This is a genomic window from Enterobacter cloacae complex sp. 302F9 (assembly GCF_050030335.1).
Taxonomy (GTDB): domain Bacteria; phylum Pseudomonadota; class Gammaproteobacteria; order Enterobacterales; family Enterobacteriaceae; genus Enterobacter; species Enterobacter hormaechei_C.
In genome coordinates, this window is record NZ_JBLGUC010000001.1 from 683,698 (window position 1) to 1,145,070 (window position 461,373).

A 461,373-nucleotide genomic window follows, 5' to 3' on the forward strand; every position below is an offset into this window, starting at 1 on the left:
ACGCTGACGCGTCTGGCGGAGAAATATGCCATTCCGGTCGAGCAGACCGTCGCCATCGGCGATGGCGCGAACGATCTGCCGATGATCAAAGTTGCCGGGCTGGGTATTGCCTACCATGCCAAGCCGAAAGTGAATGAAAAGACGGAAGTCACTATCCGTCATGCTGATCTGATGGGGGTGTTCTGCATTCTCTCCGGCAGCATTAATCAAAAATAGCGGCTTGCTTTTGTAGGCCGGGTAAGCGTCAGCGCCACCCGGCGCGCAGACCGCACAGAAATAACGAGGTAAACCGTGGCGAAAGCTCCAAAACGCGCATTTGTCTGTAATGAATGTGGTGCGGATTATCCGCGCTGGCAGGGGCAATGCAGCGCCTGTCATGCCTGGAACACCATCACCGAAGTGCGTGGTGTGGCGGCTTCGCCGAGCGTGGCCCGCAATGAACGGCTGAGCGGCTATGCGGGCAATGCAGGCGTGTCGAAGGTACAAAAACTTTCGGATATCAGCCTGGAAGCGCTGCCGCGCTTTTCCACCGGATTCAAAGAATTTGACCGCGTGCTCGGCGGTGGCGTAGTGCCGGGCAGCGCCATTCTGATCGGCGGTAACCCGGGCGCGGGTAAATCGACCCTGCTGCTGCAAACGCTCTGCAAGCTAGCCGAACAGATGAAAACCCTGTACGTCACGGGGGAAGAATCACTTCAGCAGGTGGCGATGCGCGCGCACCGCCTCGGCCTGCCGACCGGCAATCTGAATATGCTTTCGGAAACCAGCATCGAGCAGATCTGCATGATTGCCGAAGAAGAGCAGCCGAAGCTGATGGTGATTGACTCCATTCAGGTGATGCATATGGCTGACATTCAGTCGTCACCAGGAAGCGTGGCGCAGGTGCGTGAAACCGCGGCCTACCTGACGCGCTTTGCCAAAACGCGCGGCGTGGCGATTGTGATGGTTGGTCATGTGACCAAAGACGGCTCGCTGGCGGGACCGAAAGTGCTTGAACACTGTATCGACTGCTCGGTGATGCTCGATGGCGATGCGGATTCCCGTTTTCGTACCCTGCGCAGCCATAAAAACCGCTTTGGCGCGGTGAATGAGCTGGGCGTGTTTGCCATGACCGAGCAGGGGCTTCGCGAAGTCAGCAACCCGTCGGCCATCTTCCTGAGCCGTGGCGACGAGATCACGTCCGGTAGTTCGGTGATGGTGCTGTGGGAGGGGACGCGTCCGCTGCTGGTTGAAATTCAGGCGCTGGTGGATCAATCGATGATGGGCAACCCGCGGCGCGTGGCGGTCGGTCTGGAACAGAACCGCCTGGCGATCCTGCTGGCGGTGCTGCACCGTCACGGCGGTCTGCAAATGGCGGATCAGGATGTGTTCGTCAACGTGGTTGGTGGGGTGAAGGTTACGGAAACCAGCGCGGACCTGGCGCTGCTGCTGGCAATGGTCTCCAGCCTGCGCGACAGACCGTTGCCGCAGGATCTGGTGGTATTTGGTGAGGTAGGGTTGGCCGGCGAGATCCGCCCGGTGCCGAGCGGTCAGGAGCGTATCTCCGAAGCGGCAAAACATGGCTTCCGCCGCGCGATTGTTCCGGCCGCCAACGTGCCGAAAAAAATTCCGGAAGGGATGCAGGTTTTTGGCGTTAAAAAACTTGCAGATGCGTTAAATGTCTTTGACGACTTATAATTACGTATTCGATTTTGCAGGAGGCACCGTAATTTATGTCATCATTTGACTACATCAAGACCGCTATCCGCCAGAAGGGCTGCACGTTGCAGCAGGTGGCGGACGCCAGCGGCATGACCAAGGGCTACCTGAGCCAACTGCTGAACGCCAAAATCAAAAGCCCCAGCGCGCAGAAGCTGGAAGCGCTGCACCGTTTTCTGGGGCTTGAATTTCCGCGGATGCAAAAGAACATTGGCGTGGTGTTCGGTAAGTTCTACCCGCTGCATACCGGGCATATCTATCTGATCCAGCGCGCCTGTAGCCAGGTCGACGAACTGCATATCATCATGGGTTATGATGAAACCCGCGATCGCCAGCTGTTTGAAGACAGCGCCATGTCGCAGCAGCCCACCGTGCCGGACCGCCTGCGCTGGCTGCTTCAGACCTTTAAATATCAGAAAAATATTCGTATTCATGCCTTTAACGAAGAGGGCATGGAGCCGTATCCGCACGGCTGGGACGTGTGGAGCAACGGCATCAAAGCGTTTATGGAAGAGAAGGGCATTGCGCCTAACTGGATCTACACCTCTGAAGAGTCCGACGCGCCGCAGTTCCGTGAGCATCTGGGCATTGAGACGGTGCTGATCGATCCTAAACGCACCTTCATGAACATCAGCGGGGCGCAGATCCGCGAGAACCCGTTCCGTTACTGGGACTACATCCCGACCGAGGTGAAGCCGTTCTTCGTGCGTACGGTGGCGATCCTCGGCGGCGAGTCGAGCGGGAAATCGACGCTGGTAAATAAGCTGGCTAACATCTTCAATACCACCAGTGCGTGGGAGTATGGCCGCGATTACGTCTTCTCACACCTTGGCGGCGACGAGATGGCGTTGCAGTATTCCGACTACGATAAAATCGCGCTCGGTCATGCCCAGTACATTGATTTCGCGGTGAAATACGCCAATAAAGTTGCCTTTATTGATACCGATTTCGTCACCACGCAGGCGTTCTGCAAAAAGTACGAAGGGCGCGAGCACCCGTTTGTGCAGGCGCTGATTGACGAATACCGCTTTGACCTGGTGATCCTGCTGGAAAACAACACCCCGTGGGTGGCCGACGGCATGCGCAGCCTGGGCAGCTCGGTGGACAGGAGGGAGTTCCAGACCATGCTGGTAGAGATGCTTAACGAGAACAACGTTGAGTTTGTACATGTGGAAGAGTCGGACTACGACTCCCGCTTCCTGCGCTGCGTCGAGCTGGTGAAGGAGATGATGGGGGAGCAGGGTTAATAACTTTCCCTCTCCCACCAGGAGAGGGGGCTTTAATCGCCCTCTCCCTTTGGGAGAGGGCCGGGGTGAGGGAATCAGTCCACTCAATACTCAACCACCACCTTCCCACGCATATGCCCCTCCAGCACCCTGCGGTGCGCTTCGGTAATGCTTTCCACGCTTAGCCCGTGCAGCGTTTCGCTGAGCGAGCTTTCCACCACGCCGTTATCCACCAGCTTCGCCACCTCATCTAAAATCTCACCCTGACGCGCCATATCCGCAGTCTGGTACATGCTGCGGGTGTACATAAACTCCCAGTGCAGGGCGGCAGATTTGGACTTCAGCTTGTCCTGGTTCAGCGGATGCGCGTTTTCAACGATGGAACAAATGTCTCCCTGAGGGGCAATCAGATCGCTGACCGCATCCCAGTGCCCGTCGGTATCGTTGAGGATAAAAATGTAATCCACAAAGGTGAGCCCCTGTTTCGCCAGTTCTCCCTTCAGGTCGCGGTAATTTACAACAATGTCAGCCCCGCGATCGCGACACCACCGGGCGGAATCTTCTCGTGAAGCGGTTGCGACGATCTTCACCTTGCTGTTGTGCTTCGCAAACGGGATCGCCAGCGATCCGACTCCACCCGCGCCGCCAATTATCAGCAGCGTTTTATCTGCGTCGGCATCCTGAATCTTCAGCCGTTCAAACAGGCCTTCCCACGCGGTGAGCGCCGTCAGCGGCAGTGCAGCCGCGGCGGCCCAGTCAAGGCTTGCAGGCTTGTGCCCGACAATGCGCGCATCGATCAGCTGATGCGTAGTATTGCTGCCCGGGCGGGTGATATCCCCCGCGTACCACACTTCGTCACCCGGTTTGAATCCGGTGACGCCAGCCCCAACGGCTTTTACGATCCCGCTGGCATCCCACCCGAGAATGCGCGGCTCCTTCAGTCCGCTTTTGGCAATGCCTGCATGTACCTTGGTGTCCACCGGGTTTACGGAGACGGCTTTTACCTCCACCAGCAGATCGTGTTCACCGGGCTGCGGCATCGGCGGAGTGATTTCAACGAAGGTGGACGGATTTTCCGGGTTAACGGCAATGGCTTTCACTGACATGGTGTGCTCCTCAATGGCATGCGTTTTGTTGAGGCTAGTCTATTAAGTGGTCAGCTGCATGATAAGATGGACAATCCAGAACTCAGCGTTCGTACAGGGTGAACAATCATGTTTAAACAGCTTCAGGATATGGCGCTGTTTGCGCTGGTGGCCGAGATGGGCAGCTTTACCGCGGCGGCGCAGAAGGCGGAACTGCCGAAATCCAGCGTCAGCCAGCGGATTAGCCAGCTGGAGCAACAGGTGGGGATCCGTCTGTTGAATCGCACCACGCGCAGAATAAGCCTGACGTTTGCGGGCGAACACTATCTGGTGCACTGTCGTGAAATGCTGGCGGCCAGCGAGCGCGCGGAGTATGCCATTCAGCGGCTGCGCGAAAACCCCAGCGGGCGGCTGCGGATCACCTGTCCGGCGGGAATTGGCGCGACGCTGCTGGCGCATATGAATGCGGAGTTCCAGCTTCGCTATCCGGACGTGTCGCTGGATGTGTCGATCTCAGACGACGTGGTGGATCTGGTCGAGTCTGGCTTTGACGTGGCGCTGCGCACCGGCAAACCGCAGGATTCTTCCCTGATTGGCCGCATGATTGGGCACTGTCCGCGCTACATGCTGGCCTCGCCCCACTATCTGGCGCGTCGGGCGCCGTTAATCCATCCCCGACAGCTGGTGGAGCACCGCTGCATTACGCACCGGGCATGGTCGGAGTGGCTTCTGCGAAGCGAGAGTGAGGATTATCGGTATCTGCCGGATAACGCCCATATGACCGATAACCTGGTGTACGCCCGGGAATGCGCCATTGCCGGGGCGGGGATCACGCTGTTACCCGCATTCTTGCTGGAAGATAAGATCGAAAAGGGCGCGCTGGTGAAGGTGCTGCCGGCGTGGAGCGTTGAGGGAAACGATCTCTGGCTGGCCTACCCGAGCCGTAAGCTCAATTCGCCTGCGCTGATGAGCTATATCGACTTTGCGATGCAGTTTGATGAGGTGAAGCGGTATTACGTGGGCAAATAAAAAAGCCGGGTGGCGGCTTCGCCTTACCCGGCCTACACACTGTGCGGCCTGATGCCCTCACCCTGGCCCTCTCCCACGGGGAGAGGTTACAAACATAAAAAACGGCAACCGAAGTTGCCGTTTTGCTTTTATTTCGCAATACGCTTGTACTTAATACGCTTCGGCTCCAGCGCGTCTGCGCCCAGCGTGCGTTTCTTGTACTCTTCGTATTCGGTGAAGTTACCTTCGAAGAACTCCACCTTACCTTCGTCCTGGTAGTCCAGGATGTGGGTTGCGATGCGGTCCAGGAACCAGCGGTCGTGCGAGATAACCATCGCGCAGCCCGGGAACTCCAGCAGGGCGTTTTCCAGCGCGCGCAGGGTTTCGATGTCCAGGTCGTTGGTAGGTTCATCAAGCAGCAGAACGTTGCCGCCAACCTGGAGCAGCTTCGCCAGGTGCAGACGACCGCGCTCACCGCCGGACAGCTCGCCCACGCGTTTGCCCTGGTCAGTGCCCTTAAAGTTAAAGCGGCCAACGTAAGCGCGGCTTGGCATCTCGGTGTTGCCGATACGCATGATATCCAGACCGCCGGAAACCTCTTCCCACACGGTTTTGCTGTTGTCCATTGCGTCGCGGAACTGGTCCACGGAAGCCAGCTTCACGGTTTCACCCAGGGTGATAGAGCCGCTGTCAGGCTGTTCCTGACCGGACATCATGCGGAACAGGGTTGATTTACCTGCGCCGTTCGGACCGATGATGCCAACGATAGCGCCTTTCGGCACGGAGAAGGTCAGGTCGTCGATCAGCAGACGGTCGCCGTAGGACTTACGCAGGTTGGTCACTTCAACCACTTTATCCCCCAGACGTGCGCCAGGTGGAATAAACAGTTCGTTGGTTTCGTTACGTTTCTGGTATTCAGTGTTGTTCAGCTCTTCGAAGCGTGCCAGACGGGCTTTGCCCTTGGACTGACGGCCTTTCGCGCCCTGACGCACCCACTCCAGCTCTTTCTCGATAGACTTACGACGCGCCGCTTCCTGAGATGCTTCCTGCGCCAGACGCTGATCTTTCTGCTCCAGCCAGGAGGAGTAATTGCCTTCCCACGGAATACCTTCGCCGCGGTCCAGCTCCAGGATCCAGCCTGCAACGTTGTCGAGGAAGTAACGGTCGTGAGTAATCGCCACCACGGTGCCTTCGAAGTCGTGCAGGAAGCGCTCCAGCCACGCCACGGATTCCGCATCCAGGTGGTTGGTAGGTTCGTCGAGCAGCAGCATGTCTGGTTTTTCCAGCAGCAGGCGGCACAGCGCCACGCGGCGGCGTTCACCACCGGACAGGTTAGCGATTTTCGCATCCCAGTCTGGCAGACGCAGGGCATCGGCCGCGCGCTCCAGCTGCACGTTCAGGTTATGACCGTCGTGCGCCTGGATAATCTCTTCATATTTGCCCTGCTGAGCGGCCAGTTTGTCGAAGTCCGCATCCGGCTCGGCGTATTTGGCATACACTTCATCCAGACCTTTCAGGGCGTTAACCACCTCGGATACCGCTTCTTCAACGGATTCACGCACGGTGTGTTCCGGGTTCAGCTGGGGTTCCTGCGGCAGGTAGCCGATCTTAATGCCAGGCTGCGGACGGGCTTCACCTTCGATGTCTGTATCGATGCCGGCCATGATGCGCAGCAGGGTGGACTTACCGGCACCGTTGAGACCCAGAACACCGATTTTTGCGCCCGGGAAGAAGCTCAGCGAGATATTTTTAAGAATATGACGTTTCGGCGGGACAACTTTGCCGACACGATGCATGGTATAAACGAATTGAGCCACGTTGGACTTCGCCTCTTTTATCGTGATGAGAATGAATTTCAGCCTCGAAGTGTAGCCTTTTTCACGCCCTAATCCCAGCCAGGAACGTCGGGAGTGTTAAAACGCGCAAGAAAGGTAAAAAAGTGTCCATGACGTGGCGCGTTGTGGGATGCCTGGTTAGCATAAGTTGATGTAACTTTGACGTGGCAAGACGCTGCAACTGACGAAAAACAATGAGGAAGAGCTTGTGGAAAAAGCCAAACGGGTGGTCTGGCGTCTGCTGGCTGCCAGCGTATGCGTAATGGCGGTAAGCCAGGCGGTGCATGCCGATTCACTGGATGAACAACGTAACCGCTATGCCCAGATTAAACAGGCATGGGACAACAAGCAGATGGATACCGTGCAGGCGCTGATGCCGACGCTGAAGGATTATCCGCTGTATCCATATCTTGAGTATCGTCAGATCACGGACGATCTCATGAATCAACCGACCGTCACCGTGAATAACTTCATTCAGGCGAACCCGACCCTGCCGCCTGCGCGCACCCTGAAGTCCCGGTTTGTGAACGAGCTGGCCCGTCGCGAAGACTGGCGCGGCCTGCTGGCTTTCAGCCCGGATAAACCGGGCGCGACGGAAGCGCAGTGTAATTACTACTATGCGAAATGGGCGACCGGTCAGCAGGAGGAAGCCTGGACCGGCGCGAAAGAGCTGTGGCTGACGGGCAAAAGCCAGCCAAACGCCTGTGACCCGCTGTTCAGCGCCTGGCGCGCCTCGGGCAAGCAGGATCCGCTCTCTTACCTGGAACGTATTCGCCTGGCGATGAAGGCCGGAAACACCCGGCTGGTCACCGTGCTGGCGGGCCAGATGCCCGCAGATTATCAGACCATTGCGTCTGCCGTTATCAGTCTTGCAAACGATCCCAATACCGTGCTGACGTTTGCGCGTACTACCGGCGCGACCGATTTTACCCGCCAGATGGCGGCGGTGGCCTTTGCCAGCGTGGCGCGTGATGATGTGGAAAACGCCCGGCTGATGATCCCGCAGCTGGTGCAGGCCCAGCAGCTTAATGACGATCAAACTCAGGAGCTGCGCGATATCGTGGCATGGCGACTGATGGGGACAGATGTCACCGACGAACAGGCGCGCTGGCGTGATGATGCGGTGATGCGTTCAAACTCTGTCTCGCTGGTGGAGCGTCGCGTGCGCATGGCGCTGGGAACGGGCGATCGTCGTGGCCTCAATACCTGGCTGGCGCGTCTGCCGATGGATGCCAAAGAGAAAGATGAATGGCGTTACTGGCAGGCGGACATGCTGCTCGAACGTGGTCGTGAAGATGAAGCCAAAGAGATCCTCCACTCCCTGATGCAGCAGCGCGGATTCTACCCGATGGCGGCGGCGCAGCGTCTGGGCGAGGAGTACACCCTGAAGATCGACAAAGCGCCAGCCAACGCGAACCCGGCGCTGACGCAGGGGCCGGAAATGGCGCGCGTGCGCGAGCTGATGTACTGGAATCTGGATAATACCGCGCGCAGCGAATGGGCGAATCTGGTCACCAGCCGTACCACCGATGAGAAAGCGCAGCTTGCCCGCTATGCATTTGATAATCGCTGGTGGGATCTGAGCGTGCAGGCGACGATCGCCGGCAAACTGTGGGATCATCTCGAAGAGCGTTTCCCGCTGGCTTATAAGGATCTGTTCGATCGCTACACCAGCGGCAAAGATATTCCGCAAAGCTACGCGATGGCCATTGCCCGTCAGGAGAGCGCCTGGAACCCGAAAGTGCGTTCTCCGGTGGGTGCCAGCGGCCTGATGCAGATTATGCCGGGTACCGCGACGCACACGGTGAAGATGTTTAATATTCCAGGCTACAGCAGCCCGTCCCAGCTGCTGGATCCGGAGACTAACATCAACATCGGTACCAGCTACTTGCAGTACGTCTATCAGCAGTTCGGTAATAACCGTATCTTCGCGTCAGCGGCGTACAACGCCGGGCCTGGCCGCGTGCGGACATGGCTTGGCAACAGCGCAGGGCGCATCGACGCCGTGGCGTTTGTCGAGAGCATTCCGTTCTCGGAAACGCGCGGCTATGTGAAGAATGTGCTGGCTTATGACGCCTACTATCGCTACTTCATGGGGCAGAAAGATACCCTGATGAGCGATGCCGAGTGGCAGAGACGTTACTGATCGGCGCGGGTTGTGTTATGCTGTACTCGCTAATGAGTACAAGAGGCAGCATAACATGACCCAGCATTCCCCGTATTCCTCGGCCATGGCCGAACAGCGTCATCAGGAGTGGCTTCGTTTTGTGGAGTTGCTCCGCCAGTCTTACGACAAAGATCTGCATTTACCGTTGCTACAGCTGATGCTGACGCCCGATGAACGCGAAGCGCTGGGCACGCGGGTACGCATTATTGAGGAACTGCTGCGCGGCGAAATGAGCCAGCGCGAGCTGAAAAACGAGCTGGGCGCGGGTATCGCGACCATCACCCGGGGTTCAAACAGCCTGAAGTCGGCGCCGGTTGAACTGCGTCAGTGGCTGGAAGCCGTATTGCTGAAAAACGCCGGATGACGGCTTCGGCTTATCCGGCCTGCAAACTTAACGATAAATCGCGTTATGAAACGGACTTAACGCCAGAATAACGGCCTGGTGGTAAACGCCTGAACGCGTAAGCTTGCCACCCGTAAAGACGCCAATCGCCCCCTCTTTACGACCAATTTCATCAATGCCGGTGTAGTGCGACATTACCGGCCCCAGCGCCTCACCCGCGCGGACTTTCTCCAGTATGACTTCCGGCAGCGGCAGCGTGGCAGAACGCGCTTCGCCGCGCTGCTCACGGCTTTCGATGACAACCCAGCTGAAGGTCGCCCCTTCGTCGATGCCTGCTTCAATCGCGACCCAGAAGTCAGCGTCTGGCGCGGCGGCTTTTGCATTCGCCACGCGATTTCGTGCGCCAGCGCGTGTTTCCTCGCTGCCAAACGGCTGTTCCGGCACACCGCTCTCGACGCCGACGGCGTCAATATGGCAGGATCCTTCGCCGAAGATCTCTTCAAATGCCCTTAGAATTGCCTGAATTTTGGCAGGATTGGTGGTAGCAGAGACAACATGGTGCATAATTAAGCTCGATTTAAAAAATTCATCGCAGTATAACGGAAAAAAAGCATGTTACAGGTATACCTTGTTCGCCACGGTGAAACGCAGTGGAACGCCGAGCGACGTATTCAAGGCCAGTCAGACAGTCCTCTCACCGACAAAGGTGTGCAGCAAGCGTGGCAGGTGGCGGAGCGCGCCAGAACGCTGGGTATCACTCACGTCATCTCCAGTGATTTAGGCCGCACGCAGCAGACGGCACGCATCATCGCCGATGCCTGTGGCTGCGACGTGACCCTCGAACCGCGTCTGCGCGAGCTGGATATGGGCGTGCTGGAAAAACGTCCTATCGATACGCTGACGGAAACCGAAGAAGGCTGGCGCCGCACGCTGGTGAACGGCACTGAAGATGGTCGCATCCCTGAAGGGGAATCCATGCAGGAGCTGAGCGTGCGCATGCATGCCGCGCTGGCCGAGTGCCTGAAACTCCCGGCAGGTAGCCGACCGCTGCTGGTAAGCCACGGTATCGCGCTGGGTTGCCTGGTGAGCACCATTCTGGGACTGCCGGCTTACGCCGAACGCCGTTTGCGTCTGCGCAACTGTTCCATTTCCCGTATCGACTATCAGGAAAGTGCCTGGCTGGCATCGGGGTGGGTAGTTGAGATGGCAGGGGACATTTCGCATCTTGATGCCCCTGCTCTGGACGAATTGCAGCGTTAACGACGTACCGGAATCAGGAATTCCATACGCAGATTGATAGGGCCTTCTTCCGGTTTAGCATCTTGCGCCGGATAGTAGCGCTCAATGTCCTGACCTTTACGGCGATTCAGATTCAGCATCGGCATGCAGGTCCCGTAAACGGTCAGGATGAACTCCTGAACGCCCGTTCCTAAACCTTCGTATGAGAACATCACATACTCGCCGCCTTCCAGCACGACAGGCTTCGAGCCATGAATGTAACCGTTCGCCATGTCAGGCGTCAGCGCCGTGGTATAGAACACCTCCTGCTCGTCGTCTTTTTCCTGGCTGGGATGCGTTTCGTTCAGGCCATACAGAATCGGCGGGAGCGCCGGAGCATGGCTTAAAAATTCGCGCCAGAACTGAACGCGCATCTGATGGCGGAACTCGGAGATCTGCTCCAGGGAACAGGAGTAGCTCTGCGTGGTGCCGACCAGGTGCGTTTCCGGCAGGGTGATGATTTCATATTTTGGCATCGCAAACTCGCCCAGACGCAGCGGCGGACGCATACCAAAGGAGCTCCAGTCCGGCGAGCGGCGATAAAGCGCTGGCGTTAACGAGAACTGTTTTTTAAAGGCGCGGGTGAAGGTTTGCTGTGAATCGAAGCGATATTGCAGGGCAATATCCAGGATTGGTCGCGCGGTCAGGCGCAACGCGACAGCAGACTTTGATAAACGACGTGCGCGAATATAGGCACCGATAGCATGACCGGTGACATCCTTGAACATCCTTTGCAGATGCCACTTGGAATAGCCTGCTTTTGCCGCCACATTATCCAGTGACAAAGGCTGGTCGAGATGACCTTCCAGCCAGGTGAGCAGGTCGCGAATAATTCCAGCCTGATCCATATACTATCCTCATCCTTAAAACTGCCGCAGGTACCTGTTTACAGGTTAGCGGATAATAGCATTTTTTGACGTTTTAGCATTCAGTGTTTTTTTTGCGCATAAATGCTTTTTGTAGTGATTTATGTGCGGATATATTCTAATCCTGTGATCTTGCTACATTTTTATCTAACCTGTTGAATAATCGCTCAGCGTAATTTTTATGAATGGTAACAATATGAAATACAAGGTTTTAGTCTTTACAGCACTGGCGCTGATGGCAGGGCGCGTGGCACAGGCGGAGCAAATTGGCTCCGTGGATACTGTGTTTAAAATGTTTGGGCCGGACCACAAAATTGTGGTGGAAGCCTTTGACGATCCGGACGTTAAAAACGTCACCTGCTATGTCAGCCGGGCAAAGACCGGCGGGATTAAAGGCGGCCTGGGGCTGGCTGAAGACACGTCTGACGCGGCCATCTCCTGCCAGCAGGTTGGCCCGGTGGAATTGAGTGACAAAATCAAAAACGGCAAAGCGCAGGGCGACGTCGTATTCCAGAAACGGACCTCGCTGGTGTTCAAAAAGCTACAGGTGGTCCGTTTTTATGACGCGAAGCGTAACACCTTGGCTTATCTGGCTTATTCCGACAAAGTCGTGGACGGCTCACCGAAAAACGCGATAAGCGCGGTACCGATTATGCCGTGGCATTGATAAAAAAAACGGCGCAAATGCGCCGTTTTTTACTGCGTGACGGGAGAATTACTCCTGGAGGTCACCGCAGAAACGATAGCCTTCACCATGGATCGTGGCGATGATTTCCGGCGTATCCGGCGTAGATTCGAAGTGCTTACGAATACGACGGATGGTTACGTCAACGGTACGATCGTGTGGCTTCAACTCACGACCGGTCATTTTCTTCAGCAGTTCTGCACGGGACTGAATCTTGCCCGGGTTCTCGCAGAAGTGCAGCATCGCGCGGAATTCACTGCGCGGCAGTTTGTACTGCTCACCGTTCGGGCTAATCAGCGAACGGCTATTGATATCAAGTTCCCAGCCGTTGAATTTGTAGCTGTCGACGCTACGACGCTCTTCACTTACCGTACCCAGATTCATGGTGCGGGACAGCAGGTTGCGTGCACGAATGGTTAACTCGCGAGGGTTGAACGGCTTGGTGATGTAGTCATCCGCGCCGATTTCCAGACCAAGAATTTTATCAACCTCGTTGTCACGGCCCGTCAGGAACATCAACGCGACGTTCGCCTGTTCACGCAGTTCGCGCGCCAGAAGAAGCCCGTTTTTGCCCGGCAGGTTGATATCCATAATCACCAGGTTGATATCATTTTCAGAAAGGATCTGATGCATCTCTGCGCCATCGGTCGCTTCAAAGACATCGTAGCCTTCTGCTTCGAAAATGCTCTTTAACGTGTTGCGTGTTACCAACTCGTCTTCAACGATAAGAATGTGCGGGGTCTGCATGTTTGCTACCTAAATTGCCAACTAAATCGAAACAGGAAGTACAAAAGTCCCTGACCTGCCTGATGCATGTCGCAAATTAACATGATCGGCTTAACGTGACTAAAGTACGTAATTGCGTTCTTGATGCACTTTCCATCAACGTCAACAACATCATTAGCTTGGTCGTGGGTACTTTCCCTTTGGACCCGACAGTGTCAAAAACGGCTGTCATCCTAACCATTTTAACAGCAACATAACAGGCTAAGTGACACCGGACACCCAATAAAACTACGCTTCGTTGACATATATCAAGTTCAATTGTAGCACGTTAACAGTTTGATGAAATCATCGTAGCTGAATGCTAGCCTTTGTCACAATTTTTCAATAAACCAACTAGTTGCGGACATTGATTGATAAACGGTACGAATCCAATCAGAAAAGAGTATTCATATGGTCATTATCATTGCAAAACATAAGGATAATGGACTTCTGTTAACATTCTAACTGATTGTTCAGCCACAAAATAGTTTAGCTTTTTTTAATTGTTATGAAACGCTATTTCGGTGATTTGTGTTGCAAAATTGTAAATTCGTGCTGCGTAATATGTTGAACTGAATCACATTTTTACCTGCTAACTGATTAAAAAGAGAGCGTAAATGCATCTGTCGATTGTGCTGGTGGCACCAGCAAGAGCTGAAAATATTGGCGCTGCGGCGCGTGCCATGAAGACTATGGGTTTTACCGATTTGCGTATTGTGGACAGCACGGCGCATCTGGAGCCTGCTGCACGCTGGGTGGCGCACGGTTCGGGTGATATTCTCGATAATATAACCACTTACGCTACGCTCGCCGACGCACTCCACGATATTTCGTTTACCGTCGCGACGACCGCGCGCAGCCGGGCGAAGTTTCACTATTACGCCACGCCTGCTGAACTGGTGCCGATGCTGGAAGAGAAAAGCCAGTGGCTGGAGAAAGCCGCGCTGGTGTTTGGGCGAGAAGATTCCGGGCTGACTAACGAAGAGCTGGAGCTGGCTGACGTGCTGACGGGCGCGCCGATGGTGGCGGATTATCCGTCACTCAATCTGGGGCAGGCGGTGATGGTCTATTGCTATCAATTAGCATCCTTAATACAAATTTCTCAGCCACCGGTGACAGTTTCGGATGAAAACCAGCTGGCGGCACTGCGTGTTCGTGCAAATAACCTTCTTGAGCAGTTGGGCGTCGCTGACGATCAGAAAATGGTGGACTGGTTACAGCAGCGCCTGGGGCGTCTTGAGCAGCGCGATACGGCAATGCTGCACCGATTGCTTCATGATATTGAAAAAAAATTAGCCGAGTAAAATAGTGTCATAGTTTTTTATTATGGCCGATCCTGCTGATGTCTGGGGTTGCATCTGGGTTATTCCGATGAAAATAAATCTGCCCGCAGCGGGACGTGAGAATGTCCCGAATTGTGATCGAATTAAAAATTCATTGACTTAAGGGGCTCGATCCTTTAACCCTAAAAGAATAGAGCACAGACAGATAATAATGACAGAGTACACAACATCCATGAAACGCATCAGCATCACCACCATTACTACAACCATCATCATTACCACAGGTAACGATGCGGGCTGACGCGTACAGGAAAAACAGAAAAAAGCCCGCACCTGAACAGTGCGGGCTTTTTTTTCGGCTAAAGGAAATGAGGTAGAACCATGCGAGTGTTGAAGTTCGGCGGTACGTCAGTGGCAAATGCAGAACGTTTTCTGCGTGTTGCCGATATCCTGGAAAGCAACGCCAGGCAGGGGCAGGTTGCCACCGTGCTCTCTGCCCCGGCCAAAATCACGAACCACCTGGTGGCGATGATTGAAAAAACCATCGGTGGTCAGGATGCACTACCGAACATCAGCGACGCCGAGCGTATCTTTGCCGATCTGCTTCAGGGGCTGGCCGACGCCCAGCCTGGTTTCCCGCTGGCGCAGCTGAAAAGCACCGTTGAACTTGAATTTGCCCAGATTAAACACGTTCTTCACGGTATCAGCCTGCTTGGTCAGTGTCCGGACAGCATCAACGCGGCGCTGATTTGCCGGGGTGAAAAACTCTCTATCGCCATCATGGCTGGCGTGCTGGAAGCGCGCGGTCACCACGTGACGGTCATCGATCCGGTTGAAAAACTGCTGGCTGTGGGCCACTACCTTGAATCCACCGTCGACATTGCCGAGTCGACACGCCGTATTGCGGCGAGCAAAATCCCGTCTGACCATATGATCCTGATGGCAGGCTTTACCGCCGGTAACGAGAAGGGCGAACTGGTGGTGCTGGGGCGTAACGGCTCTGACTACTCCGCCGCCGTGCTGGCCGCCTGTTTACGCGCAGACTGCTGTGAGATCTGGACTGACGTCGACGGCGTTTATACCTGCGATCCGCGCCAGGTGCCGGACGCCAGGCTGCTGAAGTCGATGTCGTACCAGGAAGCGATGGAGCTTTCCTACTTCGGCGCTAAAGTTCTTCACCCGCGTACCATCTCCCCGATTGCCCAGTTCCAAATCCCCTGCCTGATTAAGAATACCGGTAACCCTCAGGCGCCGGGCACGCTGATTGGCGCCAGCGCGGATGAAGATGACCTGCCGGTGAAAGGCATTTCTAACCTCAATAACATGGCGATGTTCAGCGTCTCCGGCCCGGGGATGAAGGGCATGGTCGGCATGGCGGCACGCGTCTTTGCCGCTATGTCCCGCAACGGGATCTCCGTGGTGCTGATCACGCAGTCTTCTTCCGAATACAGCATCAGCTTCTGCGTTCCGCAGGGTGATTGCCTGCGTGCCCGTCGCGCGCTGGAAGAAGAGTTCTATCTGGAGCTGAAAGAAGAGCTGCTGGAGCCGCTCTCGATTCAGGAGCGTCTGGCGATTATCTCGGTGGTCGGCGACGGCATGCGCACCCTGCGCGGTATCTCCGCCAAATTCTTTGCCGCGCTGGCGCGGGCTAATATCAATATCGTGGCGATTGCCCAGGGCTCATCAGAGCGTTCCATTTCCGTTGTCGTGGATAACGATGACGCCACTACCGGCGTGCGCGTGGTGCATCAGATGCTGTTCAACACCGACCAGGTGATTGAGCTGTTCCTGGTGGGCGTCGGTGGTGTCGGTGGCGCGCTGCTGGAGCAGGTGAAGCGCCAGCAGGAGTGGCTTAAGAAGAAACATATCGATTTGCGCGTTTGCGGCATTGCGAACTCGAAAGCGTTGCTGACTAACGTCCACGGTCTGAATCTGGAAAACTGGCAGGCGGAGCTGGAAGAGGCGAAAGAGCCATTTAACCTGGGCCGCCTGATCCGCCTGGTGAAAGAATATCACCTGCTTAACCCGGTGATTGTTGACTGTACCTCCAGCCAGGCGGTGGCCGATCAGTACGCCGACTTCCTGCGCGAAGGGTTCCACGTGGTGACGCCAAACAAAAAGGCCAACACCTCGTCGATGGATTACTATCACCAGCTGCGGCTGGCGGCGAGTAAGTCGCGCCGTAAGTTTCTGTATGACACCAACGTGGGCGCGGGCCTGCCGGTCATCGAGAACCTGCAAAACCTGCTGAACGCGGGCGACGAACTACAGCGTTTCTCCGGCATCCTCTCCGGCTCCCTGTCGTTTATCTTCGGCAAGCTGGACGAAGGGATGAGCTTGTCGGAAGCCACCCGCGCCGCGCGCGAGCTGGGCTACACCGAGCCGGATCCGCGCGACGACCTCTCCGGCATGGACGTGGCGCGTAAGCTGCTGATCCTGGCGCGCGAAACTGGCCGCGAGCTGGAGCTTTCGGATATCGTGATTGAGCCGGTGCTGCCAGCAGAATTTGATGACAGCGGTGACGTCAGCGCCTTTATGGCCAGGTTGCCGCAGCTTGACGACGCCTTTGCCGCACGCGTTGCGAAAGCCCGTGATGAAGGTAAGGTATTGCGCTATGTTGGCAACATTGAAGAAGACGGCGTCTGCCGGGTGAAGATTGCCGAAGTGGATGGCAACGATCCGCTGTACAAGGTGAAAAACGGCGAGAACGCCCTGGCGTTCTACAGCCATTATTATCAGCCACTGCCGCTGGTGCTTCGCGGCTATGGCGCAGGGAATGATGTGACGGCGGCAGGCGTGTTTGCCGATCTGCTGCGTACCCTGTCATGGAAGTTAGGAGTTTAAGATGGTTAAAGTATATGCCCCGGCTTCCAGCGCCAATATGAGCGTCGGATTTGACGTGCTGGGCGCGGCGGTCACGCCGGTGGACGGTTCGCTGCTGGGCGATACGGTTACGGTTGAGGCGGCAGAGCGCTTCAGTCTGAATAACATCGGCCGCTTCGCCAGTAAGCTGCCGTCTGAACCGCGCGAGAATATCGTTTATCAGTGCTGGGAACGCTTCTGTCAGGAGATCGGCAAAAACGTGCCGGTCGCCATGACGCTGGAAAAGAGCATGCCGATTGGTTCGGGGCTGGGCTCGAGCGCCTGCTCGGTGGTCGCCGCGCTGGTGGCGATGAATGAGCATTGCGGCAAGCCGCTGAACAACAGCCGTCTGCTGGCGCTGATGGGCGAGCTGGAAGGGCGCATCTCCGGCAGCATTCATTATGATAACGTGGCGCCGTGCTTCCTTGGCGGCATGCAGCTGATGATTGAAGAAAATGGCATCATCAGCCAGCAGGTGCCAGGGTTTGATGAGTGGCTGTGGGTGCTGGCCTATCCGGGCATTAAAGTGTCTACCGCCGAAGCGCGTGCGATCCTGCCAGCGCAGTATCGTCGTCAGGACTGTATCGCCCACGGGCGTCATCTGGCGGGCTTTATTCACGCCTGCTACACCCGTCAGCCGCAGCTGGCGGCGAAACTGATGAAAGACGTCATTGCCGAGCCGTATCGCACGAAGCTGCTGCCGGGCTTTAACGAAGCGCGACAGGCATCCATGGATATCGGCGCACAGGCGTGCGGCATCTCCGGCTCCGGCCCGACGCTGTTCGCCTTATGCGACAAGCCAGACACCGCGCAGCGCGTGGCGGACTGGCTCTCTAAACACTACCTGCAAAATCAGGAAGGCTTTGTTCATATTTGCCGTCTGGACACGGCTGGCGCACGAGTACTGGGATAACGAATGAAACTCTACAACCTTAAAGATCATAACGAGCAGGTCAGCTTCGCGCAGGCGGTAACGCAGGGGCTTGGCAAAAATCAGGGGCTTTTCTTCCCCCACGACCTGCCGGAATTTCAGCTGACCGAAATCGATGAGCTGCTGAAGCAGGACTTTGTCACCCGCAGCACCAAAATTCTGTCTGCCTTTATCGGCGACGAAATCCCGCAGGAGCTGCTCGAAGAACGCGTGCGTGCGGCGTTTGCTTTCCCGGCGCCGGTGAAGCAGGTGGAGCCTGACGTTGGATGTCTGGAGCTGTTCCACGGCCCGACGCTGGCGTTCAAAGATTTCGGCGGTCGCTTTATGGCGCAGATGCTGACCCACATCAGCGGCGACAAACCGGTGACCATTCTTACCGCGACTTCAGGCGATACCGGAGCGGCGGTGGCCCATGCGTTCTACGGCCTGAAAAACGTCCGCGTGGTGATCCTCTATCCGAAAGGCAAAATCAGCCCGCTTCAGGAAAAACTGTTCTGCACCCTTGGGGGCAACATTGAAACCGTGGCGATCGACGGCGATTTCGATGCCTGTCAGGCGCTGGTGAAGCAGGCCTTCGATGACGAAGAGCTGAAGGCGGCGCTGGGGCTGAACTCTGCCAACTCCATCAACATCAGCCGTCTGCTGGCGCAGATCTGCTACTACTTCGAAGCGGTGGCGCAGCTGCCGCAGGACGCGCGCAATCAGCTGGTGGTTTCCGTGCCAAGTGGGAACTTCGGCGACCTGACGGCAGGCCTGCTGGCGAAATCACTCGGCCTGCCGGTGAAGCGCTTTATCGCCGCCACCAACGCCAACGACACCGTGCCGCGTTTCCTGAAGGACGGAAAATGGGCGCCGAACGCGACTCAGGCCACGCTCTCCAATGCGATGGATGTGTCACAGCCTAACAACTGGCCGCGTGTGGAAGAGCTGTTCCGCCGTAAGGTCTGGCGTCTGGGCGATCTGGGTTACGCAGCGGTGACGGACGAAACCACTAAAGCCACCATGCGCGAGCTGAAAGCGGTGGGCTATACCTCTGAGCCGCACGCGGCGATTGCCTATCGTGCCCTGCGCGATCAGCTTCAACCGGGTGAGTATGGCCTGTTCCTCGGCACCGCCCATCCGGCCAAGTTCAAAGAGAGCGTGGAAGCGATCCTGGGGGAAACGCTGCCGCTGCCAAAAGAGCTGGCCGATCGCGCCGACCTGCCGCTGCTGTCTCATGAGCTGCCCGCAGACTTTGCCGCGCTGCGTAAGCTGATGATGACCCGAGCGTGATTGTGCTGCCCGGTGGCGGCTTCGCCTTACCGGGCCTACAACGGCGAACTCATCGTAGGCCGGGTAAGCGCAGCGCCACCCGGCTTTTTTGTGAAGAAATTAAGGAGAAAAACAGCAGGAAAAAAGCAGAAATTCCCAATAAATGCGGTCACTTAGCGTTTAGGATTGCAGAGAATAACATCCCCCGTCCCCATCACGTACTCTCCTTACATCGGCCCACGTTGGGCAAGAAGAATAAGGAGTCACCTATGTCTACACTGAAACCTGCACTTATCGCGCTTTCACTGATGCTGGTCGCTCCCATGGCGGTGCAGGCAGCTGAGATCACCCTCGTGCCAGCGGTAAAACTGCAAATTGGCGATCGGGATAATAACGGGCACTACTGGGATGGCGGCCGCTGGCGCGACCATGACTGGTGGAAAGCGCACTATGACTGGCGCGATAACCACTGGCGTCCGCACGATGAACATCGCGATCGTGACGATCACCACCGTCATGACGATCGTCGCCCGGGCCCGGACCGGAAGCACCATTAACACAAACCCCGCCAGCTGGCGGGGTTGTCTTTTTATTGCTCGTGACGCTTAAACACCAGCTCGTTTTTTCCTGACGATGCCTCGTCGAAAAAATACCCTTCACTGTTAAAGCCAGTGAGCTGCTCTGGCTTCGTCAGACGGTTTTGAATGATGAAGCGGCTCATCAGACCGCGCGCTTTTTTGGCGTAGAAGCTGATCACTTTAAATTTGCCGTTTTTCTCGTCGAGGAATACCGGCTTGATAATGTCCGCATCCAGCTTCTTCGGCTTCACCGATTTGAAGTACTCATCGGAGGCCAGGTTGATCACCACGTTGTCCCCCTGGGCTTGCAGCGCCGCGTTAAGCTTGTCGGTAATGACATCGCCCCAGAACTGGTACAGATCTTTACCTTTAGCGTTTTCCAGGCGGATACCCATCTCCAGACGATACGGTTGCATCAGATCCAGCGGTCGCAGCACCCCGTACAGGCCGGATAACATGCGCAGATGCAGCTGGGCAAAATCGAAATCGGCTTCGCTAAACGTTTCTGCTTGCAGGCCAGTGTAGACGTCACCTTTGAAGGCCAACAGCGCCTGGCGGGCGTTGGCGGGCGTGAAGTCAGGCTGCCACTCATGAAAACGGGTGGCATTCAGGTCGGCGAGTTTATCGCTGATGCTCATCAGCGAAGCGATTTGCGGAGCCGAAAGCTTACGCGCCTCGTGGATCAGCTGTTGCGAGTAGTCCAGCAATTCCGGCTGGGTATAACGCTCAGTGGCGAGCGGGCTCTGGTAGTCGAGCGTTTTGGCAGGTGAAATCAGAATCAGCATATCCAGTCCTTGCAGGAAATTTAGAGCGACTTTAGCAAAAAATCGCCCTGAATTGATCGATAGCTGTTATTGCCGCGGCAAATCATCCCAGGTGCCAGGGGCAATTTGTGACTCGATTTCGGGATAGCGTGAGGCGTCAAAGACGGGCTGTACGCCGAGCTTGCGCTGACGCAGATAATCGCGCGCGATCAGCGCCACAACCGGTGAAAGCAGCAAAATGGCCGTCAGGTTCGTGATGGCCATCAGCGCCATAATGACGTCCGCTATTTGCCAGATCATCGGCATGCTGAGCAGGCAACCTACAAACACCATCGCCAGCACGCCCGCGCGAAGGATGTTGCGGGCCAGACGCGAGTCAACTTTCAGGAAGATAAGGTTGTTTTCGGCATAGATATAGTTCACCGCAATGGAACTAAAGGCAAAAAGTCCCACGACAAGTGCGACAAGGCCCGCGCCCCAGCCGCCGACGAGGGAGACCAGCGCCTGTTGTACCCAATGAATGCCTGCCGTACTACCGGACGGTTGTTCAGCGGCACCGGCCAGCAGCATTATCATCGCGCTGGCGGAGCAGATAACAATGGTGTCTGTGAAGACGCCAATCATCTGTACAATGCCCTGCGCGGCGGGATGTGGGGGCCAGGATGCGGCCGCTGCGGCGGCATTCGGCGTGGAGCCCATTCCCGCTTCGTTGGAGAACATACCCCGCTGAAAACCCGCAGTGAGTGCCTGGCTAAGGGTGTAACCCAGCGCGCCGGAAGCCGCTTCGCGCCAGCCGAACGCGCTTTGGAAAATGGTGACGATGACGTTCGGCACCTCGTCGATATGTATCGCGCATACCATCAGGCTGGTGGACACCCACAGCAGCGCCATCAGCGGAACCAACCACTGCATCAGGCGGGCAACCCCTTTGAGCCCGGTCACAATGGTCAGCAGGGTGAGAAGGGCAAGCGCGCCGCCCGTCAGCCACTCCGGACAATTGAAGGCAAAGCGCAGCGCGTGGGCGACGGAATTTGCCTGAACGGTATTGAAAATAAGGCCATAGGCAATCAGCAAAAAGATCGAGAACAGAACGCCCATCCAGCGCATTCCCAGCCCGCGAGCCATATACCAGGCGGGACCGCCGCGAAACTGACCTTTGCCGTCTTTTTCTTTGTAGAGTTGCGCAAGCGAGCATTCAGCAAAGGAGGTGGCCATACCGATAATCGCCGTCACCCACATCCAGAATACCGCGCCCGGACCGCCCGCGCCGATCGCCAGCGCGACACCGGCCAGGTTACCGCTGCCGACGCGCGCGGCCAGGCTGGTACAGAGCGCCTGAAACGAGGTCAGGCCGCCCGGCTGTGGGGTGACGCTGTTTTTCAGACTTCTGCCAAATTTGCGGATATAGCGAAACTGAATCAGACCGCTGCGCCACGTAAACCAGATACCTGCTCCTGAAAGCAGGTATATCATGATCGAACCCCAGAGGACTTCGTTGATAAAGAAAAAGAAATCAGGCACTAACGTCCCTCTTGTTGATGCCAAAGTGAATATGTAAGCGCTACCACTGATTGTGCATGCTGTTACTTAGCAGCCTGTTAATATTCTGAGTTTATCATACTCTGCCTAAGCGCACTGTCTGCGGTTGCGCTGCCTCTCACTCGTGTTATCATCAGGGCAGACCGGTTACATCCCCCTAACAAGTAAACCTGTCATTTTTCCGCTGCTGGCAAGCTGTCGGTAGTGTGAATTATCCAGGGCACGTTAAAAGAGAAACACTATCATGACGGATAAATTGACCTCCCTTCGTCAGTTCACCACTGTCGTCGCTGACACCGGAGATATCGCGGCAATGAAGCTGTACCAGCCGCAGGATGCCACAACCAACCCTTCTCTGATCCTTAACGCCGCGCAGATCCCTGAGTATCGCAAACTGATCGACGAGGCGGTGACCTGGGCAAAAGCACAGAGCAATGACCGCGCGCAGCAGGTTGTGGATGCTACTGACAAACTGGCAGTGAACATCGGTCTGGAAATCCTGAAGCTCGTTCCTGGCCGTATCTCTACCGAAGTTGATGCTCGCCTGTCCTACGACACCGAAGCGTCTATCGCAAAAGCAAAACGCCTGATCAAACTGTACAACGATGCGGGCATCAGCAATGACCGTATCCTGATCAAACTGGCGTCTACCTGGCAGGGCATCCGCGCTGCTGAGCAGCTGGAAAAAGAAGGCATCAACTGTAACCTGACTCTGCTGTTCTCCTTCGCGCAGGCGCGTGCATGTGCCGAAGCTGGCGTATACCTGATTTCTCCGTTCGTGGGCCGTATTCTGGACTGGTACAAAGCCAACACCGACAAGAAAGAGTACGCGGCGTCTGAAGATCCAGGCGTGATTTCAGTGACTGAAATCTACGAATACTACAAACAGCACGGCTATGAGACCGTTGTTATGGGCGCAAGCTTCCGTAACGTCGGCGAAATCATCGAGCTGGCTGGCTGTGACCGCCTGACCATCGCTCCTGCGCTGCTGAAAGAGCTGGCAGAAAGCGAAGGTGCTATCGAGCGTAAACTGTCCTACACCGGCGAAGTGAAAGCACGCCCTGAGCGCATCACCGAGTCCGAGTTCCTGTGGCAGCACAACCAGGATCCAATGGCCGTAGATAAACTGGCGGACGGTATCCGTAAGTTTGCTATCGACCAGGAAAAACTGGAAAAAATGATCGGCGACCTGCTGTAATCATTCTGCGTGACCGGGTTCCCGGTCACGCGTCTTTCCCCCGCCTCTGTCTGAATTTTCTCTCTGCGTGTATCATTCCCTTTAATCAGTACTTTTTGAATGGAATGGATATGAATACCTTACGCATCGGCTTAGTGTCGATTTCTGACCGCGCCTCCAGCGGTGTTTATCAGGATAAAGGCATCCCTGCTCTGGAAGCGTGGCTGGGCAGCGCGCTCACTACCCCGTTTGAGATCCAGACTCGCCTGATCCCGGACGAGCAGCCGATCATCGAGCAAACCCTGTGTGAACTGGTGGATGAGATGAGCTGCCACCTGGTGCTGACGACGGGCGGAACCGGCCCCGCGCGCCGCGATGTAACGCCGGACGCGACGCTGGCTATCGCCGATCGTGAAATGCCGGGCTTCGGTGAGCAGATGCGCCAGATCAGTCTACACTTTGTCCCGACGGCCATTCTTTCCCGTCAGGTCGGGGTGATCCGCAAACAGGCGCTGATCCTGAACCTGCCGGGGCAGCCGAAGTCGATAAAAGAGACGTTGGAAGGGGTAAAAGCCGAGGACGGCAGCGTTATCGTCCACGGTATCTTTGCAAGTGTACCGTATTGTATACAACTGCTTGACGGTCCGTATGTGGAAACTGACGGCAACGTGGTAGCAGCATTTCGCCCTAAAAGCGCTCGCCGCGAAACAATCTCCTGAAATTCTTTAAAATGTGACATTAGCGCCAGCCGCGGTAGCGTGTAAATGGATTTACGATATAGTAATTTTTTCTTTACGATTGCTGTAAAAAATAATCCACAACACATGCACAATGGTTCGCTATGTCACATAACACCCGACCTCTGAATCGACAGGACTACAAAACCCTCACGCTCGCTGCCCTGGGCGGCGCGCTGGAGTTTTACGACTTCATTATCTTTGTCTTCTTCGCCGCCGTTGTGGGGGCGCTGTTTTTCCCGGCGGATATTCCGGAATGGCTGCGTCAGGTACAAACCTTCGGCATTTTCGCTGCCGGCTATCTGGCGCGTCCGCTGGGCGGCATTGTCATGGCGCACTTTGGCGATCTGGTCGGGCGCAAGAAGATGTTTACCCTCAGCATCCTGCTTATGGCCGTGCCGACGCTGGCGATTGGGCTTTTGCCTACCTATGAGTCGATGGGCATTATCGCCCCGTTATTGCTGCTGCTGATGCGTATTCTCCAGGGCGCGGCCATCGGCGGGGAAGTACCGGGCGCCTGGGTGTTTGTCGCTGAACACGTCCCGGTGCGCCGCATCGGCATTGCGTGCGGAACGCTGACCGCAGGGCTGACGATCGGGATCCTGCTTGGCTCCGTGGTTGCAACCATCATCAATACCAGCATGACGCAACAGGCCGTTCACGATTGGGGCTGGCGTATACCGTTCCTGCTGGGCGGGGCGTTTGGGCTGGTGGCAATGTACCTGCGACGCTGGTTGCAGGAGACGCCAATATTTCTGGAAATGCAGCAGCGGAAGGCGCTGGCGCAAGAACTGCCGGTGAAAACCGTAGTAGTGCGGCATAAAAAAGCGGTAGTGGTGTCGATGCTTCTGACCTGGCTGCTGTCTGCGGGGATCGTGGTGGTCATTTTGATGTCACCGGTCTGGCTGCAAAAACAGTACGGTTTTGCGCCTGCCGTGACGTTACAGGCGAACAGTATCGCGACAATTATGCTCTGCTTTGGTTGTCTGGCCGCCGGGCTGGCGGCGGATCGTTTCGGCGCAAGCGCGACCTTTATTGTCGGCAGTTTGCTTCTGGCCGCGTCGAGCTGGGCATTTTATCATCTTGCGGGCACCCATCCTGAACAGCTGTTCCTGCTGTACGGTGTCGTCGGGCTGTGCGTGGGCGTCGTTGGCGCCGTACCGTACGTAATGGTCCGCGCCTTCCCGCCGGAGGTACGCTTCACTGGGATCTCTTTCTCTTATAATGTCTCGTATGCCATTTTCGGTGGGCTGACCCCGATTGTGGTGACGGTGTTGATGGGGGTGTCACCCCTTGCACCTGCGTGGTACGTGCTGGCGTTATCGCTGATGGGACTGGTTTTGGGGGTGTGGCTTCGCCAGTCAGAAGGACGTGTGCCCGCGACGCGGGCACGACAGAGGGATCAGTGTTTTTCACCAATCGGTAGAATGGTGCGGTCGAACTGCTCGTTCAGCACTTCACCCATGGCCAGGTAGATTGCGCTTGCGCCGCAAACCAGACCTACCCAGCCGGCAACGTGAACGATGCCTTCGTTATCCGCCAGGTGACCGATGGCCAGCAGAGCGAACAGTACGGTCAGGCTCAGGAAGACGAATTGCAGTGCGCGGTTCGCCTTAAGGGTACCGAAGAACATGAACAGGGTGAACACGCCCCACAGTCCCAGGTACACGCCCAGGAAATGGGCGTTTGCCGCCTCTGCCAGGCCCATTTTAGGCATCAGCAGAATTGCGACCAGAGTCAGCCAGAAGGAACCGTAAGAGGTAAATGCGGTTAAGCCGAAGGTGTTGCCTTTCTTATATTCCAGCAGGCCCGCAAAGATCTGTGCGATACCGCCGTAAAAAATGCCCATCGCCAGGATAATGCCGTCCATCGGGAACATCCCGATATTGTGCAGGTTCAGCAGAATGGTGGTCATGCCAAAACCCATCAGGCCCAGCGGAGCCGGATTAGCCAACTTAGTGTTGCCCATAAGTCCTCAAAAAAATCATCATTAATATGGTGAAATGGTTAAACCCGCGCCAGTTCTACCTGACGGGGCGCGGCATCATAATGGGCGGCATCGACGCCGTCTATGATCTCACCGGGGTGAAATTAAAAAATTTTTTATCCTTCCCCCTTGATGGATGCTGTTGTGACCCCATCTTGTAAGCAACCGCAGTGTGTGGACCTGAAAAAAATCAAATCTGGGCAGTTGAAAAAGCACGTTCTGCCCTTATTACAGGTACACAACCACATGTTGACTGAATTTTTAGTGGAGACGTTTAGATGGGTAAAATTATTGGTATCGACCTGGGTACTACCAACTCTTGTGTAGCGATTATGGATGGCACTACTGCACGTGTGCTGGAGAACGCCGAGGGCGATCGCACCACGCCTTCTATCATTGCTTATACCCAGGATGGTGAAACTCTGGTTGGTCAGCCGGCTAAACGTCAGGCCGTGACAAACCCGCAAAACACCCTGTTTGCGATCAAACGCCTGATTGGCCGCCGCTTCCAGGACGAAGAAGTTCAGCGTGACGTTTCCATCATGCCTTACAAAATCATCGCAGCCGATAACGGCGATGCATGGCTTGATGTGAAAGGCACCAAAACGGCACCTCCGCAGATCTCTGCTGAAGTGCTGAAGAAAATGAAGAAAACCGCGGAAGATTACCTGGGTGAGCCGGTAACTGAAGCTGTTATCACCGTACCTGCTTACTTCAACGATGCTCAGCGTCAGGCAACCAAAGATGCTGGCCGTATCGCAGGTCTGGAAGTAAAACGTATCATCAACGAACCAACCGCAGCAGCACTGGCTTACGGTCTGGATAAAGAAGTTGGCAACCGTACTATCGCGGTTTACGACCTGGGTGGTGGTACCTTCGATATCTCTATTATCGAAATCGACGACGTTGACGGCGAAAAAACCTTCGAAGTTCTGGCAACCAATGGTGATACCCACCTGGGTGGTGAAGACTTCGATACCCGTCTGATCAACTACCTCGTTGACGAGTTCAAGAAAGATCAGGGCATTGACCTGCGTAACGACCCGCTGGCCATGCAGCGACTGAAAGAAGCCGCTGAGAAAGCGAAGATCGAGCTGTCTTCCGCTCAGCAGACCGACGTGAACCTGCCGTACATCACCGCAGACGCGACCGGTCCAAAACACATGAACATCAAAGTGACCCGTGCGAAACTGGAAAGCCTGGTAGAAGACCTGGTGAACCGTTCTATCGAGCCACTGAAAGTTGCATTGCAGGACGCTGGCCTGTCCGTGTCTGACATTCAGGACGTTATCCTGGTAGGTGGTCAGACTCGTATGCCAATGGTTCAGAAGAAAGTGGCTGAATTCTTTGGTAAAGAGCCACGTAAAGACGTGAACCCGGACGAAGCGGTTGCTATCGGTGCTGCGGTTCAGGGTGGTGTTCTGACGGGTGAAGTAAAAGACGTACTGCTGCTGGACGTTACCCCGCTGTCTCTGGGTATCGAAACCATGGGTGGCGTGATGACTCCGCTCATCAACAAAAACACCACTATCCCGACGAAACACAGCCAGGTGTTCTCTACCGCTGAAGACAACCAGTCTGCGGTAACCATCCATGTGATTCAGGGTGAGCGTAAGCGCGCGGCGGATAACAAATCTCTGGGTCAGTTCAACCTGGACGGTATTAACCCGGCACCACGCGGCATGCCACAGATCGAAGTCACCTTCGACATCGATGCTGACGGTATCCTGCATGTGTCTGCGAAAGACAAAAATAGCGGTAAAGAGCAGAAGATTACCATCAAGGCATCTTCTGGCCTGAACGAAGCGGAAATCGAAAAAATGGTTCGTGATGCCGAAGCTAACGCGGAATCCGACCGTAAGTTCGAAGAGCTGGTTCAGACCCGTAACCAGGGTGACCATCTGCTGCACAGCACCCGTAAGCAGGTTGAAGAAGCGGGCGATAAACTGCCAGCGGAAGACAAAACTGCGATCGAAACTGCACTGAGCGCGCTGGAAACGTCTCTGAAAGGCGAAGACAAAGCGGACATCGAAGCGAAGATGCAGGAGCTGGCACAGGTTTCTCAGAAGCTGATGGAAATCGCTCAGCAGCAGCACGCACAGCAGCAGGCGGGCGCTGATGCTTCCCAGAACAACGCGAAAGACGACGATGTTGTCGACGCTGAGTTCGAAGAAGTGAAAGACAAAAAATAATCGCCCTGATGCAGGGTAAGTAATCGGCACGGGCGTAGGAGAATTCTCCACGCCCGTGCTCGCATGTTAAGGGGCTTAAAAAAACCAATGGCAAAGCAAGACTATTACGAGATTTTAGGCGTTCCGAAAACTGCGGAAGAGCGTGAAATCAAAAAGGCGTATAAGCGCCTGGCCATGAAATTCCACCCTGACCGTAATCAGGGTGACAAAGAGGCTGAAGCCAAATTTAAAGAGATTAAAGAAGCCTACGAAGTCCTGACCGATGCACAAAAACGTGCGGCCTATGATCAGTACGGTCACGCGGCCTTTGAACAGGGCGGCATGGGCGGCGGTGGATTTGGTGGCGGCGGCTTCGGCGGCGGCGCTGATTTCAGCGATATCTTTGGTGATGTATTTGGCGATATCTTCGGCGGCGGACGTGGTCGTCAGCGCGCGGCGCGCGGCGCAGACCTGCGCTACAACATGGAGCTGACGCTTGAAGAAGCGGTTCGCGGCGTCACCAAAGAGATCCGTATTCCGACGCTGGAAGAGTGTGACGTTTGCCACGGCAGCGGCGCGAAAGCGGGGACTCAGCCACAGACCTGCCCAACCTGTCACGGTTCCGGTCAGGTGCAGATGCGCCAGGGCTTCTTCGCGGTGCAGCAGGCCTGTCCGCACTGTCATGGTCGCGGTACGCTGATTAAAGATCCGTGCACCAAATGCCACGGTCACGGTCGCGTGGAGAAAACCAAAACGCTGTCCGTTAAGATCCCGGCAGGCGTGGATACGGGCGACCGCATCCGTCTGGCAGGTGAGGGTGAAGCCGGCGAGCACGGCGCACCGGCAGGCGATCTGTACGTTCAGGTTCAGGTGAAGCAGCACGCCATCTTCGAGCGTGAAGGTAACAACCTGTACTGTGAAGTGCCGATCAACTTTGCGATGGCGGCGCTGGGTGGCGAAATCGAAGTGCCGACGCTGGACGGTCGCGTTAACCTGAAAATCCCTGGCGAAACCCAGACCGGGAAGCTGTTCCGCATGCGCGGCAAAGGCGTTAAATCCGTTCGCGGTGGCGCGCAGGGTGACCTGTTATGCCGCGTGGTCGTGGAAACGCCGGTCGGCCTGAACGATAAGCAGAAACAGCTGCTGAAAGAGCTTCAGGAAAGCTTTGGCGGCCCGACGGGTGAGAAAAACAGCCCGCGCTCCAAAAGCTTCTTCGATGGCGTCAAAAAATTCTTCGACGATTTAACCCGCTAACCCGCCAGCTGGTTACTATCCTTTAAAGCCCGGAAGCGATTCCGGGCTTTTTGTTTATAGCGTTATTCCTCGGTTAAACTGAATATATACCCAATATTAATCTGTTTTTACCGATCTGTTTGCGCTGATATTATGGTTTTACCGAGGTATTGTTGTAAAAGAGAGTTTAAACGTGAAATTACTACACCGTTTCTTTAGCAGTGAGGCATCCGGCGGCGTCATCCTGATTATTGCTGCTGCGGCCGCCATGCTGCTCGCCAATATGGGCATGACGCGCGATCTCTATCACGCATTTCTGGAAACGCCCGTCGAGCTGAAAGTCGGGGCGCTGGAAATTAACAAGAACATGCTGCTGTGGATCAACGATGCGCTGATGGCGGTGTTCTTCCTGCTGGTGGGTCTGGAGGTTAAACGTGAGCTGGTGATCGGTTCGCTTGCCAGCCGTCAGCGCGCGGCGTTTCCGGTGATCGCGGCGATTGGCGGGATGATCGCTCCGGCGTTGCTCTTTCTCGCGTTTGCGTGGCAGGATCCGGTTGCGCGTGACGGCTGGGCGATCCCGGCCGCAACGGATATCGCGTTTGCGCTCGGGGTCTTAGCCTTGCTCGGTAGCCGCGTCCCGGTAGCACTGAAAATTTTCCTGATGGCGCTGGCGATTATCGATGATCTGGGCGCTATCGTGATTATCGCGCTGTTCTACACCAGCGATCTGTCGGTTCTGTCGCTGAGCGTGGCGGCCGTGGCTATTGTGGTGCTGGCCTTGCTGAACGTCTTCAACGTCCGACGTACGGGTATTTATATTCTGGTGGGCATGGTGCTGTGGACGGCGGTGCTGAAGTCTGGCGTGCATGCCACGCTGGCGGGCGTCATCGTTGGCTTCTTTATTCCGCTGAAGGAGCAGGACGGCAAATCGCCAGCCAGACAGCTGGAGCATGTGCTTCATCCGTGGGTGGGCTTTATGATCCTGCCGCTGTTTGCGTTTGCCAACGCGGGAGTTTCCCTGGCCGGGGTTACCCTGGACGGACTCACCTCCGTGCTGCCGCTGGGTATCATCGCCGGTCTGTTTATCGGTAAGCCGCTGGGTATCAGCCTGTTCTGCTGGCTGGCGCTGAAGCTGAAGCTGGCGTCATTGCCAAACGGGACCACCTTTAGCCAGATTATGGCCGTCGGCGTGCTGTGCGGTATTGGATTCACCATGTCGATCTTTATCTCGACGCTGGCGTTTGGCGCAAACGCGCCTGAGCTTATCGTCTGGGCAAAACTCGGCATTCTCATCGGGTCATTACTGGCCGCAGTCATTGGTTATACCTTGTTGAAGGTGAAATTGTCCGGACAGGCTGTCCAGGCATAACGGAAAACCGGGAGGAGGGGGCTCCTTCTCCCGATACACACTCAGGGAGAGAACACGCGATGTCTCATTTGAATTACAACCATCTTTATTACTTCTGGCACGTTTATAAACAGGGCTCGGTCGTGGGGGCGGCAGAAGCGCTTTACCTGACGCCACAAACCATTACCGGGCAAATCAAAGCCCTGGAAGAGCGGTTACAGGGCAAGTTGTTCAAGCGCAAGGGCCGTGGGATTGAGCCCAGTGAGTTGGGCGAGCTGGTGTTCCGCTATGCGGATAAAATGTTCACCCTGAGTCAGGAGATGCTGGACATCGTCAACTACCGCAAAGAGTCGAACCTGCTTTTTGACGTGGGGGTGGCGGATGCGCTGTCCAAACGGCTGGTGAGTGGCGTGCTGGATGCGGCGGTGGTGGAAGATGAACAGATCCATTTACGCTGCTTTGAGTCCACTCACGAGATGCTGCTGGAACAGCTGAGCCAGCATAAGCTGGATATGATTATTTCGGATTGCCCTATCGATTCCACGCAGCAGGAAGGCTTGTTCTCGGTGAAAATTGGCGAATGCGGCGTCAGTTTCTGGTGCATCAATCCGCCACCGGAAAAACCGTTTCCTGCCTGCCTGGAAGAGCGCCGCTTGCTGGTGCCGGGTCGGAGGTCCATGCTCGGACGGAAGCTGCTGAACTGGTTTAACTCGCAGGGGCTGAACGTAGAAATTCTCGGTGAGTTCGACGATGCGGCGCTGATGAAAGCCTTTGGCGAAGCGCATAACGCTATCTTCGTTGCTCCGACGCTGTACGCGCACGATCTCTATTCAGACGACAAAATAACCGAGATCGGCAGGGTGGATAACGTGATGGAAGAGTATCACGCCATATTCGCCGAAAGGATGATTCAGCACCCGGCGGTACAGCGAATCTGCAATCGCGACTATTCGGCGCTTTTTACGCCGCCGGCAATCTGAAGACATAAAAAAACCCGCGTTAAGCGGGTTCTTTCAAACAAGCAACAACAAGTGGCGATTAAGCCAGTTTGTTGATCTGCGCGGTCAGGTTTGCTTTATGACGCGCTGCTTTGTTTTTGTGGATCAGACCTTTAGCAGCCTGACGATCCACGATTGGTTGCATTTCGTTAAATGCGTTCTGCGCTGCAGCTTTGTCGCCAGCTTCGATAGCTGCGTATACTTTCTTGATGAAAGTACGCATCATAGAGCGACGGCTTGCATTGTGCTTACGAGCCTTTTCAGACTGAACGGCACGTTTCTTAGCTGATTTGATATTAGCCAAGGTCCAACTCCCAAATATGATCTATGTGGACAATTCAAAGGCCGAGGAATATGCCCTCTATACCTTCTTTTGTCAATGGATTTGTGCAAATAAGCGCCGTTAATGTGGCGACGCTACGTTACGTAGTGATGGCGCAGGATTCTACCAGCTTGTCGTTCGTGAATACAGCTTTTCGGCGTAAAAATCGCAGTTCGCGGACAGATTTTTTTGCTGCGAAAGGTCAGCGTGATGAAATCATACGGCTTTCTGTTTAGCGTGAACAATCGCCGGTTAACCTTAACCGCTGTACAAGGTATACTTTGGCGATTTTCACTGTTTTGAGCCAGTCATGAAGCTGATACGCGGCATACATAATCTCAGTCAAGCCCCGCACGGGTGCGTGCTGACCATTGGTAATTTCGACGGCGTGCATCGTGGGCATCAGGCGCTGTTGCAGGGATTGCGTAAAGAAGGCGAGGCGCGAGGCCTGCCCGTCGTGGTGATGATTTTCGAGCCTCAGCCGCTGGAGCTGTTTGCAGGCGAGAAATCCCCCGCGCGGCTGACGCGTCTGCGTGAGAAGTTACGCTACCTGGCGGAGTCAGGGGTGGACTACGTCCTGTGCGTACGGTTCGACCGTCGTTTTGCCGCGCTGACCGCACAAAATTTTGTCAGCGACCTGTTGGTCAGGCAGCTTGGCGTGCAGTTTCTCGCCGTGGGCGATGATTTCCGCTTTGGCGCTGGTCGTCAGGGCGATTTCTTGTTATTACAGAAGGCTGGCCTGGAGTACGGGTTTGACGTCACCAGCACGATGACCTTCTGTGAGGGCGGCGTGCGCGTCAGCAGCACGGCGGTACGTCAGGCGCTGGCGAACGATGAACTGGACACGGCAGAAACGCTGCTGGGTCACCCGTTCACAATTTCAGGTCGCGTGGTCCATGGCGATGCGCTGGGCCGCACGATAGGTTTCCCGACGGCGAATATACCGCTGCGTCGTCAGGTCTCCCCGGTTAAAGGGGTCTATGCGGTGGAAGTGGCAGGACTGGGCGAGAAGCCTTTCTACGGCGTCGCCAACATTGGCACACGTCCAACGGTTGCCGGTGTGCGTCAACAGTTAGAAGTACACCTGCTGGACGTTGTAATGGACCTGTATGGTCGCCATATAGATGTGATACTGCGTAAAAAAATACGCAATGAACAGCGATTCGCTTCGCTGGATGAACTTAAAGCGCAAATCGCGCGAGATGAATTAACGGCCCGCGAGTTTTTTGGGCTTTAGAACCGGCTTAACTGCCTACGTGATAAATACGGAACCGAGAATCTGATGAGTGACTATAAATCAACCCTGAATTTGCCGGAAACAGGGTTCCCGATGCGCGGCGATCTCGCCAAGCGTGAACCGGGAATGCTGGCGCGTTGGACCGATGATGACCTGTACGGCATCATTCGTGCAGCCAAAAAAGGCAAAAAAACCTTCATTCTGCATGATGGCCCTCCATATGCGAATGGCAGCATTCATATTGGTCACTCTGTAAACAAGATTCTGAAAGACATTATCGTGAAGTCCAAAGGACTCGCGGGATATGACTCGCCTTACGTTCCGGGCTGGGACTGCCATGGTCTGCCAATCGAGCTGAAAGTTGAGCAAGAGTACGGTAAGCCGGGTGAGAAGTTCACCGCCGCAGAATTCCGCGCGAAATGCCGCGAATACGCTGCCACCCAGGTTGACGGTCAGCGCGCTGACTTCATCCGTCTGGGCGTGCTGGGTGACTGGTCGCATCCGTACCTGACCATGGACTTCAAAACCGAAGCCAACATCATCCGAGCGCTGGGTAAAATCATCGGCAACGGTCACCTGCACAAAGGCGCGAAGCCGGTGCACTGGTGCGTCGACTGCCGCTCTGCGCTGGCAGAAGCGGAAGTGGAGTATTACGACAAAACCTCGCCTTCTATCGACGTGGCCTTCGAAGCGGTCGATCAGGATGCGATCAAAGCTAAATTTGGTCTGCCTGGTGTAAGCGGCCCGATCTCTCTGGTGATCTGGACCACCACCCCGTGGACGCTGCCTGCTAACCGCGCGATCTCCCTCTCTGGCGAGTTTGAGTATGCGCTGGTGCAGATTGATGGCCGTGCGGTTATCCTGGCGAAAGACCTGGTCGAAAGCGTGCTGAAACGCGCGAACATCACCGATTACACCGTGCTGGGCACCGTAAAAGGTGACGCGCTGGAACTGATGCGCTTCAAACACCCGTTCCTGGACTTCGACGTTCCGGCGATCCTGGGCGACCACGTCACGCTGGACGCGGGTACCGGTGCGGTGCATACCGCCGGTGGCCACGGTCCTGACGACTACAACATCAGCCTGAAATATGGTCTGGAAATCGCTAACCCGGTTGGTCCGGACGGCTCTTACCTGCCAGGCACGTACCCGGCGTTGGACGGCATCAACGTCTTTAAAGCTAACGACATCATCGTTGACATGCTGCGCACCAGCGGCGCGCTGCTGCACGTTGAGAAAATGCAGCACAGCTATCCGTGCTGCTGGCGTCACAAGACCCCGATCATCTTCCGTGCGACCCCGCAGTGGTTCATCAGCATGGATCAGAAAGGCCTGCGCGCCCAGTCTCTGAAAGAGATCAAAGGCGTGCAGTGGATCCCTGACTGGGGCCAGGCGCGTATCGAATCCATGGTGGCTAACCGTCCTGACTGGTGTATCTCCCGTCAGCGCACCTGGGGCGTGCCGATGTCTCTGTTCGTACATAAAGAGACGCAGGAGCTGCACCCGAACACTCTGGAACTGATGGAAGAAGTGGCGAAGCGCGTCGAAGTTGACGGCATTCAGGCGTGGTGGGATCTCGACGCCCGCGACATCCTGGGCGCTGACGCAGACAGCTACGAGAAAGTGCCGGATACCCTGGACGTGTGGTTCGACTCCGGGTCTACCCACTCCTCCGTGGTTGACGTGCGTCCGGAGTTTGCTGGTCACGCTGCCGATATGTATCTGGAAGGGTCTGACCAACACCGCGGCTGGTTCATGTCATCGCTGATGATCTCCACCGCCATGAAGGGTAAAGCACCTTACCGCCAGGTATTGACCCACGGCTTCACCGTGGATGGTCAGGGCCGTAAGATGTCCAAATCTATCGGTAACACCGTTTCTCCGCAGGACGTGATGAACAAACTGGGCGCGGACATTCTGCGTCTGTGGGTGGCCTCTACCGACTACACCGGCGAAATGGCGGTCTCTGATGAGATCCTGAAACGTGCTGCTGACAGCTATCGTCGTATTCGTAACACCGCGCGCTTCCTGCTGGCGAACCTGAACGGGTTCGATCCGGTGAAAGACATGGTGAAGCCGGAAGAGATGGTTGTGCTCGATCGCTGGGCGGTAGGCTGCGCGAAAGCGGCGCAGGAAGATATTCTTAAAGCCTATGAGTCTTACGACTTCCACGAAGTGGTGCAGCGCCTGATGCGCTTCTGCTCCATCGAGATGGGCTCGTTCTACCTCGACATCATCAAAGACCGCCAGTACACCGCGAAAGCGGACAGCGTGGCGCGTCGTAGCTGCCAGACTGCGCTGTTCCACATCGCAGAGGCGCTGGTACGCTGGATGGCGCCGATCATGTCCTTCACCGCGGATGAAATCTGGGGTTACCTGCCGGGCGAACGCGAGAAGTATGTCTTCACCGGCGAGTGGTACGAAGGTCTGTTCGACCTCTCCAGCACTGAAGCAATGAACGATGCCTACTGGGACGAGCTGCTGAAAGTGCGTGGCGAAGTGAACAAGGTTATCGAGCAGGCGCGCGCTGACAAGAAAGTCGGTGGCTCTCTGGAAGCGACGGTGACCCTGTACGCAGAGCCTGAGCTGGCCGCGAAGCTGACCGCGCTGGGCGATGAATTACGATTTGTCCTGTTGACCTCCGGTGCGAAAGTTGCGGATTATGCCGAAGCTACTGCTGATGCTCAGCAGAGTGAACTGCTCAAAGGACTGAAGGTCGCACTGAGCAAAGCCGACGGTGAAAAATGCCCGCGCTGCTGGCATTACACCACTGATGTCGGTCAGGTGGCGGAACACGCAGACATCTGCGGACGCTGTGTAAGCAACGTCGCCGGTGACGGCGAAAAACGTAAGTTTGCCTGATGAGTAAAACTCTCTGTTCAACAGGACTGCGCTGGCTGTGGCTGGTGGTGGTGGTGCTGATTATTGATTTGGGCAGCAAGTTCCTGATCCTCCAGAATTTCGCTCTGGGGGATACGGTCCCGCTGTTTCCGTCGCTTAACCTGCACTATGCCCGCAACTATGGTGCGGCGTTTAGTTTCCTTGCCGACAGCGGTGGCTGGCAGCGCTGGTTCTTCGCGGGTATCGCTATCGGTATCTGCGTCGTGCTGGCGGTGCTGATGTACCGCTCAAAGGCCACGCAAAAGCTGAATAATATCGCCTACGCGCTGATCATTGGCGGCGCGCTGGGTAACCTGTTTGACCGCCTGTGGCACGGCTTTGTGGTCGATATGATCGACTTCTACGTTGGCGACTGGCACTTCGCGACCTTTAACCTCGCCGATAGCGCAATATGCGTTGGTGCGGCGTTAATCGTGCTGGAAGGCTTCTTGCCTAAACCGGCCGCGAAAGAGCAGGCGTAACAAAACCAGCCGGGTGACGCGTAGCGATCCCGGCCTACAGAATTTGTGGCCCCCGCAGGCCCGGTAAGCGTAGCGCCACCGGGCAACAGGTGACCCAAAACAAGCGAGCAATTTGCATGTCTAAATCCGTACAGAGCAACAGCGCGGTTCTCGTTCATTTCACGCTGAAGCTGGATGACGGCTCCACGGCCGAATCCACCCGCAACAATGGCAAACCGGCGCTGTTTCGTCTGGGTGACACCTCCCTGTCTGAAGGCCTTGAGCAGCAGCTTCTGGGTCTGAAAGAGGGCGAGAAAAAAGCGTTTTCGCTGGAGCCGGATGCGGCATTTGGCGTGCCAAGCCCGGACCTGATCCAGTATTTCTCGCGTCGTGAGTTTATGGATGCGGGTGAACCAGAAATCGGGGCGATTATGCTCTTTACCGCTATGGACGGCAGCGAAATGCCTGGCGTGATCCGAGAAATCAACGGCGATTCTATCACCGTCGATTTCAACCATCCGCTTGCCGGGCGTACCGTTCATTTTGATGTCGAAGTGCTGGAGATCGATCCGGCACTGGAGGAGTAAAATGCAGATCCTGTTGGCTAACCCGCGCGGCTTCTGCGCCGGTGTAGACCGCGCTATCAGCATTGTTGAAAACGCGCTGGAGATTTACGGCGCGCCGATTTACGTGCGTCACGAAGTGGTGCACAACCGTTACGTGGTCGACAGCCTGCGCGAGCGCGGTGCGATTTTTATCGAGCAGATCAGCGAAGTGCCGGACGGCGCAATCCTCATCTTCTCCGCGCACGGCGTCTCTCAGGCGGTACGCAACGAGGCGAAAAGCCGCGATCTGACCGTATTCGATGCCACCTGTCCGTTAGTGACAAAAGTGCATATGGAAGTGGCGCGCGCCAGCCGTCGTGGTGAAGAGTCAATTCTGATTGGTCACGCCGGTCACCCGGAAGTTGAAGGCACCATGGGCCAGTACAGCAACCCGGAAGGGGGCATGTATCTGGTTGAGTCACCGGAAGATGTCTTTACGCTGGACGTGAAAAACGAAGCCCGTCTGTCGTTTATGACCCAGACGACGCTTTCCGTAGACGACACCTCAGACGTGATTGACGCCCTGCGCCAGCGCTTCCCGAAAATCGTCGGGCCGCGCAAAGATGATATCTGCTATGCAACCACCAACCGTCAGGAAGCCGTACGCGCCCTGGCTGAACAGGCGGATGTGGTGCTGGTGGTCGGCTCGAAAAACTCCTCTAACTCCAACCGACTGGCCGAACTGGCGCAGCGTATGGGGAAAGCGGCGTTCCTGATCGACGACGCAACGGACATTCAGGAAGCGTGGGTGAAAAACGCGGCCTGCGTCGGTGTTACCGCAGGCGCTTCAGCGCCGGATATCCTGGTGCAAAACGTCATTGCCCGCCTGCAAGAGCTGGGCGGTGGCGAAGCGGTGCCGCTGGAAGGCCGTGAAGAGAACATTGTCTTCGAAGTGCCGAAAGAGCTGCGAATCGACGCCCGCGAAGTGGAATAATGTCCTCTCAATCTTCAAAATGCCGGTGGCGAAAGCCTCCGGCATTTTTGTTTCTGGTTAACTGTGATTCACCATCAATATTGACGCTTTTATCACTAGGTTAATCGTTTAATCTGCCATCATGATATTGCTGTTCTCCTCGGGCCGGAGAGCGATATGAATTCAGACATCTTTTTGCCACCTCAGTTGACGTGGGCTACCGGCGCGCTAGCCGGCGGGCCGCTTATCCGCAAAACGACTCGTCTTGCGGATCTTCCTGGGATCTTCGCAGACGGCGAGGCGTGGAAGTGCGGCAATCCTCAAAAAAGTGTGTATGACGTAGACGTACTGGGCTCGCCCGTAGGGGAAGGGGCACTCTTCGTTGGGGTAACTCACCTGCGTGCGGGTAACGTGGGCGATGAGTTCTTTATGACTCGCGGTCATTTTCATCAGCGCCGCGAACAGGGTGAGGTCTATTTTGGCCTGCGCGGATGTGGCTTGTTGCTGCTGCAAACGGAGGCGGGCGACGCGCGGCTTGAGCAGGTGACGGCTGGCTCCGTGCATATTATTCCTCCTTTTACAGCGCATCGTTTGATTAACACTGGCAACGAGACGCTATCCTCCCTTGCCGTCTGGCCGAGCATTGCGGGACACGACTATGCGGCGCTGGCAGAGGGCTTCACCCTGCGGATCTTTGCCTCCGGGGAAGGTTACGAGGTGCGCCATGGCTAACTATGGCCTTGATATGACCATCACCCGTCAGCCGCTCGGTTTTTGCTACGGAGAGGATGTTACCGGGCCGATGCCGGAGATCAGAACGCTGGATCAGATCCGCCCGTCGCTGCGCAATCCGGACTGCGAAGGGCCTGAACAGGTATATGCCATCGCGATGGACGTGGCGCGTCTGGCGGACAGGCCGGAGCTCGAAAAACGCATGCTGCTTTTTGGTGTGGTCACCTACGCGGCAGGCACGCTTGGCGATGAGCCGGTCCGCAGCCAGGGACATGTTCACCGTATTAGCCAGCACAGCGGATGGTCGCCCCCTGAGCTGTACGAAATCTGGCAGGGTAAAGCGATTATCTACATGCAGGAGTATGTGGACGACGATCCGGGACGTTGTTTTGCGGTACTCGCGGGGCCGGGTGAAAAGGTACTGGTCCCTCCCGGATGGGGCCATGCGACGATTTCGGCCTCGCCCAATGAGCCGCTGACGTTTGGTGCGTGGTGCGATCGGGAATATGGCTTTGAGTATGAGGCCGTTCGTGCGCGAAAAGGTCTGGCCTGGTATCCCTTAGTTCAGGGTAATCATATTGTCTGGCAGCATAACAGTCACTACAGACCAGGGCGCTTGCAGATGATTACGCCGAGAAGTTATCCGGAATTTGGCATTACTGATGCGCCTGTTTATCAGCAGTTTATTGATGACCCCGCACGGTTCCAGTTTATTTCGCGTCCGGATAAAGTCGCAGAACTGTGGAATAACTTCCATCCATAAAGAAGCCGGGGCATTGCCCCGGTTTTCTTATCCTGCAAACAAACCGGACGCCACGCCAAGCGCTGCCAGTATAAGCAGCAATATCATGGCTTTTACCGGCGACACGCCGCGTTTTGCCATCAGATACCAGGTCCCCAGCACCACCGCCAGCGGAAGCAGCTGCGGGAAAATACCGTCCAGCATCTGCTGAACGTGAATGTTTACCCCGTCCCGGGTGATGAACTCCAGCCCGGTGCCGAGCTTCACGTAGCTGGCCGCCACGCCGCCCATGACAAATACGCCCAGTAGCGAGAGCGCTTCCCGTAGCCGGGTAGATTTGCTGCTGACCAGCATCTCCACGGAGCCTGATCCCATCTGGTAGCCTTTGAGAAACAGGAACCAGGAGCCAGGGATAATGATGGCCAGCCAGGCAACGGTATAAAACAGTGGACCGAGGATATTTCCGCCTGCCGCCAGCGCCATCCCAATGCTAAGCAGGATCGGGATCAGCATGCCGGGGATCATCGAATCGCCGATCCCGGCAATTGGCCCCATCAGGCCTACCTTCAGGGTATTTATGGTTTCACCGTCAATCGGCTCGCCGTTGGCTTTTTTCTCCTCCAGCCCCAGCGCCATACCGTTAACGATCGCGCCAATCTGTGGCTCCGTGTTGTAGAACGACGCGTGACGGCGCAGCATCTCGGTACGTTGTACCGGGTCGGGATAGAGCTTTTTTGCGACCGGCAGCATGCTCAGGCAAAAGCCGAAGGATTCAAGGCGTTCAAAGCTCATTGAGGAGAGGTTGTGCATCATCCACGCTCGCCAGCAGCGGCGCAGATCCTTGCGGGTGAGTTTACGTTCTTCCATCAGAATTCATCCTCGTCGTCAGGGACAGGTGCTGAAGCCACGGCCTGCGGTGCCTCGGGTTTATAGTTGTAATGAATCAGTGCCAGCAGGGCGCCCACGATCACCAGCGCGACCATATTGAGTTTCAGGAAAACGATGCAAACGAAGCCCACCAGAAAGTAGATGAGCATGGTATAGCTTTTGATGATCTGCTTAAGCAGGATGGCAATACCGACGGCGGGCAAGATGCCGCCCAGCACATTCATGGTGGAGAGGACGATGTGCGGCAGGCTGTCCATAAACCCGCTAATGTACTGTGCGCCAAAAAAGACGGCGATAAAGGTAGGCACAAAGCGCAGCACAAAATTCATCGCCTGCGGCCAGATGGCGCTGTTGAGGTAGATCCCGCGCTCGTCGCCGTTCTCCAGCGCCACATCCGCACGATGGTTCCAGAAGGAGTTCAGCACCATCATCGCATTGAAGAGAATGGTTCCGGCGATCCCAATAGTCGCCGCCAGCGCGACGGCAACCTCAGGTCCTTTGCCGGAAAGTATTCCCAGTGCAATGGCCGGATAAGCCACAAAGTTTAAATCTGCTGGCATCGAGCCGCCGGGTGTCACCATTGCGATATACACCGCCTGCACCGCTACGCCAATCATAATCCCGGTTTTGATATCGCCCAGGATCAGGCCAACCAGCATCCCGGAAATGAGCGGTCGGGAGATGAGATACCAGCCGCCCGTCAGCCCTAAAAGCCACGGACTACTGAGTGCGCCCAGATAACACAGCAGGCCAATTAAAGCCGCTTCGATAATCATGATCTGCTCCTTATTTCAGCTTTTGTCTGGCATCCTGCCAGGTATAAAAACTGGCATCAGGAACCAGGCGGAATTCAATCGCGTGTCCCTGCCCGGTCAGCCACTCGAACGCCGCCGCTTCATCCTGGGTTACCGATTGATTCGGGCCGATGGTGATCGTGTTAGCCCGGGCGCTCATCGGGCCCACGTTAATTTTTCCGTTGCTGTTTTTCAGGCTAATGCCCGCCTGCTCAATGCGCTGTAGCGTGAGTGGAGATTTGCCAATCACGAAATAGCGCTTTTCGCTGGCAATCACTTTTGGCAGTTTTTCGATCGCGGTTGCCGTATCGAACAGCCACACTTTAGTATCTGATACGGCTCCTTTCATGACCGACGATAACAGCGGATCGGCCGCAACGGCATCGTCAATGGCAACGATGCCGTCGCAGGGCAGCTCCCTGGCCCAGCGTGTAATGAGCTGCCCGTGGATCACGCGATCGTCAATGCGTACAAAAGAAATACTCATATGCGGCTCCTTAAAAATCGTCTGTCTGTGCAGTATCTGCCGGTTTCGCCTGTACCAGCGTCGGCAGAGTAAGTTCGATAAGCTGCCCGGCAGCCTGATGAACATCGCGAGCCATCATCACCTCATCGGTTTGCAGCAGCATCGGGAAGTTGACTCCAGCCACCACGGCGACCGGCGGCTGCGTATGTGGGTTAAACGCGGCCTCACAGGCCACGTTCCACGGCGTGCCGCTTTGCATGTCGCACAGCACCAGCACGCCGTCAGCGTTGACGCTTGCCGCTTCCAGTGTGGAGATGAAATCCTGCCGGAAGCCCTCTATTCCCGCCTGTTCGGTCAGACAAATGGCGTGTACGCCGGGGAGCTCGCCGTATACCATCCGGCCGCTCTCCAGCAGCGCGGCGGCTAACGGCCCATGAGTGGCGACAATAAAATGAATCATCGTTAGCTCCTTACCCAGGCTTTGATAGTCGCGAGGGGGTGTCCGGAAGCACGGGCTGAAGGTGAAATGCGATAGTCACCTACGCTTGCCGGAATGATGAAGGTTTCGGCGTAATGGACGGTAAACGGCTCAAATGCACCGGTTGGGCTGTCGACAATTGCTTCGTCGCCCTCTACCAGATTCAGCACGTTCACGCCGCCGCCGGTGTGGTGCAAAACGGGTTCGCTAAACCAGTGGCGGCGGGTTTCGATAAATTCACGCTCGTGCAGGCCAGTACGCTCTTCACGCCAGCCGTTTCCTTCCGCGACAGGTTCGAACTGATTCACCAGATGCTGATGAACCCACTGTGCGTCGCGCTGCCAGTCGATCACCTTTTCACCGTGCTCCAGGTGTACCGGGCGCGGCAGCCCGTCCAGGCCCAGGCGGCCCCAGTCCCACAGTTTGAAGGTGAAAATATACGGCGTAGCGCTGATCTCCAGCACCATGGTTCCCGCGCCGGAGCAGTGCACCGTCCCAGCCGGGATCAGGAAATGATCGTGCTTTTTTGCCGGGATCTGATTAACGAAGCGGTCGTCATCAAACGGTTTTTCACCGCGACCCGCGCGCCTGAGATCGTCCATCATGGCCTCAGGGTCTGTGCCGGTTTTGGTCCCCAGATAGACGACGGCACCCGGCTCCGCTTCCAGAATGTAATAACTCTCATCCTGGGTATAGTGCATCCCAAACTGCTGCTGGATGTACTCGGTAATGGGGTGGACCTGGAAGCTCAGATTCTGGCCACCCATGGTGTCGAGGAAGTCAAAACGGATCGGGAATTCCGCGCCGAAACGTGCGTGAACTTTCTCGCCCAGCAGAGCACGGGGCTCAAGCAAAACCAGATCCTGAGAGGGGATCTCGATCCGCACTGCGCCAAAACGCAGTAACAGGCTGTTCTCCTCGGGCACGCAGTCAAAACACCACGCGTAATTGGGTGCAGAGGGATCGAGATCGAATTGCTGTTTCATCCACTGGCCGCCCCAGACGCCAGGATCGAAAAAGGGCGCCACGCGGAAAGGCTGGGTGGTAGTTTGCTTCAGCCCGGCTCGCAGGGCCTCGCCGCTGACCATCGCGGGCTGGTTCGTCTGGGTTGTATCCAGTAAAAAATCGGTGCGCCTGAGCAGCGGTGTTTTGTGGCGATCGAAGACGCGCCATTCGACAAAAAAGGCGCGCTTGTAGCGACGAAGCATATCTTCCTGCTGATTATCTGCGCCCCAGTTCCCAGTCTCACCCCGGCGCATACGCTGCTGGATCTCCCAGCGCGGCAGATCGGCATACACCAGCACATCACCCGGATGGACAAGCGTCGCACCGGGTCCGTAGATCACAATCAGCCCCCCGGAACACTGGTTCACCTGAACCTGCAACGCCTCCAGACGCGCGGGATCGAAAAACTCTCCAAGCTGGTGGCAGGAGAGAACGCCAAAGACGCGATCGTCTGTGAGGTTGCGCGCCAGCATCTCATGAATGGCACACTCATCCCGTCGCGCCTGTTCAGCATTGATCGCCAGCGTCGGGCGTAGACGCGGCAGCACGTTCTCTTCAAGCTCGGTCATGCGCACGCCCGGATAGCAGTCAATCACCAGCACCGTGCGGCTGCGCTGTTGGGTTTTTGACTCAAGAACGCGGGTTATTGCTTCCCAGCCTTGCCAGGCGCTGTCATCAAAACCCTGTATCGCCACCGTGGGGAATTTGTCGTAGGTTGTCATTGTATCCTCCGTAATCGTTATTTAAAGTTATTCGATTAACCGTATTTGAGAAGAGTGGTTAACGCGATTAACCCGCCATAAATGCGAATCGAATCCAGAACAACAGCGGTAATGTGAAGAGTCTCACAGGGAAAAATGCAAAAAACAGGTTATTCGATTAACCTGTAGTGATGATGAAGGAGACAACATGACGGGAATTACACTGGCCGATGTCGCGAAACGCGCCGGCGTGTCAACGGCGACGGTCTCAATGGTGCTCTGCAACAAAGGCCGCATTTCGCAAAGCACGCGCGAACGTGTGCTTAAGGCGCTGGATGAATCCGGCTATGTCTATAACCAGACGGCAGCCAATTTACGTAACCGCAGCAGTAACCAGGTCGGGCTGCTCTTGCACGATATCACCAACCCTTTTTATAGCGAGATGACGGCAGGGCTAAGTCATGAAATGGAGCGCCACGAGCTGATGCTTTTTCTGGCGAATAGCGAGGAATCTGCAGAGCGACAGCAAAAATTTGTTGATTCACTGATGCGTAATAACGTCGGCGGTATGGTGCTGTGTGCGGCTCGGGAAACGCCCCAGGCCTTTTTTGAGGGTCTGAAGCGGCGCAATATTCCGGCTATCATGGTTGTGCGCCCGCTGAACGATCCGGATTTTGATTTTGTCGGAACGGATAACTTCTTAGGCACGCAGATGGCGACGGAGCATCTGCTCAGAATGGGCCATCGGCATATTGCGTTCATTGGAGGGAGTCAGAATTCGGGCTCTCGGGCGCAGCGTATCGGGGGCTTTACCAGCAAGCTGCTGGAATACGGCGTGACGCCGAATCCTGCCTGGATCAGAACCTCACACGCCAGCCAAAGCGACGGCGCGCGCGTGGCAGAGGCTTTACTTCTCGAGCATCCACACATCAGTGCGGCAATTTGCTATCAGGATGTTGTGGCGCTGGGGGTGATGCAAAGCTTACGCAAGATGGGCCGTGAGCCGGGACGTGATTTTGCGCTGGTCGGTTTCGATGATATTACCGAAGCGGCTCTGGTGCAGCCCGCATTGACCACCGTATCGGTGGCGGCGAAAGAGATTGGTCGTAAGGCAGGGGAGTTACTTTACAGCCGCATACAGGGCAACGACGAACCCGCCAAACGAATCATTCTGCCGCCTGCGCTGGTGGTGCGGGAATCATGTGGTTTTCGCTGACGATCATGTCTTTCACTGATATCTCACCCTGTTTATCATTAAATTCTAATTATCGGCGTTTTCTGTGGCAGCCTGTGCAAAGGCTGGTTAATCTGAAAACGATTTACATCATTTTAACGTAAGAGAATAACTATGCATGATGCACAGATCCGCGTCGCCATTGCGGGCGCGGGTGGACGTATGGGCCGTCAGCTGATTCAGGCGGCACTACAGATGGATGGCGTGGCGCTTGGCGCGGCGCTGGAGCGTGAAGGTTCATCGCTTTTGGGAGCCGATGCAGGCGAGCTGGCAGGCGCAGGTCAGACGGGCGTTACCGTGCAGAGCAGCCTTGAGGCGGTGAAAGAAGACTTTGACGTGTTTATCGATTTTACCCGCCCTGAAGGCACGTTGGCTCACCTGGCGTTTTGCCGTCAGCACGGTAAAGGGATGGTGATTGGCACCACCGGTTTTGACGAGGCCGGTAAGCAAGCCATTCAGGATGCGTCCACTGAGATTGCGATTGTCTTTGCGGCAAACTTTAGCGTGGGGGTAAACGTCATGCTGAAACTGCTGGAGAAGGCGGCGAAGGTGATGGGCGACTACACCGACATTGAAATCGTCGAAGCGCACCATCGCCACAAAGTCGATGCTCCGTCAGGCACGGCGCTGGCAATGGGCGAAGCGATTGCGTGTGCAATGGATAAAGATTTGAAAGACATCGCGGTCTATTCTCGCGAAGGCCACACTGGCGAGCGCGTGCCTGGCACCATTGGGTTTGCCACCGTTCGCGCGGGTGATATCGTCGGTGAACATACCGCTATGTTCGCCGATATTGGCGAAAGGATCGAAATCACTCATAAAGCATCCAGCCGCATGACATTTGCAAACGGGGCGGTACGTTCGGCATTGTGGATGAAAGGTAAGCGTAATGGTCTTTTTGATATGCGAGATGTCCTCGAACTCAACAATTTGTAAGCATTATTACCCTTCGTGATGTGGTTATTGCAGTCGTAATTACTTGATTGCATAGGGCAATATTTTATTGCCCTTTTATTTTGTCTGTTTGGGGTGTTTATTGTGTCTAACTGATTTAAAGTAAGTGTTTTCTCGATAATTTCTGTTGCTGAACTGTAAATTTTGACCATTTGGTCCACTTTTTATTCCTGCAAGACGTTTCTTTCTATTAAACTGCATACGCAAGCGGTTTCCACAGTGATTTAGTTGATCTTTTTGCCGCTTAATCTGAGTTCAGACCTCCAGGCTTGCAAAAGAATATACAAAACTCCCGTTTTAAGTTGACTTTTACATGGCAAATCCCCAGAATGCCGCCGTTTGCCAAAAATCCGCTGGCAACACATTTGCATTGATCCATGACATGGTTATGAATTAATATGCAAATAAAGTGAGTGAATATTCTCTGGAGGGTGTTTTGATTAAGTCAGCGCTATTGGTTCTGGAAGACGGAACCCAGTTTATCGGTCGGGCCATAGGGGCAACGGGTTCGGCGGTTGGGGAAGTCGTTTTCAATACTTCAATGACCGGTTATCAAGAAATCCTCACTGATCCTTCCTATTCTCGCCAAATCGTTACTCTTACTTATCCTCATATCGGCAATGTCGGCACCAATGCGGCTGACGAAGAATCCTCTCAGGTACATGCGCAAGGCCTGGTCATTCGCGACCTGCCGCTGATTGCCAGCAACTTCCGCAACACCGAAGACCTCTCTTCTTACCTGAAGCGCCACAACATTGTGGCGATTGCCGATATCGATACCCGTAAGCTGACGCGTCTGCTGCGCGAGAAGGGTGCACAAAACGGTTGTATCATCGCAGGGGATAACCTCGATGCGACGCTGGCGCTGGAAAAAGCGAAAGCCTTCCCGGGACTGAACGGTATGGACCTGGCGAAAGAAGTGACCACCGCTGAAGCCTACAGCTGGACGCAGGGAAGCTGGACGCTGGAAGGCGACCTGCCGGAAGCGAAACCGGAAAGCGAGCTGCCGTTCCACGTGGTGGCCTATGATTTTGGCGCCAAGCGCAACATCCTGCGTATGCTGGTTGACCGTGGCTGCCGCCTGACGGTCGTCCCGGCACAAACGTCTGCGGAAGATGTTCTGAAGATGAACCCGGACGGCATCTTCCTCTCTAACGGTCCTGGCGACCCGGCGCCGTGCGACTACGCTATCGACGCCATCAAGTCCTTCCTTGAAACCGACATCCCGGTATTCGGCATCTGTCTCGGCCATCAGCTGCTGGCGCTGGCGAGCGGAGCGAACACCGTCAAGATGAAGTTTGGCCACCACGGTGGTAACCACCCGGTGAAAGATATCGACAACAACACGGTGATGATCACCGCGCAGAACCACGGCTTCGCTGTGGATGAAGCGACGATGCCGTCTAACCTGCGCGTGACGCATAAGTCACTGTTCGATGGTACCTTGCAGGGTATCCATCGCACCGATAAGCCTGCGTTCAGCTTCCAGGGCCACCCTGAAGCCAGCCCGGGCCCTCACGATGCCGCGCCGCTGTTCGATCACTTCATCGAACTTATCGAGCAATACCGTAAGACCGCTAAATAATCAGGAGCTGAGAAGACCATGCCAAAACGTACAGACATAAAAAGCATCCTGATCCTTGGCGCTGGCCCGATTGTCATCGGCCAGGCCTGCGAATTCGACTACTCCGGCGCGCAGGCGTGTAAAGCCCTGCGTGAAGAGGGTTACCGTGTCATCCTGGTAAACTCTAACCCGGCCACCATCATGACCGACCCGGAAATGGCGGATGCGACCTACATCGAGCCGATTCACTGGGAAGTGGTACGCAAAATTATCGAGAAAGAGCGTCCGGACGCGGTGCTGCCGACCATGGGCGGCCAGACGGCGCTGAACTGTGCGCTGGAGCTGGAGCGTCAGGGCGTGCTGGAAGAGTTCGGCGTGACCATGATCGGTGCGACCGCCGACGCGATTGATAAAGCAGAAGACCGTCGCCGCTTCGACGTGGCAATGAAAAAAATTGGCCTTGATACCGCACGTTCCGGTATCGCGCACAATATGGAAGAAGCGCTGGCCGTTGCGGCTGAAGTGGGTTATCCGTGCATCATCCGTCCTTCCTTCACCATGGGCGGCACCGGCGGCGGTATTGCCTACAACCGCGAAGAGTTTGAAGAAATTTGCGAGCGCGGCCTGGATCTCTCCCCAACCAAAGAGCTGCTGATTGATGAATCGCTGATTGGCTGGAAAGAGTACGAGATGGAAGTGGTGCGTGATAAAAACGACAACTGCATCATCGTCTGCTCCATCGAAAACTTCGACGCGATGGGGATCCACACCGGTGACTCCATCACCGTTGCGCCAGCTCAGACGCTGACCGACAAAGAGTACCAAATCATGCGTAACGCCTCGATGGCGGTACTGCGTGAAATCGGCGTGGAAACCGGCGGCTCTAACGTGCAGTTCTCGGTGAACCCGAAAACCGGCCGTCTGATTGTTATCGAAATGAACCCGCGCGTGTCCCGTTCCTCCGCGCTGGCCTCCAAAGCCACCGGTTTCCCGATTGCGAAAGTGGCGGCGAAACTGGCAGTGGGTTACACCCTTGACGAGCTGATGAACGATATCACCGGTGGCCGCACGCCAGCGTCCTTCGAACCGTCCATCGACTACGTTGTGACTAAAATTCCACGCTTTAACTTCGAGAAATTCGCTGGCGCCAACGACCGTCTGACTACCCAGATGAAATCCGTTGGTGAAGTCATGGCGATTGGCCGCACGCAGCAGGAATCCCTGCAAAAAGCGCTGCGCGGCCTGGAAGTGGGCGCGACCGGCTTTGACCCGAAAGTCAGCCTGGACGACCCGGAAGCACTGACCAAAATCCGCCGCGAGCTGAAAGACGCGGGCGCAGAGCGTATCTGGTACATTGCCGATGCCTTCCGCGCGGGCCTGTCCGTCGACGGCGTATTTAACCTGACTAACATTGACCGCTGGTTCCTGGTGCAGATTGAAGAGCTGGTGCGTCTGGAAGAGAAAGTGGCGGAGCTGGGCATCAACGGCCTGGACGCAGACTTCCTGCGCATGTTGAAGCGTAAAGGCTTCGCCGATGCGCGTCTGGCTAAGCTGGCGGGCGTGCGTGAAGCGGAAATCCGCAAGCTGCGCGACCAGTACGACCTGCACCCGGTCTACAAGCGCGTGGACACCTGTGCGGCTGAATTCTCGACCGATACCGCATACATGTACTCCACCTATGAAGAGGAGTGCGAAGCGAACCCGTCCGTCGACCGCGACAAGATTATGGTGCTGGGCGGCGGTCCAAACCGTATCGGCCAGGGCATCGAGTTTGACTACTGCTGCGTACACGCCTCACTGGCGCTGCGCGAAGACGGTTACGAGACCATTATGGTCAACTGTAACCCGGAAACCGTCTCGACCGACTACGACACTTCCGACCGCCTCTACTTCGAGCCGGTCACCCTGGAAGACGTGCTGGAAATCGTGCGCATCGAGAAGCCAAAAGGCGTGATCGTGCAGTACGGCGGCCAGACTCCGCTGAAGCTGGCGCGCGCGCTGGAAGCAGCAGGTGTGCCGGTTATCGGCACCAGCCCGGATGCGATTGACCGTGCGGAAGACCGCGAGCGTTTCCAGCAGGCGGTTGACCGTCTCAAACTGAAACAGCCGGCGAACGCCACCGTGACCGCAATTGAAATGGCCGTTGAGAAAGCGAAAGAGATCGGCTACCCGCTGGTGGTGCGTCCATCCTACGTACTGGGCGGCCGCGCGATGGAAATCGTCTACGACGAAGCGGACCTGCGTCGCTACTTCCAGACGGCGGTGAGCGTTTCCAACGATGCGCCTGTGCTGCTCGACCGCTTCCTCGACGACGCGGTTGAAGTCGACGTGGATGCTATCTGCGACGGCGAAAGGGTGCTGATTGGCGGCATCATGGAGCACATCGAGCAGGCGGGCGTGCACTCCGGTGACTCCGCCTGTTCTCTGCCAGCGTACACCCTGAGCCAGGAGATTCAGGACGTGATGCGCCAGCAGGTGCAGAAGCTGGCCTTCGAGCTCCAGGTCCGCGGCCTGATGAACGTTCAGTTCGCGGTAAAAGACAACGAAGTCTATCTGATTGAAGTCAACCCGCGTGCGGCGCGTACCGTACCGTTCGTCTCCAAAGCGACCGGTATTCCGCTGGCGAAAGTGGCGGCGCGCGTGATGGCTGGCCAGACGCTGGCTCAGCAGGGCGTCACGAAAGAAATTATCCCGCCTTACTACTCGGTGAAAGAGGTGGTACTGCCGTTCAACAAATTCCCGGGCGTTGACCCGCTGTTAGGGCCAGAGATGCGCTCTACCGGGGAAGTGATGGGCGTTGGCCGTACCTTCGCAGAAGCGTTTGCGAAAGCGCAGCTGGGCAGTAGCTCCACCATGAGAAAATCTGGCCGTGCGCTGCTCTCCGTTCGCGAAGGCGATAAAGAGCGCGTGGTTGACCTGGCTGCCAAGCTGCTGAAACAGGGCTTCGAGCTGGACGCCACTCACGGTACGGCGATTGTGTTGGGTGAAGCGGGTATCAACCCGCGTCTGGTGAACAAAGTGCATGAAGGTCGTCCGCACATTCAGGACCGCATTAAGAATGGCGAGTACACCTACATCATTAACACCACCGCAGGTCGCCAGGCGATTGAAGACTCCAAACTGATTCGCCGCAGCGCGCTCCAGTACAAAGTGCATTACGACACCACCCTGAACGGCGGTTTCGCGACGGCCATGGCGCTGAATGCGGATGCCACCGAGAAGGTGATTTCGGTGCAGGAAATGCACGCTCAGATTAGCAAGTAACACACATTGCCCGGTGCCATCCGGTTACCGGGCAATTTTCCCATCTTAAGAACCTTCTGGTTTTTCATCCGCTTTCAGTCAGTTAGCCTAAAATAGTTAGGTCGATAACGAAAATTCAACTGAGAGCAGGGGAATACACCATGCAAAATAAACTACTGATCGCTTCCGTTCTGGCTGCCACCGCAATGTTCACCGTGGCGGGCTGTTCGTCCAATCAGGCCGTAAAAACCACCGATGGCAAAACGATTGTTACTGACGGGAAACCGCAGGTGGATGACGATACCGGTCTGGTATCGTACAAAAACGCCGAAACCGGTCAAACTGAACAGATTAACCGTGACCAGGTTAAATCAATGGGCGAGCTGGATAACTAAAAAAAAGCAGTGGCACATGCCACTGCTTTTTTGCTTCAGGATGATCGATTACCAGCGATGGTTTAACAAAATATGACCGCCGTAGGCGGCATAGCTGTTTTCACCCCACTCGCCGCTGGCACGCAGGGAGATCGTCGTGGTTTCGTTCAGGTTGCCGGTTAAGCCCAACTCTAACTGACCACGATCTTCCGGCGTATCGTTGCTGACGGTCTCGTCGTTGAATGCCAGATCGTTTTGACCAGCACCTTTCAACCAGTTAACCGCAACGTACGGCTGCCAGGCCTTGACGTCCTTCTGCTGGAAGTAGCTTGCTTTAACGCCGAGACGACCAAAGACGCTGTCATTGTCCAGGGTAGTGACGCGTACGTCGTCGCGATCGGTATGATTTTCCTGATCGAGATAGCTGTAGATCACCTGCGCCTGCGGCTCGATCTTCCAGGTGCGTTCATTTTCAGACTGGATTATCCACGCGTGGCCGACTTCAACAGACGCGGCGAAACCTTCACTATCGTAGTCTTCATCGTTGCGATTGCTGGTGACGTTGTTGTTGTACCAGCTGTAAGCGGCCCAGGTATCAACGTAGCTGCCCAGACGTAATTTCTGATCTTCCTGCCAGGTGGCGTACAGCCCAACATTGAAGCCATCAACCTTACCCTGTGCGTCACGTACGTTGTGCTTCGCATCAGAGTGGGTCTTCGCCTGGCCTGCACCGAACATCCCGCCAGCACGCAGGATGCCGTTATCCATTGGCTTGCTCATGAAATCGCTGCCGACTTGCAGTACGGTGGTGGTGGTGTCGTAGCTGACTTTATCGCCACCCGCATCGTTCTCGTGATAGCGACCCTTAACGTACATCCAGGTGTTCAGGTCGTCTTCATTGCGGAAGGTGATCTGGTCGCGATCGTCACGCTTATGCAGGAACATGCCCTGTGCGGCAAGGTAGTTACCTAAGTAAGCACCCACTTCAGGTGCCATGACTTCCGGAGCATTGTTACCGCCGTTGTCAGTGTTGCCGCCGTTATCGGTGTTACCGCCGTTGTCGGTGTTACCGCCGTTGTCGGTGTTGCCGCCGTTGTCGGTGTTGCCGCCGTTGTCGGTGTTGCCACCGTTGTCGGTGTTGCCGCCGTTGTCGGTGCTGCCGCCGTTGTCGGTGTTGCCGCCGTTGTCGGTGTTATCGCCATCATCAGTATTGCCACCGTCATCGGTGTCGTCGGAAGGCTCATCAGAAGGCGTTGCCTTTGATTCCAGATACCAGTTGCCGTCACTGTGCTGGTAGAGGTTATATTCCCAGGCGCCTGCGACGACCGGTTTTGCCAGCGTCAGTTGGGCTTCGGAACTGCCGCCGATGCTGACAATTTCCATACCGTTAATGGTTTGCGCGCCTGCGCCGCCAATGTTGGTGATGCTGATGCCAGACTGACCGAAGCTGCTACCCGTAATAGTGAGGTGATCAGTTGGTGAATTATCTTCACCCAGGGTGCTGTTCATCACGATCTGGCTACCGTCAGAGCCGGTGTAGTCGCCATTAATCGTAAAATTATTGCCAACGCTATTATCAGCCGCACTGAGTAACAGCGTGCCGCCATTAGTTACGTTGCCGTTGATGGTATCGACGCCGGAAGCGCTGAGCGTGGAGTTACCCTGGACTGCATTCCATGCCGCCAGCGTACCGCCGCTAAGAACCGCGATGTTGTTGTTCACTTCGCCTGCGGTGGCAAAGGTCGCGCCATTTTCAACGGTAACGGTGGCGTTACTGCCCTTGACGCCGAGCGTTGCGTCGGTGGAGACCAGCGTGGTACCGCCGTGCAGAACCGTATCCCCTGTATAGCTATTTTTGCCCGTCAGGGTCAGGGTGTTGGAATCGACTTTTTCGACGTTACCGCTACCGGTCATGTCGGTGGCGAAAGTGAAATCGCTTCCCTGGTTAAAAATGACGGTACCGTTGTTGGTGAGCCCACCGCTGAGGGTCGCGGTTTTTTCGCCATCGCCCAGTTGCAACGAAGCATCTTTGGCCACCCGTGTATTACCGGTATTCGATACCGCGCCTGACAGGGTTAACGCGCCCGTGTCTATCAGCAAGGAATCGCCAGAGCCAATAATATCGAGATCGCCCGACAGCGCCCAATTTTCGCCCATCATTTTTATACTGGCAAAACCGTCGCCTTCGTTCAGACCCACAAAGTTACTGTCTTCCGTACCGGTGCCGATCAGGGTGAGAGTGTTTCCCGTGGAATTGGTGGAAATAACGTCACCGATAAGAGTGGAACCCGTATCAAGCACCAGGGTGTTATTTTTATTGCTGGCAAACATAACAGCGGCTGTATCACCACTAATCTTTCCGCTATTCGTGATATCTACTTTTGCATTATTCGTTACATTAAAACCGTATTGCGCACCCTGCACGTTACCAGTATTTATGACCTTAGTGTTACCCTCGCTCAGAGCGATTCCATCATTCGCTGTACCAGTGATCGTACCCGCATTATTAATGGCAACGCCTGCAAGTGCGTTCAGGCCAGTTTTACCTTTAATAACTCCGGTTGTGCTATTTGAAATACTTACAGCCGATGAGTTTTCACTAACGAATATACCATCCTCAAAAGCGGTTATATTCCCACGGTTGCTAATTTCACCTTGCATTGATTCAATACTAATAGCTGTAGCCGATTTCGATGTGATGGCGGCACCTTCCTCGTTATTCACCACAACACGTTGCGCGGCAGTATTTATATCCAGGCCAGTTTCCCTACCGGAAATATTCCCTTCGTTAGTGATATTATTGATAGTAAACCCAGTGACAGATACCGCCGCTTCACTATCTGCGGAAGATATCGTCACGTCTTTATTAATAACATATTCAGCATCGGCTGAAAAATCTTGAGGAACAGAAGTTGATTGGTCAATCGTTGCAGAAAACGCAACCGCAGGGGTGCATATCAACAAGGCAGGAAATATCTTTCCCAGGGTTTTGGTTGTATTATTTAATTGGGAGGGTTTGTTGCTCATGTACACATCCATTTGAGTGAGAAGGAATATTCGACACGTGTGTGAAACGTATATCGACCGCCTAAATAATGAGCTCAAAACAAAGAGCGTAAAATTATTATTTTTTCAATGGGTTATGTACAGACTGTTTTATTAAAGAATGACTTAAGGTCCTCTAAAAATATCTGTTGGCAATATGAGTTGTTACTATTATTTTGCGGCATGAATTTGTCGTACGCGTCGTTTTCTTTCTTTAGCGCCGTAATCGCTGTTAAGGTGGTGATGATTGCCAATACTTGCGATTTACTTTGAAGCGTAAGATGACCCCTTTAAGTCGGGGTGGTAACTGTCTACACTCATTGCACAAGAAAAGTAAAAGACGGGCATATACATGATTCTGATAATTTATGCGCACCCCTATCCGCAGCACTCGCATGCGAATAAGCGGATGCTTGAGCAGGCAAGGACGCTTGAAAACGTAGAGATACGTTCCCTCTATCAACTCTATCCAGATTTTAATATCGATGTCGCCGCCGAACAGGAGGCGCTATCCCGTGCCGATCTGATCGTCTGGCAGCATCCGATGCAGTGGTACAGCACGCCTCCGCTGCTGAAATTGTGGATCGACAAAGTTTTCTCCCACGGTTGGGCATATGGGCACAACGGCAACGCGCTTCAGGGCAAAAGCCTGATGTGGGCTGTTACCACCGGCGGGGGGGAAAGCCACTTTGAGATTGGCGCCTTCCCCGGATTTGACGTGCTGGCGCAGCCGCTCCAGGCTACTGCCCTTTACTGCGGTCTGAACTGGCTTCCGCCTTTTGCGATGCACTGTACCTTTGTCTGCGACGATGAAACCTTGCAGGCGCAGGCTCGTCACTACAAACAACGTTTACTTGAGTGGCAGGAGACGCACAATGGATAGCCATACGCTGATACAGGCGCTGATTTACCTCGGCGCGGCGGCATTAATTGTGCCCGTGGCGGTTCGTCTGGGGCTGGGCTCGGTGCTCGGCTATCTGATTGCCGGATGTGTGATTGGCCCCTGGGGCTTTCGGCTGGTGACGGATGCCGAGTCGATCCTGCATTTTGCGGAGATCGGCGTGGTGCTGATGCTGTTTGTGATTGGTCTGGAGCTGGATCCGCAGCGGCTGTGGAAACTGCGCGCCTCGGTGTTTGGCGGAGGCGCCCTGCAAATGCTGGCCTGCGGTCTGCTGTTGGGCGGGTTCTGCATTCTGCTGGGGATGGAGTGGAAAGTCGCAGAGCTGATCGGCATGACGCTGGCGCTCTCCTCGACGGCGATTGCCATGCAGGCAATGAACGAGCGTAATCTGACGGTGTCGCAAATGGGGCGCAGCACCTTCTCCGTACTGTTGTTCCAGGATATTGCCGCCATCCCGCTGGTGGCGATGATCCCGCTGCTGGCAACCAGCGGCGCATCAACGACGCTGGGGGCATTTGCCTTATCAGCGCTGAAGGTTGCCGGTGCGCTGGCGCTGGTTGTTCTGCTTGGTCGCTACGTAACGCGTCCGCTGCTGCGCTTTGTTGCTCGCTCTGGCCTGCGCGAAGTATTCAGCGCTGTTGCGTTATTCCTGGTGTTTGGTTTTGGATTGCTGCTGGAAGAGGCCGGGCTGTCGATGGCAATGGGCGCCTTCCTCGCGGGAGTCTTACTGGCAAGCTCCGAATACCGTCACGCGCTGGAAAGCGATATCGAGCCGTTTAAAGGATTGCTGCTGGGGCTGTTTTTCATCGGCGTCGGGATGTCTATCGACTTCGGGACGCTGGTAACCCATCCGCTGCGCATCATCATTCTGCTGGTGGGTTTCCTGGTCATTAAAATGGCGATGCTGTGGCTGATTGCCCGCCCGTTAAATGTGCCAAAACCGCAACGCCGCTGGTTTGCCGTGCTGCTGGGGCAGGGGAGTGAGTTTGCTTTCGTGGTCTTTGGCGCAGCGCAGATGGCAAATGTACTTGATCCGGAATGGGCAAAAGCGCTGACGCTGGCGGTTGCGCTGTCGATGGCCGCAACGCCGATCCTGCTGGTGCTGCTGACGCGTCTGGAGAAAACGGGAAGCGAACAGGAGCGAGAAGCCGATGAGATCGACGAGGAGCAGCCGCGGGTGATCATCGCCGGATTTGGCCGATTCGGGCAGATTACCGGCCGTTTACTGCTCTCCAGCGGAGTCAAAATGGTTATCCTCGATCACGATCCTGACCATGTCGATACGCTGCGTAAATTCGATATGAAAGTGTTTTACGGTGATGCGACCCGGGTTGATCTGCTGGAATCCGCCGGGGCGGCGAAAGCCGAGGTGTTGATTAATGCCATTGACGATCCTGAAACCAGTATGCAGATGGTTGAGCTGGTTAAAGAGCATTTTCCGCATCTGACCATTATTTCCCGTGCGCGCGATGTGGATCATTACATCCAGCTGCGTCAGGCGGGTGTGGCAGCCCCTGAACGTGAAACCTTCGAAGGGGCGCTTAAATCTGGCCGCATGGCGCTGGAAAGCCTGGGACTTGGTGCGTATGAAGCGCGTGAGCGTGCCGATCTGTTCCGCCGTTTTAATCATGAGATGGTGGAAGAGATGGTGGCGATGGCAAGCAGTACGGCAACCGAACGCGCTGCGGTGTTTAAACGCACCAGCACCATGCTGACGGAGATCATCAACGAGGATCGTAATCACCTGTCGCTGGTTCAGCGCCACGGCTGGCAAGGGACGGAAGAGGGCAAGCATACCGGTGATCCTGCGGATGAACCGGAGAGTAAACCCTCTGCGTGAAGTGGAGTTGCCAGCAATATTAAAAAATTTCTAATTCTTTACCCTGCCGCCAGTCGACGAAAGATTAAGCTTTCCGTATAGTGGCGGCAATTTTTTGCATCCGGGAAATTTTCAATGATCAGTCTGATTGCAGCGCTGGCGGTAGACCGCGTTATCGGCATGGAAAACGCCATGCCGTGGAACCTGCCTGCCGATCTCGCATGGTTTAAACGTACTACGTTAAACAAGCCGGTAGTGATGGGCCGCCTGACCTGGGAGTCGATTGGTCGTCCATTGCCGGGTCGTAAGAATATTGTGATCAGTAGCCAGCCGGGCACTGACGATCGCGTTCAGTGGGTTAAGTCCGTTGATGAAGCCATTGCCGCCTGCGGCGATGCCGAAGAGATCATGGTGATCGGCGGCGGGCGTGTGTATGAGCAGTTCCTGCCAAAAGCGCAGAAACTGTATCTGACGCACATTGATGCGGAAGTGGAAGGGGATACCCATTTCCCGGATTACGATCCGGACGAGTGGGAGTCTGTATTCAGTGAGTTTCACGATGCGGATGCGCAGAACTCGCACAGCTACTGCTTCGAAATTCTGGAACGTCGTTAACGGTTTTATCCTCTCCCCGAAGGGAGAGGATAAACCTCTTCAGGAGGCGACCGCCTCACCCTCGCCTAAGTCCAGCTGTCGGTTGGATGGCTGCACAAAGTAGGTCTTATCTTCCCAGCGTAAGCAGGTTAAATCCCCGCCCCAGCAGCATCCGGTATCCAGCGCGTAGATATTTTCCGGGGTGCCTTTTCCTTCCAGCGATGCCCAGTGCCCAAATACCACGCTGTATTCGTCAGTCACGGGCCCAGGAATGGCAAACCACGGCTTAAGCGGCGCAGGCGCATTTTCCGGCGTATCTTTGCAATACATATCCAGCTGCCCGTTCGGGAAGCAGTAGCGCATGCGCGTAAAGGCATTGGTGATAAAACGCAGTCGCGCCAGGCCGCTGAGGTCATCACTCCAGTTATTCGGCATGTCGCCATACATCGCATCCAGGAAGAACGGGTAGGAGTCGCTCGCCAGCACCGCTTCGGCGTCGCGCGCGCAGGTTTTTGCCGTCTCAAGATCCCACTGAGGCGTGATGCCGGCATGCGCCATCACCAGCTTTTTCTCTTCGTCAATCTGTAGCAGCGGCTGGCGACGCAGCCAGTTGAGCAACTCATCGGCATCCGGTGCTTCCAGCAGGGGGGTAATGCGATCTTTCGGCTTATTACGGCTGATCCCGGCGTATACGGCCAGCAGATGCAGATCGTGGTTGCCCAGCACCATGCGCACGTTGTCGCCTAGCGATTTGACATAGCGGAGGACGTCCAGGGAACCGGGACCGCGCGCCACTAAGTCGCCCGTCAGCCAGAGCGTGTCCTGCCCGGGGGTGAAGTCGACCTGTTTTAATAATGCGATCAGTTCATCGTAGCAACCGTGAACGTCGCCAATCAGATATGTAGACATTAGATTAATGAATAAGTGTAGGTACGGCGAGACGGAATACGGGAATAGCAATGCGGAAAGCATTACCGTCGGCATCGACCATTTCGTAATGGCCCTGCATGGTACCCAGCGGCGTTTCAATTACCGCGCCGCTGGTGTACTGATACTCTTCGCCAGGGGCGATATGGGGTTGTTCACCGACCACGCCTTCGCCCTGGACTTCAATTTCACGGCCATTGCCGTTGGTGATAAGCCAGTAGCGCCCGAGCAGTTGCACAGGCATCCGCCCCAGATTGCGAATGGTTACGGTATAAGCAAAGACAAAACGTTCTTCATCCGGTGTGGATTGGGACTCAATGTAGACGCTTTGAACCTGAACACAGACGCGGGGCGAATCAATCATGGCTTAGCTCTCCTTCGGCGGCGCATTGTCGCTGATGTAATTAGCCAGCTTGCAGTACTGCTCTACGGAAATATTTTCCGCACGCATTGCCGGGTCGATGCCCAACTCAGCTAATACGTCAACGGTAAACAGATTGCCAAGGCTGTTACGAATCGTTTTACGGCGCTGGTTAAAGGCTTCTGTCGTGATACGGCTCAGCACGCGCAGGTCTTTGACCGGGTACGGCATCGTTTTATGTGGCACCAGGCGCACAACCGCAGAATCTACCTTTGGCGGTGGCGTGAACGCGGAAGGCGGTACTTCTAATACCGGGATCACGTTGCAGTAATATTGCGCCATCACGCTTAAACGACCATACGCTTTACTGTTCGGCCCTGCAACCAGACGGTTAACGACCTCTTTTTGCAACATGAAGTGCATGTCGGCAATGGCATCAGTATAGCTAAACAGATGGAACATCAGCGGGGTGGAGATGTTGTACGGCAGGTTACCGAACACGCGCAGCGGCTGTCCCATTTTTTCTGACAGTTCGCCAAAGTTCATGGTCATCGCATCCTGCTGATAAATCGTCAGCTTCGGCCCGAGGAACGGGTGCGTTTGCAGACGCGCGGCCAGATCGCGGTCGAGTTCGATAACGGTCAGTTCGTCGAGGCGTTCGCCTACCGGCTCGGTCAGCGCGGCAAGACCCGGGCCGATTTCGACCATGGCCTGACCTTTCTGCGGATTAATGGCAGAAACGATACTGTCGATCACAAACTGATCGTTGAGGAAGTTTTGCCCGAAGCGTTTACGGGCTAAGTGGCCCTGATGGACTCGATTAGTCATTGAGTATTAACAATCATTTTGATGGCGAGATTAAGCGCCGTAATAAAACTGCCGACATCCGCTTTTCCCTGGCCTGCCAGATCCAGCGCAGTACCGTGGTCAACGGACGTTCGAATAAAGGGTAAACCGAGGGTGATATTCACCCCGCGGCCAAAGCCCTGGTATTTTAGCACGGGCAGACCCTGATCGTGGTACATCGCGAGTACGGCGTCGGCATTATCCAGGTATTTGGGCTGGAAAAGGGTGTCGGCAGGCAGAGGCCCGCTGAGGTTCATCCCCTTCGCCCGCATCTCCTCAAGCACCGGAATGATGGTGTCGATCTCTTCGGTGCCCATATGTCCGCCCTCACCCGCGTGCGGATTCAGGCCGCAAACCAGCACATGCGGCTGCGGAATGCCGAATTTGGTTTGCAGATCGTGATGCAAAATGCCAATGATCTCACGCAAGAGTTCAGGCGTAATGGCATCCGGAATGGCTTTGATCGGCAGGTGCGTTGTTACCAGCGCAACGCGCATTGCTTCGGTTGCCAGCATCATCACCACTTTCGGGCTGTGCGAACGCTCTTCGAAAAATTCGGTATGCCCGGTAAACGGAATGCCCGCGTCATTGATCACGCCTTTATGCACCGGACCGGTGATCAGGGCGGCAAATTCGCCCTGAAGGCAACCGTCACAGGCGCGCGCCAGCGTCTCGACGACGTAGTGGCCGTTTTCGGTGTGTAACTCACCGGGGACAACAGGCGCACGGAGCGGAACAGAAAGCAGGGTGAGAGTACCCGCCTGCTGCGGTGCGGGCTGTTGGCCTTCAACGTAAGGGAGGAGCGTTAAAGGCAGACCGAGCAAAGCTGCCCGGTCTTGTAACAGTGTTGCATCTGCGCAGACAACCAACTCTACCGGCCAGCTGCGCTGGGCGAGCTGAACCACAAGGTCAGGCCCAATCCCGGCGGGTTCGCCGGGGGTGATCACAACACGATGCGGTTTCATCAGTTGCTCAACACTTTCACGTAAGCGCTGGCGCGTTGTTCCTGCATCCAGGTTGCGGCTTCTTCAGAGAACTTACGGTTAAACAGCATGCGATACGCACGGTCTTTCTGCGCCGCGTCGGTTTTATCCACGTTGCGCGTGTCCATCAGCTGGATCAGATGCCAGCCGAAGGAGGAGTGTACCGGCGCGCTCATCTGGCCTTTATTCAGCTTCATTAACGCATCGCGGAAAGCCGGATCGTAAATATCCGCTGCCGCCCAACCCAGGTCACCGCCCTGGTTTGCAGAGCCAGGATCCTGAGAGAACTCTTTTGCCGCTTTATCGAAGGTGGTTTTACCGCTCTTGATGTCTGCGGCGATCTGTTCCAGCTTCGCACGAGCCTGATCGTCAGTCATGATCGGAGACGGCTTAAGCAGGATATGACGCGCATGCACTTCGGTAACCGAAATGTTCTGGCTCTGGCCGCGCAGGTCGTTCACTTTCAGAATGTGGAAGCCCACACCGGAACGGATTGGACCGACGATGTCGCCTTTCTTCGCCGTGCTCAGCGCCTGGGCAAACAGGGATGGCAGCTCCTGAATACGCCCCCAGCCCATCTGGCCGCCTTTCAGCGCCTGCTGGTCAGCGGAATAGGTGATCGCCAGCTTGCCGAAGTCATCGCCATTACGCGCCTGCTCAACGATAGCGCGCGCCTGGCTTTCCGCCTCAGCCGCCTGATCGGAGGTTGGGTTTTCCGGCAGTGGGATCAGGATGTGGCTCAGGTTAAGCTCAGTGCTGGCATCATTCTGATTCCCTACCTGTTTTGCCAGGGCATCCACTTCCTGAGGCAGGATGGTGACGCGGCGACGGACTTCATTGTTACGCACTTCTGAAATCAGCATCTCTTTACGGATCTGATTACGGTAGGTGGCATAGCTGATGCCGTCGTAGGCCAGGCGGCTACGCATCTGATCCGGGGTAATGTTGTTCTGCTTTGCAATGTTGGCGATCGCCTGATCGAGCTGCTCGTCAGAGATCGTCACGCCCATTTTCTGGCCCATCTGAAGAACAATCTGATCCATGATCAGACGCTCCAGGATCTGGTGGCGCAGCGTAGCGTCATCCGGAAGCTGTTGACCTGCTTCGCCCGAGTTGAGCTTTACAGATTTCATCAAACCGTCAACGTCACTTTCAAGCACGACGCCGTTGTTAACCACAGCCGCGACTTTATCGACAACCTGTGGGGCCGCGAAGCTGGTATTCGCAACCATAGCGACACCGAGTAGCAGCGTTTTCCAGTTCTTCATACTTTTTCCATTTCAATTAACCGCAAAGCGGATTACGTTGTAAATCAAGCACATTACAATGAACTACGATACGGCAGAATGTTCGAGCGCAGCATCTGCTGCGTGCCCAGACCGTAGTTAGAACTCAGGCCGCGCAACTCGATATTAAAGCCGATCACGTTATCATATTTGCCCTGACTGTTTTGCGTATCCCAGCCGTTAAGTTTGCGTTCGTAACCGACACGTATTGCGTAACAGCAGGAGTTGTATTGCAGACCCAGCATCTGGTCAGCAGGTTTTTGGGCATTCGTGTCATAGTAGTAGGCCCCGACGACTGACCAACGATCGGCGATCGGCCAGCTCGCGGCGGTACCCACCTGTGAAATACCGTCTTTGTATTGGTCTGTATTCGCATAGTTTGGCAGCGTCGCCTGGATATACTCCGGGCTGGCGTAACGGTACGTCAACTGCAACATGCGGTCTTCATCACGACGGTATTCGATGGCTGCGCTGCCCGTCGCGATATTGTCCAGTCGTGTATCGTACTGAACACCACCGCGCAGACCCCAACGATCCGTCATGCGCCAGTAGGTGTCGCCCGCCCATACCAGTGAGCCCGTTTTGTTGTCTTTCTCCCAGTTAATGTCGTCATCACCGGTACGAGACTCGGTGAAATAGTAGATTTGACCAACAGAAACGTTAAAACGTTCAACGGCAGCATCATCATATACGCGCGTTGTGACGCCAGTCGTTAACTGGTTAGCAGACGCAATACGGTCAAGCCCGCCGTAGGTACGGTCACGGAACAGGCCGCTGTAGTCTGATTGCAGGAAGGAAGAGTCGTAGTTTTGAATTTTGCTCTGATCGCGATAAGGCACATACAGATACTGCATACGCGGCTCAAGCGTCTGGGTGTATCCATCGGCGAGAAGGCCCATATCACGTTCGAAGATCAGCTTCCCGTCCATTTTGAATTGCGGAAGCGTACGGTTTACCGACTCTTCAAGATCGGTGCCATAGCGTTTGTTATACCAGTCCAGATTTTTCTGCTGGTAGTGGGTGGCCATCAGCTTAGCTTCGGTATTCAGGCTCGCCCAGTCGTTTGACCACGGCAGATTGATCGTCGGCTCGATATGCAGACGCGTTGATTCCGGCATATCCGAGTTGGTGTTGACGAAATGGACCGCCTGAGCATAAACGCGCGTGTCGAAAGGACCCACATCGTTCTGGTACCAGTTCACGTCCAGCTGCGGCTCGGCACCATAGGTACTACGCGATTGTGTATCAAATACCTGGAACTGTTTGGTCGACACCGTCGCGTCAAAGTTCTCAATGGCGTAGCCCACGCTGAATTTCTGCGTGGCGTAACCGTCGGTACTGGAGCCGTATTTAGAATCAAAGTCGTTGAAGTAATACGGATCGCTGACTTTGGTGTAGTCGATGTTGAAGCGCCACACCTGATCCAATACCCCGGCGTGCTTCCAGTAGTACATCCAGCGGTGCTTATCACCTTCGCTCGGATGCTCGTCCTGGAACACCTTATCTGATGGCAGATAATCAAATTCCATCAGACCCGCGCCCGCCTTGGTCAGATAGCGGAATTCGTTCTCCCACATGATGTTACCGCGCTTATGGATATAGTGCGGCGTGATCGTGGCGTCCATGTTGGGCGCAATGTTCCAGTAGTACGGCAGGTAGAACTCAAAGTAGTTCGACGTGCTGTACTTGGCGTTCGGGATCAGGAAACCTGAACGACGTTTGTCACCCACAGGCAGTTGCAGGTAAGGGCTATAGAAAATGGGCACCGGGCCGAGTTTAAAACGGGCGTTCCAGATCTCTGCAACCTGTTCTTCACGGTCGTGGATCACTTCACTGCCCACAACGCTCCAGGTATTTGACCCTGGCAAACAGGAGGTAAACGTGCCGTTTTCGAGAATGGTGTAGCGGTTTTCGCCGCGCTGCTTCATCAGGTCCGCGGTACCGCGCCCCTGACGACCGACCATCTGGTAATCACCTTCCCAGACGTTGGTGTCTTTGGTATTCAGATTCGACCAGGCTTTCGGACCTTTCAGGATGACCTGATTGTCGTCATAGTGCACATTACCCAGCGCATCCACCGTACGGACAGGCGCCTGAGCACCTTCCGGTTGCTTCTGGTGCAATTGCACTTCGTCAGCAAGCAGGCGACTGTTTCCCTGGTTAATATCGACATTGCCCGTAAAGGTCGCATTGTCAGGATAATTACCTTTTGCGCTGTCGGCATTAATGGTGACGGGTAAGTCATTCGTATCGCCTTTCACCAGTGGGCGATTGTAACTTGGGACGCCAAGCATACACTGCGAGGCGAGATCGGCTGCGAGCCCCTGTTGGCTATACAGGGCGGTGCCAATCATTGTGGCCAGAAGGGTGGGGATACGTTTTTTCATACGTTGTATTTTATTGTTCCGTCATCAGTGGCTACGGCTTACAAACGCTCAGAGACTATCTTACTCATCAGCGCAGTACCAGCGTTAATCCTGCCCGTTTGCGCGCCAGAGTGTTAGGCTCGCTATCGAATGACGAGTATGATAATGCAAATTATAGGCGATGTCCCTCAATTGACCGTGGCGCGACCACTGTAATGATGGCGTTGCGTCGGCCAGGAACATGACCATTCGGGGAGTATATGCAGTATTGGGGTAAAATAATCGGCGTTGCGTTCGCAATTATTATGGGTGCCGGATTCTGGGGTGTTGTTCTTGGCCTCATTATCGGCCATATGTTTGATAAAGCACGCAGCCGCAAAATGGCCTGGTTTGCCAACCAGCGCGAGCGCCAGTCACTCTTTTTCTCCACCACCTTCGAGGTGATGGGGCACTTAACCAAATCAAAAGGACGCGTAACGGAAGCCGATATTCAGGTGGCCAGCGTCTTTATGGATCGCATGAATCTGCACGGCGAATCCCGCATCGCGGCGCAGAATGCGTTTCGGATTGGTAAATCAGATCACTACCCGCTGCGTGAAAAAATGCGGCAGTTCCGTAGCATCTGTTTCGGGCGTTTTGATTTAATTCGGATGTTTCTGGAAATTCAAATCCAGGCCGCCTTCGCGGATGGCTCTCTGCATCCGAATGAACGGGACGTCCTGTATGTGATTGCTGAAGAGTTGGGCATTTCCCGCATGCAGTTCGATCAGTTCCTGCGCATGATGCAGGGCGGCGCGCACTTTGGCGGCGGTTATCAGCAGCAATCGTCCGGCGGCGGCTGGCAGCAGGCGCAGCGTGGCCCTACGCTTGAAGATGCCTGTAACGTCCTCGGCGTGAAGCCGTCTGACGATGTTACGACCATCAAACGCGCCTATCGTAAGCTGATGAGCGAGCACCATCCGGATAAGCTGGTGGCGAAAGGCCTGCCGCCAGAGATGATGGAGATGGCGAAACAAAAAGCGCAGGAAATCCAGAAAGCCTACGAGCTGATTAAAGAGCAGAAAGGTTTTAAATAAAAAAATGGCCCGACACAGTCGGGCCATTTTTTCAGAAGTCCACCGGGGCTTTGAACGTCATGGCGTTGCCGAAAGCAGGGTGGGTGATGGTGAGCGTCTGCGCATGCAGTTGCAGGCGCGGCGCTAACGCCAGCGCTTCCGGCGGCGCATAGAATCTGTCCCCCAGAATGGGGTGACCCATCGCAAGCATATGCACACGCAGCTGGTGGGAGCGCCCGGTAATCGGCTTCAGCAGGACGCGCGCGGTGTTATCCGGCGCGTACTCCAGCACTTCATACTCGGTTTGCGCGGCCTTGCCGGTTTCGTAACACACCTTCTGCTTTGGCCGGTTCGGCCAGTCGCAAATCAGCGGTAAATCCACCAGCCCTTCCGCCTGTGCCGGATGGCCCCAGACGCGCGCGACATACTGTTTCTTCGGCTCGCGCTCGCGGAACTGACGCTTCAGCTCGCGTTCTGCCGCTTTATTCAGAGCCACCACAATCACGCCGCTGGTCGCCATATCCAGACGATGGACAGACTCGGCCTGGGGATAATCACGCTGGATACGCGTCATCACGCTGTCTTTATGCTCTTCCAGACGCCCCGGCACGGATAACAAGCCGCTCGGCTTGTTAACCACCATAATGTGCTCGTCCTGATACAGAATGACCAGCCACGGATCCATCGGGGGATTGTAGGGCTCCATTACCATCTTGCGCTCCGCTTACTGATGCGTCACAACGATAAGACGCAGGGCGTCGAGACGCCATCCCGCCTGATTCAGGCTTTCCAGCACCTGCTGGCGGTTGCTCTCAATGGCGGCCAGCTCATCGTCACGAATGTTAGGGTTCACTGCTTTCAACGCTTCCAGACGCGACAGCTCGGCAGAAAGCTTCTCATCGGCTTCGCTACGCGCCGCATCGATCAGCACTCTGGCCGCTTTTTCGGCCTGGGCTTCACCCAGTTGCAGAATGGCATGCACGTCCTGCTGCACCGCATTCACCAGCTTACTGCCGGTATGGCGGTTCACCGCGCTCAGCTGACGGTTGAAGCTTTCAAACTCCACCTGGCCGGCCAGGTTCGTACCGTTTTTATCCAGCAGCAGACGCACCGGGGTTGGCGGCAGGAAGCGGTTAAGCTGAAGCTGTTTCGGCGCCTGCGCTTCCACAACGTAGATCAGCTCCACCAGCAGCGTGCCCACAGGCAAGGCTTTGTTCTTCAACAGGGAGATGGTGCTGCTGCCGGTATCGCCGGAGAGGATCAGATCCAGACCGTTGCGGATCAGCGGGTGCTCCCAGGTGATGAACTGTGCATCTTCGCGGGAAAGCGCCACATCACGCTCAAAGGTGATGGTGCAGCCGTCTTCCGGCAGGCCCGGGAAATCCGGCACCAGCATATGATCGGACGGGGTCAGCACGATCATGTTCTCGCCGCGATCGTCCTGGTTAATGCCGACGATGTCGAACAGGTTCATGGAGAAGCTGATCAGGCTGGTGTCATCGTCCTGTTCTTCGATACTTTCGGCCAGCTGCTGCGCTTTTTCACCGCCGTTGGAGTGGATCTCCAGCAGGCGATCGCGACCCTGCTCCAGCTGAGCTTTCAACGCGTCGTGCTTCTCTCGACAGGATTTGATCAGCTCATCAAAGCCCTCGGTGTTTTCCGGCGCCGCGAGGTAACCGATCAGATCGCTATGCACCTGGTCATAAATGGTGCGGCCCGTCGGGCAGGTATGTTCAAACGCATCCAGGCCTTCGTGGTACCAGCGAACCAGAACGGACTGGGCGGTTTTCTCCAGATACGGAACGTGGATCTGAATATCGTGCGCCTGACCGATACGATCCAGACGGCCGATACGCTGCTCCAGCAGATCCGGGTTAAACGGCAGATCGAACATCACCAGATTGCTGGCGAACTGGAAGTTACGGCCTTCAGAACCGATTTCGGAGCACAGCAGAACCTGCGCGCCGCTGTCCTCTTCACTAAACCACGCCGCAGCGCGGTCGCGCTCGATAATAGACATGCCTTCATGGAACACGGCGGCGCGAATACCTTCGCGCTCGCGCAGCACTTGTTCAAGTTGCAGGGCGGTGGCTGCCTTGGCGCAGATCACCAGCACCTTCCGGGAACGGTGCGCGGTCAGATAACCCATTAACCACTCCACGCGCGGATCGAAGTTCCACCAGGTGCCAGTGTCGCCTTCAAATTCCTGATAAATTTGCTCCGGGTAGAGCATATCGCGCGCGCGATCTTCCGCTGATTTACGGGTGCCCATAATGCCGGAGACTTTAATCGCCGTCTGGTACTGGGTCGGCAGCGGCAGTTTGATGGTGTGCAGCTCGCGTTTCGGGAAGCCTTTCACGCCGTTACGGGTGTTGCGGAACAGCACGCGGCTGGTGCCGTGACGGTCCATCAGCATGTCGATCAGCTCTTTACGCGCAGATCCCGCATTATCGCTGTCGCTGTTCGCGGCCTGAAGCAGCGGCTCAATATCCTGCTCGCCGATCAGATCGCTGAGGGTGTTAAGTTCATCATTAGAGAGACGATTACCGGCCAGCAGCAGCGCGACGGCGTCCGCCACCGGACGGTAGTTTTTCTGCTCTTCAACAAACTGCTCAAAATCGTGGAATCGGTTCGGATCGAGCAGGCGCAGACGGGCGAAGTGGCTCTCAAGACCCAGCTGCTCCGGGGTGGCGGTCAGAAGCAGAACGCCCGGTACGCGCTCGGCAAGCTGCTCAATCGCCATGTATTCACGGCTTGGCGCATCTTCGCTCCAGACGAGGTGGTGCGCTTCGTCGACGACCATCAGATCCCATTCTGCGTCGCACAGGTGCTCCAGGCGCTGCTTGCTGCGGCGTACGAAGTCCAGGGAGCAGATCACCAGCTGTTCGGTTTCAAACGGGTTGTCCGCGTCGTGCTGGGCTTCGGCATAGCGCTCGTCGTCGAACAGGGAGAAGCGCAGGTTAAAGCGGCGCAGCATCTCGACCAGCCACTGGTGTTGCAGCGTTTCCGGCACCACAATCAGCACGCGCTCGGCAGCGCCAGAGAGCAGCTGCTGGTGCAGGATCATGCCTGCTTCGATGGTTTTACCCAGGCCCACTTCGTCAGCCAGCAGCACGCGAGGCGCATGGCGACGGCCCACGTCATGGGCGATATTCAGCTGATGGGGAATAAGGCTGGTACGCTGGCCGCGCAGGCCGCTCCACGGCATGCGGTACTGTTCACTCTGGAACTTACGCGCGCGGTAGCGCAGGGAGAAGCGATCCATTCGGTCGATTTGCCCGGCAAACAGACGGTCCTGCGGCTTGCTGAAAACCAGTTTGCTGTCGAGCAGCACTTCACGCAGGATAACATTCGTCTCGTCGGTATCAAGACGCGTTCCAATGTAGGCGAGCAGTCCATTCTCTTCTTTTACGTCTTCAACCTTCAGCTGCCAGCCTTCGTGGCTGGTCACGGTGTCGCCCGGATTGAACATTACGCGGGTAACAGGGGAGTCATTGCGAGCGTACAGGCGGTTTTCACCGGTAGCAGGGAAAAGGAGGGTAACCATGCGCGCATCGACGGCAACGACGGTTCCTAATCCAAGTTCGCTTTCTGTATCGCTGATCCAGCGTTGACCAAGTGTAAAAGGCATAGTTGTTCGGCTCTAATCTTTAATTGCAGGCAATAGTTCGACCCCGTCAAAAAAGACGGTCATCGAAAAATGGGTCCGGGAATGGAAAGGGCGCTATGGTACTGGATGGCAACGGTTTCGTCACGCGTCAAAATAGCCCAAGTTGTCCTGTCACTAGTGTAGCAAAGTCGTCATTGATGAACGGTAAAATTCCCTCCGCAACCGGCTGAAGCTGGCGGGTCAGGTAGTGATCGTAATCGAGCGGAGACTGCTGGTAATCAACGGGTTCCGGGCCGTTAGTTGTCCAGACGTATTTGATCGTACCCCGGTTCTGATACTGCGGCGCACGGCCCCGGCGAACATTCTCTTCATCCGCCAGCCGCGCGGCGCGTACGTGGGGAGGAACGTTACGTTGATATTCGGCCAGCGGGCGGCGCAGGCGCTTGCGATACACCAGCTGGTCATCCAGTTCACCCGCCATCAGGCTGGCGATGGTGTCGCGCACGTAGTCCTGATACGGCTCGTTGCGAAACACCCGCAGGTAGAGCGTCTGCTGGAACTGCTGCGCCAGTGGCGTCCAGTCGGTGCGCACCGTCTCCAGCCCTTTAAAGACCATCCGCTGCGTGTCACCTTCCTGAATCAGCCCGGCGTAGCGCTTCTTGCTGCCCTGGTCGGTTCCGCGAATGGTCGGCATTAAAAAGCGGGTGAAATGGGTTTCAAACTCCAGCTCTAATGCGCTGGTTAACCGCTCTTTTTGCAAAGTTTCGCGCCACCAGTCGTTCACAAAGGCGACCAGATCTTTGCCGATTTGCGCGGCGTCGTCCTCCGAATGGGCGGCTTTCAGCCAGACAAAGGTGGAGTCGGTATCGCCATAAATCACGTCATAGCCCCGGGATTCAATCAGCGCTTTGGTCTGGCGCATAATGTCGTGCCCGCGCATGGTGATGGACGACGCCAGACGGGGATCAAAGAAGCGGCAGGCGCTAGTACCCAGCACGCCGTAAAAGGCGTTCATAATGATTTTCAGCGCCTGTGAGAGCGGCTTGTTGCCGTGGCGTTTCGCCTCGTCGCGGCCGTGCCAGATGTTTCCCACAATTTCGGGCAGGCAGTGTTTTTCCCGCGAGAAGCGTGCCCCAAGAAAACCTTCGGTGCTGTGCGCATCGTCTGGCTGGGCCATCCCCTCCACCAGCCCCACCGGATCAATCAGAAACGTGCGGATAATGGACGGGTACAGGCTTTTATAATCCAGCACCAGCACCGAGTCATACAATCCTGGCCGGGAGTCCATCACGTACCCGCCGGGACTGGCCTGCGGCGGCACGTCCCCGAGGTTGGGGGCAACGTACCCTGCCCGGTGCATTCGCGGAAAATAGAGGTGGCTGAAGGCCGCTACCGAGCCGCCGTGCCTGTCGACCGCGAGACCGTTCACCGTCGCCCGCTCCAGCAGGAACGGCATGATCTCGGTTTTGTGGAAGATCAGCGTCACCAGCTCGCAATCTTTCAGGTTATAGGTAGCGAGCGCCGGCTTATCTTCATTAAAGCGCCGGTCGATCTCGTCCATTCGGTCCCAGGGATTGTCGATGGATTTACCTTCGCCGAGCAGCGCCTGGGCGACCGCTTCCAGCGAGAAGGAAGAGAAGTTCCAGAAGGCGGATTTCAGCGCCTCGATACCGTCGATAATCAGGCGACCGTTAGCCTGCGCGAAGAAAACACCGTTCTTAAAACCGTGCTCACGCCACTCCAGCTCGCTGTTGCCGCGCCCCAGAATCAGCGGGATACGGTAACGCTCGGCATGTTTTTGCAGCACGCGCAGGTCAAACTGCACTACGTTCCAGCCGATCAGAACATCCGGATCGTGCTCGGCAAACCACTGGTTAAGCTTCTCCAGCAGTTGCGGGCGGCTGTTGACGTACTCCAGATTAAAATCCAGCGCGGACGCATCGCCGTTCGGCGGCCCGAGCATATAGACAACCCGCTGCCCACAGCCTTCCAGGCCAATGCAGTACAGTTCGCCGTGGCGGGTGGTTTCAATATCCAGCGACACCCACTTTAGCGGCGGGCGATAGTGCGGATTAGGCTTCAGGCGCGCGTTAACGATCCTGCCGTTTTGCGCGGTGCCATCTACCCAGACGGGGGCGGTGATAAATCGCTCCATCAGAAAGCGTTCAGGCGGGCGAATGTCGGCCTCGTAAAGCGTCACGCCTGCTTCACGAAGCAGCTTTTCATAGCGCATCAACTGGCGATGGGCGCGGCAGTAGAGGCCGTAAACCGGCTGGCGGTGGAAATCTTTCAGTTGGAGCGGCGTAAGGCGCCAGTTGTTTTCGCCGCGTAGCAGTTGTTTCACTTTCTCGACGTGAGCTTCAGGAATAAAGGCCACGGACTCCTGCGGCGGGAGCGTAACGTTTAGTGGGCCGTTGTCCGTTGCCAGCCAGAATTCAACCTCAGTACCCTGAGGGGTATCCCGCCAGTGTCTGGTCAGTAAAAAGCCTTCTTGCGCCTGCGTCACGCCGATATCCCATAAAACAAAACCAGGCCTGATTATAGCCTGGTTGAGGGGTGTTTGCTGGGGTTTTATACAGTGCCCGTTCCGCCGGATGGCGCTGCGCTTATCCGGCCTACAGGTTCCGCAGGCCCGGTAAGCGCAGCGTCACCGGGTAAGGGTTTACTGGCCGTAGTAGGCTTTCGCGCCGTGCTTACGCAGGTAATGCTTATCCAGCAGGGTTTGCTGCATATCCGGCAGCTGCGGCGCCAGCTGGCGGCAGAAGATCCCCATATAGGCGACTTCCTCCAGCACGATCGCGTTGTGCACCGCGTCCTCCGCGTTTTTACCCCAGGCAAACGGGCCGTGGGAGTGCACCAGCACGCCGGGCATTTGCGCCGCGTCGATTCCCTGTTTTTCGAAGGTTTCGACAATCACGTTCCCCGTTTCCCATTCGTACTCACCGCCGATCTCCGCATCGGTCATCAGACGCGTGCAGGGAATGGTGCCGTAAAAGTAGTCCGCGTGGGTGGTGCCGGTGGCCGGAATAGGCTGGCCCGCCTGCGCCCAGATGGTCGCGTGACGCGAATGGGTATGCACAATCCCGCCGATGGTCGGGAAGGCCTGATACAGCAGGCGATGAGTGGGCGTATCGGAGGAGGGCTTTTTATTGCCTTCAACCACTTCACCCGTTTCGATGCTGACCACCACCATGTCTTCTGCGGTCATTACCGTGTAATCCACGCCGGAAGGCTTGATCACGAACACCCCTTTTTCCCGGTCAACGGCGCTGACGTTGCCCCATGTCAGGGTTACGAGGTTATGTTTTGGCAGCGCCAGGTTGGCTTCGAGTACCTGACGTTTGAGATCTTCTAACATTGTCGTCTCCTGCCGGATGGCGCTGCGCTTATCCGGCCTACAGAACCGTAGGCCCGGTAAACGAAGTGCCACCGGGCATTCAGGGCTTAGCGTTTTGAACCGTAATAGACTTCGTTCCAGCGCAGCGCGTCTTTAAAGGCTGGCAGACGGGTGTCGTTATCAATCACGGTCAGTTCGATGTCGTGCAGCTCGGCAAACTGACGCATATCGTTCAGGTCAAGCGCGTGGCTGAATACGGTGTGGTGCGCGCCGCCGGCCAGGATCCAGGCTTCCGAGGCGGTTGGCAGGTCAGGCTGTGCTTTCCACAAAGCGTTGGCGACCGGCAGTTTCGGCAGAGAATGCGGGGTTTCAACCGCATCGACGCAGTTCACCAGCAGGCGGAAACGATCGCCGAGGTCAATCAGGCTGGCGTTAATGGCCGGGCCGGTACGGGTGTTGAAGATCAGACGGGCCGGATCCGCTTTGCCGCCAATGCCGAGGTACTGCACGTCGAGGATCGGTTTCTCTTCAACCGCGATGGATGGACACACTTCCAGCATGTGCGAGCCGAGCACCAGATCGTTGCCGTTCTCGAAGTGGTAGGTGTAGTCCTCCATAAAAGAGGTGCCGCCCTGTAGACCGGTCGACATCACCTTCATGATGCGAAGCAGAGCGGCAGTTTTCCAGTCGCCTTCGCCCGCAAAGCCGTAGCCCTGCTGCATCAGACGTTGTACCGCCAGACCCGGGAGCTGTTTCAGGCCGTGGAGATCTTCAAAGGTGGTGGTGAAGGCATGGAAGCCGCCCTGTTCCAGAAAACGCTTCATGCCCAGCTCAATACGTGCGGCATCCAGCACGTTCTGGCGCTTGTCACCGTTGACCTGTGCCGCAGGCGTCAGGCGATAGCTGCTTTCGTACTCGTCCACCAGCGCGTTAACGTCGCCATCGCTGATGTCATTCACCACCTGCACCAGGTCGCCCACCGCCCAGGTGTTGACGGAGAAGCCAAATTTAATCTGCGCGGCCACTTTATCACCGTCGGTGACCGCCACTTCGCGCATGTTGTCGCCGAAACGCACCACTTTCAGGTGGCGGGTATCCTGCTTAGATACCGCCTGACGCATCCAGGAGCCAATGCGTTTTTGTGCCTGACCGTCCTGCCAGTGCCCGGTCACCACGGCATGCTGTTGACGCATGCGCGCGCCGATGAAGCCGAACTCGCGGCCGCCGTGCGCGGTCTGGTTCAGGTTCATGAAGTCCATGTCGATGCTGTCCCACGGCAGGGAGGCGTTGAACTGCGTGTGGAATTGCAGCAGCGGTTTGTTGAGGATAGCCAGGCCGTTGATCCACATTTTGGCTGGCGAGAAGGTGTGCAGCCACACCACCAGGCCAGCGCATTTGTCATCGTAATTGGCATCGCGGCAAATGTTGGTGATTTCGTCCGGGGTGGTACCCAGCGGCTTCAGCACCAGTTTGCACGGCAGTTTGGCTTCCGCGTTCAGCGCATTCACAACGTGCTCCGCGTGTTTCGTCACCTGCTGCAACGCTTCCGGTCCGTACAAATGCTGGCTGCCAATCACAAACCACACTTCATAATTATTAAAAATGGTCATTATCGTGTCCTTAATGTGTCAGGGTTGCCGTAGTATCCGCGGTGCTTTTGGCCGGGGCGGCGACAGGGAGATAGTGAAGTTCGGCGCTTTTTGCCCATTGCTGGTAGCGCTGATAAAGCTGTTCAAAGCGTTGTGCCTGCTGAGTCTGCGGCTGGAGCGTACTTTCGACGGCGCTCGCCATATGCTGTTGCGCGGTCGGGATATCCGCATGTACGCCTGCGGCCACGGCAGCGAAAATCGCCGCGCCCAGCGCACAGCACTGATCGGAGGCCACAATTTGCAGCGGCCGGTTCAGCACGTCGCAGCAGGCCTGCATAATCACCGGGTTTTTACGGGCGATGCCGCCCAGCGCCATCACGTTGTTCACGTCAATGCCCTGCCCGGTGAAGCACTCCATAATGGCGCGCGCGCCGAATGCGGTGGCGGCGATCAGGCCGCCAAACAGCGCGGGCGCGTCGGTCGCGAGGTTGAGATCGGTAATCACCCCTTTCAGACGCTGGTTGGCAAACGGCGTACGACGCCCGTTGAACCAGTCCAGCACCACCGGCAGGTGGTCGAGAGACGGATTTTTTGCCCAGGCTTCGGTGAGCTGCGGCAGGAGCTGTTTTTTGCTCGCGGTAATCTGTGTTTTCAGTTCAGGATGCGCGGCTGCCAGCTGATCCAGCGGCCAGCCGAGCACACGGCCAAACCAGGCGTAGATATCGCCGAAGGCGGACTGACCCGCTTCGAGGCCGATAAAATCGGGTACCACGCTGCCGTCAACCTGACCGCAGATGCCTTTCACCGCGCGGTCGCCGACGCTGGCTTTATCTGCCGTCAGAATGTCACAGGTGGAGGTGCCGATAACTTTCACCAGCGTGTTGGGCTGCGCACCCGCGCCCACGGCACCCATATGGCAGTCGAACGCGCCGCCGGAAATGGTCACGTTTTGCGGCAGACCGAGGCGTTTCGCCCACTCTTCGCAGAGCGTGCCGACCGGAATATCGGCGGTGAAGGTGTCGATAAACAGCGGGTATGTCAGGTTTTTGTTGATGATCGGGTCGAGTTCATCGAAGAACGTTGCCGGAGGCAGCCCCCCCCAGCTTTCATGCCACAGCGATTTATGCCCGGCGCTGCAACGGCCGCGGCGGATATCCTGCGGGCGAGTGGTACCGGAGAGCAGGGCGGGAACCCAGTCGCATAGCTCAATCCATGATGCCGCTGCCTGTGCGACCGACGCGTCCGCGCGGGTAACGTGCAGGATCTTGGCCCAGAACCACTCGCTGGAGTAAATTCCGCCGATATACCGTGAGTAGTCAGTTTTGCCCGGCTGATGGCATAAGCGGGTGATGGCTTCCGCCTCTTCCACGGCGGTATGGTCTTTCCACAGCACAAACATGGCGTTCGGGTTGTCGGCAAACTCCGGTCGCAGCGCCAGTACGCGGCCTTCGGCATCGACAGGAGCAGGCGTTGAGCCAGTGCTGTCGACGCCAATCCCCACGACATCGGCCCGCTGGGCGTCCGTCAACTCCGCCAGCACGGTTTTGATCGCCGCTTCCATTGATTCAATGTAATCACGCGGGTGGTGGCGGAACTGGTTGTTCGGCGCATCGCAGTAGCGCCCCTCTTGCCAGCGCGGATACCACTCAACGCTGGTTGCTATCTCCTGGCCAGTCGTACAGTCCACTGCCAGCGCGCGAACTGAGTCGCTGCCAAAATCGAGGCCAATTGCAATTGCCATGGTGTTGCTCCATCCAAAAAACAGGTATGGAAGAACATTAGAGACTGGGGACAAAAATCGTCAGGCAGGATCCGCTAATCTTATGGACTAAATTGCTGTAGCCACGCAAAGTGTGACGCCGTGCAAATATTCTATGTGGACATTTCTGCCGCACTTATAGACACTTTTGTTACTGCTTATCTGCCCGTACTGGCGGACAAATCAGGGGAAAAGGCTGAAACATGGCGGACGTAAAAGAGGCGTGATGCTTTTTGGATCTTTTCGCGGGCCATTTTTATACTGCTTTTATCGATATGGACAATTGGTTTCCTTCAGGACCCTTGGGAGAACTGAATCTATGGCCGAACCGCAAAACGATCCCTTACTGCCGGGCTACTCATTTAACGCCCATCTGGTGGCGGGGCTGACGCCAATTGAGGCCGAGGGATATCTCGATTTTTACGTCGATCGCCCTCTTGGCATGAAGGGATATATCCTCAACCTGACCGTACGCGGAGAAGGGGTCGTCAAAAACGGGGATCAGCAGTTTATCTGCCGCCCCGGTGATATGCTGCTGTTCCCGCCGGGGGAGATCCACCACTACGGGCGCCATCCGGATGCCAAAGAGTGGTATCACCAGTGGGTCTATTTCCGTCCGCGCGCCTACTGGCAGGAGTGGCTCTCGTGGCCGGCCATTTTCGCCCATACCGGTTTATATCGCCCGGATGAGGCGCATCTGGCGCAGTTCCGTGAGCTGTTCGCACAGATTATTGAGGCAGGGCAGGCGGGCGGGCGCTACGCCGAACTGCTGGCCATCAACCTGCTTGAACAGGTGCTGCTGCGCCGCATGGAGGCCATCAACGAGTCGCTTAATCCGCCGCTGGACAACCGCGTCCGCGACGCCTGCCAGTACATCAGCGACCACCTTGCCGACAGCCAGTTTGATATTGCCAGCGTCGCCCAGCATGTGTGCCTGTCGCCGTCACGGCTCTCTCATCTGTTCCGCCAGCAGCTTGGCGTGAGCGTACTCAGCTGGCGTGAGGATCAGCGCATCAGCCAGGCGAAGCTGCTGCTCAGCACCACCCGAATGCCTATCGCCACCGTCGGGCGTAACGTCGGCTTTGAAGATCAGCTCTATTTCTCTCGCGTGTTTAAGAAGTGCACCGGTGCCAGCCCGAGCGAATTCCGTGCGGGATGTGAATAATCGGTAAACATTCAGGTGAACTTCAGGCGCATCTTGTAAACTATTCAGACAATTGATGCCTTGACGCGGTGCAGGGCGCTAAGCAGAATCGCTGATTCGTTTTCTGACCGGAATAGTTATGCAGGCATTGCTGGAACATTTTATTACCCAGTCCGTTATGTATTCGCTCATCGCCGTGGCGCTGGTGGCGTTTCTGGAGTCGCTGGCGCTGGTCGGGCTGATCCTGCCCGGCACCGTGATGATGGCGGGGCTTGGGGCGCTTATCGGCAGCGGCGAGGTCAATTTCTGGCAGGCGTGGATGGCCGGTATCATCGGTTGTTTGCTGGGGGACTGGATCTCCTTCTGGCTGGGCTGGCGCTTTAAGAAGCCGCTGCACCGCTGGTCGTTCATGAAAAAAAACAAAGCGCTGCTGGATAAAACCGAGCACGCGCTGCACCAGCACAGCATGTTCACTATCCTTGTGGGGCGCTTCGTTGGCCCAACGCGCCCGCTGGTGCCGATGGTGGCCGGGATGCTGGATCTGCCCGTCGCGAAGTTTGTGGTGCCGAACATCATCGGCTGCGTTTTCTGGCCGCCGTTCTACTTCCTGCCGGGGATCCTGGCGGGCGCGGCCATCGATATTCCTGACGGTATGCAAAGCGGCGAGTTCAAGTGGCTGCTGCTGGGAACGGCGGTCCTGCTGTGGCTGGCGGTCTGGCTCTGCTGGCGCCTGTGGCGCAGCGCGAAAGCCAGTGTTGATCGCCTGACGCGCTATCTTCCGCGCACGCGCCTGCTCTGGCTGGCCCCGCTGACGCTGGGAGTGGCTGTCGTGGCGCTGGTGGCGCTGATTCGCCACCCGCTGATGCCGGTGTACGGTGAGATCCTGTTGAAGGTGGTGAGCCGTTAAACGCCGGGCGGCACTCCGTTTGCCCGGCCTACGGTCTTATACCCAGTAATCCTGACGCGCTTTCTTTCCCGCTCATTAAGGCGTCGGTTGTTCCATCCCACAAAATACGTCCCTCCGCGATCACTACCGATCGCGGCGCGATGCGTGCGGCATCTTCGATGCTATGCGAAACCATCAGCATCGTCAGTTGCTCGCGCTCGCAAACCTCCTCAACCAGCGAGAGCATCTCCTGACGCAGGGCCGGGTCGAGCGCCGAAAAGGGTTCGTCGAGCAGCAGCAGCGGCTGCTTGCGCACCAGACAGCGTGCCAGCGCCACGCGCTGGCGCTGGCCGCCGGAAAGCTCACCCGGTAGTCTGTTGATAAACGCAGCCAGGCCCATTTGTTCGGCGATCGCCTCCAGCGTCTGACGCTGCGCAACACTGAGCTTTAACCCCGGATCCATACCCAGCGCGATGTTCTGCCACACCGTAAGATGATTGAACAGATTGTTTTCCTGGAACAGCATCGACACCGGGCGCGTAGCCGGCGGAGCGTAGGTATATTCGCCATTATCAATGACGATCGACCCGCTGGCAGGCTGCAAAAAACCGGCAATCAGATTGAGCAGGGTACTTTTTCCGGCCCCGCTGGGGCCAAGCACTGCGATTCGCTCTCCCTGACGAACGGAGAGGGTAAAACGCATTGGCAGGTGCTCATAAAGCCAGGTTACATCAGTCAGTTTTAACATCACGCCCCGGAAGTTTTTCGATAACGGTAAATAACGCAAAGCACAGCACCAGCAGTAAAAGTGCCGTGACGGCGCCGTCCTGGCTACGATAGGAGCCAATTTGCTGATAAAGCCAGAACGGCAGCGTGCGGAAATCCTCGTTGCCAAAGAGGGCCACAACGCCAAAATCGCCAATCGACAGCACGCAGGCAAACGCCAGCGCCTGAGCCAGCGGACGCTTTAGCGCGCGCAGTTCGACCACCTTCAGACGCTGCCAGCCCTGCATGCCCAGCGACTGACACAGCAAACTGTAGCGGCTGTTGACGTCGCGCATCGGGTTTTCCAGCACCTTGAGCGCGTAAGGGATAGCCATCAGTGCGTTGGTAAAAATGACGATGCCGTCGGCGCTTTCCGGCAGGCCGATGGTGCTGTTGAACAGTAAAAAGAATCCGGTCGCCAGCACAATACCCGGCATCGCCAGGATCAGCATACCCGTCAGTTCCAGCGCGTGTCCGGCTTTACGGGCATGACGCGCGTACAGCTCGCGGCTGCTCCAGAGCAGCATCATGGTCAGGATCACGCACAGCAGCCCGGCTGCCAGCGCGATGCGCAATGAGGTCCACGTCGCCTGCCACAGGACAGGCTGTTGCAGTACCGACAACACATTGCGATTCAGGCCATCAACGATAACGGCCAGCAGCGGGGGCAGCAGAAGCAGGAGGGCCAGCGCGATCAGCATAAAATCCGCGACGCGGCTGTGCAGGCTGTCCTGCGGATCGCGCCAGCCTGTCAAGTGATTGCTGCCTGTGGGGATCGCTTTACTCAGCCGCTGGCTGAGTAACACCAGCGCCAGGCAGCAGACCATCTGCACCATCGCCAGCAGCGCGGCGCGGCCCGGATCGTAGTCGTAACTTAAGGCCTGATAGATCGCCAGCTCAATGGTGGTGGCCTGCGGCCCGCCGCCGAGAGAAAGCACGGTCGCGAAGCTGGCGAAGCAGAGCATAAAGATTAGCGCGGCCACCGGGGCAATCTGGCGTCGCAGCCACGGCCATTCGACAAAGCGGAAGAACGACCAGCCGCGCATGCCAAGCTGGGCGGCAATCTGACGCTGCTCCCCGGGAATGTTTTCCAGCGCCTGTAAAAAGAGGCGCGTCGCCATCGGCATATTGAAAAAAATATGCGCCAGCAGAATGCCTTTCAGGCCGTAAGGGGAGAAGGTCCATTCCAGACCAAGCAGGTTGAAGAGGGATGCCAGCCAGCCCTGCCGACCGTAGACGCTCAGAATACCGAACACCGCCACCAGCACGGGCAGGATCAGCGTCATCGCGCACAGCCGCAGCAGGGCAAGCCTGCCGGGGAAACGTCTGCGATAGAGGGCGCGTGCAAGGAAAATGGCCGGGATCGTCGACAGCAGCGCGGAGAGAAACGCCTGCCAGAAGGAGAAACGGATGACGTGCCAGAGATAGCTGTCGTGCCAGAGGGCGAGCAGATCGCTCTCTGGCGCGTTAAACCACAGCGCAAGGAATGCACCCAGGCTGACGACCACCATCAGTATGGCGGCGAGCAGCCCGGGAACTAACCAGCCGGGGATCAGCGGCTGACGGCGCGTTGCCATTCACTAATCCATGCGGCGCGCTGGGCGGCAACCTGCTGCGACGTAAATTCCAGTGAGGTTTGCGGCTTGTTTAGCTGCTCAAAGCCTGCCGGCAGCGCAACGTCAGTGACCGGGTACATCCAGTTTCCTGTCGGAATAGCATTCTGGAATGCCGGGGAGACCATAAATTTCAGGAATTTTTCGGCAAGCTCCGGCTGTTTGCTCGCGGCGGTGCGGGCGGCCACTTCCACCTGCAAATAATGCCCTTCAGCAAAGTTCGCGGCGGCGTAGTTATCCTTTTTCTCGGCGATAATGTGGTAGGCCGGAGAGGTAGTGTAGCTCAGCACCAGATCGCTTTCGCCTTTCAGGAACAGGCCGTAGGCTTCGCTCCAGCCTTTGGTGACGGTAACGGTTTTCGCGGCCAGCTTCTGCCACGCTTCCGGCGTTTTATCCCCGTAGACTTTCTGCATCCACAATAGCAGCCCCAGACCCGGGGTGCTGGTACGCGGATCTTCATAAATTACGCGCCATTTCTGGTCACTTTCGACCAGCTCTTTCAGGCTTTTGGGCGGATTCTTCAGCTTGTTTTTATCGTAGACAAACGCAAAGTAACCGTAATCAAAGGGAACGAAGGTGTCGTTTTTCCAGCCGCCCGGTACGTTGACGGCATCTGCCGCCAAACCGCTTTTGGCGAACAGTCTGGTTTGGGTGGCGGCTTCCAGCAGGTTGTTATCCAGCCCGAGCACCACGTCGGCTTTGCTGTTTTTGCCTTCCATGCGCAGACGGTTGAGCAGCGAGACGCCATCTTCCAGCGCCACGAATTTCAGCTCGCAGTTGCAGTCGGCTTCAAAGGCTTTTTTTACCACCGGGCCGGGGCCCCAGTCGGCGGAGAAGGAGTCGTAGGTATAGACCGTCAGAACGGGCTTAGCAAAAACAGGCAGCGCAAACAGCGCCAGCAGAGGAAGAACGTTTTTTAACACTTTGCACCTCAGGGTTGAGTGGCAAAGGATTTTGAGAGACAGCCTCAAATCCCTTCGCCGGCGTTATCCGGATCAGGTTCGACGGGTATTATCTCAGCGCACATCAGTGATGCAGCACCCCGTTGAGAACGGCGCTATTGTAATGATTTGGTGAATATTACGAAAGCGTTATGGCTCCGGCGGCGCAAACCAGGCGGATTTAAAATCAAACCAGCCGAGGGTATTCATCCGCAGGCCGCGCATGCTGCGTTGCCCCTGGATCAGCAGCCAGTGGTGAATCAGCGGTACGATCGTCTGCCCGGTCAGTAATTCCTGACACCAGGCGGCCAGATCCATTTCTCCCGCGCGCCACCGCGCGGCGTCCTGCTGCCAGTCCCGGTTGATACAGTGCTGAATCAGGGGCACTTCGTACAGGTGAGAAAAGAGCGAGAAATCAAGCGGCAGCGTAAAGTTTGCGCTGTTGAGCCAGATATCGCTGATGACGTCTCCGCGATGCCATTCATCATAATCGACTTCCTGTATCGCCAGCGTCACGCCTTCGGCTGCCAGCAGCGTGCTCATGATCCTCGCCAGAAAACGATGCTCAATGTGATCGCGATAGTAGCTGAGGGTGATGGTCTCCAGTCCGGCAGGCTTTTCACTGCGGACGGGCTGCGCATGGTGCCAGCGTGGGAGCAGGCCATAGGCCGGGAACCACCAGGTCTGGTATTGCTCCTCTGCGTGATAAATCAGGTTAGCGGGCGCCAGAATATGGCTTATCCACCTGCGGACGTCGTGGTTTGCCCCGCGATGGCTGCGGCCATCAAAGAGCAGGTAGTAGCAGCCCTCCTCCAGGCGGCTTTCGAACGCCTTTTCACCGGCTGTTGGTCCTTCCAGGGTCAGGCCTGCGCTCAGCTCTTCATTGAGATCCGGTAACACCCAGACGTTCACTTCGTCGATCAACGCCCTATAGCCAAAGTAATCATCAAAGGCGCGGATCTTCAGCTGATTACTGTTATTTCGTGTAACGGAGTAGGGGCCCGTACCAATCGGCTGGCTGGAAAAATTGTTCAGGGAGCGCCACTCGGCAGGCAGGATCATTGATGGCACGTAGCCCAGAAGCCACGGAAGCCATTTGTCCGGCTGCGAAAGCTCAATATCCAGCGTCCAGGCCGTTGGAGAGTGGATCCGTGCGATATGCGAATAGAGCGGCAGCGTGCGGGCGCGCTCTAAAGAGGCGATAACGTCGCGCATCTCCAGCTCGCGTCCATGGTGGAAATGAATGCCGGGGCGTAGAAAGAAGCGCCAGTGCAGCGGAGACACCTGTTGCCAGTGATGGGCAATATCCGCTTCCAGTTCCCCGTTTTCCTCATTTATCCGCGTCAGACCGCTGAATATCTGCCGGGCCATGTGGGTTTCAGAGCGACGTAACGCCGTACCGGGCAACAGATTTTTCATTGGGCGGTAGTAAAGTACCCGCAGAATGTGGCGTCCCTGACGAAAGCTGCGTCCCAGATGCGAGACCAGCATCTGGCGCACGGCGGCTTTGTCGCCCACCAGCTGGACCAGCTGATCGATGCGGTCCTGCTCCAGCAGATCCTCCGCTCGCTGTTGCTGTAACGCCAGGCCGGTATAAAGGAAAGTCAGGCGCGAACGCTTGCCGCGTCCGGCTTCGGCCTCCCAGTTTAGCCAGCCCTGCTGCTGCATGGTATTAAGGAGCGTGCGCATATGACGCCGGGAGCAGTTGAGGAGCTCGGCCAGCTCGTTCAGCGTGGTCTCCTGCGATTGCCCCTCGCAGCACTGCCAGAGGCGGATAAATTGTTGTTGCAGACGACCGGAAGGCATAAAAGGGGAACTCCTGACAAAAAATCAGCAATTTATTAATCCCTATATTAAGCCAATAATCCTTTTCGATGAAGCGAGGAGGTAAATTATGAAGAGGTCTACCGCACGTCAGTTTTATCAGCACTATTTTTCAGCGACAAAGGGAGTGTCCTGGCTGGCCCGCCAGTGCGCAGAGCAGCGGCTGAGAATACTGGAAGATCTGATGCAGTGGGACGTTACGAAACCGACCTCTTCTCGCTAACTCGCCTCGATCATGTGTGACTGAGTATTGGTGCTAATCACCCGCCAGCAAAATGTTTTTTGCTGGCTTTTTTCGTTTACTATTTCACCCAATTTCGATTCGCTTTCATAAGGACTTGCGCATGCTCTGGTTGATGACGATGGGGCGACGCCTGAATGGCGTGTACGCCGCTTTTATGCTGGTGGCCTTCATGATGGGCGTGGCCGGCGCGCTACAGGCGCCGACGTTGAGCCTGTTTCTCAGCCGCGAGGTGGGGGCGCAGCCGTTTTGGGTGGGTCTGTTCTACACCGTCAACGCCATTGCCGGGATCCTCGTCAGCCTGTGGCTGGCGAAACGATCCGACAGCCAGGGCGATCGCCGCAAGCTGATCCTCTTTTGTTGCGCCATGGCCGTGGGCAACGCGCTGCTGTTTGCCTTCAACCGCCATTACCTGACGCTCATTACCTGCGGCGTGCTGCTGGCCTCTCTGGCGAACACCGCCATGCCGCAACTGTTCGCCCTGGCCCGGGAGTACGCCGACAGCTCGGCGAGGGAAGTGGTGATGTTCAGCTCGGTGATGCGTGCGCAGCTCTCTCTCGCGTGGGTCATCGGTCCGCCGCTGGCGTTTATGCTGGCGCTGAACTACGGCTTCACCACCATGTTTTCCATCGCGGCGGGGATTTTTGTCATCAGCCTGGCGCTGATAGCCTTTGCGCTGCCATCGGTGGCGCGCGTAGAGCAGGTGACGGACAAGCCCATCACGCAGGTGAGCGGCTGGCAGGATAAAAACGTCCGCATGTTGTTTATCGCCTCCACGCTGATGTGGTCCTGCAACACCATGTACATTATTGATATGCCGCTGTGGATCAGCAGCGATCTGGGACTGCCCGACAAGCTCGCGGGTATTCTGATGGGCACCGCTGCCGGGCTGGAGATCCCGGCGATGATTCTGGCGGGTTACTACGTCAAACGTTTCGGAAAGCGTCGGATGATGGTCGTCGCCGTGGCGGCCGGGGTACTGTTCTACGCGGGGCTGATCCTGTTCCATTCGCGTGAAGCCTTGCTGGCGTTACAGCTGTTTAACGCGGTGTTTATCGGAATCGTTGCCGGGATAGGCATGCTCTGGTTCCAGGATTTAATGCCGGGGCGCGCAGGCTCCGCGACCACGCTGTTTACCAACAGTATCTCTACCGGCGTGATTCTGGCAGGGGTGATTCAGGGGGCGCTGTCGCAAAGCTATGGGCATGCATCCGTGTACTGGGTGATCGCAGCGATTTCGCTCGTCACGCTGATGCTGACGTGCCGGGTAAAAGACGTTTGATTCTGGAAGGCGGCTTCACGAAATGAAACGATTTTCTGACAGGCGCAGAGAAGGCGCATAGAGTGCGTGACGGGTGCTTGAGGCTGTTTGCCTCAGGCTTTCGCAAGAGGCAAACAGTGGATAGTCCCACATCAAAAAACTGATGGGGAGACCAACTTCACAACCAACATTGCGAGGTTAGTCTCTTCATTGCCGAAAAGCAATAAGGAGGCTGGAATGCCAAAACGTACTCTGCTGTTAGGTTTGTTTCTGATCTGTACGACGCTGTTGCTCTTCACCTGGATGGTGCGCGACTCGCTGTGTGAGCTGCACTTCAGACAGGAGAAAACAGAGCTGGCGGCAGTGTTGGCTTACGAAGCAAAACGTTAGCAGTATTGGCGGGGAGTTTTCCCCGCCACTCCAGAGTGGTTGAGCCTCAACGCACCCTTATCAATGGCCCGCGCCCTGCGGGCCATTGCCTTTAACCCATAAACGCAGGCTGTTTTTTCTCGTAAGCGGAGATAGCCTCTTCGTGTTGCAGCGTCAGGCCAATGCTATCCAGACCGTTCAGCATGCAGTGGCGGCGGAACGCATCAATGCTGAAGCTGTAGATCTTATCCCCGGCTTTCACCACTTCCGCTTCCAGATCCACCTCAAACGAAATCCCCGGATTCGCCTGCACCAGCGCAAACAGTTCATCGACCTGTTCGTCACTCAGCGTCACCGGCAGCAGCTGGTTGTTGAAGCTGTTGCCGTAGAAGATATCCGCGAAGCTCGGGGCGATAACCACCTTAAAGCCGTAGTCGGTTAATGCCCAGGGCGCATGTTCACGCGACGATCCGCAGCCAAAGTTTTCCCGCGCCAGCAGAATGGAAGCCCCTTTGTATTCCGGAAAGTTCAGGACGAATTCCGGGTTCGGCACTTCGCCTTTATCGTCGAGGAAACGCCAGTCGTTGAACAGATGCGCACCAAAACCCGTGCGCGTCACTTTCTGCAAAAACTGCTTAGGAATGATCGCGTCAGTATCGACGTTAGCGGCGTCCAGAGGGACAACCCGGCCCGTATGTTGGGTAAATTTCTCTGCCATGATTGTCTCCTTATTTCAGGCTGCGAATATCGGCGAAATGACCGGTGACTGCCGCAGCGGCGGCCATTGCCGGGCTGACCAGGTGGGTGCGCCCACCGCGGCCCTGACGGCCTTCAAAGTTACGGTTGCTGGTGGAGGCACAGCGCTCGCCCGGATTCAGGCGGTCGTTGTTCATGGCCAGACACATGGAGCAACCCGGCAGGCGCCACTCGAAGCCTGCTTCAATAAAGATCTTATCCAGACCCTCCGCTTCCGCCTGGGCTTTCACCGGCCCGGAGCCTGGCACAACCAGCGCCTGCACGCCCGGCGCCACTTTGCGGCCTTTAGCAATTTCTGCCGCTGCGCGTAAATCTTCAATACGGGAGTTGGTACAGGAGCCGATGAACACTTTATCAATGCTCACGTCGGTCAGCGGTACGCCGGGTTTCAGCCCCATGTAAGCCAGCGCTTTTTCCGCACTGGCACGTTCGACCGGATCGGCAAAGGAGGCCGGATCAGGAATGCTGTCGTTGACGGAAATCACCTGGCCCGGGTTGGTGCCCCAGGTGACCTGCGGGGCGATCTCTTCCGCCTGTAACGTCACAACGGTATCAAAAATTGCCCCCTCGTCCGTTTTCAGGGTTTTCCAGTACGCTACCGCGTCGTCAAAATTCTGACCTTTCGGCGCATGCAGACGCCCCTTCACATAGTTGAAGGTGGTTTCGTCTGGGGCCACCAGGCCTGCTTTGGCGCCCATCTCAATGGCCATGTTGCACAGGGTCATACGACCTTCCATGCTCAGCGCCTGGATAGCGTCGCCGCAGAATTCCACGACGTGACCGGTGCCGCCTGCGCTGCCGGTTTTGCCGATAATCGCCAGCACGATATCTTTCGCGGTGATACCCGGCGCAGCTTTACCCTTCACTTCAATCTTCATGGTTTTGGCGCGGCCCTGCTTCAGGGTCTGCGTCGCCAGAACGTGTTCAACTTCAGAGGTCCCAATCCCGAACGCCAGGGCGCCAAATGCGCCGTGCGTCGCGGTGTGGGAGTCGCCGCAGACGATGGTCATGCCCGGCAGAGTAATACCCTGCTCAGGCCCCATTACGTGGACGATACCCTGATAGGGGTGGTTCAGATCGTACAGCTCCACGCCAAACTCGTTACAGTTCTTAATCAGCTCCTGCATCTGGATACGTGCCATCTCGCCAGATGCATTGATGTCTTTGGTCTGGGTGGAAACGTTGTGATCCATCGTGGCAAAGGTTTTACCCGGCTGACGCACCGGGCGCTTGTGCGCGCGCAGGCCGTCAAATGCCTGAGGAGAGGTCACTTCGTGTACCAGATGACGGTCGATGTACAACAGTGGGGTTTCGTTTGGTGCTTCGTAAACAACGTGCGCATCAAACAACTTCTCATATAACGTCTTAGCCATGATTACACCCCTTCAGCGACATAGCGGGCAATGATGTCGCCCATTTCATCGGTACTGACTGCTGCCGTGCCGCGTGCTAAATCACCGGTACGGACGCCTTCTTCTAACGCCCGGTTAATGGCGTTTTCAATTGCGGTTGCTGCATCGCCTGCATCCAGGCTGTAGCGCAGCAGCAGAGCCAGGGAGAGGATCTGCGCAATCGGGTTGGCGATGTTTTTACCTGCGATATCCGGCGCGGAGCCGCCCGCCGGTTCGTACAGGCCAAAGCCTTCTTCGTTCAGGCTGGCCGAGGGCAGCATGCCCATGGAGCCGGTGATCATCGCGCACTCATCCGAGAGAATATCGCCGAACAGGTTGGAGCACAGCAGCACGTCAAACTGGGACGGATCTTTGATCAGCTGCATCGTTGCGTTGTCGATATACATATGTGACAGCTCAACGTCCGGGTACTGCCTGGCAACTTCACTGACGATTTCGCGCCACAAAATAGACGACTGGAGCACGTTCGCTTTATCAATAGAGGTCACTTTACGGCGGCGTTTGCGCGCTGACTCAAACGCGATATGAGCGATACGTTCAATTTCAAAACGGTGATAGACCTCGGTATCAAACGCTTTCTCATGCTGACCGCTGCCTTCGCGGCCTTTTGGCTGACCGAAGTAGATCCCGCCGGTCAGCTCACGCACGCACAGGATGTCGAAACCGTTGGCCGCAATATCCGCGCGCAGCGGGCAAAACTCTTCCAGCCCCGGGTACAGCTTCGCCGGACGCAGGTTGCTGAACAGTTTGAAGTGTTTACGCAGCGGCAGCAGCGCGCCGCGCTCCGGCTGCTCTGCTGGCGGCAGGTGTTCCCACTTTGGGCCGCCCACGGAGCCAAACAGAACGGCATCGGCACTTTCGCAGCCTTCTACAGTCCCTTTCGGCAGGGGAGTACCGTGGTTATCAATCGCAATACCGCCCACGTCGTAGTGGCTGGTGGTAATTTTCATCGCAAAACGCGAACGTACGGCTTCCAGTACTTTCAGCGCCTGTGTCATCACTTCCGGGCCAATACCGTCACCCGGCAACACAGCAATATGGTAATTCTTCGACATCACACGGTTTCCTTGTTGTTCTCTTTATTCTGAGCTTTGCGTTGCAACTCTTTTTCGACTTCGGCGGCGCGCCAGATGTTGTTCAGGACATGCACCATCGCTTTCGCGGAGGATTCGACGATATCTGTCGCCAGACCCACACCGTGGAAGCGGCGACCGTTATAGTTGACGACGATATCAACCTGGCCCAGGGCGTCTTTACCGTGCCCTTTAGCCGTCAGGTCATATTTCACCAGTTCAACGTCGTACTCGGTGACGCGGTTAATCGCCTGGTAAATGGCATCCACAGGGCCGTTACCGTTGGCGGCTTCCGCTTTAATTTCATCGCCGCAGGCCAGCTTGACGGAGGCGGTAGCGATATCACTTGAGCCTGACTGAACGGTGAAGTAGTCCAGACGGAAGTGTTCTGGCTCTTCCTGCTGTTTGTTGATGAATGCCAGCGCTTCCAGGTCGTAATCGAAGACCTGGCCTTTCTTGTCAGCCAGTTTCAGGAATGCGTCGTACAGCTGATCCATGTTGTAATCGCTGTCCTGATACCCCATCTCTTCCATACGGTGTTTCACCGCCGCGCGGCCAGAGCGCGAGGTCAGGTTCAGCTGAACCTGGTTCAGACCGATGGATTCCGGAGTCATGATTTCGTAGTTTTCACGGTTCTTCAGCACGCCATCCTGGTGAATACCGGAGGAGTGAGCGAACGCGCCAGTACCAACAATCGCCTTGTTCGCCGGGATCGGCATATTGCAAATCTGGCTCACGGTCTGGCTGGTGCGCCAGATTTCGTTGTGATTGATGCGAGTGTGTACGTTCATAATGTCTTTGCGCACCTTGATCGCCATGATCACTTCTTCCAGCGAGCAGTTGCCGGCGCGTTCACCAATGCCGTTCATTGCCCCTTCTACCTGACGCGCGCCGGCGTGGACGGCAGCGATGGCATTGCCCACAGCCAGACCCAAATCATCGTGGGTGTGAACAGAGATGATGGCTTTATCAATATTAGGTACGCGGTCGTACAGGCCGGTGATGATGTTAGAGAACTCAAACGGCATGGTGTAGCCGACGGTATCCGGGATGTTGATGGTTCTGGCTCCGGCATTAATCGCGGCTTCCACTACACGGGCCAAATCGTCAATCGGCGTGCGGCCTGCATCTTCACAGGAGAATTCGACGTCATCAGTATAGTTACGCGCGCGTTTAACCATATACACCGCACGTTCGATCACTTCATCCAGCGTGCTGCGCAGCTTGGTTGCAATGTGCATGGGGGAGGTGGCAATGAATGTATGGATACGGAAGGCTTCTGCAACTTTCAGGGATTCCGCGGCCACATCAATATCTTTCTCAACGCAGCGAGCCAGACCGCATACGCGGCTGTTTTTGATGGTGCGGGCGATGGTCTGTACTGACTCGAAATCACCCGGCGAGGAGACGGGAAAGCCGACTTCCATTACGTCTACACCCATGCGTTCGAGGGCCAGCGCAATTTGCAGTTTTTCTTTAACACTCAGGCTCGCCTGTAATGCCTGTTCACCGTCACGTAAAGTAGTATCGAAAATAACGACTTGCTGGCTCATGGGTTAGGTCCTTGTCAGTCTTAGGGCGCCTTGCTACGAGCATAAAAAAACCCGCGCAGTGGCGCGGGTTTTTAGTTTTACTGAAGACGATTCAACGCTGAATTTCGCCCGCCAGTCTACCGCGCACAGTGGATGCGTTTAGTAGTAGTAGACCGGTGAAACGAAGGGTGCGAATCATGAATCGTGCTCCAGATGAATGCGATATGCTTTTAGTGGTACTGGATACGCTGACTCATGTCAACCCCTCTCAGGCAAAACGGCCACTCAGCGCAGGATAAACACATTAGCTAATTGTGCTGGTTTTTACGCTGTTAACCGATTTAATTGTCTATTATTGGACTTGAGATTCATCTCTGGAATAATTTGAATATAATTGGTAGCAATTGAACACAGTATTTTTACCGATGTGCTGTGAAATGGAATGCGTTTTATTTCATTGAGTTATAAGTTCTATGAATGAATCATGGGCGGGAAAGTTATCAATATTGATATCATTTTGTTAATGAAATCGTGGTGTATGCCCTTCATAGTTTAATAATACTTAAGTTATTATTAACTAAGGCGGTGATTGTGTATTTGCCAGCTTTATGGTTTCATGCCTGCATTAAAGTTTTAGATATCATTTGAACGATTTTTAGCTCTTCATTCAGGGGATGCTTAATGGCATCTCTTGAATGAGGGTTCTTTATATATTCTGAATTTTAAATAATTTCCTTTCGCTTGTTGTATATGCATGGTAAATCATATTTTTCGAAGTTATTACTGTACTTTGGCAAAGGGAATTTAGCGTGACAGTGGAGTCAGAAATGCCAGAAAATAATATTAACCAACCACAGCCTTATGATGGGGTTAAGCCTCAGTTACGCACAGTGGATCTCAACCTGTTAACTGTATTTGATGCAGTTATGCAGGAGCAGAATATTACGCGAGCAGCGCAATCTCTGGGAATGTCTCAACCTGCCGTGAGTAATGCCGTAGCCAGACTTAAGGTGATGTTTAACGACGAGTTATTCGTCCGGTATGGAAGAGGTATCCAGCCCACGGCGCGTGCATTCCAGCTATTCGGTTCGATTCGTCAGGCGCTACAGCTGGTTCAAAATGAGCTTCCTGGCTCAGGGTTTGAACCTTTAAGCAGTGAGCGGGTTTTCCATCTCTGTGTTTGCAGTCCGTTAGACAATTATTTGACGTCTGTTATATATAATAAAGTTGAACAGATTGCTCCTAATATTCATCTCGTTTTTAAATCATCTTTAAATCAAAACACTGAGCACCAGCTTCGTTATCAGGAAACGGAGTTCGTTCTGGGCTACGAAGAGTTTCGCCGTCCAGAGTTTGCCTGTGTTCCGTTGTTTAAAGATGAAATGGTGTTAGTCGCCAGCAAAAAACATCCACGCATGAATTCGCCGCTGCGTGAAAGCGATGTTTACAGCGAGCAGCATGCCGTTGTTGCTCTGGACAGATATGCTTCGTTCAGTCAGCCGTGGTATGACACTGCCGATAAACAAGCCAGCGTGGCCTATCAGGGGATGGCGATGGTCAGCGTTTTAAATGTCGTTTCTCAGACGCAGCTAGTCGCTATTGCACCGCGCTGGCTTGCTGAAGAGTTCTCCGATTCGCTGAGCCTGCAAATTTTACCTCTGCCGCTCAAGCTGAATAGCCGTACCTGTTATCTTTCCTGGCATGAAGCGGCGGGGCGGGATAAAGGGCACCAGTGGATGGAAGAGTTGCTGATCAATATTTGTCGTCGATAAGTCAGGGTGAATAAACCGCATGGTGACATGCGGTTTATTCTGTGATTTTTTATGCAGGCAATATTTTGTTCTGTGCGCATTTTTTCAGACGCTCAGGGCGGCTTAAAAATAGATGATTTCCTGATCCATCCTCTTTTTAAGAGATGAATTATTAGCGTCTCCCCTCATACCAGACGAATTCACCATATTCGTGTCTGACAGCTATTTTTTCTGCTTTTATTGCCCATTCCCGCATTCCGTTTGCTAATTGCCTGCCTCATAACGAGCGGTTAAGGTATCCCTCACTCTGCACATTATAAGATGGGTTTACCCTGTCAGAAGACGGCGCGGAAATGAATTCTGTTGACCGTCTATAACAAAAGCCTGGAGGCAAAGCATGGAGATGTTGTCTGGCGCGGAAATGGTCGTCCGATCGCTTATCGATCAGGGCGTGAAACAAGTGTTTGGCTATCCCGGAGGCGCGGTTCTCGATATTTATGACGCGCTGCACACGGTAGGCGGTATTGATCATGTTCTGGTTCGTCATGAACAGGCTGCTGTGCATATGGCTGACGGCCTGGCCCGCGCCACGGGAGAAGTGGGTGTAGTGCTGGTCACTTCGGGGCCGGGAGCGACCAATGCCATCACCGGCATTGCGACTGCGTATATGGACTCTATTCCACTGGTCATTCTCTCCGGACAGGTGGCGACGTCACTGATTGGCTATGATGCGTTTCAGGAATGCGACATGGTGGGGATCTCACGCCCCGTGGTGAAGCACAGCTTTCTGGTTAAGCAAACGGAAGATATCCCGGGCGTGCTGAAAAAAGCCTTCTGGCTGGCCGCCAGCGGTCGTCCTGGGCCAGTGGTTGTCGATCTGCCAAAAGATATTCTCAATCCCGCGAATAAACTGCCTTACCTGTGGCCTGAGTCGGTGAGCATGCGTTCGTATAATCCGACGACGCAAGGGCACAAAGGCCAGATTAAGCGTGCGCTGCAAACGCTGCTGGCTGCGAAAAAGCCCGTAGTCTATGTGGGGGGCGGCGCCGTCAATGCAGCCTGTGAAACGCAACTACGCGAACTGATTGAGAAGCTGAATCTTCCTGTCGCGTCATCGCTGATGGGGCTGGGGGCATTCCCGGCTACCCACCGTCAGGCGCTGGGCATGCTGGGTATGCATGGCACCTATGAAGCCAATATGACGATGCACCATTCTGATGTGATTTTTGCCGTCGGCGTACGTTTTGACGATCGCACCACCAATAACCTGGCGAAATACTGTCCGAATGCGACGGTGCTACACATTGATATCGATCCTACTTCTATCTCTAAAACGGTGCCGGCGGATGTGCCCATCGTGGGGGACGCACGACAGGTGCTGGATCAAATGTTGGAACTGCTGGCGCAGGAGACCGCCTCTCAACCGCTGGATGAGATCCGTGACTGGTGGCAGCAAATCGAACAATGGCGCGGCCGTCAGTGCCTTAAATACGACACGCAGAGTGAAAACATCAAGCCGCAGGCGGTGATCGAGACGATCTGGCATCTGACCAAAGGCGAGGCGTATGTCACTTCTGACGTAGGCCAGCATCAGATGTTCGCTGCGTTGTATTACCCGTTTGATAAACCGCGTCGCTGGATCAACTCAGGCGGGCTTGGCACGATGGGCTTTGGTCTGCCCGCCGCGCTGGGGGTGAAGCTGGCGTTGCCGAACGAAACGGTTATCTGCGTAACGGGTGATGGCAGTATACAGATGAATATTCAGGAGCTTTCTACTGCGCTGCAATATGAGTTGCCAGTGCTGGTGCTTAACCTGAATAACGGTTACCTCGGTATGGTGAAGCAGTGGCAGGATATGATTTATTCCGGCCGTCACTCTCAGTCTTATATGAAGTCACTTCCGGACTTTGTCCGTCTGGCTGAAGCCTATGGTCATATTGGCATGCGGGTAACCGATCCGTCAGAGCTGGAAGCGAAGCTCGGCGAAGCGCTTGAGCACGTTAAAAACAATCGCCTCGTCTTCATGGACGTCATCGTCGACGGCACAGAGCACGTTTATCCGATGCATATCCGTGGCGGTGGTATGGATGAAATGTGGTTAAGCAAAACGGAGAGAACCTGATATGCGCCGGATATTATCTGTATTACTGGAAAATGAGTCGGGCGCACTGTCACGCGTCATTGGGCTTTTTGCGCAGCGCGGATACAACATTGAAAGCCTGACCGTTGCGCCGACCGATGATCCAACGCTCTCCCGCATGACGATCCAGACTGTCGGCGATGCGAAAGTGCTTGAGCAGATCGAAAAGCAATTGCACAAGCTGGTGGACGTGTTGCGCGTCAGCGAGCTGGGGCAGGGGGCTTACGTCGAACGTGAAGTGATGCTGGTGAAAATTCAGGCCAGCGGTTATGGCCGTGAAGAGGTCAAGCGTAACACGGATATTTTCCGTGGGCAGATCATTGACGTCACGCCTTCTATATATACTGTGCAGCTTGCCGGAACGAGCGATAAGCTGGATGCGTTCCTGGCCTCCGTCAGGGATGTGGCAAAAATTGTTGAAGTTGCGCGCTCTGGCGTTGTTGGCCTCTCGCGCGGCGATAAAATCATGCGTTAGTTGCGCAAAAGGTTCGCCTCTTTCAGCCCGGTAGCCAAAGCCGGGCTTTTTTTTGCGTAATCCGCCGACAACGCGGACAAAAGCGGTTGCCGTGAAAGCTATTCTGCGTTTAGATGTTAAAATATTTAACCATAACCTTGACAGGGCCATGGACTTTTTTCTTTTTTTGAGGGGCAATTGTGAAACTGGATGAAATCGCCCGGCTCGCCGGCGTGTCGAGAACCACGGCCAGCTATGTGATTAACGGTAAAGCAAAGCAGTATCGTGTCAGCGATAAGACCGTTGAGAAAGTGATGGCAGTCGTTCGTGAGCATAATTACCATCCGAATGCTGTCGCCGCAGGTTTACGTGCCGGACGCACCCGCTCGATTGGCCTGGTGATCCCGGATCTGGAAAACACCAGCTATACCCGCATCGCCAACTATCTTGAACGTCAGGCTCGTCAGCGGGGCTATCAGCTGTTGATTGCCTGCTCCGAGGATCAGCCCGACAACGAGATGCGCTGCATTGAGCATCTGCTGCAACGTCAGGTTGACGCCATCATCGTGTCGACCTCTTTACCACCCGAGCATCCTTTCTATCAGCGCTGGGCGAACGATCCATTCCCGATTGTGGCGCTGGATCGTGCTTTGGATCGTGAACATTTCACCAGCGTCGTAGGTGCCGATCAGGACGATGCAGAAATGCTGGCTGCCGAGCTGCGTACCTTCCCGGCGGAAACGGTGCTCTATCTTGGCGCTTTGCCTGAACTATCCGTGAGCTTCCTGCGTGAACAAGGGTTCCGTACGGCGTGGAAAGACGATCCGCGTGACGTTCATTATCTGTATGCCAACAGCTATGAGCGCGAAGCGGCTGCTCAGCTGTTCGAGAAATGGCTGGAAACGCACCCGATGCCGCAGGCGTTGTTTACCACCTCGTTTGCCCTGTTGCAGGGGGTGATGGACGTGACGTTACGTCGCGATGGCAAGCTGCCATCCGATCTGGCGATTGCGACCTTCGGCGATAACGAACTGCTCGACTTCCTGCAATGTCCGGTGCTGGCCGTGGCTCAGCGTCACCGCGACGTCGCCGAGCGCGTGCTTGAGATTGTTCTGGCAAGCCTGGATGAACCTCGCAAACCGAAACCCGGGCTTACGCGTATCAAACGTAATCTCTATCGGCGCGGGATTTTGAGCCGCCATTAATATTTCCACAGGGGCGGTAAAACTGCCCCTTTTGCGGCGCATTTATTGCGGGAAATAATTCCCGGATAAAAATTAGGATTTATCTCTAAGATTCGTAGCCGGCTATTTTTCTGAATCCGTTTTGGCGTTAAAAAGCGCAATTATATTTTTTAACGGGCATTCTTTTGTATTGTTTTGTTACAAACAGCCGCCAGCCGATGAATATTCAGCCATTTTTTACTCTCCCCTTTAGCCCTCAATGTACACGAACGAATCCATATTGCCTTGCGCTTAATCTGGTGCTGTTATCCCCCGGCGATATGCCTTAAAATGCTGCCCGCGTCGCAAACTGACACTTTATATTTCCCTGCGATGATATTGAGTGAATCTTAACGCTCGTGTGCATATTCGGTTTTTTTCTTACAAATATTCATAACGTTAATTTTGCCTCGCCAGTTGTGTAGTTATTAGCCAGGTCACTCTTGCTCTGTAAATACGGTGCTTTCGCGCCGGTATAGAGAGAGTCCTGGCTTGACAAGCTTTTCCCTCGCTCCGTAAACTCCTTCAGGTGGGAATTTGTGGGTTAAAGTGGTGAGGAGGGGTGAGGCTGGCATGTTCCGTGGAGCAACGTTAGTCAATCTCGACAGCAAAGGTCGTTTATCGGTACCAACCCGATACCGCGACCAGCTGATTGAGAACGCTTCGGGTCAACTGGTTTGCACCATTGACATCAACTCCCCCTGCCTGCTGCTTTACCCTTTGCCTGAATGGGAAATCATTGAGCAAAAGCTGTCGCGACTGTCGAGCATGAACCCGCAAGAACGCCGCGTGCAGCGGTTGTTATTGGGACATGCCAGTGAATGTCAGATGGATAGCGCCGGGCGATTATTGATTGCGCCTGTGTTGCGACAACATGCCGGTCTGACTAAAGAAGTGATGCTGGTCGGGCAGTTCAACAAGTTTGAACTGTGGGACGAAACGACCTGGTATCAACAGGTCAAGGAAGATATCGACGCTGAGCAGTCTGATTCCGCAACATTATCGGAACGGCTGCGGGACTTGTCTCTATAAATATGATGGAAAATTATAAACATACAACGGTGCTGCTGGATGAGGCCGTTAACGGCCTGAATATTCGTCCAGACGGCATCTATATTGATGGCACTTTTGGTCGCGGTGGTCACTCGCGTTTGATCCTCTCCCAGCTTGGAGCGGAAGGACGCCTGCTGGCAATTGACCGCGATCCGCAGGCGATTGCCGTTGCGCAAACCATCGATGATCCTCGCTTTTCCATCGTGCATGGACCTTTCTCTGCGCTTGCGGATTATGTCGCTGAGCGCGGCCTGACCGGCAAGATCGACGGGATTCTCCTCGATCTTGGCGTCTCTTCACCACAGCTTGATGATGCAGAACGCGGCTTCTCCTTTATGCGTGATGGGCCGCTGGATATGCGTATGGACCCCACTCGTGGCCAGTCTGCCGCTGAATGGTTACAAACTGCTGACGAAGCGGATATTGCCTGGGTAATCAAAACCTTCGGTGAAGAACGCTTTGGCAAACGTATTGCGCGCGCCATCGTGGAGCGCAACCGCGTTGAGCCAATGACCCGTACCAAAGAGCTGGCAGAAGTCATCGCGGCGGCAACGCCGGTGAAGGACAAGCACAAACATCCTGCGACCCGTACCTTCCAGGCGGTTCGTATCTGGGTAAACAGTGAACTGGAGGAAATAGAGCTGGCGCTAAAAAGCTCGCTCGACGTGCTGGCCCCGGGTGGGCGGTTATCCATCATCAGCTTCCATTCGCTGGAAGATCGCATCGTAAAACGCTTTATGCGTGAACAGAGCCGCGGTCCGCAGGTTCCAGCTGGGCTGCCGATGACGGAAGAACAACTCAGAAAGCTGGGAGGCCGTCAGTTGCGAGCATTAGGCAAGTTGATGCCGGGCGAAGAAGAGGTGGCAGAGAATCCACGTGCCCGTAGTTCAGTGCTGCGTATTGCAGAGAGGACGAACGCATGATCAGCAGAGTGACAGAAACCCTAAGCAAAGTTAAGGGATCGTTAGGAAGCAACGAGCGCCATGCTTTGCCTGGCGTGATCGGCGACGATCTTTTGCGGTTTGGGAAGCTGCCACTCTGCTTGTTCATTTGCATCATTGTGACGGCAGTCATGGTGGTCACCACCGCTCACCATACCCGTTTATTGACTGCGCAGCGCGAACAGATGGTACTGGAACGCGATGCGCTGGATATTGAATGGCGAAATCTGATCCTTGAAGAAAACGCGCTCGGCGATCACAGCCGGGTTGAGCGGATCGCAACGGAAAAACTGCAATTACAGCATGTTGATCCTTCGCAGGAAAATATCGTAGTACAAAAATAAGGGAAAACGCGACGCATGAAAGCAGCGGCAAAAACGCTAAAACCAAAACGCCAGGAAGAACAGGCCAACTTTGTCAGTTGGCGTTTTGCGTTGCTTTGCGGCTGCATTTTACTGGCGCTGGGTTTCCTGCTGGGACGCGTGGCGTGGCTACAAATCATCGCGCCTGACATGCTGGTACGTCAGGGTGATATGCGTTCTCTGCGCGTGCAGGAAGTTTCTACCTCTCGTGGGATGATCACCGATCGTTCCGGCCGTCCGCTGGCGGTGAGCGTGCCGGTGAAGGCGATCTGGGCCGATCCGAAAGAGTTACACGATGCAGGCGGGATCACCCTTGATAACCGCTGGAAGGCGCTGTCAGACGCGTTGAAAATGCCGCTGGATCAGCTGGCGTCGCGCGTTAACGCCAACCCGAAAGGGCGCTTTATCTATCTTGCCCGTCAGGTGAACCCTGACATGGCTGACTACATTAAGAAACTGAAGCTGCCGGGCATTCATCTGCGGGAAGAATCCCGCCGTTACTATCCTTCGGGCGAAGTCACCGCGCACCTGATTGGCTTTACCAACGTGGATAGCCAGGGGATTGAGGGCGTTGAAAAAAGCTTCGACAAGTGGCTTACCGGCCAGCCTGGCGAGCGAATCGTGCGTAAAGACCGCTATGGTCGCGTCATTGAAGACATTTCCTCGACAGACAGCCAGGCCGCGCACAACCTGGCCCTGAGTATTGATGAACGCTTGCAGGCGCTGGTCTATCGTGAGCTGAACAACGCCGTCGCGTTTAACAAGGCGGAATCGGGCAGCGCCGTGCTGGTGGATGTGGCGACAGGTGAAGTGCTGGCGATGGCCAGTAGCCCCTCATACAACCCGAATAATTTTGCCGGTACAGCAAAAGATGCAATGCGTAACCGCTCCATCACCGATGTGTTTGAACCCGGCTCAACCGTAAAACCTATGGTGGTGATGACGGCTCTACAGCGAGGCATCGTCAACGAAAATACCGTTCTGAATACGATCCCTTATCGAATTAACGGTCACGAAATCAAAGACGTGGCACGTTACAGCGAACTGACCCTGACCGGGGTCTTACAGAAGTCGAGTAACGTCGGTGTGTCAAAACTGGCGTTAGCGATGCCGTCCTCAGCGTTAGTAGATACTTACTCACGTTTTGGGCTGGGAAAGGCGACCAATTTGGGGTTGGTCGGAGAACGCAGTGGCTTATATCCTCAAAAACAACGGTGGTCTGACATAGAGAGGGCCACCTTCTCTTTCGGCTACGGGCTAATGGTAACTCCCTTACAGTTAGCGCGAGTCTACGCAACGATTGGCAGCTATGGCATTTATCGTCCGCTGTCGATCACCAAAGTTGATCCACCGGTTCCGGGGGAACGTGTTTTCCCGGAATCTATCGTTCGTACCGTCGTGCATATGATGGAAAGCGTCGCGTTACCTGGCGGTGGCGGCGTGAAGGCCGCAATTAAGGGCTATCGTATCGCCATTAAAACCGGTACAGCGAAAAAAGTGGGGCCGGACGGCCGCTATATCAACAAATACATTGCCTATACCGCAGGCGTAGCGCCTGCAAGCAATCCGCGTTTTGCGCTGGTGGTCGTCATCAACGATCCGCAGGCGGGTAAATACTACGGCGGCGCCGTCTCCGCGCCTGTGTTCGGGGCTATTATGGGCGGCGTGTTGCGCACCATGAACATTGAACCGGATGCGCTGGCGACGGGCGAAAAAAGTGAATTTGTAATTAATCAAGGCGAGGGAACAGGTGGCAGATCGTAATTTGCGCGACCTTCTTGCTCCGTGGGTGCCTATGCTACCTGCGCGAGCACTGCGAGAGATGGTACTGGACAGCCGCGTAGCGGCTTCTGGCGATCTTTTTGTGGCAGTAGTGGGTCATCAGGCGGACGGGCGTCGTTATATCCCGCAGGCGATTGCGCAAGGTGTTGCTGCCATTATTGCTGAGGCCAAAGATGAGGCAACAGACGGTGAGATCCGTGAAATGCACGGCGTGCCGGTCATCTATCTCAGCCAGCTGAATGAGCGTCTCTCCGCGCTGGCAGGACGTTTTTACAACGAACCTTCCGACCAGTTAAAGCTGGTTGGCGTGACAGGAACCAACGGAAAAACCACCACCACTCAGCTGATGGCGCAGTGGGCGCAGCTGCTGGGCGAAGCCGGTGCCGTCATGGGCACGGTGGGGAACGGTCTTCTGGGCAAAGTAAGCCCGACGGAAAACACTACAAGCTCGGCGGTTGACGTGCAGCGTGTGCTGGCGGGCCTCGCTGAGCAGGGGGCGACCTTCGCTGCGATGGAAGTCTCTTCCCATGGTCTGGTACAACATCGCGTGGCGGCCCTGAAATTTGCTGCCTCTGTCTTTACTAACCTGAGCCGCGATCACCTTGATTATCATGGTGATATGGAGCACTACGAAGCGGCGAAATGGCTGCTTTATTCCACTCACCACCACGGGCAGGCGATCATTAACGCCGACGACGAAGTCGGTCGCCGCTGGCTGGAAAAACTGCCGGATGCGGTGGCGGTGTCGATGGAAGATCGCATTAATCCGAACTGCCGCGGCCGCTGGCTGAAGGCGGTCGAGGTGAACTACCACGATAGTGGGGCGACGATCCGCTTCGCTTCCACCTGGGGCGAAGGTGAAATTGAAAGCCGCCTGATGGGGGCCTTTAACGTCAGTAACCTGCTGCTGGCGCTGGCGACGCTGCTGGCGCTGGGCTACCCGATGGCGGATCTGCTGAAAACGTCTGAGCGTTTGCAACCGGTCTGTGGCCGCATGGAAGTGTTCAGCGCGCCGGGCAAGCCGACGGTGGTCGTGGATTACGCACACACGCCGGATGCGCTGGAAAAAGCGCTGGAAGCGGCGCGTCTGCACTGCGCAGGCAAGCTCTGGTGCGTGTTTGGCTGCGGTGGCGATCGCGACAAGGGCAAACGTCCGCTGATGGGCGCCATAGCTGAGCAGTTCGCGGATATTCCCGTGGTAACCGATGACAACCCGCGTACCGAAGAGCCGCGGGCCATTATCAATGACATTCTGGCGGGCATGCTGGATGCGGGTCGTGCGCGCGTGGTCGAAGGCCGTGCGGAGGCCGTGACTAACGCCATTATGCAGGCGCAGGAGAACGATGTGGTTCTGCTGGCCGGTAAAGGTCATGAAGATTATCAGATCGTCGGCAATCGTCGTCTGGATTACTCCGACCGCGTGACGGCAGCGCGTCTGCTGGGAGTGGTGGCATGATTAGCATTACGTTAAGCCAGGCCGCTGCGGTATTGCAGGGGATGCTGCATGGTCAGGATCTAACCATTGAGGCTGTGACCACCGACACCCGTAAGGTGACGGCGGGCTGCCTGTTTGTGGCGCTGAAGGGCGAGCGTTTTGACGCCCACGATTTTGCGCAACAGGCTAAAGATAACGGCGCGGGCGCGCTGCTGGTCAGCCGTAAGCTCGATATCGATTTGCCGCAGATTGTGGTGAAAGATACGCGCCTGGCGTTTGGCGAGCTGGCGGCATGGGTTCGCCAGCAGGTGCCAACACGCGTCGTGGCGCTGACGGGCTCGTCGGGTAAAACCTCCGTTAAAGAGATGACGGCGGCGATCCTTAGCCAGTGCGGTAACACGCTTTATACGGCGGGCAACCTTAATAATGACATCGGTGTACCGATGACGCTGCTGCGCCTGACCCACGAGCATGAATATGCGGTGATTGAGTTAGGGGCTAACCATCAGGGCGAAATCGCCTGGACCGTGAGCCTGACGCGTCCGGAAGCTGCGCTGGTGAATAACCTGGCGGCGGCACATCTTGAAGGTTTTGGTTCGCTGGCCGGTGTGGCGAAAGCGAAAGGTGAAATTTATACCGGACTGCCGGATGACGGCATCGCCATTATGAACGCCGATAACAACGACTGGCTGAACTGGCAGAGCATCATTGGTTCACGCAAAACCTGGCGCTTCTCACCGAATGCGGCAAACAGTGATTTTTCGGCGACCAACATTCATGTGACGTCACACGGCACCGAGTTCACCCTCACGACCCCAACGGGCGACATCGAGGTGCTGCTGCCCCTGCCCGGTCGTCATAACATTGCCAATGCGCTTGCTGCGACAGCGCTCTCAATGGCGGTAGGTGCCTCACACGCGGCGATCAAAGCAGGTCTGGCAAATTTAAAAGCCGTGCCGGGGCGTCTTTTCCCGATCCAGCTGGCTGAAAACAAACTTCTGCTGGATGACTCCTACAACGCTAACGTCGGCTCCATGACGGCGGCCGTGCAGGTCTTGTCTGAGATGCCGGGCTATCGCGTGATGGTTGTGGGCGATATGGCCGAGCTGGGTGATGAAAGCGAAGCCTGCCATGTTCAGGTGGGTGAAGCGGCGAAAGCCGCCGGGCTTGACCGCGTATTGAGCGCAGGCACGCTGAGCAAGGCCATTTCCGATGCCAGTGAAGTTGGCGAACATTTTGCCGATAAATCTGCACTGATCGAACGCCTGAAGGCATTGATTACAGAAAAACAGATTGTGACTGTTTTAGTTAAAGGTTCACGTAGTGCCGCCATGGAAGAGGTTGTGCACGCATTACAGGAGAACGGGACATGTTAGTTTGGCTGGCCGAACATTTGGTCAAATATTACTCAGGCTTTAACGTCTTTTCCTATCTGACGTTTCGCGCCATCGTCAGCCTGCTGACTGCGCTGTTCATCTCGCTGTGGATGGGCCCGCGCATGATTGCCCGTCTGCAAAAACTCTCTTTCGGCCAGGTTGTACGCAACGATGGTCCGGAATCGCACTTCAGCAAGCGCGGTACGCCGACCATGGGCGGGATCATGATCCTGACCGCAATTGTGGTGTCCGTTCTGCTGTGGGCCTATCCGTCTAACCCCTACGTCTGGTGCGTGCTGACCGTGCTGGTTGGCTATGGGATCATCGGTTTTGTTGATGACTACCGCAAAGTCGTGCGCAAAGACACCAAAGGTTTGATCGCCCGCTGGAAGTATTTCTGGATGTCGGTGATTGCGCTGGGCGTGGCCTTCGCGCTTTATCTGGCAGGAAAAGACACCCCGGCCACCGAGCTGGTGGTGCCGTTCTTCAAAGACGTGATGCCGCAATTGGGGCTGTTCTACATTCTGCTGGCTTACTTTGTGATCGTCGGCACCGGCAATGCCGTCAACCTGACCGATGGTCTGGACGGCCTGGCCATCATGCCAACCGTGTTTGTCGCGGGCGGTTTCGCGCTGGTGGCGTGGGCGACCGGTAACATGAACTTTGCAAACTACCTGCACATCCCGTACCTGCGACATGCGGGTGAGCTGGTGATCGTCTGTACGGCGATTGTCGGGGCGGGGCTGGGCTTCCTGTGGTTTAACACCTATCCGGCGCAGGTCTTTATGGGCGACGTCGGTTCACTGGCGCTGGGCGGCGCGCTGGGCATTATCGCCGTGCTGCTGCGTCAGGAGTTCCTGCTGGTGATCATGGGCGGTGTGTTTGTGGTTGAGACGCTGTCGGTGATTTTGCAGGTCGGTTCCTTCAAGCTGCGCGGTCAGCGCATCTTCCGTATGGCACCGATTCACCACCACTATGAACTGAAAGGCTGGCCGGAGCCGCGCGTCATTGTGCGCTTCTGGATTATTTCGCTGATGCTGGTGCTGATTGGCCTGGCAACGCTGAAGGTACGTTAATCATGGCAGATTACCAGGGCAAAAAAGTCGTTATCATCGGGTTAGGCCTCACCGGCCTCTCCTGCGTGGACTTTTTCCTTGCGCGTGGCGTGACGCCGCGCGTGATGGATACGCGCGTCTCTCCGTCGGGTCTGGACAAGCTGCCGGAGCAGGTTGAACGCCACCTGGGTGGTCTGAATGATGAGTGGCTGCTGGCCGCCGATCTGATTGTTGCCAGCCCCGGTATGGCGCTGGCGCATCCTTCCCTGAGCGCCGCCGCGGATGCGGGCGTTGAGATTGTCGGCGATATCGAACTGTTCTGCCGGGAGGCGCAGGCCCCGATCGTCGCCATTACCGGTTCAAACGGTAAAAGCACCGTCACCACGCTGGTGGGGGAAATGGCGAAGGCGGCGGGCAAAAATGTCGGCGTGGGCGGTAACATTGGTCTGCCCGCTCTGATGCTGCTTGATAAAGGGTGTGAGCTGTTCGTCCTTGAGCTTTCCAGCTTCCAGCTGGAAACCACTTCAAGCCTGCATGCGGCGGCGGCGACGATCCTAAACGTCACCGAAGATCATATGGACAGATACCCGTTCGGCTTGCAGCAGTACCGTGCGGCCAAACTGCGCGTTTATGAAAATGCCAAAGTTTGCGTAGTGAATGCCGATGATGCACTCACCATGCCGGTGCGCGGCGCAGACGAACGCTGCATTAGCTTCGGTATTAACATGGGTGACTATCACCTTAATCGTCAGCAGGGCGAAACCTGGCTACGCGTGAAAGGTGAGAAAGTGCTGAACGTGAAAGAGATGATGCTCTCCGGCCAGCATAACTACACCAATGCTCTGGCGGCGCTGGCGCTGGCGGATGCCGTTGGCCTGCCGCGATCTTCAAGCCTGAAGGCGCTCACCACCTTTACCGGCCTGGCGCACCGCTTCCAGCTGGCGCTGGAGCACAACGGCGTACGCTGGATTAATGATTCCAAAGCGACCAACGTGGGTAGCACCGAGGCGGCACTGAACGGTTTGCACGTTGATGGCACGCTATACCTGCTGCTGGGCGGCGACGGTAAATCGGCTGACTTCTCCTCGCTAAAGCAGTACCTCAACGGTGATAACGTGCGCCTGTATTGCTTTGGCCGCGATGGCAGCGAGCTGGCAGCGTTGCGTCCTGAAGTCGCCGAGCAAACCGAGACCATGGAGCAGGCGATGCGCCTCATCGCCCCACGCGTGAAGCCCGGCGATATGGTACTGCTCTCACCAGCCTGTGCCAGCCTCGATCAATTCAAGAGTTTCGAACAGCGGGGTGATGTCTTTACCCGCCTGGCGAAGGAGTTAGGCTGATGCGTTTATCTCTCCCTCGCCTGAAAATGCCGCGCCTGCCAGGATTTGGTATCCTGGTATGGCTGTTTACGGCGCTGAAAGGCTGGGTGATGGCTTCCCGGGATAAAGATTCCGACAGCCTGATCATGTACGACCGCACGCTGTTTTGGCTCACGCTGGGGCTGGCGGCGATCGGCTTTATTATGGTCACCTCGGCGTCAATGCCTGTCGGACAGCGTCTGGCAAACGACCCGTTCCTGTTTGCCAAGCGTGACGGGCTGTACATCATTCTCGCGTTCTGCCTGGCAATGATCACCTTACGCCTGCCGATGTCGTTCTGGCAGCGGCACAGTACAGCCATGCTCATCGCCTCAATCATCATGCTGTTGATCGTTCTGGTTGTCGGGAGCTCCGTTAACGGGGCATCACGCTGGATTGCCTTTGGCCCACTGCGTATTCAGCCCGCGGAGTTCACCAAACTGTCGTTGTTCTGCTACCTGGCTAACTACCTGGTGCGTAAAGTTGACGAAGTTCGTAACAACCTTCGTGGCTTCTTAAAACCGATGGGCGTGATTCTGGTCCTCGCGATCCTGCTGCTGGCGCAGCCCGACCTCGGTACGGTAGTCGTACTGTTTGTCACTACGCTGGCGATGCTGTTCCTGGCGGGCGCAAAACTGTGGCAGTTCATTGCCATCATCGGGATGGGGATTTCGGCGGTGGTGCTGCTGATCCTCGCCGAGCCCTACCGTATCCGCCGTGTGACCTCGTTCTGGAACCCATGGGAAGATCCGTTCGGCAGCGGTTACCAGCTGACGCAGTCGCTGATGGCGTTTGGCCGCGGCGAAGTCTGGGGTCAAGGCCTGGGCAACTCGGTACAAAAACTGGAGTATTTACCGGAGGCGCACACCGACTTCATCTTCTCCATTATTGGGGAAGAACTGGGTTATATCGGTGTGGTATTGGCGCTATTAATGGTATTCTTCGTCGCTTTCCGCGCCATGTCGATTGGCCGGAAAGCGCTGGAGATCGATCACCGCTTCTCCGGTTTCCTGGCCTGCTCAATTGGTATCTGGTTTAGCTTCCAGGCGCTGGTAAACGTTGGGGCGGCAGCGGGTATGCTGCCGACCAAAGGTCTGACGTTGCCGTTGATCAGTTATGGTGGTTCGAGTCTGTTGATCATGTCGACGGCCATCATGTTTTTGTTACGCATAGATTATGAAACGCGTCTGGAGAAAGCTCAGGCGTTTACACGAGGTTCACGATGAATCAACCGAAGCGGTTAATGGTGATGGCAGGCGGTACCGGTGGACACGTGTTCCCGGGACTGGCGGTTGCGCACCATTTAATGGAACAGGGCTGGCAGGTACGCTGGCTGGGAACCGCAGACCGCATGGAAGCCGATCTGGTACCTAAACACGGTATCGAGATCGACTTTATTCGTATTTCTGGCCTTCGTGGCAAAGGGATCAAGGCGCAGCTGCTGGCGCCGGTGCGCATTTTCAATGCCTGGCGTCAGGCGCGCGCCATTATGAAGCGTTTTAAGCCTGACGTCGTTCTGGGCATGGGCGGTTACGTTTCCGGTCCGGGCGGACTGGCGGCGTGGTCACTGGGCATCCCCGTTGTTCTGCATGAGCAGAACGGTATTGCCGGGTTGACCAACAAATGGCTGGCAAAAATCGCCACCAAAGTTATGCAGGCCTTCCCCGGGGCATTCCCGAAAGCGGATGTCGTAGGGAATCCGGTACGTGTGGACGTGCTGGCGCTGCCGCTGCCAGATACGCGTCTGGCGGGTCGCGAAGGGCCGGTGCGCGTGCTGGTCGTCGGCGGTTCCCAGGGCGCACGTATTTTAAACCAGACGATGCCGCAGGTTGCGGCAAAACTGGGTGATGCGGTGACCATCTGGCACCAGAGCGGGAAGGGCGCTCAGCAGACCGTTGAGCAGGCCTACGTGCAGGAAGGTCAGCCGCAGCATAAAGTGACTGAATTTATTGATGATATGGCCGCAGCCTATGCCTGGGCCGATGTTGTGGTCTGTCGCTCGGGCGCGCTGACGGTGAGCGAAATCGCCGCCGCCGGTTTACCGGCGCTGTTTGTGCCGTTCCAGCACAAAGACCGACAGCAGTACTGGAATGCGCTGCCGCTTGAGAAAGCGGGCGCAGCGAAGATTTTTGAGCAGCCACAATTTACCGCTGATGCGGTCGCCACTACCCTGGCGGGCTGGAACCGGGATGTATTACTGGAGATGGCGCAACGCGCACGCGCGACCGCTATCCCGGATGCAACGGAACGGGTGGCAAAAGAAGTAAGCCTGGCAGCCCAGGCATAATTCTCGCAGTGCGTGTTGCGCTGCACGATTTTTTTGAAGTAGTCGATGGCGTTTAGAGAATGAATACACAACAACTGGCAAAACTGCGTTCTATCGTGCCCGAGATGCGTCGCGTCCGGCACATTCACTTTGTCGGCATCGGTGGTGCTGGCATGGGCGGTATTGCCGAAGTGTTAGCTAACGAAGGCTATCAGATCAGCGGGTCTGACCTGGCGCCAAACCCTGTTACGCAGCAGCTGGCGTCGCTGGGGGCGACTATCTATTTCAATCATCGCCCGGAAAACGTGAGCGATGCGAGCGTGGTTGTGGTGTCCAGCGCTATCTCCGCGGATAACCCGGAAATCGTTGCGGCGCATGAGGCGCGCATCCCGGTGATCCGTCGCGCGGAAATGCTGGCGGAACTGATGCGTTTCCGTCACGGCATTGCGGTGGCCGGTACGCACGGTAAAACCACCACAACAGCGATGGTCTCCAGCATTTATGCGGAAGCGGGTCTCGACCCGACGTTCGTTAACGGTGGTCTGGTGAAAGCCGCTGGCGTGCATGCGCGTCTGGGCCACAGCCGTTATCTGATTGCGGAAGCGGATGAGAGCGATGCGTCGTTCCTGCATCTACAGCCGATGGTGGCGATCGTCACCAACATCGAAGCTGACCATATGGACACTTACCAGGGCGACTTCGAGAACTTAAAGCAGACCTTTATTAACTTCCTGCACAACCTGCCGTTCTATGGCCGTGCGGTGATGTGCGTGGACGATCCGGTTATTCGCGAGCTGCTGCCGCGCGTCGGGCGTCAAATTACGACCTACGGCTTCAGCGAAGACGCGGATGTACGCGTAGAAGATTACAAGCAGATCGGTGCGCAGGGGCATTTCACCCTCGCGCGTCAGGATAAAGACCTGCTGCATGTCACCCTGAACGCTCCGGGACGTCACAACGCCCTGAATGCGGCAGCGGCGGTGGCTGTTGCGACAGAAGAAGGCATTGACGATGAAGCGATCCTGCGCGCACTGGAGAGCTTCCAGGGGACGGGCCGTCGCTTCGACTTCCTCGGTGAATTCCCGCTGGAACCGGTAAACGGTAAGCCAGGTTCTGCGATGCTGGTAGACGACTACGGTCACCATCCGACGGAAGTGGACGCAACCATCAAAGCGGCACGCGCGGGTTGGCCGGAAAAGAATCTGGTCATGATCTTCCAGCCGCACCGTTACACGCGTACTCGCGATCTGTATGACGATTTTGCCAACGTCCTTTCGCAGGTCGATACCCTGCTGATGCTGGATGTTTATGCAGCGGGTGAAACTCCGATTCCGGGTGCGGACAGTCGTTCTTTATGTCGTACCATCCGTGGACGCGGTAAAGTGGATCCTATTCTGGTTCCCGACCCGGCGCAGGTGGCTGAAATGCTTGCCCCGGTCCTGACGGGTAACGATCTGATCCTGATTCAGGGCGCGGGAAATATCGGCAAAATCGCCCGTACCTTAGCTGAAATCAAACTGAAGCCGCAAACTCAGGAGGACGAGCGTCATGGCTGATAAGATTGCTGTCCTGTTTGGCGGCACTTCCGCCGAACGCGAGGTTTCTCTGAATTCGGGCGCTGCCGTGCTGGCGGGCCTGCGTGAAGGTGGTGTGGACGCGCATCCGGTTGATCCGAAAGAGGTGGACGTCACGCAGCTGAAAGCGATGGGCTTCGATAAAGCCTTTATCGCGTTGCACGGTCGCGGCGGTGAAGACGGCACGTTGCAGGGGCTGCTGGAGCTGATCGGTATGCCGTACACCGGCAGCGGCGTGATGGCATCCGCCATCTCCATGGATAAACTGCGCAGCAAACTGCTGTGGCAGGGGGCGGGCCTGCCCGTTGCGCCATGGGTTGCACTGACGCGTCGTGAATATGAATTGGGCCTGTCGGACAGCGTTAATACACGCATTGCGGCACTGGGCTTACCGGTTATTGTGAAGCCGAGCCGTGAAGGGTCGAGCGTGGGAATGTCTAAAGTCGATAAAGCTGTAGATTTGGCTGACGCTTTAGCACTGGCATTTCAACATGATGAAGAAGTTCTGATTGAAAAATGGCTTAGCGGGCCGGAATTTACCGTCGCGATGCTTGGCGAAGAAATTTTACCGTCAATTCGCATCCAACCCGCCGGAGTCTTCTATGATTATGAGGCGAAGTATCTCTCTGATGAGACGCAATATTTCTGCCCAGCGGGTCTTGAAGCAGAGCGTGAGGCCGAATTACAGTCTCTGGTGCTTAAAGCCTGGAATGTGCTGGGATGTCGTGGCTGGGGACGCATTGACGTGATGCTTGACGGTGACGGGCAATTTTATCTGCTGGAAGCAAACACGTCTCCGGGTATGACCAGCCATAGCCTTGTGCCGATGGCGGCGCGTCAGGCGGGAATGAGCTTCTCGCAGTTAGTCGTACGTATTCTGGACCAGGCGGGCTGATATGTCTCAGGCTGCATTGAACACGCGCAACCGCGATGACGAAGAAGAATATTCCTCTTCGCGCCGGAGTAATGGAACGCGTCTTGCAGGGATCATCTTCCTGCTCGGGGTGCTGTGCACCGTGTTTATCAGCGGCTGGATGGTGCTGGGCTGGATGGAAGACGCGCAGCGGTTGCCGCTGTCGAAGCTGGTGGTGACCGGGGAGCGACACTACACGCGTAACGATGACATTCGCCAGTCGATTCTGGCGCTTGGGTCGCCTGGCACCTTTATGACGCAGGACGTCAACATTATCCAGAGTCAGATTGAACGTCTGCCGTGGATAAAACAGGCGAGTGTCAGAAAACAATGGCCTGATGAATTGAAGATTCATCTGGTTGAATATGTGCCGATTGCGCGTTGGAATGATCAGCATATGGTTGACGTAGACGGAAATTCGTTCAGCGTCCCGAGCGATCGTGTCAACAAGCAGAATTTACCGATGTTGTATGGCCCGGAAGGCAGCGAAAACGAAGTATTGCAGGGTTTTCGTGAGATGGGGCAGGTGCTGGCTAAGGATCGCTTTACGTTAAAAGATGCTGCGATGACGGCGCGCCGTTCCTGGCAGTTGACCCTAACGAATGGCATTAAGCTCAATCTTGGCCGCGGCGACACAATGAAACGTCTGGCGCGTTTTGTAGAACTTTACCCGGTTTTACAGCAGCAGGCGCAGACGGATGGCAAACGGATAAGCTACGTTGATTTGCGCTATGACTCAGGCGCAGCAGTCGGTTGGGAGCCGGCTCCGGTCGAGGAACCTAATCAGCAACAAAATCAGGCACAGGTACAGGCAGAACAACAATGATCAAGTCGACGGACAGAAAATTGGTAGTAGGACTGGAGATTGGCACCGCGAAGGTTGCCGCTTTGGTAGGGGAAGTTCTGCCCGACGGTATGGTCAATATCATTGGTGTGGGCAGCTGCCCCTCCCGTGGTATGGATAAAGGTGGGGTAAACGACCTTGAGTCGGTGGTGAAATGCGTTCAGCGCGCCATCGACCAGGCTGAATTGATGGCAGATTGCCAGATTTCCTCTGTCTATCTGGCCCTGTCTGGTAAGCACATCAGCTGCCAGAATGAAATCGGTATGGTGCCGATTTCTGAAGAAGAGGTGACGCAGGAAGACGTTGAGAACGTTGTCCACACGGCGAAATCCGTGCGTGTTCGCGACGAGCACCGTGTGCTGCATGTGATCCCGCAGGAATACGCGATCGACTACCAGGAAGGCATCAAGAATCCGGTCGGTCTGTCGGGCGTGCGTATGCAGGCAAAAGTGCACCTGATCACATGTCACAACGATATGGCGAAGAACATTGTAAAAGCCGTTGAACGTTGTGGCCTGAAAGTTGACCAACTCATTTTCGCCGGTCTTGCCGCGAGCTATTCCGTGCTGACCGAAGACGAACGTGAACTGGGCGTCTGTGTGGTCGATATTGGTGGTGGTACAATGGACATGGCCGTTTATACCGGCGGTGCGTTACGCCACACCAAAGTGATCCCGTACGCCGGGAATGTGGTGACCAGCGATATCGCTTACGCCTTTGGTACGCCACCGAGCGATGCAGAGGCGATTAAAGTGCGCCATGGTTGCGCGCTGGGCTCTATCGTCGGCAAAGACGAGAGCGTTGAAGTGCCGAGCGTAGGCGGGCGACCGCCGCGCAGCCTGCAACGCCAGACGCTGGCAGAGGTGATTGAGCCGCGTTATACCGAGCTGCTCAACCTGGTCAACGAAGAGATTTTGCAGTTACAGGAACAGCTTCGCCAGCAGGGTGTGAAACATCATCTCGCGGCGGGGATTGTATTAACCGGCGGGGCAGCGCAAATTGAAGGTCTTGCGGCCTGCGCTCAGCGCGTGTTCCATACGCAGGTGCGTATTGGTGCGCCGCTGAATATTACCGGTTTAACGGATTACGCTCAGGAGCCGTATTACTCAACGGCCGTGGGCCTGCTGCACTACGGGAAAGAATCCCATTTGAGTGGTGAAGCAGAAGTGGAAAAACGCGTCTCGGTGGGGTCTTGGGTCAAACGACTTAACACCTGGTTGCGAAAAGAGTTTTAATTTTTTTAAGAGACCGGAGAGAATTAGCGGTCTCGGGCGACAGGCACAACGGAGAGAGAGATTATGTTTGAACCTATGGAATTAACCAACGACGCGGTGATTAAAGTCATCGGCGTCGGTGGCGGCGGCGGTAACGCCGTAGAGCACATGGTGCGCGAGCGCATCGAAGGTGTTGAATTCTTCGCGGTGAACACCGATGCGCAGGCGCTGCGTAAAACGGCTGTTGGCCAGACGATTCAGATCGGTGGTGGCATCACCAAAGGTCTGGGAGCAGGGGCTAACCCGGAAGTGGGCCGCAACGCGGCTGAAGAAGATCGTGAAGCGCTGCGCGCTGCACTGGACGGTGCAGACATGGTCTTCATCGCAGCGGGTATGGGCGGCGGTACAGGTACCGGTGCAGCACCCGTTGTGGCGGAAGTCGCTAAAGATTTAGGTATTCTGACCGTTGCTGTCGTGACCAAGCCTTTCAACTTTGAAGGTAAGAAGCGTATGGCTTTCGCGGAGCAGGGTATCACCGAGCTGTCCAAGCACGTGGACTCTCTGATTACCATCCCGAACGACAAGCTGCTGAAAGTGCTGGGTCGCGGTATCTCTCTGCTGGACGCCTTTGGCGCGGCAAACGACGTGCTGAAAGGCGCGGTTCAGGGTATTGCTGAACTGATTACCCGTCCAGGTCTGATGAACGTTGACTTTGCAGACGTTCGCACCGTGATGTCCGAGATGGGCTACGCGATGATGGGCTCTGGCGTGGCGAGCGGCGAAGACCGTGCGGAAGAAGCCGCTGAAATGGCGATCTCTTCTCCACTGCTGGAAGATATCGATCTGTCTGGCGCGCGCGGCGTGCTGGTCAACATTACCGCTGGCTTTGACCTGCGTCTGGATGAGTTCGAAACCGTGGGTAACACCATCCGTGCGTTCGCCTCTGACAACGCGACCGTCGTTATCGGTACGTCCCTTGATCCGGAAATGAACGACGAACTGCGTGTGACCGTTGTGGCCACCGGTATCGGTATGGACAAGCGTCCTGAGATCACCCTGGTGACCAACAAACAGACTCAGCAGCCGGTTATGGATCGTTACCAGCAGCACGGTATGGCGCCTCTGACTCAGGAGCAAAAACCCGCTGCGAAAGTGGTGAACGACCCGACTCCACAAACGGCAAAAGAGCCAGATTATCTGGATATCCCGGCGTTCCTGCGTAAGCAAGCTGACTAAGAATTGGCTGGAATTTGGGGATTTGCGCTCTTTGTGCTAAACTGGCCCACCGTTAGTGATATACACTCTCGGTTGGATAGTTAATTTGGCGAGATTATACGATGATCAAACAAAGGACACTTAAACGTATCGTTCAGGCGACGGGTGTCGGTTTACATACCGGCAAGAAAGTCACACTGACGTTACGCCCTGCGCCGGCCAATACCGGGGTCATCTATCGTCGCACCGACTTGAATCCACCGGTAGATTTTCCGGCCGATGCCAAATCTGTGCGTGATACTATGCTCTGTACTTGTCTGGTGAACGAGCATGACGTGCGGATTTCTACCGTAGAGCACCTGAACGCCGCCCTGGCGGGTCTGGGTATCGACAACATTATGGTTGAAGTCGATGCGCCAGAAATCCCGATCATGGACGGGAGTGCTGCTCCGTTCGTTTATTTGTTGCTGGATGCCGGCATCGAAGAACTGAACTGCGCGAAGAAATTTGTTCGCATTAAAGAGACCGTTCGCGTCGAAGATGGCGACAAATGGGCTGAATTCAAACCGTACAATGGTTTCTCGTTGGATTTCACCATCGATTTTAACCATCCGGCGATTGACTCCAGCACCCAGCGCTATGCGATGAACTTCTCTGCGGATGCGTTCATGCGTCAGATCAGCCGAGCACGTACCTTCGGCTTTATGCGTGATATCGAATATCTGCAATCCCGCGGCCTGTGCCTGGGCGGCAGCTTCGATTGTGCCATCGTTGTTGACGATTATCGCGTACTGAACGAAGACGGCCTGCGTTTTGAAGATGAATTTGTTCGTCACAAACTGCTGGACGCGATCGGCGACCTCTTCATGTGTGGTCACAACATCATTGGTGCATTTACCGCGTTTAAATCCGGTCATGCACTGAACAACAAACTGTTGCAGGCCGTCCTGGCAAAACAGGAAGCCTGGGAATATGTGACCTTCGAAGACGAAGCTGAACTGCCGCTGGCGTTCAAAGCCCCGACTATGGTCCTGGCGTAACGGTTAAAGCCGTTTCGTAAGAAAAGCGACTGGTTCACCTGGTACTCTCTCCGACCAGGGAAGCCAGTCGTTTTTATTTCTGCCCTTCTTTAATTTGTCCCCCTCACCCCTGGCCTGTGTCGGGTGCCGAATAACGGTGTGTTCGCTGCATTATTGACCGTTTTTACCTGCTGCAAGGTGTCATTCCTGCTGCCGTGTATTGGCTTTAGTGGTAATATCTGGGCGCTAAAAAAGAATAACTGAACTCAGCCTGCACTGGCGGGCGAACGTGGTGGAGCAAGTGAGCGGAATACTGACGCGCTGGCGACAATTTGGCAGACGTTACTTCTGGCCGCATCTCTTATTGGGGATGGTCGCGGCGAGTTTCGGCTTGCCTGTGCTCAGCAACAGCGCAGACGCGGCCACGCCAGCACGTTCCACGACGACCAAACACGATCTCACCACACGGGTTAACTTCACTAATCTCGCATGGCTTGAAGCCAGCCGCCGTCCCAATTTCTCCGTTGATTACTGGCAGCAGCACGCGATTCGCACGGTTATCCGCCATCTGTCGTTCGCGATGGCGCCGCAGACGATGCCTGTTGCGGAAGAAACGCTGCCGGTTCAGGCTCAGCATCTTGCCCTGCTCGATACGCTTAATGCGCTTCTGACGCAGGACAACCAGCCGCCAGTGACCGTAAATCAGACGGCGCAAACGGATTTTGTTTCCCCTGCATCCTTCTCTGTTTCGACATGGATTAGCCAGGTTCACGGCATCCGTGCCGGGCCTCAACGCCTCAGCTAAATTAACCTTTTTCAATACCTTAATTTATCTGCCCGACTGGGGCGTTTGAGAATTTATTATGCTAATCAAATTGTTAACCAAAGTTTTTGGTAGTCGTAACGATCGTACCCTGCGCCGCATGCGCAAAGCTGTGAACGTCATCAACGGTATGGAACCGGCGATGGAGAAGCTCACTGATGATGAGCTGAAAGCGAAAACCGCGGAGTTCCGTGCGCGTCTGGAGAAAGGTGAAACCTTAGAAAGCCTGATCCCGGAAGCCTTCGCCGTTGTACGTGAGGCCAGTAAACGCGTGTTCGGCATGCGTCACTTCGACGTGCAGCTGCTGGGCGGGATGGTGCTCAACGAGCGCTGCATCGCGGAAATGCGTACCGGTGAAGGTAAAACCCTGACTGCAACGCTGCCGGCTTACCTGAATGCGCTGACGGGTAAGGGCGTTCACGTTGTTACCGTCAACGACTATCTGGCGCAGCGCGACGCCGAAAACAACCGTCCACTGTTCGAATTCCTCGGCATGACCGTGGGCATTAACATGTCCGGCCTGCCGGCACCTGCCAAGCGTGAAGCGTATAACGCGGATATCACCTACGGCACCAACAACGAATACGGCTTCGACTACCTGCGTGACAACATGGCGTTCAGCCCGGAAGAGCGCGTCCAGCGTAAACTGCACTATGCGCTGGTGGATGAGGTTGACTCCATTCTGATCGATGAAGCGCGTACCCCGCTGATCATCTCCGGCCCGGCCGAAGACAGCTCCGAGATGTACCGTAAAGTCGACAAAATCATTCCTCACCTGCTGCGTCAGGAGAAAGAAGACTCCGATACCTTCCAGGGTGAAGGTCACTTCTCCGTGGATGAAAAAGCGCGTCAGGTCAACCTGACCGAACGCGGCCTGGTGAAAATCGAAGAGCTGCTGGTGGCTGAAGGCATTATGGAAGAGGGCGAGTCTCTGTACTCCCCGAGCAACATCATGCTGATGCACCACGTAACGGCTGCACTGCGCGCGCACGCCCTGTTCACCCGCGACGTTGACTACATCGTTAAAGACGGCGAAGTCATCATCGTCGATGAACACACCGGCCGTACCATGCAGGGACGTCGCTGGTCCGATGGCCTGCACCAGGCCGTGGAAGCGAAAGAAGGCGTGGATATTCAAAACGAAAACCAGACGCTGGCATCCATCACCTTCCAGAACTACTTCCGTCTGTACGAGAAGCTGGCGGGGATGACCGGTACCGCAGATACCGAAGCGTTTGAGTTCAGCTCCATCTATAAGCTGGATACCGTGGTAGTACCTACCAACCGTCCGATGATCCGTAAGGATATGCCGGACCTGGTATACATGACTGAAGCGGAAAAAATTCAGGCGATCATTGAAGATATTCGCGAACGTACCGCGAAGGGCCAGCCGGTACTGGTGGGGACCATCTCCATCGAGAAATCCGAAGTGGTATCCAACGAGCTGACCAAAGCAGGCATCAAACACAACGTTCTGAACGCCAAGTTCCACGCTAAAGAAGCAGATATCGTTGCGCAGGCCGGTTACCCGGCTGCCGTAACCATCGCCACCAACATGGCGGGTCGTGGTACCGATATTATGCTCGGCGGTAGCTGGCAGGCCGAAGTGGCGGAGCTGGAAAACCCAACCCCAGAGCAAATCGCGCAGATCAAAGCCGACTGGCAGGTGCGTCACGACGCGGTGCTGGCATCCGGTGGTCTGCACATCATTGGTACAGAGCGTCATGAATCCCGTCGTATCGATAACCAGCTGCGCGGTCGTGCGGGTCGTCAGGGTGATGCCGGTTCTTCCCGCTTCTATCTGTCTATGGAAGATGCGCTGATGCGTATTTTCGCCTCTGACCGTGTGTCCGGCATGATGCGTAAACTGGGCATGAAACCTGGCGAAGCGATCGAGCACCCGTGGGTTACCAAAGCGATTGCGAACGCCCAGCGTAAAGTAGAAAGCCGCAACTTCGATATTCGTAAGCAGCTGCTGGAATATGATGACGTTGCCAACGACCAGCGTCGTGCGATCTACACCCAGCGTAACGAACTGCTGGACGTGTCCGACGTGAGCGAAACCATCAACAGCATTCGCGAAGATGTGTTCAAAGCCACTATCGACGCGCACATTCCGCCGCAGTCTCTGGAAGAGATGTGGGATATCGAAGGTTTGCAGGAACGTCTGAAAAACGACTTCGATCTCGAACTGCCAATCAAAGAGTGGCTGGACAAAGAGCCTGAGCTGCACGAAGAGACCCTGCGCGAGCGTATCTACGAAACCGCGCTGGACGTCTACAAGCGTAAGGAAGAAGTGGTTGGCGCAGAGATGATGCGTCACTTCGAGAAAGGCGTAATGTTGCAGACCCTGGACTCCCTGTGGAAAGAGCATCTGGCGGCAATGGACTACCTGCGTCAGGGTATCCACCTGCGTGGTTATGCGCAGAAAGATCCGAAGCAGGAGTACAAGCGTGAATCCTTCTCCATGTTTGCTGCCATGCTGGAGTCGCTGAAGTATGAAGTCATCAGCACCCTGAGCAAAGTTCAGGTGCGTATGCCGGAAGAAGTGGAAGCGATGGAGCAGCAGCGTCGTGAAGAAGCTGAGCGTCTGGCACAGATGCAGCAGCTGAGCCATCAGACCGATGAGAGCGAAGCCGCAGCGGCAATCGCAGCGCAGACGGGCGATCGTAAAGTCGGTCGTAACGATCCGTGCCCATGCGGTTCCGGCAAAAAATACAAGGCGTGCCACGGCCGTCTGAGTTAAGAACATAACAAACTGAAAAGGCGCAGATATCTGCGCCTTTTTTATGGAAGTGACATGATGAAAACACTGCAAATTGCTGTCGGGATCATTCGCAACCCGCAAAATCAGATCTTCATTACCCAACGTGCCGCCGATGCGCACATGGCCAACAAATGGGAATTCCCCGGCGGAAAAATCGAATCAGGTGAAACGCCGGAGCAGGCGCTGGTGCGTGAGCTTCAGGAAGAGGTGGGGATCACCCCGCTTGGTGCAACGCTGTTCGATAAGCTGGAGTACCAGTTTCCGGATCGTCACATCACGCTGTGGTTCTGGCTGGTTGAAAACTGGGAAGGTGAGCCGTGGGGAAAAGAGGGGCAGCCGGGTAACTGGATTGAGCTTCAGGCCAGCGATGCGGAAAAATTCCCGCCTGCCAATGAGCCTGTGATCCTCCGGCTGGCCGCACAACCGTAGGCCTGCTAAGCGACGCGCCAGCAGGCTTTGAACGTTACTGCTGGTTTTCGCTCCAGTCATCGCTATCCGAGAGATCGCCTTCGCTCGGAATGCGTTTCTCTTCCGCCGCCCATTCGCCCAGGTCTATAAGCTGACAGCGCTTACAGCAGAATGGGCGAAATGGACTTACGTCTCCCCAGACGACAGTTTTCCCACAGGTTGGGCAGTTTACGGTGGTTACGTCAGACATTGGCACTCCTTAACAACAGGCCAGTTCAAAATCGAGGCGTTCCGGCACGGTGCCATGTTCACTGTCCAGCGGCATAAAGCGGATCGCGAAACGGCTTTTATGCCCGGAAATTTGCGGGTAAAGCTGCTCGCCAAGAGACAGGTTCAGGCGCAGAAGATCGGCGTCGTCGCCGTTATCCTGATAGAAACCGTTGAGACTGGTTTGTTTGCGGAACGGGGCAGAGTTACGCACAAGATCGAGGATCAGGGATAACGTCTGATTCATCGGCTCCAGGCTGCCCAGCCAGCTGTTCACCTGGCGATTGCGCTGTTCCTGCGGCATGTGCAGCCACATATGCAGCGTTGGCAGGTCAAAGCTACAGCATCCGCCCGGTATGCTCAGGCGCTGGCGCACCAGCGCAATCAGACGATCCTCTCGTAAAAACTGGCCAACGCGCGGCGCGGCCATCAGGGTCGTGCTGCTGTTTTTCAGCTGCTTGCGTAAAGCGTCAATTCGACTTTGATCCACGCCCGGTACTTCGGCCCAGGCCTGTAATTTACGCTGCTGGCGCTCCAGCTCTTTCAACAGCTCAGTGCGGACGTCGCCGCGTTCAATCACATCCAGCAGATCGCCCACGTTGCGGAAAAAATGCAGCGCGGTGGCGTGATCGTTGACAGGCAGATGTTGTGAAAGCTGTTGAATAAGAAATTCTATGCGTAGCCAGGTACGCATTTTTTCGTTAAGCGGGTGCTCAAAAAGGATATGAGTCGACATTATGGTTTTTCCTGTGCAACGGCCTGCGCGGCGAAGGTCAGATACTGCGCGTGCAGACGAGCAACATCCGATGCAATGGCATCTGGTGCGCCGTTATTATCAATAACATCATCCGCAATGGCGAGGCGCGCTTCGCGCGTGGCCTGTGCGGCAAGAATTTGTTCAGCATGCTCGCGAGAAACATGGTCACGCGCCATGGTTCTCTGGATTTGCGTTTCGCGGGAAACGTCAATCACCAGCGTTCTGTCTGCTTTATTTTGAAGCTGATTTTCCACCAGTAACGGGACCACCCACAACACATAGGGCGAACTGGCTGCGGCAATCTGACGCTGAGTTTCCTGGTGGATAATGGGGTGGAGCAGGGCATTAAGCCAGGCTTTTTCCGCTGGATCGGAAAATATGCACTCACGCAGCTGCCGACGATTCAGGGTGCCGTCAGCCTGTATCACGGGGCGACCAAAATGCGCTTCGATGGCGTTTAAGGCGGGTGTATTGGGTTCTACCACCTGACGGGCAATGATATCGGCGTCGATAATCGTGATGCCGAGACGAGCAAACGCGTGCGCAACGGTGCTTTTACCACTACCGATGCCGCCGGTTAATGCGACGATATACCCCATTAAATCAGATCCTGGGAATTATTCAGTTTTAAAATCAGTTGCTTAAAATTCAAACTTACAACAGCCAATGTTTAGCTCTCTTTACCCGCTTTTTACCAGGTAAATTTATAGGATTGTAGCGTAAAAAAAGAGAATTTCGCAGTCTTGCGGAGCAGGTATTAGTGCGTATGATAGCGTCACTGGAGTTGTGCTTTTAATATATTTGCCTCTAACCCCAGGAATCCGCACATGCGTATCGAAGAAGATCTGAAGTTAGGTTTCAAAGACGTTCTTATCCGCCCTAAACGCTCTACACTGAAAAGCCGCTCAGACGTTGAACTCGAACGTCAATTCACCTTTAAGCATTCCGGTCAGACGTGGTCTGGCGTGCCGATTATCGCGGCCAACATGGATACCGTCGGGACCTTCGAGATGGCGACCGCACTGGCGCAATTCGACATCCTTACTGCGGTACACAAACACTACAGCGCTGAAGAGTGGGATGCGTTTGTCGCCTCCGCCTCGGCTGACGTGGTGAAGCATGTGATGGTCTCGACCGGTACCTCTGATGCAGATTTCGAGAAAACCAAACAGATCCTGAACGCCAATCCAGCGCTGAATTTTGTCTGCATTGACGTGGCAAATGGTTATTCCGAGCATTTCGTTCAGTTCGTCAGCAAGGCACGTGAGGCCTGGCCAACCAAAACCATCATCGCGGGCAACGTGGTGACCGGTGAAATGTGTGAAGAGCTGATCCTCTCCGGGGCCGACATTGTAAAAGTTGGCATTGGCCCGGGGTCCGTTTGCACCACGCGCGTGAAAACCGGTGTGGGTTATCCGCAGCTGTCTGCGGTAATTGAATGCGCTGACGCTGCGCACGGTCTGGGCGGCCAGATCATCAGCGACGGTGGCTGCACCATGCCAGGCGATGTCGCGAAAGCCTTCGGCGGCGGCGCGGATTTCGTGATGCTCGGCGGCATGCTGGCAGGCCACGAAGAGAGCGGCGGTACCGTGGTGGAAGAGAACGGCGAGAAATTCATGCTGTTCTACGGAATGAGCTCTGAATCCGCGATGACCCGTCACGTGGGCGGTGTCGCGAAATACCGTGCGGCGGAAGGCAAAACCGTTAAGCTGCCACTGCGTGGTCCGGTCGAAAACACGGCGCGCGATATCCTCGGCGGTCTGCGTTCTGCCTGCACCTACGTTGGTGCTTCCCGCCTGAAAGAGCTGACGAAACGCACGACGTTTATCCGCGTTCAGGAGCAGGAAAACCGCGTATTCAATAGCCTCTGACGGCTACGGCTGGCGCGCGTCCGTGCGCCAGCATTACCCCGCGCTCATTGCATCCCCCAGATGGAAAATCGGCAAATACATTGCCACCACCAGCGTGCCAATAATCAGACCCGTCACGACCAGTAGCAAAGGCTCAAGAAGCGCTGCCAGATTGTCTGCCTGCTGAAATGTCTGTTCCGTATGGTGGCGGGCCAGATTCATCAGCATCACATCCAGTGAACCCGACACTTCTCCGGTGCGAATGAGCTGAATACACAGTGGCGTAAAAACAGAGGCCTTCTGGAAGGAGGACCACACGGGCATCCCCTGTTCGATATCGCTGCGTATCTCACGGAGTTTCTCCTGCCAGTAGCCCCTCTCAACGGTCTCCTCCACACTCTCCAGTCCTTGTAAAAAGGCAATTCCGGCCTGCTGGGTTAATGACAGCACGGTAAAAATCTGCCCCAGTTTTTGCCCGCGCGTCAGCGTGCCCATCACCGGTACGTGTAACAAGACATACTGCCAGCGTGGATGCCGCCGCAGCTTACAGGCGATGACAACCATTGCCACGAGCAGGGCCAAAAGGGTGAGGATATGCGCCTGAACCAAGGCCGCCAGCCCCATGACTGCCTGCGTGAGCAAAGGGAGCGGGGTGTTGAACGTTTTGTAGATTGCAGCAAACTCAGGCAAAACCAGCGTGACCATCGCCAGCACCACGAAAACGGCCAGCGTCAGGATGATCAGCGGATAGCGCAGCGCTTTCTTCACCTTCGCACTGAGCTGCTGCTGGGATTTTTGTTGCTGCGCAAGCTGACGGCAGCAGGCTTCGAGCTTACCCGTCAGCTCACCCGTCTTCACCATTGAGACATAAAGAGGGCTAAACACCTCTGACCATTTCTTCATGGTCTCTGACAGGGCGCAACCTTCGCTCAGGTCATCAGCAAGACTGTGCAGCAGCGCCTGCCAGTGCTGCAAAGGATGCTGTTCCGCCAGCATGTGCAGGCTTTGGGATAGCGTGAGTCCAGCCTGTAGCAGCGTGGCGAGCTGGCGAAAAATATCGTAGCAGTGCTGCACCTGCCATCGCTGGCGCTGCTGACAGCGTTTTAGCGCCAGCGGGTGCAGTTGTTTAAGCACCAGAGCCGTGTAAGCTGCGTCACGGTCGATGGCCCAGAGGGTGCCGGTTTGCACCTCCCCCTCGGTGTTCAGGGCACGCCAGCGCCAGAGCGAATTAGCAGCCATCGGGCATTCCCAGGACGCGCAACAGCTCTTCGAGCGTGGTCAGCCCATGCTCTACGGCCATGCAGCCATGCTCAAACAAAGAGGTCATTCCCGCCTGACGAGCGCTGGACCCAATCACCTCCGTGCTTGCTCCGCTGGCGATGGCCTGCCGCAGCGTGTCGTCGATGACGAGCACTTCAAAAATGGCTACGCGACCATAAAAACCGTGGTAGCAGCGATCGCAGCCGGTGGGTTGCCAGCGAGGAAGCGGCCGGGGCCACAGCGTGCGGGGTAATTCGGTGTGGCGGCTGGCTTCCTGTCGGCAGTACGGACATAAACGGCGCACCAGTCGCTGGGCAATCACCATCGAGAGCGCCGAAGAGATCATCCAGCGCGCGACGCCCATCTGTTGCAGCCGTACCAGCGTTTCAGTCGTTGAGTTAGTATGCAGGGTGGACAGCACCAGATGCCCGGTTTGCGCCGCCTTAATGGCAATTTCTGCCGTTTCGCCGTCACGAATTTCACCCACCATAATGATGTCAGGATCCTGCCTGAGCAGGGCACGCAGCACGCTCTGGAAGGTCAGCCCCGCACGCGGATTAATCTGCGTCTGGTTTAAGCCTGCAAGCGGGATTTCAACGGGATCTTCCACGCTGCAAATATTGACGTCAGGGGTATTTCGCGCCTGTAACGCGCTGTACAGCGTCACTGTTTTCCCGCTACCGGTCGGGCCGGTGACCAGAATCAACCCCTGAGGGCTGTTAAGCGCCCCGGCAAAACGGGCCTGCTGATCTGCGCTCATCCCCAGCTGTTCAAGCTCCAGTGCCTGCTGTACCTGGTGAAGCAGACGAAGCACGATTTTTTCTCCACCACTACAGGGAAGGGTTGCGATACGAAAAGAGACGGGGACGCTTGCCAGCTCCACCGTAAACTGGCCGTCCTGCGGCAGGCGGCGCTCCGCAATATCCAGTTGACCCAGCACCTTCAGACGTGCGGCAAGCGTCGTCCCGAGGGCGGCAGAGATCGGCAGTTGCGGGTAGAGAACACCGTCGATTCGCAAACGGATCTGGTAGCCGTGCTCCGTCGGTTCAATATGGATGTCAGAAGCCCGCTGGTTTACTGCCTGCTGCAAGGTTGTACTGAGCACGTCAGCGGCTGAGTTTGGCGCTATGCCCGGCAGGTGTGATGATGAGACGGACTGAAGCCGTTTTTCCATCCGTTCTGCCGTCCAGCACTCAATATCAATACGCTTCTGCGTGGCGAAGCGTAACGCTTCCATCAGCTCAGAGGCAGGATTACCCACCACCGCAATGCTGATCATATCGGTGTCGCTTGCGAGTAGCAGTGCGTGATGGCGCTGACAGAGCGTCATTAGCTGTTCGGTATTCATTGTCCACTCCTGTCAGTTGTTGTCGAAGCGGAAAACATCTTCACAGGCTTGTCTGAGCGCCGTGTCGGACGCAATTTTGCAGTCACGCGTCCAGCCCGTCATACCGTTACCGTCGCTCCAGATCGGTGTCATGAGCACTTCAAGTCCGTTAAGGCTTTCCTGCCCTGTTAACGATACGGCCCCCTTTGCCACGCTCATCGCTGAAACGTAACGTGTGGTTGTCGGGGAGGGGATGCAATTGGTGCCTGCGTCGCAGCTATCCACACCACCACGATCCAGGGCGCAAAGCTCAATGGCGGTGCGGTAGGGGATGAACGTTTGCAGCATATCGGTGAGCGCCGCTTTTCGCAGGTAGTTCTGATAGGCCGGAACGCCAATGGCGCTCAGGATGGCAATAATGCCAATGACCACCATTAGCTCAATCAGGGTAAATCCTTGTTGTCTGTTCATGTCTGCTCCTTACGTTAAGTGGCGCTACTGTGGCAGTGCCAGCATGCAGAAACGAGGGACAAAAGCGTGAACGTGAAGGGGCTTTCAGGGAAATGATTCAGTGTTGCAGAGAAGGACAGCGTAATTGCGAGCGGTTTCGTATTTCCCCTCTCCGGGCGGAGAGGGGAGGATAATTTATTTGAAGCGCATCGAGAGGTCGAGGGCGCGGACGTGCTTGGTCAGGGCGCCAACGGAGATGTAATCGACGCCGGTTTCAGCAAATTCGCGGATGGTGTCGAACGTCACGTTGCCGGACACCTCAAGCTGCGCCTGGCCGTTTGTGCGTTTGACCGCTTCACGCATCTGCTCCGTGTCGAAGTTATCGAGCATGATGATGTCAGCCCCCGCTTTAATGGCCTCGTTCAGCTCCTCCAGCGTTTCCACTTCCACTTCGACCGGCACATCCGGATGTAGCCAGAAGGCTTTTTCCACGGCCTGACGCACCGAGCCAGAGGCAATAATGTGGTTCTCTTTGATCAGGAAGGCATCGGATAGCCCCAGACGATGGTTGGCGCCGCCACCGCAGAGTACCGCGTATTTCAGCGCGGTGCGCAGGCCCGGCAGGGTTTTACGGGTATCCAGCAGCTGCGTGCGGGTGCCTGCCAGCAGGTCAACGTAGCGGCGTACTTCACTGGCAACGCCAGAGAGCGTTTGCACAAAATTGAGCGCGGTGCGTTCACCGGTCAGCAAGACGCGGGACGGGCCGTCCAGCTCGAACAGTGGCTGATTCGCCGTGACCGCATCACCGTCTTCAACGTGCCATGTTACCTGCACCTCGTCGCCTGCCAGCTGGGTAAAGACCTCCTCAACCCAGCGTTTTCCGCAGAAGACTCCCGCTTCGCGGGTGATGATCACCGCATGCGAGCGCGTCTCTTTTGGCAACAATTGGGCGGTAATATCGTTATCGGCGCTGACGTCGCCGCCGAGATCTTCTTTCAGGGCATGGGCAACGCTTGCCGGGATATCACTATTAATACGTTCCAGAAGCGCGTCACGTCGGTGGTCGGGGTTATAGCGGCGAGGCGGCATGATAAAACTCCAAATTGGTAACGAATCATAATATTGAAACATGCTACTCTGAACCGAGTAACAGCACCATAGATAAGGAGTTCCAGCATGTTGTTAGAAAACGGATGGCTGGTGGACGCGCGGCATGTACCGTCGCCGCACCACGACTGCCGCCCGGAGGATGAAAAGCCCACACTGCTGGTGGTTCACAATATTAGTCTCCCGCCGGGTGAGTTTGGCGGTCCGTGGATCGATGCGTTATTCACTGGAACGATAGATCCCGATGCCCACCCCTTCTTTGCTGAGATTGCGCATCTGCGCGTATCGGCGCACTGTCTGATCCGTCGTGATGGCGAAGTGGTTCAGTATGTTCCTTTTGATAAGCGTGCCTGGCATGCCGGCGTGTCGATGTATCAGGGACGCGAGCGGTGCAATGATTTCTCCATTGGAATTGAACTGGAAGGAACGGACACCGCGCCTTACACCGATGCGCAATATGAGAAACTGGTTGCTGTAACGCAAACGTTAATCGGGCGCTATCCCGCCATTGCAGACAATATTACAGGGCACAGCGACATCGCCCCCGAAAGAAAAACCGACCCCGGCCCGGCGTTTGACTGGGCCCGGTTTCACGCCATGCTTACCACGTCGTCAGATAAGGAGATAACATGACGTTGTTTACCATGCTGCTGGTTATGATCGCTGAACGCCTGTTTAAGCTCGGCGAGCACTGGCATCTGGATCATCGGCTGGAGGTGTTATTCCGCCGCATCAGGCATTTTTCCATGCTGCGCACGCTGCTGATGGCGGCAGGCGTGATGGCGATTACGTTCCTGTTGCTGCGCTCGCTTTACGGCCTCTTTTTCAACGTGCCGCTGCTGGTGGTGTGGATCCTGCTCGGCGTGCTGTGTATTGGCGCGGGCAAGGTGCGTTTGCACTATCACGCGTATCTGAAAGCCGCTTCCCGGGATGATGCCCACGCGCGCGGCGCGATGGCGAGCGAGCTGACGATGATCCACGGCGTACCGCCGGACTGCGATGAACGCGAGTTTCTGCGGGAGCTGCAAAACGCGCTGCTGTGGATCAACTTCCGTTACTACCTGGCGCCGCTGTTCTGGTTCGTGGTGGGTGGACCCTGGGGGCCGGTACTGCTGATGGGTTATGCGTTCCTGCGCGCCTGGCAGACCTGGCTTGCCCGCTATCTTACGCCGCATGAACGTCTACAGTCCGGCATTGATGCCATCCTGCACGTGCTCGACTGGCTTCCGGTGCGTCTGGTAGGCGTGGTCTATGCCCTCATCGGTCACGGTGAAAAGGCGCTGCCCGCGTGGTTTGTCTCCCTTGCAGACCGCCATACCTCGCAGTATCAGGTTTTAACCCGACTGGCACAGTTCTCGCTGGCGCGTGAGCCGCACACGGACAAAGTCGCAACGCCAAAAGCTGCCGTCTCGATGGCGAAGAAAACATCCTTTGTGGTGGTGGTGATTGTGGCGCTGCTGACGATTTACGGCACGCTGGTCTAAGCCAGCGCGCCGAAGCTGTTACGGCGTATCCGCAGGCGGGATGCCGAAGTCAGGCATCCCGTTTTCGTTCCAGCGGACGAGTTTCAGGCGAGTATGGCGATTGGGATCGTAAAGCGGATCGCCTTCAATTTCAGTGTAGTTTCGCGCGTGGTAGACCAGCATATCTTCGCCTTCCGGCGTCTGCGTAAAGCTGTTATGGCCTGGCCCATACTGACGGTTTTCGTAGCTGGTGACGAACACCGGGCGCGGGGATTTATGCCAGTTAGCCGGGTTTTGCGGATCGGCATTCAGGTCTGCCCACAGTAATCCCATGCAGTAGTTCTCGTCGGTGGCGCTGGCGGAATAGCTGATAAACAGCTTATCGCCATGGAACAGCACCGCCGGGCCTTCGTTGACCCAGAACCCACGGCACTCCCAGTCATATTCCGGTTTACTGAGCATCACCGGCTCGCCTTTCAGCGTCCACGGATTTTCCATTTCACACAGGTAAAGATTGGAGTTACCGGAAATGTCCGGGGCTTTTTGCGCCCACAGATACCAGCGTTTACCCTGATGAACAAAGGTGGTGGCATCCAGCGCGAAGGTGTCAAACGGGGTTTTGATTTGCCCTTTTTCCACCCACGTACCGGTGAGCGGATCGCGATCTGCACATTCAATGGCAAACATGCGATGCTGGAACATCCCGAGCTGATCGAGCGCCTGGGTATGCGTGGCGGCAAAATAGATGTACCACCTGCCGTCGATATGATGCAGCTCCGGTGCCCAGATCAGCTGGCTCATCGGGCCGGTGTCGGGCTTGCGCCAGACAATCACCTCTTCGGCATCGCGTAAACCTTCCAGCGAGTCCGCGCGGCGGATCGCCAGCCGATCGTACTCCGGCACGGAGGCGATAAAGTAATATTGCCCATCGTGACGCAGGATATACGGGTCGGCGCGTTGTTCAATAAACGGGTTTGGCCAGGTTTGCATTCGGCTTTCCTTATTTAGTCTCAGCGGCTTTGAGTTCCTGATAATCGTTCAGCTCGCGATAGTTGGTGCGACGCTTTTCCAGATCGGACTGGATCTGCTTCATGGTCTCACGGTCCACTTTCAGCAGACGTACTACGCCCGCGGTAATTAAGTATCCAATGCCGGGAATGATGGTAAACAGCAGCACGATCCCGTTGATGGCATCCGCGCTCTGCGCTTTTGCGCCCGCGTCGTAGCCGTACCAGGAGAGCAGGAAGCCGACCATTGCCCCGGCAATCGCCAGACCCAGCTTCAGGAAGAAGATGTTGCCGGAGAAGCTGATCCCGGTGATGCGTTTCCCGGTTTTCCATTCACCGTAGTCGTCCACGTCGGCCATCAGCGACCAGTGCAGCGGTGACGGGATCTGGTGCAGGATGTTCAGCAGGACGTAGAGCACGACAATGGTTGTCGTCGCTTTCGGGTCGAAGAAGTAAAAGGCGCAGGAGAAAATCGCCAGCACGATGTTGGTCCAGAAGAAGACCTTCAGCTTACACCAGCGGTCGGTCAGCACTTTCGCCAGCATACTGCCGAACATCATGCCGACCACGCCCAGGCTGATAAACAGCGTGGCGAAATGGGTGCTTTGCCCCATGACCCAGGTGACGTAATACATGGTGGCCGCCATGCGGATAAAGCCAGGGCAGACGTTGCACAGGGTTAACAGCAGGATCCGCACCCACTGGTCATTCTTCCACACGTCTTTCAGGTCGTTTTTCAGTTCGTCATGGGTTTGCACTGCCGGACGCACGCGCTCCCGCACGGTGGCGAAGCAGAACAGGAACATACAGGTTCCAATCAGCGCCAGCACGGTCATTGCCATCTGGTAGCCTTTGGCTTTGTCATCTCCCCCGAACCAGTCGGCCATCGGCAGGAGCGTCAGCGACAGCAGCAGCGTGGCGATACCAACCATAACAAAACGGTAGGACTGGCAGGCAACGCGCTCTTTCGGGTCGTTGGTGATCACGCCGCCGAGCGAGCAGTACGGAATGTTGATGGCGGTATAGGTCAGCGACAGCAGGAAGTAGGTGACAAAGGCATAGATTACTTTGCTGTTATAGCTCCACTCCGGCGTGGTGAACATCAGAATGCTGAACAGCGCATAGGGGAAGGCAATCCACAGCAGCCATGGACGAAACCGGCCATATTTGCTGCGGGTACGGTCGGCAATCGCGCCCATAATTGGGTCCGTGACGGCATCAATGACGCGTACGGACAGGAGTAAAACGCCAACCAGTGCAGGAGCCAGACCAAAAATATCCGTATAAAAGTAGTTAACAAATAACATGATGGCGCCAAAGATAATGTTGCATCCGGCGTCACCCATACCATAGCCGATCTTTTCTTTTACTGACAGTTTGTTGTTATTCATCGACAGCTCTCCGGGTTTCGGTATGGAGAGAATTATTCGCTGGCAAACGAATATATGCGTTGCAATATAAAGGCGGTGATATGGAGGATTTTGCTGTAGGCGCGAATTTGTGAGGAAGGTAACAAGACGCTGTACCCGCAACCGCGAGTACAGCGAGAAAACACTTAGTGCGCTTTCACCGTTTTGGCATTTTTCTGTTTCACCATATAACCCACGCCGAGGATCGCAATCCAGACCGGGATCAGGTAGACGGAAATCGCCATGCCTGGGGTGATGAGCATGATGACCAGCACAGCTGCCATGAACAGCAGGCAAACCCAGTTCCCCAGCGGATAGAGCAGGGCAGGGAAGCGCGTGGTTACGCCCTGCTGGTGCTTGGCGCGGCGGAACTTGATGTGCGCGAGGCTAATCATCGCCCAGTTAATCACCAGCGCGGAAACCACCAGCGCCATCAGCAGACCGAAGGCAGATTCCGGTGCCAGGTAGTTAATCAGAACGCACAGCGCCGTCACGACCGCCGACACGATGATGGTATTAACCGGTACGCCACGCTTATCAACGGTAAGCAGCGCTTTCGGTGCGTTGCCCTGTTGCGCCAGGCCGAACAGCATACGGCTGTTGCAGTAAACGCAGCTGTTATAAACGGAGAGCGCGGCGGTCAGCACCACGACGTTGAGCGCGTTCGCCACGAAGGTGTCGCCCAGCTCGTGGAAGATGAGCACAAACGGGCTGGTATCCGCCGTCACGCGCGTCCATGGCAGCAGGGAGAGCAGGACCGCCAGGGAGCCCACATAGAAGATCAGAATACGGTAGATAACCTGGTTAGTGGCTTTCGGAATGCTCTGCTCCGGGTTGTCGGCTTCCGCGGCGGTGATGCCCACCAGCTCCAGACCGCCGAAGGAGAACATGATTATTGCCATCATCATCACCAGACCGGTCATGCCGTGCGGCAGGAACCCGCCTTGCTCCCAAAGGTTGCGCACGGTGGCCTGCGGACCGCCGTTGCCGCTGAACAGCAGCCAGCCGCCGAAGATGATCATCGCTACAACGGCAATCACTTTGATGATGGCAAACCAGAACTCCATCTCACCAAACACTTTTACGTTGGTCAGGTTAATGGCATTGATAATGACGAAGAAGGCCGCCGCAGACGCCCAGGTGGGGATCTCCGGGTACCAGAACTGAATGTATTTCCCAACGGCGGTCAGCTCGGCCATGGCAACCAGAACGTACAGAACCCAGTAGTTCCACCCCGAGGCGAAACCTGCGAAGCTGCCCCAGTATTTATAGGCGAAGTGGCTGAATGAGCCTGCGACCGGCTCCTCAACAACCATTTCACCTAACTGGCGCATAATCAGAAATGCAATAAAACCCGCAATCGCGTACCCCAGAATAATGCCCGGACCGGCCGACTGGATAACCGATGCACTGCCCAGAAACAGGCCAGTACCAATAGCACCGCCCAGGGCGATGAGCTGTATATGGCGGTTTTTAAGGCCGCGCTTTAGCTGCTCGCCATGCTGTTGAGCTTCCATTTGAAACCTCGTGTGTGGTTGTTATGTTCACGCTGTGCGTGTGTAATTATGAAAGTCCATATTCTGTATTTATTTCTTTACGGTTAACGATACCGAAAAAAGCGGAGATGGCTTCCGTTAGCGCAAGAATAGTGGTAAGCGCCAGCGAATGCACCTGCTTTATGAAGGGATGAAGACGACTTGAATAAAAAGAAACCAATTGTAAATCGGTACGTTAACCCCTCATACCCCAACCTATAGAATAGAAATGCGTCAGAAGAGGGCGAATTTTCATTTTTTGCCTTGTTGAATCGCTTCAGATTGCAAAAACCCTCGTTTCATTATGGTTAAAACTGCCTCTTTGGTAGTAACCATTTCATTTGTGCAAAGTTACATTCCTGAAACGTTAGTTCTGTAAGGTTGTTAAAATGTGCCGGGTTTACTGATTTCAATCAAAACCAATATGGACAGAAGGTGAATACTTTGTTACTTTAGCGATACGAACATGAAATTGGTAAGACCAATTGACTCCGGGCAAAAAGGCGTAAGACAGGGAATATGGCCTACAGCAAAATTCGCCAACCAAAACTTTCCGATGTGATTGAGCAGCAGCTGGAGTTTTTGATTCTCGAAGGGACACTGCGCCCGGGCGAGAAACTCCCGCCAGAACGCGAGCTGGCAAAACAGTTCGACGTTTCACGCCCCTCTCTGCGTGAGGCGATTCAACGTCTCGAAGCAAAGGGCCTGTTGCTCCGTCGCCAGGGTGGCGGAACCTTTGTGCAAAACAGCCTGTGGCAGAGCTTCAGCGACCCGCTGGTAGAACTTCTCTCTGACCACCCAGAATCCCAGTTTGATCTGCTTGAGACCCGTCACGCGCTGGAAGGTATCGCGGCTTATTACGCCGCCCTTCGCAGCACTGATGAAGACCGCGTACGTATTCGCGAGCTGCATCAGGCCATTGAACGGGCACAGCAGTCCGGCGATTTAGACGCCGAGTCCAATGCCGTCGTCCAGTATCAAATTGCCGTCACCGAAGCGGCGCACAACGTGGTGCTCCTCCATCTGCTACGCTGCATGGAGCCGATGCTGGCCCAGAACGTTCGTCAGAATTTTGAATTGTTGTATGCCCGTCGGGAGATGCTCCCGCTGGTAAGCAACCATCGCACCCGAGTATTCGAGGCGATAATGGCCAGGGAACCGGAGCAGGCGCGCGAAGCGTCGCACCGCCATCTGGCTTTCATTGAGGAAATCTTGCTGGACCGCAGCCGTGAACAATCGCGTCGCGAACGTTCATTACGCCGCATACAGCAACGAAAGGATTAAGCGCCAGGTACTTTTAGAGCGCGGCAACTAAACGCAGAACCTGTCTTATTGTGTTTTCTGGCGAAAATACAATGGGACAGGTTCCAGACAAATCAACGTATTAGATAGATAAGGAATACCCCCATGTCAGAACGTCTCCAAAATGACGTGGATCCGATCGAAACTCGCGACTGGCTACAGGCGATCGAATCGGTCATCCGTGAAGAAGGTGTTGAGCGCGCTCAGTATCTGATTGATCAGCTGCTTTCAGAAGCACGCAAAGGCGGCGTGAAAGTGGCTTCAGGTGCAGGGGCTAGCAACTACGTAAACACGATTGCCGTCGAAGACGAACCGGAATACCCGGGCAATCTGGATCTGGAACGCCGTATCCGTTCTGCTATCCGCTGGAACGCCATCATGACCGTTCTGCGCGCATCCAAGAAGGACCTGGAACTGGGTGGCCACATGGCGTCCTTCCAGTCTTCTGCGACCATTTACGAAGTGTGCTTCAACCACTTCTTCCGTGCAGCTAACGAGAAAGATGGCGGCGATCTGGTGTACTTCCAGGGCCACATCTCTCCGGGCATCTATGCACGTGCCTTCCTGGAAGGTCGTCTGACTGAAGAGCAGATGAACAACTTCCGTCAGGAAGTTCACGGTAAGGGTCTGTCTTCTTACCCGCACCCTAAACTGATGCCTGAGTTCTGGCAGTTCCCGACCGTATCTATGGGTCTGGGTCCAATCGGTGCGATCTATCAGGCTAAATTCCTGAAGTACCTGGAACACCGTGGTCTGAAAGACACCTCTGAGCAGACCGTTTACGCCTTCCTGGGCGACGGTGAAATGGATGAGCCAGAATCTAAAGGCGCGATCACCATCGCGACCCGTGAGAAGCTGGACAACCTGTGCTTCATCATCAACTGTAACCTGCAACGTCTGGATGGTCCGGTAACCGGTAACGGCAAGATCATCAACGAACTGGAAGGCATCTTCGCAGGTGCTGGCTGGAACGTGATCAAAGTGATGTGGGGCGGTCGTTGGGATGAGCTGCTGCGCAAAGACACCAGCGGTAAACTGATCCAGCTGATGAACGAAACCGTTGACGGCGACTACCAGACCTTCAAATCCAAAGACGGTGCCTACGTTCGTGAGCACTTCTTCGGCAAATATCCTGAAACCGCAGCCCTGGTTGCAGATTGGACTGACGAGCAGATCTGGGCGCTGAACCGCGGTGGTCACGATCCGAAGAAAGTTTACGCTGCACTGAAAAAAGCGCGTGAAACCAAAGGTAAAGCGACTGTGATCCTGGCCCACACCATTAAAGGTTACGGCATGGGTGATACCGCAGAAGGTAAAAACATCGCTCACCAGGTTAAGAAAATGAACATGGACGGCGTGCGTTATATCCGCGATCGTTTCAACGTTCCAGTGACCGATGAGCAGGTAGAAAAACTGTCTTACATCACCTTCCCGGAAGGTTCTGAAGAGCACAAGTACCTGCACGAACGTCGTCAGGCGCTGAAAGGCTACCTGCCTGCTCGTCAGCCTAACTTCACCGAGAAGCTGGAACTGCCAGCGCTGGAAGATTTCTCTCAGCTGCTGGAAGAGCAGAACAAAGAGATCTCTACCACTATCGCTTTCGTTCGTGCCCTGAACGTGATGCTGAAGAACAAGTCGATCAAAGATCGTCTGGTTCCAATCATCGCCGACGAAGCGCGTACTTTCGGTATGGAAGGTCTGTTCCGTCAGATCGGTATCTACAGCCCGAACGGTCAGCAGTACACCCCGCAGGACCGTGAGCAGGTTGCATACTACAAAGAAGACGAGAAAGGTCAGATCCTTCAGGAAGGTATCAACGAACTGGGTGCAGGCGCATCCTGGCTGGCTGCTGCGACTTCTTACAGCACCAACAACCTGCCGATGATCCCGTTCTACATCTACTACTCCATGTTCGGGTTCCAGCGTATCGGTGACCTGTGCTGGCAGGCAGGCGACCAGCAGGCTCGCGGCTTCCTGATCGGTGGTACTTCTGGTCGTACGACCCTGAACGGTGAAGGTCTACAGCACGAAGATGGTCACAGCCACATTCAGTCTCTGACTATCCCTAACTGTATCTCTTACGACCCGTCTTACGCGTACGAAGTGGCAGTCATCATGCATGACGGCTTGCAGCGCATGTACGGTGAAGCGCAAGAGAATATTTACTACTACATCACCACCCTGAACGAAAACTACCACATGCCGGCAATGCCAGCAGGTGCCGAGGAAGGTATCCGTAAAGGTATCTACAAACTCGAAACCATCGAAGGTAGCAAAGGTAAAGTTCAGCTGCTGGGCTCCGGTTCTATCCTGCGTCACGTTCGTGAAGCAGCGCAGATCCTGGCGAAAGACTACGGTGTGGGTTCCGATGTGTACTCTGTTACCTCCTTCACTGAACTGGCGCGTGATGGCCAGGATTGTGAGCGCTGGAACATGCTGCACCCAATGGAAACCCCACGCGTTCCGTACATCGCTCAGGTGATGAACGACGCGCCAGCGGTGGCGTCTACTGACTATATGAAACTGTTCGCTGAGCAGGTTCGTACTTACGTTCCAGCTGATGATTATCGCGTACTGGGTACTGACGGCTTCGGTCGTTCTGACAGCCGCGAAAACCTGCGTCACCACTTCGAAGTTGATGCTTCCTACGTGGTAGTAGCAGCACTGGGCGAACTGGCTAAACGTGGCGAAATCGATAAGAAAGTGGTTGCAGACGCAATCACCAAATTCAACATCGATGCAGATAAAGTTAACCCGCGTCTGGCGTAAGAGGTAAAAGAATAATGGCTATCGAAATCAATGTACCGGACATCGGGGCTGATGAAGTTGAAATCACCGAGATCCTGGTCAAAGTGGGCGACAAAGTTGAAGCTGAACAGTCGCTGATCACCGTAGAAGGCGACAAAGCTTCTATGGAAGTCCCGTCTCCTCAGGCTGGCATCGTTAAAGAGATCAAAGTCTCTGTTGGCGATAAAACCGAGACCGGTAAACTGATCATGATTTTCGATTCCGCCGACGGTGCAGCAGCTGCTGCACCTGCGCAGGAAGAGAAGAAAGAAGCAGCACCTGCTGCTGCTCCAGCAGCGGCCGCGGCAGCGAAAGAAGTGAACGTGCCTGACATCGGCGGTGACGAAGTTGAAGTCACTGAAATCCTGGTGAAAGTGGGCGATACCGTTGCGGCCGAGCAGTCACTGATCACCGTAGAAGGCGACAAAGCCTCTATGGAAGTGCCGGCACCGTTCGCGGGTACCGTTAAAGAGATCAAGATCAACACCGGCGACAAAGTGTCTACAGGTTCCCTGATCATGATTTTCGAAGTGGCGGGCGCTGAAGGCGCTGCGGCTCCAGCGAAAGCGGAAGCTGCTCCGGCTCCGGCTGCTGCACCAGCGGCTGCTGGCGGCGTGAAAGACGTTAACGTACCGGACATCGGCGGTGACGAAGTTGAAGTGACCGAAGTGATGGTAAAAGTGGGCGACAAAGTTGCCGCTGAACAGTCACTGATCACCGTTGAAGGCGACAAAGCTTCTATGGAAGTGCCTGCGCCGTTCGCCGGTACCGTTAAAGAGATCAAAATCAACACCGGCGACAAAGTATCTACCGGCTCTCTGATCATGGTCTTCGAAGTGGAAGGCGCAGCACCTGCCGCCGCTCCAGCTGCCGCGGCTGCTCCGGCACCGGCTGCTGCACCGGCTCAGGCTGCTAAACCGGCTGCTGCCCCTGCTGCTAAAGCAGAAAAATCTGAGTTCGCTGAAAACGACGCTTACGTCCACGCGACTCCGCTGATTCGTCGCCTGGCGCGCGAATTCGGTGTGAACCTGGCGAAAGTGAAGGGCACTGGTCGTAAAGGCCGTATCCTGCGCGAAGACGTTCAGGCTTACGTGAAAGATGCGGTGAAACGCGCCGAAGCTGCACCTGCTGCTGCCGGTGGCGGTATCCCGGGCATGCTGCCATGGCCGAAAGTGGACTTCAGCAAGTTCGGTGAAATCGAAGAAGTGGAACTGGGCCGTATCCAGAAAATCTCGGGTGCGAACCTGAGCCGTAACTGGGTAATGATCCCGCACGTTACCCACTTCGATAAGACCGATATCACCGATCTGGAAGCGTTCCGTAAACAGCAGAACGCCGAAGCTGAGAAGCGTAAGCTGGACGTGAAGTTCACTCCAGTGGTCTTCATCATGAAAGCGGTTGCCGCTGCCCTTGAGCAGATGCCTCGCTTCAACAGCTCCCTGTCCGAAGACGGCCAGAAGCTGACGCTGAAGAAGTACATCAACATCGGTGTTGCGGTTGATACGCCAAATGGTCTGGTTGTTCCGGTCTTCAAAGACGTGAACAAGAAGAGCGTCACTGAGCTGTCCCGTGAACTGACCACCATCTCCAAAAAAGCGCGTGATGGTAAGCTGACTGCCGGCGAAATGCAGGGCGGCTGCTTCACTATCTCCAGCATCGGCGGCCTGGGTACCACCCACTTCGCGCCGATTGTGAACGCGCCGGAAGTGGCTATCCTCGGTGTGTCCAAGTCCGCGATGGAGCCGGTGTGGAATGGCAAAGAGTTCGTGCCGCGTCTGATGATGCCAATCTCTCTGTCCTTCGACCACCGCGTGATCGACGGGGCTGATGGTGCGCGTTTCATCACCATCATCAACAACATGCTGAGCGACATTCGCCGCCTGGTGATGTAATCGAAAAGCCGGCCAGTCGGCCGGCTTTTTTCTGATAATCTCATGGGGTTTTTGAGGTTATTGGTGAAAGCGATAATTCGTGAGCCGTTTGTTGTTTCAAAATTGTTAACAATTTTGTAAAATACGGGCGGATAGAACGACCCGGTGGACGACGGGTATACATTAAGAGGTCATGATGAGCACAGAAATCAAAACTCAGGTCGTAGTACTTGGGGCAGGCCCGGCAGGTTACTCCGCAGCATTTCGCGCCGCGGATTTAGGTCTGGAAACCGTCATCGTAGAACGTTACAGCACCCTCGGCGGTGTTTGTCTGAACGTCGGCTGTATCCCTTCTAAAGCGCTGCTGCACGTAGCGAAAGTTATCGAAGAAGCCAAAGCGCTGGCTGAACACGGTATCGTCTTCGGCGAGCCGAAAACCGACATCGACAAAATTCGTACCTGGAAAGAGAAAGTTATCACTCAGCTGACCGGCGGTCTGGCGGGTATGGCCAAAGGCCGTAAAGTGAAAGTGGTAAACGGTCTGGGTAAATTCACCGGTGCGAACACCCTGGAAGTGGAAGGCGAAAACGGCAAGACCGTGATTAACTTCGACAACGCGATCATCGCGGCAGGCTCTCGCCCAATCGAACTGCCATTCATTCCACATGAAGATCCACGCGTGTGGGATTCCACCGATGCGCTGGAGCTGAAAACCGTTCCTAAGCGCCTGCTGGTTATGGGCGGCGGTATCATCGGTCTGGAAATGGGTACCGTGTACCATGCGCTGGGTTCAGAGATCGACGTGGTTGAAATGTTCGACCAGGTTATCCCGGCTGCCGACAAAGACATCGTTAAAGTCTTCACCAAACGCATCAGCAAGAAATTCAACCTGATGCTGGAAACCAAAGTGACTGCCGTTGAAGCGAAAGAAGACGGTATTTACGTTTCCATGGAAGGCAAAAAAGCCCCTTCCGAACCACAGCGTTACGACGCCGTGCTGGTGGCTATCGGTCGTGTGCCGAACGGTAAAAACCTCGACGCGGGCAAAGCTGGCGTGGAAGTGGACGACCGTGGCTTCATCCGCGTTGACAAACAGCTGCGCACCAACGTGCCGCACATCTTTGCTATCGGCGATATCGTCGGTCAGCCAATGCTGGCGCACAAAGGTGTTCACGAAGGTCACGTTGCCGCTGAAGTTATCGCCGGCATGAAGCACTACTTCGATCCGAAAGTGATCCCATCTATCGCGTACACCGAGCCAGAAGTTGCATGGGTCGGTCTGACTGAGAAAGAAGCGAAAGAGAAAGGCATTAGCTATGAAACCGCCACCTTCCCGTGGGCTGCTTCTGGCCGTGCTATCGCGTCCGACTGCGCAGACGGTATGACCAAACTGATCTTCGACAAAGAGACTCACCGCGTGATCGGTGGTGCGATTGTCGGTACCAACGGCGGCGAGCTGCTGGGTGAAATCGGTCTGGCTATCGAAATGGGCTGTGACGCGGAAGACATCGCGCTGACCATCCACGCTCACCCGACTCTGCACGAGTCCGTGGGCCTGGCGGCAGAAGTGTTTGAAGGTAGCATTACGGACCTGCCAAACGCGAAAGCGAAGAAGAAATAAGTTGCTTTGTGTCTGATAAGCGCCTCTTCGGAGGCGTTTTTTTTGGTTTAAAGTCCATATCTTAGTGTTAATTATCAATTTAAATGCAGAATAGATAAAATATTTGTACATGGTTAATTGAATGTATTCGCGAATCAAATGATTCATTTAATTTTTAATGGGTTTGTATAAGCCGCTGTGTTTATGTTTTTTTTAGGAGTGGCTTGGTTAATTTGACTTAAAATAGAAAGATAATATAACTATCGCTGGGATTACTCTATTAAAAGGAACCAGTTATTATGAATAGTTATGAATCGACCTCTGGTATTCGTGATTTAAAAGTCATGGGGGCCAGAACACAATTAGGGGGTGCTTGGGCGAGTGCGACGCATAAGCTTGTAGCCCTTGATAAAGAGACCCTACAGCCCGTCAGCGTTGACTGGTGGTATGAAGATGAATCCGCACCGCGCTTTACTGGACCTGTTTTCACCGATACCCGCCCAAATGTACGCTTGCTGGCAAATTCTGATGTTTATCGGCTGGGTGATGTTATTAATATCAGTAACTTTGGGGGTTCGAGTTCCGCGTTTGCTGTCATAAAAGATGATGGTACCGTAGAAGCGTGGGGGAAGCCAAAACATGGTGGAACCTCACCAACCAGCGAGCGTAACTATAATGTCAGGGCTATTTATGGCGGCCAGTACGCTTCTGCGGCTGTTAATACCAATGGCCAGGTATTTACCTGGTCTGTGGATGATGATAACCCTCTGCCTGATAATGTTGTTGCACTGGATGATATTTTAGATATTAAAGTTGCTGGTGGTAACGACGGTAATGACATCTATCTTGCGTTGCGAGCTAACAACCAAGTCGTACAGTGGAAAGTTGGGGCTTCTCAAAATGACTTTCCTGCTGATATTGCTGCGCGCAGTGATTTCATAGCCATCCAATCCACGGAAACTGCCTTTGCGGGAATTCTACAAAATGGTCATGTGCTAGCTTGGGGAAGTGCAGCATACGGTGGCGCGCTACCGACACATCTGAAAGAAGTAAATGATGTTGTCGCACTTTACAGTAATAGCGGTGCATTTGTGGCACTCAGGGCCTCAGGCAGTGTGATTGCATGGGGAAGCGCCAGTTGTGGCGCTATGATTCCGGATCATATTGCTTGCCTCAAGGATATTGTTTCCGTACACAGCACCAATTCAACTTTTATTGCTTTAAGACAAAATGGCAGTGTGGTTTTTTGGGGGCAGAATTACTATTTGACCGAAATGCCACCGGAAATTGCCGGTCTGACAAATATTATCGATGTTCAGGCCGCTGTTAATGGCAGCTATGCTTTTTTAACTTCGGAGGGGAAAGTGTACTGCTGGGGACATGTCTCGATTTTCGATATACAAATGCCTGAGGATCTTACGGATGTGGTATCTCTGACAGGGGGTACTTACAATTCTTTTGCAGCGCTTCGCCGTGACGGTACCGTAGTGGCATGGGGATTGGGGTATGAAGGTGGCGACACCTCACCTGTCGCACATGAACTTTATAATATTCGTGCCATCTATTCCTGCGATTACCATTTTTGTGCCCTGCGTGACGATAATCATCTCTTCGAATGGTATGCGGAGGACGGAACGGATATAACAAAGATGCCAGCAGATTTGCAGGGGAATGTTACCTATAGCTTTGTTAAATGATCGTGCTGCCAACCCCGAAAGCGAAACAGAAATAAGTTTCTCTCTTGAGTGGTCTCCATTGCGAACAATGTTGATCTGAATTAGAAGAAGCGAAACCTATACTGGAAGCTCAGTTGGTGAATATTTTGTAAAAACATAGCCGGGTGACGCTGCGCTTACCCGGCCTACAAAAATCGTAGACCGGGCAGGCGAGGTGCCACCGGACGTTTACGGTGCCACGGGCTGCCAGGATGTATCAGGTTTATACACGGTCAATGCCTGGACTTTTCTGGCGGTTTCACTGCCGAGGTCTGCCTGATAAACTTTGTCATCCTGGTTAACAACAAAGCTCATTACCCCCGTCTGACCATAGCTCACGGGCCAGGCAACCATCGCAAAGCCATTTTTATCCGGCAGAATGCGGAACCGATAACCGTGATAGCCCATACCTGGCTCCGGCGGGCTGAAGGCGGGACCCAGCGGGCTTGGCGCTTCGCCCGGCGAGATGGGCCAGTACAGGCCGTCTTTTAGCCCTGGTGTGCTGACAATCTTGTGCGCATAGCGATGGTTCATGGCGTAGTAGCTCTGCTGTGCGTCGACGTAGGCGTGCAGCGCTCCGATAGCCGCGAGTTCGTTGCGGCCGATTTCGCGGGTCAGGATCTCATCAGCCGCTTTCTGCATATCAAATTGCCAGCCCTCTTTTTTCTTCACTACCGGTATGGGGAGTTGCCAGCCGTTATCGCCAACTGACAGATGGGTGATATCGCCGCTGATTTCGGTACGATGGTTAATCTTCCAGTCACGCAGGAATCGAGCTACCGCCTCCGGATCAACCCCTTCAGGTGGCAGATAGTCGCGCCAGTTATCCCCCAGCAGGTCGGCCATCGCGCGCTCATTCTGCTCGCTGATGGTCTTCGTCAGGGCATTGGCCGCCTGCTCAGGCGTGGAGAAAGATTGCTGGGCGCAGGCGAAGGTGGATACCATCAACAACAGCATTCCACCGATCGGTTTCATGTTCATAGCGGCTTCCTTAACGACGATGGAATTCACGGTGTTCGGTATGATGTTCGGACAGCTGCTGGCGGCTTTGCAGCCCGCGCTGGTGCTGGGCCTGCCAGTTGGCCGAGCGGCTGTCGTTGCCGCTCAGGGCGTTTGCCCGCAGCGGCTGATGCTGAACCTGCGTCGGGCGTCTGGTTTGCGCAAGAGTATTATTCATCCGTTGTGCGTGGGGCCGCGCGCTGTCGTAGCCGCGATAGTTGCTGCGCTGAGAGAGCTGCTTCAGCTGCTGCGCGGACGCTGAATGTTGCGGGAAATGCGCGTCGCCATGCTGTAGCTGTGTGAGGGTTTTGCCCGTCGACTGCTGTACCTGCGCCATCGCAGCCTGCCGCTGGCTATCGCGGTTGACCGGCTGCTGCCGGGTAGCGCTCAGCCCGCCCGGCACTGAAGTCTGATGATAGCGGCTGGCAAGCTGGCTATTGGCGTAGGGCACGCCGTTGCGGTAGGCAGGATTATGCTGCCAGACCTGATGATTATCGGTACGGTGCTCGCCGGTGATCTTATTGAAGTTATTAACATTAATATTAATGTTATCGCCGTTATGCGAATAACCGCCGTGGTGATCGTCATCATGATCGTGATGGTGATCGTCGTCATCGTCCCAGTCGATGTTACTGAACAGCGCATAGGTGGTGGCTACGCCGAGGCTATAGCCAAAGCCTCTGACAAAACTATTGGTAAACTGCTGGCCGGGAGACGGGGGCAGATACACCGGCGGATAGCTGGCGTTTGGCCACGTGCCATAAACGGTGGAAGGGTTGTAGGTAGGGATATAAACCACCTGTGGATCGGCTGGCTCAATTTTAATCACCGTCGGACTAGCCGACGTTGACGTCGCGGCTGTACTGGTGGAGGCTGGCGCAGATTTTTTCACGGTGGTGACGGTCTGCTGCGGGGTGGATTGCAACGTGCCTGTCTGCTGCGCCAGCAGGCGCAGACGCTGCACGGAATCCATCACATCCTTTGGCTGGGCCAGAAAGGCGTCGCCGAGGCTCTGTACCCACGACGGGTTTTCTCCCATCAACGACATTAACTGCGGAAAGGCGACCAGCGATTTCACGCTGGCATCCCATGGCTGCCCGCTGACCGCCTGAATAGCGGTATCGCCCTGCATTTTAGGGTTGTCCTTTGACCACTGGGCGGCCTGAATCACGCTCGCCGGATAGGTTGAGGCCATCAGAATTTGCGACAGCAGCGCGTCGGGATAGAGCGCAATGGGCGCTGTCCACTGATCGATCTGCGCGGCGGTATAGGCCGGAGTCGCCACCGGGGCAGGTTGTGCTGTCGGGGCGGGAAGCTGCGGGGCTACCGGCGCAGGTGCGGGAGCGGGTTCCGTTGCGCGGCTTTTAACGAACATGACGCCCGAGGCGGCAAACAGCCCCGCACTGCAAAGCAGAACAAGAAGATGTGGTTTAAAAGGCAACTTCATAGATTGACTCCAACGAGACGAGTGCAGTGCCGTGAGGCGTTGCTGTTGCCGCGAGTATCATTCACCCGTGTTTTACAGTTTTAACTTTTGTTGGGAAAACCTCCGAAGCATCCGGATAAAGAGTGTGAGTATTTATTACACAATTATATCGGATGGCTGAACAGGCGACGGAAATTCAGAAGGCCGCGCGAGCGACCAGCAGCGCGTTGTCGGGGTGACGACAGACTTACGGAACTGCTTCCGGGCCCGGTGACGGGTTGCTACACCATGCTTAACGATTCAGCAAATTTTTTAATGTTGCTTTTTTGTAAACAGATTAACACTGTGCAGAAATCCTGCTATGCTGCCCGACGCGGTATCGGGCATTTACCCTACAAACTGCTGTCTCACAGGAGCGTGAAGAGAACGCCCGCCGCATATGACAATGAGAGCGAGGAGAACCGTCGTGCTAGAAGAATACCGTAAGCACGTAGCAGAACGTGCCGCCGAGGGAATTGTACCCAAACCGTTAGATGCAACCCAAATGGCCGCGCTCGTCGAGCTGCTGAAGAACCCGCCTGAGGGCGAAGAAGAATTCCTGTTAGATCTGCTGATCAACCGTGTACCGCCTGGCGTAGATGAAGCTGCCTACGTAAAAGCCGGATTCCTTGCCGCCGTTGCCAAAGGCGAAGCCACCTCCCCACTGGTTACTCCTGAAAAAGCGATTGAACTGCTCGGCACCATGCAGGGCGGCTATAACATTCATCCGCTGATTGACGCGCTGGATAACGACAAGCTGGCGCCAATTGCTGCCAAAGCGCTCTCTTCAACGCTGCTGATGTTCGATAACTTCTACGATGTGGAAGAAAAAGCCAAAGCAGGCAACGTTTACGCGAAGCAGGTGATGCAGTCCTGGGCCGATGCCGAATGGTTCCTGAACCGCCCTCAGCTTGCTGAAAAAATTACCGTTACCGTCTTTAAAGTGACCGGTGAAACCAACACCGATGACCTTTCTCCGGCGCCGGATGCATGGTCTCGCCCGGATATCCCACTGCACGCCCTGGCGATGCTGAAAAACGCCCGTGAAGGCATTGAGCCGGATCAGCCAGGCGTGGTTGGCCCGATCAAACAGATCGAAGCCCTGCAACAAAAAGGTTTCCCGCTGGCTTACGTCGGTGACGTGGTCGGTACCGGTTCTTCCCGTAAATCCGCCACCAACTCCGTGCTGTGGTTCATGGGCGACGACATTCCGCACGTGCCGAACAAGCGCGGCGGCGGCCTGTGCCTCGGCGGCAAAATTGCGCCAATCTTCTTCAACACCATGGAAGATGCGGGCGCGCTGCCAATTGAAGTGGACGTGAGCAACCTGAACATGGGCGACGTGATTGACGTTTACCCGTATAAAGGCGAAGTGCGCAACCACGAAACCAACGAACTGCTGGCCAGCTTCGAACTGAAAACCGACGTGCTGATCGACGAAGTGCGTGCCGGTGGCCGTATTCCGCTGATCATCGGCCGTGGCCTGACCACCAAAGCGCGTGAAGCGCTGGGTCTGCCGCACAGTGACGTATTCCGTCAGGCGAAAGACGTGGCCGAGAGCAACCGCGGTTACTCTCTGGCGCAGAAAATGGTGGGTCGCGCCTGCGGCGTCACTGGTATCCGTCCTGGCGCGTACTGCGAACCGAAAATGACCTCCGTGGGGTCTCAGGACACCACTGGCCCAATGACCCGTGATGAACTGAAAGACCTGGCGTGCCTGGGCTTCTCTTCCGATCTGGTGATGCAATCCTTCTGCCACACCGCGGCGTATCCGAAGCCGGTTGACGTAACCACGCACCACACGCTGCCAGACTTCATTATGAACCGTGGCGGTGTCTCCCTGCGTCCGGGCGACGGCGTTATCCACTCCTGGCTGAACCGCATGCTGCTGCCGGATACCGTCGGTACCGGCGGTGACTCCCATACCCGATTCCCAATCGGGATCTCCTTCCCGGCGGGTTCCGGTCTGGTGGCGTTTGCCGCAGCGACCGGCGTGATGCCGCTGGATATGCCGGAATCAGTGCTGGTGCGCTTCAAAGGTAAAATGCAGCCGGGCATTACCCTGCGCGATCTGGTGCACGCGATCCCGCTGTATGCCATTAAACAGGGTCTGCTGACCGTCGAGAAGAAAGGCAAGAAAAACATCTTCTCTGGCCGCATTCTGGAAATTGAAGGTCTGCCGGATCTGAAAGTGGAGCAGGCGTTCGAGCTGACCGATGCCTCTGCCGAGCGTTCTGCGGCGGGCTGTACCATCAAGCTGAACAAAGAGCCGATTATTGAGTATCTGACCTCCAACATCGTGCTGCTGAAGTGGATGATAGCGGAAGGCTACGGCGACCGTCGTACGCTGGAGCGTCGTATTCAGGGTATGGAAAAATGGCTGGCGGATCCGCAGCTGCTGGAAGCCGACGCTGACGCAGAGTACGCGGCGGTGATTGAGATCGATCTGGCGGATATCAAAGAGCCAATCCTGTGTGCGCCTAACGATCCGGACGATGCGCGTCTGCTCTCTGACGTGCAGGGCGATAAGATCGACGAAGTGTTCATCGGCTCCTGTATGACCAACATCGGCCACTTCCGTGCTGCCGGTAAGCTGCTGGATACCCACAAAGGCCAGCTGCCGACCCGTCTGTGGGTGGCGCCGCCAACCCGTATGGATGCGGCGCAGCTGACCGAAGAGGGCTACTACAGCGTGTTTGGTAAGAGCGGGGCGCGTATTGAAATCCCTGGCTGTTCCCTGTGTATGGGCAACCAGGCGCGCGTGGCCGACGGTGCGACGGTGGTTTCCACCTCAACCCGTAACTTCCCGAACCGTTTAGGTACCGGGGCGAACGTTTACCTGGCCTCTGCGGAGCTGGCGGCGGTTGCGGCGCTGATTGGCAAACTGCCAACGCCGGAAGAGTACCAGACCTTTGTGGCTCAGGTAGATAAGACGGCGGTGGATACTTATCGTTATCTGAACTTCGACCAGCTCTCTCAGTACACCGAGAAGGCTGACGGGGTGATCTTCCAGACCGCAGTATAAATGCTACCCTCTCCCGTGGGAGAGGGGCTGGGGGTGAGGGCACCAGACCGCTCCGCACCTGACCCATTGCCCGGTGGCGCTACGCTTACCGGGCCTACAAAACCCATCGCAACGTCGGTGGGTTTTTTATTTTCATTCCTCCCACCTCTCCCGCTTTTTTTCTTCCTCTCTGCTGCGATAATTACCCTAATGGCTTTGCAGAGGAAAACGCTATGGATTACGAATTTTTGCGCGACATCACCGGCGTGGTGAAAGTGCGAATGTCGATGGGGCACGAAGCCGTTGGACACTGGTTTAACGAAGAGGTGAAAGAGAACCTCGCGCTGCTGGATGAAGTCGAACAGGCGGCGGAAACGGTGAAAGGCAGTGAACGCTCCTGGCAACGCGCCGGGCACGAATACACGCTGTGGATGGATGGCGAAGAGGTGATGGTGCGCGCCAACCAACTTGAGTTCTCGGGTGATGAGATGGAAGAGGGGATGAGCTACTACGACGAAGAGAGCCTGTCGCTGTGCGGCGTGGAAGACTTTCTGAGCGTGTTGAACGCCTACCGCGATTTTATGAAACAGAAGTAACTCCCCGAAGCGTCCCTGCTCCGGATCACGTTTACACGGTCGGAATGTTACGGCCGTAGTAAATTTCGCGCATCTCTTTCCAGAGCAGGTCGGTAATGACCTTACGCTCTTCGTCACTTAAATCTTCCGGCCTGGTATGGAACATATAGTGCTTAAGATCGAACTCTTTAAGCATCATCTTGGTATGGAAGATATTCTCCTGATAGACGTTCACATCCATCATGTCGTACAGCGACTTCATGTCTTCGGACATGAAGTTCTGAATGGAGTTGATCTCATGATCAATGAAGTGCTTCATGCCGTTGATATCACGGGTAAAACCGCGCACGCGATAATCAATAGTGACGATATCGGATTCCAGCTGGTGGATTAAATAATTCAACGCATTCAGCGGTGAAATCACGCCGCAGGTCGACACTTCAATATCCGCGCGGAAGGTACACAGCCCGCCTTCCGGGTGGCTTTCCGGGTAGGTGTGCACGCAGATGTGGCTTTTATCCAGGTGGGCGACTACCACTTCCGGCAGCGGGCCGGGGTGCTCGGTTTTGTCGATAAGCTTCGGGTCAACCGGCTCTTCACTCACCAGAATGGTGACGCTCGCACCCTGAGGCTCATAATCCTGGCGCGCGATATTCAGGATGTTCGCGCCGATAATCGAGCAGGTCTCTGTCAGGATCTCGGTCAGACGGTTGGCGTTGTAGAGTTCATCGATATAGGCGATGTAACCATCGCGCTCTTCTGCTGTTTTGGCGTAGCAGATATCGTAAATACAAAAACTCAGGCTTTTGGTCAGATTGTTAAAGCCATGCAGTTTAAGCTTTTTCAATTAGTTCACCTCCTTTGAGGACAGCGCGTCTTGCAGATATTGAGGCAACGCAAAGGCTGCGGTATGGATCGCCGGGTTGTAGTAGCGGCACTGGAGTCCGGCCTGGTGGAAGCGGGCCTGCACGATCTCGGTAGAAAGATGGCGCAGTACGTCGTTATCCGTCGCCCAGGCAAAGGTCATGATCCCACCGTAGTAAGTGGGGATCGCCGCCTGGTAGAAGCTGACGTCAGCAAAATAGGTGCTCAGCTTACGGTGGCTATCAAGTGCTTCATCCTGTTGCAGGAAGCAAACGCCGTTTTGCGCCACAAAAATTCCGCCAGGCTTCAGGCAGCGCTTGCAGCCTTCGTAAAACGACGAGGTAAACAGCGACGCGCCCGGACCGATAGGGTCGGTACAGTCAGAGATAATGACATCAAACGTTTGCGTGGTCTGGTTAACAAAATTGACGCCATCGTCGATAACCAGATTAAACCGCGGATCGTCATAGCTGCCGGCATTATGGTTGGGCAGATACTGGCGGCAGAACGACACCACACCGGCGTCGATTTCCACCATGGTGATGGTTTCGACATTCTGATGGCGAGAGACTTCACGCAGCATCGCGCCGTCGCCGCCGCCGATAATCAGCACGTCCTTCGCGTGGCCGTGGGCCAGCAGCGGGACGTGGGTCATCATTTCGTGATAGATAAACTCGTCGCGCTCGGTGGTTTGCACCACGCCGTCCAGCGCCATCACGCGGCCAAAGGCGGCGTTTTCGAAGATTATCAAATCCTGATGATCGGTTTTCTCATGATAGAGCACGTTATCCACGGCAAAATACTGACCAAACTGGTCATGCAGCGTTTCTTGCCATACCGTTTTTTCGGTCATGGGGAGCACCTCCTTCGTTAACATCCATTACATCCGGCAGATGGGCGCAACACAACACCGCCGTGAGGCGGTTAACGGGTCAACAAGGGGCGTCGGGAAGGTTACTTCACGTAGGCGAGCAGGCTGAGTGAATCGCGAGCCAGCGCTTTGCATTTTTTAGCAGTGGGAATGCCAATACCGCTTAAATCACGGTAGCTGTCTTCACCGAGCGCCTTCATGTCGAAGCTGTCGTAGTTGCTGAGGTCCCATTGGTTCTGCTGGGCAAAAAAGACCAGTGCGCGACGAATTTGCCCATTGGGTAAATTCTGGTAACCACAATCGTTTTTCAGAAAAACAAAAACTGCCGTCAGATCGGCCATATCTTCCGCTTCGTTTTCACTTAGCGCGTAACTGTTCGCACACATCGCCATCAGGCTGGCGAACAAAATTGTTCTGAAAAACGTCTTCATTGCCTTTACCACTGCATCACGGAAAATTAACGTTAGCATACTTGATGCCAGGCCGACGATCTTTATTATTGCCGCCGTGCTTGACCTTCCGGTAAGGGGAGGGTTTATGCTCAAAAGATCGCCTGCTGGAAATAAGGAAATGCACATGCAACGTCGTGATTTTTTAAAATTTTCTGCCGCACTGGGGGTTGCCAGCGCGTTACCTCTCTGGAGCCGCGCCGTTTTTGCCGCCGACAGACCGGCTTTACCCATTCCTGAATTACTCGCCGCAGATGCCCGCAGCCGCATTCAGCTTGTGGTGCAGGCCGGTAAAACCACGTTCGGTCAGCACGCCGCCACGACGTGGGGCTATAACGGCAATCTGCTCGGCCCGGCGTTGCAGTTACGCAAAGGGAAGGCGGTGACGGTAGACATTCATAACACGCTTGCGGAAGAGACCACGCTGCACTGGCACGGGCTGGAAGTCCCGGGCGAAGTGGATGGAGGGCCTCAGGGCATTATCAGGCCTGGTGGTAAACGCAGCGTAACCTTTACTCCGGAACAACGCGCGGCGACCTGCTGGTTCCACCCGCATCAGCATGGCAAAACGGGCCATCAGGTGGCGATGGGGCTGGCCGGCCTGGTGCTGATTGAAGACGATGAAAGCCGCCTGCTGCGCCTGCCGAAACAGTGGGGAATCGACGATGTCCCGGTGATTGTGCAGGACAAAAAATTCAACGCTGACGGGCAAATTGACTATCAGCTGGACGTAATGAGCGCGGCGGTAGGCTGGTTTGGCGATACACTCCTGACCAACGGCGCGATCTACCCGCAGCATGCCGCGCCAAAAGGCTGGCTGCGCTTACGTCTGCTTAACGGCTGTAACGCCCGCTCGCTGAACTTCGCCACCAGCGATAAACGCCCGCTTTACGTGGTGGCAAGCGACGGCGGCCTGCTGCCGGAGCCGGTGAAGGTGAGCGAGCTGCCGATGCTGATGGGGGAGCGCTTCGAGGTGCTGGTGGATATCAGCGATGGCAAAGCGTTTGACCTGGTGACCCTGCCGGTCAGCCAGATGGGGATGGCCGTTGCGCCGTTTGATAAGCCGCATCCGGTCCTGCGCATTCAGCCGCTACAGATCACCGCCTCCGGTACGCTGCCGGAGACCCTCACCACGCTGCCAGCACTCCCGTCGCTGGACGGGCTTACGCAGCGTAAACTTCAGCTTTCTATGGATCCGATGCTAGACATGATGGGCATGCAGGCGCTGATGAAGAAGTACGGCAATCAGGCCATGGCGGGAATGCATCACGGCCAGATGATGGGCCATATGAATATGGACCACGGTAAAATGGGCGGCATGGATCACGGCGGCCATGGTTTCGATTTCCACAACGCCAACCGCATCAACGGCAAAGCGTTCGATATGAACACGCCCATGTTCGCCGCCACGAAAGGGCAGTTTGAACGCTGGGTGATTTCAGGCGAAGGCGACATGATGCTGCACCCGTTCCATATCCACGGCACGCAGTTCCGTATTCTGTCTGAAAATGGTAAAGCACCGGAGGCGCATCGTGCGGGCTGGAAAGATACGGTGAGGGTGGAAGGCGGCGTCAGCGAGGTGCTGGTGAAGTTCGACCACGAGGCGCCGAAAGAGTTTGCCTATATGGCCCACTGTCATCTGCTGGAGCATGAAGATACGGGGATGATGCTCGGTTTTACCGTATAAAAAAAGCCGGGTGGCGGCTTCGCCTTACCCGGCCTACATAGGGCACCCATAGGCCCGGTAAGCGTTAGCGCCACCGGGCTTTTTCGTTACTTAGCGTCGTCAGGCAGTGCATACGCGACAATATAGTCGCCCATCTTCGTGCCAAACGAACCGTGACCACCCGCAGAGATGACAACGTACTGCTTGCCATTCACTTCATAGGTCATCGGCGTTGCCTGTCCACCGGCTGGCAGACGGCCTTGCCACAGTTTCTCACCGTTGGTCATGTTGTACGCGCGCAGGTAGTTATCTGCGGTTGCCGCGATGAACAGCACGTTACCGGCGGTAGAGATTGGACCACCCAGCATTGGCATACCCATATTGAACGGCACTGGAACAGGCATCGGGAACGGCATGCTGTCCTGTGGCGTACCAATACGTTTCTTCCAGACGATCTTGTTGGTCTTCAGATCCAGACCGGAGATGTAACCCCAGGCAGGCTGTTTACACGGCAGACCGAACGGAGACAGGAACGGATTCAGGGTCACACCATAAGGAACGCCATACTGCGGCTGGATACCGGCTTCGGTACCGCTGCCTTTCGCATCTTTCGGCTGCTCCATTGGGTTACCCGGACCACGAGGGATCAGGCGGGAAACGAACGGCAGCGCCATTGGGTTAGCGATGGCGACCTGACGGTTAGGGTCAACGGAGATCCCACCCCATTCGAACATCCCCAGGTTACCCGGGAAGACCAGCGTACCCTGCTCTGACGGCGGGGTGAAAATCCCTTCGTAGCGCAGCTGGTGGAACATCACGCGGCATACCAGCTGGTCAAACATGGTGGCACCCCACATGTCTGCACCGCTGAGATCTTTCTTCGGACGGAAGCTCAGGTCAGAGAACGGCTGCGTTTTGGTGACGTAGTCGCCTTTGGCCGCACCCTGCGGAACCGGTTTTTCCGGCGCAGGAACAACCAGCTTACCGTTGCTACGATCAAGCACGAAGATGTTACCGGTTTTCGCCGGGGCGTAAATCACCGGTACGGTTTTACCGTTAACGGTAATGTCCGCCAGCGTCGGCTGGGACGGCATATCCATATCCCACAGATCGTGGTGAACGGTCTGGTAGCTCCATGCCAGTTTACCGGTTGTTGCGTTCAGCGCCACGATGGAGCTGGCGTAACGTTCCTGCTCCGGCGTACGGTTACCGCCCCAGATATCCGGCGTGGTCACGCCCATCGGCAGGTAGACCAGGTCCAGCTTCGCGTCATACGCTGCCGGTGCCCAGGAGTTCGGTGAGTTAAAGGTAAAGGTGTGTTCATCCGATGGGATCGCGTTAGGATCTTTCGCGCCCGGGTCGAAGGCCCACAGCAGTTTACCGGTGTTCACGTCGAAACCACGGATAACGCCGGAGGTTTCACGGGTAGAGAAGTTATCCGTTACCGAACCGGCAATCACGATGGTTTTATCGGTGATGATTGGCGGGGAGGTCGGCTCATACAGGCCCGGCGTGGTGTCCGGCATGTTGGTCTGAAGATTCAGAATGCCTTTATTGGCGAAGGTTTCGCACAGCTTGCCGGTCTCAGCGTTAATGGCAAACAGGCGGCCATCGTTCACCGGCAGCATAATGCGGCGAGGACAGTCGGCAATGACTTCCGGGCTGGCATTATCGGCGCGCGCTTCGTGGTAAGAGACGCCGCGGCAGGTAATGTGCTGGAACGACGGGTTGGAGTTCAGCTGTGGATCAAAGTGCCATTTCTCTTTACCGGTAGCCGCGTCGAGCGCGAACAGACGCTGGTGCGCCGTACACAGGTAGAGCATGTTGCCCACTTTAATCGGGGTCACTTCGTTGGTCAGCTCACCCGGATCGTTTGGCATCTTCAGGTCGCCGGTACGGAATACCCAGGCTTCCTTCAGGTTTTTCACGTTGTCCGCGTTGATCTGCTTCAGCGGGGAGTAGCGTTGACCTTCCTGGTTACGACCATAAGCAGGCCAGTCACCGTCCGCCACCTGCGAAATAGCCGCAGCCGGCGTGGATTCCGCGTTCAGCGTACCGTTGATCTCCTGCGGGTCGTTAAAACCGGCCCAGGTCAGGATGCCGCCACTAATCAGCAGGGCAACGACCAGACCGGCCACGGCCCCACTGGAAGGGACGATCAGACGACGCCAGACAAACGGCAGGATCAGCCAGATACCGAAGAAGACCAGAATGTCGCTGCGCGGCGTCAACGCCCAGAAGTCGAACCCGACTTCCCAGACGCCCCAGATCATGGTTGCGAGCAGTAACGCTGCGTACAGCCACAGAGCAGATTGTTTTCTGCGTAAAAGCAGGACGGTTACGCCAACCATAACCAGACCCGCAATCGGGTAGTACCAGGAGCCGCCAATCGCGACCAGCCATACGCCACCGATTAACAAATACAGCGCGCAGAATGCGGCAAACGCGGCTGTTAATGTCACCAGTAGACGCGGCTGTTTAGTTTTTGTTTCAGCCATAGAAAAGTACTCGTCAGTTTTGTTAATTATTTGCTAGCAATTAATTATAGGTATTAACAACTGTGATCGGAATCACAAATATTGCTTTTTATAACTCATACGCCAGGCTTATCCATTTACTGGTATAATGGCTGGCTTGCGTATCGATGCCGGAGCGAGAGTCATCCGCATTGAGAGATTTTCACTAAAATCATTTGGTTAGTAATATGAAACATACTGTTGAAGTGATGATCCCGGAAGCCGAGATCAAAGCGCGTATCGCCGAACTGGGTCGTCAAATCACCGAACATTACAAGGACAGCGGCAGCGAAATGGTGCTGGTCGGTCTGTTGCGTGGCTCTTTCATGTTCATGGCAGACCTGTGCCGTGAAGTGCAGGTGCCGCACGAGGTCGATTTTATGACCGCCTCCAGCTACGGCAGCGGCATGTCCACAACCCGTGATGTGAAAATCCTGAAAGATCTGGATGAAGATATTCGTGGCAAAGATGTGTTGATTGTTGAGGACATCATCGACTCCGGCAACACGCTCTCTAAAGTGCGTGAGATCCTGAGCCTGCGTGAACCAAAATCACTGGCGATTTGTACTCTGCTGGATAAGCCTGAGCGCCGTGAAGTGCAGGTGCCGGTGGAGTTCGTTGGTTTCTCCATCCCGGACGAATTTGTGGTGGGTTACGGCATTGATTACGCGCAGCGTTATCGCCATCTGCCGTATGTTGGGAAAGTAGTGATTCTGGACGAATAGTACTTTTGCCCGGTGACGCTACGCTTACCGGGCCTACGAATGAGCACATGTAGGCCGGGTAAGGCGCAGCCGCCACCCGGCTTTGTTTATTTATGGTTCACATGCTTAAGCTTGAGGTTGGCAATTCCCGAGCGGTAACGCTGTTCCAGCGTTTCGCGGTTGGTGGCGGTCACTTCCAGATTGCGTAGCAGGCCGTCGTGAATACCGTACGCCCAGCCGTGGATGGAGACCTTCTGTCCGCGTTTCCAGGCAGACTGCATAATCGTCGAGTGGCCCAGGTTATAGACCTGCTCCATCACGTTCAGCTCACACAGCGTGTCGAGACGGCGCTCCTGCGGCATTTCGCCCAGCAGTGAGCTATGTTTGAACCAGATATCACGGATGTGCAGCAGCCAGTTATCGATTAACCCCAGCTCTGTATTTTCGACCGCCGCCTGTACGCCGCCGCAGCCGTAGTGGCCACAAATAATGATGTGCTCAACCTCCAGAACGTCAACGGCATACTGAACAACCGAAAGGCAGTTGAGATCGGTATGAATAACGAGGTTAGCAACATTGCGGTGAACAAACAGTTCGCCCGGTTCAAGACCGGTCAGACGTTCGGCGGGGACGCGGCTGTCGGAACATCCAATCCAGAGAAAGCGCGGGTTCTGCGCCTGTGCCAGTTTTCCAAAAAATCCGGGGTCTTCCTCCACCAGCATTTTTGACCATAGTGCATTGTTGCTGATGAGTGTATCTATGTCGTTCATGGAGGTTAGCGACCTGTAACCAAGTGATTGCGTTGCGCTACTATAGGGTAACCCGACTTTTAATGAAACCACACAACGTGTGTCAGAACTTAAGGTAAGTTGAATTCATGGCGATTGCACTGGAGCTTGAACAGCTCAAAAAAACCTACCCGGGGGGCGTCCAGGCGCTGCGCGGGATAGATCTTAAAGTCGAAGCGGGAGATTTCTACGCGCTTCTGGGGCCGAACGGGGCGGGAAAATCGACCACCATCGGGATTATCAGCTCGCTGGTCAATAAAACGTCTGGCCGCGTTAGCGTGTTTGGCTACGACCTGCAAAAAGACGTGGTCAACGCCAAGCGCCAGCTGGGGCTGGTGCCGCAGGAGTTCAACTTCAACCCGTTCGAGACGGTACAGCAGATTGTTGTTAACCAGGCGGGTTACTATGGCGTTGAGCGCAAAGAGGCGCTTGAGCGCAGCGAAAAGTACCTGAAACAGCTTGATCTGTGGGAGAAGCGTAACGAGCGCGCGCGGATGTTGTCCGGGGGGATGAAGCGCCGCCTGATGATTGCTCGCGCGCTGATGCACGAGCCAAAGCTGCTCATTCTTGATGAACCGACCGCTGGCGTGGATATTGAACTGCGTCGTTCCATGTGGGGCTTCCTGAAGGATCTGAACGACAAAGGCACCACCATCATCCTGACCACACACTACCTGGAAGAGGCAGAGATGCTGTGCCGCAACATCGGCATCATTCAGCACGGCGAGCTGGTGGAAAACACCTCGATGAAGAACCTGCTCTCCAAGCTGAAATCAGAAACCTTTATTCTCGACCTGGCGGCGAAAAGCGCCCTGCCGAAGCTGGAGGGGTATAACTATCGCCTGGTCGATACCTCGACGCTGGAGGTAGAAGTGCTGCGCGAGCAGGGAATCAACAGCGTGTTCTCCCAGCTGAGCGCGCAGGGCGTTCAGGTATTAAGCATGCGTAACAAAGCGAACCGACTGGAAGAGCTGTTTGTCTCTCTGGTGCACGATAAACAAGGAGACAAGGCATGACGCATCTTTACTGGGTCGCGCTGAAAAGCATCTGGGCGAAAGAGATTAACCGCTTTATGCGCATCTGGGTGCAAACCCTGGTGCCGCCGGTGATCACCATGACGCTCTACTTCATCATTTTCGGCAACCTGATTGGCTCCCGCATTGGTGAGATGCACGGCTTTACCTATATGCAGTTTATCGTGCCGGGCCTGATCATGATGGCAGTGATCACCAACGCTTACGCGAACGTGGCGTCCTCATTCTTCAGCGCCAAGTTCCAGCGCAACATTGAAGAGCTGCTGGTGGCGCCAGTGCCGACGCACGTCATTATCGCCGGTTACGTGGGCGGCGGCGTGGCGCGCGGGCTGTGCGTGGGTATTCTGGTGACGGCGATTTCGCTGTTCTTCGTGCCGTTCCAGGTGCACTCGTGGCTGTTCGTGGCGCTCACGCTATTGCTGACGGCGATCCTGTTCTCACTGGCTGGCTTGCTGAACGCCGTGTTCGCCAAAACGTTCGATGACATCAGCCTGATCCCGACCTTCGTGCTGACGCCGCTAACCTATCTGGGCGGGGTGTTCTACTCCCTGACGCTGCTGCCGCCGTTCTGGCAGGCGCTGTCGCACCTGAACCCGATTGTCTATATGATCAGCGGCTTCCGCTTTGGTTTCCTCGGCATTACCGATGTCCCGCTGTTCACCACCGTTGTGGTGCTGGCGGTATTTATCGTGGCGTTCTATCTGCTGTGCTGGTATCTGATCCAGCGTGGACGTGGGCTGCGTAGCTAATCTTCTGCCCGGCGACGTTCTGTTTGCCGGGCACTTTCTTTGACAGTTATCACCGTAAACTAACCTTCACCTGGATAAACTACTCGCCTGCTAAGGAGAGACGTTATGCTGGGATGGGTTATCACCTGCCACGATGAAGAGGCACAGGAAATGCTCCTGAAGCTGGAGGCCCGATTTGGCCCTCTGGCGCAATGTCGTGCGGTAAATTACTGGCGAGGGCTGAGCACCAATATGCTAAGCCGGATGATGTGCGACGCGCTGCATGAAACCGACACCGGTGATGGCGTGATTTTTCTCACCGACAGATCGGGCGCGGCGCCTTACCGTTCAGCGGCGTTAATGAGCCATAAGCATGATAACTGTGAAGTAATCTCCGGTATCAGCCTGCCTTTACTCGAAGCGATGTATCCGCTGCGCGCAACGTTGAGCAGCGCTGAGTTTCGTCACGCCATTGTGGCGCAGGGCTCGCCGGACGTGAGCAGCCTGTGGCACCAGCAGCAGAAGAATCCGCCTTTCGTTCTGCTTCACGATCTGTATAAGCATTAAACATTGGTATTGATGTCGCTTTTGCTACAATGGCGACTGATTTTCCGTATCGATTTATATCCCATGCTCATGCGCGTTATCTTTATCCTTCTGCTACTGGTCTCCGGTGGTGCGTCTGCCAGCCTGACCATTCAGCAAGGCCTTCCTGCCCAATATATGCAAACCACCGAAGATGCGGCCATCTGGGCGCAGGTGGGAAATGCCGTCGTGAACGTGGGCAATGTCCGCGCCGGGCAGATCCTCGCCGTCTTTCCGGCCGCGGCGGATTACTATGAATTTCGTTTCGGATTCGGTACGGGGTTTATTGATAAAGAGCACCTGGAAAAAGTGCAGGGTAAGCAACGCGTCGAGGATAGCCTGGGCGATCTGAACAAGCCGCTCAGCAATCAAAACCTCATCACCTGGAAAGACACGCCAGTGTATAATGCCCCCAGCAGCGGAAGCGCGCCCTTTGGCACCTTAAGCGCCAATCTTCGCTATCCGATTCTGAATAAGCTGAAAGATCGCCTGAACCAGACCTGGTTTCAGATCCGCATCGGCAATCGTCTGGCGTGGATCAGCAGCCTGGATGCACAGGAAGATAACGGACTGCCGGTTCTGACCTACCACCATATCCTGCGTGATGAAGAGAACACCCGTTTTCGACATACCTCCACGACAACCAGCGTACGTGCGTTTAATAATCAGATGGCCTGGTTACGCGATCAAGGCTATACCACGCTGACAATGTACCAGCTTGAAGGGTACGTGCGTAACAAGATGAACCTCCCCGCGAAAGCGGTGGTGATCACTTTTGATGATGGCCTGAAATCGGTGAGCCGCTACGCGTATCCGGTGCTGAAAGAGTATGGCTTCAACGCGACGGCGTTTATTATTTCATCCCGAATCAAAGGTCACCCTCAGAAGTGGGATCCCCGATCGCTACAGTTTATGAGCGTTCAGGAAATTAAGGCCATTCAGGATGTGTTCGACATTCAGTCTCACACCCACTTCCTGCATCGCGTGGATGGGTATAAACACCCCATCTTATTGAGCCGCAGCTATCACGTGATCCTGTTCGATTTTGAACGCTCACGGCGTGCACTGGCGCAGTTCAACCCGCGCGTGCTGTATGTTTCGTACCCGTTTGGCGGGTATGACAATAAAGCGATTAAAGCCGCGAATGATGCCGGTTTTCATCTGGCAGTGACAACGGTGAAGGGGAAGGTGAAGCCGGGGGATAATCCGTTCTTACTTAAGCGACTGTATATTCTGAGAACGGATTCGCTGGAGACAATGTCGCGGCTGATCAGCAATCAGCCGCAGGGGTAGGTTATTCGTACGTGGTCTGAATGGTCACGGTGGTACCGAAAACACCGACGGTTACCGGATCGCTACCGGTTTTGACCAACCTGGCCCAAAGTGATCTGTCAATAATACTAACAGGATCCCCAACAACCTCTCCTATAGCAATGACACGTTGGTAACTGTCTGCCGGCACGGGGTAATGATCATTTTCAGAATCCGTAATCATGACGCCGACGCCCCCTGCCGCAGTAACACCACCAGTATTCTCGACGGTATTGGTAAAATATTTTTTATCTGCGGTGGTATGTGTGGAGGATAACGTATAGTAAACAGCGGTTGTATTTACACATGTACCCGTAACATGGAACTCGACTTTGCTGGTATTCCCGTTTTCGACTTCTGCGGGATACCAGTCACCAAGATTTACCGTTGTGGGCGCACGTAAGACACAGGTCGGGCGATTTAATGGCATGCTAAATGACATCTCGCTCATGTTCACATGGGGACGAGGGTGATCGGATGTCTTCGGATCGCTTGGATCGCCCAGAATGATCTGACCAATCGGGCCTGCACCGGCCGTTAAAAAATTAACATCCGAAGGAACACCCTGAAATCCATTGGTTTGATAGATTTCCATGCGCACATGCCAGGTTTTTTCGTCAAGCAGCTCTTCGTGATCGTCATTAGGTGCGGTCATATACCAGGACCCTGCGTTGGGCGGGAACCACGCGGTGACGCCGTTACCATCGGGATACATCGCCAGGGTATAGACAATACCCGGAATATTCGTCCGGAAGGTGGCTTTGTTATCTATGTAGCCTGCCAGCATTGAGTTGTCGGTAATCTGATAGGTGTTTTCACCGTCATTTCCCCCAGCACAGTGAGATTTTAACGCAGGCGTTGTTTCCATAATGATCGTATTACTGATCTGTGATCTTGACCCGCCATTTCCGGACAGCTTTTGTATCTTAAGTTAACGATGCCCGCTGCCGCCGGTATTCTCTCGGAGAGTGATATCCCAGCGCACTATGCGGGTGATTTTCATTGTAATGCGTGAACGCCGCTGCAAGGTTTCGCAGGGCTGTTCTCACATCCGGTTTCGGCATGAACGCGATATAGTCTTCCTTCATCGTCTTCACGAACCGTTCGGCCATGCCATTGCTCTGCGGGCTGCTCACCGCTGTTGTACATGGCTCCAGATTCAGCTCTTTGGCGAACCTCCGCGTTTCATGCGCGGTATATGCTGAACCGTTGTCCGTCAGCCACTGCACCGCTGTGTCGGGCAGCCTGTCGCCGAAGCGCTTTTCCACCGACCTCAGCATCACATCCTGCACGGTCGAACTGTCATAGCCTCCCGTGCTTGCTGCCCAGTCTATGGCCTCACGGTCGCAGCAGTCCAGCGCGAACGTTACCCGCAGTTTTTCGCCGTTGTCGCAGCCGAACTCGAAGCCATCTGAACACCAGCGCATATCGCTTTCTGCCACCGCTATCTTGCCCTTATGTTCACGCTTCGGTCGCTCTGGTTTGTGATGCAACAACAACAGGTTATGCTCGCTCATTATCCTGTAAAGCCGTTTGGCATTCACAGGTGGCTGTCCCTCTGTGCGACGTTGCTTGCGCAGGATGCCCCACACGCGTCGATAACCATAACTCGGCATATCGCTGATAATGTTGAGGATAGCCGACAGTATTTCTGCGTCTGCTTCTTCATTACGCCGGTTACAGCGCCTGTCCTGCCAGTCGGCAGAACGGTTAATCCGCAGTGACAGTTGCGCACGCGACACGCCCATGGTCCGGCTGACCATGGCTATTCCCCGTCCTTTGGCAACAAGGGCGCGTGCGCTATCCATTTTCGCGACTGACCGTACTCCACGGCTTCTTTCAGGATCTCAACTTCCATCGTCTTCTTGCCCAGAAGGCGCTGAAGCTCCCGGACCTGCTTCAGAGCAGCAGTAAGCTCAGAAGCAGGAACGACTTCCTCTCCAGCCGCAACGGCGGTGAGGCTGCCTTCCTGATATTGCTTCTTCCACTTAAACAGCAGGCTGGGCTGGATACCATGCAGGCGGGCGACATGGGAGACATTCATACCCGGCTCCATCGTCTGCTGGATAATGGCGATCTTCTCCTGAGGAGTTTTACGTTTACGGACTTCTTGCCCTAACAGGATCCCGGTCATCTCAAAATTGGTGTTAGTGTTAGACATATATTCAAGCCTATCTCTTATCTGGAGATACAGCTACTGTCTGGTGTTTCAGGGGGCTACATCAATCTGTATGGGAGTTGTTACTGTGCCCACAGGCAGAGGAGTGATAACTGGTTGTGCACCTGGAGACATAATCTGCAAGTCATCATTACCGTAAAATTTGCACTCCTCGAAATTAGCCCGTGCTGCGCCAGACAGCCCGAACGCTGCGAACGCTAATATAGTGAGGTATTTTTTCATCCTAAATCCCTTTATTCGTAGCTGACATTAACCAGAACATTACTTATCACAGCGCCGCTGGTGATCGTTCCAATATTCTGATAACGTGCGTAAAAGCCATAATCCTTTATATAGTTCTCACTACTTCCACCGACATCGTAAATAACGTTTGATGTCCCGTCGCTGTTCAGGACGTTAGTTTTGAACGTATCTGAAAAAATAACGATACCCACATTTTCAGCCGCACCGGCTGTGGCATCGTTTTTAAACACCTGGTTGTGATTACTCCAGAAACCATTTTGCGGAGCAAAACTAAATTTTAGTTTGTTAATCGTTGCGCCTTCTGTACTGCTCGCATAGCAGTCATCTACGTGGATCGTAAAAGGCGTTCCAGCTTCATCATCGTTTGGCGATAAACGATCGCTCTTGTCGCTGTTATAAAACCAGTCTCGTGACACGGTCGGCAAAGCGATCTCTCCGCCGTTTTCGACGCTTAGCCGACAGGTATTATTAACGATGTTTGCTGTCAGGTTTACATCCATACCTGAACCTGCCTGGCTTACGCCAGGCAGAGTGCTACCAGCCAGACCGATAAGCAACACAAGACCGGGCTGGTGTAAATTAAACGGTGATTGTTGCATAATGGTTCCTGGAATTATTGATAGGTGACTGTGAAGGTTACTGGCGCAGTAACGGCACCTGTGCCAACATCGGCAATATTTCTGTCTTTCGCAATCACAATGCGTGAGTTCATCGGGAATTCCCCTACACCGTCAGCAATGGTGACCTCCTGTGCCGCCGGAGGCCTTTTGCAACTCAACATTACGCCAGTATCTACAACTCCTGACCAGATTTCGAAGCCTGTTGCTAACCCAGCAGAATAAGAATCTCCGTCCGTTTTCGGACCCGAGCATCCCCCACCTGCACCACTCGCTGCGGCTACCGTTGCCTTAGTTACACCAGAGCAGTTTGTAAAGGCAATTTTTAACGGCTCGACACGAGTCTTATTTACCAGATCGGTTTTATATACGTCGCCAAACGCAATTTCAGTGGACGCAGTTCCTGCACCGTTAAGCACTTTTGCTGTACACGTGCCCGAGACTATTTTTGATTTTATCGTTAATTTAACACTGTCAGTACCTGTAATTGCTGCGTTTGCCATTCCCGAATACAGAAGTGCAGAAACGGACAGGGCGATAAAAGTAGATTTAAATTTCATAATGTTGCTCCGTTTTCCTGCACCAATTACTCGTAGCTAAATTCAAAAGTCGCAGTAGCCTCAAAATCACCAACTGTCATGCTATTAACTTTGGTTTCACGTATTGTGGCTACTAAAGGAACTTCTTTATTCTGGATTTCTGTTGCACTCCAGACCAGTCGCTTAGCATCATCGTCAGAGTTGATGATAAAAGGGGCCTCCGGTGCGCTGGCTCTGGCAATTTCAACAGCAGAGAAATCTGCGCCTCCATCGGCTTTTGGTTTTTGATTAACAAGGCCGCTAAGCAAATAACCCGATTGGCTTCCTTTTACCGTGGCTTTCAGTGAGGTCAGAGAGGCCGGGCATTCAACAATCACAATTTTGAAATTGGCATTTGCGGTGCCAGCTTTGACATCGTCGAGACGCACCTGGCCGCCGTTACCAATGAGCAGTGTTTGATCCGTATCGGAACCCGTACCGCCCATCAGTTTCATATCACAAGTGGTTTCACGGATATTGGCCGTAAAGTTAACATCGAGATTCGTGCCCTCGGCGAGCGCCGAACCTGATAACGCCAGCATCGTTACGGCAACGACTGACAGGCTATAAAGATTTTTTTTCATACAAACTCTCGTCTATTTTCCCGAATAATTACATCTGGCACACTTGATTGCTGAGCACCGTTGTAAGTCCTACTTTTTGAGCATGTGATGAGACGTTATAATGCACGTCACATTTACTGTCTTTATCGCTTCCCCAGACAACATGAAGCGTGCCTTCATCTTCAACGCCGCGGACATAGGCTTGCCCCGCCTGTCCCACGGTGCCAATAGATTCATTTTTTTCATTTAAAACATCAGCGCCTAAAGGAATAAATCCGTTATCGGTGCGCTTAAGTTCTAAAATTAATGAACGACCTTCATCGGTTGCAAAATAAACCAGCACAACGGAACCACTGCGGGGAACCGTAATTTCACTGGTGTTTTTAATTTCAACGTCGTTTTCCAGCGTGCTGATATCAAGGTATACGCGGTTTTCACGGTAGGCAGACATATAAGGCAGAATGCCATAGCCGGAACTGCCTATTTCGCTGTTACCAAAGCCGATACCGGCGCCTTTCGCACCACTCGCTTTGACCAGTGCCAGCGCATCGTTGTCACCAATACTCCCTGGCGCAAATGCAATACCTCCTGAATGGATGACCATGCCACCGTTATAGGAGGCAGAATATTGTTTACTGTTGTCATCACCAAAAGAGGCAGATAACCCCAGCGGGCCATATTCACTGTTATAGGACCCGTAGCCGCTTATCTGATTCAGGTCACCATAATTACCACTGTTTGACGAGGCGCTAACGGAATAACTCACCTTATTATCTTGCGTATTTCCACCCGCGGACGTGTTAAAGCTTGTGCCGCCTTTAAGGTCGGAACGTAATCCCATATTGATGTTTGAGAATCCACCGGCATTCCCTCTATCTTTTGAGAATACACTTAATGGAATGCTTAGGCTTAAATAAACGCTATCGTCTTTCTTGCCGTTCTGATCATAGGTTCGCTGTAATGACAAGCTGTAGCTGCCGTAGGTGAAGCTATTGTTATACCCAATATTGTAATTGGAAGTAGAGCCCGTCGCGTTCCAGTAATCCTGCCAGGTGCCGCTTACATACAGGGAGCCAAAATTGTCTTCTCCGGAGGTTAGCGGTTGGTTAAGACTAATTTGCACCTGGTTTTTGGTGCGCTGATAGTCTGCATATAGCGCTTCGTTTGAGTCATAGCTACGGTTTGAGTACTTCTGGTGCCTAATACTGTCCTGAAGTTGCGCCGCATCGTTAAGCGTCAGGTAGTCTTCCGTCGAGAAACGATAAGCCGCAACGTTAAAGGAAGTATTCGTCGACTCAATCATTTTGCTGTAGGTTAAACGATAACTTTGCCCGCTTAATTTATCCAGCCCCTCAATATCTGCATAAGATTGCGTAACGTCGAATGCAAACGCACCAACAGGGGTGTTCATTGCCACGCCGAGAATACCGGCATAAAAATCCATGTCGGTATATTGCGCGCCAATATAACCCGTGAACGTATTATTCAGGCCATAGTAAAGCGTACCGTAACCCACTTTAGGCGCATCAATAAGTGACTCATCATTTAACTCACCTAAACCGACGTCCCAGCGAGAGGCTCCCGGACGGAGCATCTGCGTGACGGATGAAAAGGGTACGGTAAAGGAACGTTTGCTGCCATCCGCTTCTTCAATCGTTACCAGTAAATCATTTCCGTAACCTGTGGTACTCAGGTCGTTTATTTCAAACGCGCCTGGTGGCACCGAGGTTTCATAAATCTTATTGCCGCTCTGCGTGACGCTGACCTTCGCGTTACTGTTCGCGACACCCCGAATGACAGGCGCGTAGCCTGTGGACCCCATTGGCAACATGCGATCGTCACTGTACATGCGTGCGCCGCGAAGGCTTATAGAGTTAAATGCCTCGCCACGCGTGTAAGAGTCGCCGATGACAAACTGGGCACTCAATGGTGTAATATCGCGCTGCAAATAGACATCCTGACTGGAGTATTTTGTGCCGCTATCTTTGTCCCAGTTAAAATTGCCACGCGAGCGCAGGCGCCATGGCCCCATATTCAGACCATAGCGTAACCCTACATATGCACTTTCTGATGTACTGCCGTTGTTCTCGCTACGCCAGCCGTTCATGTCATAAGAGAGCAGAGCGGCAGGAATCCCGTTATCCCACAACGATGGATCGACATAGCCCGCCGGGCGTTTCAGCACATAAATCTGGGGAAAATTAAAATCCATAGCCTGCTTGCCACTGTCATAGCTAACCGTAGCGCCAGCGAAAGATTTTTTAATATCGACGCAGGTTTCATCGTCTTCCGGTCCGTCAGGCAATGTGCTGGTGTCGACACCCGATTGTGACAGCAGCAGTTTTGTTATGCACGGGGTCGCACGAGGTGTTCCGTTATCTTTAAACGTGACCTCCACGGTGGACTTCAGTTTACCGTTCAGGTTGATCTTAGTGCGATAGGTCCCCGGTAAAACCGGGTTGCCATGTGAAAAACGATTAATATCAATATTAGCGCTGCCATTTAAAAGAAATTGATCGTTAAACTCGACCTCTTCTTCATTGTCAGGCAGATCTTTTGCTGGCGTGATATTTTCTGCACAGGCATAAAAAGGCAATGCTGCACTTATCGTAAGACATAAAAGAGAACGTTTAAATAACATGGCACATCCACTTAATCAGTGCAGAGAGGGTGCTCTCCACAGAGTTAATGCTATTAATTATTATATGTATTAAAGGGTGCTCTATTTTAGTCCCGCTTCGTGATGGTCTGTGCCGCCATAGTCATTAATAGAATCAAACTCTACTTTACCATTTACGGCAGAAGCTAAACCTTTAACCGTCATTGTGGTATCACTGAACGGTGGAACGGCCTTATGATCAACGTCGTATGTTTTTTGACTGGCTTTAATGGTTACCGCCGAAACGGAGACGTTATACGGTGAATTATTATGGGCAACAAGCTTAACCGCGTTTCCTTCTTTTTTCTGCGTCCATGTTAAATGCTCAGCTGCTTCACCTGCCGAGCCTTTTAACCCGTCAGGACGGTAAAAGAATTTAATACGTGTTCTGAATGCCAGCTGAAGCTGGTTAAGATTCTCTTTATCCGCAGCTTTTGATTTTGGTGGAATCTCCAGGACATTGAACCAGAAAAGCGATTCACGATCCTGTGGTAAAGGTGTACCTGTGTAGGTAATACGTACGGATTGGCCTTTTTTCGGGTCAATACGGGATACTGGAGGGGTAATGATAAAAGGAAGCTTTAACTCTTCCGGATTTACGCCATCACGCCCATCATCAAGCCAGGTTTGAACCAAAAGCGATTTGGTTCCATGGTTATCGAGATTAACAACAACATCCTTCGATGACTGTGGATAGATAATACGGGTGCCGGAAATAACAATATCCGCACTTGCATTCGATGTGGCCAAAACGGCAGTTGCGAGCAATACGGCTTGAAAACTTTTAATGAAGACTGAATGAGACATTTTTTCCACTTCCTTTTGGAATTACACAAGCAATCCCTCATTCATCATGAAGGATTGCTTAATTTAAAGTTTACGAATCTCTTATTCGTAAATCATGGTGAAGGCAACCTGTGCCTGCACGGTACCAGCAGAAACTGGATTACTTGTTGCATCCCAACCCTGACCCTGGGTGTAAGCTACGCGGTAGTACAGGTTTCCTGCGCCAGAAGTTTCATCGATGGTTGCTTTCTGGGAGTTGTTAGTCTGGTCAATTTTGATCTGATCGACAGCTGAGTTACCGTCGTTTGACAGCACCAGGTTAACGTTCTTAGCTGAACCCTGAGCATTGCTTGGTGGAACCAGCAGACCGCCTTCGGTAGAAGAGGAGCCAGCCCAGGAAGAGAACTGTGCAGATGCTTTCTTCACAGTTGCGGTATCACAACCGGTCAGTGTAAGGCTGAATTTCTTTTCACCCAGGGTGCTGGTGCTACCCAGTGCGTTTGCGAAATCACGCACAAATACAGTGTCCAGAGTCACATCAAAATCGTTACCGTTCTGATCGATTTTCTGGTCAAGGGAGACCTGGCAAGTATTGTTAGAAACCATGCCGTGGAAAGTAATAGTGCCGGTGTCAGGATCTGCTGCTACCGCTGAACCCGCAGCCAATACGCTTGCCATAGCAATTGCCAAACCATATTTTTTAGAAATCATTTAAATATCCATATTCGTTGAGTGAATAATAAGTGCCCGTAAATCTTTTATTTGAAATTAAATTTCGTGGCGAATTATATTGTTAATCTCAATGAAATATAGATGTTGTGCGTGATTTAAACTAAATGAATAGTTTAGTAAATTTAAAATTATTTGTTATCAATGTGATGGGATTGTCTGGTTGTGCGGGGAGAGTTTGAATATTAATTCTATAAATGCTTTTTAAAGACCCATTCATTTAATAAATGCGCAGGAATGGGTCGTGGGATAAATATTATCAGGCAACCTGTACCGGAATCGCCTTCGCGGTACGTTTCATCTCATTGTCGCCTTCAAAGTAGGCTACTTTTGGCTGCCAGCGACGCGCTTCTTCGTCAGACATCATGACAAAGCTGGCGATAATCACGATATCGCCTACGTCCGCGCAGTGCGCCGCCGCCCCGTTGACGGAGATGATTTTGGACCCGCGCTCAGCGGCAATGGCGTAGGTAGAGAAGCGTTTGCCGTTATTTACGTTCCAGATATCAATGGCTTCGTTTTCGAGAATACCCGCCGCGTCGAGAAAATCCTGGTCGATCGCGCAGGAGCCTTCATAATGCAGGTCGGCCTGAGTGACTTTCACACGATGAAGTTTACCTTGCAGCATTTTGCGAATCATTACGTTTACCTTTCATCTTCCGGGTAGAAAAACTACGCCAGCTCAACCACTTTGTTATCGATAAGGCGGGCCTGGCCGAGCCATGCCGCCACCAGAATTACCGCACGTTTGCTGGTCTCTGTAAGTGCCAGAAGCGTATCGGCATCCCGAATTTGAACGTCGTCAGCACGAAGACCTTTCTCGTTCAGCGCCTGTTCAGCCAGGGCGATAATCTCTTCTGCTGTTAACTCTTTTGCCAGCAGTTGCTCTGCCATAGTATTCATGACTTTGCTTAAGCCCGGCGCAATTTTACGCTGTTCGGCGGTCAGATAGCCGTTACGGGAACTGAGCGCCAGGCCATCTTTCGCACGCACAATCGGTACGCCGACGATCTCGATGTCGTAACCCATATCCGCGACCATCTTGCGGATCAGCGCCAGCTGCTGGAAATCTTTCTCGCCAAAGCAGGCGATGTCCGGCTGCACCAGGTTAAACAGCTTGCTGACGATGGTGGAGACGCCACGGAAATGGCCCGGGCGGCTGGCGCCCTCCAGCATGGTCGAAATACCCGGCACGTCGACGTAGGTCGATTCAGTGGTGCCCTGGGGATACACATCAGCGGGTGCCGGTGCGAAGACGATATCCGCATGACGTTTTTTGAGCTTCTCGCAATCTTCCTGCAAGGTACGTGGGTAGCGCGCCAGATCGTCTTCGCGATCGAACTGCATCGGGTTAACGAAGATACTAACTACCACGATATCTGCCCGGGCTCTCGCTTCATCGACCAGCTTCATATGGCCGTCGTGCAGGTTGCCCATGGTTGGGACAAGGGCGATACGTTTACCTTCCTGACGCGCCCGACGAATATGCTGACGCAGCAGCGGCAGGGTTTCTATGATTAGCACACCTGGACTCCTTAATGGAAACTGTGTTCTTCGCCCGGATAAACGCCGGACTCAACCTCGGCAATATACTGCCGCACAGCAGCACGCATGTCGCCTGCTTCTGACAGGAAATTTTTAGCAAATTTTGGAATATGGCCGCCGGTGATCCCGAAGGCGTCGTGCATGACCAGAATCTGGCCATCGGTGACGTTACCCGCACCGATGCCGATCACCGGAATCGACAGCGCCTCAGTGATACGCTTAGCCAGCTCAACCGGCACACACTCCAGCACCAGCAGCTGCGCGCCCGCAGCTTCCAGCGCCACGGCATCATCAAACAGCGTCTGCGCCGCATCGCCTCGGCCCTGCACCTTATATCCGCCAAAGATGTTGACCGACTGCGGCGTCAGCCCCAAATGACCACAAACCGGCACGGCGCGGTCGGTGAGCATTTTCACCGTATCGACCAGCCAGGCGCCGCCTTCGATTTTGACCATATTGGCGCCGGCGCGCATCACTGTCGCCGCATTTTCGAAGGCCTGCTCCGGGGTGGCATACGCCATAAACGGCAGATCGGAAAGCAGCAGGCAGGCGGGGGCACCCCGGCGCACGGCGCGGGTATGGTAAGCAATATCCTCGACCGTGACCGGCAGAGTGGAATCATGTCCTTGTACCGTCATCCCTAACGAGTCTCCGACCAGCATGACGTTGATCCCTTCTTCGGCAAACAGTTTTGCGAAGCTGTAGTCATACGCGGTGATAGTGGCGAAGCGTTTTTTTTCCTGTTTGCATTTCTGCAATAAGGAGATGGTGGTTGGTTTCATACTGTTTCCTGATGGCCCAAAAGCGAATCTTTGCGCATTCTAACAGTAACATTTGAGGGAACAATGATTTTAGGCAATCGATTAACCGCAAATAAGGAATGGTTAATCGATGCGGAGGCGGGATTACCAGCGGGCCGGTTTATCCGCGTTGAGATTTTGCAGAACGGATTGCAGCGAGGCGCCGTCAGGGAAGGTGAGATCGGGCGCGACTTCAAACAGCGGCCAGAGCATAAACCCGCGGTTTTTCATGTCGTAATGCGGAACGGTGAGGCGTTCGGTGTTAATCACCTCATGACCGAAAAGCATAATATCGAGATCGAGCGTGCGCGGTCCCCAGCGTTCGGCTTTGCGGACGCGACCCTGCTGTAGCTCAATACGCTGGGTATTATCCAGCAGCGTTTCTGCGTCAAGGGTCGTTTCCAGCACCACGGCGGCGTTCAGATAATCAGGCTGATCCTGCGGGCCAAGCGGCGGCGTACGGTAAAATGAGGACAGCGCGACGATGCGGCTTTGGGGGATCTCTCCCAGAGCCTGCACGGCAGCGTTAACCTGCTCCAGCGGAGAGGCCAGATTGCTGCCGATGGCGATATACGCAAGGGTCATGCCGTGCCTTCACGACGCGGTGCGCGTTTGCGCGGGCGACGGTGACGACGGCGCGGTGCCGGTTCATCATCCAGATCCGTAAGCATATCTTTTTGCTCCGGTGGCGCAGAAACCTGAAACTCGCCCCACCACTGCGCCAGGCGCTGTAGTTCCGGGTTCCTTTCAACTTCAGCACGCAGAGAGAGCAGATCGAACGCGGCGCGGAACTTAGGATGCTCCATCAGCTTCCAGGCGCGTTTACCCTGACGGCGGGACATACGCAGCTGAAGCTGCCAGATATCACGCACCAGCGTGGTAATACGTTTCGGGATCGCCAGCGTGCGACAGCCTTCGTCCAGCACGTCGTTTGCCGCCAGCGCGAACGCATCATAATAGGCGAGACCGCTCTCCTGGGTAATGCGCTGCGCCGTTTCCAGCAGCGGATACCAGAACATGGCCGCGAACAGGAACGCCGGATTCACGCGCATATCGTTATGAATACGGGTATCGGTGTTCTTCAGCACCTGCGCAATTATCCGCTCCATTGCGCTGTCACCGTTTTCGGTGAAGTAGCGGGTAATGGTCGGGAACAGCGGCTGGAACAGGTTGTACTCACGCAGCAGGTTGTAGGTTTCAAACCCGTAGCCTGCCTGGAGCAGCTTTAACGACTCCTCAAACAGACGGGCAGGGGGCACGTCGTTGATCAGCGTCGCCAGGCGCGGGATCGGCTCTGCGGTTTCCGGGCTGATACGCATGTTCAGCTTGGCGGCGAAACGCACGGCGCGAAGCATTCGGACCGGATCTTCGCGATAGCGTGTTTCCGGCGTGCCGATCAGGCGAATCAGACCGTCTTTCAGATCCTGCATACCGCCGACGTAATCGCGCACGGTAAAATCCGCCACGCTGTAGTAAAGGCTGTTGATGGTGAAATCGCGACGCTGAGCATCTTCTTCAATAGAGCCGAAGATGTTGTCACGCAGCAGCATGCCGTTTTGGCCGCGCTGGGAAGTCGTGCGATCGTTAACGCCCGCTTCGTGGTGACCGCGGAAGGTCGCCACTTCAATAATTTCCGGTCCAAACATCACGTGCGCCAGACGGAAACGGCGGCCAACCAGACGGCAGTTGCGGAATAATTTACGCACCTGCTCAGGCGTGGCGCTGGTCGTCACGTCGAAATCTTTTGGTTTTTTGCCCAGCAGTAAATCGCGCACCCCGCCGCCGACGAGATAGGCCTCGTAGCCTGCTTTATTCAGACGATAGAGCACCTTGAGGGCATTTTCACTGATATCTTTGCGGGAAATATTGTGCTGCTCACGCGGAATGACCGACATGTGTGGCTGTGCAATAGCGTCGTTCGCCATGCTCTCTTCGCGGCTCAGCACTTTACGGCAAAAATTAGCGACTCGGGTAAAAATAGTACACCTCGTAGTGTGTTTTGTTATCAAAAAAGCGGCTAATCATAGCTCAGCGCAACGCATTTGAGAATGCTGGATTTTTGGCACGGCCATAAGCGCCCAGTCAGCAATGGCCGTTTTCAGCAATTCATCCAGACTCAGATCCTGCCATTCCTGCGTTACATTCTGGTTGAGAAATCGCAGCGCGTCGATCAAAACCGGGCGCGGATCGCCCTCAGGCAGCGCCGGGGCATGATTCTGTTTCGATAGCTTATTTCCCCGTTCATTGACTGCCAGCGGCAGATGGATGTAATCCGGCACCGCCCAGCCAAACTGCTGGTAAAGCGATATTTGCCGCACGGTAGGCTCAACCAGATCCGCCCCGCGCACGATTTCCGTAACGCCCTGGAAATGGTCATCGATAACCACCGCCAGGTTATAGGCAAACAAACCATCACGACGGTGAATAATAAAATCTTCACGCGCCAGGCGTTCATCCGCCTGAATTGTTCCTGAGAGTACGTCGGTAAACTGCGTCACTGGAGTACGCTGTATCAGCCGCACGGCAGCATTCTCAGGACCGTTGTGCCGCGTACGGCAGTGGCCGTCGTAAACGCCACCCACGCTCTGAATTCGCGCCCGCGTGCAGGTGCAGTTATAGGAAAGGCCCTGTTCAGCAAGCCACGCCAGACGTTCACGGTAGGCATCATGGCGTTGAGACTGCCAGAGTATGTCGCCGTCCCAGTGAAGACCGTAATGTTCCAGCTGACGCAGAATAGTTTCTGCTGCACCGGGAACTTCACGTGGAGGATCGATATCTTCAATGCGGACCAGCCATTGACCCTGACGGGCGCGAGCCTGTAGGTAGCTGCCGAGCGCGGCAATTAATGAGCCGAAGTGTAATTCACCGGAGGGAGATGGCGCAAAGCGCCCGATATAGTGAGATTCAGACATATCAACGGTAACAAGGCGGGAGAGACTCCCGCCTTAGCTGAGTAGTGAGAGGGCAGGCGTTAGCCGGCCATCTGTTTTTCGCGGATTTCTGCCAGCGTTTTACAGTCGATGCACAGATCGGCTGTTGGACGCGCTTCCAGGCGACGAATACCGATTTCAACACCGCAGGATTCGCAGTAGCCAAAATCTTCGTCCTCGACCTTCTTCAGCGTTTTTTCGATCTTTTTGATCAGTTTGCGCTCGCGGTCACGGTTACGCAGTTCGAGGCTGAACTCTTCTTCCTGAGCGGCACGGTCGACCGGGTCCGGGAAGTTAGCAGCTTCATCCTGCATATGTGTAACGGTGCGATCGACTTCATCCCTGAGTTGATTACGCCATGCTTCAAGAATACGCTTGAAGTGCGACAGCTGGGCTTCGTTCATATACTCTTCGCCCGGCTTCTCTTGATACGGCTCCACCCCAGCGATGGCGAGAATACTCAGGGACGATGTTTTACGGTTTTGCCCTTCTTGCATGTTGCTTCTCCTTAACACGCACTATCGATCCCCGTGTTGGGGGAAAAATCAGGTCGCTATAAATAGCAGATGCTTTTCCGTATGGCAATTATCTAAACGTAACACTTGACAACCCTGTGAGGAAAAGCGTATTTGCGCACGCGGCCAGAACACTTATTAGTCAATCGTCTAATCCCTTATAAGACAATGGGAAGAGAGGATCTCAGAGTCATATTATCGGCAGAAAGTTCCGCTTTATAAGCGAAAATCTCTACCCCCTGCTTTTGTGCCTCATTCAACAATTGCGCGTATTTAGGATCAATATGACGGGCCGGGGAAAACCGTTCAATGGCTGAATGCAGAACCGCAAACAGCAACACGGCGCGCTTGCCCGCCGCCGCTACACTCATTAGCTCTCGCAGATGCTTCTGGCCACGTAGCGTTACCGCATCCGGAAAGAAGCCGTTTTCCTGTTCCGCTAACGTCACTGATTTCACTTCAATATAGCACTCAGGGCGGTCTTCCGCCTGTAACATAAAATCAATTCTGCTGCCTTCATCGCCATATTTCACTTCGCTTTTTTGCGTGCCGTAACCCACCAGTTCAGGAAGGATTCCATTTGTCAGGGCTTCCTTAACCAGCTGATTTGCGCGCAGGGTATTCACGCAAATAAATGCCCCGCTTTGCGTCTCGGTCATTTCCCATGTATGGGGATATTTGCGTTTAGTATTTTCTGATGTGGAATACCAGACCGTGTCACCCGGCGTGGCGCAACCGGTCATGGCGCCGGTGTTAGGGCAGTGCAGCGTGAGCGTTTCGCCCTCAGGGGTGATCACGTCAGCGAGAAAGCGTTTGTAACGCTGGATCAGCGTGGCGGGCTGGAGTGCAGGGCTAAACTTCATCAGGATTCCTTAACGTGTCGCCCAGCGTCCAGCGCTGGAGCGGAGTATAGCGGGTGCGTCCTTGTACAAAGGCAGATTCGTACAGCGCAAATTCATTCACCTGAAAGGACCAGTGAAAGCCCGGTGGCGGGATGGCAACGGCCTGACCCGCGTCGCGCAGCAGGGTAATGTGGGGATGAAACGGCTGCGGGCTCTGATAACAGCCGCTGCGCGCGGCCTGCGCCCGCAGCATGTTGGCGAGCTGTAGCAGTCCGCGAGGGGGCTGCCGCGTCCCCAGCCAGACCACCCGAGAGCGCAGCCATTGCCCGGCATCGTCAAGATGCAGCGTAAACCCCGGCTGCGAAATGCGTCCGGCCATTGCGCTTAACGCGCGCTGCTTTTCAGCGCTTACTTCACCAAGAAAGGCTAACGTCAGGTGCATATTGGCGGCGACGACGGGGCGGCCCGCTTCCGCGGGGAAGTGGCTGGCGCGCCAGCGAACAATCTGCCGTTGAAGCGTGGTGGGTAATTCAATGGCGAAGAATAGCCGTTTTGACTCAGACATGCGCAAGACTCGGTAATGATATGCGCCGATGCTACAATGTACGCCGATTAATGTTAACCCTCTGGAGCCGTAAGTGTCCTCTTTGCCCGTCGCCGTCGTCCTTCCTGAGCTTCTCGCAGCCTTAGAACATGCGCCACAGGTTTTGCTCAGCGCGCCCACCGGAGCGGGTAAATCCACCTGGCTGCCCCTGCAAATTCTGCGCGAGGGGAGCATCAGCGGGAAAATTATCCTGCTGGAGCCACGCAGGCTGGCCGCGCGCAATGTGGCGCAGCGCCTGGCGGAACTGCTGAATGAAAAACCGGGCGAGACGGTAGGGTACCGGATGCGCGCCGAAACCTGCGTTGGACCGTCCACGCGGCTGGAGGTGGTCACCGAAGGTATTCTCACCCGTATGCTGCAAAACGATCCGGAGCTGACCGGCGTCGGGCTGGTGATCCTTGATGAATTTCACGAGCGCAGCCTCCAGGCCGATCTGGCCCTTGCGCTGCTGCTCGACGTTCAGCAGGGGCTGCGCGACGACCTTCGGTTGCTGATTATGTCGGCGACGCTGGATAACGAGCGGCTCCGGCAGACGCTCCCTGACGCGCCGATGATCTCCTCTGAAGGGCGTGCGTTCCCGGTCGAGCGCCGCTATCAGCCGCTGCCTGCCCATCAGCGTTTTGACGAAGCGGTTGCCATCGCCACCGCCGAATTGCTCCGTCAGGAACCCGGCTCGCTGCTGCTGTTTTTACCCGGCGCAGGCGAAATCCAGCGCGTACAGGAGCAGCTGGCATCCCGGGTGAACAGTGACGTTATGCTGTGCCCGCTCTACGGCGCGCTGCCGTTGGCTGACCAGCGCAAGGCGATCCTTCCCGCACCGGCGGGGCAGCGCAAAGTGGTGCTGGCAACCAATATCGCGGAAACCAGTTTGACCATCGAAGGCATTCGCCTGGTGGTGGACAGTACGCAGGAGAGGGTGGCCAGTTTTGATCCGCGTACCGGGCTGACCAGGCTACTGACGCAGCGCATCAGCCAGGCCTCAATGGTGCAGCGCGCAGGGCGAGCAGGGCGTCTTGAGCCGGGTATTTGCCTGCATTTAACCAGCGCCGAGCAGGCGGAGCGTGCGGCATTGCAGAGCACGCCTGAGATTTTACAAAGCGATCTCTCCGGGCTGGTGATGGATCTGATGCAGTGGGGCTGCCCGGCCCCTGACCAGCTCACCTGGCTTAATCCTCCGCCTGTCGTGAACCTTTCCGCCGCGCGCAGCCTGCTGACCCAGCTTGGCGCGCTGGAAGGCGAGCGACTGACGGCGCGCGGTCAGAAAATGGCGGCGCTGGGCAACGATCCGCGTCTGGCGGCAATGCTGGTGGCAGCACAGGGCGACGATGAAATTGCCACGGCGGCAAAACTGGCGGCTATTCTTGAGGAGCCGCCGCGCGGTGGCAGCAGCGATCTGGGACAGGCCTTTTCTCGCCATCAGGGAAACTGGCAACAACGCGCGCAGCAGCTGTGTAAACGCCTGAATTGCCGGGGCGGTTCGCCTGACAGCGATAAAGTTATCCCTCTGCTGGCCCAGGCCTTCCCGGACAGGATCGCTCGCCGTCGCGGGCTGGATGGTCGCTATCAGCTGGCAAATGGGATGGGCGCGATGCTGGACAGCGATGACGCCCTGACGCGTCACGAATGGCTGATCGCGCCGCTCTTGCTCCAGGGCAGCCACTCCCCGGACGCGCGTATTTTACAGGCGGTTGCCGTGGATATTGACGCGCTGACGCGTGCCTGCCCGCAGCTGCTTCAGCAATCTGACATCGTGGAATGGGATGATGCCCAGGGCACGCTGAAGGCGTTCCGTCGTAGCCAGATTGGCAAACTGACGCTCGGGACGAAACCGCTGGCGAAGCCGTCGGAGGAAGAGTTACACCAGGCGATGCTGAACGGCATTCGGGAAAAAGGGCTGAGCGTACTGAACTGGACGCCGGAGGCCGAACAGTATCGCATTCGCCTGCATTGCGCCGCGAAGTGGCTGCCGGAACAGGGGTGGCCTGCGGTGGATGATGAGACGCTGCTCGCGACGCTTGAACAATGGCTGTTGCCGCAGATGAACGGTGTACACTCGCTGCGCGCCCTGAAGGCGCTTGATGTTAAGGCAGCGTTACAGAATTTACTGGACTGGTCGTTACGTCAACGTCTGGATAGTGAACTGCCTGGGCATTACACTGTGCCAACCGGGAGCCGGATTGCCATTCGTTATCATGAGGATAATCCGCCGGCGCTGGCGGTTCGGATGCAGGAGATGTTTGGTGAGGCCACCACGCCGTCCATCGCTGAAGGGCGCGTGCCGTTAGTGCTTGAGCTGCTTTCGCCTGCGCATCGTCCCTTGCAGATCACCCGCGATCTGGGGGCGTTCTGGGCGGGGAGCTATCGTGAAGTGCAGAAAGAGATGAAAGGGCGATATCCCAAACACGTCTGGCCGGACGATCCGGCGAATACCGCGCCGACACGGCGCACGAAGAAATATTCGTAATGGATCGAAAAGGGGAGTGCGGCCTGATGCCCTCACCCCGGCCCTCTCCCACAGGGAGAGGGAGAAACAAACTTTGAGAGATTTCTTCTTTCACTGACCTGTGCAAGATAAGAAAATCTGGCCTTTGCGCCTGAATGTTGCGGAGAAAAAGCATGGCGGGGAATGACCGCGAGCCAATAGGACGTAAGGGAAAGCCGACGCGTCCGGCGAAAGAAAAGGTAAGCCGTCGTCGCCTCAGAGATGAGGAGTATGACGATGACTATGAAGACGATTATGAGGATGAAGAACCGATGCCACGTAAAGGGAAAGGCAAAGGGCGTAAGCCTCGTGGTAAGCGCGGCTGGTTCTGGTTGCTGCTGAAGCTGTTCATTGTTTTTGTTGTCCTGATCGCGATTTACGGCGTTTATCTGGATCAGAAGATCCGCAGCCGTATCGACGGGAAAGTCTGGCAATTGCCTGCGGCAGTGTACGGTCGCATGGTGAACCTTGAGCCGGACATGTCCATCAGCAAGAACGAGATGGTGAAGCTGCTGCAAGCCACGCAGTATCGTCAGGTCACGAAAATGACCCGTCCGGGTGAATTTACCGTCCAGGCGAAAAGCATTGAGATGATCCGCCGTCCGTTCGACTTCCCGGACAGTAAAGAAGGGCAGGTGCGCGCGCGTCTGACCTTTGACGGCGATCGTCTGGAAACCATTGAGAACATGGATAACGATCGCCAGTTCGGTTTCTTCCGTCTCGATCCGCGCCTCATCACCATGCTGTCGTCCGCAAACGGCGAACAGCGCCTGTTCGTGGCGCGTAATGGCTTCCCGGATCTGCTGGTAGATACCCTGCTGGCAACCGAAGACCGCCACTTCTACGAGCACGACGGTATTAGCCTTTACTCCATTGGTCGTGCGGTACTGGCGAACCTGACCGCCGGGCGTACGGTGCAGGGGGCGAGTACCCTGACCCAGCAGCTGGTGAAAAACCTGTTCCTCTCCAGCGAACGCTCTTACTGGCGTAAAGCCAATGAAGCGTACATGGCCGTGCTGATGGATGCACGCTACAGCAAGGATCGTATTCTTGAGCTGTACATGAACGAGGTGTACCTCGGTCAGAGCGGTGACAACGAGATCCGCGGCTTCCCGCTGGCGAGCCTGTACTACTTTGGTCGTCCGGTAGAAGAGCTGAGCCTTGACCAGCAGGCACTGCTGGTGGGCATGGTGAAAGGCGCGTCGATCTACAACCCGTGGCGTAACCCGAAACTGGCGCTGGAGCGTCGTAACCTGGTGCTGCGTCTGCTGCAACAACAGCAGGTGATTGACCAGGAGCTGTACGACATGCTGAGCGCGCGTCCGCTGGGCGTTCAGCCGCGTGGTGGGGTGATTTCTCCGCAGCCAGCCTTTATGCAGATGGTGCGTCAGGAGTTGCAGTCTAAGCTCGGGGATAAAGTGAAAGATCTCTCCGGCGTGAAGATCTTTACCACCTTTGACTCCGTGGCACAGGACGCCGCAGAAAAAGCGGCGGTAGAAGGTATTCCGGCGCTGAAAAAGCAGCGTAAGCTGAGCGATCTGGAAACCGCGATGGTAGTGGTTGACCGTAACACCGGCGAAGTTCGTGCCATGGTGGGCGGTGCTGAGCCGCAGTTTGCGGGCTATAACCGTGCCATGCAGGCGCGTCGTTCAATTGGTTCACTGGCAAAACCGGCGACCTATCTGACCGCGCTGAGCCAGCCGAATCTTTATCGCCTGAATACCTGGATTGCCGATGCGCCAATTTCCCTGCGCCAGCCTAACGGCCAGGTTTGGTCACCGCAGAACGATGACAGACAGTTCAGCGGCCAGGTCATGCTGGTGGATGCGTTAACCCGCTCGATGAACGTGCCAACGGTTAACCTCGGAATGGCGCTGGGCCTGCCGGCCATTACCGACACCTGGCAGAAGCTGGGGGTACCGAAAGATCAGCTGCACCCGGTGCCAGCGATGATTCTGGGGGCGCTTAACCTGACGCCAATCGAAGTGGCGCAGGCGTTCCAGACCATCGCCAGCGGCGGTAACCGTGCTCCGCTTTCCGCTCTGCGTTCGGTGATTGCCGAAGATGGCTCCGTGCTGTATCAGAGCTTCCCGCAGGCTGAGCGCGCAGTTCCGGCGCAGGCGGCCTATATGACGCTGTGGACCATGCAGCAGGTTGTCCAGCGCGGTACCGGCCGTCAGCTGGGAGCGAAGTATCCGGGCCTGCATCTGGCGGGTAAAACCGGGACCACCAACAACAACGTCGATACCTGGTTCGCCGGTATTGATGGTCGTGAAGTGGTCATCACCTGGGTGGGGCGCGATAACAACCAGCCGACCAAACTGTATGGCGCGAGCGGTGCGATGTCGATTTACCAGCGCTACCTGGCCAACCAGTCTCCGGTGCCGCTGAACCTGGTTGCCCCGGAAGATATCGTTGATATGGGCGTGGACGCATCGGGCAACTTTATCTGCGGTGGCGGGATGCGTACGCTGCCGGTCTGGACGACTAACCCGGATGCGCTGTGTCAGCAAAGTCAGCCAGAAGAACCGACAGGTAACCCGTTCGATCAGTCTTCTCAACCTCAGCAGCCGCAGCAGCAACAGCCGCAGCAGCAGAATGAGAAGAAAGACAGCGACGGTGTCGCCGGCTGGATCAAGGACATGTTTGGCGGAAACTAATTAGTTTCCTGAATAAAAGGCCGCTTAATGATTAAGCGGCCTTTTTTTATGTTTACATTCATTTATATTTAAAATTATTAAATTTAAAATGTAGAATTATTAATTTTTGCTTTTTTTCATCTAAAACAGAAAGTTGTGTCCGATTATTCGGGTGTTATCATTTTGCGATCTAGACGTGATGAAGAATAATCTGATTAAATCCTCTCCAGAAATTTACTGACCTCACAGGATATTCCTTAGAGGACTTCCCAACATTTTTGTATATATCAAGAATGGATATCTTCATCATCACATATAAGGATATTGTTATGAGTAAATATGTTGTTTCAACGGTGCTGGCCAGCACGCTTATGGCTGCACTCTCTCTGCCGGTATTTGCAGCGAACGATTCTGGTACGGTAAATTTCGCCGGAAAAATTGTGGCGGATACCTGTGAAATTGATGTTGATGGCTCGGGGTCCAATACTTCCACCGTCACATTTGCAGATACTTATCCTTCTGATTTTGGTACTGACGGTCAGGTCGGGACGTCGAAGGCCTTTAAGATTGAAGTGAAAAAATGTGATCCGCTGGTTGCCAAACTGAACCTCAAGTTCAGCGGCACCACAACGGATGCGGAATACAAGCGCCTGAAGAACGATCTTTCCGGCGCTGGCAATGCGACCAACGTTGGCATCATTGTCAGTAATGAAAATGGGACTAAGGGGGACGTGGTTTTCAACGGATCAGAACCGGAAGCCGGTACCGATGTTGCGAACGATGCCACTGGCGCCACAGCATCTGTCTTTAATTACACCGCGAAAGTTATTCAGGTTGGTGATAACAAACCAACAGCAGGTCACTACTCCTCATCTGCAACGTTCGAGGTTGTTTATCGCTAAATCTATTTTGGCAGCCTGAAAGGGCTGCCTTCTGGAACGTAGTATGAATTATTTATTAAAATTGTTAGGTGGATGTTTGATTATCTCTTGCTGTTCAGTACAGGCAAGTGTGGTTCTCGGTGGCACGCGAATTATTTATCCATCGAATAAATCCGAAGTACAAATAGCACTCAAAAATAAAGACCCTCATACTCGATATCTGGTGCAAAGCTGGGTGAGTTACCCCAACGATGCAAAAGCACCTTTCATCATTACGCCGCCTGTCTATAAATTACAGGAAAATCGTCAGACCCTTTTGCACATCATTTTTACCGGCGATAAAAAAAATCTGCCCGCAGATCGCGAATCTTTATTTCTGGCGAATGTGAAATCCGTCTCGGCGTTATCACCTGACTTAAAAGACAAGAATACGCTGCAATTCGCGATGAAAACGCGTCTGAAACTGTTCTGGCGCCCTGCTGATTTGAAAGAAGCCGATGCCCTACAGGCCTATGAAAAAATCACGTTCCTCCGCCAGGGTAACAGGCTCATTGCGAAAAAACCAACGCCGTTTTACGTCTCCTTTGGCGAGCTGGCCGTGGGCGGGAAAAGTGTCCCTGTGACTGACACAAAAACCACGCCGGGGGCGATTTCAATGATGGTCGCACCTTTCAGCGAGCAATATTTTTCTGTGCCTCAATCTGCAAACGGGCCCGTGACGTGGACTGCTATTAGCGATTTCGGCGCGCAAACCTCCCAGCGCAAGCAGGCTCTTTAAACACACAATGCTGGTACCCTATGTCGTCATCTCCACTCTACAAACAGGTTCTGAAGGGAATCGCGTTAGCGCTGCTCGCGATGATCCAGCCTGTGAGTGCAGATGACGAATTTAACCTGCGGATCCTTGAGATGGACACTCCGCTGGAAAACACCTCAACGCTAAAAAATTTCATCAATGATAATGGCTTACTGCCGGGAAACTTTCTGACGACCATTATGTGGGATCGGGATGTTCTGGATAAACGCACGGTGAGTTGGATCTTGTCTGACGATAAGCAGCGCCTGTTACCGGAGCTGACCAAAGCGGATCTGCGTGCATTAGGGGTAAAAGTCGACACGATCCCGGACATGAAAGATCTGGATGATGCGGCGATAATCGATGACATCTCCCATTTTATTGATAATGCCCGCTACGATTACGACCAGGATAATCAGACCCTCAAGCTGGTGATCCCGCAAAAATACCGCGATCAGGCTGCGGCCGGGGCTATCGAGCCGAAATTCTGGGATGACGGTGCTCCCGCCGCCTGGACAAGCTACCAGTTTAGCGGCTCTCAGCAGCACTACCGTTCTGGTGAAACGTCATCTGCATGGCTTGGTCTGGAGTCGGGGATCAACCTCGGGGCGTGGCGGTTGCGTAACAACAGCACCTGGAGTGACAACGCCGGTTGGGATGCAATCGCCAGTACGCTGCAACGTGATATCAAAACCCTGCAAAGCCAGCTTGAGATAGGCCAGACGTACACTAACGGCGAGCTTTTCGACAGCGTCCAAATGACCGGCGTGAAGCTGGAAACGGATACTTCCATGCTGCCCACCAGCCAGCAGGGGTTTGCCCCCGTGGTGCGTGGTATCGCAAATAGCGATGCAAAAGTCACCATCAGGCAAAACGGCTACACCATTTATCAAAGCAACGTCTCTCCGGGACCATTTGAGATCCGCGATTTAAGCCAGGTCACATCCGGCGCGGATCTGGAGGTGACGGTGGAAGAGGCCGACGGCAGCGAACACAGCTTCATCCAGGCCAGCGCATCGGTACCGGTGCTACAGCGGGAAGGGGCATTTAAATATTCGCTGGCGGCAGGGCGTTATCGCGGTAATGAAGGTGAGGACGAGCCCCCTTTTCTGCAAGGGACGGTCATTTACGGCCTGCCTTATGGCGTAACAACATACGCCGGCGCGCTCGTTGCATCGTCGTATCAGGCTATGCTGGCGGGAACAGGGGCCGATCTTGGCCGTTTCGGATCGGCATCCGTGGATGTGACCGCCGCCCGTACGGCTTTTGATGATGGACGAGATGATGCCCGCGGGATGTCATGGCGTGCGCAGTATTCCAGGGATATTCCGGATACAGACACCACCGTGACGCTTGCCAGCTACCGTTATTCCACCTCAGGGTTTTATACCTTTCAGGAAGCTGTCGACCAGCGTGACAGCGAGATTGACGATGGGATTTATACCTATCGGCGAACCAATAATCGGCGCAGCCGCATGCAGGTTAATCTTTCCCAACGCGTTTCGGACTGGGGATCGGCTTACCTTAATGGTTATCAGCAGGATTACTGGAACATGGCGGGACACGAGCGCAGCGTCAGTGCGGGGCTAAGCTCCGGCTGGCGCGGTATAACCTGGTCGGTAAGCTACAGCCTGACGCGTACGCCGGACGCCAATACCGATCGGCAAATGGCGTTGATGGTCAACGTACCTCTTTCACGCTGGCTAGCGAACGCATGGTCAACTTACAGCGCCAACACTGCCAGCGGTGGATTCGTTTCGCATCAGGTAGGGATCGGCGGCACGGCACTTGAGAACAATAACCTCAGCTATAACCTCCAGCAGACCTATGCCAGTCAAGATACTGGCTATGGCGGCAGTGTATCCGGGCGCTACCGGGGATCTGCCGGTGATGTCGGGCTGGGGTATAACTACGGGGGCGATAACCGACAGTGGAACTACAGCGCGCAGGGTTCAATTGTTGCGCATGAACATGGAGTAACCCTGGGGCAATCCGTCCGCGACGCCTTTGCCATTGTCCATATCAAAGATGGCGATAACGTCAAAGTACAGAACGGGCGAGGGATCTACACCGATCGCTTTGGTAACGCGATTGTCCCTTCCCTAACGGCTTACCGGAAAAACGGTATTACGGTCAACACCCAGGATCGTGAAGATATTGAAATTGCCGCCGCTACCCAGGATGTTGTCCCAACAAAAGGTGCGGCCATCTCAGCGAATTTTGATGCACGAGTGGGGAAGCGTGCGCTTATCACGCTGCTTTTCCACGGCAAGCCGGTACCTTTCGGCGCCATTGTCACGCAGGAAAGTGCAACGGCTATCGTCGGTGATGAAGGAGAAGTCTGGCTTACCGGTCTGCATGAAGCGGTTTCCCTGAATGTGCAGTGGGGTGACGGGCGCGATCAACGGTGTGCGTGGGCGGGGGATCTCCCTCCCGGGCGCTCAGCAACTATTTTGAAAATGACGGTAAATTGCCAATGAGGCGTAGCAAAGAACTATTCATCAGCGCAATGGCTGGCCTAATCATGCTGTTTTCAGCTCCGGCATTCGCAACTTGTACATTTACGGGAGGCGGAAGTAGCGGGGGAATTGTTACCTTCAACATTCCCGCTGTCATCCAGCTTGAGCCAGACGTTCAGGTCGGTACCATTATTTATGACGCCAGCGTGGAATCAGGTGAAATTGCGCAAAGATGTGATGGTGATTCCGTTCGGGTACGTAGAGGCTATCTCTCATTGAGTGATGCTGATGCACGTGAAGATGTTTTACCCGGAGTGTATAAAACCAACGTGGCCGGGATTGGCATTCGCGTTGCAGCGTCTACAACCCAGTTCCCCAGCTATACCGAAGAAGACATTATCAGGCCGGAAACTTATCTTGGCACGATCAGAAGCTTTTCAACGAATTACAATTTCCGGGCTACCGCTCAGTTGATCGTTATTGGTGAAGTCGAAGAGGGCGATCTTAATACGTCCCTGTTAACCTCACATGAAACTTACGATAACGACGTGATAGGCGAAATTCGCTTTTCACCAACCAGTGTGCACATCACGACAAACACATGTAACCTGGCGGATAAAAACATCTACGTGCCGCTAGAAACGGTCAATGCGCACGATTTTAACGGTCAGTATTCTGACATCCTGACCGACAGTCGTTTCAGGATTGATATTACGGACTGCGCCGCCGGGACAAAAATTGATTATCAGTTCACCAGTGCAGGGTCGACTGGCGTAACGGATGGCAATATCCTCAACATTGCTACCGGAGACAACGCTGCAAGCGGCGTAGGCATTCAAATCCTCGACAAGAACGATGCGGTGTTACAGTTCGACCAGAGCTACACGGCAATAACCCGTAGCCAGGACAACGTCCCGGTTGAGATCCCACTCAAAGCCCGTTACATCAAAACGGGAGAGGTTAAAGCCGGGAAAGTCGACGCCGTCGCGACTTTCGAACTCTTCTATCGTTAAGCCCTCCGGCCCGTTTCGGCGGGCTTTAGCGATCATTTCGCTAACTTCATTAACCCTCTATTTTCATCTGGTTAATTCTTAAACCCTTAAATCTTGTAGGGCCGCATACTGCTTGCTATGCAGCCAACGTTTCGCATATTATTCTGCGGTCATAATAATAATTCTCGTTTACGTTATCATTCACTTTTCCATCAGAGATCCATCATGGCGCTTTCCAATACTGCTCAGCCAATTAACACGTCGCTGCGTAAAATCGCGGTCGTCGTAGCCACAGCGGTTGCCGGCATGTCTGCTTATGCTCATGCCGCCGAAACCCCGAAAAAAGAAGAAACCATTACTGTTACTGCCGCACCGGCTGCGCAGGAGAGTGCCTGGGGGCCTGCACCGACGATTGCAGCAAAGCGCACTGCAACGGCGACGAAAACCGATACACCGATCGAGAAAACCCCGCAGTCCATTTCCGTGGTCACACGTGAAGAGATGGACATGAAACAGCCGGGGACGGTTAAACAGGCGCTGGCCTACACGCCGAGCGTTTTCGCAACGCGCGGCTCCTCAACGACCTATGATGTGGTTTCGATTCGTGGGTTCACCACCTCCAGCACCGTGAATACCAACCAGTATCTGGATGGTATGAAGCTGCAAGGGGATAACTACTCTGAAGCGTCGATGGACCCATACTTCCTGGAGCGCGTAGAGCTGCTGCGAGGCCCGACGTCCGTACTGTATGGCAAAAGCCACCCTGGCGGCGTAGTGAGTATGGTCAGCAAGCGTCCAACCACGGAACCGTTAAAAGAAATTCAGTTCAAAATGGGGACGGATAACCTGTGGCAGACTGGGTTTGACTTCAGCGACGCGATTGATGATAACGGCGTGTGGTCCTACCGTCTGACCGGCCTGGGACGCAGTGAAAATGCGCAGCAGGAGATGGTGAAGTCTACTCGTTACGCGATTGCGCCGTCTTTCAGCTGGCGTCCTGATGATAAAACCGATTTCACTTTCCTGAGCAACTTCCAGAGCGATCCGGATGCGGGTTACTACGGCTGGCTGCCGCGTGAAGGTACCGTTGTGCCTTACTATGATGCTAACGGAAAGGCGCACAAACTGCCGACCGATTTCAACGAAGGCGATGAAGACAATAAGATCTCCCGTCGTCAGAAAATGGTGGGTTACAGCTTCGCGCATGAATTCAACGACACCTTCACCGTGCGTCAGAATCTGCGTTATACCAAAATCAATACGCTTTACCGTTCAGTTTACGGTAATGGCTATATCGCTCCGGCCCAAATCAGCCGTGCGTACGTGCGCTCAGATGAAGACCTCAACTCGTTCACGGTTGATACACAGCTCCAGTCGAAATTCGCGACCGGTGCCGTTGACCATACGCTGCTGACGGGGGTGGATTACCTTCGTATGCGCAATGATATTGATGCTGACTACGGTACCGCCGATCCGATCAGCATGAACAATCCGCAGCACGGCAATGCGAACGTCAATGTGAACTTCCCGTATGCCATGCTCAATCGCCAGGAGCAGACCGGGCTCTATGCGCAGGATCAGGCGGAATGGGATAAGTGGGTACTCACCATGGGTGGCCGCTATGACTTTGCAAAAACGTCTGCCTTTAACCGTAATAACGGGACCACCGCGGAAATTAACGATCAGGCATTTACCTGGCGCGGGGGGATTAACTACCTGTTCGACAACGGGATTACCCCATACTTCAGCTACAGTGAATCCTTTGAACCGCTCTCTGGCACCACCCAGGGCGGCAAACCGTTCGATCCGGCGCGCGGCAAGCAGTATGAAGCGGGCGTGAAGTATGTTCCGAAAGATCTGCCTGTTGTGGTGACGGCCGCGGTATACCAGCTGACCAAGAACAACAACCTGACCGCCGATCCGGCGAACCCGACCAGCGGCTTTAGCGTGCAGGGCGGTGAAATTCGCTCCCGTGGCTTTGAGCTGGAAGCGAAAGCGGCGGTGTCGGCTAACGTGAACGTAACGGCGGCCTACAGCTACACCGATGCGGAATATACCCATGATACCTGGTATGAAGGTCGTCGTCCGGCAGAAGTACCGCGCAACATGGCATCCCTGTGGGCGGATTACACCTTCCACGAGACGGCGCTGAGTGGCCTGAACGTCGGTGCGGGCGCGCGTTACATCGGTAACACGGTGACGTACTACTCCTCAGCGTCGCCTAAAGCCTATGAGTCCTTTAACGTCGCGGGTTATGCCCTGGCGGATGCGACCGTGAAATACGATCTGGCGCGCTTTGGTCTGCCGGGATCTTCCGTCGGTGTCAACGTGAACAACATCTTTGACCGTGAATACGTCTCCAGCTGCTACAGCGAGTATGCATGCTACTGGGGAGCAGGACGCCAGGTTGTTGCCACCGCGACCTTCCGCTTCTAACCTCTTTATGGGCACGGTTCGCCGTGCCCTTTTTATTTAAGTTGGCTGACATGCAGGATAATAAAACGCAATCCGACTCCACCTTCACGCTTAACAATCTCTCCTTTCGCGTACCCGGGCGCACCTTGCTGCATCCGCTCTCTTTGACGTTTCCCGCAGGTAAAGTGACCGGTTTAATCGGGCACAATGGTTCCGGTAAATCGACGCTGCTGAAGATGCTGGGTCGTCATCAGCCGCCGTCCGAGGGCGACATATTGCTGGATGACCAGCCGCTGGGGAGCTGGAGCAGTAAGGCCTTTGCCCGCAAGGTGGCCTATCTGCCGCAGCAGTTGCCGCAGGCGGAGGGGATGACGGTGCGCGAGCTGGTGGCGATTGGACGTTATCCGTGGCACGGTGCGCTCGGGCGTTTTGGCGTCGCTGACAGAGAGAAAGTGGAAGAGGCGATCGCGCTGGTTGGGTTAAAACCGCTGGCGCATCGTCTGGTGGATAGCCTGTCCGGTGGCGAGCGTCAGCGCGCATGGATCGCGATGCTGGTGGCGCAGGACAGCCGCTGCCTGCTGCTCGACGAACCCACTTCGGCGCTGGATATTGCTCATCAGGTTGACGTCCTGGCGCTGGTGCATCGCTTAAGTCAGCAGCGCGGCCTGACGGTGATTGCCGTTCTGCATGATATCAACATGGCGGCACGCTATTGCGACTACCTGGTAGCGCTGCGCGGCGGTGAAATGATCGCTCAGGGTACGCCTGCCGAACTGATGCGCAGCGAAACGCTGGAACATATCTACGGTATTCCTATGGGCATCCTGTCTCACCCAGCCGGTGCTGCACCCGTGAGCTTTGTCTACTGATGCTGGATTCAACATTCATTAGCCGCCGTCGCCTGCTGACGGCCATGGCGCTCTCACCGCTGCTGTTAAAGATGGGCCCGGCCCGCGCTGCCGCTATCGATCCGCACCGCATCGTGGCGCTGGAGTGGTTGCCCGTCGAACTGATGATGGCGCTTGGCGTGACGCCTTACGGCGTGGCCGATATTCCCAACTACACCCTGTGGGTGAATGAGCCAAAACTGCCGGACTCCGTCATCGACATTGGCCTGCGTACGGAGCCGAACCTTGAGCTTCTCACCCAGATGAAACCGTCTTATTTATTCTGGTCTGCGGGGTATGGCCCGTCGGAAGAGACCATGGCGAAGATTGCGCCCGGACGGGGCTTTTCCTTTAGCGACGGCAAAAAGCCGCTGACCATGGCAAAAAATTCCATCCACGAGATGGCGCAGTTCCTCAACCGTGAGGCTCAGGCGAAAAAACATCTCGATGAATTTGATGCGCTGATTGATTCCCTCAAGCCGCGCTTTGCCCACCGTGGCGATCGGCCTTTGCTGATGGTAACCCTGCTGGATGCCCGCCATATGCTGGTCTTTGGAAATAACTGTCTGTTCCAGGAAGTGCTCGACAGCTTTGGCATTCGCAATGCCTGGGAAGGCGAGATGACATTCTGGGGCAGTACCGCCGTGGGGATTGACCGTCTGGCGGCGTTTCGTGATGTGGACGTGCTGTGCTTCGATCATGGGAACGAGCGCGAAATGCAAACTCTGATGGCGACCCCGCTCTGGCAGGCAATGCCGTTCGTCCGCGAGCAGCGCTTCCTGCGCGCGCCAGCGGTATGGTTCTACGGCGCGACGCTGTCGGCAATGCATTTTGCCCGCGTGCTGGACAATGCACTGGGAGGCAAGGCATGAGCACGCGGATGGCCCGTTTCCCGATGTTACTGTTAGCGCTCATTTTTCTGGCTGCCCTGGCGTTAACCGGATTTAACCTGACCACGGCGTTACCGCGCGATCAATGGGCAGCCGCGTTTGCCGCACCGGATATCGATAATATTCAGCAAATGCTGTTCCACTACAGCCTGCTGCCGCGTCTGGCTATCTCCCTGCTGGTCGGGGCGGGACTGGGACTGGTGGGCGTACTGTTTCAGCAGGTGCTGCGTAATCCGCTGGCAGAGCCGACCACGCTGGGCGTGGCGACGGGGGCTCAGCTGGGGATCACCATCACCACTCTCTGGACCCTGCCGGGAGCGTTAACCTCGCAGTTTGCCGCGCTGGCAGGCGCATGTGTGGTCGGTGCGCTGGTCTTTGGCGTGGCCTGGGGAAAACGTCTCTCGCCGGTCACGCTGATCCTCGCGGGGCTGGTCGTCAGCCTCTACTGTGGGGCGATCAACCAGCTGCTGGTGCTGTTTCACCACGACCAGCTGCAAAGCATGTTTATGTGGAGTACCGGCACGCTCACCCAGACCGACTGGAGTATCGTCCAGCGCCTGTGGCCGCAGCTGTTCGGCGGCGTGGTGCTGACGCTGCTGCTGCTGCGTCCGCTGACGCTGATGGGCCTCGATGACGGCGTGGCGCGCAATCTGGGGCTGGCGCTGTCGCTGGCGCGTCTGGCGGCCCTGACCCTGGCGATTGTGCTGAGCGCGTTACTGGTTAACGCCGTCGGCATCATCGGGTTTATCGGCCTGTTTGCGCCGTTGCTGGCAAAAATGCTCGGCGCGCGCCGTCTGCTGGCGCGTCTGATGCTGGCTCCGCTGATTGGCGCGCTGATCCTCTGGCTTTCCGATCAACTCATTCTCTGGCTGGCGCGCGTCTGGATGGAAGTTTCCACGGGCTCGGTGACGGCTCTGATCGGCGCGCCGCTGCTGCTGTGGCTGTTGCCGCGCCTGCGCAGCATTAGCGCCCCGGCAATGGATGCCGGCGATAAAGTACATGCCGAACGTCAGTCGGTGGTGTGGTTCAGCCTTGCCGGGCTGGCGGTGCTGGTTATCGCCTCGTTTGCCGCACTCTCGCTGGGACGCGACGCCACGGGCTGGCACTGGGCGACGGGGGATTTGCTGCATGAACTCATGCAGTGGCGCTGGCCGCGGATCTTCTCCGCGCTGATTGCGGGCGTCATGCTGGCGGTGGCGGGCTGTATTATCCAGCGTCTCACCGGCAACCCGATGGCAAGCCCGGAAGTATTAGGGATCAGCTCCGGGGCCGCGTTTGGCGTAGTGTTAATGTTGTTCCTCGTGCCGGGAAATGCGTTCGGCTGGCTGATGCCTGCCGGGAGTATCGGCGCGGCAGTCACGCTGATGATTATCCTGATCGCCTCCGGGCGAGGGGGGTTCTCACCTCACCGCATGCTGCTGGCCGGGATGGCGCTCAGCACCGCGTTTACTATGCTGCTGATGATGTTGCAGGCGAGCGGCGATCCGCGCATGGCGCAGATCCTGACCTGGATTTCCGGTTCAACGTACAACGCTACCGGCAGTCAGGTGGTGCATACCGGGATTGTGATGATCGTACTGCTGGCGATTGTGCCGCTGTGCCGTCGCTGGATGACCATTCTGCCGCTGGGTGGGGATACCGCCCGCGCGGTCGGGGTGGCGCTGACGCCAACGCGTATCGCCCTGTTGCTGCTGGCCGCGTGCCTGACGGCGACGGCCACCATGACTATCGGCCCGCTCAGTTTTGTCGGATTAATGGCGCCGCATATCGCCCGTATGATGGGCTTCCGCAGGACTTTGCCGCATATCGTGATCTCTGCGCTGACGGGCGGAGCGATCCTGGTCTTTGCTGACTGGTGCGGAAGGATGGTGCTGTTCCCGTATCAGATCCCGGCGGGCCTGCTGTCGACCTTTATCGGCGCGCCGTACTTTATATATCTGTTGAGAAAGCAGAGTCGGTAATAAAAGTAAACGGCAATCCTTAGATTGCCGTTTACTTTTTTGCTCCCTCTCCCTGTGGGAGAGGGCTGGGGTGAGGGGGAACATACGGCTCTGGTGGTCATTCCGTTCACTTTATGTTCCTTGCTACTTTGTCACGACATGAGCGGTGAACGTGCCAGGGTGGCTCAGTCGCCACCACCCTGGCGACCCGGGCTTCCGGCGGAAAATCGCCGCTTCGCGGTACCTTCGGCTTATTCCTTCCGGCTTATCGGGTACGGGCGGAGGAAACGTCCCTGTAAAGCCCGCCCTCTCGGCGCATCCCTGCGCCTCGCCCCGGCCTACAGGAAACGCCTCAGCGATTTACAGCCGGACCGAGGCATCGCTGAAAGCCCTCAGTTATTCTGAGGCAATGTTATCGCTTTTGCTTTCAAATTACTGGGGAACCCTCTGCCTGTGGGAGAGGGTTGGGGTGAGGGCATCAAGCCGCACATTTTACAGCTTCGCAAACACCTTACGCGCTGCGTCGATGGTGTTATTGATATCTTCTTTGCTGTGTGCCACGGACATAAAGCCCGCTTCAAACGCTGACGGGGCCAGATACACGCCTTCTTCAAGCATCAGGTGGAAGAAGCGTTTGAAGCGTTCCACGTCGCATTTCACCACGTCCTGATAGCAGGTCACGGTTTTCGCATCGGTGAAGAAAATCCCGAACATCCCGCCGACGTGGTTTACCACCAGCGGAATACCCGCGTCTTCTGCGGCTTCCAGCAGGCCGTTTGCCAGCTGCGTCGTCCGGTCCGTCAGGGTTTCGTGGATACCCGGCTGCGCCACTTCGGTCAGACAGGCAAAGCCCGCCGCCATCGCAATCGGGTTACCGGAGAGCGTACCCGCCTGGTAAACCGGACCGGTTGGCGCCAGCGCGTCCATCACGTCCTTACGGCCGCCAAACGCGCCGACAGGCATGCCGCCGCCAATGATTTTGCCGAGGCAGGTCAGATCCGGCTCTACGCCGTAGTATGACTGCGCTCCCGCCAGCGCGACGCGGAAACCGGTCATCACTTCGTCGATGATCAGCAGCGCGCCGAACTCATCGCACAGTGCGCGCAGGCCCGGCAGGAAATCCGGCTGCGGTGGAATACAGTTCATGTTGCCCGCCACCGGTTCAACGATGATGCAGGCGATCTCCTGCGGATACTGCTCGAACGCGGCGCGAACGGTGTTCAGATCGTTATAGGTGCAGGTCAGCGTGTGTTTCGCGAAATCAGCCGGCACCCCCGGGGAGTTCGGTTGACCGAGCGTCAGCGCGCCGGAACCGGCTTTTACCAGCAGGCAGTCGGCGTGGCCGTGATAACAACCTTCGAACTTGATGATCTTGTCACGACCGGTAAAACCGCGCGCCAGACGAATAGCGCTCATGGTCGCTTCGGTACCGGAGTTCACCATACGCACCATGTCCATCGTTGGCACCAGCTCGGTGACCAGCTCCGCCATTTTGACTTCCATCTCGGTTGGCGCGCCGAAGCTCAGGCCGCGCTGAGCGGCTTCAATCACCGCGTTGCGGATCGCCGGGTGGTTGTGCCCCAGTACCATCGGGCCCCAGGAGCCGACGTAATCGACATAGGCTTTACCATCCACATCATACAGATATGCCCCATCCGCACGTTCGATAAATAGCGGGGTGCCACCCACGCCGGTAAAGGCGCGCACGGGTGAATTCACGCCGCCTGGGATAAGCTCGCGGGCTGCGCTGTAGAGGTTTTCAGACTTGCTCATGGCGTCGTTCCTGGTTCGTAGAAATAAGTTAAGGCAACTATTCTAAGTGATTCGGAAGAGGTTATAAAATTTTTGCCCCTCAGAAGGCTTAACAATTGTTAAGTATTTTTCAGGGGACGAGGGGATTGTCTCTGGTAGAATCCCTGCGGCCTTTTGTATGACGAAACAGAACAGGTAATGAACGAGAACACACCTTCTTTTGAACAACAACAGTTTACGCGCGCGAAGCACCGGGTCAGTATCCGGCGGCTGCTCAACCGTGACAAAACCCCGTTAGCCATTCTGCTGGCAGCCGCCGTGGTCGGTACGCTGGCCGGGCTGGTGGGGGTCGCATTCGAGAAAGCGGTCAACGCGGTGCTCAACTGGCGCATAGGTACCGTCGCCAGCTTTGCCGATCGGGAATGGCTGGTCTGGGTGTGGGCATTTGGCCTTTCGGCGCTGTTTGCCATGGTGGGGTATTTTCTGGTGCGTAAATTCGCACCTGAAGCAGGTGGCTCGGGGATCCCTGAAATTGAGGGGGCGCTGGAGGAGCTACGCCCGGTTCGCTGGTGGCGGGTGATTCCTGTGAAATTTATCGGCGGGATGGGAACCCTCGGGGCGGGCATGGTGCTCGGTCGGGAAGGGCCAACGGTACAGCTGGGCGGTAACGTCGGGCGCATGGTCGGCGATCTGTTCCGTATGCGCAGCGCCGAAGCACGGCATACGCTGCTGGCGACGGGGGCCGCAGCGGGGCTGTCTGCGGCGTTTAACGCGCCGCTGGCGGGTATCCTGTTTATCATTGAAGAGATGCGCGCCCAGTTCCGCTACAACCTGATCTCCATTAAAGCGGTGTTTACCGGCGTGATTATGTCGAGCATTGTCTTTCGCGTCTTTAACGGCGAAGGAGCGGTGATTGAAGTTGGCAAGCTGACCAATGCGCCGGTCAATACTTTATGGCTGTATCTGGTTCTTGGGATGATTTTTGGCGTCGTCGGCCCGCTTTTTAACACCCTGATTTTACGGGCGCAGGATATGTTTCAGCGCATCCATGGCGGAAATACCACGAAATGGGTGCTGGTGGGAGGCCTGCTTGGCGGCGTGTGCGGGATCCTCGGTTTCATCGAACCGAATGCGGCGGGCGGCGGTTTCGGCCTGATTCCCATTGCCGCGGCGGGGAATTTCAGCGTAGGCCTGCTGCTGTTTATGTTTATTTCACGCGTCATCACCACGGTATTGTGCTTCTCCTCTGGCGCCCCGGGCGGCATTTTTGCTCCGATGCTGGCACTGGGGACGCTGCTGGGTACGGCGTTCGGGATGGCGGCGGCGGCAGGTTTCCCGGCCTACCATCTGGATGCGGGGACGTTTGCGGTTGCGGGAATGGGGGCGCTGCTGGCGGCCTCCCTGCGCGCGCCGCTGACCGGGATCGTACTGGTGCTGGAAATGACCGACAATTACCAGCTCATTTTGCCAATGATCATTACCTGTCTCGGCGCGACACTATTAGCCCAATTCCTGGGTGGAAAACCGCTATACTCCACCATTCTTGCCCGTACCCTGGCGAAACAGGAAGCTGAACAGGCCCTGAAGCAGAATACTTGAATGAATTACCAGGGTATTAGATAATGACAAAAAGAATTGGGTGATTTTTGCCCAATAGCAGTCGCAGTATTCATGGGAGCATAAGATGAGTGATGACGTAGCGTTGCCGCTGGAATTTACCGAAGCAGCAGCGAAAAAAGTGAAAACCCTGATTGCCGACGAGGACAATCCGGATCTGAAACTGCGTGTTTATATTACCGGCGGCGGCTGTAGTGGCTTCCAGTATGGTTTTACCTTTGACGATCAGGTTAACGATGGTGATATGACTATCGAGAAACAGGGCGTCGCGCTGGTGGTTGACCCGATGAGCCTGCAATATCTGGTGGGCGGTTCAGTGGACTACACTGAAGGTCTGGAAGGTTCGCGCTTTGTGGTGACTAACCCGAATGCGACCAGCACCTGCGGGTGTGGTTCTTCGTTCAGTATTTAAGCCTGAATGCAGATTGTAGGCCCGGTAAGCGAAGCGCTACCGGGCTTATAAACGACGCCTATCTTGAATTTTCATCCAGCGCAAACGTCGGCAGCTTCAGGTGCCAGCGTATCGCCGCTAAACGGATCACCAGCGTGACCACCATCCCCAGCATCGCCGCATTCTCCAGCGGGACAGCAAAGGTGTAATACGCCGTGGCGTGAACAATCCCCCCGATGATACAGGCCGTCGCGTAGATTTCCGTTCGCAGGATCATCGGGACTTCTCGCGCCAGTATGTCGCGAATAATCCCCCCGCCCACGCCGGTTAACACGCCCATACAGATCGCCACCAGCGGGCCAGTCCCGGCAATAAAGGCTTTATTCACGCCTATTCCCACAAAGACCGCCAGACCGACGGCATCCAGCACCGGCAATATCCATTTTGGCAGTCTGCGAGGCTGACGAACCAGCACGATGGTTAACAGGCAGGTGACCATCGCCACCACCAGATCCGTGGGATCTTTTACCCAGAATACCGGGCCGTTTGCCAGCGCCATATCGCGGATCGTTCCGCCTCCCACCGCCGTAACAACGCCGAGTACCAGTACGCCAAAAGGATCCATGCGTAGTTTTCCGGCAAGCAAAACGCCGGAGATAGCAAAAACGGCTGTGCCAAGAATATCCAGCCAATACACGAGCATCGTTAAATCCTCGAAGGGGGTATTTATCTGTTTGAGTGACTCTCTGCCAGTTCGGCGCAGAGTTGTTTTGCGGCGAGGATAATACGCGGGCTGGCGCGTTCAAACCAGTCGCTGTTGAGTGCGATAACCGGAATTTTAAGCTGCCGATGCCAGAATTGTTCTATTTTAGGAATCTCGCTCGCATTTCCGACCACCACAATGGCCTGCGGTTGTCGCGCAAGAACCTGCTCACGACTGACCTGGGGCCAGGGAACCCGGCTTTCGGCAAAGATATTTTCACCTCCACAGGTTTCAAGCACCTGGTTCTGGATCGAGCCTTTACCGGTAGTAAACAGCGGCTGGCTGCCAAATTGCAGAAAAACGCGTTGTTTCGGTTGCGTGCCGTATCGGGCTTTTAGCGCGGCATAGTCGTTGAGCATCTGCTGTGCAGCCTGCCCGGCGCGTTGGGGGGTAGGGCTGAAGGGCGCGAGGTCACGGAGGGTTTGCGCCACCTGTTCGATGCTCACCGCGTCCACCCATTTCACCGTTATTCCCAGCGAAGAGAGCTGGTTCACCTGCCGTTCGGCATTACCGCCGCGCCAGGCGAGGACCAGATCGGGCTTTAGCGCCACGATGCGTTCCAGGTTCATTCCCTGCCAGGTGGCAACCTGTTCGATATGGGCGGCCTGCGGTGGATAATCGGAAAAGCTGCTCACCGCAACGGGCGTGATCCCGGCGGCAAACGCCAGTTCCGTATTGGCAGGGGAGAGAGTGATCACCCGCGGCGCGGCGATGAGCCAGGCCGGAGCGAGCAGAAGCAGGGCGACCAGCGCCCTGAATGACACCTTACCCACGCGCCAGTTTCTGCACCAGGGTTTCCACCATCACGGTGGACTGTTTGGCCGCAACGGCCAGGAATTCGTCGAAGCTGATGTGGGACTGCTGGTCCGCCACGTCAGAGATCGCGCGAACGACCACGAACGGCACGCTGAAGTTATGGCATACGTGCGCGATGGCTGTGGCTTCCATCTCCACGGCCACAGCCTGCGGGAAGTTATGACGGATTTTCGCCAGACCGACAGAGCCGTTGATAAAGGCATCGCCGCTGACGATCAGGCCACGCACCGCATTGAGGTTCAGCTCGTTAATGCAGCTTTCAGCGGCGGCAATCAGCTTATCATCCGCTTTAAACCCGGCCGGGCAGCCCGGAAGCTGACCATATTCGTAGCCGAATGCGGTGACATCTGCATCGTGATAACGCGCTTCGTCGGAAACCACGATATCGCCCACTTTCAGCGTCGGCGCCAGACCGCCCGCAGAACCCGTATTAATGATAACGTCAGGCTTGCAGCGCTCAAGCAGCAGGGTCGCGCCCAGTGCCGCTGCAACTTTACCGATGCCTGATTTCAGCAGAGCCACGTCAACACCGTTCAACTGGCCGGTGTAGATCTCACAGCCACCGAGGGAGAGGGTCTGACGGTTCTCAATTTTGTCACGCAGCAGCGTAACTTCTTCTTCCATTGCACCAATAATGCCGATTTTCATAGATTTACTCGCGATGTGCCTTGTTAAGATGCATAGTCTATCATGCGGTTAAGGGGAAACGCATTCTCACGCGGGGGAGCACATGGCACCAATCGATTTTCGCACCAAAATTAACTGGCACCGACGTTTCCGTTCGCCACAGGGCGATAAGAGCGAACATGAGATCCTGCGCATTTTCGAAAGCGATCGCGGACGCATCATCAACTCGCCCGCCATCCGTCGGTTACAGCAAAAAACCCAGGTGTTCCCGCTGGAGCGTAACGCCGCGGTGCGTACGCGGTTAACGCACTCCATGGAAGTGCAGCAGGTGGGGCGCTACATTGCGAAAGAGATCCTCAGCCGTCTCAAAGAGCAACGTCTGCTGGAAACCTACGGACTGGATGAACTGACCGGGCCGTTCGAAAGCATCGTTGAGATGGCCTGCCTGATGCACGATATCGGCAATCCTCCCTTTGGTCATTTCGGCGAGGCCGCCATCAATGACTGGTTTAAACAGCGGCTTTTTCCCTCTGACGCCATAAGCCAGCCGCTCAGCGATGACCGCTGTGTGGTACGCGATTTATGCCTGCGTGAAGGCGAAGATAGCCTGAACGATCTGCGCCGTAAGGTGCGCCAGGATTTGTGTCATTTCGAAGGTAACGCGCAGGGGATCCGTCTGGTGCACTCCCTGATGCGGATGAATCTGACCTGGGCCCAGGTGGGCTGTATTCTTAAATACACGCGTCCCGCATGGTGGACCGGAGAAACGCCCGCCACGCATAGCTACCTGATGAAAAAACCGGGCTATTACTTATCGGAAGAAGCATACATCGCGCGGTTGCGTAAAGAACTGTCTCTGACCCCTAATGGCCGTTTTCCATTGACATGGATTATGGAAGCGGCTGATGACATTTCTTATTGCGTGGCCGATCTGGAAGACGCGGTGGAAAAAAGAATATTCAGCGTCGAGGAGCTGTATCAGCATCTTCATGATGCCTGGGGAGAGCATGAAAAAGGTTCTCTGTTTGCGCAGGTCGTCGAGAATGCCTGGGATAAATCGCGTTCAAATTCGCTGAGCCGCAGTACCGAAGATCAGTTCTTTATGTATTTGCGGGTGAACACGCTGAATAAACTGGTGCCGTATGCGGCCGCCCGTTTCATTGATAATTTGCCGATGATATTTAGCGGGGAATTTAATCACGCCCTGCTGGAAGATGAGAGCAGTTTTAGTCAGCTTCTTGAATTATATAAAAACGTGGCTGTTCGCCATGTTTTCAGCCACCCGGATGTCGAGCAGCTGGAGCTGCAAGGATACCGGGTTATCAGCGGGTTACTGGAGATTTATGGCCCGCTGCTCCAGCTGACGGTCGATGAGTTCAGTGAGCTGGCAAATAATGAACGTGTTCGCCGCCTGCCGATTGAATCTCGTCTCTATCAGAAGCTTTCAACCCGCCACCGGCTGGCATACATTGAAGCCGTCAGTAAAATAGATCGCCATTCTTCCCAATGGCCAGTCATGGAATATTATTATCGCTGTCGTCTTATCCAGGACTATATCAGCGGGATGACAGATTTGTATGCCTGGGATGAATACCGCAAGCTTATGGCCGTTGAATAAGCCATGAGTTTTGTAAAGACGACCAATAAATTTTTACTTTTTCCATAAACTTAATCCCGGAACTAAGCGGTATAAAACGAATCTGAGTTACACAGCAATTTTGCGTTATCTGGTAAATCGAGATTGAGAAACATGAAAAAAACCACATTAGCAATGAGTGCACTGGCTCTGAGTTTAGGTTTAGCGCTGTCCCCTCTGGCGATGGCGGCCGAGACAGCTTCCTCGGCAGCGACTGCGCAGCAGATGCCAAGCCTGGCCCCGATGCTCGAAAAAGTGATGCCATCGGTGGTGAGTATTAACGTTGAGGGCAGCACGACCGTCAATACGCCGCGTATGCCGCGTAATTTCCAGCAGTTCTTCGGCGATAATTCGGCATTCTGCCAGGACGGCTCGCCATTCCAGAGTTCTCCGTTCTGTCAGGGCGGCGGCGCAGGGGATGACGGTCAGGGCGGCGGCCAGCAGCAGAAATTCATGGCACTCGGCTCGGGCGTTATTATTGATGCAGCGAAAGGCTACGTGGTGACCAATAACCACGTGGTAGATAATGCTAACACCATTAAGGTGCAGATGAGCGATGGCCGTAAATTCGATGCCAAAGTGGTCGGTAAAGATCCGCGCTCTGATATCGCGCTGATTCAGATTCAGGATCCGAAGAACCTGACGGCGATTAAGCTTGCCGACTCTGACGCGCTGCGCGTGGGTGACTACACCGTCGCCATCGGTAACCCATTTGGTCTGGGCGAAACCGTGACCTCGGGTATCGTCTCTGCGCTGGGACGTAGCGGCCTGAATGCGGAAAACTATGAAAACTTCATTCAGACGGATGCGGCCATTAACCGTGGTAACTCCGGCGGTGCGCTGGTTAACCTGAACGGTGAGCTGATCGGTATCAACACCGCTATCCTGGCACCGGACGGTGGCAACATCGGTATCGGCTTTGCTATCCCGAGCAACATGGTGAAAAACCTGACTGCGCAGATGGTGCAATATGGACAGGTGAAACGCGGTGAGCTGGGGATCATGGGTACCGAACTGAACTCCGAGCTGGCGAAAGCGATGAAAGTGGACGCTCAGCGCGGCGCATTCGTAAGCCAGGTCATGCCGAACTCTTCGGCGGCGAAAGCCGGCATTAAAGCGGGTGACGTGATCACCTCTCTGAACGGTAAGCCGATCAGCAGCTTTGCCGCCCTGCGTGCGGAAGTTGGTTCTATGCCAATCGGCAGTAAAGTGACCCTCGGCCTGCTGCGTGAAGGTAAGCCGGTTAACGTGAGCCTGGAACTGCAACAAAGCAGTCAGAATCAGGTCGATTCCAGTACCATCTTCAGCGGTATTGAAGGTGCCGAGATGAGCAACAAAGGGGCAGATAAAGGCGTGGTGGTGAACAACGTGAAAGCGAACTCACCTGCTGCCCGTATCGGCCTGAAAAAAGGTGATGTGATCATGGGCGCTAACCAGCAGCCGGTGAAAAACATCGCTGAACTGCGCAAAATTCTCGACAGCAAGCCTTCTGTGCTGGCACTGAATATTCAGCGTGGTGATACCTCTATTTATCTCCTGATGCAGTAATCTTCTTAAGCCCCTGTTCGCAGGGGCTTTCTCTTTTCTGTGACCTTTCCCACAACTCCATACATCTCTCTCTGCCTCTGGGCATCTGCACAATGCAGCCTTAGCTGAACTTCCCTATGCTTGAGCTCTGCTCACGGGAGGGTTATATGGCTGGCTGGCATCTTGATACCAAAATGGCGCAGGATATCGTGGCGCGAACCATGCGCATCATTGATACCAATATCAACGTAATGGATGCCCGCGGGCGCATTATCGGCAGCGGCGATCGTGAGCGTATTGGGGAATTGCACGAAGGGGCGTTGCTGGTGCTCTCTCAGGGGCGCGTGGTCGACATCGATGACGCCGTGGCGAAACATCTGCACGGGGTCCGTCAGGGTATCAACCTGCCGCTGCGTCTGGAAGGAGAGATTGTTGGCGTTATCGGTCTGACCGGCGACCCTGAATCGCTGCGTAAATACGGTGAGCTGGTCTGCATGACTGCGGAGATGATGCTGGAGCAGTCGCGTCTGATGCATCTGCTCGCCCAGGACAGCCGCCTGCGTGAAGAGCTGGTGATGAATTTGATTCAGGCGGAGGAGCACACGCCTGCCCTGAGCGAATGGGCGCAGCGTCTGGGTATCGACCTGAATCAGCCGCGCGTAGTCGCCGTTATTGAGGTGGATAGCGGCCAGCTTGGTGTGGACAGCGCCATGGTGGAGCTACAGCAGCTGCAAAACATGCTGGCGACGCCGGAGCGTAACAACCTGGTGGCGATTGTCTCTTTGACGGAAATGGTGGTGCTCAAGCCTGCGCTTAATCAGTTTGGTCGCTGGGACGCGGAAGATCATCGTCGCCGCGTTGAGCTGCTCATCGAGCGCATGAAGGAGAACGGACAGCTCCGTTTTCGCGTCGCGCTGGGAAATTACTTTACCGGGCCGGGAAGTATTGCCCGTTCATGGCGAACGGCGCGCACCACCATGATGGTGGGTAAACAGCGCATGCCGGAGAGCCGCAGTTATTTCTATCAGGATCTGATGCTGCCGGTCCTGCTCGACAGCCTGCGCGGCGGCTGGCAGGCCAACGAGCTGGCGCGTCCGCTGGTGCGTCTGAAAGCGATGGACAACAACGGGCTGCTGCGCCGCACGTTGCAGGCGTGGTTCCGGCATAACGTGCAGCCGCTGGCAACGTCAAAAGCGCTGTTTATTCACCGTAATACGCTGGAGTATCGGCTTAACCGGATCTCGGAACTGACGGGGCTGGATTTAGGGAATTTTGACGACCGGCTACTGCTGTATGTGGCGTTGCAGCTGGATGAACAGAGATGATGCTGTTTGCCGGGTGGCGGCTTCGCCTTACCCGGCCTACATGCGTTCGTAGGCCCGGTAAGCGAAGCGCCACCGGGCAATAAAACGGCTCATTTGTTACGCGTCAATTTCTCAAGATCCGCTTCAATCTCGCTGATCTTATTGGTGACTACACTTTCCAGGTGACGCAGGTCGTCAAGGATCTTACGTTTCAGATCGACTTCGCTGCGATCGCGCTGGCAGATTTGATCGAGTTCGTCGATCACGTAGCGCAGGTTAGGGCTGATTTCCTGTACTTCTTTATATCCCTGACCGATACCGTCAGCGACAACGGTCTTACGCTGGCGAGGGTATTTAAACTTCACGCTTTTGGCGAAGAACTCTCCTTTGTCCTTGTGAAAATAGATTTTCAAAATATCGTTATTGGCTTCCTGGCGGAGACTATAACGATCAATTTCATCAGGATTGGTAATGCCCAGACTTTTCAGATTATCGTACATAGCGGTACCCTTGATCTCAACATAACCTATGAATAATTAACGAAAAAATCTATTTTCGCCACCTTCGGATATAAAAAAAGCGGGGTTGCCCCCGCTTTTTGTTATACCCGATTAATCGATGGTGCGCAGCAGTTCATTGATGCCCACTTTACCGCGCGTTTTCGCGTCCACTTTTTTCACGATGACCGCGCAATACAGGCTGTATTTGCCATCTTTAGACGGCAGGTTGCCGGAAACCACAACGGAACCAGCTGGAACGCGGCCGTAGTGAATTTCACCGGTTTCGCGATCGTAAATACGGGTGCTCTGGCCAATATAAACGCCCATGGAGATCACAGAACCTTCTTCGACGATCACGCCTTCAACCACTTCGGAACGTGCGCCGATGAAGCAGTTGTCTTCGATGATGGTTGGGTTAGCCTGAAGTGGCTCAAGAACGCCACCGATGCCCACACCGCCGGACAGGTGAACGTTTTTACCGATCTGCGCGCAGGAGCCGACGGTAGCCCAGGTGTCCACCATGGTGCCTTCGTCAACGTAGGCGCCGATGTTCACGTAGGATGGCATCAGCACGGTGTTGCGTGCGATGAAGGCACCCTGACGAACGGCCGCCGGTGGTACTACGCGGAAGCCCTCTTTCTGGAAGCGCGCTTCGTCGTAATCCGCAAATTTCATTGGCACTTTATCGAAGTAGCGGCTTTCTGCTCCGTCGATAACCTGGTTATCGTTGATACGGAAAGAGAGCAGCACAGCTTTCTTCAGCCATTGATGAGTAACCCACTGACCGTCGATTTTTTCTGCCACGCGCAGCGCGCCGGAATCCAGCAGGGAAATAACCTGGTTTACCGCTTCACGGGTCACGGTATCCACATTTGCCGGAGTGATGTCGGCGCGACGCTCAAAAGCGGACTCAATAACGTTCTGTAACTGCTGCATTGTTTACTCTTTCCATTTCACTAAAAAACACGTCACCCTTTATCGTTTGGATTGAGGGCTGCTGTCAACCGTTGTTGCACTTCAAGTTGCAGGTCATTATTAAGGGCACGCCGGTCGGCCGTCGCGATTATAAATAAATCTTCTACTCGTTCGCCAATGGTTGTAATTCGGGCGCCGTGAAGCGAAATTCCCAGATCGGCAAAAACCTGACCGACGCGGGCGAGCAGCCCTGGCTGGTCGAGCGCAATCAGCTCAAGGAACGATTTACGGTCGGTATGGGTCGGCAGGAAATTGACCTCGGTATCGACGGTAAAGTGGCGCAGTTTTGCCGCCTGACGACGCGGCTGCGGAGGTTGCCAGCTGCGCTGCGTAATCGCCTGCTCGAGGCCAAAGCGTATCCCCTCATGCCTGTCCGACGACAGCGGGCTGCCGTCCGGCTCCAGCACAATAAAGGTGTCCATCGCCATGCCGTCGCGGGTGGTAAAAATCTGCGCGTCGTGCACGCTCAGGTTACGCCTGTCCAGCTCGGCACAGACCGCTGCAAACAAATAAGGCCGGTCCGGGCTCCAGATGAAAATTTCCGTCCCGCCGCGCGTGGCCTGCGGGCTGAGCAGAATCATCGGTTTTGTCAGGTCGTGCTTCAGCAGATGCCGGGCGTGCCAGGCAAGCTGGTTTGGGCTGTGGCGCACAAAGTAGTTGGCGCGACAGCGCGCCCAAATCTGATGCAGCGCCTCTTCGTTGATGTTATCCATGCGCAGCAGAGCCAGCGCCTGCAACTGATGGTGGCGCACACGCTCACGCATGTCGGGGGTGTTCTGCATCCCGCGACGCAGCTGTTTTTCGGTGGCGAAGTAGAGTTCGCGCAGCAGGCTCTGCTTCCAGCTGTTCCACAGGGTTTCGTTGGTGGCGCAGATATCGGCTACCGTCAGGCAGACCAGGTAGCGCAGGCGGTTCTCCGTTTGCACTTCCTCGGCGAACTGCTTGATCACTTCCGGATCCTGAATATCACGACGCTGAGCGGTAACTGACATCAGCAGATGATGGCGAACCAGCCAGGCGATAAGCTGCGTTTCACGCGAGTTCAGGCCGTGCAGCTCGGCAAATTTCAGCACGTCCTGGGCACCGAGCACGGAGTGGTCGCCGCCGCGACCTTTGGCGATATCATGGAACAGGGCGGCGATCAGGATCAGCTCCGGGTGCGCCAGACGTGGCCACAGATCAACGCACAGCGGATGGCGGGATCGCGTCTCTTCTTTAGCGAAGCTTTCCAGCTTCAGCATGACGCGGATCGTGTGCTCATCTACCGTATAGGCGTGAAACAGGTCGAACTGCATCTGCCCGACAATATGCGACCACTGGGGCATATAGGCCCACAATACGCTGTGACGGTGCATCGGCAGCAGACCGCGGCTGACGGCGCCCGGATGACGAAGCATGCTCAGGAACAGCGAGCGCGCCTCCGGGATGTAACACAGCGGCTGCTTCAGATGGCGTCGTGCATGGCGCAGATGACGCAGGGTGGTGGAGTAGATCCCGGTGATCGTGCTGTTGCGCACCATGGTGTAGAACATTCGCAGGATCGCTTCCGGTTCGCGGATGAACAGCGTTTCGTCGCGCAGATCGATAAGCGTGCCGCGCAGCTGAAATTCGTCATCAATCGGACGCGGTTTTTCGTCTGCCGTCAGCGCGAGGATCGCCTCATCGAACAGCTGTAACAGCATCTGGTTTAGCTCAGAGACGCGGCGGGTGACGCGGAAGAAATCCTTCATCATTTGCTCGACCGGCTCGTTGCCCTCGCCCTGGTAATTCAGGCGCTGCGCCACGCTGAGCTGTCGGTCAAACAACAGGCGGTTATCGTAGCGGGTGACTTCCAGGTGCAGGGCAAAACGGATGCGCCACAGCAGATGCAGACACTCATTGAGTTCGTTACGTTCGGCTTCGGTCAGAAAACCAAACCCGACCATTTCGTCCAGCGATGTTGCTCCAAAATGGCGACGGGCGACCCATTGCAGCGTGTGGATATCGCGCAGGCCACCGGGGCTGCTTTTAATATCCGGTTCGAGATTATAGCTGGTACCGTGATAGCGCTGGTGGCGCTGGTTTTGTTCTTCGACTTTCGCGGCGAAGAATTTTTCCGAAGGCCAGAAGCCGTCGCTAAAGATGTGTTTTTGCAGTTCGAGGAACAGCGCAACGTCGCCAATCAGCAGGCGGGTTTCAATCAGGTTGGTGGCGACGGTCAGGTCAGATAACCCTTCCAGCAGACACTCTTCCAGCGTGCGTACGCTGTGGCCCACTTCCAGCTTTACGTCCCAGAGCAGGGTCAACAGTTCACCGATTTTCTGCGCCCGATCGTCCGGCAGTTTTTTACGGCTTAAGATCAGCAGGTCGATATCAGAGAGTGGATGCAGTTCACCCCGGCCATAGCCGCCGACCGCAACCAGCGCGACGTCGCTCACCTGTCCGAAACCGTAGTCGATCCACAGACGTTGCAGGAGCTGGTCGATAAATTCGGTGCGCGCTTCAATGAGCTGTTCGGCCGAAATGCCTACGTCAAATGCGTTACCCAGCCAGCGATGGAAAACCTCCATGTGGGCTTTGATATGCGCGCAGGTCAGCTCATGCGGTGGCCAGACGCCCGGGTTATCAGGCTGGTCGGGGAGGGTGGGAAGTGCTGTATTAGCATACTGTTCGGGTAAGAGATTACTCATCGTGCGCCACCCATAAGAAAAAGCTATCGCCATTAAAAAAGCCGGCATTCGCCGGCTTCTTATCACTCAATGTTCGTCAGTATCGCCGGGATGGTGTCATCCTTGCGCAACGTCATAATTTCGCAGCCGTTGTCTGTAACCACAATAGTATGCTCGTACTGGGCAGACAAGCTTCTGTCTTTGGTTTTTACCGTCCAGCCATCTTTCATGGTACGGATGCGGTAATCACCCGCGTTGACCATTGGTTCGATAGTGAAGGTCATGCCCTTTTGCAGCACTACGCCGCCGTCGTCTGCATCGTAGTGCAGAACCTGCGGTTCTTCATGGAACACACGACCAATACCGTGACCGCAATATTCGCGCACCACGGAGAAACCTTCCGCTTCCACAAATTTCTGGATTGCGGCGCCGATGGTGCGCAGGCGGATGCCCGGCTTCACCATTTTCAGCGCCAGGTAGAGGCTCTCTTGCGTCACTTTGCACAGACGCTCGCCCAGAATCGTTGGCTTGCCAACGATGAACATCTTAGAAGTGTCGCCGTGGTACTCGTCTTTAATCACGGTCACGTCGATGTTGACGATGTCGCCATCTTTCAGCAGCTTCTCGTCATCCGGAATGCCGTGGCAAACCACTTCATTAATAGAGATGCAGACGGATTTCGGGAAACCGTGATAGCCAAGGCAGGCGGAGACCGCGTGCTGCTCGTTGACGATATAGTCGTTACAGATGCGATCCAGTTCGCCAGTGCTGACGCCCGGTTTCACAAACGGCTCGATCATTTCCAGCACGTCCGCGGCCAGACGACCGGCGACGCGCATCTTTTCAATTTCTTCAGGTGTCTTAATAGAGATAGCCATGTAATCTGTCCATCGGTGTCGATTTTTTCGACAATACTAGTGTAAGTGTTGTCAATGGTATCAGTCAGGCGCACCCCGTGCCAAATTGAGAATCATTAACAGCACACTCCGCCAACAATTATTGGTTTCTGGCCGTGTTTTGTGATATAAAGCGCGCCGGACTTCCGATCCATCTCAGATACACAGGCTGGACGGGAGCGACAAATCTCACTTTGTGTAACAACACACACGTATCGGCACATATTCCGGGGTGCCCTTCGGGGTCGGTAATATGGGATACGTGGAGGCATAACCCCAACTTTCAATATAGAGGTTTTAAACATGGCAACTGTTTCCATGCGCGACATGCTCAAGGCTGGTGTTCACTTCGGTCACCAGACCCGTTACTGGAACCCGAAAATGAAGCCTTTCATCTTCGGCGCACGTAACAAAGTTCACATCATCAACCTTGAGAAGACTGTACCAATGTTCAACGAAGCCCTGGCTGAGCTGAACAAGATCTCTTCCCGTAAAGGTAAGATTCTGTTCGTTGGTACTAAGCGCGCTGCAAGCGAAGCTGTGAAAGATGCTGCTAACAGCTGCGACCAGTTCTTCGTGAACCATCGCTGGTTGGGCGGCATGCTGACCAACTGGAAAACTGTTCGTCAGTCCATCAAGCGCCTGAAAGATCTGGAAACCCAGTCTCAGGACGGTACTTTCGATAAGCTGACTAAGAAAGAAGCGCTGATGCGTACTCGTGAACTGGACAAGCTGGAAAACAGCCTGGGCGGTATCAAAGATATGGGCGGCCTGCCAGACGCGCTGTTCGTAATCGATGCAGACCACGAGCACATCGCAATCAAAGAAGCTAACAACCTGGGTATCCCGGTATTCGCTATCGTTGATACCAACTCCGATCCGGACGGTGTTGACTTCGTTATCCCGGGTAACGACGACGCAATCCGTGCTGTTAGCCTGTACCTGAGCGCTGTAGCTGCTACCGTTCGTGAAGGCCGTTCCCAGGATCTGGCTTCTCAGGCGGAAGAAAGCTTCGTAGAAGCTGAATAATAAGGTTTTACCCCTTATTAGTACCGTGTATGAATAGGGGCCCATTATCGGCCCCTTTTTTCAATTTATACTGTTTGGCTCCCGGCCGGGCAGTTCACATCTCCCGAGGATTTAAGAATGGCTGAAATTACCGCATCCCTGGTAAAAGAGCTGCGTGAGCGTACTGGCGCAGGCATGATGGATTGCAAAAAAGCGCTGACCGAAGCGAACGGCGACATCGAGCTGGCAATCGAAAACATGCGTAAATCCGGTGCGATCAAAGCAGCTAAGAAAGCAGGCAACGTTGCTGCTGACGGCGTGATCATCACCAAAATCGACGGCAACTACGGCATCATCCTGGAAGTTAACTGCCAGACTGACTTCGTTGCTAAAGATGCTGGTTTCCAGGCATTTGCTAACAAAGTTCTGGACGCAGCGGTTGCAGGCAAAATCACTGACGTTGAAGTTCTGAAAGCACAGTTCGAAGAAGAGCGTGTAGCGCTGGTTGCTAAAATCGGTGAGAACATCAACATCCGTCGCGTTTCTTCCCTGGAAGGCGATGTTCTGGGCTCTTACCAGCACGGCGCGCGTATCGGTGTTCTGGTTGCGGCTAAAGGCGCTGACGAAGAGCTGGTTAAACAGCTGGCAATGCACATCGCTGCAAGCAAACCAGAATTCGTTAAGCCAGAAGACGTGTCTGCTGAAGTGGTAGAGAAAGAGTACCAGGTTCAGCTGGACATCGCGATGCAGTCTGGTAAGCCAAAAGAAATCGCAGAGAAAATGGTTGAAGGCCGCATGAAGAAATTCACCGGCGAAGTTTCTCTGACTGGCCAGCCTTTCGTAATGGATCCAAGCAAGTCTGTTGCTCAGCTGCTGAAAGAGCACAACGCTGATGTAACTGGCTTCATCCGCTTCGAAGTGGGCGAAGGCATCGAGAAAGTTGAGACTGACTTCGCAGCAGAAGTTGCTGCAATGTCCAAGCAGTCTTAATGATTGAAAAGGAGCCGCCTGAGGGCGGCTTCTTTTTGTCACCCGTCTCACGAAATCAGACAGGCTCCAGTATCGCTGTGCTGATTTGCGACATATCATGTCGCCAGAATTAACCCTATCTTAATCGTTGACAGTCTCAGGAAAGAAACATGGCTACCAATGCAAAACCCGTGTACAAACGCATTCTGCTTAAGCTGAGTGGCGAAGCGCTGCAAGGATCGGAAGGCTTCGGTATTGACGCAAGCATCCTTGATCGCATGGCACAGGAAATCAAAGAACTGGTCGAACTGGGTATTCAGGTTGGCGTGGTCATTGGCGGTGGCAACCTTTTCCGTGGTGCTGGTCTGGCGAAAGCGGGGATGAACCGCGTAGTGGGCGACCACATGGGTATGCTGGCAACCGTGATGAATGGCCTGGCGATGCGTGATGCGCTTCATCGCGCCTATGTGAACGCTCGCCTGATGTCCGCTATTCCTTTGAATGGCGTATGCGATAACTACAGCTGGGCAGAGGCCATCAGCCTGCTGCGCAACAACCGCGTGGTGATCCTCTCCGCCGGTACGGGTAACCCGTTCTTTACCACCGATTCCGCAGCCTGCCTGCGCGGTATCGAAATCGAAGCCGATGTGGTGCTGAAAGCGACCAAAGTAGATGGCGTGTTTACTGCCGACCCGGCAAAAGATCCTTCAGCGACCATGTACGATCAGCTGACCTACAGCGAAGTGCTGGAAAAAGAGCTGAAAGTGATGGATCTTGCCGCCTTTACGCTGGCTCGTGACCACAAACTACCGATCCGTGTCTTCAACATGAACAAGCCTGGCGCGCTGCGTCGCGTTGTTATGGGCGAAAAAGAAGGCACTTTGATCACGGAATAATTTCCGTCGGCGATAAATACAGGTAAGATTCCGCTTTATTTCGACGTGGTATCTTACCCGGGCGCGCCTTTGGCGTTGTCATGAATTAAACGCGACTATACTTAGCACACCTGTAGCGCTGTGCTGGCGGATAGTCTGCCTGAGACAAGTTTTCAAGGATCCGTAACGTGATTAACGACATCAGAAAAGATGCTGAAGTACGCATGGAAAAATGCGTAGAAGCGTTCAAAAACCAAATCAGCAAAATCCGTACTGGCCGTGCTTCCCCAAGCCTGCTGGATGGCATCATCGTAGAATATTACGGTACGCCAACGCCTCTGCGTCAGCTGGCGAGCGTGACGGTAGAAGATACCCGTACCCTGAAAATCAACGTGTTCGACCGCTCAATGAGCCCGGCCGTTGAAAAAGCGATCATGGCATCTGACCTGGGTCTGAACCCAAGCTCAGCCGGCGCGGATATTCGCGTTCCACTGCCTCCGCTGACGGAAGAGCGTCGTAAAGACCTGATCAAAGTAGTTCGTGGTGAAGCTGAGCAGGGTCGTGTTTCCGTGCGTAACGTGCGTCGCGATGCGAACGATAAAGTGAAAGCCCTGCTGAAAGAAAAAGAGATCAGCGAAGACGACGATCGTCGTTCTCAGGACGACATTCAGAAAATGACCGACGCGGCCATCAAGAAAATTGATGCGGCGCTGGCAGAAAAAGAAGCGGAACTGATGCAGTTCTGATTTTCGCTGTACACTGATAAACGCCGTTCAGAAGGACATTGAGTCTTGCTGGCGGCGTTTTGCTTTTATCTGGTCTAACTTTTGGGCATCTCATGAAGCATCTCACTCTCCTCGGCTCGACCGGCTCTATCGGTTGCAGCACTCTCGACGTTGTACGTCATAATCCTGACAGCTACACCGTGGCCGCGCTTGTGGCCGGAAAAAACGTGCAGCGAATGGTCGAACAGTGCCTGGAGTTTACCCCCCGTTTTGCGGTGATGGATGACGAAGAGAGCGCCCGCCAGGTGAAAGCGCTGTTGCAGGAGAAGGGCTGCCGTACCGAGGTACTCAGCGGGCAACAGGCGGCTTGCGATATGGCCGCGCTTGATGACGTTGATCAGGTCATGGCGGCAATCGTCGGGGCGGCGGGTCTTCTGCCGACGCTTGCCGCTATTGATGCGGGTAAAGATGTCCTGCTTGCGAACAAAGAGTCGCTGGTCACCTGCGGACGCCTCTTTATGGAAGCGGTAAAACAGCGTGGGGCGCGTCTTTTGCCGGTCGATAGCGAACACAACGCGATTTTTCAGAGTTTACCTCAACCTTTTCAACAAAACCTGGGGTACGCTGACCTGGAGCAGAATGGCGTTGTGTCGATTCTGCTTACCGGGTCTGGTGGCCCGTTCCGTGAAACGCCACTGTCTGAATTGAGCGCAATGACGCCGGATCAGGCGTGTCGTCATCCGAACTGGTCAATGGGGCGTAAGATCTCCGTCGATTCGGCCACCATGATGAACAAAGGTCTGGAATACATTGAAGCTCGCTGGCTGTTCAATGCGTCGGCGAAACAGATGGAAGTGCTGATACACCCGCAGTCGGTGATTCACTCGATGGTGCGCTATCAGGACGGCAGCGTGCTGGCCCAGCTGGGCGAACCGGATATGCGTACGCCTATTGCTCATACGATGGCGTGGCCAAACCGCGTAAAATCGGGCGTTAAGCCTCTCGATTTTTGTAAGCTGAGTTCACTGACGTTTAGCGAGCCTGATTATGACCGTTATCCCTGTCTGAAACTGGCGATGACGGCCTTCGATCAGGGGCAGGCGGCGACAACGGCGCTTAATGCAGCCAATGAAGTGACCGTTGAAGCATTCCTGAATCAGCAGATCCGCTTTACTGACATCGCCGCGTTGAATTTATCCGTGCTGGAGATGATGGATTTGCGTGAGCCGCAGAGCGTGGAAGAGGTGCTGGCCGTGGATGAACAGGCACGCATTGTTGCGCGTAAACAGGTGACACGTCTCGCAAGCTGGTGATAAAGCAAGCACTAGTCGTCGTGCTATTTGTTAGCGTTGGGCTTCAGTGATATAGTCTGCGCCACCTGATCGCAGGTATTTGGCTTTAAGTGGTCAGGTAAGCCGTGGTTTGACACGGCTTTTTTATGTATAGGCTTCAGTATTCCTGTGTACCGTTAAATCCTTTCAGGGACTAAAAACGCGTTATGTTGTCTGCGAATCAACCAATAAGCGAAAACTTGCCAGCACATGGCTGTCGCCATGTTGCAATCATCATGGATGGCAATGGCCGCTGGGCGAAAAGACAAGGGAAGATACGAGCCTTTGGGCATAAAGCTGGGGCGAAATCTGTTCGCCGCGCCGTCTCTTTTGCCGCCAATAACGGCATTGATGCGTTAACGCTCTATGCTTTTAGCAGTGAGAACTGGAATCGACCTGCGCAGGAAGTGACTGCGTTGATGGAACTGTTCGTGTGGGCGCTCGATAGTGAAGTAAAAAGCCTGCACCGCCACAACGTCCGCTTGCGTATTATTGGCGAAACCAGTCGTTTTAACTCACGTTTGCAGGAACGGATTCGCAAAGCAGAAGCGCTGACGGAAAATAATACCGGCCTGACGCTCAATATCGCGGCGAATTACGGCGGACGCTGGGATATTATCCAGGGGGTTCGGCATTTGGCTGAGCAGGTTCAGGAAGGGCTGTTAAGACCCGACCAAATTGATGAAGAGGCGCTGAGTCAGCAAATCTGCATGAATGAACTGGCACCCGTGGATTTGGTTATAAGGACAGGGGGGGAACATCGCATAAGTAACTTTTTGCTGTGGCAAATTGCCTACGCCGAACTTTACTTTACGGATGTTCTTTGGCCAGATTTTGATGAACAAGACTTTGAAGGTGCGCTGCATGCCTTTGCCAATCGAGAGCGTCGTTTCGGCGGCACCGAGCCTGGTGGCGATAACGCCTGATGGGGGTAGCTTTTGCTGAAGTATCGCCTGATTTCCGCTTTTGTATTAATACCCGTCGTCATCGCAGCGCTGTTTTTACTGCCTCCGGTGGGATTCGCTATTGTTACGCTGGTGGTGTGTATGCTCGCCGCGTGGGAATGGGGGCAGCTTAGCGGCTTTACCTCGCGCACTCAGCGGGTATGGCTGGCGGTACTCTGTGGTTTTTTACTGGCCCTGATGCTGTATACCTTGCCTGAATATCATCATGATGTTCACCAGCCGCTGGTTGCCGGATCCTTATGGATATCGCTGGCCTGGTGGATTGCTGCGCTTGTTTTAGTGCTTTTCTATCCGGGCTCTGCGGCGATCTGGCGTAACTCTAAAGTGTTGCGCCTTATTTTTGGTCTGCTCACGATTGTTCCGTTTTTCTGGGGGATGGTTGCGTTGCGCGCCTGGCACTATGACGAAAACCACTACAGCGGCGCGATATGGCTGCTTTATGTGATGATTCTCGTCTGGGGGGCTGACTCCGGGGCCTATATGTTTGGTAAACTGTTCGGCAAACATAAACTGGCGCCAAAGGTTTCTCCGGGCAAAACCTGGCAAGGCTTCATCGGCGGCCTGTTTACGGCAGCGATTATCTCCTGGGGCTATGGCGTCTGGGCGAATCTTGAGGTTGCCCCCTCGACGCTGCTGGTATGTTCGATTTTCGCGGCGCTGGCATCGGTGCTGGGTGATTTAACCGAGAGTATGTTTAAGCGTGAAGCAGGGATTAAGGACAGTGGTCACCTGATTCCAGGACATGGCGGAATACTGGATCGCATTGACAGCCTTACCGCGGCTGTTCCCGTATTTGCTTGCCTGCTTTTACTGGTGTTTGGGACGATATAACGGAAGGTTTTATGCTGAGCATTCTCTGGAATCTGGCGGCGTTCATTGTTGCACTGGGTGTACTGATTACCGTGCATGAATTTGGCCATTTCTGGGTTGCCCGGCGCTGTGGTGTGCGGGTGGAGCGATTCTCGATTGGCTTTGGCAAATCGCTCTGGAAGCGCACCGATAAGCATGGCACCGAGTTTGTCATTGCTCTGATTCCCCTGGGCGGCTATGTCAAAATGCTCGACGAACGCGTTGAGCCTGTCGCCCCGGAACTTCGCCATCGCGCGTTTAACAATAAAACTGTTGGACAACGTGCTGCCATCATCGCTGCCGGCCCGGTAGCCAATTTCATCTTCGCTATCTTCGCCTACTGGCTGGTGTTTATCATCGGCGTGCCTGGCGTGCGCCCGGTTGTGGGCGAAATCACCACGGGTTCTATTGCGGCAACGGCGCAAATTACACCGGGAATGGAACTTAAAGCGATTGATGGTATCGAAACCCCTGATTGGGATGCCGTGAGGTTACAACTGGTTGCCAAAATTGGTGATGAGCAGACAACCGTCAGCGTATCGCCATTTGGTTCCGACCAGCGGCAGGAAAAAGTGCTGGATTTACGCCACTGGCGCTTTGAGCCAGACAAAGAGGACCCTGTCGCTGCACTCGGGATTCGACCGCGCGGCGCGCAGATCGAGCCGGTATTAGCCGAAGTACAGGCCAAATCGGCAGCGAGTAAAGCAGGTTTACAAGCGGGTGACAGGATCGTTAAAGTCGATGGTCAGCCATTAACACAATGGATGACCTTTGTTACTCTGGTGCGCGATAATCCAGGCAAGCCGCTCGCGCTGGAAGTGGAAAGGCAGGGGAGTTCGCTCTCACTGACTCTCACCCCGGATACCAAATCGGGCGGCGGTAAGGCGGAAGGGTTTGCAGGCGTTGTGCCGAAAGTGATCCCACTGCCAGATGAGTACAAGACAATACGCCAGTATGGGCCGTTTAGCGCCATCGTTGAGGCCACGGATAAAACATGGCAGCTGATGAAGCTTACGGTCAACATGTTGGGGAAATTGATAACCGGTGATGTGAAACTGAACAACCTCAGTGGGCCAATTTCGATTGCTCAGGGGGCTGGGATGTCAGCGGAGTTCGGGGTGATTTACTATCTCATGTTCCTTGCGCTGATTAGCGTGAACCTGGGGATAATCAACCTGTTCCCGCTTCCCGTATTAGATGGGGGCCATCTGCTGTTTTTAGCGATTGAAAAGCTAAAAGGCGGACCGGTATCCGAGCGAGTTCAAGACTTTAGTTATCGCATTGGCTCGATTTTGCTGGTGCTGTTAATGGGGCTTGCACTTTTCAATGATTTCTCTCGGTTGTAAGAGAGTTAGTTAGGAAGAACGCATAATAACGATGGCGATGAAAAAGTTGCTCATAGCGTCGCTGCTGTTTAGCAGCGCGACCGTATACGGTGCTGACGGGTTCGTAGTGAAAGATATTCATTTCGAAGGCCTTCAGCGTGTCGCCGTTGGTGCGGCCCTCCTCAGTATGCCTGTGCGCCCCGGCGATACGGTTAATGATGAAGATATCAGTAACACCATCCGTGCTCTGTTTGCCACTGGCAACTTTGAGGATGTCCGCGTCCTGCGCGATGGTGATACGCTGGTGGTTCAGGTAAAAGAACGTCCAACGATTGCCAGCATCACTTTCTCCGGTAACAAATCGGTGAAAGACGACATGCTCAAGCAGAACCTTGAGGCATCGGGTGTTCGTGTGGGGGAATCTCTGGACCGCACAACCCTTGCAGACATTGAAAAAGGTCTGGAAGATTTCTACTACAGCGTCGGTAAATACAGCGCGAGCGTTAAAGCGGTTGTTACACCGCTGCCACGTAACCGTGTTGACCTGAAACTGGTCTTCCAGGAAGGTGTTTCTGCGAAGATCCAGCAGATCAACATCGTGGGTAACCACGCGTTCAGCACCGACGAACTGATCTCCAACTTCCAGCTGCGTGACGAAGTGCCGTGGTGGAACGTGGTAGGCGATCGTAAATACCAGAAACAGAAACTGGCGGGTGACCTTGAAACCCTGCGCAGCTACTATCTGGATCGCGGTTACGCCCGTTTCAACATCGATTCAACTCAGGTGAGTCTGACTCCGGACAAGAAAGGTATCTACATTACCGTTAACATCACAGAAGGCGATAAGTACACGCTTTCGGGTGTTGAAGTCAGCGGCAACCTGGCAGGACATTCAGCTGAAATTGAATCTCTGACCAAAATTCAGCCGGGCGATCTGTACAGCGGATCTAAAGTCACCAAAATGGAAGACAGCATTAAGAAGCTGCTCGGCCGTTATGGTTATGCGTATCCGCGTGTGCAAACGCAGCCGGAAATTAACGACACGGATAAAACCGTTAAGCTGCACGTTAACGTTGATGCGGGCAACCGCTTCTACGTGCGTAAGATCCGCTTCGAAGGTAACGATACCTCTAAAGACTCCGTTCTGCGCCGTGAAATGCGCCAGATGGAAGGGGCATGGCTGGGAAGCGATCTGGTAGATCAGGGTAAAGAGCGTCTGAACCGTCTGGGCTACTTCGAAACGGTCGATACCGATACTCAGCGTGTACCAGGTCGTCCGGATCAGGTTGATGTTGTTTATAAAGTTAAAGAACGTAATACCGGTAGCTTCAACTTCGGTATTGGTTACGGTACTGAAAGTGGCGTGAGCTTCCAGGTCGGTGTTCAGCAGGATAACTGGCTGGGTACGGGCTACTCTGTCGGTATCAACGGGACGAAAAACGACTACCAGACCTACTCTGAGTTCTCCGTTACCAACCCATACTTCACCGTTGACGGTGTAAGCCTGGGCGGTCGTATCTTCTATAACGACTTTAAAGCGGACGATGCGGACCTCTCCTCGTATACCAACAAGAGTTACGGTCTGGATGGTACGCTTGGCTTCCCGGTTAACGAATACAACACCTTGCGCGCAGGTTTAGGGTACGTGCATAACGACCTGTCCAACATGCAACCGCAGGTGGCGATGTGGCGTTACCTGGACTCCATCGGTCAGTCGGCGAGTACGTCCAGCGATGACAACGGTTTCGCCGCGGATGACTTCACCTTCAACTACGGTTGGACCTACAACCGTCTTGACCGTGGCTACTTCCCGACGGAAGGTTCACGCGTCAACCTGAACGGTAAAGTGACTATCCCGGGCTCGGATAACGAGTTCTACAAGGTCACGCTGGATACGGCGTCCTACTTCCCAATTGATGAAGATCACAAGTGGGTCGTTCTGGGTCGTACCCGTTGGGGTTATGGTGACGGTATTGGAAGCAAAGAACTGCCGTTCTATGAAAACTTCTACGCCGGTGGTTCAAGCACCGTGCGTGGCTTCCAGTCCAATAACATTGGTCCGAAAGCGGTTTATTACGGCGGTAATGACGAAGATAACTGCGCAAGCCGTGATCCTAAGCAAGTATGTAGCTCTGATGACGCAGTAGGTGGTAACGCTATGGCCGTGGCGAGCCTCGAGTTCATCACGCCTACGCCGTTTATCAGTGATAAGTATGCGAACTCCGTGCGTACCTCCTTCTTTATGGATGCAGGTACGGTGTGGGACACCAACTGGGAGAACACCGCCCAGATGCGTGCGGCGGGGGTTCCGGACTACAGCGATCCGAGCAACATTCGCATGTCCGCAGGTATCGCATTACAATGGATGTCACCGCTGGGGCCGTTGGTCTTCTCTTACGCCCAGCCGTTTAAGAAATACGATGGAGACAAAGCGGAGCAGTTCCAGTTTAACATTGGTAAAACCTGGTAATAATCCGCTGCAATGGAATGCGTTGGCAGTGTAGCGCTGACAACCGGCGATCGGTAACACGGTCGCCTTGCCACGCAAAGAACGGTACCCCTCGGGTGCCAATGGGATGGTAAGGAGTTAATTGTGAAAAAGTGGTTATTAGCTGCAGGTCTCGGTTTAGCGATGGCAACTTCTGCTCAGGCAGCGGATAAAATTGCAATCGTCAACATGGGTAATTTGTTCCAGCAGGTTGCACAGAAAACCGGTGTTTCTGCAACGCTGGAAAACGAATTCAAAGGCCGTGCGAGCGAACTGCAACGTATGGAAGGTGATCTTCAGTCCAAGATGCAGCGTCTTCAGCGTGATGGTTCTACCATGAAAGCGAGCGAGCGCAGCAAACTGGAAAAAGACGTCATGTCTCAGCGCCAGACCTTCTCTCAGAAAGCACAGGCTTTCGAGCAGGATCGTCAGCGTCGTTCTAACGAAGAGCGTGGCAAACTGGTGACGCGTATTCAGTCTGCCGTTAAAGCAGTAGCAGCCGATCAGAGCATCGATCTGGTTGTTGATGCGAACGCCGTTGCATTCAACAGCAGCGATGTTAAAGACATCACCGCTGATGTTCTGAAACAGGTTAAATAAGTAATGCCTTCAATTCGACTGGCTGATTTAGCTCAGCAGTTGGATGCAGAATTACACGGTGATGGCGATATCGTCATCACCGCTGTTGCGTCCATGCAATCTGCTAAAGCAGGCACTATTACCTTCATGGTAAGCCCTAAGTACCGTGAGCACCTGGCCCAGTGCCAGGCGTCTGCCGTTGTGCTGACGCAGGACGATCTTCCGTTTGCCACTAGCGCTGCACTGGTAGTGAAAAATCCCTACCTGACCTATGCGCGCATGGCCCAAATTCTTGATACCACGCCGCAGCCGGCACAGAACATTGCAGCCAGTGCTGCGATTGATCCGACGGCTCAGCTGGGTAACAACGTATCAGTCGGCGCAAACGCCGTTATCGAATCCGGCGTTGTTTTGGGTGATAACGTGGTGATTGGCCCTGGCTGCTTTGTTGGAAAAAATACGAAAATTGGCGCAGGGTCTCGTCTGTGGGCCAATGTCTCTGTCTACCATGAGGTTGAGATTGGCGAGAATTGTCTCGTTCAGTCCAGCACGGTGATTGGTTCTGACGGATTTGGTTACGCCAACGATCGGGGTAATTGGGTTAAGATCCCTCAGCTGGGTCGCGTGATTATCGGCGATCGTGTGGAGATCGGCGCTTGTACAACTATCGACCGCGGTGCGCTTGACGACACCATTATTGGTAACGGTGTTATCATAGACAACCAGTGCCAGATTGCACATAACGTTGTGATTGGCGACAATACCGCAGTTGCGGGTGGTGTTATCATGGCAGGCAGCCTGAAAATTGGCCGTTACTGCATGATTGGCGGTGCCAGCGTGATCAATGGCCATATGGAAATATGCGACAAAGTCACGGTGACGGGGATGGGTATGGTGATGCGTCCAATCACTGAGCCTGGCGTTTATTCCTCAGGTATTCCGCTGCAACCGAACAAGGTCTGGCGTAAAACAGCTGCACTGGTGATGAATATTGATGATATGAGCAAGCGACTCAAAGCGATTGAGCGCAAAATCGATCAACAAGACTAAGCGTTCATCCGTTTAACGCTAAATTTCCCGGCCTGTCGGCTTTGTTTATAAACCGGCAGGCCGTGTTATTATTGCTACTTAGTACATTTGACAGGAAGAGTATTTTGACTACTGACACTCATACTCTGCATATTGAAGAGATTTTAGAACTTCTGCCGCACCGCTATCCGTTTTTACTGGTAGACCGTGTGCTGGATTTTGAAGAAGGTCGTTTTCTGCGCGCAGTGAAAAATGTCTCCGTTAACGAGCCGTTCTTCCAGGGGCACTTCCCTGGTAAGCCTATCTTCCCGGGTGTATTGATCCTGGAAGCGATGGCACAGGCTACCGGTATTCTGGCGTTTAAAAGCGTAGGTAAACTGGAACCGGGTGAACTCTATTACTTCGCGGGTATCGATGAAGCGCGCTTCAAGCGTCCGGTCGTGCCTGGTGATCAAATGATCATGGAAGTCACTTTTGAAAAAACGCGTCGCGGCCTGACTCGCTTCAAAGGCGTAGCTATGGTTGACGGCAAAGTTGTTTGCGAAGCGACAATGATGTGTGCGCGTAGCCGGGAGGCCTGATACGTGATTGATAAATCCGCCTTTATTCATCCTACCGCCATTGTGGAAACGGGTGCCATCATTGGTGCCAACGTCCACATTGGCCCGTTTTGTATTGTTGGACCCCATGTCGAAATTGGTGAGGGTACAGTACTGAAATCTCACGTTGTCGTGAATGGTCATACCACCATTGGCTGCAACAATGAGATCTATCAGTTCGCCTCCATCGGCGAAGTTAACCAGGATCTTAAGTATGCTGGCGAACCGACCCGCGTGGAAATCGGCGATCGTAACCGCATTCGCGAAAGCGTCACCATTCATCGTGGTACAACGCAAGGCGGTGGATTGACGAAGGTGGGCAGCGACAACCTGTTTATGGTTAATGCGCATATTGCGCACGACTGTACCGTGGGTAGCCGCTGTATTCTCGCCAACAACGCAACGCTGGCGGGACACGTATCGGTTGATGATTTCGCCATTATTGGCGGCATGACCGCAGTCCATCAGTTCTGCATCATTGGTGCACACGTGATGGTCGGCGGATGCTCCGGTGTGGCGCAGGACGTCCCACCGTTTGTGATTGCGCAGGGCAACCATGCCACGCCGTTTGGCGTGAACATCGAAGGTCTCAAGCGTCGTGGTTTTAGTCGCGAAGCGATTACTGCCATCCGCAACGCGTACAAACTGCTGTACCGTAGCGGTAAAACGCTGGAAGAGGCTAAGCCGGAAATTGCCGAGCTGGCGAATAAGCACCCTGAAGTGAAAACGTTCATGGAATTCTTTGAACGTTCAACCCGTGGTCTGATTCGTTAATGGTCGACAGTCGTCCGCTTACCATCGCCCTGGTCGCCGGAGAAACCTCCGGCGATATTCTTGGTGCAGGTCTTATCCGCGCGCTTAAAGCCCGTGTACCCAATGCCCGCTTTGTGGGCGTGGCTGGGCCGCTGATGCAGGCCGAAGGCTGTGAAGCCTGGTATGAAATGGAAGAGCTGGCTGTGATGGGCATCGTCGAGGTGTTGGGGCGCTTGCGTCGCCTGCTGCATATTCGCGCCGACCTTACCCGCCGCTTTACCGACCTTAAGCCCGATGTATTTGTCGGCATTGATGCGCCTGATTTCAATATTACCCTTGAAGGTAACCTGAAAAAGCAGGGGATCAAAACGATCCATTACGTCAGTCCGTCCGTGTGGGCGTGGCGACAGAAACGCGTTTTCAAAATCGGACGATCCACTAATCTGGTGCTGGCTTTTCTGCCTTTCGAAAAAGCGTTTTACGACAGATTTAATGTCCCGTGCCGTTTTATCGGTCATACCATGGCGGATGCCATGCCGCTGGATCTGGATAAAAACGCGGCGCGTGACGAACTGGGCATCCCGCATGATGTGCATTGTCTGGCGCTGCTGCCAGGGAGCCGGGGTGCGGAAGTTGAAATGCTCAGTGCCGATTTCCTGAAAACGGCGCAAATTCTTCGCAAGACTTATCCCGATCTTGAAGTGGTCGTGCCGCTGGTGAATGCCAAACGCCGCGAGCAGTTTGAGCGTATCAAAGCCGACGTCGCCCCGGATCTTCACGTCCGCCTGCTGGACGGAAAAGGGCGGCAAGCCATGTTTGCGAGTGATGCCGCACTGCTGGCTTCCGGCACGGCTGCTCTGGAGTGTATGCTGGCAAAATGCCCAATGGTGGTCGGTTATCGCATGAAGCCGTTTACCTTCTGGCTGGCAAAACGTCTGGTAAAAACAGATTACGTATCCCTGCCAAACCTGCTTGCGGGTCGCGAACTGGTGAAAGAGCTCTTGCAGGATGAATGCCAGCCGCAGGCACTGGCTGATGCATTACTGCCGCTGCTGGCCAACGGTAAAACCAGCCACCAGATGCATGATACCTTCCGTGAACTGCATCAACTGATCCGCTGTAATGCTGATGAGCAGGCGGCCGATGCGGTGCTGGAGTTAGCACAATGATGGAATTTATTTATCCCCATACCCACCTCGTTGCCGGTGTGGATGAAGTCGGTCGTGGCCCGTTAGTGGGTGCCGTTGTGACCGCGGCGGTGATCCTCGATCCAGCCCGCCCGATCGTTGGCCTGAACGACTCGAAAAAACTGAGTGAAAAGCGTCGCCTGGCGCTGTTCGATGAAATTAAAGAAAAGGCGCTGGCCTGGAGTCTCGGGCGCGCAGAGCCGGATGAGATCGACGATCTGAACATTCTGCACGCCACCATGATGGCGATGCAGCGTGCCGTTGCTGGCCTGAAGATTGTGCCTGAGTATGTGCTGATCGACGGTAACCGTTGCCCGGCGCTGCCGATGCCTTCCATGGCTGTTGTTAAAGGCGATAGCCGCGTCGCAGAAATCAGTGCGGCGTCAATCATTGCCAAAGTGACGCGCGATGCCGAAATGGCCGCGCTGGACCTCACTTATCCCGCGTATGGTTTCGCCCAGCACAAGGGATATCCAACGGCTTTCCATCTGGAAAAGCTGGCTGAACATGGCGCAACTGAACATCATCGGCGCAGCTTTGGCCCGGTGAAACGCGCGCTGGGACTGGTGTCCTGAATCAAGACGCAAGCAATTAAGTAACGCGGGATCTGAAGATGGCTGAACCACGTTTCGTACACCTGCGGGTGCATAGCGACTACTCCATGATCGATGGGCTGGCAAAGACCGGGCCGCTGGTAAAAAAGGCGGCCTCGCTTGGCATGCCTGCGCTGGCGATCACCGATTTTACCAACCTGTGTGGCCTGGTAAAGTTCTACGGAACGGCGCATGGCGCAGGATTAAAGCCCATCGTCGGCGCGGATTTTCATGTGCAGAGCGAGCTGCTCGGCGATGAGATGACGCAGATTTCCGTGTTAGCTATGAATAACACGGGTTATCAGAACCTCACTCTGCTGATCTCAAAAGCCTACCAACGCGGTTACGGCGCACTGGGTCCATGGATTGACCGCGACTGGCTGGCGGAGCTGAACGAAGGTCTGCTGCTGATCTCCGGTGGCCGTATGGGAGATGTCGGCAAATGTCTGCTACGCGGTAATAACGCGCTGGTGGATCAGTGCGTCTCGTTCTACGAAGAGTATTTCCCGGATCGTTATTACCTGGAGCTGATCCGTACCGGGCGTGTGGATGAAGAGAGCTACCTGCATGCGGCCGTCGCCCTGGCGGAAGCGCGTGGCCTGCCTGTGGTGGCCACCAACGATGTGCGCTTCCTTGAGGCGGGTGATTTTGACGCGCATGAAATTCGCGTCGCCATCCACGACGGCTTCACCCTCGACGATCCGAAACGTCCGCGCAACTACTCATCGCAGCAGTACATGCGCAGCGAAGAGGAGATGTGTGAGCTCTTCTCGGACATCCCGGAAGCGCTGGAAAACAGCGTAGAGATTGCCAAGCGCTGTAACGTCACCGTGCGTCTCGGCGAATACTTCCTGCCGCAGTTCCCGACGGGCGACATGACCACCGAAGATTTCCTGGTCATGAAATCGAAAGAGGGTCTGGAAGAGCGTCTGGAATTCCTCTTCCCGGATGAAGCGGTCCGTAAAGAGAAACGTCCTGAATATGACGAGCGCCTGGATATTGAACTCCAGGTGATCAACCAGATGGGGTTCCCAGGCTACTTCCTGATCGTGATGGAGTTCATCCAGTGGTCGAAGGATAACGGCGTGCCGGTAGGTCCGGGCCGTGGTTCCGGTGCGGGATCGCTTGTGGCCTACGCGCTTAAAATTACCGATCTCGATCCGCTGGAATTTGACCTGCTGTTCGAACGTTTCCTCAACCCGGAACGTGTCTCCATGCCCGACTTTGACGTCGACTTCTGCATGGAAAAACGCGACCAGGTGATTGAGCACGTGGCCGATATGTACGGTCGTGATGCGGTTTCGCAGATCATCACCTTCGGTACGATGGCCGCGAAAGCGGTTATCCGCGACGTGGGCCGCGTTCTGGGCCACCCGTACGGTTTTGTCGATCGTATCTCTAAGCTGGTGCCGCCCGATCCGGGCATGACTCTGGCGAAAGCCTTTGAAGCTGAACCTCAGCTGCCGGAAATCTACGAAGCCGACGAAGAGGTCAAAGCGCTGATCGACATGGCGCGCAAGCTGGAAGGCGTCACGCGTAACGCCGGTAAGCATGCGGGGGGGGTGGTTATCGCCCCGACCAAAATCACCGACTTTGCGCCGCTGTACTGCGACGAAGCGGGCCAGCATCCGGTCACCCAGTTCGACAAGAACGACGTAGAATACGCCGGGCTGGTGAAGTTCGACTTCCTCGGCCTGCGTACGCTGACCATCATCAACTGGGCGCTGGAGATGATTAACGCCCGCCGTGAGAAGAACGGCGAACCGCCGCTGGATATCGCGGCTATCCCGCTTGATGACAAGAAAAGTTTCGACATGCTGCAACGCTCGGAGACGACAGCCGTCTTCCAGCTTGAATCCCGCGGCATGAAAGATTTGATTAAGCGTCTGCAACCAGACTGCTTCGAAGATATGATCGCGCTGGTGGCCCTGTTCCGTCCGGGGCCGTTGCAGTCGGGGATGGTAGATAACTTTATCGACCGTAAACACGGGCGCGAAGAGATTTCCTACCCGGACGTGCAGTGGCAGCATGAAAGCCTGAAACCGGTACTGGAGCCAACCTATGGCATCATCCTGTATCAGGAACAGGTCATGCAGATCGCCCAGGTGCTTTCTGGTTATACCCTTGGCGGCGCAGACATGCTGCGTCGTGCGATGGGTAAGAAAAAGCCGGAAGAGATGGCCAAGCAACGTTCCATCTTTGAGGATGGGGCGAAGAAAAACGGCGTCGATGGCGAACTGGCGATGAAAATCTTCGACCTGGTGGAGAAATTCGCCGGGTACGGATTTAACAAATCCCACTCCGCCGCCTATGCTTTGGTTTCGTATCAAACGCTGTGGCTGAAGGCTCACTATCCCGCTGAGTTTATGGCGGCGGTAATGACCGCCGATATGGACAACACCGAGAAGGTGGTTGGCCTGGTGGACGAGTGCTGGCGCATGGGGCTGAAGATCCTGCCGCCGGATATTAACTCTGGCCTGTACCATTTCCACGTTAACGATGACGGGGAAATCGTCTATGGGATCGGCGCGATCAAGGGCGTGGGTGAGGGGCCGATCGAGGCGATCATCGAAGCGCGTAACAACGGCGGCTATTTCCGCGAGCTGTTCGATCTGTGCGCCCGCACCGATACCAAAAAACTGAACCGCCGCGTGCTGGAAAAACTGATCATGTCCGGCGCGTTTGACCGGCTGGGGCCACACCGCGCCGCGCTGATGAATTCGCTCGGCGATGCGCTGAAAGCAGCCGATCAGCACGCGAAAGCGGAAGCCATTGGCCAGGCTGATATGTTCGGCGTGCTGGCGGAAGAGCCAGAGCAGATTGAGCAGTCTTATTCCAACTGCCAGCCCTGGCCAGAACAGGTGGTGCTGGATGGGGAGCGTGAGACGTTAGGCCTGTACCTGACGGGGCACCCGATCAACCAGTATCTGAAAGAAATTGAGCGCTATGTCGGCGGCCACAGGCTTAAAGACATGCATCCGACAGAACGTGGTAAAATCACCACGGCTGCGGGGCTCGTGATTGCTGCAAGGGTAATGGTCACCAAGCGCGGCAATCGTATCGGCATCTGTACCCTGGATGACCGTTCCGGGCGTCTGGAGGTGATGTTGTTCACCGACGCGCTGGATAAATACCAGCAATTGCTGGAAAAAGACCGCATACTTATCGTCAGCGGACAGGTCAGCTTTGATGACTTCAGCGGGGGGCTTAAAATGACCGCCCGCGAAGTGATGGACATTGACGAAGCCCGGGAAAAATATGCTCGCGGGCTTGCTATCTCGCTGACGGACAGGCAAATTGATGACCAGCTTTTAAACCGACTCCGTCAGTCTCTGGAACCCCACCGCTCGGGGACCATTCCAGTACATCTCTACTATCAGAGGGCGGATGCACGTGCGCGGTTGCGCTTTGGTGCAACGTGGCGTGTCTCTCCGAGCGATCGTTTACTGAACGATCTCCGTGGCCTCATTGGTTCGGAGCAGGTGGAACTGGAGTTTGACTAATACAGGAATACTATGAGTCTGAATTTCCTTGATTTCGAACAGCCGATTGCAGAGCTGGAAGCGAAAATCGATTCTCTGACAGCCGTGAGCCGTCAGGATGAAAAACTGGATATTAACATCGACGAAGAAGTGCATCGTCTGCGCGAAAAAAGCGTAGAACTGACGCGCAAAATCTTTGCCGATCTCGGCGCATGGCAGATCGCCCAGCTGGCGCGTCATCCACAGCGTCCGTACACCCTGGATTATGTCCGCCTGGCGTTTGACGAATTTGACGAACTGGCAGGCGACCGCGCATACGCTGACGATAAAGCTATCGTCGGCGGTATCGCGCGTCTGGATGGACGTCCGGTGATGATTATTGGTCATCAGAAAGGCCGTGAAACCAAAGAGAAAATCCGTCGTAACTTCGGTATGCCAGCGCCAGAAGGCTACCGTAAGGCCCTGCGTCTGATGGAGATGGCTGAGCGTTTCAATATGCCTATCATCACCTTCATCGACACGCCGGGTGCTTACCCGGGTGTTGGCGCTGAAGAGCGCGGTCAGTCTGAAGCCATCGCACGCAACCTGCGTGAGATGTCTCGCCTGAAAGTGCCGGTCATCTGTACCGTTATCGGTGAAGGTGGGTCCGGCGGTGCGCTGGCAATTGGCGTGGGCGATAAAGTGAATATGCTACAGTACAGTACCTATTCCGTTATCTCTCCGGAAGGCTGTGCCTCCATTCTGTGGAAAAGTGCCGATAAAGCGCCGCTGGCTGCTGAAGCGATGGGCATCATTGCCCCACGTCTGAAAGAGCTGAAGCTGATCGACACCGTTATCCCTGAACCGCTGGGCGGCGCGCACCGTAAGCCGGAAGTGATGGCTGCTTCCCTGAAAGCGCAGCTGCTGGCAGATCTGGCGGACCTGGACGTGCTGAGCACAGAAGATCTGCTCAACCGTCGTTATCAGCGTCTGATGACCTACGGTTACGCGTAAGCCTCACAATTATCCTAAAAGCCGCACATTGTTGCGGCTTTTTTTATACCTGCCGTTTACCTTAACTATGCTTATCTGATGTTTTTCAAGGAGGTAAACCATGAACATCATTGCCATCATGGGGCCACACGGCGTCTTTTATAAAGACGAACCCATCAAGGAGCTGGAGCAAGCCCTTAAAGCACGCGGATACCAGCTGATCTGGCCGCAAAACAGCGCCGACCTGCTGAAATTTATCGAACACAATCCGCGCATCTGTGGCGTGATATTCGACTGGGATGAATACGACATGGAGTTGTGCAGCGATATCAATAAGCTCAACGAATATCTTCCGCTGTACGCGTTTATCAACACTCACTCGACCATGGACGTGAGCGCGCATGATATGCGTATGGCGCTGTGGTTCTTCGAATACTCACTCGGCGTTGCCGAGGACATTGCGACCCGCATTCAGCAGTACACCGGTGAATACCTCGATAACATCACACCGCCGTTCACGCGCGCGCTGTTCACCTATGTGAATGAAGGGAAGTACACCTTCTGTACGCCAGGCCACATGGCGGGAACAGCCTATCAAAAAAGCCCGGTGGGATGTCTGTTCTACGATTTCTTTGGCGGTAACACGCTGAAGGCGGATGTGTCGATTTCGGTCACCGAGTTAGGCTCTCTGCTGGATCATACCGGCCCGCATCTGGAAGCCGAAGAGTACATCGCCCGGACCTTTGGCGCCGAACAAAGCTACATGGTGACCAACGGTACCTCAACCTCGAACAAAATCGTCGGGATGTACGCCGCGCCTGCCGGCAGTACGCTGCTGATTGACCGCAACTGCCATAAATCACTGGCGCATTTGCTGATGATGAGCGACGTAGTGCCGCTCTGGCTGTCGCCTACGCGTAATGCGCTGGGTATTCTCGGCGGCATTCCTCGCCGTGAATTCGCGCATGAAGCCATTGAAAATAAGATCGCGGCGATCCCCGAGGCAAGCTGGCCTGTGCATGCGGTGATCACCAACTCCACCTATGACGGGCTGCTTTACAACACGAACTGGATCAAGCAGACGTTGGACGTGCCGTCGATCCACTTTGACTCCGCGTGGGTGCCTTACACCAATTTCCACCCGATTTACTCGGGTAATAGTGGGATGAGCGGCGAGCGGGTGCCGGGCAAGGTGTTCTTCGAAACGCAGTCGACGCACAAAATGCTGGCCGCGTTTTCCCAGGCGTCTCTTATTCACATCAAGGGCGAGTACGACGAGGACACCTTCAACGAAGCCTTTATGATGCACACGACCACGTCGCCGAGCTACCCGCTGGTGGCGTCCATCGAAACGGCGGCGGCGATGCTGCGCGGTAATCCGGGTAAACGCCTGATCAATCGTTCGGTGGAACGGGCGCTGCATTTCCGAAAAGAGGTTCAGCGGCTTAAAGATGAAGCGGACGGCTGGTTCTTTGATATCTGGCAGCCGGAAGAGATTGATGAGGCAGAATGCTGGCCCGTCGCGCCGGGGGAGAGCTGGCACGGTTTCCGGGATGCCGATGCGGACCACATGTTCCTCGATCCGGTTAAGGTGACGATCCTGACGCCGGGCATGGATGAGCAGGGTGTGATGGGTGAGGAAGGGATCCCGGCTGCGCTGGTGGCGAAGTTCCTTGATGAGCGCGGCGTGGTGGTGGAGAAAACCGGCCCCTATAATTTGCTGTTCCTGTTCAGCATCGGGATCGATAAAACCCGCGCGATGGGGCTGTTGCGCGGACTGATGGAGTTTAAGCGCGCATATGATCTGAACCTGCGGGTAAAGAATATGCTGCCGGATCTCTACGCGGAAGATCCTGACTTCTATCGCAATATGCGTATTCAGGATCTGGCCCAGGGGATCCACAGGCTGATCCGCCAGCACGATCTGCCGCGCCTGATGTTGCAGGCATTTGATGTTCTGCCTGAAATGAAGCTGACGCCGCACAGGGCGTGGCAGCGCCAGGTGAAAGGGGAGGTTGAAACCGTTGAGCTGGAAAACCTGGTCGGGCGGGTATCGGCCAACATGATCCTGCCTTATCCGCCGGGCGTGCCGCTGCTGATGCCGGGTGAAATGATCACCGAGGAGAGCCGGGCGGTGCTCGATTTCCTGCTGATGCTCTGTTCGGTAGGGCGCCACTATCCGGGCTTTGAAACGGACATTCATGGCGCGAAACGCGATGATAACGGCGTGTACTGGGTGAGAGTCCTAAAATAAAAGGGTCTGCTTGCCAGGGGCGGGTTGTCGGTTGTAACGTTCAGAGCATCATAAAAAGGAGAAACTATGCTGGGTTTAAAAGCGGTTCATCATATTGCGATCATTGCTACCGATTACGCGAAAAGTAAGGCATTCTACTGCGACGTTCTCGGCTTTACGCTGTTGAGCGAGGCTTACCGTGAGGAGCGCGACTCCTGGAAAGGCGATCTGGCGTTAAACGGACAATATGTGATTGAACTGTTCTCTTTTCCTTTCCCGCCAGCGCGTCCTTCACGCCCGGAAGCCTGCGGCCTACGCCACCTGGCCTTCAGCGTCGACGACCTGGACAGCGCGGTAAAACATCTGGAAGCCCACGGCGTGGCCTGCGAAGCGATTCGTGTCGATCCCTTTACCGATAAACGTTTCACTTTTTTCAACGATCCGGACGGGCTGCCGCTGGAGCTTTACCAGCAGTAATCGCCGTCATGTGTGATAATGCCCGTTCAGTTCGGGCATTTTTTATGTGTAATTTCCTATGACCTTACCTGCTATCGCGCACGCCGTTTCACCCTATCGCCAGCTGCTGGTGGGGTTCAGCGGTGGCCTGGATTCCACCGTTTTGCTGCACCGCCTTAAGCTCTGGCGCGACCGTGAGCCTGACGTCCAGCTGCGGGCGATGCATATCCATCACGGCTTAAGCCCCCATGCCGACGACTGGGTAGCGCACTGCGAAGCGGTGTGTTCAGGGTGGGCAATCCCGCTGATCGTTGAACGCGTCACGCTTGAGGATGAGGGGCTGGGTATTGAGGCGCAGGCGCGGAAAGCCCGCTACGCCGCGTTTTCCGGCGCATTACAGCAAGGGGAAGCGTTGGTCACCGCGCAGCATCTGGACGACCAGTGCGAGACGTTTTTACTGGCGCTCAAGAGGGGCAGCGGGCCTGCGGGGTTATCTGCCATGCCTGAGCGCGCAGATTTTGCTGAAACAGAGCTCATCCGCCCGCTACTGGGTGAGACGCGCGCATCACTGGAAGCCTGGGCGCAGCAGCATCATCTGTGCTGGATTGAAGACGAGAGCAATCAGGACGACAGTTACGACCGTAACTTCCTGCGCCTGCGCGTCTTACCGCTGCTGAGTGAGCGCTGGGCGCATTTTTCCGAAGCGGCGGCCAGAAGCGCCATGCTGTGTGCTGAACAGGAAAGCTTGCTGGATGAGTTGCTGAGCGAGGAGCTGGATACGCTGACTACCGCTGACGGTGCCCTGAACATTGCGCCGTTGAAGGTGATGAGCCCCGTGCGCCGGGCTGCTCTGATTCGTCGCTGGCTGGCTTACCACCGTGCGGTTATGCCGTCCCGGGCGATGCTCAACCGTATCTGGGAGGAAGTTGCACAGGCGAGGGAAGATGCCGCCCCGTGTATACACCTGAATGGTTATGACGTCAGGCGCTATAAAGGGCAACTCTGGTGGGTAAAATCTGTGCCGTCGCTGGCTGACGTTGTGCTCGACTGGCCGTCGCCGGAAAAAGCATTAACGCTACCGATGAATGCCGGTGTCGTTGCGTTAAGCCATTCGGGCAATGTGCGTCTACCTGAGCCGGACGAGAACGTCACTATACGCTTCAGGGCCAGCGGCATGCTGCATATCGTCGGGCGTAACGGCGGGCGTAAGCTGAAGAAAATCTGGCAGGAACAGAACGTTCCGCCCTGGCGACGTGATACCACGCCGCTTCTGTTTTACGGCGACACGCTCATCGCGGCGGCAGAGGTGTTCATCACTGAAGAGGGGTGGGCTGAAGCGGGTGTTAATTTTGAATGGAAAGCGTAACGGGCAGCCTGGCTGCCCGTTGGTTATCAGGATTCGCTCACCACAACGGTGCCGATTTCCGGATGGCTGAAACTGGCAATTTTGTCGAGGCGTAGCTCACGCGTTGCACCTGCATCTTCCACAACCAGGTATTCCACATTTTTACGGGAAACCAGATCGCTGGCCTTTGCCTTTAGCACTTCGCCATCTTTTAGCTCCAGCGTCAGTATTAAATGATGCTGGCAGGCGAGTTCGAGGTTGTCATAGTCATCACAATTGATGGGTTGATAGGTATCATTCATCGACATAATCGCTCACCAGTAAATTCGCCGCAGCATACGCTGCTTTTTCCCTGACCGATTCAGAAAGGCTCTCATCAGAGGCCACTTCATTTAGCACGTTCAATACACAGCTCAACGCATCCGGAATGTACCCCAGATCTCCGCTGGCGATCTCCGCATACCGTCTGCGAATCAACTCACAATAATTATTCACATCACCTCCTGCCAGCGTACTGACTTACTGTGAGATATCATTAAGCCTACGAAGTTAAACTCGGTTTAGCAAGGTGACTATACCATACTCATTTAAGCAATATCAGCGCCTTGATAAGAGGGAGCCACCACCTCGTAACAGCCTTTTGCCGCGGTTTTCGCTACAATGTACGCCTGATTCGAAAGGAGTTCTCTCATGGCGCTGAAAGCGACAATTTATAAAGCTGTGGTCAATGTGGCGGATCTTGACCGTAACCAGTTTCTGGATGCGTCATTGACGCTGGCGCGTCATCCTTCTGAAACCCAGGAGCGCATGATGCTGCGCCTGCTGGCGTGGATTAAGTATGCCGACGAGCGTCTGCAATTTACCCGTGGTTTAAGCGCGGAAGATGAACCGGAAGCCTGGCTGCGCAACGATCATCTGGGTATCGATTTATGGATTGAGCTTGGCCTGCCGGATGAACGCCGGATCAAAAAGGCCTGCACCCAGTCTGCTGAAGTGGCGTTGTTTGCCTACAACCAGCGAGCGGCGGAGATCTGGTGGCAACAAAATAAAAATAAATGTGCGCTGTTCAAAAATCTTACCGTCTGGTATCTGGATGATGAACAGCTGGCGCAGCTGAGTGCGTTCGCCAGCCGGACGATGGCGCTACAGGCGACGATTCAGGACGGCGCCATCTGGCTTTCCGGTTCTCAGAATAATCTGGAAATTCATCTCACGGCCTGGCAGCCCGCATCATGATTGTATTGTCCCGAAACGTCAGCATCCCTGATAACGAGCTGGAGATCACCGCCATCCGGGCCCAGGGAGCAGGGGGACAGCACGTTAACAAGGCCTCAACGGCTATCCATTTGCGCTTTGACATTCGGGCCTCCAGCCTGCCAGAGTATTATAAAGAAAGCCTGCTTGCCGCCAGCCATCACCTGATCACCAGCGAGGGTGTGATGGTGATTAAAGCGCAGGAGTATCGCAGCCAGGAGCTTAACCGGGAAGCGGCAATAGCCCGGCTGGTCGCGGTCATTAAAGAGCTGACGGCTGTACAAAAAAGTCGCCGGGCAACACGTCCAACGCGGGCATCGAAAGAACGTCGGTTGTCATCGAAGGCGCAGAAATCCACTGTAAAATCACTGCGTGGCAAAGTCCGTCACCCATAATGTGACGAAAGGGATACCCTTTTTCATAAGGAAAGTATTGTGAAAAAAGCATTATTATCAGCGCTGGCCGTGACAAGCCTGTTCGCGCTTTTTGGCTGTAATAACCGTTCAGAAACGCAGGTACTACAGCCAACGCAAAATGAAGAATTAAAGCCGATGCAGCAAAGCTGGCGCGGCGTATTACCGTGTGCAGATTGCGAGGGCATCGAAACCTCTCTGTTCCTGCAAAAAGATGGCACCTGGGTCATGAACCAGCGTTACCAGGGGGCGAAAGAACCGTCTTCTTTTGCATCTTACGGAACATGGGCGCGTACGGCTGAGAAGCTGGTATTGACGGATACCACGGGCGATAAAACCTTCTTCCGCGCCAAAGGCGAGGGGATGGAGATGCTCGATCGCGAAGGCAATCCGATTGAATCCCAGTTCAACTATACGTTGGCCCCGGTGAAAGCGACCCTGCCAGCCACCCCAATGGCGATGCGAGGGATGTATTTCTACATGGCGGATGCGGCGATCTTCACTGACTGTGCAACCGGGAAGAAAGTCAGCGTGGCAAACAATGCCCAGCTGGAGCGAGACTATGCCGTCGCGCGCGGCAACGACAGTAAGCCAGTGTTGCTGACGGTTGAAGGGCATTTTACGCTGGAGCCAAACCCGGATAGCGGCGAGCTGCTGAAAACGCTGGTGGCAGATAAAGACGCGAAGTTTGCTGCGGGGAAAGACTGCGAAAGCAAATAAGATATAGCCATTAAAAAACCCCGCACTGGCGGGGTTTTTTGTTTCTTAACCTTTGATGGCTTTCACCAGGTAATCAAGAATATCTCCCGTCTTGATCATCTGTTTTTCGCCGTTGCGACGGTATTTGTATTCAATCTCGTCGCTGTCGAGGTTACGGTCGCCAATGACGATGGTGTGTGGAATACCGATCAGTTCCATGTCAGCAAACATCACGCCAGGACGCTCTTTACGGTCATCCATCAGCACGTCGATACCTTTCGCGCTCAGCTCAGCGTAGAGTTTCTCAGCCAGCTCCTGCACGCGGTAAGACTTGTGCATGTTCATTGGCAGGATCGCCACCTGGAACGGCGCGATGTTATCCGGCCAGACGATTCCGCGTTCGTCATAGTTCTGCTCGATAGCGGCAGCAACAACGCGCGTTACGCCAATGCCGTAGCAGCCCATGGTCAGAACCTGGTTACGGCCATCTTCGCCCTGAACGGCAGCGTTCATTGCGCGCGAGTACTTATCGCCCAGCTGGAAGATGTGGCCTACTTCGATACCGCGTTTGATCATCAGGGTACCCTTGCCGTCCGGGCTTGGATCGCCTGCGACCACGTTACGGATGTCAGCCACTTCCGGCGTAGCCACGTCACGATCCCAGTTGATGCCGAAGTAGTGTTTACCGTCGATGTTTGCGCCCGCAGCGAAGTCGCTCATCGCCGCAACGGTGCGGTCAATGACCACCGGAACAGGCATGTTCACCGGACCCAGAGAACCAGGACCTGCATTCACCACGGCGCGGATCTCCGCTTCCGTTGCGAAGGTCAGCGGGCTGGCAACCTGCGGCAGCTTCTCGGCTTTCACTTCGTTCAGCTCGTGATCGCCTCGTACCAGCAGGGCAACCAGTGGATAAGCGCTACCTTCAGCCGATTTCACCAGCAGGGTTTTCACGGTTTTTTCGATCGGCAGAGTAAACTGCTCAACCAGCTCGGCGATAGTTTTCGCGTTTGGCGTATCAACCAGCGTCATCTCTTGCGTTGCCGCGCCGCGTGGTTCTTTTGGTGCCAGCGCTTCTGCAAATTCGATGTTCGCGGCGTAATCAGAGGAGTCAGAGAAGATCACATCGTCTTCGCCGCTCTGCGCCAGAACCTGGAATTCATGGGAGGCGCTACCGCCGATTGAACCGGTATCAGCCTGTACAGCACGGAAATCCAGCCCCATGCGGGAGAAGATTTTGCTGTAGGCCGCGTACATTTTGTCGTAGGTCTCTTGCAGCGATTCCTGAGAAGTATGGAAAGAGTAAGCATCTTTCATCAGGAACTCGCGAGAACGCATGACGCCAAAGCGTGGACGCACTTCGTCACGGAACTTAGTCTGGATCTGGAAGAAGTTCAGCGGCAGCTGTTTGTAAGAGCTCAGCTCGTTACGGATCAGGTCGGTGATCACTTCTTCATGCGTTGGGCCGAGAACGAATGGACGATCGCCACGATCGGCAATACGCAGCAGTTCAGGACCGTACTGCTCCCAGCGACCGCTCTCCTGCCACAGTTCAGAGGGCTGAACGACCGGCATTAACACCTCGATAGCACCGGCGTTGTTCATCTCTTCACGCACGATGTTTTCGACTTTTTTCAGGACGCGCACGCCGGTCGGCAGCCAGGTGTATAACCCGGAGGCCAGCTTGCGGATCATCCCGGCGCGCAGCATCAGCTGGTGGCTGATCACCTCGGCGTCGGCAGGTGTCTCCTTCAGAGTGGAGAGCAGATATTGGCTAGTACGCATGTTGTTACGGTTCCATTTCGACGATTGGAACAGGCTGAAACACCAGCCTGACACAAAAAAAGTGGTTTAGTTTACCAGTGTGGCAAAGATGCCAAAAGAGAGGAGAACAAAATTACCTGGGTTCCAGGGCAAACACTTCAAAACCCGCCGCAGTCACGCGCCAGCGCACGTTAAAGTCCAGCAGCCAGACGGCGTACGTATTCCCGGCTTCCTCTTCTTTGCGGTAGGCGGGACGGGGGTCCTGGGCCAGCACTTCAACGATAAAGTCACGCAGGCGAGGATAACGCTTTTCCAGCTCGCTGATTTGCGTCGTTATTTCAGACGTGAAGTGAACCGGCATATCTGCCTGCGGTGCGTCCTGAGCATAGCTTGCTCGGGCATCCGGCAGCGCTTCGGCGAAGGGCAGGTAAGGCTTAATATCTATGACCGGCGTGCCATCAACCAGGTCAAGGCTACCTAACTCCAGGATCACCTGATCTTTCTGACAACGTATGCCTTTCAGCTCGACCAGCGACATCCCGATGGGGTTGGGACGAAAGGTTGAGCGGGTGGCAAAGACACCCATTCTGGCATTTCCGCCCAGACGAGGCGGACGCACGGTAGGACGCCAGCCGCCTTCCATGGTCTGGTGAAACACAAAGACCACCCATAAATGGCTGAACGCCTCAAGCCCGCGCACTGCATCGGCCTGATTATACGGCGCGACAAGATGAAGCTCGCCGCCGCCGTTAATGACCAGACCCGGCTGACGCGGCACGGCGAACTTTTCTTTATAAGGGGAGCGGATAACGCCTATCTGCTCGAACTGAAATGAACTCATTTCGCCGTAATGTTAAGCGCAGAACCGATACATACCGCCTGGCGATAGCAACCTGGTGTGCCGCTGGTGACTTCGCAGCTGTGCAGCAGCACCGCGTTGGCTTTCATTTTCGACGCGTTGATTTGCATACGCTTGCGGGCTGTCGGAATATTGGGTGGGGAGTCCTGATTCGTTGCCTGGCAGGATTCGCCGCTCACTTCGCCCAGTTCACGGAATGGCTTACCGACCAGCTCGTCGGCTTTGGTAATAATACGTACCGGCGCAGCGCGAGGCGCTTTCGGTTTTGCTGGCTCCGCTTTTGGCGGGGTTGCAGTGCTTTGAACAGGTTCAACAGGAGATCTGCTTAGCATAGAACAGCCGCTCAGCATCAGTGCTAAAAAACAGATCGGTAAAGCACGCATAATAATTCCTCAGTGGATAATCAAAACGTCAGATATTGAAGCAGTTGACCGCACAAATGACAAGACGGGCAAATGCCCGTCTTGATGATATTACACTGCCGGGAGATTACCAGCCTTTAACCGCGCCGCCGTTAAACACCTTATTGGCTTCCTGGTACACTTCTTCAGACTGATATGCCTGTATGAATTTCTTCACATTCTCCGCGTCTTTGTTGTCTTCGCGAGTCACGATCAGGTTGACGTACGGGGAATCTTTATCTTCAACGAAGATGCCATCTTTCGCTGGGGTCAGGCCGATCTGGCTGGCGTAAGTGGTGTTGATCACGGCCAGGGCGATCTGCGCATCGTCCAGAGAACGTGGCAGCTGTGGTGCTTCCAGCTCAACAATTTTCAGATTTTTCGGGTTTTCGGTTACGTCCAGAACGGTCGGTAACAAGCCAACGCCTTCTTTCAGTTTAATCAGGCCCACTTTCTGTAGCAGAAGCAGGGAACGGCCAAGGTTGGTTGGGTCGTTAGGGACGGCAACCTGTGAACCCGGCTGGAGTTCATCCAGAGATTTAATTTTCTTGGAGTAACCGGCAATCGGGTAAACGAAGGTGTTACCGACAGCAACCAGTTTGTAGCCGCGATCTTTGATCTGCTGATCCAGGTACGGTTTATGCTGGAAGGCGTTAGCGTCAATGTCGCCTTTGCTCAGCGCTTCGTTCGGCAGAACGTAATCGTTGAAGGTCACCAGTTCAACGTCCAGGCCATATTTCTCTTTAGCGATTTTCTGCGCGGCCTCAGCAACCTGCTGTTCTGCACCGACGATAACGCCTACTTTGATGTGGTTTGGATCTTTTTCGTCCTGACCGCAACCCACCAGTGCCAGCGAGCCAATCAGTGCGCCTACTGCTGCGAAGGTCTTAAATTTAAACGCCATGTTATATCCTTAACTCGTCGAGTTTGTGTTGTTTGTAACGTTATTTATGCGTAACAGCCCGGACGATACGATCGCCAGAGAATTGAATTAAGTAAACCAGCACAACCAGCAATACCAGAACGGTATTCATTACGGTAGCGTTATAGCCAATATAGCCGTACTGATATCCAATCTGGCCTAAACCGCCAGCACCTACGGCGCCGCCCATTGCGGAATAACCGACCAGGGTGATAAGCGTGATGGTTGCTGCGTTCACCAGCCCAGGCAGCGCCTCTGGCAGCAGAACTTTGCGAACGATCTGCATTGGCGTCGCACCCATAGCGCGGGAAGCTTCGATCAGGCCGGTTGGGATTTCCAGCAGGGCGTTTTCCACCATACGGGCGATAAACGGTGCCGCGCCTACGGTCAGCGGGACAATAGCTGCCTGCAAACCAATCGACGTCCCGACGATCACGCGCGTAAACGGAATCATCCACACCAGCAGAATAATGAACGGAATAGACCGGAAAATGTTCACCAGCGCAGAGAGCGTACGATACAGCTTCGCGTTTTCAATAATTTGACCCGGGCGCGTAACGTACAGCAGCACGCCGACCGGCAGCCCAATCACAAAACCAAAGAAGCCCGATACGAAGGTCATTGCCAGCGTTTCCCAAACGCCGCGAACCAGTAGCCACATCATCGGCTCAGACATAACCCAGTACCTCTACTTTTACATGATGTTCTTGCAGCCAGGCAATTGCCGCCTGGGTTTCTTCCTGTATGCCGTGCATTTCCGTCAGCATAATGCCGAACTTCACGCCACCGGCGTAGTCCATCTGCGCGCTAATAATGTTGTTATTCACGTTAAAGCGACGCGCGGTTTCGGACAGCAGCGGTGCGTCAACGGACTGGCCCGTGAACTCCATGCGCAGCATCGGGACGCTGTCAGGCGTTGCGTCTGTTTTTAAACGTTCCAGATAATCTTCCGGAATATCCAGATGCAGTGTGGACTGAATGAACTGCTGAGCCAGCGGCGTTTTCGGGTGTGAGAAGACTTCACTTACCGTGTCCTGCTCAATCAGCTCACCGTTGCTGATGACCGCCACGCAGTCGCAGATGCGTTTCACTACATCCATTTCATGCGTAATAAGGAGAATCGTCAGGCCCAGGCGACGGTTAATGTCTTTTAACAGTTCCAGAATAGAGCGCGTGGTGGCCGGGTCTAACGCGCTGGTGGCTTCATCGCACAGCAGCACCTTAGGATTGCTTGCCAGCGCGCGGGCAATGGCCACACGCTGTTTTTGCCCACCGGACAGATTTGCCGGGTAGCTATCATGCTTGTCGCCCAGACCAACAAGGTCGAGCAGTTCGGTGACGCGACGCGTAACTTCTTCTTTCGGCGTGTTATCCAGCTCAAGCGGCAGGGCAACGTTGCCGAACACGGTGCGGGATGCCAGCAGGTTAAAGTGCTGGAAAATCATGCCAATCTGGCGACGCGCTTTGGTGAGTTCTTTTTCTGAGAGAGCGGTAAGCTCCTGGCCGCCAACTTCTACGCTGCCCTGGGTTGGGCGCTCAAGCAGGTTAACACAACGGATCAGCGTACTTTTACCCGCACCCGATGCGCCAATGACGCCATAAATCTGACCAGCAGGCACATGCAGGCTGACGTTGTTCAGCGCCTGAATGGTTCGGTTCCCCTGCTGGAACACTTTGGTGATATTGGAAAGTTTAATCATTAGATTATTTTTATCGTAAGTAAGTTAGCCGTGGCATTTTCTTCTGCCAGATACGGGGAATGACCGTAAACAAAATGGATGTTAAGGCATCCAGACGTCTAAATCAATCCACCTCTGTGCGATGAGCACTTTATTGCGCTGCGATTCATGAGATACTAGCTGAACAAGCCTTTTTCAGGAGCAAACCGGTGGCAAAATCTGTACCCGCAATTTTTCTCGATCGTGACGGCACTATTAATGTGGATCACGGTTACGTCCATGAGATTGATGAGTTCGAGTTTATCGAGGGCGTAATAGATGCCATGCGCCAGTTGAAAGAGATGGGCTATGCGCTGGTGGTGGTAACTAACCAGTCCGGTATCGCCCGGGGTAAATTCACCGAAGCGCAGTTCGAGACGCTGACGGAATGGATGGACTGGTCTCTGGCCGATCGTGGCGTCGATCTTGATGGCATCTATTATTGTCCGCATCACCCGCAGGGAAGTGTAGAGGCGTATCGTCAGACCTGTGATTGCCGTAAGCCACACCCGGGCATGTTTATCTCTGCACAGGAATTCCTGCACATTGATATGGCCGCATCTTATATGGTGGGCGATAAACTGGAAGATATGCAGGCAGCAGCGGCGGCAGGTGTAGGTACCAAGGTATTAGTGCGTACCGGTAAACCGGTCACCACAGAAGCAGAAAATGCAGCCGACTGGGTGATAACGAGTCTGGCAGAACTGCCAAAAGAGATTAAAAAGCACCAAAAATAAGGCGTTTTGGCGAAAAGGTGAGCGGTTGAAATAAAAATGTATTTTTCCGCTTGTCATTCCTCGGCGGCTCCCTATAATGCGCCTCCATCGACACGGCGGATGTGAATCACTTCACAGACAACCCGGTCAGTTGAAGAGAAAAAATCCTGAAATAACGGGTTGACTCTGAAAGAGGAAAGCGTAATATACGCCACCTCGCGACAGAGCGCTGAAGCGCGTCGCAACTGCTCTTTAACAATTTATCAGACAATCTGTGTGGGCACTCAAAGTGACATGGATTCTTAATGTCTTCGGACACTAAATGAATACCAAGTCTCAACGAGTGAACACGTAATTCATTACGAAGTTTAATTCATTGAGCATCAAACTTTTAAATTGAAGAGTTTGATCATGGCTCAGATTGAACGCTGGCGGCAGGCCTAACACATGCAAGTCGAACGGTAACAGGAAGCAGCTTGCTGCTTCGCTGACGAGTGGCGGACGGGTGAGTAATGTCTGGGAAACTGCCTGATGGAGGGGGATAACTACTGGAAACGGTAGCTAATACCGCATAACGTCGCAAGACCAAAGAGGGGGACCTTCGGGCCTCTTGCCATCGGATGTGCCCAGATGGGATTAGCTAGTAGGTGGGGTAACGGCTCACCTAGGCGACGATCCCTAGCTGGTCTGAGAGGATGACCAGCCACACTGGAACTGAGACACGGTCCAGACTCCTACGGGAGGCAGCAGTGGGGAATATTGCACAATGGGCGCAAGCCTGATGCAGCCATGCCGCGTGTATGAAGAAGGCCTTCGGGTTGTAAAGTACTTTCAGCGGGGAGGAAGGCGATAAGGTTAATAACCTTGTCGATTGACGTTACCCGCAGAAGAAGCACCGGCTAACTCCGTGCCAGCAGCCGCGGTAATACGGAGGGTGCAAGCGTTAATCGGAATTACTGGGCGTAAAGCGCACGCAGGCGGTCTGTCAAGTCGGATGTGAAATCCCCGGGCTCAACCTGGGAACTGCATTCGAAACTGGCAGGCTAGAGTCTTGTAGAGGGGGGTAGAATTCCAGGTGTAGCGGTGAAATGCGTAGAGATCTGGAGGAATACCGGTGGCGAAGGCGGCCCCCTGGACAAAGACTGACGCTCAGGTGCGAAAGCGTGGGGAGCAAACAGGATTAGATACCCTGGTAGTCCACGCCGTAAACGATGTCGACTTGGAGGTTGTGCCCTTGAGGCGTGGCTTCCGGAGCTAACGCGTTAAGTCGACCGCCTGGGGAGTACGGCCGCAAGGTTAAAACTCAAATGAATTGACGGGGGCCCGCACAAGCGGTGGAGCATGTGGTTTAATTCGATGCAACGCGAAGAACCTTACCTACTCTTGACATCCAGAGAACTTAGCAGAGATGCTTTGGTGCCTTCGGGAACTCTGAGACAGGTGCTGCATGGCTGTCGTCAGCTCGTGTTGTGAAATGTTGGGTTAAGTCCCGCAACGAGCGCAACCCTTATCCTTTGTTGCCAGCGGTTAGGCCGGGAACTCAAAGGAGACTGCCAGTGATAAACTGGAGGAAGGTGGGGATGACGTCAAGTCATCATGGCCCTTACGAGTAGGGCTACACACGTGCTACAATGGCGCATACAAAGAGAAGCGACCTCGCGAGAGCAAGCGGACCTCATAAAGTGCGTCGTAGTCCGGATTGGAGTCTGCAACTCGACTCCATGAAGTCGGAATCGCTAGTAATCGTGGATCAGAATGCCACGGTGAATACGTTCCCGGGCCTTGTACACACCGCCCGTCACACCATGGGAGTGGGTTGCAAAAGAAGTAGGTAGCTTAACCTTCGGGAGGGCGCTTACCACTTTGTGATTCATGACTGGGGTGAAGTCGTAACAAGGTAACCGTAGGGGAACCTGCGGTTGGATCACCTCCTTACCTTAAAGAACCTGCCTTTGTAGTGCTCACACAGATTGTCTGATGAAAAACAGCAGTAAAAAACCTCTACAGGCTTGTAGCTCAGGTGGTTAGAGCGCACCCCTGATAAGGGTGAGGTCGGTGGTTCAAGTCCACTCAGGCCTACCAAATTTTTGCTGATGCTGCGTTGCGGCGACACTCACATACATAAGTATGCTTCGTGTCACCACGCCTTGCCTCAACAAAAATTACCGGTACAGAGGTAACTACGATGGGGCTATAGCTCAGCTGGGAGAGCGCCTGCCTTGCACGCAGGAGGTCTGCGGTTCGATCCCGCATAGCTCCACCATCTTTTACTGCGAACACAAGAAAACTTCAGAGTGAACCTGAAAAGGTGCACTGCGAAGTTTTGCTCTTTAAAAATCTGGATCAAGCTGAAAATTGAAACGACACACAGCTCATGTGTGTTCGAGTCTCTCAAATTTTCGCAATCAGAAGTGAAACATCTTCGGGTTGTGAGGTTAAGCGACTAAGCGTACACGGTGGATGCCCTGGCAGTCAGAGGCGATGAAGGACGTGCTAATCTGCGAAAAGCGCCGGCGAGGTGATATGAACCCTTGACCCGGCGATGTCCGAATGGGGAAACCCAGTGCAATCCGTTGCACTATCGTTAACTGAATACATAGGTTAACGAGGCGAACCGGGGGAACTGAAACATCTAAGTACCCCGAGGAAAAGAAATCAACCGAGATTCCCCCAGTAGCGGCGAGCGAACGGGGAGCAGCCCGGAGTCTGAATCAGCTTGTGTGTTAGTGGAACGGTCTGGAAAGTCCGACGGTACAGGGTGATAGTCCCGTACACGAAAGCACACATGCTGTGAACTCGAAGAGTAGGGCGGGACACGTGGTATCCTGTCTGAATATGGGGGGACCATCCTCCAAGGCTAAATACTCCTGACTGACCGATAGTGAACCAGTACCGTGAGGGAAAGGCGAAAAGAACCCCGGCGAGGGGAGTGAAAAAGAACCTGAAACCGTGTACGTACAAGCAGTGGGAGCCTCTTTATGGGGTGACTGCGTACCTTTTGTATAATGGGTCAGCGACTTATATTCTGTAGCAAGGTTAACCGTATAGGGGAGCCGAAGGGAAACCGAGTCTTAACTGGGCGTTAAGTTGCAGGGTATAGACCCGAAACCCGGTGATCTAGCCATGGGCAGGTTGAAGGTTGGGTAACACTAACTGGAGGACCGAACCGACTAATGTTGAAAAATTAGCGGATGACCTGTGGCTGGGGGTGAAAGGCCAATCAAACCGGGAGATAGCTGGTTCTCCCCGAAAGCTATTTAGGTAGCGCCTCGTGAACTCATCTTCGGGGGTAGAGCACTGTTTCGGCTAGGGGGCCATCCCGGCTTACCAACCCGATGCAAACTACGAATACCGAAGAATGTTATCACGGGAGACACACGGCGGGTGCTAACGTCCGTCGTGAAGAGGGAAACAACCCAGACCGCCAGCTAAGGTCCCAAAGTCATGGTTAAGTGGGAAACGATGTGGGAAGGCACAGACAGCCAGGATGTTGGCTTAGAAGCAGCCATCATTTAAAGAAAGCGTAATAGCTCACTGGTCGAGTCGGCCTGCGCGGAAGATGTAACGGGGCTAAACCATGCACCGAAGCTGCGGCAGCGACACTATGTGTTGTTGGGTAGGGGAGCGTTCTGTAAGCCGTTGAAGGTGTGCTGTGAGGCATGCTGGAGGTATCAGAAGTGCGAATGCTGACATAAGTAACGATAAAGCGGGTGAAAAGCCCGCTCGCCGGAAGACCAAGGGTTCCTGTCCAACGTTAATCGGGGCAGGGTGAGTCGACCCCTAAGGCGAGGCCGAAAGGCGTAGTCGATGGGAAACAGGTTAATATTCCTGTACTTGGTGTTACTGCGAAGGGGGGACGGAGAAGGCTATGTCAGCCGGGCGACGGTTGTCCCGGTTTAAGCATGTAGGCGGAGGTTCCAGGTAAATCCGGTACCTTGTTAACGCTGAGGTGTGATGACGAGGCACTACGGTGCTGAAGTGATAAATGCCCTGCTTCCAGGAAAAGCCTCTAAGCATCAGGTAACACGAAATCGTACCCCAAACCGACACAGGTGGTCAGGTAGAGAATACCAAGGCGCTTGAGAGAACTCGGGTGAAGGAACTAGGCAAAATGGTGCCGTAACTTCGGGAGAAGGCACGCTGATGTGTAGGTGAAGCCCCTGCGGGTGGAGCTGAAATCAGTCGAAGATACCAGCTGGCTGCAACTGTTTATTAAAAACACAGCACTGTGCAAACACGAAAGTGGACGTATACGGTGTGACGCCTGCCCGGTGCCGGAAGGTTAATTGATGGGGTTAGCGGCAACGCGAAGCTCTTGATCGAAGCCCCGGTAAACGGCGGCCGTAACTATAACGGTCCTAAGGTAGCGAAATTCCTTGTCGGGTAAGTTCCGACCTGCACGAATGGCGTAATGATGGCCAGGCTGTCTCCACCCGAGACTCAGTGAAATTGAACTCGCTGTGAAGATGCAGTGTACCCGCGGCAAGACGGAAAGACCCCGTGAACCTTTACTATAGCTTGACACTGAACACTGGTCCTTGATGTGTAGGATAGGTGGGAGGCTTTGAAGCGTGGACGCCAGTCTGCGTGGAGCCAACCTTGAAATACCACCCTTTAATGGCTGGTGTTCTAACGTAGACCCGTAATCCGGGTTGCGGACAGTGTCTGGTGGGTAGTTTGACTGGGGCGGTCTCCTCCCAAAGAGTAACGGAGGAGCACGAAGGTTGGCTAATCCTGGTCGGACATCAGGAGGTTAGTGCAATGGCATAAGCCAGCTTGACTGCGAGCGTGACGGCGCGAGCAGGTGCGAAAGCAGGTCATAGTGATCCGGTGGTTCTGAATGGAAGGGCCATCGCTCAACGGATAAAAGGTACTCCGGGGATAACAGGCTGATACCGCCCAAGAGTTCATATCGACGGCGGTGTTTGGCACCTCGATGTCGGCTCATCACATCCTGGGGCTGAAGTAGGTCCCAAGGGTATGGCTGTTCGCCATTTAAAGTGGTACGCGAGCTGGGTTTAGAACGTCGTGAGACAGTTCGGTCCCTATCTGCCGTGGGCGCTGGAGAATTGAGGGGGGCTGCTCCTAGTACGAGAGGACCGGAGTGGACGCATCACTGGTGTTCGGGTTGTCATGCCAATGGCACTGCCCGGTAGCTAAATGCGGAAGAGATAAGTGCTGAAAGCATCTAAGCACGAAACTTGCCCCGAGATGAGTTCTCCCTGAGACTTTAAGTCTCCTGAAGGAACGTTGAAGACGACGACGTTGATAGGTCGGGTGTGTAAGCGCAGCGATGCGTTGAGCTAACCGATACTAATGAACCGTGAGGCTTAACCTTACAACGCCGAAGGTGTTTTGGCGAAGAGACAGACACGATTTTCAGCCTGATACAGATTAACAGAATTTGCCTGGCGGCTTTAGCGCGGTGGTCCCACCTGACCCCATGCCGAACTCAGAAGTGAAACGCCGTAGCGCCGATGGTAGTGTGGGGTCTCCCCATGTGAGAGTAGGGAACTGCCAGGCATCAAATTAAGTAGTAAGCCGGTGCATTAATCCGGTGGTTACAGAAGTATTCGGTGGAGCGGTAGTTCAGTCGGTTAGAATACCTGCCTGTCACGCAGGGGGTCGCGGGTTCGAGTCCCGTCCGTTCCGCCACTTATTAAAAGCCCTGAGCTAACGCTCAGGGCTTTTTTCTTATCTGTCGTTTGATTGTTGCGAAATTAGCAAAAATCCTCTGCGGTTCACGATCTTTTTCGGCATAACAACTACAGCGATAATTCTCCTCAGTTTATGAACATAACGATTGAGGAATCATATGACTATCCCTGCACTGGGTCTGGGCACTTTCCGCCTGAAAGACGACGTTGTTATCGCATCTGTTAAAACCGCACTCGAGTTGGGCTATCGTGCTATTGATACGGCGCAGATTTATGATAACGAAGCTGCCGTAGGCCAGGCCATCGAAGAGAGTGGCGTACCGCGCGACGAACTTTTCATCACCACTAAAATCTGGATTGAGAATCTCAGCCAAGACAAGCTGATCCCAAGCCTGAAGGAAAGTCTGAGAAAGCTGCGTACTGACTATGTTGATCTGACGCTGATCCACTGGCCATCACCTGACGATGCCGTCTCTGTGGAGGAGTTCATGCAGGCGCTGCTGGAAGCGAAAGAGCAGGGCTTAACGCGTAAAATTGGCATCTCTAACTTCACCATCCCGTTGATGGAAAGGGCCATTGCCGCAGCGGGTAAAGAAAATATTGCCACCAACCAGATTGAACTCTCTCCTTACCTGCAAAACCACAAAGTCGTGGACTGGGCGAAACAGCATGGTATTCACATCACCTCGTACATGACGCTGGCATATGGTAAGGCGCTGAAAGATGAAGTGATTGCACGCATCGCTGAAAAACACAATGCGACAGCCGCACAGGTGATCCTGGCATGGGCGATGGGTGAGGGCTATGCCGTGATCCCGTCTTCAACCAAACGTGAAAACCTGGCAAGTAACCTGTTAGCGCGGGATCTCCAGCTTGATGATGAAGATAAAAACGCGATCGCTGCACTGGAATGCAACGATCGTCTGGTCAGCCCGGAAGGGTTAGCACCAGACTGGGATTAATAAAAGCCCTTCCTCTGTACCCTTAAACCCTCACACAGCTCCTCCGGGAGCTGTTTTTATATGTTCGCTAAGGAAGTCGATAAAAGCGCGTATGCGCGTACTTACCGCTCTGTCACTGTAATACACTGCGCTAAAAGGCATCTCTACAGGTAAGCGTTTGTCAGCCATCAGTTCTACAAGCTGACCCGCAGCTATTTCCTTATCAATCATATAGTCTGATAAACAGGCGATCCCATTTCCTTCAAGACAAAGCTGTTTCAGCGTTTCTCCGCTATTAGACGAAAGTCCGCAAGTGATCTCATGAAGTTGTCCGTCATGACAGGCCACGGGCCAGGTGTTCAGCGAGACAGGTTCCGTAAAGCCCAGGCACAGGTGCTGCTTCAGCTCCTCAACGGTCTCCGGTTTGCCATGCTCTGCAATATATTGCGGTGACGCGATAATTTTGCGGTAGCTGGTGAACAGTGGGCGAGCGCGTAAACTTGAATCCGTCAGGGTTCCCGCGCGGATCGCCACATCAACTTTACGCTCAATCAGGTTAATAAACGTCTCTGAAGAGACCAGGGACAGAGTCATCTCCGGATAACGTTCCCGGAATGGCTTGATTAACGGCATCAGAAAATGAAGCACGACCGGCGTCGCCGCATCAATGCGTAGCAATCCACGCGGAGTGCTACGCGACTCCATTATTTCCGTCTCAGCTGCCGCCATCTCCTGCAAAACGGATTGTACGCGGCGAAAATAACGTTCACCTTCTTCCGTCAGGCTGAGCTGCCGCGTTGTTCTGTTGAGCAGACTTACCCCGAGCTTCATCTCCAGCTTTTTCACCGAGCGGCTGATGGCGGAGTTCGCCTGCCCGAGCTGTTCGGCCGCACGGCTGAAGCTGCCGCTTTCAACAACGGCAACAAAGATAGTCAGTTCTTCCGATGTGGCTTTCATTATTGCATCATCCGCAAAATTCTATTGAGATTCTAACCATTTTTGTTATTTAAACACTGGCGCATACTGCCTGTCATCTTAATCCTGAAGAGACGGAGTATTTATGCCACTGGCGCTTCTTGCCCTGACGATCAGTGCCTTCGCAATTGGCACGACCGAATTTGTTATTGTAGGACTTGTTCCCACTATTGCTGAACAACTCGCCATTTCGCTGCCTTCTGCCGGGCTGCTGGTATCTATTTACGCGTTAGGCGTCGCTGTTGGGGCGCCTGTGCTGACCGCACTGACTGGACGCTTTCCACGTAAACAACTGTTAGTTGCCCTGATGGTGCTCTTCACCGCCGGCAATATTCTGGCGTGGCAGGCTCCGGACTACACCACTCTGGTCATTGCCCGTTTGCTGACTGGCCTCGCACACGGTGTCTTCTTCTCCATCGGCTCCACGATTGCAACCAGCCTGGTGCCAAAAGAGAAAGCGGCGTCAGCCATTGCGATTATGTTTGGCGGCTTAACCGTCGCGCTGGTCACCGGCGTGCCGTTAGGAACGTTTATTGGGCAACATTTTGGCTGGCGAGAAACCTTCCTCGCGGTATCGCTGTTGGGCGTGATTGCTCTGGTAGCCAGCCTGCTGCTGGTGCCCTCCAGTATTCCGGGGCGCGCGAGCGCCAGCCTGAGCGATCAGGTTAAGGTTCTGACACACCCGCGCCTGCTGCTGATCTATGCCGTTACGGCTCTGGGTTATGGAGGTGTGTTCACTGCGTTCACTTTCCTTGCACCGATGATGCAGGAGCTGGCTGGTTTTTCTCCGGGCGCAGTGAGCTGGATTTTACTGGGCTACGGTATCTCCGTCGCAATCGGCAATATCTGGGGCGGCAAGCTTGCAGATAAGCATGGTGCGGTACCGGCGCTAAAATTTATCTTCGCCGCGCTGGCTGTCCTGCTGATGATTTTCCAGTTCACCGCGTCGATACAATACGCAGCGCTGGTAACTGTGTTGGTTATGGGAATATTCGCGTTTGGTAACGTACCGGGATTGCAGGTCTATGTTGTACAGAAAGCCGAACGCTATACGCCCAATGCGGTGGATGTCGCATCCGGCCTGAATATCGCCGCATTCAATATCGGTATCGCACTCGGATCGGTTATCGGCGGGCAGACGGTTGAACACGTTGGATTAACCCAAACGCCATGGATTGGTGCGGTAATTGTGCTTGTCGCTTTCCTGCTTATTGGTCTGAGTGGACGGCTTGATAAACCCGCTCGTATCGCGCTTGGATAAGTATCAGTAAGTGCTTGCTTACAAAACTGGAAAGCGGTTTCTCAGTAATTGCGTTGAAAGTGTGACCTAAAATCCCTATAACATTAGAACCAGTCCGTTTTCCGGGCTGGTTCATGTTACAGAGGTCGTTTCCAAAAGTGCGAAAAAATACCTATGCCATGCGTTATGTTGCCGGAATGCCCGCGGAGAGGATCTTGCCTCCGGGGTCGTTTGCGAGCCTGGGTCAGGCATTACCAGCGGGCACGCCATTAAGCAGTGACGAAAAAATTCGCGTACTGGTGTGGAACATCTTTAAACAACAGCGTGCGGAGTGGTTATCCGTACTTAAAAATTTTGGTAAAGATGCGCATCTGGTTCTGTTACAGGAGGCGCAAACCACGCCTGAGCTGGTCAGGTTTGCAACGACAAACTATCTTGCAGCCGATCAGGTGCCTGCCTTTGTTCTGCCACAGCATCCTTCTGGGGTGATGACCCTTTCAGCCGCACATCCGGTCTATTGCTGCCCGCTGCGTGAACGTGAGCCAATCCTGCGTCTGGCAAAATCGGCGCTGGTCACGGTCTATCCGTTGCCCGACACCCGTCTGCTGATGGTGGTAAACATTCATGCGGTGAACTTCAGCCTGGGTGTTGATGTGTACAGTAAGCAGTTACTACCCATTGGCGATCAGATTGCTCATCACAGTGGGCCGATCATTATGGCCGGGGACTTCAATGCCTGGAGCCGTCCACGTATGAACGCGTTGTACCGCTTCGCGCGTGAAATGTCGCTGCGTGAAGTTCGTTTTAACGATGACCAGCGCAAGAAAGCGTTTGGTCGTCCTCTCGATTTTGTCTTCTATCGGGGGTTAAGCGTGCACGACGCCTCCGTTCTGGTGACGCGCGCCTCCGATCATAATCCTCTACTAGTTGAATTCAGTCCCGGCAAACCTGATAAATAATGGTGCGTCAGGTCTGCCGTGGGGCAGGCCTGTGCGGGTGCTGCCCTTTATTTTTTAACCCATAAAAGGACAGCAACATGACAACAACACACTCCCATCATGACAACGTCGAAAAACAGTTTGGTTCTCAGGCAAGTGCCTACCTGAGCAGCGCCGTGCACGCCTCTGGCCGCGATCTGGTACGTCTCGGCGAACGGCTCGCCGCGTTTCCTGACGCGCACGTGCTGGACTTAGGCTGCGGGGCGGGGCACGCCAGTTTTACCGCCGCACAGCAGGTTGCTCAGGTGACGGCATATGACTTATCGAGCCAGATGCTGGATGTGGTTGCTGAAGCGGCGAAAGCGAAAGGGCTGAATAACGTCACGACGCGCCAGGGCTACGCTGAATCTTTACCCTTTGAGGATGCGTCGTTTGAGGTTGTGATTAGCCGTTACTCTGCACACCACTGGCATGATGTGGGGCAGGCATTACGGGAAGTGAAACGCGTGCTCAAACCGGGCGGAATCTTCATCATCATGGACGTGATGTCTCCCGGACATCCGGTACGAAATATCTGGCTCCAGACGGTTGAAGCGCTGCGTGATACCTCGCACGTGCAAAACTACTCCAGTGGAGAGTGGCTTACGTTTATCACCGAAGCCGGCTTGATTTCACGCTCATTGATAACCGACCGTTTGCCGCTGGAGTTCACATCATGGATTGCACGGATGCGCACACCCGAGGCATTGACTCAGGCGATCCGATTGTATCAGGAGAGCGCCTCTGCTGACGTGAAGGCGTACTTTGAACTGCATGATGATGGTTCGTTTACCAGCGACACCATTATGGCTGAAGCGCAAAAAGCGGGATAAATAAAAAAGGCACCGAGGGGAATCGGTGCCTTTTTAACAAGCGATCGTACTATCAGGAATCTGGCGTAGCGCTGTTTTTCACAAACAACGTCAGCTGGTCGCCAGGTTGCAGGTTGTCAGTATCGTTGTTCCAGCGCATCACATCTTTGATGTTTACGCCGTGACGCTTAGCAATACTGGACAGCGAGTCGCCTTTACGTACGCGATAGGTAATGCTATCGCTGTTCTTAGCGAGACGCTGTGCGCTGCTACCTGCACCTACGGTCAGCGTTTGACCCACTTTCAGACCAGATCCGCGCAGATTATTCCACTGCTGGAGATCTTTCGCATTCACGCCAAGACGTGATGCAATACCTGAAAGCGTATCACCTGAACGCACCTTATAGCTGCGGCTACTTACAGGCGACGTATCAGCGATCAGCGTGGACTGAACGGCTGCAATTTCACCCGAAGCCAAAGACTCTCGTAACTGTTCCGCATGTTTCTGCGGAACCATCACATAGCCAGGGCCACTAGCGCCCAGCGTGGAGCCTTTAACACCTGCATTAAAGGTTTTAAGCTTACTTACCGACATACCCGTCATATCGGCAACCTGTTGAATATCAACCGGGCTGCTGAGGCGGACACGCGCCAGTGCACGACTTTCGTCTGGTGTTGGCAGTTGTACACCGTAACGTTTGCTGTTCTTGAGAATATCGCCCAGTGCCAGCATTTTCGGTACGTAAATCTTTGTTTCCTGTGGCAGTGAGAGCGACCAGAAGTCTGTGGGTTTTCCACGCGCTTTATTCGCTTTCATTGCCTTCAGTACACGACCTTCACCACTGTTATACGCCGCGACGGTCAATAACCAGTCGCCGTCAAACATCTTGTTCAGACGTTGCATCATGTCGAGAGCGGCTGTCGTTGAAGCGACAACATCACGACGCGCATCGTAGTTGCGGGTCTGCTTTAAACCATAATTTCGCCCTGTGCTCGGAATGATCTGCCAGATGCCTGCTGCATTGGCGCCAGACGTCGCGTGCGGGTCAAAAGCGCTCTCCACTATGGGTAGTAGTACCAGTTCCATAGGCATGTTACGTTTCTTAACTTGCCCGGCTATCCAGTACATATACGGCTCTGCCCGTAATGTTACATCGTGGAGATAGCTCTTATTTCTCAAATACTTCTGTTTCTGTTCGCGAATCCGGCTGTTTTCCGGAATTCCCATCTTTAGCTCGTCGCCAATAGAGGCCCACAAGTCTTGTTCCTGCGCGAAGGATGTCCCATCGTCCAACCATCGCGCCTGACTCGTAAACTTCCCTGCTTCCCCTTGACCAGCCGCAGAAAGGCTCTGTGCGTGCTGTTGTACGTTGCTGCCGTTTTGTGACTGGCAACCTACAAGCAGGACAGAGGCGAGTAATATCGCTTTTGCCTTCATGTGTGTGTCAATAGTTGCTTAAAAGACGAGCGATGATAACGGCGAAATTTTGAAAAGGCAACCCGCAATTATCTGAAGTTATCTTTCTTTGACCTTAACCATGCAAATCGCGCTTCAGGTTGTAACAAATTTGTTTCTTTATTAATTTTATTAATTAAATCAACATCATCAGTTCTTAAAAATAAATTTATTTGTCGCTCATTTTTCAGAATTACGGGGAGTGTTTTTTGGTTTTTTGCACGTAACTCCTTCACTTTCTGGTAATAATCCTGAATCGCCCGATCCTCAGGTAGCACGCTTGCAGCAAACTTCATATTCCCTAATGTATATTCATGTGCGCAACAAATTACGGTGTCGGCTGGCAGCGCATTAATTTTTTGTAAAGATTGATACATCTGTTCTGGCGTGCCTTCAAACAGCCTTCCACAGCCGCCAGAAAACAGCGTGTCGCCACAAAACAGATAAGGTTTGCTGTAGAAACAGAGATGACCGGAAGTGTGACCTGGCGTAGCAAATACGGAAAACTCCCACCCGAGGATGAGGATACTTTCGCCTTCTTCGACAACTTGCGTTGTACCCTTATCCTGTGTCTCTGCTGGTCCGTAGACGGGTAGATGGGGATAGCGCGCAAGGAGATCGGGAACACCGCCGACATGATCGTGATGGTGATGGGTAAGGAGGATCGCTTCCGGCTGCCAGCCGTTTTCTTTTATCGCGTGCAGGATCGGTGCGGATTCGCCTGGATCAACAATGATGCATCTGCGATCGTCGTCGACTAAAACCCAGATGTAATTGTCCTGAAAGGCGGAAATACTGATAAGATTCATGCATTACCTCTTATAGCGTGGCGGGTGTTTTGATGAAACCGGCAAGGATACCTCAGACTGTCGCACCACCGGAACGTTGGGCAGAGTTGCCCTGGGGTGAATATTATCGCGAGGCCTTAGAACTTCAGCTTAAACCCTGGCTCGCGAAAATGTATGGTTTTCACCTGCTTAAGATTGGCAATCTGAGCGCAGAAATCAATACCGAAAGCTGCGCTATCTCGCATCAGGTTAGCGTATCGCTTAATGGCTCCCCGGTTCAGGTGAAAGCGGATCCGCTGCATTTGCCGTTTGCGGAAAAATCCATTGATGCCTGTCTGCTCGCCCACACGCTGCCCTGGTGCAGCGATCCCCATCGTCTGCTGCGGGAAGCCGACCGCGTTTTGATTGATGACGGCTGGCTGATCCTGAGCGGTTTTAATCCGCTGAGTCTGATGGGGCTACGTAAACTGACGCCCGTTCTGCGTCGCACGCCGCCTTATAACAGCAGGATGTTTACCATGATGCGCCAGCTGGACTGGCTTTCACTGTTAAATTTCGAAGTGCTAAGCTACGGGGGTTTTCAGGTCATCCCCTGGACGCGTAAAGGCGGGGTCTTATTAAGCACCCATTTACCCGCGCTGGGCTGCATGCAATTTATTGTCGCGCGTAAGAGGACGATCCCCCTTACGCTCAACCCGATGAAGCAAAGCAAATCAAAAACACGGATCCGCCAGACCGTGGGGGCCACGCGGCAGTACAAAAAACCGTGATCAGGATTCAGGTTGATAACCTGCATCCTCATGGGTCGGGTTGGATGCCGCCGCGCGAGCCAGCTCGTCACAGCGTTCGTTTTCAGGATGACCGGCGTGCCCCTTTACCCACTCCCATTTGATTTCGTGCTGACCGAGGGCGGCATCAAGACGCTTCCAGAGATCGACATTCTTGACGGGTTTTTTCTCTGCCGTTTTCCAGCCACGCTTTTTCCAGTTGTGGATCCATTGGGTAATGCCCTGGCGGACATACTGGCTGTCGGTACTCAGCACCACGTCACAATGTTCTTTTAACGCTTCCAGCGCCACGATGGCCGCCATCAACTCCATGCGGTTGTTGGTGGTCAGGAAATAGCCTTCACTAAATGTTTTTTCATGCTGGCGATAGCGCATAATGGCGCCATAGCCGCCGGGCCCTGGGTTACCGAGACAAGATCCATCGGTGAAAATTTCTACCTGTTTACGCATCTCTGGTAGACTTCCTGTATTTGAAACGTTCAGTAAAACGATAAGTCTGACATAAATGACCGCTATGAGCACTGCAATTACTCGCCAGATTGTTCTTGATACCGAAACCACCGGTATGAACCAGATTGGCGCCCACTACGAAGGGCACAAAATCATTGAGATTGGTGCCGTTGAAGTGGTGAACCGTCGCCTTACGGGCAACAACTTCCACGTTTACCTTAAACCCGATCGGCTGGTGGACCCGGAAGCGTTCGGCGTTCACGGAATTGCCGATGAGTTTTTGCTGGATAAGCCCACCTTTGCCGACGTCGCAGATGAATTTCTCGACTACATCAGAGGTGCGGAACTTGTCATTCATAACGCGTCGTTCGATATCGGCTTTATGGACTATGAGTTCAGCAAGCTCAACCGTGATATTCCGAAGACGAATACGTTCTGTAAAGTCACGGATAGCCTGGCGCTGGCAAGGAAGATGTTCCCCGGCAAGCGTAACAGCCTTGATGCCCTGTGCTCTCGCTATGAGATAGACAACACCAAGCGAACGCTGCACGGCGCGTTGCTCGATGCCCAGATCCTGGCCGATGTCTACCTGACCATGACCGGCGGGCAAACGTCGATGAAATTCAGTATGGAAAATGAATCCCAGCAGACGCGGGATGAAGGGGGAATTCAGCGTATTGTGCGTCAGGCGAATCGCCTGCGGGTTGTTTTAGCCAGTGATGAAGAACTGATGAACCATGAATCTCGTCTCGATTTAGTGCAGAAGAAGGGCGGAAGCTGTCTGTGGCGCACGTGAAAATGTGCTGAAACGTTTGTTAAATCACCGTTTGGGTGAATTTTGCAGCAAACGATTCAAAACCTGAGAAAAAGCGTTGACGAGTTCAGAGGCAAACCGTAATATTCGCCTCGTTCCCCAAACGGGAACAGTGGAGCGGTAGTTCAGTCGGTTAGAATACCTGCCTGTCACGCAGGGGGTCGCGGGTTCGAGTCCCGTCCGTTCCGCCACTATTCAGAAAGCCTGAGTCAGAAATGATTCAGGCTTTCGTCGTTTTATAGTCCCTCGAATATTGTTTATTCCTCTTTTTATTTTTATTAACAAAAAGTTAATAAATACGGTGCATTTTATTAACAATTGCACGATTTTAGTGCGTTATTTGCACTGTTTTTGTGCGTTTCTTGCCCATTCTCACCGTCGCGCCCATCTTCTTATGTAATAATTATGTAAAATAATTGGTAAGAAATCATTCGGTTACCGATCATTTTTCAGAAAATTAACGAACCAATACGCTATTGGTTCGTTAATTGCTTAATTACTAGCACGTTAAGTTCTGCGTCATATCAATAACTTATTATTAATAAAAATAAAGCAATGATGAAAGCGAGCGAACCAATATGGAAAAGCCTTCACGGTTTTTAGCTAATTCCAGTACCGCGCTTGAGCAGCTGCGCGGGCTTATCAACCAGCACGAGTCAACACCAGGCATTCCGCTGCCCACTGAACGTGAGCTGTCGGACACTCTCGGCGTAGGCCGACGTGAAGTGCGTCGCGCGCTGGACGTGCTGGAAGAGGAAGGGCGTATCTGGCGCAAGCAGGGCAAGGGTACCTTCATTGGTCCATCTGCCCCGGTTGAGCCGTTGGCGCTTCAGGGATTGGTTCAGCAAACCAACCTGCTGGAAGTCATGGAAGCTCGACTACAGCTCGAACCCGGCTTAGCCCGACTTGCGGCACTGCGTGCCACCAGGGAAAACCTCGCGCTCATGCAGCGTATGCTGGAACGCATTAATAAGGTCAGCCCGGATGACCGCGATCTCAACGAACTGTGGGATAGCGCCTTCCACCGCGCCATTGCGGAGGCAGCAGGTAACCGCCTGATGCTTGGGCTTTTTGATGCGATAGATGCCGTCCGCCGGGAGCCTGGCTGGCAGCATTTACGCGAACTTGCCCGCACCCCTGAACGTGTCGATAGCTACAACGACCACCATCACAAAATCATGTCAGCGATTATTCATCGCCAGCCTAACGAAGCAGCTGCCGCCATGCGCGAACACCTGCTCAGCCTGCAAACCGCGCTGATTCAGGCTATTCACCTTGAGGACGATTCCACGCTATGACGACGATACCTTTTAAGGACTCCACGCCCGTACTGCGGCTGCAAAACCTCAACGTTAAATTCGCGGGCTCGCCGGTGAGCGTGCTCGACGATATCTCGCTGACGGTCAGGGCGGGAGAAACGCTGGCGCTGGTAGGCGAGTCCGGCTGCGGTAAAAGCATCACTTCCCTGGCGCTGATGGGGTTATTACCTGCCAGCGCCCGGATCGTCAGCGGGGAGATGAATTTCCGCCGCCAGGATCTGCGCAAGCTCTCGCCGCGGGAGTATGCCGATCTGCGCGGCAGCGAGCTGGCGATGATATTCCAGGAGCCCATGACCTCGCTCAACCCTGCCTTCACGCTTGGCGATCAGCTCAGTGAAGCGGTGATGCGCCATCAAACGATCTCCCGGGCTGAGGCGATGACGGTTGCGCTACAGATCCTGGAGAAGGTGCAGATCCCGGCAGCAGAGATGCGCCTTAAGGCTTACCCGCATCAGCTTTCCGGCGGTATGCGCCAGCGCGTGATGATTGCGATGGCGCTGATAAACCATCCCAAACTACTCATTGCTGACGAACCCACTACCGCTCTGGACGTGACCATTCAGGCGCAAATTCTCTCCCTGCTCAATACTTTAAAAGAAGAAACGGGCACGGCGGTGCTGATGATCACCCACGATTTAGGCGTGGTGGCTGAAGTCGCGCAGCAGGTGGCGGTGATGTATGCCGGACAGGTAGTGGAGCAGGGGAGTGTTGAAGCCCTGTTTGCCGATCCGCAGCACCCCTATACCATTGGCCTTATGGGTTCCCTTCCTTCTATGGGTGCGCGTAAAGGCCAGCTATCAACTATTCCCGGATCGGTCCCGCTGCCGGAATCCATGCCTCAAGGCTGCCGCTTTGCCACCCGATGTCCCTTCGCGCAGACGCGCTGTCATGCTGAAAAACCACCGCTCACTACGCTTGGTACGGGCCATCAGGTTGCCTGCTTCCGCGTGCCGCTCGAACACCACATTGCCCTGGGAGAGACCGCATGACCATGCCCATTCTTGAAGCCCGCGATCTGAGCAAGCTTTTCCCCGGCCCGAAAAAACTGTTTACGCCGGCCCGCTTTGTCACCGCTGTCGACCGAGTTTCGATGTCGGTGATGCCTGGCGAAACGCTGGCAATTGTCGGCGAGTCGGGTTCCGGGAAATCCACCCTTGGTCGTCTGCTGCTGCGCCTGCTGGGCGCCAGCGAAGGGCGGGTATTTTATCAGGGTGAGGAGATCACCCACGCCTCGGGCGCCCGTCTGAACCAGCTCCGGCGTGAGCTACAGATCATCTTTCAGGATCCCTTCGCTTCGCTGAACCCGCGCATGACGGTGGAGCAAATTGTCGGTGAGCCGCTGTGGCTGCACCAGAACATGAAAAAAACGGATCGCCAGTACCGCGTCTCCGAGCTACTCAGGACGGTCGGCTTGCCCTCAGCCTGGGCCGGGCGTTATCCACACGAATTTTCCGGCGGGCAGCGTCAGCGTATCGGCATTGCGCGCGCGCTGGCGTCAGGCCCAAAGCTGCTGCTGGGTGATGAGCCGGTTTCTGCGCTGGACGTTTCCGTTCAGGCACAGGTGGTTAATTTACTGGAAAGCCTGAAGCACCAGTTGGGGCTAACGATGGTGATCGTCGCCCACGGGCTGGCGGTTATCCGTCATATGAGCGACCGCGTGGCGGTAATGTATCTTGGGCAAATCGTCGAGCTGGCCACCGTCGACGACATCTTCGACGCACCGTTGCATCCTTATACCCAGGCGTTGATTGCCTCAGCGCCGCAAATGCAGCCAGGCGTAGCGCGGGATACGCCGCTGTTGCAGGGTGATTTACCGAACCCGGCTAACCCGCCGTCCGGCTGCCGTTTCCACACCCGTTGCCCCTACGTTACAGATGAATGCCGCCAGATCGAGCCGATTAATCAGGTGCTCGACGGCGGACGTCAGGTTGCCTGCCATCGCTGGCAGGAGATCAATCGCGATCGCAGCGTTATCCAGATCGCACCGCCATCCGCCGCTTTTCTGCGCCGCCGCGCGCTGTTTGAACACGCGGCCACTCACTCCTCCCTTCCTTCAAGGAACTCATGATAATGACAATGCGTAATTCTCTTTTGACCGTACTGGGAAGTGTTATGTTGCTTGGCGCGGCGCTGCCCGCCCATTCTGAAAGCGTGCTGCGGATCGGCCTGGGGGCCGACCCGGATATGCTCGACCCGCATCTGGCGCGCACCTACTATGGCCGTTTCGTGTTTGCCTCCCTGTGCGACAGGCTGGTGGACGTCGACGAGCACCTGAAAGTGGTGCCGGGTCTGGCAAAATCCTGGGCCTGGAGCGAAGATGGCAAAACGCTGACTATGGATCTACGCGAAGGTGTGACCTTCCACGACGGTGAAAAATTTGATGCCGCTGCGGCAAAATACAACCTCGACCGCGCCCTGACCCTCAAAGGCTCCCTGCGTAAAAGCGAGATCTCATCCGTTGAATCGGTCGAGGTCACCGGCCCGATGCAGATTGCGCTGCACCTGAAAACACCGGATGCCGCGCTGCTAATGCAGCTCACCGACCGCGCGGGCGCGATGATGGCACCCGATGCGGCGAAAAAGCCTGACTTTGCCGCCCATCCCGTCTGCTCCGGTCCATACAAATTCGACAGCCGCGTGTCGCAGGACCGCATCGTTCTGACCCGCTTCGACAACTACTGGAACAAAGACGCCTATCACTTCGACAAAATCATCTATCTGCCGATCCCGGATGCCTCCGTGCGTCTCGCGAACCTGCGCGCGGGCGATCTCGACCTGACCGAAGGCATTGCCGCCAGCGACGTCAAAACCGTCGAAGCCGACAGCAAGCTGGCGCTGGCGAAGGTCACCGGTCTGGGCTATCAGGGGATCACCTTCAATATTAACAACGGCAAGGTGCCGGCCAACGATCCGTTCAAAGATGCCCGCGTGCGCGAGGCATTTTCTCAGGCAATCGATCGCGATGCCTTAAACCAGGTGGTCTTTGAAGGGCTCTACACCCCGGCAAATCAGGCGTTTTCACCGGTCAGCCCGTACCACGTTAACCTGCCGGTCCCGCCGCGCGACGTCGATAAAGCCAAAGCGCTGCTGAAAGCCGCCGGTGTAACCACGCCGCTGAGCGTCAATCTGCTGGTGCCGAACAACCCAACCTCGCAGCAGGTGGGACAGGTATTGCAGGCGATGGTGGCAGAGGCGGGCTTTAACCTGAACCTGCAAATGACCGAGTTCGCCACGCTGCTGGATCGCCAGCAGAGCGGTGACTACCAGTTGAGCTTCTCCGGCTGGTCGGGGCGCCCGGATCCGGATGGCAGCATTTACGGCTTTATCAACAGTAAAGGCACCCTGAACGACGGCCGATACAGCAACGCGCAAATCGATGAATGGCTGACTCAGGCGCGTCAGAGCACCGACCAGGCCGCACGCCAGCCGCTGTACGACAAGGTGGTGAAGCAGCTCCAGACCGACATGCCGATTGCCTACCTCTACTTCGAGCCGCGCATTTTTGGCCTGAACAAAAGCGTGCAGGGCTTTAAGCCGTACCCGGACGGCATCGTGCGTCTGGCCGGTTTGACGCTGGCAAAATAAACGTCCTGAGGAGAACCCATGCTGGAACTGATTTGCAAACGTCTGCTGCTGGCCGTCCCGACGCTATTGCTGGTGAGCATGATGGTGTTCGGGCTGCAAAAGCTGCTGCCCGGCGACCCGCTGATCGCCATGGCCGGGGAGGAGCGCGATCCGGCGGTCATTGCCCAACTGCGTGCTGAGCTTAATCTGGATGCGCCGATCCCCGTGCAGTATTTCCATTGGCTGACGCGCGCGCTGCAGGGCGATCTGGGCGTCTCCTTGCGCACGCATGAACCGGTCACGCAGCTGATTGCCAGCAAGCTGCCGGTCACGCTGGAGCTCTCTCTGCTGGCGATGATCATCGCGCTGGTGTTTGGCATCAGCATGGGGATCCTTGCGGCGGTGAATAAAAACAGCTGGGTCGATCACGGGGCGAACTTTGTGGCGATCTCGGGGATATCAATTCCGCACTTCTGGCTGGGGATCCTGCTGATTCTGGTCTTTTCGGTGAACTTGCAATGGTTACCTGCGTCCGGTTATGTGCCATTCAGTGAAGATCCGATCCAGAACCTGCGCACGCTGCTGCTGCCCGCGTCCGTGCTCGGAACCGGACTGGCGGCGACGCTGATGCGCCATACCCGAGCGTCGATGATTGCGGTGCTGAAAGCGGATTACATCCGCACCGCGCGCGCTAAGGGGCTGCTGCCGAAAGCAGTGATCCTGAAGCACGCCTTTCGCAACGCGCTGGTGCCTGTAATCACCCTCACCACGCTTCTGTTCGGCGAGCTACTGGGCGGCGCGGTGCTGACCGAGCAGGTCTTCACCATTCCGGGCTTTGGCAAAATGATCGTCGACTCGGTGTTCAATCGTGACTATGCGGTGGTGCAGGGCGTGGTGCTGATCGTGGCGATCGGCTTCCTGATGCTCAATCTGCTGGCCGACGTGCTCTACGTCCTTATCAACCCGAAAATGCGAGGTTAACCATGGCGGAACTGACGACGCAAACCGTTGCCCCCACGCTGCCGCGCGCGCAGAACCGGGTGCTGAAGAAATTTCTCGGCAATAAAAGCGCGGTGATTGGCGCGCTTGTGGTGGGCTTTTTTGTCCTGGTGGCGCTGCTGGCGCCGTGGATCGCCCCCTTCGACCCGGTCAAAGCCAACTTCCTGGCGGTGCGCAAAGCGCCGTCGGCGATGTACTGGTTCGGCACCGACGAGCTGGGGCGTGACATCTTATCCCGCATTATTTGGGGAGCGCGCACCTCGCTGATGGCGGGCTGTATGTCGGTCATTATTGCCGTGGTCATCGGCGTGCCGCTGGGGCTGGTGGCGGGCTACTTCCAGAAGATGTGGGACGGCGTGATCTCGCGCTTTATTGAGGCCTTGCTGGCCTGTCCGTTCCTGATCATGGCGATCGCGCTGGGGGCATTTTTGGGCCCAAGCCTGACGAATGCGATGATCGCCATTGGTCTCTCGGCAATGCCGATTTTCGCCCGGCTGACGCGCGGCCAGGTGATCGCCATTCGCAACGAAGAGTATATCGACGGCGCGCGGGCGATTGGCCTGCCGGATCGCTGGATCATCATTAAATACGTCCTGCCAAACGTGATGTCGCCGATCCTCGTGCAGGCCACGCTGGCGATCGCCTCGGCGATTATCGCCGAAGCCAGCCTGTCGTTTTTGGGGCTGGGACAGCAGCCGCCAAATCCGTCCTGGGGCTCCATGCTCAACACCGCGAAAGGGTTTCTGGAGCAGGCTCCGTGGATGTCCGTTTTCCCCGGCGTGGCGATTTTCCTTGCCGTGCAGGGCTTTAATCTACTCGGCGACGGGCTGCGCGATGCGCTCGATCCGCGCCACGACTAAGGAGTCATGATGACCAAAGCGCTTGATTTTACGTCCGGTTACGATTCACGCCGCCCGCCGATGCTGGGCCATAACGCGGTTGCCACGTCGCAGCCGCTGGCGGCGCAGGCGGGGATGAAGATGCTGCAACTGGGCGGCAATGCCGTCGATGCAGCCATTGCCACCGCGATGGCGCTGACGGTGGTTGAGCCGACCGGCAACGGGATCGGCAGCGACGCCTTTGCCATCGTCTGGGACGGTGAAAAGCTTCACGGCCTCAACGCATCAGGCCGCTCGCCGGCCAGCTGGCATGCGGATCTGTTTGCCGGAAAAAGCGCAGTGCCGGAAATTGGCTGGGACGCGGTGACCGTGCCGGGAGCGGTATCCGGCTGGGTCGCGCTGGCGGAGCGCTTCGGCACGCTGCCGCTGACCACGCTGGCGCAGCCTGCCATTGACTACGCGCGCAACGGCTTTCCCGTCTCGCCGCTGATTGGTCATCTCTGGCAGCGAGGCTATAGCAAGCTGAAAGATCAGCCGGGCTTCAGCGCCTGCTTCGCGCCGGAAGGCCGCGCCCCGCGCGTGGGGGAAATCTTCCGTAACCCCGCGCAGGCGAACTCGCTGGAGCTGATTGCGAAAACCAACGGCGACGCGTTTTACCGCGGCGAGCTGGCGCAGAAAATTGCCGCCTTTGCCAAAGAACACGGTGCGCATCTGACGGCAGAGGATCTGGCAAACCACCGCGTGGACTGGGTTGACCTGCTGTCGCGCGACTTCGCGGGCGGCTCGGTTCAGGAATTGCCGCCAAACGGTCAGGGGATCGCCACGCTGATTGCGCTCGGCATTCTTGAGCAGTGCGGCATTGAGAAGCACCACCCGGACTCCGTGCAGTCTCTGCACCTGTCCATCGAGGCGATGAAGCTGGCGCTGGCGGATCTCGATCGCTACGTGGCGGACGAAGAACACATGGCCTTCGCGGCGAAAGAACTGCTGAGCGACCATTACCTGAAGTCGCGCGCGGCGCTTATTAACCACGATAGCGCCTCTGATTTTGTGTACGGATCGCCGACGCAGAGCGGGACGGTTTACGTCAGCACCGGGGATGCGAGTGGGATGATGGTCTCGTTTATTCAGTCCAACTATATGGGATTCGGTTCAGGGATCGTGGTGCCGGATACCGGGATCAGCCTGCAAAACCGGGGCTGCGGCTTTGTGCTGGATCCTGCGCACCCGAACGCGCTGGCGGGCAGTAAGCGCCCGTTCCACACCATCATTCCGGGATTTGCGATGGACGGCAACGGCAAGCCGCTGATGTCCTTCGGCGTGATGGGCGGCCCGATGCAGGCGCAGGGGCACATGCAGATGGCGCTGCGCATTATGCTGCACGGGCAAAACCCGCAGACGGCAATCGATGCACCGCGCTGGCGCGTGGTGCAGGGCAGGGAGGTGATCGTCGAATCAACGTTCGATCGCAATACTATCGCGGCGCTGCGCGAGCGCGGGCATCAGATCGTGGTGGAAGATCCGCTTCAGGATTATAACTTCGGCGGTGCGCAGGTGATTTACCGTATGCCGGAAGGGCACTACGTGGCCGCGACGGAAAGCCGCAAAGACGGACAGGCGCTGGTGAGTTAATTAACGCCCGGTGGCGCTGCGCTTACCGGGCCTACGCTGTGCTTTTTGTAGGCCGGGTAAGGCGCAGCCGTCACCCGGCTTTTTTTCAACCAATGCTAAACGGATCTGCATCCTGCCAGGCCGGAAACTTCTCCCGATACTCCTTTAACGCCGTTAACGAGATCTCAGCGTCAATTCGTGTTGCCTGATGCGGCTCGGCGGTGGCAATAATCTCACCCTGCGGACTTATCACCCGGCTGTCACCGCGATAGTGATGCCCGTTGCCGTCCGTTCCCACGCGGTTACAGCCAACGACATAAGCCTGATTTTCAATCGCGCGCGCGGTCAGTAAAGCCTGCCAGTGCAGGGAGCGTGGGGCGGGCCAGTTGGCGACGTACAACGCCAGGTCATAATCGTTGCGGTTGCGCGACCACACCGGGAAGCGCAGGTCATAGCAGACCAGCGGCAGAATACGCCAGCCGCGCCATTCAAATACCACGCGTTCGCTTCCGGCTTCATAATGTTGATGTTCATCCGCCATGCGGAACAGGTGGCGCTTATCGTAGAAATGGACTTTTCCTTCCGGCTCAACCAGCAGGAAGCGGTTGACCGGTCCGCGCCCGGTCTGGAGTGCGACGCTACCGGCAATCAGCGCATTTGTTTCCTGCGCCTTGGCGTGCATCCAGGCCACCACCTCGTCCTGCGGCATGGACTGTTTTGCTGCCTCCATCGCGAAACCTGTGGTAAACATCTCCGGCAGGACAATCACATCGCGTCCGGTAATCTCTTCCAGCTGGCGATCAAAATGGCGAAGGTTGGCGGGGCCGTCCATCCACACTAAAGGTTGCTGCAAAACAGAAATCTTTAAACCAGGCACGATACAGGCTCCTTAATAAACACTTTTTGACACTGTAGCACGTCATTACCAGAAAATGTGGCAATAAAAAACCCCGCGCGGGGCGGGGTTTGTGGGAGCAAAAGGCCTTATGCCGCTTCAGGTTTGCGGTGCTTCTCTGGCAGCTTTACCGGCTGTGTCGCCAGCTCTTCAGGTTCGAAATCATCCACATTAATACTGCGCAGACGGCTCTCTTCGGCTTTCACCAGAATCGCAGCTTCGCTGTTGTCGATGATGCCACCCGCCAGCGCCTGTTTTGCCAGCTCATCCAGTCGTGTAAACGGCAGGTTTTTGCCCAGCTGTTTGCAGATCTTCTGGTGAATCGGGTCGGCGGCCATCACGTCAAGCAGCGCCTCTTCCAGCAAACCTACCGGGTTATGCGGGGTAGGTGCCAGATATTGACCCCGACCAATACGAGAGCGGGTTGCGCTTGGTACCTGGAGGATTTTTGCCACTTTGTGATCCAGCTTGTCGGACGGCGCCAGGTGATGACGACCGGTCGGGAAGATCACCGCGCGCAGGGCACCCGCCACGAAGCGGTTCGGGAAGTTCGCCAGCAGATCGTCAATCGCCTGTTCGGCCTGATACATCGCATCCTGAACGCCCCAGTGCACCAGCGGCAGATCCGCTTCCTGACGGCCTTCATCGTCGTAGCGTTTCAGCACCGCAGAGGCCAGGAAGATCTGGCTCAGCACATCACCCAGACGGGCGGAGATGCGTTCGCGACGCTTCAGGCTACCGCCCAGGACGGCCATTGAGACGTCAGATAGCAGAGCCAGGTTGGCGCTCAGACGGTTCAGATGCTGGTAGTAACGTTTGGTCGCATCGCCGGTTGGCGTCGCGCTGGTCAGCCCGCGCGTCAGGCCCAGCCAGAAGCTGCGCACCTTGTTACTGCCGACGTGACCGATATGTTTGAACAGCAGCTTGTCGAAGGCATCCACATCATTATTCTGCGCGGCAGCCATCTCTTCCAGCACGTACGGATGGCAACGAATCGCACCCTGGCCGAAGATCATCATGCTGCGGGTCAGGATGTTTGCCCCTTCCACGGTGATGGCAATCGGCGCACCCTGATAGCCGCGCGCCAGGAAGTTGCCTTCGCCGAGCATGATACCTTTACCGCCTGCAATATCCATTGCATCAATAATTGACTGCTGTGCGCGGTGGGTACAGTGATACTTCACAATCGCTGACAGCACGGCGGGTTTTTCACCCAGCATAATGCCGTAGGTAATCAGCGAGGCTGCGGCGTCCATCACGTAGGCATTACCCGCAATACGCGCCAGCGGCTCTTCGATACCTTCCATCTTGCCGATGGAGATTTTGAACTGACGGCGGATATGCGCGTAAGCCCCAATCCCCATCGCCACCGATTTCAGACCGCCGGTTGAGTTCGACGGCAGGGTAATGCCGCGGCCCACAGACAGACATTCCACCAGCATACGCCAGCCCTGCCCGGCCATTTTCGGGCCACCGATGATGTAGTCAATCGGGACAAAGATATCCTGACCGCGGGTAGGACCGTTCTGGAACGGTACGTTCAGCGGGAAGTGACGGCGACCAATTTCAACGCCCGGGGTTGAGGTTGGGATCAGCGCACAGGTAATACCCAGCTCTTCTTCACCGCCCAGCAGTTTTTCCGGGTCAGAGAGTTTGAACGCCAGGCCCAGCACCGTGGCGATAGGTGCGAGGGTGATATAACGTTTGTTCCAGGTCAGGCGCATACCCAGCACCTGCTGGCCCTGCCATTCGCCCATGCAAACCACGCCGGTATCAGGGATTGCGCCGGCATCGGAGCCCGCTTCGGGGCTGGTCAGCGCGAAGCACGGAATTTCCTGACCACGCGCCAGACGCGGCAGGTAGTGATCCTTCTGCTCTTCCGTACCGTAATGCTGTAACAGCTCGCCCGGGCCTAAGGAGTTTGGCACGCCAACGGTGATCGCCAGGATCCCGGAGACACCCGCCAGTTTTTGCAGTACGCGAGCCTGAGCGTAAGCGGAGAATTCCAGACCGCCATACTCTTTCTTAATGATCATCGCGAAGAAGCGATGCTCTTTCAGGTATGCCCACAGCTCAGGCGGCAGGTCGGCCATTTCGTGAGTGATGGCAAAGTCGTTTGCCATGCGGCACGCTTCTTCTACCGGACCATCAATAAAGGCTTGTTCTTCGGCGGTCAGACGCGGCTGCGGATAGTTGTGAAGCTTTTTCCAGTCCGGGTTGCCCTGGAACAGATCGCCTTCCCACCAGGTCGTACCGGCGTCAATCGCTTCTTTCTCTGTACGCGACATCGGCGGCATCACTTTACGGAATCCCCTGAACACCGGCGCAGAGATCATCGACTTACGCATCGGCGTCAGGTTGAACGGCAGCAAAATGATGGCCAGGGGAACAAGGACCCAGATATTCCACAGGCCAGCGACGCCAAGTGCAGCCGTCCAGGCCAGAAGAATCAGGCTACTCAGGAATAAACTGACACGGTGATAGAACAACACACCGAGCAGCACAACGGTTGCGAAAATGCTCAAAATCATCATAAAGAAAAGCTCCCTTGCTTGTAGGAGGTCTGACCACTTGTGATGATATGGTTGTAGTTGATGTCATTTCCTTTAGCAATGTGTTTACAAAATAATTACAACCTGGTTCACATTGTTCGCGTTTTAGCCGGCACAAAAAATCAAAACGCCGGACGATTCGCATGGCTTTAGCTTCTCGCTTTTACTGCTATCCGGTACACTCCACTGTGTTATTTCATCAATACTGAAGGATTATCCTCATGTACCAGGATCTTATTCGTAACGAACTGAACGAAGCGGCGGAAACGCTGGCGAATTTTCTGAAAGATGATGCCAATATTCACGCTATTCAGCGCGCGGCGGTCCTGCTTGCCGACAGCTTCAAAGCCGGCGGTAAAGTGCTCTCCTGCGGTAACGGCGGTTCCCACTGTGACGCCATGCACTTCGCCGAAGAGCTGACCGGACGCTATCGCGAAAACCGTCCGGGCTACCCGGCGATTGCGATTTCCGACGTGAGCCACATCTCCTGCGTAGGCAACGACTTCGGTTACGACCATATCTTTTCCCGCTACGTTGAAGCCGTAGGCCGTGAAGGCGACGTGCTGCTGGGTATCTCCACGTCCGGTAACTCTGCTAACGTGATCAAAGCGATCGCCGCCGCGCGTGAGAAGGGCATGAAAGTGATCACCCTTACCGGGAAAGATGGCGGTAAGATGGACGGTACAGCGGACATTGAAATCCGTGTACCACACTTCGGTTATGCGGATCGCGTTCAGGAAATTCACATCAAAGTGATCCACATCCTGATCCAACTGATCGAAAAAGAGATGGTTAAGTAAGACTTCGCTGGGGGGCGCCGGTGCCCCCCGCTGTTGTGGAGGTGATCTATGTGCGAACTGCTCGGGATGAGCGCCAATGTGCCAACCGATATCTGCTTTAGTTTTACCGGGCTGGTTCAGCGCGGTGGAGGAACCGGGCCGCATAAAGACGGCTGGGGTATTACCTTCTACGAAGGCAAAGGATGTCGCACGTTTAAAGATCCACAACCCAGCTTTAACTCACCCATTGCCAGACTGGTGCAGGACTATCCTATTAAATCCTGTTCGGTGATCGCCCATATCCGCCAGGCCAATCGCGGCGAAGTGGCGCTGGAAAATACCCATCCGTTTACCCGTGAACTGTGGGGCCGTAACTGGACCTATGCGCACAACGGGCAGCTTTCGGGCTATAAGTCGCTGGAAACCGGCAATTTCCGTCCTGTCGGTGAAACGGACAGCGAAAAAGCATTTTGCTGGCTGCTGCACAAGCTGACCGAGCGCTACCCCCGTACGCCCGGCAACATGACCGCCGTTTTTAAGTACATAGCGTCACTGGCGTCTGAGTTACGCGAGAAGGGCGTCTTTAATATGCTGCTGTCTGACGGGCGCTACGTGATGGCGTTCTGCTCGACGAATCTGTTCTGGATCACCCGACGTGCGCCGTTTGGCGTCGCCACGCTGCTCGATCAGGATGTGGAAATTGATTTTCAGAAGGAGACCACACCGAACGATGTGGTCACTGTCATTGCAACGCAGCCGCTGACCGGCAACGAAACCTGGCAAAAGATCATGCCAGGCGAGTGGGCGCTATTTTGTCTCGGGGACCGCGTAATTTGACGCCAGCTGCGGCTGAACCACTTCATGGCTGAGCGGTTTACTCACCACGTAACGGCCATTGACGATGGACACCACCGGCGGCTTATGGGTCTGCTCGAAGTAGTCATAGCCCGGTTTTAGCTGTTTCCAGAAATCTGTGTAAACAGAGTACTTATGGCGCGCCATGTTCGCATCCGTCATACGGAACGGATAGATGCTGACCTGAACATTCGGCTGGCCGAAGACCAGTGCGCCCGTGACAAACTGGAAGATTTCATCAATGCCGGAATCCGTCATCGCATAACAACCGACTGACACGCAGGCACCGTGAATCATCAGGTATTTCCCTTCGTAACCGTGCGCACGGTCGAAGGCATTGGGGAAACCGATGTTAATCGCTTTATAGAAGCGGCTGTCCGGTTTTAGCTGGTTACGCTGAACGTTGTAAAACCCTTCCGGACTTTTGAAGTCACCCTGGCGCTGTTTCGGCCCCAGCCCGCCAGAATAGTTACAGATTTTGTAGCTATCGAGCAGCTGATACGTCTCGCCCATTTTGACAAACAGATCGAGTGTGCGCTCTTCCTTGAAGATTTGAATATAAACCGGGGATCCCATCAACTGCTGTTTATACTCTTTGCTGACCGGCGTCGTTGAACTATTACTGCCAAGCAGCCCGGCAAACGACATGCACGGTATCAGAAGCATCGCAATGAACAATGCGATTTTACGCATACTACTGGTTCCTTGATAAAACAATGACCAACTTGCCAGAACGGCAAAAGACACCCGAAATCAGACTAATCTGGACAGGAGCGCTCACATTAGCACCGATGGAGATTTTCGCAAGAGCCAACCTTTGCGTTTACAAATTAGTTTTACTTTATAACCCATTCATAATGTCCTGACTCCAGGAACTTTGCGCAATAGCTCGCATTTCGGCGCGCCAGTCGGCGGATTTGCTGCCCCTGGCAGGGCCGAAAATGATACACTCCGGCCTCTCTGGATTGTTGTTCATGGATACCTGCTAACCACATGTTTAGAATTAGAAAAGGACTCGATCTGCCAATCTCTGGCGTGCCTGAACAGCACGTCACCACCGGCGCCAGTATTCATCATGTCGCTATTGTAGGTGATGATTACGTGGGCATGCGTCCCGCGATGCTGGTACAGGAAGGCGATCGCGTCATAAAAGGCCAGGCGCTCTTCGAGGATAAAAAAAATCCTGGCGTTATGTTTACCGCCCCAGCCAGCGGCACCGTTGTCGCCATCCATCGTGGTGAGCGTCGCGTTCTGCAATCGGTAGTTATTCAAATTGAAGGCGATGAGAAACGCGAATTTGCGCGTTTTGACGCCGCCGATCTCGCTACCCTCAGCCACGACGCGGTGCAGACGCAACTGCTGGAGTCAGGACTGTGGACGGCGCTTCGCACGCGCCCCTATAGCAAAACGCCCGTGCCAGGCACTGTGCCAGCCGCTATCTTCGTTACGGCCATCGACACCAACCCGCTCAGCGCAGATCCGCAGCCTCTTATCCTGGCGGAACGCAAAGCTTTCGATGCCGGCCTCACCGTGTTAACGCGCCTGACGCCGGGCAAAGTGCATGTCTGCCAGGCCAGCGGCGGTAAGCTGGGCGGCCATCCGCAAGGGCAGGTGGCCTTTAATGAATTTGCCGGTCCGCATCCGGCCGGGCTGGTGGGAACACATATTCATTTCCTGGAGCCGGTAAGCCTGACGAAACAGGTCTGGCATCTTAATTATCAGGACGTGATCGCTATCGGTAAGCTGTTCACCACGGGTGAGCTGTGCGCAGAACGCATTATTGCCATCGGCGGCCCTCAGGCAACCCAACCGCGTCTGGTTCGCACGCTGCTTGGGGCAGACCTGACGGCGCTGTTGACTGGCGAAACGAAAGAGGGTGAAAACCGTATTATTTCCGGTTCGGTGCTGAGCGGCAGGCACGCGACAGGCCCGATGGCCTGGCTGGGTCGTTTCCATCTTCAGGTGAGCGTTGTGCTTGAAGGACGCGAGAAAGAGCTGTTCGGCTGGGTGCTGCCTGGTGCAGAAAAATACTCGGTAACGCGCACCACGCTCGGCCACTTCCTGCGTCGTAAGCTGTTTAACTTCTCCACCAGCACCAACGGCGGTGAGCGCGCCATGGTTCCGATTGGCAACTACGAACGCGTGATGCCGCTGGATATTCTGCCCACCGTGCTGCTGCGCGATCTCCTGGCCGGCGATACCGACGGTGCCCAGGCGTTGGGCTGTCTGGAGCTGGACGAAGAAGATCTGGCGCTGTGTACCTACGTGTGTCCAGGTAAATACGAATATGGACCCGTATTGCGCGAGGTGTTAACCCGCATTGAGCAGGAAGGATAACCATGGGCTTAAAACACCTCTTTGAAAAAATTGAGCCGCACTTTACCGAAGGGAAGCTCAAAAAGTACTACCCGCTGTATGAAGCGACAACGACCATTTTCTACACGCCGGGTCTGGTGACGAAAGGCGCGGCGCACGTTCGCGACGCCATCGACCTCAAGCGAATGATGATTCTGGTCTGGTTTGCGGTCTTCCCGGCCATGTTCTGGGGGATGTATAACGTTGGGTTGCAAACTATTCCGGCGCTGCACCATATGTACGATGCAGAGCAGCTGGCGCAGGTGATTCAGTCTGACTGGCACTATCGTCTGGCGCAGTCGCTGGGGGTGAGCTTTGCGGCAGATGCCGGCTGGGTCAGCATGATGACGCTGGGCGCTGTCTTCTTCCTCCCTATCTATATGACTGTCTTTATCGTGGGCGGTTTCTGGGAGGTGCTGTTCGCTATTATTCGCAAACATGAGATCAACGAGGGCTTCTTTGTCACCTCTATTCTGTTTGCGCTGATTGTCCCGCCAACGCTGCCGCTCTGGCAGGCGGCGATGGGGATCAGCTTTGGCGTGGTGATTGCCAAGGAGATCTTCGGTGGGACCGGACGCAACTTCCTCAACCCGGCGCTGGCAGGGCGCGCGTTCCTGTTCTTTGCTTATCCGGCGCAAATCTCGGGAGACCTGGTGTGGACGGCAGCAGACGGATTCTCCGGCGCGACGCCACTTTCACAGTGGGCGGCAGGCGGCGGCGAAACGCTGGTCAACAATGCAACCGGACAGCCTGTCACCTGGTTTGATGCGTTTATCGGCAATATTCCAGGCTCCATCGGTGAAGTGTCTACCCTGATGATTTTGATCGGCGGGGCCATCATCCTCTTTGGCCGCGTGGCGTCCTGGCGCATTGTCGCTGGCGTCATGCTCGGGATGGTACTCACCGCCACGCTTTTCAACTTCATTGGTTCAGACACAAACCCGATGTTCTCCATGCCGTGGTACTGGCACCTCGTGCTGGGAGGCTTTGCGTTTGGCATGATGTTCATGGCCACCGATCCGGTCTCGGCTTCGTTTACCGACAGAGGTAAATGGTGTTACGGCGCGCTCATTGGGGTGATGTGTGTACTGATTCGCGTGGTCAACCCGGCCTATCCGGAAGGGATGATGTTGGCCATTCTGTTTGCCAATCTGTTTGCGCCGCTGTTCGACTACCTGGTCGTGCGCGCCAACATTAAGCGGAGGAAGGCGCGTGGCTGAGATCAAAAATAACGACAGCATCAGCAAAACGCTGCTGGTGGTGCTGGTACTGTGTCTGGTCTGTTCCATCGTGGTAGCCGGTTCTGCCGTAGGGTTAAAGCCGCTACAGCAGGAGCAACGAGCGCTGGATAAACAGCGTAACATCCTGGCCGTGGCCGGGCTGATGCAGGAAGGCATGACGAAGGATGACGTCGCAGCGGTGTTTGCCGAACGTATTACCGCACGGCTGGTGGATTTAAAAACCGGGGAGTTAATGGATAAAGACCCGGCGAAATACAACCAGGCGCTGGCGCTAAAAGATCCGCAGATGAGCACCACGCTTGACGCCTCGCAGGATCCGGCAGGCATTAAGCGCCGCAGTAATGTCGCGGAGATTTACCTCGTCCGTGACGAGCAAAAGCGCATCCAGGAAATCGTGTTGCCCATCTATGGCAACGGTTTATGGTCAATGATGTACGCCTTTGTGGCGTTGGAAACCGATGGTCGTACGGTCAAAGGCATTACTTATTACGATCAGGGCGAAACACCAGGGCTGGGAGGCGAAGTTGAGAACCCTAACTGGCGGGCACAGTTTGTTGGTAAAAAAGTGCTCGACGACAACGGCCAGCCTGCGCTGAAGGTGGTGAAAGGGGGCGCGCGTCCCGGCGATGAATTTGCCGTTGATGGCCTTTCCGGTGCCACGCTCACCTCTAACGGTGTGCAGCACAGCTTTGATTTCTGGATGGGTGAACTGGGCTTTGGTCCCTTCCTGAAGAATGTACGTGAAGGAGCGCTGAATAATGGCTGATACGGGTGAACTGAAAGAAGTTAAAAAGGTGCTGATTGGCCCGCTGTTAGCCAATAACCCGATAACGCTACAGGTGCTGGGGGTGTGCTCGGCGCTGGCGGTGACCACCAAGCTGGAAACGGCGGTGGTCATGACGCTGGCGGTAACGCTGGTGACAGCGTTTTCCAGCATGTTTATCTCAATGATCCGCCACCACATACCCAACAGCGTGAGGATCATCGTGCAGATGGCTATTATCGCCTCGCTGGTGATCGTGGTCGATCAGCTCCTGCGCGCCTTCGCCTATGAAACCTCGAAGCAGCTTTCGGTGTTTGTCGGCCTGATAATCACCAACTGCATCGTGATGGGGCGTGCTGAAGCCTATGCGATGAAAATGCCACCGCTGGCGAGCTTTATGGACGGTATTGGCAACGGCCTGGGTTACGGCGTGATCCTGTTGACGGTTGGTTTCCTGCGCGAACTTATTGGCAGCGGCAAGCTGTTTGGCATTCCGGTGCTGGATACGGTACAGAACGGCGGCTGGTATCTGCCGAACGGCCTGTTCCTGCTGGCCCCAAGCGCATTTTTCATTATCGGTTTGCTGATCTGGCTGATTCGTACGTTGAAGCCTGAACAGCAGGAAAAGGAGTAACCGACAATGGCTCATTACCTGAGTTTATTTGTGCGCGCGGTGTTTGTTGAAAACATGGCGCTCGCTTTCTTCCTGGGCATGTGTACGTTCCTTGCCGTTTCTAAAAAGGTATCGACGGCATTTGGTCTGGGCGTGGCAGTTACCGTTGTGCTGGGGCTTTCCGTTCCGATTAACAACCTGGTATTCAACTTCGTGCTGCGCGATGGCGCGCTGGTGGAGGGGGTTGATCTTAGCTTCCTGAACTTCATCACTTTTATCGGAGTGATTGCGGCGCTTGTTCAGATCCTGGAGATGATCCTCGATAAATACTTCCCGTCGCTGTACAACGCGCTGGGGATCTTCCTGCCGCTGATCGCCGTGAACTGCGCCATCTTCGGTGGCGTCTCGTTTATGGTTCAGCGCGATTACAACTTCAGTGAATCGGTTGTGTATGGCTTCGGTTCCGGTATCGGCTGGATGCTGGCGATTGTCACCATGGCGGGGATCCGTGAAAAAATGAAATATGCCAACGTACCTGCGGGGCTTCGTGGCTTAGGGATCACCTTTATCACCACCGGCCTGATGGCGTTGGGCTTTATGTCCTTCTCCGGTGTGCAGCTATAAGGGCTAACAGATGGAAATTATTCTTGGCGTGGTGATGTTCACGCTGATAGTACTGGTGCTGTCAGGGCTGATCCTGGCGGCGCGTGCGAAGCTGGTCAATTCCGGGGATGTGATCATTGATATCAATGACGATCCGCAGAATCAGATCCGTACCCCGGCAGGGGATAAGCTGCTTAACACGCTCTCCGGCAACGGGATTTTTGTCTCGTCTGCCTGTGGCGGCGGTGGCTCCTGTGGCCAGTGCCGTGTGACGGTCAAAGAGGGCGGCGGTGATATTCTGCCAACGGAACTGTCGCATATCACGAAGCGTGAAGCGAAAGAGGGATGCCGTCTGGCGTGCCAGGTCGCTGTGCGCCAGAACATGAAGATTGAGCTGCCGGAGGAGATCTTCGGCGTGAAAAAATGGGAGTGCGAAGTTATCTCTAACGATAACAAAGCTACGTTCATCAAAGAGCTCAAGCTGCGTGTCCCTGAAGGGGAGAGCGTCCCGTTCCGTGCGGGTGGGTATATCCAGATTGATTGTCCGGCACACACCGTCGCGTATGCTGACTTCGATGTGCCTGAGGAGTACCGGGCAGACTGGGATAAATTTAACCTCTTCCGCTTTGTTTCCGAGGTAAAAGAGCCCGCGCTTCGCGCCTATTCCATGGCTAACTATCCGGAAGAGAAGGGCATTATTATGCTCAACGTGCGTATCGCCACGCCGCCACCGAATGTGCCTGATGCCCCTCCTGGCGTCATGTCGTCGTATATCTGGTCCCTCAAGCCTGGCGACAAAGTGACGATTTCCGGCCCGTTCGGCGAATTCTTTGCCAAAGATACTGACGCGGAGATGGTCTTTATCGGCGGCGGTGCGGGTATGGCGCCGATGCGTTCGCATATTTTTGACCAGCTCAAACGACTTGGCAGCAAGCGTAAGATCAGCTTCTGGTACGGGGCGCGTTCACTGCGCGAAATGTTCTATGACGATGAGTTTGAACAACTGGCGCGTGATAACCCTAACTTTACCTTCCATGTGGCGCTATCCGATCCGCAGCCGGAAGATAACTGGACAGGCTATACGGGCTTCATCCACAACGTGCTGTATGAAAATTACCTCAAACAGCACCCGGCACCGGAAGACTGCGAGTTCTATATGTGTGGTCCACCAATGATGAACGCCGCCGTGATTAAGATGCTAAAAGATCTTGGCGTGGAAGATGAGAACATCATGCTTGATGATTTCGGAGGCTGATTATGCTGACTTTTCTGGCGACCTTTGCGGTGTTTGTGCTGGTGATCTTCGGCATGTCCTTAGGCTGGATCATCAAGCGTAAAAGCATTCAGGGCAGTTGCGGAGGCATCTCTTCCATCGGAATGGAAAAAGTGTGCGATTGTCCGGAACCGTGCGATGCGCGGAAAAAGCGGATGGCTCGCGAGCAGCAACGCATTATTTAGTCTTCCAGGTCGGGTAAGGCAACGCCGCCACCCGACAATTCCTGCGCGCACTTCTCAACCCTCATTTGTTTACTGTATACTTATCCAGTAATAAGTGAGGGCTTACTATGCGCAAAATAATCCATGTCGATATGGACTGCTTTTTTGCCGCAGTGGAGATGCGTGACAACCCGGCGCTGCGGGATATTCCGATCGCCATTGGCGGCAGCCGGGTTCAGCGCGGTGTCATCAGCACCGCCAACTATCCTGCTCGCAAATACGGTGTACGCAGCGCCATGCCGACAGCGATGGCGCTGAAACTGTGCCCGCATCTCACTCTTTTGCCCGGACGTTTTGATGCCTATAAAGAAGCATCGAGCCACATTCGGGAGATCTTCTCCCGCTACACCTCACTGATTGAACCGTTATCGCTGGATGAAGCCTATCTGGATGTCACCCACAGCATGCACTGCCACGGCTCCGCCACCCTCATGGCGCAGGAGATCCGCCAGACTATTTTTAATGAGCTGAACCTGACGGCATCGGCAGGCGTCGCGCCGGTCAAATTTCTCGCCAAAATCGCCTCCGATTTAAATAAGCCCAACGGCCAGTACGTCATCACTCCGGAAGAGGTTCCGGCGTTTTTAAAGACGCTGCCGCTCAGCAAAATCCCCGGCGTGGGCAAAGTCTCCGCCGCGAAGCTGGAAAGTATGGGGCTACGCACCTGCGAAGACGTTCAGCGCAGCGATCTGGCGCTGCTGCTTAAGCGTTTTGGCAAGTTTGGCCGCGTACTGTGGGAACGCAGTCAGGGCATTGATGACCGGGATGTGAACAACGAACGGCTGCGTAAATCGGTCGGCGTTGAACGCACGCTGAGCGAAGATATCCATGACTGGACCGAGTGTGAAACCATTATTACGGAACAGCTTTATCCTGAGCTTGAACGACGCTTACTGAAGGTCAAACCGGATCTGCTTATTGCCCGACAGGGCATCAAACTGAAATTTAACGATTTTCAGCAGACGACGCAGGAGCACGTCTGGCCACGCCTCAACAAAGAGGATCTTATCGCGACGGCGAAAAAGGCGTGGGAAGAACGGCGGGGCGGACGAGGGGTGAGGCTGGTGGGGCTGCACGTCACCTTGCTGGATCCGCAGCTGGAGCGTCAACTGGTGTTGGGACTGTAGATTACGCTAATCGTAGGCCCGGCAAGCGTAGCGCCACCGGGCATCAAACGGCTAATTACTTAACAGGAATTGCTTTCAGCAGCTCAGTCAGCAGCGTCCAGTAGTGACCGACGCTTTCAATGTGAACCTGCTCATCCGGGGAGTGTGGCCCGGTGATGGTTGGCCCGATGGAGACCATGTCCATATCCGGATACGGTTTCTTGAACAGACCACACTCCAGACCCGCATGAATAACCTGAATGTTCGGGGTGCTGTTGAACAGTCGCTGATAAGTTTCACGCACCAGTGCCATGACCGGAGAACTTGCATCCGGCTGCCAGCCCGGGTAGCTGCCTTTTGCAGACGTTTTCGCGCCCGCCAGGGTACCCAGAGATTCCAGCATGCTCACAACGTACTCTTTACCGCTGTCGATCAGGGAACGGATCAGGCAGATGATCTCTGCGCTGTCGTCACCCATGGTCACCACGCCCACGTTCAGGGAGGTTTCCACCACGCCTTTCGCCACGTCAGAGTTGCGAATAACGCCGTTTGGCGTTGCGTTCAGCAGCTGGACGAACGTGTCACGAGACTGTGCGGTCAGCGCGGCTTTATCCGTCGTAACGGACTCCAGCACCACCGTCAGGTTTTTCTCTTTTGCAGACAGTTCGTTTTTCAGGATCTCCAGATACACGCTGGAGAGTTTTTTCAGTTCGTCCGCTTTCGACGCAGGCACCGCCACGGTAGCGAAGGCTTCGCGAGGGATCGCGTTACGCAGAGTACCGCCGTTGAAGTCCACCAGACGCAGATCCAGTTCAGCGGCATGGCCCGCCAGGAAACGCGCCAGCAGTTTGTTGGCGTTGCCCAGGCCCAGGTGAATATCACCGCCGGAGTGACCGCCTTTCAGCCCTTTCAGCGTCAGCTTAAAGGTCTCGAATCCGGCAGGGATCGCTTCGCGGGACAGCGGCAGGGTAGAGATAAAATCGATCCCGCCCGCGCAGCCCATGTAGATCTCACCCTCTTCTTCGGAGTCGGTGTTAATCAGAATGTCCGCTTGCAGCCAGTTTGCCTGGAGACCGAACGCGCCATCCATGCCCGCTTCTTCAGTCATGGTCAGCAGCACTTCCAGCGGACCGTGTTCAACGCTGTCGTCAGCCAGCACGGCCAGCGCGGAAGCCATACCAATGCCGTTATCTGCGCCCAGGGTCGTGCCGCGTGCCTTCACCCACTCGCCGTCGATGTACGGCTGAATCGGGTCTTTTGTGAAGTCGTGAACGGTGTCGTTGTTTTTCTGCGGAACCATATCCAGGTGCGCCTGCAATACCACTGGCTTACGGTTTTCCATACCTGCGGTGGCAGGTTTGCGGATAAGAATATTGCCAACCTGGTCGCGCTCAGCGTGCAGACCTTTTTCCTTCGCCCAACCCATAATATGTTCGGCAAGCTGTTCTTCGTGATAGGAAGGGTGCGGAATGGAGCAGATTTTGGCAAAAATATCCCACAGCGGCTGTGGAGATAATTGAGACAGTTCAGACACGATAGGTCTCCTTGTCGTTGCGCTGCAAAACAATGTTGCAGGTCACAGGGTTAGCAGGTTAATCGTTACCACAAGTCAGGCTTGCGAGATGCAACTGAGAATACCACTTTCTCCCGTGGCTGGTAGCATTAAGCATGTAAAAACTCAGGCTCATGGCGCGTAACACTGGTTTTTAGTGCGTCAGATCTCTATAATCTCGCGCAACCTGGTTCACCCTCATTTTTTTAAGCCGTATATAAACAGGCTGGGACACTTCACATGAGCGAAAAATACGTCGTCACCTGGGACATGTTGCAGATTCACGCACGCAAACTGGCTGCGCGTCTGATGCCTTCCGAACAGTGGAAAGGCATTATTGCCGTCAGCCGTGGCGGTCTGGTACCGGGGGCGCTGCTGGCACGTGAGCTGGGTATTCGTCATGTCGATACCGTATGTATCTCCAGCTACGATCACGACAACCAGCGCGAACTGAAAGTGCTGAAACGCGCGGAAGGCGACGGTGAAGGCTTTATCGTTATCGACGATCTGGTGGACACCGGCGGTACCGCGGTGGCTATCCGCGAAATGTATCCAAAAGCGCACTTCGTCACTATCTTTGCGAAACCAGCGGGTCGCCCACTGGTTGATGATTACGTCATTGATATCCCGCAGGATACCTGGATTGAACAGCCATGGGATATGGGCGTGGTCTTCGTACCGCCTATCTCTGGCCGTTAATTTCAGTACGTAACTTTACACGCCCGGTTATGCCGGGCGTTGTTCTTTTTAGCCTGCCACGCGTTACAATGGTCTTCATATGACGTATCCATGGAGGCAACGCAATGACGCAGGCGAATCTTACCGAAACTCTCTTCAAACCCCGTTTCAAGCACCCTGAAACGTCGACGCTGGTGCGTCGGTTTAATCCGGGGACAATGCCTGCCGTTCAGTCAGCGTTAGACGGTAAGAACGTGCCCCACTGGTATCGAATGATTAACCGCCTGATGTGGATCTGGCGCGGCATCGATCCGCGTGAAATCCTCGACGTGCAGGCGCGTATCGTGATGAGTGAGTCCGAGCGTACCGACGGCGATCTCTACGATACGGTGGTGGGCTACCGTGGTGGAAACTGGATCTACGAATGGTCAAAGCAGGCCATGCTCTGGCAGCAAAAAGCGAGCCAGGAAGAAGACGCCACTCTCAGCGGAAAGCACTGGCTGCATGCGGCAAATCTGTACAGCATCGCTGCATATCCGCATCTTAAAGGCGACGAACTGGCAGAGCAGGCCCAGGCGCTGGCAAACCGGGCTTATGAAGAGGCCGCGCAGCGGTTGCCTGGCCGGATGCGTGAAATTGAGTTCGCCATTCCCGGTGGCAGCCCGGTGACCGGATTCCTGCATATGCCGGAGGGGGAAGGGCCGTTCCCGACGGTTCTGATGTGCGGTGGACTGGACTCGTTACAAATTGACTATTACAGCCTGTATGAGCGCTACTTTGCCCCAAACGGAATCGCCATGCTGACGCTTGATATGCCTTCCATTGGTTTTTCATCCAAATGGAAACTTACGCAAGACTCCAGCCTGCTGCACCAGCATGCTTTAAAAGCGCTGGAGAATATCCCTTGGGTTGACCACACCCGGGTTGGCGCGTTTGGCTTCCGCTTTGGCGCTAACGTCGCGGTACGGCTTGCCTACCTTGAATCTTCACGCCTGAAGGCCGTCGCCTGTCTTGGCCCGGTGGTGCATGCTCTGTTAAGCGATCCTGCGCGTCAGGGTAGCGTTCCTGAGATGTATCTGGACGTGCTGGCGAGCCGACTTGGCATGCATGATGCTTCAGACGAAGCGTTGCGCATTGAACTTAATCGTTATTCATTAAAAACGCAGGGCTTACTCGGCCGCCGCTGCCCAACCCCGATGATGTCCGGTTTCTGGAAGAACGATCCGTTTAGCCCGGAAGAGGAGTCACGCTTAATCACGTCGTCATCTTCTGATGGTAAATTGCTGGAGGTACCCTTCAGCCCGGTGTACCAGAATTTTGACAAAGCGCTGAAAGAGATCACACGCTGGATCACGCAGAGATTGTGTTAATAGTTTGCTAAATTTCGTTGGTTTGGTAAAACAGTGCTTCACAAAAGGAGATCGCAATGACGTTACCGAGTGGACACCCGAAAAGTAGACTGATTAAGAAGTTCATGGCTCTTGGCCCGTATATTCGAGAAGAGCAGTGTGAAGAGAATCGCTTTTTTTTCGACTGCCTGGCTGTTTGCGTCAACGTGAAGCCTGCACCCGAAAAACGTGAGTTCTGGGGCTGGTGGATGGAAATGGAAGCACAGGAAAACCGTTTTACCTATAGCTATCAGTTTGGCCTGTTTAATAAAGACGGGCACTGGCAGGCGACGAGCATCAAAGATCAGGAAGTGATCGATCGTCTGGAGCATACGCTAAAAGAATTTCACGGCAAAGCTCGTGATCTGCTGGCAACGCTGGATCTGAAGCTGGAGCCTGCGGACGATTTTTCCAGCGAAGCGGTGAAACTGAGAGCCTGATGATGTCACAGCGCCGGGTGGCGGCTACGCCTTACCCGGCATGAAAAATGTACTATCCCGTACGCCCGGTAAGCACAGCGTCACCGGGCACAAAAAAACCGGCTCAGCGCCGGTTTTTTATTACCACAACATCAGAACTGGTAGGTCATGCCCAGCGCAACGATATCATCGCTGCTTACGCCCAGTTTATTATCGTCATCGATCTGGTTGATCTTATAATCAACAAACGCAGACATATTTTTGTTGAAATAATATGTAGCACCTACGTCGATGTATTTCACGATATCTTCATCGCCGATACCTTCGATATCTTTGCCTTTAGACTGCACGTAACCCAGAGATGGACGCAGACCAAAGTCAAATTGATATTGTGCGACCACTTCGAAGTTTTGCGCTTTATTTGCAAAGCCACCGGAAATAGGGGCCATATTGCGGGTTTCGGAATAGATAGTGGCCAGATAAATATCGTTGGCATCATATTTCAAACCGGTTGCCCAGCCTTCTGCTTTTTTACCTTCGCCGCGTGCCTGAAGGTTTTGATCGTTAGTGCGATCGGAGCTGGCATACGCACCAATCACAGAAAAATCGCTGCCGCCGAAGTCATAGCTCAGGGAGGTACCGAAGCCGTCACCGTTTTGCTTCTTCACGTCGCGGTTTTCATTTTTGCCCTGGTATTGCAGGGTCATGTTCAGGCCGTCAACCAGGCCAAAGAAATCGGTATTACGGTATGTGGCCAGACCGGAGGCGCGTTTCGTCATGAAGTTATCGGTCTGCGCCAGGCCGTCACCGCCGAACTCCGGGAACATATCGGTGTATGCGGCGACGTCATACAGCGCGCCCAGGTTACGGCCGTAATCCAGTGAGCCGAAGTCTTTCAGTTTCAGCCCGGCAAATGCCAGACGTGTTTTTTGAGAAGAGTCGCTCTCAGCTTTGTTACCTGCGAACTCAGCTTCCCAACGTCCGTAGCCGGTCAGCTGATCGTTAATCTGCGTTTCACCCTTAAAGCCGAAACGAATGTAAGTCTGGTCACCATCCTTAGCGTCATCATCACTGATGTAGTGCATTGCTTTTACTTTGCCGTACACGTCCAGTTTATTCCCGTTTTTATTATAAACTTCTGCTGCCTGAACAGATGCGGAAGCAACTACGCCCATTACCACTAATGCCAGAGTGCTCTTTTTCATTTTCAATCCTGATTTTATAAAAACGCGCTAATATTCGCTGAGTAATAAGATTCGACTTATTACCCCGTGAAAAACAGGAAGGGTTTTATCGTTCGTGGGTGAAAGTTTTATGACAAAGTAAGAATATGTCTAAAAAAGTATGTTTTAATTTTTCGGTAATAAAATTGTCAAAATCTGCCGCTACGCTTCCTGATCCCGCGCAACAAAGTGACGGGTCATGCGCTAAGGCAGTTGGCAACGGAGCTGACACCTGTTAAAACGTCTGACTGACATCATTTTCCCTTATTGTTGAACGGCAGAGAATCATGAGTGACAGCCAGACGCTGGTGGTAAAACTCGGTACCAGTGTGTTAACAGGCGGATCGCGCCGCCTGAATCGTGCCCATATCGTTGAGCTTGTACGTCAGTGCGCTCAGTTGCATGCCGCAGGGCATCGTATTGTGATTGTGACTTCCGGGGCGATTGCCGCCGGGCGTGAACACCTGGGCTACCCCGAACTCCCCGCGACGATCGCTTCCAAACAGCTGCTGGCCGCCGTGGGACAAAGCCGACTCATACAGCTCTGGGAACAACTGTTCTCCATCTACGGCATTCACGTCGGGCAGATGCTGCTGACGCGTGCGGATATGGAAGACAGAGAACGTTTCCTGAACGCCCGCGATACGCTGCGTGCGCTGCTGGATAACCATATCGTTCCGGTCATTAACGAAAACGACGCTGTTGCCACCGCTGAAATCAAAGTGGGCGACAACGATAACCTTTCTGCGCTGGCGGCGATCCTGGCAGGGGCCGATAAGCTGCTGCTTCTGACCGATCAGCAGGGGCTGTTTACCGCTGACCCGCGCTCTAATCCACAGGCTGAACTGATCAAAGACGTTCACGGCATTGACGATGCGCTGCGTGCCATTGCGGGTGACAGCGTTTCTGGTCTGGGGACAGGCGGCATGGGCACCAAGCTCCAGGCCGCGGACGTGGCGTGCCGGGCCGGTATCGACACCATCATCGCCGCGGGCAGCCGTCCGGGCGTGATCGGTGATGTGATGGAAGGCATCTCTGTGGGCACTCGCTTCCACGCCCAGGCGTCCCCGCTGGAAAACCGAAAACGCTGGATCTTTGGTGCGCCACCGGCTGGCGAATTGACCGTGGATGAAGGCGCGACCACCGCTATTCTGGAAAGAGGAAGCTCGTTACTTCCAAAAGGAATTAAAAGCGTGACAGGCAACTTCTCGCGTGGTGAAGTGATCCGAATCCGTAACATTGAAGGTCGCGACATCGCTCATGGCGTAAGTCGTTATAACAGCGACGCGTTGCGTCGGATTGCTGGTCACCATTCCCAGCAGATCGACGCCATCCTGGGCTATGAATATGGCCCGGTTGCCGTGCATCGTGACGACATGATTATTCGTTAAGGAGCCAGAACATGCTGGAACAAATGGGCGCAGCCGCGAAAGCCGCCTCTTATAAACTGGCGCTCCTTTCCAGCCGCGAGAAAAATCGCGTGCTGGAAAAAATCGCTGATTATCTGGAATCTCAGTCGCAGGAAATTTTGCTCGCCAACGAGCAGGATCTGCTGGAAGCGCGTCGCAACGGCTTGAGTGAAGCGATGCTCGATCGTCTGGCGCTGACCCCGGCGCGTCTGAAAGGTATCGCCGACGACGTCCGTCAGGTGTGCAACCTCGCCGACCCGGTAGGGCAGGTGATTGACGGTGGGGTGCTCGACAGCGGATTACGCCTTGAGCGTCGCCGCGTGCCGCTTGGCGTCATTGGGGTGATTTACGAAGCGCGTCCAAACGTGACGGTGGATGTCGCCTCCCTGTGCCTGAAGACCGGTAATGCCGCGATCCTGCGTGGCGGGAAGGAGACCTGGCGCACCAACGCCGCGACGGTAAACGTCATTCAGCAGGCGCTGGAGGAGTGTGGTTTACCGGCGGGTGCCGTGCAGGCGATTGAAAGCCCCGACCGTGCGCTGGTCAACGAGATGCTGCGCATGGACAAATACATCGACATGCTGATCCCACGCGGCGGCGCGGGCTTGCACAAGTTGTGCCGTGAGCAATCTACCATTCCGGTGATCACCGGCGGTATTGGCGTATGCCATATCGTAGTGGATGACACCGCGGAGGTAGAACCTGCGCTGAAGATTATCGTCAACGCTAAAACCCAGCGTCCAAGCACCTGTAATACGGTGGAAACGCTGCTGGTGCATCAGGGCATCGCCAGTACCTTCCTGCCAGCGCTGAGCAAGCAGATGGCGGAAAGTGGCGTCACGCTGCATGCGGACGAGAAGGCTTTCGCCCTGCTGAAAGACGGTCCGGCGAAGGTCGTTCCGGTTAACGCGGAGCAGTACGACGATGAGTATTTGTCGCTGGATCTGAACGTGAAGGTAGTTGCGGATCTCGATGACGCTATTGCGCACATTCGTGAACACGGAACCCAGCATTCTGACGCGATCCTGACGCGCACCCTGCGCAATGCCGATCGGTTTGTGAATGAAGTGGATTCGTCTGCGGTTTACGTGAATGCCTCGACGCGCTTCACCGATGGCGGCCAGTTCGGTCTGGGCGCGGAGGTGGCTGTGAGCACTCAGAAGTTGCATGCCCGCGGTCCGATGGGGCTGGAAGCGCTGACCACCTACAAGTGGATCGGCTACGGTGATGATACGATTCGTGGGTAAATAATCGCGGGTGATGCAAAAATAGCCGTTTGATTCAAAAGGGCATTGACGCATCACCCGGTTAGATCTACTCTTTTGCCCCGTGGTTACGCTCGTAACCGGCCTTTCAGGGCCGATATAGCTCAGTTGGTAGAGCAGCGCATTCGTAATGCGAAGGTCGTAGGTTCGACTCCTATTATCGGCACCATCAACAGAAAATCCCGTAAAAACAGCATTCTTTAGCATGTTTATCTAACGGTTTGTAACTTCTGTTAGCACTGGTAAACGCCTTTGCGTTGTATCGGCTCAAGTATTGTACAACGTACTGGCGGGTAGTTACCAGGCTCAAGCCCGAACAGCATTAGAAATTATGCCATCCCTTGAAGCTAAAAGAGTTGCCGGACTCTCTAAACACATCACTTGAACCCTTAGCGATACGTTCCGCGCTTCGTGCGGCGCTCAATGATGCTACACGTCGAGATGACGTTGCAGAGAATAAACAGGCGTAATGTTGGGAAGACTAACCGGATCGGGAAAGAATCCGGCTCTGCCACGGTTTCGATCACCGGAGTATAACGATCACCTGATAAGAGAACGTGCTAAGGCTTTATCCTCCCTGCGAAGGGATTACACCCTGCGGAAGCGCTACGCGCCGCCTTTTCTTATGTGCCCAACACGGCACGTAATGGTCATCCATTATCTGCACCATTGTAACTTTCGTTGTACTGTCTCTCTGCTGTACGTTGAGCGCTGGCAGATTCAGCGGAGGTGATATCATGTCAAAAGCCACGAATAAGGCAGCCACTAAGCGCAACAACCGTAAGATTCACGCTCGTAAATTCCTTGCTACGCCAGAAGGTAAAGCTTGGCTTGCTAAGAAGCAGGAAGAGCGAGAGGAAATCAAGCTGGCGCGAACGGCTAACAACATGTTTTAAGCTACCCATCACGGTGCTAAATGGCTTATATCGTCTAAAATCTATTAGTTGCACAATTTAGTGGGCTCTTTCTTTGGAGACACTCACCTTGACTGGAGAGCAACGAGATTTTGTTGAGTCAATGTATCAGGATAATACTAACAGTAGGGGGATGGTAATGACCAATAAGCAGTTACGTATCCACTATGGGTTTCATGGAAAACATAAAGAGAAAATTATTGAATGGGACGGATGTGATCAAATCAATACCGTGTTGTCAGCGCTTGTTGAAGATTTGAATATACCGACAGCTACTCAGACAGTTAACCTCCTTGAGCATGGCATTGATGATGTGTTCTTCTTTGATGAAGTAAGCAAAAAGTGGGAAGAGATCCCTACAAAATGGTTGGCAAGGGCATAAGGGGGCGATGTCCCCTTTATTTTATTTTTTAATATCGCCAGTACATTGATACTCCATTGAGACCAGTGTTTCCATACATCCGCTTGTGGATGGTTGAGAACAAACTGAAGTATAACCGCCGAAAGGCTCAGCACCAGAATAGCCACATGCAGCGCAACGCTGTGCTGCTGCTTGAGCGCCTTGCTGGACGTTCACTTTAGGGGGCGAACATCCCGAAAGAATAACTCGTTTTTACAGTCCCATCAGACTTGCTACCACCAGTTAGAACCTGTTGTTTCTATACAGCACACCCAGACAGAAGCAGAGAAGAAGCTAACAACTGACCTGCCCCCACGATTAGATACAACACTCAGTTAGTAACGTCGGAATCTTCATTCTCAGAATGACCCTTTCTCCAGCCCGCTGCAAATTCAGACGGTGTCTGATAATTCAGCGTGGAGTGCGGGCGGCATTCGTTATAATCCTGCCGCCAGTCATTAATAATTTTCCTGGCATGAACGATATCGCTGAACCAGTGCTCATTCAAACATTCATCGCGAAATCGTCCGTTAAAGCTCTCAATAAATCCGTTCTGCGTTGGCTTGCCCGGCTGGATTAAGCGCAACTCAACACCATGCTCAAAGGCCCATTGATCCAGTGCACGGCAAGTGAACTCCGGCCCCTGGTCAGTTCTTATCGTCGCCGGATAGCCTCGAAACAGTGCAATGCTGTCCAGAATACGCGTGACCTGAACGCCTGAAATCCCAAAGGCAACAGTGACCGTCAGGCATTCCTTTGTGAAATCATCGACGCAGGTAAGACACTTGATCCTGCGACCGGTGGAAAGTGCGTCCATGACGAAATCCATCGACCAGGTCAGATTGGGCGCCGCCGGACGGAGCAGCGGCAGACGTTCTGTTGCCAGCCCTTTACGACGTCTTCTGCGTTTTACGCCCAGGCCACTGAGGTGATAAAGCCGGTACACGCGCTTATGATTAACATGAAGCCCTTCACGGCGCAGCAACTGCCAAATACGACGGTAGCCAAAACGCCTGCGCTCCAGTGCCAGCTCAGTGATGCGCCCTGATAAATGCGCATCAGCAGCCGGACGGTGAGCCTCATAGCGGCAGGTCGACAGGGATAAACCTGTAAGCCTGCAGGCACGACGTTGCGACAGACCGGTCGCATCACACATCAACATCACGGCTTCCCGCTTCTGGTCTGTCGTCAGTACTTTCGCCCAAGAGCCACCTGAAGCGCCTCTTTATCCAGCATGGCTTCGGCAAGCAGCTTCTTGAGTCTGGCGTTCTCTTCCTCAAGCGACTTCAGGCGCTTAACTTCAGGCACCTCCATACCGCCATACTTCTTACGCCAGATGTAAAACGTGGCATCGGAAATGGCATGCTTGCGGCAGAGTTCACGGGCGGGTACCCCAGCTTCGGCTTCGCGGAGAATACTGATGATCTGTTCGTCGGAAAAACGCTTCTTCATGGGGATGTCCTCATGTGGCTTATGAAGACATTACTAACATCGGGGTGTACTAATCAACGGGGAGCAGGTCACCCCATTTTTAATCAATGGTGGCATCGTTAAGATTGATTTATTTGTACAAAGAATGATAACGCACCCTCAATGTGAGGGAATAAGAGAGTGCGCGTACCTCTGACGTCATTTGCACTGAGTTTCGGTTAACCCGTCTCCAGCATACTGAAACTGACGATCCGCGAGCGCCCCAGCTCTTTCGCCCGGTAAAGCGCCACGTCTGCTGCGCGCAGCAGGTCGTCGCTTTGGGCGTGCTGCGGGTAACTGGCGATCCCGATCGACACATCCACTGGGCCAATCTCAGCAAGCCCATAGCGCAGCGACAGCGTATGGACGCCGTTATAAATCTCAGTTGCGCAGGCGTGAGCCGCTTCCTCATCCGCACCCGTTAGCAGCACCAGAAACTCTTCGCCACCAAAGCGGAAGGCCAGGCCGGCATCGTGCACGGCACGCTGAACAATTGTCGCCACGCTCTTTATCACATGATCGCCAGCCTCATGGCCGAAGCGATCGTTAATGCTTTTAAAGTGATCGATGTCGATCATCATGCAGCTCACCGGCTCATCATTGCGCATTGCCTGAGCTATCTGAGTGCGCAGGGTATCTTCCAGGTGGTGGCGGTTACGCAAGCCGGTGAGCGGGTCGAATAGCGCTTTTTCCAGCAGGGCATCGCGCAGACGCTGGTTGGCCAGCGCCAGACCCAGGGCTTCCGCCATTAATTCGAGATATGCGCGGGACGGCGCCGTTTCAGGCGTGATGTTCTGAAACGACAGCAAACCAATGGCTTCCCCCTGCGCAATGAGCGGCACGCACAGTGAACTGTCTTTTTGTGATTCAGGCAGATGCTGGCAACCGATATCCGGCTCGCCGTTGACCGGTGGGTGGCTCTGACCACGGCGTATGGCCCAGCATTGATCGGGGTGGAAAGCATTTTTTTCTCCCTGTGGAGATAACCATTCCGCCGCACAGCGCATCTCCCACGGGTTTCGATCCAGAATATACAGACGTCCGGCGACACCCGGCGCAATGTTGGGAGCAAACAACTCTGCCACCTCAATCACGTCGCTGACGTTCTCGCATCCCTGCAAGCGCTGGGTCATTCGCGCGAGCAGCTCGCGGATGGCCCAGTCTGCGTCGCGTTCTTTTTCAAGCCGCTGCCTTGCCAGCCCGTTCTCGCGGAAAATGCGAATGGCCTGCGCCATATCGCCTATCTCATCGACCTGGTTGAAATGGGGCGTTTCGACGCCGTAATCCTGTGAGGCCAGGCGGTGAACCACATCGCTGAGGCGCACTACCGGGCGCAGCACGCGGTGCTTGAGAATAAAGCCCATCACGAATAAGAAGAGCAGGGCGGTCAGGCCGACCATCACCTCTGAGGCGGTACGCAGCGTTTTCGACGTGTTGGTCGCCGCCTGGACATCGGCAATAATGCGCTTATCCAGCAGCATACGAAAATGGTCAATCTTGCTCTGGGCGCGTTCCGTTTCAAGTTCGTAGATTTTGCCGAAGAGTAACGCAATGGCCTGTTGTTCCTCACCCCGGGCGACGCTGGCAATTGCTGCCTGCTGTTCATCCTGTAGGCCATCAACAATCTTCAGCCCTTCATACAGCAGCGCCAGCTCTTCGCCCGTTGCGCCCGTATCTTTTAACTGTCCCACTTTGTGTTCAATATTCTTCAGTTCACCTTCTTTCGCCTGGTACGCTTTCAGCACATCGGGCTCTTTTTTGATGGCGTAAAGGCGCGCTAAGTCGGAGAGCATCCAGGTTTCTGCTTCAATCTCTTCCGTAAGCTGGTCAAAAATTTGTCGTTGCTTAACAGCCTGACGCTCTACGTTGTCGGCATGGGAAGCCATCAGCATGACGATACCGGAGGCAATGGTCAGGCACACCGTGACACCATAGGCCCAGTTTGTGATCGTGGCGATTCGCACCTGTTGGATCCTTCTACGACAAATGTGGAAGAGCGTTCATTTCAGATTATAGAAAACCCCTGATTTATCGCGAAAAAAAAGGCGGCACAGGGCCGCCTGACAAAACGCGTTTCGTTAGAGATCCGGAGGGTTTTTTCCCTCTTCGATAAAGTCTGCGTCCAGCTCCTCGGCGTTGCCTGCGTGGTCGCGGCCGGAGAAGAGGTTCCAGCAGGCGATAAATAGGGCGGCAATCAGCGGCCCAATAACAAAACCATTAATGCCGTACAGCTCCATACCGCCGAGCGTGGTGATCAGTATCAGGTAGTCCGGCATTTTGGTGTCTTTGCCCACCAGCAGCGGACGTAAAAGGTTGTCCACCAGCCCGACGATAATGACAAAAAAGCCCACAATGAACAGACCCTGCCACAGCTGGTGAGTGGCAAACAGGAAGATCGCGGCGGGAACCCAGACGATAGCCGAGCCGACGGCGGGCACCAGGGAGAGGAACGCCATCAGCGCTCCCCACAGTACGCTACCGTCAATACCGACGATGGCAAAGGCGATACCGCCAAGCGTACCCTGAACCACTGCCACGACCGCCGTACCTTTTACCGTGGCTCGTGAGACGCCGACAAACTTAGCGAACAGGTGCTGTTTGGCGAAGTCAGACAGCGGCAGCGAGTCGAGGATCTGGCGCACCAGATAGGGCCCGTCTTTGAGCAGGAAAAACAGCAGGTACAGCATAATGCCGAAGCTAATAGCAAAGCCGAACGTCCCTTTACCAATCAGGAACGCGCTTCCCGCCAGATACTGTCCACCCTGTAACGCGACATCGGAAAGCTTTTTCTGAATCTGCGCGGCGTTGGTCAGGTTGTGATCCGCCAGGAAGCCGCTGGCCCAGTCCGGCAGTCGGTTGAAAATACCGGCGATGACTTCCGGGAACTGCGTGTTGTTCTGTTGCAGCTTGGTGTAAACCATGTTCAGTTCCACCGCGAGCGAGGAAAGGATCACCATCAACGGAATAAACACGATCAGGCAGATAATGCCGAGTGTAAGGAGGGAAGCCAGCCCGTTGCGATCGCCCAGCGCGGTACGCAATTTGTTTTTCACCGGGTTGAAAATGATGGTCAGGATCGCGGCCCACAGAATCGCCGAGAAATAGGGTGACAGCACGTCAAAGAAAGCCCAGGTAACAAGGGCCAGGATGAGAATAAAGAAACCTTTGGTCAGTCCGTTAAATCGCATAGTGAGTCCTGGTGAAGAAGAAACTGTGTCGACTATAGAACTGATTTAAAGATTTACCAATAATTGCGCCGAAGTCGTGCCGGGTGGCTTTTTGTTAACAATCGCGGTATAACACCCTTCTTTGGATGTTTAGATGTCCATACGTTTAGAAGGTAATATGCAAACAGAACAACAAAACGGGCAGCTTAAGCGCACCATGAAAACCCGTCACCTGATTATGCTCTCGCTGGGGGGCGTTATCGGCACAGGGTTATTCTTCAATACCGGATACATCATTTCGACAACCGGCGCGGCGGGCACGCTGCTGGCGTATCTTATTGGTGCGCTGGTGGTCTGGCTGGTTATGCAGTGTCTGGGCGAGCTTTCCGTAGCAATGCCGGAAACCGGCGCGTTCCACGTCTACGCCGCTCGTTATCTTGGCCCGGCGACAGGGTATACCGTGGCGTGGCTCTACTGGCTTACGTGGACAGTGGCGCTGGGATCGAGCTTTACCGCAGCCGGGTTCTGTATGCAGTACTGGTTCCCGCAGGTTCCCGTCTGGACGTGGTGCGTCGTCTTTTGCGTGGTGATTTTTGCTCTTAACGTCATTTCCACGCGCTTCTTCGCCGAAGGGGAATTCTGGTTCTCGCTGGTGAAAGTCATCACCATCATCGCCTTCATTATTCTCGGCGGGGCGGCGATCTTCGGTTTTATCCCGATGCAGGACGGTTCACCGGCGCCGGGCTTAAGCAACATTACTGCCGAAGGCTGGTTCCCGCACGGCGGTCTGCCGATCCTGATGACCATGGTGGCGGTCAACTTTGCCTTCTCCGGAACGGAGCTTATCGGCATCGCGGCAGGAGAAACGGAAAACCCACACAAGGTTATTCCGGTTGCTATTCGCACCACCATCGCCCGGCTCATCATCTTCTTTATTGGCACCGTGTTTGTGCTGGCGGCGCTGATCCCGATGCAGCAGGCTGGCGTGGAGAAAAGCCCGTTCGTGGTGGTGTTTGAAAAGGTCGGCATTCCGTATGCGGCGGATATCTTTAACTTCGTGATCCTGACGGCGATCCTCTCGGCGGCGAACTCGGGTCTGTACGCCTCTGGCCGTATGCTGTGGTCTCTGTCTAACGAGAAAACGCTGCCGCGCTGCTTTGCCCGCGTCAACAAAAACGGCGTGCCACTGACGGCGCTCTCCGTTTCCATGCTGGGTGGCGTGCTGGCGCTGTTCTCCAGCGTGGTCGCGCCGGATACGGTGTTTGTGGCCCTGTCAGCTATTTCCGGTTTTGCGGTGGTGGCGGTGTGGATCAGCATCTGCGCGTCACACTTCGTGTTTCGTCGCCGTCACGTGCAGTCCGGGCAGCCGCTTTCGGCGTTGCAGTATCGCGCGCCATGGTATCCGCTGGTGCCCGTGCTTGGCTTTATCCTCTGTCTGGTGGCCTGCGTCGGCCTGTGGTTTGACCCCAGCCAGCGTATTGCCCTTTATTGCGGGCTTCCGTTTGTCGCCCTGTGTTATGGTGCGTACTACCTGACCCGAAACCTGACCACGCAGGAGCCTGAACATGTCGCAGAATAATCCGCTTACCGCCTTCCTTGAAAACCAGCCGTTTGTCGTGCTGGATGGGGCAATGGCAACGGAGCTGGAAGCGCGCGGTTGTAACCTTGCCGACAGCCTCTGGTCGGCCAAAGTGCTGATGGAGAACCCGGAGCTGATCCGTGACGTGCTCCTCGACTACTACCGCGCGGGGGCACAGGTGGCGATCACCGCCAGCTATCAGGCCACGCCTGCGGGCTTTGCCGCACGCGGGCTGGACGAGGCGCAATCCCGGGCACTGATTGGCAAAAGCGTAGAGCTGGCACGCAAAGCGCGGGAAGCGTACCTGGCTGAGAATGCGCAGGCGGGCACGCTGCTGGTGGCGGGGTCGGTAGGGCCGTACGGCGCGTATCTTGCCGATGGATCTGAATATCGCGGCGATTACGTGCGTCGCGCTGAAGAATTCACCGCGTTCCACCGTCCCCGCGTGGAGGCGCTGCTGGATGCGGGCGCGGATCTGCTGGCCTGTGAAACGCTGCCTTCGTTCCCGGAGATTAAGGCGCTGGCGGCGTTGCTGACGGCGTATCCCCGCGCCCGGGCATGGTTCTCATTTACCCTGCGTGACAGCGAGCATCTGAGTGACGGGACGCCGCTGCGGGATGTCGTTTCTGCGCTCGAAAGCTACCCGCAGGTTATCGCTCTGGGGATCAACTGTATCGCGCTGGAAAACACCACCTCGGCGCTGACGCATCTGCACAGCCTGACGTCGCTGCCGCTGGTGGTCTATCCGAACTCCGGCGAGCATTATGACGCGGTGAGCAAAACCTGGCATCACCACGGTGAAGCCTGCGAGACGCTGGCAGGGTATTTACCGCAGTGGCTGGATGCCGGTGCGAAGCTGATTGGCGGCTGCTGTCGCACCACGCCGCAGGATATTGCTGCGCTGACTGTTCAGCGCTGAGGGCTTTGCCGGGTGGCGGCTGCTCCTTACCCGGCCTACAAATTGCACGAACCGTAGGCCGGGTAAGCGCAGCGCCACCCGGCGAAACAACCGCACAAAATTCACTATCCTTTCCCGCTTTTTTTCTAAAAACGAATCGTCATTAGCGATTCTTTTTTATTCCTTTATCAAAACTCTCGCGCCGGAAATACTGCCCTCATAACAACAAGGGGAGCAGACATTATGGCAATTTCATCGCGGATCACACTTCTCGGCGCACTGGCGCTGTGGGCATTTCAGGCGCAGGCGGTGGACGTCACCGTCGCGTATCAGACTTCCGCTGAGCCGGCGAAAGTCGCGCAGGCGGACAACACCTTCGCCAAAGCGAGCGGGGCGAACGTCGACTGGCGCAAGTTCGACAGCGGCGCGGCGATTGTGCGGGCGTTAGCCTCGGGCGACGTGCAGATTGGCAACCTGGGCTCCAGCCCGCTGGCGGTGGCCGCCAGCCAGCAGGTGCCGATTGAAGTTTTCCTGCTGGCGTCGCAGCTCGGAAATTCCGAAGCGCTGGTAGTGAAGAAAACTATAACGAAACCCGAAGATTTGATCGGCAAACGCATCGCGGTGCCGTTTATCTCCACCACGCATTACAGCCTGCTGGCAGCGCTGAAACACTGGGGCATTAAGCCGGGCCAGGTGCAGATCATTAACCTGCAACCTCCGGCGATTATTGCCGCCTGGCAGCGTGGCGACATCGACGGAGCATACGTCTGGGCGCCCGCCGTCAACGAGCTGGAAAAAGAGGGCACCGTGCTGACCGACTCCGAAAAAGTGGGGCAGTGGGGCGCGCCAACCCTTGACGTCTGGGTCGTACGTAAGGACTTTGCCGAGAAACACCCTGAAGTGGTGAAAGCCTTCGCCAAAAGCGCCATCGACGCACAGCAGCCATACATCAGCAACCCGGATGAATGGCTGAAACATCCCGCCAACCTGGAGAAGCTCTCACGTCTGAGCGGCGTGCCGGAAGCTGACGTGCCGGGGCTGGTAAAAGGCAACACCTATCTGACGCCTGCGCAGCAGGTCCAGCAGTTGAACGGGCCGGTGAGCAAAGCGATTGTCGACACTGCCACGTTCCTGAAAGAGCAGGGCAAAGTGCCTGCGGTGGCGGCGGATTACAGCCAGTTCGTGACCGATCGCTTTGTGAAATAAGGGGGCTGCAATGCTGAACATTACAAACCTGTCTGCCGATTACGGCGGCAAACCCGCCCTGGAAGAGATCAACCTGACGCTGGACAGCGGTGAACTGCTGGTGGTGCTGGGGCCGTCCGGCTGCGGGAAAACGACGCTGCTGAACCTGATCGCGGGGTTTGTACCGTATCAGCACGGCACGATCCAGCTGGAAGGAAAACGGGTAACGGGGCCGGGCGCAGAGCGCGGCGTGGTCTTTCAGAATGAAGGATTACTCCCGTGGCGAAACGTTCAGGAAAACGTTGCGTTTGGTCTGCAACTGGCAGGTGTAGCGCGTGAACAGCGCCTGAATACGGCGCGCGATATGCTGAAAAAAGTCGGGCTGGAGGGAGCTGAAAAACGCTTTATCTGGCAGCTTTCAGGCGGGCAGCGTCAGCGCGTCGGGATCGCCCGCGCGCTGGCGGCTAACCCACAGCTGCTGTTGCTGGACGAACCTTTCGGGGCGCTGGATGCCTTCACCCGCGAGCAGATGCAAACCCTGCTGCTGCGCCTGTGGCACGAAACCGGCAAGCAGGTGCTGTTAATCACCCACGATATCGAAGAGGCCGTGTTTATGGCGACGGAGCTGGTGCTGCTCTCACCGGGGCCGGGACGCGTGCTGGAGCGCCTGCCGCTTGAGTTTGCCCGGCGCTATGTGGCGGGAGAGCCGGTACGCAGCATCAAATCCGATCCGCTGTTTATTGAACAGCGTGAATACGTCTTAAGTCGCGTGTTTGAGCAACGGGAGGCGTTCTCATGAGCATTGTTTTCAGTGAAAAAACGCGGCGGACGCGCCTTGCCTTACGCTGGCCGTTCTCTCGCCAGCTCACCTTAAGCGTCAGCACGCTGGTGGTGTTGCTGGCGGTATGGTGGGCGGTTGCCGCGCAGCAGTGGATCAGCCCGCTGTTTCTGCCCCCGCCAGGTCAGGTTCTGGAAAAACTGATTACTATCGCCGGGCCGCAGGGCTTTATGGATGCCACGCTCTGGCAGCATTTAGGCGCCAGTCTGACGCGTATTCTGGTGGCGCTGCTGGCGGCGGTCATTATTGGCGTTCCGGTGGGGATCGCGATGGGACTGAGCCCGACGGTACGCGGCATTCTCGACCCGCTGATAGAGCTTTACCGTCCCGTCCCGCCGCTGGCTTACCTGCCCCTGATGGTGATCTGGTTTGGTATCGGGGAGACGTCAAAGATCTTACTAATATACCTGGCGATATTTGCGCCGGTAGCCATGTCGGCCCTGGCTGGCGTAAAAAGTGCGCAGCAGGTACGCATACGTGCGGCGCAGTCGCTCGGCGCCAGCCGCGCGCAGATACTGCTGTTCGTCATTTTACCAGGCGCGCTGCCGGAGATACTGACCGGGCTGCGCATCGGCCTTGGGGTGGGCTGGTCTACGCTGGTGGCGGCAGAGCTGATAGCCGCCACGCGCGGCCTTGGGTTTATGGTGCAGTCGGCGGGAGAGTTCCTGGCGACTGACGTGGTACTGGCAGGGATCGCGGTGATCGCCGCGATCGCCTTTGGATTAGAACTGGGACTGCGCGCGCTACAGCGTCGCCTGACGCCCTGGCATGGAGAAATACAATGAGTGAACGACTGACCATTACCCCGCTGGGGCCATATATTGGCGCGCAGGTGTCGGGCCTGGACGTAACCCGTCCGCTGAGCGATAACCAGTTTGAGCAGCTGTACCACGCGGTGCTGCGTCATCAGGTGGTGTTCCTGCGTGAACAGGCCATTACCCCGCAGCAGCAGCGCGCGCTGGCCCTGCGTTTTGGCGACCTGCATATCCACCCGGTCTACCCGCATGCGGAAGGGGTGGAGGAAATTATCGTGCTGGACACCCATAACGATAACCCGCCCGATAATGACAACTGGCACACGGACGTTACCTTTATCGACACACCGCCAGCCGGGGCGATTCTGGCAGCAAAACAGCTGCCGGAGACGGGTGGGGATACGCTGTGGGCCAGCGGGATTGCCGCGTTTGAGGCGCTCTCCGCGCCGCTCCAGACTCTGCTGAGCGGCCTGCGGGCGGAGCATGACTTCAAAAAATCGTTCCCGGAGTACAAGTACCGCAAAAGCGAAGAGGAGCACCAGCGCTGGCAGGAAGCTGTGGCGAAACATCCCCCGCTGCTGCACCCGGTGGTGCGTACCCATCCGGTGACCGGAAAGCAGGCGCTGTTTGTGAATGAAGGGTTCACCACGCGCATCGTGGATGTGACGGAAAAAGAGAGTGAGGCGCTGCTCGGCTTCTTGTTCGCGCATATCACCAAACCGGAGTTTCAGGTGCGCTGGCGCTGGCAGGAGAACGATCTGGCGATCTGGGATAACCGCGTCACGCAGCATTACGCCAATGCGGATTACCTGCCGCAGCGAAGGATTATGCAGCGGGCGACTATCCTGGGGGATAAGCCGTTTTACCGTGCGCCTTGATTGCCGGGTGGCGGCGTTGCCTTACCCGGCCTACGTTTAATTGTAGGCCCGGTAAGCGCAGCGCCACCGGGCAACGGAGCTAAAGGTGTGCTTCTATATACCGCTGATAGCGGTTTGCCTTCAGATAACACAGATCCACCAGCACCAGCCCGTCGATACAGTTATTGAACGCCGGATCGCTGCCGAAATCGATAAACTGCACGCCGCCGGGTTCGCATAGCTCGGAATACTGTTTGTAGAGCGGCGGGATGCCGCAACCCAGGTTGCCGAGCAGGGATTTCAGCTTTGTCAGGTCATCCACGTAATCCACTCCGCCAAACTGTGCCAGCACGTCCGGAAGTGAGGCCGGGTAGGGTTGACGCGAGGCGGCTAAGGGATGGCTGGCCGGAAACCAGAGACGATAAAACGCCACCAGCAGATCCCGTGCGGCAGGCGGTAAGCCGCCGGAGATGGACACCGGACCAAACAGGTAACGGTAATGGGGATAGCGTGCCAGATAGGCGCCAATGCCTGACCACAGATAGTCCAGACCGCGACGCCCCCAGTAGCGCGGCTGTATAAAGCTGCGCCCCAGCTCAATACCGTGCTCAAGTATGTCCTGCATTTTTTCGTCGTAGTGGAACAGGCTGTAGCTGTACAACCCCTCGACGCCGCGCTTTTCCACCTGCATGGCCGTTGGCATAAAGCGGTACGCGCCGACAATCTCCAGGTCATCGTCATCCCACAGAATAAGGTGCAGATAGTCATCATCGTAGCTGTCGGTATCCCGGCGCTTCCCGCTGCCTTCCTCCACGGCACGAAAGGCAATCTCGCGCAGCCGCCCCAGCTCGCGCAGCAGAGGCGCCTCTTCCTGCCCGTTGCGCTGCCAAAGATAGATGGCCTTACCATCGCTCGTTTTGCCCAGACACTCGGCCTGCGCCAGTTCGCGCTTGAGCGTCGCCCTGTCTTCCGGGCGGGCAATGGCGCACTGGGTTTTAAAGACGCCAGGCAATCCCTTGCCAAGACGTATCACGTGCTGACGACACTGCTCGGCCATCTCACGCGATGAAAGGGTAGAACTAAACCGGTCATTCCAGGCAATCTGCTGGCCGATTTTGATCGGCAACTGACTGTGACGGCGGCGAAACATCTGTTGCATCAGCAGCAGCATGGATACCGTTGGCGAGACCAGGGTACTGGCATAAAACAGCAGGCTGTTGTGCGCCTGGATATGTACCGGGAGTAGCGGCACCCGTAGTTTGCCGGCCAGCTTGATAAAGCCCGGATGCCATTTTTTATCGCGGATGCCTTTGCGCGTTGGGCGGGAAACTTCGCCCGCCGGAAAGAAGATCAGCACGCCGGCGTTTTGCAGGTGCTGCTCCATCTGTATCAGCGAGGATTTTGCGGTTCTGCCGCCCATATTATCCACGGGAATAAATAATGAGCTGAGGGGCTCAAGGTGGGACAGCATCCTGTTGGTAACAACCCTGACGTCGCGGCGCACGCGGGAAACGGCATACAGCAGCGCCAGCCCATCCAGGGTGCCGGTGGGGTGGTTCGCTATCACAATGAGTGGGCCGTGTTCGGGGATTTGTTCGAGGTCGCGGGCGGAAACGGAGCAGTGAATATCAAGGTGTTCCAGTACCTGCTCCACCATATCCAGCCCTTTCAGGTGACGGTGGCTGGCGGCAAACTGCTGAAATTCGTCTTCGTGAAGCAGTCTTTTTAACAGACTTTTTTGCCAGGGTGCGGGCCTCGCCTGAGGCCAAAGGTCATCAAGAACGCTGTCGAGACTAAACATTGATCACTCCTCCTGCCGTCTTGCCCAGACAGTAGAAGGAGGAGATGTCGTTTGTATTGCAGTTTGGTGAAGATTAGCGCAGAGAGCAGGCCGGGTAAGGCGAAGTCGTTACCCGGCGCTAAAGCGGATTAACGCAGAATTTTCTTCTCAGCCAGATCCAGCGCGAAATAGCTGAAGATCAGATCCGCGCCCGCGCGTTTGATCGCCCCCAGGCTTTCGAGGATCACTTTCTCTTCGTCGATGGCACCCGCCTGCGCGGCGAATTTGATCATCGCGTACTCGCCGCTCACCTGGTAGGCGCCCAGCGGCAGTTCGGTGCGTTCGCGAATGTCGCGCAGGATATCCAGGTATGCGCCAGCCGGTTTCACCATCAGGCAGTCAGCGCCCTGGGCTTCATCCAGCAGAGACTCACGAATCGCTTCGCGGCGGTTCAGCGGGTTCATCTGATAGGTTTTACGATCGCCTTTCAGCGCCGTGCCGGCTGCTTCACGGAACGGGCCGTAGAAAGAGGAGGCGAATTTGGTGGAATAGGACATGATGGCGGTGTCGGTGAAGCCCGCAGCGTCCAGCGCCTGGCGGATCGCCTGTACCTGCCCATCCATTGCCGCAGAAGGCGCAATGAAATCCGCACCCGCAGCGGCGGCAACCACTGCCTGCTTGCCCAGATTCAGCAGGGTCGCATCGTTGTCCACGCCGTGATCGCACAGCACACCACAGTGGCCATGAGAGGTGTATTCGCAGAAGCAGGTATCGGACATGACGATCATCTCCGGCACACTCTCTTTGCAGATGCGCGACATGCGGGCGACGAGGCCGTCTTCTTTCCAGGCATCGCTGCCGGTCGCGTCAGTGTGGTGGGAGATACCGAACGTCATTACCGAGCGGATGCCCGCATTCGCAATGCGTTCGATCTCGCGGGCCAGATGCTTTTCAGGAATGCGCATCACGCCCGGCATCGCGTCGATGGCTTTGTAGTCATCGATCTCTTCTTCAACAAAAATCGGCAACACCAGATCGTTTAAGGTCAGTGTTGTCTCTTCAAACATGGCGCGCAGTGCGGGAGACTTGCGTAGGCGACGGGGACGTGCAATTAAATCGGTCATGGTATGCCTGATGTTTGTGGAACAAAGAGGTATAGTGTACCTGAAAGCAGGGAGCGGTGTTTTACTAAAGTTGTCTTTTAGATTTTCGAAATCGACTAATATTCGCTGTATGTATTTTGTCTATATTATAAAACTTATTCTGGTGTTCAGTGTGGTGTTTAATATTGGTGAGGTTTCTATATTGGTTCGGGATTATAAATATAAATGATTTATTTCTTTTTATTATATGTGCCGAAGCAAATAAAGTAGTTTGCAATCAGTTGAATTTATAATATTTATTCATAATGATTGATATTGCCCTGGGTTTACAAGCTTATTTGTCTGAATACGGACTTAATGGAATCATTCATTGAACCTTTTCGAAGTGAAACTGCATAATTCCTTCCGCAATTTAATGTTGCTAAATGATTTGATGGACAAACTTGCTTACGTCCCTGAGGAGGGATGACCCAATGCAAACATGGAAAAAGAAACTGGTTGTATCACAACTTGCATTAGCCTGCACACTGGCTATCGCTTCTCAGGCCAATGCGAAAGATATATCCGGCACAACATATAATACTTTTGGCTATGACAATACCGCGTCCACGCCCTGGTATTATGGTTATGCTGACTGGGATTATTCAGATGCCACACATGATGGTGACATTTATCCAGTCATCAATAAATCAACCGTAAACGGAGTTATTTCGACATACTATCTGGATGATGGTGTCAATGGCCGTGCGAACGCGTTGAGTATTTCTAACAGCACCATTAACGGCATGATCACGTCAGAGTGTATGACCACGACGTGTGCAGATGGCGTGGATACTGACGGTACCACTCATACCCAGTATGATCGTTTTAGCCTGACTGTTGATAACTCCACCATCAACGATACCTACGAGCATTACGCCTACGATGTCGTCAATGGTGAAACCACTGAAACGCATTATCTGGACACCTATGGTCTGGGTAACGCGATCACGCTGGACGTTGAATCTGACATCGTTATTCAGAACAACTCCCATATCGCGGGCATCACGCTGACGCAGGGTTATCAGGAGCTGGATAACACGCCATACGACGGTGTTGAAGGGGTTGCTAACAGCAGCAATATCTTTACCGATACGCTGGTGGTGAAAGATTCTGTGCTGACCTCTGGTGCGTACAGCGATCTGGGTACCAGTGGCTTCTACGGTCAAACGGCGAAGCCGAGCGACTACGGTGAAACCAACGCCACGGCTGCGGATGATGCGGCGCTGATCGTTGTTGCTGGCGCGTCTGATAACGCTATGCAGACCACCGCTACCTTCGATCACTCTACCATTACCGGCGACATCCTTTTCGCCAGCACCTTTGATAACAACTTCTACGAGAATGGCGATCCGGCAACGGATACCACCGATGACGGCGTCTATAACCCAACTACCAACGGCTGGGATGATACCGACAAGCTGGATGTCACGCTGACCAACGGCAGTAAATGGGTGGGTGCCGCGCAGTCCAGCGTTGAAGCCATCGGCATGGCGCAGATGTATGGTGAAGGCTACAGCGATGTAGACTGGCACACGCTTTCTCCAAACAGCATCTGGCCTGATTCTACCTTTGACAGCAACGGTCATGTTGCAGGTGAAGAAGTTTATCAGAGCGGCCTGTTCAACGTGGCGCTGGATAACGGTTCCGAGTGGGATACCCGTAAGATCTCCAACATCGACGCGCTGACGGTGAACAACCAGTCTCAGGTCAATGTTGAAAACTCCGGCCTGCTGGCAGATTCCATCACCCTGACCAATGCGTCTAGCCTGAATATTGGCGACAGCGGTGGTGTGGCTACCGACAGCCTGTATCTGGATAGCTACAGCCGTGCTGCACTCACTGAAGAGACAGCTGAGCTGTATGCCAACACCATTACCGTGGACAACGGTGCAGAGCTGGCGCTGGGTCTGGGACAGGTTGATACGCACAATATGGTGCTGACCGATGGCGGTGTGCTTAACGTTGCCAGCCGTGATTATGTGCTGAACAGCGACCTGAACAACGCACGCTATATCACCAACGATCGCTCTAAAGCGGACTACGACTATGGTGTTGTCGCGCTGAACTCTGACGGCCATCTGGCGGTGAACGGTGACGTTGCCGGTAACTATAAAGTGCGCATCGACGATGCGACCGGCGCAGGCTCCGTAGCTGACTACGAAAACAAAGAGATCGTTCGCGTCTATGACAATAACGCGGATACCGCTGCCAGCTTTACTGCGGCAAACAAAGCTGATTTAGGTGCATACACCTATCAGGCGCAGCAGAAGGGCGACACCGTTGTTCTCCAGCAGGAAGAGCTGACTGATTACGCCAATATGGCGCTGAGCATTCCTTCTGCTAATACCAACATCTGGAATCTGCAACAGGATACCGTGGGTACCCGTCTGACCAACAGCCGTCATGGCCTGGCAGATAACGGCGGCGCATGGGTGAGCTATTTCGGCGGCAACTTTGACGCGGATAATGGCACCGTTAGCTACGATCAGGACGTAAGCGGCATTATGGTAGGTCTGGATACTCAGATCGACGGTAATAACGCGAAGTGGATTGTCGGTGGTGCGGCTGGTTTCGCGAAGGGTGATATCAGCGATCGTACTGGTCAGGTCGATCAGGACAGCCAGACTGCGATGATCTACGCGTCGGCGAAGTTCATGAACGACATCTTCCTCGACAGCTCCCTGAGCTACACCCGCTTCAACAACGACCTCTCTGCTACCATGAACAACGGTCAGTATGTTGACGGTAATACCACGACTGACGCCGTTGGTTTCGGGATGAAACTGGGCTATGACTGGAAACCAAACCTGTCTGGCTACGTCACGCCTTACGCGGCGATCTCTGGCCTGTTCCAGTCCGGTGATGACTACCAGCTAAGCAACGACATGCGTATCGATGGTCAGTCTTACGACAGTATGCGTTATGAACTCGGCGTGGATGCAGGTTATACCTTCAACTACGGCGGCGAGCAGGCATTAACGCCTTACTTCAAACTGGCTTACGTGTATGACGATGCCGACAACAATGCTGATATCAACAATGACAGCATTGATAACGGCGTGGAAGGCTCTGCGGTTCGCGTGGGACTGGGCACTCAGTTCAGCTTCACGAAAAACTTCAGTGCTTACACTGATGCGACTTATCTGGGCGGCGGCGACGTTGACCAGAACTGGGGAGCAAACCTGGGTGTGAAATATACCTGGTAATATAGAAAGCGCGGGGGATTTTTCCCCCGCTTTTTTATGTGTTTTAAAAATTATAAAGAACCGACAGATACAGATGACTTGAGGTATGCATGAACGTTAATGCGAAGCCACTTTCTGAATTAAGCCGGCTCATAAAGTGTCTGGAAGTCGCCGGTACCCCATTTAAGATCGAACCACAACAATTAATAACTACCGGCAATAATGATGATGAACCATTGACCGTTGTCATACAATCCGGCCTGACGGCCGTCCACCGTAAATCAGACGAATTACTTATGGGTATTGCGCGAGCACCGTATATCCACGGTTTAAGCGCATGGATAAATGAAAACTATCTTGAATATTCTTTGATGGCACAGACGCCTTGTACCGGATTTTATTTACCGGCATCTGACGCGTACCAGCTTATTCAGGACGCGCAACTTTGGCAAGAGGCTTTCTGCTGGCTGTCATGGCTTAACCATTTATTGGGAAAACGTGACATGCAATTGGTCGGAAATAATTCCTATAGCCAAATCCGGGCGATGCTGATCAATATGGCCGAGTGGGATGACACGCTACGTTCAAAAATTGGTGTTATGAATCATATTCAGCGTAGCACGCGTATTTCTCGTTCGGTCGTTGCTGAGGTTCTGGCGGCGCTGCGACAGGGGAACTACATCAATATGAGCCGGGGCAAACTGATCAGTATCAACCGTTTGCCCACGGACTATTGAGATCAGTTAGAGGCCGTAAGCACCTGCGCTTTATTGGCGCTCAGCTCGGCCACCAGATTATTTACGCCATCACTCATATTCACGAAGCGTGTATTTGGCGACCGGGTGACCACCACAAAAGCGCCTACGTTTGATTGCGGAATCATCGCCATGTAGGTGATGAACCCGCCACCTCCACCGGTTTTTTGAATAATCCCCGGTCGGCCATCTTTTGGCGCCATATACACCCAGCCCATGCCGAGGGCATCGGCTTTACCTGGAACATCCATGCCAATGACGCGTCGTAGCTGAGCACGCTGGTAGATGAGCGTCTGCATTCGGTCGGCCTGATTGCTGCGCGCGTAAAAATCCGATGAGAGGAACTGTTGCATCCAGCGCATCATGTCGCCAGGCGTAGAGTAAACGCCACCGCTGCCAATGGCGGCCAGCGTGTTATTGCACGGGCTGGCCCCTTTTTCCGCCACCATCAGACGCTTGCACTGGTCCGGGGAAGGGGTGTAAGTGGTATCTTTCATCCCGAGCGGACGCGTGATCTGCTCTTCAAACAGTTGAGGGTAAGGCTTACCCGACGCCGTCGCTAAAGCGTCGGCCAGTAGATCAAACGCCAGGTTAGAATAGCCGGCCTGCGAGCCCGGGGCCGATTTCAGGGTTGCTGTGCTCAGGTAGTTCCAGCGTTGCTCGCGGGTTGGCCAGACAAAGACAGGGCGATGCGCAGCGCCACCGGGCTGTTCTCGCGGCAGGGCGCTGGTATGGGTCGCCAGATTCACCAGTCTGATCGGCGTTCCCTGATATGTCGGAACGCGAGCGCCGGGCGGTGCATATTTGCTGAGTGGGTCGTCGAGTTTCACCACGCCCTGATCGAGCAGTTTCACCAGCATTTCGCTGGTCATCAGCTTGGTTATCGATGCGACACGGATAACGGAATCCAGCTGCGGACGAACGTTATTTCCCGGTCGTGTTTCACCGAAGCTGCGAAACACCCGCTGGTTACCGTCGATCACGACCAGCGCCATTCCCGTCGCACCGCTGCCGTAATAAATAAGGTTCGCGTAGCGATCGGCAATGTCAGAGGCCAGAACCGGGGCCGTCAGAGGCTGTGCTGCCTGGGCGGTGGACAGGCTCACCGCACACAGCGCGGCGATAGAGAGCAGACAACGTTTCAACGAAAAGCATCCATCAAGTGAATAAGGAAAGTTACGGGTAGTTATACTACTAATCGGCGTCGGGCAATGGCCCGATTTGCATAACGATAGCGAGAAAAACGTAACCGTGGGTAAATTTGAACAATTTACTTGCGGCGTAGCTCCCATTTTGTGACATCGACCGTATGATAGACGCTACGATCGCTGTTGCGAATGAAACGCACCGAAACAATTCCTGAAAACTGTGAAGCGAACTAATAATTCACCCGCAGGTCTCACTTTTTTGCCTGAGCCGGGAGGCTGGCACAGGCAAGGTTTCGTGTGGCGATATGTTGAACACAGCAACAGCCATAACAACAAGAAGGAAGCACAATGTTTAAGTCTTTTTTCCCAAAGCCGGGGCCCTTTTTCCTGTCGGCATTTATTTGGGCACTGCTGGCTGTCATTTTCTGGCAGGCCGGTGGCGGCGCGTGGCTGACCCGTCTTACGGGGGCAACGGGCGACATTCCCATTAGCGCAGCGCGCTTCTGGTCCATGAGCTATCTGCTTTTCTACGCTTATTACGTGCTCTGCGTAGGGCTTTTTGCCATGTTCTGGTTCGTCTATTCTCCTCACCGCTGGCAATACTGGTCGATTCTCGGCACGTCGTTAATCATCTTTGTCACCTGGTTCCTGGTGGAGGTGGGCGTAGCGGTCAACGCCTGGTATGCGCCGTTTTACGATCTGATCCAGACGGCGCTGAGTTCGCCGCATAAAGTGACCATTAACCAGTTCTACCATGAGGTGGGGATCTTCCTCGGCATCGCCCTTATCGCCGTGGTGATTGGCGTGATGAATAACTTTTTCGTCAGCCACTATGTGTTCCGCTGGCGTACCGCGATGAACGAACACTATATGGCGCACTGGCAGCACCTGCGGCATATCGAAGGTGCCGCACAGCGTGTGCAGGAAGACACCATGCGTTTTGCCTCTACTCTGGAAGATATGGGCGTGAGCTTTATCAACGCCATCATGACGCTGATCGCCTTCCTGCCGGTGCTGGTGACGCTCTCGTCGCACGTTCCGGAGCTGCCGATTGTCGGCCATCTGCCATACGGCCTGGTGATTGCTGCGATTGCCTGGTCGCTGATGGGAACGGGGCTGCTGGCGGTGGTGGGGATCAAGCTGCCGGGGCTGGAGTTTAAAAACCAGCGCGTGGAAGCGGCCTACCGTAAAGAACTGGTGTATGGCGAAGACGATGCCAACCGTGCGTCACCGCCTACCGTGCGTGAGCTGTTTGGCGCCGTACGTCGTAACTATTTCCGCCTCTATTTCCATTACATGTATTTCAATATCGCGCGCATTCTTTATCTTCAGGTTGATAACGTTTTCGGGTTGTTCCTGCTGTTCCCGTCCATCGTTGCGGGTACGATTACGCTCGGTCTGATGACCCAAATCACCAACGTCTTTGGTCAGGTTCGCGGTTCGTTCCAGTATCTGATCAGCTCCTGGACTACGCTGGTGGAGCTGATGTCCATCTACAAACGTTTACGCAGTTTCGAGCGTGAGCTGGACGATAAGGACGTGCAGGAAGTCACCCATACATTAGGTTAAAAAGGAATTGCTATGCCATTTGCCGTACCATGTGCATTACCGCTGACGTTACTCGCCGCTTTCGTGCTGGCGGGCTGTGCCGAAAAAGGGGCTGCCCCGCTCAAAGAAGGGGAGAAGCCCGTTGATGTGGCGAGCGTGGTGCGGCAAAAAATGCCCGCCAGCGTGAAGGATCGCAGTGAGTGGGCTGATGCGCTGGCCGCGACCTTCAAAAGTCAGAAGATCGCGCCTACCGAGGAGAATATCTGCTCGGTGCTCGCGGTGGCGCAGCAGGAATCGATGTATCAGTCAGATCCTGTAGTGCCTGGCCTGAACAAAATCGCCTGGAAGGAGATCGACCGCCGGGCCGAATCGATGCATATCCCGGTTTTCCTGGTGCATACCGCCCTTAAAATCACCTCGCCAAACGGTAAAAGCTACAGTGAACGGCTGGATACGGTGAAAACCGAGAAACAGCTTAGCGCCATTTTCGATGATTTCATCAATATGGTGCCGATGGGGCAGAAGCTGTTTGGCTCGCTAAATCCGGTGCATACCGGCGGTCCGATGCAGGTCAGTATCGCATTTGCGGAAAAGCATACCGACGGCTATCCGTGGGATATCGACGGTACGGTACGTCAGGAGGTCTTCTCCCTGCGCGGTGGGCTGTGGTTTGGGACGTATCACCTGCTGAATTATCCGGCCAACTACGATAAACCGCTGTATCGCTTTGCCGACTTTAACGCGGGCTGGTATGCCAGCCGAAATGCAGCCTTCCAGAATGCGGTAAGCCGCGCCAGCGGTGTGAAGCTCGCTTTGGACGGCGATCTCATTGCTTACGGCAGCAGTGAGGCCGGGACCACCGAACGTGCGGTGCGAAAACTCTCGACGAAGCTGGAGATGAGCAACAGCGACATTCGCCGACAGCTGGAGAAGGGCGACAGCCTGGCGTTTGAGAAAACGGATCTGTATAAGCAGGTCTTTGCGCTGGCCGAGAAGAAAAGTGGAAAGGCATTACCCAGAGCCATTCTGCCAGGCATTCAGCTGGAAAGCCCGAAGATCACGCGTAACCTGACGACCGCCTGGTTCGCGAAACGCGTTGACGATCGTCGGGCACGCTGTATGGGACTGTAATCAGTGGCGGTTGCGCCAGCGCAGGACAAGGGCAATCACGCCCAGAACCATGCTGCCCGCGAGGAAGGGAATGAGTCCAAATACGGTGCTCACGCCTAAACCGATTTCAACGCGCGGGCGGCCTGTATCCTGCACCTGCATCAGATGCTCATACACGCCAGGGGCATGCACCAGCATATTCAGCAGTTGGGTTCCTGCCCAGAAACAAAACAGAACAAACAGGGCATAGGCAATATTCCCCGCCGTGGAGGTTTTTGGTTGTTTTCCGCCAAAAATCGGTTTCGACAATGTAAAGTCTGCCATAAGACCTCCCGATAATATCACTCTGTTTTAATACGCGTCGTACAGGGTGAGTGTGACAGGTCATAGCATTTGTCAATATCAGAATCGTGGGAAATTCGGCTCAGGATTTCTCCTGGATTGTCGATTTCTGCATCACGTCACAAATTGATAACATAAGTGAAACTGCGCTGCATTTCAGAATTTACGTATCCGCCACAGACGCCTTTATCAAACTGTGAGAGGATAGTTTTTTTTCTGCCGGAGTTGTCATGAAGCTCACTTCCAAATTACGCCGTGACTGGCATTACTACGCCTTTGCGATCGGGCTGATCTTTATTCTCAACGGTGTTGTCGGGCTGCTGGGATTTGAAGCGAAAGGCTGGCAAACCTATGCGGTTGGGCTGGTAACCTGGGTAATCAGTTTCTGGCTGGCGGGATTTATTATCCGCCGTCGTCCCGATGAGACGACGACGGCAGAGAAAGCTGACTAAGCGTTAGTTAACGGAACTTTTCAGGGCGCTGTCAGCGGCGTGACGTTCCAGCGCCAGTTCAATCAGGCGGGTGATCAGTTCCGGATAGCTTATCCCGCTGGCCTGCCACAGCTTCGGGTACATGCTGATATTGGTAAAGCCCGGCAGAGTGTTGATTTCGTTAATCACCACCTCGTTATCCGGCGTCAGAAACACGTCGACGCGCGCCATCCCACAGCATCCCAGCGCCTGATAGGCTTCAACGGCGATCGCCCGGATCTTGTCGTTAACGTCAGGATCGAGCGCGGCGGGAACCACAACCTGGGCACCTTTGTCGTCAATATATTTGGTGTCGTAGGAATAGAAGTCACTGTTCAGTACCACTTCACCACAGGTACTCGCCTGCGGGAAGTCGTTGCCCAGTACGGCGCACTCAATTTCACGACCGTTAATTCCCTGCTCAACCACCACCTTATGGTCAAATTCAAAGGCCAGACGAACGGCATCGTTAAACTGCGCTTCGCTGGTGACTTTGCTGACGCCGACGGACGAGCCCTGATTCGCCGGTTTCACAAACAGCGGCAGGCCGAGTTGCGCCTTGATCTGCGCGAAGCTGTGTTTATCGCGGTTGGCGCGAGTGAGCGTCACGAACGGCGCAATATTCAGACCGGCGTCGCGCAGGAGACGTTTTGTGACGTCTTTATCCATGCAGGCGGCAGAGCCCAGCACATCGGAACCGACAAACGGCAGGTTTGCCATCCGCAACATGCCTTGCAGAGAGCCGTCTTCGCCCAGCGTGCCGTGAACGATAGGGAACACTACGTCAATCTGTGCCAGCGCCTGCGCGTTCCCGGCATCGATAAGCTGTCCCTGTTCCACGCCTGGAACCGTTGCGACGCTGACATCAGAAGGATTAAGGGCAATGTGCGCCGGATCGTCAGCGTGTAACAGATACTGGCTGGCATCGTTAACATGCCACTGGCCCTGTTTATCAATGCCCAGCAGCACCACGTCAAAACGGCTTTTATCAATCGCATCAACGATATTTTTAGCCGATTGCAATGACACCTCGTGCTCTGCCGATTTTCCCCCAAAGACAATACCTACGCGCTGCTTTGCCATCTCACTCTCTTCCAGTCTGACGAAAAGCCCATAACATACCACGATGCCCGGCGGGTTTCGCGGCCTTCTGCCATAATGTTTTGGGGATGCTGAAGGGGGGCGCGTGAAAGGAAAAGGTCTGCTTATTCTTATTGTTATTGCCGGGATCGCCACGGTGGGCTACCGCTGGTTGCCGCCGTATTACAATCCTTTCGTGCCGCTTACGCTTGACGATCCGCCCGGAAAAATAACCCAGTTTAAACTTCGACGTTTAACACCGAAGGCATGCGAAAGCCTGTTAGCGCAGGCGAATCAACGCCAGCTTATCCGTACCCAGGCTGTCGCTGACAGCGCCGGGGAGTGTCCGCTGAGTAACGTGGTGCGCGTGCGCGATTTTGGCCCGGTCAGCCTGAACAGCAGCTTTCTGGCCAGTTGCCCGCTGGCGTTAAGTTCGGCGCTGTTTATCAGCCAGCAGGCCCGACCGCTCACCAAAACCTGGACCGGAAGCGAGCTTACCCGTATTGAACATCTGGGCAGCTTCGCCTGCCGCAATATCTACAGCCGCCCGGATGCGCGGCGCAGCGAACATGCCACGGCGGATGCGCTGGATATCAGCGCTTTCAGGCTGGCAAATGGACAGCGCGTTACCGTCCTGAACGGCTGGAAAGCGGAAAAGACGCAGCCCTGGCTACAGGCCCTGCTCTCGGCAAGCTGTGGCTATTACGGTAACGGTCTGGGGCCGGACTATAATGCCGCCCATGCCAACCATTTCCATCTGGGGATGCGCGGCTATGGATTATGTCGATGAAGCATAATCTTCCGCCAAAAATTGGATAAATTGTGACTTATTTCACAAATATGATGACTGGGAAGATAAAACACCAAAGTCTGCAAGGCCGCATCTCTGGCGCTATGTCATTGCGCGTAACTTGCTAATCTGTCGGCGAATTCGCCTAAAAATGAAGACTATTTCTGTTATGGAATCCTGGAAAGTTAATCTCATTTCAGTCTGGTTCGGCTGCTTCTTCACCGGACTGGCTATCAGCCAGATATTGCCCTTCCTGCCGCTGTATGTGTCGCAGTTGGGAGTGACTTCCCATGAAGCGCTCTCGATGTGGTCCGGCCTGACGTTCAGCGTGACGTTTCTGGTCTCCGCCATTGTGTCGCCGATGTGGGGCAGCCTGGCGGATCGCAAGGGGCGCAAGTTGATGCTGCTCCGCGCCTCGCTGGGGATGGCGATAGCAATTTTGCTCCAGGCCTTCGCCACCAACGTCTGGCAGCTGTTTATTCTGCGGGCGATAATGGGGCTGACCTCCGGTTACATTCCGAATGCCATGGCGCTGGTGGCCTCACAGGTACCGCGTGAGCGAAGCGGCTGGGCGCTCAGCACGCTTTCCACGGCCCAGATCAGCGGGGTCATTGGCGGCCCGCTGCTCGGCGGCTTCCTGGCGGACCATGTCGGGCTGCGTGCGGTCTTTATCATTACCGCGATCCTGCTAACGATCAGCTTTCTGGTCACCCTTTTTCTGATTAAAGAGGGCGGGCGGCCTGTTGTCAGTAAATCCGAACGCCTGAGCGGAAAAGCGGTTTTCGCCTCGCTGCCTTATCCTGGCCTGATGATTAGCCTCTTTGTGACGACGATGGTGATCCAGCTCTGTAACGGTTCGGTAGGGCCGATTCTGGCGCTGTTTATCAAGTCGATGGCGCCGGACAGCAGCAACATTGCTTTTCTGAGCGGGATGATTGCCGCGGTGCCGGGCGTGTCGGCGCTGATGTCTGCTCCGCGTCTGGGGAAACTGGGCGACAGGATCGGTACGGCACGTATTCTGATGGCAACGCTCATCATTGCGGTGATCCTTTTCTTTGCCATGTCATTCGTCACCACACCTCTTCAGCTCGGCATCCTGCGCTTCCTGCTTGGCTTCGCAGATGGCGCCATGCTGCCCGCTGTTCAGACGCTGCTGGTGAAATATTCCAGTGACCAGGTAACCGGCCGCATTTTTGGCTACAACCAGTCGTTCATGTATTTAGGCAACGTAGCGGGCCCGCTTATCGGCGCCTCGGTCTCGGCGATGGCGGGTTTCCGCTGGGTATTTGCCGCGACGGCGGTGGTGGTCCTGCTGAATATTATTCAACTGGCCTTTGCCTTGCGACGCCGCAGGCGAATCGCTGAGGCAAAGTCGGCCCGGTAAACACGATAATATATTATTTATTCTTATGAACGCCGCATTTTTATATAACGAAATGCGGCGCCTTTCTTTCAGGAAAACGTTTCGCTTTCGCGCTGAAATATCTTTTTTGGCAGCGATGTCACTTTTGCATAAGATAAAGCCAATCCATGCTTTTCATTATTCAGAGAGGGTGTTAATTTCAGGGGAAATCACATAAGGAAATAGCACCATGAAAAATCTCATTGCTGAGTTGTTGGTTAAGCTTGCCCAAAAGGAAGAAGAGTCAAAAGAGCTGGTTGCCCAGGTCGAGGCGCTGGAAATCGTTGTGACGGCGCTGCTGCGACAGATGGCAAAACCGGAGCAGGAGGCGTTGATCGACAACGTTGAAGGCGCGCTGGAAAAAGCGCGTCCTGATTCCCAGGTGCCTGCGGAAGATGCGGAGCTGCTTCAGCAATACGTAAAGAAGCTTTTAAGGCATCCTCGCAGCTAACCTGTCTGAGGTGAAATGACGTGTCACAGAATTGTCATGCAGGATGCCTGGCGTCGCTCTGTTTTTATTTTTACACATTTATGCAGGGAAAATTAAATTGAGACAGAGCACACCTTTCACCGCATAATTTCTGTTATTAATTACCGCCTCCCCCCCGGCGAAACCGGTTAATGAATATTGTGCCGATACAGGGCTGAAATAACCGCAGAGCCCGGCGAAAATCAGAGTCGCTGGGTGGTTTTTTTCCCGTAACGAGCCAGACTTAACGTGGAACTTCACATAAAGGATGGTGCAATGAAAACAACAATACTGGTTACCCTGCTCTCTGGCCTGTGTCTGATCGCCTCAGCACACGCGGAAGAGAAAACGTTAACGCCCCAGCAGCAGCGCATGACGACCTGTAACCAACAGGCGACATCGCAAAGCCTGAAAGGGGATGCCCGTAAAACGTACATGAGCGACTGCCTTAAAAATGGTGCGGCTAAACCCGGTGAAAAAAGCCTGACCCCACAGCAGCAAAAAATGCGTGAGTGCAACGCCCAGGCGACACAGCAGATGCTGAAAGGCGACGATCGCAGCAAGTTTATGAGCGCGTGCCTCAAAAAACAGGCGTAGTGCTAACGGGTGAGTCACGGCTGTGGCTCACCCAAAATTTCATACTTTCCCCGCTATCCCCCTCTCTATAATTTGGGAAAATGTTTCAGAATATTCCCAAAAATGATGAATGATGAGTTTTATGACAATCACGAGAACATTCGGGAAGCGTGGCACCAGCAGCTTTCTCAGGATGATTCATACCGTTCCGGTCTGCGATTTGCCCGGCGAATACGGCTGGCACGCATCGTTGGTCTGGCGGCGCTATTTGTTCCGCTTGCCAGCGTTCTGGTGAGCCAGTTTCTTTCCGGCGTCTGGTGGTTATTGCTGGTGGGCTGGGTCTTTGTCTGGCCCCATCTGGCCTGGCAGCTGGCTTTTCGTTCGGCTGAACCCCACAGCAGTGAAATTGTTAATCTGAAAATCGATGCCATTATTGCCGGTGTCTGGATGGGGCTAACAGGGTTCAATGCGCTACCAACGGCGGCGCTGATCGTGATGATCGGCATGAATATGATGGGATCGGGGGGATGTCGGTTATTTCTGACAGGACTGGCGCTGCTTGCCCTGTCTGCCTTGCTCACCGTGCAATCCACGGGTACTCCTGTGGTATTGACCTCTGAACCGCTGGCGTTGTGGCTGACGCTCCCCGTGCTGGTGGTCTACCCCATACTGTTTGCCTGCCTCAGCCACCGCACGGCGATCCGTCTGGCAGAGCATAAGCGTCGGCTTGAGCTGATGAGTACCCGCGACGGAATGACCGGCGTATTCAATCGCCGTCACTGGGAAACGCTGCTGCGTAACGAATTTGAGGCCTGCCGTCGAAGCCATCGACAGGCGACGATACTGCTCATCGATATCGATCACTTCAAGACGATCAACGACACCTGGGGGCATGACGTGGGGGATGAAGCGATTGTCGCCATCACGCGCCAGCTTCAGCTGACCCTGCGCTCAGGCGATTATATTGGCCGTTTTGGCGGGGATGAGTTCGCGGTGATCATGTCCGGCACGCCTGCCGACAGCGCGATTGCTGCGATGTCGCGCGTCCACGAACGGCTGGTCAACATGCCGCTGCACGGAGCACCTATGGCGAGGTTGTGTATCAGCGTTGGGGTTGCCCCCTGGGGGGCGCAGTTCACCCACTATCGTGAATGGCTAAAGGCGGCGGACGTGGCCCTCTATAAAGCCAAAAATGCCGGACGGGGCCGCACCGAAGTGGCCGCCTGACGCCCGGCGTAGCGCATCAGGACTTACTGAGCTTCTCTGATTTTTCCATGCATTTTTCCATCGCCTCGATCACGGCGGAGCGGAACCCGCGATCTTCCAGCACGCGCACGGCTTCAATGGTTGTGCCCCCCGGTGAGCACACCATATCTTTCAGTTCGCCCGGATGTTTACCCGTTTCCAGCACCATTTTGGCCGAACCCATCACCGCCTGCGCTGCAAATTTGTAGGCCTGCGCGCGCGGCATTCCACCCAGTACGGCGGCATCGGCCATGGCTTCGATAAGCATAAAGACATACGCCGGGGCAGAGCCGCTCACGCCGACTACCGGGTGGATCATCGGTTCGGCAATCACTTCCGCTTCGCCGAAGCAGCGGAAAATATTCAGTACATCCGCCACGTCTTCAGATGTGACCAGCGCGTTCGGGGTAACGGATGTCATACCGGCATTCACCAGCGACGGGGTGTTTGGCATGGCGCGAACAATCTTACGGTCGTGGCCCAGCGCGCGGGCGAGCTGATCGAGGGTCACGCCTGCGGCAATCGATACCACCAGGGTCTCTTTGTTAAGGCTGGAGGTGATCTCGCTCAGGACTTTAATCATGATATTCGGCTTAACGGCGCCAAAGACAATATCCGCCACCTGAGCCACGTCCTGTGCGCTTTCGGCAGCGTTGACACCATACTCATCACGCAGCGCCGCGACTTTATCCGGGGATGGGGTATAGACCCAAATCTGCCCCGGCAGCACCTGCCCGCTGGCAATCAGTCCGCCGAGGATAGCTTTGCCCATATTTCCGCAGCCGATAAACCCGATTTTCTTATCCATCACGTCTCTCCGTTATTATGCGTTGTTATCTCTCATTGATAGCTTAACAACGAAATGCAGGCGACAATAGTCACCAGAATCATAATGGGGAGAGACTATGGCGATTTGGGTTGATGCGGACGCGTGTCCGAATGTCATCAAAGAGATTTTATTTCGTGCTGCCGAGCGCGTGCAGATGCCGCTGACGCTGGTGGCGAACCAGAATATCCGCGTGCCGCCCTCCAGATACATCCGTTCTCTGCGCGTTCCGGCCGGGTTTGACGTGGCGGATAACGAGATAGTACGCCTGTGTGACGCAGGAGATCTGGTGATCACCGCGGATATCCCGCTGGCTGCCGATGTACTGGCGAAAGGGGCGGCGGCGCTGAACCCGCGCGGAGAACGCTATTCGCCGGCAACGATCCGGGAGAAGCTCACCATGCGTGATTTTATGGATACGCTTCGTTCCAGCGGCGTGCAAACCGGTGGGCCGGACAGCCTGTCGCAGCGCGATCGCCAGCAGTTTGCCGCCGAGCTGGATAAATGGCTGCTGGAAGTGAAGCGCCGCCCGGCGTAGCCCACCTCCGGGCGGTTTTGTGGTACAGTGTGGCTTCCACAGGCTTGTCATTCCGTACCGCTTTGCAGTAAAGTTAGCGCAACATCTACTGCAATCATTTCTTTACAGCCTTCAGTTATCCGGCAGCAAGGGGAACACCTGGTTATGAACCCACCCATCTTTTTAGTTGGCCCTCGCGGCTGTGGGAAAACCACCGTTGGTCTGGAGCTGGCGCGTCTGTGCCAGAGTCAGTTTGTCGATACTGACCATTGGCTCCAGGAGAATGCCGGTAAGACCATTGCCGATATCGTTGAGGATGAGGGTTGGGAGAGCTTTCGTGCGCGTGAAACAGCCACGCTGGAAGCGGTGACCGCGCCGTCAACCGTGATCGCGACCGGTGGGGGCATTATTCTGGCGCCGTATAACCGCCAGTTTATGCGCGAAAAGGGTGTCGTGATCTACCTCTGTGCCCCGGTCTCTACGCTGGTGGGGCGGCTGGAGGCGTTTCCGGAAGAGGGACAGCGCCCGGCGCTGACCGCGAAACCGCTGAGTGAAGAGGTCAGCGACGTCCTCGCCGAACGCGATGCACTGTACCGCGAGGCGGCACACCACGTTGTGGATGCGTCAGCGTCACCCGAGAAAGTTGCGATTCAGATTATTACCGCCCTGCGTTTGGCTTGCGCCAGCTAACAGCCGTCTATACTCATAGCTCAGACATAAAAAAAGGATGAGCTATGCCAACCAGACCTCCCTATCCACGTGAAGCCCGCATCGTTACCGTTGAAAAAGGTAACGGCGATCAGACCGTAACCTGGTACCAGCTGCGTGCCGATCACCCTAAACCTGATTCGCTGATCAGCGAACATGAAACCGAACAGGAAGCGCTGGATGCGAAACGGCGCTATGAGGATCCTGAGAAGTCCTGACAGGAATCCGAATTCGTTACAACCGTGCCTGAATCACACTTTTAACATATCGCTGATGTTAAGCAGCAGTTAATATTTAGTTATTACAGGTGGATTCGGAAAGGCCAGTCGATCTTTACATTACGGTGTAGAGATCCCCTGCTACCCTTGGTGCTGTTTTGTTGAAAAAATGAACAGTGCAGCGTAGTGAGCCTGTACTTATGTGGCAGTTGTGGTAGTAACGGAAGGCGATCAAAATGAAGGCGACGTTGGCGATCCTCACGATTGGTGTGGTGCCTGTAAGCGAAGTATTACCGCTCTTAACCGAGCATGTCTCTGAACAACAAATTACGCATCTCAGTCTGTTAGGGAAGCTCAGTCGGGAAGAGGTCATGGAAGACTACGCGGTCGGAGAGGGGGAAGATCCCCTGGCAACGTTACTCAGTGACGGTAAACTGGCGCATGTGTCGCGCCAGAAAATCGAGCGCGCGCTACAGGGCGTGATCGAAGTGCTCGACAATCAGGACTATGACGTTATTTTGCTGATGAGCACGGCACCCGTTAAAGGGCTCAGCGCGCGTAATGCCATTCTGCTCGAACCGATGCGGATTATCCCCCCGCTTGTGGCCTCAATTGTTGATGGTCATCAGGTTGGGGTCATCGTTCCCGTTGAGGAACTGCTGGATAACCAGACGGTGAAGTGGGCCGCGCTGGAGCACACCCCGCTGTACGCACTGGCAAACCCGTTCTGGGACAGCGAAGCGAAGCTGATTGCGGCCGGGCAGGAGTTGATCGACAGAGGGGCGGATGTCCTGATGCTCGACTGCCTGGGCTTCCATCAGCGGCATCGTGATTTACTGCAAAAGGCGCTGGATGTTCCGGTGCTGCTCTCTAACGTCCTGATGGCGCGCCTGGCGTCAGAATTACTGGTGTAATGATTTTGCGTGACAGGTCATGAGCATGGCCCCTATAGTGGATTTTTCTCAATAAATATAAGGGCCAGTTCATGCTTCAAAGTAACGAATACTTTTCCGGTAAAGTGAAATCCATTGGTTTTACCAGCAGCAGCACTGGCCGCGCCAGTGTCGGCGTAATGGCGGAAGGGGAATACACCTTTGGCACCGCAGAAGCGGAAGAGATGACGGTGGTCAGCGGCGCGCTGAACGTCCTGCTGCCGGGTGAAACGGAGTGGAAAGTCTATAGTGCCGGGCAGGTCTTCAACGTGCCGGGCCACAGCGAGTTCCATTTACAGGTTGCAGAGCCAACCTCTTATCTGTGCCGCTATCTGAAATAAAAGCATGCCGGGTGGCGCATTCGCTTACCCGGCCTACGTTTTGCCTGTCAGCGCTGCGCTTCGCCGCCGAGACCTTCCACCAGGTTCTGAATCAGCGCCGCCAGCTCGCCGGTCATCAGGATAAAGTCTGCGTCAAAGCGCTGAGCATAATCTTCGCGGTCGATATCTTCGTTCTGATCGCGCAGTTCATCGCAGAACTTAAGGCGCTTCACGGAGCCGTCATCACACATCACAAACTGAATGCGCTGCTGCCAGTCGAGTGCCAGTTTGGTCACCACTTTGCCCGCTTCAATGTGCACGGCGATTTCGTCGCTCACCAGATCCTGTTTCTTCGCGCGGATCACGCCGCCATCTTCCAGCAGCGCTTTCAGCTCTGCTTCATCAAGGATCTGGAAGCCCTGCGCGGCAGTCCCGCTGCGCACCCACTCGGTCAGGGTCAGCTCAATCGGCGTTTCCAGCGCCAGCGGTACCACCGGTAATGAGCCAAGGCTCTTACGCAGCAGCGCCAGCGTATCTTCCGCTTTTTTGGCGCTGGCGCAGTCCACCATGATCAGCCCGTTAACAGTGTCGATCCACATCATGGTCTGGCTAAAGCGGCTAAAAGCGCGCGGCAGCAGCGAGTGCAGCACTTCATCCTTCAGCGAATCTTTTTCGGTTTTTTTAAGCTTACGGCCCTGTTCAGCTTCCAGCTTGAAGATCTTCGCTTCGAGCGCCTGCTTAACCACGGGCGTCGGCAGGATCTTCTCTTCTTTACGGGCGCAAACGATGATTTGCCCCGTGCTGCTGGCGTGGGTCAGCGCATCGCTTTGAGAACCCATTGGCGGAACCCAGCCGGTTTTTGCCATATCCTGGCTACCGCAAGGGGTAAAGGAGTAAGCGGCTAACTGTTTTTCCATCTCTTCTGCACGCAGCGAAACGTCGCGGCTGAGACGGTAAACCATCAAATTTTTGAACCACAGCATGATAATTTCCACGGCCTTGTCGTTAAATCAGCGGGCATGATAACGAATTGTCGCATCGCTTGCATTGCTAATCGGGAAGCGGGCTTCTACTCTGTTGATAATCAAAATAATGAGGAGTGTCTTGTGCGTATTGGGATTGATTTGGGCGGCACCAAAACAGAAGTTATTGCGCTGAGCGAGCAGGGGGAGCAACTGTTTCGCCACCGTCTGCCTACGCCGCGCGATGATTATCACCAGACCATAGAGACGATTGCCCGCCTGGTCGATATGGCAGAGCAGGCAACGGGCGAGACGGGCACGGTCGGGATGGGGATCCCTGGCTCCATTTCGCCATATACCGGCGTGGTGAAAAACGCCAACTCCACCTGGCTCAACGGTCAGCCGTTTGATAGAGACTTAAGCCAACGCCTGAACCGGGAGGTGCGTCTGGCGAATGACGCTAACTGCCTGGCGGTGTCTGAGGCCGTGGATGGCGCAGCAGCTGGCGCGCAGACCGTATTTGCGGTCATTATCGGCACTGGCTGCGGGGCGGGCGTGGCTATCGGCGGGCGTTCGCATATTGGCGGCAACGGCACCGCGGGCGAGTGGGGGCACAATCCGTTGCCGTGGATGGATGAAGATGAACTCAAATACCGCGCCGAAGTGCCGTGCTACTGCGGCAAGCAGGGCTGTATTGAGACCTTTATCTCCGGCACGGGGTTTGCCACCGATTATCACCGTCTGAGCGGCCAGCCGCTGAAAGGTAACGAGATTATGCGTCTGGTTGAGGAGCAGGATCCGGTGGCTGAACTGGCGCTCAGCCGCTACGAAATGCGGCTGGCTAAGTCCCTGGCGCATGTGATCAATATCCTCGATCCCGACGTGATTGTACTGGGCGGCGGCATGAGCAACGTCGACCGGCTGTACGCCACGGTGCCAACGCTGGTGAAACAGTGGGTATTTGGCGGCGAGTGCGAAACGCCGATCCGCAAAGCCGTCCACGGAGATTCCAGCGGAGTGCGCGGCGCGGCGTGGCTCTGGCCGGAATAAACGCAAAACCGTTTTTGATGTTTGTGCCCTCTCCCCGTGGGAGAGGGCCAGGGTGAGGGCACCAGAGCGCATCATTCCCCATTTACTGCACCGCAAACTCCCTGTCCAGCCTGCTATATCCCAGCCCGTTGATCTTCTTCACTTTGATCTGCACCGGAATGCGCTCTTTCATTGCCTCTACGTGACTGATCACGCCGATAGTTTTCCCGGTGGCGTTCAGCGCGTCGAGCGCGTCCAGCGCGGTGTCCAGCGTTTCGCTGTCGAGCGTGCCGAATCCTTCATCCAGGAACAGCGAGTCAATGCGCGTTTTGTGACTGACCAGATCGGAAAGCGCTAAAGCCAGCGCCAGACTGACCAGGAAACTCTCCCCTCCGGAAAGGGTACGGGTATCGCGTACCGCATCGGCCTGCCAGGTATCGACCACTTCCAGCTCCAGCGCGTCGCTGGCTTTACGCTGAAGCAGATAGCGGCCATGCAGACGGTTGAGCTGCTGGTTGGCAAGCCACACCAGATTATCCAGCGTCAGCCCCTGGGCGAATTTACGGAATTTATCGCCGGTGCTGGAGCCTATCAGCGCATTGAGATAGCCCCAGTCGTCGGCCTGACGCGCCGCCTCCTCAATCTGCTGCATAAGCGCCTGCTGGTGCAGACGGTTATCGGCGTCCTGTTTGAGCTGCTGGCGGATCTCCCCCTGATGCGTGGTGTTGTCCCAAAGCTGTTGCGCCAGCTGGTGTAACTGCGCCTGAAGCGTTGCGGCATCTGTTTCCAGCCCCTCGGGGCGCTGTGCCTGATGCGCCTGAAGCTGCTGGCTTGCCTGCATCGAAAGCGCCGTGGCCTGCTGGAGCTGGTTTTCCAGCGTCTGCTTTTGTTGTTCAAGCTGGTGGATCGACGTTTCATCCAGCAGGGCGGAGAGAAATGCGTCCCGATCGGCAAAGCAGCTCGCGGTCAGCGCGGCGTTGAACTGAGCCTGTGATTGCTGGAGCCGTTCACGCTCAAGCGTCTCCTGTTGCTGTAGGGTGGTGAGCTGACTTTGCAGCGACACGCATTCGTCGTGGATGCCGCGCCAGTTCTCAGGGATAACCGCGTCGGCTTCTGCATCATTGGTAACCGGCAGCGTCTCCAGAATGGGCATCAGGGCGTTAATACCTTCCTGAATCGTACCGTGCTGGGCCTGTTTTTCCTGCCACAGGGTATATTCGCTTTCGCGCGCGCTCAGCCAGGCGCTTTCAGCCCCTTCATCGGGCACGCTAAGCGACAGCGATTGTAACGAGGCCGCCAGCGCCTGACGCGTCGCCGTCAGCTGCTGCTGGTACTGGCGCGCCTGACCTTCCTGTTCATTGAGCTGGTTTTGCAGCGTCAGACGCTGGCTGAGCTGATACAGCTGGCGTTCATACTGTTCCTGTTCGCTCATCCAGGGGGCTATATCATCCTGAATATTCAGCGCTATGTTCAGGGAGGCGCAGACCTCCAGCCACTCCTTAGTAAGTGCTTGCTCTTCCTCAGAGAGAGCCTGTGCTTCCTCAGTCTCGCGCTGGATCTGCTGGGTCAGCGCATTCACCTGCCCGAGCACCAGCAATCCTTCCTCTTTTAGCGCAGCAACCTCTTTCTCCAGCGCGTCGCGGCGGCGCTGATTGTCAGTCAGTTCAAGCGCCTGATACTGCACAACTGCCGGATGTTCGCGTGAACCGCAGAGCGGGCAAGGCTTACCCGCTTCGAGCTGTGCACGATAGTTCTCAAGATCCTTGATTGTCGCCTCACGCTCACAGAGCGCTTTCAGGTCGGCATAGTGCTGATTTTTCTCTTTGAACTGCTGACGCCGCAGGATCAGCGTTTCATTGAGCTTAGCCTGCTCAACCTGCGCTTTCTTCACGCTTTCCGCATTATGGCGCAGCCGTTTTTGCAGCGGCTGATAGCGAGCGTGAAGCGCTGTCAGACGCTGGCGGAGCGCCCGCGATTGTGCCTGTTGCTCCATTGCCGTCGCGAGATCCTCAGCCGTCAGCGTCAACGTACTTTCAGGCATCTCAGCCAGCTTCTGACGAAGCTCAGCCATGCGCGCTGACTGGGCAACAAGCTGATTTTTATCGCGACCCAGTTGCGTAAAATGCGCCCGCCAGCCGGCAATTTCCTGCCCCCACTGACGGAAACGATCGTGTTCGGTCAGCCACTGCGTCAGTACCTTGTGCTCTGTCTGCAACTGTTCACGGTTGCGCAGTGCACCGTTGCGAATACGCGAGCGCTGCGCTGCTCTGTCGAGTAAGCGAGTATTTACTTCAACAATTCGCTCTGTTGTCTGCGCCAGGCGGGTGGTCTGCTCCTGCTGATACTCCCATAGCGGACGTAGCTGGGCGGCGGGCTGCGCCAGCTTGAGCTTCGCCAGTTGGGGCGCGGCGTCCGTCAGAGCCTGTTGCGCCTGCTGCTGCGAAGCAGCTGCACGCTGCTGCTCACGTATCAGTTCGTCGTTACGCGTAAGCCACTGAAAATCTTTCTGTTGGCTTTGCTGCTGTGCCAGCAGGACTTTTTCTTCGTCAGTAAGTGCCTGCAAACTTTGCTGCAAGTGCTGCTGCTGTTCCTCGCTCAGCAGCACAACCCCTGCGGCCTGCGCTTCGCACATCTCCAGCGCGTTACGTGCCGCTTTGTGTTTTTCGAAAACCATGGCGGAAATCTGGCCGTAAATTTCCGTGCCGGTCAGTTCTTCCAGCAGCTCAGCGCGATCGCTCGGTTTAGCATTCAGGAAGGCGGCAAACTGCCCCTGAGAGAGCAACATCGAACGGGTAAAGCGACCATAGTCCAGCCCGGTAAGCGCGGCGGTTTGTTCCAGCTTATCCGTGACTTTGTCGGCCAGAATTTTGCCGTCTTCGCAGCGGGCCAGCTCAACGCGCGGTGCCTGTAAGTTCCCGTCCGGCTGGTTGCGGGCGCGGTTCTGGCTCCAGAAAGCGCGATAAGCAACGCCTTTGACCTCAAATTCTACTTCCGCCAGGCATTCGGCGGTATCGCGCGTTATCAGGTCGTTTTGCGCCTGAGAGACCTTATTAAGACGCGGCGTTTCGTGGTAAAGCGCCAGGCAGATGGCATCCAGCAGCGTGGTTTTACCCGCGCCGGTTGCGCCGGTGATGGCAAACAGTCCGTTGCTGGCGAACGGCTCCGCGGTGAAATCAATTTTCCACTCACCCTTTAGCGAATTCAGATTTTTCAGGCGCAGGCTCAGAATTTTCATGCGTTTTCGTCCTCGTCATGGAGGGAATGCAGGGTCTGGGCAAACAGCTCGTTAAGCCTGGTGCGTCTGGCCTCGTCCACCTCTTCATGCGCAAGCCGCCGCGCGAACACCTCTTCAACCCGAAGTTCGCTAAGCGTTTCACGCTGGGCGTTGAGCAGTATTTTCTCGCGCTGCTCGCGGCTGCGGCGTACCAGCAGCACCTCCACGGGAAGGTCTTCCGTCAGCGTCTGTATTTTACGCTGCATATCGTACAGGTAGTCGTCGGTGGTGATTTCGATATCGAGCCAGACGGGGGGATTAAGCGCTGCGCCGCGCCACTGCTCAAGCTGAGCGGTAATGGCGGCCAGATCGCCTTTCAGCACCGCCAGCGGCTGGGTGACCGGCACCTCAAGCGTCTCAACGGCGCTGAGTTTGCCTCCGGTGAAGCTCACCAGATGCACGGATTTGGCCTTGCCCGTTTCGTCAAAACTGAGCGAAATGGGCGAGCCGCAGTAGCGGATATGCTCGCAGCCGCCGATGATCTGCGCCCGGTGAATATGCCCGAGGGCAATGTAGTCGGCGGGGGGGAAGTTTTGCGCCGGAAACGCGTCCAGCGTACCGATATAGATCTCGCGCACCGCATCACTCTTACTGGCTCCGACGGTGGTGAGGTGCCCGGTGGCAATGATCGGAATGGCCTGATCGCCGCGCAGGGCGCAGGCTTCCGTATGTTGCTGGTGATAATAGCGGGTGATGGCCTGCAACAGATGCTGCTGTTTTTCGCTGCCGGACAGACCTGCCTGGCTTTGCACGATATCGCGCGGGCGTAAAAACGGAATTGGGCACAGCACTGCGCCCGGCGTGCCGTCGCGTTTTTTCAGGATCTGCGGCGCGTGTCCGGCGCTGGCCACCACGGTGGTATTGAGGAACGCCAGAATATCGCGGGATTCATTCAGCGTCGCCACCGAGTCATGGTTTCCGGCGACAATCACAAGGTGACAACCGGTTTGCTGGAGGTTGACCACAAAACGGTTGTACAGCTCACGCGCATAGCTCGGCGGCGATCCGGTATCAAAAATGTCGCCCGCCACAATAATTGCGTCCACCTCGTGAGCCTGAGCCGTCTCCAGCAGCCAGTTCAGGAACGCTTCATGTTCCGCGGCGCGGCTTTTGCTGTAAAAATTTTGACCCAGGTGCCAGTCTGAGGTGTGAAGTATGCGCATAAAAGATCCGTGGCAATAATAAGAAAGCAGGATTATAAACGTTCGGGGAACGGAAAATAACCGCTGTAATAAAACAACAGTTTGCTATTTATAGTGGTAATGTTCTTCATAAATCTGTCATAAATCTGACGCATAATGACGCCGCATTACAGACTTGTAACTTAAATACGATAAGACAGGGCAAAGTATGGCGAGACGTATTCTGGTCGTAGAAGATGAAGCTCCGATCCGTGAAATGGTGTGCTTCGTGCTTGAACAAAATGGCTTCCAGCCGGTTGAAGCGGAAGATTATGACAGCGCGGTGAACCAGCTGAATGAACCCTGGCCCGATCTGATCCTGCTGGACTGGATGCTGCCTGGCGGTTCCGGATTGCAGTTTATCAAGCATATCAAACGCGAGGCGATGACCCGCGATATCCCGGTGGTAATGCTGACGGCGCGCGGCGAGGAAGAGGATCGCGTGCGCGGTCTGGAAACCGGCGCGGACGATTACATCACTAAACCGTTCTCCCCGAAAGAGCTGGTGGCGCGTATCAAAGCCGTGATGCGCCGTATTTCACCGATGGCGGTGGAAGAGGTGATTGAGATGCAGGGGCTGAGCCTGGATCCTACCTCACACCGGGTCATGACCGGTGAAAATCCCCTCGATATGGGACCGACCGAATTTAAACTCCTGCACTTCTTTATGACCCACCCGGAGCGCGTTTACAGCCGCGAACAGTTGCTGAATAACGTCTGGGGAACTAACGTCTATGTCGAAGACCGAACGGTTGACGTCCATATTCGCCGCCTGCGTAAAGCACTGGAACTGAGCGGCCACGATCGCATGGTACAGACGGTCCGCGGCACGGGTTATCGTTTCTCGACCCGTTTCTGAACAATGACAGGAGTGTGACGCGTGCTGGAACGTCTGTCATGGAAAAGGCTCGTCTTTGAACTGATCTTATGTTGTATTCCGGCCCTCATTCTGGGGGCTATCTTTGGCTATCTGCCGTGGTTTTTACTGGTGGCCGTGACGGGATTGCTCGTCTGGCATTTCTGGAATTTACTGCGTCTCTCCTGGTGGCTGTGGGTCGACAGAAGTATGACACCCCCGCCGGGAAGCGGGAGCTGGGAACCGCTACTCTACGGCCTGCACCAGATGCAGATGCGTAATAAAAAGCGCCGTCGTGAGCTGGGAAGCCTGATCAAACGCTTTCGTAGCGGTGCGGAGTCGCTGCCGGACGCGGTGATCCTGACGACAGAAGAAGGGACAATCTTCTGGTGTAATGGCCTCGCGCAACAGCTGCTGGGCCTGCGCTGGCCGGATGATAATGGTCAGAACATCCTGAACCTTCTGCGTTATCCCGAGTTCACGCTGTATCTGAAAAAGCGGGATTTTTCGCGCCCGCACAATCTGAAGCTCAATAACGGTCGCCATCTGGAAATCCGCGTGATGCCCTACAGCGATCGGCAGTGGCTGATGGTAGCGCGGGACGTTACCCAGATGCACCAGCTTGAGGGCGCGAGACGTAACTTCTTTGCCAACGTCAGCCACGAGCTGCGTACGCCGTTGACGGTGCTTCAGGGCTACCTGGAGATGATGCAGGAGCAAACGCTTGAGGGGGCGCCGCGTGAGAAAGCACTGCATACCATGCGGGAGCAGACGTTCCGCATGGAAGGGCTGGTCAAACAGCTGCTGACGCTTTCAAAGATTGAGGCTGCCCCGTCGCTGGCGCTAAACGACATCATTGATGTGCCGATGATGCTGCGGGTGGTGGAGCGCGAAGCCCAAACGCTGAGTCATAATCAGCACACCCTGAGTTTTGACGTTGATAACACGCTGAAAGTGCTCGGCAGTGAAGATGAGCTGCGAAGCGCTATCTCAAACCTGGTCTATAACGCCGTGAATCATACCCCGAAAGGGACGCATATCGCGGTGTGCTGGCAGCATACCCCGGCGGGCGCTGAGTTTAGCGTCGAGGACAACGGGCCGGGGATTGGGCCCGAGCACCTCCCGCGTCTCACCGAACGATTCTACCGGGTGGATAAGGCGCGCTCGCGGCAGACCGGCGGGAGCGGACTGGGACTGGCAATTGTGAAGCATGCCGTCAGCCACCACGAAAGCCGGCTCAATATCGAAAGCACCCTGGGTAAGGGCACGCGCTTTAGCTTCGTGATTCCGGAACGATTAATTGCCAAAAAAAGCGCCTGACGGCAGATGTGTCAGGCTACCTTTCCACGGGCCAGCGATTGCTGGCCCGTTTGCTTTGCAGTCAAGCGAAACGCGGATGAATATTATACGGCTGGTGCTTTTTTGTTCGCATGATTAGCCATGAGTTTTTCTTATACATGGCATATTATTTTGGTCTGAATTTTCATACTGGCATATTGTTCTGGTTTTACGATCCCTTCTTGCCTTTAAACGTTATAAGCGTTTAAATTGCCCCCCATATACTGTCAGACCGACTGTATTTGCGTGGTAAATCGAAAAACTATTCTTCGCCACGCCAGGACGGGAGCATATCCCGCTGAAATTGAGCAAATTTTCCGCTGTATCGTCCCGTGAGGGATGGCGAAAATCTCAACGTATTCAACACCACATCCACAGGCAGTAAGGTTTTATGACCCATCACTTGAAATCGCGTGACATTATCGCGCTGGGCTTTATGACATTTGCGCTGTTCGTTGGCGCAGGTAACATCATTTTTCCTCCAATGGTTGGCTTACAGGCGGGTGAACACGTCTGGACGGCTGCGTTTGGCTTCCTGCTTACTGCCGTGGGCCTGCCGGTACTGACCGTTATCGCGCTGGCGAAAGTCGGTGGCGGTGTGGACAGCCTCAGCACCCCGATTGGCAAAGTGGCTGGCGTTCTGCTGGCAACCGTCTGCTATCTGGCCGTTGGCCCGCTGTTCGCGACCCCGCGTACGGCGACCGTCTCCTTTGAGGTGGGTATCGCCCCGCTGACCGGTGACGGCGCGATGCCGCTGTTTATTTACAGCCTCATTTACTTCGCCATCGTGATTCTGGTTTCTCTCTATCCCGGCAAACTGCTGGATACCGTGGGTAACTTCCTGGCTCCGCTGAAAATTGTGGCGCTGATCGTGCTGGCGGTTGCGGCCATCGTCTGGCCTGCGGGGCCCATCAGCTCCGCGATGGACGCTTATCAGAACGCGGCGTTCTCAAACGGTTTCGTGAACGGCTATCTGACAATGGATACGCTGGGTGCGATGGTGTTTGGTATCGTTATCGTTAACGCCGCGCGTTCCCGCGGGGTGACCGAAGCGCGCCTGCTGACTCGCTACACCATCTGGGCTGGCCTGATGGCCGGTGTCGGCCTGACGCTGCTGTATCTGGCGCTGTTCCGTCTGGGTTCAGATAGCGCAACGCTGGTCGATCAGAGCGCAAACGGCGCGGCGATCCTGCATGCTTACGTGCAGCATACCTTTGGTGGTGCAGGCAGCATGCTGCTGGCGGCGCTGATTTTCTTGGCCTGTCTGGTGACGGCGGTGGGTCTGACCTGCGCCTGCGCGGAGTTCTTCGCCCAGTATCTGCCGCTCTCTTACCGCACGCTGGTGTTTATCCTCGGCATCTTCTCCATGGCGGTGTCAAACCTCGGTCTGAGCCACCTGATTCAGGTGTCAATTCCGGTGCTGACGGCGATCTATCCGCCATGTATCGTGCTGGTGGTGCTGAGCTTCACCCGCCCGTGGTGGCATAACTCGACGCGAATTATTGCGCCGGCCATGTTTATCAGCCTGATTTTTGGTATCCTTGATGGGATCAAAGCATCAGCATTTGCAGAAATCCTGCCAGCCTGGACACAGCGTCTGCCGCTGTCCGAGCAGGGCCTGGCCTGGCTGATGCCTTCCGTTGTAGCGCTGGTTCTGGCGATTATCTGGGACCGTGCGGCAGGGCGTCAGGTGACATCCAACGCCCATTAATCAACGGCAACAAATTGTTTAACCACGGGGCTTAAGGCCCCGTGGTTTTTTGTTTTTTTCGTGTTGAATGGCAAGATTTTAATGGAAAGCACTAACAAACTTAAACGTGGATTGAGCACCCGCCACATCCGCTTTATGGCGCTGGGCTCGGCTATCGGCACCGGTCTTTTTTATGGCTCGGCAGATGCCATCAAAATGGCCGGTCCAAGCGTTCTGCTGGCCTACATCATCGGCGGCGTGGCGGCCTATATCATCATGCGTGCGCTGGGGGAGATGTCGGTTCACAACCCCTCTGCCAGTTCCTTCTCCCGCTACGCACAAGAAAACTTAGGCCCGCTGGCCGGGTTTATCACCGGCTGGACCTACTGCTTCGAAATCCTGATTGTCGCCATTGCCGATGTGACGGCGTTTGGCATCTATATGGGGGTCTGGTTCCCCGCCGTGCCGCACTGGATCTGGGTACTGAGCGTGGTGCTGATCATCTGCGCCGTTAACCTGATGAGCGTGAAGGTGTTTGGCGAGCTGGAGTTCTGGTTCTCCTTCTTCAAGGTCGCGACCATTATCATCATGATCCTCGCCGGTTTCGGCATCATCATCTGGGGTATCGGCAACGGTGGGCAGCCAACCGGCATCCATAACCTGTGGAGCAACGGCGGCTTCTTCAGCAACGGCTGGCTCGGGATGGTCATGTCGCTCCAGATGGTCATGTTCGCCTATGGCGGTATTGAGATTATCGGCATCACCGCCGGGGAAGCGAAAGATCCGGAGAAGTCCATTCCGCGCGCCATCAACTCGGTGCCGATGCGTATCCTGGTGTTCTACGTGGGCACGTTGTTTGTGATTATGTCCATCTACCCGTGGAACCAGGTGGGCACCAACGGCAGCCCGTTTGTCCTGACTTTCCAGCATATGGGCATTGCGTTTGCCGCCAGCATTCTCAACTTTGTGGTACTGACCGCCTCGCTGTCGGCCATCAACAGTGACGTGTTCGGCGTGGGTCGTATGCTGCACGGCATGGCGGAGCAGGGCAGTGCGCCGAAGGTGTTTGCCAAAACGTCGCGTCGCGGCACCCCGTGGGTAACGGTGCTGGTCATGACCGTGGCGCTGCTGTTCTCGGTTTACCTGAATTACATCATGCCGGAGAACGTCTTCCTGGTGATTGCGTCACTGGCGACCTTTGCGACGGTGTGGGTGTGGATCATGATCCTGCTGTCGCAGATTGCGTTCCGTCGCCGCCTGTCGCCAGAAGAGGCCAAAGCGCTGAAGTTTAAAGTGCCGGGCGGCGTGCCAACGACCATTGTCGGTCTCATCTTCCTGGTCTTCATCATTGGCCTGATTGGTTATCACCCGGATACCCGTATTTCCCTGTACGTGGGCTTCGCGTGGATCGTCCTGCTGCTGGTGGGCTGGATGTTTAAATGTCGCCGCGATCGTCAGCTGGCGGAAGCACAGTAAGGTAAAAATGCCGGGTGGCGCTGCGCTTACCCGGCCTACACTCCCTTTTGCCCTGGAAAAAATCTCCTCCTCCGTTCTCCTCCCCCAATAATCCCGAACACGATGAGCTATCTTTAATCACCCTGTGGCAAGGTGACGTCAATTTCATCAAAGGGGATTCGTGATGTTAAACGCCTGGCACCTTCCGGTTGCCCCATTTGTTAAGCAAAACAAAGACAACCTTGTGATTACGCTCTGGCTGGCAGGGGACAATCAGCCTGAACGTGTGACCCTGCGCGCCGAAGTGGATAACGAAGAAACGTCGCTGAAAATGCACAAAGTGCGCAGCCAGCCGCAGCCGGGCGTCACGGCGTGGCGGGCAAATATCGATTTGCTCAGCGGGCAGCCGCGTCGCCGCTACGGCTTCAAGCTGCTGTGGAACAACCGGCAGCTGTGGTTTACCCCGCAGGGCTTCAGCCGTTTTCCTCCGGCCCGGCTGGAGCAGTTTGCCGTGGATCACCCGGATAACGGCCCGCAGTGGGTTAACGATCAGGTCTTTTACCAGATTTTCCCGGACCGCTTTGCGCGCAGCGAAAAGCGCAACGCCGATCAGGACAAGGTTTATTACCATCATGCGGTCGGTCACGACATCATTCTGAAAAAATGGGACGAGCCGCTGACCGCCCAGGCGGGGGGATCGACCTTTTACGGCGGCGATCTCGACGGTATCAGCGAAAAACTGCCGTACCTGAAAAAGCTCGGCGTCACGGCGCTGTACCTGAACCCGGTGTTTAAAGCGCCAAGCGTGCACAAATACGATACGCAGGATTATCGCCACGTTGACGAGCAGTTTGGCGGTGACGAGGCGCTGCTGCGGCTGCGGCACAACACGCAAAAAGAGGGTATGCGCCTGATCCTTGATGGCGTGTTCAATCACAGCGGTGATTCTCACGCGTGGTTTGACCGTCACAATCAGTCGATGGGCGGCGCATGCCATAATCCGGACTCACCGCAGCGTGACTGGTACAGTTTTGACGAGAATGGCCGCGCCCTGGACTGGCTGGGCTATCCGAGTCTGCCGAAGCTCGATTTCCAGTCGCCATCGCTGGTGAATGAGATCTACGGCGGCGACGACAGCATCGTGCGCCACTGGCTGAAAGCGCCGTGGAACATGGACGGCTGGCGTCTGGACGTGGTGCATATGCTGGGTGAAGCAGGCGGGGCGCGGAATAACCTTCAGCATGTCGCCGCCATTACCCGGTCGGCAAAAGCGGCCCGGTCGGAAGCATTCGTCTTCGGGGAGCACTTTGGCGACGCGCGTCAGTGGTTGCAGGCTGATGCAGAAGACGCGGCGATGAACTATCGCGGCTTCACCTTCCCGCTGTGGGGTTTCCTCGCTAACACCGATATCTCTTACGATCCGCAGCATATCGACGCCGAAACCTGCATGGCGTGGATGGAAAACTATCGCGCTGGCCTGTCGCATCAGCAGCAGCTGCGGATGTTTAACCAGCTCGACAGCCATGATACCGCGCGCTTTAAATCATTGCTGGGTAAAGATGTGGCGCGTCTGCCGCTGGCGGTGACCTGGCTCTTTACCTGGCCGGGCGTACCCTGCATCTACTATGGCGATGAAGTGGGGCTGGAGGGGAATAACGATCCGTTCTGCCGTAAAACCTTCCCGTGGGAGAGTGAAAAACAGGATCAGGATCTGTTCAGCCTGTACCAGCGTATGGCGACGCTGCGCAGGCAGAGTCAGGCCCTGCGCTACGGGGGCTGTCAGGTGATGTACGCCCACGATAACGTAGTGGTGTTTGTCCGCGTCTATAACAAGCAGCGCGTGCTGGTGGCGATCAACCGGGGCGAGGCGTGTGAAGTGGTGCTGGAAGATTCACCGCTGCTGGCCGGTAAAACGTGGAAGATCAAAGAGGGTAAACCGACGTTCCAGGAGAGCGTGCTCACGCTGCCCGCGATTTCCGCTGGGGTCTGGTTCGGCAGCTAAGCGCAGGCAGAATGGTTTTCACCTTTTAAGATGGCGCAAATGCAACGATTTGTGTCAATCTTAGCGGATCGTTTACGGTGAAGGTGGAAACATGGACGAGCTTTACATCCTTGGCTGTTTGTTCCTGGTTTTTGCGCTGGTCGTGGCACCCGTGCTCGCGGTGATAGGTTTTAACCGAAGCACGGCGGCGCGGCAGGAGATTGCCCGGCTTCGCCAGCGCATTGAGGCGCTTGAGCAGCGCGGTGTCGCTGAGAAACTGCCGGAGCCGGTGCAGGCCGCCGCGCCGGTGGAGACGCCAGCGTCGGTGGCAGAAGCCGTTACCGCACCTGTCGATCCCTGGCGTCCCGAACCGCCCGTCACTGAAGCAGAACCAGCGCTTGTACCGGCGGCAAAACGGCCTTCCGCCTTTGGCGGCATCCTGTCCTCGCTGACGCGCTGGTTTATGCAGGGCAATCCGCTGGCAAAACTGGGGATTGTACTGCTCTTCCTCGGCCTCTCTTTCCTGCTGCGCTATACCGTTGAACATTCACTGTTTCCGCTTGAGCTGCGTCTTGCCGCCACGGCGCTGTTTGCCATGGTTCTGCTGGCCGTTGGATGGCGGCTGCGGCACAGGCAGCGGATCTACGCGCTGATCCTCCAGGGCGGGGCGACCGGCGTGCTTTATCTGACCGTCTTTGGCGCATTCCGGCTGTGGCAAATGCTGCCAATGACGCTGGCGTTTGCGCTGCTGGTGGTGATTTGCGCGGCGAGCGTCGGGCTGGCCGTGCTGCAAAAGGCACTGAGCCTTGCCATGCTGGCGAGCCTCGGCGGATACCTTGCGCCGCTGCTGTTGTCTACCGGAGGCGGCAGCGTTGTGGCGCTGTTCTCCTTCTATCTCATGCTTTCCATCGGCATTCTCGCCATCAGCATCTGGCAGCACTGGCGCGAGCTCAACCTGCTCGGGCTGCTCTTCACGTTTGGCGTTGGCGGGGTATGGGGGCTGAGCGACTACCAGCCGGAAGACTATGCTATCTGTCAGCTGTTCCTGATTGCCAATACGCTTATTTTTGGCGTGTTTAGCGTGGCGCTGTCGCTGCGGGCGCAGGAAAAAGGCAAACAGATTATTGACGGCGCACTGCTGTTTGCTCCGCCGCTGATTGGTTTTGGGATGCAGTATGGCATGACGTCTCACTGGACGTACGGCCCGGCGCTCAGCGCGCTGGGCTATGGGGCGTTTTATCTCTCACTGGCGTTTCTCGCACTGCGACGCTATCCGTCTGTCGGGCGGCCACTGATTATGGCGGCGCTGGCGATCGGCGGCGGGTTTGCCACGCTTGCCATTCCGCTGGCGCTTTCAGCGCGCTGGACGGCGATGGCCTGGGCGCTGGAAGGGTTGGGTATTCTCTGGCTGGGCGTGCAACAGCAGCAGCGGCGCATGAGCTATAGCGGGACGGCGCTGCTGGTGCTGGCGCTCGGCAGCGCGATATGGGCGCAAATGGACGGCGTCACCTCGTTGAGCCTGCTGCTTATTTTCGCAGTGCTCAGTCTTTGCTGGCTGGCTGCGGCCTGGCTGTGGCAGAAAATCGCACAGCCGGGCAGTTGGGCATTGCTGGCCGGTGGGCTGCTGTTCTGGTTAGTGGCGCTGCTGGGCGCGTCGCAGCTGTTCCTGAAGCAGGAGTTATCGGTTCTGGAAGGCGTAATGGCGCTGACGGCGGCGTCGGCCTGGGGATGGCGGCAGGCTGCCGCTCGTCTGGCGTGGCGGGAGCTGGATGCCAGCAAATGGCTGCTGTGGCCGGTGATGCTGCTGATGGTGCTGTATCAGATCTGGCAACAGCAAATCCTGGCGGCCGGCTGGGCAAATCTGGCCTGGGCTATTGCGCTGCCTGCCGCCCTGATGCTGCTGCGGCGCGACGAAGATAAACTTCTGCCGCGCATCTCAATGGGGCTGCATCTGTCGCTGGTGTGGATGATTTTACTCGCCATAGCCGCCGAGCTTTACTGGTTTGCCCGCTCCCTGCCGTGGGGCATGGCGGCCTGGGGAAGCGGCATTGCGATGGCTGTTGGCGGTGGGGTGATTATGGCGCTCTCCGCGGCCGTACGGCGTCGCGGGTGGCCGTTCCGGGTATGGCCTGCGCTCTACGCCTGCCTTGCCGCGATCCCTGTGGTTGTGGCGCTGGTGGTATTGCTGGTCGTGACCAATTTGCAGGACGGTGTGGTCTATCAACAGACATGGCTGCCGCTGGTGAACCCGCTTGAGGAAGGGGCGGCGTTCGCGCTGCTGGGGCTGGTGGTGTTTTATCGGGAAGTGGATCGCTACTATCCGGCATCGCTTGCGCAGTCCCGTCCGTGGCCCGCCGTTGTGCTGATGGCCCTGGGTTTCTGGTGGCTTAACGGCGCATTGCTGCGCGCGCTGGCGTGGTACGGCGAGGTGGCCTGGAATTGGGAGTCGTTGTGGCATTCGCGGCTTATCCAGACCACTTTTGCCCTGTTCTGGATGTTGTGCGCGCTGGTGGTCATGATCCGCGCCACCCGTCACGCCTCCCGTCAGCAGTGGCTTGGCGGTGCGGCGCTACTGGGGGTGGTCATGCTCAAACTGATGCTGGTGGACAGCGCGGGCGGTGGCGGCCTGGCGCGCGCCGTCGCGTTTATTGGCGTGGCGATCCTGGTCCTGATTGTGGGCTATTTCTCGCCGCTACCGCCTAAAGCAGGAGAAGAAAAATGAAATGGATGAACGCGGTTGTTTGTGCGGCATTGCTGGCCGTGGCCGGTCCGGCATTCAGCGAGGGCGCGCCAGCGGAATCCCCGCGGGATTATGCCTATGGCCTGTCCCTTGATACCTCTGCCTCTTCGCCGTGGTATCGGGTCATGCTGCCGCTGGCGGTTTATCAGCAGAGCACATCGCCCGATCTGCGCGACGTGCGCGTGTTTAATCAGTCGGGCGAGCCGGTACCGTTCAGCCTGGTTACCACGACGCGTCCGCAGCCGGCACCGACCACCACGGCGCTGCGCCTCTTTGCGCTTAACGCCTCGCCGGGCGGAGAAGAGGACAGCGGCGATAAAATTATGCTACGGGCCAGAAACGGCGTGGAAATTGTGCTGGAAGGGCAACACGCGGCGGCTGCCGGACAGCACTATCTGCTGACCCTGCCGGAAAACGCGACGGAGGTTCCGCTCTCTCAGCTCCAGCTTTTCTGGGACACGCCGCAGGGCTCGTGGCAGGGGACGGCATCGGTCTATTACAGCGAGGATCTGAAAAACTGGTATACCCTGCGCGAAGAGATGCCCCTGCTGGACGTGATGAGTGGACAGGATCGCCTGAAGCTCGACCGCATCGATACCGATCTGGTGTTATCGCCTGAGGCGAATCGTTATCTGCTGCTGGTGCTGAACACGGGGCGTTCTGCCCTGACGTTAACCGGCGTCAACGCGATTAACGCGACTGAACAGCCGGAATCTGAGCACATTAGCCTGGCGGGAGAGGGGGAGCGGTTATCCGAAAGCGAAGCCGTGTGGCGCTGGAAACATCCGCAGCCTCTGAGTGCGATCGGCTTCATGCTGAATGGCGACGGTGTTCTCCCGGCAGAAATAGCCTGGCGGGAGGCGGATAAGGATCGGTGGCATACGCTGAAAAAAGAGGTGATCTACCAGCTCGGCGGCAAAACGTCTGAACCTGTTCCGCTCCCTGGCGGGCTGGTCGAGGCGGTAAAAATCAAGACCCTCAATGCGCGTTTGCCTGAGAACCTGCCTGGCGTGACCGGGCAACGCGTGCGCTACGATCTGGTGTTTAACGCGCAGGGGAAGGGGCCGTACCTGCTCGCGTGGGGGAACGGGGCTGCGAAACCGGCGAGCGTGGAGACGGATATGCTGATCCCGACCGAACTGCGTAAAACCTACGATCTGGCAGCCCTGCCGATGGCGGATACGCTGGAACCTGTCCCGCTGGGTGGCGAGGCGCGTTTAACCGCGACGTCTGCGGCTGAGCAGGAAAGCAGAATGAAAACGCTGATGGTCTGGGGCGTACTGATTGCGGGGGTGATGGTGCTTGCGGGTATGGCATGGCGCATCTGGCGCGAGGTAAAAAAAGACGGCGCAGCATAAGCCATAAAAAAACCCGCGTATTCGCGGGTTTTTTGGTAAACCGTGCCGATTACAGGCTGGATACGTTCTCAGACAGGTATTTAGCTACGCCGTCTGGGGAAGCCGCCATACCTTCTTTACCTTTTTCCCACTGAGCCGGGCACACTTCACCGTGCTCTTCGTGGAACTGGAGCGCGTCAACCATGCGCAGCATTTCGTCGATGTTACGACCCAGCGGCAGATCGTTCACAACCTGGTGACGAACGATGCCGTTCGCGTCGATCAGGAAAGAACCACGCAGTGCAACGCCAGCGTCCGGATGTTCGATACCGTAAGCCTGCTGGATTTCGCGTTTGATGTCCGCAACCATCGCGTATTTCACTGCACCGATGCCGCCGTTTTCGACAGGGGTGTTACGCCATGCGTTGTGTACAAATTCAGAGTCGAAGGAGACGCCAACCACTTCCACGCCACGCTTCTGGAATTCTTCGTAACGTTTGTCGAACGCGATCAGCTCAGACGGGCAAACGAAAGTGAAGTCCATTGGCCAGAAGAACAGAACGGTCGCTTTACCGTTGGTGTGCTGTTTGAAGTTGAAGTTTTCAACGATTTCACCATTGCCCAGAACGGCGGCAGCTGTAAAATCCGGAGCCGGACGAGTTACCAGAACCATATGATTCTCCTGTAGATACTAAGGTTATTTGGAACGCAACGCGGGCCAGTATAGAGGCAGTACGGGAATAAGACAAAGAGGTGGTAACAATCGTTCCACCAGCTTTTACCTATCAATCGAACCGACTTCACAGTTCTTTATTTTTCGCCTGCGTCATCATACGCGGGTAGAACTGCCAGAAGCGGGTTTCCAGCGCATCATAATGTTCATCCAGGTCATGCCATGAGTCGCGCAGCGCGTCCAGACGCGGTCGACGGCTCGCCATGCCGTTCAGGACGTTCTGAATGAAATCCATCTCGCGGTATCGCTCCAGCCAGCGTTCAGACCAGAGATAGTTATTCAGATTCACAAAGCGCGGCGGGGAGTCCGGCAAAATGATCGACACCTGCGCGTGGGCGTAGCGCACAAACTCAGGCAGCGACATATCAGGCGACAGCCGGGACCAGTGGCGCGACAGGAAATGATCCCACATGACGTCGAGCGTGATCGGCGCCACGCGTCGGGTTTCGGGGCGGAACCAGGCTTTGGCTTCCGTCACTTCCGGCAGGTTATCGGTCAGCACGTCGATGCGGCGGTGCATAAAAATCCCGTCGACAACCTCAGGGGAGTACGCTTCCGCGGGGTTGCCGCGTACAAAATCGGCCAGCAAATTGCCGGAGAGGGAGCTGTCCGCGAGATGAGCGAGATGCAGGTGAGCGAGAAAATTCATGCGTTTTCGTTGTCCGGTGGCGGCTAGTTGTTGCAGCAAAAGGGTGTGAGCACTAGACTATGCCGCCTGTTTTTAAGTCACGAGTATACGTCATGCGCGTCGCCGATTTCTCCTTTGAACTACCTGAATCCCTGATTGCTCACTATCCCATGCCTGAGCGTAGCAGCTGTCGCTTGCTGTCACTGGACGGGCCAACGGGCGCGCTGACGCACGGTACTTTCACCGATCTTCTCGACAAGCTCAACCCTGGCGATCTGCTGGTCTTTAACAATACCCGCGTGATCCCGGCGCGTCTGTTTGGCCGTAAAGCCAGCGGCGGCAAGATCGAGGTGCTGGTCGAACGTATGCTCGATGATAAACGTATTCTGGCACATATTCGCGCCTCTAAAGCGCCGAAGCCGGGCGCTGAACTGCTGCTGGGGGATGACGAGAGCATCAAAGCGACCATGACCGCGCGTCACGACGCGCTATTTGAAGTGGAATTCAACGACGAGCGCACGGTGCTCGATATCCTCAACGCCATCGGCCACATGCCGCTGCCGCCGTATATTGAGCGCCCGGACGAAGAGGCCGACCGCGAGCTGTATCAGACCGTCTACAGCCAGAAGCCTGGCGCGGTGGCGGCGCCAACGGCGGGCCTGCACTTTGATGAGCCGCTGCTGGAGAAACTGCGCGCGAAGGGCGTAGAGATGGCGTTCGTGACGCTGCACGTTGGTGCAGGCACCTTCCAGCCGGTGCGCGTGGACAGCATCGAAGACCACATCATGCACTCTGAGTATGCCGAAGTGCCACAGGAGGTTGTGGATGCGGTGCTGGCGGCGAAAGCGCGCGGTAATCGCGTCGTGGCCGTCGGTACAACGTCGGTACGTTCCCTTGAGAGCGCTGCGCAGGCCGCGAAAAGCGAGCTGATTGAGCCGTTCTTTGGCGATACGCAGATCTTTATCTACCCGGGCTATCAGTACAAAGTCATTGATGCGCTGGTGACCAACTTCCATCTGCCTGAATCGACGTTGATTATGCTGGTTTCCGCGTTTGCGGGGTATCAGCATACGATGAACGCCTACAAGTCTGCGGTAGAACAAAAATATCGCTTTTTTAGCTACGGTGACGCGATGTTTATCACGTACAATCCGCAGGCTTTGAATGAGCGTGTCGGGGAATAAGTCCGCGGCACCGTATTACAACGTTGGACTGTTTTTCTGACGTCGGAGAAAAAATGAAATTTGAACTCGATACCACCGATGGCCGCGCGCGTCGCGGTCGTCTGGTGTTTGATCGCGGCGTGGTAGAAACCCCCGCGTTTATGCCTGTGGGCACGTACGGCACCGTAAAAGGAATGACGCCGGAAGAAGTTGAAGCCACTGGCGCACAGATTATCCTCGGCAACACCTTCCACCTGTGGCTGCGTCCGGGCCAGGAGATTATGAAGCTCCACGGCGACCTGCACGATTTCATGCAGTGGAAAGGCCCGATCCTCACCGACTCCGGCGGTTTCCAGGTCTTCAGCCTGGGCGATATCCGTAAGATCACTGAGCAGGGCGTACACTTCCGTAACCCGATCAACGGCGATCCAATCTTCCTCGATCCGGAAAAGTCTATGGAGATTCAGTACGATCTCGGCTCCGATATCGTAATGATCTTCGACGAATGTACGCCATACCCGGCGGACTGGGACTACGCCAAGCGTTCCATGGAGATGTCCCTGCGTTGGGCGAAGCGTAGCCGCGACCGTTTTGACGCCCTGCAAAACAAAAATGCGCTGTTCGGCATTATTCAGGGCAGCGTTTACGAAGATTTACGCGATATCTCGGTTAAAGGTCTGGTAGAGATAGGCTTTGATGGCTACGCTGTCGGCGGTTTGGCTGTGGGTGAGCCGAAGGAAGACATGCACCGCATTCTGGAGCATGTCTGCCCGCAAATCCCGGCGGATAAACCACGATACCTGATGGGTGTGGGTAAACCAGAAGATCTGGTGGAAGGCGTACGTCGCGGCATTGATATGTTCGACTGCGTTATGCCAACCCGAAACGCGCGTAACGGTCATCTGTTCGTTACCGATGGCGTGGTGAAAATCCGTAACGCGAAGCATAAGAGTGACACCAGCCCGCTCGATTCCGAGTGCGATTGCTATACCTGTCGCAATTATTCTCGCGCGTATCTGCATCATCTCGATCGTTGCAACGAGATTTTGGGGGCGCGTCTCAATACCATTCATAATCTTCGTTATTATCAGCGCTTAATGGCTGGTTTACGTAAGGCTATCGAAGAGGGTAAATTAGAGAGCTTCGTGACCGATTTCTACCAACGTCAGGGGCGGGATGTTCCACCGTTGAACGTTGATTAATTTTAATAATGAGGGAATTTGAATGAGCTTTTTTATTTCTGATGCGGTAGCAGCAACGGGTGCACCAGCGCAGGGCAGCCCGATGTCTCTGATTCTGATGCTGGTTGTGTTCGGTCTGATCTTCTACTTCATGATCCTGCGTCCACAGCAGAAGCGTACTAAAGAGCACAAAAACCTGATGAACTCCATCGCGAAGGGCGATGAAGTCCTGACCAATGGTGGCCTGGTGGGTCGCGTAACCAAAGTAGCGGAAAACGGCTACATTGCTATCGCCCTCAACGACACCACTGAAGTGGTTATCAAACGTGACTTCGTAGCTGCCGTTCTGCCGAAAGGCACCATGAAGGCGCTGTAATCCCAACTTTTCCCAAAGGGAACTGCCGTGTTAAACCGTTATCCTTTGTGGAAGTACATCATGCTGGTCGTCGTGATTATCGTCGGCCTGCTGTACGCGCTTCCCAACCTGTATGGTGAGGATCCGGCCGTTCAAATCACTGGCGCGCGCGGTGTCGCCGCCAGTGAGCAAACGCTGATCCAGGTCCAGAAAACGTTACAAGAAGAAAAAATTACCGCTAAGTCTGTGGCACTGGAAGAGGGCGCAATTCTTGCTCGCTTCGACACCACCGACACGCAGCTCCGCGCACGTGAAGCGCTGATGGGCGTGCTGGGTGATAAATATGTCGTGGCGCTTAACCTTGCTCCTGCAACCCCACGCTGGCTGGCTGCGCTGAACGCAGAGCCAATGAAACTGGGTCTTGACCTGCGTGGCGGCGTTCACTTCCTGATGGAAGTGGATATGGATACCGCGCTCGGCAAGCTACAGGAACAGAATATCGACAGCCTGCGCAGCGATCTGCGCGATAAGGGCATTCCGTACACCACCGTACGTAAAGAAGATAACTACGGCCTGAGCATCACGTTCCGCGACAGCGCGGCACGCGATCAGGCTGTGACGTATCTGTCTCAGCGTCACCGCGATCTGGTGATCACCTCTCAGGGCAGCAACCAGCTGCGTGCGGTAATGACCGACGCGCGTCTGAGTGAAGCACGTGAATACGCCGTTCAGCAGAACATTAACATTCTGCGTAACCGTGTAAACCAGCTGGGCGTGGCTGAGCCACTGGTACAGCGTCAGGGTGCTGACCGTATCGTGGTCGAACTGCCGGGTATCCAGGATACCGCCCGTGCGAAAGAGATTCTGGGCGCGACGGCGACCCTGGAGTTCCGTCTGGTTAACTCCAATGTCGACCAGGCTGCTGCGGCTTCAGGCCGTGTGCCGGGCGATTCTGAAGTGAAACAGACCCGCGAAGGCCAGCCTGTTGTGCTGTACAAACGCGTGATCCTGACCGGTGACCATATCACCGACTCCACTTCAAGCCAGGATGAGTACAACCAGCCGCAGGTTAACATCTCGCTGGATAGCGCAGGCGGCAACATCATGTCTAACTTCACCAAGGACAACATCGGCAAGCCGATGGCGACCCTGTTCGTGGAGTACAAAGACAGCGGTAAGAAAGACGCCAATGGCCGTGCCGTGCTGGTGAAAGAGGAAGAGGTGATTAACATCGCCAACATCCAGTCTCGTCTGGGTAACAGCTTCCGTATTACCGGTATCAGCAACCCGAACGAAGCGCGTCAGCTCTCTCTGCTGCTGCGTGCCGGTGCGCTGATTGCGCCAATTCAGATTGTTGAAGAACGTACCATCGGTCCAACCCTGGGTATGCAGAACATCAAACAGGGTCTGGAAGCGTGTCTGGCCGGTCTGGCGGTGTCCATCATCTTCATGATCTTCTTCTATAAGAAGTTCGGCCTGATTGCGACCTCCGCGCTGATTGCCAACCTGGTGCTAATCATCGGTATCATGTCCCTGCTGCCGGGGGCGACGCTGACCATGCCGGGGATTGCGGGTATCGTTCTAACCCTTGCGGTGGCGGTCGACGCCAACGTATTGATAAACGAACGTATCAAAGAAGAGCTGAGCAACGGTCGTTCTGTACAGCAGGCGATTGAAGAAGGCTACAAAGGGGCGTTCAGCTCCATCTTCGATGCGAACGTAACAACACTGATTAAGGTTCTTATCCTGTATGCAGTGGGTACTGGCGCGATCAAAGGCTTTGCGATTACTACCGGTATCGGTGTCGCAACGTCGATGTTTACCGCTATTGTCGGCACCCGTGCCATCGTGAACCTGCTGTACGGCGGCAAGCGCGTCAAAAAGCTGTCTATCTGAGGAGTGCGTTGTGGCACAGGAATATACTGTTGAACAATTGAACCACGGCCGTAAAGTCTGGGACTTTATGCGCTGGGACTACTGGGCCTTCGGCATTTCAGGTTTTCTGCTGATCTTGTCCATCGTCATTATGGGCGTGAAAGGCTTTAACTGGGGTCTGGATTTCACCGGTGGTACGGTGATTGAAATTACCCTGGAAAAACCGGTCGATATGGACCAGATGCGTGAGTCTCTGCAAAAAGCGGGCTTTGAAGAGCCGCTGCTACAGAACTTCGGCAGCAGCCGCGACATCATGGTGCGTATGCCGCCGGTACACGATGCCAACGGCAGCCAGGAGCTGGGCAGCAAGGTCGTCCAGGTTATTAACGAAACGACCAGCCAGGATGCAACGGTTAAGCGTATTGAGTTTGTCGGCCCGAGCGTTGGTGCTGACCTGGCGCAGACCGGTGCGATGGCGCTGCTGGTGGCGCTGATCTCGATCCTGATTTACGTTGGTTTCCGCTTTGAGTGGCGACTGGCGGCAGGCGTGGTTATCGCCCTGGCGCACGACGTGGTGATCACCATGGGCATACTATCTCTGTTCCACATTGAGATTGACCTGACGATTGTGGCATCCCTGATGTCCGTTATCGGTTACTCACTGAACGACAGTATCGTGGTATCTGACCGTATTCGTGAAAACTTCCGTAAGATCCGTCGCGGCACGCCGTACGAAATCTTTAACGTGTCGTTGACCCAGACGCTGCACCGTACGTTGATCACCTCCGGCACCACCCTGATGGTGATCCTGATGCTGTTCCTGTTCGGTGGCCCGGTGCTGGAAGGCTTCTCGCTGACCATGCTGATCGGTGTGTCTATCGGTACGGCCTCGTCTATCTACGTCGCGTCCGCACTGGCGCTGAAGCTGGGCATGAAGCGCGAGCATCTGATCCAGCAGAAAGTCGAGAAAGAAGGGGCGGATCAGCCGTCCATTCTGCCGTAAGAGTCTTATGTAGTATCGAAATCCCGGCCTGTTGGCCGGGATTTTTTTTGTCTGCATCTCACAAACACTCCTGACAGTATGCTGTCAGGAGCCCTGTCGTAGACTCCTTTTGAACCCTAACAACAGGCAGGAGGACGTATGAAAAGTGTTATTAACTGGTTTGAAATTCCGGTCGCCGATATGGATCGCGCCATCAAATTTTATGAGTCGGTGATGCAGGTCGCGCTGCGGCGCGAGAAGATGGACGTGGCTGATCTGGCGATTTTCCCGCACGAGGATCCGGCCACCGGCGGCGCGCTGGCGAAATTTGACGGCGTTACACCGTCTTCGCAGGGCGCTATTATTTACCTGCATACTGACAATCTGGCGGCCACGCTCGATCGTATTGCTTCTGCGGGCGGTGAGTGCGTGTTTGGCCCGCTGGAACTGCCGCAAGGCATTGGCACTATAGCCCTGTTTACCGACAGCGAAGGTAATCGCGTCGGCCTCCATCAACCGGTATGAGAGTAAACCGATGACCCGACGCGCTGACCGTTTGTTCCAGATTGTGCAGATCCTTCGGGGCAGGCGTCTGACAACGGCAGCGCATCTGGCGGAAAGGCTTGGCGTGTCCGAGCGCACGGTGTACCGCGATATCCGCGACCTGTCGCTTTCCGGCGTGCCGGTGGAAGGCGAGGCGGGAAGCGGATATCGGCTGATGTCGGGTTTTGATTTACCCCCGCTGATGCTGACCAACAAAGAGTCCGAGGCGCTGATGGTGGCGATTCGCCTGCTCAAAACCTGGGGCGGGGAATCGCTGTCGCGCGAGCTGGAGTCGGCCCAGGAAAAAGTGCTGGCGATCCTGCCAGAAGAGAGCCGCCGCAAAGCTGAGCAGACGCGGATTTACGCGCCGGATATTGCGCTTCAGCCACACTCCCGTAGTGGTTTCGACGTGATCCATCAGGCCATTTCTGCCCTGCGTGTGCTGGGGTTGCACTATCGCGATGAAGCCGGGCAGTTAACCTGGCGTGAGGTTCAGCCGCTGGGCTTGTTCTTCTGGGGAGAGCGCTGGCTGCTGGCGGCGTGGTGTGAACGGCGCGATGACTATCGCTGTTTCCGGCTCGACCGATGCCTCAATATTGTGCAGACGGAGAGGCGGTTTAGCGAAAGTGCGGACAGGTCATTGGCAGATTTTTTGCGCAAGGTGAGGCAGTAAAAAGCCGGGGGGCGGCTACGCCTTACCCGGCCTACATTCGGATCGTAGGCCCGGTAAGCGTAGCGCCACCGGGCGGAATCCGCACTGTTTAGAAGTTGTAACCCACGACCAGGTAACCACCCCAACCGGTAGAGCGAACGCTGAAGTCGCCGTTGCCAAAGTTCAGGCTGGCGTCGTCGTTCCACTGGCCACCGTTGTGCCAGTAACGCGCAACAACAGAGTAGTGCCAGTGATCGTAGTTCAGCGCCAGGATGTGGCTGGACGCGATGGAGTCGTTAGTGCGCGCTTTTCTGCCGTTCAGGTCGCGGAAATCGTTATCGCCCAGGTCTGAACCCCAGTCAAAGTTGGTGAAGCCGATATAGCTCAGGTTGCCGCCCCACAGTTGGGTAATTGGCACGAAGTATTTCACTTTGAAACGGTAGCCGTCCCACTCGTTCTCGTTCGCGGCGCCGTAGTTCTGCCACTGGTATTTTGCGTAGACGTTCATGGACAGGCTCATCGGCAGGCCAGTCTCAATGTCTGTACCCAGACCCATGTACCAGGTGCTCTGGCGACCGGACTTGTTGCGACCCATGTCGTAGATGTAGTTGTTTGCGAAATACCACTCTTTGAACGGACCAAACGCCAGACTGGTACCGGTCAGTTTATCAATGGAGAAGCGGGGTTCGATCTCCATGAACAGTGGGGAACCGTGGTTCCAGATACCTTTCGCGTCGGTGTTACCGCCGAAGAATACCGGTGCGTCCATGTAGCCATAGAAATCAAACCAGTCTTTTTTAGCGAATGCTTCGTACTCGAGGTAGGTATCGTTACGGATCTGCGGTCCGAAACGGGTATGGTAGCTGCCTACAACGTTAACGCTCTGATGCCACCAGTCGGAGAGGTATTGTGGTTTGTCGTTTTCCGCTGCGTTAACAGTGAAAGAGGTGGAGAGTGCCAGAACTGCACCGGCTGCGAGTAATGTTTTTTTCATAATCATGCCACTGATTGAAATTCCCTTCCGGGAGTGAAAAATGCGCGAATTGCGTTTCTAAATATTTCGTATTTCTGCGGAGCCTATTATAGGAATCCTTGCTCACAAAAATATGTGTTGTTTCACATATCTCTCACATACGTAATCGATTGCGTTCACGTTTGCGTACTTTAGACGGGCGGGATTGTAGCGGCAATCATTTATGTTGCCAATCCATACGAAATGTAAATGTTAGCGGAGTGACATTTCACTCCGCTAGAAGGGCGGGTTATTGCGCGGCGGGTTGAATGTCGTGAATACGGATAAAGCCCAGCTGTTCTGGGGTCAGTCCGCTCAGCTGGAGCGGGATATCAACATCGCTCGGCGCCAGCGTGCTGGCGGGGGCGGTGAAGAGCTGATTCTTCACGTTCACTTCCTGATAGCTCTCCGTGGTGCCCTGAATCTGGCCCCACTCTACGGTGCCGCTGAACGCGGGAAGCGGATCGTTGGACTCACCCTGAATGCGTAATGTTGCGCGAGTACCATCGGCATTCGCTGCAACATTCACCACAGACATCTTTAGCATGCCAATCTGGCTGTTCAGACGCGCGGGCGTGTTTGCACCTGGCAATAAATAAACGCCATTGCTGGATTTGGCATTCAGCGCGTTCTGCTGGGTGATCTTCACGGTTTCTTTGTTAAGTTTGTCCATCGCCACGTTAAGCGTATTCACGCTTTGTTTCATCTCGCGGACTTCGCTTTGCTGTGCGCAGGCGCTGAGCGTGAACAGGCTCCCCACCAGCACTATTTTCAGGTAACGTCTTGTCATTGCGTTTAATTCCTTGAAATCACAGATTGCTGCAATGGTAGACAGGATAGTGCCGTCAGGCATAGATCCTTTGTCTCAAAAAGCTCTTCCTTTGTTGTCGGGCCAGTTCAGGGTAAAATAGAAATCAGTTAACCAGATAACAGGGACATCGTATGCATTGCCCATTTTGCTCCGCTGTGGATACCAAAGTCATCGACTCGCGTCTTGTAGGCGAAGGGTCTTCCGTGCGTCGTCGTCGGCAGTGTCTGGTGTGCAACGAGCGTTTTACCACCTTTGAAGTGGCAGAGCTGGTAATGCCGCGCGTGGTAAAAAGTAACGATGTGCGCGAACCGTTCAATGAAGAGAAACTGCGTAGCGGGATGCTCAAGGCGCTGGAAAAACGGCCCGTCAGCTCCGATGACGTCGAAATGGCGTTAAACCATATTAAATCTTATCTGCGGGGGTTAGGCGAGCGCGAAGTGCCGAGCAAAATGATCGGCAATCTGGTGATGGAACAGCTGAAGAAGCTCGATAAAGTCGCCTATATCCGCTTTGCCTCCGTTTACCGCAGCTTCGAAGACATCAAAGAGTTTGGCGAAGAGATCGCCCGCTTACAGGATTAAGCCCATGCACGATGAGATGTACATGGCGCGCGCCATGAAGCTGGCGCAGCGCGGTCGGTTTACCACTCACCCTAACCCCAATGTCGGGTGCGTCATTGTTAAAGATGGCGAGATCGTGGGGGAAGGTTTTCACTACCGCGCAGGCGAGCCGCATGCTGAAGTGCATGCCCTGCGCATGGCGGGTGAGAAAGCGCGTGGCGCGACGGCCTATGTGACGCTGGAGCCATGCAGCCATCACGGACGTACGCCGCCGTGCTGTGAGGCGCTGATTGCGGCGGGCGTCTCGCGCGTTGTTGCCGCCATGCAGGATCCTAATCCGCAGGTGGCGGGCCGCGGGCTGTATCGTCTGCAACAGGAAGGCATCGACGTCAGCCACGGCCTGATGATGCAGGATGCCGAAAACATCAACAAAGGCTTCCTGAAGCGTATGCGCACCGGCTTCCCGTTTATCCAGCTTAAGCTTGGCGCGTCACTGGATGGCCGCACGGCGATGGCGAACGGCGAGAGCCAGTGGATCACCTCGCCGCAGGCAAGGCGCGATGTGCAACGTCTGCGCGCGCAAAGCCATGCTATTCTCACCAGCAGTGAAACGGTACTGGCTGACGATCCGGCCATGACCGTGCGCTGGGAAGAGCTGAATGCGGATACGCAGGCGCTCTATCCGCAGGAGAACCTGCGTCAGCCGCTGCGCATTATTATTGATAGCCAGAACCGCGTGACGCCGGAGCACCGCATCGTGCAGCAGCCGGGTGAAACCTGGATTGCCCGCACCAAAGAAGATACGCGCGAGTGGCCGGAAGGCGTGCGCAGCATTATGGTGCCGGAACATAACGGGCATCTCGATCTCGTGGTGCTGATGATGTTGCTCGGCAAACAGCAGGTCAACAGCATCTGGGTTGAAGCCGGTCCGACGCTCGCCGGCGCACTGCTTCAGGCGGGGCTGGTGGATGAGCTTCTCGTCTACGTTGCGCCTAAACTGTTAGGTAATGACGCGCGCGGCCTGTTTGTGCTGCCCGGCCTTGAAAAACTGGCCGATGCGCCGCAACTCTCATTCAGCGAGATTCGTCCGGTAGGCCCGGATGTCTGCCTCCATTTAACGACAGCGTAATTGCTCCTGAAATAGGGAAGCAGTGCGCAAAGTATTATGATAAAATCCGCCCCCCTGCGGGGCCAAATGAACCCGTAAAGGAAGAGTATGAACATTATTGAAGCTGCTGTAGCTACCCCGGACGCTCGCGTCGCCATCACCATTGCGCGTTTCAACAACTTCATCAACGATAGCCTGCTGGAAGGTGCGGTTGACGCCCTGAAACGTATCGGCCAGGTTAAAGATGACAACATTACCGTCGTTTGGGTACCAGGTGCTTACGAACTGCCACTGGCAGCGGGCGCGCTGGCGAAAACCGGTAAATACGACGCGGTGATTGCGCTGGGTACCGTTATTCGTGGCGGCACTGCGCACTTCGAGTACGTTGCGGGCGGTGCAAGCAACGGTCTGGCACACGTTGCACAGGATGCTGAAATCCCTGTCGCGTTCGGCGTGCTGACCACCGAAAGTATTGAACAAGCCATCGAACGTGCTGGCACTAAAGCCGGTAACAAAGGTGCAGAAGCTGCACTGACCGCGCTTGAAATGATCAATGTATTGAAAGCCATCAAGGCCTGATTTTTTTGTAAGGGGAATTCCGTGAAACCTGCTGCTCGTCGCCGCGCCCGTGAATGTGCCGTCCAGGCACTTTACTCCTGGCAGTTGTCCCAGAACGACATCGCTGATGTTGAATACCAGTTCCTGTCAGAACAGGACGTGAAAGACGTTGACGTTCTGTACTTCCGTGAACTGCTGTCGGGAGTGGCGACTAATAGCGCGTATCTCGATGGTCTGATGAAGCCATACCTGTCCCGTCTGCTCGAAGAGCTGGGCCAGGTCGAAAAAGCAGTGTTGCGTATCGCGCTGTTTGAGCTGTCTAAACGTGATGATGTGCCGTACAAAGTGGCCATCAACGAAGCGATCGAACTGGCGAAAACCTTCGGCGCTGAAGACAGCCACAAGTTTGTTAACGGCGTGCTGGATAAAGCCGCACCTGCGATCCGTCCCCACAAAAAGTGATCCGCAAACCGGAGTCTTGCATTGCCTTTTTGGCAGTGCGGCTCCGGTTTTTTTATTTAATTTGCTGAGGCATAACGTATGGCATGCGGCGAATTCTCCCTGATTGCCCGTTATTTCGACCGTGTCAGAACCTCTCGTCTTGATGTTGAAACCGGCATTGGCGATGACTGCGCACTTCTCAATATTCCCGAAAAACAGACGCTGGCAATCAGCACCGACACCTTAGTGTGTGGGCGTCATTTCCTGCCGGATATCGATCCTGCCGATCTGGCGTATAAAGCGCTGGCGGTGAACGTCAGCGATCTGGCGGCAATGGGCGCCGACCCGGCCTGGCTGACGCTGGCTCTGACCCTGCCGGAGGTGGATGAAGCCTGGCTTGAAGCCTTCAGCGATGCCCTGTTTGAACAGCTGAATTATTACGATATGCAGCTGATTGGCGGTGATACCACCGCCGGTCCGCTGTCCATGACCCTGGCAATCCACGGCTATGTGCCTGCCGGGCGCGCGCTGAAGCGCTCGGGTGCAAAACCAGGCGACTGGCTCTACGTGACCGGTACGCCGGGCGACAGCGCCGCGGGGTTAGCTATCCTTCAGAATCGCTTAACGGTTGAAGAGGCTGACGATGCGGCGTATCTGGTGAAGCGCCATCTGCGGCCAACGCCGCGTATTCTGCACGGTCAGGCGCTGCGCGAGCGGGCCAGTTCGGCTATCGATTTGTCTGACGGGCTGATCTCCGATCTCGGCCATATCCTGAAGGCCAGCGGCGTGGGCGCACGCGTTGACCTGGATCTGTTCCCGCTGTCGGAGCAACTGCTTCGCCATGTCGAACCTGAACAGGCGCTGCGCTGGGCGTTATCCGGTGGAGAAGATTATGAGCTGTGCTTCACCGTGCCTGAGCTGAATCGCGGGACGCTGGATGTGGCGCTAGCGCATCTGGGGGCGAAATTTACCTGCATCGGGCAGGTGATGCCGGAAAGTGAAGGGTTGCTGTTTGTCCGCGACGGCGCCCCGGTTACGCTTGACTGGAAAGGGTACGATCACTTTGGGTGAGTGTTTTGCCGGGTGGCGGCTTCGCCTTACCCGGCCTACGATCGCACTTTATTTGTAGGCCGGGTAAGCGTAGCGCCACCCGGCAAGTGTTTACTTAAACCCTACCACCGGATGCTGCTGATACGGCGTCTCCAGCTCGGCAATCTGCTCCGGCGTCAACGATAAGTCCACCGCACTTAACAACTCATCCAGCTGTTCTTCCCGCGATGTGCCCACAATCGGCGCGGCGACACCGCGCTTGCTCAGCAGCCACGCCAGCGCCACCTGCGCGCGCGTTGCACCGATATCGTCGGCGATCCCGGCTAAGCGTTCGGCAATTAACGCATCGCTGGCTTCTGTATCGTCATACAGGTTTTTACCCACTTCATCCGATACCAGCCGGGCGGTAGTTTCCCCCCACGGACGGGTTAACCTTCCGCGCGCCAGCGGGCTCCACGGGATCACCGCCACGCCTTCCTGGTAGCAGAGCGGCAGCATCTCGCGCTCTTCTTCCCGGTAAATCAGGTTGTAGTGATCCTGCATGGTGACAAAGCGCGCCCAGCCGTGCTGCGCCTGGAGATCGAGCGCCTGGGCAAACTGTGAGGCATGCATGGACGATGCGCCGATGTAGCGCGCTTTACCGGCTTTCACAACGTCGTTTAACGCTTCAAGCGTCTCTTCGATCGGGGTGTTGTAATCCCAGCGGTGGATTTGCAGCAGGTCGACGTAATCCATGTTCAGGCGTCTGAGGCTGTCATCAATGGAACGCAGGATCTGCGCGCGAGAAAGGCCTTCCGCCAGATCGCCTGACGGGTAGTACACCTTAGTGGCGACCACAATGTCATCACGACGGGCAAAATCTCGCAGGGCGCGGCCGACAATCTCTTCGCTGCTGCCGTCTGAGTAGCTGTTGGCGGTATCGAAGAAGTTGATGCCGCTGTCAATGGCGCGCTTGATGATAGGGCGGCTGCTCTCTTCCGGCAGCGTCCAGGCATGATTTCCCCGGTCAGGCTCGCCAAACGTCATGCATCCCAGGCAAAGCCGGGACACCTTAAGGTCCGTTTTTCCTAATGTCGTGTATTGCATGGTTCCGCTCCTGCTGTTTAAACAATACGTTTAAGCATAGCAGGAGCAGAAAAGGGGAGGGATCAGGCCAGCCAGGTGCGGATTTTAGCTTCGATACCGGCGGCGTCCAGACCAATGTCGGCGCGCGCCTCATCCTGGGTGCCTTGCGGGATGAAGTGGTCAGGGAGGCCGAGATTAAGCACCGGAACGGCTTTACGGTTCGCCATCAGCACTTCGTTCACGCCGCTACCCGCGCCACCCATGATGGCGTTCTCTTCCAGCGTGACCAGCACGTCATGGCTTTCCGCCATGCTCAGAATCAGAGATTCATCGAGCGGCTTCACGAAGCGCATATCGACCAGCGTCGCATTCAGGTTTTCAGCGACTTTTGCCGCTTCCGGCATCAACGTACCAAAGTTCAGGATCGCCACTTTTTCACCGCGGCGTTTCACCAGACCTTTACCGATGTCCAGTTTTTCCAGCGGCTGTAATTCAACGCCAAGGGCATTACCGCGCGGATAACGTACCGCGCAGGGGCCGTCCTGATAGTGGTAACCGGTATACAGCATCTGACGACACTCGTTTTCGTCGCTTGGCGTCATAATCACCATATCAGGGATGCAGCGCAGGAAGGAGAGATCAAACGCGCCCTGGTGCGTCTGGCCATCAGCCCCCACAATGCCCGCGCGATCGATAGCAAACAGCACCGGCAGCTTCTGGATGGCAACGTCATGGATAACCTGATCGTAGGCGCGTTGCAGGAAGGTAGAGTAGATCGCTACCACCGGCTTGTAGCCGCCAATCGCCAGGCCCGCAGCAAAAGTTACCGCGTGCTGCTCGGCGATAGCCACGTCGAAATACTGGTCCGGGTATTTTTTGGAAAACTCCACCATGCCGGAGCCTTCACGCATGGCAGGCGTCACCGCCATCAGCATGTTGTCTTTCGCCGCCGTTTCGCACAGCCAGTCGCCAAATATTTTTGAGTAGCTTGGCATCCCGCCGCTGCTTTTCGGCAGACAACCGCTGGTATGGTCGAACTTAGGCACCGCGTGGAAGGTGATCGGATCTTTTTCCGCCGGTTCGTAACCACGCCCTTTTTTGGTCATGATATGCAGGAACTGCGGGCCTTTCAGGTCGCGCATGTTTTTAAGCGTCGTCACCAGGCCCAGCACATCGTGGCCGTCCACCGGGCCAATATAGTTAAAGCCCAGCTCTTCGAACAGCGTACCCGGCACGACCATGCCTTTGATGTGTTCTTCGGTACGCTTAAGCAGCTCTTTAATCGGCGGTACGCCGGAGAAGACTTTTTTACCGCCTTCACGCAGTGAGGAGTAAAGCTTGCCGGACAGCAGCTGCGCCAGATGGTTATTCAGCGCGCCGACGTTCTCGGAGATCGACATTTCGTTGTCGTTGAGGATCACCAGCATGTCCGGTTTGATATCGCCCGCGTGGTTCATGGCCTCAAAGGCCATCCCGGCGGTGATCGCCCCGTCGCCAATCACGCAGACGGTGCGGCGTTGTTTATTCTCTTTTTCGGCGGCAACGGCAATACCAATGCCCGCAGAAATGGAGGTGGAAGAGTGGCCGACGCTTAACACATCATATTCACTCTCGCCGCGCCACGGGAACGGGTGCAGGCCCCCTTTCTGGCGAATGGTGCCAATTTTATCGCGACGTCCGGTCAGAATTTTGTGCGGATAGGCCTGGTGGCCTACATCCCAGATCAGCTGATCGAACGGCGTGTTATAGACGTAATGCAACGCCACGGTCAGCTCAACCGTGCCAAGTCCGGAGGCGAAGTGGCCGCTGGAGCGGCTAACGCTGTCGAGCAGGTAGCGACGCAGCTCGTCACACAGCTTCGGCAGACTCTCTTTCGGCAACAGACGTAACTCCTGAGTGGAGTCAACTAACGCCAGTGTCGGGTATTTGGCAATATCAAAACTCATCAAAGGCTCATCGAGATTTATAGTTTATTTATCACGCTGGATTATGTAGTCCGCTAGCGCTTCCAGTGCCGAGGTATCCAGCGATTGCGCGGCCAGCTCATTCAGCGACCGGCGGGCATCGTCTATCAGATCCCGGGCTTTACGTTGGGCATGCTCAAGGCCCAACAGGGCGGGGTAGGTACTTTTGCCAAGCTGCTGATCCGCACCCTGACGTTTTCCCAATGTTGCAGTATCGCCCACCACATCCAGAATGTCATCCTGAACCTGGAATGCCAGACCGATACTTTCTGCGTATCTGTCCAGAATCGGCAGGGCTTTACGCCCGCGTTCACCCGCGCTCAGCGCGCCCAGGCGAACGGCTGCACGAATCAGTGCGCCCGTTTTGTGACGGTGGATGCGCTCCAGCTGTTCCAGAGTAACCTGACGCCCTTCAGCCTCTAAATCCAGCGCCTGGCCGCCGCACATCCCGGCGACGCCGCTGGCCATTGCCAGTTCGGACACCATTGCCAGACGATCGCGATCGCTCACCTCAACCATCGGCGCATCGCTCAGAATGGAGAAGGCCAGGGTTTGCAGCGCATCCCCCGCCAGAATGGCATTCGCTTCGCCAAATTTGATATGGCAGGTTGGCTGACCGCGACGCAAATCGTCATTGTCCATGGCCGGCAAATCATCATGGATCAGCGAATAGGCGTGGATACACTCCACGGCGGCTGCCGGGGCGTCCAGCGTGTTATCGCTGATACCGAACATATTGCCCGTGGCATACACCAGGAACGGACGCAGGCGTTTACCCCCCAAGAGTGCGCCATAGTGCATGGCTTCAACCAGTGGAGTGTTCTGAAAAGGCTGCGGCTCAATGAATCGGCGCAGCGCATCGTTGGCGCGGATGACGCGCGCCTGAAGCGCGTTGGAAAAATCCATTTACTCGGCGTCCGGTGTGAATGGCGTGGTTTTAGCGTCTTCGCTGTCGGAAAGCAGGATCTGCACACGCTGCTCGGCCTGCTGGAGTTTTACCTGCCCCTGGCGCGCGAGCTGCACGCCGCGTTCAAATTCGTTGAGCGCGTCTTCCAGCGGGAGATCGCCACTCTCAAGACGGGTAACGATCTGCTCCAGTTCACTCAGCGCAGTTTCGAAACTGGCCGGTGCGTCGTTTTTCTTCGGCATAGTGAATTGACTCTTAAATTTTTCGCCCTGACATGGTAACGGACTCGGGGCAATTATCAAATAACGCGAGTGGCGCGATGGTGGTATACTTGCGCGCCTGGATGCAGCCACGGGTGTGGGCTGCTGTATCATTTTCCACTACAAGCCTTTATAAGCTTGCCTAAGAAACATTGCCGCCATGAAGTTTATCATTAAATTGTTCCCTGAAATCACCATCAAAAGCCAATCCGTGCGTTTGCGCTTTATTAAAATTCTCACCGGGAACATTCGTAACGTATTAAAACACTACGACGAAACGCTCGCCGTGGTGCGTCACTGGGACCACGTAGAAGTCCGCGCGAAAGACGAAAACAAACGTCTTGATATTCGCGACGCGCTGACCCGTATCCCGGGTATTCACCATATTCTGGAAGTGGAAGACGTTCCCTTCACCGATATGCACGATATCTTCGAAAAGGCGCTGGTGCAGTACCGCGACCAGATCGAAGGGAAAACGTTCTGCGTGCGCGTGAAGCGCCGGGGTAAGCATGAGTTTAGCTCTATTGAGGTTGAGCGCTACGTCGGCGGTGGTCTGAACCAGCACGTTGAAACGGCGCGCGTGCGCCTGACTAACCCGGACGTCACCGTTAACCTTGAGATCGAAAACGATCGCCTGCTGCTGGTCAAGGGCCGTTACGAAGGTATTGGCGGTTTCCCTATCGGCACTCAGGAAGATGTGCTGTCGCTGATCTCCGGTGGTTTCGACTCCGGCGTGTCCAGCTATATGCTGATGCGTCGTGGCTGCCGCGTGCACTACTGCTTCTTTAACCTGGGCGGCGCGGCGCATGAAATCGGCGTGCGTCAGGTGGCGCATTACCTGTGGAACCGCTTCGGCAGCTCCCACCGCGTGCGTTTTGTGGCGATCAACTTTGAGCCGGTGGTCGGCGAAATCCTCGAAAAAGTGGACGACGGCCAGATGGGCGTGGTGCTGAAGCGTATGATGGTGCGTGCGGCGTCCAAAGTGGCTGAGCGCTACGGCGTGCAGGCGCTGGTCACCGGTGAAGCGCTGGGGCAGGTCTCCAGCCAGACGCTGACTAACCTGCGTCTTATCGACAACGTGTCTGATACGCTGATCCTGCGTCCGCTGATCTCTCACGATAAAGAGCACATCATCGATCTGGCGCGTAAAATCGGTACTGAAGATTTTGCCCGCACCATGCCGGAATATTGCGGTGTGATCTCAAAAAGTCCAACCATTAAAGCGGTGAAGGCGAAGATCGAAGCGGAAGAAGAGAACTTCGATTTCAGCATCCTGGAAAAAGTGGTGGCGGAAGCGTCCAACATCGATATCCGTGAGATCGCCCAGCAGACCGAGCAGGAAGTGGTTGAGGTAGAGACAGTCAGCGGCTTCGGTGCTAACGATACGATTCTGGATATCCGTTCTGTTGATGAGCAGGATGACAAGCCGTTGCAGGTGGAAGGCGTGGAAGTGGTTTCGCTGCCGTTCTACAAGCTGAGCACCCAGTTTGGCGATCTCGACCAGAGCAAAACGTATCTGCTGTGGTGCGAACGTGGGGTCATGAGCCGTTTGCAGGCGCTGTATCTGCGTGAGCAGGGCTTCGCGAACGTGAAGGTGTATCGCCCGTAGTTTCTCGCCCGGTGGCGCGAGCGCTACCGGGCCTGCGATTCTATGCTCTTTTTGGCCGGGTAATCGACAATGGAAAAAAAACATAAGTACTGGGAAATCAAAGAGAGAATCAAAAAAGATATTCTCAATGAAGTCTACAAAAAGGGCGAAAGCATTCCGTCGGAGCGCGATCTTGCCGGTATTTATGACGTTACGCGCGTAACGGTTCAGAAAGCCATGGCGATGCTGGTACAGGAAGGGTATATCGAGCGTATCCACGGCAAGGGCATGTTTGTTTTAAAGAATACTGCCAGCAATATTTACATTCTGAATAATGAAAAGAGTGACAGTATTCTCGGGTTTTCCCGTGAATTTCAGGGGCGGGTCAACGTAACCAGCCGCTTGCTGACGTTGACGACCCTTCACGCCGACGCGGCGCTGGCACAGCACCTCGAAATTGCGCAGGGTGATGATGTCTGGTTTATTCGCCGTATCCGTTTACTGGACGGACAGCCGGTGTTAATTGAAGACAGCAATATTCCTCACAAGGTGGTTGCCACTGTTCCGCAGGCTATTCTCGAAGTGGGATCGCTGTATGGCTATATTGAAGACTTTACCGGTAAGAAAATCAGCGACGCCGATTCACTGATTGAAGCGGATCTTTTTGATGAGGAGCTGGCGGCCCATCTCAATATTCTGCCAGGCCAGCCGATGTTGAAAATTACCGAAGTCACGCGCCTCGATGACGGTAGAGCATTTAACTTCTCCATCAGCTACAACCGGGCAGATATTTTCCGCGTCAAGAATATGCACATCAAACGATAACAGGCGCATCAGCGCCTGTTTCTCTTTTACAGCTTAGCGGCTGCCGCTTTATCGACAATGATCCTTAACCGTGGGTGCGGCTTTAGCAGCGTCGCGGGAACCGCCGGGTCCGGTGCGGAATTAACGGTTGTTGCGATGATGTCGGCTTTTTTCTCGCCGCTTGCCATCAAAATAATGGCCCGTGAGGCCAGGATAGTCTTCATCCCCAGCGAAATGCCCTGACGGATATGACGCTGCTGGCCGAAGTATTTAACCGAAACGGCCTGCGTCACCGCATCCAGGTCCACGACGTGGCAACCGGTATCGAGGGCGGCGCCCGGTTCATTGAAGCCGATATGGCCGTTCATACCGATCCCCAGCACAATGATGTCAGGCCCACCGTGGGCCGTAATAAAGTTATCCACACGCTGACACTCTTCCTCGGGGGATTGCGTCAGGCCATCAAAGAAACAGATCTGATCGTCGCGCAGGGCCAGGTGGCTGAAGAAATGGCCCCATACCATCTCCCGGCAGCTGCCTTTATCGGCCTGACCCAGCCCCAGCCACTCATCCAGGCCAACAAATGCCGCACGGGAAAAATCGACCTTACCCTGTTTGCTGGCGTGCACAAGCGCGGCAAAAACGCCCAGCGGCGTATCTCCACCCGCGATGCAAATCAGCGCATCGGGTTTTTGCGTAACGGTTTCAATGACCGCTTTCGCCACGGCGTCACTCAGCGCCGCATAATCGTCTGTCTGTTCTACGTTCATTGTGCGTCCTTACGTTTAGCATACTGGGGTAAATAACGGTGGTTGACCTCAAGATATTCATTAAGGATCTGTTCTGCCGCGGCGGCAGAAGGCACAAGGGGATTTACGCTCAGCGCCAGCAGCGCCGTGTCGTAATTTCCAGTGACAGCGGCCTCAACGGTGAGCTCTTCATAGGCCTTCACGCTCTGGATCAGGCCGCGGATCTTCACGGGCAGCCTGCCATAGGCGAGGGGATGCGCGCCGTTTCGGTCGATCATGGCGTTGGTTTCCAGCGTGACGTGATCCGGCAGATCGGGTGTTGTGCCCCTGTTAGGAACATTTACGACGTGGATCTCTTTTTTATCGTTATAAATAGCGCTGATGATCGAGCATGCAGTATCGGAGTACCATGCGCCTCCGCGCTGCTCCAGCTCTTTCGGCTTGTGCGCGAGATGGGGATCCTGATAAAGCGTAAAAAGCCGTTGCTCAATTTCGCGCGTCTGCTCGCCGCGGGTTCCCTTAGTATTTGCATCGCGCAGCGCGGCGTCGGTCATCTCGCGGGTCAAAAAATAGTATTTGAGGTAGGAGATAGGGTACATGTGGAGTGCCCTGGCAAAGCGGGCACTAAACCCAATGTCCGGTATATTTTTCAGGGAGTTATTTGCGCTGCCCGCGGCCAGTTTTTCAATAATGTCGTCGGTATAATCCTCTCCCTTGAGGAAAATTTGGTCGGCAAAAATAAGATGGTTCAGACCAATAATGCGTGCGTAAACGTCCGACTTCTGCACGCCGTAGGCTTTGGCGATGTCCATCATCATGCTGTTTGCGCCACTGCAAATGCCTATGGTCCGAATGGCCGAGTGGCGGGTGATTGCCTCGGTGACAATCCCGGCCGGGTTGGTGAAGTTAATCAGCCAGCCGTTCGGGCACCATCTTTCCATGTCCTTACAGATATCCAGCAGGACCGGGATCGTGCGTTGAGCTTTCATAAACCCGCCGGGACCTGTCGTCTCTTGCCCCAGAACGCCGTATTTTAGCGGGATTTTTTCATCGTTGATGCGGGCATCAAGAAAGCCGACACGCAGCTGCGTGGTGACAAAATCGGCATCTTTCAGCGCCTCTTCCCGATCGAGCGTCAGGTGGATATTCATTGGGAGCCCGGCTTCAGCTACCATGCGCTGGGCCAGCTTTCCGACAATCTCCAGCTTCTCTTTTCCCTCTTCAATATCCAGCAAATAATAATCGGTGACCGGCAGCTCTGCGTAGCGTTTGATAAAACCGTCGATCAATTCTGGCGTGTAGCTGGAGCCGCCGCCAATAGTGACAACCTTGAGCTTTTTCATCGTGGTTCCTTTTTACAAGATGGGGTCGGAAAGCGTGTCCGCGTTGCGGCGGGCATTCTCTTCGGCTGCTTCGGTTTCAAGTTGTTTGCGCTCGGCCAGTTTGAAAAACGGCAGCCAGACCAGGGCGGAAATAACCAGCGTGCAGACGGACCAGATCACGGCAGGGATATTGCCGCCGGTCACGAACCATGCGGCGAAAATCGGCGGCATGGTCCAGGGGATCTGTAAGACGGGGCGACCAATGATGTCGAAGTACATCAGCGACCAGGTTGAGATGCACAGGATCATCGGCGTCAGGGTAAACGGGATCATCAGCAGTGGGTTGAAGACTATCGGGCAACCGAAAATGACAGGTTCGTTAATACAAAATATCGCGGAGGGCAGGGAGAGCTTGCCCACTGATTTGTACAGCCGACTGCGGGAACGCAGCATGGCAATGACCAGCCCCATGGTCGCGCCCGTTCCGCCCAGGCACATAAAGACGATATAAAACCCGTCGGCGGTAATATGGGGAATGGGCTGATGATGCAGATAGGCCTGAGTATTTTCAGCGATGTATTTCAGGAAAATGGGACTGGTGATGCCGGAAAGCACGTTGTCGCCATGTATGCCGCAGCACCACAGCAGCGAAATCAGAAAAATAAGCACCAGCATGCCCGGCAGCGAACCGAGGCCGGAGACGAGCGGGCTGAGCAGCAGGGTGAAGAAGTGGTTGATATCAAAATTCAGGATGACCCTAATCAGCCAGATCAGAGTGATTGCTACCGCGGCGGGGATCAGGCTCGCAAAAGATTGCGCCACGGCAGGAGGCACGCCCTCCGGCAGGGTGATCACGACGTTGTGCCGGATAAAAAATCGCACGATGTGCACCGTCAAAATCGCCAGGATGATGGCAGAAAACAGCCCCGCCGCACCAAGATTGTCAACGTTGAGCTGATAGCTGTCGTTGAGTTGCGCCAGTAAGAACACCACCAGCGTGACTATGCAGCAGGTGATAGCGTTGAGGTTGTACTCCTTCGCGAGGTTGTAGCTGATACCCACCGCAGAAATCAGCCCTATCGCACCAAAGGTAACGCCCACCGGGGCGCTGAGCTTTTCGGCAAACGGGCCAAGCCATTCACTCCAGCCGGGTATCGGTAGATTGGCGAGAATGAGAAACAGGCTACCGGTGATGGTGAAGGGTAAGGTCAGCGCAATACCGTTGCGCACGGCGACCAGTATTTTATTTTCGCCTACGCGAATCAGTACAGGAATGACTCTGTGCTCAAGAAATGTAATCACATTGCTTACTCCAGAAGAGATTTCTGCTCTCCCGCCGCTGTTGATGTTATCAGGCTTTGCTGGCGGATTTTTAAACTGGTATATACCAGTTGAATGCAGTTTTTCACGGTTCTTTTAGCCTGTCAAACAGGCATGCAATGCGGTGCAGATTTGATTATTTGCCTGAAAATAAAGGGTTTTTGAAATGGTAAAACGGTGGGGAGACGCTTCAGGGCAGGAAAATGAATCGCAGAACTGTGACGCTGGCTGCACTATTTCTGTAGGGCAGACGGGCCAGCGCGTTGCCAGCCCGGGAGGACATCAGGCTTCGTAGAAATTATAAATCCCCGCCGCCATCACCAGCGATGACGCCACTTCGTACGCTTTTTCGCGCCCGACCAGCAGGTCAATAATCTTCAGGCCAAAATCAATGGCGGTGCCCGGCCCCTGGCTGGTGAGCAGGTTAACGCGCGGATCCCAGACCACGCGTTTATCCACCCACTGATCTTCCGGAATTGTGTCCTTCAGGCCAGGAAAGCCTGTCATATTGCCGATGGGGAAAATGTCGTGCGGAACCAGCACCGTACCCGCGGCCGCACAGATTGCCGCGACGATACGCCCGGAAAGATGAAACTGACGAACGGTTTCAACCAGCAGCGGGCTGTCGCGGAAACACTCTGCACCCTTCAGCCCACCCGGCAAAACGATCATGTCGTAATCACCGTCCGCCACCTGTACAAGCGGTGCATCCGCCAGGATCTTCACCCCACGCGAGCAGGTAATCGCCAGACTTCCGTCGCTGGCGACGCTGGCGGTAGTAACCTTAATACCACCACGCACCATCAAATCAATGGTGGTGACCGCTTCTGTCTCTTCGCTACCAGGGGCGAGGCATACCAGTGCCGATGCGCTCATACTCACTCTCCTTTCGTTTTACTAACTCAAACAGACGACTGTTTTCCGCAACGGTAATACCGTGTGCCCGGGCGCGTTTTAACAGATAACCGGTAATGTAATCAATTTCGGTATGCCGCATAGCCCGGATATCCTGCAACATTGAGGAGATATTTTCTGCCGTACTCTCAATGACCTGGTCGACATAATAACGTAAATCGGACTCTGAGGTGTGGTAGCCTTCGCGTTCAATGACGGCGGCAACTTCCCGGCAAATCAGCGCTACCCGATCGGGATGCTTACGCAGCTCACCGTTAGGGCAATCCAGCAGGGCGGTCAGCGGATTGATCGCGCAGTTGACCGCCAGTTTGCGCCACAGTTCCGCGCGAATGTTATTGTGCCAGGCGACGTCAGGCAGCGTGCTTTGCAGGGTATCCGCAAGATAGCTGTAATCGCCGGTCTGTTCACGCGCAGGACCGATATGGGTGATACCACTGGCAACATGGATAATGACGTTACCGTCGCGACGTGCCGCGTGGGTGGTTGTCCCCATCAGCAGCGGTTGCCGGACAGATTTTAGCTCTTCAATGGTACCCATACCGTTGTGAATCAGCAGGATTGGCGTGCTTTCAGGTAACTGGGCGGCCAGGCTTTTCACCGCATCGGAGACCTGCCAGGCCTTCAGCGTGACCAGCAGCAAATCACTGGTGGCGAGAAATTCCGGATCGTTTGCCGTCAAAGACTCGTTAAAAATTGAACCGTCTGTACCAATTACGTTCACACTGCAATAGGGCTGGGGAATTCGCAGCCAGCCCTGAACGTCGTGTCCCTGTTTGCATAGCGCTGTAAGCCAGAGTTGGCCAAGGGCTCCGCATCCAAGCACTGTTACTTTCATCGTTCCTCCTCACCTGCAACGGCGCCAGGTGCTATGACGCTAAGTATAGCGCCATCAGCTAAGCTTCTCGTTATGCCTCGTTGCGGGTATTATGCAACGCAACAAAAATGAAGGGAGAAGAAAAGATGCCATCTTTCGATATTGTTTCTGAAGTTGATTTGCAGGAAGCGCGTAACGGCGTAGAAAATGCTGTCCGTGAGGTTGAGTCACGTTTCGATTTTCGTGGCGTTGAGGCGACCATTGAACTGAACGACGCGAACAAGACGATCAAAGTCCTGAGCGAGTCTGATTTCCAGGTCAACCAGTTGCTGGATATCCTGCGCGCCAAGCTGCTCAAGCGCGGCATTGAAGGGACCTCACTCGATGTACCGGAAGATTTTGTTCACAGCGGCAAAACCTGGTTTGTGGAAGCGAAGCTGAAGCAGGGGATTGAGAGCGCGGTACAGAAAAAAATCGTTAAGCTTATCAAAGACAGTAAGCTCAAAGTGCAGGCGCAGATCCAGGGTGAAGAGATCCGCGTGACCGGAAAATCCCGTGATGACCTGCAATCCGTGATGGCGCTGGTGCGTGGCGGCGATCTCGGTCAGCCATTCCAGTTTAAAAACTTCCGCGATTAAGACAATCATGCCCGGCTAAACCGGGCATTTTTTCAGGCCTTCAGCGCCTGCTCCACCTCAAAGCGGTTAGTCACTTTGCTGTCAATTTTGACATACGCACTGCGCTCTTCCGGGACAATCAGCACTTCGCTCACGCCCTCTGTCGCTTCCAGACGCTGTTTTAACGCGTCACCGATTGCCACGTCATCGGGAATTTCTACCCGCAGGCTACTTACATAGCGCGGCTCTTTCATGGTGCTGGCAACAAACAGCCAGAGCATCGCCAGCAGCGCACCGGCGAGGAAAACGGTCTGGGAGTCAAACAGACCGTCCACCCAGCCGCCGAGCGACCCGCCGATCGCCACGCCGAGAAACTGGCTGGTGGAGTAAATGCCCATCGCGGTGCCTTTGTATCCTGCCGGAGACTCTTTGCTGATAAGCGACGGCAGCAGGGCTTCCATCAGATTAAACGCCAGGAAGAACAGCTGTACGCCGGCGATCAGTTCCCAGAAATGCGGGCCAGCGCCCCACAGCACAATCTCGGCAATCAGCAATAACGCCACGCAGCCCACGAAGACGCGTTTCATTTTGCGCTTCACTTCGGCGTAAATAATGAAGGGCACAACGGAGACAAACGAGATCAGCATTGTGACCAGATAAATTTTCCAGTGCTCTGCCGCCGGGAAACCGGCTGCGGCAAGTTGACCGGGCAGGGCGACGAAGGTGGACATCAGCAGAATGTGCAGGAACATAATGCCGAAGTTCAGCTTAAGCAGGCGCGGCTCGGCGATGACTTTGCTGAAGCAGCCTTTCACCATCCCGGATTCACGGTTGAGGACGTGGTTTTTACTGTCAGGCACAACCCACAGCGTGAGTGCGATCCCAATGGTCGCCAGCACCGCAATCATCCAGAACAGGGCGTGCAGGCCGAGCGCATGAGTGATAACAGGCCCCAGCACCATGGCAATGGCAAACGTGACGCCGAAGCTGACGCCGATAAACGCCATGGCTTTGGTGCGGTTTTGCTCGCGGGTTAAGTCTGACAGCAGCGCCATCACGGCGGCGGCAATCGCCCCGGAACCTTGCAGGGCGCGCCCAAGAATAATTCCCCAGATGGAGTGGGAGAGGGCGGCGATGATGCTGCCAAGTACAAACACCAGCAGCCCGCCGACAATCAGCGGTTTGCGACCCACGCGGTCGGAGAGCAGGCCAAAGGGGATCTGGAATATCGCCTGCGCCAGGCCGTAGATACCAATCGCCAGACCAATCAGCGCTTCGCTGGCACCCTGTAACGCCATGCCATATGTGGTCAGAACGGGCAGGACCATAAACATGCCAAGCATCCGCAGCGAGAAAACAGTCCCTAAACCCCAGGTCGCACGCAGTTCGCCTGGCGTCATTTTATAATCGTTCATTACCACCTCTACCAAAAAGCAGGCCATAGTTTAGGCGGGGTGATAAGTGCGGTAAATAGGTGTTTGTTTAAGAGATATTACGAGGGTGTGATAAAAGCACCCCCGGATAAAAAATTACGCCTCGACGCGCAATCCGTAGCTTTTGAATTTCTCAAGAACAATGGCAATTTCATCGTCACTGAGTACAGGAACGGGATCTACTATCGCCAGCGTGGCCAGGTAGAGTTTTGCCAGCACCTCTACCTCCTGCGCCAGCCACAGTGCCTTTTCAAGATTTTCTTCGCAGGTTATCAGGCCGTGGTGCTGTAATAGCGTCGCTTTGCGATTGCGTAATGCGACCGCGACATGCTCTGACAGCGCGCGCGTCCCGAAGGTCGCGTAAGGGGCGCAGGGAATGGAGTTTCCCCCGGCGGCGGCAATCATATAGTGAATAGCAGGAATGGGGCGGTTGAGTATCGAGACGGCGGTACAGTTAACCGCATGGTTATGGACGACGGCGTTAGCATCCGGGCGGGTCTGATACACAACCTGATGAAAACGCCATTCGCTGGAGGGCAGTTTATCTTCTTCGTGCCGCCCCTGTGCATCTACATAGACGATACTCTCTTCGGTCAGATGCTCGTAGGGAATCCCGGTCGGCGTAATCAGCATGCCGTCGCGATAGCGAACGCTGATATTGCCGGCGGTGCCCTGATTTAACCCCATGCGGGTCATCTCAAGGCAGGTGTCGATAATGTCTCTGGCTAATCGGGCTCGTTCCATTTTTTATTCTCCGGGTACAGTTTTATTTTTACTGGCGGGAACGTTTGACCAGCTTCATATCGACTTTCGCCGTCTCGTTGACCGCTTCGCCGTCGATGGCTCGCTGCATCAGTTCAAACGCTTTTTCCGCCCAGGTATCTTCATCCTGCTGCATGGACCAGACGCTGTTAGGCAGGAACCCCAGCATGGGGTGCTCATCGAAGGTGCCGATATTGATGTGTTGGGGCACGGTGCCGGTACGCGTCCGCAGGGCTTCAATTGCCCCTTCCAGAACGGGTAACGATGAGGCGATAAACGCCTGCGGAACACCCTGGCTGTCGATAAGCGAATCCATCAGGGCATATCCGCCCTCCGGCGTATTGTCCGGCCCTTCGATGACCCACTCGCGATGGTGAATACCGGCTGTTTTCAGGGCCTGTAAGTAGCCGTTCAGACGGTCCGTAATACTGGGCAGTGCGGTATCGCCCACAAGGAACCAGAGCGGCGTTTTTCTCTCTGCCAGCATGTTGCGGGCCAGTTCATCCCCCCCGGCCTCGTTATGACTCTCAACCAGCGCGTTGTCAGTAAAGCCAAAATCCCGGTCGAGGAGCACCAGTGGTTTTTGGATCTGCCGCAAATGATGCTGCTGGTTTTCCAGCGTCGAGGGAACGATAAACAAGCCGTCCACGTTGCGCGCCATCAGGGCTTTGACCAGCTTATTTTCGTAATCCACATCGTTGTAAGTACAGCTGATCATCAGCTGGTAGCCCGAACGGCGGCAGCGCAGTTCGAGTTTCTCGGCGAGCGTTGCAAAGAACACGTTCGAGATGTTGGGCACGATGAGTCCCAGCGTCTCGGTTTTGTTTAGCTTAAGACTGCGCGCCGAATGGTTGAGGGTATAGCCGAAGCGCTCGACGTGTTCATTAATTCGGGACTGTGTTTTCACGCTGATCCGATACTGTTCGGCTTTCCCGCTCAGTACCAGCCGCACGGTGGTGACGGATAAATTCAGATCCTTCGCTATCTGTTCAACTGTTTTGGCCATCGCTACGCCTCAATCCTTAACGTACGTAAAAAACTGCTGATAAAGCATACGCATCCTGCCATTACATTTCCTGCTGCATCAGGAGATTAAGCGCCTGCTGCTGGGTCCACAGCATCAGGTACGCCTCATATTTTTGCCTGTGGAAAGCCGCGGTTTCCGGCCGACGGGTGATGATGTCGCCGGCTTTGACCATTTCCCGGGTGGCATCGGTGAGCGTTGCCCATGCACCGCTCGCCACAGCGCCGCAAATGGCCGCGCCGAGAGTGACGGCATCTTCTTCGGCTAAGAGATGAATATCGCAGCCCGTGGCATCGGCATACTCCCGCAGCCAGAGCCGGTTATGGGTGGCTCCTCCACAAATGACAATGCGCGACAAGGTGTGCCCGTGATGTTTCAGGGTATCCATAATATGTCGTGTGCCATAGGCTATGGCCTGTAGCGTGGCCAGATAGAGCCTCGCCAGCACACGTTCACCGGTTTCTAATGTCAGACCGACCACGCTGCCCCGCGCATCCGGACGCGAACGCGGCGAGCGGTTGCCGTGGTGATCGGCCAGAATGTGCAGGTTGCGGGTGGGATATTTTTCTTCCTGTTCAAGCGCGGCTACCCAGTCGTTGAGCAGCGCCACCGGATGGCGTTGCGCCGCTTCTGCTTTTGCAAACAGGTCTGCGCTGGCTCCGTGCTCGCGCAACGTCCAGTCGACCAGTGCCCCGGCAGCACTTTGCCCGCCTTCCGTCAGCCAGTAGCCCGGCAGCATGGCGCTCCAGTAAGGCCCCCAGACGCCGGGCGTATGGATCTCCGTCTGACTGGCAAGCATATGGCAGTTCGAGGTTCCGCTGATGAGCGCCAGCGTGCCCTCCGGGTGTGAGCCCGTCAGCGCCACGCCACCCGCGTGGGCATCGATCATGCCGCTTGCCACAACCACCTCTTCGGGCAACCCCAGAGCTTGCGCTGCCTGTGGGCTGAGTTTCCCGACGCATTCAGCGACGTCCAGAATAGTATCGGGAATTTTTGTCAGTAAGGTCTCCAGCCCTACCTCCCTGAGCAGCGATTCGCTGAACTGCGCCTCATGCGCAAGGTAGTTCCATTTGCAGGTGAGGGTGCACAGGCTGGCGGCGTCCTGGCCCGTCGCTTTCCAGACCAGAAAATCGGCAAGGTCGAAAAAGCGCCAGGCCTGATTCCATGTTTCAGGATGATGTCGCTGCAACCACAGCAGTTTTGGCAGTTCCATTTCAATACTCACCTCGCCGCCCACGTAGCACAGGGCAGGATCGCGTGTGGCATTGATGCGAACAGTTTCTTCGTGAGCACGATGATCCATCCACATAATGATGTCCTGCGATGCCGGACTGTCGGGGGACACGCTCAGGCCGTTACCCTCAGCATCCAGCGCGACCAGCGAGCACGTGGCGTCGAAGCCAATCGAACAAATGGCGTCGGGTGAGATCCCAGAGGAGTCGACGGCTTCCCGCACCACCGCGCAAACCTGCTGCCAGATCTCCGCGGAGGACTGTTCCACGCGCGCGTTGCTGGCGTGAAACTGCGAAATCAGACGGGTCGCGAAGCTCAAACGCTCGCCTTGCGCAGAGTAAAGCCCAGCACGAACGCTGGCTGAACCCACATCGACCCCGAGGAAATAGCCGTCACTCATCATAAACTTCCTTATTTTTTACCAAACGGATGTAACAGTTTATCAATTTCAGGGGTGTTGATATTCTGCGCATTGACATATTTCACTGGAATATCAATTTCTTTAGCCACCGTCTGTCCGGAAATTACCGCGTTCAGCGCCTTTATGCCCTGATAACCAATCTGGTACGCGTCCTGCACCACGAAGCCCTGAATCACGCCGTTTTTGAGGAAGTTAATGATGGCTTCGGTGCTGTCAAAACCGATGACTTTCACTTTGCCCTTCAGATTCTGGCTGTCGATAGCGTTCGCAACGCCCAGGGTTGAGCCTTCGTTGGTGGCATAAATACCGGCGATATCCGGGTTGGCCTGAACCATATCAATGGTTTTATCCATCGCTTTTTGCGGGTCGCCATCGCTATATTGCACCGGCAGTACCTGAATATTCGGGTACTTCTCTTTCATTCGCTCGCTGAATCCTTCAGAGCGCTCAATGGCGGACGTCGTTCCGGCTACGTGGGCGATAATACCCACTTTCCCCTTCTGGCCTACCTGCTCCGCCAGCGCATCCGCAGCCTGTGCGCCCGCCTTACGGTTATTGGTGGCGACAAAGCTGGCCGGGATATCGGAGTTCACGCCCGAGTCGAAGGTCACCACTTTGATCCCCCGGCTGTTGGCGGTTTCGACCAGCGGGGCAAGGGCGTTTGCATCAAGCGCGGCCAGCAACAGGCCGTTTGGCTTTTGTGCCATGGTGTTTTCGACTAACTGGATCTGCTCGGCGATTTGCGTTTCATCGGCAGGGCCAACGTAGCTGGTTTTGTCACCCAACTCTTTTGCGGCAGCTTCCGTCCCCATTTTGACCGTCTGCCAGAATTCGTGCTGGTAACCTTTACTGACTACCGGCAGGTTCAAATCTTTTGCCAGCGCGCTGCTGGACAGGATGGCAACGAGCGACAGGGCGCTCAGGATATGGCTGGTTTTCATTATTTTGCTCCGTTGTAGGGTTGGCAGGGCTTGTTGCATCGAGAACCTAACGCATTCTTTTACGTAACGTGTCCAGGTAGACGGCGGCAACGACGACCACGCCCATCGCCACCATCTGCCAGAACTGGGACACGCCCATGAGATTGAGGCCGTTTTTCAGCACGCTCATAATGAACGCGCCTATGATGGTGCCGCCAATCGTGCCCACGCCGCCCATCAGACTGGTACCGCCGATCACTACCGCCGCAATGGCTTCCAGCTCATAACCCACGCCTACGGTTGGCTGGCCTGAATTGAGACGAGAGGCGAGGATCACCCCGGCCACGCCGGTTAACAGGCCGCATAAGGCGTAAACGAAAATTTTCACTCGCTGGACTTTGATCCCGGAAAGATGTGCCGCCGTTTCATTGCTGCCGACAGCGTAGATATAGCGGCCCATCACCGTTTTCTTCAGGATCCACATGGCGATCAGTGCCACGATGACCAGGTAGAACACCGGGTAAGGCAGGACGTCGAACAGGCGACCCTGCGCTAGCAGCTTGAACTGCGGGTAGTCAGAAAAATAAATCGCGCGGCCATCGGTCATCACCATATTGATGCCGCGTACCGACATCATTAAGCCGAGGGTGGCAATAAACGGTGGTATGGTCATTTTGGTGACCAGAAACGCGTTCACATAGCCGCAAAGCCCGCCGGCGAGCACGCCTGCCAGAATACAGACCGGCAGCGGCATACCAAACCCGGCGGCGATGCCCACCGCAACCCCTGAGAACGCCACCACCGATCCGAGCGACAGGTCGATCCCGGCGGTAATAATCACAAAGGTTACGCCAATGGCCATGATGCCAATCACCGCCGTTTGCAAGGCGATAGTCATGATATTTTCAGTATTAAAGAAGAACGGTGAGCTGAAGCTGAAAAACAGAACCAGCAATACCAGGCTAAAAAGAGGCGCCAGACGCATCAGGAGCGCTTTATTTATTTTCATCGTATGACTTCCGCTTTGCGGCGATGGAACGGTAACGGACATGATTAATCCTCCAGCGTGGCGTATTGCATGATTTTTTCCTGGGTGGCGTGCTCAGCCTCTATTTCGCCGGCAATGTGGCCGCTGCGCATCACAAGTATGCGGTCGCACATTCCTAATACTTCCGGCAGTTCGGATGAAATCATGATGATCGATTTACCTTTAGCGACAAGGCGGTTCATTAGTTCATAAATTTCCAGCTTGGCGCCAACATCAATTCCCCGGGTTGGCTCATCAAAAATTAAAATATCGGTATCTTTACAGACCCAGCGGGCAATAATGATCTTCTGTTGATTACCGCCGCTTAAATTCAGTGCCGCCTGTTCCAGATGCGGCGTTTTTATTCGCAGCGCATCCACCAGTTTCTGGCTGGACTCCCGGCAGCGTTTTTCATCGACATTACCCGCGGCGCCGGCGTAGTCCGGGTAATTGCCGAGCATAATGTTCATCTCAACGGAAAGGCCGAGGGCGAGTCCCTCTTTTTTGCGGTCTTCTGTTAAATAGCTGATGCCTTTCTCAATGGCGTCAGCCACGTCTTTAATCCGTGTGGGGGTGCCGTTCAGCGTCAGGGTACCGGCGTCGATCGCATCGGCGCCAAAAAGGGCCCGGCCCAGTTCCGTTCGGCCTGCGCCCATTAAGCCAGCGAGGCCGAGGATCTCACCGCGCCAGAGGGTAAAGTTGATGTCGTGCAGTACACCATTTCGCGTCAGGCCATTCACCTCCAGCACTTTTTCTCTGCGCTGATGCGGCGGGCGTTTTGGGTAGATGTTATCGAGATTGCGGCCAACCATCATGGCGATAAGCTCGCCGATCTGAACCGTTTCATAATCTACGGTGGCGATATATTGTCCGTCGCGCATGACGGTCGCGCGATCGGCGATCAGCGCCAATTCTTCCAGACGGTGCGAGATGTAGACTATCCCCGTGCCCTGAGCCTTGAGCATCCGCGTGACGTCAAATAAACTCTCGATTTCACTTTCGGTCAGCGCGGCGGTGGGTTCATCCATGATTAGCACTTTGGCATTGACCGAAATCGCTTTGGCAATTTCCACCATCTGCTGCTGGGCTACGGTTAATTCACTGACGCGGGCGTCCGGGGTGATTTTTAAATTCAGCGTGTGCAGTATTTTCTCAACCGCCTGTCGCTGGGCGCGTTTATCTAACTGCCAGCGACTATTTTTGCAGAATTCACGGCCAATAAAGATATTCTCTTCCACGGTTAAATCGGGAAAGAGATTAAATTCCTGATGGATAATCGTAATACCTGCGTGCTGAGCACTTAGCGGATCGCTGAATGATACGGATTGCCCTTCAAAGCGAATTTCACCGGAATCGGGTTGGTAAACACCGGATAATATTTTCATCAGCGTCGATTTGCCGGCACCGTTTTCACCTAACAGGGCATGAACTTCGCCGCGGCGTAAATCGAAATCAACCTGATTCAGCGCCAGCACGCCGGGAAAGCGTTTGGTGATGCGCGTCATCTGAATAAGAGTCTCTGACATTGCAAAATTCCTGTGTTGGAAAGGCAATGAATCACAAGCCACAGTGATTTAGTTATTAAGCTAACTCGACTTAGCTTTCGTCCTTAAAAGCTATTTTAGGGTCATAATTTAGCCAAATCATTTGTATTCAAATTGTGACGTCGTGCAAAGGTATTTTGTTATTTAATTGAATTTAAACGGTATGTTTAGTTTTTGCTGAATCGTAATACCTGGCGCTGATCGAATTTTGACCTCTCATCGTGAAACTGCTCACAGATTCTGCACATTTATCTTGTCTCATTTTTATTGAGAACCCTAAGCTAATTCGAGTTAGCAAATTTCACCGCTTTCCGTTCACGGTGCTGCCCGGGCGCTTTTTCACGGCTATGCCCCTGAGACGGATAGGTTAACCAACGTGAGGAAGGGCTATGAAAACGATAAAAGCGTTACCCCGGATTGGCATTCGACCTGTTATTGATGGTCGCCGAATGGGCGTACGTGAGTCTCTGGAAGAGCAGACCATGAACATGGCGAAAGCCACGGCGGCGCTACTCAGTGAAAAATTACGCCACCCCTGCGGTACGCCCGTAGAGTGCGTAATTGCCGACAGCTGCATTGCCGGAATGGCGGAATCCGCCGCTTGCGAAGAGAAGTTCAGCACGTGCCACGTTGGTCTGACGATCACCATCACCCCCTGCTGGTGTTACGGGAGTGAAACCATTGATATGGATCCGCTGCGCCCGAAAGCGATCTGGGGCTTTAATGGCACCGAGCGTCCGGGGGCGGTATACCTCGCAGCGGCGCTGGCAGCGCATAACCAGAAAGGGATCCCGGCGTTTTCTATTTACGGCCACGATGTACAGGATGCGGGCGACGAGACCATCCCGGCAGACGTTGAGGAAAAATTGTTGCGCTTCGCCCGGGCGGGCCTGGCGGTCGCCAGCATGAAGGGGAAAAGTTATCTGTCGGTGGGCGGTGTCTCAATGGGGATCGCGGGCTCGATTGTCGATCACAACTTCTTTGAATCCTGGCTGGGGATGAAGGTGCAGGCGGTGGATATGACCGAACTGCGTCGCCGCATCGATCATAAGATTTACGACGAGCAAGAACTTGAGCTGGCCCTGAGCTGGGCGAAGGCACATTTCCGTTTCGGCGAGGATAAAAACGCAGAGCAGTATCGTCGCAATGAACAGGAAAATGCCGCGATCCTGCGGGAGAGCCTGCTAATGGCGATGTGCATCCGCGACATGATGCAGGGCAACCCTAAACTCGCTGCGATGGGCCGCGTGGAGGAATCGCTGGGCTATAACGCCATTGCGTCCGGTTTCCAGGGGCAGCGCCACTGGACGGATCAGTATCCAAATGGCGATACCGCAGAGGCGCTGCTGAACAGCTCTTTCGACTGGAACGGTATTCGCCAGCCGTTGGTAGTGGCGACGGAAAATGACAGCCTTAACGGGGTAGCGATGCTGTTTGGGCATCTGATGACCGGCACCGCGCAGATTTTTGCTGATGTACGCACCTACTGGTCGCCGGAGTCGGTTGAGCGTGTTACCGGCCAGAAGCTCACTGGACGGGCTGAGCACGGCATTATTCATCTGATCAACTCCGGCTCGGCGGCGCTGGACGGTACAGCGGAGCAGAAAAACGCCGAGGGGAAACCGACCCTGAAACCACACTGGGACATTACTGAGCAGGAAGCCAACGCGTGCCTGGCCGCAACCCACTGGTGTCCGGCGGTGCATGAATACTTCCGCGGGGGCGGTTTCTCATCAAACTTCCTCACCCGGGGTGGCGTGCCATTTACCATGACCCGCGTAAACCTCATCAAGGGTGTGGGTCCGGTATTACAGATAGCGGAAGGCTGGAGTGTTGAGCTGCCGGAACACGTACATGACATTCTGAATAAGCGCACCGATTCAACCTGGCCCACCACCTGGTTTGCCCCACGCCTGACCGGTAAAGGCCCGTTCAGCGACGTCTATTCAGTGATGGCGAACTGGGGCGCTAACCACGGGGTATTAACCGTCGGGCACGTCGGTGCTGATTTCATCACCCTGGCGTCCATGCTGCGCATCCCTGTATGCATGCATAACGTACCGGAGGCGCTGATTTATCGGCCGACGGCCTGGGGCGCTCACGGTATGGATCCGGAAGGGCAGGATTACCGCGCCTGTGAAAATTACGGCCCGTTATACAAACATTAATCCGGCCTGCCAGCCTGCTCCGGCGGGCTGGCAGCCTGTGGGGACCGCGATGAAAAAATGTTTTCTGGTTCTCGATTGTGGCGCGACGAACGTGCGCGCCATTGCGCTGGATCCCGAAGGGAATATTGTGGCGCGCGCCGCGGTGGCGAACGAAAGCGAAAGCGCCGCTGAAAATCCGGCCTGGCACCAGTGGTCGCTCGACGCCATCATGCAACGGTTTGCCGTCTGTTGTCAGAAAATCAGCGCAGCGCTGAGCGAGCATCACCTGTGCGGAATGAGTGTGACGACCTTTGGCGTGGATGGCGCACTGGTAGATGAGCGGGGAGAACTGCTTTACCCGATCATCAGCTGGAAGTGCCCGCGAACCGTGCCGGTGATGGAAGCGGTTGCCCGTTCATGCTCCCCGGCAGAACTACAGCAGATCACCGGCGTTGGGCAGTTTAGTTTTAACACGTTGTATAAGCTAGGCTGGCTTCAGGACAACCATCCCGATCTGTTACAGCGTGCTCACGCCTGGCTTTTTATCTCCTCGCTAATCAACCATCGCCTGACCGGAAAGATGACGACCGATCTCACGATGGCCGGTACCAGTCAGATGTTCGATCTGCATCAGCAGCGCTTCAGTGAAACGATCTTAAGCAAGATCGGCGTGTCTCATTCCCTTTTCCCGCCGCTGGTTTCCCCCGGAGAAAGGATTGGTGAATTGCGGCCCGACGCTGCATCCAGGCTCGGATTGCCTTGCGGTGTGCCGGTGATCTCCGCCGGGCACGACACGCAGTTTGCCCTTTTTGGCGCCGGGGCGGGAATTAATGAGCCAGTTCTCTCTTCGGGTACCTGGGAGATTTTAATGGCGCGCACCACGCAGGTTGATACCGCTTTGCTGGGGCAATACCCGGGCGCGACCTGCGAACTGGATAGCCGGACGGGGCTCTATAATCCGGGAATGCAATATCTGGCGTCTGGCGTACTGGAGTGGATCCGCGCGCTGTTCTGGTCGCCTGGTACCGACTGGGACACTATTCTGGCTCAGGCGGCGGCAATTCCGAACGGCGCGGATGGCGTCACGATGAATACCCAACTGCTCGATTCTCCACTCGCCGGCTGGCAGGGCGTTACGCTCACCACAACGCCAGCCCATTTTTACCGCGCAGCCCTGGAAGGACTCACGGTGCATCTGCAAGAAAAATGCCTGGCGCTGGAGGCGATCGCGCAATTTAAGGCGCGTGAACTCCTGCTGGTGGGGGGAGGTAGCCGCAATATGCTGTGGAATCAGCTCAAGTCCAATGCGCTTGGGATCCCGGTGAAGGTTCTTGAAGAGGCTGATACGACCGTGCTGGGGGCGTCTTTGTACGGATGGTGGGGCGTCGGAGAAACGGCCAGCGCTGAGGCTGCTCGCGATCGGGTCCACTATCGTTACCGTTATTTCTATCCTGAGGAGCAACCTTGTGCTTAAAACGATATCCCCTCTGATTTCACCCGAGCTGCTGAAAACGCTGGCAGAAATGGGTCATGGTGACGAGATTATTTTTGCAGATGCTCACTTTCCCGCGCACAGCCTGGGGCCAAAGACGATCCGCGCAGATGGCCTGCTCATCAGCGATTTGCTGGCCGCGGTGATACCGCTGTTTGAACTGGACAGCTATGCGCCACCGCTGGTGATGATGGCCCCTGTCGACGGGGATACGCTCGATATACAGGTAGAAGCGCGCTATCGCAACGCACTCTTTGGTGAGGCGGAAGGGGAGGGGATTACGCGTATTGACCGTTATGCGTTTTATGCGCGGGCACAGAAAGCGTACGCCATCGTGGTGACGGGCGAGACCGCGAAATACGGCAATATACTGTTAAAGAAAGGGGTTACGCCGTACCAATAAAAAACGCCGGGCTAAACCCGGCGTTTTTACATCAGTCTTCTTACCAGACGTAAGTCAGCAGGTGTTGTGAATCTGGCACCATGAAGTCTACGGACATCATCACGGACAGGGAGGTGATGGCGACAATCGAGAACACAAACAGCTTGCGTGCCCAGACCTTGTCATCTTCCACTTTATAACCGCGCAGGGCCATGCCGAGCCACCATACGCTCACCGCAGCTGCTACCACCAGATATTTATATCCGGCGTAACCGCCCAGAGAGAGCATCAGCGTTGCCACGGCAAAAGCGATGATGTAGAGCGTGATGTGGTTCTTGGCAACCGAAATGCCTTTCACGACCGGCAGAACCGGAATGTTCGCCGCCTGATAATCCTTAAAGCGGAAAATCGCGATGGCGTAGGAGTGCGGCATCTGCCACAGGCTAAAGATAGCCAGCAGGATGAGCGCACCGCTGTCGAACTCGTTCGTGACGGCGCAGTAGCCAATCACCGGCGGCGCCGCGCCGGAGAGAGAACCAATCAGCGTGCCGTAGACGGAGTGACGTTTCATATACAGGCTGTAGACGCCCACATACACCACGAACCCCATCACCCCCAGCCAGCAGGCCAGCGGGTTAGCACCAAACCACAGCAGCATAAAGCCAGCAATACCCAGCAAGGTGGCGTACACCAGCGAGACGGAAGGAGCAATCAGGCCTTTAACCAGCACCCGATTTTTGGTCCTTTCCATCTTCTTGTCGATATCCATGTCGATGTAGTTGTTAAATACACAACCGGACGCAACCACCAGTGACACACCGACCAGCGTGTAAATAAAGAGGGTGTAATCAATGCTGCCTTTAGAGGCCAGCAGGAACCCTCCGATTACGGAGATCAGGTTGCCAAAGATGATGCCTGGTTTCGTGACTTGCAGGTATTGCTTAAACATACTCGCCGCTCTTAGTGAACCATCATGTTGTAGTTAAGGTTCCACATAATCCAGATGGAACCGACTACCAGGATAGCGATGATAATCACGGTAAAGATAAAGGCCGTCATGTTCCAGCCTTCATCGGACTTGGTGTTCATGTGCAGGAAGCAAACCAGATGCACCAGAATCTGAATCACCGCGGTCACCAGGATTGCGCCCAGGATAACCGGCTTAGATGCAGAACCGTTCATCACCATCCAGAACGGGATCACCGTCAGAATGATCGACAGGATGAAGCCTGTCATGTAGGTTTTTACGCTGCCGTGGGAAGCGCCATGATCGTTAGAATGACTCATTACATCGCCCCCATCAGATAGACAACAGAGAACACACAGATCCATACCACGTCCAGGAAGTGCCAGAACAGGCTCAGGCACATAATACGGGTACGGTTAGTACTGGTCAGGCCGCGACGGGAGATCTGGAACATCAGCACCGCCATCCAGATCAGACCCGAGGTCACGTGCAGACCGTGGGTGCCTACCAGCGCGAAGAACGCTGACAGGAAGCCGCTACGATCCGGGCCGAAACCTTCCATGATCAGGTGATGGAATTCATAGATTTCCATCCCGATAAAGCCAGCACCAAACAGCCAGGTCAACGCCAGCCAGGAGACAACCTGGCTCTTGTTGTTTTTGTACATGGCGATAGCCGCCATGCCGTAGGTGATGGAGCTGAATAACAGCAGTGCGGTTTCAACCAGAACGAACGGCAGTTCAAAGATGTCCTTACCGGTCGGGCCGCCCGCTGTGCCGTTCACCAGAACGGCATAGGTTGCGAACAGACAGCAGAACAGGATGCAGTCGCTCATCAGGTAGATCCAGAAACCGAAGACTTTCGTCGGTCCTGTATCATGGTGCGCATGTTCATGCGCGTGGGCAGTTGAGTGCGCCAGAGTATCAGTTGCCATTTTTCAGCCCCGCTTTAGAAATCTCGTCAAAATGCTGGTTTTCCAGCTTTTCAACTTCACGGACTGGTACGTAGTAGTCCACGTCCTCGTCAAAGCTCTTCACAATCCAGCTGATTACGATGCCAGCGAAGCCAACAATCGCCATCCACCAGATGTGCCAGATCATTGCGAAACCAAATACCGTTGCGAAAGCGGCAATAACCATGCCCGCGGCGCTGTTTTTCGGCATATGGATCTCTTCGTAATGCTCAGGTTGCTTGTACGCTTCACCTTTTTCTTTCATTTCCCAGAATGCATCACGCTCGTGAATGTGCGGCACTACGGCAAAGTTATAGAACGGAGGCGGAGAAGAGGTCGCCCACTCCAGCGTACGGCCACCCCACGGGTCACCGGTCAGGTCGCGGTTCAGGTTACGGTCACGGATAGACACGTAGTACTGAATCAGCTGGCACAGAATACCGCAGGCAATCAGCGCTGCGCCGCCCGCTGCAACCATCAGCATTGGGTGGAACTGCGGATCGATCTGCTGGCTCAGACGACGGGTCATCCCCATGAAGCCCAGCACGTACAGCGGCATAAACGCCACGAAGAAGCCGATGATCCAGAACCAGAACGCGCGTTTACCCCATTTTTCGTTCAGGGTGAAACCGAACGCTTTTGGCCACCAGTAGGTCACACCAGCGAAGCAGCCGAAGACCACGCCACCGATGATAACGTTATGGAAGTGCGCAATCAGGAACAGACTGTTGTGCAGAACGAAGTCAGCACCTGGTACCGCCAGCAGTACGCCGGTCATCCCACCTACGGAGAAGGTCACGATGAAGCCGATGGTCCACAGCATAGCTGAGTGGAACACGATACGACCCTGGTACATGGTGAACAGCCAGTTGAAGATCTTAACCCCGGTCGGGATCGCGATAATCATGGTGGTAATACCGAAGAAGGCGTTTACGTTGGCACCCGCACCCATGGTGAAGAAGTGGTGCAGCCAGACGATGAACGACAGGACGGTAATACATACGGTTGCCCACACCAGAGAGGTGTAACCAAACAGGCGTTTACGCGAGAAGGTTGCCGCGATTTCGGAGAACACACCGAACACCGGCAGAACCAGGATGTACACTTCCGGGTGACCCCAGGCCCAAATCAGGTTGATGTACATCATCATGTTGCCACCCATATCATTCGTGAAGAAATGGGTACCCAGATAGCGATCCAGGGTCAGCAGCGCGATGGTGACGGTCAGAATTGGGAACGACGCGATAATCAGGACGTTGGCGCACAGAGATGCCCAGGTAAATACTGGCATCTTGAACATCGTCATACCTGGTGCACGCATCTTCAGGATGGTCACGAAGAAGTTAATACCGGTCAGGGTGGTACCGACACCGGAGAGCTGAAGCGCCCAAATCCAGTAGTCAACGCCCACGCCCGGACTGTACTCAATTCCCGACAGCGGCGGGTAGGCCAGCCAGCCAGTCTGAGCAAATTCGCCCACACCCAGTGACAGGTTAACCAGGATAACGCCGACAACCGTGAACCAGAAGCTCAGGTTGTTCAGGAACGGGAACGCAACGTCGCGCGCGCCGATTTGCAGCGGAACGACCACGTTCATCAGACCGATTACCAGCGGCATCGCCACGAAGAAGATCATGATAACGCCGTGGGCGGTAAAGATCTGATCGTAGTGGTGCGGCGGCAGGAAGCCGGCTTCGCCCGCAGACGCAAGCGCCTGCTGGCTACGCATCATGATTGCATCCGCAAAGCCACGAATTAACATGACGATACCGACGATGCAGTACATGATACCGAGTTTTTTGTGGTCAACCGAAGTCAGCCACTCATTCCACAGGTAGCTCCACTTACCGAAGTAAGTGATCAGGCCAACTAAGGCCGCGCCACCAATGATAATTGCAGCCACCGTAACCATAATAATCGGTTCATGGTAGGGCACTGCATCCAGTGTCAATTTTCCGAACATTTTCTTCCTCGGCCCCTTAGTGAGCGGTTTCCGCGTGGCTCATGTCCATGCCTTCCATACCCTGGTGCGTGTTGTGCTCGCCTTCAGGCTGGGTCATGTCCATGCTCATGCCGTGATCCATAAATTTGCCAATAACGTCTTTGAACAGATTCGGTTTCACGTTAGAGAAGTACTCCACCTTGTTGTATTCGCTAGGTGCAGCCACTTTTTCGAACGCCGCCATGTCAGACATGGTGTTTGGAGACTGCTTCGCTTTTGCAACCCACTGGTCGAAAGTCGCGCGGTCTGGCGTAGCGATAGCTTTGAACTTCATACCCGAGAAGCCCGGGCCACTATAGCTGGCGGAGATACCGTCGTAGGTGCCTGCTTCATTCGCGATCAGGTGCAGGTTAGTCTGCATACCGGCCATCGCGTAAATCTGGCTGCCCAGACGTGGGATGAAGAAGGAGTTCATTACGGAGTTGGAGGTCACTTTGAACTGAACCGGAGTGTTCGCCGGGAAGGCGATTTCATTCACGGTAGCAATGCCCTGTTCTGGATAGATGAAGAACCATTTCCAGTCCATGGAGACCACTTCAATGGTAATAGGTTTTTCATCGTGAACCAGCGGTTTGCTCGGCTCAAGTGCGTGAGTGGTTTTCCAGGTCAGTACAGCAAGGAACAGGATGATCAGAATAGGTACCGTCCAGACCACAGCTTCCACTTTATTGGAGTGTGACCAGTTAGGGCTATACTTCGCATCTTTATTGCTCGCACGATACTTCCAGGCGAAACCAACAGCCATCAAGATGGCAGGAATAACCACAATCAACATCAGGCCAAAAGCCGTCAGTATCAATGAACGTTGTTCCAGTCCAATCTGTCCTTTGGGGTCTAGTAGTGCAGAATCGCAGCCACTGAGTAATACAGTGCCTGCGAATAATGACAACCATCCCAAACTTTTATTGTATTTCCTGAGTCTCATTTAACGACCTCAATTCCACGGGAGTCTGGTGGCGTTTAAAGTGTGGGGGCATTTTACGGGAAGGTTACATTACTGTAAACATCATTAGCCCTGTGTCAGGAAGGTGTTACCGGGTTCTGCCGCACATGTCACAAGTGTTGCAAATTATGTCGCGTTTTCCGGGGGAAGCCGCACGGAGCGGGCGTTATAACGAAAGGGTGCCCCAGCATACCGCAAAAGGGACAATTGGTATAACCATTGTGAAAAATACACAAATAATTAACAATTAATTATCAATAAAAAGACAACTAAAAAACGAAAATTCAATCTTTCGAATGCTGAATCGTTTAACGGAAAATAGCGTAGCGAAATAAGCTCCAATAATTTCCGAATGCTATCCCGCACAAAACAACAAATATTTTTTTTGCCGATGGCGGTTATTTCGCCGTTATAATTTCGTGTCGTTATTACAACGGGAAATAACCTTTCGCTTTTTACTTCATGTCATCTGCGTTTTCCGCAATGACATGAAATCCAGCATCCCACCGGTCAGGATACCCACGATGGCGAGTAACACCCCTGCATCAAGCAGCTGGGTTTCAAACGGAAGCGACAAGGTGGTCGTCGCATTCAAGATGAGTACCGCGAGCCACACTACCAGCGCAAGACAACCAGCCATCAGCAGACGCAGGGCAAACCGATAGGCAGCCTGATATTCCGTGCGCGGCATGAAGTGTTCCGTCCGCTGGGTATATTCCAGCGTCTGGCGACAGACCAGCAGCAATAAAATCCCCGGCACCGCCGCCACCACCGAGAAGAGATAAAACGTCGGCCAGCCGTGAGCTTCAACAAACCAGCCCGCGACGGGGCCAACGTATACGCGCCCGACGGCAGAAAGGGCAGACAGTAGCGCAAATTGGGTGGCGGAAAATGACTTATTGCACAGCGTCATCAGCAGGGCGACAAATGCCGCAGTGCCCATACCGCCACACAGGTTTTCAAAGAATACCGCCGTCGCCATGCTGATCATATGCTTGTCGGTGATCGACAGCAGCCAGTAACCGGCATTCGATGCGCCCTGAAGGATGCCGAAGATCAGCAGAGCGCGGAACAGCGTCAGGCGCTGCATCAATACACCGCCGTACAGCGCGCCGACGATCGTGGCAAACAGTCCCAGGGTTTTGTTCACCACGCCGACTTCGCCCGCATCAAACCCGACGCCGCGGATCAGGAAGGTGGTGGTCAGACTCATGGCGAAAGCGTCGCCAAGCTTATAAAGGACAATCAGCAGCAGGATCAGCCAGGCATTATTGCGACCAAAGAAGTCGCGGAGCGGTGCGGCGACGGCCTGCTCCAGCGAGCGGGGGACCGGAATCACATCGCTCGGTTCAGGCGCGAATAGCGTGGCAATAATGCAGGGGATCAGCAGAGCGGCCATCAGCCAGTACATTCCCTGCCAGCCGAGATAGCGGTCGGCAAGCCAGAGGGCCAGCCCGCCGGAAACCAGCATACCCAGGCGGTAGCCAAGCACGCTGATTGCCGCACCGGCGCCACGCTCTTCTGCTGGCAGGACGTCCGTCTTCCAGGCGTCAAAAACAATGTCCTGCGAAGCGGAACAGAAGGCGATGACCACCGCAAGCGCGGCCATCCAGCGCAGCTGTGTTGACGGCTCAAGGAAACCCATTGCGGCAATGGCCAGCAACAGCAGCACCTGCGTCATCACTAACCAGCCGCGACGGCGCCCGAGGAACGGTGGGGTATAGCGATCCATCACCGGCGACCACAGGAACTTAAAGACGTAAGCCTGGCCGACGAGCGAGAAGAAACCAATGGTTTTAAGATCGATGTTCTCAACCGTCATCCACGCCTGTAACGTGCCGGAGGTGAGCGCAAGGGGTAAACCGGAGGCGAAACCAAGGATCAGCAGAATAGCTGATTTCGGTTGCTGGAAAATACGTAAGTAGTGACTGGACATGTTCTTATGAACTGACCCGGTGAAGCACCGGGTCAGTCAGCAGGATTAACGGGCGTTCTGCTTGATGAAGTCGTGAATGCTGGTGTCCTGTGCCATGTCGGCAATGGTGTCAGTCAGCACACTGTTAACCGCGTCAGCGATATTTTTGTTGGAGGCCTGGAATGCGCCTTCAACGGAATAGCTTGCACGGTAGTTTTTGTTCATTTTATTGCCGTTCTTCGCGGTAGCAATGATGGCGATATCGGCTTTGGTCGCAATGTTGTAGCGAACGTTACCCTGGGAGACGTCAGCGTACAGGTTGTTCACGATGATTTGCAGATCAACCGCGCCGCTTGGGCCAATCATGTAGCCACGGGAGGTCATCTGTTTTTCCAGCACTTCCTGCAACAGGAAGCGCAGGTCGCGGGAGGCGGTCAGCGTGACCTGCTGGTTGTCGCGAGTCACTTTCGCCAGCGCCTGGTCCTGACGCTGATCGGCGCCATTAATGCTGACTGTGACGCCCATCAGGCTTGGATCCTGCTGAGGCAGGGTAATTTTTGGTGAAACGTCAATGGTCGTCGGCGGAGTCGCGCAGCCGGCGAGCATAAAGAGTGCTACCAACGGAAAGAAGAGTTTTTTTAACATTTTCGGGTTCTCAACGAATCGTAAGCAAAGAGAGAAAAATTGCCGCCATCATAACATCGCTAACGGCCAGGGGAAGTGGTCAACGCATGTAAATTCATCGCCTTGTCCGAAAACTGACCACCTTTCCGCTTTTCTCTGCCTGTAAGTGACAAAACGTATGAACCTCATAGTGAACTTCATTCGTTTGGATGAGAAAATCAGACGAAAGCTAAATATTTGTTGTCAAGGTGTAATGGAACCGGTAAAAGCGGCTAATATTTAAAGGGATGGGTGACACCTTAGCGTTGTCGGAGGAGTGATTTCATGATGATACGTGAACAGATAGAAGAAAAATTAAGGGCAGCGTTCAACCCTGTGTTTCTCGAAGTTGTCGACGAAAGCTATCGTCATAACGTGCCGGCAGGTTCTGAAAGCCACTTTAAAGTGGTTCTGGTCAGCGATCGCTTCACGGGAGAACGTTTCCTGAACCGACACCGCTTGATCTACAGCACCTTGACGGAAGAACTCTCCACAACCGTACATGCGCTGGCGCTGCATACCTACACCATTAAGGAATGGGAAGGGCTACAGGATACGGTATTCGCATCACCGCCTTGTCGGGGTGCAGGCACCATCGCCTGATAAATCGGATTTGCAACCGCCGGAGTTTTTCCAGTATGTTGCTTACAGATTTCGTCAAAACGGCCTTCGGGCCGTTTTGTTTTGTCTGAGTTTTGAGCGGATGGCGCGTTTTTAAGGCTAAAAATAGCCTTAAAGTGTGAAAAAAGCCGCAGCAACATGCTCCAACCGTTCTCGACTCACCTAAGTGATGCCGCTATAATGCCGCGTCTTATTGAATGTCTTCGGGATGATTCTGGCGACAGGGAATGTGAATCTGCACATAAGAGAGCATCCCGGTATAACAGACAGATTCAGAGTTGACCGAGCACTGTGATTTTTTTGAGGTAACAAGATGCAAGTTTCAGTTGAAACCACTCAAGGCCTTGGCCGCCGTGTAACGATTACTATCGCTGCTGACAGCATCGAAACTGCTGTGAAAAGCGAGCTGGTCAACGTAGCAAAAAAAGTACGTATTGACGGCTTCCGCAAGGGCAAAGTACCAATGAATGTTGTTGCTCAGCGTTATGGCGCTTCCGTGCGTCAGGATGTGCTGGGTGAACTGATGAGCCGCAACTTTATCGACGCGATCATCAAAGAAAAAATCAATCCAGCCGGCGCGCCGAACTACGTTCCAGGTGAATACAAGCAGGGCGAAGACTTCACCTACTCCGTAGAGTTCGAAGTGTACCCGGAAGTTGAGCTGAAAGGTCTGGAATCTATCGAAGTTGAAAAACCGATCGTTTCCGTGACTGACGAAGACGTTGACGGCATGCTGGATACCCTGCGCAAGCAGCAGGCGAACTGGAAAGAGAAAGAAGGCGCTGTTGACGCGGAAGACCGCGTAACCATCGACTTCACCGGTTCTGTAGACGGCGAAGAGTTCGAAGGCGGTAAAGCGTCTGACTTCGTACTGGCGATGGGCCAGGGTCGTATGATCCCAGGCTTCGAAGACGGTATCAAAGGCCACAAAGCGGGCGAAGAGTTCACCATTGACGTGACCTTCCCTGAAGAATACCACGCTGAAAACCTGAAAGGTAAAGCAGCGAAGTTCGTTATCAACCTGAAGAAAGTGGAAGAGCGCGAACTGCCAGAACTGACCGAAGAATTCATCAAGCGTTTCGGCGTGGAAGATGGTTCTGTTGCGGGCCTGCGTACCGAAGTGCGTAAAAACATGGAGCGCGAGCTGAACGGCGCTGTACGTAACCGCGTGAAGTCTCAGGCGATTGAAGGTCTGGTGAAAGCGAACGACATCGACGTTCCTGCTGCCCTGATCGACAGCGAAATCGACGTTCTGCGCCGTCAGGCTGCACAGCGCTTCGGTGGCAACCAGCAGCAAGCGATGGAACTGCCACGCGAGCTGTTCGAAGAGCAAGCGAAACGTCGCGTTGTTGTCGGCCTGCTGCTGGGCGAAGTGATTCGTACCCACGAGCTGAAAGCTGACGAAGAGCGTGTGAAAGGCCTGATCGAGGAGATGGCTTCTGCATACGAAGATCCATCTGAAGTGATCGAGTTCTACGGTAAGAACAAAGAGCTGATGGACAACATGCGCAACGTCGCACTGGAAGAGCAGGCTGTTGAAGCGGTACTGGCGAAAGCGAAAGTGACCGAAAAAGAGACCTCTTTCACCGAACTGATGAACCAGCAGGCGTAATTTCGCCCCGACGGTTTAAAGTTTGAACAAAAAACCCGTTGCCCTCCGGCGACGGGTTTTTTTTATCACAGCTTTAGTCCTGGAAGGGTGCTAAAACGCCCTTTCAGTGTTAGCGTTACAACAAAACGTTGTTATGCTTGAAATAGGGCATGACGACCCCCATTAGTATGTAATCACGATGATTGAGACTGGCTGATAATCCGTCCATAAGGTTACAATCAGTACAGCAGGTGTTTTCAATTTTGAACCAGGAGACGGAAATGTCATACAGTGGCGAACGAGATAACTTTGCACCCCATATGGCGCTGGTGCCAATGGTTATTGAACAGACCTCACGCGGTGAGCGTTCTTTCGATATCTATTCCCGTCTGCTCAAGGAACGCGTTATCTTTCTGACCGGCCAGGTGGAAGACCATATGGCTAACCTGATCGTGGCGCAGATGCTGTTCCTGGAAGCGGAAAACCCGGAAAAAGACATTTACCTGTACATCAACTCGCCAGGCGGTGTGATTACGGCGGGCATGTCAATTTATGACACCATGCAATTCATCAAGCCGGATGTCAGTACCATCTGTATGGGGCAGGCGGCATCCATGGGTGCTTTCCTGTTAACCGCAGGGGCGAAAGGTAAGCGTTTCTGCCTGCCTAACTCCCGCGTGATGATTCACCAGCCGCTGGGTGGTTACCAGGGCCAGGCGACGGATATTGAAATCCACGCCCGAGAAATTCTGAAAGTAAAAGCGCGCATGAATGAACTTATGGCGCAGCATACGGGTCAACCTCTCGAGCAGATCGAGCGCGATACCGAGCGCGATCGCTTCCTCTCTGCACCAGAGGCAGTTGAGTACGGCTTAGTCGACTCCATTTTGACCCATCGTAATTGATGCCCGCGACGCGAGTGTGCCGCTATACTAAGGTAGGGCGGAACGTTGCCTGTAAGCAGCTTGCGTCTGAGAATGGCATTTGCGTCGTCATGTGCGGCACATAGAACTTAAAAAGAGGTTTGGACTCATGACAGATAAACGCAAAGATGGTTCGGGCAAACTGCTGTACTGCTCTTTTTGCGGCAAAAGCCAGCATGAAGTGCGTAAACTGATTGCCGGGCCGTCCGTGTATATCTGCGACGAATGCGTCGATTTATGTAACGACATCATTCGCGAAGAGATTAAAGAAGTCGCGCCGCACCGTGAGCGCAGCGCGTTACCAACGCCACACGAGATTCGCCACCACCTGGACGACTATGTCATTGGTCAGGAGCAGGCGAAAAAAGTGCTGGCGGTGGCGGTATACAACCACTACAAACGTCTGCGTAACGGCGATACCAGCAATGGCGTAGAGCTGGGCAAAAGTAACATTCTGCTGATCGGGCCTACGGGTTCTGGTAAAACCCTGCTGGCGGAAACGCTGGCGCGCCTGCTGGATGTTCCGTTCACCATGGCGGATGCCACCACCCTGACCGAAGCCGGTTATGTGGGTGAAGACGTTGAAAATATTATCCAGAAGCTGCTCCAGAAGTGCGATTACGACGTACAGAAAGCCCAGCGCGGGATCGTCTATATCGATGAGATCGACAAAATCTCCCGTAAATCAGACAACCCGTCGATCACCCGTGACGTCTCGGGCGAGGGCGTGCAGCAGGCGCTGCTGAAGCTGATCGAAGGTACGGTTGCGGCTGTTCCACCGCAGGGTGGACGTAAACATCCGCAGCAGGAATTCTTGCAGGTTGATACCTCCAAGATCCTGTTTATCTGTGGTGGTGCGTTTGCAGGCCTGGATAAAGTGATCTCTCACCGTGTGGAAACCGGCTCCGGCATTGGTTTTGGCGCAACGGTGAAAGCCACGTCTGAAAAACCAAACGAAGGCCAGCTGCTGGCGCAGGTTGAACCGGAAGATCTGATCAAATTCGGTTTGATTCCGGAATTTATCGGCCGTCTGCCGGTTGTGGCGACCCTGAACGAACTGAGCGAAGACGCGCTGATTCAGATCCTGAAAGAGCCGAAAAACGCGCTGACCAAGCAGTATCAGGCGCTGTTTAATCTGGAAGGCGTTGAGCTGGAATTCCGTGACGAAGCACTGGACGCGATTGCCAAGAAAGCGATGGCGCGTAAAACCGGTGCCCGTGGCCTGCGTTCTATCGTAGAAGCAGCATTGCTCGACACGATGTACGATCTTCCTTCTATGGAAGACGTTGAAAAAGTCGTGATCGACGAGTCCGTCATTGGTGGCCAGTCCAAGCCGTTACTGATTTACGGTAAACCGGAAGCGCAGCAGGCATCTGGCGAATAATTCACCATTTCATACAATCAGTTAATCAAAAAGGGGGGATTTTATCTCCCCTTTACTTTTTCCGTATTCATGGCGTTGAATGTATGGGAAACATCCCCATATACTGGATTACATGTTAATGGTTGTGTGAAGCACAGTTACATGACCAGTTTACCTGGCGGACACTAAACTAAGAGAGAGCTCTATGAATCCTGAGCGTTCTGAACGCATTGAAATCCCCGTATTGCCGTTGCGCGATGTGGTGGTTTATCCGCACATGGTCATACCCTTATTTGTAGGGCGGGAAAAATCTATCCGTTGCCTCGAAGCCGCCATGGATCATGATAAAAAAATCATGTTGGTCGCGCAGAAGGAAGCATCAACGGATGAGCCGGGTGTAAACGATCTTTTCACCGTCGGGACCGTGGCCTCTATTTTGCAGATGCTGAAGCTGCCAGACGGCACCGTGAAGGTGCTGGTGGAAGGCTTACAGCGTGCGCGTATTACCACTCTGTCAGACGATGGCGAGCACTTCTCTGCGAAGGCAGAGTACCTTGATTCACCGGAACTTGATGAGCGCGAACAGGAAGTGCTGGTACGCACCGCGATCAGCCAGTTCGAAGGCTACATCAAGCTGAATAAGAAAATCCCACCTGAAGTGCTGACGTCGCTGAACAGCATCGACGATCCTGCACGTCTGGCGGATACCATCGCTGCGCACATGCCGCTGAAGCTGGCTGACAAACAGTCCGTGCTGGAAATGTCCGACGTTAACGAACGTCTGGAATACCTGATGGCGATGATGGAGTCTGAGATCGATCTGCTCCAGGTTGAGAAGCGCATTCGCAACCGCGTCAAAAAGCAGATGGAAAAATCGCAGCGTGAGTACTATCTGAACGAGCAAATGAAAGCCATTCAGAAAGAGCTCGGCGAGATGGACGATGCGCCGGATGAAAACGAAGCGCTGAAGCGTAAGATCGACGCGGCGAAGATGCCGAAAGAGGCGAAAGAGAAAGCCGAAGCTGAGTTGCAGAAGCTGAAAATGATGTCTCCGATGTCGGCAGAGGCGACCGTCGTGCGCGGCTATATTGAGTGGATGGTGCAGGTTCCGTGGAATGCCCGCAGCAAGGTCAAAAAAGACCTGCGTCAGGCGCAGGAAATCCTCGATACCGACCACTACGGCCTGGAACGCGTGAAAGACCGCATTCTTGAGTACCTCGCGGTACAAAGCCGTGTGAACAAAATCAAAGGCCCAATCCTGTGCCTGGTAGGGCCTCCAGGCGTGGGTAAAACCTCTCTGGGCCAGTCCATCGCCAAAGCGACCGGACGTAAGTATATCCGTATGGCGCTGGGCGGGGTACGCGATGAAGCGGAAATCCGCGGCCATCGTCGCACCTATATCGGTTCCATGCCGGGCAAGCTGATCCAGAAGATGGCGAAAGTGGGGGTTAAAAACCCGCTGTTCCTACTCGATGAGATCGACAAAATGTCTTCGGACATGCGTGGCGATCCGGCGTCGGCGCTGCTGGAAGTGCTTGATCCAGAACAGAACGTGGCGTTCAGCGATCACTACCTTGAAGTGGACTACGACCTGAGCGATGTGATGTTCGTGGCGACCTCCAACTCCATGAACATTCCGGCCCCGCTGCTGGACCGTATGGAAGTGATCCGTCTCTCCGGTTATACCGAAGATGAGAAGCTGAACATTGCTAAGCAGCACCTGCTGCCGAAACAGATTGAGCGTAACGCGCTGAAAGCCAACGAGCTGACCGTCGAGGACAGCGCGATTATTGGCATCATTCGCTATTACACCCGTGAAGCGGGCGTGCGTAGCCTTGAGCGTGAAATCTCCAAACTGTGTCGTAAAGCGGTGAAACAGCTGCTGCTGGATAAGAGCCTGAAACACATTGTGATTAACGGCGACAATCTGCATGCGTACCTTGGCGTTCAGCGCTTCGACTACGGTCGTGCAGACAACGAAAACCGCGTTGGTCAGGTGACCGGTCTGGCATGGACGGAAGTGGGCGGCGATCTGCTGACCATCGAAACCGCCTGTGTCCTGGGCAAAGGCAAGCTGACCTACACCGGTTCACTGGGTGAAGTGATGCAGGAGTCCATCCAGGCGGCGCTGACCGTGGTGCGCGCGCGTGCGGAAAAACTGGGTATCAACCCGGATTTCTACGAAAAACGCGACATTCACGTTCACGTGCCGGAAGGGGCGACGCCGAAAGATGGCCCAAGCGCGGGTATTGCCATGTGTACGGCGCTGGTTTCCTGCCTGACAGGGAACCCGGTTCGTGCTGATGTGGCAATGACCGGTGAAATTACGCTGCGTGGTCAGGTACTGCCTATCGGCGGGTTAAAAGAAAAACTGCTGGCGGCACACCGCGGTGGGATCAAAACCGTATTGATCCCTTACGAAAATAAACGCGATCTGGAAGAGATTCCGGACAACGTTATTGCCGATTTGCAGATCCATCCGGTGAAACGCATTGAGGAAGTTCTGACTCTCGCACTGCAAAATGAACCGTCCGGAATGCAGGTTGTAACCGCAAAATAGTGACCTCGCGCAAAGAGCGCCAATAAAAACAAGGCTGGTAAGTCATTTCGTACTTGCCAGCCTTTTTTTGTATAGCTAATTTAGATTGCTGATTGGGTTAGCCATCAACAACGGGTGTTGTAAGGTCATAGCAGGACTGATATAACTGCTGCGCGGTCGCGCTGTGAAGGATTCAGGTGCGATATAAATTATAAAGAGAGGAAGAGAACAGTGAATAAATCTCAACTGATTGACAAAATTGCTGCGGGTGCTGATATTTCTAAAGCTGCAGCGGGACGTGCTTTAGATGCTTTAATTGCTTCTGTTACTGAATCTCTGCAAGCTGGGGACGACGTTGCACTGGTAGGCTTCGGTACTTTTGCGGTTAAAGAGCGTGCAGCCCGTACTGGCCGCAACCCTCAGACCGGTAAAGAGATCACCATTGCTGCCGCTAAAGTGCCGGGTTTCCGTGCAGGTAAAGCGCTGAAAGACGCAGTAAACTGATTGCTCTCCCGCTCCAGGGAAGCTGAAAAGTACAAGGGCGCATCGTTTGATGTGCCTTTTTTGTTTGTCCAGACCTGATTTGTGCGAGTTTATGCGAGTTGTGGGCTGACAATTGCCCTGTTTTCTTGTCACAATACGCCTTTACGCGCGACGGTCAGGATTTTCCGTCAGCGTCAGGTAACCAGTCACCTACAGCGGAGTGTTGTTACACCATGATGGACAGCTTACGCACGGCTGCTAACAGTCTCGTGCTCAAGATTATTTTCGGTATCATTATCGTGTCGTTCATATTGACCGGTGTGAGTAGTTACCTCATCGGCGGTGGCGCGAACTACGCCGCAAAAGTGAATGGCCAGGAAATTAGCCGTGGGCAGTTCGAGAACGCTTTTGCTGGTGAACGTAACCGCATGCAGCAGCAACTGGGCGACCAATACTCTGAACTTGCAGCCAACGAAGGCTATATGAAAAACCTGCGTCAGCAGACGCTGAACCGCCTTATCGACGAAGCGCTGCTGGATCAGTACGCGAAAAGCCTCGGTCTGGGCATCAGCGATGAGCAGGTTAAAAAAGCCATCTTCTCGACGCAGGCTTTCCAGTCTAATGGGAAGTTCGACAACGCGCGTTACAACAGCATTGTTAACCAGATGGGTATGACGGCTGACCAGTACGCTCAGGCGCTGCGTAACCAGTTGACCACGCAACAGCTGATCAACGCGGTGGTGGGCACCGATTTCATGCTGAAAGGCGAAACTGAAGAGCTGGCGGCACTGGTGGCGCAGCAACGCGTGGTGCGTGAAGCGACGATTGATGTCAACGCACTGGCAGCGAAACAGCAGGTTAGCGACGCTGAAGTTAATGCTTACTACGAGCAAAACAAGAACAACTTCATCTCTCCGGAACAGTTCCGCGTAAGCTATATCAAGCTGGATGCAGCTGCGATGCAGGAAAACGCGACTGACGCCGAGATCCAGTCTTATTACGACCAGCATCAGGATCAGTTCACTCAGCCGCAGCGTAACCGTTACAGCGTGATCCAGACCAAAACGGAAGCAGAAGCGAAAGCCGTGCTGGACGAGCTGAACAAAGGCGCTGATTTCGCCACCTTAGCGAAAGCAAAATCCACCGACATTATTTCTGCCAAAAACGGCGGTGATATGGGCTGGCTGGAAGAGTCCACTACCCCGGACGAGCTGAAAAATGCAGGCCTGAAAGAGAAAGGCCAACTGTCTGGTGTAATCAAATCCTCCGTTGGTTTCCTGGTGGCGCGTCTGGACGATGTTGTGGCGGCGAAAACCAAGCCGCTGGCTGACGTTCGTGATGATATCGCTGCGAAAGTGAAGCAGGAGAAAGCGCTGGACGCCTTCTATGCTCTGCAACAGAAAGTGAGCGATGCCGCAAGCAACGACAACGAATCACTGGCGGGTGCTGAGCAGGCTGCTGGCGTTAAAGCGGTTGAGACGGGCTGGTTCAGCCACGAAAACCTGCCGGAAGAACTGAACTTCAAACCAGTTTCAGATGCCATTTTCAATGGTGGTCTGGTCGGTGAGAACGGTACGCCGGGCAGCAACTCAGACATCATTACCGTTGACGGTGACCGTGCGTTCGTACTGCGCGTCAGCGAGCACAAAGCCGAGGCAGTGAAGCCCCTGGCGGAAGTGAAAGATCAGGTGGTGGCGCTGGTCAAACACAACAAAGCGGCACAGCAGGCAAAACTGGATGCAGAGAAAATTCTGGCCGATCTGAAAGCCGGTAAGAACGATGCGCTGAAAGCGGCTGGCCTGAGCTTTGGCGAAGCAAAAACGCTGAGCCGTACCGGTCAGGATCCTGTCAGCCAGGCGGCGTTTGGCCTGAGCCTGCCGGCGAAAGACAAACCTGTCTTTGGCACCACGACCGATATGCAGGGTAACGTGGTGCTTCTGGCGCTGGATGAAGTAAAAGCCGGTACGCTGCCAGACGCGCAGAAGAAGGCCATGGTTCAGGGAATTACCCAGAACAATGCCCAGATTGCTTTCGAAGCGATGATGAGCAACCTGCGTAAAGAAGCCAAAATCAAACTGGGTGATGTGGTCACTCAGGAGCAATAATTACGTATCTGCTCGCAGATTTTCGTAACGCTCTGCAAAAACTAAAGGCCGCTTTCGCGGCCTTTTCCATTTCTGCAATCTGTTGTTTGTCCCTGTTTTCCCGTGCGGTTATCGTGGCGTGGCTGTCAACAAACAAGGAGAAAACAGCATGAAATGTGGAATCAAAGCACTGTTAATTACACTGGCTATTGCCACTTCCGGGATGAGTGCGGGCGCGCTGGCGGCGTCCCCCTCGGTTAAAGCGCAGGCTGCACAAAACCAGGCCGATGCAACGTCACAAGGTCATGTTAAAGCCAACGCGACGGCCAGCACGAAAGCCATTGAGGACGAGGGTACGCGGGTCAGTATCAATACTGCCTCTGCGGACGATCTTGCTCGCGTTATGAATGGTGTGGGTCTAAAAAAAGCGCAGGCCATCGTCAGCTATCGTGAAGAGTATGGCCCTTTCAAAACCCTTGACGATCTCAAGCAGGTGCCGGGTATGGGCAGCGCGCTGGTTGAGCGCAATCTCGCACACCTGACGCTGTAATCGCGTAATCACTTGCACTGCGGCAAAAATTTGCCAGGATAAAGAGGTCATACCAGTTATGACCTCTGAACCTATAACAACGAAAGGCTATTGCGCTATGCAGACACAAATCAAAGTCCGTGGTTATCACCTCGATGTTTACCAGCACGTCAATAACGCCCGCTACCTTGAATTTCTTGAAGAGGCGCGCTGGGACGGCCTGGAGAACAGCGAAAGCTTCCAGTGGCTGACCGCACACAACATCGCGTTTGTGGTCGTCAATATCAACATTAACTACCGCCGCCCGGCTGTGCTGGGGGATGTGCTCACCGTGACCAGTGAGGTCCAACAACTGAATGGCAAAAGTGGTGTATTGAGCCAGGTCGTTACGCTGGAGCCAGAAGGGCAGGTGGTGGCCGATGCGCTGATCACCTTTGTCTGTATCGATCTCAAAACCCAGAAAGCGTTGCCGCTGGAAGGGGAGTTGCGCGAAAAGCTGGAGCTGATGATCGCGTAAGAAATGTTCAGGAATAACTGTGCTGTCGACACTTACTGTTCGACAGCACGGTCAGGTAGCCCTTATTTCAGCCCGGTCTTTTTCTGCATTGCGCCCATCACGCCCGTTTTATCCGCAAGATAATGATTCAGACCGTTCGCGCGCAGGTTACAGGCGGCACACTGCCCGCAGCCGTCCCCTTTAATGCCGTTGTAGCAGGTCAGGGTCTCGTTGCGAACGACATCCAGCTTGCCCCAGTAGTCGGCCAGCGCCCAGGTTTCAGCCTTATCCAGCCACATCAGCGGCGTTTCGAAGCGGGTCTCTTTTGCCATTCCCAGATCGACGGCGTGATTGAGTGCTTTCACGAATTCATCCCGGCAGTCCGGGTAGCCAGAGAAGTCGGTCTCACACACGCCCGTGATCACCGCTTCGGCTTTCACCTGGTAGGCATAGATCGCCGTCAGGGTCAGGAAGAGAATGTTGCGGCCCGGTACGAAGGTGTTCGGAATGCCGCTGGCATCCGGTTCGTAATCAGGCACCGGAATGCTGTCGCGGGTGAGGCTGCTGACGGCCAGTTCATTTAACAGCGTCACGTCCAGCACTTTATGAGCGCGGGCGCCCAGTTTGAGGGCCAGTTCACGAGCGACATCGATTTCAGCGCGATGACGCTGACCATAATCAAAAGTGACGCAGTGCACTTCATCATACTGGTGAAGCGCCTGAATCAGGCAGGTGGTGGAATCTTGTCCTCCGCTGAACACGACGACGGCACGTTTCATAGATCATCTCGACAGTTACAGTAAAAGCGTCATGTTAACGCCTGGCTAAAGCGGCGACCAGCTTCTTCACGCGTTTGGGGGAGGAAGCCAGGCTTCGGTGAAGTCAAACCAGCCGCGAGTGTTAAGGCGTATGCCGTTGACGCCCGGAGGCGCGCTGATTTGATACTGGTAGTTAAAGAGCGGCGTCAGGACGGCTGTCTCCATTAACCGGCTGAAGATAGCCTGAAGTCCTGCGTGTCGGTCACGTTCGTCGGCCTGCGTCTGCACCGCATCCAGCGTGGCCTGCAAATGGGCGTATGCCGGTGCGCTCAGCAGATGCGGCCAGAGCGCATCGCAGCGGAGCCACTGCTCAAGCGTGTACGCTGGCGCTTCGCCAATCAGTCTGTCTCCCATCATGATGTCTGCATCGGCAAGCTGCTGGCACCCGTCCCACGTTTTGGCGTCGTGAAAGATGACGGTCAGTTCACAACCCTGCCGCGCAAGGTATGCTTTTAACTGGCTGGCCATGGTGTGAAGCTCAACCGGCAGGTGGTAGACGAGCGTCAATGCCTCTGGCAGCGCAACGTCGGTTAAATCAGGCCATTGGGGGATCGCCCAGCCGGGAAGCAGTTCCTCGGTAGGGGTGATGAGCCCTTCGTTCAGGGGAAGCGTGTGCAGCAGCGTTGAGAGATGAATGATATTAATCAGCCGCTTTGCCTGAAGTTCGCTCAGACGCGGGCTCTGTTTCAGCGTGAGGTAGCAGAAACCCAGACTGGTGCTGTTACTCACCAGCCGCAGGCTGGCCAGCTCGTCGGCCTCGCCAATGGCGATTTGCACCGGGTGGCGACAGCTGGTGCCCAGACTGTAGTCAAAAAGCTGGGGCGTGATCCAGTACTCGATAGCCTTAAGCAACGGATGGCCAAGGTGATACTGCTCGTGGCTTTCCAGACGCACCAGTTCAGGCTCAAAAACGCTCAGCCGGAAGGGACCGCTACCCACCACGGGGTAATCGGGATGCGCCAGACGGCTACAGTAGGTTGCCAGCCTGTGCGCCAGCCAGTAGTCAGGTTGATGGAGAATAAACGTCAGGCACTGCGGATGCGTGGTTTCGATACGTAAGACGCTGCGGAAAAGCGTGCCCAAGCCGGGCTGCGATAACAGCGCCGTCAGGCTTTGCCGGAGCTGTGCCGTCTCTATTTTATCGCCGTTATGCCAGTGCAGGGTGGAGCGAATGTAGAAATGCCAGCGCAGGCCGTCAGCGGAGACTTCCCAGTGATGCGCCAGATCGCCCGTGGGTTCACTGCTGTTACCATTAAAACGCGTCAAACCAGAGAATACCTGTCCCGCCAGATGCTGCTCCGCCCGGCCAGGGAGAAACCCCGGCTGAAGCGGCTCCAGCGAGCGATAGTAGGGAATACGCAGCGTCGGCGTATCGTTCTGCCACTGCCCGCCCATAAACGGATGCAGCAGCGATCGCAAATCTTCAGGCGCGAGCTGGGCCAGCTCCAGCGCGTTGTGCTGCTGTCCACTTTTCAGGGCCTCTTCCATCATCGTATTACGCAACGAATCCGGGGTGACGTGAAAGCGTAATTCCCCACGCTTACCTCGTCCGGAGCGGGCGTGCCAGCTTAGCCAGCCCGCCTCCTGCGCCTGGCGCAGCAGGGTGCGAACATGTCGCTCGCTGCAAAAGCAGCGGCTGGCAAGTTCACTGATGGTAACCTGCTGCGGTGCGCCGGCGGAGGGGTGCCACAGACGCTGATACTGGTTAAGACGATTAAGCTGGCGCATGAAAAACCCGGAACAATAATTATCATCTATTCACTATTACTTCCGTATATCTCACGTAATACTGATGCACAAGTTAACCGCATCACATTTCGGGAGTAATTATGGCTCGGCTCGCTGCATTTGATATGGACGGCACGCTGTTAATGCCGGATCACCGTTTAGGGGAGAAAACCCTGAACACACTTAAGCGCCTGCGCGAGCGTGAAGTCACCCTGACGTTTGCCACTGGTCGTCATGTTCTCGAGATGCGCCATCTGCTGGGAACATTTGCCCTCGATGCGTTCCTGATCACCGGCAACGGGACGCGCATTCACTCCGTCGACGGCAATATGCTGCACCGTCAGGATCTGAATCCGGAAGTGGCGGACATTGTCCTGCACAGCACCTGGGATACGCAGGCCAGCGTGCATGTTTTTAATGATGAAGGCTGGTTTACCGGGCGTGAGATCCCGGCCTTGCTGCACGCTCACGTTTACAGCGGCTTTAAATATCAGCTTATCGATTTGCGCCGCATTCCAGCACACAAGGTGACCAAGATCTGCTTCTGTGGCGATCACGACGATCTCTGCCGCCTGCGTATTCAACTAAACGAGGCGCTGGGCGACCGGGCGCACCTGACCTTCTCGGCGGTGGACTGCCTTGAAGTGCTGCCGGTGGGCTGTAACAAAGGATCTGCGCTGGCGGTGCTGAGCGATCATCTGGGGCTGACGATGCAGGACTGTATGGCCTTTGGTGACGCCATGAACGACCACGAGATGCTGAGCAGCGTGGGTCGTGGACTGATTATGGGGAACGCGATGCCGCAACTTATCGCCGCGCTCCCGCATTTACCGGTTATCGGACACTGTCGTAACGAAGCGGTGTCCCATTTTTTGACGCATTGGCTGGACAAAAATAACCTCCCATATTCCCCCGAATAGTGAGACCCTTCCAGCAAGCCAGGCTAAAGCCTGGCTTTTTTTTATTTCACCAGCTGCGAAATCTGCGCTTTCCACGGTTCTACATCGCCAATAGTTGCCTGCACCCATTCTGCGTTGTAATAGGTGTCCAGGTAGCGCTCCCCGCTGTCACACAGCAGCGTGACGACAGAGCCGGTACGGCCTTCTTCGCGCATCCTCGCGGCCAGCTGTAGCGCGCCCCACATATTGGTGCCGGTGGAAGCCCCGACTTTACGGCCAAGCTGTGTCTCCAGCCAGTGCGCCGTCGCGACGCTGGCGGCGTCCGGCACGCGGAGCATCTCATCCACAACGTCCGGAATGAACGAGGGTTCGACGCGCGGGCGACCAATCCCTTCGATCTTGCTCCCCACGGGGCTGCGCAGGCTGGCATCGCGGGATTGCCAGTAATCGAGGAACACCGAGTTTTGCGGGTCAACCACCATCAGCTGCGTATCATAACCCTGACAGCGGATATAACGTCCGATGGTGGCGGAGGTTCCGCCCGTGCCCGCGCTCATGACAATGTAAGAGGGAATAGGATGCGGCTCGTGGGTCATCTGGCGGAAAATGCTGTCCGCAATGTTATTATTGCCGCGCCAGTCGGTGGCGCGCTCGGCGAAGGTGAACTGGTCCATATAGTGACCATTCAGTTCGCGGGCCAGCATTTCGGAGGCCGCATAGATTTCGCAGGCGCTTTCCACAAAGTGGCAGCGTCCGCCGTAAAATTCGATCTGTTCGACTTTACGTTTCGCCGTGCAGGAGGGCATCACGGCGATAAACGGGAGGCCCAGCAGGCGGGCAAAGTAGGCTTCGGAGACGGCAGTTGATCCGGACGACGATTCAATAATCGTGGTGCCTTCTTTAATCCAGCCGTTACATAAACCGTATAAAAAGAGTGAACGCGCCAGGCGATGCTTCAGGCTGCCGGTAGGATGGGTGCTTTCATCCTTCAGGTAAAGCTGAATGCCGGGAAATCCAGGCAGAGGCAGGCGGATCAAGTGGGTGTCTGCCGAGCGCTGATAGTCGGCATTTATTTCGCTGATGGCATGTTTAACCCAGGTGCTATTCATCGTAGTTATCCGTTTGTCATTTTGTGCCCAGCATAGCGAAAAGCACAGAAAAAATTGTTGCTATCTGACCTTTAAAATAGAATGTAAGGAGAATAATTTTCTCTTCGAGGTGGCTATGTTAGATAAAATTGATCGTAAGCTGCTTTCTTTGCTGCAAAGCGACTGCACCCTCTCTTTGCAGGCGCTGGCAGATGCCGTTAATCTGACCACCACACCGTGCTGGAAGCGCCTCAAGAAGCTGGAAGATGATGGCATTCTGCTGGGACGCGTGGCGTTGCTGGATCCCGAAAAACTGGGGCTTGGACTGACCGCCTTCGTCCTGATAAAAACGCAGCATCACAGTAGCGAATGGTACTGCCGCTTCGTCACCCAGGTTTCCGACATGCCCGAAGTGCTCGGCTTCTGGCGCATGGCGGGGGAATACGACTATCTGATGCGCGTTCAGGTGGCAGACATGAAGCGCTACGATGATTTCTACAAGCGGCTGGTCAATAGCGTACCAGGCTTGTCCGATGTCACCTCCAGTTTCGCCATGGAACAGATTAAATACACCACAGCATTACCCATTGAATAACTTCTTAAAATACCTTCAGGAAAAGACCGCGTGCGATTATTTGCCCAATTAAGCTGGTACTTTCGTCGGGAGTGGCAACGCTACCTCGGCGCGGTGGCCCTGCTTATTATCATTGCCATTCTGCAACTAATCCCGCCCAAAGTGGTGGGTTACGTCGTGGATGGCGTTACGGAACAACATTACACCGCCGCACGGGTGATGATGTGGGGCGGTACGCTGGTGCTGACGGCCGTGGTGGTTTACCTGCTGCGTTATGTCTGGCGCGTGCTGCTGTTCGGCGCGTCCTATCAGCTTGCCGTTGAGCTGCGCGAGGAATTTTACCGCCAGCTGAGCCGCCAGCACCCTGAGTTTTATCTGCGTCACCGTACCGGGGATCTCATCGCCCGCGCCACTAACGATGTAGACCGCGTGGTGTTTGCCGCCGGTGAAGGGGTGCTAACGCTGGTGGATTCCCTGGTGATGGGCTGTGCGGTACTGATTGTGATGTCTACGCAAATTAGCTGGGAGCTCACGCTGCTGGCGCTGCTGCCGATGCCGCTGATGGCGCTGGCAATTAACCGCTACGGCGAGCAGCTCCATGAACGCTTTAAGCTGGCGCAGGCGGCGTTCTCGTCGCTGAACGATCGCACCCAGGAGAGCATGACCAGCATCCGCATGATCAAAGCGTTTGGTCTGGAAGACCGCCAGTCCGCGCTGTTTGCCGCCGACGCCGCCGATACCGGCGCGAAAAACATGCGCGTGGCGCGTATTGATGCCCGTTTCGATCCAACAATTTATGTTGCGATTGGCATGGCGAACCTGCTGGCGGTGGGCGGCGGCAGCTGGATGGTGGTGCGAGGCACGATGACTCTCGGGCAGTTAACCAGCTTTGCGATGTACCTTGGGTTGATGATCTGGCCGATGCTGGCGCTGGCCTGGATGTTTAATATCGTTGAACGCGGGAGCGCCGCTTACAGCCGTATTCGCGCCATGCTGGCGGAAGTGCCGGTCGTGAACGATGGCAGCGAGCCGGTACCGGAAGGTCCGGGTATTCTGAAGGCGGATATCCGCGCCTTTCTCTACCCGCAAACGGAACATCCGGTGCTTGAGAACGTCAGTTTCACGCTGCGTCCCGGTCAGATGCTGGGCATCTGTGGCCCGACGGGTTCCGGTAAAAGCACCATTCTGTCACTGATTCAGCGTCATTTTGACGTGAGCGAAGGTGATATCCGTTTCCACGACGTCCCTCTGCCACGTCTGCTGCTGGATGACTGGCGCAGCCGCCTGGCAGTCGTCAGCCAGACGCCGTTTTTGTTTTCAGACACCATTGCCAACAATATCGCGCTCGGGTGCCCGACGGCGACACAGGACCAGATCGAGCACGTGGCGCGCCTGGCCAGCGTCCACGAGGATATTTTACGCCTGCCGCAGGGCTACGACACGGAAGTGGGGGAGCGGGGCGTTATGCTCTCCGGCGGACAAAAACAGCGTATCTCTATTGCCCGCGCGCTGCTGCTGGACGCTGAGATCCTGATACTGGATGATGCGCTGTCCGCAGTTGACGGGCGTACTGAACATCAAATTCTGCATAACCTTCGCCAGTGGGGGGAGGGGCGCACGGTCATCATCAGCGCGCACCGTCTGTCGGCCCTAACCGAAGCCAGTGAAATTCTGGTGCTTCAGCATGGGCATATTGCTCAGCGTGGTCAGCATGAGCAGCTCGCCGGGCAGACCGGATGGTATCGGGATATGTACCGCTATCAACAGCTTGAAGCCGCGCTGGATGAGGAGGTCGCCGATGCGTAAGTTTGGACAGATGTGGCCGACTTTAAAACGGCTGCTGGCCTATGGCTCACCGTGGCGCAAACCGCTTTCCATCGCCGTGCTGTTGCTGTGGATCGCCGCGATAGCGGAGGTGACCGGTCCGCTGCTTATCAGTTATTTCATCGACAATATGGTGGCGAAAAACTATCTGCCGCTGGGGCTGGTGGCGGGGCTGGGCGTGGCGTATGTCGGCCTACAGCTGACGGCGGCGGGGCTGCACTATGCGCAGTCGCTGCTGTTTAACCGGGCCGCCGTGGGCGTGGTCCAGCAGCTTCGCACGGATGTGATGGATGCCGCGCTGCGCCAGCCGCTGAGCGAGTTTGATACTCAGCCGGTCGGGCAGGTTATTTCGCGCGTCACCAATGACACCGAGGTGATCCGCGACCTCTATGTAACCGTTGTCGCAACGGTTCTGCGCAGTGCCGCGTTAATTGGCGCGATGCTGGTGGCGATGTTCAGCCTGGACTGGCGTATGGCGCTGGTGGCGATCGCTATTTTCCCGGCGGTGCTGATTGTGATGGTAATTTACCAGCGCTACAGCACGCCGATTGTTCGTCGCGTGCGCGCTTACCTCGCAGATATCAATGATGGCTTCAACGAAGTGATCAACGGCATGAGCGTTATCCAGCAGTTTCGCCAGCAGGCGCGTTTTGGCGAGCGAATGGGAGAAGCCAGCCGCTCGCACTATATGGCGCGGATGCAGACGTTACGGCTGGATGGCTTCCTGTTACGCCCGCTGCTGAGCCTCTTCTCTGCGCTGGTGCTGTGCGGGCTGTTGATGCTGTTTGGCCTGACGACGCGCGGAACCATCGAGGTGGGGGTACTGTACGCATTTATCAGCTACCTTGGACGCCTTAACGAACCGCTGATTGAACTCACCACGCAGCAATCGATGCTGCAACAGGCAGTGGTCGCGGGCGAACGTGTATTCGAGCTGATGGACAGGCCGCGTCAGACCTATGGCGATGACGAACGCCCGCTGGAAAGTGGATCCATAGCGTTTGATCATGTCTCGTTTGCCTACCGCGACGACCAGCTTGTCTTGCAGGATATCAACCTCGAGGTACCGTCGCGCGGTTTTGTCGCCCTGGTTGGGCATACCGGCAGCGGCAAAAGCACGCTCGCCAGTTTGCTGATGGGCTACTATCCGTTGACGCAAGGGGAGATCCGTCTGGACGGACGGCCGCTTGCCGCGCTTAGCCACAACGCGTTACGTAAGGGCGTCGCGATGGTGCAGCAGGATCCGGTGGTACTGGCGGATACCTTTTATGCCAACGTGACGCTGGGACGACCTTTCACGCCTGAGCAGGTATGGGAGGTGCTGGAAACGGTGCAGCTTGCGGATCTGGCGCGCGGGTTAAGCGAGGGGATCCATACCCGGCTGGGTGAGCAGGGCAATAATCTCTCGGTCGGGCAAAAGCAACTTCTTGCGCTGGCGCGCGTGCTGATTGAGACGCCACAGGTGTTAATTCTGGATGAAGCGACCGCAAGCATTGACTCCGGTACCGAGCAGGCGATCCAGCAGGCGCTGGCTGCCGTGCGGGATCGCACTACGCTGGTGGTAATCGCCCACCGCCTCTCAACGATCGTCGATGCCGATACCATTCTGGTGTTGCACCGTGGCCAGGCCGTTGAACGGGGGACGCACAGAGCGCTGCTTGAGGCAAAAGGACGCTACTGGCAGATGTATCAGTTGCAGCTGGCAGGCGACGAACTGGCCGCCAGCGAGCGCGAGGAAGAGTCACTCAGCGCCTGATGCACCATAACAAGGCAATGCGCTAACAGACTTAACCGTTGGTGCAAAACTGAAACGCACCCTGCACTGCCATGGTGCGTTTTTTTTCGCCTCTTCCCGGCGCATCCGCGCCGCGGCGCTTTCCTCCTCACCTTTCACTTCTGGCACACCCTTTGCAATATCCCTTTCGTGTTAGCTGCGGCCATTACCGAATTCTGACTGGAGGGGATATATGAAGCTGGTTACGGTGGTAATCAAACCATTCAAACTCGAAGACGTGCGTGAAGCGCTGTCTTCCATGGGTATTCAGGGACTGACTGTCACCGAAGTGAAAGGCTTTGGGCGTCAGAAAGGTCATGCCGAGCTTTATCGCGGGGCGGAATACAGCGTTAACTTCCTGCCAAAAGTGAAGATTGATGTGGCGATTGCCGACGATCAGCTTGATGAGGTGATTGATGTCGTCAGCAAAGCAGCCTACACCGGAAAAATTGGCGACGGTAAAATTTTCGTTGCCGAACTACAGCGCGTCATTCGCATCCGTACCGGCGAATCTGACGAAGCGGCGTTGTAAGTAACTCCTGGCACACAGTGATAGGGATCGAGAAAATGAAGAAAGCAACAATGAAAACAGGTCTGGGTTCGCTGGCACTGCTGCCGGGCCTGGCAATGGCTGCACCTGCTGTGGCAGACAAAGCCGATAACGCCTTTATGATGATTTGCACCGCGCTGGTGCTGTTCATGACGATTCCGGGGATCGCGCTGTTTTACGGCGGCTTGATCCGCGGCAAGAACGTACTCTCCATGCTGACGCAGGTTGCCGTCACGTTCGCGCTGGTATGTGTGCTGTGGGTGGTTTACGGTTACTCGCTGGCCTTCGGGGAGGGCAACGCCTTCTTCGGCAACGTTAACTGGGCGATGCTGAAAAATATCGAACTGACCGCGGTGATGGGTAGTTTTTATCAGTATATTCATGTCGCGTTCCAGGGCTCATTCGCCTGCATCACCGTGGGGCTGATTGTGGGTGCGCTGGCTGAGCGTATCCGCTTCTCTGCGGTACTGATTTTCGTGGTGGTCTGGCTGACGCTCTCCTATATCCCGATTGCGCATATGGTCTGGGGAGGTGGTCTGTTGGCTTCCCATGGCGCGCTGGACTTTGCGGGCGGTACCGTTGTGCACATCAACGCCGCGGTAGCAGGTCTGGTAGGCGCATACCTGATTGGTAAGCGCGTGGGCTTCGGGAAGGAAGCATTTAAGCCGCACAATCTGCCGATGGTCTTTACCGGCACCGCCATCCTCTATTTTGGCTGGTTCGGCTTCAACGCAGGTTCAGCCAGCGCCGCTAACGAAATCGCCGCGCTGGCCTTCGTGAATACCGTTGTGGCAACCGCCGGCGCTATCCTCTCATGGGTATTTGGCGAGTGGGCTGTTCGCGGCAAGCCATCGCTGCTGGGTGCCTGTTCCGGGGCGATTGCCGGTCTGGTAGGTATTACACCAGCGTGCGGTTACGTGGGCGTGGGCGGTGCGCTGCTGATCGGTATCGTCGCAGGACTGGCGGGGCTGTGGGGCGTTACCGCATTGAAACGTGTTCTGCGCGTTGACGATCCGTGTGATGTATTCGGCGTACACGGTGTGTGCGGCATCGTCGGCTGTATCATGACCGGTATCTTTGCTGCCCAATCTCTGGGCGGAGTAGGTTACGCAGAAGGCGTGACCATGATGCATCAGGTGCTGGTACAGCTGGAAAGCATCGCGATCACCGTTGTCTGGTCCGGTGTTGTGGCCTTTATCGGTTACAAGTTGGCTGATATGACCGTTGGGCTGCGCGTGCCGGAAGAGCAGGAGCGCGAAGGCCTGGACGTCAACAGCCACGGCGAGAATGCCTATAACGCATAATTTGAGTGCCTTGCCGGGCGGCGGCTTCGCCTTACCCGGCCTGAAAAAGCACAATTCGCAGGCCCGGTGAGCGCAGCGCCACCGGGCTTTTTACATCACCCGCGATTACGCATCACACCTTCCTGCACGGTAGAAGCCACCAGCACGCCATCCTGAGTGTAAAACTCCCCGCGTACAAAGCCGCGCGCGCTGGACGCAGAGGTACTTTCCACGCTGTAAAGCAGCCATTCGTTCATATCGAATGGACGGTGGAACCACATGGAATGGTCAATTGTGGCTACCTGCATCCCTTTTTCGAGGAAGCCCACACCGTGCGGCTGTAGCGCAACCGGCAGGAAGTTGAAATCCGACGCATACCCCAGCAGGTACTGATGCACGCGTAAATCTGCGGGTACGCTGCCGTTGGCGCGGATCCACACCTGGCGGGCGGGCTCAGCGGTATGCCCCTTCATTGGGTTATGAAATTCGACCGGGCGGATCTCCAGCGGTTTATCGCACAGAAACTTCTCTTTTACCTGCGGCGGCAGCAGATGCGCGAGAGCGCGGGCAATTTCGGTTTCCGATTTCAGATCGTCCGGCGACGGGGCAGACGGCATCTTTTTTTGATGCTCATAGCCCGGCTCTGGCGCCTGGAACGAGGCGGTCATGTAGAAGATGGGTTTGCCATGCTGGATGGCCGCCACGCGACGGGCGCTGAAGCTTTGACCGTCACGCAGAACTTCCACGTCGTAAACAATCGGTTTAGCGCTGTCACCGGGGCGTAAAAAGTAGCTGTGAAACGAGTGCACCAGACGGTCTGCCGGGACGGTCTCCCTGGCGGCATACAGCGCTTGCCCCACGACCTGGCCGCCAAAAACCTGGCGTAAGCCTAAATCTTCGCTCTGTCCGCGAAATAGCCCTTCTTCTATTTTTTCCAGGTTCAGTAATGTCAGCAGATTGTTCAGTGCCTGACTCATAGTGGTCCTCAATAAACGCCGTGGCGAAAGATACGCTGAGTATAACCCAGAAATGAAAGTGGTCCGATGGGTAGAATAATCTTAATATCCGGACGAAATTAGGCATAAATCCGTGATTTGTGCCACACTTGTATTCGTTATGTGAATAAAACGACATCAGATGGGATCGATCCCGCTGGTGCATTGATGATAAGGAGACTTCAATGAAACTCGTGCCTATGCTCAGTGGTGTAGCAATTGCGGTAGCGTTGTCCGCCTGTGCTGGTAAGAGTGCCGATGTACCGGTGCCAACAGCAAGCGCAAACGGGATTAACACCCTTTCACAGCAAGCTATTCAGCAGCCAAATGTTTCCGGTACGATCTGGATCAAACAGAAGGTTGCGCTGCCGCCGGATGCGGTTTTAACGGTCACGCTGTCTGATGCTTCCCTGGCGGATGCGCCGTCCAAAGTGCTTGCGCAGCGCGCGGTTCGTACAGAGGGTAAACAGGCGCCGTTCAGCTTTGTGCTGCCGTATAACCCGTCTGACGTGCAACCCAATGCGCGTATCCTCCTGAGCGCGGCGGTAACGATCAACGATAAGCTGGTCTTTATCACCGATACCGTGCAGGAAGCGGTCAACAAAGGCGGCACCAAAATCGACCTGACCCTGGTACCGGTGCAGCAAACTGAAGTACCTGTTGCAACGCAGACCAATCAGCCGACTCTGCCTACACCGCCAACACAGCTGTAATTCTCTTTCGCCCTCTCCATGTTGACGGGAGAGGGCGTCAGTACTCCCAGCGATACTTCTGCATATCAATTTGTCCTGCCCCGGACACCTGCACCCCTTCTGAAAGTAAAGCCTGACGCTGGCGCTGCAAGTCTGGCCCGGTGAGGGAAATGGCGCCATGGCGATTGACGACCCGGTGCCACGGTAACGTGCTTCCTTCCGGTAGCCTCCTCAGCACGCCGCCTACCTGACGCGCCGCGCGCGGAGAACCCGCCAGCCGGGCAACTTCCCCATAGGTCGTGACACAGCCTTCCGGGATCGAGGCTACGATTTGCCACACTCGCTGTGGGAAAGTGTCATGTTCGTCCATTGTTTCTCCTGCGGGAAATCAGCGAAGGGTAATGTTATACGAAGATAAAGAAGATTGTCGGGGCAGTTTGCGCAATAATCCAGCATCCGGTTGCCAGCGGCTTGCAATTGAGGTGCTCCACAGGGATAATGCGCCAGCGCGTTGGTTATCAACGCTCTCAATGGGGGCTCTGTTGGTTCTCCCGCAACGCTACTCTGTTCACCAGGTCAGGTCCGGAAGGAAGCAGCCAGGGCAGACGACGTGGGTGCCGGGATGTAGCTGGCAGGGCCCCCACCCATTTGAGCTTACGCTAAGTCGTATAGATTAAAACCTCATCTCTTTGCCAACAATCATTCTGATATAGAGCCGATTATATCCGGCTCCCTTAATCGAAGATGACGTTTTCGGTTTAAGTATGGGGTCCAAGGAATCGATCGCCGTTCAGGTGGATCATATGGGTTGGAGCATCAGCTACCCAGACCTCTGTTTCCCAGGATAATTCCATCAGATATTTTGCCATCACTTTCCGGTCAGGGAAGGCTGTAACGTATACCAATCCGGGTTTAGCAGAAGCAAATAATTTTGCTAACTCACCGTGACGCTTTCCATCGACGGGCCCGTGGGAAGTAACTGATTTAATTAAAAGTAACCAGTTGCGTTTTTGCCAATAAAGAACAACATCGGGCAGTTTACCTTTTCGATCAACATTTACTCCCAGTTCCGCAAGTCGGTCTTTTCTAAAATGATCTTCCTTCGCGCCAGTATCTCCGATGTAAATAACTTCTGCTTCAGGAGCGAAACGAGGACCAAACTCAACGATGATATCCTTGATGAGCTGGCTATGCGCACCGGGGCTTAATTCTAATTCAGTACCGTCATTCAGCTTTAATGGCACCATTTCCATTTTTCGCGCCATGGCATACTGCTCAACTAAGGTCGGTACGTTGCCCATATGTTCTTTAAGCGCTGTTTCCCATTTGGCAGAACCATAGTTTAATAACACGGTATGCAGTTCAGGCGCTATCTGATAGCAAGCTTTAGGGGAGTTAACGGGGCGTTCGGGTTTATCCGGATTGTATATAGCTATTCCGCCATCACAAAACTGATGGAGCGTTTGTCGACGAAAGGTTTCACGCGTGTTTGGGGCGTACTCTTTTCCGTAAACGTCTCTACACCAATCCATGATCGGTGTCACACCCAACATTGGGCGTTCAATTTTCTCCCACTCGCCATCAGGATGAAGATCAAGCAATGCGAGCAAAGTTAAAGCCGAACGCTCGTTTATTTGAGCACGAGGCATTCCAAGTTGACGCAACACATCAAGAGCTTGCTCTATTTTTTCCTGCGCTTTCAACGGGTCAGCGATTTTTCCTTTCGTCATAAGATCTAACTCCCTGTTAATAATTTCGTCAATTTGGTACTGTTTAAGCACTTCATCATCGAACTCACTACCCATTTTTCGCAATACTTGCATTGATGGATAATGAATTGATCTTAAATCAGAGGCATTTACCTGAGTATGCCCACCAAACTGACGGTAATACTTATCCAGCAACGTGCAGTTCAGATAGACATAAAGCCCGCGGGCGAGATCCGCATCCATACCCTTCTTCTGAATATGGAAGACATTGGTTTTATTATCGAAACCGATCAACTCGCCAGGAAGTGAGGAGTCATATAATGTTGCGACAATGCGACGCTTTTCCTCTTTACTGCTAAATCTTTTTAAAATCAGGAAGTAGCCCTGGTTTTTCCATAACCAGGGACGTGATGATTCGGAAACCCTAATTGCATTAGGTTTTTTCCCATCAAGGGGCCAATTCACTTTGCCGTTCAAATGCTGAGGAAAAAGTAGCGGCACTGACCCGGAATCCATTCTTTCTCTGAGGTCATTTTTAAGGCGAAAGTCAACTACCGGCCCAGTACTAACCTGAACATTAAGCTCGTCCAAAGTTGTTGTAAAAGGGGATAATCTCTCGATTATGTCCTGTTCTCTGGGACTTGCAGCGATATGAATGAACTTTTGTTTGTCTGCTGGGTTAACTATTTTGTCTATCGACACCTTGCGCTGCGTCATATCGGTGGCCGTGATTTGCCCGGATTCTTCATCAAGATGAAAATCTGACGTTGGGCTGGAGGTGATAATAACCTGCCCCTGCGGAACGCCTTTAACACAGTGAATGATGATATTTTCTTGAAGTACTTCATCCTCAGCAAATGCCGCATTACGGGAGTCGAAAATGTGGATGTGCTTGATGGACGTTTCAGAGAGTAAAAGCTCGCGGAAAGGCTGATAGTAAGGGCCATTACAGAAAGAGCGTGGAATAATCGCCACTAACTCTCCTCCCTTTTTCAGCTGTTTCAAAGCTAACGCCACAAACCCAGAGTATAGGTTGACCGTTTCTATGCCTGCATTGCGTAAAGAGGCCCGGTGAGCGCTCGACGAGAGAATTTTTTTATAAGGGGGATTCATAATCACATGGCTATAAGTCCCTGGCTCTTCACTGGTCGAAATATTTTTAGCCAGACTTGCCTCAAGTATGTAATCTACCTTACTAATTTTATGGGTTAATTTTCCATTTGCAGCCTCATCACAGGCTTTCAGTGTCTTGCTAAGATACGGAAGCATCACTTCTGCAATGTCGATGGCGTCGAGCTCCATCTTGTCGACATCAAGGCGCAACGCTCGTTCTACGAACGCCGCAGAGAGCGACCCCACTCCGCAGCCTGGATCGAGTAGCTTGATGTCACCTTTTATGTCGTCAAACAGGCTTGCCATGAACAGACAAATCGGAGCCGGGGTCATAAACTGACCGAGTGCAGATTTTGTCTTTGGATTTAACAGCTTATTCGCTTCTTTTCTATGCTGATCAGCCAGTTCCAACAAGCGCATCATATTTCCACTAGGTAACAAAAAAGTTCAAATTGCATACTGCTCCTGTGTCATCCGGAACAATATTAAGAGTCAGAATGCTTCACATGCCGACAATGTTACTACAAACAGAGCAGCGATCAGGATATCTTTAGTCCGTCAAAGGCCGCTTTGCCGATCGCCAGCCTAGCCTGCGCCACCGCTAATGGTAAACCCAGCGTCAACAGTCCGTAGCTGTTCAACGGTTGCTTTACCGATTCTGCTATCCTGGCGTGTAATACAGACTTCATTTAACTGAAATAATAATGTCATAAACCTGTAATAATAGACTGTCATTTTATTTTTCGATGCCTTTATTCTGTCATAAGCTAAAAAATATATATCTGGATAACAAACTTATCTTCGTGTATTAAATTAAACACGTGTTCCGAAAGGATGTGACAATCATGGTTACTGCGGTTTTAAACGTTAAAATTGATGAAGCGCTAAAAGAAAGACTTCGCCACTATGCGGAAGACAATAATGAGAATTTAAGCGTGACCACAGAGAAACTGCTGCTGCTGGCATTTGAAGCAGTAGAAGAGGCGGGAGTATCGGAAGAGGATGTTGATAATCAGCATACGGAAGAAGAGAGCGTAACTCCATTTACTCCTAAAGAAATCAAAGCACTACGTAAACTTCTGAAGAAGAGAAAATGAAACAACAACTAACGACTGCCAGTGACTACAACGAGGCCTGCAATCTGTTACGTTCCGGCTACGTGAAACATGTTCGTCTTGGCTGGAATGTAGGAAGTGATGAGTTCTTTCGTATTGCGTCTGACTGGTGTGATACCGGTGCAAAAATAAAGAAAGAAGGGGATAATTTCATTATTTCGCTGAAAGGCTTCCCGATTCCACCTCAACATTAAGTTGTTCTTCATGAAAACTGCTGACTGCATGCGATACAGTCAGCAGTTTTTATTGTTTCTGGCGAATAATTTACACCAGGCTCCGTTTTACTGGCGCTACACTTTTATTTAATGCACGCCACAGCGGTTTGATCCGCAATAATGCCTCTTCAAGTTCTGGTGAACTGAGTGAGAAGGGCATACGCAGGTAGCGGTCAAACGCGCCTGATAGTCCAAAACGCGTGCCGGTGCCCATAATGATGCCTGTCGTTTCGGCGCGTGCCGCCAGCTGTGTCGCCAGCATGCCGGGTAATTCAATCCAGTATGAAAGCCCTCCCTCCGCTTCCTGAAACCGCCATTCGGGGAAATGTTCCCGCAGCATCTGGCCGCAGCGGTCGCGCCGTTCTGCCAGCATTTGCCGCCGGGCAGGCAGGAAGGTTGCACTGTTTTCGATAAGCCACAGCGTGGCCAGCTGTTCCAGCACCGGAGAGCCCAGATCCAGCGTGTCGCGCGTTTGCGCGAGGGTGGCGATAGTGCGTGACGAGGCGCGGATCCAGCCGAGACGCAGCCCACCCCAGAAGCTTTTACCTGCGGAACCCAGCGTCATCACCGTGGCCTCCGGGTTAAAGGCGGCCAGCGGCGGCGGCGGGGGAACATCGAACCAGAGATCGACCATGGTTTCATCCACCACCAGCGTGGTGCGGGTCTGCGCGGCGATGTCGGTTATGGTCTGGCGCGTCACGGCATCCATGCAACGTCCGGTCGGATTATGAAAATCCGGCATCAGATAGGCCAGACGCGGGGCGGTCTGGGCAAGCGTTGCGGCAAAACCGTCGGTATCCCAGCCCGTTTCAGGCAGCGAGACGCCCACGGGCCGGCATAGCGCCCCCTGAATAGCGGCTATCGCCAGCGGGTAGGTGGGATGATCCACCACCACGCGATCCCCGGGACCGGTCATCATTCTTAAGATCAGGGCGAAGCCGCTGACGGCGCCGTTCACCACCATCACTTCGTCTGCCCGGGTGGGCAGACCGCGTGCGGTGTAGCGGGCGGCGATAGCTTCACGCAGCACCGGAAGCCCAAGCTGATCGTACCCGGTCAGCGCCAGATTCGGCGTGATGGCCGTCAGCGCGTGGGCGTAGGCCTGGTGGATCTCTGGCCCCGCGTTGAGTGCGGCGGTTGAGAGATCCAGCGCCGCGCTGGCAGTAGAAAGCGTGGGCACGGCGCGGCTGTCTGGCAGGATCGCCCGCGAACCGCTGCCGTGACGGCTCTCCAGATAACCCTCTTCCCGCAGATGCGCCAGCGCGCTGCTGATGGTGGTGCGACTTACGCTCAGAGCGGCGGCCAGTTCCCGCTCTCCGGGCAGGCGCGTGTTTAACGCCAGCCTGCCATCCAGAATTAACAGGCGTAACGCGTCAGCCAGCTGGCGCCACAGCGGGGTACGGGAAGAGGCTTGCTGCCAGTGCCCTAACAGGCGAACCAGAGACTGGCTACCAAAACGACGTGATGACATGTGCAGTCCACTATTTGAAAACTGGACATTAATCATAGTGCCATTTTCACCGAAGATGGAACCTGGTTCTTCGGAGAAGAGAAAATGGTACGTCGTCTGGTACAACTTTATGTCGGTTTAGGCCTGTACGGGCTTTCAACCGCGATGTTTATTCGTTCGGATCTGGGTGTCGACCCGTGGGATGTCTTTCACCTTGGCGTCGCCATCCAGACCGGGATGAGCATCGGCACGGTGATTATTTTAACCGGGGCCGCGGTGCTGCTGCTGTGGATCCCGCTGCGTCAGCTGCCGGGACTGGGTACTATCAGTAATGTGATTTGTATTGGTCTGGCGGCCGATGCGTCAATGGCGCTGATCCCTGAGCTCACCTCGCTGCCCGTGCGCATCACCCTGCTGGTTTCCGGCATTGTGGTTAACGCCCTTGCCACCGGGATGTATATCGGCGCGGGTTTTGGCGCAGGCCCGCGCGACGGTCTGATGACCGGCATACATGCCCGGCTGGGCTGGTCGATCCGCAGCGTGCGTACCGCGATCGAGGTGACCGTGTTGATCGTCGGCTACCTCCTCGGGGGAGCGTTTGGCGTTGGAACCGTACTGTATGCATTAACCATCGGCCCGCTGATCCAGCTCTGTTTGCCGTGGTTTCGTCAGGGACCGCGCATTCAGAAAGCCGCGCGGCCGGAGCGGATTGTTTAATTTTGCGAAGCGCTCACAGGCTATGATGGCGTAACTGTGTCAGAATAGAGACTTCTCTTTTTACGACGCCAGAATGTATGAAAGCGATCACTCTTTATGACGTTGCCCGCGTGGCGGGCGTTTCCTATCAGACCGTTTCCCGGGTGATTAACGACGCAGAACACGTTTCTGCCCGTACGCGGGAAAAGGTCCGGCAGGCCATGGCGGCGCTACACTATGTGCCTAACCGTGGCGCGCAGCAGCTGGCCGGGAAACGTACCCGCACGCTGGGGCTAATGACCAGCGATCTGGCGCTGCATGCGCCGTCGCAAATCGCCTCAGCTGTAAAATCCCGGGCAGTGGAGCAGGGGGCTAGCGTACTCATCTCCATGGTGGAGCAACCCGCGCAGTGTCAGGCTGCTTTGCAGGAATTACTGGCGCAGCGCGTGGAGGCGCTGCTGGTGAACGTTCCGCTGGAAGATGCACAGGCAGAAATGCTTCAGGAAATGGCCTCGCCGACCCCGGTTCTTTTTCTCGATGTTTCCCCCACAGCTCGGGTTAACAGCCTTGTTTTCAATGCCGAACAGGGCGCTGGCCTGGGGGCAGAGCATCTGCTTTCGCTGGGGCACCAGCGAATTGCGCTGCTCGCCGGGCCGGAAAGTTCTGTCTCTGCCCGGGCTCGTCTGGCGGGATGGAAAACCACGCTGGCCCGGGCCGGCGTGGAGGCGTTTGCGGTGGCGCAGGGCGACTGGAGCGCGGCCTCGGGCTATGAGAAAGGGCATCAGCTCCTGGCGGGCGCGCAGCTGCCGGAGGCGATCCTCGTCGCTAACGATCAGATGGCGCTTGGCGTTTTACGCGCCTGTGCGGAAAAAGGCGTTGCGGTACCGGGGCAGATCTCGGTTGTCGGATTTGATGATACGGCTGACAGCGCGTGGTTTTCACCTCCGCTCACCACCGTTCGGCAGGCGTTCCGCGAGGCCGGTGAGCGCAGCGTGGAGTGGCTGATGGCACCTGCCCATCACGACGAATGCTGGCAGGAACAACTTCCCGTTACGTTGATAGTACGTCATTCCACCGCGCCGCGCGCCGCACAGCAGGCCGATCGTGAAGATCTGGCACAACAGCTCAGAACGCTGGCGCTGCTGGCGGAGAAACTGGCGCGCAGCTAGCACTTTTGTGATCGTGCTCGCCTGGTGACGATCAAAGTCTTTACCGCCACCGTTTACCAGGGCATGTTGGCTGAAATTGTGAGCGCTTCGCAAAGAGGTTGATATGTCTTCTACATTACCGCTGACCCTCAGCGCACTTCTGGCGCGTCGTGACTGGGAAAACCCGGGCGTGACGCAGTGGAATCGTCTGGCCACACACGCGCCTTTTCATAGCTGGCGCGATGAAACCTTCGCCCGCGAGGATAAACTTTCGCTAAGCAAGCGTCTGCTTAACGGCGTCTGGCGATTCAGCTTTTTCCCGGCGCCAGAGCAGGTTCCCGAGGCATGGATAACGGACGATCTGGCTGACGCCGTTGGGATGCCCGTGCCGTCGAACTGGCAGATGGAGGGATTTGACACTCCCATCTATACCAACGTCACCTATCCGATAAATGTGAACCCGCCGTATGTTCCGGCTGAAAACCCAACTGGTTGTTACTCGCTCACATTTGAGATGAATGACGCCTGGCTGTGCAGCGGGCAAACCCGCATTATTTTTGACGGTGTGAATTCAGCTTTTCATCTGTGGTGTAACGGCCAGTGGGTGGGCTATTCGCAGGACAGCCGTCTGCCTGCGGAGTTCGATCTCAGCGCGGTGCTGCGACCGGGGCAGAACCGTCTGGCGGTGATGGTGTTACGCTGGTGCGACGGAAGCTACCTGGAAGATCAGGACATGTGGCGGATGAGCGGCATTTTCCGTGACGTCTCGCTGCTGCACAAGCCGGAAACGCGAATTGCCGATTATCAGATCGTGACCGATCTGAATGCCGAATGCGATCGGGCGATACTCCGGGTTGACGTTGCGCTGGAAGGCTCACGCTACGCCGAATGCGAGGTGGCGTTTACCCTGTGGCGTAACGGCGAAGCCTGCGCGCAAACCACGCAGCAGCCCGGATCGGCCATCGTGGACGAACGCGGCAGTTGGGCAGAACGGCTCACGGTGGCGATCCCCGTGAACGCTCCCGCGCTGTGGAGCGCTGAAACACCGGAATGCTATCGGCTGACAATGTCGCTTCGGGATGCGCAGGGTAACGTGCTGGAGACTGAAGCCTGCGATGTCGGTTTCAGACGCGTCGAAATCAGCAACGGCCTGCTGAAGCTTAACGGCAAACCGCTGCTGATCCGCGGCGTGAACCGTCACGAACATCATCCTGAGAAGGGGCAGGTGATGGATGAGGCGACCATGCGCCGCGACATCGAACTGATGAAGCAGCATAACTTCAACGCCGTGCGCTGCTCGCATTATCCGAACCATCCTCTGTGGTACACGCTTTGCGATCGCTACGGCCTGTACGTGGTCGATGAGGCGAATATTGAAACCCACGGCATGGTGCCGATGAGCCGCCTGGCGGACGATCCGCGCTGGTTGCCTGCCATGAGCGAACGCGTAACGCGTATGGTGCAGCGGGACCAGAATCATCCGTCCATCATCATCTGGTCCCTGGGGAATGAGTCCGGGCATGGGGCGAATCACGATGCGCTGTACCGCTGGCTGAAAACCGCCGATCCCACGCGGCCGGTGCAGTACGAAGGCGGTGGCGCCAGTACGGCCGCTACCGATATTGTCTGCCCGATGTATGCCCGCGTCGATCAGGATCAGCCGTTCCCGGTGGTGCCAAAGTGGTCGATTAAAAAGTGGATCGGCTTGCCGGACGAAACCCGTCCGCTGATCCTGTGCGAGTATGCCCACGCGATGGGCAACAGCTTTGGCGGCTTTGCCAGCTACTGGCAGGCATTCCGCAGCCATCCCCGGTTGCAGGGCGGGTTTGTCTGGGACTGGGTCGATCAGGCGCTGACGAAAAAAGCGGAAGACGGCACGGCATACTGGGCCTACGGCGGCGATTTTGGCGATAAGCCCAACGACCGTCAGTTCTGCCTCAACGGGCTGGTGTTTCCCGATCGCACTCCGCACCCCGCCCTTTACGAGGCGCAGCGTGCCCAGCAGTTCTTTACCTTTACGCTGGTGAGCACCGTTCCGCTGGTCGTCGATATCCAGAGCGATTATCTGTTCCGTCATACTGACAACGAGCATCTGCGATGGTCAGTGGCGCGTGACGGTGCGGTATTGGCTTCCGGCGAAACACCCCTTTCTGTTGCGCCTCAGGAGACGCAGCGCGTTGAGATCCCGCTGCCTGAGCTTGACGCTGAGCCGGGCGAGGTCTGGCTCAACGTGGAGATCGTTCAGCCGCAGGCCACGCCGTGGTCGCCGCCCGGCCACCGTTGTGCCTGGGATCAGTGGCCGCTCCCGGCTCCGCTGTACCTTGCGCCACCGAAAGCAGGCGGAACCCCTCCGCAGCTAACGGTGCAGGACGAAGCGCTGGACATTACTCATCAGCAGCAGCGCTGGCAGTTTAGCCGTCTCACCGGAAACCTGACCCAGTGGTGGAACGAGGGCGCTGAAACGCTCCGTTCCCCGCTAACGGATAACTTCACCCGCGCGCCGCTGGACAATGACATTGGCGTCAGCGAGGCGACCCGCATCGATCCGAACGCGTGGGTGGAACGCTGGAAAGCGGCAGGGATGTATGGGATGTCCGCGCGCCTCCTCCAGTGTGAAGCGGAGCAGCATGCCCGTGAGGTGGTGGTGACCACGCAGCACGTGTGGGAGCATCAGGGTAAAGCGCTGTTTATCAGCTGCAAGCTCTGGCGGATTGATGACCACGGGGTGCTGCACGGTGATGTGCAGGTGACGGTGGCGTCTGATATTCCTGAGCCCGCTCGCGTGGGCCTGAGCGTTATGCTGGCGGATATCCCGGAAACGGTGCGCTGGCTGGGGCTGGGCCCGCTGGAGAACTATCCGGACAGAAAACTGGCGGCGCAGCAGGGGCGCTGGGCGTTACCGCTGGAAGAGATGCAGACGCCGTATATCTTCCCGACGGAGAACGGTTTGCGCTGCGACACCCGCGAGCTGACGTTTGGCTCCCATCAGTTGCAGGGACAGTTCCATTTCTCCCTGAGCCGTTATAGCCAGCGGCAGCTGCATGAGACAACGCATCAGCATTTTCTGCGGGAAGAGGCTGGCTGCTGGTTGAATCTTGATGCGTTTCACATGGGCGTAGGGGGGGACGACTCATGGAGCCCGAGCGTAGCCCCGGCCTTCATTCTGCAAAACCGCCGGCTGCGCTTCACGTTTAGCTGGCAGCAGAACGGCTGAGCCGACACGTGCGGCCACTACCGTGGCCGCAATGCTTATCTCAGGATCCCGCTTACGCCGTGAATGCTCATATAAATCCCGACTACCGCGATCAGTGCCGCTGAGATCCACGGCGCCTTGCGCGAAAAGGCGCTAAAGCCGGGCCAGCGCTTCGCCGCATGTTTCATGCTTAATGCGGCAATTGCGCCAGAGGCGACGAGAGTGAGCGCCAGTCCGATACTGAAACTGAACACCAGCGTGGCGCCGAGCGCGAAATGTTTCAGTTGCAGGCAGATCAGCAGCACCGTAATGGAGGCCGGACAGGGGATAAGCCCACCGGTCAGGCCGAATAGCGCGATTTGCCCGGTGGTGACCTCTTTACCGTTGAAGCGTCGGTTAATGTCCTGGGCGTGTGCGCGCTGGTGGGCATCCTGCCACTCCTCTTCAACCAGAGGAGAAGTGTGGTCGTGATGATGCGCGTGGTCGTGATGATCATGATGGTGATGATGATTATCATGGTGGTGATGCGGCTGGCTCTCATGCCAGGTTCGCCACGCCATCCACAGGGCGATCAACACGATCAGAACCCCGGAAATCAACTGAAACCAGGGCTCAGAAGTATCTGCATCCCATCCCCGACCAAACCATAATCCCGCCATCGCAATGATCCAGACGACCGCCGTATGAGACAGCGTTGCGGACAACCCAAGCAACACAGCCTGTTTCAGCGTACCGCGGATCGCCACAATGAAAGCCGCCATCATTGTTTTTGAATGGCCTGGCTCAAGGCCATGGAGCGCGCCAAGCAGGATGGCGCTGGGGACAAACAGCCAGGCGTTACCCTGCTGTAGAAGAGAAGAAAAATCGTTCATTGAACATTCCGGGGTGGAAAACATGCCGAGAATACTACTCCCCCCCAGTAGTATAATACTACCCCCCAGTAGAAAAATACCCAGGGGGAGTAGAGCGTGATATGCTTTTTACGCCACCAAAGAGGAGCTAAGCGATGTCACACACAGTTCGTGATAAAAAGAAGTTATTGACCCGCCTGAAAAAAATTCAGGGGCAAAGCGCTGCGCTGGAAAAAATGCTCAACAGCGATCATGAATGCGCCGAGGTGTTACAGCAGCTAGCGGCGATCAGGGGCGCGGTAAACGGCATGATGATGCAAGTAATTGAGGGACATTTAACCGATCACGTGGTGAAAGAGCCAGAGGAAGCGCAGCGCGAGGCCGATCTCGGGGTCGTGATGCAGGTGATCAAATCGTACCTTAAGTAATGTGCTTCTCCAGGTTGTGCCCGGCCCAGAGAATGAAATCCTCTTTAGGCAGTGCCTTGCTGAAATACCAGCCCTGGCCGTACTGCACGCCGTGGCGATGCAACCATTCAATCTGCCCTTCAGTTTCAATGCCTTCTGCGACCATCGCCAGTTTAAGCGATTTGGCCATTTCGATGATGTGGGGAGTCACGTTCTTGTACTCCAGCGCATCCACAAAGGATTTATCAATCTTCAGGGTATCAACATCCAGGTCCTGCAAATAGCTCAGGCTGGAGTAACCTGTACCAAAATCATCAATGTAGATAGCGTGCCCGGCGCGGCGAAACGCAGTGATGGCAGGCACGCTGACGGCGGGATCGGCAAAGCCGCGCTCGGTTAATTCAAGGGCGATCTGGCGCGGGTGGACGCCCCATTTGTTGAGCAACTGACTCAGCTGGCGAGGCAGCTCGGGGGACGTTAAATCGGATGGCGCAAGGTTGACAGAAATGTGCAGTTCCGGATGATGATGCAGCCAGGCGCCTAAATCCTCAAACACCTTATTCACCACCAGCTGCGTCAGCGTTGAAATAAGCCCCGTCTGCTCAGCCAGCGGCACAAAGAGATTGGGCGACAGGTGACTGCCATCTGGCTGCGGCCAGCGCATCAGCGCTTCAGCACCCACCAGTTTTCCACTGCACAGCGCCACGATGGGCTGATAGTAAACCTCGATCTCCCGGTTGTTGATTGCGTCGATCAGGCGGTGACGCGGGGACAGCAAACGGCGGAGGATGCGCAGGACAATAAGGGCAGCAGCCAGGCTTAGCAAGATGCCAGCCGGTAGCCAGATGATCAGCTGCTGGTGCCAGGATTCCGCCAGCGGTTTTAACGACGCCCACGCGATCACCGTAAACCCCAGTTCGGGTACAGGTTTCAACACGTACATCGAGCCGTTGTATTGTACGCGCGTAACGTCCTGCTGCTCCTTAACGACAGAAAGAATATACGGGTCGACAATATTGCTTCTGGCAAATATCCGATGGGTTTCACTGCCCACCAGGGCGGCATCCATCGAAATTTCACCAAACGGGACAACATCCACAAGCGAGGCAGGATCAACCATCACCAGATAATGTCCTTTCCCCAGAACGGCCATATAACGGTGAATGCCGAGGTCGTTTTGCGAGGTGAGCCACGCGCTGTACCCGTCTGCGGTGATCCGCATCGGGGGCGGCAAGATCGCCGTATTACTGGATTGTTCCAGGGATGAGCAGAGCGGCTTCAGGTTATCGGTATACATCACTTCCTGAATATAGCGCCAGGAGAATGCAACCCGACGCATCTCGCGTAAATGCGGGGGAGTGCAGGGCGGGGCGCGGAATGTCTGTAGGTGCGTGAGCGCCTGTTTTGCCTGCGCAACGACTCTGTCGGTACGGATCAGAACGCGCGAGGCATAGCTGTCCAGAGCGTCCACAAATTTATCCTCTGCCTGACGATGCGCCAGCCAGATACTGAGGCACACAGGGACCAGCACAGAGAAGATCAGTATGCCTGTTACCAGGCTGACCAGATGTCGGGTTCGCATGCTGCTTTATCCTTTCCATATGCCCACCTTGGGCCTGGAGTTTGCGCGCCAGAAGAAAAAGTTTTTTATCGCTAAATGATATAGTTATAGCATGTGACAGTCTCAGGCAGGTATCTGAATCAACCTTTCAAAAACAGGCTGTGCGTCACAGGGGTTGTTTTTGCAGTAAAGCTCAGATAGTATTTTGTTATGTTATAACAATACATGAAGGCCAGAGATGAAACCGAATATCCATCCAACCTATCGCACCGTTGTGTTTCACGACACCACGGCGAATGAATACTTTAAAGTCGGCTCAACAATTAAGACAGACCGTGAAATTGAGCTGGAGGGGAAAACGTATCCCTACGTTACCCTTGATGTCTCCTCTAAATCACATCCGTTTTATACCGGGAAGCAGAAGACCTTCTCGACGGATGGCAGCGCGGCACGCTTCCGCAAGCGTTTTGGTGGCTTTCTTGATGCGAAGCGAGGCTAATCATGCAGGTGCTGAACTCATTGCGCAGTGCAAAACAGCGTCACCCGGATTGCCAGATAGTCAAACGCAAGGGACGCTTATACGTGATTTGCAAATCTAACCCGCGCTTTAAGGCGGTGCAGGGACGTAAAAAAAGACGCTAGACGCGCGTCTCTCGCCAGCTTTCCAGGGATCTTTTCTGTTTGCCATCGGCGGTAAAATTGTCGGTGGCAAGCCAGCTTTCAAACGCGCTCGCCAGCGCTGGCCACTCTTTGTCGAGAATTGAAAACCAGTCGGTGTCCCGGTTTCGGCCTTTAATGACCAGCGCCTGGCGAAAACGCCCTTCAAACTGAAAGCCCAGACGCAGAGCCGCTTTGCGGGATGGTTCGTTCAGGCTGTTGCACTTCCATTCATAACGCCGGTAGCCCAGGGTATCGAACACGTACCGCATCAGCAGATACTGCGCTTCTGTCGACATGGGCGTGCGACTTAACAGTGACGAGAAGTGAACATGTCCCACTTCCACAACGCCGTTTTTAGGATCGATCCGCATCAGGGACAGCGTCCCGACAGGAGACTGGGTCTGGTTATCGATAACGGTAAAGTGGATGGGATCGGCTAATTCGCTCACGCTCGCCACCCATTCGGCAAACTCCTCTGCGGTGGCATCGGGTTCACGCAGCAGCCACGTCCAGCTTCGGGTATCTCCGGCCAGGGAATACGCAGAGAACAACGCCGGGGCATGCTCCACGCGCAGAGGCTCAAGCCGACAATAGCGACCCTGAAGTATCACCCGGGACGGGTGCGGGCGAGGCTGCCAGTCGATGAGGCTTTCGCCTACAGGTTGTCCAAACTCATTGAATGTATTCATCTTTATTCCCGTCACATTGAAAAGATCTCCAGATTAATGAATTGCTGGTTCCTTAAAAAGAACCACCAGGCTATGTTTTTCTGGTACCACGAGGAGGAAAGATGAATATACCGGGTGATGAGCTTTACACCTTGCTCCATGCTGCGCTGAAAAAACGTGGGGAAGAGACGCTCCAGCGTGCGCTCTATCTTGCTTTGCGGGAGGCCATACTGTGCGGAAGGCTTCGATCCGGCAGCCATTTGCCCGGCTCACGAACGCTGGCGCAGCAGATCTCTGTGTCCCGAAATACCGTCAACGCGGCGCTGGACCAGCTCACGCTCGAAGGTTATTTGCTGCGTAGCCGCCAGGGCACGCGGGTGGGGCAATTCGCTCCTCGGACGATTGCCCGGACATTACCGGACCCGGACGTCAGGCTGACAAAACGTGTCGCCCTGCTGCCCGCGCCTGTGCCGCGCGACACTCCGGTGATGGCGTTTACGCCGGGAACGCCTGCCATCAACTATTTCCCCTTGCCGCTGTGGCGGCGGTTGTACGATCGCGTCCTGCGCGAGGAGGGAAGCGCCCTGTTAGGGTATGGCGACCCGGCCGGCGAGCCGACGCTGCGGGCCGCCATTGCCCGCCATCTTGCGCTCTCCCGCGGCATTGACTGCGATGCCAGCCAGATAGTGATAACCGAAGGGGCGCTGGAGGGCGTCAATCTCTGCACGATGCTGTTAAGCGAGCCGGGGGATGTCGCCTGGGTGGAAAATCCCGGCTATAGCGGCGCCAAAAGCGCTTTTGTCAAAACCGGCCTGGCGATGACAGGCATACCGGTGGATGACGAGGGGATGTGCTGGGAAGGGCTGTCTGCGCCTTCACCCACGCTGATTTTTACCTCGCCATCGCATCAGTTCCCTTGCGGAAGCGTGCTCAGCGCGCGGCGGCGTCTGGCGCTGCTGGAACTGGCCCGGCAGTACAGCGCGTGGATCATTGAGGATGATTACGACAGCGAATTTCGTTATACCGGTGAGCCCGTCCCGGCGATGCTGGGAATGGTCAACAATGCGCCCGTTGTGTATCTGGGGACGTTCAGCAAAACGCTGTTTCCATCGCTCCGGATGGGGTTCATGGTGTTACCGCCAGCGCTGGCGAAGGCGGCGCGTCCGGCCATCGGCTCGCTGCTGCGCGGCGGGCATCGCGCTGAACAGCGCACCCTGGCGCTGTTTATTGAGGAAGGCCACTATGCACGACATCTTGCCGCCATGCGCCGCCTTTATCGTAAGCGTTACCGCCAGCTGCGGGAGGTGCTGAGCGCAGAGCTTCATACGCCGCACCGTGTTCTTGCCGGGGAAGGGGGAATGCATCTGACGCTGGCAATTGACGGTATCGACGACCAGCGGCTGGTAGAGCAGGCGAGAGCGTTTCAGCTGGCACCCGCTGCGCTGAGCGGGTATTACCTTGAGACGAAGCAGGGGCAAACCGGTCTGGTTTTAGGTTACGGTAATACCTCTGCTTCGCAGTTTGCGCCGGGTATCCGACGTCTTCAGGCGCTCATTACACCGCAGTGGGGCGGGAAAGGGTAAAGACATCATAAAAAGAGAGCTGGCCCTTAGTGATGACCATTTTCTGCAACTTCTCTTTTTGCCCGGCTTCGACGGCCGGCGAGTGCAGGATGCTGTCGATCAGCTCCTTCGGCACGTAACGCGTGTTGTACCACTCCCCGTTGTAGCACACGCGGAAATCGAGTACGTCGATATCTTCATACCGGTAACGCGGATTGACGTCGAAAAAGAAAAACGCGTTAAACACCACGAACAGCACAACCAGTAGCCAGACGGAATCGACCAGTGTTTCAGACTTCAGCATGACGATAAGCGTTGCCAGCCAGGCGGCGTACATGGCGACGAACAATCCGGGGTGTTTGCGAATAAAGCTGATGCTAAAACGCGGGCGATTGTCGCGCTTTTCGCGGGTATTGAGATCGTCGATGGTGGCGGTAAGCAGGCGCTGTATCTCTGTCATTTTTTGCCTTTATGATTGTTAAAAATACAGGTGATCTGCCTATTTTATGAGAGGGGTTTATGCGATGAAAGTAACAGTTATGCCAGGAAAAAGCATAACAGTTACTCAGGATGCGCTTAGATCATTTTAATGATTTTCGCCGGATTCCCGCCCACTACCGCATTGGCCGGCACGTCTTTGGTCACTACCGCGCCGGAAGCGATAACCGCATTATCGCCAATGGTCACGCCTGGATTAATCACCGCGCGTCCGCCGATCCAGACATTATCACCAATGGTGACCGGTTTACCGTACTCCAGCCCGCTGTTACGTTCGGTCGCATCCAGAGGATGCGTGGCCGTATAAATGTGCACTCCCGGCGCAAGCATACAGTTATCGCCAATGCGGACAGGGCAGACGTCCAGCATGACGCAATCGAAGTTAGCGTAAAAATTGTTGCCCAGATAGATGTTATACCCGTAGTCGCAGCGGAAGCTTGGCTCTATATAGGCACCTTCGCTTTGACCCAGCAGGTCAGCTAATAAGGCGCGACGTTCGGCCTTCTCATCGGGTGCGGTATGGTTATAGCGGTGAACAAGATGACGCGCGCGTAAACGGTCAGCCCTCAGCGTGTCATCGCCAGGGCGGTAATATTCACCTGCAATCATCTTCTGTTTTTCTTCACTCATGGGAACCTCTCTGGAATCGTTTTACGCAGCGTAAAGAGGATTAACCAGAAAGGGAACGTTCCCTAAAAGTGGCTGTGACGGGAGTCACAACATTCTTGCGCATAAATACGTTTTATACGGGAACCTGGCGTTTGCATTTGAAGCGTAATTCGAAAGGTAAATTCAGCTTAACAACGGACGTAATGCCTTTACAGTCTCTCTTCAACGATTAACGAACAAATTTCCACACCGAAGAGGGGATCTTGTCATACAGTTTATTCATGGTCAGCTCAGCAAGACGATGGTCGGCAGCTGAATAAAATACCGCCAGTTCATTATCAGACAGCTCGTATTTATTTTTCTCAATAACACGTTCGAGGGTGTCAATTGACTGGCAGCGTCGCAGGCGCATCAAATAATCGACTTTTGTTAATGGTTTATCAGACATAAATTCACCTTAGTAATTGTAATAATTTTAACAGGAAAGACTAACCGGATTAGCTCTGCTGACATTAGTGAAGCAGCGAAATAGACGGTTTCCTGATTTACGCCATTTCTGCAAATCCTGTGCGTTAATGCCGTAGCTGCTGAACAACATAAAGGTGTCGTCCAGGTATTCATCAATTTGCTCTATCAACTTATTATCTTCATTGTACTTAATTTTATAATTAAGTGCGAAGGTGGCGATATGCTCGATCAGCTCGTTGAGCTGTAAATTGATAGCAGACGTTGGATCGTTCACCCAGCCATGGTTACTTTCTTCAAGATTGGCAAGGCAGTCATGGTACAAGGATTCGCAGAGAAATTTCAACTGCGCGATATCATGCCTTTTTGGCGAGTACTCGTCCATAGCGCATCCCCTTCTGAGTGATTTTTTACTCACCGAACATCATGTCGGGATGGATACAACTTGCTTAGCCACACGGGAGCTGTGTTCCTGATAACTCTAACTATAAGCCACTCTGATCAAGATTTCACCGCGCTATTACGAAAAATTACAATTAAATCGTTACTGTTCGAGCCTTTACGCAAATCTACCTTTTGCAGCGAACGCGTTAATCAATAAAAAAGACGATTTTTATCGGTTCCTTAGAATTCATTGAGTTAGCGCAAAGTTTCATGTGAAGTCCGAAACCAGATATCTTCAGATATTTTCCATTGCTTAGGAATAGTCCGAATAATTTACGTCACGAAATGATAATAAAAGAATGCTGAGTTCCTGGTGTAAGTTATCGGCCTATTATGATAGGCCTTATTAAAAAGGAGGAAAATAAATAGAAAGGCAATAGGTCTATTTTATGATTTTTTCTGAAAAAGAAAAAGGCCGCAAATGCGGCCTTTTTATCATGTGAAACCGGTATCAGTGATGTTCTACCGAATGATTGTGCTCAACGTCTTCATTCTTACGGCTGAAGCGGCGGCGAACCACCACGAAGAACACCGGTACGAAGAAGATCGCAAGAACGGTCGCGGTTACCATCCCACCCATTACGCCGGTACCTACTGCGTTCTGTGCGCCGGAGCCCGCGCCGGAGCTGATAACCAGCGGCATAACGCCGAGGATAAACGCCAGGGACGTCATCAGGATTGGACGCAAACGCATACGAACGGCTTCCAGCGTTGCTTCAATCAGGCCTTTTCCTTCTTTCTCCATCAGATCTTTGGCGAATTCGACGATTAGTATCGCGTTCTTCGCCGACAAGCCAATGGTTGTCAGCAGGCCCACCTGGAAGTAAACGTCGTTGGTCAGCCCACGGAACGTTGCGGCAAGCAGCGCACCGATAACCCCCAGCGGAACCACCAGCATAACGGAGAATGGAATCGACCAGCTCTCATACAATGCCGCCAGACACAGGAACACCACAATCAGTGAAATGGCGTACAGGGCAGGGGCCTGGTTACCGGACAGACGTTCCTGATAGGACATGCCGGTCCAGTCGTAGCCGACACCCGCAGGCAGTTTGCTGGCCAGTTCTTCCATCAGGTTCATGGCTTCACCGGTGCTTCGGCCCGGGGCTGCCTGACCGAGGATTTCCATCGATGGCAAGCCGTTATAACGCTCCAGACGCGGTGAACCGTATTCCCAGCGCGAGGTTGAGAAGGCGGAGAATGGCACCATCTGGCCATCGCTGCCGCGAACATACCAGTTGTTGATATCGTTCGGCAGCATACGGTATTGCGCTTCGGACATCACGTAGACTTTCTTCACGCGACCACGGTCGATGAAGTCGTTGACGTAGCTGCCACCCCAGGCTGCACCCAGCGTGGTATTAATGTCGCTGATGGAAACACCTAGCGCCTGCGCTTTTTCCTGGTCGATATCGATCTTGTACTGCGGCGTATCTTCCAGACCGTTAGGGCGAACGCCCACCAGCAGGTCAGGGTGTTTTGCCACCTCGCCAAACAGCTGGTTACGCGCCTGAGTCAGTTTTTCGTGGCCCAGACCGCCCTGGTCAATCAGCTGGAAGTCGAAGCCGGTCGCCGTACCCAGTTCAACAATCGCTGGCAGGTTAAAGGCGAAGACCATCGCATCTTTAATCTGTGAGAAGGTGCCCATCGCGCGGCCGGTAATGGCTTCTACCTTGTTCTCTGCGCCCGGACGTTCAGACCAGTCTTTCAGAGAAACGAAGGCGATACCGGTGTTCTGACCACGACCCGCGAAGCCAAAGCCGTTAACCGCAAACACGGATTCGACGTTGTCTTTCTCTTTGGTCAGGAAGTAGTCGGTCATCTCATCCAGCACCTTTTGCGTACGCTCTTGCGTCGCACCGGCCGGAAGCTGCGCCATACTCAGGAACACGCCCTGGTCTTCATCTGGCAGGAACGAGCTTGGCAGACGAACGAACAGGAAAGCCATCCCCACCACGATGATGATATAGAGCAGCAGGTAACGACCGGTGCTGCGCAGGATGTTACCCACGCTGTCGGTGTAGTGGTGCGTACTCTTATCAAACATGCGGTTGAACCAGCCGAAGAAGCCTTTATGCTCGCCGTGACCGCCTTTCTGAATCGGCTTCAGCATCGTCGCGCACAGGGCTGGCGTCAGGATCAGTGCAACCAGTACCGACAGCGCCATCGCCGAAACTATGGTGATGGAGAACTGACGGTAAATCGCACCGGTAGAGCCACCAAAGAAGGCCATCGGGATAAATACCGCAGACAGTACCATCGCGATACCGACCAGCGCGCCCTGGATCTGGCCCATTGATTTACGGGTTGCTTCCTTCGGCGGCAGGCCTTCTTCCGCCATGACACGCTCGACGTTTTCGACCACCACGATGGCGTCATCCACCAGCAGGCCGATGGCGAGCACCATCCCGAACATCGTCAGGGTGTTTATCGAGTAGCCAAATATCGCCAGCACCGCGAAGGTCCCGAGCAGTACAACCGGCACGGCGATGGTTGGGATCAGCGTTGCGCGGAAGTTTTGCAGGAACAAGTACATCACCAGGAAGACGAGAATGATCGCCTCAACCAGGGTTTTCACCACTTCGTGAATCGAAATTTTAACGAATGGCGTGGTGTCATACGGATAAACGATTTTCAGACCTGACGGGAAGAACGGTTCCATCTTCTTCAGTTCTGCACGGATAGCCGTCGCGGTGTCCAGGGCGTTCGCGCCCGTCGCCAGTTTGATACCCAGACCGGAAGCCGGTTTACCGTTGAACTTCGCAATGATGTCGTAGTTCTCACCGCCCAGCTCAACCTTCGCCACGTCACGCAGGCGAACCTGCGAACCGTCCTGATTCACCTTCAGCAGAATTTTGCTGAACTCATCGGCGGAGGTCAGACGCGTTTGCGCGATGATCGACGCGTTAAGCTGCTGGCCTTTCACCGGCGGTGTACCACCCAACTGACCGGCGGCAACCTGGGCGTTCTGCGCTTTAATTGCGCTGATAACGTCAACCGGCGTCAGCTGGAAGTTGTTCAGTTTATTCGGATCCATCCAGATACGCATCGCGTACTGGGAACCGAACAGCTGAACGTCACCCACACCAGACGTACGGCTGATGGCGTCCTTCATGTTGGCGCCCACGTAGTCGGAAATATCCTCCTGCGTCATGGTGCCGTTGGTGTTGATCACGCCGACAACCATCAGGAAGCTACTGGACGATTTCTCGACGCTCACGCCCTGCTGTTGTACTTCCTGCGGCAGCAGAGGCATCGCCAGCTGCAATTTGTTCTGCACCTGAACCTGTGCAATGTCCGCATCCGTACCGGATTCAAAGGTCAGGGTGATCTGAACCGTACCGGTTGAGTCACTGTTTGAGGACATGTACATCAGGTTATCGATACCGTTCATGTTCTGTTCGATAACCTGCGTAATGGTATCCTGCACCGTTTTGGCATCAGCGCCCGGATAGGTTGCGGAGATCGTCACTGCCGGCGGCGCAATCGTTGGATATTGCGCGACAGGCAGCTTCAGGATCGCAAGTCCCCCGGCCAGCATGATGATTATGGCGATCACCCACGCAAATATGGGGCGATCGATAAAGAAATTAGGCATGTCTTAACGGCTCCTGTTTAAGTTAAGACTTGGTTTGTTCTGACTGGCCAGCGGCCGACGCTTGTTGTTTGTCGTCAGATTTCACTTCCTGAGCTTTGACCTGCGCACCAGGACGAACTTTTTGCAAACCAGTAATAATTACGCGATCGCCATCTTTCAGACCTTCCGTTACCAGCCACTTGTCGCCAATCGCCTGCGTTGCAGTGATATTGCGTGTTTCGACTTTGTTATCGGCACCCACAACCAGTGCGCTCGCATCGCCGCGTGGCGTACGGGTCACACCTTGCTGAGGAACCAGAATGGCGCTTGGGTTAGTCCCTTCCTCAAGACGGGCGCGTACGAACATACCCGGCAGCAGGGTTTTATCCGGATTGGGGAAAATGGCCCGGATGGTGATAGAGCCGGTGGTCTGATCGACGGTCACATCAGAAAATTCCAGTGTGCCAGTCTGTGAGAACTTGATACCGTCGTTGGTAACCAGTTCCACTTTGGCTTTACCGTTTTCCTGTTTCAGGGTGCCGTTAGCCAGCTCCTGTTTGAGACGCAGGAAATCGTTGCTGGACTGGGTGACGTCAACGTAGATCGGGTCGAGCTGCTGCACGGTGGCCAGCGCGTTGGTTTGACCGTTCTGCACCAGCGCACCTTCGGTGACGGCTGATTTACCAATGCGACCGCTGATAGGGGAGGTCACTTTGGTGTAGGCCAGGTTAATACGCGCGGTTTCTACCGCCGCTTTCGCCGCCACAACGGCTGCGTTGGCTTGCTGTGCATCGGCCAGGGCAGAATCGTAATCCTGTTGGCTGATGTACTGCGTGCCGAGCAGTTTCTTGTAACGATTCAACGTCAGCTGCGAGATTTTGGCTGCCGCTTCGGCTTTAGCCAGATCGCCCTTAGCGCTCTCATAAGACGCCTGATAGGTTGCTGGATCAATCTGATACAGAGACTCGCCTGCCTTGACATCACCGCCTTCGGTGAAGTTACGTTTCAGGATGATACCGCTCACCTGCGGACGCACTTCCGCAATGCGGTAGGCGCTGGTGCGGCCCGGTAGTTCTGTTGTCATCTGGAGAGGTTCGGATTTGAGCGTCACGACGCCAACTTCTGGCACCTGCTGAGCTCCTTGTTGAGCCTGTTTGTCGTCACATCCTGTAAGCGCTAAGCTGCCTGAGAGCATCAGAACGACCGCCAGAGGCGTTAACCCTCTGTTTTTGTTCATATGTAAACCTCGAGTGTCCGATTTCAAATTGATCAAGGGTCCTGAGTCTAAAAACCCATTGCTGCGTTTATATTATCGTCATGCTATGGTACATACATTCATAAATGTATGTAAATCTGACTCCTGTAAATTCATCAACGTATGGCACGAAAAACCAAACAACAAGCGCTGGAAACCCGACAACACATTCTGGATGTGGCAATGCGTTTGTTCTCACAGCAGGGTGTTTCGGCAACCTCGCTGGCACAGATTGCTCAGGCCGCGGGCGTCACGCGGGGAGCGATTTACTGGCATTTCAAAGACAAGTCCGATCTGTTTGGTGAAATCTGGGAGCTTTCAGAGTCCAGCATTAGCGATCTTGAGAGTGAGTATCGGGCAAAATTCCCTCACGATCCACTCTCAGTGTTAAGAGAAATTCTAGTATATATCCTTGAAGCGACGGTTGTTGAAGAGCGTCGTCGTCTGATGATGGAAATCATCTTCCATAAATGTGAGTTCGTTGGTGAAATGGCGGTGGTTCAACAGGCGCAGCGCGACCTGTGTCTGGAAAGCTACGATCGCATCGAACAGGTCCTCACGGAGTGCATGCAGGCCAAAATGCTTCCTGCCACATTACTCACCCGCCGGGCGGCGATCCTGATGCGCAGCTATATTTCCGGCCTGATGGAAAACTGGCTTTTTGCTCCGGAGTCGTTCGATCTCAGATCAGAGGCGCGCAGCTACGTCGAAATTTTTCTTGAGATGTGCCAGCTCTGTCCGACCCTTCAAAGTAAACTTAGCCCGCGCTCTGCCTGATCGGGCATGGGAAAAATCGTAGACCCTTTCCGTCGTACTATTCTGCTTCAGCCGGGCGTGATATCCTTCATGCCCGACTATTTCCGGTCATTTCTCACATCACATTCACAACTATGCTGCACATCAATCGCTCGCAACATCCTGTTCTGGCCCTGTTTTTGATCCTGCTGTTTTACTTTGCAGCCGCGCCGCTTTCATGGGCCCGTGCAGACAACGGCAGTGACATTCCCACGCGTGCTGATGTTCAGTCGCAACTCGACACCCTGAATAAGCAAAAAGATCTCTCCGCCCAGGAAAAACTCGTTCAGCAGGATCTGACGGAAACCCTGGAAACGCTGGACAAGATCGATCGCATCAAAGCCGAAACGGCCCAGCTACGGCAGAAGGTCGCTCAGGCGCCGGAGAACATGCGTAAGGCAACGGAGGCGCTGAGTGCGCTCAGCGACGTCGATAACGACGATGAAACCCGAAAAACGCTTGCCACGCTGTCGTTGCGCCAGCTTGAGTCGCGCGTGGCGCAGCTGCTGGACGATCTGCAAACGGCGCAGTCCGATCTCTCAACCTACAACAGCCAGCTGGTTTCGCTGCAAACCCAGCCTGAGCGCGTGCAGAACGCCATGTACTCGGCGTCGCAACAGCTACAGCAGATACGTAACCGTCTGAATGGCATCACCGTGGGGGAAGGGGCGCTTCGTCCCACCCAGCAAACGCTGCTGAACATCCAGCAGACGCTGCTAAACGCGGAGATTGAACAGCAGCGTAAGAGTCTGGAAGGCAACACGGTGCTACAGGATGCGCTGCAAAAACAGCGTGACTACGTGACCGCGAATATCAACCGGCTTGAGCATCAGCTTCAGCTGTTGCAGGAAGCGGTGAACAGCAAGCGCCTGACGCTGACTGAAAAAACGGCGCAGGAAGCGGTTTCGCCAGACGAGACGGCCCGTATTCAGGCCAACCCGCTGGTGAAGCAGGAGCTGGAGATTAACCACCAGCTGAGCGAGCGTCTGATTCAGGCGACTGAAAACGGCAGCGCGCTGGTGCAGCAAAATATTAAGGTCAAAAACTGGCTGGATCGCGCTTTGCAGGCCGAGCGCAACGTCAAGGAGCAGATTGCCGTCCTGAAGGGCAGCCTGCTGCTGTCGCGCATTCTCTACCAGCAACAGCAGACGCTGCCTTCCGCCGACGAGCTGGAAGACATGACCAACCGCATTGCGGATTTGCGTCTTGAACAGTTTGACGTTAACCAGCAGCGCGATGCGCTATTTCAGAGCGATACCTTCGTTGCCAAAGTGGAAGAGGGCCATTCAGGTGAAGTGAACGCTGAAGTTCACGACGCGCTGTTGCAGGTGGTGGACATGCGCCGCGAATTGCTCGATCAGCTTAACAAGCAGCTCGGCAACCAGCTGATGATGGCGATTAACCTGCAAATCAACCAGCAGCAGCTGGTGAGCGTTTCTAAAAGCCTCCAGGAGATCCTGACCCAGCAGATTTTCTGGGTGAACAGCAATAAACCCATGGACTGGGACTGGTTTAAATCTTTCCCGGAAACGCTGAAATCCCAGATCAAAAGCATGAAAATTACCGTGAACTGGGAGAAAGCCTGGCCTGCGGTGATGATCGCCTTCCTGACGGGGCTTCCTTTGCTGCTCATCGCTGGCGTCATACGCTGGCGTTTGAAATGGCTGAAACAGTACCAGGCGAAGCTGGCCTCGGAAGTGGGGCAACTGCGTAACGACAGCCAACTGCACACCCCGAAAGCGATCCTGATCGATCTGATCCGTGCTCTGCCGGTCTGCCTGTTGATACTCGCCGTGGGCCTGATCCTGCTGACCATGCAGCTGAATATCAGCGATCTGCTGTGGGCGTTCAGCAAGAAGCTGGCGCTGTTCTGGCTGGTGTTTGGTCTGTGCTGGAAAGTGCTGGAAAAAGATGGCGTCGCCGTCCGCCACTTCAACATGCCGGAAAAACTCACCAGCCACTGGCGTCGCCAGATTGTGCGCATCAGCCTCGCGCTGCTGCCGCTGCACTTCTGGTCAGTTGTGGCGGAGCTTTCCCCGCTGCACCTGATGGATGACGTGCTGGGGCAACTGGTGATTATGCTGAACCTGCTGCTGATTGCCGTTCTGATGTGGCCAATGTGCCGCGACAGCTGGCGGGATAAAGAGTCCCACAATCTTCGTCTGGCTACCGTAACGGTACTGGCGATCATTCCTCTGGCGCTGATGGTGCTGACGGCGACGGGTTACTTCTATACCACGCTGCGTCTGTCCGGCCGCTGGATCGAAACGGTTTATCTGGTGATTGTATGGAACCTGCTGTTCCAGACCGTGCTGCGTGGTTTGAGCGTGGCGGCGCGCCGCATTGCGTATCGTCGTGCTGTTGCCCGTCGGCAGCATCAGGTGAAAGAGGGGGCTGAAGGGGCAGAGCCGCAGGAAGAGCCGACCATTGCTCTGGAGCAGGTTAACCAGCAAACGATGCGTATTACCATGCTGGTGATGATCGCCCTGTTTGCGGTGATGTTCTGGGCCATCTGGTCTGATTTAATTACCGTCTTCGCCTACCTCGACAGTATCACGCTCTGGCAATACAACGGTACCGAAGCGGGCGCTGCGGTAATGAAAAGCGTCACCATGGGCAGCCTGCTCTTTGCGCTGGTGTCGTCAGTGGTTGCCTGGGCGTTGATCCGCAACCTGCCGGGTCTGCTGGAGGTGCTGGTGCTCTCAAGGCTGAACCTGCGTCAGGGGGCGTCGTACGCCATTACCACCATCCTGAACTATGTCATTATTATTGTCGGGGCGATGACGGTATTCGGCTCGCTGGGCGTCTCGTGGGATAAACTCCAGTGGCTGGCGGCGGCGTTGTCGGTGGGTCTGGGCTTCGGCTTGCAGGAGATCTTCGGTAACTTTGTCTCTGGCCTGATTATCCTGTTCGAACGTCCGGTGCGTATCGGCGATACCGTCACCATCGGTACTTTCTCCGGAACCGTCAGCAAGATCCGCATTCGTGCGACCACCATTACCGACTTCGATCGTAAAGAGGTGATCATCCCGAACAAAGCGTTTGTGACCGAGCGTCTGATCAACTGGTCGCTCTCGGATACCACCACTCGCGTGGTGATCCGACTCGGGGTGGCCTATGGCTCGGATCTGGACAAGGTGAAAGAGGTACTGCTGAAGGCGGCAGCCGACCATCCAAAAGTGATGCACGATCCTGCGCCAGCGGTATTCTTCACCACCTTCGGGCCGAGCACTTTGGATCATGAGCTGCGCCTGTACGTACGCGAACTGCGCGATCGCAGCTACACCGTCGATGAGCTGAACCGCACCATTGACCGTCTGTGTCGTGAAAACGATATTAATATCGCCTTTAACCAGCTTGAGGTTCATCTGCGCAACGAGAAAGGCGATGAGCATACGGAAGTGAAGCGCGAGATTAAGGGGGACGACCCTACTCCCGCCTAATCTATTTCCCTCTCCCCTCTGGGGAGAGGGTAGGGTGAGGGGGAAGTTTCCCCTCAAAATCCCGCCGCACAATCTCCAGCGCTTTCAGCACCGTCTCCGCCGGGATCGCATGATTCTCCAGCAGCATAATTAAATCAACGGCCAGTTTGACCTCGTCGGGGGCATTTTCCAGTGACATCAGTGGCTCCTGTTAACGGGTCAGGCGTTCAATGACGCGTTCAATCTCATCCAGCGCCTGACGGCAGCGGACGATGCGGCCTTCCAGCGCGCTGATTTCTCGCATTAATAACTGCTGCTCTTCCAGCGTTTCGCTGGCGTTCAGGCGGGCTTCGCGCTCACGCTTCATCTCAAACAGACGGCGCTCAAACTCCTGGTTCTCCAGCCGCTTGCGCTGCCATTTTCCGAGCCCCGGCGAGGCGCTGTCCCACGCCCGTAACGGCCAGGCGGCGATTTCCCGGTGCAGGGCGGTGATCTGCTCGGTAAGATGCTCCGCAAGCCACGCGACCTGTTCCTGTTGTTCACTCTCAACCGCGTGGCGAAGCTCGTCGAGGTTGGTCTGCGCTTCAGCCAGATAATCCTGAATGACGGTGCTGCGGGTGCGGAAGAGCTGCCGGTCAAAGCGCGGTTTCAGCGTGGCGTGACCCATCAGCGGCGTGGCCTGCGCCCGCAGCGCGATCAGCTGATTTTGCAGCCTCTCAAGAAGCAGTGCTGTTTTCAAGGCGCTCTCCAGTGGTAAAGTAGCCGTTCAGTTTGATAACGATTCGCATTATGCAGCGTACTATTTTAATCATCATTGGCTGGCTCGCGGTAGTGCTGGGCACGCTGGGTGTGGTTTTACCCTTGCTGCCGACCACCCCGTTTATCCTGTTGGCCGCCTGGTGCTTCGCCCGCTCGTCGCCGCGTTTTCACCACTGGCTTCTGTACCGCTCGTGGTTTGGCGGCTACCTGCGGCACTGGCAAAAACACCGGGCCATGCCGCCCGGGGCTAAGCCGCGCGCCATTGCCTTCATCCTGATCACCTTCGCCGTCTCGTTATGGCTGGTGAAAATGATGTGGGTGCGCATTCTGCTGCTGGCGATCCTGGTTTGCCTGCTGATCTTTATGTGGCGGATCCCCGTGGTTGATGAAAAGCAACAAAAGCACTGAAGCCTCATCATGGCGGTTGCAATTATCACGCGCAGCCAGTAAATTCGACCGTTTTCGAGCACAGGTGCGCCTGGTCAAAGGTTAAACAACTGTTACTTTGACCGACTCGTCGCGCGCCGTGAGTAACACTGTTTCATTTAGGCACAAACCGATGACCGCAACTGCACAGCAGCTTGAATATCTGAAAAATAGCATCAAAAGTATCCAGGACTATCCAAAACCTGGCATTCTTTTCCGCGATGTCACCAGCTTGCTGGAAGACCCGAAAGCGTACGCCCTCAGCATTGAACTGCTGGTTGAGCGTTATAAAAACGCCGGGATCACCAAAGTAGTAGGTACTGAAGCCCGTGGCTTCCTGTTTGGCGCACCGGTTGCGCTGGCGATGGGCGTGGGTTTTGTGCCGGTGCGTAAGCCGCGCAAACTGCCGCGTGAAACCATTGCTGAGAGCTATGAGCTGGAATACGGCACCGATCAGCTGGAAATTCACGTTGATGCCATCAAGCCAGGCGACAAAGTGCTGGTGGTGGACGATCTGCTGGCAACCGGCGGCACCATCGAAGCGACCGTGAAGCTGATCCGTCGTCTGGGCGGGGAAGTGACCGACGCGGCATTCATCATCAACCTGTTCGATCTCGGCGGCGAGCAGCGCCTGGAAAAACAGGGTATTACCAGCTACAGCCTGGTGCCATTCCCGGGACATTAATCCCGTATCTCACAACCTCGCTCAATGGGTGAGGTTGTGATAGCATTCCCCTCCATTAATTCACCTTCCAGCGTTGCAGAGCCTGCCCATGAGTTATCAGGTGTTAGCCCGTAAATGGCGACCACAAACCTTTGCTGACGTTGTCGGTCAGGAACATGTGCTGACGGCCCTGGCGAACGGCTTGTCGCTAGGTCGCATCCATCACGCCTATCTTTTTTCCGGCACCCGCGGCGTCGGTAAAACCTCTATTGCCCGTCTGCTGGCAAAAGGTCTGAACTGCGAAACCGGGATCACCGCCACCCCGTGCGGCGTGTGCGACAACTGTCGTGAGATCGAGCAGGGGCGTTTTGTCGATCTGATTGAGATCGACGCCGCCTCGCGCACCAAAGTGGAAGATACCCGCGATCTGCTCGACAACGTGCAGTACGCCCCGGCGCGCGGCCGCTTCAAGGTCTATCTGATCGATGAAGTGCACATGCTGTCGCGCCACAGCTTCAACGCCCTGCTGAAAACGCTGGAAGAGCCGCCTGCGCATGTCAAATTCCTGCTGGCGACCACCGATCCGCAAAAGCTGCCGGTCACGATCCTCTCGCGCTGCCTGCAATTCCATCTGAAGGCGCTCGACGTTGAGCAGATCCGCGCTCAGCTTGAGCATATCCTCGATGAAGAGAACATTGTCCACGAGCCGCGTGCGCTGCAACTGCTGGCCCGTGCCGCGGACGGCAGCCTGCGCGATGCGTTGAGCCTGACCGACCAGGCGATTGCCAGCGGTGACGGTAAACTCTCCACCGACGCGGTCAGTACCATGCTCGGCACGCTGGATGACGATCAGGCGCTGTCGCTTATTGAAGCGATGATTGCCGCCAACGGTGAGCGGGTAATGACCCTCGTCAACGACGCCGCTGCCCGTGGCATTGAGTGGGAAGCGCTGCTGGTCGAGATGCTCAGCCTGCTGCACCGCGTGGCGATGCTGCAACTGTCTCCGTCGGCCATTGGCGCGGACATGGCGACCATTGAACAGCGGATGCGTGAACTTGCGCGCACCGTGCCGCCGGCTGACGTTCAGCTTTATTATCAGACGCTGCTGATTGGCCGCAAAGAGCTGCCGTTTGCACCGGATCGCCGGATGGGCGTTGAAATGACGCTGCTGCGCGCGCTGGCCTTCCATCCGCGCAAGCCATTGCCGGAGCCGGAAACGCCCCGGCAGTCCTTTGCGCCGGTAGCGCCGACCGCGATAATGTCACCGCAGCAGGTGCCACCGCAACCGGCATCGCCGCCGCCGCAAAACGTGCCGCTGTCGGATGCCACCAGTTCGGTGCTTGCCGCACGAAGCCAGTTGCAACGTGCGCAGGGAGCAACCAAACCAAAAAAGAGTGAACCGGCAGCGCCTGCAAGAGCGCGGCCGGTGAACAACGCCGCGCTTGAACGACTGGCCTCGGTAACGGAGCGCGTGCAGTCGCGTCCGGCACCGTCCGCGCTCGAGCAAAAAGCCCCGGCGAAAGAAGAGGCATACCGCTGGAAGGCGACCACCGTTGTTGAAACGGTCAAGGAAGTGGTCGCCACGCCAAAAGCGCTGAAAAAGGCGCTGGAGCATGAAAAAACGCCGGAGCTATCCGCGAAGCTCGCGGAAGAATCCATTGAGCGCGATGCCTGGGCCGCCGAGGTCAGCAAACTGCAACTGCCGAAGCTGGTGGAGCAGGTCGCGCTGAACGCCTGGAAAGAGCAGGACGGTAATCAGGTGCGTCTGCACCTGCGCCCTGGCCAGCGGCACCTCAACTCCCCTGGCGCGCAAAAGGCGCTGGCCGAGGCGCTTACCGCATTACAGGGTGTACCGGTTGAATTGACTATCATTGAAGATGATAATCCGGCGGTGAAAACGCCGCTCGAGTGGCGTCAGGCCATTTATGAAGAGAAGCTCGCGCAGGCGCGCGAGGCGATAATTGCGGATAACAACATCCAGACCCTGCGTCGGTTCTTCGACGCCGATCTGGATGAAGAGAGTATTCGCCCCATTTGATCGTGAGTCTGACTTACGGTTGTAATCCTTAACGTGAAAGAAGAGAGAAGCCTATGTTTGGTGGAAAAGGCGGTCTGGGTGGCCTGATGAAGCAGGCTCAGCAGATGCAGGAAAAAATGCAGAAGATGCAGGAAGAGATCGCTCAGCTGGAAGTCACGGGTGAATCCGGTGCCGGTCTGGTCAAGGTGACCATCAACGGTGCGCATAACTGCCGTCGCGTTGAAATCGACCCGAGCCTGCTCGAAGACGACAAAGAGATGCTGGAAGATCTGGTTGCAGCCGCGTTTAACGATGCCGCTCGCCGTATCGACGAAACCCAGAAAGAGAAAATGGCCTCTGTTTCCAGCGGTATGCAACTGCCGCCGGGCTTTAAGATGCCATTCTGATGCAAACCAGTCCGCTGCTCACGCAGTTAATGGAAGCACTGCGCTGCCTGCCGGGCGTTGGCCCGAAGTCGGCGCAGCGTATGGCATTTACGCTATTGCAGCGCGACCGCAGCGGCGGGATGCGCCTGGCGCAGGCTCTGACCCGCGCCATGTCAGAAATTGGCCACTGTGCGGATTGCCGGACCTTTACCGAGCAGGACGTATGTAACATTTGCACGAACCCGCGTCGTCAGGAAAACGGTCAGATTTGCGTGGTGGAGAGTCCGGCGGACATCTACGCCATCGAACAAACCGGGCAGTTTTCCGGCCGCTATTTCGTGCTGATGGGGCATCTCTCCCCGCTGGATGGCATCGGCCCGGACGATATCGGTCTCGATCGCCTGGAGCAGCGCCTGGAGTCGGAAACCATCAAAGAGGTGATCCTCGCCACCAACCCGACGGTGGAAGGGGAGGCAACCGCCAACTACATCGCCGAACTGTGCGCGCAGTACGGCGTTGACGCCAGCCGCATCGCCCACGGCGTGCCGGTCGGCGGTGAGCTGGAGATGGTCGACGGCACCACGCTGTCACACTCGCTGGCCGGACGTCACAAGATTATTTTCTGACCAAACGGAGGCTGCGCGCGCGGCCTCCGCTTGAAAATTCCTCCCCTTATCCCCATCTCTCACTCAACGTTTTACAACCCCATTAAATGGCATTGTTGAGGTCGACTTAGATGAAAGGACAAGAAACCCGTGGTTTCCAGTCAGAAGTAAAACAGCTTCTGCACCTGATGATCCATTCCCTGTATTCCAACAAAGAAATCTTCCTGCGTGAGCTGATTTCCAACGCCTCGGATGCGGCGGACAAGCTACGCTTCCGCGCGCTGTCTAACCCGGAACTGTATGAAGGCGACGGCGAGCTGCGCGTGCGCGTCTCGTTTAATAAAGAGAACCGCACCCTGACCATCGCCGATAACGGCATCGGGATGAACCGCGACGAGGTGATTGACCACCTCGGAACCATCGCCAAATCCGGCACCAAAGCGTTCCTTGAGTCCATGGGCTCTGACCAGGCGAAAGACAGCCAGCTGATCGGTCAGTTCGGCGTAGGCTTCTACTCGGCGTTCATCGTGGCGGACAAAGTCACCGTGCGCACCCGCGCCGCGGGCGACAGCGCCGAGAACGGCGTGCTGTGGGAGTCTAAAGGTGAAGGCGAGTACACCGTTGATGACATCACCAAAGCGGATCGCGGCACCGAAATCACCCTGCACCTGCGTGAAGGCGAAGACGATTTCCTGAACGACTGGCGCGTACGCTCCATTATTAGCAAATATTCCGACCATATTGCGCTGCCGGTTGAGATTGAAAAACAGGAAGAGAAAGACGGCGAAACCGTGGTTTCCTGGGAAAAAATCAACAAGGCGCAGGCGCTGTGGACGCGTAATAAAGCTGAAATTAAAGACGACGAGTACAACGAGTTTTACAAGCACATCGCCCACGACTTCACCGATCCGCTGACCTGGAGCCACAACCGTGTGGAAGGGAAACAGGAGTACACCAGCCTGCTGTACATTCCGGCGCAGGCGCCGTGGGACATGTGGAACCGCGATCACAAGCACGGCCTGAAGCTGTACGTGCAGCGCGTGTTCATTATGGACGACGCCGAGCAGTTCATGCCGAACTACCTGCGCTTTGTGCGTGGCCTGATAGACTCCAACGATCTGCCGCTGAACGTCTCCCGTGAAATTCTTCAGGACAGCACCGTCACCCGTAACCTGCGCAACGCCCTGACCAAACGTGCGTTGCAGATGCTGGAAAAACTGGCGAAGGACGATGCGGAAAAATACCAGACCTTCTGGAAACAGTTTGGCCTGGTGCTGAAAGAAGGTCCGGCGGAAGATACTGCGAACGTGGAAGCTATCGCTAAACTGCTGCGCTTCGCCTCTACGCACAACGACTCCTCCGCCCAGACCGTGTCGCTGGAAGAGTACGTCTCCCGCATGAAAGAAGGGCAGGAGAAGATCTACTACATCACCGCCGACAGCTATGCGGCAGCGAAGAGCAGCCCGCATCTGGAACTGCTGCGTAAGAAAGGCATCGAAGTGCTGCTGCTGTCTGACCGCATCGACGAGTGGATGATGAACTACCTGACCGAGTTCGACGGTAAATCCTTCCAGTCCGTTGCCAAAGCCGACGAGTCTATCGATAAGCTGGCGGATGAAGTGGACGACAGCGCGAAAGAAGCCGAGAAGGCGCTGGAGCCGTTCGTTGAGCGCGTTAAAACGCTGCTGGGCGACCGCGTGAAAGAGGTGCGCTTCACGCACCGTCTGACCGATACGCCAGCCATTGTCACCACCGATGCGGACGAAATGAGCACCCAGATGGCGAAACTGTTCGCTGCGGCGGGCCAGGCCGTGCCGGAAGTGAAATATATCTTTGAGCTTAATCCGGATCACCCGCTGGTGAAACGTGCGGCGGATACCCAGGACGACGCCCGCTTTGCGGAGTGGGTTGAACTGCTGCTGGATCAGTCCCTGCTGGCCGAGCGCGGTACGCTGGAAGATCCTAACCTGTTCATTAAACGTGTGAATGCGCTGCTGCTGGCGTAATCTTCCCTCACCCCGGCCCTCTCCCACAGGGAGAGGGTGAAAGAGTTCCCTCTCCCTGTGGGAGAGGGTTAGGGTGAGGGCACCAGACCGCACGAAGCCAAATTATCTCCCCCCGTTAACCGTTTCAGCCTTCCCGCCTTCCTTGAGCCATACCCGTTCTGGTGGTATTGTTTAGCGCTTTTTGAAAAATTGAATCGACTTTTGAGGGGATTTTCGCAATGCGTATTATTCTGCTTGGCGCTCCGGGCGCGGGTAAAGGAACTCAGGCTCAGTTCATCATGGAGAAATACGGTATTCCGCAAATCTCCACCGGTGACATGCTGCGCGCCGCTGTTAAATCTGGCTCCGAGCTGGGTAAACAAGCGAAAGACATCATGGACGCAGGCAAACTGGTGACCGACGAACTGGTTATCGCGCTGGTTAAAGAGCGCATTGCTCAGGAAGACTGCCGTAACGGTTTCCTGCTGGACGGCTTCCCGCGCACCATTCCTCAGGCTGACGCCATGAAAGAAGCGGGCATCAACGTGGATTACGTGCTGGAGTTCGACGTACCAGACGAGCTGATCGTTGACCGTATCGTTGGCCGTCGCGTACACGCTGCTTCTGGCCGCGTTTACCACATCAAATTCAACCCACCTAAGGTTGAAGGCAAAGACGACGTGACCGGCGAAGAGCTGACCACCCGTAAAGACGATCAGGAAGAAACCGTGCGTAAACGCCTGGTGGAATACCATCAGATGACCGCACCGCTGATCGGCTACTACACCAAAGAAGCGCAGGCGGGTAACACCAAATACGCGAAAGTGGACGGCACCAAAGCCGTGGCTGACGTACGTGCAGAGCTGGAAAAAATCCTCGGCTAAGCGCACCTCTCTCACCCGGAGCCCCGGGTGAGAAAAATTCTCATCTTACCTATTACAGCAATGGGTTTCGTTTAAACGCATTTCCGCTACAATTGACAGCCTATCAAATGGTTAAGAGGCGTGAATGAGTCAGGCGAAAACCGGCATCCTGCTTGCCAATCTGGGCACCCCAGAAGCACCTACTCCAGCGGCGGTCAAACGCTACCTGCGACAATTTTTAAGCGACACGCGCGTCGTGGATACCCCAAGACTGCTGTGGTGGCCACTGCTGCGTGGCGTCATTCTGCCGATTCGTTCCCCGCGTGTGGCAAAGCTCTATCAGTCCGTGTGGATGGAAGAGGGCTCGCCGCTGATGGTGTACAGCCGTCGTCAGGAGAAGGCGCTGGCCGCCCGCCTGCCGGACATGCCCGTTGCGCTCGGCATGAGCTACGGTAAGCCGTCCCTGGAAAGCGCCGTCGACTCTCTGCTGGCGCAGGGCGTTGAACACATTGTGGTGCTGGCCCTTTATCCGCAGTATTCGTGCTCCACGGTAGCTGCCGTCTGGGACGAACTGGCGCGCATTCTGGCGACCCGCCGCCGTATACCGGGTATCACCTTTATCCGCGACTACGCCGATAACGAGCTGTACATTCAGGCGCTTGCCAGCAGCGCGCGCGCGTCGTTTGAAAAACACGGCGAGCCGGATCTGCTGCTGCTCTCCTATCACGGTATTCCGCAGCGTTTCGCGAACGAAGGGGATGATTACCCCCAGCGTTGCCGCGATACCACCCGCGAGCTGGTCTCCGCCCTCGGCCTGCCGCCTGAGAAGGTGATGATGACCTTCCAGTCGCGCTTCGGCCGTGAACCGTGGCTCACCCCGTATACTGATGAAACGCTTAAGATGCTGGGCGAGAAGGGCGTGAAGCACATTCAGGTGATGTCGCCGGGCTTCTCGGCGGACTGTCTGGAAACGCTGGAAGAGATTGCTGTCCAGAACAAAGAGTTCTTTATGGAGGCGGGCGGAACGAAATACGAATACATTCCTGCGCTTAACGACTCCCCTGAACACATCGACATGATGGTGTCACTGGTCACCACCCGCCGCTGATCGCGTTACGGGCCGGGTTTGTGCTACCATTCCCGGCCCGTATTCTTTGCACAGTTCAGACCATGAAATTTCCCGGTAAACGTAAGTCCAAACACTATTTCCCCGTCGATGCCCGCGATCCGCTGTTACAGCAAATTCAGCAGGAAAGCGAAACCAGCGCTGCCTGGGTGGTCGGTATCGATCAGACGCTGGTGGACATTGAAGCCAAAGTGGATGATGCGTTTGTCGCACGTTACGGTCTGAGCGCCGGGCACTCGCTGGTGATTGAGGATGACGTTGCCGAAGCGCTGTATCAGGAGCTGGTGCGCGAAAATCTTATCACCCACCAGTTTGCCGGCGGCACCATCGGCAACACCATGCACAACTACTCCGTACTGGCAGACGACCGCTCGGTGCTGCTTGGCGTGATGTGCAGCAATATCGAAATCGGTGGCTATGCCTACCGCTACCTGTGCAATACCTCCAGCCGCACCGATCTGAACTATTTGCAGGGCGTTGACGGGCCGATTGGCCGCTGCTTTACGCTGATAAGCGATTCCGGCGAGCGTACCTTTGCCATCAGCCCCGGCCATATGAACAAGCTGCGCGCTGAAAGTATCCCGGAAGAGGTGATCGCGGGCGCGTCTGCGCTGGTACTGACCTCCTATCTGGTGCGCTGCAAGCCGGGCGAACCAATGCCGGACGCAACCATGAAGGCAATTGAGTACGCGAAGAAATACAACGTGCCTGTGGTTCTGACGCTGGGCACCAAATTCGTCATTGCCGACAACCCGGAGTGGTGGCAGGCCTTCCTGAAAGAACACGTCTCGATTCTGGCGATGAATGAAGAAGAAGCCGAAGCGCTGACCGGCGAAAGCGATCCGCTGCTGGCGTCTGATAAGGCGCTGGACTGGGTAGATCTGGTGCTCTGCACCGCCGGGCCGGTCGGGCTGTATATGGCGGGCTTCACGGAAGAAGAGAGCAAGCGGAAAACCCAGCACCCGCTGCTGCCGGGCGCAATCGCCGAATTTAACCAGTACGAGTTCAGCCGCGCCATGCGTCATAAAGACTGCATCAACCCGCTGCGTATCTTCTCCCACATCGCACCGTATATGGGTGGCCCCGAGAAGATCATGAACACCAACGGCGCGGGCGACGGCGCGCTGGCCGCGCTGCTGCACGACATCACCGCCAACGCCTACCACAAAACCAATGTGCCGAATTCCAGCAAGCACACCTTCAACTGGCTGACCTACTCCTCGCTGGCGCAGGTGTGCAAGTACGCGAACCGCGTGAGTTATCAGGTGCTGAACCAGCATTCACCGCGCTTAACGCGGGGGCTGCCGGAACGGGAAGACAGCCTCGAAGAGGCGTATTGGGACAGGTAAAAGCAAAACGGCAACCTGTGGTTGCCGTTTTTAGTGTTTGTTCCCTCTCCCTGTGGGAGAGGGCCAGGGTGAGGGCATCAGGCCGCACAAAACTTAACCCGTCACCGCCTCTTCAACCGGCGGTTTCGTCAGCATTGTCAGCATCGTATTCGCAATCTCACGCTCACCCATCACCACCTGGTTCGCGCCGCGCTCGGTGATGTACTCCACTTCGTCATCATAATGGGCGCGGGCAATGATTTCGATATGCGGGCATTTTTCACGGGCTGTGGCGACAATCTCGCCAGCCTCGTAACCGTTCGGGATAGTGAGTAACAGCCAGCGGGCGCAGTCCAGATGCGCCAGATTCATAATCTCTTCGTTAGCCGCGTTGCCCAGCACCGCGCGGATGCCGCGCTCGCGAAGCTCGTCGACGCGGGTGCGTGACGTCTCAATCACCACCAGCGGAATGCCCTGGGCCATCAGCTTCTCACCGAGCAGGCTGCCGACGCGGCCAAAACCGACCAGCAGCGCGTGGTTGCAGATATCCACCGGGATCTGTTTCTCCTCCTCAATCGCCTCTTCCAGGGTTTGCTCTTCGAGGGTTTCGGTCTTCTCGAGATATTTTTCCAGCAGGGCAAACAATACCGGGTTTAGCATGATGGAGAGGATCGCCCCCGCGAGCACCAGATTTTGCCCCGCCTGTGGCAGCAGGTTCAGGGCCATCCCCAGACCGGCCAGAATAAAGGCGAACTCGCCAATCTGCGCCAGGCTGGCGGCGATGGTCAGCGCCGTGCGCGGCGAATGGCCGAACATCCGTACCAGGAAGAAGGCGGCAACGGACTTACCAAAGATGATGATTGCCAGCGTACCCAGCACGGCCAGCGGCTGCTGAATGAGGATCAGCGGGTCGAACAGCATCCCGACGGAGACGAAGAACAGCACTGCGAATGCATCACGTAGCGGCAGGGTATCGTGCGCGGCGCGGTGGCTCAGCTCGGACTCGTTCAGCACCATCCCGGCGAAGAACGCGCCCAGCGCAAAGGAGACGTCAAACAGCTCGACGGCGCCAAAGGCAATGCCCAGCGCCAGCGCAAGGACCGAAAGCGTGAACAGTTCACGCGAGCCCGTGGCGGCGCTGCGGGACATGATCCACGGCACCAGACGGCGGCCCACCAGCATCATGATGGCGATAAACGCCACAACCTTACCGATGGTAATGCTCATATCCAGCGCCAGCGAGGCGAAGCCGATATTCTCTTTTTCCATCATCCCGGCGACGGCGGGCAGCAGTACCAGCGTCAACACCATCACCAGATCTTCAACAATCAGCCAGCCAATCGCGATTTGCCCGCGCTGGCTGTCTATCAGCTGTCTCTCTTCAAGCGCGCGCAGCAGCACCACGGTACTGGCGGTTGAAAGACACAGCCCAAATACGATACCGGTCATGATTGACCAGCCCAGCACCGCCGAAAGCGCCATGCCCAGCAGCGTCGCCACCCCTATCTGGGCGATCGCTCCCGGTATGGCGATCGACTTTACCGCCATCAGATCCTTCAGGGAAAAATGCAGTCCGACGCCAAACATCAGCAGGATCACGCCCAATTCCGCCAGCTCAGGCGCCAGTTTGGTATCAGCGACAAAACCCGGCGTAAAGGGCCCTGCCAGCACGCCCGCCAGTAAATAGCCTACCAGGGGCGAAATACGCAATTTATTGGCAATCATGCCGAGAATAAAAGCGAGCACAAGTCCACCAACAATGGTGGTGATAAGCGGTGTGGCGTGGTGCATTCCGTCTCCTTTCGCGATGGGTGATCCATTTTTGGTGCAAATACCAAAAAGCCGATTAATAGTTTATGACAATTTTTACGCTTATGTTTATGAATAATTGTTGAAATCACAATAAAAAGGCAATAAGCATGAAAAAAGGCAGATTTTGATAAATTTGCTGAGGGGAGGGAGAGGAAAGCCTTATGGCATCAGGTTATCCGGCTGCCAAAGTTTAACTTTGGCAGCCGTGAAGTCACGCTTTATGACGATTGTCAGGCAGGAATATGGTCAACATCCCCAGAAGTGGCAGGAAAGCGCAGATTTTATAGACCAGGAAGATGCTGGTGTGGTCTGCAACCATCCCCAACACGGCTGCGCCAAGGCCGCCCATGCCAAAGGCAAAACCGAAAAAGAGACCGGAAACCATACCGATACGTCCCGGCAGCAGCTCCTGCGCGTAGACCAGGATGGCTGAAAATGCCGATGCGAGAATGAAACCAATAATCACCGTCAATATTCCGGTCCATTCCAGCGTTGCGTACGGTAAAACAAGCGTAAACGGCGCGACGCCGAGGATAGAGCCCCAAATGACATATTTACGTCCAATTTTATCCCCCACAGGGCCGCCTATCACCGTGCCTGCCGCCACCGCAAACAGGAAGGCAAAGAGGTGGAACTGGGCGTTTTGTACTGATAATCCGAATTTTTGCATCAGATAGAAGGTGTAATAGCTGCTAATGCTCGCCATATAGAAATATTTCGAGAAAATCAGCACCAGCAGCACGCTGACGGCAAGGATCACCTTATTGCGCGGAAGGGGATTGGTTATCTTCGCGGCAGGTTTTCCCTTATTTACGCGATGCTGCGCGGCATACCAGCGGCTGATTTGCGCCAGGACGACAATCGCCAGCAGCGCGGCCAGCACAAACCACGCCACGTTGCCTTTGCCGTAAGGCGCGATAATTACCGCCGCCAGCAGAGGACCGAGGGAGCTACCAAAGTTACCCCCCACCTGGAACAGAGACTGCGCCAGCCCGTGACGTCCGCCGGAGGCCATACGTGCCACGCGGGACGATTCCGGATGGAACACCGATGAACCGGTTCCCACCAGCGCCGCGGCAACCAGTACCGCCTCAAAGCTGCCCGCCATGGCCAGCAGCACCAGCCCGCTCAGGGTGAAGCACATCCCAATGGGCAGCGACCATGGCATCGGGTATTTGTCCGTCCAGTAGCCCACCACCGGCTGTAGCAGCGAAGAGGCCAGCTGGAAGGTCAGGGTGATCATCCCGATCTGCACGAAGGTTAATGAGAACTCAGACTGCAACAGCGGGTAGATCGCCAGAATCAGCGACTGGATCATGTCGTTGAGCAGATGAGAGAGACTGATTGCGCCTAATACTTTAAAGGAAGTGCGCGATTTCGGCGGCGACGCCGGAGCGCCCTGGACGGGCTGGGTTGATTCACTGATTGCCATAAATACCACGTCGATTTGTTATTAGAGATGCAGGGAGTAATTATTATCCGACTAACATACCCGTCCGTGACATTTGAAGAAAGTCGCAATTCTGAAAACTTATTTGTCTATTCTTGTGAGTCACTGTAATTTTTGCGTTTGTCTATGGGTCAGGGAGAGAGAAGATGAAGTTAATGAAGCGTGGCGTCGCGCTGGCGCTCATCGCCGCATGGGGGCTAACAAGCCTGCCCGCGCAGGCGTATGAAAAAGATAAAACCTATAAAATTACCATTCTGCATACTAACGATCATCACGGCCATTTCTGGCGCAGCGAATACGGTGAATATGGCCTGGCGGCGCAAAAAACGCTGGTGGACGGCATTCGTAAAGAGGTCGCGGCCCAGGGCGGCAGCGTACTGCTGCTGTCGGGCGGGGATATTAATACCGGCGTACCGGAATCTGATTTGCAGGATGCCGAGCCTGATTTCCGCGGCATGAATTTAATTGGTTACGACGCGATGGCGGTCGGAAACCACGAGTTTGATAATCCACTGAGCGTGTTGCGCCAGCAGGAGAAGTGGTCCAAATTCCCGTTCCTTTCCGCCAATATTTATCAGAAAAGCACCGGCGAGCGCCTGTTTAAACCGTGGGCGCTGTTTAAGCGTCAGGATCTGAAGATCGCGGTCATCGGCTTAACCACCGACGATACGGCCAAAATTGGTAATCCTGAATTTTTCACCGACATCGAATTTCGTAAACCGGCGGACGAAGCGAAGCTGGTGATCCAGGAGTTGCAGCAGAATGAAAAACCGGATGTGATTATCGCGACCACCCACATGGGGCATTACGATAACGGTCAGCACGGCTCTAACGCGCCGGGCGACGTGGAGATGGCGCGCAGCCTTCCTGCGGGCTCGCTGGCGATGATTGTGGGCGGTCACTCACAGGATCCGGTCTGCATGGCTTCTGAGAATAAAAAGCAGGCAGATTATGTGCCCGGCACGCCGTGCGCGCCTGATCGTCAGAACGGGATCTGGATTGTACAGGCCCACGAGTGGGGTAAATACGTTGGCCGCGCGGATTTCGAATTCCGTAACGGCGAAATGAAGCTGGTGCACTATCAGCTCATCCCGGTCAACCTGAAGAAGAAAGTGACCTACCCGGATGGCAAAAGCGAGCGCGTACTCTACACGCCAGAGATCGCTGAAAACCAGCAGATGCTCTCTCTGCTGACGCCGTTCCAGAGCAAAGGGAAAGCGCAGCTGGACGTGAAGATTGGCACGCTTAACGGACGACTGGAAGGGGACCGCAGCAAAGTCCGCTTTGTACAGACCAACATGGGGCGTCTGGTGCTGGCCGCGCAGATGGCGCGCACGAATGCGGATTTCGGCGTGATGAGCGGCGGCGGTATTCGTGATTCCATCGAAGGCGGAGACATCACCTATAAAGACGTGCTCAAAGTGCAGCCGTTTGGCAACGTGGTGGTCTATGCGGACATGAGCGGGAAGGAGGTGATTGACTACCTGACCGCCGTGGCGCAGATGAAGCCGGATTCCGGGGCGTATCCGCAGTTTGCTAACGTCAGCTTCGTCGCGAAGGACGGCAAGCTTAACGATCTCAAAATCAAAGGCGAACCGGTTGATCCGGCGAAAACCTACCGCCTGGCAACGTTAAGCTTTAACGCCACCGGCGGCGACGGCTATCCGCATATCGATAACAAACCGGGCTATGTAAATACCGGGTTTATTGATGCGGAAGTGTTGAAGCAGTTTATCCAGCAAAATTCACCGATTGACGTGAACATGTATGAGCCGAAAGGCGAGGTGAGCTGGCAGTAGTGCGTTTTTTTGCCGGGTGGCGGCTTCGCCTTACCCGGCCTACATTTGAATCGTAGGCCCGGTAAGCGCAGCGCCACCGGGCAATTTTCTCAATCCCGGCGCGCAATATCCGCAAATTTCGCGTCCAGCATTTTCGCCAAATCGCCTGCGGCCAGTTCGATATCCAGCCCGCGTTTGCCGCCAGAAATATAGATCGTCTCAAATTCCTGCGAAGGCGCATCGATCAGCGTCGGCAGACGCTTTTTCTGGCCGAGCGGGCTGATCCCGCCGACCAGATAACCCGTTGTGCGTTGCGCAACCATCGGGTCAGCCATATCGACCTTTTTCGCTCCCAGCGCTTTGGCCACTTTCTTCAGATCAAGCTGTCCGGCGACGGGCGTCACTGCCACGGCGAGGTGCTTCATATCGCCGTTCACCGCGACCAGCAGCGTTTTGTAGACCTGGTCCGCGTTCAGCCCCAGCTTGCGCACCACTTCATCACCAAAGTTGGTTTCGTTCGGATCGTGATCGTAGGTGTGGATCCGGAAAGAAATTTTGTTTTTTTCGAGTAATTTAACGGCGGGAGTCATGGCTATCCTTCTTACGACAGACGATTCATACCAGCAGCATACGCCTGACGTTTGTCTAAAAAATAGCACCATCTTGCGCAATAGTATTGGCAGTGATGGTTACTTTGAGCGACAATCGGCGTAGCCGAAGGTCACTTCGGTATAATAAAAACGATGAAATTCCTCTTTGACGGGCCAATAGAGATATTGGCCATTTTTTTATTTCAGCAGCGACGGCAAATTCCCTTCTCCGTACAAATGCAACGCGCCAACCGCGACAACATAACGACCGGCAGGCAGGGCATATAGTGTCTCCCGCCACGCCTGGTTGCGCGCGTTCATCAGCACATCATACAACGATTCACTGAATGTCGACGGTAACGCCAGCTTACCGTCTGCGGGCGGCGCATCCAGCCACCAGCCAATCATCGTTTGCAGCAGACGCGCGTTGGTGTGCCAGTGGGTCAGGGTATCATCCAGCAGCATCAGGCCGTCATCGGGAAGCTGGCGAAGAAGCGCAATCTGGCTGTCCGTGCCTTCCAGTTCAATGACGGACAGGTTGCGCGCCCTTGCCGCATTCAGCAGTTGATAATCGATACCGTAATCGCCGCGCAGCCCCAGGCGCTGCGCCTGGGTGGCCTGTAGCACCATGGCAATTTGCCACAGGGGCAGAGTGTCGAGCATTGAGAGCGAGACGCCGGTCTCATCCGCAAGACGGGTAAGCTCAGCCAGCTGCGTCCCGTTAAGACGTTCCGCCAGGGGGCGATCGCTTTCCAGCCCGGCAAACGGCGATTCATGGCCGGAGATGTCGGCTTCGACGATCAGCGCGTCGGCGCGCTTCAGCAGTTTAATCAGGCCGGAGGGCAGGGGGGACATGTCCTGCGTGCCCATATGAATGCTTCCCACCAGGTGCAGATGCTGCCCGCCCGGAAGCGAAATATCCATACCGGGCCAGGCATAACGGCGGGGAAAAAGGGCGCGAAACGATGTTTTTAGACGATTAAACAGACCCATACGCGCTCCATGATCGGAAAGGTTCATGCTAGCGCGTACGGGTACAAGGTTCAATCCTTCGGTTTAAACCGCAGCAGACGGTTAGCGTTGCTCACCACGGTAATTGACGAGAGCGCCATCGCCGCACCCGCAACAACCGGGTTCAGCAGGGTACCGGTCAGCGGCCACAAAATCCCGGCGGCAATCGGAATGCCGAGCGAGTTATAGACGAAGGCCCCCAGCAGGTTCTGCTTCATGTTGCGCAACGTGGCTTTCGAAATCGCCAGCGCATCCGCCACCCCCATCAGGCTGTGGCGCATCAGGGTGATCGCCGCGGTTTCAATGGCGACATCGCTCCCGCCGCCCATCGCAATGCCTACGTCAGCCTGCGCCAGCGCCGGGGCGTCGTTGATGCCGTCGCCCACCATCGCCACCTGGCGACCCTGACTTTGCAGGTTCTTGATGGCGTCCGCTTTGCCGTCCGGCAGCACGCCCGCGATCACCTCATCAATACCGGCTTCTTTCGCAATGGCGTTGGCGGTGGTCGGGTTGTCCCCGGTCAGCATCACCAGACGATAGCCCGCGCGGTGCAGGCGCTGTAAGGCATCTACGCTGTCCTGGCGCAACGGATCGCGCACGGCCAGCAGCGCCGCCACCTGACCATCCCTCGCCAGCAGAACCGGCGTCGCGCCCTGAGAGGCCTGCGCGTTTAGCTCTGCGTCCAGCGCGGACATATCAACGCCGTGTTCAGTCAGCAGTGCCTGGTTGCCCAGCAGCAGCGTATGGCCTTCGGCTTCACCGCTGACCCCTAAACCGCGCAGGGTGCGGAAGTTGCTGACCTGCGGCAGACGGCCATCACCGGCTTTCTCCAGGATGGCGCGCGCCAGCGGGTGGCTGGAACCTTGTTCCAGCGCGGCGGCAAGGCGCAGGGCGTCCGTCTCCGTACAGCCAACGGTACTGACGGCCACCACCTGCGGTTTGCCCTCGGTGAGCGTGCCGGTTTTATCAAAGACAAGGGTGTCCAGCGTGCTTGCCCGTTGCAGGGCGTCAGCATCCCGGACCAGTACGCCAAATTCGGCGGCGCGTCCGACGCCAGAGATAATCGACATCGGCGTGGCCAGACCAAGAGCACAAGGGCAGGCGATGATCAGCACCGTGGTGGCGATCACCAGGGTGTAGACAATCTGCGGCGCCGGGCCGAAGAAATACCAGATCGCCGCGCTCAGCAGGGCAATACCGACGACCACCGGCACAAAAATGGCGGAGATTTTATCGGCAAGCTGACCAATCTCCGGCTTACTGCTCTGCGCCTGGCGGACCATGCGAATGATGCGTGACAGCGTGGTATGGCTCCCGACCGCGCTGGCGCGGAACAGTACGCTGCCGTCCTGTACCACCGTACCCGCATGCACCGCATCGCCCTGAGATTTCTGCTGGGGTATCGGCTCGCCGGTCAGCATCGCTTCATCCAGCCAGGCATCGCCCTGGGTGATTTCACCGTCGACGGGCACGCGGTCGCCGGTGGTCAGGCGCAGCGTCATTCCCGGCTGTACCTCTGAGAGCGGAACGCTTTTTTCCCCGTCGTCCGTGACCACGCGGGCCGTCGGCGGGGTTAAATCGAGTAATCTTTCCAGCGCTTTCGACGAGCGCTGACGCGCGCGGGCTTCGAGCATATGGCCTAAGTTAATCAGACCGATAATCATCGCACTCGCTTCATAATAGAGATGGCGCGCCTCCATCGGGAACCACTGCGGCCAGACGTTCACGCTCATCGAATACAGCCACGCCGCGCCGGTACCGAGCGCGACCAGCGTGTCCATCGTCGCGGTGCGGTTTTTCAGGCTCTTCCAGGCGCTGGTATAGAAATGTCCGCCAGCAAACACCATCACCGCAAGGGTAATCAGACCAATCACCAGCCACAGGGTGCGGTTGTCAGCGGTGACCATCATGTTGTCACCCATCATGCCCCACACCATCACCGGAATACCGACCAGCAGGGCGACAATCGCCTGCCAGCGGAAACGCTTCATAGTGGCGACAGCCGTTTCCTGCTGGCGCTCGCGGCGCTCGGCATCATCTTCGATGGCCTCCGCCCCGTAGCCCGCTTTCTCCACGGCCTGCACTAACTCTGCGGCGGAGGCGCTGCCCATCACCAGCGCAGTACGCTCCGCCAGGTTTACCCGTGCCTGTGCGACGCCCGGTACCGCCTGTAAGGCGTTTTGTACCCGGGAGACGCAGCTGGCGCAGCTCATGCCGTTGATCAGCAGCTGTTGGCTGTCATCAATATCATCAGCTACCGGAAGCTCAGGAGTGGCCGCTGTCAGTGCTTCCGACGGGGATGATGACTCTGCCAGCGGTTTAGCCTTTGGGTGGCTTAACTCCGCCCCGTAACCGGCCTGTTTAATGGTATCAATCAGCGCGTCGGCGCTGGCGCTGCCGGTCACGGCGGCATGATCGATAGTCACCTCAGCGCTTTCCACGTCAGGACGCTGCTCCAGGCTTTCTTTAACGCGTTTGACACAGTGGCCGCAGGAGAGGCCGTCCAGTGTCAGGTCAATAGTGTGAGACATAACAAAACTCCCGTATAATGTTCTGGTCAATTGTTGACCTTCACTCTGCTTTTCGCTAACTGTTATGAAGGTTAAACCTTCCATCAAGGGGAAGGTCAAGGGGGAAATGTGAATATCAGCGATGTTGCGAAAAAAACCGGCTTAACCAGCAAAGCGATTCGCTTTTATGAGGAAAAAGGGCTGGTGACGCCACCGTTGCGCAGTGAAAACGGCTACCGCAGCTATACGCAGCTGCATCTTGATGAACTGACGTTACTGCGCCAGGCAAGACAGGTAGGATTTAACCTTGAAGAGTGCGGCGAGCTGGTTAACCTGTTTAACGATCCGAAACGCCACAGTGCCGACGTGAAAAAACGTACGCTGGAAAAAGTGGCGGAGATCGAACGCCATATCATCGAATTACAGGCGATGCGTGAGCAACTGTTACAGCTGGCAGAATCCTGCCCGGGAGATGACAGCGCCGAGTGCCCGATTATCGACAATCTTTCCGGCTGCTGCCACCGTAAAACCCACGTCTAACAGGCTTTAACCCGCAGGGTAATGCCTTCCACCGCAATGACCTCAACCCGCGTGCCGGCGCTGAGGTCATCGTCGGCCACCACCGGCCACGAACTGTCCCCCACGCGCATATGACCGCGTCCGTTGATCAGCGCGTTATCAAGCGTAAAGCGTCTACCCACGATCTGCTGCCCACGCTGGTTGAGGTGCGCGTCGACCGGCTTCTGCGCCTTCACCCGTTTGTTCAGCCAGCGCCACCACAGCCAGGCGGCCAGCAGCGTCAGCACGGCAAACAGCGCGCCCTGCCACTCCCAGCCGACAGGCAGCAGCCAGACGACCAGCCCGGTAATCACCGCGGCAACCCCGCTCCACAGCAGATAACCGTTGCCGCCAAGCATCTCGGCGGCCAGCAGTAAACCGCCAAGGCTTAGCCAGAACGCATGAGGATGTGCAACGATGAGCTCAATCATTTTTTACGCTCGTTTCCGCCGTCTTTGATCAACTCGGCAATTCCGGCGATAGATCCCATCAGACTGCTGGCATCCAGCGGCATCATTACCACCTTGCTGTTGTTCGCGGAGCCGATCTCCTTCAGCGCATCGGTATATTTTTGCGCGACGAAGTAGTTCACGGCCTGGATATCCCCGGCGGCAATCGCCTCGGAGACCATTTGCGTCGCACGGGCTTCTGCTTCTGCCGAACGTTCACGCGCTTCCGCCTGGAGGAAGGCAGACTGACGGTCGCCCTCGGCTTTCAGGATCTGCGACTGTTTTTCCCCTTCCGCTTTCAGGATTTCAGCCTGACGCACCCCTTCGGCTTCAAGAATATAGGCGCGCTTGGTACGCTCGGCCTTCATCTGCGCGTTCATGGAAGCAATCAGCTCTGCCGGTGGGCGCACGTCGCGGATCTCAATGCGGGTCACTTTGATCCCCCACGGATTGGTGGCTTCATCCACAATGTGCAGCAGGCGGGTATTAATGCTGTCGCGCTGGGAGAGCATTTCGTCCAGCTCCATTGAGCCAAGCACGGTACGGATGTTGGTCATGGTCAGGTTGACGATCGCCAGCTCCAGGTTGCTCACCTCATAGGCCGCTTTCGGCGCATCAATCACCTGAATAAAGCACACCGCATCGATGGTGACGTTGGCGTTATCCTTGGAGATGACTTCCTGGGAAGGGATATCCAGCACCTGCTCCATCATATTGATCTTACGCCCAATTCTATCCATGAACGGGACGATCAGGCTTAAACCCGGCTGAAGAGTATTGGTGTAGCGACCGAAGCGTTCGACGGTCCACTGGTAACCCTGCGGGACAATTTTGACGCCTGCGCCCACGATAACCAGCGCAACGAATATAAGGACAGGAACAACGATGAGCATAAAAACCTCCTGTTTTGCATGCCGTAACGAGAAAAACTGCGTATTTGTTGAACGTAAGTATATCGGCTAACGAACAGGATTTCGCCCCTGTAAAGAGGTGGGAACCGGACTGGCAGAAATAAAACGCCCCGTTCGGGATGCGGGGCGCAAAGCGTTACTTTTCAGACCAGGTATAGCTGAAGTCAGTGATAAACCCATCCCCGGCGTCAGCGATAGCTTTTGATAAGCCCTGATAGTATTTTTCCAGGCCGATGGCCTCTATCTGCTGGATCTGCTCGCGAACGGGAGCGCAGAACAATACCGCATTGCCCGCCCCGACACGTTTGTTGTTCGGCGGCAGATCGCCGGTAATCGCCTTAAACCAGGTTCTGATCCCTTGCTTTAAGCTGTGCGGCGCTTTTGTAAGATCCTCCTGGCCGGTCAGCACCTGTAGGGTAGGGAATTCATTAGCATTGACGGCGGTTTTCATACGCGCAAAGAACGCGGTAAAAAGCTCAAAAGAGCCGAGATCTGTGACGCGAGGCTTGGTGGTTTTTCCGTTTTTATTGCCCATTTTTCCGGCAGGGGCTGTAGGCGCCGGAACCACATTGACCTTATGCAGATCCAGACCAAACAGCAGATTGCAGTGCGCCCGGCGCTCTTTAAGCGGGTAGGACATCAGCACGTCAATAAACGCCGTCGCCTTCACATCGGCCAGATCATGGTTAATCAGCCATTGCGAGCGGGCAAATTCCGCGGGGGAAACGAACCAGTCCGGCACCTCAGTAAAGCGTCTGGATTTACCCTTGCCGTCAAACTCGAGAAAGTAAGCTCCATCATCGAAAGCAAAATAGCAGTTTTTAAAGCTACCGATTGTGGTGTTAACGATGAGCGCCTTCTTAACAAAATCGACCACCTCTGCACCCATGACAAAACGCGTGAGTTCAGAAGAATTGATGACTTCCATTAATGTTTCCACATCAGGAACACCAGGCTTCAGGGAAGAGAACTCATAAAAGATATGTGTCATGTTGCTGACTTCCTGTAGTTATAGAGGTGACAATTAGCGAGCAAAAAGTTTAACACTTGCTATAGGTTAAGGCTATTCGCGCTGCGTAGCGGAAAGGATTATGCTAAAGGCTGTTCTTATTACAGCGGTTAATGGAATCGGAATGAATAATAAAAAAAATCTTCTGGATATCAGGGATGTTGGCTTTCGTGTGGGTGATAATACCATCCTTCAGCACGTCGATTTTTGTCTCTCTCCGGGCGAATTTAAACTGATAACTGGCCCCTCCGGCTGCGGCAAAAGCACCCTCCTGAAAATCGTGGCTTCGCTACTGAGCCCAACGGAGGGAACCATCCTGTTTGCAGGAAAAGATATCGCCACGCTTTCACCGGAAAGCTATCGCCAGCAGGTGTCATACTGCGTGCAAACGCCGTCCCTGTTTGGCGACACGGTATACGACAATCTGGTTTTCCCCTGGCACATCCGCAACCAAACGCCTGATCCGAAAAAGTTTACCGACGATCTGACCCGGTTCGGGCTTTCGCCGGAGACGCTGACCAAATCGATCGCCGAACTGTCGGGAGGGGAAAAGCAGCGCGTCTCGCTGATCCGTAACCTGCAATTCTTGCCGAAGGCGCTGTTGCTGGACGAAATCACCAGCGCGCTGGATGACGCTAACAAGCGCAACGTCAATGACATTATCCATCGCTACGCCCGGGAGCAGAATATTGCCGTGCTGTGGGTGACGCATGATTCAAATGAAATTACCCATGCGGATGATGTCATCACGCTCAGGCCGCAGGGCGGGAAAATGGAGGAGGCTCATCGTGGGTGAACATAACATAACCAACGAATCGCTGGCGCTGTCGATGGTCCTGGTGCTGGTGGCGATTGTGGTCAGCTACCGGGAAAAGCTGGGGCTGGAAAAAGATATTCTTTGGAGTATCGCCCGCGCGGTCATTCAGCTCATCATCGTCGGCTATGTGCTGAAATACATCTTCAACGTCAATCATGCCGTGCTGACCCTGTTGATGGTGCTGTTTATCTGCTTTAACGCGGCATGGAACGCGCAGAAACGCAGTAAATACATCGATAAAGCGTTCATTTCGTCGTTGATCGCCATCACTACCGGGACCGCGTTAACGCTGGCGGTACTGGTACTCTCCGGCTCGATAGAATTTACGCCGATGCAGGTGATCCCCATTTCCGGGATGATTGCGGGCAATGCGATGGTGGCGGTCGGGTTGTGCTACAACAATCTGGGGCAACGGTTCAGCAGTGAACAGCAGCAGCTTCAGGAGAAGCTAAGCCTGGGCGCGACGCCGAAGGTGGCCTCTGCGCGGTTGATCCGCGACAGCATTCGCTCTTCGCTGATCCCAACGGTGGATTCCGCCAAAACGGTGGGTCTGGTGAGCCTGCCGGGCATGATGTCGGGGCTGATTTTTGCCGGTATCGATCCGGTAAAAGCGATTAAGTACCAGATTATGGTGACGTTTATGCTGCTCTCTACGGCGAGCCTGTCCACCATCATTGCCTGCTACCTGACCTATCGGAAGTTTTACAACGCGCGCCACCAGCTGGTGGTGACGCAGTTGAAAAAGACGGGGTAATATCGGCTTTTGTAGGCCCGGTAAGCGTTAGCGCCACCGGGCATTTTTTTACTAGTAGAGCAACGCGTACAGCTGACGACGATATTTCGACGCCAGCGCGTCACCGGTACCCAGCGCGGCCAGGATCTCCTGGAACATCTTCCGCGCCTGTCCGTCTGCGGCGCCCAGGTCCTTCTGAAGATGGCTAAACAGCAGCTCCAGCGCCTCTTCGTTACGCCCCACCTGATGAAGCTGAAGCGCCAGCTGGCTTGCCAGCGCGGCATCCTGCGGGTTGTCCGCAACCTGCTGCTGAAGCTGTTGAATTTCAGGGGTATCGGCCGCCTGTTTCAGCAGGTCAATCTGCGCCACCAGACCCTGATAACGGGTATCCTGATCCTGCATCGGCACCGTTTTCAGCACGGCTTCCGCGTCTTCAGGGCGGTGCAGCGCAATCTGGGTCTCTGCCAGCAGCAGACCAATCTGGCTGTTCTGGTTCGACAGCTGCCACGCGTCTTTTAACAGCGGCAGCGCCTCGTCGTACTTACCTTCCTGCATCAGCGCCATGGCTTCCTGCGCTTTCAGCTCTTCTTCGCGCGGCAGAACTTTATCCAGCAGGGCGCGGATCGCCTCTTCCGGCTGCGGCCCCTGGAAGCCATCCACCGGCTGACCGTTCTGGAACAGGTAGACGGTTGGGATCGCGCGCAGGCCAAACTGGGAAGCCACCATTGGTTCGGCGTCACAATCCAGCTTCGCCAGAATGAACTGACCGTTGTACTGCGCGGCAAGGCTTTCCAGGACCGGCGTCAGTTGCAGGCAGTGTTGGCTGCGTTCAGACCAGAAGTAGAACAGCACCGGTTTAATCATTGACTGTTCGAGCGTCTGTTGCAGGTTAGCTTCAGTTATGTTGACGATATTCTGTACGGACATGCGGCATTCTCTTTTATCGGTTTACTCTTTACATGGGGGTAAGCGTCGTCGCTTCAACTCAACCCTGCAAAATTTTGTCCATCATCCGCCCCGGCAGCAGGCGTTTCAACCAGCCGACGGCATGGGTTACCAGCGTGACCGGATAGCGCATTTTAGGGGTATCGCTCTCAAACGCGTGGCGCACTTTGGCAACGACGGCTTCTGGCCCAAGCGTAAAACGCGCCGCGATGCCGGGGTTTTCGACCGGTTTGTCCGCCTGCGTCTGGTTAACGTTTTCCGTAAAGCGGGTGCGGATCGGGCCCGGTTCAATCAGGCTGACCTTAATACCGCTGTGGCGCAGCTCCATGCGCAACGCATCGGACCAGGCTTCAAGCGCATATTTGCTGGCGGCGTAAGCCCCGCGGCCCGGGGTGGAGATCAGGCCCATGACCGAGGAGGTCATCACGATGCGCCCTTCGCCGTGCGGCAGCATGGCGGGGAGAAGGCGCATGGTAAGCTGATGCGCCCCGAAAAAGTTTGCGGAGAACTGCTGCTCCAGCTGTTCCCGTGAGAGAGTCTGTAGCGGGCCGTACACGCCGTAGCCCGCATTGTTGAAGAGACCGTAAAGACGGTTGTTGGTCAGGGCGATAACCTCATCGGCGGCCTGCTCTACGCTCTCTGGCGAATCGAGATCCAGCAGAATGCCGGTAAATCCCAGCCCTCGCATGCGTTCGACATCCTCGGGTTTGCGGCAGGCTGCCAGTACCCAAAACCCCTGACGTTTCAGTTCAAGGGCGCTTTCAAGGCCAATTCCGCTGGAACATCCTGTTATTAAGACCGATTTTTGCATAACTTTACCTGTCAGGTTCTCAGCTGTTTGACGAGTCATGTTTTACTAAAGGAGCCAGCCGGGTTGCCATCCAGTCGGCAATGAACGGCTGGGCATCGCGATTGGGGTGAATGCCATCATCCTGCATCCACTGGGGTTTCAGATAGACCTCTTCCATGAAAAATGGCAGCAGCGGAATATCAAACTCTTTGGCAAGCTTAGGATAGATCGCGCTAAACGCCTCATTATACCGACGGCCGTAGTTGGCGGGCAGGCGAATTTGCATCAGCAGCGGCTGGGCATTGGCGGCCTTAATGGTCTGCAAAATGGTCCGCAGCGTTTGCTCCGTTTGCTGAGGCTGGAAGCCGCGCAAACCATCATTACCGCCCAGTTCAACCAGCACCCAACGCGGTTGATGCTGCTTAAGCAGGGCAGGCAGGCGCGATAAGCCTTGCTGCGACGTATCGCCGCTGATGCTGCCGTTCACGACAGACGCCCGGGACTGCCATTTATCATTGAGCAGGGCGGGCCAGGCCGCACTGGCGGCCATACGATAGCCCGCACTCAGGCTGTCGCCCAGAATCAATAACGTGTCCGCAGCCGCCGCGCGGAAGGTCATCAGCATCAAAAACAGGAAGGGCAAATGCCAGCGGAAAACATTGTTGAAGTTCATCGTCTTAAGAAGTCCGTCGGTCAGGGAGAACACGAGCTTTCCATCCTCACCGGAGTTGAACTCGTTGTCAAACGTGCCGAAACCATCGCCCTGATTGGTGAATCCGGTTCCGGTAAGTCCACGCTGCTGGCCATTCTCGCCGGTCTGGACGATGGCAGCAGTGGGGAAGTGAACCTGGTCGGCCAGCCCCTCCACGCGCTTGATGAAGAGGCCCGCGCCGCGCTGCGTGCCCGGCATATCGGGTTTGTCTTTCAGTCATTCATGCTGATCCCGACGCTGAACGCGCTGGAAAACGTTGAGCTGCCCGGCCTGCTGCGCGGTGACAATACCCGTGAAAGCCGCGATCACGCCAAGGCGTTGCTGGAACAGCTGGGGCTAGGCAAACGTCTCGACCATCTTCCGGCACAGCTTTCCGGCGGTGAGCAGCAGCGCGTGGCGCTGGCGCGGGCGTTTAACGGGCGCCCTGAAGTGCTGTTTGCCGATGAACCCACTGGTAACCTTGACCGTAAAACCGGAGACAAGATTGCCGATCTGCTGTTTTCCCTCAACCGCGAGCACGGCACCACGCTGATTCTGGTTACCCACGATCCGCAGCTGGCCGCCCGCTGCGACCGCCGCCTGCGGCTGGTGAACGGTATTCTTCAGGAGGAAGCATGATTGCCCGCTGGTTCTGGCGCGAGTGGCGCTCGCCCTCGCTGCTGATTGTCTGGCTGGCGTTGAGCCTGGCGGTGGCCTGCGTGCTGGCGCTCGGTAGCGTCAGCGATCGTATGGAGAAAGGGCTTAGCCAGCAGAGTCGGGAATTTATGGCCGGAGACCGGGCTCTGCAAAGTTCTCGCCCCGTGCCGCCGGGCTGGATTGAGGAAGCGCGCAAAGAGGGGCTGAAGGTAGGGGAGCAGATCACCTTTCAGACTATGACCTTTGCGGGCGACACGCCGCAGCTTGCCAGCGTAAAAGCCGTGGATGACATCTACCCGATGTATGGTGACTTACAAACCAGCCCGCCGGGGCTAAAACCGACGGCCGGTACGGTCCTGCTGGCATCGCGACTGATGGCGCTGCTGAACCTGAAACCCGGCGACAGTATCGACGTCGGCGACGCGACACTCAAAATTGCCGGGGAAGTAGTGCAGGAGCCCGACTCCGGATTTAATCCGTTCCAGCTTGCGCCGCGCCTGCTGATGAACACCGCTGATGTGGCGAAAACCAACGCCGTCCAGCCGGGAAGCCGTGTCACCTGGCGGTATAAGTTTGGCGGGACGCCTGCTCAGCTGGAGGCGTACGAAAAATGGCTCCTGCCGCAGCTCAAGCCGGAACACCGCTGGTACGGGCTGGAGCAGGATGACGGGGCGCTCGGCAAATCCCTCGAACGTTCCCAGCAGTTCCTGCTGCTGTCGGCGCTGTTAACCTTGCTGCTTGCCATTGCGGCGGTTGCCGTGGCGATGGGGCACTACTGCCGCAGCCGTTACGATCTGGTGGCGATCCTCAAAACCCTCGGCGCGGGCCGCGCGCAGCTGCGCAAGCTGATTGTCGGCCAGTGGCTAATGGTGCTGGCGCTGTCGGCTCTGACCGGCGGGGCGATAGGGCTGCTGTTTGAAAAGCTGCTAATGGTGCTGCTCAAACCGGTACTGCCCGCCGCATTACCGCCTGCCAGCCTCTGGCCGTGGCTGTGGGCCATCGGCGCGATGACGACGATCTCCCTGCTGGTGGGGCTACGCCCGTACCGGTTGCTGCTCGCCACCCAGCCGCTGCGCGTGCTGCGCCGCGATGTGGTGGCCAGCGTCTGGCCGCTGAAGTTCTACCTGCCGGTGATTATTGCGGTGGCGGTCGGGCTGTTGGCCTGGCTGATGGGCGGCAGCACGCTGCTGTGGGCGGTGCTGGCGGGCGCGGTGGTGCTGGCGCTGCTGTGCGGCGTAGTGGGCTGGATACTGCTTAATGTCCTGAGAAAGCTGACAGTTAAATCACTCCCCATACGGTTAGCGGTTAACCGACTGCTGCACCAGCCGTGGTCTACCCTCAGCCAGCTCTCGGCATTTTCGCTGTCTTTTATGCTGCTGGCGCTTCTGCTGGTGCTGCGCGGGGATCTGCTGGATCGCTGGCAGCAACAGCTTCCGCCGGAAAGCCCGAACTATTTCCTGATCAACATTGCTCCCGAACAGGTGACGCCGCTGAAGGGTTTCCTGTCTGAGCATCACATTATTCCGGAATCGTTCTATCCGATCGTGCGCGCCCGCCTGACGCAGATCAACGGCCAGTCGACGGAGGGAAATAAGGATGAATCGCTCAATCGCGAACTCAACCTGACCTGGCAGGCGAAACGTCCGGACCATAACCCGATCGTTGCCGGCACCTGGCCGCCGAAAGCGGGGGAAGTGTCGATGGAGGAGGGGCTGGCGACACGCCTGAACGTGAACCTCGGCGACAGCGTGACCTTCACCGGTGATACCCAGGATTTCACCGCCAAAGTTACCAGCCTGCGTAAAGTGGACTGGGAAAGCCTGCGACCAAACTTCTTCTTCATCTTCCCGCCGGGTGCGCTGGACGGACAGCCCCAGAGCTGGCTCACCAGCTTCCGCTGGGAAAACGGCAACGGCATGCTGACGCAGCTTAACCGGGAATTTCCGACGGTGAGCCTGCTGGATATCGGCGCGATCCTCAAACAGGTCGGGCAGGTGCTGGAGCAGGTGAGCCGCGCGCTGGAGGTGATGGTAGTGCTGGTGACCGTCTGCGGCGTGCTGTTGCTGCTGGCGCAGGTGCAGGTGGGCATGCGTCAGCGTCATCAGGAGCTGGTGGTCTACCGCACGCTGGGAGCCAGTAAACGGCTGCTGCGCGCCACGCTGTGGAGCGAATTTGCCCTGCTCGGGCTGGTGGCGGGCCTGGTGGCGGCCATCGGAGCGGAAACCGCGCTGGCGGTACTCCAGAGCAAAGTCTTCGACTTCCCGTGGGAGCCCGACTGGCGGCTGTGGTTAACGCTGCCCGTCTGCGGCGCCGTGCTGCTGTCCCTGTGCGGCGGCTGGCTCGGAACCCGGCTGTTGAAAGGTAAAGCGCTATTCCGCCAGTTTGTCAGCTAGTTTACTGACGTGATGATGACGCACCGGCATTTCTGCTGGTGCGTCATCGCTTAACGGCACAAATCGTTAATGCCCCTGCATTTAGTAGCACAAAACATTAAAAACCCGCCCACACAGCCCGAATTTTTCCGGTTAATATTCACCAGCTAAATATTTAGCAGCGTGTCTATCAAGGAAAAAGAATGACTATAAGAAAAACAGCGCTGGCGACAACGATCGGCGCAGCAGTGGCATTGGCTTCTTTCGCATCTCAGGCGGAAATCACCCTTCTGAAACAGGATCCGCAGGCGGGTAACCCGCTGAGCCGCCTGAACTTCACCGTTGGCGGCAGTATTCGTCCTCAGTTCCAGAATATGACCGGTGATGACGGCAAAAACAGCTACAAGCGCAACGGCTTTGACGGCGGCACCCGCTTCCGTTTCGCTGCGGATTACTACCTGTTCGATGACATCAGCTGGATCAGCTACTACGAGCTGGGTGTGAACATTCCGGCGCAGTTCAACTGGGATCATCACTACGCCGACGGCGCGCACGACACCTCTCGTCGTATGCTCTACACCGGTCTGAAGAGCGACACCTGGGGTACGCTGACCTTCGGCCAGCAGAACAGCGTGTACTATGACGTAGTGGGCGCAAAAACCGATATCTGGGACTACGACATGATTGGTCAGGCGCCAGGTAACGGGATCAACGGCGACTATGACGGCTCTTACCGTTCACGCCAGATGCTGAAGTACAAGAAAACCGTGGGCGATGCTGACATCTACGCCTCTTACCTGTTTGAAGACAGCGAATACCTGCCGGGCAACGGCCTGCGTTACAAACGTAAAGGCGGCGGTTCACTGGGTATCGATTATCACCTGACTACCGATCTGACCTGGGGCGCAGCGTGGAACTACACCCGCGCGGACATGCGTAACCCGGACAACGGCGACAGCAAATCCTACGACCAGAACATCCTTGGTACCGCCCTGAGCTGGACGCCGGATAACTGGACCTTCTCCGCAGGCGGCGGCTGGTATCAGAACTTCCTGACCACCAAAAAAGTGTCCGTTAACGACTACTTCGCCGGTGATGCATGGGGTATTGAATACTTTGCGGGTTACAAGTTCCCGGTTGGTCAGTATGCGGTGAAATCCATCCAGCCGTACTTCATGGGCGACCGTATTGAGTACGTGAATGGCCGTAACTATCAGCGCATCGACAACGGTGTGGGTATTAGCTTCCAGCTGGATTACGGTTTCCGCGTAGATTACGAACACGTGTTCACCTCCAGCACCGACAACCTGGGCGATATGAACCTGGTGCGTCTGCGTTACGACTTCTAAGTTGTCATGTAGGGTGCGGCCTGATGCCCTCACCCTGACCCTCTCCCACGGGGAGAGGGAAAAAACATTAAAAACGGCAACCCAGGTTGCCGTTTTGCTTTTACCTCGCCACCCGGCTTTTTTCAGCGATCGAGCCACTCAGCAATTTCTTCGTACGTCCCGCGATACACAATCTTCTCCGCCTTTTTCTCCAGCTGATAGCCGTACATCGGGTCGTAATAGTCCTTCAGCAGCGGCACAAGCCAGCTGAAGTGCGCGTCAGTGCTGCCAGTACGCTGTTGCTCGACAAGCGCGGCATCCAGCAGGGCGGTAAATTCCGCAAAGCGTTGCAGCCCCAGACGGCGACGAATGGCGTACAGGCCGTGATGCAGATATTCGCTGTACGCTTTCCAGCCCGCCTCTTCACCGCAGGCGGCAGAAAAGTCGGCCCACATGTGGACGAAATACTCTTCGCGCAGGCGCTCAAGACGGATCTCAAACGGATCCTCGACCACCACGACAGGCGCTTCAGCCATGCCGTCGCGCAGGCATTCCGGCAGGTGGTTAGAGCCAATCATCCGGCCTTCATCTTCCAGCACCCAGCGCGCGGCGTCTTTTTTCAATAACTCAACCGCAAGGTGATTCTCGAAGCTCGCCTGAGAAAGCTGCGGGGTGAGCGTGCGTCCAAACGACGAGCCGCGATGGTGCGCCAGCCCTTCCAGATCGATGCCCTGTGCATGCTGCTTCACCAGCAGCGTTTTACCGTTACCGGTACAGCCGCCGATAAGCACCATCGGCTTTTGTGACTGCTCAATGGTCACCTGAATCGCCGTCTGACGCAGGGCCTTATAGCCGCCGCGGATCAGCGGGTAGTCGATGCCCGCCTCTTTCAGCCAGGCCTGGGAGATGTGTGAGCGCTGGCCACCGCGCGCGCAGCAAAGGTAGCCCTCAGGATGGGCAAGGCTGGCTTCCCGCCAGGCGCTGATGCGCGCCTCGCGCGTCTCGCCGTTGACCAGGCTATGGCCGAGCGCCAGCGCGGCGTCCGGACCCTGGCGTTTATAGCAGGTGCCGACGGCGGCACGCTCATCGTCGTTCATTAATGGCAGGTTGAGTGCGGCGGGCATCGCACCCTGGGCAAATTCGATCGGCGCGCGAACGTCGATTAAAGGGGTATCGGACGCGAGGATCGCGCGATAGTCCGTTCCATCGTTCATGGTGGTTCCAGAAGAAAACTGAGCAGCAATGGGCGGGGATTGTACGCCGGGGAAGGGGAAGGTCAACTCCCCGGCGAGGGATACTTACTTCAGTTTTGACTGCGCCCAGACAATACCGCTCGCATATTCTGGCGGCAGCAGGGGAACAATCGCTTCCAGCGTGGCGCTCAGGCGGTCCGTGTCGGTATCGTTCAGGTTCAGATGGCCGACCTTACGCCCCGGACGCACCTCTTTGTCGTACCAGTGCAGGTGCACCAGCGGCAGCTTCAGCCAGTTGTAGTTCAGATCGGTGCCGATCAGGTTGATCATCACCGACGGGCTGGTCACCACCGGCTGCGGCAGCGGCAGATCGGTGATGGCGCGCAGGTGCAGCTCGAACTGGCTGATGGAGGCGCCGTTTTGCGTCCAGTGGCCGCTGTTGTGCACGCGCGGCGCAAGTTCGTTGATCAGCAGACCCGACGGCGTGACGAAACACTCCATCGCCATCACGCCCACATAGCCCAGCTCATGCATAATGGCAGAGAGCATCTCTTCCGCCTGCGCCTGCTGGTCAGCATTGGCCTGCGGGAAGGCGACGCTGGTGCGCAGAATCCCGTCCTGATGCAGGTTATGCGTTAGCGGGTAAAAAACGGTGTGCCCGTCATGCCCGCGCGCGCCAACCAGCGACACTTCACCGCTAAAGTTAATGCCCTGCTCAACAATGCACTCGCCGTAGCAGTCGTCCGGCAGCTCGGCGGTGTCGTTCGCGCGCAGGCGCCACTGCCCGCGGCCGTCGTAGCCGCCGACGCGACGCTTCACAATCGCCAGGTCTCCCAGCATCGCAAACACGTCATCCCACTCGCGCTTATCGGAAAGAAGCTGCCACGGCGCGGTCGCGAGGCCGAGCTTGTCGAAAAGCTGTTTTTGCGTGAGACGGTCGGCAATGATCGGGAAGACGTCGCGGTTCACAAAGGCGTTATGGCGCGCCAGCTCGCGGGTCAGGGCGGTTTCCGGCCAGCGTTCAATTTCGGCGGTGATCACGCTCTGATGGAACGGCACGGCTTCCGGCTCGGCATCCAGCCCGACGGGCCAGACGGCAATACCCAGCGGCTCACCGGCCTGACGCAGCATCCGGCCAAGCTGACCATTACCAAGAACGCAAACCTGCTTCATGCTGCACCCCGCGGATCCGGGTTATCCAGCACCTCATCGGTCTGGGCTTTACGCCACTCCGCCAGACGCTGGTGCAAATCTTTATCATGCGTCGCCAGGATCTGCGCGGCCAGCAGGGCGGCATTTGCCGCACCTGCTTTACCAATCGCCAGGGTACCGACAGGAATACCGCGCGGCATCTGGACAATAGAGTAAAGGCTATCCACCCCGCTTAACGCGGCGCTTTGCACGGGAACACCCAGTACCGGCACCAGCGTTTTGGCGGCAATCATGCCCGGCAGATGTGCTGCGCCGCCCGCACCGGCAATGATCACCTCGTAACCGTTCTCTTCGGCGCTTTCGGCGAAGCTGAACAGTTTATCCGGCGTACGGTGCGCGGAAACCACTTCGACGTGGTGCGGAACATTCAGGATTTCAAAGATTTCGGCGGCGAACTGCATGGTAGCCCAGTCGCTTTTGGACCCCATCACGATGGCGACACGCGCCGGATTATTGCGGGAAGACATGCGTCTTAAAACTCCTGTGGTGCGGAACACACTGCTTTCGAGGGCACAGAGAATAGCATGTAATACCGGCAAGGAAAACGGTTGCGTGGTC

At 55.3% G+C, this 461,373-nt stretch carries 408 protein-coding genes, 5 tRNA genes, 3 rRNA genes, 1 other RNA gene, 1 pseudogene, 1 riboswitch and 2 other annotated features (1 of these 421 only partly in view); of the genes and pseudogenes, 251 read left to right on the top strand and 167 right to left on the bottom strand.

The features are described from left to right. From serB to nadR, 3 genes are all read left to right on the top strand, one after another. On the top strand, positions 1 to 216 hold the final stretch of the coding sequence (gene serB, locus ACQG0T_RS03295; RefSeq protein ID WP_003856524.1) for a phosphoserine phosphatase. It extends 753 nt beyond the left edge of the window; the window shows 216 of its 969 coding nt (coding positions 754-969); its start codon lies off the left edge, out of view; the stop codon is at positions 214 to 216. A gap of 75 nt (positions 217 to 291) precedes the next feature. Next, on the top strand, positions 292 to 1,677 hold the full coding sequence (radA, locus tag ACQG0T_RS03300) for a DNA repair protein RadA (protein ID WP_017383829.1): 1,386 nt from the start codon (positions 292 to 294) through the stop codon (positions 1,675 to 1,677). Positions 1,678 to 1,712: 35 nt separating this feature from the next. Continuing rightward, a complete protein-coding gene (nadR, locus tag ACQG0T_RS03305) occupies positions 1,713 to 2,945 on the top strand; it encodes a multifunctional transcriptional regulator/nicotinamide-nucleotide adenylyltransferase/ribosylnicotinamide kinase NadR (protein WP_015572616.1) in 1,233 nt (410 codons plus the stop codon). Positions 2,946 to 3,028: 83 nt separating this feature from the next. Here the strand turns inward: nadR and ACQG0T_RS03310 are convergent, their stop codons facing one another. Next, a complete protein-coding gene (locus tag ACQG0T_RS03310) occupies positions 3,029 to 4,030 on the bottom strand; it encodes a zinc-binding alcohol dehydrogenase family protein (RefSeq protein ID WP_086626104.1) in 1,002 nt (333 codons plus the stop codon). Between the two features lie 108 nt (positions 4,031 to 4,138). On the opposite strand from ACQG0T_RS03310, the gene ACQG0T_RS03315 reads away from it, so the two are divergent. Next, entirely contained in the window at positions 4,139 to 5,038 is a 900-nt protein-coding gene (locus tag ACQG0T_RS03315; protein WP_015572618.1) for a LysR family transcriptional regulator, read from the top strand. A gap of 128 nt (positions 5,039 to 5,166) precedes the next feature. Here the strand turns inward: ACQG0T_RS03315 and ettA are convergent, their stop codons facing one another. Next, a complete protein-coding gene (gene ettA / locus ACQG0T_RS03320; protein WP_006810191.1) occupies positions 5,167 to 6,834 on the bottom strand; it encodes an energy-dependent translational throttle protein EttA in 1,668 nt (555 codons plus the stop codon). A 226-nt stretch (positions 6,835 to 7,060) separates the two neighbouring features. On the opposite strand from ettA, the gene sltY reads away from it, so the two are divergent. Both sltY and trpR read left to right on the top strand, forming a co-directional pair. Next, entirely contained in the window at positions 7,061 to 8,998 is a 1,938-nt protein-coding gene (gene sltY / locus ACQG0T_RS03325) for a murein transglycosylase (protein WP_017694548.1), read from the top strand. A gap of 55 nt (positions 8,999 to 9,053) precedes the next feature. Then, complete coding sequence (trpR, locus tag ACQG0T_RS03330) at positions 9,054 to 9,383, top strand: trp operon repressor (protein ID WP_003856511.1); 330 nt, start codon at positions 9,054 to 9,056, stop codon at positions 9,381 to 9,383. Between the two features lie 27 nt (positions 9,384 to 9,410). Here the strand turns inward: trpR and yjjX are convergent, their stop codons facing one another. Next, a complete protein-coding gene (gene yjjX, locus ACQG0T_RS03335; protein WP_015572619.1) occupies positions 9,411 to 9,926 on the bottom strand; it encodes an inosine/xanthosine triphosphatase in 516 nt (171 codons plus the stop codon). A 48-nt stretch (positions 9,927 to 9,974) separates the two neighbouring features. On the opposite strand from yjjX, the gene gpmB reads away from it, so the two are divergent. Next, on the top strand, positions 9,975 to 10,622 hold the full coding sequence (gpmB, locus tag ACQG0T_RS03340; RefSeq protein ID WP_006810187.1) for a 2,3-diphosphoglycerate-dependent phosphoglycerate mutase GpmB: 648 nt from the start codon (positions 9,975 to 9,977) through the stop codon (positions 10,620 to 10,622). On the opposite strand, the gene robA is transcribed toward gpmB, so the two are convergent. After that, positions 10,619 to 11,488: an MDR efflux pump AcrAB transcriptional activator RobA gene (robA, locus tag ACQG0T_RS03345; RefSeq protein ID WP_015572620.1), complete on the bottom strand. Its 870-nt coding sequence runs from the start codon at positions 11,486 to 11,488 to the stop codon at positions 10,619 to 10,621. The genes gpmB and robA overlap by 4 nt on opposite strands. Before the next feature lie 214 nt (positions 11,489 to 11,702). Here robA and creA point away from each other — a divergent pair, with 214 nt between their 5' ends. After that, positions 11,703 to 12,173, top strand: coding sequence for a protein CreA (gene creA / locus ACQG0T_RS03350; RefSeq protein WP_032103047.1), 471 nt, complete (start codon positions 11,703 to 11,705; stop codon positions 12,171 to 12,173). Positions 12,174 to 12,221: 48 nt separating this feature from the next. On the opposite strand, the gene arcA is transcribed toward creA, so the two are convergent. After that, positions 12,222 to 12,938, bottom strand: a complete 717-nt coding sequence (gene arcA, locus ACQG0T_RS03355) for a two-component system response regulator ArcA (protein WP_003856501.1) — start codon at positions 12,936 to 12,938, stop codon at positions 12,222 to 12,224. A gap of 95 nt (positions 12,939 to 13,033) precedes the next feature. On the opposite strand from arcA, the gene yjjY reads away from it, so the two are divergent. The 7 genes from yjjY to ACQG0T_RS03390 all read left to right on the top strand — a co-directional run bounded on the left by yjjY (position 13,034) and on the right by ACQG0T_RS03390 (position 19,840). After that, positions 13,034 to 13,174, top strand: a complete 141-nt coding sequence (yjjY, locus tag ACQG0T_RS03360) for a protein YjjY (protein WP_001541509.1) — start codon at positions 13,034 to 13,036, stop codon at positions 13,172 to 13,174. Positions 13,175 to 13,573: 399 nt separating this feature from the next. Beyond that, positions 13,574 to 14,260, top strand: coding sequence for a tRNA/rRNA methyltransferase (locus ACQG0T_RS03365; RefSeq protein ID WP_023295898.1), 687 nt, complete (start codon positions 13,574 to 13,576; stop codon positions 14,258 to 14,260). A 211-nt stretch (positions 14,261 to 14,471) separates the two neighbouring features. Next, entirely contained in the window at positions 14,472 to 14,540 is a 69-nt protein-coding gene (gene thrL / locus ACQG0T_RS03370; protein WP_015572623.1) for a thr operon leader peptide, read from the top strand. Next, positions 14,479 to 14,596 (top strand) — a sequence feature (Thr leader region). Its footprint overlaps the gene before it by 62 nt. 24 nt (positions 14,597 to 14,620) lie before the next feature. Next, positions 14,621 to 17,083 (top strand): bifunctional aspartate kinase/homoserine dehydrogenase I, encoded by a 2,463-nt coding sequence (gene thrA, locus ACQG0T_RS03375; protein WP_023295899.1) that lies wholly within the window; start codon positions 14,621 to 14,623, stop codon positions 17,081 to 17,083. 1 nt (position 17,084) lies between these two features. Further along, on the top strand, positions 17,085 to 18,014 hold the full coding sequence (gene thrB / locus ACQG0T_RS03380) for a homoserine kinase (protein ID WP_022650380.1): 930 nt from the start codon (positions 17,085 to 17,087) through the stop codon (positions 18,012 to 18,014). A gap of 3 nt (positions 18,015 to 18,017) precedes the next feature. After that, positions 18,018 to 19,304 carry a threonine synthase gene (thrC, locus tag ACQG0T_RS03385; protein ID WP_015572626.1) on the top strand — a complete coding sequence of 429 codons (1,287 nt, stop codon included), beginning with the start codon at positions 18,018 to 18,020 and terminating at the stop codon, positions 19,302 to 19,304. 248 nt (positions 19,305 to 19,552) lie between these two features. Then, positions 19,553 to 19,840: a DUF2502 domain-containing protein gene (locus ACQG0T_RS03390; protein ID WP_015572627.1), complete on the top strand. Its 288-nt coding sequence runs from the start codon at positions 19,553 to 19,555 to the stop codon at positions 19,838 to 19,840. 32 nt (positions 19,841 to 19,872) lie between these two features. On the opposite strand, the gene yaaA is transcribed toward ACQG0T_RS03390, so the two are convergent. Beyond that, entirely contained in the window at positions 19,873 to 20,646 is a 774-nt protein-coding gene (yaaA, locus tag ACQG0T_RS03395) for a peroxide stress protein YaaA (RefSeq protein WP_015572628.1), read from the bottom strand. Positions 20,647 to 20,712: 66 nt separating this feature from the next. Then, the gene (locus ACQG0T_RS03400) at positions 20,713 to 22,146 is read right to left on the bottom strand and encodes an alanine/glycine:cation symporter family protein (RefSeq protein ID WP_017383821.1); all 1,434 of its coding nucleotides are present in this window, start codon (positions 22,144 to 22,146) and stop codon (positions 20,713 to 20,715) included. 262 nt (positions 22,147 to 22,408) lie between these two features. Here ACQG0T_RS03400 and tal point away from each other — a divergent pair, with 262 nt between their 5' ends. The 3 genes from tal (at position 22,409) to ACQG0T_RS03415 (ending at position 25,553) form a co-directional block, all read left to right on the top strand. Beyond that, positions 22,409 to 23,362 carry a transaldolase gene (tal, locus tag ACQG0T_RS03405; RefSeq protein WP_003856481.1) on the top strand — a complete coding sequence of 318 codons (954 nt, stop codon included), beginning with the start codon at positions 22,409 to 22,411 and terminating at the stop codon, positions 23,360 to 23,362. 110 nt (positions 23,363 to 23,472) lie between these two features. Further along, entirely contained in the window at positions 23,473 to 24,060 is a 588-nt protein-coding gene (mog, locus tag ACQG0T_RS03410; RefSeq protein WP_003856479.1) for a molybdopterin adenylyltransferase, read from the top strand. A gap of 122 nt (positions 24,061 to 24,182) precedes the next feature. Continuing rightward, entirely contained in the window at positions 24,183 to 25,553 is a 1,371-nt protein-coding gene (locus ACQG0T_RS03415; RefSeq protein WP_426723744.1) for an MFS transporter, read from the top strand. On the opposite strand, the gene satP is transcribed toward ACQG0T_RS03415, so the two are convergent. Continuing rightward, the gene (satP, locus tag ACQG0T_RS03420) at positions 25,481 to 26,047 is read right to left on the bottom strand and encodes an acetate uptake transporter (protein WP_003856474.1); all 567 of its coding nucleotides are present in this window, start codon (positions 26,045 to 26,047) and stop codon (positions 25,481 to 25,483) included. The genes ACQG0T_RS03415 and satP overlap by 73 nt on opposite strands. Positions 26,048 to 26,343: 296 nt before the next feature. Between satP and dnaK the strand changes: the two genes are divergently transcribed. The 4 genes from dnaK to nhaR all read left to right on the top strand — a co-directional run bounded on the left by dnaK (position 26,344) and on the right by nhaR (position 31,797). Beyond that, positions 26,344 to 28,257: a molecular chaperone DnaK gene (dnaK, locus tag ACQG0T_RS03425; RefSeq protein ID WP_006810169.1), complete on the top strand. Its 1,914-nt coding sequence runs from the start codon at positions 26,344 to 26,346 to the stop codon at positions 28,255 to 28,257. An 87-nt stretch (positions 28,258 to 28,344) separates the two neighbouring features. Next, on the top strand, positions 28,345 to 29,490 hold the full coding sequence (dnaJ, locus tag ACQG0T_RS03430) for a molecular chaperone DnaJ (RefSeq protein WP_014830600.1): 1,146 nt from the start codon (positions 28,345 to 28,347) through the stop codon (positions 29,488 to 29,490). A gap of 172 nt (positions 29,491 to 29,662) precedes the next feature. Continuing rightward, positions 29,663 to 30,838: a Na+/H+ antiporter NhaA gene (gene nhaA, locus ACQG0T_RS03435; protein WP_045338411.1), complete on the top strand. Its 1,176-nt coding sequence runs from the start codon at positions 29,663 to 29,665 to the stop codon at positions 30,836 to 30,838. Positions 30,839 to 30,897: 59 nt separating this feature from the next. Beyond that, positions 30,898 to 31,797, top strand: a complete 900-nt coding sequence (gene nhaR, locus ACQG0T_RS03440; RefSeq protein ID WP_003856462.1) for a transcriptional activator NhaR — start codon at positions 30,898 to 30,900, stop codon at positions 31,795 to 31,797. A 58-nt stretch (positions 31,798 to 31,855) separates the two neighbouring features. On the opposite strand, the gene rpsT is transcribed toward nhaR, so the two are convergent. Beyond that, positions 31,856 to 32,119 carry a 30S ribosomal protein S20 gene (gene rpsT / locus ACQG0T_RS03445; RefSeq protein WP_003856458.1) on the bottom strand — a complete coding sequence of 88 codons (264 nt, stop codon included), beginning with the start codon at positions 32,117 to 32,119 and terminating at the stop codon, positions 31,856 to 31,858. Between the two features lie 115 nt (positions 32,120 to 32,234). Between rpsT and ACQG0T_RS03450 the strand changes: the two are divergent. From ACQG0T_RS03450 to ACQG0T_RS03485, 8 genes and pseudogenes are all read left to right on the top strand, one after another. Further along, a pseudogene (locus ACQG0T_RS03450) lies at positions 32,235 to 32,440 on the top strand (DUF2575 domain-containing protein); the annotation flags it as partial. A gap of 7 nt (positions 32,441 to 32,447) precedes the next feature. Further along, positions 32,448 to 33,374, top strand: a complete 927-nt coding sequence (gene ribF / locus ACQG0T_RS03455) for a bifunctional riboflavin kinase/FAD synthetase (protein WP_003856456.1) — start codon at positions 32,448 to 32,450, stop codon at positions 33,372 to 33,374. 45 nt (positions 33,375 to 33,419) lie between these two features. Then, on the top strand, positions 33,420 to 36,236 hold the full coding sequence (ileS, locus tag ACQG0T_RS03460) for an isoleucine--tRNA ligase (protein WP_017383815.1): 2,817 nt from the start codon (positions 33,420 to 33,422) through the stop codon (positions 36,234 to 36,236). Further along, entirely contained in the window at positions 36,236 to 36,736 is a 501-nt protein-coding gene (gene lspA / locus ACQG0T_RS03465; RefSeq protein WP_003856452.1) for a signal peptidase II, read from the top strand. The genes ileS and lspA overlap by 1 nt, the downstream gene beginning before the upstream one ends. A 116-nt stretch (positions 36,737 to 36,852) precedes the next feature. Continuing rightward, the gene (gene fkpB / locus ACQG0T_RS03470) at positions 36,853 to 37,302 is read left to right on the top strand and encodes an FKBP-type peptidyl-prolyl cis-trans isomerase (RefSeq protein WP_015572634.1); all 450 of its coding nucleotides are present in this window, start codon (positions 36,853 to 36,855) and stop codon (positions 37,300 to 37,302) included. Position 37,303: 1 nt separating this feature from the next. Beyond that, positions 37,304 to 38,254 carry a 4-hydroxy-3-methylbut-2-enyl diphosphate reductase gene (gene ispH / locus ACQG0T_RS03475; RefSeq protein WP_017383814.1) on the top strand — a complete coding sequence of 317 codons (951 nt, stop codon included), beginning with the start codon at positions 37,304 to 37,306 and terminating at the stop codon, positions 38,252 to 38,254. 156 nt (positions 38,255 to 38,410) lie between these two features. Beyond that, a complete protein-coding gene (locus ACQG0T_RS03480; RefSeq protein WP_017383813.1) occupies positions 38,411 to 38,965 on the top strand; it encodes a glucose-6-phosphate isomerase family protein in 555 nt (184 codons plus the stop codon). Beyond that, positions 38,958 to 39,728: a glucose-6-phosphate isomerase family protein gene (locus ACQG0T_RS03485; RefSeq protein ID WP_015572636.1), complete on the top strand. Its 771-nt coding sequence runs from the start codon at positions 38,958 to 38,960 to the stop codon at positions 39,726 to 39,728. Before ACQG0T_RS03480 ends, ACQG0T_RS03485 begins: the two co-directional genes overlap by 8 nt. 27 nt (positions 39,729 to 39,755) lie before the next feature. Here ACQG0T_RS03485 and ACQG0T_RS03490 read toward each other — a convergent pair whose 3' ends face one another. Genes ACQG0T_RS03490 through ACQG0T_RS03510 form a run of 5 tightly spaced genes read right to left on the bottom strand, consistent with a single transcriptional unit; the run spans position 39,756 to position 44,060 of the window. Next, entirely contained in the window at positions 39,756 to 40,574 is an 819-nt protein-coding gene (locus ACQG0T_RS03490) for a PTS system mannose/fructose/sorbose family transporter subunit IID (RefSeq protein WP_015572637.1), read from the bottom strand. Next, positions 40,574 to 41,371, bottom strand: coding sequence for a PTS mannose/fructose/sorbose/N-acetylgalactosamine transporter subunit IIC (locus tag ACQG0T_RS03495; RefSeq protein WP_015572638.1), 798 nt, complete (start codon positions 41,369 to 41,371; stop codon positions 40,574 to 40,576). Before ACQG0T_RS03495 ends, ACQG0T_RS03490 begins: the two co-directional genes overlap by 1 nt. 10 nt (positions 41,372 to 41,381) lie before the next feature. Then, positions 41,382 to 41,876: a PTS system mannose/fructose/N-acetylgalactosamine-transporter subunit IIB gene (locus ACQG0T_RS03500; protein ID WP_015572639.1), complete on the bottom strand. Its 495-nt coding sequence runs from the start codon at positions 41,874 to 41,876 to the stop codon at positions 41,382 to 41,384. A gap of 10 nt (positions 41,877 to 41,886) precedes the next feature. After that, a complete protein-coding gene (locus ACQG0T_RS03505) occupies positions 41,887 to 42,315 on the bottom strand; it encodes a PTS sugar transporter subunit IIA (protein ID WP_017383812.1) in 429 nt (142 codons plus the stop codon). A 2-nt stretch (positions 42,316 to 42,317) separates the two neighbouring features. After that, positions 42,318 to 44,060, bottom strand: coding sequence for a class I mannose-6-phosphate isomerase (locus ACQG0T_RS03510; RefSeq protein ID WP_017383811.1), 1,743 nt, complete (start codon positions 44,058 to 44,060; stop codon positions 42,318 to 42,320). Positions 44,061 to 44,247: 187 nt separating this feature from the next. Here ACQG0T_RS03510 and ACQG0T_RS03515 point away from each other — a divergent pair, with 187 nt between their 5' ends. The 5 genes from ACQG0T_RS03515 to ACQG0T_RS03535 all read left to right on the top strand — a co-directional run bounded on the left by ACQG0T_RS03515 (position 44,248) and on the right by ACQG0T_RS03535 (position 51,429). Next, positions 44,248 to 45,255 (top strand): LacI family DNA-binding transcriptional regulator, encoded by a 1,008-nt coding sequence (locus ACQG0T_RS03515; protein ID WP_015572642.1) that lies wholly within the window; start codon positions 44,248 to 44,250, stop codon positions 45,253 to 45,255. A gap of 132 nt (positions 45,256 to 45,387) precedes the next feature. Further along, positions 45,388 to 46,209 (top strand): 4-hydroxy-tetrahydrodipicolinate reductase, encoded by an 822-nt coding sequence (gene dapB, locus ACQG0T_RS03520; RefSeq protein ID WP_017383810.1) that lies wholly within the window; start codon positions 45,388 to 45,390, stop codon positions 46,207 to 46,209. A gap of 454 nt (positions 46,210 to 46,663) precedes the next feature. Continuing rightward, positions 46,664 to 47,812, top strand: a complete 1,149-nt coding sequence (gene carA / locus ACQG0T_RS03525) for a glutamine-hydrolyzing carbamoyl-phosphate synthase small subunit (RefSeq protein ID WP_017383809.1) — start codon at positions 46,664 to 46,666, stop codon at positions 47,810 to 47,812. Positions 47,813 to 47,830: 18 nt separating this feature from the next. Beyond that, the gene (gene carB / locus ACQG0T_RS03530; RefSeq protein WP_017694535.1) at positions 47,831 to 51,055 is read left to right on the top strand and encodes a carbamoyl-phosphate synthase large subunit; all 3,225 of its coding nucleotides are present in this window, start codon (positions 47,831 to 47,833) and stop codon (positions 51,053 to 51,055) included. A 140-nt stretch (positions 51,056 to 51,195) separates the two neighbouring features. After that, positions 51,196 to 51,429, top strand: coding sequence for a YgdI/YgdR family lipoprotein (locus ACQG0T_RS03535; RefSeq protein ID WP_003856439.1), 234 nt, complete (start codon positions 51,196 to 51,198; stop codon positions 51,427 to 51,429). Between the two features lie 48 nt (positions 51,430 to 51,477). On the opposite strand, the gene ACQG0T_RS03540 is transcribed toward ACQG0T_RS03535, so the two are convergent. Continuing rightward, a complete protein-coding gene (locus ACQG0T_RS03540) occupies positions 51,478 to 54,435 on the bottom strand; it encodes an autotransporter outer membrane beta-barrel domain-containing protein (protein WP_252051952.1) in 2,958 nt (985 codons plus the stop codon). A 370-nt stretch (positions 54,436 to 54,805) separates the two neighbouring features. Here ACQG0T_RS03540 and kefF point away from each other — a divergent pair, with 370 nt between their 5' ends. The 3 genes from kefF to folA all read left to right on the top strand — a co-directional run bounded on the left by kefF (position 54,806) and on the right by folA (position 57,788). Beyond that, positions 54,806 to 55,336, top strand: a complete 531-nt coding sequence (gene kefF / locus ACQG0T_RS03545) for a glutathione-regulated potassium-efflux system oxidoreductase KefF (protein ID WP_017383806.1) — start codon at positions 54,806 to 54,808, stop codon at positions 55,334 to 55,336. Beyond that, entirely contained in the window at positions 55,329 to 57,194 is a 1,866-nt protein-coding gene (gene kefC, locus ACQG0T_RS03550) for a glutathione-regulated potassium-efflux system protein KefC (RefSeq protein ID WP_015572648.1), read from the top strand. The genes kefF and kefC overlap by 8 nt, the downstream gene beginning before the upstream one ends. A 114-nt stretch (positions 57,195 to 57,308) precedes the next feature. Further along, positions 57,309 to 57,788 carry a type 3 dihydrofolate reductase gene (gene folA / locus ACQG0T_RS03555; protein WP_003856431.1) on the top strand — a complete coding sequence of 160 codons (480 nt, stop codon included), beginning with the start codon at positions 57,309 to 57,311 and terminating at the stop codon, positions 57,786 to 57,788. 39 nt (positions 57,789 to 57,827) lie between these two features. On the opposite strand, the gene apaH is transcribed toward folA, so the two are convergent. Genes apaH through lptD form a run of 6 tightly spaced genes read right to left on the bottom strand, consistent with a single transcriptional unit; the run spans position 57,828 to position 64,557 of the window. Next, positions 57,828 to 58,676, bottom strand: coding sequence for a bis(5'-nucleosyl)-tetraphosphatase (symmetrical) ApaH (gene apaH, locus ACQG0T_RS03560; RefSeq protein WP_032647209.1), 849 nt, complete (start codon positions 58,674 to 58,676; stop codon positions 57,828 to 57,830). Between the two features lie 4 nt (positions 58,677 to 58,680). After that, the gene (apaG, locus tag ACQG0T_RS03565; RefSeq protein ID WP_003856425.1) at positions 58,681 to 59,058 is read right to left on the bottom strand and encodes a Co2+/Mg2+ efflux protein ApaG; all 378 of its coding nucleotides are present in this window, start codon (positions 59,056 to 59,058) and stop codon (positions 58,681 to 58,683) included. Between the two features lie 3 nt (positions 59,059 to 59,061). Beyond that, complete coding sequence (rsmA, locus tag ACQG0T_RS03570; RefSeq protein ID WP_003856423.1) at positions 59,062 to 59,883, bottom strand: 16S rRNA (adenine(1518)-N(6)/adenine(1519)-N(6))-dimethyltransferase RsmA; 822 nt, start codon at positions 59,881 to 59,883, stop codon at positions 59,062 to 59,064. Next, the gene (pdxA, locus tag ACQG0T_RS03575) at positions 59,880 to 60,866 is read right to left on the bottom strand and encodes a 4-hydroxythreonine-4-phosphate dehydrogenase PdxA (RefSeq protein ID WP_015572650.1); all 987 of its coding nucleotides are present in this window, start codon (positions 60,864 to 60,866) and stop codon (positions 59,880 to 59,882) included. The genes rsmA and pdxA overlap by 4 nt, the downstream gene beginning before the upstream one ends. Further along, on the bottom strand, positions 60,866 to 62,152 hold the full coding sequence (surA, locus tag ACQG0T_RS03580; protein WP_017383803.1) for a peptidylprolyl isomerase SurA: 1,287 nt from the start codon (positions 62,150 to 62,152) through the stop codon (positions 60,866 to 60,868). The genes pdxA and surA overlap by 1 nt, the downstream gene beginning before the upstream one ends. A gap of 53 nt (positions 62,153 to 62,205) precedes the next feature. Continuing rightward, complete coding sequence (gene lptD / locus ACQG0T_RS03585) at positions 62,206 to 64,557, bottom strand: LPS assembly protein LptD (protein ID WP_017383802.1); 2,352 nt, start codon at positions 64,555 to 64,557, stop codon at positions 62,206 to 62,208. Between the two features lie 239 nt (positions 64,558 to 64,796). Between lptD and djlA the strand changes: the two genes are divergently transcribed. Continuing rightward, complete coding sequence (gene djlA / locus ACQG0T_RS03590) at positions 64,797 to 65,612, top strand: co-chaperone DjlA (RefSeq protein WP_015572652.1); 816 nt, start codon at positions 64,797 to 64,799, stop codon at positions 65,610 to 65,612. A gap of 31 nt (positions 65,613 to 65,643) precedes the next feature. Here djlA and rluA read toward each other — a convergent pair whose 3' ends face one another. The 6 genes from rluA to araB form a co-directional block, all read right to left on the bottom strand. Beyond that, entirely contained in the window at positions 65,644 to 66,303 is a 660-nt protein-coding gene (gene rluA, locus ACQG0T_RS03595; protein WP_003856412.1) for a bifunctional tRNA pseudouridine(32) synthase/23S rRNA pseudouridine(746) synthase RluA, read from the bottom strand. A 12-nt stretch (positions 66,304 to 66,315) separates the two neighbouring features. After that, positions 66,316 to 69,222 carry an RNA polymerase-associated protein RapA gene (gene rapA, locus ACQG0T_RS03600; protein ID WP_015572654.1) on the bottom strand — a complete coding sequence of 969 codons (2,907 nt, stop codon included), beginning with the start codon at positions 69,220 to 69,222 and terminating at the stop codon, positions 66,316 to 66,318. 127 nt (positions 69,223 to 69,349) lie between these two features. Beyond that, positions 69,350 to 71,707 carry a DNA polymerase II gene (polB, locus tag ACQG0T_RS03605; RefSeq protein ID WP_023295909.1) on the bottom strand — a complete coding sequence of 786 codons (2,358 nt, stop codon included), beginning with the start codon at positions 71,705 to 71,707 and terminating at the stop codon, positions 69,350 to 69,352. Positions 71,708 to 71,863: 156 nt separating this feature from the next. After that, positions 71,864 to 72,559 carry an L-ribulose-5-phosphate 4-epimerase gene (araD, locus tag ACQG0T_RS03610; protein ID WP_023295910.1) on the bottom strand — a complete coding sequence of 232 codons (696 nt, stop codon included), beginning with the start codon at positions 72,557 to 72,559 and terminating at the stop codon, positions 71,864 to 71,866. Between the two features lie 86 nt (positions 72,560 to 72,645). Then, positions 72,646 to 74,148 (bottom strand): L-arabinose isomerase, encoded by a 1,503-nt coding sequence (gene araA / locus ACQG0T_RS03615; protein WP_015572656.1) that lies wholly within the window; start codon positions 74,146 to 74,148, stop codon positions 72,646 to 72,648. Positions 74,149 to 74,158: 10 nt separating this feature from the next. Beyond that, the gene (gene araB, locus ACQG0T_RS03620; RefSeq protein WP_023295911.1) at positions 74,159 to 75,868 is read right to left on the bottom strand and encodes a ribulokinase; all 1,710 of its coding nucleotides are present in this window, start codon (positions 75,866 to 75,868) and stop codon (positions 74,159 to 74,161) included. Positions 75,869 to 76,205: 337 nt separating this feature from the next. Between araB and araC the strand changes: the two genes are divergently transcribed. Next, positions 76,206 to 77,051 (top strand): arabinose operon transcriptional regulator AraC, encoded by an 846-nt coding sequence (gene araC, locus ACQG0T_RS03625; RefSeq protein WP_003856402.1) that lies wholly within the window; start codon positions 76,206 to 76,208, stop codon positions 77,049 to 77,051. A gap of 118 nt (positions 77,052 to 77,169) precedes the next feature. Further along, positions 77,170 to 77,937, top strand: coding sequence for a DedA family protein (locus ACQG0T_RS03630; protein ID WP_017383796.1), 768 nt, complete (start codon positions 77,170 to 77,172; stop codon positions 77,935 to 77,937). 28 nt (positions 77,938 to 77,965) lie between these two features. Here the strand turns inward: ACQG0T_RS03630 and thiQ are convergent, their stop codons facing one another. From thiQ to sgrR, 4 genes are all read right to left on the bottom strand, one after another. After that, complete coding sequence (thiQ, locus tag ACQG0T_RS03635; protein WP_032103038.1) at positions 77,966 to 78,664, bottom strand: thiamine ABC transporter ATP-binding protein ThiQ; 699 nt, start codon at positions 78,662 to 78,664, stop codon at positions 77,966 to 77,968. Further along, a complete protein-coding gene (gene thiP, locus ACQG0T_RS03640; RefSeq protein ID WP_032670574.1) occupies positions 78,648 to 80,258 on the bottom strand; it encodes a thiamine/thiamine pyrophosphate ABC transporter permease ThiP in 1,611 nt (536 codons plus the stop codon). The genes thiQ and thiP overlap by 17 nt, the downstream gene beginning before the upstream one ends. Continuing rightward, complete coding sequence (gene thiB / locus ACQG0T_RS03645; protein WP_017694523.1) at positions 80,234 to 81,217, bottom strand: thiamine ABC transporter substrate binding subunit; 984 nt, start codon at positions 81,215 to 81,217, stop codon at positions 80,234 to 80,236. The genes thiP and thiB overlap by 25 nt, the downstream gene beginning before the upstream one ends. A gap of 31 nt (positions 81,218 to 81,248) precedes the next feature. Then, positions 81,249 to 81,349: riboswitch (TPP riboswitch) on the bottom strand. Positions 81,350 to 81,385: 36 nt separating this feature from the next. After that, on the bottom strand, positions 81,386 to 83,041 hold the full coding sequence (gene sgrR / locus ACQG0T_RS03650) for an HTH-type transcriptional regulator SgrR (RefSeq protein WP_023295914.1): 1,656 nt from the start codon (positions 83,039 to 83,041) through the stop codon (positions 81,386 to 81,388). Positions 83,042 to 83,129: 88 nt separating this feature from the next. Between sgrR and sgrT the strand changes: the two genes are divergently transcribed. The 3 genes from sgrT to ACQG0T_RS03665 all read left to right on the top strand — a co-directional run bounded on the left by sgrT (position 83,130) and on the right by ACQG0T_RS03665 (position 84,951). Further along, complete coding sequence (sgrT, locus tag ACQG0T_RS03655) at positions 83,130 to 83,282, top strand: glucose uptake inhibitor SgrT (protein WP_003856388.1); 153 nt, start codon at positions 83,130 to 83,132, stop codon at positions 83,280 to 83,282. A 121-nt stretch (positions 83,283 to 83,403) separates the two neighbouring features. Beyond that, positions 83,404 to 84,582: a sugar efflux transporter gene (locus tag ACQG0T_RS03660; protein WP_047735113.1), complete on the top strand. Its 1,179-nt coding sequence runs from the start codon at positions 83,404 to 83,406 to the stop codon at positions 84,580 to 84,582. A 216-nt stretch (positions 84,583 to 84,798) separates the two neighbouring features. Next, the gene (locus ACQG0T_RS03665; protein WP_032647235.1) at positions 84,799 to 84,951 is read left to right on the top strand and encodes a Hok/Gef family protein; all 153 of its coding nucleotides are present in this window, start codon (positions 84,799 to 84,801) and stop codon (positions 84,949 to 84,951) included. Positions 84,952 to 85,042: 91 nt separating this feature from the next. On the opposite strand, the gene leuD is transcribed toward ACQG0T_RS03665, so the two are convergent. The 5 genes from leuD to leuL form a co-directional block, all read right to left on the bottom strand. Next, positions 85,043 to 85,648 (bottom strand): 3-isopropylmalate dehydratase small subunit, encoded by a 606-nt coding sequence (leuD, locus tag ACQG0T_RS03670; RefSeq protein ID WP_015572662.1) that lies wholly within the window; start codon positions 85,646 to 85,648, stop codon positions 85,043 to 85,045. A gap of 10 nt (positions 85,649 to 85,658) precedes the next feature. Further along, on the bottom strand, positions 85,659 to 87,059 hold the full coding sequence (leuC, locus tag ACQG0T_RS03675) for a 3-isopropylmalate dehydratase large subunit (RefSeq protein WP_003856382.1): 1,401 nt from the start codon (positions 87,057 to 87,059) through the stop codon (positions 85,659 to 85,661). Between the two features lie 2 nt (positions 87,060 to 87,061). Then, complete coding sequence (leuB, locus tag ACQG0T_RS03680; RefSeq protein ID WP_252051950.1) at positions 87,062 to 88,153, bottom strand: 3-isopropylmalate dehydrogenase; 1,092 nt, start codon at positions 88,151 to 88,153, stop codon at positions 87,062 to 87,064. Next, complete coding sequence (gene leuA / locus ACQG0T_RS03685; RefSeq protein WP_017383789.1) at positions 88,153 to 89,724, bottom strand: 2-isopropylmalate synthase; 1,572 nt, start codon at positions 89,722 to 89,724, stop codon at positions 88,153 to 88,155. Before leuA ends, leuB begins: the two co-directional genes overlap by 1 nt. Positions 89,725 to 89,815: 91 nt before the next feature. Beyond that, positions 89,816 to 89,902, bottom strand: a complete 87-nt coding sequence (leuL, locus tag ACQG0T_RS03690; RefSeq protein ID WP_057979999.1) for a leu operon leader peptide — start codon at positions 89,900 to 89,902, stop codon at positions 89,816 to 89,818. A gap of 628 nt (positions 89,903 to 90,530) precedes the next feature. Between leuL and leuO the strand changes: the two genes are divergently transcribed. The 23 genes from leuO (at position 90,531) to mutT (ending at position 117,697) form a co-directional block, all read left to right on the top strand. Next, complete coding sequence (leuO, locus tag ACQG0T_RS03695) at positions 90,531 to 91,475, top strand: transcriptional regulator LeuO (RefSeq protein WP_017383788.1); 945 nt, start codon at positions 90,531 to 90,533, stop codon at positions 91,473 to 91,475. A 376-nt stretch (positions 91,476 to 91,851) separates the two neighbouring features. Then, positions 91,852 to 93,576 carry an acetolactate synthase 3 large subunit gene (ilvI, locus tag ACQG0T_RS03700; protein WP_015572665.1) on the top strand — a complete coding sequence of 575 codons (1,725 nt, stop codon included), beginning with the start codon at positions 91,852 to 91,854 and terminating at the stop codon, positions 93,574 to 93,576. A gap of 1 nt (position 93,577) precedes the next feature. Then, positions 93,578 to 94,069, top strand: coding sequence for an acetolactate synthase small subunit (gene ilvN / locus ACQG0T_RS03705; protein WP_003856371.1), 492 nt, complete (start codon positions 93,578 to 93,580; stop codon positions 94,067 to 94,069). Between the two features lie 179 nt (positions 94,070 to 94,248). Then, positions 94,249 to 95,253, top strand: coding sequence for a catabolite repressor/activator (gene cra / locus ACQG0T_RS03710; protein WP_003856369.1), 1,005 nt, complete (start codon positions 94,249 to 94,251; stop codon positions 95,251 to 95,253). 591 nt (positions 95,254 to 95,844) lie between these two features. Continuing rightward, positions 95,845 to 96,303: a division/cell wall cluster transcriptional repressor MraZ gene (gene mraZ, locus ACQG0T_RS03715; RefSeq protein WP_006810119.1), complete on the top strand. Its 459-nt coding sequence runs from the start codon at positions 95,845 to 95,847 to the stop codon at positions 96,301 to 96,303. A 2-nt stretch (positions 96,304 to 96,305) separates the two neighbouring features. Then, complete coding sequence (gene rsmH, locus ACQG0T_RS03720; protein ID WP_003856366.1) at positions 96,306 to 97,247, top strand: 16S rRNA (cytosine(1402)-N(4))-methyltransferase RsmH; 942 nt, start codon at positions 96,306 to 96,308, stop codon at positions 97,245 to 97,247. Beyond that, positions 97,244 to 97,609, top strand: a complete 366-nt coding sequence (gene ftsL, locus ACQG0T_RS03725; RefSeq protein WP_003856363.1) for a cell division protein FtsL — start codon at positions 97,244 to 97,246, stop codon at positions 97,607 to 97,609. The genes rsmH and ftsL overlap by 4 nt, the downstream gene beginning before the upstream one ends. Before the next feature lie 15 nt (positions 97,610 to 97,624). Further along, positions 97,625 to 99,391 (top strand): peptidoglycan glycosyltransferase FtsI, encoded by a 1,767-nt coding sequence (ftsI, locus tag ACQG0T_RS03730; protein ID WP_003856361.1) that lies wholly within the window; start codon positions 97,625 to 97,627, stop codon positions 99,389 to 99,391. Beyond that, complete coding sequence (gene murE, locus ACQG0T_RS03735) at positions 99,378 to 100,865, top strand: UDP-N-acetylmuramoyl-L-alanyl-D-glutamate--2,6-diaminopimelate ligase (RefSeq protein ID WP_271040550.1); 1,488 nt, start codon at positions 99,378 to 99,380, stop codon at positions 100,863 to 100,865. The genes ftsI and murE overlap by 14 nt, the downstream gene beginning before the upstream one ends. After that, positions 100,862 to 102,220 (top strand): UDP-N-acetylmuramoyl-tripeptide--D-alanyl-D-alanine ligase, encoded by a 1,359-nt coding sequence (murF, locus tag ACQG0T_RS03740; RefSeq protein WP_017383785.1) that lies wholly within the window; start codon positions 100,862 to 100,864, stop codon positions 102,218 to 102,220. The genes murE and murF overlap by 4 nt, the downstream gene beginning before the upstream one ends. After that, positions 102,214 to 103,296, top strand: a complete 1,083-nt coding sequence (gene mraY / locus ACQG0T_RS03745; RefSeq protein ID WP_003856353.1) for a phospho-N-acetylmuramoyl-pentapeptide-transferase — start codon at positions 102,214 to 102,216, stop codon at positions 103,294 to 103,296. Before murF ends, mraY begins: the two co-directional genes overlap by 7 nt. Positions 103,297 to 103,298: 2 nt before the next feature. Continuing rightward, positions 103,299 to 104,615: a UDP-N-acetylmuramoyl-L-alanine--D-glutamate ligase gene (gene murD, locus ACQG0T_RS03750; protein WP_017694517.1), complete on the top strand. Its 1,317-nt coding sequence runs from the start codon at positions 103,299 to 103,301 to the stop codon at positions 104,613 to 104,615. After that, entirely contained in the window at positions 104,615 to 105,859 is a 1,245-nt protein-coding gene (ftsW, locus tag ACQG0T_RS03755; protein WP_006810115.1) for a cell division protein FtsW, read from the top strand. The genes murD and ftsW overlap by 1 nt, the downstream gene beginning before the upstream one ends. Beyond that, complete coding sequence (murG, locus tag ACQG0T_RS03760) at positions 105,856 to 106,920, top strand: undecaprenyldiphospho-muramoylpentapeptide beta-N-acetylglucosaminyltransferase (protein WP_017383783.1); 1,065 nt, start codon at positions 105,856 to 105,858, stop codon at positions 106,918 to 106,920. Before ftsW ends, murG begins: the two co-directional genes overlap by 4 nt. A 59-nt stretch (positions 106,921 to 106,979) precedes the next feature. Then, a complete protein-coding gene (murC, locus tag ACQG0T_RS03765; RefSeq protein WP_003856345.1) occupies positions 106,980 to 108,455 on the top strand; it encodes a UDP-N-acetylmuramate--L-alanine ligase in 1,476 nt (491 codons plus the stop codon). Then, positions 108,448 to 109,368, top strand: a complete 921-nt coding sequence (locus tag ACQG0T_RS03770) for a D-alanine--D-alanine ligase (RefSeq protein WP_032652572.1) — start codon at positions 108,448 to 108,450, stop codon at positions 109,366 to 109,368. The genes murC and ACQG0T_RS03770 overlap by 8 nt, the downstream gene beginning before the upstream one ends. 1 nt (position 109,369) lies before the next feature. Then, positions 109,370 to 110,212, top strand: coding sequence for a cell division protein FtsQ (ftsQ, locus tag ACQG0T_RS03775; protein ID WP_003856342.1), 843 nt, complete (start codon positions 109,370 to 109,372; stop codon positions 110,210 to 110,212). Continuing rightward, the gene (gene ftsA, locus ACQG0T_RS03780) at positions 110,209 to 111,465 is read left to right on the top strand and encodes a cell division protein FtsA (RefSeq protein ID WP_003856340.1); all 1,257 of its coding nucleotides are present in this window, start codon (positions 110,209 to 110,211) and stop codon (positions 111,463 to 111,465) included. The genes ftsQ and ftsA overlap by 4 nt, the downstream gene beginning before the upstream one ends. Positions 111,466 to 111,528: 63 nt before the next feature. Continuing rightward, entirely contained in the window at positions 111,529 to 112,680 is a 1,152-nt protein-coding gene (gene ftsZ / locus ACQG0T_RS03785; protein ID WP_003856338.1) for a cell division protein FtsZ, read from the top strand. Between the two features lie 101 nt (positions 112,681 to 112,781). Then, positions 112,782 to 113,699, top strand: coding sequence for a UDP-3-O-acyl-N-acetylglucosamine deacetylase (gene lpxC, locus ACQG0T_RS03790; protein ID WP_271040551.1), 918 nt, complete (start codon positions 112,782 to 112,784; stop codon positions 113,697 to 113,699). Positions 113,700 to 113,979: 280 nt separating this feature from the next. Next, positions 113,980 to 114,483 carry a secA translation cis-regulator SecM gene (gene secM / locus ACQG0T_RS03795; RefSeq protein WP_032103219.1) on the top strand — a complete coding sequence of 168 codons (504 nt, stop codon included), beginning with the start codon at positions 113,980 to 113,982 and terminating at the stop codon, positions 114,481 to 114,483. A 58-nt stretch (positions 114,484 to 114,541) separates the two neighbouring features. Then, positions 114,542 to 117,247 (top strand): preprotein translocase subunit SecA, encoded by a 2,706-nt coding sequence (secA, locus tag ACQG0T_RS03800; RefSeq protein ID WP_015572673.1) that lies wholly within the window; start codon positions 114,542 to 114,544, stop codon positions 117,245 to 117,247. Between the two features lie 57 nt (positions 117,248 to 117,304). Then, entirely contained in the window at positions 117,305 to 117,697 is a 393-nt protein-coding gene (gene mutT / locus ACQG0T_RS03805; protein ID WP_026080649.1) for an 8-oxo-dGTP diphosphatase MutT, read from the top strand. Positions 117,698 to 117,731: 34 nt separating this feature from the next. Here mutT and yacG read toward each other — a convergent pair whose 3' ends face one another. Genes yacG through coaE form a run of 3 tightly spaced genes read right to left on the bottom strand, consistent with a single transcriptional unit; the run spans position 117,732 to position 119,299 of the window. Further along, on the bottom strand, positions 117,732 to 117,926 hold the full coding sequence (yacG, locus tag ACQG0T_RS03810) for a DNA gyrase inhibitor YacG (RefSeq protein ID WP_015572675.1): 195 nt from the start codon (positions 117,924 to 117,926) through the stop codon (positions 117,732 to 117,734). 9 nt (positions 117,927 to 117,935) lie between these two features. Continuing rightward, positions 117,936 to 118,679 (bottom strand): cell division protein ZapD, encoded by a 744-nt coding sequence (zapD, locus tag ACQG0T_RS03815; protein WP_032103180.1) that lies wholly within the window; start codon positions 118,677 to 118,679, stop codon positions 117,936 to 117,938. Continuing rightward, complete coding sequence (gene coaE, locus ACQG0T_RS03820; protein WP_032103181.1) at positions 118,679 to 119,299, bottom strand: dephospho-CoA kinase; 621 nt, start codon at positions 119,297 to 119,299, stop codon at positions 118,679 to 118,681. The genes zapD and coaE overlap by 1 nt, the downstream gene beginning before the upstream one ends. A 228-nt stretch (positions 119,300 to 119,527) precedes the next feature. Between coaE and ACQG0T_RS03825 the strand changes: the two genes are divergently transcribed. After that, a complete protein-coding gene (locus ACQG0T_RS03825; protein ID WP_017383777.1) occupies positions 119,528 to 120,571 on the top strand; it encodes a GMP reductase in 1,044 nt (347 codons plus the stop codon). A 33-nt stretch (positions 120,572 to 120,604) separates the two neighbouring features. Here the strand turns inward: ACQG0T_RS03825 and hofC are convergent, their stop codons facing one another. The 4 genes from hofC to nadC form a co-directional block, all read right to left on the bottom strand. After that, on the bottom strand, positions 120,605 to 121,789 hold the full coding sequence (gene hofC / locus ACQG0T_RS03830; protein WP_058685958.1) for a protein transport protein HofC: 1,185 nt from the start codon (positions 121,787 to 121,789) through the stop codon (positions 120,605 to 120,607). Then, positions 121,779 to 123,158 carry a type II secretion system protein GspE gene (gene gspE, locus ACQG0T_RS03835; RefSeq protein WP_271040553.1) on the bottom strand — a complete coding sequence of 460 codons (1,380 nt, stop codon included), beginning with the start codon at positions 123,156 to 123,158 and terminating at the stop codon, positions 121,779 to 121,781. The genes hofC and gspE overlap by 11 nt, the downstream gene beginning before the upstream one ends. Positions 123,159 to 123,170: 12 nt before the next feature. Further along, entirely contained in the window at positions 123,171 to 123,608 is a 438-nt protein-coding gene (gene ppdD, locus ACQG0T_RS03840; protein ID WP_271040554.1) for a prepilin peptidase-dependent pilin, read from the bottom strand. A 174-nt stretch (positions 123,609 to 123,782) separates the two neighbouring features. Beyond that, the gene (gene nadC, locus ACQG0T_RS03845) at positions 123,783 to 124,676 is read right to left on the bottom strand and encodes a carboxylating nicotinate-nucleotide diphosphorylase (protein ID WP_045347230.1); all 894 of its coding nucleotides are present in this window, start codon (positions 124,674 to 124,676) and stop codon (positions 123,783 to 123,785) included. A gap of 87 nt (positions 124,677 to 124,763) precedes the next feature. On the opposite strand from nadC, the gene ampD reads away from it, so the two are divergent. Both ampD and ampE read left to right on the top strand, forming a co-directional pair. Continuing rightward, a complete protein-coding gene (ampD, locus tag ACQG0T_RS03850) occupies positions 124,764 to 125,327 on the top strand; it encodes a 1,6-anhydro-N-acetylmuramyl-L-alanine amidase AmpD (RefSeq protein ID WP_045337999.1) in 564 nt (187 codons plus the stop codon). After that, positions 125,324 to 126,178, top strand: coding sequence for a beta-lactamase regulator AmpE (ampE, locus tag ACQG0T_RS03855; protein ID WP_003856320.1), 855 nt, complete (start codon positions 125,324 to 125,326; stop codon positions 126,176 to 126,178). Before ampD ends, ampE begins: the two co-directional genes overlap by 4 nt. A gap of 18 nt (positions 126,179 to 126,196) precedes the next feature. Here the strand turns inward: ampE and ACQG0T_RS03860 are convergent, their stop codons facing one another. The 3 genes from ACQG0T_RS03860 to aroP all read right to left on the bottom strand — a co-directional run bounded on the left by ACQG0T_RS03860 (position 126,197) and on the right by aroP (position 130,090). Then, positions 126,197 to 127,147 (bottom strand): glycoside hydrolase family 43 protein, encoded by a 951-nt coding sequence (locus tag ACQG0T_RS03860; RefSeq protein ID WP_032647256.1) that lies wholly within the window; start codon positions 127,145 to 127,147, stop codon positions 126,197 to 126,199. Between the two features lie 10 nt (positions 127,148 to 127,157). Further along, on the bottom strand, positions 127,158 to 128,555 hold the full coding sequence (locus ACQG0T_RS03865; RefSeq protein ID WP_023295923.1) for a glycoside-pentoside-hexuronide (GPH):cation symporter: 1,398 nt from the start codon (positions 128,553 to 128,555) through the stop codon (positions 127,158 to 127,160). Positions 128,556 to 128,719: 164 nt separating this feature from the next. Next, positions 128,720 to 130,090 (bottom strand): aromatic amino acid transporter AroP, encoded by a 1,371-nt coding sequence (gene aroP / locus ACQG0T_RS03870; RefSeq protein ID WP_126291367.1) that lies wholly within the window; start codon positions 130,088 to 130,090, stop codon positions 128,720 to 128,722. Between the two features lie 537 nt (positions 130,091 to 130,627). Here aroP and pdhR point away from each other — a divergent pair. The 5 genes from pdhR (at position 130,628) to ACQG0T_RS03895 (ending at position 139,365) form a co-directional block, all read left to right on the top strand. Beyond that, positions 130,628 to 131,392: a pyruvate dehydrogenase complex transcriptional repressor PdhR gene (pdhR, locus tag ACQG0T_RS03875; RefSeq protein WP_252051945.1), complete on the top strand. Its 765-nt coding sequence runs from the start codon at positions 130,628 to 130,630 to the stop codon at positions 131,390 to 131,392. A gap of 123 nt (positions 131,393 to 131,515) precedes the next feature. Then, complete coding sequence (aceE, locus tag ACQG0T_RS03880; protein ID WP_003856315.1) at positions 131,516 to 134,179, top strand: pyruvate dehydrogenase (acetyl-transferring), homodimeric type; 2,664 nt, start codon at positions 131,516 to 131,518, stop codon at positions 134,177 to 134,179. 14 nt (positions 134,180 to 134,193) lie between these two features. Further along, on the top strand, positions 134,194 to 136,089 hold the full coding sequence (gene aceF, locus ACQG0T_RS03885) for a pyruvate dehydrogenase complex dihydrolipoyllysine-residue acetyltransferase (protein WP_017694504.1): 1,896 nt from the start codon (positions 134,194 to 134,196) through the stop codon (positions 136,087 to 136,089). A 175-nt stretch (positions 136,090 to 136,264) separates the two neighbouring features. Then, positions 136,265 to 137,689 (top strand): dihydrolipoyl dehydrogenase, encoded by a 1,425-nt coding sequence (gene lpdA / locus ACQG0T_RS03890; protein WP_003856313.1) that lies wholly within the window; start codon positions 136,265 to 136,267, stop codon positions 137,687 to 137,689. A 278-nt stretch (positions 137,690 to 137,967) separates the two neighbouring features. Continuing rightward, a complete protein-coding gene (locus tag ACQG0T_RS03895; protein WP_232949619.1) occupies positions 137,968 to 139,365 on the top strand; it encodes an RCC1 domain-containing protein in 1,398 nt (465 codons plus the stop codon). A gap of 207 nt (positions 139,366 to 139,572) precedes the next feature. Here the strand turns inward: ACQG0T_RS03895 and ACQG0T_RS03900 are convergent, their stop codons facing one another. Together ACQG0T_RS03900 and ACQG0T_RS03905 are read right to left on the bottom strand one after the other, a co-directional pair. Continuing rightward, positions 139,573 to 140,364 carry a DUF2950 family protein gene (locus ACQG0T_RS03900; protein WP_252051943.1) on the bottom strand — a complete coding sequence of 264 codons (792 nt, stop codon included), beginning with the start codon at positions 140,362 to 140,364 and terminating at the stop codon, positions 139,573 to 139,575. A 10-nt stretch (positions 140,365 to 140,374) separates the two neighbouring features. Then, a complete protein-coding gene (locus ACQG0T_RS03905) occupies positions 140,375 to 141,829 on the bottom strand; it encodes a DUF3300 domain-containing protein (RefSeq protein ID WP_271040555.1) in 1,455 nt (484 codons plus the stop codon). A gap of 445 nt (positions 141,830 to 142,274) precedes the next feature. Here ACQG0T_RS03905 and acnB point away from each other — a divergent pair, with 445 nt between their 5' ends. Both acnB and yacL read left to right on the top strand, forming a co-directional pair. After that, a complete protein-coding gene (gene acnB / locus ACQG0T_RS03910) occupies positions 142,275 to 144,872 on the top strand; it encodes a bifunctional aconitate hydratase 2/2-methylisocitrate dehydratase (RefSeq protein ID WP_017383766.1) in 2,598 nt (865 codons plus the stop codon). A 212-nt stretch (positions 144,873 to 145,084) separates the two neighbouring features. Beyond that, positions 145,085 to 145,447 carry a protein YacL gene (yacL, locus tag ACQG0T_RS03915; protein WP_017694501.1) on the top strand — a complete coding sequence of 121 codons (363 nt, stop codon included), beginning with the start codon at positions 145,085 to 145,087 and terminating at the stop codon, positions 145,445 to 145,447. Positions 145,448 to 145,478: 31 nt separating this feature from the next. On the opposite strand, the gene speD is transcribed toward yacL, so the two are convergent. The 3 genes from speD to ACQG0T_RS03930 all read right to left on the bottom strand — a co-directional run bounded on the left by speD (position 145,479) and on the right by ACQG0T_RS03930 (position 147,592). Beyond that, positions 145,479 to 146,273 (bottom strand): adenosylmethionine decarboxylase, encoded by a 795-nt coding sequence (gene speD, locus ACQG0T_RS03920; RefSeq protein ID WP_017694500.1) that lies wholly within the window; start codon positions 146,271 to 146,273, stop codon positions 145,479 to 145,481. Further along, positions 146,274 to 147,143, bottom strand: coding sequence for a polyamine aminopropyltransferase (speE, locus tag ACQG0T_RS03925; protein WP_015572694.1), 870 nt, complete (start codon positions 147,141 to 147,143; stop codon positions 146,274 to 146,276). A gap of 101 nt (positions 147,144 to 147,244) precedes the next feature. Then, positions 147,245 to 147,592, bottom strand: coding sequence for a YacC family pilotin-like protein (locus tag ACQG0T_RS03930; protein ID WP_003856306.1), 348 nt, complete (start codon positions 147,590 to 147,592; stop codon positions 147,245 to 147,247). A gap of 145 nt (positions 147,593 to 147,737) precedes the next feature. Here ACQG0T_RS03930 and cueO point away from each other — a divergent pair, with 145 nt between their 5' ends. Further along, entirely contained in the window at positions 147,738 to 149,297 is a 1,560-nt protein-coding gene (cueO, locus tag ACQG0T_RS03935) for a multicopper oxidase CueO (protein WP_032652587.1), read from the top strand. A gap of 86 nt (positions 149,298 to 149,383) precedes the next feature. Here cueO and ACQG0T_RS03940 read toward each other — a convergent pair whose 3' ends face one another. Next, a complete protein-coding gene (locus ACQG0T_RS03940) occupies positions 149,384 to 151,774 on the bottom strand; it encodes a glucose/quinate/shikimate family membrane-bound PQQ-dependent dehydrogenase (protein WP_003856304.1) in 2,391 nt (796 codons plus the stop codon). 206 nt (positions 151,775 to 151,980) lie between these two features. Between ACQG0T_RS03940 and hpt the strand changes: the two genes are divergently transcribed. Beyond that, positions 151,981 to 152,517, top strand: coding sequence for a hypoxanthine phosphoribosyltransferase (gene hpt / locus ACQG0T_RS03945; protein WP_003856303.1), 537 nt, complete (start codon positions 151,981 to 151,983; stop codon positions 152,515 to 152,517). An 86-nt stretch (positions 152,518 to 152,603) separates the two neighbouring features. Here the strand turns inward: hpt and can are convergent, their stop codons facing one another. Then, positions 152,604 to 153,266: a carbonate dehydratase gene (can, locus tag ACQG0T_RS03950; protein WP_003856301.1), complete on the bottom strand. Its 663-nt coding sequence runs from the start codon at positions 153,264 to 153,266 to the stop codon at positions 152,604 to 152,606. Between the two features lie 107 nt (positions 153,267 to 153,373). Between can and ACQG0T_RS03955 the strand changes: the two genes are divergently transcribed. From ACQG0T_RS03955 to ACQG0T_RS03970, 4 genes are all read left to right on the top strand, one after another. Continuing rightward, positions 153,374 to 154,300 (top strand): ABC transporter ATP-binding protein, encoded by a 927-nt coding sequence (locus ACQG0T_RS03955; RefSeq protein ID WP_017383763.1) that lies wholly within the window; start codon positions 153,374 to 153,376, stop codon positions 154,298 to 154,300. Next, positions 154,297 to 155,067 carry an ABC transporter permease gene (locus ACQG0T_RS03960; RefSeq protein ID WP_006810078.1) on the top strand — a complete coding sequence of 257 codons (771 nt, stop codon included), beginning with the start codon at positions 154,297 to 154,299 and terminating at the stop codon, positions 155,065 to 155,067. The genes ACQG0T_RS03955 and ACQG0T_RS03960 overlap by 4 nt, the downstream gene beginning before the upstream one ends. A 105-nt stretch (positions 155,068 to 155,172) precedes the next feature. Continuing rightward, entirely contained in the window at positions 155,173 to 155,613 is a 441-nt protein-coding gene (locus ACQG0T_RS03965) for a PTS sugar transporter subunit IIA (protein ID WP_047364722.1), read from the top strand. A gap of 63 nt (positions 155,614 to 155,676) precedes the next feature. Next, positions 155,677 to 156,924: a polysaccharide deacetylase family protein gene (locus ACQG0T_RS03970; RefSeq protein WP_047364724.1), complete on the top strand. Its 1,248-nt coding sequence runs from the start codon at positions 155,677 to 155,679 to the stop codon at positions 156,922 to 156,924. A 1-nt stretch (position 156,925) separates the two neighbouring features. Here the strand turns inward: ACQG0T_RS03970 and ACQG0T_RS03975 are convergent, their stop codons facing one another. The 17 genes from ACQG0T_RS03975 to thpR all read right to left on the bottom strand — a co-directional run bounded on the left by ACQG0T_RS03975 (position 156,926) and on the right by thpR (position 172,493). Further along, positions 156,926 to 157,867: a fimbrial protein StkG gene (locus tag ACQG0T_RS03975; protein ID WP_426723876.1), complete on the bottom strand. Its 942-nt coding sequence runs from the start codon at positions 157,865 to 157,867 to the stop codon at positions 156,926 to 156,928. A 1-nt stretch (position 157,868) separates the two neighbouring features. After that, positions 157,869 to 159,076, bottom strand: a protein-coding gene (locus tag ACQG0T_RS03980) for an IS3 family transposase (RefSeq protein ID WP_087776199.1) whose coding sequence is annotated in 2 segments (ribosomal slippage) — positions 157,869 to 158,755 and positions 158,755 to 159,076 — 1,209 coding nt in all. Because the reading frame shifts where the segments join, the coding sequence is not laid out codon by codon here. Positions 159,077 to 159,354: 278 nt separating this feature from the next. Further along, positions 159,355 to 159,963, bottom strand: coding sequence for a fimbrial-like protein (locus tag ACQG0T_RS03985; RefSeq protein ID WP_126291363.1), 609 nt, complete (start codon positions 159,961 to 159,963; stop codon positions 159,355 to 159,357). A 14-nt stretch (positions 159,964 to 159,977) separates the two neighbouring features. After that, positions 159,978 to 160,541, bottom strand: coding sequence for a hypothetical protein (locus tag ACQG0T_RS03990; protein ID WP_015572702.1), 564 nt, complete (start codon positions 160,539 to 160,541; stop codon positions 159,978 to 159,980). A 26-nt stretch (positions 160,542 to 160,567) separates the two neighbouring features. Further along, on the bottom strand, positions 160,568 to 161,143 hold the full coding sequence (locus tag ACQG0T_RS03995) for a fimbrial protein (RefSeq protein WP_015572703.1): 576 nt from the start codon (positions 161,141 to 161,143) through the stop codon (positions 160,568 to 160,570). A gap of 28 nt (positions 161,144 to 161,171) precedes the next feature. Next, the gene (locus ACQG0T_RS04000) at positions 161,172 to 163,763 is read right to left on the bottom strand and encodes an outer membrane usher protein (RefSeq protein WP_271040557.1); all 2,592 of its coding nucleotides are present in this window, start codon (positions 163,761 to 163,763) and stop codon (positions 161,172 to 161,174) included. Between the two features lie 81 nt (positions 163,764 to 163,844). Next, positions 163,845 to 164,588 carry a fimbrial chaperone gene (locus ACQG0T_RS04005; protein ID WP_271040558.1) on the bottom strand — a complete coding sequence of 248 codons (744 nt, stop codon included), beginning with the start codon at positions 164,586 to 164,588 and terminating at the stop codon, positions 163,845 to 163,847. Between the two features lie 81 nt (positions 164,589 to 164,669). Continuing rightward, positions 164,670 to 165,278, bottom strand: a complete 609-nt coding sequence (locus tag ACQG0T_RS04010) for a fimbrial protein (protein ID WP_032103200.1) — start codon at positions 165,276 to 165,278, stop codon at positions 164,670 to 164,672. Positions 165,279 to 165,555: 277 nt separating this feature from the next. Next, the gene (panD, locus tag ACQG0T_RS04015) at positions 165,556 to 165,936 is read right to left on the bottom strand and encodes an aspartate 1-decarboxylase (protein ID WP_003856284.1); all 381 of its coding nucleotides are present in this window, start codon (positions 165,934 to 165,936) and stop codon (positions 165,556 to 165,558) included. 32 nt (positions 165,937 to 165,968) lie between these two features. Beyond that, on the bottom strand, positions 165,969 to 166,820 hold the full coding sequence (gene panC / locus ACQG0T_RS04020) for a pantoate--beta-alanine ligase (protein ID WP_003856282.1): 852 nt from the start codon (positions 166,818 to 166,820) through the stop codon (positions 165,969 to 165,971). 11 nt (positions 166,821 to 166,831) lie between these two features. Further along, positions 166,832 to 167,623 carry a 3-methyl-2-oxobutanoate hydroxymethyltransferase gene (panB, locus tag ACQG0T_RS04025; protein WP_015572705.1) on the bottom strand — a complete coding sequence of 264 codons (792 nt, stop codon included), beginning with the start codon at positions 167,621 to 167,623 and terminating at the stop codon, positions 166,832 to 166,834. Between the two features lie 123 nt (positions 167,624 to 167,746). After that, positions 167,747 to 168,226, bottom strand: coding sequence for a 2-amino-4-hydroxy-6-hydroxymethyldihydropteridine diphosphokinase (gene folK / locus ACQG0T_RS04030; protein WP_032103204.1), 480 nt, complete (start codon positions 168,224 to 168,226; stop codon positions 167,747 to 167,749). Beyond that, positions 168,223 to 169,620: a polynucleotide adenylyltransferase PcnB gene (gene pcnB / locus ACQG0T_RS04035; RefSeq protein ID WP_026080645.1), complete on the bottom strand. Its 1,398-nt coding sequence runs from the start codon at positions 169,618 to 169,620 to the stop codon at positions 168,223 to 168,225. Before pcnB ends, folK begins: the two co-directional genes overlap by 4 nt. A gap of 42 nt (positions 169,621 to 169,662) precedes the next feature. Further along, positions 169,663 to 170,553 (bottom strand): tRNA glutamyl-Q(34) synthetase GluQRS, encoded by an 891-nt coding sequence (gene gluQRS / locus ACQG0T_RS04040; RefSeq protein WP_108394155.1) that lies wholly within the window; start codon positions 170,551 to 170,553, stop codon positions 169,663 to 169,665. A gap of 59 nt (positions 170,554 to 170,612) precedes the next feature. Further along, positions 170,613 to 171,068 carry an RNA polymerase-binding protein DksA gene (dksA, locus tag ACQG0T_RS04045; protein WP_001155232.1) on the bottom strand — a complete coding sequence of 152 codons (456 nt, stop codon included), beginning with the start codon at positions 171,066 to 171,068 and terminating at the stop codon, positions 170,613 to 170,615. Positions 171,069 to 171,244: 176 nt separating this feature from the next. After that, on the bottom strand, positions 171,245 to 171,949 hold the full coding sequence (gene sfsA / locus ACQG0T_RS04050; protein ID WP_032103207.1) for a DNA/RNA nuclease SfsA: 705 nt from the start codon (positions 171,947 to 171,949) through the stop codon (positions 171,245 to 171,247). Next, positions 171,939 to 172,493: an RNA 2',3'-cyclic phosphodiesterase gene (gene thpR / locus ACQG0T_RS04055; RefSeq protein WP_003856249.1), complete on the bottom strand. Its 555-nt coding sequence runs from the start codon at positions 172,491 to 172,493 to the stop codon at positions 171,939 to 171,941. Before thpR ends, sfsA begins: the two co-directional genes overlap by 11 nt. Before the next feature lie 73 nt (positions 172,494 to 172,566). On the opposite strand from thpR, the gene hrpB reads away from it, so the two are divergent. From hrpB to fhuB, 10 genes are all read left to right on the top strand, one after another. Further along, positions 172,567 to 174,996, top strand: coding sequence for an ATP-dependent helicase HrpB (gene hrpB / locus ACQG0T_RS04060; RefSeq protein WP_032103209.1), 2,430 nt, complete (start codon positions 172,567 to 172,569; stop codon positions 174,994 to 174,996). Positions 174,997 to 175,148: 152 nt separating this feature from the next. Further along, positions 175,149 to 177,674 carry a bifunctional glycosyl transferase/transpeptidase gene (gene mrcB, locus ACQG0T_RS04065; protein ID WP_015572709.1) on the top strand — a complete coding sequence of 842 codons (2,526 nt, stop codon included), beginning with the start codon at positions 175,149 to 175,151 and terminating at the stop codon, positions 177,672 to 177,674. Positions 177,675 to 177,946: 272 nt separating this feature from the next. After that, entirely contained in the window at positions 177,947 to 178,555 is a 609-nt protein-coding gene (locus tag ACQG0T_RS04070; RefSeq protein ID WP_015572710.1) for a fimbrial protein, read from the top strand. Positions 178,556 to 178,598: 43 nt separating this feature from the next. Further along, on the top strand, positions 178,599 to 179,312 hold the full coding sequence (locus ACQG0T_RS04075) for a fimbrial biogenesis chaperone (RefSeq protein WP_271040559.1): 714 nt from the start codon (positions 178,599 to 178,601) through the stop codon (positions 179,310 to 179,312). A 20-nt stretch (positions 179,313 to 179,332) separates the two neighbouring features. After that, positions 179,333 to 181,810, top strand: coding sequence for a fimbria/pilus outer membrane usher protein (locus tag ACQG0T_RS04080; RefSeq protein ID WP_032103213.1), 2,478 nt, complete (start codon positions 179,333 to 179,335; stop codon positions 181,808 to 181,810). 44 nt (positions 181,811 to 181,854) lie between these two features. Then, on the top strand, positions 181,855 to 182,802 hold the full coding sequence (locus tag ACQG0T_RS04085) for a fimbrial protein (RefSeq protein WP_223826492.1): 948 nt from the start codon (positions 181,855 to 181,857) through the stop codon (positions 182,800 to 182,802). A gap of 204 nt (positions 182,803 to 183,006) precedes the next feature. After that, the gene (fhuA, locus tag ACQG0T_RS04090; protein WP_271040560.1) at positions 183,007 to 185,217 is read left to right on the top strand and encodes a ferrichrome porin FhuA; all 2,211 of its coding nucleotides are present in this window, start codon (positions 183,007 to 183,009) and stop codon (positions 185,215 to 185,217) included. 50 nt (positions 185,218 to 185,267) lie between these two features. After that, positions 185,268 to 186,065 (top strand): Fe3+-hydroxamate ABC transporter ATP-binding protein FhuC, encoded by a 798-nt coding sequence (gene fhuC, locus ACQG0T_RS04095; protein WP_032103217.1) that lies wholly within the window; start codon positions 185,268 to 185,270, stop codon positions 186,063 to 186,065. After that, positions 186,065 to 186,955, top strand: a complete 891-nt coding sequence (gene fhuD, locus ACQG0T_RS04100) for a Fe(3+)-hydroxamate ABC transporter substrate-binding protein FhuD (RefSeq protein ID WP_003856240.1) — start codon at positions 186,065 to 186,067, stop codon at positions 186,953 to 186,955. The genes fhuC and fhuD overlap by 1 nt, the downstream gene beginning before the upstream one ends. Beyond that, on the top strand, positions 186,952 to 188,934 hold the full coding sequence (gene fhuB / locus ACQG0T_RS04105; RefSeq protein WP_032625558.1) for a Fe(3+)-hydroxamate ABC transporter permease FhuB: 1,983 nt from the start codon (positions 186,952 to 186,954) through the stop codon (positions 188,932 to 188,934). Before fhuD ends, fhuB begins: the two co-directional genes overlap by 4 nt. A 471-nt stretch (positions 188,935 to 189,405) precedes the next feature. On the opposite strand, the gene hemL is transcribed toward fhuB, so the two are convergent. Continuing rightward, the gene (hemL, locus tag ACQG0T_RS04110) at positions 189,406 to 190,686 is read right to left on the bottom strand and encodes a glutamate-1-semialdehyde 2,1-aminomutase (protein ID WP_058685967.1); all 1,281 of its coding nucleotides are present in this window, start codon (positions 190,684 to 190,686) and stop codon (positions 189,406 to 189,408) included. 177 nt (positions 190,687 to 190,863) lie between these two features. On the opposite strand from hemL, the gene clcA reads away from it, so the two are divergent. After that, a complete protein-coding gene (gene clcA, locus ACQG0T_RS04115) occupies positions 190,864 to 192,264 on the top strand; it encodes a H(+)/Cl(-) exchange transporter ClcA (protein ID WP_271040562.1) in 1,401 nt (466 codons plus the stop codon). An 85-nt stretch (positions 192,265 to 192,349) separates the two neighbouring features. Then, positions 192,350 to 192,694 (top strand): iron-sulfur cluster insertion protein ErpA, encoded by a 345-nt coding sequence (erpA, locus tag ACQG0T_RS04120; RefSeq protein ID WP_003856230.1) that lies wholly within the window; start codon positions 192,350 to 192,352, stop codon positions 192,692 to 192,694. Between the two features lie 58 nt (positions 192,695 to 192,752). On the opposite strand, the gene ACQG0T_RS04125 is transcribed toward erpA, so the two are convergent. From ACQG0T_RS04125 to mtnN, 3 genes are read right to left on the bottom strand one after another with little or no spacing between them, the layout of a single operon-like run. Continuing rightward, positions 192,753 to 193,376 (bottom strand): TRIC cation channel family protein, encoded by a 624-nt coding sequence (locus tag ACQG0T_RS04125; RefSeq protein WP_003856227.1) that lies wholly within the window; start codon positions 193,374 to 193,376, stop codon positions 192,753 to 192,755. A gap of 23 nt (positions 193,377 to 193,399) precedes the next feature. After that, complete coding sequence (gene btuF / locus ACQG0T_RS04130; protein ID WP_017383741.1) at positions 193,400 to 194,209, bottom strand: vitamin B12 ABC transporter substrate-binding protein BtuF; 810 nt, start codon at positions 194,207 to 194,209, stop codon at positions 193,400 to 193,402. Continuing rightward, on the bottom strand, positions 194,202 to 194,900 hold the full coding sequence (mtnN, locus tag ACQG0T_RS04135; RefSeq protein ID WP_003856223.1) for a 5'-methylthioadenosine/S-adenosylhomocysteine nucleosidase: 699 nt from the start codon (positions 194,898 to 194,900) through the stop codon (positions 194,202 to 194,204). The genes btuF and mtnN overlap by 8 nt, the downstream gene beginning before the upstream one ends. Positions 194,901 to 194,982: 82 nt before the next feature. Between mtnN and dgt the strand changes: the two genes are divergently transcribed. The 3 genes from dgt to ACQG0T_RS04150 all read left to right on the top strand — a co-directional run bounded on the left by dgt (position 194,983) and on the right by ACQG0T_RS04150 (position 199,367). Further along, on the top strand, positions 194,983 to 196,497 hold the full coding sequence (dgt, locus tag ACQG0T_RS04140) for a dGTPase (protein WP_015572717.1): 1,515 nt from the start codon (positions 194,983 to 194,985) through the stop codon (positions 196,495 to 196,497). A gap of 132 nt (positions 196,498 to 196,629) precedes the next feature. Continuing rightward, on the top strand, positions 196,630 to 198,063 hold the full coding sequence (gene degP, locus ACQG0T_RS04145; RefSeq protein ID WP_271040563.1) for a serine endoprotease DegP: 1,434 nt from the start codon (positions 196,630 to 196,632) through the stop codon (positions 198,061 to 198,063). A 146-nt stretch (positions 198,064 to 198,209) separates the two neighbouring features. Then, the gene (locus tag ACQG0T_RS04150) at positions 198,210 to 199,367 is read left to right on the top strand and encodes a CdaR family transcriptional regulator (protein ID WP_003856217.1); all 1,158 of its coding nucleotides are present in this window, start codon (positions 198,210 to 198,212) and stop codon (positions 199,365 to 199,367) included. 89 nt (positions 199,368 to 199,456) lie between these two features. Here the strand turns inward: ACQG0T_RS04150 and ACQG0T_RS04155 are convergent, their stop codons facing one another. The 4 genes from ACQG0T_RS04155 to map form a co-directional block, all read right to left on the bottom strand. Continuing rightward, positions 199,457 to 199,846 (bottom strand): DUF3461 family protein, encoded by a 390-nt coding sequence (locus ACQG0T_RS04155; protein ID WP_015572719.1) that lies wholly within the window; start codon positions 199,844 to 199,846, stop codon positions 199,457 to 199,459. Positions 199,847 to 199,957: 111 nt separating this feature from the next. Then, on the bottom strand, positions 199,958 to 200,782 hold the full coding sequence (gene dapD, locus ACQG0T_RS04160; protein WP_003856214.1) for a 2,3,4,5-tetrahydropyridine-2,6-dicarboxylate N-succinyltransferase: 825 nt from the start codon (positions 200,780 to 200,782) through the stop codon (positions 199,958 to 199,960). Between the two features lie 32 nt (positions 200,783 to 200,814). Then, on the bottom strand, positions 200,815 to 203,490 hold the full coding sequence (gene glnD / locus ACQG0T_RS04165; protein ID WP_045344487.1) for a bifunctional uridylyltransferase/uridylyl-removing protein GlnD: 2,676 nt from the start codon (positions 203,488 to 203,490) through the stop codon (positions 200,815 to 200,817). 62 nt (positions 203,491 to 203,552) lie between these two features. Continuing rightward, positions 203,553 to 204,347 (bottom strand): type I methionyl aminopeptidase, encoded by a 795-nt coding sequence (gene map, locus ACQG0T_RS04170; RefSeq protein ID WP_015572721.1) that lies wholly within the window; start codon positions 204,345 to 204,347, stop codon positions 203,553 to 203,555. A gap of 321 nt (positions 204,348 to 204,668) precedes the next feature. Between map and rpsB the strand changes: the two genes are divergently transcribed. From rpsB to tilS, 20 genes are all read left to right on the top strand, one after another. Further along, positions 204,669 to 205,394, top strand: a complete 726-nt coding sequence (rpsB, locus tag ACQG0T_RS04175; protein WP_003856207.1) for a 30S ribosomal protein S2 — start codon at positions 204,669 to 204,671, stop codon at positions 205,392 to 205,394. Positions 205,395 to 205,511: 117 nt separating this feature from the next. Continuing rightward, the gene (gene tsf / locus ACQG0T_RS04180) at positions 205,512 to 206,363 is read left to right on the top strand and encodes a translation elongation factor Ts (protein ID WP_015572722.1); all 852 of its coding nucleotides are present in this window, start codon (positions 205,512 to 205,514) and stop codon (positions 206,361 to 206,363) included. A 149-nt stretch (positions 206,364 to 206,512) separates the two neighbouring features. Further along, a complete protein-coding gene (gene pyrH, locus ACQG0T_RS04185) occupies positions 206,513 to 207,238 on the top strand; it encodes a UMP kinase (protein ID WP_002889306.1) in 726 nt (241 codons plus the stop codon). A 167-nt stretch (positions 207,239 to 207,405) separates the two neighbouring features. Next, positions 207,406 to 207,963: a ribosome recycling factor gene (gene frr, locus ACQG0T_RS04190; RefSeq protein ID WP_017383739.1), complete on the top strand. Its 558-nt coding sequence runs from the start codon at positions 207,406 to 207,408 to the stop codon at positions 207,961 to 207,963. A gap of 92 nt (positions 207,964 to 208,055) precedes the next feature. After that, on the top strand, positions 208,056 to 209,255 hold the full coding sequence (gene ispC, locus ACQG0T_RS04195) for a 1-deoxy-D-xylulose-5-phosphate reductoisomerase (RefSeq protein WP_047717382.1): 1,200 nt from the start codon (positions 208,056 to 208,058) through the stop codon (positions 209,253 to 209,255). A gap of 185 nt (positions 209,256 to 209,440) precedes the next feature. Beyond that, positions 209,441 to 210,199 carry a (2E,6E)-farnesyl-diphosphate-specific ditrans,polycis-undecaprenyl-diphosphate synthase gene (gene ispU, locus ACQG0T_RS04200; RefSeq protein WP_003856176.1) on the top strand — a complete coding sequence of 253 codons (759 nt, stop codon included), beginning with the start codon at positions 209,441 to 209,443 and terminating at the stop codon, positions 210,197 to 210,199. A gap of 12 nt (positions 210,200 to 210,211) precedes the next feature. Next, a complete protein-coding gene (cdsA, locus tag ACQG0T_RS04205) occupies positions 210,212 to 211,069 on the top strand; it encodes a phosphatidate cytidylyltransferase (protein ID WP_003856175.1) in 858 nt (285 codons plus the stop codon). An 11-nt stretch (positions 211,070 to 211,080) separates the two neighbouring features. Further along, positions 211,081 to 212,433: a sigma E protease regulator RseP gene (rseP, locus tag ACQG0T_RS04210; RefSeq protein WP_003856174.1), complete on the top strand. Its 1,353-nt coding sequence runs from the start codon at positions 211,081 to 211,083 to the stop codon at positions 212,431 to 212,433. Between the two features lie 31 nt (positions 212,434 to 212,464). Next, positions 212,465 to 214,882: an outer membrane protein assembly factor BamA gene (bamA, locus tag ACQG0T_RS04215; protein WP_003856172.1), complete on the top strand. Its 2,418-nt coding sequence runs from the start codon at positions 212,465 to 212,467 to the stop codon at positions 214,880 to 214,882. 123 nt (positions 214,883 to 215,005) lie between these two features. After that, positions 215,006 to 215,500: a molecular chaperone Skp gene (gene skp / locus ACQG0T_RS04220; protein WP_006810039.1), complete on the top strand. Its 495-nt coding sequence runs from the start codon at positions 215,006 to 215,008 to the stop codon at positions 215,498 to 215,500. A 3-nt stretch (positions 215,501 to 215,503) separates the two neighbouring features. Then, entirely contained in the window at positions 215,504 to 216,529 is a 1,026-nt protein-coding gene (lpxD, locus tag ACQG0T_RS04225; RefSeq protein WP_015572726.1) for a UDP-3-O-(3-hydroxymyristoyl)glucosamine N-acyltransferase, read from the top strand. 104 nt (positions 216,530 to 216,633) lie between these two features. Further along, positions 216,634 to 217,089, top strand: coding sequence for a 3-hydroxyacyl-ACP dehydratase FabZ (gene fabZ / locus ACQG0T_RS04230; RefSeq protein WP_003856165.1), 456 nt, complete (start codon positions 216,634 to 216,636; stop codon positions 217,087 to 217,089). 3 nt (positions 217,090 to 217,092) lie between these two features. After that, positions 217,093 to 217,881, top strand: coding sequence for an acyl-ACP--UDP-N-acetylglucosamine O-acyltransferase (gene lpxA, locus ACQG0T_RS04235; RefSeq protein ID WP_003856164.1), 789 nt, complete (start codon positions 217,093 to 217,095; stop codon positions 217,879 to 217,881). Then, on the top strand, positions 217,881 to 219,029 hold the full coding sequence (gene lpxB / locus ACQG0T_RS04240) for a lipid-A-disaccharide synthase (protein WP_271040565.1): 1,149 nt from the start codon (positions 217,881 to 217,883) through the stop codon (positions 219,027 to 219,029). Before lpxA ends, lpxB begins: the two co-directional genes overlap by 1 nt. Continuing rightward, on the top strand, positions 219,026 to 219,622 hold the full coding sequence (gene rnhB / locus ACQG0T_RS04245; RefSeq protein ID WP_047726223.1) for a ribonuclease HII: 597 nt from the start codon (positions 219,026 to 219,028) through the stop codon (positions 219,620 to 219,622). Before lpxB ends, rnhB begins: the two co-directional genes overlap by 4 nt. A 38-nt stretch (positions 219,623 to 219,660) precedes the next feature. Continuing rightward, complete coding sequence (gene dnaE, locus ACQG0T_RS04250; protein WP_271040566.1) at positions 219,661 to 223,143, top strand: DNA polymerase III subunit alpha; 3,483 nt, start codon at positions 219,661 to 219,663, stop codon at positions 223,141 to 223,143. A gap of 12 nt (positions 223,144 to 223,155) precedes the next feature. Next, complete coding sequence (gene accA / locus ACQG0T_RS04255; protein WP_003856154.1) at positions 223,156 to 224,115, top strand: acetyl-CoA carboxylase carboxyl transferase subunit alpha; 960 nt, start codon at positions 223,156 to 223,158, stop codon at positions 224,113 to 224,115. A gap of 100 nt (positions 224,116 to 224,215) precedes the next feature. Further along, the gene (locus ACQG0T_RS04260) at positions 224,216 to 226,348 is read left to right on the top strand and encodes a lysine decarboxylase LdcC (RefSeq protein WP_271040567.1); all 2,133 of its coding nucleotides are present in this window, start codon (positions 224,216 to 224,218) and stop codon (positions 226,346 to 226,348) included. 66 nt (positions 226,349 to 226,414) lie between these two features. Further along, positions 226,415 to 226,804, top strand: coding sequence for a VOC family protein (locus ACQG0T_RS04265; RefSeq protein WP_003856151.1), 390 nt, complete (start codon positions 226,415 to 226,417; stop codon positions 226,802 to 226,804). A 58-nt stretch (positions 226,805 to 226,862) separates the two neighbouring features. Next, the gene (gene tilS / locus ACQG0T_RS04270; protein WP_045333696.1) at positions 226,863 to 228,149 is read left to right on the top strand and encodes a tRNA lysidine(34) synthetase TilS; all 1,287 of its coding nucleotides are present in this window, start codon (positions 226,863 to 226,865) and stop codon (positions 228,147 to 228,149) included. Positions 228,150 to 228,175: 26 nt separating this feature from the next. Here tilS and rof read toward each other — a convergent pair whose 3' ends face one another. Together rof and ACQG0T_RS04280 are read right to left on the bottom strand one after the other, a co-directional pair. Then, positions 228,176 to 228,436, bottom strand: coding sequence for a Rho-binding antiterminator (gene rof / locus ACQG0T_RS04275; protein WP_003856148.1), 261 nt, complete (start codon positions 228,434 to 228,436; stop codon positions 228,176 to 228,178). Continuing rightward, positions 228,423 to 228,623, bottom strand: coding sequence for a YaeP family protein (locus ACQG0T_RS04280; protein WP_271040568.1), 201 nt, complete (start codon positions 228,621 to 228,623; stop codon positions 228,423 to 228,425). Before ACQG0T_RS04280 ends, rof begins: the two co-directional genes overlap by 14 nt. A 195-nt stretch (positions 228,624 to 228,818) precedes the next feature. Here ACQG0T_RS04280 and ACQG0T_RS04285 point away from each other — a divergent pair, with 195 nt between their 5' ends. The 3 genes from ACQG0T_RS04285 to nlpE are packed head-to-tail and all read left to right on the top strand — an operon-like array spanning position 228,819 to position 230,515. Continuing rightward, positions 228,819 to 229,364 carry a YaeQ family protein gene (locus ACQG0T_RS04285; RefSeq protein ID WP_271040569.1) on the top strand — a complete coding sequence of 182 codons (546 nt, stop codon included), beginning with the start codon at positions 228,819 to 228,821 and terminating at the stop codon, positions 229,362 to 229,364. Beyond that, positions 229,361 to 229,777, top strand: coding sequence for an alternative ribosome rescue aminoacyl-tRNA hydrolase ArfB (gene arfB, locus ACQG0T_RS04290; RefSeq protein WP_006810027.1), 417 nt, complete (start codon positions 229,361 to 229,363; stop codon positions 229,775 to 229,777). The genes ACQG0T_RS04285 and arfB overlap by 4 nt, the downstream gene beginning before the upstream one ends. A gap of 39 nt (positions 229,778 to 229,816) precedes the next feature. Continuing rightward, complete coding sequence (nlpE, locus tag ACQG0T_RS04295) at positions 229,817 to 230,515, top strand: envelope stress response activation lipoprotein NlpE (RefSeq protein WP_045348075.1); 699 nt, start codon at positions 229,817 to 229,819, stop codon at positions 230,513 to 230,515. A gap of 45 nt (positions 230,516 to 230,560) precedes the next feature. Here nlpE and proS read toward each other — a convergent pair whose 3' ends face one another. The 6 genes from proS to metN all read right to left on the bottom strand — a co-directional run bounded on the left by proS (position 230,561) and on the right by metN (position 236,140). Beyond that, on the bottom strand, positions 230,561 to 232,279 hold the full coding sequence (gene proS / locus ACQG0T_RS04300) for a proline--tRNA ligase (RefSeq protein WP_003856138.1): 1,719 nt from the start codon (positions 232,277 to 232,279) through the stop codon (positions 230,561 to 230,563). A gap of 112 nt (positions 232,280 to 232,391) precedes the next feature. Then, positions 232,392 to 233,099, bottom strand: coding sequence for a tRNA (N6-threonylcarbamoyladenosine(37)-N6)-methyltransferase TrmO (tsaA, locus tag ACQG0T_RS04305; protein ID WP_015572734.1), 708 nt, complete (start codon positions 233,097 to 233,099; stop codon positions 232,392 to 232,394). After that, positions 233,096 to 233,500 carry an Rcs stress response system protein RcsF gene (gene rcsF / locus ACQG0T_RS04310; RefSeq protein WP_015572735.1) on the bottom strand — a complete coding sequence of 135 codons (405 nt, stop codon included), beginning with the start codon at positions 233,498 to 233,500 and terminating at the stop codon, positions 233,096 to 233,098. Before rcsF ends, tsaA begins: the two co-directional genes overlap by 4 nt. Before the next feature lie 106 nt (positions 233,501 to 233,606). Next, the gene (gene metQ, locus ACQG0T_RS04315) at positions 233,607 to 234,422 is read right to left on the bottom strand and encodes a methionine ABC transporter substrate-binding lipoprotein MetQ (protein ID WP_003856132.1); all 816 of its coding nucleotides are present in this window, start codon (positions 234,420 to 234,422) and stop codon (positions 233,607 to 233,609) included. Between the two features lie 40 nt (positions 234,423 to 234,462). Continuing rightward, entirely contained in the window at positions 234,463 to 235,116 is a 654-nt protein-coding gene (locus ACQG0T_RS04320; protein WP_003856130.1) for a methionine ABC transporter permease MetI, read from the bottom strand. Then, complete coding sequence (metN, locus tag ACQG0T_RS04325; RefSeq protein ID WP_271040570.1) at positions 235,109 to 236,140, bottom strand: methionine ABC transporter ATP-binding protein MetN; 1,032 nt, start codon at positions 236,138 to 236,140, stop codon at positions 235,109 to 235,111. The genes ACQG0T_RS04320 and metN overlap by 8 nt, the downstream gene beginning before the upstream one ends. A gap of 188 nt (positions 236,141 to 236,328) precedes the next feature. On the opposite strand from metN, the gene gmhB reads away from it, so the two are divergent. From gmhB to dkgB, 8 genes are all read left to right on the top strand, one after another. Then, positions 236,329 to 236,895, top strand: a complete 567-nt coding sequence (gene gmhB, locus ACQG0T_RS04330) for a D-glycero-beta-D-manno-heptose 1,7-bisphosphate 7-phosphatase (protein ID WP_017694475.1) — start codon at positions 236,329 to 236,331, stop codon at positions 236,893 to 236,895. Between the two features lie 372 nt (positions 236,896 to 237,267). Then, positions 237,268 to 238,809, top strand: a 16S ribosomal RNA gene (locus ACQG0T_RS04335). A gap of 70 nt (positions 238,810 to 238,879) precedes the next feature. Then, positions 238,880 to 238,956 (top strand) — tRNA-Ile (locus tag ACQG0T_RS04340). A gap of 105 nt (positions 238,957 to 239,061) precedes the next feature. Next, positions 239,062 to 239,137: transfer RNA gene (locus ACQG0T_RS04345), tRNA-Ala, on the top strand. A gap of 170 nt (positions 239,138 to 239,307) precedes the next feature. Continuing rightward, a 23S ribosomal RNA gene (locus tag ACQG0T_RS04350) occupies positions 239,308 to 242,212 on the top strand. Between the two features lie 69 nt (positions 242,213 to 242,281). Continuing rightward, a 5S ribosomal RNA gene (rrf, locus tag ACQG0T_RS04355) occupies positions 242,282 to 242,397 on the top strand. The 16S, 23S and 5S rRNA genes sit together here with 3 tRNA genes alongside, the layout of an rRNA operon. A 55-nt stretch (positions 242,398 to 242,452) precedes the next feature. Next, a tRNA-Asp gene (locus ACQG0T_RS04360) sits at positions 242,453 to 242,529 on the top strand. A gap of 160 nt (positions 242,530 to 242,689) precedes the next feature. Beyond that, a complete protein-coding gene (gene dkgB, locus ACQG0T_RS04365; protein ID WP_023295955.1) occupies positions 242,690 to 243,493 on the top strand; it encodes a 2,5-didehydrogluconate reductase DkgB in 804 nt (267 codons plus the stop codon). A gap of 30 nt (positions 243,494 to 243,523) precedes the next feature. Here the strand turns inward: dkgB and yafC are convergent, their stop codons facing one another. Next, positions 243,524 to 244,429, bottom strand: a complete 906-nt coding sequence (yafC, locus tag ACQG0T_RS04370) for a DNA-binding transcriptional regulator YafC (protein WP_015571393.1) — start codon at positions 244,427 to 244,429, stop codon at positions 243,524 to 243,526. A gap of 103 nt (positions 244,430 to 244,532) precedes the next feature. On the opposite strand from yafC, the gene ACQG0T_RS04375 reads away from it, so the two are divergent. From ACQG0T_RS04375 to ACQG0T_RS04385, 3 genes are all read left to right on the top strand, one after another. After that, complete coding sequence (locus tag ACQG0T_RS04375) at positions 244,533 to 245,708, top strand: MFS transporter (RefSeq protein WP_023295956.1); 1,176 nt, start codon at positions 244,533 to 244,535, stop codon at positions 245,706 to 245,708. Between the two features lie 137 nt (positions 245,709 to 245,845). Beyond that, positions 245,846 to 246,646, top strand: a complete 801-nt coding sequence (locus ACQG0T_RS04380; RefSeq protein WP_026080641.1) for an endonuclease/exonuclease/phosphatase family protein — start codon at positions 245,846 to 245,848, stop codon at positions 246,644 to 246,646. A 77-nt stretch (positions 246,647 to 246,723) separates the two neighbouring features. Continuing rightward, entirely contained in the window at positions 246,724 to 247,497 is a 774-nt protein-coding gene (locus tag ACQG0T_RS04385; RefSeq protein WP_015571390.1) for a class I SAM-dependent methyltransferase, read from the top strand. A gap of 52 nt (positions 247,498 to 247,549) precedes the next feature. On the opposite strand, the gene mltD is transcribed toward ACQG0T_RS04385, so the two are convergent. Further along, on the bottom strand, positions 247,550 to 248,914 hold the full coding sequence (gene mltD, locus ACQG0T_RS04390) for a murein transglycosylase D (protein WP_023295957.1): 1,365 nt from the start codon (positions 248,912 to 248,914) through the stop codon (positions 247,550 to 247,552). Positions 248,915 to 248,982: 68 nt separating this feature from the next. Then, positions 248,983 to 249,741: a hydroxyacylglutathione hydrolase gene (gene gloB / locus ACQG0T_RS04395; RefSeq protein WP_271040571.1), complete on the bottom strand. Its 759-nt coding sequence runs from the start codon at positions 249,739 to 249,741 to the stop codon at positions 248,983 to 248,985. Between the two features lie 32 nt (positions 249,742 to 249,773). Between gloB and ACQG0T_RS04400 the strand changes: the two genes are divergently transcribed. Next, entirely contained in the window at positions 249,774 to 250,490 is a 717-nt protein-coding gene (locus ACQG0T_RS04400) for a class I SAM-dependent methyltransferase (RefSeq protein ID WP_017383714.1), read from the top strand. Here ACQG0T_RS04400 and rnhA read toward each other — a convergent pair whose 3' ends face one another. Further along, complete coding sequence (gene rnhA, locus ACQG0T_RS04405; RefSeq protein ID WP_160840538.1) at positions 250,491 to 251,069, bottom strand: ribonuclease HI; 579 nt, start codon at positions 251,067 to 251,069, stop codon at positions 250,491 to 250,493. It abuts the gene before it with no gap. Between rnhA and dnaQ the strand changes: the two genes are divergently transcribed. From dnaQ to ACQG0T_RS04450, 9 genes are all read left to right on the top strand, one after another. After that, entirely contained in the window at positions 251,023 to 251,754 is a 732-nt protein-coding gene (gene dnaQ / locus ACQG0T_RS04410) for a DNA polymerase III subunit epsilon (RefSeq protein ID WP_003863237.1), read from the top strand. The two genes, rnhA and dnaQ, sit on opposite strands and share 47 nt — an antisense overlap. A 132-nt stretch (positions 251,755 to 251,886) precedes the next feature. Further along, positions 251,887 to 251,963, top strand: a tRNA-Asp gene (locus tag ACQG0T_RS04415). A gap of 387 nt (positions 251,964 to 252,350) precedes the next feature. Further along, positions 252,351 to 253,070 carry a FadR/GntR family transcriptional regulator gene (locus ACQG0T_RS04420; RefSeq protein ID WP_015571386.1) on the top strand — a complete coding sequence of 240 codons (720 nt, stop codon included), beginning with the start codon at positions 252,351 to 252,353 and terminating at the stop codon, positions 253,068 to 253,070. Continuing rightward, on the top strand, positions 253,067 to 254,080 hold the full coding sequence (locus ACQG0T_RS04425; RefSeq protein ID WP_015571385.1) for an ABC transporter ATP-binding protein: 1,014 nt from the start codon (positions 253,067 to 253,069) through the stop codon (positions 254,078 to 254,080). The genes ACQG0T_RS04420 and ACQG0T_RS04425 overlap by 4 nt, the downstream gene beginning before the upstream one ends. After that, positions 254,077 to 255,159, top strand: coding sequence for an ABC transporter ATP-binding protein (locus ACQG0T_RS04430; RefSeq protein WP_015571384.1), 1,083 nt, complete (start codon positions 254,077 to 254,079; stop codon positions 255,157 to 255,159). Before ACQG0T_RS04425 ends, ACQG0T_RS04430 begins: the two co-directional genes overlap by 4 nt. A 2-nt stretch (positions 255,160 to 255,161) precedes the next feature. Beyond that, on the top strand, positions 255,162 to 256,676 hold the full coding sequence (locus tag ACQG0T_RS04435) for an ABC transporter substrate-binding protein (RefSeq protein WP_072204272.1): 1,515 nt from the start codon (positions 255,162 to 255,164) through the stop codon (positions 256,674 to 256,676). Positions 256,677 to 256,694: 18 nt separating this feature from the next. After that, positions 256,695 to 257,636 carry an ABC transporter permease gene (locus ACQG0T_RS04440; protein ID WP_015571382.1) on the top strand — a complete coding sequence of 314 codons (942 nt, stop codon included), beginning with the start codon at positions 256,695 to 256,697 and terminating at the stop codon, positions 257,634 to 257,636. Between the two features lie 2 nt (positions 257,637 to 257,638). Further along, positions 257,639 to 258,514, top strand: coding sequence for an ABC transporter permease (locus tag ACQG0T_RS04445; protein ID WP_015571381.1), 876 nt, complete (start codon positions 257,639 to 257,641; stop codon positions 258,512 to 258,514). Between the two features lie 9 nt (positions 258,515 to 258,523). Further along, the gene (locus tag ACQG0T_RS04450) at positions 258,524 to 260,125 is read left to right on the top strand and encodes a gamma-glutamyltransferase family protein (RefSeq protein ID WP_271040810.1); all 1,602 of its coding nucleotides are present in this window, start codon (positions 258,524 to 258,526) and stop codon (positions 260,123 to 260,125) included. Positions 260,126 to 260,210: 85 nt separating this feature from the next. Here ACQG0T_RS04450 and ACQG0T_RS04455 read toward each other — a convergent pair whose 3' ends face one another. Together ACQG0T_RS04455 and fadE are read right to left on the bottom strand one after the other, a co-directional pair. Further along, complete coding sequence (locus tag ACQG0T_RS04455) at positions 260,211 to 260,981, bottom strand: amidohydrolase (RefSeq protein WP_271040572.1); 771 nt, start codon at positions 260,979 to 260,981, stop codon at positions 260,211 to 260,213. Positions 260,982 to 261,088: 107 nt separating this feature from the next. Further along, the gene (fadE, locus tag ACQG0T_RS04460; RefSeq protein WP_015571378.1) at positions 261,089 to 263,533 is read right to left on the bottom strand and encodes an acyl-CoA dehydrogenase FadE; all 2,445 of its coding nucleotides are present in this window, start codon (positions 263,531 to 263,533) and stop codon (positions 261,089 to 261,091) included. A 239-nt stretch (positions 263,534 to 263,772) separates the two neighbouring features. Between fadE and lpcA the strand changes: the two genes are divergently transcribed. After that, positions 263,773 to 264,351, top strand: coding sequence for a D-sedoheptulose 7-phosphate isomerase (gene lpcA, locus ACQG0T_RS04465; RefSeq protein ID WP_003863232.1), 579 nt, complete (start codon positions 263,773 to 263,775; stop codon positions 264,349 to 264,351). 48 nt (positions 264,352 to 264,399) lie between these two features. Then, positions 264,400 to 265,167 (top strand): class II glutamine amidotransferase, encoded by a 768-nt coding sequence (locus tag ACQG0T_RS04470; RefSeq protein WP_017383120.1) that lies wholly within the window; start codon positions 264,400 to 264,402, stop codon positions 265,165 to 265,167. On the opposite strand, the gene dpaA is transcribed toward ACQG0T_RS04470, so the two are convergent. Next, positions 265,138 to 265,878, bottom strand: a complete 741-nt coding sequence (gene dpaA, locus ACQG0T_RS04475) for a peptidoglycan meso-diaminopimelic acid protein amidase (RefSeq protein ID WP_006810008.1) — start codon at positions 265,876 to 265,878, stop codon at positions 265,138 to 265,140. The two genes, ACQG0T_RS04470 and dpaA, sit on opposite strands and share 30 nt — an antisense overlap. Positions 265,879 to 266,178: 300 nt before the next feature. On the opposite strand from dpaA, the gene ACQG0T_RS04480 reads away from it, so the two are divergent. The 8 genes from ACQG0T_RS04480 (at position 266,179) to dinB (ending at position 273,384) form a co-directional block, all read left to right on the top strand. After that, the gene (locus ACQG0T_RS04480; RefSeq protein ID WP_017694469.1) at positions 266,179 to 267,522 is read left to right on the top strand and encodes a Na(+)-translocating NADH-quinone reductase subunit A; all 1,344 of its coding nucleotides are present in this window, start codon (positions 266,179 to 266,181) and stop codon (positions 267,520 to 267,522) included. 2 nt (positions 267,523 to 267,524) lie between these two features. Further along, the gene (locus ACQG0T_RS04485; protein ID WP_015571375.1) at positions 267,525 to 268,760 is read left to right on the top strand and encodes an NADH:ubiquinone reductase (Na(+)-transporting) subunit B; all 1,236 of its coding nucleotides are present in this window, start codon (positions 267,525 to 267,527) and stop codon (positions 268,758 to 268,760) included. Continuing rightward, positions 268,753 to 269,547, top strand: coding sequence for a Na(+)-translocating NADH-quinone reductase subunit C (locus tag ACQG0T_RS04490; RefSeq protein ID WP_017383124.1), 795 nt, complete (start codon positions 268,753 to 268,755; stop codon positions 269,545 to 269,547). Before ACQG0T_RS04485 ends, ACQG0T_RS04490 begins: the two co-directional genes overlap by 8 nt. Continuing rightward, the gene (locus ACQG0T_RS04495; protein WP_003863219.1) at positions 269,540 to 270,178 is read left to right on the top strand and encodes an NADH:ubiquinone reductase (Na(+)-transporting) subunit D; all 639 of its coding nucleotides are present in this window, start codon (positions 269,540 to 269,542) and stop codon (positions 270,176 to 270,178) included. Before ACQG0T_RS04490 ends, ACQG0T_RS04495 begins: the two co-directional genes overlap by 8 nt. A 6-nt stretch (positions 270,179 to 270,184) precedes the next feature. Further along, on the top strand, positions 270,185 to 270,781 hold the full coding sequence (nqrE, locus tag ACQG0T_RS04500) for an NADH:ubiquinone reductase (Na(+)-transporting) subunit E (protein WP_003863217.1): 597 nt from the start codon (positions 270,185 to 270,187) through the stop codon (positions 270,779 to 270,781). Positions 270,782 to 270,791: 10 nt separating this feature from the next. Then, positions 270,792 to 272,015 carry an NADH:ubiquinone reductase (Na(+)-transporting) subunit F gene (gene nqrF, locus ACQG0T_RS04505; RefSeq protein ID WP_015571374.1) on the top strand — a complete coding sequence of 408 codons (1,224 nt, stop codon included), beginning with the start codon at positions 270,792 to 270,794 and terminating at the stop codon, positions 272,013 to 272,015. A gap of 2 nt (positions 272,016 to 272,017) precedes the next feature. Next, entirely contained in the window at positions 272,018 to 272,218 is a 201-nt protein-coding gene (gene nqrM / locus ACQG0T_RS04510; RefSeq protein WP_003863212.1) for a (Na+)-NQR maturation NqrM, read from the top strand. Between the two features lie 107 nt (positions 272,219 to 272,325). Continuing rightward, positions 272,326 to 273,384 carry a DNA polymerase IV gene (gene dinB / locus ACQG0T_RS04515; protein ID WP_023303124.1) on the top strand — a complete coding sequence of 353 codons (1,059 nt, stop codon included), beginning with the start codon at positions 272,326 to 272,328 and terminating at the stop codon, positions 273,382 to 273,384. A gap of 55 nt (positions 273,385 to 273,439) precedes the next feature. On the opposite strand, the gene pepD is transcribed toward dinB, so the two are convergent. After that, entirely contained in the window at positions 273,440 to 274,897 is a 1,458-nt protein-coding gene (pepD, locus tag ACQG0T_RS04520) for a cytosol nonspecific dipeptidase (protein WP_032652656.1), read from the bottom strand. Between the two features lie 258 nt (positions 274,898 to 275,155). Here pepD and gpt point away from each other — a divergent pair, with 258 nt between their 5' ends. From gpt to crl, 3 genes are all read left to right on the top strand, one after another. Further along, complete coding sequence (gene gpt / locus ACQG0T_RS04525) at positions 275,156 to 275,614, top strand: xanthine phosphoribosyltransferase (protein ID WP_003863205.1); 459 nt, start codon at positions 275,156 to 275,158, stop codon at positions 275,612 to 275,614. A gap of 104 nt (positions 275,615 to 275,718) precedes the next feature. Continuing rightward, positions 275,719 to 276,963, top strand: a complete 1,245-nt coding sequence (gene frsA / locus ACQG0T_RS04530) for an esterase FrsA (protein WP_017694464.1) — start codon at positions 275,719 to 275,721, stop codon at positions 276,961 to 276,963. A 56-nt stretch (positions 276,964 to 277,019) separates the two neighbouring features. Continuing rightward, positions 277,020 to 277,421, top strand: a complete 402-nt coding sequence (gene crl, locus ACQG0T_RS04535) for a sigma factor-binding protein Crl (protein WP_006809999.1) — start codon at positions 277,020 to 277,022, stop codon at positions 277,419 to 277,421. A gap of 131 nt (positions 277,422 to 277,552) precedes the next feature. Here the strand turns inward: crl and phoE are convergent, their stop codons facing one another. After that, positions 277,553 to 278,605, bottom strand: a complete 1,053-nt coding sequence (gene phoE / locus ACQG0T_RS04540; protein ID WP_252051384.1) for a phosphoporin PhoE — start codon at positions 278,603 to 278,605, stop codon at positions 277,553 to 277,555. 305 nt (positions 278,606 to 278,910) lie between these two features. Here phoE and proB point away from each other — a divergent pair, with 305 nt between their 5' ends. From proB to ACQG0T_RS04565, 5 genes are all read left to right on the top strand, one after another. After that, complete coding sequence (gene proB, locus ACQG0T_RS04545) at positions 278,911 to 280,014, top strand: glutamate 5-kinase (RefSeq protein ID WP_252051381.1); 1,104 nt, start codon at positions 278,911 to 278,913, stop codon at positions 280,012 to 280,014. 11 nt (positions 280,015 to 280,025) lie between these two features. Next, a complete protein-coding gene (gene proA / locus ACQG0T_RS04550; protein WP_058689030.1) occupies positions 280,026 to 281,279 on the top strand; it encodes a glutamate-5-semialdehyde dehydrogenase in 1,254 nt (417 codons plus the stop codon). Positions 281,280 to 281,390: 111 nt separating this feature from the next. Beyond that, positions 281,391 to 281,466, top strand: a tRNA-Thr gene (locus tag ACQG0T_RS04555). A gap of 568 nt (positions 281,467 to 282,034) precedes the next feature. Further along, entirely contained in the window at positions 282,035 to 282,193 is a 159-nt protein-coding gene (locus ACQG0T_RS04560; RefSeq protein ID WP_023303150.1) for a hypothetical protein, read from the top strand. 157 nt (positions 282,194 to 282,350) lie between these two features. Continuing rightward, positions 282,351 to 282,593 (top strand): hypothetical protein, encoded by a 243-nt coding sequence (locus ACQG0T_RS04565; protein WP_023303151.1) that lies wholly within the window; start codon positions 282,351 to 282,353, stop codon positions 282,591 to 282,593. A gap of 21 nt (positions 282,594 to 282,614) precedes the next feature. On the opposite strand, the gene yecR is transcribed toward ACQG0T_RS04565, so the two are convergent. The 4 genes from yecR to ACQG0T_RS04585 all read right to left on the bottom strand — a co-directional run bounded on the left by yecR (position 282,615) and on the right by ACQG0T_RS04585 (position 287,269). Next, a complete protein-coding gene (gene yecR / locus ACQG0T_RS04570) occupies positions 282,615 to 282,788 on the bottom strand; it encodes a YecR family lipoprotein (RefSeq protein WP_223862021.1) in 174 nt (57 codons plus the stop codon). 154 nt (positions 282,789 to 282,942) lie between these two features. Continuing rightward, positions 282,943 to 284,063 (bottom strand): IS3-like element ISSen4 family transposase gene (locus tag ACQG0T_RS04575; protein WP_096147877.1). Its coding sequence is split into 2 segments (ribosomal slippage): positions 282,943 to 283,805 and positions 283,805 to 284,063, totalling 1,122 coding nucleotides; the frame shifts between segments, so codons are not numbered across the junction. Positions 284,064 to 284,260: 197 nt separating this feature from the next. Continuing rightward, positions 284,261 to 286,045, bottom strand: coding sequence for a diguanylate cyclase (locus ACQG0T_RS04580; RefSeq protein ID WP_252051379.1), 1,785 nt, complete (start codon positions 286,043 to 286,045; stop codon positions 284,261 to 284,263). A 114-nt stretch (positions 286,046 to 286,159) separates the two neighbouring features. Further along, the gene (locus ACQG0T_RS04585; protein WP_017383139.1) at positions 286,160 to 287,269 is read right to left on the bottom strand and encodes an AI-2E family transporter; all 1,110 of its coding nucleotides are present in this window, start codon (positions 287,267 to 287,269) and stop codon (positions 286,160 to 286,162) included. Between the two features lie 157 nt (positions 287,270 to 287,426). Between ACQG0T_RS04585 and mmuP the strand changes: the two genes are divergently transcribed. The 6 genes from mmuP to tauD all read left to right on the top strand — a co-directional run bounded on the left by mmuP (position 287,427) and on the right by tauD (position 293,381). Further along, positions 287,427 to 288,827, top strand: a complete 1,401-nt coding sequence (mmuP, locus tag ACQG0T_RS04590) for an S-methylmethionine permease (RefSeq protein WP_023303171.1) — start codon at positions 287,427 to 287,429, stop codon at positions 288,825 to 288,827. Further along, on the top strand, positions 288,814 to 289,746 hold the full coding sequence (gene mmuM / locus ACQG0T_RS04595; RefSeq protein WP_271040574.1) for a homocysteine S-methyltransferase: 933 nt from the start codon (positions 288,814 to 288,816) through the stop codon (positions 289,744 to 289,746). Before mmuP ends, mmuM begins: the two co-directional genes overlap by 14 nt. A 222-nt stretch (positions 289,747 to 289,968) precedes the next feature. Then, entirely contained in the window at positions 289,969 to 290,931 is a 963-nt protein-coding gene (gene tauA, locus ACQG0T_RS04600) for a taurine ABC transporter substrate-binding protein (protein WP_047718014.1), read from the top strand. A gap of 10 nt (positions 290,932 to 290,941) precedes the next feature. After that, positions 290,942 to 291,709 carry a taurine ABC transporter ATP-binding subunit gene (gene tauB, locus ACQG0T_RS04605; protein WP_015571326.1) on the top strand — a complete coding sequence of 256 codons (768 nt, stop codon included), beginning with the start codon at positions 290,942 to 290,944 and terminating at the stop codon, positions 291,707 to 291,709. Next, positions 291,706 to 292,533: a taurine ABC transporter permease TauC gene (tauC, locus tag ACQG0T_RS04610; protein ID WP_271040575.1), complete on the top strand. Its 828-nt coding sequence runs from the start codon at positions 291,706 to 291,708 to the stop codon at positions 292,531 to 292,533. Before tauB ends, tauC begins: the two co-directional genes overlap by 4 nt. Continuing rightward, the gene (tauD, locus tag ACQG0T_RS04615) at positions 292,530 to 293,381 is read left to right on the top strand and encodes a taurine dioxygenase (RefSeq protein ID WP_047718011.1); all 852 of its coding nucleotides are present in this window, start codon (positions 292,530 to 292,532) and stop codon (positions 293,379 to 293,381) included. Before tauC ends, tauD begins: the two co-directional genes overlap by 4 nt. A 79-nt stretch (positions 293,382 to 293,460) precedes the next feature. On the opposite strand, the gene ACQG0T_RS04620 is transcribed toward tauD, so the two are convergent. Both ACQG0T_RS04620 and hemB read right to left on the bottom strand, forming a co-directional pair. Further along, a complete protein-coding gene (locus ACQG0T_RS04620) occupies positions 293,461 to 295,161 on the bottom strand; it encodes a lysophospholipid acyltransferase family protein (RefSeq protein ID WP_017383146.1) in 1,701 nt (566 codons plus the stop codon). Between the two features lie 128 nt (positions 295,162 to 295,289). Then, positions 295,290 to 296,264, bottom strand: coding sequence for a porphobilinogen synthase (gene hemB / locus ACQG0T_RS04625; protein WP_015571323.1), 975 nt, complete (start codon positions 296,262 to 296,264; stop codon positions 295,290 to 295,292). Between the two features lie 452 nt (positions 296,265 to 296,716). On the opposite strand from hemB, the gene ACQG0T_RS04630 reads away from it, so the two are divergent. Together ACQG0T_RS04630 and ACQG0T_RS04635 are read left to right on the top strand one after the other, a co-directional pair. After that, a complete protein-coding gene (locus ACQG0T_RS04630) occupies positions 296,717 to 299,491 on the top strand; it encodes an autotransporter outer membrane beta-barrel domain-containing protein (protein WP_252051367.1) in 2,775 nt (924 codons plus the stop codon). An 89-nt stretch (positions 299,492 to 299,580) separates the two neighbouring features. After that, a complete protein-coding gene (locus ACQG0T_RS04635; RefSeq protein WP_015571320.1) occupies positions 299,581 to 300,207 on the top strand; it encodes a helix-turn-helix domain-containing protein in 627 nt (208 codons plus the stop codon). A gap of 2 nt (positions 300,208 to 300,209) precedes the next feature. Here ACQG0T_RS04635 and ampH read toward each other — a convergent pair whose 3' ends face one another. After that, entirely contained in the window at positions 300,210 to 301,370 is a 1,161-nt protein-coding gene (gene ampH / locus ACQG0T_RS04640; RefSeq protein ID WP_003859164.1) for a D-alanyl-D-alanine-carboxypeptidase/endopeptidase AmpH, read from the bottom strand. A gap of 351 nt (positions 301,371 to 301,721) precedes the next feature. Between ampH and sbmA the strand changes: the two genes are divergently transcribed. Next, on the top strand, positions 301,722 to 302,942 hold the full coding sequence (sbmA, locus tag ACQG0T_RS04645; RefSeq protein ID WP_252051365.1) for a peptide antibiotic transporter SbmA: 1,221 nt from the start codon (positions 301,722 to 301,724) through the stop codon (positions 302,940 to 302,942). Between the two features lie 12 nt (positions 302,943 to 302,954). Next, positions 302,955 to 304,052, top strand: coding sequence for a DUF1615 domain-containing protein (locus ACQG0T_RS04650; protein WP_426723745.1), 1,098 nt, complete (start codon positions 302,955 to 302,957; stop codon positions 304,050 to 304,052). On the opposite strand, the gene ACQG0T_RS04655 is transcribed toward ACQG0T_RS04650, so the two are convergent. Beyond that, positions 304,053 to 304,355 (bottom strand): DUF2755 family protein, encoded by a 303-nt coding sequence (locus ACQG0T_RS04655; protein ID WP_003859159.1) that lies wholly within the window; start codon positions 304,353 to 304,355, stop codon positions 304,053 to 304,055. Between the two features lie 248 nt (positions 304,356 to 304,603). Between ACQG0T_RS04655 and ACQG0T_RS04660 the strand changes: the two genes are divergently transcribed. Next, on the top strand, positions 304,604 to 304,825 hold the full coding sequence (locus ACQG0T_RS04660) for a DUF2754 domain-containing protein (RefSeq protein WP_015571318.1): 222 nt from the start codon (positions 304,604 to 304,606) through the stop codon (positions 304,823 to 304,825). A 3-nt stretch (positions 304,826 to 304,828) separates the two neighbouring features. Here the strand turns inward: ACQG0T_RS04660 and ddlA are convergent, their stop codons facing one another. Next, positions 304,829 to 305,926: a D-alanine--D-alanine ligase gene (ddlA, locus tag ACQG0T_RS04665; protein ID WP_045142032.1), complete on the bottom strand. Its 1,098-nt coding sequence runs from the start codon at positions 305,924 to 305,926 to the stop codon at positions 304,829 to 304,831. A gap of 103 nt (positions 305,927 to 306,029) precedes the next feature. Here ddlA and ACQG0T_RS04670 point away from each other — a divergent pair, with 103 nt between their 5' ends. The 5 genes from ACQG0T_RS04670 (at position 306,030) to adrA (ending at position 310,387) form a co-directional block, all read left to right on the top strand. Further along, positions 306,030 to 306,713, top strand: coding sequence for an extensin family protein (locus ACQG0T_RS04670; RefSeq protein WP_045339415.1), 684 nt, complete (start codon positions 306,030 to 306,032; stop codon positions 306,711 to 306,713). 169 nt (positions 306,714 to 306,882) lie between these two features. After that, a complete protein-coding gene (locus ACQG0T_RS04675; RefSeq protein ID WP_015571317.1) occupies positions 306,883 to 308,097 on the top strand; it encodes a multidrug efflux MFS transporter in 1,215 nt (404 codons plus the stop codon). A 208-nt stretch (positions 308,098 to 308,305) separates the two neighbouring features. Further along, positions 308,306 to 308,566 (top strand): anti-adapter protein IraP, encoded by a 261-nt coding sequence (gene iraP / locus ACQG0T_RS04680; RefSeq protein WP_003859148.1) that lies wholly within the window; start codon positions 308,306 to 308,308, stop codon positions 308,564 to 308,566. A 294-nt stretch (positions 308,567 to 308,860) separates the two neighbouring features. Beyond that, positions 308,861 to 309,181 carry a phosphate starvation-inducible protein PsiF gene (psiF, locus tag ACQG0T_RS04685; protein ID WP_015571316.1) on the top strand — a complete coding sequence of 107 codons (321 nt, stop codon included), beginning with the start codon at positions 308,861 to 308,863 and terminating at the stop codon, positions 309,179 to 309,181. 102 nt (positions 309,182 to 309,283) lie between these two features. After that, positions 309,284 to 310,387 (top strand): diguanylate cyclase AdrA, encoded by a 1,104-nt coding sequence (gene adrA / locus ACQG0T_RS04690; RefSeq protein ID WP_252051352.1) that lies wholly within the window; start codon positions 309,284 to 309,286, stop codon positions 310,385 to 310,387. 16 nt (positions 310,388 to 310,403) lie between these two features. Here the strand turns inward: adrA and proC are convergent, their stop codons facing one another. Beyond that, entirely contained in the window at positions 310,404 to 311,213 is an 810-nt protein-coding gene (proC, locus tag ACQG0T_RS04695) for a pyrroline-5-carboxylate reductase (protein WP_252051350.1), read from the bottom strand. A gap of 97 nt (positions 311,214 to 311,310) precedes the next feature. On the opposite strand from proC, the gene ACQG0T_RS04700 reads away from it, so the two are divergent. From ACQG0T_RS04700 to ppnP, 5 genes are all read left to right on the top strand, one after another. Next, positions 311,311 to 311,769, top strand: coding sequence for a YaiI/YqxD family protein (locus tag ACQG0T_RS04700; RefSeq protein WP_003859141.1), 459 nt, complete (start codon positions 311,311 to 311,313; stop codon positions 311,767 to 311,769). A 144-nt stretch (positions 311,770 to 311,913) separates the two neighbouring features. Next, positions 311,914 to 312,438 carry a shikimate kinase AroL gene (aroL, locus tag ACQG0T_RS04705; RefSeq protein WP_017383154.1) on the top strand — a complete coding sequence of 175 codons (525 nt, stop codon included), beginning with the start codon at positions 311,914 to 311,916 and terminating at the stop codon, positions 312,436 to 312,438. Positions 312,439 to 312,482: 44 nt separating this feature from the next. Further along, positions 312,483 to 312,674, top strand: a complete 192-nt coding sequence (gene yaiA / locus ACQG0T_RS04710) for a protein YaiA (RefSeq protein ID WP_003859135.1) — start codon at positions 312,483 to 312,485, stop codon at positions 312,672 to 312,674. A gap of 236 nt (positions 312,675 to 312,910) precedes the next feature. Next, positions 312,911 to 313,588, top strand: a complete 678-nt coding sequence (locus ACQG0T_RS04715) for an AroM family protein (protein WP_003859133.1) — start codon at positions 312,911 to 312,913, stop codon at positions 313,586 to 313,588. 71 nt (positions 313,589 to 313,659) lie between these two features. Then, a complete protein-coding gene (gene ppnP / locus ACQG0T_RS04720) occupies positions 313,660 to 313,947 on the top strand; it encodes a pyrimidine/purine nucleoside phosphorylase (RefSeq protein WP_003859131.1) in 288 nt (95 codons plus the stop codon). A 47-nt stretch (positions 313,948 to 313,994) separates the two neighbouring features. On the opposite strand, the gene rdgC is transcribed toward ppnP, so the two are convergent. Next, on the bottom strand, positions 313,995 to 314,909 hold the full coding sequence (rdgC, locus tag ACQG0T_RS04725) for a recombination-associated protein RdgC (protein WP_006809928.1): 915 nt from the start codon (positions 314,907 to 314,909) through the stop codon (positions 313,995 to 313,997). A gap of 123 nt (positions 314,910 to 315,032) precedes the next feature. Here rdgC and mak point away from each other — a divergent pair, with 123 nt between their 5' ends. Further along, positions 315,033 to 315,938 (top strand): fructokinase, encoded by a 906-nt coding sequence (mak, locus tag ACQG0T_RS04730; RefSeq protein WP_047727801.1) that lies wholly within the window; start codon positions 315,033 to 315,035, stop codon positions 315,936 to 315,938. Positions 315,939 to 316,020: 82 nt separating this feature from the next. Here mak and sbcC read toward each other — a convergent pair whose 3' ends face one another. Both sbcC and sbcD read right to left on the bottom strand, forming a co-directional pair. Further along, the gene (sbcC, locus tag ACQG0T_RS04735; protein WP_426723746.1) at positions 316,021 to 319,152 is read right to left on the bottom strand and encodes an exonuclease subunit SbcC; all 3,132 of its coding nucleotides are present in this window, start codon (positions 319,150 to 319,152) and stop codon (positions 316,021 to 316,023) included. Further along, positions 319,149 to 320,354: an exonuclease subunit SbcD gene (gene sbcD, locus ACQG0T_RS04740; RefSeq protein ID WP_017694432.1), complete on the bottom strand. Its 1,206-nt coding sequence runs from the start codon at positions 320,352 to 320,354 to the stop codon at positions 319,149 to 319,151. The genes sbcC and sbcD overlap by 4 nt, the downstream gene beginning before the upstream one ends. Positions 320,355 to 320,541: 187 nt before the next feature. Between sbcD and phoB the strand changes: the two genes are divergently transcribed. From phoB to ACQG0T_RS04775, 7 genes are all read left to right on the top strand, one after another. Further along, on the top strand, positions 320,542 to 321,231 hold the full coding sequence (phoB, locus tag ACQG0T_RS04745) for a phosphate response regulator transcription factor PhoB (protein ID WP_003859122.1): 690 nt from the start codon (positions 320,542 to 320,544) through the stop codon (positions 321,229 to 321,231). Positions 321,232 to 321,252: 21 nt separating this feature from the next. Then, positions 321,253 to 322,548 carry a phosphate regulon sensor histidine kinase PhoR gene (phoR, locus tag ACQG0T_RS04750; RefSeq protein WP_017383159.1) on the top strand — a complete coding sequence of 432 codons (1,296 nt, stop codon included), beginning with the start codon at positions 321,253 to 321,255 and terminating at the stop codon, positions 322,546 to 322,548. A gap of 409 nt (positions 322,549 to 322,957) precedes the next feature. Continuing rightward, on the top strand, positions 322,958 to 324,277 hold the full coding sequence (brnQ, locus tag ACQG0T_RS04755; protein WP_003859118.1) for a branched-chain amino acid transporter carrier protein BrnQ: 1,320 nt from the start codon (positions 322,958 to 322,960) through the stop codon (positions 324,275 to 324,277). 81 nt (positions 324,278 to 324,358) lie between these two features. Beyond that, positions 324,359 to 325,732, top strand: coding sequence for a proline-specific permease ProY (gene proY / locus ACQG0T_RS04760; protein WP_017383160.1), 1,374 nt, complete (start codon positions 324,359 to 324,361; stop codon positions 325,730 to 325,732). Positions 325,733 to 325,895: 163 nt separating this feature from the next. Then, positions 325,896 to 327,713, top strand: a complete 1,818-nt coding sequence (gene malZ / locus ACQG0T_RS04765; RefSeq protein ID WP_271040576.1) for a maltodextrin glucosidase — start codon at positions 325,896 to 325,898, stop codon at positions 327,711 to 327,713. A gap of 91 nt (positions 327,714 to 327,804) precedes the next feature. After that, positions 327,805 to 330,414, top strand: coding sequence for a DUF2339 domain-containing protein (locus tag ACQG0T_RS04770; RefSeq protein ID WP_058686216.1), 2,610 nt, complete (start codon positions 327,805 to 327,807; stop codon positions 330,412 to 330,414). Continuing rightward, positions 330,411 to 331,790 carry a DUF3999 domain-containing protein gene (locus tag ACQG0T_RS04775; protein WP_033486692.1) on the top strand — a complete coding sequence of 460 codons (1,380 nt, stop codon included), beginning with the start codon at positions 330,411 to 330,413 and terminating at the stop codon, positions 331,788 to 331,790. The genes ACQG0T_RS04770 and ACQG0T_RS04775 overlap by 4 nt, the downstream gene beginning before the upstream one ends. Before the next feature lie 49 nt (positions 331,791 to 331,839). Here the strand turns inward: ACQG0T_RS04775 and ACQG0T_RS04780 are convergent, their stop codons facing one another. Both ACQG0T_RS04780 and acpH read right to left on the bottom strand, forming a co-directional pair. Beyond that, positions 331,840 to 332,442, bottom strand: coding sequence for a peroxiredoxin C (locus tag ACQG0T_RS04780; RefSeq protein ID WP_003859113.1), 603 nt, complete (start codon positions 332,440 to 332,442; stop codon positions 331,840 to 331,842). Positions 332,443 to 332,569: 127 nt separating this feature from the next. After that, positions 332,570 to 333,151 (bottom strand): ACP phosphodiesterase, encoded by a 582-nt coding sequence (gene acpH / locus ACQG0T_RS04785; RefSeq protein WP_015571305.1) that lies wholly within the window; start codon positions 333,149 to 333,151, stop codon positions 332,570 to 332,572. Positions 333,152 to 333,243: 92 nt separating this feature from the next. On the opposite strand from acpH, the gene queA reads away from it, so the two are divergent. The 7 genes from queA (at position 333,244) to ACQG0T_RS04820 (ending at position 339,902) form a co-directional block, all read left to right on the top strand. After that, a complete protein-coding gene (queA, locus tag ACQG0T_RS04790; RefSeq protein ID WP_017694427.1) occupies positions 333,244 to 334,314 on the top strand; it encodes a tRNA preQ1(34) S-adenosylmethionine ribosyltransferase-isomerase QueA in 1,071 nt (356 codons plus the stop codon). A gap of 53 nt (positions 334,315 to 334,367) precedes the next feature. Continuing rightward, entirely contained in the window at positions 334,368 to 335,495 is a 1,128-nt protein-coding gene (tgt, locus tag ACQG0T_RS04795) for a tRNA guanosine(34) transglycosylase Tgt (RefSeq protein ID WP_015571303.1), read from the top strand. A 22-nt stretch (positions 335,496 to 335,517) separates the two neighbouring features. Next, the gene (gene yajC / locus ACQG0T_RS04800) at positions 335,518 to 335,850 is read left to right on the top strand and encodes a preprotein translocase subunit YajC (protein ID WP_003859109.1); all 333 of its coding nucleotides are present in this window, start codon (positions 335,518 to 335,520) and stop codon (positions 335,848 to 335,850) included. A 27-nt stretch (positions 335,851 to 335,877) separates the two neighbouring features. Continuing rightward, on the top strand, positions 335,878 to 337,725 hold the full coding sequence (secD, locus tag ACQG0T_RS04805; RefSeq protein ID WP_017383164.1) for a protein translocase subunit SecD: 1,848 nt from the start codon (positions 335,878 to 335,880) through the stop codon (positions 337,723 to 337,725). 10 nt (positions 337,726 to 337,735) lie between these two features. Beyond that, positions 337,736 to 338,707 carry a protein translocase subunit SecF gene (gene secF, locus ACQG0T_RS04810; RefSeq protein ID WP_003859105.1) on the top strand — a complete coding sequence of 324 codons (972 nt, stop codon included), beginning with the start codon at positions 337,736 to 337,738 and terminating at the stop codon, positions 338,705 to 338,707. 138 nt (positions 338,708 to 338,845) lie between these two features. Next, positions 338,846 to 339,211 carry a VOC family protein gene (locus ACQG0T_RS04815; protein ID WP_017383165.1) on the top strand — a complete coding sequence of 122 codons (366 nt, stop codon included), beginning with the start codon at positions 338,846 to 338,848 and terminating at the stop codon, positions 339,209 to 339,211. Positions 339,212 to 339,221: 10 nt separating this feature from the next. Beyond that, a complete protein-coding gene (locus ACQG0T_RS04820; RefSeq protein ID WP_032102870.1) occupies positions 339,222 to 339,902 on the top strand; it encodes a helix-turn-helix transcriptional regulator in 681 nt (226 codons plus the stop codon). Positions 339,903 to 339,990: 88 nt separating this feature from the next. Here ACQG0T_RS04820 and ACQG0T_RS04825 read toward each other — a convergent pair whose 3' ends face one another. Both ACQG0T_RS04825 and ACQG0T_RS04830 read right to left on the bottom strand, forming a co-directional pair. Next, positions 339,991 to 340,875 (bottom strand): nucleoside-specific channel-forming protein Tsx, encoded by an 885-nt coding sequence (locus ACQG0T_RS04825; protein ID WP_026080602.1) that lies wholly within the window; start codon positions 340,873 to 340,875, stop codon positions 339,991 to 339,993. A gap of 268 nt (positions 340,876 to 341,143) precedes the next feature. Continuing rightward, on the bottom strand, positions 341,144 to 341,683 hold the full coding sequence (locus ACQG0T_RS04830; RefSeq protein ID WP_026094391.1) for a DUF3251 domain-containing protein: 540 nt from the start codon (positions 341,681 to 341,683) through the stop codon (positions 341,144 to 341,146). 152 nt (positions 341,684 to 341,835) lie between these two features. On the opposite strand from ACQG0T_RS04830, the gene nrdR reads away from it, so the two are divergent. From nrdR to thiL, 5 genes are all read left to right on the top strand, one after another. Continuing rightward, the gene (gene nrdR / locus ACQG0T_RS04835) at positions 341,836 to 342,285 is read left to right on the top strand and encodes a transcriptional regulator NrdR (RefSeq protein ID WP_003859099.1); all 450 of its coding nucleotides are present in this window, start codon (positions 341,836 to 341,838) and stop codon (positions 342,283 to 342,285) included. Positions 342,286 to 342,289: 4 nt separating this feature from the next. Further along, positions 342,290 to 343,393: a bifunctional diaminohydroxyphosphoribosylaminopyrimidine deaminase/5-amino-6-(5-phosphoribosylamino)uracil reductase RibD gene (gene ribD, locus ACQG0T_RS04840; RefSeq protein ID WP_023296012.1), complete on the top strand. Its 1,104-nt coding sequence runs from the start codon at positions 342,290 to 342,292 to the stop codon at positions 343,391 to 343,393. A gap of 87 nt (positions 343,394 to 343,480) precedes the next feature. Further along, positions 343,481 to 343,951 carry a 6,7-dimethyl-8-ribityllumazine synthase gene (gene ribH, locus ACQG0T_RS04845; protein ID WP_003859098.1) on the top strand — a complete coding sequence of 157 codons (471 nt, stop codon included), beginning with the start codon at positions 343,481 to 343,483 and terminating at the stop codon, positions 343,949 to 343,951. Positions 343,952 to 343,972: 21 nt separating this feature from the next. Continuing rightward, positions 343,973 to 344,392, top strand: a complete 420-nt coding sequence (gene nusB, locus ACQG0T_RS04850) for a transcription antitermination factor NusB (protein ID WP_006809908.1) — start codon at positions 343,973 to 343,975, stop codon at positions 344,390 to 344,392. Positions 344,393 to 344,470: 78 nt separating this feature from the next. Then, positions 344,471 to 345,442: a thiamine-phosphate kinase gene (gene thiL / locus ACQG0T_RS04855; RefSeq protein WP_015571296.1), complete on the top strand. Its 972-nt coding sequence runs from the start codon at positions 344,471 to 344,473 to the stop codon at positions 345,440 to 345,442. A gap of 90 nt (positions 345,443 to 345,532) precedes the next feature. Here thiL and ACQG0T_RS04860 read toward each other — a convergent pair whose 3' ends face one another. From ACQG0T_RS04860 to xseB, 4 genes are all read right to left on the bottom strand, one after another. Next, complete coding sequence (locus ACQG0T_RS04860) at positions 345,533 to 346,507, bottom strand: aldo/keto reductase (protein ID WP_017694422.1); 975 nt, start codon at positions 346,505 to 346,507, stop codon at positions 345,533 to 345,535. 62 nt (positions 346,508 to 346,569) lie between these two features. Continuing rightward, positions 346,570 to 348,432 (bottom strand): 1-deoxy-D-xylulose-5-phosphate synthase, encoded by a 1,863-nt coding sequence (gene dxs, locus ACQG0T_RS04865; RefSeq protein WP_015571294.1) that lies wholly within the window; start codon positions 348,430 to 348,432, stop codon positions 346,570 to 346,572. A 24-nt stretch (positions 348,433 to 348,456) separates the two neighbouring features. Then, complete coding sequence (ispA, locus tag ACQG0T_RS04870) at positions 348,457 to 349,356, bottom strand: (2E,6E)-farnesyl diphosphate synthase (protein ID WP_271040577.1); 900 nt, start codon at positions 349,354 to 349,356, stop codon at positions 348,457 to 348,459. Next, on the bottom strand, positions 349,357 to 349,599 hold the full coding sequence (gene xseB / locus ACQG0T_RS04875) for an exodeoxyribonuclease VII small subunit (protein ID WP_003859094.1): 243 nt from the start codon (positions 349,597 to 349,599) through the stop codon (positions 349,357 to 349,359). Between the two features lie 178 nt (positions 349,600 to 349,777). On the opposite strand from xseB, the gene thiI reads away from it, so the two are divergent. Both thiI and ACQG0T_RS04885 read left to right on the top strand, forming a co-directional pair. Continuing rightward, positions 349,778 to 351,226, top strand: coding sequence for a tRNA uracil 4-sulfurtransferase ThiI (gene thiI / locus ACQG0T_RS04880; RefSeq protein WP_006809903.1), 1,449 nt, complete (start codon positions 349,778 to 349,780; stop codon positions 351,224 to 351,226). Positions 351,227 to 351,295: 69 nt separating this feature from the next. Further along, the gene (locus tag ACQG0T_RS04885) at positions 351,296 to 352,030 is read left to right on the top strand and encodes a GntR family transcriptional regulator (protein ID WP_023296016.1); all 735 of its coding nucleotides are present in this window, start codon (positions 351,296 to 351,298) and stop codon (positions 352,028 to 352,030) included. Positions 352,031 to 352,056: 26 nt separating this feature from the next. Here ACQG0T_RS04885 and ACQG0T_RS04890 read toward each other — a convergent pair whose 3' ends face one another. The 5 genes from ACQG0T_RS04890 to panE form a co-directional block, all read right to left on the bottom strand. Further along, entirely contained in the window at positions 352,057 to 352,779 is a 723-nt protein-coding gene (locus ACQG0T_RS04890) for a glucosamine-6-phosphate deaminase (protein WP_023296017.1), read from the bottom strand. Beyond that, a complete protein-coding gene (locus ACQG0T_RS04895; RefSeq protein WP_271040578.1) occupies positions 352,776 to 354,101 on the bottom strand; it encodes a 6-phospho-beta-glucosidase in 1,326 nt (441 codons plus the stop codon). Before ACQG0T_RS04895 ends, ACQG0T_RS04890 begins: the two co-directional genes overlap by 4 nt. A gap of 12 nt (positions 354,102 to 354,113) precedes the next feature. Further along, entirely contained in the window at positions 354,114 to 355,382 is a 1,269-nt protein-coding gene (locus ACQG0T_RS04900; protein WP_017694419.1) for a PTS sugar transporter subunit IIC, read from the bottom strand. A gap of 300 nt (positions 355,383 to 355,682) precedes the next feature. Then, complete coding sequence (gene yajL / locus ACQG0T_RS04905) at positions 355,683 to 356,276, bottom strand: protein deglycase YajL (RefSeq protein ID WP_015571288.1); 594 nt, start codon at positions 356,274 to 356,276, stop codon at positions 355,683 to 355,685. After that, positions 356,239 to 357,150 carry a 2-dehydropantoate 2-reductase gene (panE, locus tag ACQG0T_RS04910; protein ID WP_045911111.1) on the bottom strand — a complete coding sequence of 304 codons (912 nt, stop codon included), beginning with the start codon at positions 357,148 to 357,150 and terminating at the stop codon, positions 356,239 to 356,241. The genes yajL and panE overlap by 38 nt, the downstream gene beginning before the upstream one ends. Positions 357,151 to 357,275: 125 nt before the next feature. On the opposite strand from panE, the gene ACQG0T_RS04915 reads away from it, so the two are divergent. Further along, a complete protein-coding gene (locus tag ACQG0T_RS04915; RefSeq protein ID WP_017383179.1) occupies positions 357,276 to 357,767 on the top strand; it encodes a YajQ family cyclic di-GMP-binding protein in 492 nt (163 codons plus the stop codon). A gap of 32 nt (positions 357,768 to 357,799) precedes the next feature. Here ACQG0T_RS04915 and ACQG0T_RS04920 read toward each other — a convergent pair whose 3' ends face one another. The 7 genes from ACQG0T_RS04920 to ACQG0T_RS04950 all read right to left on the bottom strand — a co-directional run bounded on the left by ACQG0T_RS04920 (position 357,800) and on the right by ACQG0T_RS04950 (position 366,092). Continuing rightward, positions 357,800 to 359,161: an MFS transporter gene (locus tag ACQG0T_RS04920; RefSeq protein WP_214604646.1), complete on the bottom strand. Its 1,362-nt coding sequence runs from the start codon at positions 359,159 to 359,161 to the stop codon at positions 357,800 to 357,802. Positions 359,162 to 359,275: 114 nt separating this feature from the next. After that, the gene (fucA, locus tag ACQG0T_RS04925) at positions 359,276 to 359,923 is read right to left on the bottom strand and encodes an L-fuculose-phosphate aldolase (RefSeq protein ID WP_033486681.1); all 648 of its coding nucleotides are present in this window, start codon (positions 359,921 to 359,923) and stop codon (positions 359,276 to 359,278) included. A gap of 28 nt (positions 359,924 to 359,951) precedes the next feature. Then, a complete protein-coding gene (locus ACQG0T_RS04930; protein WP_015571284.1) occupies positions 359,952 to 360,947 on the bottom strand; it encodes a LacI family DNA-binding transcriptional regulator in 996 nt (331 codons plus the stop codon). A gap of 61 nt (positions 360,948 to 361,008) precedes the next feature. Further along, entirely contained in the window at positions 361,009 to 362,598 is a 1,590-nt protein-coding gene (locus ACQG0T_RS04935) for an FGGY-family carbohydrate kinase (protein ID WP_047735185.1), read from the bottom strand. An 11-nt stretch (positions 362,599 to 362,609) separates the two neighbouring features. Continuing rightward, positions 362,610 to 363,560, bottom strand: coding sequence for an ABC transporter substrate-binding protein (locus ACQG0T_RS04940; protein ID WP_000858088.1), 951 nt, complete (start codon positions 363,558 to 363,560; stop codon positions 362,610 to 362,612). Between the two features lie 46 nt (positions 363,561 to 363,606). Next, the gene (locus ACQG0T_RS04945) at positions 363,607 to 364,590 is read right to left on the bottom strand and encodes an ABC transporter permease (RefSeq protein WP_017383183.1); all 984 of its coding nucleotides are present in this window, start codon (positions 364,588 to 364,590) and stop codon (positions 363,607 to 363,609) included. Between the two features lie 2 nt (positions 364,591 to 364,592). Beyond that, entirely contained in the window at positions 364,593 to 366,092 is a 1,500-nt protein-coding gene (locus ACQG0T_RS04950) for a sugar ABC transporter ATP-binding protein (RefSeq protein WP_047637561.1), read from the bottom strand. Between the two features lie 407 nt (positions 366,093 to 366,499). Here ACQG0T_RS04950 and fucI point away from each other — a divergent pair, with 407 nt between their 5' ends. Genes fucI through fucU form a run of 3 tightly spaced genes read left to right on the top strand, consistent with a single transcriptional unit; the run spans position 366,500 to position 370,152 of the window. Continuing rightward, positions 366,500 to 368,278: an L-fucose isomerase gene (fucI, locus tag ACQG0T_RS04955; protein WP_058686211.1), complete on the top strand. Its 1,779-nt coding sequence runs from the start codon at positions 366,500 to 366,502 to the stop codon at positions 368,276 to 368,278. A 49-nt stretch (positions 368,279 to 368,327) separates the two neighbouring features. After that, complete coding sequence (gene fucK / locus ACQG0T_RS04960; protein WP_271040579.1) at positions 368,328 to 369,731, top strand: L-fuculokinase; 1,404 nt, start codon at positions 368,328 to 368,330, stop codon at positions 369,729 to 369,731. Next, complete coding sequence (gene fucU / locus ACQG0T_RS04965) at positions 369,724 to 370,152, top strand: L-fucose mutarotase (protein WP_022647241.1); 429 nt, start codon at positions 369,724 to 369,726, stop codon at positions 370,150 to 370,152. The genes fucK and fucU overlap by 8 nt, the downstream gene beginning before the upstream one ends. A 40-nt stretch (positions 370,153 to 370,192) precedes the next feature. Here the strand turns inward: fucU and cyoE are convergent, their stop codons facing one another. The 7 genes from cyoE to ACQG0T_RS05000 all read right to left on the bottom strand — a co-directional run bounded on the left by cyoE (position 370,193) and on the right by ACQG0T_RS05000 (position 377,555). Continuing rightward, positions 370,193 to 371,080, bottom strand: coding sequence for a heme o synthase (gene cyoE, locus ACQG0T_RS04970; protein ID WP_017383188.1), 888 nt, complete (start codon positions 371,078 to 371,080; stop codon positions 370,193 to 370,195). Positions 371,081 to 371,091: 11 nt separating this feature from the next. Further along, entirely contained in the window at positions 371,092 to 371,418 is a 327-nt protein-coding gene (locus tag ACQG0T_RS04975) for a cytochrome o ubiquinol oxidase subunit IV (RefSeq protein ID WP_006809888.1), read from the bottom strand. Next, complete coding sequence (locus tag ACQG0T_RS04980) at positions 371,418 to 372,032, bottom strand: cytochrome o ubiquinol oxidase subunit III (RefSeq protein ID WP_003859057.1); 615 nt, start codon at positions 372,030 to 372,032, stop codon at positions 371,418 to 371,420. Before ACQG0T_RS04980 ends, ACQG0T_RS04975 begins: the two co-directional genes overlap by 1 nt. Next, the gene (gene cyoB / locus ACQG0T_RS04985; RefSeq protein WP_017383189.1) at positions 372,022 to 374,013 is read right to left on the bottom strand and encodes a cytochrome o ubiquinol oxidase subunit I; all 1,992 of its coding nucleotides are present in this window, start codon (positions 374,011 to 374,013) and stop codon (positions 372,022 to 372,024) included. The genes ACQG0T_RS04980 and cyoB overlap by 11 nt, the downstream gene beginning before the upstream one ends. A gap of 16 nt (positions 374,014 to 374,029) precedes the next feature. Then, positions 374,030 to 374,977 (bottom strand): cytochrome o ubiquinol oxidase subunit II, encoded by a 948-nt coding sequence (gene cyoA, locus ACQG0T_RS04990; protein WP_006809886.1) that lies wholly within the window; start codon positions 374,975 to 374,977, stop codon positions 374,030 to 374,032. Between the two features lie 478 nt (positions 374,978 to 375,455). Next, entirely contained in the window at positions 375,456 to 376,931 is a 1,476-nt protein-coding gene (gene ampG / locus ACQG0T_RS04995; protein WP_017383190.1) for a muropeptide MFS transporter AmpG, read from the bottom strand. Positions 376,932 to 376,976: 45 nt separating this feature from the next. Then, on the bottom strand, positions 376,977 to 377,555 hold the full coding sequence (locus tag ACQG0T_RS05000) for a lipoprotein (RefSeq protein WP_003859052.1): 579 nt from the start codon (positions 377,553 to 377,555) through the stop codon (positions 376,977 to 376,979). 303 nt (positions 377,556 to 377,858) lie between these two features. Here ACQG0T_RS05000 and bolA point away from each other — a divergent pair, with 303 nt between their 5' ends. The 9 genes from bolA (at position 377,859) to ACQG0T_RS05045 (ending at position 388,223) form a co-directional block, all read left to right on the top strand. Beyond that, the gene (gene bolA / locus ACQG0T_RS05005; protein WP_003859051.1) at positions 377,859 to 378,176 is read left to right on the top strand and encodes a transcriptional regulator BolA; all 318 of its coding nucleotides are present in this window, start codon (positions 377,859 to 377,861) and stop codon (positions 378,174 to 378,176) included. 331 nt (positions 378,177 to 378,507) lie between these two features. Continuing rightward, positions 378,508 to 379,806, top strand: coding sequence for a trigger factor (tig, locus tag ACQG0T_RS05010; protein ID WP_015571277.1), 1,299 nt, complete (start codon positions 378,508 to 378,510; stop codon positions 379,804 to 379,806). 260 nt (positions 379,807 to 380,066) lie between these two features. Then, a complete protein-coding gene (gene clpP, locus ACQG0T_RS05015; RefSeq protein WP_006809880.1) occupies positions 380,067 to 380,690 on the top strand; it encodes an ATP-dependent Clp endopeptidase proteolytic subunit ClpP in 624 nt (207 codons plus the stop codon). A gap of 127 nt (positions 380,691 to 380,817) precedes the next feature. After that, positions 380,818 to 382,092 carry an ATP-dependent protease ATP-binding subunit ClpX gene (gene clpX, locus ACQG0T_RS05020; RefSeq protein WP_015571275.1) on the top strand — a complete coding sequence of 425 codons (1,275 nt, stop codon included), beginning with the start codon at positions 380,818 to 380,820 and terminating at the stop codon, positions 382,090 to 382,092. A 184-nt stretch (positions 382,093 to 382,276) separates the two neighbouring features. Further along, positions 382,277 to 384,631, top strand: coding sequence for an endopeptidase La (lon, locus tag ACQG0T_RS05025; protein ID WP_045327591.1), 2,355 nt, complete (start codon positions 382,277 to 382,279; stop codon positions 384,629 to 384,631). A gap of 210 nt (positions 384,632 to 384,841) precedes the next feature. Beyond that, entirely contained in the window at positions 384,842 to 385,114 is a 273-nt protein-coding gene (gene hupB / locus ACQG0T_RS05030) for a nucleoid-associated protein HU-beta (protein WP_002444653.1), read from the top strand. A 212-nt stretch (positions 385,115 to 385,326) separates the two neighbouring features. Continuing rightward, positions 385,327 to 387,198, top strand: coding sequence for a peptidylprolyl isomerase (gene ppiD / locus ACQG0T_RS05035; RefSeq protein WP_017383192.1), 1,872 nt, complete (start codon positions 385,327 to 385,329; stop codon positions 387,196 to 387,198). A 148-nt stretch (positions 387,199 to 387,346) separates the two neighbouring features. Then, the gene (locus ACQG0T_RS05040; protein WP_017383193.1) at positions 387,347 to 387,727 is read left to right on the top strand and encodes a helix-hairpin-helix domain-containing protein; all 381 of its coding nucleotides are present in this window, start codon (positions 387,347 to 387,349) and stop codon (positions 387,725 to 387,727) included. Between the two features lie 97 nt (positions 387,728 to 387,824). Then, a complete protein-coding gene (locus ACQG0T_RS05045) occupies positions 387,825 to 388,223 on the top strand; it encodes a YbgC/FadM family acyl-CoA thioesterase (protein ID WP_017694410.1) in 399 nt (132 codons plus the stop codon). A gap of 62 nt (positions 388,224 to 388,285) precedes the next feature. On the opposite strand, the gene queC is transcribed toward ACQG0T_RS05045, so the two are convergent. Beyond that, positions 388,286 to 388,981, bottom strand: a complete 696-nt coding sequence (queC, locus tag ACQG0T_RS05050; protein WP_163358747.1) for a 7-cyano-7-deazaguanine synthase QueC — start codon at positions 388,979 to 388,981, stop codon at positions 388,286 to 388,288. Positions 388,982 to 389,047: 66 nt separating this feature from the next. Then, positions 389,048 to 390,748, bottom strand: coding sequence for an SgrR family transcriptional regulator (locus tag ACQG0T_RS05055; RefSeq protein WP_163358748.1), 1,701 nt, complete (start codon positions 390,746 to 390,748; stop codon positions 389,048 to 389,050). A 101-nt stretch (positions 390,749 to 390,849) separates the two neighbouring features. On the opposite strand from ACQG0T_RS05055, the gene cof reads away from it, so the two are divergent. Beyond that, positions 390,850 to 391,668: an HMP-PP phosphatase gene (gene cof, locus ACQG0T_RS05060; RefSeq protein ID WP_017383195.1), complete on the top strand. Its 819-nt coding sequence runs from the start codon at positions 390,850 to 390,852 to the stop codon at positions 391,666 to 391,668. A gap of 41 nt (positions 391,669 to 391,709) precedes the next feature. Here cof and ACQG0T_RS05065 read toward each other — a convergent pair whose 3' ends face one another. After that, a complete protein-coding gene (locus tag ACQG0T_RS05065; RefSeq protein ID WP_252051343.1) occupies positions 391,710 to 392,756 on the bottom strand; it encodes a PLP-dependent cysteine synthase family protein in 1,047 nt (348 codons plus the stop codon). 115 nt (positions 392,757 to 392,871) lie between these two features. Between ACQG0T_RS05065 and ACQG0T_RS05070 the strand changes: the two genes are divergently transcribed. From ACQG0T_RS05070 to amtB, 5 genes are all read left to right on the top strand, one after another. Beyond that, positions 392,872 to 393,330: an Lrp/AsnC family transcriptional regulator gene (locus ACQG0T_RS05070; protein ID WP_015571267.1), complete on the top strand. Its 459-nt coding sequence runs from the start codon at positions 392,872 to 392,874 to the stop codon at positions 393,328 to 393,330. A 30-nt stretch (positions 393,331 to 393,360) separates the two neighbouring features. Further along, positions 393,361 to 395,115: a SmdA family multidrug ABC transporter permease/ATP-binding protein gene (locus tag ACQG0T_RS05075; RefSeq protein ID WP_252051341.1), complete on the top strand. Its 1,755-nt coding sequence runs from the start codon at positions 393,361 to 393,363 to the stop codon at positions 395,113 to 395,115. Continuing rightward, a complete protein-coding gene (locus tag ACQG0T_RS05080) occupies positions 395,108 to 396,889 on the top strand; it encodes a SmdB family multidrug efflux ABC transporter permease/ATP-binding protein (protein WP_023296031.1) in 1,782 nt (593 codons plus the stop codon). The genes ACQG0T_RS05075 and ACQG0T_RS05080 overlap by 8 nt, the downstream gene beginning before the upstream one ends. Before the next feature lie 211 nt (positions 396,890 to 397,100). Continuing rightward, entirely contained in the window at positions 397,101 to 397,439 is a 339-nt protein-coding gene (gene glnK / locus ACQG0T_RS05085) for a P-II family nitrogen regulator (protein ID WP_006809867.1), read from the top strand. 35 nt (positions 397,440 to 397,474) lie between these two features. Beyond that, positions 397,475 to 398,761 (top strand): ammonium transporter AmtB, encoded by a 1,287-nt coding sequence (gene amtB, locus ACQG0T_RS05090; protein WP_015571265.1) that lies wholly within the window; start codon positions 397,475 to 397,477, stop codon positions 398,759 to 398,761. Between the two features lie 95 nt (positions 398,762 to 398,856). On the opposite strand, the gene tesB is transcribed toward amtB, so the two are convergent. Further along, entirely contained in the window at positions 398,857 to 399,717 is an 861-nt protein-coding gene (gene tesB, locus ACQG0T_RS05095; RefSeq protein ID WP_039271549.1) for an acyl-CoA thioesterase II, read from the bottom strand. Positions 399,718 to 399,920: 203 nt separating this feature from the next. Here tesB and ACQG0T_RS05100 point away from each other — a divergent pair, with 203 nt between their 5' ends. Next, a complete protein-coding gene (locus tag ACQG0T_RS05100; RefSeq protein ID WP_023296032.1) occupies positions 399,921 to 400,448 on the top strand; it encodes a YbaY family lipoprotein in 528 nt (175 codons plus the stop codon). A 37-nt stretch (positions 400,449 to 400,485) separates the two neighbouring features. Here the strand turns inward: ACQG0T_RS05100 and ACQG0T_RS05105 are convergent, their stop codons facing one another. Further along, positions 400,486 to 400,797: an MGMT family protein gene (locus ACQG0T_RS05105; RefSeq protein ID WP_003859016.1), complete on the bottom strand. Its 312-nt coding sequence runs from the start codon at positions 400,795 to 400,797 to the stop codon at positions 400,486 to 400,488. Positions 400,798 to 400,967: 170 nt separating this feature from the next. Here ACQG0T_RS05105 and ffs point away from each other — a divergent pair. Next, positions 400,968 to 401,064, top strand: an RNA gene (gene ffs, locus ACQG0T_RS05110) — signal recognition particle sRNA small type. Positions 401,065 to 401,185: 121 nt separating this feature from the next. Here the strand turns inward: ffs and ACQG0T_RS05115 are convergent. Then, a complete protein-coding gene (locus tag ACQG0T_RS05115; RefSeq protein ID WP_271040580.1) occupies positions 401,186 to 403,672 on the bottom strand; it encodes a BsuBI/PstI family type II restriction endonuclease in 2,487 nt (828 codons plus the stop codon). Positions 403,673 to 404,094: 422 nt separating this feature from the next. Here ACQG0T_RS05115 and ACQG0T_RS05120 point away from each other — a divergent pair, with 422 nt between their 5' ends. Together ACQG0T_RS05120 and ACQG0T_RS05125 are read left to right on the top strand one after the other, a co-directional pair. Further along, positions 404,095 to 404,346 carry a hypothetical protein gene (locus ACQG0T_RS05120; protein ID WP_006809862.1) on the top strand — a complete coding sequence of 84 codons (252 nt, stop codon included), beginning with the start codon at positions 404,095 to 404,097 and terminating at the stop codon, positions 404,344 to 404,346. Beyond that, entirely contained in the window at positions 404,343 to 404,558 is a 216-nt protein-coding gene (locus ACQG0T_RS05125) for a hypothetical protein (protein WP_047718599.1), read from the top strand. The genes ACQG0T_RS05120 and ACQG0T_RS05125 overlap by 4 nt, the downstream gene beginning before the upstream one ends. Before the next feature lie 70 nt (positions 404,559 to 404,628). Here ACQG0T_RS05125 and ACQG0T_RS05130 read toward each other — a convergent pair whose 3' ends face one another. Further along, positions 404,629 to 406,050 carry a PLP-dependent aminotransferase family protein gene (locus ACQG0T_RS05130; protein WP_252051337.1) on the bottom strand — a complete coding sequence of 474 codons (1,422 nt, stop codon included), beginning with the start codon at positions 406,048 to 406,050 and terminating at the stop codon, positions 404,629 to 404,631. A gap of 84 nt (positions 406,051 to 406,134) precedes the next feature. Here ACQG0T_RS05130 and ACQG0T_RS05135 point away from each other — a divergent pair, with 84 nt between their 5' ends. The 3 genes from ACQG0T_RS05135 to ACQG0T_RS05145 all read left to right on the top strand — a co-directional run bounded on the left by ACQG0T_RS05135 (position 406,135) and on the right by ACQG0T_RS05145 (position 411,087). Continuing rightward, entirely contained in the window at positions 406,135 to 406,746 is a 612-nt protein-coding gene (locus ACQG0T_RS05135) for a YczE/YyaS/YitT family protein (RefSeq protein WP_015571261.1), read from the top strand. A gap of 77 nt (positions 406,747 to 406,823) precedes the next feature. Continuing rightward, positions 406,824 to 407,894: a LacI family DNA-binding transcriptional regulator gene (locus ACQG0T_RS05140; protein ID WP_017383203.1), complete on the top strand. Its 1,071-nt coding sequence runs from the start codon at positions 406,824 to 406,826 to the stop codon at positions 407,892 to 407,894. 103 nt (positions 407,895 to 407,997) lie between these two features. Next, on the top strand, positions 407,998 to 411,087 hold the full coding sequence (locus ACQG0T_RS05145) for a beta-galactosidase (RefSeq protein WP_049134108.1): 3,090 nt from the start codon (positions 407,998 to 408,000) through the stop codon (positions 411,085 to 411,087). A gap of 35 nt (positions 411,088 to 411,122) precedes the next feature. Here ACQG0T_RS05145 and ACQG0T_RS05150 read toward each other — a convergent pair whose 3' ends face one another. Continuing rightward, positions 411,123 to 411,938, bottom strand: a complete 816-nt coding sequence (locus ACQG0T_RS05150; RefSeq protein WP_032652728.1) for a nickel/cobalt efflux protein RcnA — start codon at positions 411,936 to 411,938, stop codon at positions 411,123 to 411,125. 134 nt (positions 411,939 to 412,072) lie between these two features. Here ACQG0T_RS05150 and ACQG0T_RS05155 point away from each other — a divergent pair, with 134 nt between their 5' ends. Further along, on the top strand, positions 412,073 to 412,345 hold the full coding sequence (locus ACQG0T_RS05155) for a metal-sensing transcriptional repressor (RefSeq protein ID WP_015571258.1): 273 nt from the start codon (positions 412,073 to 412,075) through the stop codon (positions 412,343 to 412,345). Here the strand turns inward: ACQG0T_RS05155 and ACQG0T_RS05160 are convergent. Further along, positions 412,338 to 413,906, bottom strand: a complete 1,569-nt coding sequence (locus ACQG0T_RS05160) for an EAL domain-containing protein (protein ID WP_049134106.1) — start codon at positions 413,904 to 413,906, stop codon at positions 412,338 to 412,340. The two genes, ACQG0T_RS05155 and ACQG0T_RS05160, sit on opposite strands and share 8 nt — an antisense overlap. Positions 413,907 to 414,123: 217 nt before the next feature. Between ACQG0T_RS05160 and ACQG0T_RS05165 the strand changes: the two genes are divergently transcribed. Both ACQG0T_RS05165 and ykgO read left to right on the top strand, forming a co-directional pair. Continuing rightward, positions 414,124 to 414,384 carry a type B 50S ribosomal protein L31 gene (locus ACQG0T_RS05165; protein ID WP_015571255.1) on the top strand — a complete coding sequence of 87 codons (261 nt, stop codon included), beginning with the start codon at positions 414,124 to 414,126 and terminating at the stop codon, positions 414,382 to 414,384. A 2-nt stretch (positions 414,385 to 414,386) separates the two neighbouring features. Further along, positions 414,387 to 414,527 (top strand): type B 50S ribosomal protein L36, encoded by a 141-nt coding sequence (ykgO, locus tag ACQG0T_RS05170; RefSeq protein ID WP_003859006.1) that lies wholly within the window; start codon positions 414,387 to 414,389, stop codon positions 414,525 to 414,527. On the opposite strand, the gene ACQG0T_RS05175 is transcribed toward ykgO, so the two are convergent. Next, complete coding sequence (locus tag ACQG0T_RS05175) at positions 414,524 to 415,234, bottom strand: GNAT family N-acetyltransferase (protein WP_017383207.1); 711 nt, start codon at positions 415,232 to 415,234, stop codon at positions 414,524 to 414,526. The genes ykgO and ACQG0T_RS05175 overlap by 4 nt on opposite strands. 101 nt (positions 415,235 to 415,335) lie before the next feature. Here ACQG0T_RS05175 and ACQG0T_RS05180 point away from each other — a divergent pair, with 101 nt between their 5' ends. Beyond that, positions 415,336 to 416,796 carry a PLP-dependent aminotransferase family protein gene (locus ACQG0T_RS05180; RefSeq protein ID WP_172746071.1) on the top strand — a complete coding sequence of 487 codons (1,461 nt, stop codon included), beginning with the start codon at positions 415,336 to 415,338 and terminating at the stop codon, positions 416,794 to 416,796. Here ACQG0T_RS05180 and ACQG0T_RS05185 read toward each other — a convergent pair. The 6 genes from ACQG0T_RS05185 to acrA form a co-directional block, all read right to left on the bottom strand. Beyond that, complete coding sequence (locus ACQG0T_RS05185) at positions 416,768 to 417,235, bottom strand: YlaC family protein (RefSeq protein WP_015571252.1); 468 nt, start codon at positions 417,233 to 417,235, stop codon at positions 416,768 to 416,770. The two genes, ACQG0T_RS05180 and ACQG0T_RS05185, sit on opposite strands and share 29 nt — an antisense overlap. A gap of 116 nt (positions 417,236 to 417,351) precedes the next feature. After that, positions 417,352 to 417,903, bottom strand: coding sequence for a maltose O-acetyltransferase (gene maa, locus ACQG0T_RS05190; RefSeq protein ID WP_015571251.1), 552 nt, complete (start codon positions 417,901 to 417,903; stop codon positions 417,352 to 417,354). A 208-nt stretch (positions 417,904 to 418,111) separates the two neighbouring features. Next, positions 418,112 to 418,330: an HHA domain-containing protein gene (locus ACQG0T_RS05195; RefSeq protein ID WP_015571250.1), complete on the bottom strand. Its 219-nt coding sequence runs from the start codon at positions 418,328 to 418,330 to the stop codon at positions 418,112 to 418,114. Between the two features lie 27 nt (positions 418,331 to 418,357). Next, positions 418,358 to 418,732, bottom strand: coding sequence for an Hha toxicity modulator TomB (tomB, locus tag ACQG0T_RS05200; protein WP_006809850.1), 375 nt, complete (start codon positions 418,730 to 418,732; stop codon positions 418,358 to 418,360). 510 nt (positions 418,733 to 419,242) lie between these two features. Beyond that, positions 419,243 to 422,389 (bottom strand): multidrug efflux RND transporter permease subunit AcrB, encoded by a 3,147-nt coding sequence (gene acrB, locus ACQG0T_RS05205; protein WP_271040581.1) that lies wholly within the window; start codon positions 422,387 to 422,389, stop codon positions 419,243 to 419,245. Between the two features lie 22 nt (positions 422,390 to 422,411). Beyond that, entirely contained in the window at positions 422,412 to 423,605 is a 1,194-nt protein-coding gene (acrA, locus tag ACQG0T_RS05210) for a multidrug efflux RND transporter periplasmic adaptor subunit AcrA (RefSeq protein WP_017694395.1), read from the bottom strand. A 141-nt stretch (positions 423,606 to 423,746) separates the two neighbouring features. Between acrA and acrR the strand changes: the two genes are divergently transcribed. Then, a complete protein-coding gene (acrR, locus tag ACQG0T_RS05215) occupies positions 423,747 to 424,400 on the top strand; it encodes a multidrug efflux transporter transcriptional repressor AcrR (RefSeq protein WP_015571247.1) in 654 nt (217 codons plus the stop codon). 113 nt (positions 424,401 to 424,513) lie between these two features. Next, the gene (gene mscK / locus ACQG0T_RS05220; RefSeq protein WP_032671362.1) at positions 424,514 to 427,861 is read left to right on the top strand and encodes a mechanosensitive channel MscK; all 3,348 of its coding nucleotides are present in this window, start codon (positions 424,514 to 424,516) and stop codon (positions 427,859 to 427,861) included. A gap of 1 nt (position 427,862) precedes the next feature. Here the strand turns inward: mscK and rsmS are convergent, their stop codons facing one another. Both rsmS and priC read right to left on the bottom strand, forming a co-directional pair. Then, positions 427,863 to 428,039 carry a pleiotropic regulatory protein RsmS gene (gene rsmS / locus ACQG0T_RS05225; RefSeq protein WP_045334449.1) on the bottom strand — a complete coding sequence of 59 codons (177 nt, stop codon included), beginning with the start codon at positions 428,037 to 428,039 and terminating at the stop codon, positions 427,863 to 427,865. A 12-nt stretch (positions 428,040 to 428,051) separates the two neighbouring features. Beyond that, positions 428,052 to 428,579, bottom strand: coding sequence for a primosomal replication protein N'' (priC, locus tag ACQG0T_RS05230; RefSeq protein WP_045334446.1), 528 nt, complete (start codon positions 428,577 to 428,579; stop codon positions 428,052 to 428,054). Positions 428,580 to 428,629: 50 nt separating this feature from the next. Between priC and ACQG0T_RS05235 the strand changes: the two genes are divergently transcribed. The 9 genes from ACQG0T_RS05235 (at position 428,630) to ACQG0T_RS05275 (ending at position 438,020) form a co-directional block, all read left to right on the top strand. Then, positions 428,630 to 429,007: a DUF454 family protein gene (locus ACQG0T_RS05235; protein WP_015571246.1), complete on the top strand. Its 378-nt coding sequence runs from the start codon at positions 428,630 to 428,632 to the stop codon at positions 429,005 to 429,007. Positions 429,008 to 429,158: 151 nt separating this feature from the next. After that, positions 429,159 to 429,710 carry an adenine phosphoribosyltransferase gene (gene apt / locus ACQG0T_RS05240; protein WP_000127359.1) on the top strand — a complete coding sequence of 184 codons (552 nt, stop codon included), beginning with the start codon at positions 429,159 to 429,161 and terminating at the stop codon, positions 429,708 to 429,710. An 88-nt stretch (positions 429,711 to 429,798) separates the two neighbouring features. Further along, on the top strand, positions 429,799 to 431,727 hold the full coding sequence (gene dnaX / locus ACQG0T_RS05245) for a DNA polymerase III subunit gamma/tau (protein ID WP_426723747.1): 1,929 nt from the start codon (positions 429,799 to 429,801) through the stop codon (positions 431,725 to 431,727). Then, positions 431,057 to 431,121 (top strand) — a sequence feature (DnaX frameshifting element). It overlaps the preceding gene by 65 nt. A 53-nt stretch (positions 431,728 to 431,780) precedes the next feature. Beyond that, positions 431,781 to 432,113 carry a YbaB/EbfC family nucleoid-associated protein gene (locus tag ACQG0T_RS05250; RefSeq protein ID WP_003858972.1) on the top strand — a complete coding sequence of 111 codons (333 nt, stop codon included), beginning with the start codon at positions 431,781 to 431,783 and terminating at the stop codon, positions 432,111 to 432,113. Further along, positions 432,113 to 432,718 carry a recombination mediator RecR gene (gene recR / locus ACQG0T_RS05255; RefSeq protein WP_006809843.1) on the top strand — a complete coding sequence of 202 codons (606 nt, stop codon included), beginning with the start codon at positions 432,113 to 432,115 and terminating at the stop codon, positions 432,716 to 432,718. Before ACQG0T_RS05250 ends, recR begins: the two co-directional genes overlap by 1 nt. 110 nt (positions 432,719 to 432,828) lie before the next feature. Then, positions 432,829 to 434,703: a molecular chaperone HtpG gene (gene htpG, locus ACQG0T_RS05260; protein ID WP_045334444.1), complete on the top strand. Its 1,875-nt coding sequence runs from the start codon at positions 432,829 to 432,831 to the stop codon at positions 434,701 to 434,703. Positions 434,704 to 434,921: 218 nt separating this feature from the next. Next, positions 434,922 to 435,566: an adenylate kinase gene (gene adk / locus ACQG0T_RS05265; RefSeq protein WP_006809841.1), complete on the top strand. Its 645-nt coding sequence runs from the start codon at positions 434,922 to 434,924 to the stop codon at positions 435,564 to 435,566. A gap of 124 nt (positions 435,567 to 435,690) precedes the next feature. Next, on the top strand, positions 435,691 to 436,653 hold the full coding sequence (gene hemH / locus ACQG0T_RS05270) for a ferrochelatase (RefSeq protein WP_017383216.1): 963 nt from the start codon (positions 435,691 to 435,693) through the stop codon (positions 436,651 to 436,653). Positions 436,654 to 436,715: 62 nt separating this feature from the next. Continuing rightward, positions 436,716 to 438,020, top strand: coding sequence for an inosine/guanosine kinase (locus ACQG0T_RS05275; protein WP_032104066.1), 1,305 nt, complete (start codon positions 436,716 to 436,718; stop codon positions 438,018 to 438,020). A 93-nt stretch (positions 438,021 to 438,113) separates the two neighbouring features. Here ACQG0T_RS05275 and ybaL read toward each other — a convergent pair whose 3' ends face one another. Further along, positions 438,114 to 439,790, bottom strand: a complete 1,677-nt coding sequence (ybaL, locus tag ACQG0T_RS05280; RefSeq protein WP_017383218.1) for a YbaL family putative K(+) efflux transporter — start codon at positions 439,788 to 439,790, stop codon at positions 438,114 to 438,116. Between the two features lie 232 nt (positions 439,791 to 440,022). After that, a complete protein-coding gene (locus tag ACQG0T_RS05285) occupies positions 440,023 to 441,243 on the bottom strand; it encodes an MFS transporter (RefSeq protein ID WP_015571242.1) in 1,221 nt (406 codons plus the stop codon). 164 nt (positions 441,244 to 441,407) lie between these two features. On the opposite strand from ACQG0T_RS05285, the gene ushA reads away from it, so the two are divergent. Beyond that, positions 441,408 to 443,060, top strand: coding sequence for a bifunctional UDP-sugar hydrolase/5'-nucleotidase UshA (gene ushA, locus ACQG0T_RS05290; RefSeq protein WP_017383219.1), 1,653 nt, complete (start codon positions 441,408 to 441,410; stop codon positions 443,058 to 443,060). Between the two features lie 89 nt (positions 443,061 to 443,149). Here ushA and ybaK read toward each other — a convergent pair whose 3' ends face one another. The 3 genes from ybaK to copA all read right to left on the bottom strand — a co-directional run bounded on the left by ybaK (position 443,150) and on the right by copA (position 447,171). Beyond that, positions 443,150 to 443,629, bottom strand: coding sequence for a Cys-tRNA(Pro)/Cys-tRNA(Cys) deacylase YbaK (ybaK, locus tag ACQG0T_RS05295; RefSeq protein ID WP_010428207.1), 480 nt, complete (start codon positions 443,627 to 443,629; stop codon positions 443,150 to 443,152). A gap of 198 nt (positions 443,630 to 443,827) precedes the next feature. Beyond that, a complete protein-coding gene (locus tag ACQG0T_RS05300) occupies positions 443,828 to 444,622 on the bottom strand; it encodes a TraB/GumN family protein (RefSeq protein WP_017383220.1) in 795 nt (264 codons plus the stop codon). 50 nt (positions 444,623 to 444,672) lie between these two features. After that, complete coding sequence (copA, locus tag ACQG0T_RS05305; RefSeq protein WP_252051329.1) at positions 444,673 to 447,171, bottom strand: copper-exporting P-type ATPase CopA; 2,499 nt, start codon at positions 447,169 to 447,171, stop codon at positions 444,673 to 444,675. Positions 447,172 to 447,279: 108 nt separating this feature from the next. Between copA and cueR the strand changes: the two genes are divergently transcribed. After that, a complete protein-coding gene (gene cueR, locus ACQG0T_RS05310) occupies positions 447,280 to 447,690 on the top strand; it encodes a Cu(I)-responsive transcriptional regulator (RefSeq protein WP_017694388.1) in 411 nt (136 codons plus the stop codon). Here the strand turns inward: cueR and ACQG0T_RS05315 are convergent. From ACQG0T_RS05315 to ACQG0T_RS05325, 3 genes are all read right to left on the bottom strand, one after another. Next, positions 447,687 to 448,139: an NfeD family protein gene (locus ACQG0T_RS05315; RefSeq protein ID WP_015571238.1), complete on the bottom strand. Its 453-nt coding sequence runs from the start codon at positions 448,137 to 448,139 to the stop codon at positions 447,687 to 447,689. The two genes, cueR and ACQG0T_RS05315, sit on opposite strands and share 4 nt — an antisense overlap. Continuing rightward, positions 448,136 to 449,050, bottom strand: coding sequence for an SPFH domain-containing protein (locus tag ACQG0T_RS05320; protein WP_003858941.1), 915 nt, complete (start codon positions 449,048 to 449,050; stop codon positions 448,136 to 448,138). The genes ACQG0T_RS05315 and ACQG0T_RS05320 overlap by 4 nt, the downstream gene beginning before the upstream one ends. 154 nt (positions 449,051 to 449,204) lie before the next feature. After that, entirely contained in the window at positions 449,205 to 450,059 is an 855-nt protein-coding gene (locus ACQG0T_RS05325) for a hypothetical protein (RefSeq protein ID WP_015571236.1), read from the bottom strand. A gap of 142 nt (positions 450,060 to 450,201) precedes the next feature. On the opposite strand from ACQG0T_RS05325, the gene fetA reads away from it, so the two are divergent. After that, a complete protein-coding gene (fetA, locus tag ACQG0T_RS05330) occupies positions 450,202 to 450,873 on the top strand; it encodes an iron efflux ABC transporter ATP-binding subunit FetA (RefSeq protein WP_015571235.1) in 672 nt (223 codons plus the stop codon). Then, positions 450,866 to 451,648 carry an iron efflux ABC transporter permease subunit FetB gene (fetB, locus tag ACQG0T_RS05335; RefSeq protein WP_017383223.1) on the top strand — a complete coding sequence of 261 codons (783 nt, stop codon included), beginning with the start codon at positions 450,866 to 450,868 and terminating at the stop codon, positions 451,646 to 451,648. Before fetA ends, fetB begins: the two co-directional genes overlap by 8 nt. A 51-nt stretch (positions 451,649 to 451,699) precedes the next feature. Here fetB and ACQG0T_RS05340 read toward each other — a convergent pair whose 3' ends face one another. From ACQG0T_RS05340 to tesA, 3 genes are read right to left on the bottom strand one after another with little or no spacing between them, the layout of a single operon-like run. Next, positions 451,700 to 452,554, bottom strand: a complete 855-nt coding sequence (locus tag ACQG0T_RS05340; RefSeq protein WP_017383224.1) for a co-chaperone YbbN — start codon at positions 452,552 to 452,554, stop codon at positions 451,700 to 451,702. Positions 452,555 to 452,612: 58 nt separating this feature from the next. Next, the gene (locus ACQG0T_RS05345) at positions 452,613 to 453,422 is read right to left on the bottom strand and encodes an SDR family oxidoreductase (RefSeq protein WP_006809829.1); all 810 of its coding nucleotides are present in this window, start codon (positions 453,420 to 453,422) and stop codon (positions 452,613 to 452,615) included. After that, the gene (gene tesA, locus ACQG0T_RS05350; protein WP_003858933.1) at positions 453,403 to 454,035 is read right to left on the bottom strand and encodes a multifunctional acyl-CoA thioesterase I/protease I/lysophospholipase L1; all 633 of its coding nucleotides are present in this window, start codon (positions 454,033 to 454,035) and stop codon (positions 453,403 to 453,405) included. The genes ACQG0T_RS05345 and tesA overlap by 20 nt, the downstream gene beginning before the upstream one ends. Here tesA and ybbA point away from each other — a divergent pair. The 3 genes from ybbA (at position 454,006) to ACQG0T_RS05365 (ending at position 458,431) form a co-directional block, all read left to right on the top strand. Further along, complete coding sequence (gene ybbA / locus ACQG0T_RS05355; protein ID WP_017383226.1) at positions 454,006 to 454,692, top strand: putative ABC transporter ATP-binding protein YbbA; 687 nt, start codon at positions 454,006 to 454,008, stop codon at positions 454,690 to 454,692. The two genes, tesA and ybbA, sit on opposite strands and share 30 nt — an antisense overlap. Beyond that, positions 454,689 to 457,103: a putative ABC transporter permease subunit YbbP gene (gene ybbP / locus ACQG0T_RS05360; RefSeq protein ID WP_015571231.1), complete on the top strand. Its 2,415-nt coding sequence runs from the start codon at positions 454,689 to 454,691 to the stop codon at positions 457,101 to 457,103. The genes ybbA and ybbP overlap by 4 nt, the downstream gene beginning before the upstream one ends. Before the next feature lie 182 nt (positions 457,104 to 457,285). Next, entirely contained in the window at positions 457,286 to 458,431 is a 1,146-nt protein-coding gene (locus ACQG0T_RS05365) for a porin (RefSeq protein ID WP_017383228.1), read from the top strand. A gap of 122 nt (positions 458,432 to 458,553) precedes the next feature. On the opposite strand, the gene mnmH is transcribed toward ACQG0T_RS05365, so the two are convergent. From mnmH to purE, 3 genes are all read right to left on the bottom strand, one after another. Further along, positions 458,554 to 459,624, bottom strand: coding sequence for a tRNA 2-selenouridine(34) synthase MnmH (mnmH, locus tag ACQG0T_RS05370; protein ID WP_023296049.1), 1,071 nt, complete (start codon positions 459,622 to 459,624; stop codon positions 458,554 to 458,556). 84 nt (positions 459,625 to 459,708) lie between these two features. Further along, positions 459,709 to 460,776, bottom strand: coding sequence for a 5-(carboxyamino)imidazole ribonucleotide synthase (purK, locus tag ACQG0T_RS05375; RefSeq protein ID WP_003858922.1), 1,068 nt, complete (start codon positions 460,774 to 460,776; stop codon positions 459,709 to 459,711). After that, positions 460,773 to 461,282: a 5-(carboxyamino)imidazole ribonucleotide mutase gene (purE, locus tag ACQG0T_RS05380; RefSeq protein WP_006809824.1), complete on the bottom strand. Its 510-nt coding sequence runs from the start codon at positions 461,280 to 461,282 to the stop codon at positions 460,773 to 460,775. Before purE ends, purK begins: the two co-directional genes overlap by 4 nt. Positions 461,283 to 461,373 lie beyond the last annotated feature (91 nt).

Bases quoted from the DNA above. Each gene is read 5' to 3' on its own strand.
- nadR (WP_015572616.1), top strand. From the start codon at position 1,713: ATGTCATCATTTGACTACATCAAGACCGCTATCCGCCAGAAGGGCTGC.
- ACQG0T_RS03310 (WP_086626104.1), bottom strand. From the start codon at position 4,030: ATGTCAGTGAAAGCCATTGCCGTTAACCCGGAAAATCCGTCCACCTTC.
- ACQG0T_RS03315 (WP_015572618.1), top strand. From the start codon at position 4,139: ATGTTTAAACAGCTTCAGGATATGGCGCTGTTTGCGCTGGTGGCCGAG.
- trpR (WP_003856511.1), top strand. From the start codon at position 9,054: ATGACCCAGCATTCCCCGTATTCCTCGGCCATGGCCGAACAGCGTCAT.
- yjjX (WP_015572619.1), bottom strand. From the start codon at position 9,926: ATGCACCATGTTGTCTCTGCTACCACCAATCCTGCCAAAATTCAGGCA.
- gpmB (WP_006810187.1), top strand. From the start codon at position 9,975: ATGTTACAGGTATACCTTGTTCGCCACGGTGAAACGCAGTGGAACGCC.
- robA (WP_015572620.1), bottom strand. From the start codon at position 11,488: ATGGATCAGGCTGGAATTATTCGCGACCTGCTCACCTGGCTGGAAGGT.
- creA (WP_032103047.1), top strand. From the start codon at position 11,703: ATGAAATACAAGGTTTTAGTCTTTACAGCACTGGCGCTGATGGCAGGG.
- arcA (WP_003856501.1), bottom strand. From the start codon at position 12,938: ATGCAGACCCCGCACATTCTTATCGTTGAAGACGAGTTGGTAACACGC.
- ACQG0T_RS03365 (WP_023295898.1), top strand. From the start codon at position 13,574: ATGCATCTGTCGATTGTGCTGGTGGCACCAGCAAGAGCTGAAAATATT.
- thrA (WP_023295899.1), top strand. From the start codon at position 14,621: ATGCGAGTGTTGAAGTTCGGCGGTACGTCAGTGGCAAATGCAGAACGT.
- thrB (WP_022650380.1), top strand. From the start codon at position 17,085: ATGGTTAAAGTATATGCCCCGGCTTCCAGCGCCAATATGAGCGTCGGA.
- thrC (WP_015572626.1), top strand. From the start codon at position 18,018: ATGAAACTCTACAACCTTAAAGATCATAACGAGCAGGTCAGCTTCGCG.
- ACQG0T_RS03390 (WP_015572627.1), top strand. From the start codon at position 19,553: ATGTCTACACTGAAACCTGCACTTATCGCGCTTTCACTGATGCTGGTC.
- yaaA (WP_015572628.1), bottom strand. From the start codon at position 20,646: ATGCTGATTCTGATTTCACCTGCCAAAACGCTCGACTACCAGAGCCCG.
- tal (WP_003856481.1), top strand. From the start codon at position 22,409: ATGACGGATAAATTGACCTCCCTTCGTCAGTTCACCACTGTCGTCGCT.
- mog (WP_003856479.1), top strand. From the start codon at position 23,473: ATGAATACCTTACGCATCGGCTTAGTGTCGATTTCTGACCGCGCCTCC.
- ACQG0T_RS03415 (WP_426723744.1), top strand. From the start codon at position 24,183: ATGTCACATAACACCCGACCTCTGAATCGACAGGACTACAAAACCCTC.
- satP (WP_003856474.1), bottom strand. From the start codon at position 26,047: ATGGGCAACACTAAGTTGGCTAATCCGGCTCCGCTGGGCCTGATGGGT.
- dnaK (WP_006810169.1), top strand. From the start codon at position 26,344: ATGGGTAAAATTATTGGTATCGACCTGGGTACTACCAACTCTTGTGTA.
- dnaJ (WP_014830600.1), top strand. From the start codon at position 28,345: ATGGCAAAGCAAGACTATTACGAGATTTTAGGCGTTCCGAAAACTGCG.
- nhaR (WP_003856462.1), top strand. From the start codon at position 30,898: ATGTCTCATTTGAATTACAACCATCTTTATTACTTCTGGCACGTTTAT.
- ribF (WP_003856456.1), top strand. From the start codon at position 32,448: ATGAAGCTGATACGCGGCATACATAATCTCAGTCAAGCCCCGCACGGG.
- ileS (WP_017383815.1), top strand. From the start codon at position 33,420: ATGAGTGACTATAAATCAACCCTGAATTTGCCGGAAACAGGGTTCCCG.
- lspA (WP_003856452.1), top strand. From the start codon at position 36,236: ATGAGTAAAACTCTCTGTTCAACAGGACTGCGCTGGCTGTGGCTGGTG.
- fkpB (WP_015572634.1), top strand. From the start codon at position 36,853: ATGTCTAAATCCGTACAGAGCAACAGCGCGGTTCTCGTTCATTTCACG.
- ispH (WP_017383814.1), top strand. From the start codon at position 37,304: ATGCAGATCCTGTTGGCTAACCCGCGCGGCTTCTGCGCCGGTGTAGAC.
- ACQG0T_RS03480 (WP_017383813.1), top strand. From the start codon at position 38,411: ATGAATTCAGACATCTTTTTGCCACCTCAGTTGACGTGGGCTACCGGC.
- ACQG0T_RS03485 (WP_015572636.1), top strand. From the start codon at position 38,958: ATGGCTAACTATGGCCTTGATATGACCATCACCCGTCAGCCGCTCGGT.
- ACQG0T_RS03490 (WP_015572637.1), bottom strand. From the start codon at position 40,574: ATGGAAGAACGTAAACTCACCCGCAAGGATCTGCGCCGCTGCTGGCGA.
- ACQG0T_RS03495 (WP_015572638.1), bottom strand. From the start codon at position 41,371: ATGATTATCGAAGCGGCTTTAATTGGCCTGCTGTGTTATCTGGGCGCA.
- ACQG0T_RS03500 (WP_015572639.1), bottom strand. From the start codon at position 41,876: ATGAGTATTTCTTTTGTACGCATTGACGATCGCGTGATCCACGGGCAG.
- ACQG0T_RS03505 (WP_017383812.1), bottom strand. From the start codon at position 42,315: ATGATTCATTTTATTGTCGCCACTCATGGGCCGTTAGCCGCCGCGCTG.
- ACQG0T_RS03510 (WP_017383811.1), bottom strand. From the start codon at position 44,060: ATGACAACCTACGACAAATTCCCCACGGTGGCGATACAGGGTTTTGAT.
- ACQG0T_RS03515 (WP_015572642.1), top strand. From the start codon at position 44,248: ATGACGGGAATTACACTGGCCGATGTCGCGAAACGCGCCGGCGTGTCA.
- dapB (WP_017383810.1), top strand. From the start codon at position 45,388: ATGCATGATGCACAGATCCGCGTCGCCATTGCGGGCGCGGGTGGACGT.
- carB (WP_017694535.1), top strand. From the start codon at position 47,831: ATGCCAAAACGTACAGACATAAAAAGCATCCTGATCCTTGGCGCTGGC.
- ACQG0T_RS03535 (WP_003856439.1), top strand. From the start codon at position 51,196: ATGCAAAATAAACTACTGATCGCTTCCGTTCTGGCTGCCACCGCAATG.
- ACQG0T_RS03540 (WP_252051952.1), bottom strand. From the start codon at position 54,435: ATGAGCAACAAACCCTCCCAATTAAATAATACAACCAAAACCCTGGGA.
- kefF (WP_017383806.1), top strand. From the start codon at position 54,806: ATGATTCTGATAATTTATGCGCACCCCTATCCGCAGCACTCGCATGCG.
- kefC (WP_015572648.1), top strand. From the start codon at position 55,329: ATGGATAGCCATACGCTGATACAGGCGCTGATTTACCTCGGCGCGGCG.
- folA (WP_003856431.1), top strand. From the start codon at position 57,309: ATGATCAGTCTGATTGCAGCGCTGGCGGTAGACCGCGTTATCGGCATG.
- apaH (WP_032647209.1), bottom strand. From the start codon at position 58,676: ATGTCTACATATCTGATTGGCGACGTTCACGGTTGCTACGATGAACTG.
- apaG (WP_003856425.1), bottom strand. From the start codon at position 59,058: ATGATTGATTCGCCCCGCGTCTGTGTTCAGGTTCAAAGCGTCTACATT.
- rsmA (WP_003856423.1), bottom strand. From the start codon at position 59,883: ATGACTAATCGAGTCCATCAGGGCCACTTAGCCCGTAAACGCTTCGGG.
- pdxA (WP_015572650.1), bottom strand. From the start codon at position 60,866: ATGAAACCGCATCGTGTTGTGATCACCCCCGGCGAACCCGCCGGGATT.
- surA (WP_017383803.1), bottom strand. From the start codon at position 62,152: ATGAAGAACTGGAAAACGCTGCTACTCGGTGTCGCTATGGTTGCGAAT.
- lptD (WP_017383802.1), bottom strand. From the start codon at position 64,557: ATGAAAAAACGTATCCCCACCCTTCTGGCCACAATGATTGGCACCGCC.
- djlA (WP_015572652.1), top strand. From the start codon at position 64,797: ATGCAGTATTGGGGTAAAATAATCGGCGTTGCGTTCGCAATTATTATG.
- rluA (WP_003856412.1), bottom strand. From the start codon at position 66,303: ATGGTAATGGAGCCCTACAATCCCCCGATGGATCCGTGGCTGGTCATT.
- rapA (WP_015572654.1), bottom strand. From the start codon at position 69,222: ATGCCTTTTACACTTGGTCAACGCTGGATCAGCGATACAGAAAGCGAA.
- araD (WP_023295910.1), bottom strand. From the start codon at position 72,559: ATGTTAGAAGATCTCAAACGTCAGGTACTCGAAGCCAACCTGGCGCTG.
- araA (WP_015572656.1), bottom strand. From the start codon at position 74,148: ATGACCATTTTTAATAATTATGAAGTGTGGTTTGTGATTGGCAGCCAG.
- araB (WP_023295911.1), bottom strand. From the start codon at position 75,868: ATGGCAATTGCAATTGGCCTCGATTTTGGCAGCGACTCAGTTCGCGCG.
- araC (WP_003856402.1), top strand. From the start codon at position 76,206: ATGGCCGAACCGCAAAACGATCCCTTACTGCCGGGCTACTCATTTAAC.
- ACQG0T_RS03630 (WP_017383796.1), top strand. From the start codon at position 77,170: ATGCAGGCATTGCTGGAACATTTTATTACCCAGTCCGTTATGTATTCG.
- thiQ (WP_032103038.1), bottom strand. From the start codon at position 78,664: ATGTTAAAACTGACTGATGTAACCTGGCTTTATGAGCACCTGCCAATG.
- thiP (WP_032670574.1), bottom strand. From the start codon at position 80,258: ATGGCAACGCGCCGTCAGCCGCTGATCCCCGGCTGGTTAGTTCCCGGG.
- sgrR (WP_023295914.1), bottom strand. From the start codon at position 83,041: ATGCCTTCCGGTCGTCTGCAACAACAATTTATCCGCCTCTGGCAGTGC.
- sgrT (WP_003856388.1), top strand. From the start codon at position 83,130: ATGAAGAGGTCTACCGCACGTCAGTTTTATCAGCACTATTTTTCAGCG.
- ACQG0T_RS03660 (WP_047735113.1), top strand. From the start codon at position 83,404: ATGCTCTGGTTGATGACGATGGGGCGACGCCTGAATGGCGTGTACGCC.
- ACQG0T_RS03665 (WP_032647235.1), top strand. From the start codon at position 84,799: ATGCCAAAACGTACTCTGCTGTTAGGTTTGTTTCTGATCTGTACGACG.
- leuD (WP_015572662.1), bottom strand. From the start codon at position 85,648: ATGGCAGAGAAATTTACCCAACATACGGGCCGGGTTGTCCCTCTGGAC.
- leuC (WP_003856382.1), bottom strand. From the start codon at position 87,059: ATGGCTAAGACGTTATATGAGAAGTTGTTTGATGCGCACGTTGTTTAC.
- leuB (WP_252051950.1), bottom strand. From the start codon at position 88,153: ATGTCGAAGAATTACCATATTGCTGTGTTGCCGGGTGACGGTATTGGC.
- leuA (WP_017383789.1), bottom strand. From the start codon at position 89,724: ATGAGCCAGCAAGTCGTTATTTTCGATACTACTTTACGTGACGGTGAA.
- leuL (WP_057979999.1), bottom strand. From the start codon at position 89,902: ATGATTCGCACCCTTCGTTTCACCGGTCTACTACTACTAAACGCATCC.
- leuO (WP_017383788.1), top strand. From the start codon at position 90,531: ATGCCAGAAAATAATATTAACCAACCACAGCCTTATGATGGGGTTAAG.
- ilvI (WP_015572665.1), top strand. From the start codon at position 91,852: ATGGAGATGTTGTCTGGCGCGGAAATGGTCGTCCGATCGCTTATCGAT.
- ilvN (WP_003856371.1), top strand. From the start codon at position 93,578: ATGCGCCGGATATTATCTGTATTACTGGAAAATGAGTCGGGCGCACTG.
- mraZ (WP_006810119.1), top strand. From the start codon at position 95,845: ATGTTCCGTGGAGCAACGTTAGTCAATCTCGACAGCAAAGGTCGTTTA.
- rsmH (WP_003856366.1), top strand. From the start codon at position 96,306: ATGATGGAAAATTATAAACATACAACGGTGCTGCTGGATGAGGCCGTT.
- ftsL (WP_003856363.1), top strand. From the start codon at position 97,244: ATGATCAGCAGAGTGACAGAAACCCTAAGCAAAGTTAAGGGATCGTTA.
- ftsI (WP_003856361.1), top strand. From the start codon at position 97,625: ATGAAAGCAGCGGCAAAAACGCTAAAACCAAAACGCCAGGAAGAACAG.
- murF (WP_017383785.1), top strand. From the start codon at position 100,862: ATGATTAGCATTACGTTAAGCCAGGCCGCTGCGGTATTGCAGGGGATG.
- mraY (WP_003856353.1), top strand. From the start codon at position 102,214: ATGTTAGTTTGGCTGGCCGAACATTTGGTCAAATATTACTCAGGCTTT.
- murD (WP_017694517.1), top strand. From the start codon at position 103,299: ATGGCAGATTACCAGGGCAAAAAAGTCGTTATCATCGGGTTAGGCCTC.
- ftsW (WP_006810115.1), top strand. From the start codon at position 104,615: ATGCGTTTATCTCTCCCTCGCCTGAAAATGCCGCGCCTGCCAGGATTT.
- murG (WP_017383783.1), top strand. From the start codon at position 105,856: ATGAATCAACCGAAGCGGTTAATGGTGATGGCAGGCGGTACCGGTGGA.
- murC (WP_003856345.1), top strand. From the start codon at position 106,980: ATGAATACACAACAACTGGCAAAACTGCGTTCTATCGTGCCCGAGATG.
- ACQG0T_RS03770 (WP_032652572.1), top strand. From the start codon at position 108,448: ATGGCTGATAAGATTGCTGTCCTGTTTGGCGGCACTTCCGCCGAACGC.
- ftsQ (WP_003856342.1), top strand. From the start codon at position 109,370: ATGTCTCAGGCTGCATTGAACACGCGCAACCGCGATGACGAAGAAGAA.
- ftsA (WP_003856340.1), top strand. From the start codon at position 110,209: ATGATCAAGTCGACGGACAGAAAATTGGTAGTAGGACTGGAGATTGGC.
- ftsZ (WP_003856338.1), top strand. From the start codon at position 111,529: ATGTTTGAACCTATGGAATTAACCAACGACGCGGTGATTAAAGTCATC.
- lpxC (WP_271040551.1), top strand. From the start codon at position 112,782: ATGATCAAACAAAGGACACTTAAACGTATCGTTCAGGCGACGGGTGTC.
- secA (WP_015572673.1), top strand. From the start codon at position 114,542: ATGCTAATCAAATTGTTAACCAAAGTTTTTGGTAGTCGTAACGATCGT.
- mutT (WP_026080649.1), top strand. From the start codon at position 117,305: ATGAAAACACTGCAAATTGCTGTCGGGATCATTCGCAACCCGCAAAAT.
- yacG (WP_015572675.1), bottom strand. From the start codon at position 117,926: ATGTCTGACGTAACCACCGTAAACTGCCCAACCTGTGGGAAAACTGTC.
- zapD (WP_032103180.1), bottom strand. From the start codon at position 118,679: ATGTCGACTCATATCCTTTTTGAGCACCCGCTTAACGAAAAAATGCGT.
- coaE (WP_032103181.1), bottom strand. From the start codon at position 119,299: ATGGGGTATATCGTCGCATTAACCGGCGGCATCGGTAGTGGTAAAAGC.
- ACQG0T_RS03825 (WP_017383777.1), top strand. From the start codon at position 119,528: ATGCGTATCGAAGAAGATCTGAAGTTAGGTTTCAAAGACGTTCTTATC.
- hofC (WP_058685958.1), bottom strand. From the start codon at position 121,789: ATGGCTGCTAATTCGCTCTGGCGCTGGCGTGCCCTGAACACCGAGGGG.
- gspE (WP_271040553.1), bottom strand. From the start codon at position 123,158: ATGAATACCGAACAGCTAATGACGCTCTGTCAGCGCCATCACGCACTG.
- ppdD (WP_271040554.1), bottom strand. From the start codon at position 123,608: ATGAACAGACAACAAGGATTTACCCTGATTGAGCTAATGGTGGTCATT.
- nadC (WP_045347230.1), bottom strand. From the start codon at position 124,676: ATGCCGCCTCGCCGCTATAACCCCGACCACCGACGTGACGCGCTTCTG.
- ampD (WP_045337999.1), top strand. From the start codon at position 124,764: ATGTTGTTAGAAAACGGATGGCTGGTGGACGCGCGGCATGTACCGTCG.
- ampE (WP_003856320.1), top strand. From the start codon at position 125,324: ATGACGTTGTTTACCATGCTGCTGGTTATGATCGCTGAACGCCTGTTT.
- ACQG0T_RS03860 (WP_032647256.1), bottom strand. From the start codon at position 127,147: ATGCAAACCTGGCCAAACCCGTTTATTGAACAACGCGCCGACCCGTAT.
- ACQG0T_RS03865 (WP_023295923.1), bottom strand. From the start codon at position 128,555: ATGAATAACAACAAACTGTCAGTAAAAGAAAAGATCGGCTATGGTATG.
- aroP (WP_126291367.1), bottom strand. From the start codon at position 130,090: ATGGAAGCTCAACAGCATGGCGAGCAGCTAAAGCGCGGCCTTAAAAAC.
- pdhR (WP_252051945.1), top strand. From the start codon at position 130,628: ATGGCCTACAGCAAAATTCGCCAACCAAAACTTTCCGATGTGATTGAG.
- aceE (WP_003856315.1), top strand. From the start codon at position 131,516: ATGTCAGAACGTCTCCAAAATGACGTGGATCCGATCGAAACTCGCGAC.
- aceF (WP_017694504.1), top strand. From the start codon at position 134,194: ATGGCTATCGAAATCAATGTACCGGACATCGGGGCTGATGAAGTTGAA.
- lpdA (WP_003856313.1), top strand. From the start codon at position 136,265: ATGAGCACAGAAATCAAAACTCAGGTCGTAGTACTTGGGGCAGGCCCG.
- ACQG0T_RS03895 (WP_232949619.1), top strand. From the start codon at position 137,968: ATGAATAGTTATGAATCGACCTCTGGTATTCGTGATTTAAAAGTCATG.
- ACQG0T_RS03900 (WP_252051943.1), bottom strand. From the start codon at position 140,364: ATGAACATGAAACCGATCGGTGGAATGCTGTTGTTGATGGTATCCACC.
- ACQG0T_RS03905 (WP_271040555.1), bottom strand. From the start codon at position 141,829: ATGAAGTTGCCTTTTAAACCACATCTTCTTGTTCTGCTTTGCAGTGCG.
- yacL (WP_017694501.1), top strand. From the start codon at position 145,085: ATGGATTACGAATTTTTGCGCGACATCACCGGCGTGGTGAAAGTGCGA.
- speE (WP_015572694.1), bottom strand. From the start codon at position 147,143: ATGACCGAAAAAACGGTATGGCAAGAAACGCTGCATGACCAGTTTGGT.
- ACQG0T_RS03930 (WP_003856306.1), bottom strand. From the start codon at position 147,592: ATGAAGACGTTTTTCAGAACAATTTTGTTCGCCAGCCTGATGGCGATG.
- cueO (WP_032652587.1), top strand. From the start codon at position 147,738: ATGCAACGTCGTGATTTTTTAAAATTTTCTGCCGCACTGGGGGTTGCC.
- ACQG0T_RS03940 (WP_003856304.1), bottom strand. From the start codon at position 151,774: ATGGCTGAAACAAAAACTAAACAGCCGCGTCTACTGGTGACATTAACA.
- hpt (WP_003856303.1), top strand. From the start codon at position 151,981: ATGAAACATACTGTTGAAGTGATGATCCCGGAAGCCGAGATCAAAGCG.
- can (WP_003856301.1), bottom strand. From the start codon at position 153,266: ATGAACGACATAGATACACTCATCAGCAACAATGCACTATGGTCAAAA.
- ACQG0T_RS03955 (WP_017383763.1), top strand. From the start codon at position 153,374: ATGGCGATTGCACTGGAGCTTGAACAGCTCAAAAAAACCTACCCGGGG.
- ACQG0T_RS03960 (WP_006810078.1), top strand. From the start codon at position 154,297: ATGACGCATCTTTACTGGGTCGCGCTGAAAAGCATCTGGGCGAAAGAG.
- ACQG0T_RS03965 (WP_047364722.1), top strand. From the start codon at position 155,173: ATGCTGGGATGGGTTATCACCTGCCACGATGAAGAGGCACAGGAAATG.
- ACQG0T_RS03970 (WP_047364724.1), top strand. From the start codon at position 155,677: ATGCTCATGCGCGTTATCTTTATCCTTCTGCTACTGGTCTCCGGTGGT.
- ACQG0T_RS03985 (WP_126291363.1), bottom strand. From the start codon at position 159,963: ATGCAACAATCACCGTTTAATTTACACCAGCCCGGTCTTGTGTTGCTT.
- ACQG0T_RS03990 (WP_015572702.1), bottom strand. From the start codon at position 160,541: ATGAAATTTAAATCTACTTTTATCGCCCTGTCCGTTTCTGCACTTCTG.
- ACQG0T_RS03995 (WP_015572703.1), bottom strand. From the start codon at position 161,143: ATGAAAAAAAATCTTTATAGCCTGTCAGTCGTTGCCGTAACGATGCTG.
- ACQG0T_RS04000 (WP_271040557.1), bottom strand. From the start codon at position 163,763: ATGTTATTTAAACGTTCTCTTTTATGTCTTACGATAAGTGCAGCATTG.
- ACQG0T_RS04005 (WP_271040558.1), bottom strand. From the start codon at position 164,588: ATGTCTCATTCAGTCTTCATTAAAAGTTTTCAAGCCGTATTGCTCGCA.
- ACQG0T_RS04010 (WP_032103200.1), bottom strand. From the start codon at position 165,278: ATGATTTCTAAAAAATATGGTTTGGCAATTGCTATGGCAAGCGTATTG.
- panD (WP_003856284.1), bottom strand. From the start codon at position 165,936: ATGATTCGCAAAATGCTGCAAGGTAAACTTCATCGTGTGAAAGTCACT.
- panB (WP_015572705.1), bottom strand. From the start codon at position 167,623: ATGAAACCAACCACCATCTCCTTATTGCAGAAATGCAAACAGGAAAAA.
- folK (WP_032103204.1), bottom strand. From the start codon at position 168,226: ATGACCCTTGCGTATATCGCCATCGGCAGCAATCTGGCCTCTCCGCTG.
- gluQRS (WP_108394155.1), bottom strand. From the start codon at position 170,553: ATGTCTGAATCTCACTATATCGGGCGCTTTGCGCCATCTCCCTCCGGT.
- dksA (WP_001155232.1), bottom strand. From the start codon at position 171,068: ATGCAAGAAGGGCAAAACCGTAAAACATCGTCCCTGAGTATTCTCGCC.
- sfsA (WP_032103207.1), bottom strand. From the start codon at position 171,949: ATGAAGTTTAGCCCTGCACTCCAGCCCGCCACGCTGATCCAGCGTTAC.
- thpR (WP_003856249.1), bottom strand. From the start codon at position 172,493: ATGTCTGAGTCAAAACGGCTATTCTTCGCCATTGAATTACCCACCACG.
- mrcB (WP_015572709.1), top strand. From the start codon at position 175,149: ATGGCGGGGAATGACCGCGAGCCAATAGGACGTAAGGGAAAGCCGACG.
- ACQG0T_RS04070 (WP_015572710.1), top strand. From the start codon at position 177,947: ATGGATATCTTCATCATCACATATAAGGATATTGTTATGAGTAAATAT.
- ACQG0T_RS04075 (WP_271040559.1), top strand. From the start codon at position 178,599: ATGAATTATTTATTAAAATTGTTAGGTGGATGTTTGATTATCTCTTGC.
- ACQG0T_RS04080 (WP_032103213.1), top strand. From the start codon at position 179,333: ATGTCGTCATCTCCACTCTACAAACAGGTTCTGAAGGGAATCGCGTTA.
- ACQG0T_RS04085 (WP_223826492.1), top strand. From the start codon at position 181,855: ATGCTGTTTTCAGCTCCGGCATTCGCAACTTGTACATTTACGGGAGGC.
- fhuA (WP_271040560.1), top strand. From the start codon at position 183,007: ATGGCGCTTTCCAATACTGCTCAGCCAATTAACACGTCGCTGCGTAAA.
- fhuC (WP_032103217.1), top strand. From the start codon at position 185,268: ATGCAGGATAATAAAACGCAATCCGACTCCACCTTCACGCTTAACAAT.
- fhuD (WP_003856240.1), top strand. From the start codon at position 186,065: ATGCTGGATTCAACATTCATTAGCCGCCGTCGCCTGCTGACGGCCATG.
- fhuB (WP_032625558.1), top strand. From the start codon at position 186,952: ATGAGCACGCGGATGGCCCGTTTCCCGATGTTACTGTTAGCGCTCATT.
- hemL (WP_058685967.1), bottom strand. From the start codon at position 190,686: ATGAGCAAGTCTGAAAACCTCTACAGCGCAGCCCGCGAGCTTATCCCA.
- clcA (WP_271040562.1), top strand. From the start codon at position 190,864: ATGAACGAGAACACACCTTCTTTTGAACAACAACAGTTTACGCGCGCG.
- erpA (WP_003856230.1), top strand. From the start codon at position 192,350: ATGAGTGATGACGTAGCGTTGCCGCTGGAATTTACCGAAGCAGCAGCG.
- ACQG0T_RS04125 (WP_003856227.1), bottom strand. From the start codon at position 193,376: ATGCTCGTGTATTGGCTGGATATTCTTGGCACAGCCGTTTTTGCTATC.
- mtnN (WP_003856223.1), bottom strand. From the start codon at position 194,900: ATGAAAATCGGCATTATTGGTGCAATGGAAGAAGAAGTTACGCTGCTG.
- dgt (WP_015572717.1), top strand. From the start codon at position 194,983: ATGGCACCAATCGATTTTCGCACCAAAATTAACTGGCACCGACGTTTC.
- degP (WP_271040563.1), top strand. From the start codon at position 196,630: ATGAAAAAAACCACATTAGCAATGAGTGCACTGGCTCTGAGTTTAGGT.
- ACQG0T_RS04150 (WP_003856217.1), top strand. From the start codon at position 198,210: ATGGCTGGCTGGCATCTTGATACCAAAATGGCGCAGGATATCGTGGCG.
- ACQG0T_RS04155 (WP_015572719.1), bottom strand. From the start codon at position 199,846: ATGTACGATAATCTGAAAAGTCTGGGCATTACCAATCCTGATGAAATT.
- dapD (WP_003856214.1), bottom strand. From the start codon at position 200,782: ATGCAGCAGTTACAGAACGTTATTGAGTCCGCTTTTGAGCGTCGCGCC.
- glnD (WP_045344487.1), bottom strand. From the start codon at position 203,490: ATGAGTAATCTCTTACCCGAACAGTATGCTAATACAGCACTTCCCACC.
- map (WP_015572721.1), bottom strand. From the start codon at position 204,347: ATGGCTATCTCTATTAAGACACCTGAAGAAATTGAAAAGATGCGCGTC.
- rpsB (WP_003856207.1), top strand. From the start codon at position 204,669: ATGGCAACTGTTTCCATGCGCGACATGCTCAAGGCTGGTGTTCACTTC.
- tsf (WP_015572722.1), top strand. From the start codon at position 205,512: ATGGCTGAAATTACCGCATCCCTGGTAAAAGAGCTGCGTGAGCGTACT.
- pyrH (WP_002889306.1), top strand. From the start codon at position 206,513: ATGGCTACCAATGCAAAACCCGTGTACAAACGCATTCTGCTTAAGCTG.
- ispC (WP_047717382.1), top strand. From the start codon at position 208,056: ATGAAGCATCTCACTCTCCTCGGCTCGACCGGCTCTATCGGTTGCAGC.
- ispU (WP_003856176.1), top strand. From the start codon at position 209,441: ATGTTGTCTGCGAATCAACCAATAAGCGAAAACTTGCCAGCACATGGC.
- rseP (WP_003856174.1), top strand. From the start codon at position 211,081: ATGCTGAGCATTCTCTGGAATCTGGCGGCGTTCATTGTTGCACTGGGT.
- bamA (WP_003856172.1), top strand. From the start codon at position 212,465: ATGGCGATGAAAAAGTTGCTCATAGCGTCGCTGCTGTTTAGCAGCGCG.
- lpxD (WP_015572726.1), top strand. From the start codon at position 215,504: ATGCCTTCAATTCGACTGGCTGATTTAGCTCAGCAGTTGGATGCAGAA.
- lpxB (WP_271040565.1), top strand. From the start codon at position 217,881: ATGGTCGACAGTCGTCCGCTTACCATCGCCCTGGTCGCCGGAGAAACC.
- rnhB (WP_047726223.1), top strand. From the start codon at position 219,026: ATGATGGAATTTATTTATCCCCATACCCACCTCGTTGCCGGTGTGGAT.
- dnaE (WP_271040566.1), top strand. From the start codon at position 219,661: ATGGCTGAACCACGTTTCGTACACCTGCGGGTGCATAGCGACTACTCC.
- accA (WP_003856154.1), top strand. From the start codon at position 223,156: ATGAGTCTGAATTTCCTTGATTTCGAACAGCCGATTGCAGAGCTGGAA.
- ACQG0T_RS04260 (WP_271040567.1), top strand. From the start codon at position 224,216: ATGAACATCATTGCCATCATGGGGCCACACGGCGTCTTTTATAAAGAC.
- ACQG0T_RS04265 (WP_003856151.1), top strand. From the start codon at position 226,415: ATGCTGGGTTTAAAAGCGGTTCATCATATTGCGATCATTGCTACCGAT.
- tilS (WP_045333696.1), top strand. From the start codon at position 226,863: ATGACCTTACCTGCTATCGCGCACGCCGTTTCACCCTATCGCCAGCTG.
- rof (WP_003856148.1), bottom strand. From the start codon at position 228,436: ATGTCGATGAATGATACCTATCAACCCATCAATTGTGATGACTATGAC.
- ACQG0T_RS04285 (WP_271040569.1), top strand. From the start codon at position 228,819: ATGGCGCTGAAAGCGACAATTTATAAAGCTGTGGTCAATGTGGCGGAT.
- arfB (WP_006810027.1), top strand. From the start codon at position 229,361: ATGATTGTATTGTCCCGAAACGTCAGCATCCCTGATAACGAGCTGGAG.
- proS (WP_003856138.1), bottom strand. From the start codon at position 232,279: ATGCGTACTAGCCAATATCTGCTCTCCACTCTGAAGGAGACACCTGCC.
- tsaA (WP_015572734.1), bottom strand. From the start codon at position 233,099: ATGAGTTCATTTCAGTTCGAGCAGATAGGCGTTATCCGCTCCCCTTAT.
- rcsF (WP_015572735.1), bottom strand. From the start codon at position 233,500: ATGCGTGCTTTACCGATCTGTTTTTTAGCACTGATGCTGAGCGGCTGT.
- metQ (WP_003856132.1), bottom strand. From the start codon at position 234,422: ATGGCGTTTAAATTTAAGACCTTCGCAGCAGTAGGCGCACTGATTGGC.
- ACQG0T_RS04320 (WP_003856130.1), bottom strand. From the start codon at position 235,116: ATGTCTGAGCCGATGATGTGGCTACTGGTTCGCGGCGTTTGGGAAACG.
- metN (WP_271040570.1), bottom strand. From the start codon at position 236,140: ATGATTAAACTTTCCAATATCACCAAAGTGTTCCAGCAGGGGAACCGA.
- dkgB (WP_023295955.1), top strand. From the start codon at position 242,690: ATGACTATCCCTGCACTGGGTCTGGGCACTTTCCGCCTGAAAGACGAC.
- yafC (WP_015571393.1), bottom strand. From the start codon at position 244,429: ATGAAAGCCACATCGGAAGAACTGACTATCTTTGTTGCCGTTGTTGAA.
- ACQG0T_RS04375 (WP_023295956.1), top strand. From the start codon at position 244,533: ATGCCACTGGCGCTTCTTGCCCTGACGATCAGTGCCTTCGCAATTGGC.
- ACQG0T_RS04385 (WP_015571390.1), top strand. From the start codon at position 246,724: ATGACAACAACACACTCCCATCATGACAACGTCGAAAAACAGTTTGGT.
- mltD (WP_023295957.1), bottom strand. From the start codon at position 248,914: ATGAAGGCAAAAGCGATATTACTCGCCTCTGTCCTGCTTGTAGGTTGC.
- gloB (WP_271040571.1), bottom strand. From the start codon at position 249,741: ATGAATCTTATCAGTATTTCCGCCTTTCAGGACAATTACATCTGGGTT.
- ACQG0T_RS04400 (WP_017383714.1), top strand. From the start codon at position 249,774: ATGAAACCGGCAAGGATACCTCAGACTGTCGCACCACCGGAACGTTGG.
- dnaQ (WP_003863237.1), top strand. From the start codon at position 251,023: ATGAGCACTGCAATTACTCGCCAGATTGTTCTTGATACCGAAACCACC.
- ACQG0T_RS04420 (WP_015571386.1), top strand. From the start codon at position 252,351: ATGGAAAAGCCTTCACGGTTTTTAGCTAATTCCAGTACCGCGCTTGAG.
- ACQG0T_RS04425 (WP_015571385.1), top strand. From the start codon at position 253,067: ATGACGACGATACCTTTTAAGGACTCCACGCCCGTACTGCGGCTGCAA.
- ACQG0T_RS04430 (WP_015571384.1), top strand. From the start codon at position 254,077: ATGACCATGCCCATTCTTGAAGCCCGCGATCTGAGCAAGCTTTTCCCC.
- ACQG0T_RS04435 (WP_072204272.1), top strand. From the start codon at position 255,162: ATGACAATGCGTAATTCTCTTTTGACCGTACTGGGAAGTGTTATGTTG.
- ACQG0T_RS04440 (WP_015571382.1), top strand. From the start codon at position 256,695: ATGCTGGAACTGATTTGCAAACGTCTGCTGCTGGCCGTCCCGACGCTA.
- ACQG0T_RS04445 (WP_015571381.1), top strand. From the start codon at position 257,639: ATGGCGGAACTGACGACGCAAACCGTTGCCCCCACGCTGCCGCGCGCG.
- ACQG0T_RS04450 (WP_271040810.1), top strand. From the start codon at position 258,524: ATGACCAAAGCGCTTGATTTTACGTCCGGTTACGATTCACGCCGCCCG.
- fadE (WP_015571378.1), bottom strand. From the start codon at position 263,533: ATGATGATTTTGAGCATTTTCGCAACCGTTGTGCTGCTCGGTGTGTTG.
- lpcA (WP_003863232.1), top strand. From the start codon at position 263,773: ATGTACCAGGATCTTATTCGTAACGAACTGAACGAAGCGGCGGAAACG.
- ACQG0T_RS04470 (WP_017383120.1), top strand. From the start codon at position 264,400: ATGTGCGAACTGCTCGGGATGAGCGCCAATGTGCCAACCGATATCTGC.
- dpaA (WP_006810008.1), bottom strand. From the start codon at position 265,878: ATGCGTAAAATCGCATTGTTCATTGCGATGCTTCTGATACCGTGCATG.
- ACQG0T_RS04480 (WP_017694469.1), top strand. From the start codon at position 266,179: ATGTTTAGAATTAGAAAAGGACTCGATCTGCCAATCTCTGGCGTGCCT.
- ACQG0T_RS04485 (WP_015571375.1), top strand. From the start codon at position 267,525: ATGGGCTTAAAACACCTCTTTGAAAAAATTGAGCCGCACTTTACCGAA.
- ACQG0T_RS04495 (WP_003863219.1), top strand. From the start codon at position 269,540: ATGGCTGATACGGGTGAACTGAAAGAAGTTAAAAAGGTGCTGATTGGC.
- nqrE (WP_003863217.1), top strand. From the start codon at position 270,185: ATGGCTCATTACCTGAGTTTATTTGTGCGCGCGGTGTTTGTTGAAAAC.
- nqrF (WP_015571374.1), top strand. From the start codon at position 270,792: ATGGAAATTATTCTTGGCGTGGTGATGTTCACGCTGATAGTACTGGTG.
- nqrM (WP_003863212.1), top strand. From the start codon at position 272,018: ATGCTGACTTTTCTGGCGACCTTTGCGGTGTTTGTGCTGGTGATCTTC.
- dinB (WP_023303124.1), top strand. From the start codon at position 272,326: ATGCGCAAAATAATCCATGTCGATATGGACTGCTTTTTTGCCGCAGTG.
- gpt (WP_003863205.1), top strand. From the start codon at position 275,156: ATGAGCGAAAAATACGTCGTCACCTGGGACATGTTGCAGATTCACGCA.
- frsA (WP_017694464.1), top strand. From the start codon at position 275,719: ATGACGCAGGCGAATCTTACCGAAACTCTCTTCAAACCCCGTTTCAAG.
- crl (WP_006809999.1), top strand. From the start codon at position 277,020: ATGACGTTACCGAGTGGACACCCGAAAAGTAGACTGATTAAGAAGTTC.
- phoE (WP_252051384.1), bottom strand. From the start codon at position 278,605: ATGAAAAAGAGCACTCTGGCATTAGTGGTAATGGGCGTAGTTGCTTCC.
- proB (WP_252051381.1), top strand. From the start codon at position 278,911: ATGAGTGACAGCCAGACGCTGGTGGTAAAACTCGGTACCAGTGTGTTA.
- proA (WP_058689030.1), top strand. From the start codon at position 280,026: ATGCTGGAACAAATGGGCGCAGCCGCGAAAGCCGCCTCTTATAAACTG.
- ACQG0T_RS04560 (WP_023303150.1), top strand. From the start codon at position 282,035: ATGTCAAAAGCCACGAATAAGGCAGCCACTAAGCGCAACAACCGTAAG.
- ACQG0T_RS04565 (WP_023303151.1), top strand. From the start codon at position 282,351: ATGACCAATAAGCAGTTACGTATCCACTATGGGTTTCATGGAAAACAT.
- ACQG0T_RS04585 (WP_017383139.1), bottom strand. From the start codon at position 287,269: ATGCGATTTAACGGACTGACCAAAGGTTTCTTTATTCTCATCCTGGCC.
- mmuP (WP_023303171.1), top strand. From the start codon at position 287,427: ATGCAAACAGAACAACAAAACGGGCAGCTTAAGCGCACCATGAAAACC.
- mmuM (WP_271040574.1), top strand. From the start codon at position 288,814: ATGTCGCAGAATAATCCGCTTACCGCCTTCCTTGAAAACCAGCCGTTT.
- tauA (WP_047718014.1), top strand. From the start codon at position 289,969: ATGGCAATTTCATCGCGGATCACACTTCTCGGCGCACTGGCGCTGTGG.
- tauB (WP_015571326.1), top strand. From the start codon at position 290,942: ATGCTGAACATTACAAACCTGTCTGCCGATTACGGCGGCAAACCCGCC.
- tauC (WP_271040575.1), top strand. From the start codon at position 291,706: ATGAGCATTGTTTTCAGTGAAAAAACGCGGCGGACGCGCCTTGCCTTA.
- tauD (WP_047718011.1), top strand. From the start codon at position 292,530: ATGAGTGAACGACTGACCATTACCCCGCTGGGGCCATATATTGGCGCG.
- ACQG0T_RS04620 (WP_017383146.1), bottom strand. From the start codon at position 295,161: ATGTTTAGTCTCGACAGCGTTCTTGATGACCTTTGGCCTCAGGCGAGG.
- hemB (WP_015571323.1), bottom strand. From the start codon at position 296,264: ATGACCGATTTAATTGCACGTCCCCGTCGCCTACGCAAGTCTCCCGCA.
- ACQG0T_RS04630 (WP_252051367.1), top strand. From the start codon at position 296,717: ATGCAAACATGGAAAAAGAAACTGGTTGTATCACAACTTGCATTAGCC.
- ACQG0T_RS04635 (WP_015571320.1), top strand. From the start codon at position 299,581: ATGAACGTTAATGCGAAGCCACTTTCTGAATTAAGCCGGCTCATAAAG.
- sbmA (WP_252051365.1), top strand. From the start codon at position 301,722: ATGTTTAAGTCTTTTTTCCCAAAGCCGGGGCCCTTTTTCCTGTCGGCA.
- ACQG0T_RS04650 (WP_426723745.1), top strand. From the start codon at position 302,955: ATGCCATTTGCCGTACCATGTGCATTACCGCTGACGTTACTCGCCGCT.
- ACQG0T_RS04655 (WP_003859159.1), bottom strand. From the start codon at position 304,355: ATGGCAGACTTTACATTGTCGAAACCGATTTTTGGCGGAAAACAACCA.
- ACQG0T_RS04660 (WP_015571318.1), top strand. From the start codon at position 304,604: ATGAAGCTCACTTCCAAATTACGCCGTGACTGGCATTACTACGCCTTT.
- ddlA (WP_045142032.1), bottom strand. From the start codon at position 305,926: ATGGCAAAGCAGCGCGTAGGTATTGTCTTTGGGGGAAAATCGGCAGAG.
- ACQG0T_RS04675 (WP_015571317.1), top strand. From the start codon at position 306,883: ATGGAATCCTGGAAAGTTAATCTCATTTCAGTCTGGTTCGGCTGCTTC.
- iraP (WP_003859148.1), top strand. From the start codon at position 308,306: ATGAAAAATCTCATTGCTGAGTTGTTGGTTAAGCTTGCCCAAAAGGAA.
- psiF (WP_015571316.1), top strand. From the start codon at position 308,861: ATGAAAACAACAATACTGGTTACCCTGCTCTCTGGCCTGTGTCTGATC.
- adrA (WP_252051352.1), top strand. From the start codon at position 309,284: ATGATGAATGATGAGTTTTATGACAATCACGAGAACATTCGGGAAGCG.
- proC (WP_252051350.1), bottom strand. From the start codon at position 311,213: ATGGATAAGAAAATCGGGTTTATCGGCTGCGGAAATATGGGCAAAGCT.
- ACQG0T_RS04700 (WP_003859141.1), top strand. From the start codon at position 311,311: ATGGCGATTTGGGTTGATGCGGACGCGTGTCCGAATGTCATCAAAGAG.
- aroL (WP_017383154.1), top strand. From the start codon at position 311,914: ATGAACCCACCCATCTTTTTAGTTGGCCCTCGCGGCTGTGGGAAAACC.
- yaiA (WP_003859135.1), top strand. From the start codon at position 312,483: ATGCCAACCAGACCTCCCTATCCACGTGAAGCCCGCATCGTTACCGTT.
- ACQG0T_RS04715 (WP_003859133.1), top strand. From the start codon at position 312,911: ATGAAGGCGACGTTGGCGATCCTCACGATTGGTGTGGTGCCTGTAAGC.
- ppnP (WP_003859131.1), top strand. From the start codon at position 313,660: ATGCTTCAAAGTAACGAATACTTTTCCGGTAAAGTGAAATCCATTGGT.
- rdgC (WP_006809928.1), bottom strand. From the start codon at position 314,909: ATGCTGTGGTTCAAAAATTTGATGGTTTACCGTCTCAGCCGCGACGTT.
- sbcC (WP_426723746.1), bottom strand. From the start codon at position 319,152: ATGAAAATTCTGAGCCTGCGCCTGAAAAATCTGAATTCGCTAAAGGGT.
- sbcD (WP_017694432.1), bottom strand. From the start codon at position 320,354: ATGCGCATACTTCACACCTCAGACTGGCACCTGGGTCAAAATTTTTAC.
- phoB (WP_003859122.1), top strand. From the start codon at position 320,542: ATGGCGAGACGTATTCTGGTCGTAGAAGATGAAGCTCCGATCCGTGAA.
- brnQ (WP_003859118.1), top strand. From the start codon at position 322,958: ATGACCCATCACTTGAAATCGCGTGACATTATCGCGCTGGGCTTTATG.
- proY (WP_017383160.1), top strand. From the start codon at position 324,359: ATGGAAAGCACTAACAAACTTAAACGTGGATTGAGCACCCGCCACATC.
- malZ (WP_271040576.1), top strand. From the start codon at position 325,896: ATGTTAAACGCCTGGCACCTTCCGGTTGCCCCATTTGTTAAGCAAAAC.
- ACQG0T_RS04770 (WP_058686216.1), top strand. From the start codon at position 327,805: ATGGACGAGCTTTACATCCTTGGCTGTTTGTTCCTGGTTTTTGCGCTG.
- ACQG0T_RS04775 (WP_033486692.1), top strand. From the start codon at position 330,411: ATGAAATGGATGAACGCGGTTGTTTGTGCGGCATTGCTGGCCGTGGCC.
- ACQG0T_RS04780 (WP_003859113.1), bottom strand. From the start codon at position 332,442: ATGGTTCTGGTAACTCGTCCGGCTCCGGATTTTACAGCTGCCGCCGTT.
- acpH (WP_015571305.1), bottom strand. From the start codon at position 333,151: ATGAATTTTCTCGCTCACCTGCATCTCGCTCATCTCGCGGACAGCTCC.
- queA (WP_017694427.1), top strand. From the start codon at position 333,244: ATGCGCGTCGCCGATTTCTCCTTTGAACTACCTGAATCCCTGATTGCT.
- tgt (WP_015571303.1), top strand. From the start codon at position 334,368: ATGAAATTTGAACTCGATACCACCGATGGCCGCGCGCGTCGCGGTCGT.
- yajC (WP_003859109.1), top strand. From the start codon at position 335,518: ATGAGCTTTTTTATTTCTGATGCGGTAGCAGCAACGGGTGCACCAGCG.
- ACQG0T_RS04815 (WP_017383165.1), top strand. From the start codon at position 338,846: ATGAAAAGTGTTATTAACTGGTTTGAAATTCCGGTCGCCGATATGGAT.
- ACQG0T_RS04820 (WP_032102870.1), top strand. From the start codon at position 339,222: ATGACCCGACGCGCTGACCGTTTGTTCCAGATTGTGCAGATCCTTCGG.
- ACQG0T_RS04825 (WP_026080602.1), bottom strand. From the start codon at position 340,875: ATGAAAAAAACATTACTCGCAGCCGGTGCAGTTCTGGCACTCTCCACC.
- ACQG0T_RS04830 (WP_026094391.1), bottom strand. From the start codon at position 341,683: ATGACAAGACGTTACCTGAAAATAGTGCTGGTGGGGAGCCTGTTCACG.
- nrdR (WP_003859099.1), top strand. From the start codon at position 341,836: ATGCATTGCCCATTTTGCTCCGCTGTGGATACCAAAGTCATCGACTCG.
- ribD (WP_023296012.1), top strand. From the start codon at position 342,290: ATGCACGATGAGATGTACATGGCGCGCGCCATGAAGCTGGCGCAGCGC.
- ribH (WP_003859098.1), top strand. From the start codon at position 343,481: ATGAACATTATTGAAGCTGCTGTAGCTACCCCGGACGCTCGCGTCGCC.
- thiL (WP_015571296.1), top strand. From the start codon at position 344,471: ATGGCATGCGGCGAATTCTCCCTGATTGCCCGTTATTTCGACCGTGTC.
- ACQG0T_RS04860 (WP_017694422.1), bottom strand. From the start codon at position 346,507: ATGCAATACACGACATTAGGAAAAACGGACCTTAAGGTGTCCCGGCTT.
- dxs (WP_015571294.1), bottom strand. From the start codon at position 348,432: ATGAGTTTTGATATTGCCAAATACCCGACACTGGCGTTAGTTGACTCC.
- ispA (WP_271040577.1), bottom strand. From the start codon at position 349,356: ATGGATTTTTCCAACGCGCTTCAGGCGCGCGTCATCCGCGCCAACGAT.
- xseB (WP_003859094.1), bottom strand. From the start codon at position 349,599: ATGCCGAAGAAAAACGACGCACCGGCCAGTTTCGAAACTGCGCTGAGT.
- thiI (WP_006809903.1), top strand. From the start codon at position 349,778: ATGAAGTTTATCATTAAATTGTTCCCTGAAATCACCATCAAAAGCCAA.
- ACQG0T_RS04885 (WP_023296016.1), top strand. From the start codon at position 351,296: ATGGAAAAAAAACATAAGTACTGGGAAATCAAAGAGAGAATCAAAAAA.
- ACQG0T_RS04890 (WP_023296017.1), bottom strand. From the start codon at position 352,779: ATGAACGTAGAACAGACAGACGATTATGCGGCGCTGAGTGACGCCGTG.
- ACQG0T_RS04895 (WP_271040578.1), bottom strand. From the start codon at position 354,101: ATGAAAAAGCTCAAGGTTGTCACTATTGGCGGCGGCTCCAGCTACACG.
- yajL (WP_015571288.1), bottom strand. From the start codon at position 356,276: ATGAGCGCATCGGCACTGGTATGCCTCGCCCCTGGTAGCGAAGAGACA.
- panE (WP_045911111.1), bottom strand. From the start codon at position 357,150: ATGAAAGTAACAGTGCTTGGATGCGGAGCCCTTGGCCAACTCTGGCTT.
- ACQG0T_RS04915 (WP_017383179.1), top strand. From the start codon at position 357,276: ATGCCATCTTTCGATATTGTTTCTGAAGTTGATTTGCAGGAAGCGCGT.
- ACQG0T_RS04920 (WP_214604646.1), bottom strand. From the start codon at position 359,161: ATGAACGATTATAAAATGACGCCAGGCGAACTGCGTGCGACCTGGGGT.
- fucA (WP_033486681.1), bottom strand. From the start codon at position 359,923: ATGGAACGAGCCCGATTAGCCAGAGACATTATCGACACCTGCCTTGAG.
- ACQG0T_RS04930 (WP_015571284.1), bottom strand. From the start codon at position 360,947: ATGGCCAAAACAGTTGAACAGATAGCGAAGGATCTGAATTTATCCGTC.
- ACQG0T_RS04935 (WP_047735185.1), bottom strand. From the start codon at position 362,598: ATGAGTGACGGCTATTTCCTCGGGGTCGATGTGGGTTCAGCCAGCGTT.
- ACQG0T_RS04940 (WP_000858088.1), bottom strand. From the start codon at position 363,560: ATGAAAACCAGCCATATCCTGAGCGCCCTGTCGCTCGTTGCCATCCTG.
- ACQG0T_RS04945 (WP_017383183.1), bottom strand. From the start codon at position 364,590: ATGTCCGTTACCGTTCCATCGCCGCAAAGCGGAAGTCATACGATGAAA.
- ACQG0T_RS04950 (WP_047637561.1), bottom strand. From the start codon at position 366,092: ATGTCAGAGACTCTTATTCAGATGACGCGCATCACCAAACGCTTTCCC.
- fucI (WP_058686211.1), top strand. From the start codon at position 366,500: ATGAAAACGATAAAAGCGTTACCCCGGATTGGCATTCGACCTGTTATT.
- fucK (WP_271040579.1), top strand. From the start codon at position 368,328: ATGAAAAAATGTTTTCTGGTTCTCGATTGTGGCGCGACGAACGTGCGC.
- cyoE (WP_017383188.1), bottom strand. From the start codon at position 371,080: ATGTTTAAGCAATACCTGCAAGTCACGAAACCAGGCATCATCTTTGGC.
- ACQG0T_RS04975 (WP_006809888.1), bottom strand. From the start codon at position 371,418: ATGAGTCATTCTAACGATCATGGCGCTTCCCACGGCAGCGTAAAAACC.
- ACQG0T_RS04980 (WP_003859057.1), bottom strand. From the start codon at position 372,032: ATGGCAACTGATACTCTGGCGCACTCAACTGCCCACGCGCATGAACAT.
- cyoB (WP_017383189.1), bottom strand. From the start codon at position 374,013: ATGTTCGGAAAATTGACACTGGATGCAGTGCCCTACCATGAACCGATT.
- cyoA (WP_006809886.1), bottom strand. From the start codon at position 374,977: ATGAGACTCAGGAAATACAATAAAAGTTTGGGATGGTTGTCATTATTC.
- ampG (WP_017383190.1), bottom strand. From the start codon at position 376,931: ATGTCCAGTCACTACTTACGTATTTTCCAGCAACCGAAATCAGCTATT.
- ACQG0T_RS05000 (WP_003859052.1), bottom strand. From the start codon at position 377,555: ATGTTAAAAAAACTCTTCTTTCCGTTGGTAGCACTCTTTATGCTCGCC.
- bolA (WP_003859051.1), top strand. From the start codon at position 377,859: ATGATGATACGTGAACAGATAGAAGAAAAATTAAGGGCAGCGTTCAAC.
- tig (WP_015571277.1), top strand. From the start codon at position 378,508: ATGCAAGTTTCAGTTGAAACCACTCAAGGCCTTGGCCGCCGTGTAACG.
- clpP (WP_006809880.1), top strand. From the start codon at position 380,067: ATGTCATACAGTGGCGAACGAGATAACTTTGCACCCCATATGGCGCTG.
- clpX (WP_015571275.1), top strand. From the start codon at position 380,818: ATGACAGATAAACGCAAAGATGGTTCGGGCAAACTGCTGTACTGCTCT.
- lon (WP_045327591.1), top strand. From the start codon at position 382,277: ATGAATCCTGAGCGTTCTGAACGCATTGAAATCCCCGTATTGCCGTTG.
- ppiD (WP_017383192.1), top strand. From the start codon at position 385,327: ATGATGGACAGCTTACGCACGGCTGCTAACAGTCTCGTGCTCAAGATT.
- ACQG0T_RS05040 (WP_017383193.1), top strand. From the start codon at position 387,347: ATGAAATGTGGAATCAAAGCACTGTTAATTACACTGGCTATTGCCACT.
- ACQG0T_RS05045 (WP_017694410.1), top strand. From the start codon at position 387,825: ATGCAGACACAAATCAAAGTCCGTGGTTATCACCTCGATGTTTACCAG.
- queC (WP_163358747.1), bottom strand. From the start codon at position 388,981: ATGAAACGTGCCGTCGTCGTGTTCAGCGGAGGACAAGATTCCACCACC.
- ACQG0T_RS05055 (WP_163358748.1), bottom strand. From the start codon at position 390,748: ATGCGCCAGCTTAATCGTCTTAACCAGTATCAGCGTCTGTGGCACCCC.
- cof (WP_017383195.1), top strand. From the start codon at position 390,850: ATGGCTCGGCTCGCTGCATTTGATATGGACGGCACGCTGTTAATGCCG.
- ACQG0T_RS05065 (WP_252051343.1), bottom strand. From the start codon at position 392,756: ATGAATAGCACCTGGGTTAAACATGCCATCAGCGAAATAAATGCCGAC.
- ACQG0T_RS05070 (WP_015571267.1), top strand. From the start codon at position 392,872: ATGTTAGATAAAATTGATCGTAAGCTGCTTTCTTTGCTGCAAAGCGAC.
- ACQG0T_RS05080 (WP_023296031.1), top strand. From the start codon at position 395,108: ATGCGTAAGTTTGGACAGATGTGGCCGACTTTAAAACGGCTGCTGGCC.
- glnK (WP_006809867.1), top strand. From the start codon at position 397,101: ATGAAGCTGGTTACGGTGGTAATCAAACCATTCAAACTCGAAGACGTG.
- amtB (WP_015571265.1), top strand. From the start codon at position 397,475: ATGAAGAAAGCAACAATGAAAACAGGTCTGGGTTCGCTGGCACTGCTG.
- tesB (WP_039271549.1), bottom strand. From the start codon at position 399,717: ATGAGTCAGGCACTGAACAATCTGCTGACATTACTGAACCTGGAAAAA.
- ACQG0T_RS05100 (WP_023296032.1), top strand. From the start codon at position 399,921: ATGAAACTCGTGCCTATGCTCAGTGGTGTAGCAATTGCGGTAGCGTTG.
- ACQG0T_RS05105 (WP_003859016.1), bottom strand. From the start codon at position 400,797: ATGGACGAACATGACACTTTCCCACAGCGAGTGTGGCAAATCGTAGCC.
- ACQG0T_RS05115 (WP_271040580.1), bottom strand. From the start codon at position 403,672: ATGATGCGCTTGTTGGAACTGGCTGATCAGCATAGAAAAGAAGCGAAT.
- ACQG0T_RS05120 (WP_006809862.1), top strand. From the start codon at position 404,095: ATGGTTACTGCGGTTTTAAACGTTAAAATTGATGAAGCGCTAAAAGAA.
- ACQG0T_RS05125 (WP_047718599.1), top strand. From the start codon at position 404,343: ATGAAACAACAACTAACGACTGCCAGTGACTACAACGAGGCCTGCAAT.
- ACQG0T_RS05130 (WP_252051337.1), bottom strand. From the start codon at position 406,050: ATGTCATCACGTCGTTTTGGTAGCCAGTCTCTGGTTCGCCTGTTAGGG.
- ACQG0T_RS05135 (WP_015571261.1), top strand. From the start codon at position 406,135: ATGGTACGTCGTCTGGTACAACTTTATGTCGGTTTAGGCCTGTACGGG.
- ACQG0T_RS05140 (WP_017383203.1), top strand. From the start codon at position 406,824: ATGAAAGCGATCACTCTTTATGACGTTGCCCGCGTGGCGGGCGTTTCC.
- ACQG0T_RS05145 (WP_049134108.1), top strand. From the start codon at position 407,998: ATGTCTTCTACATTACCGCTGACCCTCAGCGCACTTCTGGCGCGTCGT.
- ACQG0T_RS05150 (WP_032652728.1), bottom strand. From the start codon at position 411,938: ATGAACGATTTTTCTTCTCTTCTACAGCAGGGTAACGCCTGGCTGTTT.
- ACQG0T_RS05155 (WP_015571258.1), top strand. From the start codon at position 412,073: ATGTCACACACAGTTCGTGATAAAAAGAAGTTATTGACCCGCCTGAAA.
- ACQG0T_RS05160 (WP_049134106.1), bottom strand. From the start codon at position 413,906: ATGCGAACCCGACATCTGGTCAGCCTGGTAACAGGCATACTGATCTTC.
- ACQG0T_RS05165 (WP_015571255.1), top strand. From the start codon at position 414,124: ATGAAACCGAATATCCATCCAACCTATCGCACCGTTGTGTTTCACGAC.
- ykgO (WP_003859006.1), top strand. From the start codon at position 414,387: ATGCAGGTGCTGAACTCATTGCGCAGTGCAAAACAGCGTCACCCGGAT.
- ACQG0T_RS05175 (WP_017383207.1), bottom strand. From the start codon at position 415,234: ATGAATACATTCAATGAGTTTGGACAACCTGTAGGCGAAAGCCTCATC.
- ACQG0T_RS05180 (WP_172746071.1), top strand. From the start codon at position 415,336: ATGAATATACCGGGTGATGAGCTTTACACCTTGCTCCATGCTGCGCTG.
- ACQG0T_RS05185 (WP_015571252.1), bottom strand. From the start codon at position 417,235: ATGACAGAGATACAGCGCCTGCTTACCGCCACCATCGACGATCTCAAT.
- maa (WP_015571251.1), bottom strand. From the start codon at position 417,903: ATGAGTGAAGAAAAACAGAAGATGATTGCAGGTGAATATTACCGCCCT.
- ACQG0T_RS05195 (WP_015571250.1), bottom strand. From the start codon at position 418,330: ATGTCTGATAAACCATTAACAAAAGTCGATTATTTGATGCGCCTGCGA.
- tomB (WP_006809850.1), bottom strand. From the start codon at position 418,732: ATGGACGAGTACTCGCCAAAAAGGCATGATATCGCGCAGTTGAAATTT.
- acrB (WP_271040581.1), bottom strand. From the start codon at position 422,389: ATGCCTAATTTCTTTATCGATCGCCCCATATTTGCGTGGGTGATCGCC.
- acrA (WP_017694395.1), bottom strand. From the start codon at position 423,605: ATGAACAAAAACAGAGGGTTAACGCCTCTGGCGGTCGTTCTGATGCTC.
- acrR (WP_015571247.1), top strand. From the start codon at position 423,747: ATGGCACGAAAAACCAAACAACAAGCGCTGGAAACCCGACAACACATT.
- mscK (WP_032671362.1), top strand. From the start codon at position 424,514: ATGCTGCACATCAATCGCTCGCAACATCCTGTTCTGGCCCTGTTTTTG.
- rsmS (WP_045334449.1), bottom strand. From the start codon at position 428,039: ATGTCACTGGAAAATGCCCCCGACGAGGTCAAACTGGCCGTTGATTTA.
- ACQG0T_RS05235 (WP_015571246.1), top strand. From the start codon at position 428,630: ATGCAGCGTACTATTTTAATCATCATTGGCTGGCTCGCGGTAGTGCTG.
- apt (WP_000127359.1), top strand. From the start codon at position 429,159: ATGACCGCAACTGCACAGCAGCTTGAATATCTGAAAAATAGCATCAAA.
- dnaX (WP_426723747.1), top strand. From the start codon at position 429,799: ATGAGTTATCAGGTGTTAGCCCGTAAATGGCGACCACAAACCTTTGCT.
- ACQG0T_RS05250 (WP_003858972.1), top strand. From the start codon at position 431,781: ATGTTTGGTGGAAAAGGCGGTCTGGGTGGCCTGATGAAGCAGGCTCAG.
- recR (WP_006809843.1), top strand. From the start codon at position 432,113: ATGCAAACCAGTCCGCTGCTCACGCAGTTAATGGAAGCACTGCGCTGC.
- htpG (WP_045334444.1), top strand. From the start codon at position 432,829: ATGAAAGGACAAGAAACCCGTGGTTTCCAGTCAGAAGTAAAACAGCTT.
- adk (WP_006809841.1), top strand. From the start codon at position 434,922: ATGCGTATTATTCTGCTTGGCGCTCCGGGCGCGGGTAAAGGAACTCAG.
- hemH (WP_017383216.1), top strand. From the start codon at position 435,691: ATGAGTCAGGCGAAAACCGGCATCCTGCTTGCCAATCTGGGCACCCCA.
- ACQG0T_RS05275 (WP_032104066.1), top strand. From the start codon at position 436,716: ATGAAATTTCCCGGTAAACGTAAGTCCAAACACTATTTCCCCGTCGAT.
- ybaL (WP_017383218.1), bottom strand. From the start codon at position 439,790: ATGCACCACGCCACACCGCTTATCACCACCATTGTTGGTGGACTTGTG.
- ACQG0T_RS05285 (WP_015571242.1), bottom strand. From the start codon at position 441,243: ATGGCAATCAGTGAATCAACCCAGCCCGTCCAGGGCGCTCCGGCGTCG.
- ushA (WP_017383219.1), top strand. From the start codon at position 441,408: ATGAAGTTAATGAAGCGTGGCGTCGCGCTGGCGCTCATCGCCGCATGG.
- ybaK (WP_010428207.1), bottom strand. From the start codon at position 443,629: ATGACTCCCGCCGTTAAATTACTCGAAAAAAACAAAATTTCTTTCCGG.
- ACQG0T_RS05300 (WP_017383220.1), bottom strand. From the start codon at position 444,622: ATGGGTCTGTTTAATCGTCTAAAAACATCGTTTCGCGCCCTTTTTCCC.
- copA (WP_252051329.1), bottom strand. From the start codon at position 447,171: ATGTCTCACACTATTGACCTGACACTGGACGGCCTCTCCTGCGGCCAC.
- ACQG0T_RS05315 (WP_015571238.1), bottom strand. From the start codon at position 448,139: ATGATTGAGCTCATCGTTGCACATCCTCATGCGTTCTGGCTAAGCCTT.
- ACQG0T_RS05320 (WP_003858941.1), bottom strand. From the start codon at position 449,050: ATGCTCATCGTTGTTCCTGTCCTTATATTCGTTGCGCTGGTTATCGTG.
- ACQG0T_RS05325 (WP_015571236.1), bottom strand. From the start codon at position 450,059: ATGACACATATCTTTTATGAGTTCTCTTCCCTGAAGCCTGGTGTTCCT.
- fetA (WP_015571235.1), top strand. From the start codon at position 450,202: ATGAATAATAAAAAAAATCTTCTGGATATCAGGGATGTTGGCTTTCGT.
- ACQG0T_RS05340 (WP_017383224.1), bottom strand. From the start codon at position 452,554: ATGTCCGTACAGAATATCGTCAACATAACTGAAGCTAACCTGCAACAG.
- ACQG0T_RS05345 (WP_006809829.1), bottom strand. From the start codon at position 453,422: ATGACTCGTCAAACAGCTGAGAACCTGACAGGTAAAGTTATGCAAAAA.
- ybbA (WP_017383226.1), top strand. From the start codon at position 454,006: ATGCCAGCGGAAAACATTGTTGAAGTTCATCGTCTTAAGAAGTCCGTC.
- tesA (WP_003858933.1), bottom strand. From the start codon at position 454,035: ATGAACTTCAACAATGTTTTCCGCTGGCATTTGCCCTTCCTGTTTTTG.
- ybbP (WP_015571231.1), top strand. From the start codon at position 454,689: ATGATTGCCCGCTGGTTCTGGCGCGAGTGGCGCTCGCCCTCGCTGCTG.
- ACQG0T_RS05365 (WP_017383228.1), top strand. From the start codon at position 457,286: ATGACTATAAGAAAAACAGCGCTGGCGACAACGATCGGCGCAGCAGTG.
- mnmH (WP_023296049.1), bottom strand. From the start codon at position 459,624: ATGAACGATGGAACGGACTATCGCGCGATCCTCGCGTCCGATACCCCT.
- purK (WP_003858922.1), bottom strand. From the start codon at position 460,776: ATGAAGCAGGTTTGCGTTCTTGGTAATGGTCAGCTTGGCCGGATGCTG.
- purE (WP_006809824.1), bottom strand. From the start codon at position 461,282: ATGTCTTCCCGCAATAATCCGGCGCGTGTCGCCATCGTGATGGGGTCC.